This is a genomic window from Chromohalobacter sp. (assembly GCF_039830575.1).
Lineage (GTDB): Bacteria > Pseudomonadota > Gammaproteobacteria > Pseudomonadales > Halomonadaceae > Chromohalobacter > Chromohalobacter israelensis.
The window spans coordinates 1-461,373 of the sequence record NZ_JBDOOX010000009.1 but is presented as its reverse complement, the minus strand read 5'-3'; the positions used below and the strand labels follow the sequence as shown (position 1 = coordinate 461,373).

Below are 461,373 nucleotides of genomic sequence, written 5' to 3'. Positions count from 1 at the left end.
CCAACGACACTCCGTGCCTGACCGGCGACGAGGTCTTCGCGCAATTCGCGGGCAGTGCCGGCAGCTAGGCACTGCTGCTAGCCAAGGAAGCGATGGCCCCGTTTGAAGCGGGGCCATCGAGCGTCAGGAAGGAAAGGAGAACTGTGCGCCCTCTCGGACGCCGGCCGACGGCCAGCGCTGGGTCACGGTCTTGCGCTTGGTGTAAAAGCGCACGGCGTCGGGCCCGTAGGCGGCCAGGTCGCCGAACAGCGAGCGCTTCCAGCCGCCGAAGCTGTGATAGGACACCGGCACCGGCAGCGGCACGTTGATGCCGACCATACCCACCTGGATACGATCGCTGAAGTAGCGCGCCGCCTCGCCGTCACGGGTGTAGATGCAGGTGCCGTTGCCATATTCGTGGTCGTCGATCAGCCGCATGGCCTCTTCCATTGTGCCGACACGCACCACCAACAGCACCGGCCCGAAGATCTCCTCGAGATAGCAGGTCATGTCGGGCGTGACGCGGTCGATCAGCGTCCCGCCGACATAAAAGCCGTGCTCGTGCCCCGGTACCTGGATACGGCGACCATCAACCACGATATCGGCGCCTTGCTGCTCGGCGCTGTCGATATGGCCGCAGACCTTTTCCTGATGGGCCTTGGTGATCACCGGGCCGAAGTCGTTGTCGGCGTCATGGAAGGGGCCGACCTTCAGGGTCTTCATCTGCGTCTGCATCTTGGCGATCAACGCGTCGGCGGTCTCGTCGCCCACGGCCACCGCCACCGACAGCGCCATGCAGCGTTCCCCCGAGGAGCCGAAGGCAGCCCCGTTCAGGGAATTGACCACGTTGTCCATGTCGGCGTCGGGCATCACGATGGCGTGGTTCTTGGCGCCGCCGAGGGCCTGGCAGCGCTTGCCGTTGGCACTGGCGCGCTGGTAGATGGTTTCGGCGATCGGCGTGGAACCGACGAAGCTCACGGCCTTCACGCGATTGTCGTCGAGCAGGGTATCGACCGCCTCCTTGTCGCCGTTGACCACGTTCAGCACGCCGGCGGGCAGGCCCGCTTCAAGGGCCAGCTCGGCGATGTAGAGCGCCGAGGTCGGGTCGCGCTCGGAGGGCTTGAGCACGAAGGTGTTGCCGCAGGCGATGGCCATGGGATACATCCACAGCGGCACCATGGCCGGAAAGTTGAACGGCGTGATGCCGGCCACCACGCCCAGCGGCTGGAACTCGCTCCAGGAGTCGATGCCGGGCCCGGTGTTCTTGCTGTACTCGCCCTTGAGCAGCTCCGGCACGCCACAGGCGTATTCCACGTTCTCGATGCCGCGCTGCAGTTCGCCCTTGGCGTCATGGACGATCTTGCCGTGCTCCTGGCCGATCAGCCGGGCGATCTCGTCGGCGTTCTGCTCCAGCAACTGCTTGAAGTTGAACATCACCCGCGCCCGCTTGGCGGGCGGCGTGTCGCGCCAGGCCGGAAAGGCGGCCTGGGCGGCGGCGATGGCGTCCTCGACGGTGGCCTTGCTGGCCAGGCTCACCTGGCCGCCGACCTCACCGGTGGAGGGATTGAAGATGTCCTGGGTGCGTCCTTCTCCGGCGACGCGTGAGCCGTTGATCAGATGGCCGAGTGTGGTCATGTATCACCTCTTGAATGCAACCGTAAGAGAAATGCTTGAGTGCCGGCGTTCCGATGCGCTTTCCGTGGACAAGTCTTCGCGAGGGCGCTGTAGACCCTTCCCTGGGCGCTACATCCGTCATCCATGACGGATGACCCTCGCTGCGCCTTATCCCCGGCGCGCATCTCGACAGGCGTCGTCTGATTTATTCCAGCTCGCCGATGGCGTCGCCCAGCCCATTGACGAGGCGATCGATCTCCTCGCGCTCGACGATGAACGGCAGGCCGAGCTGGATGGTGTCGCCGCCATAGCGCACGTAGAAGCCCTTTTCCCAGCACTTCATGGCGATCTCGAAAGGACGCCGCCCCGGCTCGCCGGGATACGGTTCGATCTGCAGAGCGCCGGCGAGGCCGTAATTGCGGATGTCGCTGATGTAGCGCGTCCCCTTGAGAGAATGCAGCGCATTTTCGAAGATCGGCGCCATCTCTCTGACTCGCTCGATGAGGCGGTCGTTCTCGAGCACATCCAGCGCGGCCAGGGCGGCGGCACAAGCCACCGGGTGCCCCGAATAGGTATAGCCGTGGGGCAGCTCGAGCATGTAGTCGGGGCCGCCCTGCTCCATGAAGGTCCGATAGATCTCGCCCTGCACGATCACCGCGCCCATGGGCACCGCTCCATTGGTCAACTGCTTGGCGACATTGAGCAGATCCGGTACCACGCCGAACTCCTCGGCCCCGGTCATCGATCCCATGCGCCCGAAGCCTGTGATGACCTCGTCGAAGATGAGCAGGATGTCGTGCTGGTCGCAGATCTCGCGCAGGCGCTTGAGATAGCCTTTGGGCGGCGGAATCACCCCGGCGGAGCCGGCCAGCGGCTCGACGATCACCGCCGCGATGTTGGAGGCATCATGCAGCGCGATCAGCTCCAGCAACTCGTCAGCGCGCTCGGCCCCCCGCTCGGGCATGCCCTGGGTGAAGGCGTTTTCCTTCAACAGGGTATGGGGCAGATGATCGGCATCCACGCCCTGGCCGAACACGGTGCGATTGGCACCGATTCCCCCCAGGCTGAAGCCGCCGAAGTTGACGCCGTGATATCCCTTGGCACGTCCGATCAGCTTGGTCTTGCTCGGCTTGCCCTTCTTGCGCCAGTAGGCACGCGCTATCTTCAGCGAGGTATCGGCACTCTCCGAGCCCGAGCCGGTGAAGAACACGTGATCGAGGCCCTGAGGCGTCAATTCCCGCAGACGATGGGCCAGCTCGAAGGCCTTGGGGTGGCCGTACTGGAAGGCCGGCGAGTAGTCCAGCTCGCCGAGCTGACGGCTGACCGCCTCGGTGATCTCGGGGCGGCAATGCCCCGCGCCGCAGGTCCACAGCCCCGAGAGCGCATCGAAGACTTGGCGACCCTGGGCATCGGTAAGGTAGCTGCCCTTGGCACCCACGATGAGGCGTGGATCGCGCTTGAATTGCCGATTGCCGGTATACGGCATCCAGTAGGCGTCCAGCTGCTCCGGGCTCAAACCCGCCATGGGGGGAAACTCGCGATCCGACATGTCTTCTCCTGCCGATAGGCGGTGATGAATGGTGCTATCGAAAAAGCTAGGCGGGACGGCGGATAAGTTAAATCCAGAAATACTGAATCTCGTTCAAGTCACCGGTTAACTTTACGGGCCGGCAGGGCTATCCTCGCAGGTGTCCGTCGTCGAGATGAGGAATCCCGCCATGCCTTCCCGCAGCGAGACCCTGATGGGGCAGCCGAGCGATGCCGACCTGCGCCTGCTGAGGATCTACCGCAAGGTCGTGGAGTGCGGCGGGTTCTCCGCCGCCGAAGTGGAGCTCAACATCAGCCGTGCGGCGATCAGCATGGCGATGAATGACCTGGAGACACGGCTCGGCCTGCGGCTCTGCCAGCGAGGACGCGGCGGCTTCGCCCTCACCGACGAGGGCGCCGAGGTCTACGATGCCACCCTCCAGCTGCAGACGGCCGTGGCGGGATTCCGGACACGCGTCAATGGCCTGCATGCCCGTCTCAAGGGCGAGCTCAGCATCGGCATCACCGATAATCTGGTGACCATGCCCGAGATGTATATCACCGATGCCCTCAGCGCACTCAAGGCGCGGGGACCCGAGGTGCGCATCAATATCCGCATGATTCCGCCCAGCGACATCGAACTGGGCGTGCTGGACGGTCGCTTGCATACCGGCGTGATCCCGGCACTCAAGACATTGCCGGGGCTTGCGTATCTGCCGCTCTACGAGGAAGCGTCGCGGCTCTACTGCGCCGCCGATCATCCGCTCTTCGACGTCGAGGACGTGGACGAGGCACGGCTCGCGATACATGACGCCGTGGTGCCCGCCTACGCCCAGACGCCGGAGGTCAAGGCGTGCCATGCTCCGCTCAAGGCCGCCGCCTCGGCGACCGACCGCGAAGGCATCGCCTTCTTGATCCTGTCCGGCCGCTATATCGGCTACTTGCCGACCCACTATGCCGAGCGCTGGGTGCGCGACGGCCGCATGCGTGCCTTGAACCCCGAACGCTGGCATTACCTGACCCACTACAGCGCCATCACTCGCAAGGGCGCGCCGCCCAATCTGGTAGTGGAAAGCTACCTCGAGGAACTGGGTCGCCTGACCCGGGCCTCTGCCATCACGCCTGGCGACTGACCAGCACGAGCCCCAGCAGAATCGCCGCCCCGCCGAGCAGGAAGTTCCAGCTCAAGGGCTCGTCCAGCAAGGCGGCGCCGAAGAGCACTCCGAAGATCGGTGACAGGAACGAAAAGACACCCAGTTGCGAGGCCCAGTAACGGCGCAGCAGGGCAAACCACAACAACAGGGCACCGAACGAGATGACCAGCGTCTGAAAGGTCATGCTGGCCACGGCCATGCCGCTGGGCGTGGCCTGCTGCCAATCGCCCAGCCATAGGGTGATGGGCAACAACAGCGCGCCCGCCGTCAGGAGTTGGTACGTCAGCGTCTGCACGGGGGGCGCCTCGGAAAGCGAGGAGCGACGCACCACCAGGGTGGTGGCGGCCCATGACAGCCCCGCCAGCAAGCCCAGGGCGTCGCCCAGGAGAATGTCGCCGGCCGGCGCCCCGGGTGCGGCCGAGGGCGCCATGGCGACCAGCATGCCCGCGAATGCCACGCCGATCCCCCACCATTGGTGCCGCGCCAGCTGTTCGCCCGGCACCCACAAATGCAGTCCCAGGGCGGCGAACACCGGCGCCGTGTACAGAAACACCGACATGTGCGACGCCAGGGTGTAGTTGAGCCCCCAGGCGACGAAACCGAACTCCCCCGCAAAGCCCAGGCCGACGAGAATGCCTGCACCCAGCCGACCGCGAAACGCCGCCAGGCCGATGCCCTGAATGCGCGCGACGACCAGCACCAGCAACCCCGCCAGCAACGAGCGCAACGCGACCTGGCTCAAGGGCGTGATATCGTCGGCCACGGCCTTGATGGCCACCTGCTGCAATCCCAGCACCAGACAAAACCCGGTCATCGCGATGCCGGCAGGCATATCCAGGCCGCGTCGCAAGCGCGGCGACGCCGGCCTTCCCGCGACAGCCTCCGAAGTCGACTCCGTCATGATCGCATCCTCTCATTGAATCGAGACTCAGTGGAGCATTTGCCGCGCCGCGATCCAAACGATTAATCTGCAGCCTCAGGCTCAGGAAAACTCAACTCATGACGCTCGAACGACTTCCTCTCAATGCCCTGCGCGCCTTCGTCGAGGCCGCGCGCGAGGGCAGTTTCAAAACCGCGGCGGCACGCTTGAACGTCACGCCGGGAGCGATCAGTCGTCAGGTCAAGCAGCTCGAGGCGCGGCTGGGCATCGCGCTGTTCGAGCGTCACCCGCACGGCGTCAGGGTCACACAGGCGGGCCGGCAGTTGGCGCACGATGTCGATGCCGGGCTCGAGCGCATCGCCGCCGGCGTGAGCGCCGCCAGCGAACGCGCACGGGACGTTGGCACGCTGCGCGTGAGCGCGCCGCCCTCGTTCGCCCAGGTCTGGTTGTTGCCACGCCTGGCCGATTTCGAGGCGCGACAAGGTCAGCTGGACATCACCCTGGACGCCAACCAGGCGATCATCTCTCCCTCGTGGCAGCACGGCAGCGCACGCCTGGCCATCCGCTACGGGCGCGGCCCCTGGGCCGGCGTCGACAGCCACCGCCTGTTCGACGACAAGCTGTTCCCGGTCTGCGCGCCGGCGTTGCTGGAGCGCTCTCCCGTCGCAACGCCGGCCGACCTGCTTGCCCACCCCTTGCTCGACGTGGTCTGGGAATCCCGCCAGAACGTCGCGTTCCCCGGCTGGCGCGACTGGTTCGACGCCGCCGGGCTACCCGACCGGACACTGCCGATTCAGCAGCGCTTCTCTCTCTACGGACTGGCCCTGGACCAAGCGATCGCCGGGCGCGGCGTGATGCTCGCCAACCCCGCCGTCGTCGCCGACCGCCTCGCCAGCGGCGTCCTGGTGCGCCCCTTCGGGGATCGTCACGTGATCGACTCGCCCTTTACCTACGACCTGATCCTGCCGAGCACCGGTCACGCGCCCCCTGCGATACGGGGTTTCATCGACTGGCTGCTCGGCGAAGCGGCCAGGTTTCGAGACGGCGCATTGGCTGACACGCCGGTTCCAGCGTCATGCCTGCGTAACGACGCGGTCTGCATGGCGGGTCGTGTCGGCCATCGTGACCACGCTGCCCACGACGATCAGGCACGGTGAGGGCAGCGGCGTGGCGGCGAGCCTTTCGGGCATGTCGTCGAGGGTGCCGACCAGGGTTTGCTGTTCGGGCAGCGAGGCATTGGCGGCAAGCATGATCGGCCAGTCGCCGGGCAGGCCGGCGTCGCGCAATCCGCGACAGATCGCGTCGACCCTGGAAAGCCCCATGTAGAACACCAGCGTCTCGTCACGCCGCGCCAGGTCGTGCCAGTTCGGCTCGCCACCTTCGCGGCAGTGCTGGGCGGTCACCAGGCGCAACTGCTGTGCATGGCCACGGTCGGTGAGCGGCATGCCGAGGGTGGCGGCGGCGGCGGAGGCCGCCGTGATGCCGGGGACGACCTCCGTGGGCAGGCCGGCCTCGCCGAGGATTGCGAGTTCCTCGCCCATGCGACCGAAAATCCCGGGGTCGCCGCCCTTCAGACGCACGACCGACTTCCCTTCCCGCGCCAGCCGAGCCAGCAAGGCGCCGATCTCGGCCTGTGGCACGCTGTGATGCCCGCGGGCCTTGCCGACGTAATAGCGTTCGCGCGACGGGGGAATCATGGCCAGGATATCGTCGCCGACCAGACGGTCATAGACGATGACATCGGCCTGCGTGAGCAGTCGCCAGGCACGCAGGGTCAGCAGATCGGCGTGACCGGCACCGGCGCCCACCAGATACACATGGCCCGGCTGCACCGCCGGCGCCACATGCGTGGCGGGTGTCTCCCGGCACATCATGGCCATGCCATTCCCCGGCCGGTGGGTCATGCGTCCCAGCCAGGCGCCCCAAGAAGCGACGCGGCCCTCAGGCCGTTTCCAGCGTGTCAGCAGCGCGAGCATGGGTCACCTCCTCTTCGAGCAATGACTTGAGTTCGGGAATGCAGGAGCCGCACTGCGTCCCGCAGGCCAGACGCGCGCCGAGCGCATCGACACTCGCATCGCCACGCCGAATGGCCTCGCGAATCGTCTTGGCGCCGACCTGGTGACAACTGCACACCACCGGGCCCGTATCGGCCTGCCCCGAGGCGCTGCCCGCCAGGACGCGGCGACGCTGTTCGTCGGTCAGCGCGGCGTCGCCGAACCGCGCATCGAGCCAAGCCAGCCCCGGCAGTTCACTGGGCGGCCCGACCATCAGCCACCACACCAGACGCCCATCGCGAAGCCCCGCGGCCCGCAGGCGGCCGCTGGTCGCGTCCTCGCACCACAGCGTCGCCTCGACGCCGAACCGCGCGGCGCACCAGGCCAGCCAGTCGCGCGACGTGGTGCTGGCGATCTGCCAGCGCTGGGCGTGATTCAGCGGCATTCGCGCCCAGTAGGCATCGTCGCTCTGAAGGGGGGCTCGAGTGCACGTCGGCGCCAGCAGGAGCGTCGCCTCCTCGGCCACGTCGAGCGGCTCGCATGCCACCGCGCCGTGCTTGGTCTCCGGCTGTCCCGAGAGCGGATCGGTCAGCGGCGCGAACAGCGTGCCGACACGCCCGGCCCCGGTGAACTGGGCGTTCCAGTGGATGGGGATGAAGACATCGCCACACCGCTGCGACGTGGCGACACGCACCCGTACCCGGGCTTCGCCCCAACGGTTGAAGACCCGCGCCAGTCCCCCGTCGACGAGGGCGTGCGCCCGGGCATCCTGCGGGTGGATATCGACATAGGGTTCGGCGCGATGGTTGAGCAGGCGCGGCGCGCGCGCGGTACGCGTCATGGTATGCCACTGATCGCGCACGCGACCGCTGTTGAGGCGTAGCGGGTAGCGAGCCTCCACCGCCTGTTCGGGCAGCGCCGGGCGCACCGGCACCAGTCGCGCCAGACCGTCCGGGGTGGCGAAGCGCCCCGTCTCGAACAACCGGGCGGTGCCCTGCGGCGCCTCGGCGGTCACCGGCCACTGCAGCGGCACCAGCGCGTCATAGGCGTTACGGTCCAGATCACTCAGGGCGGAAATATCGAACAGACGCGGTATTCCGCCAGCGTGGTTGCCATATCCCGAGAGTCGCGCGTGCTCGACAAAGATATCGCGAGGATGGCGATACTCGAACGCTTCTTCATACCCCAGGTGCTTGGCGACCTGGGCGATGATCCACCAGTCGTGGCGCGCCTCACCGGGCGGCGGCAGCATGCCGCGCTGACGCGAGATACGCCGCTCGGAATTGGTGACGGTGCCGTCCTTTTCCGACCAGGAGGTGGCCGGCAGCACGATGTCGGCATAGGCCAGGGTGTCGGTATCCGCCATGCATTCGGAGACGATCACCAACGGGCAGGCCGCCAGCGCACGCTTGACCTGATCCGCGTCGGGCAAGCTGACCACCGGGTTGGTGGCCATGATCCACAGCGCCCGGATCTCGCCGCGCTCCACCGCCGCGAACAGCTCGACGGCCTTCAGGCCCGGCTCCTCGGGCAGGTGGGGCGCATCCCAGAACGCCGTGACCAGCGCCTGGGCACCCGGCGTGTGGTAGTCCATGTGTGCCGCCAGTTGATTGGCCAATCCGCCCACCTCGCGACCGCCCATGGCGTTGGGCTGACCGGTGATCGAGAACGGCCCCGCCCCCGGCAGCCCCAGCTTGCCGCCCGCCAGATGGCAATTGATGATGGCATTGCACTTGTCGGTGCCGCTGGTGGACTGGTTGATGCCCTGGGAGTAGAGGGTGACCACGTGCAATTGCGATGCGAACCAGTAATAGAAGGTTTCCAGCGCCTCGGCGTCCACGTCGCATGCCTCGGCGAGCGCGGCAAGCGAGGTGTCTTCCGCGCGTGCTGCCGCCAGTGCCTCCTCGACGCCCCGGGTATGGCGCCTCAGATAGCGTGTATCGTGCCTGCCCTTGTCGGCCATGAAGGCCAGCAGTCCATTGAAGAGCCGTGCATCGCTGCCGGGGGCGATGGGCAGATACAGATCGGCGATCTCGCAGGTGTCGGTCACCCGGGGGTCGATCACCACCACGCGCATCAACGGGTTGCGCTGCTTGGCGGTGCGCAGACGCTGGAAGAGCACCGGATGGTTCCAGGCCAGGTTGCTGCCCACCAGCACCACCAGCTCGGCCTCTTCCAGGTCCTCGTAATTGCACGGCACGGCATCGGCGCCGAAGGCGCGCTTGTAGCCCGCCACCGCGGACGCCATGCAGAGCCGCGAGTTGGTATCCAGATGCGGTGAGCCCAAAAAGCCCTTGAACAGCTTGTTGGCAGCGTAATAGTCCTCGGTGAGCAACTGGCCGGAGAGATAGCCGGCAATCGCCTGGCCGCCATGTTCATCGCGCACCGCCGCCAGGCGTGTCGCCACCTGATCGAGCGCATCGTCCCAGCTCACCTCGCGCCCATCGACGCGGGGCGCGTGCAGACGCCCGTGGTCACCCAGCGTTTCATGCAATGCCGAGCCCTTCACGCATAGCCGGCCGTAATTGGCGGGATGCGCCCGGTCGCCTTCGACGCCCGTCATGACGCCGTTCTCGATGGTTGCCGCGACGCCGCAACCGACGCCGCAATAGGGGCAGGTCGTGTGCTGCTGCATGCTGTTTCGCCCTCCACCTGCAAACGCAAAAGGCCCGACCCCGCGGAAACGGGATCAGGCCTCTTTGCCTGGTTGGGCGGCGCGTGGGCCGCCCGCCATGATGAATTGCGTCTCGCCGCCGTTGGCGTTCTCGGCGCACCATGGCCGAAAAATGACGTACTCCATTCAAGCAAGCACGACGCCAACCCATCGTTTACGTCATCAAAACAAGCCCTTATGCCGCAAGGCATGACGACGATCCAGCGCTCGGGGGGGCAAACGGCACCAGACTGGTGCAGGCATCGGCGTCCCCGCACAGCCATCGTTCACGCCGGCTGCCTTCCTGCCTCGCCGGAGCCAACCGATATTTCGTAACCGACTGAATATAAATCCTTTTCTTGTGACTGGCACGCCCCTGGCATGACATCGGACAAGGCGGGTCAACGTCGACCCCTCGGGCACGAGACAGGCATGCGTCTCGCGCCGGCCGGAGCCGACACAGGGCTCGCGACAACACGATTCTCTTCAGGCAAAGGCGCCTGGCATCCGGTTTCCCCGCCGGGTGTCAGGCGCTTTTGCGTTTCTGCTTCACACTGTCAGGGAGGCAGGGAAATGAGTGCATACGACGAACATCTGGTGATCGTCGGCAACGGCATGGCCGGGCACCGGTTGCTCGAGACCGTGCTGGCGCACCCTCACCGCCCGCGCCATATCACGATTCTCGGCGACGAGCCGGCAACGGCCTACAACCGTATCCTGCTCTCGCCCTGGCTGGCCGGCGACATGGACCGCGAGGCCCTGACGCTGCGCCACAACGACTGGTATGCCGCGCAGGGCGTTTCGCTGATCGCCGGCGAGCGCGTCACCGCCATCGACCGGCAGTGCCGGACATTGACCACCGACCAGGGGCGCCGACTCGCCTACGACCGGCTGGTGCTCGCCACCGGATCGCGCGCCGCACGCCCCGCGGTACCGGGCAGCGACCTCGACGGCATCCACGCCTTCCGTGATCTGGAGGACGGCGAGCGGCTGGCCAGCCTGGCCGACGCGGGCGGCCGCGCCGTGGTCATCGGTGGCGGCCTGCTCGGCCTGGAGGCCGCCGAAGGCATGCGCAAGCGCGGCATGACGGTCAGCGTCGTGCACCGCGCAACGCACCTGATGAATCGCCAACTCGACCCCACCGCCGCCGACATGCTCGCCACCGAGCTGCGCGCCCGAGGCCTCGAGATCCACACCGGCGCCGATCTCGCGGCCTATGCCCCGGATGCCGACGGCCAGCGCGCCACCGGCGTCGTCCTGAGCGACGGGACCACGCTCGCGGCCGACTGCGTCGTCGCGGCAATCGGCATCGTGCCCAACACCACACTCGCCGAACGCGCCGGTCTGGCGACCGCCCGCGGCATCCAGGTCGATGCCTTCATGACCACGTCCGATCCGTGCATTTCGGCGCTCGGCGAATGCTGCGAGTTCGAGGGCACCACCTACGGTCTCGTCGAACCCATCTGGCGCCAGGCCGAGGTCCTCGCCGCCCGGCTATGCGGCGAAACGCCCGCGCCTTATCGCGAACGCCCCTGCGCCACCAAGCTCAAGGTCAGCGGTATCTCGCTGTACGCCTTCGGCCCGATCGCGCCCACCTCGGCACACGAGGTGCTGACCTACCACGATCCGCAGCACGGCGACTACCGCCGCCTGCTGCTGCGTGACGGGGTCATCGACGGTGCGGTGCTGTACGGCGACACCGGCGACGGGCCCTGGTACTTCCAGTGCGCCCTGGCCGGCGACGATCTGAGCGCCTGTCGCCAGGCCCTGCTGTTCGGTGCCAGCGACGCCAGGCCACTTCTCGAGGAGGTCGCCTAGCGGCGCCCCAGCCCCCGTTTCATGAGCGCCGGGGCTGGCCGGTGCGAAGGTCATCCGTCTTGGCGCCGCCCCTCGGGCCGTCTCTATTCATCGCCGAAGTGCGACAGGAGTACTTATCATGAGCAAGCAACGACTGATCATCATCGGCAACGGCATGGTCGGCCACCACCTGGTCGAGCAGCTCATCGCATGCGGTGCGCCCCGCGACTACGCCATCACCGTGTTCGGCGAGGAACGTCACATCGCCTATGACCGGGTCCACCTGTCCGAGTACTTCAGCGGACGCGATGCCGACTCGCTGGCGCTTGCCAGCGCCGACGACTACACCGCGCACGGCATCGACCTGCGCCTGCACGACACGGTGACCGCCATCGACCGCGACGCCAACGAGGTCGTCACCGAGTCCGACCGTCATCCCTATGACCGCCTGGTCCTGGCGACCGGCTCCTACCCGTTCGTGCCGCCGATTCCCGGCAACGACCGCGAGAAATGCCTGGTCTATCGCACCCTGGACGACCTCGACGCCATTCGCGAGGCCGCCGAGGATGCCACCACCGGCGTGGTCGTCGGTGGCGGGCTGCTGGGGCTGGAGGCCGCCAATGCCCTGCGCGGTCTGAACCTGGATACCGCCGTGGTCGAGTTCGCGCCCCGTCTGATGCCCATGCAGGTGGACGCCGAAGGCGGCGCGTTGCTGCGCGAGAAGATCGAAGCCCTGGGCGTGCAGGTGCTCACCGATCGCGCCACGCAGCGCATCGAGGCCGGCGAGACGAGCTTTCACCGCATGGTCTTCCAGGACGACAAGATGCTGGAAACCGATCTCATCGTGTTCTCCGCCGGCATCCGGCCCCGCGATCAACTGGCGCGAGACTGCGCCCTGGAAATCGGCGAACGCGGTGGCGTGGTCATCGACGACCGCTGCCTGACCAGCGACCCCGCGATCCTCGCCGTCGGCGAGGTCGCATTGTGGAATCAAAGCATCTTCGGGCTGGTCGCGCCGGGCTATCAGATGGCGAAAGTCGCCGCCGCCACGCTGACCGAGGGCGATGCGACCTTCACCGGCGCCGACATGAGCACCAAGCTCAAGCTGCTGGGCGTGGATGTCGGTGCCATCGGCGACGCCCATGGCGATCGCACGCCGGGCGCGCGCACCTTCCGCTACCTCGACGAGCTCAAGCAGGAGTACCGCAAGCTGGTGGTCTCCAGCGACGGCAAGAAGCTGCTGGGTGCCATGCTGGTGGGCGACAACGCCACCTACGACACCCTGATGCAGTACTACGCCAACGGGCTGGCATTGCCCGACGACCCCGCTTCGTTGATCCTGCCATCCAGCGAAGGTGCGCCGACGCTGGGACCAGATGCCCTGCCGGACACCGCCACCCTGTGCTCGTGCCACAACGTCACCAAGGGGGACGTCTGCGCGACGCTCGATGCCGGCGCCCTGGACCTGGCCAGCGTCAAAGACGAGACCAGGGCCAGCACCGGCTGCGGCGGCTGCGCGGCGCTGCTCAAGAGCGTCGTCGACCACGAGCTGGCGGCCCGCGGGGTCGAGGTCGACCAGTCGATCTGCGAGCACTTCGCGCATACCCGCCAGGAGCTCTACTCCCTCGTTCGTGTGGAGGGCATCAAGACCTTCAGCGAACTGCTCGAAAAACACGGCACGACCGCCGGTCACGGCCTCGGCTGCGATATCTGCAAGCCCGCCGTGGCCTCGATCCTTGCGGCCTGCTTCAACGAGCCGATCACCGACGCCGCCCACGTGCCGTTGCAGGACACCAACGACACCTTCATGGCCAACATGCAGAAGAACGGCACCTACTCCGTGGTGCCCCGCATCCCCGGCGGCGAGATCACGCCCGAGAAGCTGATCGTGCTGGGCGAAGTCGGCAAGAAATACGGCCTCTACACCAAGATCACCGGCGGACAGCGCGTCGACCTGTTCGGCGCCCAGCTGCATCAGCTCCCCGACATCTGGGGCGAACTGATCGAGGCCGGCTTCGAGACCGGCCACGCCTACGGCAAGGCCACGCGTACCGTGAAGTCCTGCGTGGGCAGCACCTGGTGCCGCTATGGCGTGCAGGACAGCGTGGGCATGGCGATCCGCCTCGAGGAACGCTACAAGGGGCTGCGCTCGCCGCACAAGCTCAAGTTCGCCGTCTCCGGCTGTACCCGCGAGTGCGCCGAGGCACAAAGCAAGGATGTCGGCGTGATCGCCACCGAACACGGCTGGAACCTCTACGTGTGCGGCAACGGCGGCATGCGTCCGCGTCATGCCGAGCTGTTCGCCACCGATCTCGACGACGATCAGTTGATCCGCACCATCGACCGCTTCCTGATGTTCTACATCCGCACCGCCGACCGCCTGCAACGCACCTCGGTGTGGCGCGAGAACCTCGAAGGGGGACTCGACTATCTCAAGGACGTGGTGCTCGACGACAGTCTCGGCCTCGGCGACGAACTGGAGGCACAAATGCAACACGTCATCGACACCTACGAGTGCGAATGGGCCAACACCCTCTCCAATCCGGAGAAGCTCAAGCGCTTTCGCACCTTCGTCAATGACAGCCGCCCCGATCCGGACATCATTGCCACCGAGGAGCGCGGCCAGCTCCGGCCGGCCTGAACGACCGAGCCGCTCTCATGGCAGCGCAAACCTTGCTCATCAGGGGTACCGAGGCGGGCCGTAGAGGAGATCCGACGCCAGGGATGGCGTCGCTAGTGCCCAGGGAAGGGTTCACGACGCCTCCTCGATGGCCCGGCCCCGGGAGCGATCGACGGCACCAGGCCCCAGCTATCACGCTCTCCGAACGCACGAGGAAATGACCCATGTCTACCGCAACCGCAATTCCCCCAACCCCGACCCGGACCTGGCAGACGCTGTGTGCGAGGGACGATCTGGTGGCCCATTCCGGCGTGGCCGCCTGGCTGGACGGCACCGACACGCAAGTCGCGCTTCTGTACCTGCCCGGCCGGACGCCCGAGATCTACGCCGTGGACAACCACGATCCGTTCTCCAACGCCAACGTGATCGCCCGCGGCATCGTCGGCGACATAAAGGGCGAGCCGGTCATCGCCTCACCGCTCTACAAGCAGCACTTCCGCTTGAGCGATGGCGTCTGCGTCGAGGACGAAAGCGTCCACCTGCGCACCTGGGAGGTCAAGATCGACGGCGACCGGGTCATGATCAGGGCCTGAGCGTCGAGCGAGGACCGCCGACGCGAAAGCCTCGTCGGCGGCCCGGCGGCCGACTCACCGCGCGGTCTCGTGATGGTCGACGGCGCCGTACAGACAGCGCCCCGCGACGAACGTGCGCTGGGGCTGCAGGGCCTTGTCGAGCAGCGTGATGTCGGCATCGCTGCCCACCGCCAGTCGGCCCTTGTCGGCCAGCCCCAGCACGCGCGCGACATTGCCGGCGAGCAGCCCCAGCGCCGATTCGAGCGGCAGCACCCGGGCATGGACCAATCGGCGCCAATCCGCGATCAACGTGGTATTGCGCGCCACCTGCATGCCCACGTAGGCGCCATCGGCATCGAATTCCGGCAGGCTGCCATTGCAGTCCGAACTCAGGGTGATGCGTGCCGGCGACACGCCACGCGCCAGCAGGCGCGACACCGCATCGAACGCGGAAAGACCGTCGCCGGCATCCTCGAACGCGGTGACGTCCACGCTGGCATCGAATGCCAGCGCATACTCCGCCGCCTCCTCGAGCAGCTCGGCACGACGATTGACGTGGGTGGGGATCACTTGATCCGCCGGAATCTCGGTCTCCGTCAGCAAGCGCCGCAGAGGCTCCAGGCCCCGCTTGCCGTCGCCGAGATGGAAATGACAGATGCCCCGCTTGCCGGCCAGCATGGCGCCGACCCGCGCGTCGCTCACCAGCCGTTCGAGCTCGTCCTGGCGCGGCTGGCTAGAACGGTGATCCGAAATGGCGATTTCGCCCACCCCGATGACCTCGGGAATCCAGGCCAGATCGCGCTGGATATCGCCGGTGAGGGTCGGCGCCGGCACTCGATACGCGCCCGTGTACATGTAGGCGGCCAGCCCGTCGGCCGCCAGTCCTCGCACCGCGGCCAACAGGTCGGCCGGCGAGCGGCTGATGCTGTCGGTCCCCAGCACGCCCACCACCGTGCCGATGCCCATCGCCACGATGTCGCGGGTGGTGATCGGCGGGCAGCGGGTGCCGCAACCGCCTTCGCCACCGCCCCCGGTGACATGCACGTGCTGATCGATGAAGGCGGGCACGGCGATCAGGTGGCGCGCGTCCACCACCTGGACCGGCCAGCCCTGGGGAACGGCGAGCCCCTGTCCCAGGGCGACGATCCGTCCGCCCGCCATGAGAATGTCGGTGGCCGCCAGCCGTTCGGGGGCGAACGCCTCAGCCACGCGCAACAAGGTCATGGGCGCGGCCTGACGCGCCTTGCCGGACATCATGAGCGATCTCCCGGCGTGTCGTGCGTTGCATGGGACGGCATGAAGCGGCGACCACGCAGACGTTCGAGAACCCCCTCGACATCGTCGACCAGCAATACCAGCAAGTCGCCCTCGTGGGCTTCATCGAGCGCCTTGGCGGCGGCCTGGGACTCCTGCATGATCGTCTCGACCCGGCAGGCGCCGGACACCGACATCGCCCCCTGACGCAGCAGATCGACGGTTTCTCCCTCCGGGCGACCACGCGGCGCGGTCTCGCACAGAAACACCACGTCATGCATGCTGGCGAGTTGTGCCCCCAGGCTGAACAGATCCTCGTCGCGGCGATTGCCCGGCGCGCTGGCCACGCACAGTCGACGCTGGGCCGGAATGCGGCAGACCAGTTCGCTCAAGGCCTCGAGGGCCGGCACGTTGTGCCCGTAGTCGATCAGTACCTTCATGCCGCCGGCATCGATCAGGTTGGTGCGCCCGGGATTCTGCCCCGGCGTCGGATGGAAGGTCTGCAGGCCGCGTTGTATGTCGGCAATGCCCAGCCCCAGGGCATGCGCCGCCGCGCTGGCGGCGAGGGCGTTGGCGACGTTGAAGCTGGCCAGTCCCTCGAAGGTGATGGGCGCGTTGGCCACGGGAATGATCTCGGCTTCGACGTGGCCTTGGCGCATCACGATATGGTCGCGGTGCACGGTGAAGGCGACTCCGTGGTCGCGCACGTGCGCCCGCACGGTCGGCGACTCCGGGTCCAGGGTGAAGAAGATGACATCGCCCCGCGCCCATTCACGACTCGCCAGCACGCGCGGATCGTCGGCGTTGAGCACGGCCGTGCCCGACTCGCCGACGGCATCGATTACCACGCTCTTGCAGCGTGCCAGTTCATCGAGGGTATGAATGTCGCTCTCCCCCAGGTGGTCGCTGGCGATATTCAGCAGCACGCCGACATGACATTCATCGAAGCCCAGGCCGCGACGCATGATCCCGCCACGCGCCACTTCGAGCACGGCGTACTCGACGGTGGGCTCGCGCAGGACGATCGACGCCGCCTGGGGCCCGCTGTAATCCCCGCGCAGGATGACATGGTTGTCGATCTCGATGGCGCCCGTGCAGGCCATGCCCACGCTGCGCCCCGCCTGGCGCAGCAAGTGCGAGATCAGGCGCACCGTGGTGGTCTTGCCGTTGGTGCCGGTGACCGCCACGATGGGAATGCGCCCGTCGTCCTCGCTGTCCGGGAACAGCATGTCGACCACGTGCGCCCCGACATCACGGCCGGTGCCATGGGTCGGCGAGAGGTGCATGCGAAAGCCCGGCCCGGCGTTGACTTCGACCACCGCGGCCGACTGCTCTTCCAGCGGACGCGTCAACGTCTCGGCGAGCAGATCGATGCCGATGATGTCGAGCCCCACCAGGCGCGAGATGCGCTCCGCCATGTACGTCACCTCGGGGTGGACATCCTCGGTGACATCCGTCGCCGTTCCCCCGGTGCTCAGGTTCGCCGTGGGCTTGAGGTAGACGACCGCCTCGTCGTCGATGATGCTGTCCAGCGTCAGGTTCTGCTGCGCCAGCAGCCGGTGGGTCTGTTCGTCGACATGGATCTGCGTCAGCAGGTTTTCGTGACCGACGCCGCGCCGTGGATCACGGTTCTCGGCATCGATCAACGCCTGCAGCGTGGACCGGCCGTTGCCGATCACATGGGCCGGACGCCGCCGGGCCGCAGCCACCAGCTTGCCGTCGATCACCAAAAGGCGATGATCCTCGCCGCGGACATACTGCTCCACGATGACCGCCTCGTTGTGCCTGGCGGCCGCCGCGAAGGCACTGGCCAGGGCCGTCTCGTCCTCGACGTCCGTACTGACGCCGCGCCCGTGATTGCCGATCAAGGGTTTGACGACGACCGGATAGCCGACCTCTCTCGCCGTCTCGCGCGCCTCGTCGAGCGAATGGCACACGTAACCACGCGGCACGGGAATGCCCGCCTCCTCGAGGATTCGCTTGGTCCAGTCCTTGTCGTGGGCGATGCCATGTCCGATAAGGTTGGTGCGGCAGGTCACCGTCGCCTGGAAGCGTTGCTGGCGACGCCCATGGCCGAGCTGTCCATAGCTGCTTTCCTCGTCGAGACGCATGAAGGGAATGCCCCGACGCTGCGCGGCCGCCACGATCGAGGCCGTCGACGGCCCCAGCATGTGGGCGTCGCGCACCTCCTTGAGCCGCGTGACGATGGCCTCGATATCGATGTCGTCGCCGGCGAACAGTCGCGTGACGAGCTCGACGGCCTCGACGCCCGCCGCAAGCCCGCAGGCCTCGTCGCGATAGCGGTAGACGACGTTGTAGATGCCCGGCTCGTAGGAGTCGACCGTCTTGCCATAACCGACCGAGAAACCGATCAGGTTCTGCAGTTCGATCGCCACGTGCTCGACGACATGGCCGGCCCAGGTGCCGCGCGCGAGGCGTTCCAGAAAACCGCCGGGACGCCCCACCGAACACCGATGCTCCTGCAGCGTCGGCAAGAGCCCGGTCAAGCGCTCGACGATGCCGGGCACTTGATCGCTCGGTCGCGTTTCCAGCGCCTCGATGTCCAGACGCATGAAGATCGCCTGATAACGACTGTAATAGTTCGGTCCTCGCAACGCGCGATGCTCGAGAATCTTCATTCTTGGCGCCTCCCTGCCAATACCGCTTCCAGTTCCTCGGCCACCAGATAGCGCCGTGCATCGACGTCGTAGCCGTGGCCGCTGACCATGGCGTGCAGGATCATGTTCTCGACGGCGACGGGCGCGCCCATTTCCAGTTCCGCAATGTTGGAACTCGCCAGATCCCGGCTGTCGATGATGATCACATGCCCCGGCCCGATGGTTTCGAGGATACGATTGGGATAGATGATGACGGCGGCGTCCTCGCCCAGACCGACGCCGAGCTGCTCGGGATTGCTGGCCCCTACCTCCATGAGGCGCGTGAAGCGGCCACGCTCGAGGAAGTGACTGTCGATGACCATGCCGCGAACGAAGCCGAGCCCGAAGGTCATGTTCACCGCCCCCTTGCGCAGGGCATCCGACGCCGCGCCGTTGTAGATCATGGTGCTGGGCATCGCCGCCGCCCCCGCGCTGGTCCCCGCTACCACGGCCCCGGCCCGCAAGCGCTCACGAACCGCACGCAGCGTGGCGGAGCCCCCCAGTACCGTGGTCAGGCGCAACTGATCGCCGCCGGTGAAGAAGATCACCCCGCTGCGCTGGATCAAGCGCACGACCTCGGCCTCGGTGGCTTGCTGGCGGTCCTGGATGTCCAGTGCATGGACCTGGCTGGCCCCCAGGCGCTTGAAGGCGGCTTCGTAACTGGGCAGGAGCTGGTCGGGGATGCTGCTTGCCGTCGCGATGACGGCGACTTCATGACTGTCCTCGGGCGCGAGCTCGAAGACCCGCTTGAGAATGGCCAGTTCCGAGGTCTTGTCCTCGGCACCGCCAATGGCCACGATATGGCCGCATACCGTCGAAGGTCTTGATGGCATGTTCCTCTCGTCGCCCAGCGACGCTTTTAAGGAATGACTGAATCATCACCTTGTGCATTAGGCAACGTCGTATCGTGCGGCAGCTGCCCCAGACACTTCACTTATAACAGCCCCCTCTCGTCCCTGCCAGATAAGTAACAGGCTTTCGTAACGGTGATCACGATCATGTGAAGCAATGATTTTTTTGGTATCTCATATTTTCTTGCTGCACACCGTCGATAACCCGCTATTCTTCAGTCATCGGCAACCCTGCTCCCGGGTTTCCAGGCCGAGAATGCCGTATTGATAAAATGATTACGATCTCGACGTCAGGGAAGGAAAGCGCCGATTTTTCGCCAGGAGGCGATCATGAGCGATCGAAATATTTTCGTTGTCGGGTTGGACGAGCTGAACAGAGAGCGGCTGGAACATCTACGTGGCGCCGAGCACTACCGGTTCCACGGCGTCATCGAACCGTCTGAGGTCTACGATACCGAGATCTTTCCCATCGAGGACATGGTTTCCCGGGCCGAGGCACAACTGAGCGCCTTCGGCGAGCCGATCGATGCCATCGTCGGTTACATGGACTTTCCCGTCTCGACCATGCTCCCGCTGCTCTGCAAGCGCTTCGGCACGCGCTCCACGAGCCTCGAGAGCCTGCTCAAGTGCGAACACAAGTACTGGAGCCGACTCGTCCAGCGCGAGGTCATCGGCGACTACATTCCCCGCTTCACCGCCTTCGATCCCTTCGACCCTCAGGCGCTTCATCACATAGGCGAAGAGGGGCTTTATTTTCCGTTTTTCGTCAAGCCCATCAAATCGTCGGGGTCTCGACTTGGCTTTCGCATCGAGAGTCCCGAAGACTTCGATCATGCCGCATCACGATTACAGGAAGACATCGGAACGATCTCCGAACCCTTCAATTTCGTTATGGAACATGCCAATCTTCCCGATGAAGTGCGCGCCATCGATGGTGGTCACTGCATGGCGGAAGAAATCATTGGTGGCTGGCAGTGCACGGTGGAAGGCTATGTTTTTCAGGGAGAAGTCGTACCCTACGGCATCGTCGATTCGATTCGTTATCCGCAGGTGCTAAGCTTTTTTCATTATCGATACCCCTCGCGACTTCCCGATCATATTCAGGAAAAGATGCGAGAATTGACACGTCTTGTCATGGCCCATATCGGCTATGACGATGCTGCCTTCAATATCGAATATTTCTGGGACGAAGTTCAGGACCGTATCTGGCTGCTGGAGATCAATACCCGCATCGCACAGTCCCATTGCGATCTTTTCGAGAAGGTCGACGGGATCAGCCACCAGCAGGTGACGGTGGACCTGGCCCTGGGCAACCTGCCCGACATGCCCTATCGCCAGGGAGCCTTCAAGGTGGCGGCGAAATTCTTCTATCGCGTGTTCTTCGTCGACGCCACCGTCACTCGCGTTCCCAGCGTGGAAGAGATCGACGCCCTGCAGCAGGCCTTTCCCGGCACCGTGATCGCCCTGCAGATCGACGTCGGCATGCGCTTGTCCTCTCTCCCCGAGCAGGATAGCTACAGCTTCGCCCTGGCGTATGTCTGGATGGGCGCGGACGACGACGCCTCGCTGGAAGCCAACTACGCACGGCTCGCCGAGCAACTGCATTTCGAGTTCGAAGACATCGTGGGCTAGGCCCGCCCGGCTTCCGACGACGTCGGGCCACGGGCGGCCGCTCCAATTCGTGACACGCCAGGGAGTACCGTTTCATGCGCATCGTCAGCCATTTTCCCCGCCAGATTCACGAGGAGGAGGACTGGATCACGCTGGCCGACGGCTGTCGGCTGGCGGTGCGCATCTGGCGCCCGGTGGACGCCGAGCGCGACCCTGTGCCGGCCATTCTCGAGTACCTGCCGTATCGCAAGCGCGATCTGACGGCCATGCGCGATGCCCAGTCGCATGCCTACTGGGCCGGCCACGGCTATGCCGGCATCCGCGTCGACATGCGAGGCAGCGGCGAATCGGATGGGGTGTTGCGTGACGAATACCTGCAGCAGGAGCTCGACGATGGCGTCGAGATTCTCCAATGGCTGGGCCGGCAGCCCTGGTGCACCGGGGATGTCGGCATGATCGGCATCTCCTGGGGCGGGTTCAACGGCTTGCAGATCGCGGCGCTGCAGCCTCCCGAGCTCAAGGCCGTCATCACGCTGTGTTCGACCGACGACCGTTACGCCGACGACGTTCATCACATGGGCGGCTGTCTGCTCGGCGACAACCTCTCGTGGGCCTCGACCATGTTCGATGCCAATGCCTGTCCGCCGGACCCGCTGCTCGTCGGCGACCGCTGGCGCGACATGTGGCAGGAACGCCTCGAGGACAGCGGCCTGTGGCTGGCCAAGTGGCTGCAGCATCAGCGCCGCGATGCCTACTGGAAGCACGGCTCGGTCTGCGAGGACTTCTCGCGCATCCGCTGCCCCGTGTACGCCGTCAGCGGCTGGGCCGACGGCTATTGCAACGCCGTGTTCCGCTTGCTGGCGGGGCTCGACGTGCCGCGCAAGGGGCTGGTCGGTCCCTGGGCGCACAAGTATCCTCATCTCGGCGTGCCCGGGCCTGCCATCGGGTTCCTTCAGGAATCGCTGCGCTGGTGGGATCACTGGCTGAAGGGCAAGGCGACCGGGATCATGGACGAGCCCATGCTGCGCGTCTGGATGCAGGAATCGGTCCCGCCGTCGGCGCGTTACGAGGCGCGTCCGGGCCGCTGGGTATCGGAACCCTGCTGGCCGTCGCCGCGCATCGACACCCGCCCCTTCCGACTGACCAGCGGCCACGACCTTCTCCCGGAGGCCCAGGAAGGCGCGGCACCCGACGATACCCCGCTGACGGTGCGCTCGCCGCTCTCGGTGGGGCTCTACGCCGGCAAGTGGTGTTCGTACAACGCGCCTCCGGACCTGCCGCACGATCAGCGCGACGAGGACGGTGGCGCCCTGGTCTTCCAGACCGCACGGCTAGACCGGGACATCGAGATCTGCGGCCAGCCCGTCGTCGAACTGGAGCTCGAAGCCGATCAGCCGGTGGCGATGGTGGCACTGCGTCTCAGCGATATCGCCGAGGATGACAAGGCGACGCGCATCTCCTACGGCCTGCTCAACCTGACCCACCGTGACAGCGACGAGCATCCGCAGCCCCTGGAGCCCGGCAAACGCTACCGCGTGCGCGTCCTGCTCAAGCACATCGCCCAGCAATTCCCGGCGGGAAACGCCATCCGGCTGTCGGTCTCGACCAGCTACTGGCCGCTCGCCTGGCCCGCGCCGGCCCCCGTCAAGCTGACGCTATATCCTGCCGGCAGCCGACTGCTCCTGCCCTGCCGACCGCCGCAGCCCCGCGAGGAAGCCGACCTGCCCGCCTTCGCCGATCCCGAAGGCGCCCCACCGCTCGCCGTGACCCGCATACAGCCCAATCAGGAAACGTGGCGGGTGATACGCGATCTCGCCAACGACCAGACCATGCTCGAGGTCATCAACGACGAAGGCGTCATACGTCTCGACGACATCGACCTCGAACTCTCGGTACGCGTCATCGAACGTTACACCTACGCCTACGGCAACTACGACAGCCTGAGCGGCTGGACGCAGTGGGAGCGACGCTTCCGGCGCGGTGACTGGGAGGTGCGCAGCGTGACCCGCACCTTGATGACCTCCAGCGCGGAAAGCTTTCGCCTGCGCGCCACGCTGGACGCCTACGAGAACGACAGCCGCGTGTTCGCCAAGAGCTGGGACGAGGACATCCCCCGCGACCTGGTCTAGCCATGGCGATGACATCGGCCGGCGATGGACGAATGAGCCGTCCATTGCCTGCCTGCATTGCATTTTCGTGTCGCTGGGCCATGCTGAAGATAACCATACCGACAGGAGGAGAGCCCGACACCATCTCGACCGGACCGTTTCGCAGGCGACGCTGCCAGGGTGAGTCGAGTGCCATGCAGGCGCAACATCATTCTGTCAGGGTCGGAGAAGCCGTTAACCAAGGAGTGCTTCCCCCGATGGTGAGACTCGACAAGAAAGCGACCCGGCTCTATGTGCTGGATACCAACGTCCTGATCCACGATCCCGCAGCGCTATACCACTTCGAGGAACACGATGTCGTCATTCCCATGACCGTGTTGGAGGAACTCGACAAGCACAAGAATGGCATCCGTGAAATCGCCCAGACCGCGCGGCAGATCAGCCGCACGCTTTCCGACCTGACGTCCCGCTTCACCCCCGATCAGATTCAAGACGGTATCCCCCTGCCCGTCAGCCACGGCCCCAGCGGTCGGCTACGCTTTCTGTGCTACACCGACCTCAAGACACTCGACCCGCTGGTCGACTCGCCCGACAACCGCTTGCTCGCGGAAACCTGCCGCCTTCGCGACGAGCGTCCCGACGCCTCGGTGATCCTGGTCACCAAGGACATCAACCTGCGCGTCAAGGCGGCGGCCCTCAACGTGCCCGTGGAGGACTATCTCAACGACCGTGCCTTCGACGATCTGGATGCGATGATCGAGGGCGCCAAGGTCTACGCCGAGGCCGGCCAGGAAGGACGCGGGCTGTGGGATCGGCTGAACGTCGAGATCGACGTCGAACGCACCGAGGAGGGCACTCTCTACCATCTATCCGGCGAGCTGCCGAAGGACTGGCATGTCGGCATGCTGGTCTCCGACAGCGAGAACGGCGCCGGCTTCGAGGCCATCGTGCGCTCGCTCGCCCCGCGTCGCGCCTCGTTGCAGCTGCTGACCAACTACCGCCACCACGACGGCGTCTGGGGCGTGCATGCCCACGACAGCCGCCAGAACTTCACCCTCAACCTGTTGATGGATCCCGAGATCGACCTGGTCACCATCGCCGGCAACGCGGGTACCGGCAAGACCTACATGACCCTGGCGGCGGCCTTCCAGCAAACCCTGGACAGCAAGCGCTTCGAGCGCATCGTCTTCACCCGTGCGCCCATCCCCATGGGCGAGGACATCGGCTTTCTGCCCGGTACCGAAGAGGAGAAGATGTCACCGTGGATGGGGGCGTTCCACGACAACATGGACAATCTGCTGCGCGACGAACAGCACGGCGGTTCCAGCTGGAGCGACGGCGCGACCCGTCAGTTGATCGGCTCGCGCGTGCAGATTCGTTCGCCGAGCTTCATGCGCGGGCGGACCCTGAGCGATACCTTCCTGATCATCGACGAGGCGCAGAACTTCACGCCCAAGCAGCTCAAGTCGCTGATCACGCGGGCGGGACGCAATACCAAGCTGGTACTGCTCGGTAACGTGGGGCAGATCGACACGCCCTACCTGACCGCCAACACCTGCGGCATGGCCTACGCGGTGGAACGTTTCCGCGACTGGCCGCATGCCGGCCACATCACCCTGAAAAGCGTCGAGCGCTCACGCCTGGCCCTGGCTGCCGAGGAACTGCTCTGACACCGCGTCTCGCGACGCGTTTCTCCTGCGCTTTCCATTCCCGAAACGCACAGCGCCCCGGCCGAACGGCCGGGGCGCTGTCATCATGCATGGGCGGCGGAACCGGAAGGCCGACCGTCCGACGGAGATGCTACTCCTCGGTGGAAGACGGCTTGCGGTTGTTGACCACGTCCTCGATGAGCTGCTCGTTCTCGCTGCGCGGCATCTCGTCGAGCATCTGCTTGGCGGTCTGATAATCGCCGATCTCGGTGTTGCATGAACTGCAGAACACCCGGTCATCGGGTTGCTGCGCCTGGGAGACCGTCACCTTGTGGCTGCCGCATTTCGGGCATCCCTTGGGCAAACGCATCTCGATGGAAAAGTCCTCGTTCATCGCCATTCCTCCATGAGCCTGCGGAAAGGGATCGAGACCCACGCCGCTTGCGCCGACGCCGCCACAATCCATGTACTGCCCCTAGTGTTTGGGGCCCTGGGCGAGAAATCAAGCGCAGCAACGTGCCACCGTCGTCAGCGCCGCCGAAAGACCACGCCCAGGTTATTCGCCGGCAATTCGTCGACACGCTGCAGATCGAGCCCGTGCGCCTCGGCCTCGGCCGCGACGTCCTCGAGCGACCTGATGCCCCAGGCCGGATCGCGGCGGCGCAGATCGGTGTCGAACGCGGCATTGCTCGCGGCGGTGTGTTCGCCGTGTCGCATGAAGGGACCATACACCACCAGCACGCCGGCCGCCGGCAGGCGCCGGCCGGCCTCGCGCAAGAGCGCCTGGGTCGCGGCCCAGGGTGAGATGTGCAGCATGTTGATGCAGACCATGGCCGATACCTCGTCGGCCGCATCGGGCCAGGACCCGGTGACGTCCAGCGCGAGCGGCGATTCGAGGTTCGTCAGCCCCGCGTGACGCCGCCAGGCGTCGATGGAGCCACGGGCCTGCGCGCTGGGGTCGCTGGGTTGCCAGACGAGCGCGGGCAGGTGCGTCGCGAAATGCACGGCATGCTCACCGCTGCCGCTGGCGATTTCGAGGACGCACCCCGTGGCGGGCAAGACCTCGCGCAGCAGCGCCAGGATCGGCTCGCGGTTGCGCTTCGCGGCGGGCGTGGAAAGACGCACGCCGTCACCGGGCTCGGGCGTTTCCATGCTCTGCATCATGCCTCCTTCGCGCCCAGCCGAGCGTTCAGCCACTGGCCGATGTCCTCGATCTGCTCAGGACACAGCGCGTGCTGCATGGGATAGGTGCGGTAGGTCACCGCATAGCCCAGCGCCTCGGCCCGCTCGGCACCTTCGTGCCCCAGCGCCTCGGGCACCACCGGATCGAAACTGCCATGATGCACTTCGATGGGCAGTGCGCGATTGGCCTCGCTGGGCTCGATGGAGGTCGCGGTCGCGAAGTACGTGGACAACGCCAGCAGCCCGCCCAGCGGCTTGGGGTACGTCAGCGCCGCGTGATAGGCCACCGCACCGCCCTGCGAGAACCCCGCGACGATGATGCGCCGGCTGTCGATGCCGCGGGCGATCTCGGCATCGATCAGCCCATGCACCATGTCCGCCGATGCCTTGAGCTGCGCTTCGTCGATGCGCCGGCCGAGGTTCATGTCGAGGATGTCGTACCAGGCCGGCATTTCCATGCCGCCGTTGACCGTCACCGGCATGCGCGGCGCATGCGGAAGCACGAAACGCACCGCCAGGTCCTTGGCCAGGGGCAGCGCCGGCACCAGCGGCTCGAAGTCATGCCCGTCGGCGCCCAGGCCGTGCAGGAGAATGACCGTGGCATCCGCCGCGCGTGCCTGTCGGGGTTCGATGATCAGAGGCGAAGAGTCGGCCATCGGCTGGGCTCCTTGAAACGATTTGCGCGGATGAGAAGGCACAGGATGTGGCAAACGGGCGGCCCTGTCCACGCCTCCCGAGCGTGCGTCAGAACGGCCAGATCAACGGAATCAGCACCAGCGTCACCGCGCCCACCAATACACTCAAGCCGCCCCCGACGCGCAGATAGTCGCTGAAGCGATACCCGCCGGGCCCGTAGACCATCAGGTTGGTCTGATAGCCGATCGGCGTCAGGAAGCTGGCCGAGGCGGCGAACATCACCGCGATCACGAAGGGCATGATATCCACGCCCAGTTGCTGCGCGGCACCGGTGACGATGGGAAAGGCGATCACCGCCGCCGCGTTGTTGGTGACCACTTCGGTGAGCAACGCCACCACCAGATACGCTCCGATCAACAGCAGGTACGGGTTGCCATCGGCCAGCGACAGGGCGCCCTGGGCGAGGACCTGGGCGGCACCGGAGCTTTCCATCGCCGCTCCCAGCCCGAAGGACGCGGCGATGGTCAGCAGCACCTGGGTGTCCAGTCCACGACGGGCCGCGCCGATGGAGCAGCACCCCGTCATCAGCGCCAGTGCGACGCCGAGCATCGCCGCCTTGAGCAGGCTCAGGACCCCGAACGCCGCCAGCCCGACCACGCCGAGCATGATGCTCCATGCCACCCAGGCGCGTTCGTGGTGCGGCCGCGCCTGGCCATTGAGCTCGCTGATCAGCAGGAAGTCGCGCGACTGACGATGCCGCTCGACGAACGCCGGGCGCACCTCCATGAGCAGCACGTCCGCCGCCTGCAGGCGAATCTGTCCCAGGTTGCCGGATACGCGCTCGCCATGCCGGCACACCGCCAGCACCGAGGCGCCGTAGAAGGTCCGGAAATGCCCTTCGCGCAGGCGCCGTCCCAGGAACTGGCATTGCTCGGAGACCACCGCTTCGACCAGACGCCGCTCGGCGAACGCCTTCTTGAGGCTCGACTGCCCCTGACCGGTGGGCCGCAAGCCGCGAATCTGCTGCAACTCCACCGCCGCTTCCGTGGTCCCAGCGAAGACCAGGCGATCATTGGCCTTGAGGCGCTCGCCGCGCCCCACGACCGAGACCACGTTGCCATCGCGTTCGATCTCGACCAGAAACAGGCCCTCGAGATGACGCAGCCCGGCTTCCTCGACGCTCTTGTCGACGATGGGGCCTTGCGGGTCGACCTGCATCTCGATGGTGTACTCGCGCGGGTTCTCGAAGACATCCGATGCGGTACGGCGCCGGGGCAGCAGCCAGCGCCCCACCAGCATCAGGTAGGCCAGCCCGACCAGCGCCACGGGCACGCCGACCCAGGCGATGTCGAACAGGTGCAGGGCACGCTCGGGATAGCGCTCGCGCAGCAGGCCATCGACCACCAGATTGGTGCTGGTGCCCATCAACGAGCAGGTGCCGCCCAGGATCGAGGCGAAGCTCAGCGGCATCAGCAGGCGGTGCGCGGGCAAGCGCAGGCGGCGGCTCCAGCTCAATACCGCCGGCAGGAAGGTCGCCACCACCGGCGTGTTGTTGAGAAAGGCGCTGATCGCCGAGACCGGCAACAGCAGGCGCCCCTGGGCGCCCAGCTCGTGTCGCGGCCGGCCCAGCAGGTAGCGAATGATCAGGTCGATGCCGCCCGTCTCGCGTATGCTTGCCACGAGGATGTACATGAAGGCGACGGTGAACAGGCCGCTGTTGGAAAAGCCCCCCAGGGCCTCGTCGGCATCGATGATGCCGACGCCGAACAGCGCGATGACCGCGCCCAGGAGAATCACGTCCGGCCCGAGACGGCTCAGCGCCATCAACAGGAACGACGCCGCCACCACGGCCAGCGTCAGCCACGCATCGAACGGCATACCGCCAATGTCCTAAACAGAAAACGATAGGCGCATTGTGACGAACCGCGAATATTCCCTGAAGTTATTTGTAGGAATGGACTTAGACGCTTTTTGTTCTATAGCGAACGAGGGACCCGCATGCGCCGCTGGTGGTTAACGCTACTGCTCGTCAATGTCACGCTCGTCGCCACGACACTCCCGCGTACGGGGGTCACGGCAATGCCCTGGCTGGCCGTGGACGGCTTGATGCTGATCGCCGCCCTGAGCCTGTGGCCAGGGCATCGCCACGCCCGGCGCGGGCTGGGCTACGCCGCCGGCGCCCTCATCGCCATCGTCGTGCTGGGCACCGTGGGCAACACGGTCACCCAGGAAATACGCGGCCGCCTCTTCAACCCCTATCTCGACCCCGCGCAGTTGCCGATCTTCCTGGAATTGCTGCGCGACAATCTGGGGCTGGCGACGAGCCTGGTGCTGGTAGCGGTGGCGATCGTCGGCCTGCTCGCCATCGGCGGCGGGCTCGGTCATCTGCTCGCCACCTTGCCCCGCCCTCGCCGACCGTCCGCCCGTCTCACTCTCGTCGGGGTGCTGGTCGTGAGTGCGGGACTGGTGCTGCTCGGCCCCACCCGACACACGACCTGGCTCGGCACGCCCGGCGTCGGCCTGCTCGCCGACCAGGTCACGCGCGCCTACGCCACCCACGCGGCCGTGCGCGATTTCGATGCCCAGCTGACACGCAGCGAGACGCCGCTCGATGCCCCCGAGGGGCACCCCCTGCCCGGACTCGCGGGGCGCGACGTCATCCTGGCGTTCGTCGAGTCCTACGGCATGGCCGCGCTGGAACGCACGCCCTTCGCGGCACCGGTGAACCAACGTCTCGACGCCATGGCCGAGACGTTCGGACGCGCCGGCCTCAGCGTCGCCAGCGGCCGGCTCGTCTCGCCCACGCTGGGCGGCCAGTCGCGCCTGGCCCACGCCAGCGTGCTCAGCGGGCTATGGATCGACTCCACGCTACGCTACGACCTCCTGCTGGAAAGCCCGCGCGCGACTCTCGTCGACGACTTCGAACGCAGCGGGCACACCAGCGTGGCGATGATGCCGGCCATCTATCGCGACTGGCCGGCGGGACGACGCCTGGGCTATGACACCATCCACGACGACCCCCGACTCGACTATCGCGGGCCGCGCCTGGGCTGGGTGACGATCCCCGATCAGTTCGTCTGGCATCGCCTGCGCCAGCTGCGCGACGCGCATGCCGAGCCGGTATTCGCCGAACTGGCGCTGATCAGCAGCCACGCCCCCTGGACACCGGTGATCGAACCGCTGCCCTGGGACGCCATAGGCGACGGCGAGGGCTTCTCGCGCTGGGAAGACGCCGGAAGCGACTTTCTCGAAAAATGGGGAGACAACGCGGGCATGCGTCAGCGCTACGGCCCCTCGCTGGCGTACTCGCTGGCGGTCGCCGCGGAGTACGCCGTGCATGACGTGGACGCCGACAGCCTGCTGATCCTGCTCGGCGATCATCAGGCAGCCCCGGGAATGCTCGGTTTCACGCCCGACCGCGAAGTGCCGGTGCACGTTGTCAGCGGCGACCCCGACCTGATCGCCCCCTTTCTCGAGCATGGCTTCGTGCGCGGCACACAACCGCCCCGCGACACGCCGGCGCGCTCGATGGCCGATCTACGCGACTTGCTGCACAGGCTGTACGGGGGCGACGCCTCCTGACGTCGCCCCGTCATGCGTGGCCTGAACCTGCGTCAGGCGCGAACCCGGTCGCGGCGGTCCTTGATCCAGCTCGCCACGCTGGTGGTCACCAGCGCCCCGACGATGACGGTCATCGACAGCCAGATGGGGATCTCGGGAATCGACTCGATGGGGTGCCCACCGTTGATGAACGGCAAGGTATTCTCGTGCAGCGCCTCGAGCACCAGCTTGACGCCGATGAAGGCCAGGATCACCGACAGCCCCAGGCCCAGGTAGACCAGGCGCGACAGCAGACCGCCGAGCAGGAAGTACAGCTGCAGCAGGCCCAGCAGGGCAAAGGCATTGGTGGTGAAGACGATATAGGGCTCGCGCGTCAACCCATAGATGGCGGGAATGGAGTCCAGCGCGAACAGCAGGTCCGTGAAGCCCAGCGCCACGATCACCATGAACAGCGGCGTCACCACCCGCTTGCCGTCGACCTTCGCGATCAGGCGCTGGCCATGATACGCCTCGGTCGCGGGCAGCCAGCGCTGCGCCAGGCGCACCGCGAGGTTGGGGCGGTACTCTTCTTCCTCGTCGCTGTCCTTGAAGCTCTCCTTGCCGAGCTTGTAGGCGGTCCACAGCAGGAAGGCGCCGAAGATGTAGAAGACCCAGCTGAACTGATGAATCGCCGCCGCGCCCACGGCGATGAAGACGCCGCGCATGATCAAGGCAATGACGATGCCGATCAGCAGCGCTTTCTGCTGATGGACTCGTGGCACCGCGAACTTGGCCATGATGATCACGAACACGAACAGATTGTCCACCGAGAGGCTCTTCTCGGTGATGAAACCCGCGAAGTACTCGGCGCCGCGCTGCGGTCCCCAGACGAACCACAGTCCCGCCCCGAACACCACGGCAATGGCGATGAACACGCACGACCAGGCAGCCGCTTCCTTGAAGCTCGGCTCGTGCGGCTTGCGTACGTGACAGACGAAATCGAAAACGAACAGCGCGATGATGCCGGCCACGGTGGCCAGCCATACCCACAGGGGAACGTGCATGAGTCTACCTCCGGTCAACGGTCAACGTTGCCGAAGGTCTCTCCCGCTCGGCGTTGGCACCGAGCCGCTGTCACCGGGGCGTTGCGCCCGTGCTGACGATGACAGCGCGAATCGACGGGCCGGGCGGCCCGCATCGGGAATACTCCCCTTCCGCTAGCGCGGCATTGTGGGGCGCGGCGCCGCGCAATGCAACGCTTATCGGCGCCGGCGTCCCGAAGAGGACATCAACCCCAGCAATGCACGTAGCGATAGGCCGTTTCGGCCAGACGCGAGTCCAGCCCCCAGGGCGCGAAACGTCGCGCCATGTCGTCGACGACCTCGCGCAACGGCCGCGACGCCTCGCGAACGCGTGCCTCGATGATGGTGCCGATCGTGAACAAGGCACTGTTTTCAGGGCTGGTGTCGTCCACGCGCGGTGACTTCAGCCACGGCGCCTTGCGTGCCAGCTCGACGTCTTCCTGGGTAATCATCTCCCGACCTCCCGATACACTTGCTGTCTCGCTTGTTGTGTGTGACTCACGGCTACCACTACGACTTTAGTGCAATGCGCGAAGTTCCGCCATGCGTCACATCGGCGCAATCGTCGTGTGGTATGGGGCCGCCGTCGGCACGTGCGAGTCGCGCGGCAATGCGGGCAAGCGCTCCTCAGCCGAGGATGAAGATCACGCAGGCCGCAGTGAGCGCCCCCATGGTCACGTTGAACACCCGCCAGGCACGAGGGCCCTTGAGCCAGCGTCCGATGGCGGTGCCGAATCCCGCCCAGAGCGCGATGCAGGGGAACCCCACGAGCTCGGCCACCCCCGCCAGCACGAGGGCGTTGACGACGGTGTTGCCATCCTCGGGCAGAAAGCTCGCCATCAGCGTCAATCCCATCACCCAGGCCTTGGGGTTGGCGAACTGGAAGGCGGCTGCCTGCCAAAAGCTCAAGGGGTGGCCTTCGCTCGCGCCGAAGTGCGGCGGCGGTGCCGTCGCGATGCCCCAGGCCAGATACAGCAGATAGAGGCTGCCGATGATGCGCAGCAGCGTCTGCACCAGCGGAAAACGCTCGAAGACGACACCCAAGCCCAGCGCCAGTGATGCAAACAGCACGAAGCAGCCACCGATGATGCCCAATAGATGCGGCATGGTACGTCGGAACCCGTAATTGGCCCCGGAGGCAGTGAGCATCATGTTGTTGGGGCCCGGCGTGATGGTCATGGAAATCATGAACAAGGCAGCGGGCCCGAAAGCGGACAGCATGTCCATCTGGATTGTACCCTCACAATTTATTCAAACGGGTTTATTGTCTCCCTCTTTTGTGAGAATAATGAGTGCAATAACAGCGTCAAAGGTTTTATTGTCACCATGACAATCTGGACACCCGAACTGCCCGAGGGCGGTCCACGCTACCGGCGCATCGCCGAGGCCATCGCCAGGGCCGTCGAAAGCGGCGATCTGGCCCCCGGCGACAAGCTACCGCCCCAACGCCGACTGGCCGATCGTCTGGGCGTCACCATCGGGACCATCACCCGCGCCTACGCCACGGCCCACCGCCAGGGCTGGGTCGATTCGCGGGTGGGCAGCGGTACCTATGTCCGCCAGCCCCTCGGGGAAGCGCCCACCAGTTTTCGTGCCGGGCAACCTGTCGACCAGGGCATGATCGACATGGGAATGAGCCTGCCGCCGCCGCATCCGTTGCGCAGTCAGGGACTTCAAAACGCCCTCGAGAGTCTCACTGCCTCGCCGCAGTCCCTTCAGGCGGCCACCGAGTACCAGCCGGAGGCCGGCGACGAGGGGCAACGGGCGCGCATCGCGGCCTGGCAAGGAAGCCTCGGCCTGCCCGACGACCCGAGTCGGCTGGTCATCACGCAAGGCGGCCAGCACGGCATCCAGCTCGCCCTGCAAGTCCTCACCCAGCCGGGAGATCTGGTGGCGGGCGACGCGCTGACGTACCCGGGCTTCATCTCCGCCGCCCAACAGGCCCACCTGCGGCCGATGGCAGTGCCCATGGACGAGGGGGGCATGGACCTCGATGCCCTGACCCGGTTGTGCGCTCGCCAACCGCCGCGCGCGCTCTACACCACACCCGATCTCAACAATCCCACCGGTGCACGACTCGACGAAGCACGTCGCAGGCGACTGGTGGCCCTGGCGCGCGAGCACGACATCTGGCTGATCGAGGACGCCGTGCAGTACCTCCCGCAGGCCGAGCGCGGCACGCCACTGGTCGAGCTGGCGCCAGAGCGCACCCTGCACATCTTCAGTACCTCCAAGGTGCTGGCCGGCGGACTGCGCATTGGCAGCCTCACGGTGCCGGCGCATCTGCTGGAGCGGCTGGGTACGGCGATTCGCACCCAAAGCTGGATGGTGGCGCCGCTGATGGTCGAGACGGCCTGCCGCTGGATGGAGAACCCCGCCAGCCAGGAACTGCTCCACTGGCAGATCGACGAGCTTGCCGCTCGTCGCACGCTGGCGCTGGACCGCCTGGCAGCACATGGCGCGCGGAGCCGTCAGGGCTCGTCGCTGGTCTGGCTGCCGCTACCGGCAGGACGACGCAGCAGCGAGCTGCAGACGCTGCTCGCCAGGCGCGGCGTCAAGGTGTCCACGCCGGAGCCCTTCTGCATGGGCAGCGAACCGGCCCCCCAGGCACTGCGGTTGTGTCTGGGGCCTCCCGCGAATCGCGACTCACTGGAAAAGGCGCTGTCGCTGATCGACGAGGCACTCTCGGAAGCGCCCTCGTCGCCCTGGCAGACGCTGTAAGGAGATGGAACGAGGCTCTCCTCTGGCGCGACGATCGCTCGCCCAGCACGGTGCCTCACCCAGGCACGCCCCCTCACAAAAAAACCCGCCGGACGTATCCGTCGGGTTTCGGTGGCGACACATTGCCGTGCTGCCGCAAGACGTGCGGGAGGCGTTACCGGCCGGCGACCGGCGACGCGTTCAGGCCGGCATGCTGTTGGCCCTGGCATCGCGCGGCCAGACTCGATGCTGGCCCATCGCCTCGGTGAACGGAGTGAAGACATCGTCCACCGTGGCTCCCAGGAAGATACCGTCTTCCTGGGTGGGCACGCCCGCGGCGGACAGCAGATCCCGACCCTCGCCGATGGCGGCGATCGCCTTGAGGTGCTTGTAGGCCTCCTGGACGTAATACAGTCCCAGCCCGGACTGCGACAACGCCTTGGCGCTTTCGGCGCCGCCGACCACGATCACCGCATCCAGTGTCACCGACGGCAAGCCGTTGAGCATGGCATCGGGGACGACCTGCTGCCCGTTGGTCGCCTTGACCGGCGCCATGCTCGGTGCAATGACAATGCCCTTGGCTCCCTCGGCCTCGAGCTTGGCCTTGAGGGCCTCCACCTGATCGCCATCGACGCCGTCGGCCACCAGTAACGCCACCTTGCGGTACTTGATGTCATGCGGCAGGCGCGCCATCAGGCTCAGCGCCTCGGAAGCCTGTTGCGAGCCATTGCCCAGTTCCTCGGCGGGGGCCGGTTTCTCGGCAGGCGTTTCGATACCGTGGTTTTCACCGACTCGCCGCGCCAGTTCAAGGTCGATGTTGGGCAGGATCTTCTGGATCACCCGTTCACGGATCCACGGCCGCTCCACCTTGGACAATTCGAAGGTGTAGGCGGCGATGATGTGTTCCTTCTCGACGTCGGTCTGCGAATTCCAGAACAGCGTGGCCTGCGAATAGTGATCGCCGAACGACGCGCTACGCGCACGGATCTTGTTGGCATCGACGCGCTCGTTGACCGTCTCGAAGCCGCCATTTTCCGGTGCCGGCGGCGTTTCGCTCGGGTAGCCGTCATCGATCGAATTGGGCTCGTAGGATGCCTGCCCCTTGTTGATGGTCTGGCGATGCATGGAATCGCGCTGGTTGTTGTGGAACGGGCACACCGGCTGGTTGATCGGGATTTCGTGGAAGTTGGGCCCGCCCAGACGCAGCATCTGGGTGTCCAGGTAGGAGAACAGGCGTCCCTGCAACAGCGGGTCATTGGTGAAGTCGATACCCGGCACGACATTGCCCGGATTGAATGCCACCTGCTCGGTCTCGGCGAAGAAATTGTCAGGGTTGCGATCGAGCACCATCTTGCCGATGGGGGTGACCGGCACCTGCTCCTCGGGGATGAGCTTGGTCGGATCGAGTATATCGAAGTCGAACTTGTGCTCGTCCTCTTCCTCGATGACCTGAATGCCAAACTCGTATTCGAGGTAATCGCCGCTCTCGATATCGTCCCACATATTGCGGCGATTGAAGTCCGGATCGCGCCCCCAGAGTTTCTGCGCCTCGTCCCAGATCAACGAACAAGTGCCCGCCAGCGGCTTCCAGTGGAACTTCACGAACCGTGCCTTGCCCTGCTTGTCGACCAGCCGGAAGGTATGCACGCCGAAACCTTCCATGTTGCGGTAATGACGCGGGAAGGCGCGATCCGACATGGTCCAGAGCACCATGTGAGCGCTTTCCGGCATCAGCGAGACGAAATCCCAGAAGGTGTCGTGAGCCGACTGCCCCTGCGGAATCTCGTTGTGCGGCTCGGGCTTCACGGCATGCACGAAGTCGGGAAACTTGATCGCATCCTGAATGAAGAACACCGGCATGTCGTTGCCGACCAGGTCCCAGTTGCCTTCGTCGGTGTAGAACTTGGTGGCGAAGCCCCGCACGTCGCGCACCGTATCGTTGGAACCGCGCGGCCCCTGCACCGTGGAGAACCGCACGAAGACGGGCGTTTTCTTGTCCGGGTCCTGAAACAACCCTGCCTTGGAGTACTGGGCGGCCGCCGCATAAGGCTGGAAATAGCCGTGCGCCGCCGCGCCGCGAGCGTGAACGATGCGCTCGGGAATGCGTTCGTTGTCGAAATGGTTGAGCTTTTCGCGGAAGATGAAATCTTCCATCAAGGTCGGGCCACGCTCGCCGGCCTTCAGCGAATTGTGGTTGTCGGCGATCCGAGTACCCTGATTGGTACGCAGGTCGTGCCCTTTTGCATCGCTGCGAAACGCTTCCAGGCGATCGGACTTGCTCGACTCGGTCGTCTTGTGGGCCGTATCGTGCGCCTCATCGCTATTGGAATGCGTATGGGGGTTCTTGGCCATGGTCAAACTCTCCTCGTTTGCAGAATGGCCCCCGCGCACTTGCAAGACGTCATTCGAACGCGGCCTATCGGTTCCCTGGCCTGCCCGTTCGACAACGCTGTGTTATCACGCTTTTTTCAATCTCTCCTTGAAGGTAGACAGGGCCACCTGAGAAGCGCAAATACCGCTCGCCCGGGCAGCGCTATCCAACCGCCCGATACAAAAAACCCGCCGGCGGTGTCCGGCGGGTTTGCGTGGTGGCCCGAGGGCCGCGCGTCAGCGCGCGTGCGAGTCGCTGGGTAGCGCGGCCGGCTGGTGGTTTCTTTCCCCTTCGCCACGCTCACGCAGCGTGAATGCGCCGACGGTCTCGGCGAGACGATGCGACTGGGCCTTGAGCTCGGCGGCGGCGGTGGCGCTCTGCTCGACCATGGCGGCATTCTGCTGCGTCATGTTGTCGAGTTCGGTCACCGCGACATTGACCTGGCCGATGCCATCGCGCTGTTCGCTGGTCGCGGCGTCGATCTCGCCGAGGACCTCCGAGACCCGAGCCACGCCCTCGACGATTTCTTCCATCGCCGTGCCCGCGCTGCGTGCCAGCTCCGCGCCGGCCTGAGTCTTGTCGGCGGCATTGTCGATCAGCGACTTGATCTCGCGCGACGCCTCGGCGCTGCGCGTGGCGAGCTGGCGTACCTCGCTGGCCACCACCGCGAAGCCGCGTCCTTGCTCGCCGGCCCGCGCCGCCTCGACCGAGGCATTGAGCGCCAGCAGGTTGGTCTGGAAGGCGATGCCATCCATGGTGGTCACGATCTCGGCCACCTGATGCGAGGCCGCCTCGATCTCGTCCATGGTCTTCACCACGTCCCCGACGACCTGGCCGCCCCGCGTCGCCGACTGACTGGCCGAGGTGGCAAGGCCGCTGGCCTGGCGCGCCGAGTCGGCGGTATTCGAGACCGTGCCGGTCAACTCCTCCATCGAGGCCGAGGTTTCCTGCAGGCTGGAGGCGGTGGTGTCCGTGCGCCCGGCGAGATCCTGGCTGGCCGAGGCAATCTCCGACGAGGCCACGCGCACCGAATCGCTGCTGTCGCGCACGTCCAGCAGTACATCGTTCATGGTGTCGGCGAAGGCATTGAACTGCGTGGCCAGCTCGGCGATCTCGTTGCGACCGCGCACCGGCAGGCGCTGGGTCAGGTCGCCGCCACCGGAGGCGATATCGCGCATGCGGCCGGCCAACTGGCGCAGCGGCCGTGACAGGCTGCCGCCCAGCAGCCAGCTGACCAGCAGCCCCAAGGCCGCGATGACCGCACCCACCGCGATCATGCCGGCCATGTCGGCTTGGCGCTGGGCCTCGAGGTCCGCCTGCAGGTCATCGGCGCCTGCCATGACCACATCCGCCGGCAGACGAATCATCACGACCCAGGGTTTGCTGTCTTCCAGCAACCGGAACGGCCAGTACAGCTCGATCATCTCGCCCGAGGCGTCACGCACCGGATCGCCGGCCTTGGCCCGCTGCAACTGCGAAACCACCGTCTCGTCGAAGATGGCGTCCGCCTGCTTGCCCGCCGCCTCGGCATGACCGGTGGAGGCGGTAATCCCGCCGCCCGGTGCGATCAGCGCTATCTCGCCGGCACCGTCGTAGAGCGCGCCATTCGCCTCGCGAAGCAGCCCCTGGATGAAGTCCACCGACAGATCGACCCCGGCGCTGCCCCGGAATTCACCGTCGACCATCACCGGCACGTTGAACGAGGTCACCATCAGGGTCTTGCCGTTGTAGTCGTACGGGGCCGGGTCGATGACACAGGGTTTCTGGGTCTCGCGCGGACATAGATAGTATTCGCCCTCGCGAATGCCACTGTCCTGGCGCGTCTCGCTTTCCATGGTCTCGCCCAGAGGCAGCACCTCGATGTCACCCGACTCGGTGCGATACCACCATGGCATGAAGCGACCATCGGGGCCGTAGCCGGCGTCTTCACGCCCCGTGTAGTCGCTGTCATCGCCGAAGGCATCGGGCTCCCAGCCGATGAAGGCATCCAGCAGGTCGGGGTTTTCCGCCACCGTGTCGCGCACCACGTTCGACAGTTCCTCGCGGGACAGCGAGACGCCCCGATCCTCGCCCATCAGCTCGTTGAGCGAGGCGAGGTTGCGCGCCTGGTCCAGCGCCTGGGTCAGCCGCGCCTGAATCCGCTCGGCCTGAGTCGAGGCCACCGCGTCCAGGCGTTGCTCGATGTTCTGTTCGAGCAGTTCTCGGGTCTGACCGTCGACGAAGGCCATCGAGCGAGAGTTGGCAAAGGTGGCATAGCCCACCAGCGCCACCACCAGGACCACGATGCAGGCCCCGACGAGTGTCGCGACCAGCGTACGAATCGATTTGAAATGCATGCTCACACCTCCATCCCGAGTGGCCGGACGAAGGAACATACGGGATGCAACGATGCCGATACGGCAGCGCCCGCCACCTGGCGGCACATGGATAAGCAAGGCAACATGGGAACGGTCTCGTCATGACAGGATTCAAGTGGGCAGGGGCCGGCGTCGACGCCCCGTGCCCCGCGTATCGGCCGGTCGTAAGTAAACTTTAGGCAACGCGTATCACTCCCTTGCTCCACCGCCTAGCGTTCCCTTCTCTCCGCCTCCTCTCCCCGTCTCTTTCTCCCCTCGCCGCGGCCGACCCGACGTGGGTTCAGGCTTACAGCAACCCAGGCAATGGACGCACACGCCTTGCTTGTAATGATCACAGGGGTTTTGCAAACTGCCTCGCGTTGGCGCGGATGCAGATGCGCCACCGGCAGCATGCCCCAACGACGACAACAGGGAACGTGGTATGTCCGATGCCTCAAGACGCTCTCCAGGGCGCTCCTCGATAGCGGCGGATGACGCCTCCGCCGCGCCCGCCCCCGAAGGAGAGCGCCTGCCCGACCTGCTTCGGCGCGTGGCCCAACGCGATCGCCGCGCCTTCGCCCAGCTGTACGCGGCCACATCGGCGAAACTCCATGGCACGGTACTGCGTATCTTGAAGGAGCGGGGCCGGGCCGATGACGTGGTTCAGGAGGCCTACGTCACGATCTGGCAGAAGGCGGCACAGTTCGATGCCGAGCGTGCCTCGCCCATTGCCTGGATGGTCGCCATCGCCCGCCATGCCGCCATCGACGAGCTGCGCCGCCGGCCCCGGGCGCCTCACGAGCCGGAAGAGGCGCTGGCCCACACGCCCGCCGATGGGCCCAGCGCCCGTGAGCACCTGGAACACGAGCAGGACGCCAAGCGGCTGCATGCGTGCCTGGAAGCGCTCGAGGCCGAGCGCCGGGACATGGTCCGCCTCGCATACCTGGACGGCTGGTCACGCGCCGATCTGGCCACGCATTTCGAGCAGCCGGTGAATACCGTCAAGACCTGGCTCCATCGGGCCTTGAAGCAACTCAAGGGGTGCCTGGCACCATGACCGACCACGACGACATCGACATGCTGGCCGCCGAGTATGTACTGGGCACCCTCGACGCCGAGGAGCGCGCCGAGGTGGCCCGGCGCCGGCAGCACGACGCCGATCTGGACACGCGCATTCTCGCCTGGGAAGCACGCCTCGCCCCGCTCGGCGACGAGGTCGAGGCCATCGCCCCGGGGCCGGATCTGCTGGCCAGGATCGAACGTCGCATCGACGAGCTCGAGACATCTTCACGGACGCCCCCCAGGCCGGAAGACGACACGAACGGCACGGCCCAGGTGATCGCGCTGCGCCGCCGCCTCGGCTTCTGGCGCGGGTGCGCCGGCCTGGCCACGGCCGCGGCGCTGATACTCGCCGTGGTGCTGATCGCGCCGTTCGATGACAGGTCGGATGAACCGCCCTTCGTGGCCGTCTTCCAGCAGGACGACCAGCAGCCGGCCTTCATGCTTTCCGTCGACCTCGACAGCCGCCGGCTCAACGTGCGACCGGTGACCGCCAAGCCGCTGCCGGACCGCAGCTATCAGCTATGGATCAAGGCGGAGTCGCTGGGGCCCAAGCCCCGCTCGGTGGGCGTGCTGAACGACGACTTGAGCCTGCCAGCCGACGCCCTGAGCGACTACGATTCCGAGTTGCTCAAGCGGGCCACCTTCGGCATCAGCATCGAGCCGCCGGGCGGTTCTCCTACCGGCCAGCCAACGGGCTCCGCAATTCACGGCTACCTCTACCCCACCGACCGGAACGCGGTATCGCAGCATCTGTGATTTTTTCGCGTCGAGGTGAAACCTTGTCCGGACTCCTTGCGTAACTAGGAGCACGCCCATCCCAACCACTTCGCAACGATGGGGCGTGCTCGGAACTCAAGGAGAGAATGATGACCAAGCTCATGGCAAGTGCATTCGTATCCGCCACCCTGCTCGCCGGCGCCTCACTGGCCCAGGCGGAAATGCACGGTGACATGCATCCGCAGGTCTGGGCCGACGACCAATCCGTGGCCGGCGGCACGGTCACCGCGGAAAAGGTCACGGCGGACAGCAACGGCTGGCTGGTGGTCCACCGCACCGACGAGAGCATGAAGCCCGGCCCCGTGGTCGGTCACGCCCCGCTCAAGGAAGGCGAGAACATGGACGTCACCGCGCTGCTGACCGAAGACGTCAGTGCCGGCGATCACCTCATGCTGATGGTCCACAGCGAAGAAGGCGGCATGGAGACCGGTGTGTTCGAGTACACCCTCGGCGCCAAGGAAGACGGTCCCGTCAAGATGGACGGCAAGCTGGTCACCGATACCATCACCGCGCAGTAACCGTCCTTCGGCATGTCGGAAGACGGAAGGGGCCTGCGGGCCCCTTTTTCGTGCCTCGGTGCCGTACTCGCCGATTCATCCTGCAGAGGGCGTTTCTTCCGGCGCCGTCAACCTGCCGAAGGTCTCGCGCAGGGTTTCCGGCGTAAACTGCAAGGCATCGGCGTCATCCGCGTGCCAGGCTGCATACTGGCGCCCTTCCAGACACTGGATCATATTGTCGGTATCCAGCACTTCCAGGGAATAGACCCAGTTGGCCATGATCGTCAACGCGGCCATGTGGGCCCCCTCGTTGGAGGCAGTGCACATGTCGTGCACGAGATGGATGCGATAGTCACGAAAGTAGGCGTCGAAGACCGAGGTCATCAAGCAGCCATCCGTCACCACGCCGCCGATGATCAGCCGCTTTACGCCGAGACTTTTCAGCATCAGGTCCAGACTGGTGTCGAAGAATGCGCTCCAGCGATATTTATCGATCACGATGTCCGTCTCTCGCGGCTTGATCTCCTCCATGACCTCGATGCTGTCACGATTGTCCGCGTAGAAGCATGGTTCGCCATCTGGATGGCGAGGCTCATCGAGCGAGAGCCCGATACCATCACGACGGTTGATCTGGCGGGTATAGATCACCGGCACACCGGCGGCACGGCACGCATCGATCATGCGTTGGGTGTTGCGCACCACGCCATCCAGTCCGAAGAGGCCAAAGCCACTCTCTTTCTGCAGGTCGATCACGACCAGGGCAGTTTCGTTATTCGTCATCGTGGACAGGTTCTCCCAGAAGGTATTTACAAAACAGATGGGGGCTCGCTTGCCTGCGGGGATGCGTCAGGCTCGGGCGGGGGGAAGTGTGTAAAGATATCGCCCGACTCCATGGCATTGGCGAGTTGCCTGATCCAGGTCAGGTAGGCTTTCGAGCCATTGACTAACGCGAGATCCTTGGTCGCCGTCTGCCTGACGGCCTCGTCATCCGACTGCCGGGCGAGTTCCTCCATCACCGGCTCGGTCTGCTCGATCGCCTTATGGATGACGCCACGCTCCAGGCGCAGCATCTTGACCATGAACCCCAGAAAATTCTGGAAGAAGTCCTTTTCGGCGATGTAGTGATCCTTCCGGTCCCCTTTCTTCCAGACCTTCACCACCATGCCGGTATCGATCAGCTCACGAATGCCGGTGCTGACACTCGCCTTGCTCATGGCCACCTCGTCCTTGATATCGTCCAGCGTCAGCGGTGACTCGGCAAAGTAAAGCACGGCGTAGATGCGTCCCACCGACGGCGTGACGCCATACGCCACCATGCTTTGCGCAATGGCGCTGATCATCACATCGCGCGCTTCTTCCAAGCGCTGTGAGTCTGTTATCTGCATGACACCGAAAATTCATTTTGTATTGAACATTTTGAACAAAATATATAAAGCAGGCGGCAGCGTCAAACTCGGCATGCACGGGTGCCTCACAGGGCGCTCTGGTCGACCGGTGGCCCGCCCAGTCAGGACGATGACGAGGCACCCGGCCGGCGCCTGCGTACCAGCTTCTCGACTTCCAGCACCAGCATCAGGAGCATGCCGATGCCGATCACTCCGGCGCCATCGGCGAGCGCGACCGGGCGGGTCTCGAAGACGGCCTGCATGACGGGCAGGTACGTGAAGGCGAGCTGCGCCACGACGACGGTCGCCACCGCCGCCAGCACGGTAGGCGTGCCCAGCACGCCGCGCCAATGCAACGCGCTCCCGTGCAGATAGCGCACATTGAAGAGATAGAACACCTCCAGCACCACGATCACGTTGACCACCAGAGTGCGCGCCATGGCCAGCTCGTCGCCCCGGCCCAGGGAGTAGAAGAAAACGCCCAGCGCCGCCGCCATGAACAGCAGCGACACGAAGGCCACGCGCCATATCAGAAAGGGCGTGAGCAGCCCCCGATCGGGAGGACGGGGCCGGCGACGCATGACCTGCGGCTCGGCCGGCTCGAACGCCAGGGCCAGGCCGAGCGTGGCCGCCGTGACGAGATTGATCCACAGGATCTGGACCGCGGACATCGGCATGGCCACGTTGAGCGCGAGGGCGGCGATCACGGCCAGCACCTCGCCGCCGTTGGTCGGCAGGGTCCAGGCCACCACCTTGCGGATGTTGTCGTAGACCACCCGCCCCTCGTGCACGGCGGCCACGATGGAGGCGAAGTTGTCGTCGAGCAGCACCATGCGCGAGGCCTCCTTGGCCGCGTCGGTGCCCTTGTGGCCCATGCCGATCCCCACATCCGCCTGCTTCAAGGCGGGCGCGTCGTTCACGCCGTCCCCGGTCATCGCCACGATGGCGCCGGTCGACTGCAGCGCCCGGACGATGCGCAGCTTGTGTGCCGGCGTGGTGCGGGCGAAGACCGCGGTCTCGGCGACCCTGCCGGGCAGGGCATCGTCGGGGATGGCGTCGAGCTCGCCCCCAGTCAGCACGCGCGGCGCCTCTCCGAGGCCCAGCTGGCGGGCGATGGCCGCGGCCGTGGCGGCGTGATCGCCGGTGATCATCTTCACCGCGATGCCGGCGTCGCGGCACTCGGCGATGGCCGCGATGGCCTCCTCCCGGGGCGGATCGATGAAGCCCACCAGGCCGAGAAAGCACAGGCCCTCCTCGAGGTCGGCGAACTGCAGCGTATGGGTTCCCGCCGGCACCGGCTTGACGGCCAGCCCCAGCACGCGCTCCCCCTCGCCGGCCGCCTGCGCGATGCGCGCGGCCCAGGCGTCACGGTCCAGCGCCACGCCTGTCTCCCCCGCCGCCTGCGCCGTGCACAGCGCCAGCAGCTCATCGGGTGCACCCTTGACGAAGATCCGGCAGTCGCCCGCCGCATGACGGTCGAGCGTGGCCATGAAGCGATGCCGGGCATCGAAGGGAATCGCATCGAGCCGCGTCCACGCCCGGTGCAGCGCTTCCGGCGCCAGCCCCGCCTTGAGCGCCAGCGCCACCAGCGCCCCCTCCATCGGATCACCCACCACATGCCACTCGCCCTCGACCTGGTGCAGCCGGGCATCGTTGCACAGCACGCCGGCCAGGATGAGCCGCTCGGCATCCACCAGCCGCTGCTCCGCGTTCTCGGCCCCCGGCTCGGGGGTCAGCTGCCCCACCGGCGCATAGCCCGCGCCGCTCACCGCAATCGCGCCGCCTGGCACATCCAGCCGGCGCGCCGTCATCTCGTTGCGCGTCAGGGTGCCGGTCTTGTCGGAGCAGATGACCGAGGTGGCGCCCAGCGTTTCCACGGCGGGCAGCTGCCGAATCGCCGCATTGCGACGCGCCATGCGCTGCACGCCGATCGCCAGCGTGATGGTGATGACCGCCGGCAGGCCTTCGGGAATCGCCCCCACCGCCAGGGCCACCACGATGATGAGGGCCTCCGGCCAGGCAAGGCCGCGCGCCAGCACCGCGAAGGCGAACAAGACGGCGGCCACGCCCAGGGTGATCCAGGTGAAGCGTGTGCCGAAGCGATTGATCTGACGCAGCAGCGGCGTGGTCAAGGGCGCCACGGCGCCCAGCAACGCGCTGATCTGCCCGATCTCGGTCTCGCGGCCCGTGGCCACGACGACCCCGGTGGCCTGCCCGGTCGCCACCAGCGTGCCCGAGTACGCCATGCAATGCCGCTCGCCGAGCGCGGCCGTCGCCGGTGCCGGCGCCGCCTGCTTTTCCGCCGCCACCGACTCCCCGGTCAGCACCGCCTCCTCGATGCGCAGCGCCCTGACCCGCACCAGGCGCACGTCCGCCGGCACCCGGTCGCCCGCTTCCAACAGCACGATGTCGCCGGGGACGAGCGTCTCCACCGGCACCTGCATGCGCCGCCCGTCGCGGAGCACATGGGCCTGCGCGGCGATGAGTTCGTGAATCGCCTGCAGCGCCTTTTCCGCCCGGCCTTCCTGGATAAAACCCACCAGCGCATTGACCAGCACCACGCCGAGGATCACCGCCGCGTCGACCAGGTGCCCCAGCAACGCCGCCGCCCCGGCCGCCGCCAGCAGGAAGTAGATCAGGGCGTTGTTGAAATGCGCCAGGAAGCGGCCCAGTGGCGACCGCCCCGCCACGCTGGGCAGCCGATTGGGGCCATGACTGGCCAGGCGACGGGCCGCCTCGTCCGGCGCCAGCCCCTCGGGCGAACTCGCCAACGCCGCCAGCACGTCATCGGCCGCCTGCGCATGGGGCGCCGCGAGGGTGTCATCGGGCGAGGTCGCGACGCCTCGCGTCGCCGAAGGTGCCTGCATCTTGTCTCCTCGAGGGTCGGCCGGGGCGCCCGGCCGCTTGTCGCCATGGATCGTGTCGTTACGGCGCGGGGCGTGTCAGATCGAGACTCAGCGTCACGGTATCCACGGTGTCGCCAGCGGGCTGGGTCACGAATCCCAGCTCCGCCGCCATCTGCCGCATGGGGTGGTTGTCGCGCAGGACATCGGCGAAGACCTGGCGAATGCCGGTCTCGCGGGCATACGCGAGCAGCCGCTGCATCAGGCGATAGCCGAGGCCGGTGCCCTTCTTGTCGCTGCGGACCATGATCGCGAATTCGGCCTTCTCCTTGTCGGGGTCGGCGGAGAGCCGCACCACGCCGACGATAGCCGACTCCCCCGGCGAGGTCGCCACGAAGGCCATCTCGCGGTCGTAGTCGATCTGCGTCAGGCGCGCGGCGAAGGCATGATCGAAGGGCTTGATGGCCGCGAAGAAACGCATCCGCACATCCTCGGGCGTGGAATTGCGCAGCATCTCGACCAGCGCGCTCTCGTCCTCGGGGCGAATGGGTCGCAGGCAGTAACGTTGCCCGGCGCGCGTCTCGATTTCTTCCTCCAACTGCTGCGGATACGGCCGAATCGCCAGGGGCTTGCGCTGGTCGCCCTCGGCGCGGACCACGATGCGCGCATCCAGGGCGATCACCCCGCTGGCATCCGTCAGCAGCGGATTGATGTCGAGCTCGACCACGCGCGTCAGGTCGCTGACCAGTTGCGAGACCTTGATGAGCGTCGCGGTCACGGCCTCGAGGTCGGCCGCCGGGCGGTCCCGATAGCCGCGCAACAACCGTGCTACGCGCGTCGAGGCAATCATGTCCCGCGCCAGCAGTGGATTGAGCGGCGGCAGCCCCACCACCCGGTCGCCGATGACCTCGACCGCCGTGCCGCCCTGGCCGAACACGATCACCGGCCCGAAGAGGCTGTCTTCGGCGACGCCCACGATCAGCTCATGCGCCCCCGGCCGGCGGATCATCGGCTGCACGTTGAAGCCCTCCACGCGGGCCTCGGGCTGGGCACGCCGCACCGCCGCGAGCATGTCTTCGGCGGCCTGCGTCACGGCGCCGGGCGAGGCCAGATTCAACTGCACCCCACCGACATCCGATTTATGCGAGATATCCGGCGAAAGGATCTTCAGCACCACCGGAAAGCTCAGCCGCTGCGCCGCCTGGCTGGCCTCTTCCGGGGTCCGCGCCACGATGGCGGGCACCGTGGGGATGTCATAGGCCGCGAGCACCGCCACCGCCTCCGGCTCGGTCAGCACGCTGCGCCCCGCCGCGATCACGCCGTCGATGACCGCCTCCGCCTTGGCCGGCTCGAGGGTGACGGCTTCGGCCAGCGCCGGGGGCGTTTCCATCAGCGCCTGCTGGTTGCGCCGGTAGCTGAACAGGTGCGAGAAGGCCCGGATGGCCTGCTCCGGCGTCTCGTAGGTGGGCAAGCGCTGCGCGGCGAACAGGTGCCGTGCCTGGTCGGGCGCGCCCTCGCCCAGCCAGCAGGTCAGCACCGCCGCCTGCCGCGTGCCGATCGTCTCGACCACCGCCCGGGCCGCGTCCAGGCTATCGACGACCGCCGCCGGACAGTTCATGACCAGGATCGCATCCGCGCCGCGCTCGTCGAGCAGCGCCTCGAGGGCTAGCGCGTAGCGCCTCCCCGGGGCATCGCCCAGAATGTCCACGGGATTGGCATGCGACCATGCCTCGGGCAGCGCCTCGTTCAGGCGTGCCAGCGTCGTCTCGGCGAGTTCGGCCAGATGCCCGTTCGCGGCGGCCAGCGCATCCACCGCCAGCACGCCGATGCCGCCGCCATTGGTGAGAATCGCCAGCCGGTCGCCCTTCACGCGGATGCCGGTCGCCAGGGTGCCGGCGGCCTGGAACAGCTCGTCCAGCGTCGCCACCCGGAGCATGCCCGCGCGCCGGAACGCCGCGTCGTAGACGGCATCCGCCCCGGCCAGCGCCCCGGTGTGCGACAGCGCCGCCCTGGCCCCCGCCGTGCTGCGGCCGGTCTTGACCACCACCACCGGCTTGTTGCGCGAGGCCATGCGCGCCGCCGAGAGAAACTTGCGCACCTCGGTCACCGCCTCGACGTAGAGCAGGATCGAGCGGGTCTTGGGGTCCAGGGCCAGGTAGTCGAGCATGTCGCCGAAATCGACATCGCTCATCGCCCCCAGCGAGACGACGTGCGAAAAGCCGATGCCGCGCGCCGAGGCCCAGTCGAGAATGGACGTCGCCACCGCGCCGGACTGGGTCACGAAGGCGACATCGCCCTTGGCAGGCGTGAGATGCGCAAAACTGGCGTTGATGCCCATGTGCGGCGCCAGGATCCCCAGGCAATTGGGCCCGACGATGCGCATCAGATACGGCTTGGCGGCATCGAGCATCGCCTGCTTGAGCGCCATGCCCTCGGGGCGCGCGCCCTCGCCGAAGCCCGCCGAGATCACCACCGCCGCGCGGCAGCCACGCTCGCCAAGCTCGCGGATCAGCCCCGGCACGCTCTCCGCCGGCGTGGCGATGATGGCCAGGTCCGGCGCCAGCGGCAGCTCGGCGATACTGTGGTAGTTGAGGGTCGAGCGGATGGCCCGCTCGTGCGGGTTCACGGTCAGAATGGGCCCCGCGAAACCGGCCTCCAGCAGATTGCGCGCCAGCACCACCCCCACCGAGCCCGGCCGGTTGCTCGCCCCGACCAGGGCGATCGTGGCCGGGGCGAACAACGCATCCAGATTGCGAATCGACATCGGGCCTCTCCGGTCCGTTCAGCGGGCGGCGGCCATCAGGCGGTCAGCAGCATCTTGATGGCCTTTTCCGACGCGGCACGCGAGAACACCTCGTACGCCTTTTCGATCTCGTCCAGCGCGAAGCGGTGGGTGATCAGGCTTTCGGCATCGATGCCGCCGGTCTCGAGAAACCGCATGAGCACGGGAATGGTATTGGTGTTCACCAGCCCGGTGCGGACCGTGACGTTCTTGATCCACAGCTCCTCGAGGCGCAATTCGACGCTGCGGCCATGCACGCCGATGTTGGCGAGCCTTCCGCCCGGACGCAGGATGCGCTGGCAGGTATCGAACGTCTCAGGGATGCCCACGGCCTCCATGGCCACGTCGACGCCCTCACCGTCGGTGAGCGACATGACCGTCTCCACCGGATCGGCACTGACGGTGTCGGTCGCGCCCAGTTGCCGCGCCACGGCCAGGCGGTTCTCGTCCGGGTCGACCATGATGATGCGCCCCGGTGAATAGAAGCGCGCGGTCAACAAGGCGGCCAGCCCGATGGGCCCCGCGCCGACGATGGCCACGGTATCCCCCAGCGAGACCTCGCCGTTCAACGCACCGATCTCGTGGCCGGTGGGCAGGATGTCGCTCAGCATCAGCGCCGCGGCGGGTTCCAGCCCTGGCGGCAACCGGTACAGGCTGTTGGCGGCATGCGGAATGCGCACCACCTCGGCCTGGGTACCATCGATCTTGTGACCGAGAATCCACCCGCCATCGCGGCAATGCGCGTACATGCCCTGCTTGCAGTAATCGCAGTGCCCGCACGACGTGATGCACGAGATCAGTACCTGATCGCCGACCGCGAGACCGCTGACGCCCCCGCCGACTTCCTCGATCACCCCGATGCCTTCATGGCCCAGGGTGCGCCCCGGCGTCACCGCCGGCACATCGCCCTTGAGGATGTGCAGGTCGGTGCCGCAAATGGTGGTATGCGTCACCCGCACGATGGCATCCGTGGGTTGCTCGATTGCGGGCCGCTCCTTCTCCTTCCAGGCCTTCTGCCCCACTCCCTCATAGACAAGCGCTTTCATGTCCCCTTCCCCGGGTAACGCCCACCGCGACTCGGCAAGCCTTTGCCTGAGTATAGAAAGCGCGGAAAAACGGGGCTTGATCCGGGTCAAGTTTTGGATCTGTACCCAGCAAGGGAAAAAGCAGAGGTAACAAACGAAGGTGGGCCCAGCCGAGTCAGCCGGGCCCACCGTGATCGAGGAATGTCAGGAAGACACGCTTATTCACGAAGCGAATCAGAATTCATAAATGACGCTTCCTTGAATCCGATCGACGCTTCCATCGCGGTGATCCACGGTTTCACGCATGGCATGCGCCAGCTCGATGCCGTAGGTGACGCGCTCGATGGGGCTCCAGAGGTAATTGACGTGGATCAGCTCATGCACCTCATCGTAGGCATCGACGAATCCACCGGCGCTATCGGTATCGACCAACGACACGCCATCTCGCTCGGCGTCATCCCAGTCCGCTTCGACACGAGAATAGGAGACATTGAACGTACCGGGCCCGACATCCTGGCTGATACCGAGCGTACCGCCCCAGGCGGGAATCGTTTCAAGACGGTTGCCGACACGATAGGCCGCCGGGGCCGGGTTGACCTTCATGTACGCGCCGATGCCCTTGCCGCCCGTCAGCTGACCACGGATCGTGGTGGATGGCGTGACAGAATAGCTCCCCGCAACGAAGAGCCCCCAACCCAACGATGCATCTTCCTCACCCCCGGAATCGAAGGCCACCTCGCGGAGCAGCGCCGCCGTGGACCATTTCGCCGGGCCGGCACTGGACTCATAGCGCAATGTGAGATCAGGCAGGCCGTCCTTGCGGTCGACATCGGTACCGGCAATGGATTCCCCGCCGCTGGATGCGTTATACCCTCCATCGAACGAGTCACCCGACATGACGCCACTGGGATCTTCCAAGGCTACATGGAAGTTCCCGAACGAGTAACGCAGCTGGGCCTGACGTAGAAACGCATCGCGCCCGGCGGGTCCGGTAAAGTCCAATGTCGGCGTCGTGCTGATGAACGTATGAAAGTTGCTCCAGGTCTGACCGGCCAGAATGCCGTTCCAGGCGCCGTAGGCCTGACGCAAACGGAAGTCACCGAAAAAGAAATCCCCTTCGATGTTAGTGACCAGGTCTCCTTTCTCAGTTGGCGTGGTGGTACGGACACCGATCCTGGATTCACCCGCGCTCAGGTTCGAGTGGCCATCCGTGCTCGACTGGCCATCGACCGCTATCTTGCCGAAATTGACACTGTCGCCCAGCCCATCGCTGTTGCCCGACTTCACATCGCCCGTGTCATACATGATATCGAGCTTGGCATAACCGTAGACCGACACGTTGGTGCCCCGTACATCGAAATCGATAGCGAGCGCCGGTACGCTCGACGACAGCATGAGGGCACCCAGAATGAGGGACGAGCGGTGGCGTGAAATGCGTGGTTGCATCTCGGAAACTCCATGACTGTTATTGGAATTGGAAAGTAAGAAATGGGAAGTTGGAATTACCGTTCGGCTCAGCCGAAGAGTCTGAAAACCAGCCGGAATGAGATGGCGAAGATGGCAATCAACCCCAGAATCGCAAACCCGGTCTGCCATGGGCCGTTCTTGAGGTCTCCCATGACGTCACGTCGTTGCGTCAGCAGGAAAAGGATGATGCCGAGGAACGGAGCCACCAGAACGGTCAATGCCTGAGCCACGATGATCAACTCGATGGGCGATCCTTTGGAGACCACAGTCACCACCGCGCCCCAGGCCAGGACACCGTAAACCAGGAATTTGACGCGCCAGGTCGAAAGGCTGCTGTCCCAGCCCAGGGCATCCGCCAGCAGCGTCCCACCGGCCGACGCGTTGGCCGCCATCGACGAGAAAGCCGCCGCAAAGAAGCCCAGACCGAATAGAATGGAGCCCAGTCGTCCGGCGAGCGGCTCGAGCACGCTTGCCAACTGCGGGAACGTGGTCACCACGGTGCCGGTCGAGTTGAGCACGGCCGACGCCACGATAATGATCAGCATGGCCATGAAGGCTGTCGCCACATTGCCCGGCAGAGTATCCATCAACGTAATGGCACGATATTGCTCGCGCTTGAGCTGTCGTTCATGAATGGCATAACCGGTATAGAACGCCGAATTGATCGAGAAATTCGTTCCGATGAGGGCGATCAACAGCACGCCAGCCTCGGCGGGTATCTGCGGTATCAGCCCTTTGGCCGCCGCCACCCAATTGGGGTCGCTCAAGATCGTCGAGGCCAGGAAACCGACCGACATCAGCCCGATCAGCGCCACCAGCAGCCGTTCCATCGCTTTATAGGTATTGCGCATGGCGATGAGAAGCCCGACGGCGACAGTACAAGCCAGTGTCCAACCGACTACCGAGCCACCCAGCAGCAGGCTCAAAGCAAGCCCCGACCCGACCGCATTGCCGACGGCAAACATCAAGGTGATCGCAAAGACGCCGAACCCCGCCATCACGCCGACCGGACGCCCCAGCTTTTGCTTGGTCACCGCGACGACCGAGTCGCCCGACGCCAGCCCCAGACGAACCGCCATGTCATTGAAGACGAACATGAGAATCGCCGAGACGAGAATGACCCAGAGCAGCACATAGCCATATTGGCTACCGGCCTGGACGGCGGATGTCAGTGCACCGGGGCCGAAGCGCCAGGCGCCTGCCACGAAGGCCGGACCCATGAGGGCCAGCATTTGCGGCACGGATAGAGAAAACCGGGACCGGCCGAGGGTCGTCGACGAGGCCAGCGATTCGGAGTCCCGCTTGGTATGAGAGTTCATCACGCGCTCCTGATATCTCTTGTTATAAGAATGGTGGAATGGATGAATCTGGCGAGACGGTGATGCCTGACGGCATCACCGAGGTAGCCGGTCTCGAAACGAGACCGGCCAGACGCAATTAAACGAGTCCCGCTTGACGCATGGCATCGGCGATCTGCTTGTCGGCCCCTTCGGCGAGCGGACGCAGCGGTGCACGCACCGTCGCGTTATCGAGAATCCCCCGAGCGACCAGCGCCCACTTCAGTGCCACCGTGCCTTCCATGTGCGAGCCACGGTGATAGACGTTCTTGGTCACCGGCAACAGACGATCATGCAGCTCGCGGGCCTTGGCGTAATCCTTCGCTTTGCCTGCCTGGATCATCTCGATCAACGGTTCGGGGGCAATGCCGCCATAGCCGACCAGCGCTCCGTCGACGTCGAACATGGTATGAAGCAGGTATTCGTCGTGACACGTCAGGATCTGCAGCTCCGGACGTTCGGCGCGGATCACGGGGATTTCGGTGTCCCAGCGCTTCATGTTCCGCACGCCGTTCTTCATGGCGAACACGCCCGGCTGAGCGGCAATATCCAGCTGGGTCTGCAGGTTGTAGGTGGCCTTCGTGTTATCCGGGTACTGGAACAGGATCAGTGGCAGCCCGCTTTCTGCATGGATACGCCGATAGCGCTCCTGCGGTGCCCCTTCCTGATACCCGAAGCGCAACCACCCATGAGAGGGATAGACAAGCCCCGCCGCGGCGCCTGCCTTGACCGCACGCTTGGCCTCCTCGGATGCCACGTAATCGCCCTCGCCCGTGATACCGGCGATGATCGGCACCTCGCCCTTGACCGCCTCGACGTAAGCCTCGATGACACGCGTTTGCTCGTCGGACGTCAGGAAGGTGCCTTCACCGGCATGGCCCAACACGACCAGCCCTTTGACACCGTCGATACCGCCCAGCCAGGCGCCAACCTTCTTGATGCCCGCATAGTCGATTTCACCGTCGCGGGTGAAGGGAGTGACCGGTGCGGGCGTGAGACCTCTGAGATCGAGAGACATGGTGATTCCTCTTTTTCGCTTTTGGCAACGTTACTGGGAACGTTTGCATATCGTTCCACCAAAGCCCGACCGCTCAAATACGACCATGGTCTGAAGGGCTCCATGGCGTCACAAGGAACGCCGGCAGCCTCCCAATGGCTGAATTGCCGGTCTCTCGCTTATAAGATCGCGTGCGAATCGCTAGAATCGTGCGGAGTGCCGTCGGCCCGTGGGCACGAAAGGCTACAACATTAAGGACTTGCTGATATTCCCTCCGTCATGGACCAGCACATCAATGAATGACAAACCGATAACCATGCATGACGTGGCCAAGGCGGCTGGCGTGAGCACATCGACCGTCTCCCGAGTGCTAGACGAACGCCTTCCCCCCTCCAAGAGTCCTGCTGCACAGCGGGTCCGGGAGGCCGCCGAAGCGCTAGGTTATAAACGGGACATACTCGCCTCCAGCCTGCGGCGTGGAGGTACCGGCACCATCGGCGTCCTGGTGCCCAGGCTGAGTGACACGGTGATGGCACTCATTTATGAAGCGATCGCACGTGCCGCCATGGAGCGCCATTACTTCGTCATCGTAGCGACCAGCGGCGACGATCCCGAGAGCGAACGCCTGGCTGCCGAATCACTTCTCAACAGGCGTGTGGACGGCCTGATCCTGGCGACCAGCCGGCTCGATGATCAGTTGCCCTCGCGCTTGCGCGATCAGGGTGTGCCGCACTCGCTGGTGTTGCGCACCGACGGGATCAGCCCCTCTTCATTAGGGGACGATATCCAGGGGGGATATCTCGCCACTCGTCATTTACTCGATCTCGGCCATCGCGATATCGGCCTGGTCGCAGGGCCAAGCTTTACCTCCAGCGCCCGGGACCGGCAAGAAGGCTATCGCCGCGCCATGCACGAAGCGGGGATCCCCGTGCGTGAAGAGTGGGTCATGGAGTCCGGTTTCGGGATCGAATCAGGGGAAACGGCGGGATACCAAATCCTCTCCCAGGAGGAGCGCCCCTCGGCGATTTTTGCAGTCAATGACAACCTGGCCATCGGGGTCATGGCTGCTGCGCATCGTCTCGATATCAGCATCGGCGCCTCGCTCTCGCTGGTCGGTTACAACGACATACCGCTGGCAAGTCGCCTGCCTGTTTCGCTGACGTCAGTTCACATCCCCTTCGATTATGTCGCCCACCAGGCCGTCGAGCTGCTGTTCAGCGAAAGGCCCCCCGGAGCAGACTGTATCCGCCGCGCCATGCCCAGCCTGATACCAAGGGCTTCATCGGTGAGATATCCGTAAAGGCAGGAACTTCTAAGGGGAAGCGTATGGAGCGCTTTCCCCCATGGTGGTTATGGCAAGCTTGGGGATTGGAGGAAGGGGTTTTGATCTCATATAGGATCCCATATTTATATTCAGCTCGCCTATAGAAGTTATCCTCTGCTAGCAGCCAAGGAGCTTCTACAGCAATTAATCTGGGAGCCTAAACTTAATCATCAACTACTCATGCTCATAGGGCCCGCGGCCTGTTACCATCAAACATCTCAGCGGCTGCAAAATTGATAAAACCAGCAGAACTGCTTCTTCGAAAAAAACTTACCCCTTTAGCTTTTCCCGCAGGGGTATTTCTCTATGCCCAGGACGTCTCCACTCCATGAATTTCTTGCACACAAACTCAGTCAGCAAGTGCACGCCAGCCATGACAAAAACTATAGCCACAACGAGACCAACAAACAAGGCTGGACTGGAAAAACTCTTATAATTATAAACAAGAAGCACAACCAATGCTATCCCCGTACAAAGTGCAGGTATCCCCCTCCGACTCAATCTCTTGCCCTCATGCAAAAAAATATCTCTCCCATATTTTTCAAAAGCCTTATCCAGGTTAATATGATTTTTTAAATTAAACACAATAGCATCTTTTGACCCTGCCTTTAACAGCGGTATTTTTCGCCGAGGCAATATTTCCACAAAGACGGCATGCACCACTATAACCTGCCCTTCCAAACGATCAAAAATGGTATTGGAACCGGGGGGTATCGTAAGCAAAACATCCCCAATATAATACTCTCTTATAGTTGTCATAACTCCTGTAGCGGGGTTCGATAAGAATCTCGACACGATTGTGAGCTTGCCGCTTATCATTGAGACCCAAGGGTCCATGCAGATGCGTCGACGCATCCCCATACGCAATATAACAGCCCCCGCACACAAACAACCAACAGCCAGAAACATAATTAATGATATACCGATCAGATCAAAGCTTCGACTATCCATCCAAAAAGCAACTATCAATCCGCCACCTATCAAAATACAAATACCACCTACTCCTGCAAGAAACCACATCACGTATTTAGTAGCGTTAGTTATTTTACGCGCATAGAAATATTCATTATCTGTCATCGGCCTGTTACCGAAAATTTGGCGCACCATAATTGTAAGTCTCTCCAAAAAATATTAGCCATAATAAATATATACAAACGGCATGAATATGTAAATAGCTATCAGACATTAAAGTATCAACAGGACGATGATACTCTATACACGCATAGCCTTATTCCTACGACGGGGACGACCTCAGCGTTAAGGGCTTGCTATTATTCACTCTGCCATGAACCTGCACATCAATGAATGACAAGTCGGCAACATGGCTGCCGCGCATCGTCTCGACATCAGCATCGGCGCCTCACTCTCGCTGGTCGGTTACAACGACATACCGCGGGCAAGTCACCTGCCTGTTTCGCTGACGTCGGTTTACATCCCATTCGATTATGGCGCCCACCAGGCCGTCGAGCTGCTGTTCAGCGAAAGGCCCCCCGGAGCAGACTGTATCCGGCGCGCCATGCCCAGCCTGATACCAAGGGCTTCATCGGTGAGATATCCGTAAAGGCAGGAACTGCTATAGGGGAAAGCGTATGGAGCGCTTTCCCCCATGGTGGCTATGGCAAGCTTGGAGAAGGGGGTCGTGAACACGACCAGAACTTTTTGAGCAACACCTGCCATGAAACCACGCTCAAAAGTGATTATCCGGGATGAATTTCCCTATCAGTCTTATGTCCCGATCACAGCAAGCCAGGATCATCCCGGGATGCAGTGACCGGCAGCCACCGAGGGAGAAACCACAACAGAGCGCTGACAAGAAGAGAGGCGACCAAGGCGAGCACGAAGACGAGCGCCGGAGGAAGAGACTCGACACAGGCTGCCATCACGGTACTAAAGGCCACTAGGCTAAGCATCCCGAGCTGGGTATCGGCCAGGGTGGCGCGGGCCACGCCGGCCCCGTGGCGCTGGTGCAGCGTCAAGGCAATAGTCAACATGCCGATGGGAAAGCTCAGGGCGACGCCGGAGACGGCGGGCGCGATGGTGTCCAACACCACGGTGGCCAGGCAGACGATAACTCCAGCGAGCGTGCCACGCATCAGCAAATCACTCCAACGTGGCGATTCCGACACCGTGTCGCGAGCGAGGCCCAAGGAACGCATCAAACGTAGCGCCAATGGCATGGCGAGCAGGAACGCGGCCAATCCCAATGCCACTCCCCCCGGCAATGACGCAGCGGCCGCGGCCACCGGCAGCCAGACGACCATCGCCAGGGCAACACTGCCCCAAGCGCCGAACCAGCCAGCCAACAGCACATAGCACAGACAGAACGTCAAAGTCGCCAGCATGGCGTGCAGCGATCCCAGTGCCGCTTCGGCGACAAAAGCCGGAGGCTGCTCATTCAGCATGAAGAAATATCCCGGCCCCAGCACAATGGGAGTACCAGCCAGAACACCACCCAGGCGAGGACCTAACCTCACTGCTGCCATGGATACGCCGACCACTATCACAGCAGTGGAAAACCACTTGACGAACAACAGACCCAGCATCGCCGCGCTCCCGACCGACTACATCACGTCGCCACTATTGGGCCCGAGAGTTTGCCCGACATAGAGATCGCCGTCTGGCGAGGCGGCCAGCATCAGGGCCGTTGGAGCTACTTCTTCGGCCTTGCCGAAGCGACCCAGCGGCAGCTCGGCCTCCTTGTCGGCGATCCACTGCGGGCTCAGCCCCTCCAGCATCGGCGTCAGGATCGGCCCGGGGGCGATGGCATTGGTCAGCACCCCGAAAGGCGCCAGTTCGTGGGCCATGGCCTTGGTCAGCCCCAGCACTCCAGCTTTCGCTGAGCAGTAATGGGCAAGCCCGACGCCCCCCTTCAACGCCAACTGTGATGAAATGTTGATGATCCGCCCACGCCTGCGCTCGGCCATGTGGGGCGCGACCTGACGGCTAACCAGAAAGACACCCCGCAAGTTGATGCCGATCATGCGGTCGAAGGTCTCGGTGGACATCTCCAGCAAGGGGGTCTCATCCAGGATACCGGCACAATTGACCAGCACGTCGATAGTTCGATGGGACTTCACAACATCGCCCACCATGACTTTTACCGCTTCCTCGTCAGACACGTCCACGCCATGCGTCGTGACACGAGCCCCGAGATGATCGGCTACCTGGCGGCAAGCCTCGAGATTGAAATCAGCCAGAGCAACCGTTGCTCCTTCGGCATGGAAACATTCAGCGATGGCACGGCCGATACCACTGGCGCCACCTACCACGAGGGCGACTTTTCCCTGGAGTTTTTGTGTCATGAGATTATCCCGTCTCGTAAGAGCCGGAGGCGAGACGACCGCCTCGCCTCCCTTATCAAGCGTTCAGCTCGGCCAACGTACGGTGAGCCCGCCATCGACAATCAATTGCTGTCCAGTCACGTATGACGCATCGTCACTGGTGAGGAACCGTATGGTGCGCGCGACTTCCTCGGCACGCCCCACACGCCCCGCTGGAATTTTCTCACCAGCAGATGCCAAGCCATCGGGGCCTAACGAGTTGACCGGATCAAGCGACTGCGGGGTCTCGATCAGCCCTGGTATCAGGGTATTGACACGTATCCCGCGGGGAGCCAGTTCCACTGCCAGCGATCTCACCAACCCCATAAGACCACTCTTGGCCGCCGCGTAGTGAGCGTGATCATTCCAGCCATAGACACCCCCAGCGATGGAGGAAACTGCCACCATGGCCCCAGGTCCCGTCATCGTGCGAGCGGCACTCCGAAGCAGACGCATTACGCCAGAGAGATCCACCGACAGCATGTCGTCCCAATTTTCATCCGACATTTCCTCCAGGGAGGCCTGACGAAGGATACCGGCCGCAGCCACAGCAACATCCAGACGACCGAAGTGATCGATGGCCGCCCGCGCGAAGGCATCACACTGATCGCCATTACGCACGTCCACTGCCACGGCCACGCATTCTCCTCCCGCCTTGCTCACCGCTGTTACGGTTTCCTCTACGTCGTGTGGATCGCCGGGATAATATCCCGCCACCACCTTGACCCCGGCCTGGGCATAGCTGACTGCCAAGGACTGGCCAATCCCGCTAGCCGCACCGGAAATGATTGCGACCTTGCCCGCCAGGCCGTCGTCTCGTGTCAACGCATTCATGCCATGGCCTCCTTAATTTCATCGTGCTGACGATGGTCTACATGCCGGGTGCCGAACATCAAAAGCCCACTCAGGAGCAACGGCAGAGAGCCAGCGATAATGGCTGCCCAAGTCATGGTGAGCCCCATCGTCAAAAGCATGGAGACCAGTCCCGATCCCACGATGGCCCCTACCGGTGCCATCACATGCGCCACATTGGCTCCAGTACCTCGAACATGAGCCGGGAAGGACTCTCCCATATAGAAGAGGATGGCGGCGAACGGCCCTAACAAGAAGAACAGCGTGATGGCATACATCAGATAGACAAAACCATCGCTAGCAGGGCCAAGCAGCATCAAGAGACTCGCTGCACCACCAAGCAGAAAGCCCATCAACACCGTGTTGCGGCGGCCAATGCGGTCGCCTACCCAGCCGTGGGACAGGTAACCCACGAAGCCCACAGCGTTGGCAAGGATCAGTACGTACAGGGAGCTTTCGAAACTGACGCCCTTAGCCTCCACCAGCACCGTCGTTCCCAAGACAGCAAAGACCTGAATCGCCATCCAGCTGAACAACCAGACCAGCGACAAGGAAATGGTATGACGACGCAGCTCCGGCGCCAGCACCCCTTTCAGGCCCAAGTTATTACCGGTATTGACCTCGACATCGTGCTCGGCAGCCAACTTCGCGGCGCCTTCGGCATCCCCAGATTTACGGCGACGCTCAACTTCCTTTATCGCCGCGAATACCGGCGACTCAGGAAGTTTCAATGCCATCACGATGACGATGATCGAGGCGCAAGCAGCAACGAAAAAACTGCCACGCCAACCCACCACGGGTAGCAACAGGGAAGTCATCCCCGCAGCGCACAAGGCTCCAACCGGCCAGCCACTCTGGACCAGGCTGTACATGAAACCGCGCCCTTTGGCTTTCTTGTAGATCTCGTTGAGATAAACGGCATTGACCACTTCCTCGGAAACCGCGAAGCCGGAAAAGGCCCTGATGATGACCAGCGAGGCAGCGCCAATGGCAATCCCAGACAACCCGGAACTGACCGCCCCACCGATCACCAACAGAATCAGAGACTTCTTGCGCCCGAAGTGGTCGAGCATAGTGCCGACCACCAGTGACACGACAAATACCCCAATGGTTGCCCAGGTATTGACCGCTGTAGCCTTAGCCGTACTCCAGCCAAAGTCGTCGGCAATGACAGGCAACAACGTACCAAACAGGGTGTAGTCGTAGACCGACGCCACCCAAGCAACGAAGCAGACCAATGAGGCATAGCCGATCTGTTTCTTGGTGATAACTCTATTCCATGGCTCATCGGCACTGCCGCGAAGCCCTTGTGAAGGAGCACTTGAAGTTGGCTCGGCCATCGACTTCACCCTCTTTTCGATTGTCGTTGTATGGTGATTCAGAAAAGATTCAAGGGTTATTTCTTCGGGTTACGCTCGGCGAAATCATCGGCGATTTCATCAAACGTACAGAAACGCACGCCTTCATGGCTTTGCATGTGCTCGATAAGACGTTCGAGCATCATGAGCACCTGAGGGCGTCCCGATACGTCGGGATGAATGGTAATGGTGAAGACCGCGTAATCGTTCTCGCGGTAGACCCAATCAAACTGATCCTGCCACATCTCGCCAAGGTGGCGGGGACTGACAAAACCATGACTATTGGGCGCTTTCTTGATGAACATCATTGGCGGCAGGTCATCGAGATACCAATTGGCAGGAATCTCGATCAAATCGGTTTCCTCTCCTCGAACCAGAGGCTTCATCCACTCCTTGGCGGGCTTGGAATAATCGATCTTGGTCCAAGAGTCACCTACGCGCACGTAATAAGGATGGAAATCGTTGTGCATCAGGCTGTGGTCATACTTGATGCCGCGCTCCAGAAGAAGCTCGTTGGTCACCGGGCTGAATTCCCACCAAGGTGCCACGTAGCCGGTGGGCCGCTTGCCGGACAGATTGGTCACCAGCTCGATATTGTAATCGAGCACATCACGCTCCTGCTCACGGGTCATGGCGATGGGATTTTCGTGGCTATAGCCGTGGACGCCAACTTCATGACCAGCATCGACGACGGCTTTCATCTGCTCCGGGAAGGTTTCGATGCTGTGACCAGGGATGAACCAGGTCGTCTTGAGGCCATAGCGCTCGAACAACTTGAGAAGACGTGGCGCACCGACTTCACCTGCGAACAGACCGCGGGAAATATCGTCGGGCGAATCCTCGCCACCGTAGGAACCGAGCCAACCAGCTACTGCATCGACGTCGACGCCAAATGCGCAGAGGATCTCTTTCTTAGCCATCTTGAACACCTCGTTGTTGAGTATTGGATAGGGGGTGCTTGTGCAGATGACGACAGCCGTCGAGGCCGTCGACTTATTGAAGACTGGATACAAAGGTCATTTTTGTCAAGAAACCCTACCACCACCTCTTAACACCGCTCCATCATCCTCTGACCAGATTACAGTTAAAAACACTGTACAAAATGGAAAATAATGGATGAAAACCGCAAAACCAGTTGACAAAGCAGGTGAAAATTCGAACATGGCACAAACGCTTATTCGGCTTTTCCACGTAACGCAAGCAGGCGGACCCTCCCACGAAGGCCATCTTTTATAAGTTGGGTACAAAAGTCATTTTTATGCTTACAGCGGGCAGCAACGGCAAAGCGCCCCATCACTAAGGGCGCCCAAGAGGAAAAGCGGGAAGCGCAAGGGGGGGGGGCTCAGGTAATCTTGAGCAGATAAGGGGGCAGGCTTGGCTCGGGGAAGACCGATAATACCTTCAGCCTACGGCGGGAACGCTCGGCAGCTGCCTGAAGATGTGACTGCAGACTGGAGGCCGCTGCATCGAAGGCGCCGAACAGCAAATGATCGAGAACCAGCTTGTGCTCCATCAACAGCGGCTCGTCTGGTGGCACACCCAGCGTCTGAAAGAAGATGCGGTTGACGATCACGGGAAGCTGACTCTGAGCGATCATCTCGCGAGCCTTGCGATTGGGATAAAGTCGAAGGCAGCGCTGATGCAGATCCTGCTCCAGCCGAGTGATGGCGGCGGCATTCTGAAGCTCTGGATGGTCGATCAGGCGTTGCACCTCATCTCGCATCGCCTCGAGTTCGGCGCGATCCAGAAGAGGACCGGAAACCTTGAGCGCCGCCGGCTCCAGCAGCACGCGAATTTGATAGTCGTCAGCCACCGCCTGAGCCGTCAATGGGCCGGCCAACCAGTGCGAATGGCGATCCTTTTCGATCAGACGCTGGTTCCGCAGCCGTCCCAGCACCTCCCTGGCCACGGTACGACTGACCCCGTGATATTCACTCAGCACGGTCTCGATGATGCGAAAGTGACCGAAGGCCAGGCAGGTGGCCACGGCCTCCTCCACCTGGACATAAATGCGATCAGCCGCCGACCGAGTGTCCACGACAGGCCGCTCATCAACTCCCAGGCCAAGCATTTCGGGTGTCAAGGGATCGCGCACCGGCTTCACCGACTCAGGGTCCGGCGTCGCCAGAAAGCCACGCCCCTCAAAACGGCTGATCAACCCCTGTTCATGCAACAGTTCCAGTGCCTTGCGAACGGGGCCTCGACTGGTACCAAACAGCCGCGCGATAGGCCCCTCGAGCAGAATTTGATTGGAAGGAAGACGCTGCGCCTGTATAGCCTTGCGCAATGTCTCCTGGATCATGACATAACGAGGAGCACGCCCCTCCTGCCGCCTGTTCGAACTGTCTGCAGTGGCCAGCACCCACTCCTCCCTGAACTCATCGACTCGCACCTCGCGCATGCCTGACTCGACCCACCCGACGCACGACGAGCCATCACGCCCGCCCACCTATTTTGACACTTCCCCCCAATCCTTTCGAGATCAAGAAAAACGACCAGTGGAACCATTCGTCATTTTTCTTGGATCATAATATCGGGATAAAAATAAAATTCTATATAAAACAGCAACTTGAAAAGAGCAGAGAGCCCAGAATCACAAAGCTAGGCCAATCAGCCCTTGGCAAAAAATGATCTTTGTATCCATACTACAATTCTCGAATGGCGTACCTGGTGGCCTCGCTACCGAACGATGGCGCCTTACAACAAACACACAACATCTCGAGGAACGCAGCAGTGGCCCATCAATCACACATCCACGACTCCAGCAGCTCCGTCGGAAGCAGCGGCGCTGGTCAACACTTGCTCGAAGCCGCCATCTTGCCGGTTTGGCTCAACCAGCGAACCATCGGTTTCTTCGGTTTTATCTGGCTCTGGATCGGCATGGCAGTCATTATCGCGACCTTTCAGCTTGGCGCTGGTGGCGTCGCCGGCTTGCCGCTACTTCATGTGGTAGCCATCATTTTCTTCGCTAACCTCGTGCTGGGTGTCGTCATGAGCCTAACGGCAGATATCGGCACAGAACATGGTCTCTCTTTCGCCGTTTACTTGCGTGCACCTTTCGGTATCAAAGGCACTCACCTGCCCTCCGTGTCGCGCGGTATCGTCGCCGCGATCTGGTTCGGCGTACAAACCTACCTCGGCGCGCTGGCTCTCAACGGCATCGTCGAATATCTGTGGGGATTCGATAACTGGATCTTGTGGTACACGCTGTTCGCTATCGTGCAGATCGCCAACACCGCGCTTGGCATTCGAGCCGTGGAAATGCTGGCTTCCATAGCGGCCCCCTGCATCGTGGCTATCTCGGTGTGGATGTATTTCACACTCGACGTGCTGGCCGAAACACAGGGCATCAATATCTGGACCTTCGTGGGCGACCAAGACGTCGCGGCTCTGGGATTGTTCTTTGCCAACATGGCCTTCTGGTCGGCACTAGCAGTAGACATCCCCAATCTGACGCGCTTTCTGCGTGCACCCGGTGGTGAACGAAACTTCTTCACCCGCAATCGCAACGTGTTTGTCGCCCAGTTCCTGGCGCTGCCCGCCACGCAAGCCTGGATCGCCCTGATTGGCGGGGTTTCCTTCATCGCTGCAGGCGACTGGAATCCAGTTACTGTCATTCAGGGGCAGGGCGGAGGCCTAACTCTGGTCGCACTACTGCTGATGGTGATTCTCGCTCAGTGGTCCACCAACAACGCAGCCAATTTGATCCCCGCAGCACTCACGTTCGTCAATGCTGGGGCTCCACGCATCAGCTATCCAGTCGCACTGGTCATTGCAGGCCTGATCGGGACCGCCTCAATGCCTTGGTTGATACTCAACCATCTGTTCACGTTCCTCAGTTACTACGGCGCCGTACTCTCGGCCGTCGGTGGCATCATGGTGGCGGATTATTATCTTCTGAGACGCCGGCGTCTCAACGTGCCCGCTCTCTTTGAAGCCGAAGGCCAGTTCCGCTTTGCCAACGGCTTCAATCCAGCCGGCATCATCGCCTGGGTGGTGGGCGGTACCATGGCCTTGGTGTTTCTTGAATACGCTTATGCCGTTGGCTTCGTGACAGCTCTCGTGGTGTATCTGGTGCTAATGAAAACTTGGATTCTTCGCCACTACCCTCAGGAAGAGCTAGTCTCCGATTTCGATGACCGCTTCCTGGCTACATCCGTAGGGCGCAACTGGGTCTATACCGAGCACCAACGCTTCGAGCGCCTGACTACCGATGACATTCCTGCCTCGGCGCTCAAGCGTGAGGATCGTTGAGTACTAGCGGATATCGACCATCTAACGCCCGTAAGACCGGAGACAACTCATGGATGCTTTTCCACGCACCGCCCTAGCCATTGGCCAAGCCATCCAGAACGGCGACATCGACCCGGTGGCGTTAACACAGCACTGCCTGGACGAGGCTACGGCCAGCGACGCGGTTTTCATCTCGCTGACGCCGGATCGCGCTCTGGCGGAAGCCGAGGCGGCTGCTCGTCGCCGGCAACTCGGCATCCCCCTGAGCCCCCTCGATGGTGTTCCGCTGGCCTGGAAGGACCTATTCGATATCACCGGCACGCTGACCACCGCCGGTAGCCGGGTACTCGCCAAGACGCCTGCCACACGCGACGCCACGGCGGTTCGTCATGCCTCGGGGAGCGGCATGGTGTGTATCGGCAAGACCAACCTGACCGAACTAGCTTACTCCGGCCTTGGTCTGAACCCGCACTATGGCACTCCGCACCACACGCCGGCAGGATCGGAACCCAGAGTTCCCGGCGGTTCGAGTTCGGGTTCGGCGGTCGCCGTAGCCAAGGGTATCGTCCCGGCCGCTATCGGGACCGATACCGCTGGGTCGCTGCGCATTCCCGCTGCCTTCAACGGCCTGGTCTCCTACCGCCCTTCCCAACCGCGTCACAACAGACATGGTGTCACCCCCCTCGCCGAGACTCTCGACACCATTGGGGCGATCGCGTCGTCCCTGTCGGACTGCCTGGCCATCGACGACCTCCTGCGCGGCAAGAAGATACAGACTCGGGAGCCGGCGGATCCCGGACATACGGTGATCGTGCTCGACACGACCTGCCTCGACGACGAACGCCTAGAGCCCGGGGTACGACAAAATCTGGAAAACAGCGCCGAGCGACTGGCCCAGGCCGGTTTTCATGTGATCAGGCGCCCCATCGCCAGCGTCGGCGAAACACTGAACCTCATCCAGAGGCATGGCTGGCTGGGCGCTGCAGAAGCCTATACCGAGTACCGGGGGCTCCTCGAGCGTGACGAGGCCGACCGCATGGACCCACGGGTGAGACAACGACTGTTGGCCGCGCGAAGCATGACGCCGGATAGCGTCGTGACACTTTATCGCCAGCGCCAAGCGCTCCAGAACCGCCTACGCCAGGATCTGGCGGGAGCGATTCTGCTCACTCCTACCGTTGCACACGCCGCCCCATTCCTGAGACCGCTGGAGTCTGATTCTGAATACTTTGCCGAGATCAATCTTGCCACGCTACGTCTCAGCATGGTGGCCAGCCTATTGGACTCTCCGGCAATCGCGATGCCGAGCGGGGTCGATGAAAATCAGCAGCACACCAGCATTCAGCTCAGTGCCCCCAGTGGCGGAGACGAAATTCTCTTGCGGGTGGCACTGGCGGCCGATGAATACCTCGGTGCTGATCATTAATTCGGCAACAAGACGCCTCACTTTCAAGGAGCTTCCATGTGCGGACTTTGTGGCGCATTTAGCGGCGACAACCACTGGAGTACTCATATCGAGGACCCAGAACAAGCCCACCACGAACGTCGCCGGGCCCGAGCCTATCGAGCCAAGTTGATCAACCGAGTACTTGGCCCGCGCCGCTTGGTGATAGAGGACTTTCAAGCGTCGAGCTTTGTTCTCGCCTCCGCCACCGGCAAACGGGAGATCGTCGAGGATCTAGGCGGTATCTGGCGTCAGGCCGAGCAATTGAGCGGACGCGAGCTTGATCCCCTGGACACGGAATTCCTGGCCGCTTTGACTGGCTGACCGGCGTTTCCAAAGACGCCCCCTTCCCCGATGAGGAGACTTTCGATGAATGAGACTCCCCCGTTCCTGCCGGTGCATGTTATTTCGGGCTTTCTGGGCAGCGGCAAGACCACGCTTTTGAAATCGGTCCTAGCCAGCGAGGCCTTCGGCGATAGTGCCGTATTGATCAACGAGTTCGGTGACATGGGGCTCGATGACCGGTTGCTTGGAGAGATTGCAGAAGACACTGTGCTGCTATCCAGCGGCTGCGTCTGCTGCACGATCCGCGGAGAGCTGTCGGACGCGCTACGGCGCTTATTATCGCAGCGACAGAATGGCGAGATACCCGCGTTCCAGAGAGTCGTGCTGGAAACCACTGGACTGGCCGATCCCGGCCCGATCGCCTCCACCATTACAGCCGACCCCGTATTACGCCATCACCTCCGCCCGGGGACCAACCTCACACTTGTGGATGCCGTCAACGCTATCGAAAGTCGCCAGCGACACCCAGTCTGGGAGGCGCAAGTCGCGGTGGCCGACAAGCTGGTCATCAGCAAGACCGATCTAGTCGATACATCGCGAATCGATCACATCCATGATCTGCTGAATACTATCAATCCGGCGGCACAGCGCCTTGAGCGGGAAGCACTGGACCAGTGCAGCGACACGCTCTTCGCCAGTGGTCCCCACCTCGAGCGATTCACCCATTCCCAGGCCAAAACATGGCTGGGCCCCTGGCGCAAAACGGTGGATCCGGAAAAGAGCAGTCACCTCAGCGATATGCTCTCATTCCGTCTGGCCTTTGACGGAGAGCTGGACTGGACATGTTTCGGCCTATGGCTCTCGATGCTCCTCAATCGCCACGGTAACGACATCATGCGGGTCAAGGGGGTTCTACATGTCAAGGATGATCATCGGCCGGTCGTACTACATGGCGTGCAGCACACTGTTCACCCTCCAGAACACATCGAGACCTGGCCCGACGATGACCACCGCTCGGAGCTCATCTTTATCACGCGTGGTATCACGGCCATGCGCGTGGCAGACTCGTTGGACACCTTCATGAGAACCGTGAGCGACCACCCGTGCCCCAGGATCTCCCATGCCTAAAGCCGTATCTTCAGCCAATTCGGAAGGGCCATACGTTCAACGCGGCCCGGTCAATCTTCGCGTGCTGGGCACCTCAGTCACGCTTCTGGAGAGCATCCGCCAACGCGCGCGCGCCGACCTGGGCATTCGGCTGACGTTTGATGTGCTTGACGGCGTCGCCGCTCAACGGGCCGGCGTACTCGCCCCGGATAGCTTCGACATCTATGACCAGTGGTTTCATAACGTGGATTTCGTATGGCCAGCAAACGCCATTCAGCCCATCGACATTGAACGCATAGATAACTGGGACAAAATCAACGATTTGCCGAAGACGGGACGCCTGACACCCCACGCACCACTCGGCGCTGGCAGCAATCCGGTCGATCGTCTTTATATACAACCCGATGGCAGCTGCGGCTCACGCCCCAGTGGGCATATAACCATGCTGCCGGCTAGCCATAACGTCGATAGCTTCGGCTACCGCCTGGATATGCTACCTGACGGATTGAGCCACGATCATGAGAGCTGGGCCTGGTTATTGGACAGGCGCTGGCGAGGCATGGTCAGTCTGCAGAACGACAGCGCAATCGGCGCGATCGATGCAGCAATGGCGGCCAAGGCAGCTGGACTGGTTGAGTTCAAGGATCTTGGCAATCTCAGCGTGGAAGAAATCGACAGCCTCATCGACTGCCTGATCACTCTCAAGCGCCAGCAGCACTTTCGAACGTTCTGGAGCAACCAAGACCAGGCCTCCTCCGACATGGTCCGCGGCCGGGTCGGCATCGAGAGCCTCTGGTCCCCCGCCATGACCAACCTCAAAAAGCGCCATATCAAGGTACGCATGGCCTCACCTATGGAAGGCTACCGTGCCTGGTATGGCGGCATGTCTATCTCGCGCCATGCAAAGGGCCGTACGCTCGATGCCGCCTATGACTATCTCAACTGGTGGATTTCCGGCTGGCCCGGTGCCGTCATGGCTCGTCAGGGGTACTACATTTCCACGCCGGAGCTTACCCGCCCTCACCTATCACCCGCCGAATGGGACTACTGGTACGCAGGCAGGCCCGCCTCCGAGGAACTTGATGACCCCTCCGGGGCCAGTGGATTGATTCACCAAGGCGAAATTCGGGATGGTGGAGACTACCTGACACGCATGAGTCGTATCGCCGTGTGGAATACGGTCATGGACGAGCACAACTACCTGGTCCGGCGTTGGAACGATTTCATGTCGGCATAAGCAGAAAGAGCGTGTGGGTACACAAGAACGGCGGACTGCAGAGACGTAGAAGCCGGACCGGGGCGAGACTCGTAGCCACCTTGAGTAAAGGTACAGAAAGACGCTGTGGAAAAGTTTTTTGATGGAGGGCCCAACAAGAAACCAATCCGGATTGGGAAATCATGAGCTCGCCTTTGAAGCAGTAGGTTAGCGAAAGTTGTGGTTAGCATACGAAGCTGGTATGCGTCACTCGATTTCATCAATTCCTTTCACAGTGATACTCATTTCTTGTCGCCAGGAACAGCCGTTGGAAAGTCTATGATATAAAGCCGCCATCACCCGCGAAACGTCAACGCCGTCAGATGCATAGTCTTGTTAACTACTACAGCATTTTCAACTTACCTTAGTTGCAGCAAGCTAATACTGCATCAATGACATCGGCGACACGACCTGCGGCTTGCCCACGGACTTTGACACCTAACTCAAGGGAGTAACGCATCGACCAGCGCGTCATGTTAGACGACCCCACCAGCGCCGTATGTCGATCAGCCAGAAGGATCTTCGCATGGAAACTCTCATTGCCCTGTTCTGGCAGCGGCAGGTAATAACAGTGGAGCTGCACCCCAAGATCGGCCAACTCACTCTGGGCGGCGTTCAGAGCCTCCTGCACCCCACCTTTGTCATTTCGGTAAATTAGGCGTTTATCTGGCGCCGGAGTTTGCCGAAAGAAATTCAACACCCGCTGAATGCCGTAATTATCAATGAAGGGAGAAACGATCACCGCACGCTCACGCGCTGCCTGTGCGAGTGCGGGGAGAATTGACTCTGTATCGAGCAGGTGCCAGTCGGAGCGTAAGCCGTTCATCAGCTTCTGAATGAATATACTCGGTTCAGGGGGACGGGATAAAACAATCTCTGCTGAGTTGACTGCTTCATGCTCGGCCTTGTAGGTAAGTGCACCTTCCAGGCGAGCGGCCCAGCTAGCGAAGTTCACGTCTGAGGCCGGCTGCCAGTCTTTACCATGCTGTTCAACCATTTCCAGCGGCGCCAGATCCTTTAGCAGGACATGAAGCGCATTACGCTGCGTGCTGGGCATGCCCATGGCTTGGCAAAGGGAGGTCAAATCCATCTGGTACGTCCAGCGTCCTTCTGCTGCTAGAATACACAAGCTCCAAGCCAAAGGCCCCTGGCGCATCAATGCCCGGAAAGTCAGAACATTGTCACTCGACAGCATCAAGCAGAACCTCGAAAAATCCGGGAATACGCTGATTGGCGTGGGTCTGGTCAAAAGCCGGTGCCTTGCCGCCGATCAAGGTTGAGCGTGACAGTAGGTTGTTAGAGGCAATACAGGAGGTCTCCGGGATCGTAATGCAATCTGGACAGGCCCCGGGGCACAGCTGACCGGAATTGCAGCGATTCATTTTCGGGTCAGTTAGGCGGTCCAGGAAGCTATTGTTCTCGTTGCGCCAAAGTGCCGACAGGTTGCCCAGGTCCATGGTGGTGCCATTGCGGTAAACCACAAAGGCTAGATCTGCGGGAAAGATGTACTCACTCAGCGAGGACAGATCCAGACCAGAGTTCTCCGACACAGCCTTCATTAGCACATGTGAATAAGTATGCAGGAGAGTATAGACGTACCGATAGGTACTTGCAGGCGCAGGGTTGAGCAAAGAAAAAAAGCGTCCGAAAGGCTGCGCTACTTCCAGTATTTTCCCGCCGATGTCGATGCCGCCCGGTGTCCAGTTCGGTAGGTCCACCAAATTCATATGCTCCAGCCAGGCATACACCGAAGAAGGTTTCAGACGAACGTAAATGGCCTCGTTCGCCTGGGTGATGACATAGATGGGACGACGTGGCCCATGCTCAGTCCGTACTCGATCAAATACTCGTAGTTTTGTCGGATATATTTCGCTGCCAATCTCAGCCTGTGGGCCCGAACTCAGACGTGAATAGCCGTAGGTGAACTGGCATAGATCAAACTCGCGAATCAAACCCATGTCCTCAATACCCATCTGACCTATGAGGCGGCGGGTTTCTCGTTCCTGGGCTTCTTTTTTTGTCGGGTCCTTGGGGGACAGATCATTGTCCATGGCGGTAAAGCGGACAAACGTATGCTTGTTTCCTGCGTCACCAACCTTCAGTTTTCCGCGCTCCAGCGCTTCGTGCTCCACAGCCAGCATAAACGGATCGAAGCGACCAGTAAACGCATCTCGGTTGGCCACCCCTCTCCGTACTGAGTCTGGCAGTTCATAACGGGGCTCCAGTATAGGTGGATTACTCTGAGTGAAGCTATCCAGCTTCTCCTGAGCCATTGCAAGCAATCTCTGAGCCGTCTCCTGATCGCCTTTCATCAACTCGGCTGTCTCGAGTAAACTCTTATAGTTTTTCCATTCTTCGCTCAAGCCTGCCTGTTCCAGACGTTCTTTAATTTCCTCATTGGTGTATTCTTCGCCAGGGTATCGGAAGCGCCTGGCCAGGAATTCATGCATCAGCACCGGATTAGAACTGTTAATAATGTTTAGGAGCTGCTGCTGCGAGGTTGGCACCAAGACGAAGCGCTCCATTTGAGCGTAGTGCACCATGCTCGCGCGATAAGAGAGCGGAACCATGCGGCACTCGTTCACATGGCTACCGGTCGCTTGGTCGCGGTAGTGGCCTGTCAAATATGCCGAGTATTGGTGCCAGTGCCGGCGGGAGCGCTGGCCGATACAGCCCGGCTTGGCGCAGTAGAAATACCACTTGCCGATCTGACTAGAAGTGGTGTCTAGGCAGAACCGATCGCCATGACAGTGCTCGCAGGTTTTATGCCAACGCTGCACCTCTCCAGCGCTCTGGGACCAAGCATGCCGGCCTGGCTGCGGAACCTCGAATTCGCCAGTGTGGCTGACGAATACTACATCGAGCTGGCGCCAGTGGCACATCCCGTCATGAGCCATGCATCGACCGCTCAAGCGATTCTTTTTTCGATCAAGCTCCCGGATGTTCTCGAAGTGTTCAAAGCGCTTGCAGTGCCGGCAAACGAAGGCCAAGGGCGCAGGTTCATAAGTCACCGTGTCAGGCCGCAGGAACACCAGTGAATCAATTGGCGGCAATTCCAATTGACCATCCTTGAGCAGAGCATCGTCCATGCACAGGCTGTCCGGGTCAATTCCACCACGGGCTGCCCGTGCCCGGTCCAGCCAGCTACGCAAGGCTTCGTTCAGGCGAGCGATGATTTGTTGCTGATGCTCGCGCTGCAGAATCATTTCATGCCCCGCCGCGTTCGGGTTCACCCGGGTCATGCAAGCGCCACGTCCTCCCTCGAATGTGAAAAACGCACCCGGTGCGTAGGCGTTGGCGAGCTGCCCCTGAGAGCGCTTCATGCTGGGCGGCTTTCTTACCGAATCGTTTTGTGGTTCATTACGTGCCATATGCGCGCTCCTAACTGTTCTCGCTTTCTTCTATGTTGGCGGTACCGCCGCGAATGACATCCATGGCATTCAGCAAATGCTCCGCAGGCTGACTGTGCTTCAGGCCACCGAAGATTGTGCCCATCTCGTCCACGTCACGTAGAGACATCATCGGTTTGAGAATGGTCCGCGTCTGACTACGGAAATAGCTTTCCACCGACTCCGTGAGAGTGGTCTGATTGCTCCAGTCATCGTTCACTCGCTCTCGGGCCCAGCTCTCGATCATGTTCCGGTAGTAGTCCGGATCATTCGGGGTATAAGGCTCGACTAAGCCGATGGCTTGCTGGATAAAGCCGACGATGCGATCCATGTAGGGCTTGCCCCCGCTCCGGTAGGCCTGGTTGATCTGCCCCAACTGAAATGGCATCTCCAGTTGGTTCTTGTCAGGGGTGCTCAACATCGACACGCAAGGAACGACGCCAAGCAAGTAGGTTTGCATGACGCTCGGCAGTACCCGCATTACCGCTTTCTCGGCATAGCGATCAATGGCCGCTGGTTGGACCATCCGTTCCAAGAAGCGGTGATAGCTATCAAAGATATGCACGATGTGGCGGTCCCGGCGCTGTTGCGGAGTAGGAACTAACAGTACAAAGCCAATATGGGTGCGCCCCACTCGCGAGGAAGCCTGGATGTATTCGTCGATGCCTGATGGCATGCCCGCGAACACCATGGAGTTGAACTCATCCACGTCCACTCCGTGCGAGATCGCTGAGGTCGCTATCACCGAGCGCAATTCTTCATCGATTTCCTTGAAGGCGGCCCCCGTTGGAACGCGATCTTGGGCATCTTCAATTACCTTTTGAATCTCACCCTGGTCCACAGCACCGGAAATCAGGCGCGTCTCCAGGTCCAGGATCGGTTGGCCTTCCCGATCATGCAACTTCCGGGTTTCCTCAGCCTGCGCCGCCAGCAGCTGGTCGCCCCCTTTCTTGTTGGTGACGTAGGTTAGATTGACTCGGTGCAGATCGATCAGGGTAGCCAGGTGCTTCTCGTCGGCATTGACAATAACCTCGCGGTGCATTTGAGCTAGTGGTCCATCGCTCACATGGCTGGCCAACTGAGTTCGTACTGCATCGATCTGGTCATCATCGGCACTACACAACGCACGGAAGTTTTCGGTGATTACCAGGTTGAAGTTTGCCAGAATCGCAGTGGTCACGGAGGTGTGAGGTCTGCCATTGGTCATGAACGCCATGTATACACGGGCCCATTCGCTGGACACCTCTGGGTTGGCGTGGACATTTCTGCCAGCGCCTTGCCCGGGACGCGGGCTATAATAGAAGCTCTCGTAAAGTGAGGGGCCAGGGGCCGGGAACTGCATCGCGGGGATGCTGCGTTGATATAAGTGTTCCAGTTGCCGATCCGGCTCACTCACGGTCGCCGAGGCCGCAATGACCTTGGCCCGACGGAAAGTTCCATCAGGGGCCCGGGCAACGCGCTGCCCCAGCGGCTTGGCCAACTCGCGTAAGACGGATTCAAGGGTGGACTCGAACAAGCCCGAAAATGAGCCCAACGACTCATCCAGCAGGTGAGCCTCGTCTTGCACAATGAGGGCAGGAAATGGGTCATGAAACACCTCCACACCATCCGGGTAAGCGGGGGCGATGCCTTCCAGATTTTTCTCGCTCGGTTGGCGTCGATAGTCTTGGGCATCTCGTGGCGTGACCAGCCGCTCATCCTTGGGATCAATCCAGGGCGCTGCCCCGAACATGCCCAAGATTCGACGGATTGTGTTGCCGCTATGACCAATCAGGGCCAGTTTGTCCACGGTGCCCAGCAATACAGAAGGTGCTCGGGCATAGATGTTCTCGTCTACGATGTAGAACGGCAGCGGCGTCATTCCGCCTTCGTTGAACATGCAAGTGGTGTTCATGCAGAAATGCCCCAGCATCGTATCGCCATGTGCAACATATTGACGAAGTGCAGTTTCAGTATGGCACTTGGGACAAGTCGGCAGCTTGCGCCATGCGGTCCTGGCGGCGCGATAGTCGGTTTCCAGCAGGCACTCTTCGGTGGCTTCATCAGCCGGCTTGTCGCTGATCTTTGGCACGTCTCGCATGCCCTCAGCCTTCATGCTGTTGGGACTGCCTGAGCTACCGACCCAAAAACCGATAGAAAGCGGGTGTCCTCCATAGGCGTGTTTGCGCCGTACTTCCTCGGCATACGCCAGCACCCGCGCACAACGTTGGGCCTGTTGGATGGTGAGCAGTCGCAAAGGGTAGCGCACCAGAGCGGTCACCCCCAACCTTTTGCCCCTGAGTCGATCGAACAGTAGGGCAAAGACAAGCAGGCCAAAAAAGGCCTCAGACTTGCCACCGCCAGTAGCAAAGTACAGCAACGTCACGGCATCGTCGCGCTTGGGGTCATAATACTCATCACGCCACACATCCATCCGTGAAGCTAGCGCGGGAAGGCTCGCCAGAACGAAGGCGATCTGGAACAGTCGCCACTCTGCTTTATCAGTCTTGAGCTTATTTTCCATGAAGTTGGCCATGGCCTCGTTCATGGCCAGCCAGGCTTCGAAAACGTAAGCCTTGGGATCGGTCTGTGGCCCCCGAGCCGACCAAGCTTTACGAGACTCCTGCAGCAGCCTCAATCCCGCATCAATTGCATCGCGTTCCCGCTCCCAGTTTTCCAAGTCCTTGGAAAAGGCTGCATACTCCTTTTCGCGTGCTTCCGTTTCAGTCGGCAGCAGCCCTTGCGTGTAATCAGTATCCGCCCGTGTCTGCTCAATCCACCGGGTGTAGGCCGGCACAAGCGGCATTAAGCCGTCGATACCCTCGGGCTTGGTCAGCGCGCGGATCTTCCGCGACACCCCGTCGGGCGAAGTTGGCACGATGCGTGGTTGGTCGTAGCGCGGGCGCCATGTGGTCCGAAGTGTGACCTGTTTGTCATCACGGTGGATCAACTCCATCCCATTGTTCACGCCCATTGCGGGATAGTTGAGGTATGCATTGTATCGATAGCTGGGCTTGACGCGGGCAAGCTTTAGGGGAGCGTGCAGAGTAAAGGGCAACTGCATTTGGAAACCGGCCAAAAACAAGCTGTGCTCTGTATCGGTTACGTAATTCTGAGGCTCGCTGACGTTCTCCAGCGTGATTTTGATGCTGTTTCGACTAGGATCGAGGAAATTCCGGGTCCGTTCCACTTCCCACCGAAGATGGATAACAGGTAGTGCGTCTGGCTCCTTGCGTGCTCGAAGCGACTCCAGAGTCTGGGCCCAGTCCAGAGCGGCAGAGACTGGTAAGCCGGGGCGGGTACGATAGCCCCAGTTTTTGCCTTCGTCGCTGGCGGCCCAATCAGCAAGTTGCTGCTCGATTGCAGTCTGCATCGCTCCTGTGGCTAGAGCGATGCTGGCTTCTAGATCCTCGTCGACTTGGTTCAAGTCCACTTCAAAATCGGGCAGGTCAAAATCCAGCCGCTGCCATTTGTCTGGAATGGTCAGCGGTTCCAATAGCGCCTGATGCGCAAGCACTTCCCGGTGCAGTTCCTCTTGGTTTTGTTCAGGCAACGGAATAGAGGCGCCGTCATCATCAGGCTCTTCGTCGTCCAGTGCATCTTGGGTACCTTCGGTTTTAACCAGTACCTTCCGCAGACTTTCTGGTACCCCTGCGTGGGTCCAGGCCTGGGCCTCGATCTCCTCCCGGCGCGCACTCCAGTCCGGATGGTTTTTATCGCCCAGTTCGCCCCGCAATGCCTTGATTAACTCCGCACGGCGTGAGCGATAACGCTGTACGATTTCCTGGCGGATACTTAGATGATTGCCCAGAGGAGTTTGCTCAAACTCTTCTAATGTGGGTAGCACACGTAGGTACACGCTGGCTCGCGGGGTTAGCCTTACAATCCCTGTAGTATGGGCGTTGACCTCGAACTGCGTGCCTAATGAGGAGATCCAAATTGGCGACGTCACCTCATCATCACCTTCGGGGCGCCGTCGGGGAAGTAGAAATCCAGAGCTCAATGCTTGACGCGGTTTCAGCCCATAGATTGCACGCCCGTTCTCGCCCTCGCCACTGATGCGGGCAAAGGTTTGGCCGAGTAGCGCATCAGCCACGGCCTCCTTGAGCAAGCTGGGAATTACGGCAGGTTCGACGCGGGTTACTGGATCAGTCATTCCGGCGTTGTCCTCTTTGAATATCATCCACGACGAAAGTGTGCTCGCGCGCGTGGATGGTTAAGGATTCGATCTCACGCCGGGCTATCTGGCCCAGGGACATGAGGTGTTCGGGTTCAAGTAGCAGGGTGGTGTAGCCATCTGAGAGCTTTCTGCCACCGGTGCGCCGCGCGAAGCGAAACGGCTGAATAACACGGCTCCAGAACACCGCTGCCTGGGTTTCGTCCATGCCCAGTGTCAGAGCGAAAGCTTTGAAATAGGCCTCGCGAGCCGGAGCAAATGGTCGTAGCTCCTCAATGGGTCGGTCGAGGTAATCTTTTAAATTGATCCAGGTCCGCATGGCTGCGGGCTGTGGATAGAGCTCAGCGTACTGCGGATACTCAGCCAAAATCTGAGACCGCAATGCCCTAACCTGCTCGGTGAGTTTAAGCTCGGGAAACTTTTCTTTCAGCAGCTCGTGGACACGTTGGTGATAAGCCCGCAGCCGGACCTCAAAGTTCTCATCGTCGATACGCAGGTGAATGTCGTGCTTATGCAGCAACTCATCAAGCTCGAAACGCAGCTCTGCGGACATAACAAACAAATGATCACCGATCTTAAGATCACGAACTTCCCTCTCCTTGAAACCGTGTCCACTGCTACCTTCGGATAGTGGATCATAGATAAAAACTCGCTGTTCCGGTAGCCGCCGCAACAGACGGTGATTATCCAGCCGTATCAGCCAGGCATTGGGTTGATCTGCAAGATCTTGGCCGTCAAACACGGCATCACTAAGCTCAATTCGAAGATCAGGCATTTTGACGCTGGGCTGGCTCATGAATGAAATAGACTCACTACCGTCTGGCGTTTGATCAATGAGTGAATTCATTCGGGTTTTCAAGGGACGGTAAGTTTCCTCAAAGTGGTCCAGAATAGTCCGCAGAGTTCCCCGAAGGAACAGGGCTGAGCGGTGTGTATTTAGAATGATGGTGTGATTAGGAATACTATTGCTGCACAATATTATCTTGGTCGATTCATTATTCAGGCCCACGAAAACCACGCGCGCCTGTGGCTTCTTTTTTAGTGCGAGCTCCAGGTCCCGCGCCATGATAAAGTGCAGACGTGGTCTTAGCTCTTCAAAGTCCAACTCTTCCGGGTACCCTGTATAGCGGGATAAAAATCGGCGAGCTAGCTGACACCGAAACTCTGATTCAAACACCAACATAACGTGCGTTGAGCCGGCGGCATGGGTCGCCAGCTTCGCCAGACGTAGCCCGAAATTCGTGGCCTCATGCGCTCGCCCCATTATATCAGAGACTTTATCCAAGTCCTGCCGCAACCGGCTGGCGTCGGCTTTTAGCGGTGCGGTCTTGAGGTACTCTTGTACGGCGGCCTTAATGTCAAGCCAGCGATAAAAACGAGCGGTCCGCTCGCTGATTTCGCCCTCTCGAATCTCATCATCCAGGTCCCGCAAGCCACAGGGCAGAGAAGAGACCCGTGACACTAGACCGATAACCTCGGCCAGAGGGTTGTTATCGAGTGTATCAAGGTCATTGTTTTTCGCTACTCGGTAAATGTCGCGACACAACCGATCTGCATCGGAATCCACCAGCTGAAGATCGAAAGTCAGCGGCCGCGTCTCCTTAAGCGGGGGCTGGTCAATCACTAGACTGTCGCCACCGACCCGGCTGGCAACTGCATGGAGCTGAAATGGCTTTGAGCCAGACCGGCAAGCCATGTCGTACAGGTTATCCCGCAGCTGGAATCCAGTGCGCGGGTCATCCGTAATGCAAACAATTCCAGGCTTGTTCTCACCAGCAATCTGATCGATGGTCTTGACAAGCTTGGTCGTAATAGCTTTCCAATTTGGATATTCCAGACGTGTCTTCAGTGACCATGTAATCAGTACCACGTCCGGCTGCAATGCGTAGGTATACAGATCGGTGATTGCCCGTTTGAGCTGGGAGTCCGGTAGACGGCCATCAATCGCAAATATTGCATCCGGCGCCGAAGATGGGCTACCCATAACCTCACTTGCAGTCTTGCGGAAAGCCTGGCTGACATTGCGACGCCGAACCCTGGCGAGGATATTGCCCAATAAACGATGAGAGCAGTCCGCCCAGCCGCTGTAGCTAGCCCCGGAGTAAAAGTGGGGCATCATATCGGTCAGGGCCGGGTGAAAATTAGGATCGCCAGTTTTTTTCAATTCTGAAACAGAAAACAAGAAAGGATCTTTATCCCGGTTGCCGCGCGCAACCCAATTATTATTTACAATACCATCTTCAGCATTGCGTCGAACAATTTCTAAAATATCATCAGTATTCCAGCACAAATGATTTAAGGCATAAAAAACGTTGGCTTTGCAGGGAAACAGAGCACCACGAATTCCGACTTTGTCGCCATTGGCTTGATTTTGCATCGTACCCAGCGCATGAACCAGGCCAGCTTGAACTATTTCTGCCGGCCAACACATTGCAATATGACGGCTACGATGTTCTGAGGAATAGCGATAGAGTTCTATCAATGCGTACAGCGCATCAGATGGGTGAACCGGCTGATCATCATGCTCCCTGAGCAACACGGGAAAAGATGCTTTGCTTTCTAATGGCTTCGGTAAAATGCTGGCCCAAGGTTTCTGCGGCTGGAATCCTTCCTCAAATAGTATATTCTCCTTAGCTGGATTTTTGGTTTTTTTATTTTTCCTCTTAGGCTTACTGTTCTTGGACTTACTGTATATTTTTTCCAGCAGCTTTTTCTTCTGTTCTAGTTTATCTTCGCGCGCAGCTTGCAACTTTTCGAAATCCGGCACTCTCTTCATGCCGCCACCGTTCTCTTGAGAGCCTGACTTACGCTGGATTTTGCATTGATCGCATCATGAAGAATGTCAGGATTGGGCAGTCGCAGATGACCTAGCTCGAAGACTGAAATGTTAGCCGATGCGGACAAGCAACTCAGCTGCCGGTTAATCCAATTTGTACTGAGCAATTCTGCCAGCTGGCTCGGATTAAGAGCAGGGTTCTCGGAGACTTGCTCAAGAATAACAACATGATTTTCAGCCGCAAAACCTTTCCAACGTGAGATGAAATCACGATTCATGGGCGCTGCGACAATCCGCATTTTCTGGTTATTATTAGTCACCCTTTGAATCAAAACAGCCGGCCTCCTGGTGCATTGATCCATCTTGTCACCACTGCAATCCAGCACCATTTGGACATATTCAGGCGCATTACCCCACGACGGCTTGAAAGGGCGCATCGGGGCAATCTGATCAGCCCAGATGAGCGGGACTACACTGGCGCCGGCTGCAAGGGCATCTTCGGCACTGGTGTATTGGGGACGTCGATGCTCATCACGATTCCAGACGTGATGCCCCACGCGCGCGCGGTAACCGTAATCAGCTAATGTTGCCGGACAGCGTGCTGCCTGTTCTAGAATGAGCGCGTCATCCGCGTTGCGAGGGATCGCCCAGATCTGTCCGTCGTCTGGGAGTTGAACCTTATTCAAAACCTCGGTCCGTGTCGCTCGACACAGTGTTTCCACCTTGACCTGTGGGCGGCGTCCAGAGCGTCGCCCTTTCACAACGTGGGTGATGGCGACTTCCTGCTGTACATCGATGAACAACGCAGCGCGTTTTGGACTAAGCGCAATGTTGCGCACCGTATTGTGTGAAACGAGTCCCTTTCGCAGTGGTGTAAAGCTATGGCCCGACAAAAAGCCTGACGGCGTGATCATGGCTGCCATGCCCCCGAGCTTGAGCATATCCATACATAGTGCCATGAAGTAGCCGTAAAGGTTGGCTTGACCCTTCATCCAGTGCCTGTAAACCTCCGGCACCTTGTTTTTTTCTTGCGCGGTGACTTTGCGGAAGGGTGGGTTACACAACACCAGGTCGCAATCCATGAAAGCGCTAGACTCGGAGGCCAGTGAATCATGACGCCGCAGCGAAAATTCTGGAAGCATTCCGCTTTCCCGAGTCTCAGCATACAGAGCCATCTGAAGGAAGTGTCCTGATAATCGCCTCAAGACGTCATCGATGTCACCGCCGGAGATATGGGTTTGGAGGTGAGTAATTCGGTCGCGAGCCTTTATGCCGCGTCGGGCTAGCAACTGATTAATTCGAACAGCAGCCGGTAACAGTAATGCAGAGCCACCACAAGCCGGATCGACTACTCGCACTGCGCCTAAGTCAACGCCTAGTTTTTCGCAGGTTGAAATCAGCCTATGGGCTACCTCTGGCGGCGTGAAGAACATCCCTGCTGCTTTGCGCTCTTCGTGTTTAACCAATTTGCTGTAGGTAACCGATAAATAGTAAGCACCTCGCTCAAAAGGAAGGCTTCGGATGAAGTTGAGCATTTCATCAATTGCAGAGTAACGTAACCAGTGCTTTTGAAAAGTTATGCCTTCCAGGCCAGGGTAGTCCAGCTCGATCCACCGGCCGAGTAGAGCCAAAACTATGAAGCCAGCACGAGTCGGCTCGTCAACTGTCAAGGGCTTCATCGCGTTGAGGCGCGAACCATAGCGCGCACGCTCGCTGCTTTGTTCTTTTTTACAAGTTATCAACGCTGGCATATCCTCTCCTAAGCTAAAGTTACCCGATCACCCAAAGCGCCAACTGCATAACATAGATGAACATAAATGATGGATGAGCCTGTTCCAGGATGATAGCTCTAGGCCGTTAGCGGTCATAACCGACTCCTGAAGTAGACTGATTTCCAGCACACACTTCTCGACTCGACCTCCCTGCCAACAGCTTGAGAATCAACATTGCAAACTGCCTGCCCGTCTCCTCATCCTCCAGCAGCGGCATGCTGAGCTTTTCTTGATCGCTCATGCTATCGAGTACGGCGTCGGTGACCTTCTTGGGGAATAGGCCGTGCATCACTTGGTCTTCGCTGTGATTGCGCACTTGCGCCATCACCGCTTCGTCGCGCTCGATGCGGTCGGCGATGCCGTTGGCGAAGTGCAGCTTGTCGTCGTCGCTGACTTCAGACCCATAAAGATCGTTGAGCCGTTCGATGATCTCGGCCAGGCGCTGCTTCTCGGGGTCGTGGGGCTTGCCGGAGCCAACATCGGTGCCGGGTTTGAGCGGCTTCGCCTCGGCGACTTCCAGCTTCAATTGTTGTTCGGCGCGCTTGGTCATGCGGTAGTGGGTCAGTTCCAGTTCGCTGACATCGACCGGATCTTCGTCCGTCAGTCGCTCACTGCGCAGTAGCGGCTGGAGGTGCTTGGCGTAAACGCACAGTTCTTCCAGTTCGAGATCGTCGAAGGTGATGATCTGGCTGAGAAACTCGTAGGAGCGTACGAAGCTGATGAGGTTCTTGCGAAAGAGATCGAGCTCGTCAAGGGAGGTGCCGGCGTCCTTTAGCTCCTGCTCGGCGCGTAGCCGGCCTTTTTCATCGCCGTTTTGCTCGGCCTGTTGACGTGCCTCGGTCCAGGTGTCGATCTGATCGAGCAGCGCGCTATAACGCTTCTGAAAGCGGTCCTGCGCGGGCTGGCAATGGTAGCTCAGGCTGGAGGCCGGCGCCTTGGGGTCATAGAAAGCCTTGGCGAAAGCATCGACTTCCTCCCAATGGTAGATACCGGCAGCGTCCAGCGTGCGCTTGAGGTCGAACACCACCTGAGGGTCGGAGACGCCCTCCAGCTCGGCCTGCCGGTAATACGGCGCGAAGGCATCGAGAATATCCTTGGCATCGTTGTAGAAGTCGAGAACGAAGGTTTCCTTGCCAGGATACAGCCGGTTGAGCCGCGAGAGGGTCTGTACGCAGTCCACGCCCTGGAGCTTCTTGTCCACGTACATGGCGCACAGCTTGGGCTGGTCGAAGCCGGTCTGAAACTTGTTGGCGGCGATCATGACGTTGTAGTCATCGGTATCGAATGCTTCGGCCAGATCGCGGCCATTGAGCCCTGGATTGAGTCGCTGACTGGTCTCGGTGACTTCCTCGGGAATCACCTCATCAGGCGGCACGCTACCCGAGAAGGCCACCAGCGGATACACGTTGTCATAGCCTTTGTCGGCGATGTAATCGCGCATGGCCAGTTGATAGCGTACGGCCTCTTGTCGACTAGCGGTGACCACCATGGCCTTGGCTTGGCGATCCAGCAGGTGGCGTACATTGGCACGAAAATGCTCGACGATGATCTCGACCCGCTGGGAGATATTGTAGGGATGCAGACGCACCCAACGTGCCAGGGTTCGAGACGCCTTCTTGGACTCCACCTCCTGGGCGTCGGCCTCCGGGTGGGCCAGTCTCCACGCGGTACCGTAGGTAACGTAATTCTTGAGCACATCGAGAATGAAACCTTCCTCGATGGCCTGCCGCATGGAGTAGAGGTGGAACGGTTCGGGCTTGTTATCGTCACCTGCGGGTAACGTCGGGTCGGGTGGCCGGCCGAACAGCTCCAGCGTCTTGGCCTTGGGGGTGGCGGTAAAAGCGTAATAGCTGATGCGCTCGCTCGGGCGACGAGCCGCCACGGCGGCATCCATCAGCGCTTCTGTACTCACTTCTTCTTCATCTACCAGGTTTTCTCCCGCTGCCGCCAACAGGGCCTTGAGCTTGCTCGCCGAGCTACCGGTCTGCGAAGAGTGCGCCTCATCGGCGATCACCGCGTAGCGGCCCTCGGCGAGCTTGGGCCGCTTGTCCAGGGCATCGAAGAGCGCAGGAAACGTCTGAATGGTGACGATGATGATCCGCGTGTTGCTGGCCAGAGCCTCGGCAAGCTGCTCGGATTTGCTCTGACTACCAACGTCACGTGTGATCGGGCACACCACGCCGTGGGCATGCTCGAACTGATAGATGGTGTCCTGCAACTGGCTGTCGAGCACTGTGCGGTCGGTCACCACGATTACCGAGTTGAAGAGCTTGGCACCGTCCTCGGAATAGAGGTTGGCCAGCTGGTGAGCACACCATGCAATGGAGTTGGACTTGCCGGAGCCAGCGCTGTGCTGTACCAGATATCGCTGGCCGGCCCCCTCCTCGCGCGTGGCGTGAATCAGCCGGTTGACTGCTTCCCACTGGTGGTAGCGCGGAAAGATGAGGGTTTCCTTGGTGTGGCGGCGGCCGTGGAAATCCTCGCTGGTCTTTTTCTCCAGGTGCAGAAAACGCCCCAGGATCTTCAGCCAGGCATCCGGTTGAAGCACTTCCCGCCAGAGATAATCGGTTGCGTAGCGGCGTTCATCCTCAGGCAGAGGATTACCCGCGCCGCCATCCTCGGTGCCCCGATTGAAGGGCAAGAAGAAGGTTTCCTTACCCGCCAGCCGAGTCGTCATGGCGACTTCCGACTGACTGACGGCGAAATGCACCAGAGCACCGCGCTTGAAGGTAAGCAGCGGCTCGGCCTTGCGCGTGACCGGGTCCTTGATCGGGCGGTCGAAGCGATACTGGCGTTTGGCGTTCTCCACGGACTGCTTGAATGCGCTCTTGAGTTCCAGCGTCGCGGTGGGAATGCCGTTGACGAACAGTACAAGGTCGAGGCGGGGATTATAGGCCTGCCCGCCCTTGCCTTGCTCGCGGGCATGCGGGGAATAGGAGACCTCCGGCACCACGCGCAGGCGATTGGCGCGATAGCGGGCCAGAGAGTCGGGGTTCATGGCATGGTCGGGCTTGAAGCTGCACAGGTCGAGCTTCACCCCCGGCACCTTGAAGCCATGGCGCAACACATCGAGCGTATCGGCCTTTTCCAGCTCGCGGACGAGCTTCTGGATCAGCACGTTCTCTGGCGCGCGGGGATTGGCCTGGCAGAATTTTTCCCAGCGCTCGGGCCACGCTTCCCGTTGATAGGCAATCACGTCTTCCGTGTAGAGCGCCGTGGCGCGGTCATAGCCGCTGGAGGTGCCGACTTGCCACCCCGCCTCGGTCATGGCCTCGATGATGTCCTGCTGGAATCGGTGTTCCCGACTGTCCGCCATATCATTCCCTGCGTTCGGCGTAATCTTTTGAAACAGCCTAACGGTTTGAGAACATAAGGAGAAGTCTACTTAGGACGGCACACACTCTATGGGGAGGCGGTGCGGCAAAATATCAAAAACGCTGGCTTCCCTCGTTTAGAAGGCATGTCGGTCGGGAAAAGAGAGCAAGCGTCATCTCGCACCGGTTTATATCGCGTGATGAAAACGGCCACCAAGGCCGTTTTCACGGGTTTTGCTAAACCGTGATCTCGCCAGCGGAGGGGCAAAACGGGGATTGCAGCACTATATGTCAGCCCGGCTACTGATCCGTTGATGGCGCAGCGGCGCTCACCTGCTGATCCTGCCAGTCGGCATAAGACTGCCCCGTCGCCTCTACCTTCCAGTCCATACGGCCGTTTGCGGCTCGCCCTGCAACGATGGCTGCAGCTGGGCTGGGGCTCGTGAAGCCATAGTCGCGTACGAACGTCTTGAAGCCATTACCGTCGTCCACGAGCACGCCCTCATCGCAGAGCTGCTTATAGAGGTGGCGATAGTTATGTTTTAGGTCTATCCACTCTCCCCTGGCCAGGGAACCCTCGAGGACAACGAACTCACCATCGAACTCTTGAGCAAAGGCCACGATATTGTGTTTTTTGACCTCCATTTTCAGCCGAGGGTTTTCCGCCCCCGCCAGCGGATGCGATTCAGGCTGCGCTGGCGTGAACGGCTCAGGCTGCTGGTTCGAGGAAGGTTTCGCGGTGCTGCGCAGAAAGTCCAGCCCGAGGACGGGCAATACCGTACGGATCTGCTCCATGAAAAATGCCATATCGGCACGGTCGGATTCTGGAAGGCCGATATACTCATGCGCAGTACCATTGGCCAGCTTACAACGTCCCATGGCACCGGCATTTTGGATCAGCAAGCTTTCCAAAAACTTCACGTGAGCCTTGGTCAGGTTCTGGTCTTTGCTCGTGACGAGACAGACCTTTTCCCAAAAATCCTTGCCCCCTTTTTCCTCCGGCCGATTGTGCTGTTTCAGTCGCGTAGCAACATCGTCACTTTCGCCGATGTAGACCAAGGGCCTTAGGTCGCCATCGGGGTCCGTGCCGACCAGAAAATAGATACCGGTGCGCCCGCACTCGGGACGCTGGACCAACTCGCTCAGCTTGCTGCGCGGCCCGGTGAGCACGTGGCCGGTCCAGTTCATGATCTCAGCGGTTAGCAGGCCGTTGGGGACACCGTCCACCAGAAAGAGCCGAATGCTGCGTCCTTGGATCATCTTGGTTCCTTGTTCTTAGACGTAAGTAGCGCGTTCCTCGGCGGCCATAAGTACCTCAGGCTGCTCGAAGTGTTGCTCGGCCTTCCAACCGCGCACGTCGATCTTTCCAGTAACAGCGGCGGAGATTAAGGCTGAGCGACGCTCTTGGAGCAATTCGACAGTATCGGCAGCTAAGTCCAACTGTTTTTTAAGACCATCCAGAATACCTGTTGTTGCTGACATAATTTGGCGCTGCTCCAGCATTGGGGGTAGCGCAATCTTGAGGTTTTTTATTGAGGATTGAGAGAGGTTATTTGCAAGCCCCTCAGCCCCATTAATTGACAACTCAATCTGACGACGAAGCGGAATACTGCCAAGAGCCAACGAAACAAACTCAGGGCATGTACCTTCCCTCACCACAAGCCTAAAAATCTTATCGGACAGCATTATCATTGGCCTGGTCGCCCCCACATAAGCCGCTGATCCTATTAAGTCAGGGGAGCCGCTGGCACGACACATCAGAAGATCACCAGCCATAACCTCAATATTACTTCTTGGCTCAACCCCCTCTGGCAAAGCCTTGTTTTCGTCCTCTCGATAAATTCCATTATTCACTGCCCCAGCTTTAAGAACTCCCCACGCGCCCTCATCTGCTGGGAAGTTAAAACATTCGGGGCTCCATCCTTGCTCAATCCGCTTTAAAACTCGACGTAAAGCCACAACATTCCAATGCGCCGGCACTTCCCCCAGCCACTCTACCCCAGAGTCCTTCATTGGCACATCAGGGTCCAGCCCCTTGGTGACGGCATGGGAGATCACCGCCTGGCGCTTTTCCTTGAGTAGCTCGATAAGGCATTGCTGCTGCTCCACCAAGGCATCAATGCGGGATGTTTCATGGTCGAGGAAGGCAGCGATGCTGGCCTGCTCTGGGACAGGTGGCCACGCCAACTCGAAGTTACGCAAGAAGTCATCAGGCACACGCTTCTGGCCGCCCGCGCCATACATATGCGACTCTCCCAGCTCTCTAAAAGGCCGCGAGGAGATCACTCGATAAAGATAGCCCCCGGTCACCTGAGAGGTATCTGGGCGTGCAACAGTCAGCTCTGTTGTACCGAAACCGACCCCTTCACAGAGGCCCTGCATTATCGCTCCCTTTCCGTTTTCAAAGCAGGGGGTGATTTTTGCAAAAGTGACATCGCCTTCGCTGAGGTAGGTGTAACCACCAACAACTTCACCTAGAGGGCGGGTCTGGGTGAGATCTAGGGAGCCATCTTCGCCAACGGCCTCCATCGGAATGAAGCTGACTTCAGCTGTGTCAGGCCAGTGCCGAACTTCTGACTTGGAGGGGTTTAACGTGGCAACAAACCGCATTCGTTTGACTTGCCAATGTGCCGGTACCTCCCCCAGCCACTCGACGCCGGAATCCTTGTATTCGGGATATTTCGGGAAGCTCATGCCTACACTTCCTCCACTTGATTTTCGCCTGCTTCCTTCAAGTGAGAACCAGTTGGCCCGCTGCCAGACACAAAAAAACCGCCAAAGTGTGCATCGATGAGAGGCATGGCGGGTATGTCGTCCATCATGCTGTAGCGACGAAGCCTGACTGTCAACGCACTATTCAAGTGACTATAACTACTCATGCCGACAGATCCTCGATCATCTGCTTGATCCGGTCGGTGCAGGTCTTGAGGTCGGCGTCGATCTCTTCCAGCGGACGCGGCGGCGTGAACTGGTAGAAATGCCGGTTGAAGGGAATCTCGAAGCCGACGATGCCGATGCGGCCATCCAGCGGGTCGCGCTTCTCCTCGTCGATCCAGGCGTCGGAGACGTGGGGCTTCACCTCGCGCTCGAAGTAGTCGAACACCGACTCATCCAGCGGCACGTTCTCGTTATCGCGCAGGCCGGTGTCGGGCTCGGGATTGCCCTTCTTGTCACGGCAAATGTCCGCCTCTGGGTCGCGCTCGGAGAGAGTATTAAGAATGGCTTTTTGTACCGGCGCGCCGATCTTCAACCCGGCCTCCGCCAAGGCGGCTTTCAGTGCCTGGGTGAAGGCGTCGCGGTTGGTATAGACCTGCTCAGGGTCGAAAGTCGCGCAGGCACCCTTGAGCGCTTCGCACTCTCCCACGTCGAGTTTCTGGATGGCCTTCTCGTCATCGAGCCGTGCCAGGCGCTCTGGGCTAGCCTGGAAGTTGAGGCGCAACGGGCGCTCCACCGTGATGCGGCGGTAGCCGAAGGCCTCGACCGGGAACAGCTTGCTCTCCTCGCTTTCCTGAAAGGCGCCGTAGAGCCGTACGATCTCCTCGATATCCCGGTCGGCGACGAACTGGCGCTTGCTGCCCAGAGACTTGCGCATCTTGCTGGCGCGACCGGTGGCATCGATCAGTTGTACCTGGCCCCGGCGCTCGGCGGACTTATTGTTAGAGAGAATCCATACGTAGGTGGCGATGCCGGTGTTGTAGAACATGTCCGTGGGCAGACCGACGATGGCTTCCACCAGATCATGCTGCAGTAGGTAGCGACGAATTTCGGATTCGCCGCTGCCGGCGCCGCCAGTGAACAGCGGCGAGCCGTTTAAGATGATGCCGATGCGTGAGCCGCCTTCCTGCCGGGGGCGCATCTTGCTCACCAAGTGCATCAAGAACAGCAGCGAACCATCCGAAACGCGCGGCAAGCCAGGACCAAAGCGGCCATCGTAGCCCTTGTGCTTGTGCTCGTCGGTGATCACCTTCTGTACATTCTTCCACTCCACCCCAAACGGCGGGTTGGAGAGCATGAAGTCGAAACGTTCACCGTCCAGTTGATCATTGGAAAGCGTATTGCCCAGCTTGATCTGATTGACTTCCTGACCCTTGATCAGCATGTCGGCCTTGCAGATCGCGTAGGACTCGGGGTTGAGCTCCTGTCCATGCGGTGAAACGCTCATGCCGCCGCTGACCTGCTGCATGTACTCGTCGCTTTCGGAAAGAAAGCCGCCTGTACCCGCCGTCGGATCGTAAACGGTTACGATGCCGTCATGAGTGAGCTTGTCATCCTGCCCGGTAAGCACCAGCGAGGTCGTCAGGTGGACGATATCGCGCGGGGTGAAGTGTTCCCCGGCGGTGTCATTGGAGCTTTCGGCGAACTTGCGAATCAGCTCCTCGAACACCAGCCCCATGCCGTAGTGGGAAAGCCGCTGAGGACTCAGGTCCATGGCAGCAAAGCGCTGCACGACTTGATAGAGCAGATCGCCGGCGCCGAGCTGCTGGACGAAGTTCTCGAACTCGAAGTGCTCGAAGATTTCCCGCGCGTCCTGACTGAAGGACTGCACATAGCTCAGCAGGTCATCGGCGGTTTGGGTATCGGACAGCGTGCCTAGACTCAGCGGTGATGCGTTGAAGAAGGGTTGTTCGGCCGCGCGCAGCAGCAGTTTCTCGCGGACGGGGTCGGGCTTCGCCTGATGGGTATGCGCCGCCGTCAGTACGGCCTCCTTGGAAGGCTCGAGCACACACTCCAGGCGCCGTAACAGCGTAAACGGCAGGATGATGCGACCATACTGGGATTGCCGGAAATTGCCGCGCAGCAGGTCCGCCACGGACCAGATGAAGGCGGCCAACTGAGAATGACTCTCCGTATTCAAGGTGCTTCCCCGCGTGCTTGATGCTCATTGGTGGGCAACATCATACACAGCCAGGCACGGTAACGGGGAGGTCTACGGTCCGCCCTCGCTCGATGATGAGCCCAAGCCCCACCCGCTCAAGACAGATATTCCGAGTAGCTTTCGGCAAGCTTCTGGATGTTCTCGTCCATGTACTGCAAATGCGCTTTCATGGCGCTTTCCGCAGCCTCGGGGTCGCGGTTGGCGATGGCGTCGATGATCCGCGTGTGTTCCTCGACGATGGCGGGCACGCGCTCTTCGTTGAGAAACAGCATCCGCACTCGGTTGATATGCAGCTGAACGTGGTAAATGATTTGCCAGACTGAGGGTTGCCCCGCGATGTCGGCAATCTTTTGATGAAGCTCTTCGTCGAGGGTTTCGATCTTGTAGTACTGCCCTTGCCGATACACGAGCCGCTGATGCTCGAGATTGTCGTACAGATCTCGAGCATCGCGGTCGCTGCATTGCATGGCGGCGTCGCGTATCAGGGCGCATTCCAGCACCGAGCGCGTGTAGTGAGCCGCCTTGATGACATCGAGGCGGATGGGCGTCACGAAGGTGCCGCGCTGGGCGAAGATATCGACGAAGCCGTCGTAGCGCAGTCGCATCAGGGCTTCGCGAATCGGCGTGCGGCTGATGCCGAACTCTTCCGACAGCGCTTTTTCATGAATCCTTTCACCGGGTTTCAGTACGGTGGTGATGATCTTGTCGCGTATATCGCTATAGGCACGATCACTCGACGACCGTTCCTGCACCCCTTTCATCATGCTTTTGGCTCCTGGCTGACGCGGCAGATTACGCTCTGTTACCGCCCATCCTACCCTGCCGCCCTAGGCGGGGCTAACCGTTTGCGGCGCGCAGATATCGCGTATCAACGAGCGGTCGAGCTCCTGCAGGTTGCTGCATCCGAGAAGCCCCAGGGTGCGGTCCATCTCCTTGTGCAGTAAGCCAAGTGCATGCTCGACGCCCGCCTGGCCGCCCGCGCCGAGCCCGTAGAGGGTCGTGCGGCCGAGCAGCACCGCGTCCGCCCCCAGCAGCACCGCCTTGAGAATGTCGCTGCCGCGTCTGAAGCCGCCGTCCAGCAAGATGGTGAGCGCATCGCCGACGGCGGCCCTGACCTCGGGGAGGATCTCCATCGGCGAGACGGAGCTGTCCAGTTGGCGTCCGCCGTGGTTGGACAGCACGATGCCGTCGATGCCGTATTCCACCGCCGTGCGGGCTTCTTCCACCGACAGGATGCCCTTGATCAGCAGGTTGCCGGACCAATTGTCCCGCAGCCAGCGAATGTCCTCCCAGTTCAGGGAGGGCATCAAGTGCTTGCCTATCTCGGCGGCTGCGCCCTGCACGGAGGAATCCTCGGGCGGCAGGAGGTCCCCCAGGTTCTTGAAGGTCGGCACGCCATGCGGATACAGCACATCCTTCATCCAGCCGGGCCTGCTCAACACATGCAGCTTGTTGCGCCAGTTGAGCACGAAGGGACGCGCGTAATTGCGCGTGTCCCACTCCCGGTTGCCGTAGATGGCGCTGTCCGTGGTCACGACGATGGTGTCGTAGCCCGACGCCCGGCAGCGGTCGACCAGGTTCTTCACATAGTCATGGTCGCGATAGAAGTAGATCTGCATCCATGGCCATCCACCGGGGACCTTGGCGATCTCTTCCAGCGGCTCGGTCGAGGCATTGCTCAGCGTGAACGGAATCCCCCGGTCCGCCGCTGCGCGGGCCAACTTGGAGTCCCCGTCCTGGGTGATCATGCCGTTGAACCCCGTCGGCCCGATCACGACCGGCATGCTCACCCGGTGGCCCAGCAGGTCTCGGCCGAGATCCCGCTGACTGACATCGGTCAGCGTCTTGGGCGTGAACCGGTAGCGGTTGAAGACGGCCCGATTGTTGCGCAGGCTGACTTCGTCGTCGGCGCCGCCATGAATGTATTCATAGACGAAGTTCGGAAGCCGTCGGCGTGCGATCTCGGCAAGCTCCGCGATGCTCAGTGCCTGATCGTAGCGCCGTCTGCGCGGCATGCTTCTTTTCATGTCAGCTCCATCATTCAACCGTTGTGCAGAATACTTAAGGGATAGGTCACGATCTCGGGGAAGAGAATCAGTGCAAACAGGATCGCCACGTACATCAACAGCATCGGCCATATGCCGCGCGAAATGTCGATGATGCTGATTCGGCTGATGCTGCACCCTACATAGAGCACCGTGCCCACCGGCGGTGTGATCAAGCCGATGGAGAGGTTGATGATCATCACCACACCGAAGTAGATGGGATCGATACCGAGCTGCTCGACCACCGGGATCAGCACGGGCGCGAAAATCAGCACGGCGGGGGTCATGTCCATCACGCAGCCGAACAGCAGCAGTATGACCATGATGATCAAGAGCATCAGGGTCGGGCTGTCGGTAATGCTCGTGAGCCCTGCCGCGATCTGGGCGGGAACCTGCGCTACCGTGATCGCATATGCCGTGACAATGGCCGCCGAGGCGATCAGCATCACGATGGCCGTGGTCTTGGCGGTATTGGTGAGCACATCGAACAGCTGCGTCAGGCGAATTTCTCGATAGCAGAGGCTGATCAACAGCGCGTATACCGCGGCGACGACGCCCGCTTCTGTCGGCGTGAACACGCCGCCGCGCAGCCCGACGATGATGATCAGGGGCAACAGCAAGGCCCAGAAGGCACGCTTGAAGCTGTGAAGCCGCGCCTGCCAGTTGGCACGCTCGAGCCGCTTGGTATCGGCTTTGCGCGCGACCAGCCACCAGGTGAACGTCATGCCGATCGCCATGATGATCCCGGGCACGATGCCGCCCATGAACAACCCGGTAATCGAGACACCGCCCACGACCCCGTAAAGAATCAAGGGGATGCTCGGCGGAATCACGGTGCCCACGATGCCGACGGACGCCACCAGCGCGGTCGAGCGCTTCTTCTCGTAGCCTTGCGCCACCATCATGGGAATGAGGATCGAGCCCAGTGCCGCGGTATCGGCAACGGCGGAGCCGGATAACCCGGCAAAGATCACCCCGGCCACGATGGCGACATAGCCCAGGCCGCCTTTCACATGGCCCACCAGTGACGAGGCAAAGTCGACGATGCGCTTGGAAACGCCCCCGGCATTCATGATCTCGCCGGTCAGGATGAAAAAGGGAATGGCCATCAAGGCAAAGCTGTTGGCCCCGGTGATGAAGTGCTCGGCCAGTGTCGTGACATTGAACATGTCCTGGGTCCACATCATCACCACGGCGGAGCTGAGCATGGCGAAGGCGATCGGCATGCCGATCAACATCAACGAGAACAGCACGGCGAGGAAGACGACGACCATCATGACACCGACTCCTGGTCACGATCGTAGGCCCATGTGGGGCCATTGCGGCCGGTCAGGACGAAGCTCAACGCCTGGTACGCCATCACTGCGGACATCAGAATGGCCGCGATCATGCCGGCATAGTAGTAATTGTTGATGGGAATATCGGTGGCGGGCCCGGTAATTCCCACGTTCAGTTCGATCAGGACCAGAAGCCCTTTGACCACGAGGGTCATCACCGCCACGGTCAGGGCCGTCGTCAGCAGGAACAGCAGCTTCTGAAGCCAGCCGGGAATGTGGCGCACCAGGATGTCCACGCCCAGGTGGCTATGTTCCATCACGGCGAGGATGGAGCCCAGGAACACGACCCACACGAAGAGGTATCGCGCCACCTCACTGGACCATGTCAGCCCGCTGTCGAAGGCATAGCGGAGCACGACATTGGTAAAGACGAACCCCACCATCAGCACCAGGGCCACGGCAATGGCCAGCCTGATGGATGTTTTCAAGAAACCGAACAAGGTCGTCATCGACATGAAACCACCTCTTGTCCACTCGGTTTTGCCATGCGAACTCCAGGAGTTCGCATGGCATGCGTATGACGAACCTCAGGAACCTTCACGTACCATCTTCACCATGTCTTCAGCCCAGTCGTACTGACTGTAAAAGTCGTCATAGATCGGCTGAACGGCTTTCACCATTTCATCGTGAAGTGCCTGGCTCGGTTCCGTCACTTCCAGGCCGGCCTTCTCGAGCTCTTGCTTGATCTCGGAGGCGGATTCGCGCATCAGTTGCCACTCCATCTCCATGGATTGGCGAGCGGCTTCCTGGATGACGTCTTTCTCGTCATCGCTCAGATTGTCGTAAAACTGCTGGTTCATCAGGTACACGTTGGGGCTGAACATGTGCCGACTTTCCAGCACGTTGTTCTGCACCTCGTACCATCCCGAGCGATACAGCGTGGCGAGGGGGTTATCCTGTCCATCGATCACTCCCTGCTCGAGCGCCGGGTAAACTTCGGACATGCCCATGGTCTGCACGTTGGCGCCTAACGCCTGCCCCACGTCCACGTACAGTTCCAGGTTGGGCATTCTCAGCTTGAAGCCATCGAAGTCGTCCATGCTGTCGATTTTTTCCTTGCTCGAGAAAACCCGGAACCCATTCGCCGTCCACGCCAGGGGTTCTACCCCCAGCTCGCGGAAATAGGGATCGATCTTCTCGCCGACAGGACCATTCAGCATCGACTGCGCTTGATCATAGTCTTCGAACAGGAACGGCCACTCGGGAAACCCGATTTGCGGCTTGGCGGTCTGCAGCCCCATACCGGCAATCGCCATTTCGATGCTGCCGGTTCTGACGCCATTGGTGTATTGCCGCTCGTCGCCGAGCGAGCTGTTGGGGTAGATCTTCACCTGCATGTCGGAATGGCTTTCGACATACGGCTTGAATTTTTCGCGGATGGCCACGTTCTGAGGATGATCTTCCGCGAAGTAACTCGCGACCTTGATGGTCGCCGTGCTTTGTGCGTAGACATTTCCGGCAAACATGGCCGTTCCCACCAATGCGGAACCAACCAGAGTGCGGCCTATGATGGCTGGGAGTGAGTATGTCATTTGTTGTGCTCTCCGTTCGCTGATACAGGCGCTGGCATCGAAGGCTCTCTATGGAGCCGACTGATATACTAGTATTCACTATGTGGAGCGCCTAGAAAGACTTTTGTCTAAACACGAACCCCTGGCGCTTGTGCTGGCGATGAACGGGGGCGAGGCGTGCAGGTCAGGAGGGAGCGATGGCCCTTCGCGATGGCCTTTCGCAATGATCTTTCGTAATGGTCCTTCACCATGACCACCGGGCTTGGGATCGCGTCCTTTACAAGGTACCTTTACGCGCCTTGCGCGCCGTGACACATGGCGCCCCTTCCCTTTACTGCCAGGACTGCATCGATGGACGACTCCCTGCTGGTCAGCCTCCGCCGCTATCGCCCCCGAGAAGGCCGCGATAGCCTCGAGGATTACCTCACCGAGATTTTCGCCTGGCTGCTGCGGAATTCCCGCGAGGTGGCCGATGCCTTTCTCGACACCGTCATGAGCCATGTGCCGGAGGCCGATCGCCTCGAGCTGCCCGATGCCGATCAGGACATCACCTGGGAGACACAAGCGCCCTATCCGGGGGCGCGGCTCGACATGCTCGCCCAGTGGCCGGGCGGCGCCCTGCTTTTCGAGCACAAGGTGCATGCGCCGCTCTCGGCCGAGCAGGTGAACAAGTATCGCGAGCTGGCGGCGTCGGAGTTTCCCGGCAAGTCCGCGCGGGTGATCGTGGTCTCCGCCAATACCGGTCAGCATCGGCCGGAAGCGCACGGCTGCCTGTGCTGGGAGGACGTGTACAAACTGCTCGAGGCACGCCACAAAACGCTGAGCGACCCGACGGAGCACTTTCATATCGCCAGCTTCCTGGCCCTGTTACGGCACGAGGGGCTGCATCCGGCGGCGCCGATCAGCCATCAGGCGGTGGCGTTCTACCCGGTGGCGTGGCGTTTTCCGGAGCAACTGGCGGATGCGCTGACACCGCTGGCGTACGAGGAATGGCCGCTCGCGGAGCGCTATGAAGGACGCAGCCCCAAGACGCGCTGGGGCCGGCTGGGGTTCGAGCTGATCCCCGCCGGTGGGCCCCTTCACTGGATGCCGGGGCTGTTCGTGGGGGTGATTCTCGACGGGCGCGACCACCTGGTGCAGAACCGGCATACCGACCGGGTGATGCTGAACGTCATTCTCGACTTCTCGGTCAAGCTGCACGACATCTACCCGCAACTGCCGAGCTATCGGCGACTCGTGCAACAGCTTCGCGAGCGGACGCCTCACCGGGGCTGGCACTTCTACGATCACCTCGAGGAACGCCCGGCCAATCGCCATCATCCTCTGTACCTGGAGACGCCCCTGCTCGACGTGCTGCGCGGGACGACCACCATGGAAGAACAACGCGATGCGATTCGCCGCGCCGTACGTGACGCGCTCGAGCTGCTGCAGCACGATGACGCTCTGAAGGCGCTGACCGATGAAGTCCGGCACAAGGCGAGTTCGTTGACCGAGGCCTGATGGCAATGACGAGGGAGCATCGTCCGACACCTACGATCTTGGCGCTGAGCGATGCCCCCACGGATTGAGTATATCGATGCCAAGCGCCTCGAAGTCCTTCACGTTGCGTGTCGCCAGCGTCGCGTGATGCTGCCGACAGATCGCGGCGATTTGAGCGTCAGCGGTATGCACCACCCTGCCTGCACGCTCACTGATTGCTACTGATTCTGCGTAGTGCACCGCCGCCACCTCATCGAACGGCAGAATGCGGCCTGCAAAATCTTCCTCGAACATCGCTGCTGCCATGGCGGCGAAACGGCGTTGGCGCTTGCCACTGGGCAAGCGCTCGATGCCATAGAGTATTTCCGCCACGGTAATAGCGGTAATAGTCACTTCACTCGCATCTTGGCTATCCAACCAGTCGACAACGCACGCGTCTGGTGTGGGCCGCATAAGCTCGGATAGCACATTGGTATCCAGGACGATCATACGTCGAGGTCCGGAGCGCGAGGCTTGTCAGACCTGGCTGGCATCTCCAGCTCGACACCTCCCGCTGTTGCAAAGCGCTCTCGTATACGGCTGCCTAATCCCCCTTTTTGAGGCTGGTTCAAGGCGCCGCGAAGAATAATACGCACCTCCTCTTCCATGGAGTGGCCATGCTTGGCCGCTTCCATACGAAGCTGAGCCTTTATTTGCTCGTCCAAATTGCGAATCGTGATCGATGCCATACTAGCCTCTCCATACGATCTCAATGCAATCAATGATAGCACCAAACCGTCAAAAGTACCTATGATGGTCTACGCACGAAGAGAGGCACGGCTACTCACCCTATCAGGGCTTCGCCATGTGGGCGCTGCCGACTTTCGTGCTGTGTGCGCTCACCAGGCGGAAGCCCACCGCACCGGCGATCACCAGCATGACGCCGCAGCCCGTCGCCAGCAGGTAGGCGCCGGTCACCGCGCTATCGGCCACGCCGAAACGTCCGGCCAGCGCCGCCAGCGAGCCGGCGTACTGCCACCATAGAAAGGCTCCCACCGCGACGCCGGCCAGCATGGTCGCCCCGGCCACCCGTCGACTGACCGCCGCCCAGCTGCGCTCGTTCTCCACCGGGCTACGGTGCAGAAAGGCGCGGTACTCACTCTCTGCCTGGCTGACATGGGTCAACCTGGAGACGATCACGATCGCCACCAGCGCCACCAGGGTGCTGAGTATCACCGGGTGGAGATAAACGGGCAGCGAGACCCATTCCGCCTGCACCATCAGCGACAAGATCAGGTTGCCGACGAAGCCGACCCCCAGGCCCCAGCCGGCACCAGCGGCGGTAATCCGACGGCTCCAGATGCTCATCAGCGCCACCGGTCCCCAGGAGGAGGCGAACAGCGTAGCGGCGAACCATACCACTGCCATCACCGCCGGCGGCTGGAAGAGTGCCAGCAGCAGCGCTACCAGCCCGGCCACCAGCACGCCGATGCGGCTGGCCCGCATGGCACTGCGCTGGCTGCGCGAAGACGGCAGGATATCGTGGGCGAGACTGAAGCCGATGATCGACAGAAAGGTCGAGCACGAGGAGAGTCCGGCGGCAAACACGCCAGTGAGGATGATGATGCCGAGCCAGCTCGGCAGCACGTTGAGCGCCGCCCACACCATGGCACGCTCGCCGTCGAGCGTCGGGTCGTAGAGGTTGATCGCCGCGCCGGTCATCATCATCAGCGCGTAGAAGACCGCCAGCACCACGGCGGTGAGCATGGCCGAGCGCATCACCACGTGCTCGTTGCGCGCCATCAGATAGCGGCTCGCCTGCCAGGGGCTGGCCGCCAGCACCGTGGCCCATACCAGCCCCAGCGTCAGCCCCCAGATGAGCGCTTCACCGGGTGATGAGAAGGTCGCTCCCTCACCCTCGATCACGCCGTGCCACAGCGCGATGCCGGGCTTGTCGGACTGCGCCAGCAGCCCCTCGATCACCCCCGACCAGCCGCCGAGATCGCTGATGATGTAGAGCGAGCCGCCCACCGCGGCAATGGAGAAAATCACGAACATCACGGTGTCGGTGAGCACCACGCCCTGGGAGCCGGAGTAGAGAATGAACCCGGTGTAGGTGAGCCATACCAGCACCAACCCGGCCCAATAGGGCAAGCCGGTGAGCTCCTCGAACATGATGCCGGCCCCCTGCATCACGCCCAGCAAGTAAGCCCCTAGCCCGAATACGGTGGTGAGCCCGGCGATCATCTGCACGCGTTTCGAAGCGAAGCGCTTGCCGAAGAACTCAGGCACCGTCAGCGCCTCGCTGCGGCGCAGGTAACGGCCGAACACCAGCGCCCCGAGCAGACAGCCCGAGGTGCTGATGGCGGCGAAGATCAGCATGACGAAGGGATACCCCTGGTAGGCGAAACCGGTCTCGCCCAGAAAGGCACTGGTACTCAGGTAGCTGGCGACCAGGGTGCCGAGGATCATCAGCGTGGGGGCGTTACGCCCGGCGACCAGGTAGTCGTCGAGATTCTTGACCTGGCGGCCGGCCAGATTGCCGATTATGAAGTAGCCGACGAGGCTCAAGAGGATGGCAGCGGTATAGATCATGGCGAATGACACTTGTTGTTGAAATTTGCCGTCATGTTAAGCACTTGCATACGGATCACTGTCTTCGTTGCGACATCCGCCTCGACCGACACGACGCGCCCTGCTTTTGGTCTCGTCCTCAGCTAGCCAGTTGCTTCACATCAATCGCGGATACGGTGGCCGGCTGCCTGGAGACCACCAGCGTCGACACAGTTACGCGCACTTATCCCCGGACCACCTCGAGGAAGCCGTGCAATATGGCCCGGTTGTCATCGTTGACACTTTGTTGACACTTGCGGGGGAAGTACAGCAATCAGGAAGGAAAAAACGAAGCCAAGCGCTTGTTTTGATGGTGGGCCCAGCAGGACTTGAACCTGCGACCAAGGGATTATGAGTCCCCTGCTCTAACCAACTGAGCTATAGGCCCTATCGCGACGGGGCAGTATCATAGCGGAAGCCGATAGGCGAGACTAGGGGGGCACCCCTGGATTGTCGTTCCATCCCAAGGAGGGTTTGGTGATGTATGAGATGAAGCGTATGGGGCGTCGGGCCGCCGGGGTCGTCGCGCTGGGACTGGCGGCGTTGCCGTGGGCGGCGCAGGCGGATTGGCAACTGGATCCGGCGCGCTCCCACGTCGAGGCGACGATCACCGAGATCACGTCGTCCGGCGAGTCGGTGGCGCATCGCCATGCATTGAAGCGCATGGACGGTCATATCGCCGAGGATGGCACGCTGCGCCTGCCCGTGCGGCTCAATCAAACCGATGTGCTGGAGCAGCTGGGCGACCTGCCGCCGTGGATGGAGAGTCTGTCGGATACCGAGTTGACCACGGTGGTCACGCAACTGGATCCGAGCGTGCTCGAGAACCTGCCCGTCGGCGAGTCCCGTACCGAGACGCTGATGCTCAGCGTGAAGGATGGCGATGCCTCGCAGCAGGAGCCGCTGAAGGTGCGTTTCACGCGTGAGAGCGAAGGCGAGATACGCGTTCGCAATGCCGAGGCGGTGGCCCTGGATGGCCAGGTCATCATGCAGAACCAGACCGCACGCACGGTGCTCGGCCTGCTCGGCTATCAGCAGATCGACGACGAGGTGCCGGTCGAGCTCGACGCGGTGCTGGTGGACCGCTGACGCATGCAGGAAGCGCTCGACCTCCCCCCCGGCTGTCAGGACTGGCGGCAGACGTGGCCCTGGCCGCATGCGCTGCCTCATGTCGTCTGGCGGGGGGTGACGTTCACGGCGGACGCGATGTGCGAAGCGGCCTTTGCCGAGCATGGCATCGCCCTGCCGACGGGGCTGGGGTCTGCCGTTGCCAAGCGCCGCGCCGAGTTTCTCGCCGGACGCCTGTGTGCGCGCGATGCCCTGCGTGCCGTGACGGGCCGTGCCGAGGTGCCGGGAGTCGCCGAGACACGGGCCCCTTGCTGGCCGGCGGGCACGGTCGGGAGCATCACGCACAGTGCCGGTTTCGCCGCCGCCCTGGCGGCGCCGGCTCGCCATTGGCAAGGGCTGGGGCTGGATGCCGAGACGCCCATGCCGGCGGCGCGCGCGACACGCCTCGCGCCGCAGATACTCACGCCTGGGGAGCGCGACTGGCGCGACCGGCTCCCCGCCGAGGCGCAGGCACTGTTCACCACCCTGGCCTTTTCCTGCAAGGAAAGCCTGTTCAAGGCACTGTTTCCGCTCGTGCAGCGGCGCTTTTACTTCCAGGATGCCGAACTCGCGGACTGGCAGCCCGAGGAAGGCCGCGTCACGCTTCGTCTTCTCACCACGCTTGCCCCCGACTGGCCTGCCGACACACCATGCCATGGCCAGTACGTGGCGGACCCACGGCGGCTCTTGAGCGTGATCGCGTTACCCCAGGCGCACGAGCCCCCCGCGCATTCTTGAACGAACCTGAGTCTGCCCCCTGTGTGTCTTCCTGCTTGTTGAACGCCCTCTAATAATAATGATTATCGTTGAGTTTTGTTTTCGCATGCGTATGCTGGCACGCGCATACGAATAACACTCAATCTCAAGGGACCTGTCATGAAGAAGACTCTGTCACTCGGCCTGGTCGTCGCCACTGGGGGCGTGGCGCTTGGCGCCTCGGCGCAGGAGACCGGGGAGACGATGGTGGTGGTCGGCGCGCGCACGCCCACGGAAATCAGCCAGATCCCCGGGGCGGTCTGGGTCGTGGATGAAGCACAGATCCAGCAGCAACTGCGTTCGGGGCAGTCCCTGAAGTCGGCCCTGGGGCGGCTGATTCCGGGATTCGACTTCGGCTCGAGCACTAACCGCACCAACTACGCCCAGAACTTCCGGGGCCGCGATGCGCTGGTGATGATCAACGGTGTGTCGCTGAACAACTCGCGCAGTCTGTCGCGTCAGTTCGATTCCATCGACCCTTTCAACATCGCGCGCATAGAGGTGCTCTCCGGCGCGAGCAGCCTCTATGGGGGCGGCGCCACCGGCGGCATCATCAACATCATCACCAAGAAGGGCGAGCAAGGCGGCCCGCATTTCGAAAGCGAGCTGGGCCTGACCAGCGGCTTCAATGCCTCGGACGACCTGTCTCGGCGCGCCGCGCAATCGGTCTCGGGCGGCAACGAGCGCGTTCAGGGGCGACTGGCCGTGGCGGTGCAGGAAAACGGCTCGTTCTACGATGCCGACGGGGACATCATCAAGCCCGACATCGCCCAGACGGGACTCCAGGAAAATCGCTCCGTCGACCTGATGGGCAATATCGAGGCCAAGCTGAGCGACCATGAGCGCCTGGATATCACCGCCCAGTATTACGACTCCGCCTACGTGGGCGACAAGGGGCTCTACTACCCGAATTACGAGAGCGGCGCGGAATATTCGGACAAGATCCAGAACAGCGAGGTCCGCGACGGCTACGACTCGGACGTCGACCCCGAGACCGAGCGGCTGTATCTCAACGCCAACTACCATCACGATGCCCTGCTCGGCCAGCGCTTCTATTTCCAGGCCTACCACCGCGAAGAGTCCTCGGTCTTCAACCCGTTCCCCGGCGGCAGCACCTTCACCGTCTCGGAACAGAACACCGACTTGACCGGCGCCAAGGCGGTCTTCACGGCATCACCGAGCGACCCGCTGAGCGTGACCTACGGGCTCGACGCCTCGCGGGAGGAATTCGATTCCAAGCGCTATACGCTGGCGCCTTCCGAGGGCGGCCTGGAACTCGACCGGACCGACGTGCTCGACCCGTATTATCCGTCGTTCCAGGCCGACACCCTGGCCGCGTTCGTGCAGGCGGATTATCAGCTCACCTCGAACCTGCAGCTGTCCGGCGGCGCGCGGGTGGAGCAAACCGATGTCGAGGTCGAGCCTCAGGGCGGCAACGACGGCGGCTCCAACGACTACGACGTCTCGCTGTTCAATCTCAAGGCGCTCTACGACTTCCAGAACGGGCAGCAGACCTGGCTGGCGTATACCCAGGGCTTCGAGATTCCGGACATCGCCAAGGCGTATCGCGACGTCAGCTTCGACATCTCCGACAACCCCGTGGATGGCATCAAGACCCAGCAGCTCGAGGCCGGCTGGCGCCTCACCGGGCGCGATTGGCAATCGCAGATCGCCGCGTATTACAGCTGGTCGGACAAGGCGATCGACTATCTCTATACCAACGATGGCGAACTCGAGATCGGGGTGACCACCATCGACAAGGACGTGAGAACGTACGGCCTGGAAGGCAAGATCGAGCGCTTCGTCGGCGCCAACTGGCTGTTCGGCTCGGCCTTCAACTGGGTCAAGTCGGAGGAGAAGGTCGGCGGTGAATGGGTCGATACCAGCGTCACCGAAGCCAGCCTGCCCACCGCCACCCTGTATGGCGAATGGTCGGACGTCGATACCCGCGCGCGCCTGCAGGTCAACCGTGCCTTCGGCATCGACGACGCCTCGGGCAACGAGATCGACGGCTTCACCACGGTGGATGCCACCGCCAGCCAGGACACGGCCTACGGCACCTTCAGCCTGGGCGTCGAAAACCTGCTCGACGAGAGCTACGTGACGATCTGGGGACAACGCGCCGCCGTGTTTTATGAAGTCTATGACGCGCAATCCCTGTGGGATCTCCAGGGGCGTGGACGCACCTATACCCTGACCTGGTCGCACGCCTACTAGGCATTCGGCGCCGCTTCTCAAGACCACTGCACCTCAAGACCACTACATCTCAAGTCCACTACACCTCAAGACCGCACGCTCACGACGGCCCGCTGCCCAGGCGGGCCGTCTTGCGTGCCGGCCTGCCGCAGCCAAGCGGTCATTCCCCGTTACCTCCCCGTGGCACCAGCCCGGATGAAACGACCGGATGACAAAACCGGATGAAAAAAAGTTGTCCGCTCGGTTCAGAAACCGGGGCCGGCATCGTCTTCCTGTAGGCCATGCTGATTTGCTAACGATTATCATTAACACAAGGAAGAAAGTCGCAACCTCATGATGTCCGTTGCGACCTCTTACGCCACCAGGACATAGGTGATGCCATGAGTCAAAACGCTGCCATTCGGATGGCGCCGCTTTCTTCCCGGCCGCTCGCATCTCGGGCGATGGGCGAAGACGCGAACCATGCCCTGTTCATGCCGCGCAATGCCGATGCCTACCGTCAGGGCATGCAGCGCTGCATCGAACTCGTGCAACGCAAGTTGACCGAGACCGGCCAGCCGTTCTCGGGAATTCTGCCCAGCGAGATGCAGCGGCGCTTCGAGGGGCTGGATCTGAACCATCGGCTCGACGACCTCGACGCCGTGCTGGCGGAAGTCGAACGGCTGTATCTCGACGACGCAGTGTATTTTCATCATCCGCGTTATGTCGCGCACCTCAACTGTCCGATCACCTTGGCGTCGATCCTCGCCGAAGCGATCGCCACACCGATCAACACCGCCGTCGAGACCTGGGATCAGAGCGCCGGCGGCACCTTCATCGAGCAGGCACTGATCGACTGGACGGTCCGCCGTATCGGCCTGGGCGATGACGCGGACGGTGTCTTCACCAGCGGCGGCACCCAGTCCAACCTGATGGCCCTGTTGATCGCGCGCGATCATCGCTGCGCAGCCCTCGACGGGCATCAGGGCAATCGCGAACACGGCCTGCCCGCCGACGCGGCCAGGTTGCGCATCTTCGCCTCCGAGGCGAGCCACGTCAGTCTGCAAAAGGCCGCCGCGTTGCTGGGGCTGGGACACCGTGCCGTGGTGCCGATTCCCTGCGACGACCGCTACCGCATGGACACCGGGGCGCTGGCACGCGCCCTGGCCGAGAGCCGGCAAGCAGGAACGATTCCGATGGCCGTGATCGCCACGGCCGGCACCACGGATTTCGGCAGCATCGACCCGCTGGCGGATATCGCCGCGCTCTGCCGCCGGCATGGGGTGTGGCTGCATGTCGATGCCGCGTACGGCGGCGGCCTGCTGACATCGCCACGGCACCGCCACTGGCTGGCCGGTATCGAACAGGCGGATTCGGTCAGCGTCGACTACCACAAGTCCTTCTTTCAGCCGGTCAGTTGCAGCGCCTTCATGGTCGCCGAGCGCCAGAGGCTCGGCTATGTCACCCATCACGCCGATTACCTGAACCCGGCCGGCCGGCACGACGACGCACCGCCGGACCTGGTCGACAAGAGCCTGCAGACCACGCGCCGCCTCGACGCCCTGAAGCTGTGGATGACCTTGCGCCTGCTGGGGCCGGATGCCCTGGGCGAGCTGTTCGATCGCGTCATCGCGCTGACCCGCGAGGCGTACCATCTGCTGCGGACCGCGCCGGACATCGAGGTGGTCACGGCACCACAGCTCACCACGCTGGTATTTCGCTACCGACCGCGTGGCCACGACCTGGACGACGCCAGCCTGGATGCGCTCAACGCCCATATCCGACAGGCCCTCTCGCGCCACGGCGAGGCGGTCGTCGCGGCGACGCGTGTCCGGGGGCGCCGATACCTCAAGTTCACGCTGCTCAACCCGGAGACCGGCATCGACGATCTGGCCACGATCGTGGAGCGCCTTCAGGCCCATGGCGCCGACTTCCTGACGCGCGACGATGCCGCGCCGCCCAGGCGGCATGACCTCGCAGCCGCCTTCTCCTGATCCCCGGTCTTCAACGATGAGAGCCATCATGCCAACGCCGATTCACGACTTCATCGCCATCGGACTAGGTCCTTTCAACCTGGGCCTGGCCTGCCTGACGGACCCGCTCGAGGACCTCAACGGCCTTTTTCTGGAGCGCAAGGCCGGCTTCGACTGGCACCCCGGCATGCTGCTGGAAGACGCCACCCTGCAGACGCCCTTCCTGGCCGACCTGGTCACGCTGGCCGACCCCACCAGCCGATTCAGTTTCCTCAACTACCTCAAGCGCCAGGACAAGCTCTACGCCTTCTACATTCGCGAGAACTTCTTCCCGCTGCGACGCGAATATAACCAGTACTGCCAGTGGGCCATCGATCAGCTCACGTCGATCCGCTTCCATCACGAGGTGCAGCGCATCGACTTCGATGCCGACGACGATTGCTATGTCGTGCACTGCGTGGATACCGCCCGCGATACCGCGACGAGCCATCGGGCCCGCAAGCTGGTCCTCGGCACCGGCACGCAGCCCGACCTGCCCGCATGCTGCCGGCCGCACGCCAGGCGGATCACCCACAGCGCCGACTACCTCGCGCACAAGGCCTGGCTCCAGCAGCAGCCGGCGATCACGCTGGTGGGCAGCGGCCAGAGCGCCGCGGAGATCTACAAGGACCTGCTGCAGGACATCGACCGCTACGGTTACACCCTGAACTGGATCACCCGCTCGCCGCGCTTCTTTCCTCTCGAATACGGCAAGCTGACGCTGGAAATGACCTCGCCGGAGTACATCGACTACTTCCACGCCCTGCCGCAGGCCACCCGCGATGACTTGATGTCGCAACAGGCGAACCTCTACAAGGGCATCGATCTGGCGCTGGTCAACGAGATCTACGACCTGCTGTATGCCAAGCGGCTCGGTGGTCCCGTCGACACGCACCTGCTGACCAACGCCGAGCTGCAGGACTGCCACTACGACGCGACACGCGCCACGTTCGAACTCGGCCTTTACCAGACCGAACAACGACGGCCCTACCGCCATACGACCCCGGCGCTGGTGATGGCCACCGGCTATCGCTATCGGGAGCCGGGCTTCCTGTCGCCCATCCACGCGCATATTCGCCGCGACGCCGCCGGGCGTTTCGCGGTGGACCGCTTCTACAGCATCGATCACGACCGCTCGCGCCTCTTCGTGCAGAACGCCGAGCGACACACGCACGGCCTGGCGGCGCCGGACCTGGGCATGGCCTGCTATCGCAACGCCTGCATCATCCGCGAGCTGACGGGAATCGAGCATTATCCCATCGAGCGTCGCATCGCCTTCCAGACGTTCGGCACGCCCGACGACGCCGTCTTCCGCCCCGCGCCCCGGCCGGCCCGGCGCCAGCCAACCGCCGACGAGTCCGCCCCGTTGACCTGTGAGGTGCCGAAATGACGACATCCGCCTTTCTCAGCCCGCTGTACGATCCAGGCAATACCTACACCGACGCCATTCCCGGGCTCGGCCGCTTTCATCTGCGCGCCATCCACTGCGATGCGGACAGCGCCCTGATTCATGACTGGGTCAGCCGCGACTACGCTCGCTTCTGGGGCATGCACGGCGACAGCCGCGAGCAGGTGGCGGCGTTCTATCGAGGGCTGCACGAAAGTCCGCACAGCCAAGGCTATCTGGGCTTTTTCGAAGGCCGCCCCGCCTTTCTGGTCGAGTGCTACCAGCCTCAACACGATCCCATCGGCGCGCATTACGACGTGCACCCCGGCGATCGGGGCATGCACGTGCTGGTGGCACCACCGGAAACGCGCATCCCCCGCTTCACCTGGGGCGTGCTCAGCAGCGTGATGGCGCTGATGTTCAGCGATCCCGACACAGACCGTGTGGTCGTCGAACCCGATATCCGCAACGAACGTATCCATCCGCTCAACCGCCGGGTGGGCTTCCGCTACGACCGCCAAGTGCGCCTGCCGGAGAAAACCGCGCATCTGGCGTTCTGCACCCGTGCCCAATTCCACGCCGCCTATCACCAGGCGCTGGCAGCGCTCCCTCGCGAAAGTCTGCCAGCCAGAGAACCACTGCCATCCAGGGAACAGGAGACCACCGCCATGGAGACGCCTCCGGCAATCGACACGCGCCTCGCCCATCTCGACCCCGAGCGCTGGGCCCGGGCCAACCGTCAGTTGATCCGCAAGGCCATCGCCGAGTTCGCCCACGAACGCCTCGTGGCGCCCCGCCGGCTCGACCGACAAGGCGATTGGGGCGACTACACCTTGCCCATTCCCGGTGCGAACGGCCATTACCGCTTCCGGGCGCGTCGCATGCAGCTCGATCACTGGTGGATCGCCCCCGAGTCCCTTGTGAAGGTCGTCGACGACGAGTCCGCCGAGCTGGATGCGCAGCGTTTCATCATCGAGTTCAGCGCCGTGCTCGGCCTCGACGACGAGACGCTTCCCGTATATCTGGAGGAGATCGGCAGCACCTTGTCCGGCAGTGCCTACAAGCAGGCGCATCAGCGACTCACGGCGGCCGAGCTGGCCCATGGCGACTTCCAGACCATCGAAAGCGCCATGACCGAGGGCCACCCGAGCTTCGTCGCCAACAACGGACGCATCGGCTTCGACGCCGACGACTACCATGCCTACGCTCCCGAGGCCGGCGCCGACATCCATCTGGTGTGGCTGGCCGTGCATACGCAGTGTGCCGAATTCAGCAGCGTGAGCGATCTGCCCTACACCGAACTGCTCGAACAGGAGCTGGGCCGCGACACCGTGGCACGCTTCCACCGCCATTTGCAGGCATGGGGACTGGACCCTGGCGCGTACCTGCTCATGCCGCTGCATCCCTGGCAATGGCACAACAAGCTGGCGACCAGCTTTGCCAGCGAGATCGCCAACCGGCGCATCGTGTACCTGGGTACCGGCGACGACCGCTACCGTGCCCAGCAATCGATCCGTACGTTGTTCAACACCTCGCAGCCCCGGCGCCGGTACGTGAAGACGGCGCTCTCGATCCTCAACATGGGCTTCATGCGCGGCCTCTCGCCTTACTACATGCAGGCGACGCCGGCCATCAATGAATGGCTCAAGGCACTGCTCGACGGCGACGCCTTCCTGGCCGACAACGGCTTCACCCTGCTGCGCGAGGAAGCCGCCATCGGGTATCGCAACGCCTATTTCGAGGATGCCGTCGCCCGTGACAGCCCTCACAAGAAGATGCTCGCCTGCCTGTGGCGTGAAAGTCCGCTCAATCATCTGCCGCCCGGTCAGCGCCTGATGACCATGGCCGCACTGCTGCATCGCGACAAGGACGGCCAGGCACTCCTGCCGGCGCTTGTCGAGGCCTCGGGGCTCGCGCCCCGCGACTGGCTACGGCGTTATCTCACCGCCTACCTGACGCCGATACTGCACTGTTTCTACGCCCATGATCTGGTCTTCATGCCCCACGGCGAAAACGTGATCCTGCAGCTCGATGCCCACGTGCCGGTGCGCGCGATCATGAAGGACATCGCCGAGGAAAGCGCGATCATGGACCCCGACGCCGCGCTTCCCGAAGGCGTGAAACGCCTGGCCGTGGCCGTGCCGGAACACCTCAAGGTGCTGTCGCTGTTCACCGATACCTTCGACTGCTTTTTTCGCTACCTGGCCCCGATCATGGTCGAGCATGGCGAGGCACGGGGCGATTTCACCGAATCCGACTTCTGGCACGGCGTCGCCGAATGCATTCTCGATTACCAGCGTCGCCATCCCGAATTCGCTGATAAATTCGCGCGTCACGACCTGTTCGCGCCGACCTTCGCGCGCTCTTGTCTCAACCGCCTGCAACTGGGCAACAACCGGCAGATGATCGACCTCGCCGATCCGTCCAAAAACCTGCAGCTGGTCGGCGAGCTGGACAACCCGATCGCCCCCTGGCGACCACACGCGCATGACACGGACGATGCCCGACGCCACGCCGAGACGGCATGACGCCATCACGCGACGCTACCCACGGACGGACCCGACATATGGTCGATACACTCGATAGACTGTTCATGGAGCATTCCCGGGAGCTTGTCGGCTATCTGGCCGGCAAGCTGGATACGCCGGAGCTGGCGGCCGACCTCTGCCAGGACGTGTATCTGCGCCTGCAGCGCGCGAGACTCACTCAGCCGCTCGCCAATCCTCGCGCCTACCTGTTCCGCATTGCCCGCAACCTGCTGATCGATCATCAGCGCCAGGCCAGGGCCCGGCCCGAGACGATCCCCCTGGAAGACACCACCACCGGGCTCGCCTGCGCACGGCATTGCCCCGAGGCCGATGTCTGCCAGGCCCAGCGCCTGGCGTGCGTACGCACCTGCCTGCGACGGCAGCCTCGGCACGTGCGTCAGGCGTTGCTGTGGCATCGCCTCGAGGGACTGCCTCAACGCGAGATCGCGGCCCGCCTCGGGGTATCGGAACGCATGGCCGGGCGTTACATCGAGCAAGCGTTGCGCGCCTGTCGCCAAGCCATTGACGCCTGACATGACGGCGCCGAGAGTTTTGATAACCGTTCTTATTTGAATTACGATTGCGCCCTACGCTTTTCCCGCTTGGGGTCCACCTGATGTTCAACGTCGACGCTGCCAGCTTCGAGGTCAACGGCCAGTGCCTGTTGCACCCCACCGACCTCGCCTTCGAGGAAGGCAAGGTGTATGGGCTGATCGGCCACAATGGCTCGGGCAAGTCGACCCTGCTCAAGCTCCTCGCGCAGCAGCAGGCCCCGAGCCGAGGCGAGATCCGCCTCGACAAGCGCCCACTCGCCGACTGGGGCACGCGCGAGTTCGCCCGTCACGTGGCGTACCTGCCACAGCACCTGCCCGGCGCCGACAACCTCACCGGCCGCGAGCTGGTGGGATTCGGACGCTATCCCTGGCACGGCCTGCTCGGCCGGCTCAACGGCAAGGACAAGACCCAGATCGAACGCGCCATCGCACTGACCCACACCGAGGCCTTCGCCGACCGGCTGGTCGACACTCTCTCCGGTGGCGAGCGGCAGCGCGTCTGGCTCGCCATGCTGCTGGCCCAGGAAAGCCGGTTTCTGCTGCTGGACGAACCGCTGGCAGCGCTGGACATCGCCCATCAGGTGGAAGTCCTGGCCCTGGTCCGCTCGCTGTGCCGCGAGCTGGGGCTGGGCGTGGTGATCGTGCTGCACGACGTCAACATGGCGGCACGTTACTGCGATCATCTGGTCGCCCTGCACAGCGGGCAGGTCCTGGCCCAGGGCGCGCCCCGCGAGTTGATGTGCGATAGCACGCTGGAAGCCATCTATGGCATCCCCATGCGTGTCATGTCCCACCCCGGCGGCGAGCACCCCATCGCCGTCTTGCACTAGGAGTCGATGTGAGGCCATTTTGCAACCGTGAAGGCCTGCGTCGCTCGCGGCTCATGACATTGCTGACGCTGGTGCTGCTGGTCTGGTCCCATGTCGCCAATGCCGAGACACCGCGTATCGCCACCGTCGACTGGACCATCGCCGAAACCTTGCTGGCGCTCGGCGTGACGCCCGTGGGCGTGGCACAAACCGATGCCTACCGCGAATGGGTCGGCGCGCCAACGCTGCCCGCCGAGGTGGCCGACATCGGCCTGCGGGCGCAACCCAACCGGGAATTGCTGGCCCAGTTGTCGCCCGACCGCATTCTGATCTCGCCGATGTTCAGCACCCTGAAACCAAGCCTCGAACGTATCGCACCGACGAGCACGGTGGCACTGTATACGCCGGGCAGCGACCTGTGGACGCGACTCGAGAAAGCCACCCGTGAAATCGCCGCCTTCGTGAATCGCGAGGAGCGCGCGGACACGCTGCTCGCCTCGCTGGAGGCGCACCTGGCCGAGCTGCGGGACGGGTTGAGCGACGCGGCCAAGGCACGGCCCCTGCTCGTGGTACAGTTCATGGATGCCCGCCATGTGCGCGTGTTCGGCGACCACAGCCTCTATAACGCCGTCATGCAGCGCCTGGGGCTGGAGAACGCGTGGCAGCGGGAAACCAATTACTGGGGCTTCTCCATGGTAGGCCTGGAAGCCCTGGCCGGGCTGGACGACGCTCGCCTGGTCGTGGTCGATCCAATGCCCGTGGGCGTCGAGGAACGCCTCGAGACGAGCGCGCTCTGGCAACACCTGCCGTCCGTGCGTCGCGATGACGTTCTCACGCTGCCACCGGTATGGAGCTTCGGTGGCGCCCCTTCGGCACGGCGTTTCGCCGACAACCTGACCCAGGCCCTGCATGAGGCGCCTCGCACCGCTGCCCACCGCGAGGCACCCGATGCGTGACTGGATCTCTCGCTCCTTGCCGTTTCCTCATGTCGTGATGACCCCGGCACGCCTGTGCGTGCTGCTGGCCCTGGCCTGCCTGGCCTTGAGTGGCTACTCGCTGGCCACGCAGTTGCCGGCCGCGCAGTGGGCGCAAGCCTTGTTCGTGCCCGACGAACGCAATATCGAACAGGTACTCACGCACTACAGCTGGCTGCCGCGCTGGACGATCTCTCTGCTGGCGGGCGGTGCCCTGGGCATCGCGGGGGTGCTGATGCAGCAGGTGCTGCGCAACCCCCTGGCCGCCCCCACGACCCTGGGCGTCGCCACCGGTGCACAGCTCGCCCTGCTGCTCGCCACTCTGTTCGCACCGGGACTGCTCGTTCTCGGCCGCGAGTGGGTGGCCGTGGCGGGCGGCGGTCTGGCCATGGGGCTGGTGTTCGCGCTGGCCTGGCGACGCGGCCTGGCACCCATGGTGGTGGTGCTCGCGGGGCTGGTGGTCAACCTTTACCTGGGCGCGGTCAGCACCACGCTGATTCTCTTCCATCAGGAAGAGCTGCGCGGCCTGATGGTCTGGGGCGCGGGCTCGCTCTCGCAGAACAGCTGGGACGGCGTGCTCTACCTGCTCCCGCGGTTGCTCATCGCGCTTGCCCTGGCCGCGCTCATGCTGCGCCCGCTGGCGATTCTCGAGCTCGACGACGTCAACGCCCGCAGCCTCGGGGTCTCGCTCAGGCATCTGCGCTTGCTGAGCCTCGGGCTGGCGGTCTTCATCACCGCCTGTGTCGTCAGCGTGGTGGGCATCATCGGCTTCATTGGCCTGGCGGCACCGGCCATCGTCCGCCTGCTGGGGGCGCGCACGCTGCCCCAGCGCTTGCTGTGGGCGCCGCTGCTCGGCGCCTTGCTGCTGACCACTACCGACCAGCTCCTGCAGCATGTTTCCGGCGCACTGCCGACGATGATTCCCACCGGCGCGACCACCGCCGCCCTCGGCGCCCCGCTGCTGCTCTGGCTGATTCCGCGCCTCAAGCTCGGCGGCGATCGCCCCCAGACCGCCCCCATGCTGGCGGCGCCACGGCGTCGGCATCCGATGCGCCTGCAGCTGGCACTGGGGCTGGCATTGCTGGTCGCGCTCGCGGCATCCCTGCTGCTCGGCCAGGACGGCCAAGGCTGGGCCCTGCCCTCGTGGTCGGTGTGGCAAGCCACCCACGAATGGCGCTTGCCGCGTACCCTGGCGGCGGCGGGTGCCGGGACGTTACTGGCCCTGGCCGGCACACTGATCCAGCGCGTCACCGGCAATCCCATGGCCAGTCCGGAAGTCGTCGGGATCAGTGGCGGCACCGCCATCGGCCTGATCGGCGTGGTCATGTTCGTGCCCGATGTGGGCCTGCCGATGCTACTGATCGCCGGCACCCTGAGCGCCTTGGCGACGCTCGGGGTGCTGCTGCTGATCAACCGCCGCAGCGGCTTTCAACCGGAGCGCGTGCTGCTGACGGGGATCGCCATCACCGCGCTGTTCGATCCCCTGCGCAGCATCGTGCTGGCCAACGGCGACCCGCGCACGCAGCAGCTGCTCGCCTGGATGTCCGGCTCGACCTATTACGTCGACACCGTGCTGGCCGTCGCCGTGGCGGCAAGCGCCGTGATCTTGACGCTGGCGATGCAGTCCCTGTCGCGCTGGCTGGATCTGTTGCCGATGGGCAACTCCAGCGCCCGCGCGCTGGGCGTCAATGTCGACCGGGCGCGTCTCGCTCTGCTGGGCGTGGTCGCCTTGCTCACCGCCGCCGCCACCCTGGTGGTCGGGCCGCTTTCCTTCGTCGGCCTGCTCGCGCCGCACATGGCACGCCTGCTGGGCGCGGCGCGTGCACGCGCGCACCTGCTCGCCGCCGCCCTGCTGGGGGCGCTCTTGATGGTGCTGGCCGACTGGCTGGGGCGCCAGTGGCTGTTCCCCCAGGAAATTCCCGCCGGCTTGATGTCTTCCCTGCTCGGCGGCGCCTACTTCATGTGGACGCTGCGGCGACTGTAGCGCTGTGGAAGAAACGGCGGAAAGCCAGCCACGAGCCGATCATGGCCCGAGGGACGGAGAAAACGAATGGCCCGAGGTGCCTGCCAGCACCTCGGGCCATTCGATCGCGTCTTGCGTTTTTCGCCCCCATCTACTTCGCATACAGCCTCAGTTGTTGCACTCGGGCGCGATAGGCTTCCATGCGTTCCCGCAATTCTTCCTTGTGGTCTGCAGCCACGCAGTGCAACAGAACATTCAGGGCACTCGTCAGACCACCGGTGGATTCGAGGATCAAGCCGGTCTCGGTGGTCATGCTGATGATATGAGGCGTATCGATATAACGTGCTATGCCATATTCGTCGCTGAACACCACGAGGTCCGCGTCATGGGCCAAGCAGTGATTGGCGAACGTGATCCCGGCTTCGGCATAGGGCGTAATGTCGATCAGGATCACACAGCAACGCACGTCCTGGCTGTCCATCCACTGCCCTAATACGCCGCTGTACAGATCGATAAACTCGACGCCGGGGCGCACGAGCGCCAAGCGATTCGCGAAATCCTGGGCCAGGCCGCGAACCGTCTGGAACCCACACACGAACACGCGTTCGGCGTCACTCACACGCTGCACTATGTCCTGCCAATGCTGGCCGGTGAGCTGTTCGGCGAAGGCCTTCAGTGCTTCGATCTCGGCATTGAGATGAGTCGTCAGGTCGGCCGGCTGCTGCGCCACACGCTCGATCAGCGTGGCGTTCAGGAGTGAATTCGAGCGTAGCTCGTTGCGCAAAGCCGATTTCAGCCCGCTCAACCCCTTGTACCCCAGACGCCGCATGAACCGACTCACGGTATTCGGGCTCACACCGCTTTTCTGAGCGAGGCTTGCGCCGGTTTCAAACGCCAGATTCTCGAGATTCGCCTGCAGCGTCGAATAGAGCGCGCGTTCCGCAGGCGACAGCCCGCCTTTCAGCGCATCGACTTCTTTTGCCAGATGGGCGGCAGCTTGTGATCTTGACATTTCAATGTCACCCACATTGCATTTGGTATTTATATGTCATAAAAGAAAGAGGGGTATCCCGTGGACGGACCGAGGCCGATCTTCGGCTATCGGACAGAGGCGCTCCACTTTCTTGCCGAGGCAAGGCGTCGACGAGGCGATTTTAGCACTGATCGGGGGGAGATCATTTCAATGCAGCGAATTAGAGCACGCGAGATGGGGCTGCCGCTGCCCGGCGAACCGGGCTTGAACAACGCGATTACGGACGTGCCGGGCGTGTTGGTCGGCTATGAAACGATTGATGGAACGGCCGAAAACGGACGGCCCATCAAGACCGGCGTGACCGCCATTCTGCCGCGCGTCCGAAGCAACACGCCTGCTCCTGTCTGGGCCGGCTTTCATGCGCTCAACGGCAACGGGGAAATGACAGGGACGCATTGGATCGAGCAAGGCGGCTATTTCGTCGGCCCGATATGCCTGACCAATTCGCATAGCGTGGGCATCGTTCATCACGCCGCGACACGCTGGATGCTCGATACCTACGCGCAGACTTTCGACGCACACCACCTGTGGGCAATGCCCGTGGTCGCGGAGACCTATGACGGCGTACTCAATGACATCAACGGTCAGCACGTGGAAGCCGCCCATGTCCACGCCGCCCTCGCCAGCGCAAGTGGCGGCGCCATAGAAGAGGGAAACGTCGGCGGCGGCAACGGCATGATCTGTTACGGCTTCAAGGGCGGTACGGGTACCGCTTCGCGCCGTGTCGGCATCGATGGGCAGGACTACACGTTGGGCGTGCTTGTCCAGGCCAACCACGGCAAGCGGGACTGGTTGAACGTACTAGGCGTGCCTGTTGGAGAGGCGCTGCATGATGCCGACTTGCCCGAAGAGCTCAATCGCGAACGCGGCTCCATCATCGCCGTCATCGCGACAGACGCTCCCATGCTGCCCCATCAGCTCAAGCGCCTCGCCCAACGCGCCGGACTGGGTATCGCACGCTCCGGCAGCCCCGGCGGCAACGATTCAGGCGATATGTTTCTGGCCTTCAGCACGGCGAACGAGGGTCCCTTGCCCCAGCTCGGGCCGGCCCGGCAACAGATGCACCACATGAACGACGAGTATTTCGATGACTTCTACATGGCGGTCGTGCAAGCGACGGACGAAGCCGTCCTCAATGCCATGTGCATGGCCAGGGGAGCGCCCATGGCAAAGCCGGAGGGCTGGTGCCCAGCTCTCGATCCGGAACGGCTCGAGCCGTTACTACGCCGGGCCGGTATCAGCATAGGAGAACGTAACGATTGAGGTTTTCTGGCGCCGCTCTGAGGGCGCTTCCTAACAACAACACAAGAAGGAGTTGGATCCACAATGAACAACAGCAATCCCTATACCGCATCCTCGAACAACAGAAACCGACTATCTGGACAATTGAGCACGGCGGGTGTCGTGTTCATGGTCGTGGCTGCCGCGGCTCCACTGACTGTGGTCAACGGCAATACGCCGTTGGCCATCGGGCTAGGCAACGGCGCAATGGCCCCGCTGGGTTTCGCGTTCGCCTCACTCGTGCTTTTCGCGTTCTCGGTCGGCTTCGTGGCGATGACGCCCTATGTGAAGGAGGCTGGGGCCTTTTTCACCTACGTTGGAACCGGACTCGGGCCTCGCGCCGGTCAGGCTACGGCATTCGTGGCGCTGATCACTTACTCCGCCATCCAACTCGGCATCTATGGATTTTTCGGGTGGGCGGCAGCCGATACGGTGAGCAATATCGGAGGGCCGGCAATTCCCTGGTGGCTATATGCCGGGGCGGCTCTCGTGCTTGTCGCCGCATTGGGGTATCGAAACATCGAGCTCAGCTCGAAAGTGCTTGCCGTGGCACTCATCCTCGAAATTGGCGTTGTCCTGGTCATGAATGTCGCCATTGCATTCGAACCCTCAGGCAGTGCCTTGACCAGTCTTGCCGATATACCTGCAACGTCCAGTAGTACAGGGCCGTTTGGCATCGCCGTGCTGTTCAGCGTGACCGGTTTCATCGGCTTCGAAGCCACGGCAGTCTTTCGCGATGAAGCTCGTGACCCGAGCCGTACCATCCCGCGGGCCACTTACTGGGCAGTGTTCATCATCGGGGGATTCTATACGCTGTCTTGCTGGTTTCTGGTCTATGCTTGGGGCCCAGATACCGTATACGGGGTGGCCAATGACTACCTCAACAACGGTGGCAACATGGTGCTCGACACAGCCCGCTTCTATACCGGCCGTGTCCTCACCGATATCATGGAGGTGTTACTGCTCACCAGCCTCGTCGCCTGCATCCTGTCGTTTCATAACATTGTGACACGCTACCAGTTCGTTCTCGCGAACTTCGACATCCTGCCCCGTTTCTTCGCGAAGAGTCACGCCTTGCATGGCTCACCCCACATATCATCCTTGTTCCAGACAGCAACCGCTATCGTGCTGGTAGCCCTTTGCGCACTCAGTGGCGCGAGCCCGCTGGTCGGCGTGTTCGGCTCGATGGCCGGCATTGCCACCGTCGGCATGGTTATCCTCATGCTCCTGACCTCTGTCGCGGCCGCGGTGTTCTTCTATCGCTCGCCGCATCTCGCGCCGGGGCGCGGCGTGACGACACGCCTAGTTCCCTTGATTGCCTGCCTGCTGCTGGCGTTCATCTTGTACCTTGTGCTGAGTAACTTCACACAGGTTACTGGACTGGGCGTCGGTATCAGTACCGTACTCGCACTGATACCGATTGCGGCATTCGTCATCGGCCTTGTTGCAGTTCGTGATCGCTCGATGACGCAATTGGCCGAGCTTTCGCGCGTAGAGCCCTTGCCCGGCCGCGAGGCTGGCTAGGAAAGCAGCACTTCGACCACAGCTCCGGACCGAAGCAAAGCAGACATAAAAAAGGCCCGAGGTGCCTTGCAGCACCTCGGGCCATTTTCTTCTCGCCTCTTTCCGGCGTCTTAAAGCTTCCCGCTTACCAACGGTACTTGAGACTACCGATCACGCTGCGTGACTCGCCGTAGTAGCACCAAAAATCGCAACTGGCGACATACTCTTCGTCGGTAATGTTGTTGACATTGACTTGGGCAGTCCAGTGATTGTTCAAAGCATAACTCGCCATGGCGTCTCCCACGGTGTAGTCAGGCACGGTGATGCTGCCATCGACCGATTCTCCCACATGACGAATCCCGGCACCGACTTTCAGCCCATTCAGGGCAGTACCTTCGAAATCATAATCAAGCCACGTAGATGCCATATGGCGTGGAATCAGAGCCGCACGGTTGTCGTCTTCATCACGTGCATCCGTATAGGTATAAGCGGCTGTCAGCTTGAGGGAATCCGTGAGATAGCCTACGCCTTCCAGCTCGAAACCGGTAGAGGTCTTCTCACCTTCCTGCGTTTGGTATCCAGCAGGTGTCGTAGCAAAAGAGTTGGACTCTTTGATGTCGAAAACTGCTGCCGACACATAGCCATCCCAGCCCGAAGGCGCGTACTTGACCCCCGCCTCCCATTGCCGGCCTTCGATCGCTTCAAAAATCGCGCCGTCGGCATTGCTAGTATCAGCGCTTGGCCGGAATGATTCAGTATAGCTGAGATACGGACTCACTCCATTATCAGCCAGGTACATCACGCCGCCAGAGAACGAGGTCTCAGACTGAGTCTCATCAACCGTGACATCCGTACTTCCATCAACATTCTTCACATCAGCACTATCATGGCGGACACTCCCCAACAGCACCCAACTATCATCAATGCGCAGTTGGTCCTGCACATAAACGCCCAGTTGCTGTTTATCAATCTGCCTGCTGGTCAACTGACTATCAGGCACCGGTGTAATGCTCGTGTCAGGATCGAAGATATCGACGGTGTCATAAGTAAAATCGTCGAACTCCTTGCCATCCAAACTCAGATCTTGGTAATCCACCCCAACTAGCAAGGTGTTCTCTGTGCGGGCGGTATACCATTTACCGACCATGCGGTTATCGATGGTGAAGCTATCGATCTCACCGTCACGCTGTAGATGACCGCGATAAGCCGTTCGGCCATCACCGGTAGCAAAGTCCATATAGGTACTGCGCAGATCTAGGTCAAGCTTGCTATACCGGAAATCTTGTTCGAATTTCCAGGTGTCATCGAGCTGGTGCTTGAATTCGTAGCCGACAGCCGTCTGGGTATGCTCGTCCTTGTCGTAATCAGGCGCCCCGTAATTAGTCTCCGGATCGACCTTGCCGAACGGAGTGTCCTGCACCGTACCATAAGCCAGCTTGAAAGGGTTTTCGGGGACACCGTCGTCCTTCTGGTAGCTGGCCAGCACTGTCAACTGAGTGTCATCAGAAATACGCCATTCAAGACTGGGCGCGAAGTAGACACGCTCATTATCGGTGTCGTTCAGGTCGCCATCACGCTCCTTGTACAGTCCCACGAACCGGTAGCGCACATTACCGCTTTCGGTGACAGGCCCTGATGTATCGACCCCGAATTGGCGATGATTGCGATTGCCGGCCTGGATCTCGATCTCACCACGCTTTTCAGCGGTCGGCCGTTTGCTCACAGCATTGACGATCCCTCCTGAAGGCGCTTCGCCATAGAGGATCGACGCCGGCCCTTTGAATACCTCAACACGATCCAGCCCATATGGCTCAGGCAGCCACTGATAGTAGCCAGTCCGATAGAGACGCAAGCCATCCTGGTAGGTTGCCTGATCGAAACCTCGGATTTTGAACCAGTCAGTATTGTTGTCCGAACCGTAATGGCCGGACAGTACGCCCGAGCGATAGCGGAAGGTCTCGTCGAGGTTCTGGACATTACGCAATTCGAGCTCTTCGCGATCCACGCTGGAGACCGAACGGGGTGTCTCGGCAAGCGGCATTGCAACCTTCAGCGCCGTCGCGGTCACGACCACGGTATCGCTCTGGGCGACGTCGTCTTGTGCCTGCGCCGCTAGCGGGCAGCCGAGCAGCAGCGTCGCCATCGCCATGCGGCGAGCCGGCGACGACAGCACGTTGAAAGGCAGGGGCGAGGGACGGGAACGGGACATCGAGTTTCCTTGTGGCATGTTATTAGCGGATGACAGGAGCGAAGCTTGGAGCAAAGCCTTTCGCACATGATAAGAATTGTGATTTGTTTTCACAATAACGAACCTTCAACGCTTAGCAGCCTTTGCTGCCGCCTGCCGCCTGCCGCCTGCCGCCTGCCGCCTGCCGCCTGCCGCCTGCCGCCTGCCGCCTGCCGCCTGCCGCCTGCCGCCTGCCGCCACACCGTGACACGCCTTGTTCGTATCGTCACAAGAGACCATCCGTACCCAATTTGCAAACAAAAAGGATTCTCATTAGTATCCTCGCCCCGGCATGACATCACTCGATGGCAACAATAGCGACAATGCACACAGCAAGGGGATACCGGTTCACCATGCAAGACTTACAGCGATCACGTCTCAAGCAGCTATCGCTGCTCCCGTGGGTATTCGTCTCGGCCCTACCCTCCACGGCACTGGCCCAGGACTCAACGAGCACGGACTCCCAAGAGAACCATGGGCTGGACCCTTTGGTCATCACCGCCACCCGCAACCAGAGTCGCGAAGATGAGACCCCGCAGAAGGTCACCATCATCACCCGCGAGCAGATCGAGCAACAGTTGGCGATCACCCAGGATCCCGGCCAGGTCCTCAGTAACTTGATCCCTTCCTATTCGCCCAGCCGCCAGAAACTCTCCAACGCCGGAGAGACCTTTCGAGGGCGCTCGCCGCTATTCCTGGTCGATGGAGTGCCGCAGTCCAACCCGCTGCGTGACAGCTCTCGCGACAGTTACACCATCGACCTCTCCATGGTCGAGCGTATCGAAGTCATATACGGCGCCAGCGCCGAACACGGCCTGGGTGCGACCGGCGGTATCATCAACTATGTGACCAAGCGTCCCGAAAGCGCCGGGATAAGCCAGTATGTCGGCGTCAGCTTGACCAGTGACGACGATTTCGAGTCGGAAGGCTTCGGCCACAAGCTGGACTACCGTCTCAGCGGCCAGACCCGAGATTGGGACTATCTTGTCGCCGCCAGTCGTCAAGAGCGCGGCATTTTCTACGACGGCGACGACGATGAGGTGGGCATCGCCTACCCCGGCGAACTTCAGAACTCCACCAGTTACGACCTGTTAGCCAAGGCGGCCTACTGGATCGACGACGACCAGAATGTCGAGGTATCGATCAATCGCTTCGAGCTCGAAGGCAAAGGCGACTACGTGCCAGTGGTCGGCGATCGCGACGCCGGCGTTGCCACCACCGCACGCAAGGGCAATCCCGATGGCGATCCCGGCTATAACGAGGTCACCACCGCCCGGCTGTCGTACGCTCATGACGATTGGCTGGGCAACAGCCTGGACGCTCAACTCTATACCCAGCGCTTTCGCGCTCAGTTCGCCACCACGCCTTACTTCCCTTATCAGGGAGTTGGCGGCGACACGCTTTATGACCAGACCCGCAACGAGTCCGACAAGCTCGGTGCCAAATTCACCCTGAGTCGTGACGGCCTGCTCGACGACCACCTCAAGCTGACCACGGGCCTCGACCTGCTGCAGGACGAGACCCGCCAGATGCTGGTGCATACCGATCGCACTTATGTCCCGGAGACACGCTTTCGCAACGCAGCCGTGTTCTTGCAGGGAGACTATGACCTGACCGATTCATTGAGCGTGCATGCCGGGGTTCGTCAGGAATATGCCGAGCTCGAGGTCGATGATTACAGCACCATCGATCGCAGCAACGTGACCCAGGACAACGTCAGCGTGGGAGGAGGCAAACCCGACTTCAACGAGACGCTCTACAATGCCGGTGTCGTCTATCAGGCCACCGACTGGGCCCAGCTCTACGCCAACTACTCCGAAGGCTTCGGCATGCCCGATGTCGGCCGGGTACTGCGTGGCATCGACACGCCCGGCCAGGACGTCGATACACTGCTGACGCTGCAGCCCATCGTCACCGACAATCGCGAGGTCGGTGCGCGTTTCGACTGGGATCGCTATGGCCTCGAGTTGAGCTACTTCGAATCGAACTCCGACTATGGCGAGCGCCTCACCGAGGAGAACGGCACCTGGGTCGGCAACCGCGAGAAGACCGAGATCCAGGGCATCGAGGTTACCGGCGAAGCGCAGGTGAGTGATGCCCATCAATTGCGGCTTTCCTATACGCACACCGAGGGCAAATCGGACACCGACGGTGACGGCAGCGTGGATACCAAGCTGACCGGCATCAACATCGCGCCGGATACCCTCAAGCTGGCCTGGAGCGCGGCCTGGAATCAGAAGCTTTCCTCGCATCTGCAATACAGCCGCTATTTCGACCGCAGTGTTGACGATCCCCAGCTCGAGTTCGACGGCTACGGCCTGATCGACGCCTCTCTGTCCTACCGTCTGCCGGTGGGCCGCACCAGTCTGGGCGTGGAAAACCTCACCGACGAGGACTACTTCACGTACTACTCACAGGCCGCGAGAGTGAGCGATGAATATTACTTCAAGGGCCGGGGACGCACTTTCACCCTGAGCTATCAGCTCGACTTCTGAACAATACCCGCTGATGACCGAGGCTTGTCGAGCGGCGCCGCATGACGTCGCTCGACAACACGCATACGCCAGGAGGCTGCCATGCCGATCCGCCGCCAGTGGTTGACCATGCTGCTGGTTTCCCTCATTCCCGGTGTCGTCACTGCCAACGCTCAGAACATGCACAGTGTTGCCAATGCCTTCGGGGAGACATGCCTGCCTGCCCCGGCACAACGCATCGTCACCCTCTATCAGGGCGCGACCGACACGGCAGTGGCACTGGGTATCACGCCTGTGGGTGTCGTCGACTCCTGGCTGGAAAAACCCATGTATCGCTACTTGCGTGACGCCCTCGACGGCGTGGAACACGTCGGTCTGGAGACCCAGCCCAACCTGGAGAAGGTCGCCTGGCTGGACCCGGACCTGATCGTGGCCACGCGCTTTCGCCACGAGCGGGTCCGGCCGCTGCTGGAGAAGATAGCGCCGACGATCGCCACCGACAGCGTCTTCGACTTCAAGGCCACCCTGACCATGATGGCCGAGGCCACCGGCCGACAAACTCGCGCCCATCGATTGCTTCGCGACTGGGACGACCGCGTGGCCGATTTTCGCCGCAAGATCGCCGAAAAACTGGGTGACGCCTGGCCACAGAAGGCTGCCGTGATCCGTTTCAAGAGCGACCATGTGCGTATCTATTCCACGGGATTTGCCGGATCGATCCTCGATGAACTGGGCTTCACGCAGCCGGATACCCTTCACGACCGGGGCTGGGGCATGAAACTGACCAGTGAAGAAAACATCCCGGTCATGAATGCCGACGTGATCTTCGTGCTCTTGGAGCCCAACGATCCCGCCATCGCCCGCAACTATCGACACTGGACCTCCCACCCTCTCTGGGCACGACTGGATGCCGTGGGCAACGACCGTGTCTTCGAGGTAGACGCCGTGGACTGGATCATGGGCGGCGGCATCCTGGCCGCCAATGCCATGCTGGATGATCTGTATACCCACTATGGACTCGACCTTCCCCGTACGCAGGCGTTAACTGCTGGCTGTCGATCCGGCAGCGTCGAGGAGAGCGCCTCGCCCTCTCGGGAAAAGAACGAGGAATCGGCCACATGCTGACGCGACGAACGACACGCCTTGCAGGGCTGCTGGCCGGCCTGGTGCTGATGGCGACGACCTTCGCGGCGAGCGTCATGCTGGGCACCACCGAGCTCCCGCCGTCGACCTTCATCGCGACCTTGCTGCATTACGATCCTTCCCGGGTCGCGCACATCATCATCGTCAAGGAACGCCTGCCACGCGCCGTGATCGCCGTCCTGGTGGGCGCGAGCCTGGCCATCGCCGGCGCTCTGATGCAAACCCTGACCCGCAACCCCCTGGCATCGCCGGGTATTCTGGGGATCAACGCCGGGGCCATGTGCTTCGTGGTCATCGCCGTTGCGTTGTTGCCGCTGCACGCGCCGGCGGACTATGTCTGGGCGGCGCTGCTGGGAGCGCTCGTCGCGGCCTGCCTGGTATTGATGTTGAGTCGCGGGGGCGGCCGTGCCGGGCCCTCCTCACTGCGGGTGGTACTGGCTGGCGTGGCCGTCACGGCCATGTTCGTCTCCTTCAGCCAGGGCCTGCTGATCATCGACCATCAGAGCTTCGAGAGCGTGCTGTACTGGCTGGCCGGCTCCGTATCCGGGCGCGAGCTTTCGCTCGTGGTTCCTCTGCTGCCGCTCTTCGGCATCGCCCTGCTGCTGTGCATGCTGCTGGTCCGACATGCCAACGCCTTGATGCTGGGCGATGACATGGTCACGAGCCTGGGCATGCATGCCGGCACCATCAAGCTCCTGCTCGGCCTGGTGGTGATCCTGCTCGCCGGAAGCTCTGTCGCGCTGACCGGCATGATCGGTTTCGTCGGACTGATCGTTCCTCATATGGCACGCGGACTGTTCGGGGTCGACCACCGCTGGCTACTGCCGGCCTGTGCCCTGCTGGGAGCCTGCTTGCTGCTGCTGGCCGATGTGGCGTCGCGTTTCTTGATGCCGCCGCAGGATGTGCCGGTCGGGGTGATGACCGCCCTGATCGGCACCCCCTTCTTCATTTACCTGGCACGCAGGCAGCAGGCACGACCATGACGCATTCCCCTGCCTTGACCACAGCCGTCGATCGCATCGTCGGGAACCGGGCGCTTCGTTATTCGGGCATGATGGGTCTTCTCGGACTGGTGCTGCTGGCCAGCATGGGCCTTTCCCTGCGTCTTGGCAGCTTTCCCACCTCGCTGCATGAAGTCGGACAGGCGTTGTTCGCTCCACAGGACAGCGAGATCGCCTTCATCGTCTGGGAGCTGCGCCTGCCGCGCATCCTGCTGGCCGTGCTGGCGGGGGCGGCTCTGGCCGTGGCCGGCGCCATCCTGCAAGGCATCGTGCGCAATCCGCTGGCATCGCCGGACGTGATCGGCATCACCAGCGGAGCCGCCATGGGCGCCGTCATCTTCCTGGCACTGTTCGGCACCACCCTAAGCGTGCACTGGCTGCCGGCCGCCGCATTGCTGGGCGCCTTGCTGTCCGCTCTGCTGATGTTCTCGCTGGCCTGGAAGCACGGTATCACGCCCATGCGCATGGTACTGGTCGGTATCGGCCTCTCCGCCGCCGCGGGATCGGTGACGACCCTGCTGATCGTGATCAGCGACGATACCGCCGCCATGACGGCTTATGTATGGCTGACCGGCAGCCTCTACGCCGCTCAATGGCAGGATGTCCTCGGCATGCTGCCATGGTTGCTGGTCACCGTCCCCTTGTGTCTGTCGCAGGCCCGCCACCTGAGTGTCATGGCGCTCGGAGATCACGTGGCTCGAGGTCTGGGCGTGAACGTGCCCTGCTGTCGGCTGTTGCTGATGGGCTGCAGCGTGATACTGGCGGGCACGGCCGTGGCTTTTGCCGGTGGCCTCGGCTTCGTGGGCCTGATCGCACCGCATATCGCCGCCCGCCTGGTGGGCCAGGACTTCCTGCGACGATTGCCCGTCACCGCCCTGGTCGGGGCGCTGATCGTCCTCCATGCCGATCTGCTGGGCCGCGTGGCCTTCCTGCCCAAGGACCTGCCCGCCGGCATCTTCGTCTCGGGCGTGGGGGCGCCGTTTTTCGTCTACCTGTTGTATCGCCATCGCGATCACTCACGGTAGACGGCACGACAAGATCCTGACTCGAACGCGAGGGTTTTTCCGACATGCGCCTTTGCATTGCACAACGTTCTCGTGAAGCGCGACGCCCCGAAATCCAGCGGGAGCATGCCTCATGAAGCGAACCTTCTGCGCCGATCTCGGCCTCGAACAGGGCGACCCACTGGCCGGCAGTGCCGCCCACGCCGAGCGCAACCTGCTGATCAGTTGGCCTCGCGCCAAGTGGACACGCAACCTGCGTCATGCCCACGACATGCCGGAAAGCCTGATGCAAACCCTCGACGCCATCGCCGCCGGTGAGCGGCGGGTCAATCTGATTCACCGACGCGAGCAGGCCGACGAGAGCCATCAGGTGTTTCTGATGCCCGAACGCCGGCAATTCCTCGTGCCTCGCGGGGAGCTGGAGACGTTTCTGGCCGCGTGGCAGTCAGGGGCGCCGCTGACGGCATGGGAAGGTGCACAGGTCGAACGCGACCTGTTGCTGTGCTGCACCCACGGCAAGAAGGACAAGTGCTGCGCCAGGTACGGTTACCGAACCTACAAGGAATTGGCCCGGACCGTTGCGGCACACGAGCTGCCTTTCGATGTCTGGGAAAGCAGTCATCTGGGCGGCTGCCGCTTCGCCGCCAGCCTCGTGCTGCTCTCGCCGGTCCGCAAGTACGGCCGCATCACGCCGCAGCAGGCATTGCCCTTCCTGCAAGCGGAGGCACGAGGCCGTCGTTTTCTGCCCGGCTATCGCGGCGACTCCCGACTGACACCGGCGCAGCAGTGCGCCCAGCTTGCCGCCCTGGGCTTCCTGGAACGACGCTACCCGGCGGCCAACCTGAGGTTACAGGACGACACCGGCGACGAGCAGCGGCGGTGCATCCTGTGGCAATGGGAGCAAGGTGGCGCGCATGGTCGGCTGCGGACGGTATGCGAAACGACGGCGATCCTGCGCGTCGACATGTGCTCCGATCTGGACGACGGCCCCACCGAAAGTCTCGTCTGGCATGCCACCCAGATCGTACCTGCATGAGCGTGACTGGCATGAGCGTGGCAGCCGCCGCAGGTAGCCTGCCGTCCCTCACACGTTGTCCGATGTGTCCTCGAGCCGTGCCACGGCGTCGCGGCTGACACGCTCGCGCATCTCGCCGGTCAGTTCGCTCAACTGGCCCGCGCGCATCTCCAGCAAGCGGTCGGCGTGCTGGAAGTAGTGATCGTCATGACTGATGGCGAACACGGTCTTGCCGCTGTCGCGCAACATGGGCAGCAGTTCGCGATAGAAGATGCGCCGGAACTGCGGATCCTGGTCCGCCGCCCATTCGTCGAGCAGCAGGATGTCGCGCTGTTCGGCAACCGCCAGCAGCAGTGCCAGGCGCTTGCGCTGCCCCTGGGAAAGCTGGGTGTTGGTCACCCGCCAGCCGTCGAAATGCAGCTTCTCGCCCATGCCCAGGCGCTCGATCCAGCTCTCCGCCAATGTCGTGTCGGGCGTCTCGCCTCCCGGTCCCATCACGCGATCGAAGAGATGGAAGTCGGTGAACACGGCCGCGAAACGACTGCGGAAGGCGTGCCACCCTTCTGCGTCGACGGGCTGCCCGTCGATCAGTATGTCGCCGCTGGCCGGTTGATAAAGGCCCGTCAGCAGGCGTGCCAGCGTCGACTTCCCGCTGCCGTTGCCGCCGATCAAGAAGACCAGCTCGCCACGCGACAGCGTCAGATCGACAGGGCCGACTTCGAAGCCGCGGCCATGCTCGCCAGCGGCATAGGCGAAGGTCACGCCGCGCAGCTCCAGGGTCTGCCAATCGCCATGCGCGGCACTGTCGCCGAACTCGGCGCGATAACCGGCCAGCTCCAGGTCCTTGAGCTTGTTGAAGGCGACCTGGGCACTCAGCAGGGTGGGCAGCGCCCCGACGGCTTGAATCAGCGGCGTGCGCAGGAACAGCAGGGTCAGCGAGTAGGTGGCCGCCACGTTGGTATTGGCCCATCCCAGGCCATTGGCGAGGAAGAACACCAGCCCGATGGCCCCCAGCATCATGATGTTCGACCAGTTCACCGCGCTGAGATGGAAGGTGTCCGAGCGGATGATGTGATGACGATACTGCTTGGCATCGTGCTCGTAGACATCCTCGTAGAGCGCCCTGGCGCGGTCGCGGTTGAGGGCCAGTTCCTTGCGGCCATCGATCACCGCCTCGTAGTCCTTGTAGAGGCGATCCTCGGTTTCGCGCACGCGTCCCAGATGGCGATACACATGCGAAACCAGGTACCAGCCGCCGACGACCGTCACCGCCACCCACAGCGAGGTGATCAGCAGCATGCCCGGCGAGAGCCAGGCCAGGTACGCGGCCGAGCCCAGCGTCAGGATCACGCCCTGCACCAGCTCGGGCAGCCGTACGAAGGCGATGGTGATATTGCGTACGTCGCTCGACAGGCTCGCCAGCAGATGCGCGCTGCCCAGCCGCTCGATGCGCTCGATATCGGTATCCAGAATGCGCTTGATCAACCGCCCGCGCAGCCGATAGACGAAGTGATGACCCAGGGTGGTCAGCGCCAGCTGCGAGCCGAGCGTCACCGCCAGCAACAGGGCGATCAGCCCCAGGAACTGCGGCAACACCCACTGCGGAGCGCCCTGGGCCTCGATCAGGTGCTGGTTGATGAACGCGATGACGCCGATGCCCAATCCGGCGCTGGCCAGGCTCAGCACCATGACGCCGATGAACGGCCAGCGATAGTCGCGATACACGACGCGCAATAATTCCATGCAAGCCCCAAGGTGGCGACGCGTCGCGCGAACGCGACGCCGATGAATGTCAGCGTGGCCCACGATTCTTGCCAATTCGCGCGCCACGTCAAGGTAAAGGATTCTCGTTTTCGCGTTCACGTTGCAACGCATTACCACGATTGGCGACAATAGCGCCCGTGTGGCGCATTCCGCGACCGTATCGTTCGCGTTCACAACCTCTCGCCCGACTCCGCCACGCACCGGGCGCCGACACTCAATCAGGCTCGCGCATGCTCGCCGAACTCTTCGCTGTCATGGCCCCCGTCTTCGTGGGTGCCACCATCGGTTTTGGCTGGGTACGCCTGGGATACGCGTATCCCACGGACTTCGTCACCAAGCTGGTCTTCAATGTCGGCACCCCGTCATTGATCCTCGCCTCGCTCTCCGGCGCCAACATCGATGCTCATACCTTCGGGCGCACCATGCTGAGCACGCTGGCCGTGCTCGTCATCATGGCGCTGGCGACCGTCTTGATGGCGCTGCTGCTGCGCAAGGACTGGCGCGTCCTGCTTGCGCCCATGATGTACCCCAACACCGGCAACATGGGCCTGCCGGTGGCGCTCTACGCCTTCGGCAAGGAAGGCTTCGCCTATGCCATCACCGTGATGGTGACGGTCGCCCTGGTACAGTTCACCTTCGGGGTGATGATGATCAGCCGCAGCAATCCCCTGAAGAGCCTGCTGCGCACGCCTACCGTCTACAGCATCCTCCTGTCGGTGGCCATTCTGCTGACGGATACCGACCTGCCGCGCTGGATCGACAACACCGTGGACCTGATCTCCGGCTTCACCGTGCCGTTGATGTTGATCACCCTCGGCGTCTCGCTGGCCAACATCCAGGTACGCAGCCTGTCCTCGGGGCTCGCCTTCAGCCTGCTGCGCACGGCCTTCGCCGTCTGCGTGGCCTACGGCGTGGGCTGGGCACTGCACCTTCCGCCCCTGGCGCAGAGCGTGCTCATCCTGCAAATGAGCATGCCCGTGGCAGTCTATAACTACCTCTTCGCCCAGCGCTCGCGCCGCGAACCGGCGTACGTCGCCAGTCTCGTGTTCTGTTCGACCCTGCTCGCCTTCATCTACGTGCCGGTACTGCTCGCGCTGTTCATGTAGATATGCCCCGACGGCCTGGGTAGCTGGCCTGGCAGCGTCTGGCCATATAATTGTCACAGCATGAATCTCTGTTATTCTGCGTAATGTGCGACGCGCAGGAAGCGCTCGCAAATTGGCAACCGTTCAGGAGGAACGCCATGAATTGGGATCAAATCGAAGGTCGCTGGACCGAACTCAAGGGCAAGGCCAAGGCTTCTTGGGGCGAGATGAGCGACGATGAACTCGATCAGATTGCCGGCAAGCGCGATCAAATGATCGGCAAGCTGCAGACCAAATACGGTATCAGCAAGGAAGAAGCCGAAAAGCGCGCCGACGATTGGGCGCGTTCGATCTGACCAGATCGGACGCGGGCACTACCCCATCGAATTCATAGAATCACGAAGAAGGAGCTTCACCATGCGCAACTCAATGTACCGCATGACGCAAACCGCCATTCTCATCGGTGGCCTGAGCCTGACGGGCGCGGCCCTCGCGCAATCCGAGACGCAGCCGCAGGGGCTGTATTCGGCCGACGAGCTGATGGATGCCGATGTATTCCTCGCGGAAACGCCCGATGAAGACGTCGGCGATGTCGAGGACGTGCTGCTCGGCGAAGACATGAGCGTGCAGGCGTTGGTCATCGAGACCGGCGGCGTGCTCGATCTCGGCGATACCCATCGCGTGATCGACCGCGATGACTTCACCCTGGAAACGCACAATGGCGACGATCTCGACGATCTGGATTATCGCGTCACGCTCGAGATGACGCGCGACGATGTGGCCAAACTGCCCGAATACGACAACGACTGGTGGCAGAACGCCCAGGAACAGGCTCGCCAGGCTTGGGAAAACACCAAGCAAGGCGCGGAAAGTGCCTGGCAGAGCACCAAGTCGGCCACGGCCGACCTGCTCGACGATGCCAGTGACGCCATCAGCAACTGATCATGGCTCGACGGGTGACTCGTCACCCGCTGCCTGAACTGGAAGAGGCCTGCCACTCGGCAGGCCTCTTTTATTGCCCTTTACCCGTATTGCCCTGTATTCGCATTGCTCTGTGCCCGGAACCGCCCGGCATCTGGTGAAGCCCGGCAGGCATCCAGCCAAGAAAAAGGCCACCCGAAGGTGGCCTTTTCCGCGAAGGTCGTATCGATTCGACATCGACACCGGTATCACCGCGCGGGTGATACCGTATTCACTTACTGCTGCTCTTGCACCATGCCCTGGACACGCTGCATGAGCTCGGGATCCTGCTGGATCGCCTGGCCGATGGCGTTGAAGTCCTCGACACTCATGCCGCTGTCTTCGACGACGCTGACCATTTCCTCATTTGCTTCCTGACGCAAATCCTGTTGAGCCGACTCGTCTTCAGCGTTCTGCAGCTTCTGCGTATATTCCTGAGAAACCTTGGCGATTTCCTGAGACGCATCAGCGAACTGCTGAAGCTGTTCGTCGGAGAAGTTCTGTGCTGCCGCCCCCTGTTGGGTCTGACCAGCACCGCTCGCTGCCGGGTCTTCCTGCTGTGCCATTGCCGCCGGTGCCGCTACCATTCCGGTGGTCAGCATGGCCGCTGATACAAAAGCAGTGATCCGTTGCATGTATACCTCCAGGTTTTGCGTGTACGTGGACACTCTGACGCCCACGAACGAAGTGAGTTCAACTTTTCGTGTTACTGCGTGTAATCAATGCGCCGTTTCATCAATACGGCGAGTCATCAACCGTTCGTCTCGAGCCATCCGACGATGGCCTCGATGCCTTCACGTATCTTGGCCAGGGCGAGATCGGCCTCTGCCGCCTCGACGTCGACCGATGCTCGTGCGAGCAACTCCGCACCATCGAAATCCACGTAGGCCAGACGTAACGCAAGCACACTAGGGTCGCAGCCAAAGGCACTTCCCGGCAAGAGCGCCACGCCGGCATCGTCGAGCAGACGCGTCGTCAATTCGGCACTGGTGGTGATGCCCCGCGCCCGCAATGCCTCGCGGTGGCCTTCGAAATCGGGAAACAGATAGAAACCGCCATCCGGTGCATGCGTGCGTACGCCGGCTGCCTCCAGACGTTGCGCGCACCAGCGGCCGATCGTCCCCAGCCAGCGCCGCTGCGTCTCGAGGTACGTCGCCTGGGCCGACGTCACGGCGTAGGCGGTCTCCGCCGCCGCCTGCACCGGACTGGTCACGCTCGACCAGGTTTCGGAGGCAATGCCGATCAGGCGTGCCAGCAAGTCGGCGCCCAGCGCTTCGGGCACGTTGAGCACGCCCAGTCGCCATCCGCCCGCACCGCACCACTTGGATAGCCCACTGGTGGTCAGCGTGCCTTCTGGATAATCGAGTGCGAATGCCCGATGCGCGCCCCGATGATCGAGCGGACCATAGATTTCGTCGGCCAGTACCAGCACGCCATGACGCCTGGCCACTCTGGCCAGTTCACGCTGATGTTCGGGGTCGGGCGACAATCCCGTGGGGTTGCCGGGCGCGTTGAGAATCAGCAGGCGTCGGGCCGGGCCGTTTTCGCGGCAATAGCGGTCGAGTTGTTCCGGCGTGATCTGCCAGCGGCTTTCGAAGGTCGCCGGCAGGCGTACCGCGTGCTGCCCCGCCAAGCGTGCCTGCGGGGCATAGGACACCCAGGCCGGTGCGGGAATCAGGATCTCGCTGGCCGGCAGGGCCTTCATCAGCGCGAAGAGCAGCAGCTTGCTGCCAGGTGCTATCAATACCCGCTCGGCCCGCCAGTCGGTGCCGTCCATGTGGCGATGGAACGCCGCCACCCGCTCGCGCAGCGCGGCGGTGCCCTGTACCGGCAGATAGGCCTTGTCGGCAGCGTGTTCGGCCAGTGTCGCCACCGCCGGTGCGAATACCGGGAACGGCGACTGGCCGAACCCGAACTTGATGATGCGTCGGCCTTGCGTTTCGAGCTGACGCGACTGCTCGTTGATCAAGAGCGTATCCGAGGCGGCGGTGGCGCCGGGGGCCTCGGCGTAACCGTGATTCAGCCATTCGGCGGCGCTGGTGGTGGACTCGGGAGCGGCGGCAGGGGCGGTCATGTCATTCTCCGGCAATGGTCTAGGTGCCTAGGTGCGCGCGATATGAGCGCGCGGTAATAGGAGCGCAAGGGCGCGGTGACGTCATTCGACATGCAAGCGCGAGATCAGCGCCTCGCGCTGACGCAGGGCCAGCACCGCGTCGTGCCCCATGTCGCGGGCCACGCGGGACAACAGGAGCTCCACGAGCATGAACAGGCTGCTCATGGGGTTGAAGAAGAATGCCCCTTCGGCCGGCGCCAGCAGCGTCAGCTCGGTCAGGGCGGCGAGTTGCGAGGCGGAGTGATTGGTCAAGGCGAGCAGTGAGGCGCCCTGCTCCACGGCCAGCCGGCAGTAATCGACGCTCATTCGCGACTCGGGCCGAAAGGCGATGCCGATCACCAGATCGTCTTCGCCCAGCCGCAGGGCCTGCTCGACGCTCACGCCCGCCTGGGGCGAGACCAGCTGCACGCCATCGCGTAGATAGTCCAGGTAGTACGCCAGGTAATGCGCGGCCCCGAAACTGGCACGCAACCCGACCACATGCACGCGTCGCGCTCGCTGGATGGCGACCGCCGCCCGCGCCAGTTGTGCCGTATCCAGTGCCTCGACCGCCGCCGAGAGGTTCTGCATTTCCTGCTGCCACAGCATGCGGTCATCGGCGAGCTCGGCGCCTTCGGCGCGGGGCGTTTCACCGAACTCGAGCAGACGCTGAGCGCGCGTGGAATAAAAGGCGCTATCGCTGAGGTCGTCGCGGAACAGCGTCTGCAACGCCTTGAACCCCTCGAGACCGAGCGCGTGCGACAGGCGCGTCAAGCGGGAAGGGTGAACCCCATGACGCTGCGCCAACTGCGAGATGCTCGACAGGCTCACCGCCTCCGGCTGGGCCAGCAACGCTTCGAGCAGTGCCAGCCCCTTGGCGGACAGTTTCAGCTCGGGGGCATCGCCATCCCGGGCGCGCAGCGCCAACAGTTGCAGATCGGCATAGCGCCGGGGCGGCAGGACGGGCGTATCGGCGGGCATGGGGCGGGCTCCTGGCACATTCTTCTGGCTCGGTTCAGTGTCCAGAATAGGCAGCGGCCGACCTGTTTGCAAATTTATTTGCAAACATGGAAATAAAACTCGCACCCGCAGCATCCACGAGGCTCTGCCATACTGGCAAGGTCCTCACAGGAGTCATGCCATGCGCACCGTGCTGTTTGCCTTGCTACTCGTTGTGCTGCCCGTGCTGGGCACCGCCCAGGCGGCCGACCCCGCCAATCCGCTGATCACCGATCACGGTCTTTTCCGGCCGCTGGTGATCGTCTCGCCGGATCGCGACGACGACGATTACCAGCGCATGCGGACCCTGCTCGGCGCGAGCCAGGCAAAGTTTCAGGCACGCGACATGCTGCTGTATCGGGTGGAAAACGGACGCGGTTATCGCAACGACATGCCCATGACGCGCTTCGAGACCCAGGCCTTGCTGGACGCTCTGGCACTGCGCGACGACATGCCGCTCACCACGGTGCTGGTGGGCAAGGATGGCGGCAAGAAGATGCAACTCGAGGGGTTCGTGGCACCGGAGACGGTCTATCACCTCATCGACCAGATGCCGATGCGAGCGGCGGAACGGGACTGACGCCCCGCCCCTCGCGTCAGCGCCAGCGCGCGAGTTGCCGTAAATGCGCCTCGCGGGCCTGACTGGCGGTGACCGGCCTCAGGCGTACCTGCGTGCCCGGCACGCATTGCGCCAGTTGCGCGCACGCCAGTGGCGTCAGGGCGCCGAGACGCGGATAGCCGCCGATGGTCTGGCGGTCGTTGAGCAGGATGATGGGCTGGCCATCGGCAGGTACCTGGACGGCCCCCAGTGGAATGCCTTCCGACACCATGCCCGCCCCCAGGTAGCGCAGCTCGGGGCCGGTCAGACGCACGCCCATGCGATCGGCGCGCTGGTCGACGGTCCAGGCGGCATTGAACGCCTCGAACACGCTGGTACCACTGAAGCTGGCGATCTGCGCGCCGCTCACCAGGGCCAGGTGCGGTTGTTCGCTCGGCAGGATGCTGGCGTCATCCGGCAGACGGCGTCCGGGCTCGCCCTGGCCCGACCAGACCAGCCTGTCGCCCTCGCCAAGCGCCCCGCCCTGCCCCTCGAGACCGCCCAGGCCCTCGCGTACCGTACTGGCCACACTGCCCAGCACGGAGGGCGCCTCGAGCCCGCCGGGAAACGCGAGATAAGCGCGGAGACCGGCACGCGGACGCTCGAAGGCCAGGCGCTGGCCGGGTGCGATGGTGAAACTGGCCCCCGGTGCCAGCGGCGTCTCGTCGAGCGTGGCACCGAGATCCGCGCCCGTCAGGGCCAGCGTGGCCGAGGTCTCGGCACAGAGCGTCAGGCCGCCCACGGTAATCTCCAGCCCCGCGGCCTGAGGTGCGTTCCCCAGCAGCCAGTTGGCCCAGCCCAGCGACACCCAATCGGCGGCGCCGCCCTGGGTCACGCCGAGGTGACGCACGCCGAAGCGCCCGCCATCCTGAATCAGCGTCAGCGGTCCCGCGCGTTCGACGACCAACCCTTTCATGCCTGCTCCTCCGTCGGTGTATCGCCGCGCTCTGCCAGCGGTGTCGGGTCGCCGCCCTGCTCGATGAAGGCCTCGCGGGAAATCGACTCGAAGCGCACTTTATCGCCCGGCCGGAACAGGCTGTAGCCTTCCCGGTCGTGTCCGAACAGGGCCACGGGCGTGCGCCCGACGATATTCCAGCCGCCGGGCGAGAGCGTGGGATAGACCGCCGTCTGGCGTTCGGCGATGGCCACGCTGCCGGCGGCGACTTTCTGGCGGGGCGTCTTCAGGCGTGGCGTGGCCAGCTCTTCGTCGAGACGCCCCATGAAGGCGTACCCCGGTGCGAAGCCCAGCGCGAAGACGCTGTAATCGCGCGCGCAGTGCCGTGCGACGACTTGGTCATGACTCACGCCCAGGCGGGCGGCGATGCGCTCGAGCTCCGGCCCGACACTCACGTCATACCACACCGGGATCACATGCCGCCGCCCTGCGCGTTCGGCGGTCGGCGACAAGCCGTCGAGCGCCTCGCGCACCCGGGCACGGGCCGCCGGCAGCGTCAGGTGCGCCACGTCGTAGTGCACCAGCAAGGTGGTGTAGGACGGCACCAGGTCGATCAATGCCGTGCCAAAGGCCTCGCGCAGAGCGCGATCGGCGGCCAGCATCCATGGCATGTGAGCTTCATCGATGCCGTCGAACAGGCGCACGATGAGCGTGTCCATGCCCACCGTTTCGATTTTCGGGTCGTTCACCGGCTCACTCCCGCGCCAGGCCATCGAAGGCATCGCGAATGGCGCGTACGGCAGCTACCGATTCGGCGTTGTCGCCATGCACGCACAAGGTATCCGCCGGCAGGTGCAGCGAGCTGCCGTCGTTGGCCGTCAACGGCTCTCCCCTGGCGAGCGTCACCGCCTGGGCCACGATGGCCTCGCGATCGTGGTGCACCGCCCCGGGCTCACGCCGCGACACCAAACGCCCCTGGGGGTCGTAGGCACGGTCCGCGAAGGTCTCGAACCACAGCGTCACACCCATTTCCTCGGCCAGCGCCCGCATCGGCGCCGGGTCCGCCGTGGCCATGGCCAGCAGCGGCAGTTCGGGATCGTAGGCCAGCACCGCCCGCATGGCGCCGCACAGAAGCTCCGGGTCGCGGGCCATGTCGTTGTACAGCGCGCCATGCGGTTTGACGTAGGCCACACGCGTCCCTTCGGCGCGGCACATGCCCTCCAGCGCGCCGATCTGATACAGCATCATGTCCTCGACTTCACGCGGCGAACAGGCCAGCGAGCGGCGTCCGAAGCCTTGCAGATCCGGGTAGGCGGGATGCGCGCCGACACGTACACCATGCTGCACGGCCAATGCCACGGTGCGACGCATGATGCCGGGGTCCGAGGCATGGAATCCGCAGGCGATATTGGCGCAGTCGACGTAGGGCATGACCTCGTCGTCGAGGCCCATTTTCCAGTTGCCGAAGCTTTCTCCCATGTCGCAATTGAGAAGCGGTAGGGGCATGAACGTGACCTCTGCTTGTTGTCGTCGGCTTTCACGAATGCGGCGTTTCACTCTAAGAAAGCCCGCTCGGCCCGGTCCAATCGTTTTTCGTGATGCGTGATATCGGCGCAACCTTTCATCTTGAGGCAGGCGGCAGGAAAGCAGTTGACGCCGGCCGCTGGCGGGCTCAAGAATCATCCTCTGCATGGCCCCATCACAACAGACTCCGAGGAGACCACCATGGCTGTCAGCGATCCTTTCCACCTCGCCGTTCAGGTCCGTGACATCGACGAGGCACGGCGTTTCTACGGCGACTTCCTGGGCTGCCCCGAAGGGCGCTCCTCGGACAGCTGGGTCGACTTCGATCTCTTCGGACACCAGTTCGTCTGCCACCTCAATCCGGCACTGAAGGACAATCCCGTCACCAGCCACAAGAACCCGGTGGACGGTCACGGCGTGCCCGTACCGCATTTCGGCGTGGTGCTGGAAATGCCCGCCTGGCAAGCCCTGGCCGACAAGCTCCGCGCCCATGACGTGACTTTCGAGATCGAGCCCTACGTGCGCTTCAAGGGCGAGCCCGGCGAACAAGCCACCATGTTCTTCTACGATCCCTCCGGCAATGCCCTGGAGTTCAAGGCCTTCAAGGACCGCGAAACGCAGCTGTTCAAGAAAGCGTAACCCGGGCGCCGTTCTTTCTTCGCCGCACGGGGATCCGGGCGGCGACACGCGCAGGATCACCGATGTTCGATTTCAAGGAACTCGAGGCGTTCGTCTGGGTGGTGCGCCTTGGCTCGTTCCGCAAGGGCGCGGCCAAGCTGTACCTCACCCAGCCGTCGATCTCGGATCGCATCACCCGCCTGGAAGACAGCGTCGGCGAATCGCTGCTCGACCGCTCGGCGCGGCCCGTGCAACCCACCTTGCGTGGCCGTGAGTTCTTCACCTACGCCGAACGCCTGCTCGAAGGGCGCGAGGAAGCCATGCGGCTGTTCCAGGACGAGGAGTCGTTTTCCGGCACCCTGCGCCTGGGCGTCATCGAGACCATCGCCAGCAGTTGGTGTCCGACCTTCATGCGCCGTCTGGCCGAGCGCTACCCGCAATTGACCATCGAATTGACGGTCGATATCTCGCCGTTTCTGCATCAACGGCTGGCCGAGAACGATCTCGACATGTTGTTTGCCATGGACGGCGTCGCCCCCGGACTTTGCGCCATCCAGACACCATTGTGCACCTACGAGATGGGCATGTTCGCGGCGCCCGAGATGGCCGCCACGCTGCAACGCGGCGGGCCGGCCGCCTTCGCCGAGACGGCCTTCATTTCCTTCAGCAAACAGGCACGCCCCTACCGCGAACTGGTCGCCTACCTGACCGCACTGGGGATCGACACGCCACGCATTCATCGCACCAGTACCCTGATGACCATCATGCGCATGAGCATCGAGGGCGTCGGCATCGGGGTCCTGCCCGTGGCCACGGTGCGCGATGCCGTGGAAAGCGGCAGTCTGGTGCGGCTCACGCTGGAAGAGCCGCTGCCGCCGATGATCTACGACGCCATCTGGCGCAGCGCCAACTATCCCAGTTTTTGCGCCAGCGTCGCCCGTCTGGCCAAGCAGTGCGCGACCGATTATGCCCAGGATCATGGCAAACTATCATCGCCCGCCAGCATGAAAGGGTATGTCGATACTTGACATCAAAATTAACGATTTGACGCCGACACGCCGCCACTTGAAGAATGATTTCGTCTTGCGAGGCACCTTGAGCAACGCATTCGAACACCTCCTTTCAATAACAATGAGGAACCCAGCATGCGCACGATGCACTCTCTCGCCTGGCTGGCGGCGCTAGGCTCGCTCAGCGTGACCGGCGGCGCGATGGCCGCACAATGGAATCTCGCCACGCCCTATGGCGATGCCAGCTTCCATACCCAGAACACCAAGCAATTCGCCGAGGATGTCGCCGAGGCCACCGACGGCGACTTGTCCATCAGCGTGCACAGCGGCGGCTCCTTGATCGCGCACTCGGAGATCAAGCCCTCCGTGCGACGCGGTACCGTGCAGGCGGGCGAGGTGTTTCTTTCCTCGCTGTCCAACGAATCGCCGATCTACGAGGTCGACACGCTGCCGGGGCTGGCGAACGGGTATGAAGACGCCTACGACCTGTGGCAGGCCTCCAAGCCGATCATTACCCAGATGTTCGCCGAGGAAGGGTTGATGCCGCTCTACGCCGTGCCATGGCCCGCGCAAGGCATCTATACCGACTTCGAGCTGACCGATGCCTCGCAGTTCGAGGGACTGCGCGTGCGTGCCCCCAACATCAATACCCAGCGCTTCGTCGCAAACCTTGGCGGGCTTCCCACCGAAACCGAGGAAGCCGACATCCCCACGGCGTTCAGCACCGGCCGCGTGGATGCCATGATCACCTCCGTCTCCACCGGCAATTCGATGTCCGCATGGGATTACGTCTCGCACTACAGCGATGCCAATCTGTGGCTGCCCAAGAACATCGTGTTCGTCAACAAGCGGGATTTCGACCGTCTCGATGACGCGACCCAGCAAGCCGTGCTCGACGCCGCCGCCGAAGCCGAGCGTCGCGGCTGGCAGGCCAGTCGCGAGGACAGCGCGGAAAGCGCCAAGGCCCTCGAAGCGCATGGCGTAAGCATTTCCCAGCCCAACGCGAGCCTGGCCGAGGACCTCAAGGCCGCCGGCGACTCGCTCTTCGAAGACTGGCAAGCGCATGCCGGTGAACAGGCCAAGACGCTGATCGAGCGCTATCGCAAGCGCCAGGCCGCCGAATAATCGCACACACCTCGTGACTCGTCCTGCATGCCCCGCGCGTCATCGACGGCGAGCGGGGCCCGTGCTCACCCTCGCACTCGTGAGTGACCGACATGACCTATCGACTCGACAGACTCTACCGCCTCGGTGCCTGGGGGGCCGCAGCCTGCATGCTGGCCATTTGCACCATCGTCACGCTGCAGGTGCTGCTGCGCTGCCTGGACGCCCTGCTGGTCCTGATGGGCAGCACTCGCCTGGGCATCGAGATTGCCGGTGTCTCGGAAATGGCGGCCTACCTGCTGGTCGGCGCCACGTTCTTGAGCATGGCCTACACCTTCACGCACCACGCTCACATTCGCGTCACCCTGGTCATCTCGCGCCTGCCGCCCAGCGCGCGCGTGTGGGTCGAGACCCTCTGCCTGCTGGTGGCCCTGGCCTTGAGTCTCTTGCTGACCTGGGAACTGGTCGGCCTGGTGCGCGAAAGCCTTGAATACGGCGATGTCTCCTCGGGGCTGCTCGCCATTCCGTTGTGGATGCCGCAAAGCGTGCTCGTCGTCGGTATCGCCTTGATGTGCCTGGCGCTCATCGAGACCTTGTGGGGCACCCTGCACACGGCCCTCACTGCGCCGGCTTCCTATGTGGCGCCTGCGCCACGGGATGGTGACGCATGATCCATCACTCGCTGAAGGGAGTCCTGGCATGCTGACGCTCAGCCTCGTCACGATATTGACGCTCGCGCTACTGCTCGGCGGTGGCGTATGGATCGCCTTCGCCCTGCTCGGCACCGGCTGGGTCGCGCTGACGTTCTTCGGCAGCTTCGCCCCGGGGCCGATTCTCGCGTCCGACTTTTGGGGGGCCAGTTACGGCTGGGACCTGACCGCGCTGCCGATGTTCGTATGGATGGGAGAAATCCTGTTCCGCTCGGGTCTGGCCGACAACATGTTTCGCGCCCTGTCGCCCTGGCTCAACCGCCTGCCCGGACGCCTGCTGCATTCCAACATCATCGGCAGCGGCCTGTTCGCCGCGGTGTGCGGTTCCTCGGCGGCGACCTGTGCCACGGTCGGCAAGATGACCCTGCCCGAACTGGAGCGGCGAGGGTACGACGGCAACATGGCCATCGGCACGCTGGCCAGCGCATCGACCCTGGGACTCTTGATTCCGCCCTCGATCATGATGATCGTCTACGGCGTGGTGACCGAACAATCGATCTCGCGTCTGTTCATCGCCGGCGTGTTGCCGGGCCTGTTGCTGCTCGGGCTGTTCATGGCCTACCTGGTCGGCTGGTCGCTGCTGGTCGGCAACCGCCAGGGGCGTGCCGGTGAAGGCGCGGCCCACATGCCGTTCGGACAGAAGCTCCGCAATAGCGCCCAGTTGATTCCGCTGCTGCTGCTCATCGGCGGCATTCTGGGCAGCATCTACGGCGGGCTGGCCTCGCCCACCGAAGCCGCCGCCGTGGGCGTGGTGCTGTCGATGGCGATCGCGCGGGGCAACGGCCATTTCGACAAGGCCATCTTCCTCGACTCGCTCTTCGCGGCGCTGCGCACCGCCTGCATGATCGCCTTCATCATCGCCGGTGCTTCGTTCCTCTCCTCGGCGATGAGTTTCACGCAACTGCCCATGCAGCTCGCCAACGCTATCGCCGAGATGGGGCTGTCTCCGACCATGCTGCTGGTCGTGCTGACGCTCTTCCTGCTGGTACTGGGATGTTTTCTCGACGGCATCTCGCTGATCCTGCTGGTCACCTCGATCATCATGCCGCTGATCGATGCCGCTGGTATCGACCTGATCTGGTTCGGCATCTACCTGGTCATCGTGGTGGAAATGTCGCAGATCACGCCACCGGTCGGTTTCAATCTGTTCGTCATTCAGGGGCTGACCGGCAAGGACATCGTCACCATCACCCGTGCGACCTTGCCGTTCTTCCTGCTGATGATCCTCGCCGTCGTGCTGCTGCATCTCTTCCCGGGTATCGCGCTGTATCTGCCCCAGGCGATGAACTGAGTCGCACGCATCCACCTCCCAACCGCAACGGCCGCTGGAAGATTCCAGCGGCCGTTGCCGTGAGCATGGGTGTCTCGAGGCGAGACGTTACAGCGGCTGGACGCTTGGTGCCGGTGCGACGGCGTCCTTGGAAAGCGGATTGCGCAGCGGCAGGGCGAACGGCTTGGCGTCGATCTCGAAGACATCACCGGGTTGGGGAATGATGCCGTCGCTGAAGCTCAGCGTCGCGGTGCCGAAGAAGTGTACATGGACATCGCCCGGACGGCAGAACTGCGCATATTTGAAGTGATGGGCCTCGAGATTGGCCAGGGTGTGGCACATGTTGGCCTCGCCGGAGATGAACGGCTTTTCCCACAACACCTCGTCGCCCCGCCGAATGCGCGAGGTGCCTTGCACGTCATCGGGCAACTCGTCGATCAGCAGCGTCGGGCCGAAGGAGCAGGCGCGCAATTTGGAATGCGCCAGGTACAGGTAGTTCTCGCGCTCGGTGACGTGATCCGAGAACTCGTTGCCCAGCGCATAGCCGATGCGCCGTGGCACGCCGTCGTTGTCGATCAGGTAGAGACCGGCGACTTCCGGTTCCTCACCGCCATCCAGCGCGAAATGCGGCATGCGCAGCGCCTCGCCCGGCGCCATGACGATGCCGCCGTCGCCCTTGTAGAACCACTCGGGTTGCACGCCGAAATCGCCGGGCGCGGGCTTGCCGCCTTCCAGCCCCTTGCGGAACATCTTCATCGAATCGGTCAGCGGCTGATCGCTCTGATCCGCTTCGCTCATCTGACGATGCATCTTGTCGCGCCCCTCGGCGCTGCCCAGGTGCGTCAGCCCCGTGCCGGTGACCAGCAAGTGCGCCGGGTCGGGATGATCCAGCGGCGCCAGCAGTTGCCCCTTGTCGGCCAGGGCCACGGCATCGACACGTGCATCCCCGGGCCATTCCTTGATCAGCGCGGCGAGCCCGACCTTGCGATCGAGCGCGGTGAGCGCCAGGGCATGCACGCTGTTCACGTCATCCAGGCGGCGCGCCTGGGTGGGATCGTCCTCGATGACCAGGACGAAACGCTCGCCGTTGTCGTTCCGGGCTTGTGCGAGTTGCATGTGATGGGCTCTCCTGAAGGTCGAATCGGTGACGGTGGGTCGCTCAGTCGTGATAGACCACGCTGCGCCCGCCATCGATGGTGATACAGCTTGCGTTGATGAACGGTGCCTCGTCGGAGGCGAGAAAGACCGCGGTCATGGCGACCTCTCGCGGCGCTCCCAGGCGCCCCGGCGGCAACAGCGCCTCGATCCGCTGCCTGGCCGCGTCCGGATCGTCGAATCGTTGCCAGTGTGCCTCGACCGCGGGCGTGGCGATATAGCCCGGCGCGATGGCATTGACGCGAACGCCTTGTCGAGCATATTCGATCCCCAGCGATCGCGTCAGCCCCATCAGACCGTGCTTGGCCACCGCGTAGGGAAAGCAACCCGGCAGGATGGAAAACGCATGGGTCGAGGCCACGTTGATGATGCTGCCGCTCGCCTGCGCGAGCATGTCCGGCAACACACCGCGCGCGCAATGCCAGGCGCCCTCCAGGTCCACCGACATGCAGCGCTGCCAGGCGGTCTCGGGCATTTCAAGCGGCGTGTGGAAGACGTTGCGCCCGGCGTTGTTGATCAGGGTCGTGATCGGCCCATGGGCTCCCCGAGCCGCCTCGAGCGCCGCGTCCACCGACGCGGGCTCGGCGATATCGCAGCTCATCGCCACTGCCACCCCGCCGGTATCGCGCAGTTGCCGGGCGACGGCTTGCACGCCCTCGAGATCGATATCCGCCAGCGAGACGCGCGCACCTTCCTGAACGCAGGCCTCGGCCATGGCCTGGCCGATGCCGGCCGCGGCCCCGGTGATGAAGACATGCTTGCCGCGCAGACGCGGTGCCCTTTCCGGCATCGTCATCCCTTGGCGCGCCGGGTCTGCTTCCAGCGGTCGAACATCACCGCCAGCAGCAGGATCGCCCCGCGTACCAGGTACTGATAGAAGGTCGGTACGTTGAGCAGCCCCATGGCGTTCTGCACGCAGCCCATGATCAGCACGCCGACCAGCACGCCGGTGATCGAGGCGACCCCGCCGGAAAGCGACACGCCGCCCAGCACGCAGGCGGAGATCACCGCGAGCTCCAGCCCCATGGAGGTGTTGGGATCGCCCAGGCCCATGCGCGAGGCCAGCAACACCCCGGCGACCCCGGCGACGACGCCCTGCAGCGCGAACACCGCGATTTTCAGGCGACGCACGTTGACCCCCGCCAGGCTCGCCGCTTCGGCGTTGCCCCCGGTGGCCAGGGTGTTGCGACCGAAGGCCGTCATGTTGAGCACGATACCGAAGATCACGAAGCACACGATCATCGTCCACACCGGCAGGGTCAGTCCCAGGAAAGAAGCGCTCCCCAGGCTGAAGAAGCTCGGCACGGTCACCATCACCGCGTCGCCGCCGGAGGTGATGTACGCCAGGCCGCGCACGAACTCCATCGCCGCCAGGGTGGCGATCAACGAGTTGATGCCGAACTTGGCCACTACGAAGCCATTGAACGCCCCCACCGCACCGCCGGCGGCCACGCCCCCCAGCACGCCGACGAACACGCTGCCGGTGGCCGAGGTCACGACCGCTGCCACGACCCCGGTGAAGGCCACGATCGAGGCCACCGAAAGATCCACCTCACCGAGCGCGAGGACCATCATCATGGTCGTGGCGATGGTGCCGATCAAGGTCACCGAGAGCAGCAACCCGACGATATTGCGCCCGGTCAGGAAGTCCGGCACGAACAGCGCCAGGGCCACGAACAGCACCAGGAATATGGCGATCAGGCCGGAGGTGTCGAGCAGGGTGCGTAGCGGTTTGGCACGGGGTTTCGGTGCCGATGACGTGTTGTCGCTGGCAGCCAGTTTATCTGTGCTCATGGCGATCCATCTCTTGGTATTGTCATGAATGAGCGGCTCATGCGGGCAAGGCCAGACCGAGCAGACGCGCCTGGGTTGCCTGCTCGCGCGGTACGATGTCGACCAGGACGCCGTCACGCATGACGCCGATGCGATCGCAGATCGAGCTGACCTCGGCGAGGTCGCTGGAGATCACGATCACCCCCTTGCCCTGCTCCGCCAGGTCGTACAACAAGGCGTAGATATCGCGACGCGCCCCCACGTCGATGCCGCGCGTGGGTTCGTCCATCACGAACAGGTCGATCTCCTCGGCCAGCCAGCGACCGAGAATCACTTTCTGCTGGTTGCCGCCGGACAGGGTATTGATCGGCGTGCGATGGCTCGGCGTCTTGATGCTCAGGCGCTGAATGTAGGTCTTGGCGTTGTCGGTCTCGCGTGCGGCGTGCCGGAACATGCCCCAGCGACGGAAAAAACGCCGGCAACTGATGTTGAGGTTGTCGGAGACGCTGGCCACGGGGAAGATCCCCTGGGACTTGCGGTCCTCCGGACACATAGCGATGCCTGCGCGGATCGCTTGATGCGGCGAGGCAAAGACACGCGTCTCGCCCCGCAACGCGACCTGCCCGCGGCTGGCCTTTTCCACGCCGCAGACCAGTCGCATCAGCTCGCTACGCCCTGCCCCCACCAGGCCGAACAACCCCAGCACCTCGCCGCGTCGCACCTCCAGATTGACCGGTTCGTTGACCCCGCGCCCCTGAAGGCCGTCGATACGCATCAGCACATCGCCGATGTCGCGTGGACGGAAGCCATACACGTCGTCGATCTGTCGGCCGACCATCTCGCCGACCAGCATGTCGTGATCGAGCCCTTCCAGCGTCTCGTGGGTGCGAATGTGGCGACCATCACGGAACACGGTCACCGCATCGCACATCTCGAAGACCTCTTCCATGCGATGGGTGACGTACAGCACCACACGCCCCTCGTCACGCAGTCGTGCGACGATGCGCTTGAGCTGCCGCGTTTCTTGCACGGAGAGACTACTGGTCGGCTCGTCGAAGGCGATGATCCGCGCGTCGCGCAGCAACGCCCGACCAATCTCGATCATCTGCTGCTGCCCGATGGAGAGCTCCCGTACCTTGGTCGCCGGGTCGATGTCGCCCTCGCCCAGTTCCTCGAGAATCTCGCGGGCACGTGCCTTCATGGTACGTCGGTCGATGAACCCCCGACGCTCGGGCAACTGCCCCAGCAACAGGTTTTCGGCCACCGATAAATTGGGTGACAGCGTGAGTTCCTGGTAGATGATCGCGATACCGTGCGCCAGCGCCTCGCGCGCATTGGTGAAGACATGCGCTTGACCGTCGATCCACAGCTGGCCCGACGAGGGCCGATTGACGCCGCTGAGCACCTTGAGCAGCGTCGACTTGCCGGCGCCGTTTTCCCCCATCAAGGCATGCACTTCCCCGGCACGCGCGGAGAAGCTCACCTCGTCGAGGGCCTTGACGCCGGGGAACTCGACGCTGATTCCATCGAAGCGTAAGAAAGCCTCTGACATACAGGACTCCTGCGAAAACATGGGAGCGCCCGCGCGTTGAACGCGGGCGCGACGCTCACAAGCCCAGCTCTTCCCGAACGTCTTCCCAGTTGTCGCGGGTCATCAGCTTGCCCGTGGTTTCCGTGTTGGCCTGCGGCTTCTCGTCCTCGGTGATCCACTGGTAGAGATTGTCGGCCGTCTGGCGTCCATGCATGGTCGAGCTGACCGCCACGGTGCCGTAGAAGCCGGTGGGCGTCTCGCGCGAGAACTCGGCGAAGGCCGCACCGGAGCCGTTGATCCCCACGCCGATGACCTGGTCGGGATCGAGTCCGTACTGCTCGCTGGCCCGCACGCCGCCCAGCACGCTTTCCTCATTGAGCGCGTAGATCACCCAATGCTCGAAGTCGCTGCGCTTGGAGAAGACCGGCGAGGCCGCCGCAAAGGCACTGCTGGTATCGGTGTTCTGCTGCGGCGCATCGAAGATGTTGGCTTCCTTGAAGCCCGAGTCGAGCAGCGCGGCAGTCGCCCCGTCGGTACGCTCCTTGGCGGTGGGCAACTCGTAGTTGGTGATGCGCAGCGCCGCGACCTCCTCCGGGTCCCAGCCGCGACGTTCCATCTCCTCGGCGATGGCATTGCCGACCTGCTCGCCGATCTTGTAGCCGGACATCCCCAGGTGCGGCACCTCCTCCATGGGCTCACCATCACCGCCGACAAAACGGTCGTCGACGGTCACCACCTTCATGCCGTATTGCTCGGCACGGTTCATGATCGCCGGCCCCAGACGCACATCCGGGGGACAGATCACGAAGCCCTCGGCTCCCTGGGAATGGAGGTTATCGATGGCACTGAGCACTTCCTGGCCATCCTCGCCGGACAGACGCACCACCTCGAAGCCTTTCTCTTCGCCGAGTTGGGTCGCGGCGTCTTGTTCGTTGATGAACCATGCCTGCTCGGGTTTCTTGACGATGAAGCCGATCTTGACCTCGTCGTCGCTCTGCGCCTGGGCCAGTAGCGGGCTGGCGCTGAGCGCCATGCCGACGGCCAGTCCGAGTAGCTTGCGCGGGGTGGATAGCGTGAGTGACATCCGGCGTTCTCCTGTCCCGTGAACGGGTTGTTGTTGTGTCAAAGACGGTTCTTTCAGACTCTGAACAATAGGCATAAGCGAAATAACCGACTAATGCCACTTGACAGAATTATTGATATACATTTTGTTATTAATTTTATGCGAGGCCAGACACCATGAGCCCTTTACCCCATGACTGGTTCATGCGGGTGCGACTAAAGTTGCGCCATCTGCAGCTGTTCATCGCCCTGGACGACCTGCGCAATCTGCATCGTGCCGCCGAGCGCCTGGGCATGAGCCAGCCCGCGGCGTCGAAGCTGCTGGGGGAACTCGAAGGTCAACTCGGCCTGGCGCTGTTCGAGCGCCATCCTCGCGGCATCACGCCCAACTGGTACGGCGAGACGGTGATTCGTCATGCGCGCGGCATCCTGTCGTCGCTGCATCAGGCAGGGGATGAACTCAATGCATTACAGGCGGGAAGCGCGGGGAGCGTGTCGGTGGGAACGGTGATGGCGCCCGCCGTCACCCTGCTGACCAGCGCCGTGGAGCGCGTGCACCGCGACCGACCCAACCTCAAGGTGAGCATCGATGTCGATGTCAGCCACGAACTGATTCCGCGCCTCGTGGAAGGCGAATTCGATTTCGCCATCGCGCGCATTCCTTCGACGCTGCCGGCGGGCGACTTCGTCTTCGAGGAGATCGGCGAAGAGGCATTGTGCTTCGTGTGCCGTGCCGGGCACCCGCTGGCCGACCGCACGTCGCTCAATCTCGAGGCCATGGTCGAGTATCCGTGGGTCCTGCAACCTCCGGGCGCGCTGATGCGTCAACGGGTCGACCACCTGTTCCTGCATCATGGCGTGGCGTTGCCGCGCCAGATCATCGACACACCGGACATCCTGGTGGCGCTGGCCATGGTCGATAAATCCGACACCGTGACCGTAACCACGCGGCAAGTCGCCGAGTTGCTCTGCGACCAGCCGCGCTTTCGCATCCTGCCCTTCCCCGAGGCGCTGAGCGTGCAGCCCTACGGGCTGGTCAGTCTGCGCGAACAGCGCCTATCGCCCGGCGCAGCGGCGCTGATGTCGGCGTTGCGCGACCTCATTCGCGAGCACCGAGACGCTCACTCGTGAAAGGCCTCGACCTCGACGCGCTTGCCGAGCAGGAAGGCATCGGCGACATGGCGTAGCGGCGCCACGTCGACGTCGCTCTCGCCCCGGGCGATGAGTTCGGCGAAGCGCGCGTAGAGCCCGGGGTACTCGACGTCGTCGCCTTTCAGCACGATCTCGTCCCCGATCCGCAGGCAACTACCGCCTTGGGTCAGCGCCAACGGCCCGGCATCGGTCTCGACATGAATGTCCCAGGTTTGCGGCCCGGTCTGGCGCCAGTCGAACTCGGCACGAATCGCGGCGCCCCGGCGGTCGCTGAAGGCCAGAGTGGCGGCGATCGGCCCCTGCCGATTGGCCGGCACCTCCAGTTCGCCCTGGGTGAGAAAGAACGCCTCCGGCAGAATCGCGGTGATGATCGACAAGGCGTTGATGCCGGGGTCGAATACCCCTAGACCGCCGGCTTCCCAGATCCACTCCTGCCCAGGGTGCCAACGCCGCACATCTTCCTTCCATTGCACATCGACGGCAGTGACGTGGCGCTCACGCAGCCAATCGCGCGCCTGAGCGACGGCAGCGGCGTACCGCGAGTGCCAGGTCGCGAACAGCGTCACGCCGGCGCGTTCGGCCTGGGCGCGCAGGTCTTCCACTTCGCTGAGCGTCGCCCCGGGCGGTTTCTCCAGCATCACATGCTTGCCCGCCGCGATGGCCGCACACGCCTGGCGGTAGCGCACCTGTGGCGGCGCGCACAGCGACACGGCCTGGATGTCCGGCCGCTCGTCGAGCAGCGTCTGGATATCGCGAAAATGCGCGACGCCCTCCAGCGAGGCATTGCGACTGGCCACGGCGTCGAGCGAGAACGCGGCGTTGTCGTGCAGGGCGGGCACGTGCTGGTCGCGGGCGATCTTGCCGAACCCGACGATGGCGATGGAGGTGGGGGACATGAGGGCTCCTTTTCTGATCTGGCAACCGCAAGGACGGGGCAAGGCCCTCGCCCACGCTCATAGGCGCTCGAGGTAGGCGCTGCCGCCTAGCTGACGCATTTGCCGCTGAATCCACTGGCTACGTTTGACGATATACGACGAGGGCCGCGACGCGCTCCACTCGCGCGGGTTGGGTAGAATCGCCGCCAAGCGACTGGCCTGGGCCGCGCTGAGCCGATCGGCGCTGACCCCGAAGTAATGCTGGGCGGCGGCTTCGAGACCGAACACGCCCCGGTCCCATTCGACGATATTGAGATAGACCTCGAGGATGCGCTCCTTGGGCCACAACAACTCGATCAGCACCGTGAACCACGCCTCCAGGCCCTTGCGAACCCAACTGCGGTCGGTCCACAGGAACAGGTTCTTGGCGGTCTGCTGACTGATGGTGCTGGCGCCGCGCAGGCTGTCGCCGCTGAACCAGGCATCGAGCGCTTTTTGCATCTGGTTGAAGTCGAAGCCGTGATGCATGGGAAAGCGCTGATCTTCCGACGCAATCACCGCCAGCTTGGCGTTGTCGGACAGCCCGGCCCACGGCCGCCACTGCTGCTGGATCGAGATCGGCTCGCCGCTCACCCAGGACTCGACCTTGCGCTCCAGCATCACCATCGAACCGAAGACCGGCACCACACGAAACACCAGCACCAGCAATACCGACAGCCCGACGAAGCCGAGCATCGCGAACAGCAAAAAGCGCAGTCCCCTGCGCAACCAATCCCGCGTCATGCGTTAGCCTTATGGGGTCGCAGCATCATGACGAACGAGTATATCAGGCCTGCTCCTTCTCGCGGCGCCAACCTACTGCGTGTTCTCATGGCCAGCCAATGCCAGTGTTCGGAATATTCGATACGGCTTTGTATATCAAACTGCTCGGCGCCTTGATCACCGGACGCCACCCTGCACACCCAAGACCAAAGACGTAATACCAAAGTATTGCGGCATGATCTTCATATTAGTGTGCTTGCAACCCCGACCCGCTCATTCGATCATGGGTCGTGCCGGTCCTGATACCAGGGTCGCCGCCCCTTCACCGTGATACCCGGGAGCATCGCCATGTGGCCGCAACGTGAACTGCTCGACCGCCTCGCCATCGAACTGCCCATCGTCCAGGCGCCCATGGCCGGCGCCAACGACGCGACACTGGCCATCGCCGCCAGTCGAGGGGGCGCACTGGGCTCGATTCCTTGCGCCATGCTCTCCCCCGAACGCATCGAGCGGGAAGTCACACGGTTTCGCGAGCATGCCACCGGCCCGCTCAACCTCAACTTCTTCTGCCACTTGCCGTCACCGCCCGACCCCGGCGCCGAAGCCGCCTGGCGCGAACGCCTGGCACCGTTCTACCGCGAGGCGGGGCTCGACCCCGAGGATGCCGCCCCGGCCGCCCAGCGCACGCCCTTCGACGACGTCCAGTGCGTGCTGGTCGAGCGTCTGCGTCCCGAGGTCGTGAGCTTTCATTTCGGCTTGCCGGACGCGCCCTTGCTGGCTCGCGTGAAAGCCACCGGCGCCACGGTCATGGCCAGTGCCACCACCGTCGCCGAGGGGCACTGGCTGGCCACCAACGGCGCGGACATCATCATCGCCCAGGGGCTCGAAGCCGGCGGGCACCGCGGCGCGTTTCTCGAGGATACCCGCGCGGACACGGTGGCCGACGCCATGGCCCGCCAGCCCGGCACCTTCGCGCTGGTACCGCAGCTCGTCGATGCCATCGACCGGCCCGTCATCGCCGCCGGGGGCATCGGCGACGCACGCGGCGTCGCCGCCGCCTTCGCGCTGGGTGCCTGCGGCGTGCAGCTCGGCACCTACTACCTGGCCACGCCGGAAAGTCTGATCAGCGACATTCATCGCGCCGCCCTGGCCGAGGCCCGCGACGACAACACCGTCGTCACCCGCCTGTTCTCCGGTCGCCCGGCGCGCAGCCTCGTCAATCGAGTGATTCGCGAACTCGGCCCTCTCTCGCCAGCCGCTCCCCCCTTTCCCACCGCCGGTGGCGCGCTTGCCCCGCTCAAGCAAGCCGCCGAGGCCCAAGGGCGTGGCGACTTCTCCTCGCTGTGGGCCGGCCAAGCAGCGGCACTGGCCCCCCACGGCGACGCCGAGACCCTCACGCGCCGACTGGGCGACGAGACGCTGGTACGACTCCAGGCGCTGGCTACGGACTGACTGCATCGCTCTCACAGCATTCGCAATCATCGTCATGCCCGGCTTGGTACAAGCTGAGTCCTCCCGACATGCTGGACGAGGTGGATATCGATGTCAGTGGCGCCGGCGGGTGCGATCACGCCCGACAGCCGCGACAGGAGGAAAGCGATCGCTCACTTCAACCCTTCCGCCTGCATGGCGCGCTGGACCGACTCGCGCTCGGCAATGCGCGCCACGAAACGCTCCAGGTGGGGCCACGGCGACAGTGAAACATGCACCACCCGTGACCAGCTGAGTACCGTGAACAGGTAGGCATCCGCCACGCTGAAACGCTCGCCCGCCACGTAATCGCGTGTGGCCAGGTGCTCGTTCATCAGTGACAGCCGCGCGTTGAGGTTCTTCTGGGCCATGGCGCGCCACGTCTCGCCGCTGTTGGGCTTGAAGAACGGGCTGAAGTTCTTGTGCAGCTCGGTGGTAATGAATACCAGATGGCTCAACAGCTCGAAATAGGCCTTGCTGCCCGGAGATGGTGCCAGTTCGGCCTCCGGCGCGAGGTTGGCGATATACAGCAGGATCGCGACCGCCTCGGTCATCACCTCGCCGTCATCCAGCACCAGGGCGGGGACGTAGCCGTTGGGATTGATGGTCAGGTAATCCTCGCCGCTGGCCGTCTGCTTGGTGGCCAGATCCACCGTCTCGATCTCGTAGGTCAACTCCGCCTCTTCCAGCGCGATATGCACCGCCATCGCACAGCTGCCCGGCTTGAGATACAACTTCATGACATCGTCTCCGTTCATGGGTGTCCATCGTCGCCATCCGAGTGGGCGCTCACGTCGTCCCACCGCCTTCCAGTGCCTGGCAATGGCGCGCCACCGATAGTGCCACTACCGGCCCCGCGTCGGCGGTGATCTCACTGTGCCAGAATGCCGCGTAGACGGCCTCGAAGTCGAGACGCTGCAAGCGTTCGCCGATACGTGCCACCTCACTGGCGGGCAGCGGAATGTTGTTGGGGTACGACCACATGAAGGATGCCATGCGGTCCGGCGTGACCAGCAGCGTATCCCCGGTCAACAGCGTACCGCGCGCTTCCCAGTGCAGCACGCTGGCCCCGGGGAAATGCCCACCCAGCCGGTGTGCCGTCACGCCGGGCAGCACCTCCAACGTCTCGCCCTGCCATGGGGAAAGCGCCTCGTCCGGCGCCATGATCCACTCGCTGTCCGCCGCGTGCACGTACACCGGGCACCCGAAGGTACGACCCCAGCTCGCCATGGTGGCGTAGTAATGCGGATGCGAAATGACGATGGCCTCGAGTCCGCCCAACGCCTCGATCAGCGTAACCGTGGCCGCATCCAGCAGACTCAGGCAATCCCACAACACATTGCCGTGGGGCGTGCGCAGCAAGAACGCCCGTTGGCCGATGGCGAACTTCGGCACCGTGCCCAGCGCCAGAAGCCCCGGCACCATCTCGCGAAAGGTATTGGTATGCCCCGCCGCCAGGGCCGTCGGCGTCGTCCACTGCTGCCCCGATGCCGGCACGTACTGGCGCTCGTCCTCGCACACCGGGCACCGCGGCGGCGGCGCCTCGCTCGCGGGATACTGCACCCCGCATGTCGCACAGAGAAACCCCGGTCGCATCATCCACACTCCTCCTTCGCGTTGGCGCTTGGCATGAGTGTGGTCGAGGTCATGGGCCGAGGCCAGGTGGGTAATGACTCACTTTGAAGGTGCCTCATCGTCGCTCAGCACATAAAAACCGGGCACCTGGCGGTGCCCGGACGTGAGTGAGCATTGACTTGGCTACGCGTTCAGCGCTTGAAGAAGTTGCTCTTGACGAGGTCGACGACATCCTCCATGCGCCCGTTGAGAACGGCTTTGGTGGAGTAGAGTGCGGTGGAGGCGACTTGTCCGGCTTCCACCTTGGGCGGCATGACGAGTTCCATCCGGTTGACCTTCACGTCGAGCAGTGCCGGCCCCTCATGGGCGAGCCATTCGATGATGGCGGGTTCGAGCTGGTGCGACTCCTCCACTCGCCTGCCCCAGATGCCCATGACCTGCGCCAGCTTGTCGAATTCGGGATTCTCGAGATCGGTGTAGCTGTCGAGCAGGCCTTCGACCTTCTGTTCCAGTTCGACGAAGCCCAGCGAGCTGTTGTTGTAGACGACGATCTTGAGCGGCACCTTCTCCTGCTTGAGGGTTAAGAGGTCTCCCATCAGCATGGTCAGGCCACCGTCACCGCACATGGCGATGACTTGCCGCTCGGGAAAGGCCTTCTGAATGCCGATCGCCTGCGGATACGCGTTGGCCATGGTGCCGTGAACGAGACTGGAAAGCGTACGACGCCGGCCGGTGGCCCGAATGTGGCGCAGCATCCAGACCATCGGGCTACCCCCGTCCGCCGTGAAGAAGGCATCGTCGGGCGCATGCGCATTGAGTGCCAGGGTGAGCTCCTGCGGGTGGATCAGCGTATCGTCGCGGGACTCGTGAGCATCATGCGTCAACGCTTTCTGGTACTGCTTGCGGCAGCTATCCAGCCAACGGGTATCGGTCTGTTCATCGATCATCTTGGCCAGCGCCAGGCAGGTATCACGCACGCTGCCGACCAGGCCGATGTCCACCGGATGACGCTTGCCGATCTGCTGCGGGTCGATATCCACCTGAATGATGGTGGCCTTCTCGGGATAGAACTGCCCCCAGGCGAAGTTGCAGCCCAGCAGCAGGAGCGTGTCGCATTCGGCCACGGCATGATAACCGCCTGCCAGACCGAACACGCCGGTCATGCCGACCTCGAAGGGATTGTCGGGTTCGATGAAGTCCTTGGCGCGCGAGGTCCAGGCGATCGGCGCGTTGAGCTTGGCCGCCAGGGCCATGACCTCGCTGCGGGCGTGCTCACAGCCAAATCCGGCGAAGATGGATATCTTGCCTCCCTTATTAAGCTGTTTGACGGCAGGCACGAATTCCTCGGCATTGGGCCGCACGATGGGGTCGAAGCGATGCGCGCGAAACGGCAAGTCCTGACTCGGTGTCTGCGTGAAGATATCGCCGTGCACGACGAGCACCGCCACCCCGTTATTGGCCAGTGCCGACTGGGCGGCCAGCGCGGTCATGCGGCGTGCCTGTTCGGGATTGACGATCGACTCGCAGAACACGCTGTACTGTGAATAGATGGCCCTGGGGTCGACGTCCTGCGGAAAACCGATACCGGCATCCTTGGTGGCCACTTGGGAGGCGATCAACACCACCGGCGAACCACTGCGATGCGCCTCGAACAACCCATTGACGAAATGCAGGCTGCCGGGGCCGCAGGTACCGGCACACACCGCCAGCTCCCGCGTCATGTAGGCCTCGCCCCCCGCGGCGAAGCCGCCGACTTCTTCATGGCGCACATGAACCCATTCCAGGGTATCACTGCGTCGAATGGCATCGGTGAAGTGATTGATGGTATCGCCGACGACGCCGTAACAGCGCCTGGCGCCAGCCTCCGCCAGTGTCTCGACGATGATCTCGGCCACGTTACTGTGACTGCTCATGCGATTCCCTCCGCATCGGCGCCCTCGAGAGGCGCATAAGTGATCGCCACGTCGACGCGTGGCGTCCCGCTTTCACTCTATGCCCGACGAAGGTCGATCTCCAAGCCCGGTGGTGTTGCTGGACGGTGTCATCGTGTAGACGCGACGGGGAAGCGCGGCGCTTTTTATCGTAGTAAATTGATATATCATCGTTTGATCGGCCGTCGCGAATATACGGTGGCCATGCGAGCCCATCTGGCGGCCGTATGCAACCGCTCATGAACGGAGATTCCCCCATGGAGCTGACGACGTGGCTCACTTATGTCGGCGTTATCGCCGCACTGATCGCCTTCCCCGGTCCGGTGGCACTGTTATGCATGCACCACGGGTTGCGCCATGGCCGTCAGCGCGCCTTGGCGACGGTGATCGGCGGGGCCATGGCGTCGTTGGTGCTCATGGGGCTCTCGTCGCTGGGGTTGGGCGCGATTCTCGCCACCTCGGAACTGGCCTTCATGCTGCTGAAGGGGCTGGGCGCGGCGTATCTGATTTATCTGGGCATTCAGGCCTGGCGGGCGCCCGTGACGACGTCGCCGACGGAGACGCCGTCGGCGAGTTCGGTGCAAGCCGGGCGTACCGGCCGGCTGGAATTGTTTCGGCGCGGCTTTACGGTGGGCATCAGCAATCCCAAGGACCTGCTCTTCTTCGGCGCGCTTTTTCCCGGCTTCATCGATCTCGGCGCCCCGCAACTGCCCCAATTCGCGATCCTGTCGCTGACCTGGCTGGCCATCGACCTCACCACCATGTCGAGCTACGCCACGATGGGCTCGGGCATCGGGCGCTGGTTTCATAGCCCACGCCGTGTGAAGTTGTTCAATCGCACCACTGGCAGCTTGTTCATTGCCGCCGGGGGCACCCTGGCGGCGTCGCATCGCTGAAAGGCTCGGGTCTTAACCGGCCTCGGCCTGCTGCGCCTGGCGTTCAAGCTCGGCGGCCATCTCCGGGGATAGCCCCAGCTCGCTGGCCAGTTGATCGAGCCAGGCACGTTCCATCGGCGTGGTCTCGTCGATCACGGCGACACTGATCAAATACATCTCCCGCGCCGCCTGGGGCGAGTCCGCCTCACGGGCCAGGGCCTGGGCATCCAGCGGTGCCTTCAATTGCTGTTCGACCCAGCGGTGCATCTCGTCGTCTGCCCCCAGGGCGTCGATCTGTTCGGTGATCAGCGCCTGTTCCTGCTCGTCGATGTGGCCATCGGCTCGAGCCGCCATGATCATCGCCTGCAAGAGTTCCAGGCTACGCCGCTCCTGGTACTCGCCGTCGAGCGCCTCGACACGCTCGCCTTCGTCAGCCTCTTGTGTCGCGCTGCCCGTGCCCTTGTTCTGCGCATTTTGCCACGCTTTCCAGGCCAGTACGCCGACACCGGCGATCGCACCGTACTTGAGTGCTTTACCGCCCATCTTGCGGCCGCGCTTGGAGCCGACCAGCATACCCAGGGCACCGCCGCCGAGCAGGCTCTTCATATCGAAGCCACCCACGTTCCCGCCGCTGGACTTGCCGTGTGAACCACTGCCGCCCAGCTGTTTCGAGAGACCGTCCAGCATCCCCTTCACATCGACACCACTGCCCTTCTGGCTACCGCCGGCTTGTTGCATCAACTGCTGCAGTATCTTGCTTGCATTCATGCCCTGGCTCCTCCTGTGATCTCCGACCGAAGCGCACGCTTTTCATGCGACGCGGCTTCCCTGACGACTCCCACCAACACGGACCGGTATCGCGGCCATGAGTTCGACGGAAAGAGCCCGCGATGCCCTGTCGCCAATGTCAGCGTGGCCGACTTTGGTGAGATCCTCACACAGTTCCTGCCAGCCGCCCACAAAAAAGCCACGCCCGAAGGCGTGGCATTCCCTTGAAGCCCCTTTGAACAGGGGTCTTGGCGGAGCGTTATCGTGGTTATGGTGACGCGTGCCGGATCTCGCGATCAGGCGTCTTCCTCGTCAGCGCCGCCCTCGTTGGTGCCATCGTGACCGAGATAATCGGCCTTGCTGCGACGCTCGAGCCACAGCGGGTTCGTCCAGGCGGTGTCGCCATCGGCATCGTCGACTTCCAGCGCGACCCAGCCCTTGGCATCACCGGGAATCTCGAAGGTCAACGTCGCGTCGGTGCCGTCGAGCGATTGGGTGGCGAGCACCTCGCCGCCCTGGCCGATCAGGCGGGCTTCCGCCAGGCCGTTGACGGCGGTGGCGTTTACCATCCATTCGCCCTTGGCGTCTTCCACCAGGCGCAGGCTGTCGCCGAACATGTGCTTCTCGGGGAACAGCAGCGGTCCCTGGGTCGCGTAGCCATGGCCATCCTTGAGGGCACGGGCGAAAGCGCGTGGGGTCAGTTCGCCGGGCACGTGCCCCATCATGCGAATGCGGCCGGTGAGATCGTTCCAGGCATCGTGGGTATCCGTGCCTGCGGTGAAGTACAGGCGCGTCCCCTGATCCCAGAAGCGATGCGCGGCGGCAATGGTCGGCTCGTTGTCCACTTCGGCATTGAGTTCGAGCAGGTTGAAACCAGGCGTGAAGCCGCCGGGTACCTTGCCGTCGCCCAGATTGCTGAGATAGCCGTAGGCGTTGTACGGGTGGTTCATGGGCACCACCTCGGCGCCCAGACGGTGTGCGTCCTTGACGATCTCCTGCACGTCGTCGGTGCCGGGGTCGACCTCGAGTTCCCCGTTCATCTCGATGGGGAAGGGGTTCATGTGCCCCCAGGAGGGCGAGATCTCGATGGAGGGAATGAACGGCACGCCGCGCTCGGCGGAGAGTTTGCGGAAGGTGTCGTGATTGGCCGTGGAGTCGTGATCGCTGATGAAGGTCAGGTCGAGGTCCGTGGCCAACTGGGCACGCACCACCGTAGTCGGTGGCGTGGTGCCTTCCAGCACGTTGGCGTGATGATGCAGGTCGGCGCCATACCAGTGATCGTCGTTGGGTTCGACGAGACGCTCGATTTCGACGGTCTTGTCGATCTCTTCTCCGGTCTCCAGGCTGACCTCCAGCGTCTGCTGGCGTGCGGTGAAGCCGGCACCGGCGTTGACGGCCAGGCGGTAGTCGCCGGGCGCCAGCTTGAGCTCGGCGTGACCGGCGGGGTCCAGTTCGGTGAAGAAGGTCTGCTTGCCGAGGAACTCTACCGGCGGCTGCTGGCCTTCGAGGATCGTCAGACGCGCATCGCGCGGCGTGTCGTTCTCGGTGCCGCGAATGTCCAGTGACAGCGTGCCGGGCCCGCGCATGCCATCGAAGTTCAACTCGCGCTCGCTGCCGTCGGTGACTTCCAGCGCGACCGGCTCGGCATTGGCGAAACCTTCCGCCGTGGCGTAGGCCCGATACTCGCCCGCCGGCAGCGACATCGAGAACTCGCCACCATCGGCCAGCGTCCAGGCGTAGGGCGCGCCCTCCTTCTCGATCATCACCACGCCATTGGGCGGTGCATTGCCGTCACTATCGCGCAGCGTGCCGTGAATCTCGCCGCTGTCCTGCTGCTTGCGCTCGATCTCGTTGGCGACCACCGGTGCCAGGTCGCCTTCCGGCACGACCTGCAGCCAGCCTTCGAAGCGGCGCGACTCGCCGGACTTCAGGCTGTGCTCGAGGTACATGTCCTGGCCTTCGTAATTGATACGGTCGAAATAGGGCGCATGCAGAGCGAAGGCCCAATCCCGGTCGTAGGCGACCATGCGATCGGTGAGCGCGTCGCTGGCCTCGGTTTCCTTGGCATCGCCCAGTCCGGGCACACCGAACAGATACCCGGTATCCGGCCACAGCGTGAAGCCGGAACGAATCGCTTCCAGCGGTTCGTCGCCCTGGTTGTCGAGCACGGTTTCCAGATGCACACGATCGCTGCCGGCTTCCAGCGTGTAGGTCGTGGTGACCATGGCTTCGCCGAAATTGCGGCTGACGCGGATCACCGCGCGCTCGGCGGATTCCTCGACGACTTCGACCTCCTTGCCGTCATTGGGCCAGGCTGACCAGTTGTTGGGAATGAAGTCGGCAAAGGCGACACGGTCCAGATCGATCTCGCCATCCTTGACCGCCGCCAGATCGACCAGCGTCCCGCGCGGCACGCCCCAGGGCGGCCGCGACTCGACGGCCAGCGCAAAGGCCAGTTGGTCGTTGGCGATGGTGATGTCCTGTGCGTGGTTGGCCTCGCCATCGGGAATGTCAGTGGCGCCGCGCGTCACACTGACGTCGGCCTGGGCCAGGGTGGACGCTCCCAGCGTCAGCGCCGCCAGCGGCGCGAGATGCCATCGTGTATGTGTCATGAGATCCCTCTGATGTTGATTTATTATCCAACTTTCTCTTTTTCATTATTCAGAATTTTGATTGCGCGTTCAAATTACTGTCACATTTCGGCCATGCTTGACCTGGAGTGCACTCCAGGGTTGTAGAATCGCAAGCATCAATTCGGTTCACGATGATGAGGTTTGCATGGCGTGTTGCTGCGGTTCCTCTCCCTCCCCCGAAGCGACGCCGCGCTATCGGCGCGTGCTATGGATCGCGCTGGTGGTCAACGCGCTGATGTTCGGGGTCGAGATGCTGGCCGGCGTGAAGGCGGACTCCACCTCATTGATGGCCGATTCGCTCGATTTCCTGGGCGATGCTGCGAACTACGCCATCAGCCTCGGGGTTCTGGGCATGGGACTGGTGTGGCGTGCCCGAGCCTCGCTGATCAAGGCGGCAACGCTGGCTGGCTTCGGTGTCGTGGTACTCGGCGTCACGCTGCACAACCTGCTGGCCGGCAGCTTTCCGGATGCGCCGACCATGGGCGCGGTAGGGCTCTTGGCGCTGTTCGCCAATCTGGCAGTGCTGGTGCTGTTGATGCGCTATCGCGAGGGCGACAGCAACATGCAGAGCGTGTGGATCTGCACCCGTAACGATGTCATCGGCAACGGTGCCGTGCTGCTCGCCGCGCTGGGCGTGTTCGGCAGTGGCAACGCCTTGCCCGACCTGATCGTGGGCGGCGTGTTCGCCTTTCTCTCGCTATCCGGAGGCTGGAAGATCGCCCGTCAGGCGCGCGGTGAACTCCGCCACGCCCGAGCGACCGAACGTCTGGGCACACCCTCCCCGGAGTCACGCTGAGCGCCCGGCCATGCCGGGCCTATGTATCGATGCCGGGCCTCAGAACTCGATGGCGACATGACTCTTGGGCGTGCTGCAGCAGCTCAGGATATAACCGTCTGCCTCGTCCTCTTCGGTGATACCGCCGTTGTGCTCCATGGTGACCTCGCCGGCAAGCTTCTTGACCTTGCAGGTACCGCAGATACCCATGCCACAGGCCTTGGGGATGTGCAGGCCCAGCTTGGCGGCGGCGGCGTGCACGGTCTCTTCGGGCATGATGCGAATGCTCTTGCCACTGTTGCTGAATTCGACCTGCAGCATGTCGGCGGTATCGACGGCTTCCATCTCCGCCTCGGCCTGCTCGGCAAGTTCCTCCACATCCGCCCGGACATCGGCGGGCGTGGCCCCGAACGACTCCTCGTGATAGTGGCTCATGTCGAAGCCGTTGCTCTTCAGCACCTGCTTGACGGCCTTCATGTACGGCGTGGGCCCGCAACAGAAGATTTCGCGCTCCAGGTAATCCGGCACCATCAATTCGAGCATCGCCTGCGCCAGGTAGCCGCGGAATCCCGCCCAGGGTTCGCCGCTTTCATCGCCACGCTCGCAGACGATATGCAGCCGGAAATCGGGAATTCGCGAGAAGATGTGCTCGAGTTCGCGGTGGAAGATGATGTCGCGAGGCGTGCGCGCGCTGTGCACGAACTGCAGATCGACATTGGCGTTGGTGTCGAAGAACCAGCGCGTCATCGACATCAAGGGCGTGACGCCGACCCCGCCGGACAGCATGAGCACCTTGTCGGCGGGATAGTCGATGACATTGAAATCCCCGACCGGGCCGTGCACCACCAGCTCGCTGCCCACCTGCAGGTTTTCGTGCAGCCAGTTGGAGACACGCCCGTCGGGCAGTCGCTTGACGGTGATCGAAAAGCTGTAGGGCACGGAGGGCGAACTGGAGATCGTGTAGGACCGCATCACCGCTTCGCCGTCGATCTCCAGCTCCAGGGTCACGAACTGCCCCGGCTTGAAGAAGAACAGCACTGGCTGATCGGCCATGAAGCAGAAAGTGCGAACGTCCCAGGTTTCCTGGATGACCTTCACGCAGCGCACGTTGTGGCGCCCGTTCGTCCAGGTCTGGGTCGTGACGGGATTGAAGAAATTCTGGGTCATGGAAAGTCTACCTGGTCGCGCGACGGTATCCGACGTTTCAGCGCATTGTGATCATGCGGCTCAGTGGCCACTTGCCTGCCAACGACTCACGCATGCCAGCCCCGGCCACGCCTTGCAGTCGCTGTCTTCGATGGGCGTCGTCACTGCATCGGCCGGTGTCGCGAGCAGACAATTCGCTTGAGTGGCGATACGCCACACTCCTTGTCACTCGCGCCTCTCACGCATACCCCATTCAATGTCATTGGCGCCATCCGTTATCGAACCGGCGCACGAAGAGGATGCCTTCATGGATCTGCTCGCTACATCCGCATTAGACGATCCCCTGGCCGCCGCGCGTGACGCGACCGCCGACATGCTGCGCCAGCGGCAAGGCGACCATTCCTTGCCGCAGCCGTTCTACAACGATCCACGAGTGTTCGCGCTGGAAATGCGCGAGATCTTCGAGCAAGAATGGCTGTTCGTCGGCATGACCTGCGAAATTCCCGCCAAGGGCAATTACCTGACCGTGCAGATCGGCGACAATCCCATCATCGTGGTGCGCGGCGATCAGGGCACGATCCATGCTTTCCACAACGTGTGCCGACATCGGGGGTCCCGACTTTGCACCCAGGCAAAGGGCAAGGTCGCCAAGCTGGTATGCCCCTACCATCAGTGGACCTACGAACTCGACGGCCGACTGCTGTTCGCGGGACAGGACATGGGCGAGGATTTCGACCTCGGTGCCCACGGCCTCAAGCCGGTGGCAGTGACGCACGCCGGTGGCTTCCTCTTCGTCAGCCTGGCCGATCAGCCGCCGGCCATCGACGATTTCCTGGCCACGCTCGATGACTATCTCGCGCCTTACGAGATGGATAACGTCAAGGTGGCGGCGGAGTCGAACATCGTCGAGCAGGCCAACTGGAAGCTGGTCATCGAGAACAACCGCGAGTGCTATCACTGCAACGGTGCGCATCCGGAGCTGCTCAATTCGCTGATCGAGTACGATGACACCGACGACCCTCGCGCCACGCCCGCCTACCGCGACCTGGTCGCCCGCCAGCAGGCGCACTGGGAACAGCAGCAGGTCCCCTGGGCGCTCAAGCGCTTCGGCAAGCGCAACCGCTTGACCCGCACGCCGATGATCGAGGGCGTCGTCTCGATGACGATGGACGGTCGCCCGGCCAGCCAGCGGTTGATGGGACGTCTGCCGAACCCCGACATGGGGTCGTTGCGCATTCTGCACCTGCCCAATTCATGGAACCATTTCATGGGCGATCATGCCGTGGTCTTCCGCGTACTGCCGCTGGGCCCGCAGCAAACACTGGTGACCACCAAGTGGCTGGTCCATCGCGACGCTCAGGAAGGCGTCGACTACGACCCGGAATGGATGCGCAAGGTGTGGGACGCCACCAACGACCAGGACCGTCAACTGGCCGAGGAAAACCAGCGCGGCATCAACTCCGTTGCCTACCAGCCGGGGCCCTACTCCAGGACCTACGAATTCGGCGTGATCGACTTCGTCGACTGGTACAGCGACACGATGCTGTCGCGACTGGACGCAGAGGCCCCTTCATTGCACATCGTTCAGGGCTGAGCGTTTCTCTGACGGTGCGTATCGGACAAATGCCCCACCACGCGATACATGTCATGCATGCGTGGTGGGGCATTCCCGTTTTGCCTGGTGCCTTGTCATCCTCATAACAGGCCGAATGCCCGAGCGAGGATACCTCTAGGTACGCAAACGAGGCAGCAGATGGGTTTCGATCGCCTGGCGTACCGAGGGCAGCATTTCATCGCTGTGCTGCATCATGTGCTGAATGGCCTCGGGCAACCCCTCCACCCCGACTTCATTGTACTTGCAGGCGGCCATCCGGGCACTGGTCTCGGGGCAGGCCCCGTCGGGAATCCGGACACCCAGTGCCTGCAGGCGTTGGCGAAAGTCATCGCCGTCGATCAGGTCCGCGATCATCATGGCTCACCCTCCTCGCGTCAGGGAAACACTACGTAAGCTTGTGGTTGTGGGTACTCGGCCGTCGTTGGGCGGTGTTGTCGTTTGCCGTCCCGTCATCCTTAGATTAGGAGAACGCTGGAAAAATTCCCGCTTTCGCCTCCGTCAGCGCGCGAAGACCACGGTGCGCCTGGCATGCAGAAACACCCGTCGCTCCAGATGAAGCGATACCGCCCGCGCCAGGGTCAAGCATTCGATATCGCGTCCCTTGGCGACCAGATCCTCGGGGTCATCGGCATGGCTGACAGGCTCCACGCCCTGGGTGATGATCGGCCCCTCATCGAGATCGTCGTTGATGTAGTGCGCGGTGGCACCGACCAGCTTGACGCCTTTCTCGAACGCCTGATGGTAAGGTTTGGCGCCCTTGAACCCTGGCAGCAGCGAATGGTGGATGTTGATCGCCTTGCCCGTGAGCTTCTCGCACAGCTCGCTGGAAAGCACCTGCATGTAACGCGCCAGGATAACCAGCTCCGCCCCGGTGGACTCGATCACTCGCCACACCTCGGCTTCCTGCTCGGCCTTGGTCTCGGGCGTGATCGGCAGGTGGTAATAAGGCAAACCGTGCCAGGCGACCAGCGGCTCGAGATCGGGATGATTGGAAATCACCGCACGAATCGTCACCGGCAGTTGCCCCGTGCGATAGCGGTATAGCAGGTCGTTCAAGCAATGATCCGCCTTGGATACCATGATCACCACCGGCATGCGCGCCTCCGGCGCGGTCAGCTCGAAGACCATGTCGAACTCGGCCGCGCGGGCGGCGAACGCCGCCTGGAAGGTATCGGCGTCGAAATCCGTCTCCTCGGGCTGGAAAGCCGTGCGGATGAAAAAGCGCTCACCGTGGCGGTCATCGAAGGATTGCTGCTCGGTGATGTAGCAGCGGCACTCCTTCAAGAAACGCGTGACCACGTCGACAGTCCCCAGGCGGCTGGGGCACTGAGCGGTGAGGATCCAGGTGGCATCTTTACGCCTCATGATGGCTTTCTCGTGTGACACCGATACCATACTCCTCGCCGGCATCGAGCAGCCAGCGGTATACGTAGTCGGCAAAACTGCGCCGCACGATGATTTCCCAGCGCGCCTCGTCCGGGCGACGCAGGATGACGTTGGTCTTGGCGAAACACGTGGTGACCCCCTTGCCCACGGGGAACGCATGCGGATGCACGTCGTAGGCCGTCGACTTCATCAGCACATCGCGCGCGGCCTCGCCACTGAGCTCGATCACCGTCTGCCCACCGCCGACACTGACGATGGCGAAATGAGACTCGCCCAAGGCCTGACGCAGCTTGCCTTCCACGGCGAATTCCTCGCCTCCCGGCACGATCAGCAGCCACTCGTCCGGCGATAGCCACTGCACCGAGTAGCGACCGTCGTCGGCGACGGTGAGCGTATTGGGACGGCCGGGAAGGCTAAGGCCGAGCACCTCGCGCAGCGCTTCGTCGATCACGATGGCCCCGCCACGCAGGATGAGATGTCCGAGAAACGCACGTTCGGCCATGACCACGCGGCTGTGTCGTGCGGGCGCGGGCGTACCGCTGCTGGCGTACGAATACGCCAGCGGCGACTCGGCGGCGACGACGGCATGGTCGGCGCGGGCATCGTAGACATTGACCGGGTTAGACATGCTGGCGCTCTCCCTTGGGATCGACGAATTGGGTGCCGACGATCTCGGCTTCATGCACGCGCCCATCGGCCATCGGCAGATAGACGCTCTCGCCCATGCGCTGGTGTCCGCCCTTGACCACCGCCAGGGCGAAGCCGCTTTCCAGCGTCGGGCTGTAGTAGCTCGAGGTCACGTGGCCCACCATGGGCATGGGAATCGCGTGGTCGGGGTCGAAAACGATCTGTGCGCCTTCCTCCAGCACGACAGAAGGGTCCTTGGGGCGCAGCCCCACCAGTTGCTTGCGATTTTCGCGGCGGGTATCGGAACGCGTCAGTGCCCGCTTGCCGATCCAGGGAAAGGGCTTGTCATAGCCGATGGCCCAGTGCATGCCCAGATCCTCGGGCGTCACCGAACCATCGGTGTCCTGACCGACGATGATGAAACCCTTTTCGGCACGCAGCACATGCATCGTCTCGGTGCCGTAGGGCGTCAGACCGTACTTGTCACCGTGCGCGAACAGCGCCTTCCAGACATGCATGGCGTAGTGCGCCTGGACGTTGATCTCGAAGGCCAGCTCGCCGGTGAAGGAGATCCGGAATACCCGCGCGGGAACACCGGCCACGTGTCCTTCACGCCAATCCATGAACTTGAACGCTTCACGGTCGAGATCGATATCGGTCAGCTCGGCGAGCAGCTTGCGCGCCTCGGGGCCGGTAAGGGTCATCGTCGCCCAGTGATCGGTGACCGAGGTGAAGGAGACGTCGAGTTCCGGCCATTCCGTCTGATGCCAGAGTTCCAGCCATTCCAGCACGGGGGCGGCATTGCCGGTGGTGGTGGTCATCAAGAAGTGATTCTCGGCCAGGCAACTGGTGGTGCCGTCGTCCATCACCATGCCGTCGTCGCCGCACATCAGTCCGTAGCGCACGCGACCAGGTGCCAGCTTCTGCCACTTGTTGGTGTAGATGCGGCCGAGGAACTCGCGTGCATCAGCGCCCTGGATGTCGATCTTGCCCAGGGTCGAGGCATCGAGAATGCCCACGCCTTCACGCACCGCCCGGCATTCACGGACCACTGCCTCGTGCATGGTTTCCAGGCGAGTGCCCTCGGCGGTGTGACGCTCGCGCGGAAAATACCACGGCCGCTTCCATTGGCCGACGTCCTCGAACTCGGCGCCGTTGGCCTCGTGCCAGGCTTGCAGCGGTGTGTAGCGCGCGGGGTCGAAAAGCTCGCGGCAATGGCGGCCGACGATCGCGCCGAAAGGCACCGGCGTGTAGTTGGGGCGAAACACCGTGGTGCCGGTCTCGGGAATGCTCTGGCCCAGGCAGCGCGCGGCAATCGCCATGCCGTTGATGTTGCCCAGCTTGCCTTGATCGGTCCCGAAGCCCATGGCGGTGTAGCGCTTGACGTGCTCGATGGACTCGAAGCCTTCGCGCGTGGCGACCTCGATGGCACCGGCGGTGACATCGTTCTGCAGATCGACGAACTGCTTGGGGGCGCGCAATGTAGACTTCTCGTGCGGCACCTGGAAGAGCGCGCAGGCCGGCCCTTCGTCAGGCGCCTCGCAATGCGGTGAGGCCGTCGCCGGCGTTGCAGCGTTAAACCCGAGCGCCGTCGCTGCCCGCATGCCGGTGTCGAGGCCATCCGCCAGGACCGCGTTCAGTGGATAGACGCCACGTGCGCCGCCTGCCGCATGGACACCCGCCACGGTGGTCGGCACGAAGCCGAGGATCGACTCATCCCACACGGGGCGCGCACCGGTATGCGATGCCAGGTGAATGACCGGGCTGTAGCCGCCGGAACTGGCGATGGTGTCGCATGCCAGCGTTTCGACCTGGCCGACCACCGTGAACGCTTCACGATCGATCCTCGCCACACGGGCCGCAGACACGCGTTGCGACCCCTTGGCCTCGATCACGGCGCTGCCGGTGATGATCCGGATCCCCGCCGCCCTGGCGCGTTCGACGACGTCGCCTTCGGGCGCATCGCGGGCGTCGACGATGGCCGCCACCTCGCGGCCGGCCTCCTGCCAGTCCAGCGCCGCGCGATAGGCGTGGTCGTTGCTCGTGGAGAGCACCAGACGGTTGCCCGGCACCACGCCGTAGCGACGAATGTAGGTCGACACCGCGCCCGCCAGCAGATTGCCGGGCACGTCGTTGTGGGCATATACCAGCGGGCGTTCGTGGGCGCCGGTGGCCAGCACCACCTGGCCGGCCCGCACACGGTGCATCCGCGAACGTACCGGACGATGACCATCGGCCGACACGGCCGTCTCGCCGAGATGCTCGGTACGGCGTTCGTGCAGGGTCACGAAGTGATGATCGTGGTAGCCGTTGGCAGTGGTGCGTGGCAGCAACGTCACATTGTCCATCCCGGCCAGCGTGGCGAGCGTCTCGCGTGCCCATTGCGCCGCCGGGCGATCGTCGAGCTGGGCCCGGCTGTCGAGCAACGAACCGCCCATTTCTTCCTGCTCATCGCAGAGGATCACCCGTGCGCCGGCATGTGCCGCCGCCAGGGCAGCGCTCAAGCCCGCGGGGCCGGCCCCGACGACGAGTACGTCGCAATGCTGGTTCATGTGATCGTAGCGATCGGGATCCGCCGCCGTGGGACTGCTGCCGAGACCGGCCGTCTTGCGAATGGCCTTCTCGTAGGTCATCCACATCGAGGCCGGCGCCATGAACGTCTTGTAATAAAAGCCCGGCGGCATGAACGGCCCCCCCAGCTTGCCCACCCAGCGCATCACGTCGCGCTGTGCATCGGGCCAGCCATTGGTGCTGCGGGCCTCCAGGCCATCGTAGAGCGCCTGCTGAGTGGCGCGCACGTTGGGTACCTGTGTCGCCGGCGTGGAACCCAGCTGGACGACCGCGTTGGGTTCTTCCGCGCCCGCCGCCACGATGCCGCGCGGCCGTGAATACTTGAAGCTGCGATTGACCAGGTCCACGCCATTGGCCAACAAGGCCGACGCCAGGGTATCCCCGGCATACCCCTGGTACGTTTGTCCATTGAAGCGAAAGCTCAGCGGCTGGCGCCGGTCGATGCGCCCCCCTTGGGCAAGACGATTTGGCTGATTCATGCCCGGACTCCTTCGTGTATATCCTTGGCGTCGGCGCGGCCTTCGGCACCGTGGGCCTCGCCCGTCTCGCGCGGCGCCGCCGTCACCTGGGGCTGTGCGCCCATCTTGTAGGTCTCGAGGATTTCGTAGCTCACCGTGTGTCGGGTGATGTTGAAGAACTTGCGACAGCCCACCGCATGAACCCACAACTCATGGTGAATACCGCGCGGATTGTCGCGGAAGAACAGATAGTCGCCCCATTCCTCGTCGCTGCAGGCGTCCGGGTCATCGGGACGCGCGATGTGTGCCTGGCCCTTGGGATGGAATTCCTCTTCCTCGCGATGTTCTTCGCAATACGGGCAGTAAATATGGAACATGGTGGTTCTCCCTTAGGCACTGTCTGAAAAGTGCCTGCGCTCGATCATACGGCGTTAAAAATAGGCTCAAAGTACTCATTTACGATCTGTAAACTCCGTCTTTTCGCCCATTTTTGCCTTGTCTGATAATCGCTCGTCGACTTTTCAGACGAGTCCTAGTGCGCGACGCCAGCGGCGCCGTGCTCGTCGATCAACGCCCCGCTGTGGAAACGATCGATGGAAAACGGCGCGGCGATGGGATGCATCTCGCCCTTGGCCAGACTGGCCGCGAAGACATGTCCCGAGCCCGGAGTCGCCTTGAAACCGCCCGTCCCCCAGCCGCAGTTGAAGTAGAGTCCCTTGACCTTGGTCTTGGAGAGGATCGGACAGGCATCCGGACAGGTATCGACGATGCCGCCCCACTGCCGGTTCATGCGCACCCGCGAGAAGATCGGGAACATCTCGACGATGGCCTGCAGGGTGTGCTCGACGGTGGGATAGCTGCCCCGCTGGCCGTAGCCGTTGTAGCCGTCGATGCCGGCACCGATGACCAGGTCGCCCTTGTCGGACTGGCTGATGTAACCGTGCACGTGATTGGACATCACCACGGTATCGAGTACCGGCTTGAGCGGCTCGGAGACCAGCGCCTGCAAGGGATGCGACTCCAGCGGCAGGTTGAGGCCGGCCATGCGGGCCAGCACGCTGGAGTTGCCTGCCGTGACGCAGCCCACGGTCTTGGCCTCGATGTCGCCGCGGTTGGTATGCACGCCCAGGATCCGCCCATCGCGAATCTTGAAGCCGGTGACCTCGGTGTTCTGCAGCAGGTCGACGCCCAGCGCATCGGCGGCGCGGGCATAGCCCCAGGCCACGGCATCGTGACGCGCCACCCCGGCGCGCGGCTGCCAGGACGCGCCCATGACCGGATATCGTGCATGCTTCGAGCAGTCCATGATCGGCACCAGCGACTGCACGCCCTGGGCATCCAGCACCTCACCGTCGATACCGTTGAGTCGGTTAGCGTTGACCCGGCGCTGAATGTCGCGCATGTCCTGCAGGGTATGGCCCAGGTTCAACACGCCACGCTGGGAGAACATGACGTTGTAGTTGAGTTCCTGAGAGAGCCCTTCCCAATGCTTCATCGCATGCTCGTAGAGCGCCGCCGACTCGTCCCACAGGTAGTTGGAACGCACGATGGTGGTGTTGCGCGCGGTATTGCCACCGCCCAGCCAGCCCTTCTCGAGCACCGCCACATTGGTGATGCCGTGCTCCTTGGCCAGATAGTACGCCGTGGCCAGACCGTGCCCGCCGCCGCCGACGATGATCACGTCGTACCCCGGCTTGGGCGTGGGATTGCGCCATTGGCGTTGCCAATCCTCGTGGTGGCGTAACGCGTGCTTGACGAGGCCGAAGCCTGAATAACGTTGCATGGCACCTCTCCTGCGCGATCCCCGTGCGCTGTCATGGCACGGCGACGTGTCTGTGTATGACGCGATGGTAGCCCCGTCCCTCCTGGCACGGGGTACTTGCAAACGTCACGGCCGGATGCGTTTGCGACACGCCCCCGGATCAGCCGTCGAGCGCCATCGCCACCTCGGCGCGATGCAACCGACTGGCGGCGTACTTGAACTCGGGAATCTTGCCGAACGGATCGAGCGCCGGATTGGTCAGGATATTGGCCGCCGCCTCCAGATAGCAGAACGGCACGAACACCATGCCTGGCTGCATCAAGGGATCGGCGCGCGTCTTCAGGGTGATGCTGCCACGCCGAGTGGCGATGGTGACCGCCTCGCCCGGCGACAGCCCCAGGCGCCCCAATTCCGACGGCGCGAGGCTGGCCACCGCCTCGGGCTCGAGATCATCGAGTACCCGAGTACGCCGGGTCATGGAGCCGGTGTGCCAATGTTCCAGTTGGCGCCCAGTGATCAACACCGTGGGATAGTCATCATCGATGGGTTCATCCGGTGGCAGTGGCCGGGTCGGTGTGAACGTCGCTCGCCCGCTCGCGGTGGGGAAGGCGTCGGAAAACACTACGTCAGCGCCGGGGGCGTCCTCGGCCGGGCAGGGATAGGTCACCGAGCTCTCGCGTTCCAGACGGGCCCACGAAATGTGATCGAGCGACGCCATGCCCTGCTTCATCTCGTCGAACACCTCGCGCGGGTGCGTGTAATGCCAGTCCAGACCCAGGCGATTGGCGAGCTGCTGGATGATCCACCAGTCGGGCTTCGCCTCACCGGGTAGCGGCACCGCAGCGCGACCGAGCTGCACCTGACGGTTGGTGTTGGTCACGCTGCCGTCCTTTTCCGGCCAGCTCGAGGCCGGCAGGATCACATCGGCGAACTGCGCGGTCTCGGTGACGAACAGATCCTGCACCACCAGATGCTCGAGCTTGGCCAGCGCTTCCCGGGCGTGATCGAGGTCCGGGTCGGACATCGCGGGATTCTCGCCGAGGATGTACATCCCCTTGATGGTACCGGCAGCGATGGCATTCATGATCTCCACCACCGTGAGCCCGGGCGTCGCATCCAGCGGCGAGTTCCACAATTCCTCGAAGGCACTGCGCATCTGGGCGTCGCCCACCGGTTGATAGTCGGGCAGCACCATGGGAATCAGGCCGGCATCGGAGGCGCCCTGGACGTTGTTCTGGCCACGCAGCGGATGCAGGCCGGTCCCGGGACGGCCGGTCTGGCCGCAGGCCAGCGCCAGCGAGATCAGGCAGCGGGCGTTGTCGGTGCCATGCACGTGCTGGGAAATGCCCATGCCCCAGAAGATCATCGCCCGCTCGGCCTGGGCATACAGCCGTGCAAGCTCGCGAATCAGCTCGGGCTCGACGCCGCAGGCGGGCGACATCGCTTCGGGCGTCATGTCACGCACATGGGCCTTGAGTGCCTCGAAGCCCTCGGTGTGGGCATCGATATAGGCCTGATCATAGAGCGCCTCGCTGATGATGACGTTGAGCATGGCGTTGTAGAGCGAGACATCGCCGCCGGGGGTGAAACGCACGCTCCGATGCGCGTAGGCATCCAGTGCCTGGCCGCGTGGGTCGAGGACGATCAGTTTGGTGCCGTTTCTGGCCGCCTGCTTGAAGTAGGTGGCCGCCACGGGATGGTTGATCGTCGGATTGCAGCCGGTGAGGATCACGACATCGGCCTGCAGCGCCTGCATGAAGGAGGCGGTCACCGCGCCCGAGCCGATGCATTCCATCAGTGCCGCCACCGAACTGGCATGGCACAGCCGGGTGCAATGGTCGACATTGTTGGAGCCGAAACCGGTGCGTACCAGCTTCTGAAACAGCCAGGCTTCCTCGTTGGAGCATTTGGCGCTGCCGAAGCCGGCCAGGGCATCGGGGCCGTGGGCTGCCTTGAGGTCGGCGAGCCCGCCGGCGGCAAGATCCAGCGCTTCATCCCAGCTCGCTTCGACGAAATGGGTCAGTGGCTGAGCCGGATCGAAATCCGGATCGAGCCCCTTGGGCACCCCCGGTTTGCGGATCAGTGGCGTGGTCAAGCGTGACGGGTGCCGCGGATAATCGAAGCCGAAGCGGCCCTTGACGCATAACCGGTTCTGGTTGGAAGGGCCCTCGCGCCCTTCGACGAAGAGAATCGCGTCGTCCTTGACATGGTAGGTGAGCTGGCAGCCCACGCCGCAGTAGGGACAGACGGAATCGACGCTGCGGTCGGCCACCCGGGAATCGCCGCGCCCCGCTTCGTCGACCAGGGTCGCCGGCATCAGTGCCCCGGTCGGGCAGGCCTGAACGCACTCGCCGCAGGCCACGCAGGTGCTATCGCCCATGGGATCGTCGAAATCGAAGACGATCTTGGAAGCCGCCCCGCGATGCGCCATGCCGATGACGTCATTGCCCTGGACCTCGCGACAGGCACGCACGCAGAGATTGCACTCGATGCAGGCGTCGAGGTTGACGTTCATGGCCGAATGGCTGGCGTCATGGGTCGACGAGGCGCGCCGCGAATGCTCGGGAAGGTGCACATGGTGCACGGTGGCCGCCTCTCTCTCGGCCCGCGCCGGCAGCCGTCGGCGCACCGCCGTGGCATCGATGGCCAGTTGATCGGCCATGGCCCAGAAGTGGCTGGAACGGTCGGGGCTGTCGTCACGCGCCGGCTGGTCGACCAGCAGCAGCTCCATGACGCCTTCCCGCGCCGTGCGAGCCCGCTCTGAACTGGCGCTCTTGACCACCATGCCGGGGGCGGCCTCGCGCAGGCAACTGGCGGCCAGGGCACGCTCGCCCTCGATCTCCACCATGCAGGCGCGACAATTGCCGTCGGCACGGTAGCCACTGGCATCCTTGAAGCACAGGTGAGGAATGCTCTCGCCGGCACGCTTGGCCACCTGCCAGAGCGTCTCCCCGGCAGTGGCGCTTACTGCCACCCCGTCTAGGGTCAGGGTGAAGCTTGTGTTCGAGCGTTGCTTGCTCATGCCATGTCTCCCTTATCCCTTGACGATCACGTTCTGGGCGGCGAGTTCACCGCGGAAGTCCTTGAGCAGCCCCAGCACCGGATTGGGCGCCGCCTGCCCGAGGCCGCAGATGGAGGCATCCATCATCACCTGCGAGAGGCGCGTCAGGGTCGCGGCATCCCATTCGTCGCCCTCGAGCAGGGTCAGCATCTTCTCGGTGCCCACCCGACAAGGGGTGCACTGACCGCAGGACTCGTCGGCGAAGAAGGCCAGCAGATTGGTAGCGACGGCACGCAGATCGTCCTGGTCGGACAGCACGATCACCGCCGCCGAGCCGATGAAGCAGCCGTGCGCCTGCAGGGTGTCGAAGTCCAGCGGTACGTTCGCCTTGGACGCCGGCAGGATGCCGCCGGAGGCGCCGCCGGGCAGGTAGGCGACAAGGCGATGCCCCTCGGCCATGCCGCCGCAATATTCCTCGATCAACTCCTCGAGGGTGATGCCCGCCGGGGCCAGGTGCACGCCGGGGTGCTTGACCCGGCCGGAGACCGAGAAGCTGCGCAGCCCCACCCGACCGTGGCGGCCCTGGCGCGCGAAGGCCTCGGCACCGCGCTGCCAGATCAGCGGGATCCAGTAGACGGTTTCCACGTTGTTGACCAGCGTGGGACGATCGAACAGCCCTCTCTGGGCGACGAAGGGCGGCCGATGGCGAGGCTTGCCGGGCTTGCCCTCCAGCGACTCGATCATCGCCGACTCCTCGCCGCAGATATAGGCACCGGCGCCGCGCCGCAGCACGATATAGCCCGGCGCCACCAGGCCCTCGTCCTCGAGCTCGGCGATCGCCTCGCGCAATACGCGGTGCAGGCCCGGATACTCGTCGCGCAGGTAAATGTAGAGCGCCTCGGCCTCCACCGCCCAGGCGCTGACCAGGGCACCCTCGAGGAAGCGGTGCGGCGAGCGTTCCAGATAGACGCGATCCTTGAAGGTACCGGGTTCGCCTTCGTCGGCGTTGATGGCACAGTAGCGCGGCCCCGCTTCCTGGCGCACGAAGGTCCATTTCTTGAAGGTGGGGAAGCCGGCGCCGCCCAGGCCGCGCAGATTGGCGGTTTCCAGCGCCTGCATCAACGCCTCGACCGTGACGCGTCCCGCGTGGCAGTCGGCGAGCAATGCATAGCCGCCCTCGGCGCGATAATCCGCCAGCCGCTGCCAGAGAATCGCCTCGGGATGGTAATGACCGGTATCGATCACCGAGGCCACCCCTTCATGGGTGGCGAAGCGCACGTGATGATGCCCCACTTCCACCACCGGCGCGGTGTCGCAGCGCCCCATGCAAGGGGCTCGCACCACCCGGACCGCTTCCGGATCGACGCCGGCCGCCAGCTTTGCCTTGAGCGCCTCGGCACCGGCCAGCCGGCAGGACAGCGAATCGCAGACCCGGACCGTCACCTCGGGCGGTGGCGACTGATCGTCATGGACCACATCGAAGTGAGCGTAAAAGGTCGCCGTCTCGTAGACCGCGGCCATGGGCAGATTCATGTAGGTGGCAAGCGCGCGAAGCATCACCAGCGAGAGGTGACCCTGGGCATCCTGGATGGTATGCAGATGCTCGATCAGGAGATCGCGGCGTTGCCGTTCACCGTCCTCGCGTTCATCGCCGAGGAGTTGGCGAAGCGCCGCCAGGGCAACGGGGGGCAGGTCGCGCCCGCGGAGCTTGTTGCGAAAGCGACGCTTGGGAGTGAGAGTCTCGACGGTCATGGCGTGCTCGTTGTTATCGGTAGGCACTGACTGGCCCGGTAAAGCGCTGCCGACGTGACGGACCGCCATGGAAGACGCCTTCCGGGTACCGGCTGCCCCGCCCTGAAGCGGGCGCCTGATGGCATATTGGCACCCGGGCGGGGCGATGTCGGGTAGACCATGGTGTCAGTCGCGAATGGCATGCATGACGGCACTGGCCGCGGTCCTGCACCGGGGCCAGCGCCAGCCGTTCAGGCGGCCACGCTGCCGTGCGGATCGATGACGAATTTCTTGGCCACGCCGCCATCGAAATCCGCATACCCACGCGGCGCGTCGTCCAACGAGATGATCTCGACGTTGACCGCATCGGCGAGATTCACCTTGTCGAACAGGATCGCCTGCATCAGTTGCCGATGGTATTTCATTACCGGGCACTGACCGGTGTGGAAGGAATGGGACTTGGCCCAGCCCTGCCCAAGGCGCATCGAGAGGTTGCCGTGCCGCGCTTCCTCACTGCCCGCGCCGGGATCTTCGGTGACGTAAAGTCCCGGAATCCCGATCTGGCCACCGGCCCGGGTGACGTCCATGCAGGCATTGAGCACCGTGGCCGGCTGCTCGTGCGCATGATTGTGACCATGGCAGCGCGCCTCGAAGCCCACCGCATCTACCGCCGAATCCACTTCGCGTTCACCGAGGATCGGCTCCAGCATATCGGGCATGGGCGTGTCCTGGCGCAGGTCCAGGGTCTCGCAGCCGAAGCTCTTGGCCTGATCGAGACGCTGCGGGTTCATGTCGCCGACGATGACGCAGGCGGCTCCCAGCAGCTGGGCGGAGACCGCCGCGGCCAGCCCGACCGGTCCGGCACCGGCGATGTAGACGGTGCTGCCGGGGCCGACACCGGCGGTGGCGCAGCCATGAAAACCGGTCGGGAAGATATCGGAGAGCAACGTCAAGTCGCGGATCTTGTCCATGGCGATGTCGCGATCGGGGAACTTCAAGAGGTTGAAGTCCGCATAGGGCACCATGACGTATTCGGACTGGCCGCCGACCCAGCCGCCCATGTCGACATATCCGTAAGCGGCACCCGGGCGAGCCGGATTGACGTTGAGGCAGATGCCGGTCTGCCCTTCCTTGCAGTTGCGGCAACGCCCACAGGCGATGTTGAAAGGAACCGAGACGATATCGCCGACACTGACGAACTCGACGTCGCGACCGCACTCGATGACCTCGCCGGTGATCTCGTGTCCCAGCACCATGCCGGCGGGCGCGGTGGTACGCCCGCGCACCATGTGCTGGTCACTGCCGCAGATGTTGGTGGTGACGACCTTGAGTATCACGCCGTGCTGGCACTTGCGATCCCCCAGCGCCAGCTCGGGAAAGGCAATCGGCTGAACCTCGACATGGCCGGCGCCCATGTAGATGACGCCACGGTTGGCTGTGCTCATGGCTCTTGTCCTTTGGTTTTATAGGGAGAGGCGTGGCGACGAGAACGCCACTCTTCGACCATAGCCTTCTTGTCGGCGCGGACTGTTCCCAGCGAGTCATCGCCATGTCCAAACGAGACATTGCCGTGCCCGCCATGCCCTGGTGACCGTTCGCGCGCGTGCCATGAGCGCGACTTGTGACGGTCCCGAGGGCGTGTTATTCAAGCAATGAGAGAAATACGCCCAGCCCGGGGACGTTGCCGCCGCCCACCACTACCGGAGTTCACCATGGAGGCCTCGACCGCCACCGCCTCGTCTCGTTCCCCGTCCTCTCCCGCTCGCCTGACCGGCATGAGCTGGGCGCACTTTCTGAACGACGGCGCCGCCAATTACCTGCCGGGCGTGCTGCCGGCGATCCTGATCTCGCTCAATCTCTCGGTGGCCCTGGCGGGCACGATCATGGCGGCCTTGCTGATGGGCCAGGCCTTGCAACCGTTGGTGGGGCTCTTCGCCGACCGTGTCGGCGGTCGCGTCATGGTGGCCCTGGGGCTTGCCGGTTCGTCGCTGGGCGGCGCCCTGGTGGGCTTCGCTTCCGGCTTCTGGCCGCTGATCGGCATCCTGGTGATGATCGGCATTTCCAACTCTTTCTTCCATCCCCAGGCGCTGGCCGGCATTCGCCAACTGGGCGGTGAACGCCCCGGTACCGCCATGTCGGTGTTCATGGTCGGCGGCGAGGTGGGGCGAGGCGTATGGCCGGCCCTGGCGAGCTGGGTGGTAGTGCAATGGGGCCTGGAATATCTGTGGCTCCTCGCCCTGCCGGCGCTCGCGACGCTGCCGTTCATGCTGCGCTGGGCGCCCCGCTTGCCGCCCCGCGCCGCGAACGCCACGCCCATCGCCTGGCGCCGGCACGCCGGCCCCCTGTCACGCCTGGTGGCGTTTTCCAGCCTGCGCTCGCTGATGATTCTCTCGGTGGTGACCTATGTGCCGCTGATGTGGACCCAGGCCGGCGGCTCTCTCACCACCGGGGCCGGCTTCATCACCGTCATGCTGGTCGTCGGCGTGATCGGCAACCTCGGCGGCGGGCGGCTCTCGGATCGCTTCGGCCGTCGTCCGGTATTGATGGTCGCCATGAGCCTCTCGGTCATCATGCTGGCGGCCTTCCTGCTGGCCGAGGGCCTCTGGCTGTGGATCGTGCTCGGCGTGCTGGGAGTCAGCCTGTTCGCGACCTTGCCGCTGGGCATCCTCATCGCTCAGGACATCCTGCCCGAAAACCGCTCGCTGGGGTCTGGCATGGCGCTGGGCCTGTCCAATGCCCTGGCCGCGCTCGGCGTGATGCTGCTGGGGCCCGTCGCCGCGCATTGGGCACCCGTCGCGCCGCTTTGGGTGGCCCTCGCGGGTGGCATCGTCAGCATCGTGCTGGCCAGCGGCCTGCCCGAGCACGAGCGTACTGTTTCAGCCCGGCGCTAATGCCGGCGCGAGTGCCGGGCCTCGAGCCGGCGCTTGCACTGCCCCTCAACGCAGTACTTCTTCATCACGCAGCAACGTCAGGATCGCCTCGGCGCCTTGCGTCGGGGTCACGTCCGTCAACACCTGCCCGCCTGTCCCCTCGGCCTTGGCGGCGGCGGCCTTGAAACGGTCCCGCGCCGAGGCGGCCTTGACGATCTTGAGACGCTTGGGGCGTGGACGTGCGGGCTGCACTTGCCATGTCGCCCATTCATCGTCATTGCACACCTCGCCCGCCGACGACTCCAGCGTGCCGCGCCGGGCAGGCCCATAGGCGCTCTGGCGCGGCGTCGGGGCCGCGTCATCGACGGTGACGATGGCCGGCAGGCGGATCTTGAGTCGCCGCCGCTGACCTCGCGGCAGGGCCTGCAGCAAGGTCGCCATGCCATCCTCGACGTTCTCCACCGCCGCCAGGCCGCTCACCAGAGGCCAGCCAAGACGCTCGGCAAGCAGGTACGGCAACAGGCCCGATCCCTCGCCCCGTTCGGCACGCTCTCCGGTGATCACCAGGTGAGGCGACGTCGCATCCAGTGCTTCCGCGAGCGCGGGCAGCACATCGGCACCCTCCGGTTGCTCGATCAACGCCAGCTCGGAAAACCCCATCCCCAGATAGCCACGCAGTGCCGCTTCGCTGCTTTCGTTGCATTCACCGGCATGCAGCAAGCGGACCTCGGCATCCGCCAAGGAACGTGCCAGTTCCACGCCACGGGCATCCTGGTCGGCACGCCGCACCCGGCCGGTCAACGGGTGACGACCGATGGAAACCAGTACCGTCACTTCGAGTGCTGGCGTCATGGCAGATTCAGGCTGCATCGCGTTTCTCCTCCCGCGCTTGCGACACCAGGGTGACCAGCGCTTCGAGTATCTGGGTCGAATCCCCGATCACCGCGAGATCCGCACGCTTGATCATGTCGCAGCTCGGGTCCATGTTGATCGCGATCACCTTCTCGCACGGCTGGATTCCCTGCAGATGCTGGATGGCCCCGCTGATGCCCACTGCGATGTAGACGCGCGCCGTGACCCAGGTGCCCGTGGCACCCACCTGCCGATCGCGCGGCATGTATCCCTCGTCCACGGCCACGCGCGACGCCCCCTCGGTGGCCCCCAGCACGCTTGCCGCACGGTGATAGGCGTCCCAATCACGCACGCCGTTGCCGGCGGCGAGGATGAATTCAGCCTCGGACAAGGCAACGCTGGCGGGATCGACACTCACCTGCCCCAGATCCTGGATACGCGACAAGGTCGACGGCAACGGCTGGGGCAAGACCAGTTCGGCGGCAGCGTGGCGCGTTTCGCTGACCGGCTCGGCACATTCGGCCAGGGCCAGGGCGATGCGCGGCAAGGGGCGTCGAATATCCAGCGACCCGGCTGCGCCCCGGGCGGTGCATTGCCAGCCCGTGGCCGACTCGGCATCCGCCTCGACCTGCCAGATACCCGTCGCCGGTCGCTCGCCGAGACGCGCCGCCAGGCGCCTTCCCAGCTCTCCGCCGCCCAGCTTGGAATCCGGCAGCAGCCAATGACGTGGCGTCCAGGCCTGCTCGACCGTGATCAGGGCCCCCAAACGCGCCTCGGGGGCGTAGCCCGCGATCTCCGGTGAGTCGAGATGCAGCAGACGGTCGACGCCTGCCTCGCCCAGATTCGTCTCCTTGTGGGAGCCAAAGACCACGGCCAACACTGCCCCCTGTGCCGCGGGATCGGCATCGGCGAGCCGGCGGGCCAGGCCGAGCAGATCCTTGTCATGCCCGCTCAGGCGACCGCCGGCCATGTCCGGCACCACCGCGACCAGGAAAGCCGGCTCGGCGATCTCGGTCAATGGCTTGTGCTCGGCGACCGGCACCGATGCCTTGCCACCGCCCGCGCCCTGCTGCGTACCGCTACGGTCGATACGCTTTATGCCATTGGGGCCGATGAACCCCACCCAATGCGGATTCTTGCGCACCAGGCCATTGGGTCCCGGCCACTCGCTGGTCGCCCCCTGGCCCAGCGCGGCGAGCACCTCCTCGTGGCGAGGGTGAAGGCGATTGCGGGCGATCCATTCCTGGCGCGGATCGCGACGCGGTAATTGACTCATGACAGCACCTCCTCCGTGGCCTGCGAGGCCGCAGCGTCATGCGACGCGGGTGTCGCCGGTGGCGTGGTATCCAGCGCGGCGGCAACCATCTCGGCGATGTCCTTGACGGCGGTCGCCTCGTTACCCGCCGGTGGGACGACGCCTTCGAGCATGGCCGTGCATTGCGGACATCCCACGACGACCTGCTCGGCCTGAGTCTCGCGCACGTCGCCCATGCGCATGTCGGGGATACGCTGCTTGCCGGGAACGTCGGTGATCGGCGCGCCACCGCCGCCGCCACAGCAACGCGAGCGGTATCCCGAACGCTGCATCTCGACCAGCTCCACGCCCAGGGCGCGCAGCACCGCGCGCGGTGCTTCGTATTCACCGTTGTAGCGGCCCAGATAGCAGGGGTCGTGGTAGGTCACGCGCTGCGCCTGTCCCGGCGCCAACGGCAACCGCCCGCTTTCGATCAACTGATTGATGAAAGTGCTGTGATGCCATACCGGGTAGTCGGCGTCTTGCCCTTGCGGATAGAGGGCGCCGTATTCGTTCTTGAGCACATGAAAGCTGTGCGGGTCGCAGGTCACGATACTCTCGAAGCGATATCGGGACAGCGTGGCGATATTGCGCCGCGCCAGCGACTGGAAGGTGGCCTCGTCTCCCAGACGGCGTGCCACGTCCCCGCTGTCGCGCTCTTCATTGCCGAGCACCGCGAAATCGACGTCGGCAGCACGCAGCACCTTGATCAAGGCACGCAGCGTGCGCTGATTGCGCATGTCGAAGACGCCATCGCCCAGCCACAGCAGCACCTCGGCGCGCTCCACGTCGGCCATCAACGGCAGGTCGAGATCCGCCGCCCAGTTGAGTCGTCCCCCGGGATCGAAACCGCCCGGGTTGTCGGTGGCGATCAGGTTGTCGATGACCTCGGCGCCCTTGCCGGGCGTCGCGCCTTCTTCCAGGGTCAGGTGGCGGCGCATGTCGACGATGGCATCGACATGCTCGATCATCATCGGACACTCCTCGACGCAGGCGCGACAGGTGGTGCACGACCACAGCGTTTCGGCGTCGACCAGCGCCGTGCCCTCGCGGGCGACGATCGGCCCATGGGGCGTGCCATGATGCTCGCCGACCGGCTTGTCCCCGCGCTCGGGTGACGGGTAGGGAGAACCGGCATAATGGGCGTCACTGCCGCCGGCCATGCCCACCACCATGTCCTGGATCAGTTTCTTGGGATTGAGCGGCTGCCCCGCCGCGAAGGCCGGACAGACCGCTTCGCAACGGCCGCACTGCACGCAGGCATCGAAGCCCAGCAACTGGTTCCAGGTGAAATCGGCGGGTGTCTCGACACCGAGCGGGGCCTGATCATCCTCGAGATCGAGGGCCTTGAGCCCGGTCGAGCGGCCTTCGCCACCCCGCTTGTCCGAAAAGCGCTCGGGACGACGATGGAAGGCCAGGTGCAGGGCGCCGGCAAAGGCGTGCTTCATCGGCTCGCCCCATGTCATACCGAACACCAGCTCGGCCAGGCCCCAGGCCACCACGGCAGCCAGCACCAGCGCGGCCAGCCAGCCACCGGCGTCGGCGGGCAGCACACCCACCGCCGGCAGGGTAACCACAAAGATGCCCAGCGAGAACGCCATCAGACTCTTGGGCAAACGCATCCAGGGCCCCTTCGACAGGCGCGCCGGAGGATTCCGCCGACGCCGGGCGACGAACAGGCTGCCGGCGAACATCGTCGCGCTCGCCGCCAGCAGCAACCAGCCCAGGACGCCCTCGGCAAGGCCCAGGCCATGGACGACGATCGCCAGCCCCATGGCGGCGGCGAAGCCGCCGGCGGTGGCGACGTGAGTGTTGGACATCACCTTGTCGCGCGCCACCACGTGGTGCAGGTCGACCAGATACCGACGCGGTACCGCCGCCAGACCGCGGAGCACGGGCACCGGCGATGGCCGCCCCTGACGCCACAGGCGAATGCGCCGCACGGCGCCGATCGCCGCCAGCGCCAGGGCGGAAAAGATCAGGATCGGCAGGAGGATATCGAGCATGTCGGCTCACCTCACGAACATGGAATTGTTATCGGTGCGGCTCGTGCTTCCTGGGTGGGAAAGCGTCATGAGCGACGACCAGGCTAGGCGAAGGTCGACGAGTCAGCGCAGTGGACTGGGTGTTCCATGAGCATGACGAGTCGACCTTCAACAACGCCTGGCCGAGCGCAATAGCTTTCCTCAGAAGTCCTTGCAGATCCGCAGGGCATCATAGATCGCCGCATGCGTATTGCGCGGCGCCGTGCAATCGCCCAGTCGGAACAGCACGAAGCCGGCATCGGCATCGTCGTCCAGCGTCGCCAGCGCGGGCTGGGGCTGGATGGCATAGAGCGCTTCGATGTCGACCTGCCCCTTGTTGCGCGACTGATCCTTGAGGGCGTAATAGAGCGCCTCGTCGGGTCGCACGCCATTTTCGACCACCACCTGGTCGACCACCCGCTCTTCCTGGGCGCCGGTGTACTCGTTCTCGAGTACCGCGACCAGGGCATCGCCCTCGCGATAGACCCTGTGCAGCGCCAGGTCGGAGGTCATGATCACCTCCTTCTCGTAGAGGCTGCGGTAATAGGTCGGGAAGGTGGTGCCACCGACCGCCGCGCCGGGCTTGATGTCGTCGGTGACGATCTCGACCGTCGCCCCCTTGTCAGCCAGGTAATCCGCCGCCGAGACGCCGGCGAACTCGCAGATGGAATCGAAGATCAGCACGTTCTTGCCGGGCTCGACGGCGCCACTGAGAATGTCCCAGGTGCTGACGACCAGGCTCCGTTCGCGATCCTCGTCATAGCCCCATTCGGGCACTTGCGACAGGAAGGGCTGGCCGCCGGTGGCGAGCACCACGATGTCCGGCCGCAGGTCGGCGATGGTCGCCTCGTCGGCACGGGTGCCCAGGCGCAGGTCGACCTTGAGTCGTGCCAGCTCGAGCTGGTACCAGCGGGTGATGCCGGCGATCTGATCGCGCTGAGGGGCCTTGGCGGCGAGCGTGATCTGGCCGCCGATCTGGTCCGCGGCCTCGAACAGCGTGACCTCGTGGCCGCGCTCGGCCGCGACGCGCGCCGCCTCCATGCCGCCCGGACCGCCGCCGACCACCACCACCTTGCGCTTCGGCCCGTCGCTGGGGGCGATCTCGTGGGGCAGGCCCAGGTACTCGCGCGAGGTGGCGGCATTCTGGATGCACAGCACGTCGAGCCCCTGGTATTGACGATCGATGCAGTAGTTGGCGCCCACGCACTGCCGGATCCGGTCGGTCTGATCCATCTGGATCTTGGCGATCAGATGCGGATCGGCGATGTGCGCGCGGGTCATGCCCACCAGGTCGACGTAGCCACCCTCGAGAATACGACTGGCCTGGTTGGGGTCCTTGATGTTCTGGGCATGGATCACCGGCACGCTGACCACGTCCTTGACGCCCGCCGCCAGGTGCAGGAACGGCTCCGGCGGGTAGGACATGTTGGGAATCACGTTGGCCAGGGTATTGTGCGTGTCGCATCCCGAGCCGACCACGCCGAAGAAATCGACCATGCCGGTGGCATCGTAGTAAGCGGCGATCCGCTTCATGTCGTCGTGGGTCAGGCCGTCGGGATGGAACTCGTCGCCGCAGATGCGCAGGCCGACCACGAAGTCGTCGCCGACTTCGGCGCGTACCGCCTTGAGGACTTCCAGGCCGAAGCGCATGCGATTCTCGAAGCTGCCGCCCCACTGGTCCTCGCGCTTGTTGACGCGCGGGCTCCAGAACTGGTCGATCAGGTGCTGGTGCACGGCCGACAGCTCGATACCATCGAGGCCGCCCTCCTTGACGCGACGCGCGCCCTGGGCGAAATCGTCGATGACGCGCCAGATCTCCTCTTCCTCGATGGTCTTGCAGGTCGAGCGGTGCACCGGCTCGCGAATGCCCGACGGCGACAGCAGCGTCGGCCAGTCGAAACCGTCCCAGCGCGAACGGCGGCCCATGTGGGTGATCTGGATCATGATCTTGCCGCCATGCTTGTGCACGGCGTCCGCCAGATTCTGGAAGTGCGGAATGATCCGGTCGGTGGAGATGTTGACCGAACTCCACCAGGCCTGGGGGCTGTCGATCGATACCGGCGAGGAGCCGCCGCAGATGCACAATCCGCAGCCGCCCTTGGCCTTCTCCTCGTAGTACTTGACGTAACGTTCGGTGGTCATGCCGCCATCGGTCGCGTGGACCTCGGCATGGGCGGTGCTGACCACGCGGTTGCGTATGGTGAGATTGCCGATCTCGATCGGCTTGAACAACGCTTCGAATGCCATCTCGGAAACCTCAACCTGCCAGGGTATGACGGGGAACGACCGTGAAGCGGCCGACGTCGCAGCCTTTCTCGGCGGCGCTCTGGGTCTGCTCGGCGATGGTGCGCAGATCGCTGCCCCGGGCCTCGAGAATCTGGTCCATGGCGCCGGCGAACCAGCCGGTGAACATGTACTCGATCTTGCGCCCGACCTTGCCGAGCTGATAGACGAAGGCGCTGTGCTCGAGACGTACCTGGGCGGTGCCGGCATCGAGGTCGATGTCCTCGGTGATGAACAGCCCCCAGCCACGCTGTGAGAGGCGCGTCATGTAGTGCTCGAACACCGCCTCGCCCTCCAGGCCGTGCAGCTCGGCCTCTTTCTCGCACCAGTGCCAGGCGCTCTTGTAGCCGGCGTGGTAGAGGATGTCCGCGTAGGTCTCCACGCCCAGCGCCTCTTCCACCGCGACGTGATTGTTGATGAAGAAGTGGCGGGGCACGTAGAGCATCGGCAGGGCGTCGGTGGTCCACACGCCGGTTTCTCTATCCACCTCGATGGGCAGTTCGGGGGCCATCTTGGTCACGGTCGTAATCCTCGAGATCGTTGTCTTGGCGCTTTTTCTGGCTGGGGCTTGACGGCGGCAGGCCTGGAGGAGGCGCTATGGATACATCCCTGTACGCTACCGATTCCCTCCCTGGAATCGGGCCTCCTCTTCGGCCTACCCCCGGCGCCCCTTACATGCAGAAGTATTGCCCTCAGGCGCCCCATACCTCTTTCAAAACACGCATCCAGTTCTCACCCATGATCTTGCGCACTTGTCGCTCGCTCATGCCGCGTCGCAAGAGCGCCTCGGTGAGGTTGGGAAACTCGCCGATGGTACGAATGCCCTCGGGATTGATGATGGTCCCGAAGTTGGTCAGGCGCCGGGCGTAGCCCTTGTCGTGGGTGAGCCATTCGAAAAAGGCCTGGTCCTGGCCCTGGGTGAAGTCGGTGCCGATGCCGATGGCATCTTCACCGACGATGTTCATCACGTATTCGATGGCCTCGACATAATCGTCGACGGTGGCGTCGACCCCGGCGCGCAGGAAGGGGGTGAACATGGTCACGCCGACGAAACCGCCATGGTCGGCGATGAACCTGAGTTCTTCGTCGGACTTGTTGCGCGGATGTTCCTTGAGGCCGGAAGGCAGGCAATGGGAATAGCAGACCGGTTTCTCGGAGGCCTCGATGACCTCTCGGGAAGTGGTCTCACCGACGTGGGACAGGTCGCACATCATGCCCACGCGATTCATCTCGGCGACGATCTCGCGGCCGAAACCGGACAACCCGCCGTCGCGTTCGTAGCAGCCGGTGCCCACCAGGTTCTGGGTGTTGTAGCACATCTGCACAATGCCCACGCCGAGCTTCTTGAAGACCTCGACATAGCCGATCTGATCCTCGAAGGCATGGGCGTTCTGAAAACCGTAGATGATGCCGGTCTTGCCTTCTTCCTTGGCGCGGATGATGTCGGCGGTGGTATGCACGGGTCGCACCAGATCATCGCACGCCGCGAGGAGCGCATTGGTCTCGACGATGTTGTCGACGGTGGCCTGGAACCCCTCCCACACCGAGACGGTGCAATTGGCGGCGGTCAGTCCGCCCCGGCGCATGTCCTCGAGGAGATCGCGGCCCCATTTGGCGATGATCAGGCCATCGATGACGATGGCGTCGTCGTGCAGTGATTGCGCGGTCATGTGCGTCGCTCCGGGGATGGCTTCATGCGGCCAGCATAGCCCCGGCCCCGGGGCCGCCGACGCTTGGAAGCGACGAGGAAAATTCCAAATGCGTCACGCGCCGGCATCGTGCATGACGCACTGGGGCCGTCCGATGCATCGGACGGCCCCAGAACGCGGCATGCCGGGCATGCCGCCAAGCGGCGGGAGTGCGAGACTCTACACGAGGCGTACGCTGGCGTAGGTGGGTTCGCCTTGCGCCTGGGCCAGCGCCTGCATGGCACTGGAGGCACGCGGCGCGACATAGGGGTCGTGCCCGTCCGACGGCGTAGCGGGCGCCAGCGTCACGCTGGCACTGTTGAGGCGCGTCACGCGTTCGTCGCGGGGCGGTGTCCCGAAATATTCGCGGTAGCACTTGGAGAAATGCGGCGTGGACACGAACCCGCACACCGATGCGATTTCGATGATCGACATCGAGGTTTGCCTGAGCAGCTGCCGGGCCCGGGTCAATCGCAACTTGAGGTAGTAACGCGACGGCGAGCAGCTCAGGTATTTCTGAAACAGGCGCTCCAGCTGACGCCGGGAGACGTCCACATAGCGCGCCAGCTCGTCGAGAGCGATGGGCTCTTCCAGGTTGGCTTCCATCAGCGCGACGATCTCGAGCAGCTTGGGTTGACTGGTGCCCAGCACATGACGCAGCGGGACGCGCTGCTGGTCCTGCTCGCCGCGCACACGATCGCAGATGAACATGTCGGAGATCGCCGCCGACAATTCGCGACCATGATCGCGAGCAATCAGCGTCAGCATCATGTCCAGCGGTGCGGTCCCGCCCGAGGCCGTGGCCCGGTCGCGGTCGATGGAAAACAACCGCGTGGTCAGCGTGGCGTGCGGGTAAGCCTCCTGGGCAGCGGCCTGGAACTCCCAGTGAATGCTGCACTCGTAGCCATCCAGCAGACCTGCCTGGGCGAGCGCCCAACTCCCCGTGCAGATCGCCCCCACGCGGCGTGACTGGCGAGCCTGGGACTGCAGCCACAGCACATGCTCACGCGTGACATGGCGCTGAATGCCGACGCCGCCACAGACGAACACCATGTCGAGTTCCAGGGGATCATGCATGCTGTTGTCGGGGGTGATGAGCAAGCCGTCGCTGGCACGTACTGCCTCGCCGTCCGCGCTCAAGGTGGTCCATTGGTAGAGTTCGCGCCCGGCGAGCTGGTTGGCCATGCGCAGCGGCTCCACCGCCGAGGCCAGCGAAATCAACGTGAAATTGTCCATCAACAGAAAACCCAGACGCAGGGGCGCCTTGGGGGTGGCAGGCGTCGCGAGGCGATCACTCGTCAGGGTCATCAGCGGTTCTCCTTCGTGTCACGTTCGGAGCCACTGGTAATGCTTCACCAGGGATGTGTTGTCATTGTGGGTATGGGGCCAACGCCTTGAGTGTGACCGCGTGGCGCCCTGACAACGTATCTAAAAGCGTCGCCTTACGCTATCAAAAACGACATCCCCGTACGCGCCGACGAAATCGCCCCGCATCGAGCGAACCACTCGAGCGGGGCGATATCCTGAGCGGGCTTTCAGCGCTCAGCGCTTGCGGTGCAGATACTCGGCGTGATAGCGCAAATGCTCTTCGATGAAGGTCGCGATGAAGAAATAGCTATGATCGTAGCCCGGCTGACGCCGCAGCGTCAGCGGATGATCGTGTTTCTCGCAGGTGGCTTCGATGCGCTCGGGCATGAGTTGCTCCTCGAGAAAGTTGTCCGCTTCGCCCTGATCGATGAACAGCGGCTGACGCGAGGCCCCCTTGGCGATCAGTTCGCAAGCGTCGTATTGCGTCCACTTGCCATGATCCTCGCCGAGATAGGCCGTGAAGGCCTTCTGCCCCCAGGGCGAGACGATCGGGTTGACCACCGGCGCGAACGCCGACACCGAGGTGTAACGACCGGGCTGGCGCAAGGCCAGCACCAGCGCGCCATGGCCGCCCATGGAGTGGCCGCTGATCGCTTCACGCCCATTGAGCGGAAAATGCTGACGCACCACCGACGGCAATTCCTCGGTGACGTAGTCGTACATGCGGTAATGCTTGGACCACGGCGCCTGGGTGGCATTGACGTAGAAGCCCGCGCCGGAGCCGAAGTCATAGCTGTCATGCTCGCCGGGAAGCTCGGTACCGCGCGGACTGGTATCCGGGCAGACGATGGCCATGCCCAGCTCGGCGGCCACGCGCTGAGCCCCCGACTTCTGCATGAAATTTTCGTCGTTGCAGGTCAACCCCGACAACCACCACAACAGCGGCACCTTGTCGGTCTCCGCCTGGGGCGGCAGGTAGATGGAGAAGATCATCTCGCAGTCGAGTGCACGCGAGTGATGCTTGTAGCGCTTCAGCCAACCACCGAACGACTTGGTGGCGGAGACCAGCTCCAGCGATTCGGACATGGTCATGATGCTCTCCCTGAGAAACCGGCGGCATCATGCCGCCGGCGGATGGAACGACGTCGCGAGGCGTCCGGACGCGATGAATCGCCACGAGCCTTCGCGCGGTACCGGGCGCGATGGATCAATAGTGCAGCACGGTGCGGATGCTCTTGCCGGCGTGCAGCAGCTCGAACGCCTCGTTGATCTGCTCGAACGGCATGTCCTGGGTGACGAACTCGTCGATCTTGAGCTTGCCGTTCATGTAGTCGTCGACATAGCCCGGCAGTTCGCTGCGGCCCTTGACGCCACCGAAGGCGGACCCCTTCCAGACGCGCCCGGTGACCAGCTGGAACGGACGCGTGGAAATTTCTTCGCCGGCGCCGGCCACGCCGATGATGATCGACTCGCCCCACCCCTTGTGGCAGCACTCCAGCGCCGAACGCATGACATTGACGTTGCCGATGCATTCGAAGGAATAATCGACACCGCCGTCGGTCAAGTCGACGATGACCTGCTGAATGGGATCCGCGTAATCCTTCGGATTGACGAAGTCGGTGGCACCGAATTGACGTGCCATGTCGAACTTGTCCGGATTGACGTCGATGGCGATGATGCGGCTCGCCTTGGCCATGACCGCGCCCTGGATGACGGCCAGGCCGATGGCGCCGAGACCGAACACGGCGACAGTGGCCCCCGGCTCGACCTTGGCGGTGTTCATGACCGCGCCGATACCGGTGGTCACCCCGCAGCCCAGCAGGCAGATCTTGTCCAGCGGCGCTTCCGGGGAGACCTTGGCCAGCGAGACCTCGGGCAACACGGTGTACTCGCTGAACGTCGAGCAGCCCATGTAGTGATGCAGCGATTGTCCATCCTTGGAGAAGCGCGAAGTCCCGTCGGGCATCACGCCCTTGCCCTGGGTGGCGCGGACCGAGCTGCACAGGTTGGTCTTGCCGGAGAGACAGAACTTGCACTTGCCGCATTCGGCGGTGTAAAGCGGAATGACGTGATCGCCGGGCTTGAGGCTGGTGACGCCCTCGCCGACTTCCTGCACGATCCCGGCCCCTTCATGGCCCAGCACCGCCGGGAAGTTGCCCTCGGGATCGGCGCCGGACAACGTGTAAGCGTCGGTATGGCAGACGCTGGTCGCCTTGATCTGAACCATGACTTCGCCGGCCTTGGGCCCTTCGACGTCGATCTCGGCGAGTTCCAGCGGCTTGCCGGCTTCCCAAGCAATGGCGGCGCGTGATTTCATCAGGCATTCTCCTTCGTCGATCGTGGCGGCGCCCGAGGCACCAGCAAAGGCAATCCAGGCGCGCGGGGTTAACCCCTCCAGTCTAGGCAGTCGGCGCGCCTGGATAAATGCTTACGACGTCACAACATTATTGCCATGGAGCAACAATGCAGCGCTGGGATCGCATCGAAGCCTTCATCGAAGTTGCCCGACTCGGCACGTTTTCCGCCGCGGCCCGTCATCTGCAGGTTTCCACGTCCCATGTGAGCCGCTTGATCGGGCAACTCGAAAGTCAGCTCGGCACGACGCTCTTGTATCGCACCACGCGCCAGACGCGCCTCACCGATGCCGGCGCGCTCTACTACCGGCATTGCCGCCACCTGTTCGACGGTTTTCGCGAGGCCGAGGAGGCCATCGTCGACTTCCAGTCTCGGCCCAAGGGCACCTTGCGGCTGACCTGTGCCACCACCTTCGGCGAGCGCTACATCGCCCCGTTGGTCAACGACTTCCAGTGTCGCCACCCCCAGCTCGAGATCGACATGCACTTCACCAACCGTCGGGTCGAGCTGGTCGAGGAAGGCTTCGACGTGGCCATCCGCATGGGGGTACTGCGCGACTCGAGCCTGATCGCGCGGCGCCTGTGCGAACGCCGCGAGTACGTGGTCGGCTCGCCGGCCTATTTCGAGCGGGCCGCCCCGCCCCATTCGCTGGCCGAACTGCCCCACCACAACTGCCTGCGTGGATCGCGTGACAGCTGGCTGTTCGAAATCAATGGCCACCGCCGTGAAATCCGCGTCGATGGCCGCTGGCGAGCCAACTCCGGGCCGGCATTGCTCGATGCGGTCCTCAAGGGGCTGGGTCTGGCGCAACTGCCCGACTACTATGTCACACCGCACCTGGCCAGGGGCGAACTGGTGCCGGTATTGACGGCCTATCAATTCACCGATACCGCGGTGTGGGCCATCTATCCACGGCATCGTCACCTGTCGCCCAAGGTGCGTCAGTTCATCGACTTCCTGGTCGATCACCTGCCGACGACGCTTCAAGGGGAAGGTTCATTCCCCCGATAACGGGCCCAGTCCATCGCGTAAATAGCGTCCCGCGAACTCGGCTTCACGTGCCAGCGCGTCGGGGTCGAGCAGCTCCACCCACTGGCGGTCGCGCAGCAGGATGCCCTCTTCGCGAAAGCCGCTCAGGGTGCGGCTGATGTGAACCGAGGTCAGTCCCAGCGCATCGCCGAGCTGCTGCTGGGACAGCGGCAGGCGAAAGCGCCGCGAGGAATGCGGCATGATGCGTTGCAGTCGCATGTACATTTCATAGATCAGATGCGCGATCTTCTGACGTGCGCTGCGCCGGGCCAGGTTGACCAGACGTTCGGTCAGCAAGGCCTGTTGATGCGAGGACACGGCGAAGAAGATCATCGACAGCGTGAAGGATTCGCGAAATACCTCTATCAAGCGCCGATGCGGGAAGTCGCAGACGATACCGTCGTCGATCATCATCACCCCCGCCAGGCGTTCATGAAAGGCGAACTCGCGCAGGCCGATCACATCGCCTGGCAGGTAGATCTCCAGAATCTGACGCGAGCCGTCCTCCATGTCCCGAAAAGAATACGCCCAGCCCTTGGAAAGCGTGCAGAACCGCCCCGCTGGGTCGTCGGTCTGCCAGAGTGACTCGCCACGGGCGACCTCGCGCGGCTCACGTTCCAACGAATCCAGCAAGGCCTCTTCGCTGTCGGTTAGATGGGCGTAGTGCCGAAAATGGCGGATGATGCAGCTATCGTTTTCGCTCATGAGCGACCTTTTTATCTTACCGATCCCTTGGTATTGCAACGAGGCCCGGGGGAAACCACGGCGCCTGGCATGCTTCGATGAAATCAAACCATACAAGGCGCGATGGCGCGATCCCGAAACAAAAAAAGGACGCCCGAGAGCGTCCCAAAGGGTTGATCGAGCAAGCAGGCTTCAGCATTCGATGGCGTTGACCGCCAGGCCGCCGCGCGAGGTCTCCTTGTACTTGTCCTGCATGTCGCGGCCCGTATCGCGCATGGTGCGGATGACCCGGTCGAGGGACACGAAGTGCTCGCCATCGCCGCCAAGCGCCATCTGCGCGGCGTTGATCGCCTTCACCGAGGCGATGGCATTGCGTTCGATGCAAGGGACCTGCACCAGGCCCCCGATGGGGTCGCAGGTCAGCCCCAGGTTGTGCTCGAGGCCGATCTCGGCGGCGTTCTCCACCTGGGCGGGCGTTCCACCCATGACCTCGGCCAGCCCGGCGGCGGCCATCGCGCAGGCCGACCCGACCTCGCCTTGACAGCCGACCTCGGCGCCGGAAATCGAGGCATTCTTCTTGCACAGAATGCCGATCGCTCCCGCCGTCAGCAGGAAGTCGACGACATCACGCTGGCAGGCACCGGGCTGGAAACGCATGTAATAGTGCAAGACCGCCGGCACGATGCCCGCCGCCCCGTTGGTCGGCGCGGTGACCATGCGCCCGCCGGCGGCGTTTTCCTCGTTGACCGCCAGGGCGAAGACGTTGACCCAGTCCATGGCCGAAAATGTCGAGGCGATCACGCTGGTGTCGTCCTTGGCCGCTTGCAGACGCCGATGCAGCGCACTGGCACGGCGCTTGACGTTGAGCCCGCCGGGCAGGACGCCATCGTGCCGCAGGCCGTTGTCGACGCAGGCTTTCATCGCCTCCCAGATATGCCACAGCGCATCGCGGACGCTGGCCTCGTCGCGCCAGGCCTTCTCGTTCTCGAGCATCAGCTCGGAGATGCGCAATCCATGGGTGCGGCACAGCGACAGCAATTCATCCGCCGTCGCAAAGTCATAGGGCAACGTCGTGGTGTCGGTATCCAGCGCGCCATTGGCGGCCTGGGCCTCATCGATGACGAAACCGCCGCCGACCGAATAATAGGTGTTGCGATAGCACTCTCCATCGTGTGCATGCGCGATCAGGCGCAGCGCATTGGGATGATAGTCGAGCGAGTCCTCGTGCCATTGCATGTCCCGCGACCAGGGAAACGATACCGGCACCTGGCCGCCCAGCAGCAGGGTCTGCGATTCGTGCAGTTCCTCCATGCAGGCGGGCACGATGTCGGGGTCGATACTCTCGGGACGCTCGCCCATGAGCCCCATGATCACCGCACGGTCCGTACCATGGCCTACGCCGGTGGCGCAGAGCGATCCGTGAAGATGAACCTCGACGCGAGTCACGCGCGACAACGCATCGCGGGCACGCAATGCCTCGACGAAATCGTGGGCGGCACGCATGGGACCCACGGTATGCGAACTGGACGGGCCAATCCCTACCTTGAACAGATCGAACACACTGATCGCCATAACGTGATCCCTCGGGGTGGTCATACATCAAAATTTCTAAACGAACTTGCCATTCGCTGACATTAACTCTAGCTTGAAGCCAGCCCGAGTGCCGGGCAACGGAGAATAAATCGACAAAGATTTAGATTGCCTAAACCATGAGCCGCACCTTGCACGCCCAGACCCACGCCTGGTTGAAAGTCTTCGCGATCAGCGCACGACACCTTTCGTTCACCCGGGCCGCCGAGGAGCTTCACGTGACCACGGGCGCGGTCAGCCAGCAGATCAAGCAACTCGAGACACGCCTGGGGTTCAAACTCTTCCGGCGCTTGCCGAGACGCCTGGAGCTCACCGACGAAGGGCAACGCCTGGCCGCCGTGGTGGATCAGGCCTATGACGCCGTGGGACAAGAGGTACGCCGCTTGCGCACGGGGGTCATGAGCGGCGTGCTGCGCCTGCGCTGCGTACCGTCGTTTCTCGCCAAATGGCTGATGCCGCGCCTCACTCGCCTGCAGGCGCGGTTTCCCGACATTGAATTGCACGTCGCTTCCGAGGACAGCAATCTCTCATTGCGCGAAGGCGAGTTCGAGCTCGCCATCGACCTGAATGACGGGCGTTATGCCGGCTTCCAGATCACACCGCTGATGGATGAGGAGATCTTCGCGGTATGCTCGCCGCAACTGCTGCGCCGTCGCCCGCCCCTGATACGTCCCGATGACCTGGGCTACTACCCGTTGCTGCACGATGTCACCGCGTGGCGCGGCAGCCATGACTACGCCGAGTGGGAGCACTACCTGCATGCCCTCGGTGCCGCGTCGGTCAACGTGCAACGCGGCTACACGTTCAACCGTAACCACTTGACCGTGGAAGCGGCCATCGCCGGCATGGGGGTCGCCATCGCCCGGCGCACGCTGATTACCAACGAGCTCGACACCGGTGCCCTGATCGCACCTTTCGCCAGCACGGTCGCCACCGGCAAGTCGTACGGGCTGGTGTATCATCCCGGCGCACTGGACGACCGCCGGGTACGTGCGGTACACGACTGGATCGTCGAAGAGGCCGCACGTAGCACTACCCATTGAGCCTGACCGCCATACAGCGGCGTTTTGCAAGGAACAGGAGGAAACGTTTAAGGTCCAGCTGGCAAAAAGGACTCAACTCTGCAGACTTCTTAAGTACAATGCGCTAACTGCCGATAAGGCATATCTCGCGTCAACGACGCAACCGACGCTTACCTGAGACGGAGAATTCTCATGGAAAAACGTTCGCAGGACGATGCGGCCCAAGAGCCCAATAACGGCTCCGAGGGCGTGCCGGCCCCAGATGGGCCGGCCAATCTGATCGATACCGATTACGTCATTGGTCAGGACAACGTCACCTCGACGAAGTTCGGCATCGACTTCGATCTACACGGCAAGGTGTTCACGATCTCGTCACTGATGATTCTGTTCTTCGTCATCGTGACGCTGGCGTTTCAGAACCAGGTGGCGCCGATCTTCAACACCATGTTCTCGTTCTTGACGGGCAGCCTGGACTGGTTCTTCATCCTGGCCGCCAATATCTTCGTGATACTGGCTGTGGCGCTGATTTTCACGCCTCTCGGCAGGGTTCGCTTGGGCGGCGCCAATGCCAAGCCCGACTTCAGCTATGCCGGCTGGTTCGCCATGCTGTTCGCGGCCGGGATGGGCATCGGGCTGATGTTCTACGGTGTGGCCGAGCCGATGACGCATTTCGGAACCTCGTTCGAAGGCGGTTCAAGTGCCCCCCTGGGTGGCATGGCCGGCAACGAGCAGGGTGCCATGCAACTGGGCATGGCCGCGACGATCTTCCACTGGGGCTTGCACCCCTGGGGGATCTACGCCATCGTCGCACTGTCCCTGGCGCTGTTCGCCTATAACAAGGGCCTGCCGCTGACCATGCGCTCGATTTTCTATCCGATTCTCGGCGAGCGCGTCTGGGGATGGCCCGGCCACATCATTGATATCCTGGCGGTCTTCGCCACGCTGTTCGGTCTGGCAACGTCCCTGGGACTCGGTGCTTCACAGGCCTCCGCCGGGCTGCATTATCTGTTCGACACACCCAACACCAACGTCACCATGGTGATATTGATCCTTGGTATCACGCTGGTGGCGCTGATGTCCGTCGTGGCCGGTGTCGACAAGGGGGTGCAACGCCTGTCGCAGCTCAACATGGCGCTCGCCTTCCTGCTGCTCGTCTTCGTGATTTTCGTCGGCCCGACCCTGCTGATCGCTACTGGTTTCTTCGAGAACCTGTGGGGTTACGTCAAGAACCTGCCCGCCTTGTCCAATCCCTTCGGACGTGAAGATACCGGCTTCACGCAAGGCTGGACGGCGTACTACTGGGCCTGGTGGATTTCCTGGTCACCGTTCGTCGGGATGTTCATCGCTCGCGTCAGCCGTGGCCGCACCGTGCGCGAGTTCCTGATCGCCGTGCTCCTGGTGCCGACGCTGGTCTCGATCCTGTGGATGACCGCGTTCGGCGGCACTGCCATCGACCAGTACATCAACCAGGGCTTCGAAGGCGTCAAGGATGCCGCACTGGAGCTGCAGCTGTTCACCATGCTCGGCCAACTGCCGCTGACCGCGGTCACCTCGTTCGTGGGCATCGTGCTGGTGATGGTGTTCTTCATCACCTCCTCGGACTCGGGTTCGCTGGTCATCGACTCGATCACAGCCGGCGGCAAGGTCGACGCTCCCAAGCCCCAGCGCATCTTCTGGGCCTTGATCGAGGGCGCGATCGCCATCGCCCTGCTGCTGGGCGGCGGCCTGACCGCACTGCAAACCGCAGTGATCACCACCGGCCTCCCCTTCACCCTGGTGCTCCTGGCGGGCTGCTACGCCATCATCAAGGGCCTGATGAGCGAACCACGCAGCACCTGATGCCACGCATCGGTTCGTTCTGAACGAGAAGGCGGCCCCCTTGGGGCCGCCTTCTTGCGTTGCGACGTCGGTCCGCGACTCGTCCGGCTGTCGTCTCGTCAAACACCCTCTCGTCAAATACCGTCTCGCCAAGCTCCTGCCGCGCTCAGTTCCATACCTCGCTCAACGGCGTGTCCGGGCGATAGTGATACGCGATCTGTGCCTGCAGCAGCTCCGCAGTGGCGAGGGCGTCGATCAGGGCATGGTGCGCCTGATAAGGCGGCAGCCCATAGCGCGTGCGACTGTCGGGCAGCCGGATCGAGGCCGGCGGACGCCCCATCCAGCGCCGAAAGCGTGCCCACAAGGGCTGACGGTGCAGGCGTGCTTCCAGCGACATGGTATCGATCACCGGGAAGTGGATCCCCTCGCCACGCCGCGCCTTGACGGCCGCATTCAGAAAGGTGCGTTCGATATGCCGGTAATGCACCACCATGACATGCCCGGCCATGGCCTCCAGCAGCTCGTCCAGGATCTCGTCGAGGTCCGGCGCCTGCTCGATCTCGGTGTGAGTGATGTGATGAAAAGTGATCGAGCGCTCGCTCAACGGGCGCGGCGGGCGCACGATCCAGTACCGGCGCTGCGCCATGCGGATACGCCGCAGGTCGAACGGCACCAGGCCGATACTGACGATGGCGTGACGCTGTTCATCGAGACCGGTGGTCTCCATGTCCATGGCCATCATCGGCACCTCGCCAAGCGGCGTGTCCGGTGCCGGCGCGCCGGCGGCGAAATACCGCTCGAGTGCCGGCACGCGCGTCTGCTCGCGACGTGCGGTGAAATAGTCCGCCCAGGTGGCAGGCGTTTTCGAATGGCGTGAGGACGATCTTTTCATTCACCGATCAGCGCTTCTGCGAGGGCATGGGATAACGGAACTTGAGGAACTTCTGCGCGTTGCTGAGGACCTGAAAGGCATCCTTGAGGTTGTGTCGCTCGCTGTCCGAGACGTTTTCGGGCTCGATGTCATTGTCCGGCTCGCGTTCTTCCTGGATATCGATGACCTGGTGGCGAATCCGCACCATGGCAATGAACTCCAGCGCATAGCGCAACCGCTCGCCGGAGTGACCGGCCAGCAGACGTGTCTTGGCGATGTCCTCGAGTCGCTCGAACGAGTTCTGTGCGCGAGATCCGCAGGCCAGCGCGTGTACGCGAATCAGGTCGACCAGCGGTGCCGTCCCGCGCCGTTTCAAGTTGATCGTATTGTTCTGCTTGCCGTCCTTTTCCATCACGAAGGTGCGGAAAAACCCCAGCGGCGGCGTACGATTCAAGGCATTGCGGGCCATCGCGGCCAGAAAGCGCGGGCGCTGGGAGGCACGCTCGGCAACCAGGTCCTGCAAGCGCTCGGCGAAAGCCTCTTCGCCGTGCACGCTGTCCAGGTCGAAGAAAATCGAGCTGTGCAGCAGCCGCTCGGCGTTGGGGTTGTCGATCCAGTCGCTGAAGTACTGCTGCCAGACGCGCAGCGGTTGCCGCCAGCGCGAGTTGGTGGCCATGACGTCGCCCTTGCAGTAACTGTATCCGCAGGCCGCCAGGCCGTCGCTGACACGCTGGGCCAGCGTCAGGAAGTACGCATCGTGCTGCTCCGGGTCGAAGCGGTCATCGAGTACCAGGGCGTTGTCCTGGTCGGTGACGATGGATTGCTCGTTGCGCGCCATCGACCCCAGCGCCATGAAACAATACGGCACCGGAGGCGGCCCCAGCTCTTCCTCGGCCAACTCCAGCAGACGCCGCGTGAAGCTGCGCCCGATGCTCGACAACGAGCTGCCCACCATCTGCGAGTTGTCGCCCTCGTTGACCATGCGCACGAATGCGGCCCGCACGTCCCCCTTCAAGGCCGCCAGGGCCTCGACGTTGGGCTGGCGGAAGATGTTATCCACGAGATAGAGGCTGCTGTTGGTTTCGTGGCGCACGATATCGGACAGATGCAGCACGCCGATCGGTCGCCGGCGATAGAGTACCGGCAAGTGGTGGATGTTGTTGCGCAGCATGCGCAGCATCGCCTCGTAGACCGACTCGTCGGACTGGATGGTGATCGGCCGATCGTCGATCAGTTGCCCCACCTGCGTGCTCGCCGGCAGTCCTTCGGCAAGCACCCGGTTGCGCAGATCGTGATCGGTGAGAATACCCACCATGCGGCGTGAGCGGCCATCATCGAGGGTGAAGGCGTGCGAATCGTCATCCGCTTGCGGAGCTGCCAGCACCAGCACTGACGAGGCGTTGTGCTCGCCCATGTGCTGTGCCGCCTCCTGTACCGTCGCATCGCTCTCCACCATCACCGGAGCACGCGAGGCCAGCTTGCGCACCTTGGTGACCAGCATCTCGTGCCCCTTGCGCTGCTGGTCGACGGTCGCCTCCAGGCGCGGACGTTCCACCTCGACGAAATCGGCGAAGTTTTCGTCCAGTTCACACAGCCGACGGAACATGGCATGGGGGATGAAGTAGATGAGCGTGTCTTCGATGGCACGCGCCGGAAAGCGCACGCGCTGATCGCGCAGCAGGTCGAACTGACCGAAGATATCGCCTTCGCTCAAGCGGTTGTAGAGGTCGCCGTTGCGCCGATACAGATCGATGGCCCCGCTACGGATATAGTGGAGGTGTTCGACGGCATCGTCATGGCGATAGATATCGGTGTCAGCCTGGAAGTACCCGACCTCGACCTGTCCTGCCAGCTCGTCGAGCAGGTCATCGGACAGTTGGTCGAAGGGCGGGAACTGTCCCATGTGCTGACGAATTTCCAGCAACTCTGCTTGCATGCGACTGGTCTCCGGCACTGGCAAGGGCAATGCCGGTAGTCTGAAAGCCGCCGTGTGTTCTGTAAAGCGCCACGCGCGGATAAGAAACAGCGTTTCCAAAAATTCGTTTTCTTGCTAAAATTACGCATTCGCCAACACAAGCCGCATCGCCGCCCAGACGAACGCCAGAGACGCCGTATGACTAACTCGCCACTTCCCTCCGAGGCCACCATCAGCTTCAAGGCCATTTGCTTTCGCGCATTTTGCTATATCTTGTTCGTCGCTGGGGCCATGCAGCTCGTCATGCTCGATGCCCAGTCGGGCGTCGACCGCTTCACCGAAACGTCGTTGACCGAACTCATGCAGTCGACGCTGCTCTTGCTCGGCGCCGTGATGATGGGCTATCTCCATCGCCGCCCGTCGGCCATTCCCCATGTCAGCCTGCTGATGGGCGCGTTTCTGTTCGCCTCTTACGTGCGCGAAAACGACTACTGGCTGGACCGCTATGTCTTCGACGGCGCCTGGCAGGTGATCGTGACCCTGGTGGTGGTGCCGGCGCTGTTCGTGGTCATCCGTCAGCGCCACGCCTTCGTCGCCGAATTCAAGTCGATTTCCAACAGCCTGGGACTCGGCATGTTCACCGCCGGCTTTCTCACCACCTACGTCTTCTCGCGGCTTTACGGTCGTTCGGAATTCTGGGAAGCCATGCTGGGCGACCATTACCAGCGCGTCATCAAGGACGCCGCCGAGGAAGTCACCGAACTGGCGGGCTACATGCTGCTCTTTTTCGCCTGCATCGAGCTGGTGCTCCTGCTGCGCCGTCGCGCCCGCGCCGCCTGACGACAACGCCACGACCGACCAAAAAAACCCGCGAGGAGGACCTCGCGGGTTTTTCATATCCGGCTTGCGCCCTTGCCCAACTTACTCGTCGAGGAAGGTGCGCAGCGGCTCGGAGCGTGAGGGGTGACGCAACTTGCGCAGTGCCTTGGCCTCGATCTGACGGATACGCTCGCGGGTGACATCGAACTGCTTGCCGACCTCTTCCAGCGTGTGGTCGGTGTTCATGTCGATGCCGAAGCGCATGCGCAGCACCTTGGCCTCGCGCGCGGTCAGACCGCCCAGCACGTTGCGGGTCGCCTCGATCAAGCCTTCGCCGGTCGCGGAGTCGATCGGCAACAGCATCGTGCCATCCTCGATGAAATCGCCGAGATGCGAGTCGTCGTCGTCGCCGATCGGAGTCTCCATGGAGATCGGTTCCTTGGCGATCTTGAGCACCTTGCGCACCTTGTCCTCGGGCATCTCGAGACGCTCGCCCAATTCTTCCGGTGTCGGCTCGCGCCCCATCTCCTGCAGCATCTGCCGCGACACGCGGTTGAGCTTGTTGATGGTCTCGATCATGTGCACCGGAATACGGATGGTGCGCGCCTGGTCGGCGATCGACCGCGTGATCGCCTGACGAATCCACCAGGTGGCATAGGTCGAGAACTTGTAGCCACGACGATACTCGAACTTGTCCACCGCCTTCATCAGGCCGATGTTGCCTTCCTGGATGAGATCCAGGAACTGCAGGCCACGGTTGGTGTACTTCTTGGCGATCGAGATGACCAGACGCAGGTTGGCCTCGACCATTTCCTTCTTGGCGCGACGCGCCTTAGCCTCGCCGATCGACAGGCGGCGATTGACTTCCTTGATGTGCGAGACCGGCAGCAGGACCATCTCTTCCTCGAAGCCGATCTTGCGCTGGGCACGCTGGATGTCGGCACGGAACGGCTCGAGACGATCGGCGAACTTGGTGTGCTTGGCCATGAACCGGTCCAGCCACTCGAGATCGGACTCGGCGCCCGGAAACGACCCGATGAAGGTCTTGCGCGGCACCTTGGCCTGCTTCACGAAGATCTGCATGATGGCCTTTTCCTGGCCGCGGATCTGCTCGACGCTGATCCGCACCTGGCCCACCAGACGCTCGAAATGCTTGGGCACCAGCTTGATCGGCGAGAACAGCTCGGCCAGACGGGCCTGCTCGGCGCTGGCTTCCTTCGAGCCGAGCCCGTGCTCTTCGATCGCGGCCTTGGCGCGCTCGTTCTGCTCACGGATCTGCTCGAAGCGTGCCCGCGCTTCTTCGGGGTCCGGGCCACCACCGGTTTCCTCTTCCTCGGCCTCGTCGTCATCCTCGGAGACGTCGCCGTCCGCGGCGCTCGGCTCGGGTTCGGGCTCGGGCACCTCCGCCTCGGCCACCCCGGGAATCCCTTCGTCGGGGTCGATGAAGCCGGAAAACAGGTCGGACAGCCGGCCCGGCGCTTCTTCATCCTGGGTGGCATCGTAAGCACTGAGAATGGAATCCACGGCGCCGGGCAAATAGGCCAGCGACGACATCACCTCACGGGTGCCTTCCTCGATACGCTTGGCGATTTCGATCTCGCCCTCGCGCGTCAACAATTCCACCGTGCCCATCTCGCGCATGTACATACGCACGGGATCGGTGGTGCGGCCGACATCGCTTTCCACCGCGGCCAGCGCGGCGACGGCTTCTTCCGCCGCCGATTCGTCGGCGGATTGATCGGACATCATCAGGGTATCTTCGTCAGGTGCTTCCTCGACGACGCTGATACCCATGTCGTTGATCATCGCAATGATGTCTTCCACCTGATCGGGATCGGCGATATCCTCGGGAAGGTGGTCGTTGACCTCCGCATAGGTCAGGAAGCCCTGTTCCTTACCCTGGGCGATCAACTCCTTCAGACGTGACTGCTGCGTATTTCCAGCCATAGAAACCCTATCTCGACAATGGAGCACCTGGAGGTGAACGGATCGAAACGCTGCTAAGCCTGCCAGTATAGCCGCTAAGGGCATTTTACTGCCAGTGTCGTATTTGTCTTGTCATCCAGGTGTGCTAGTGTGTTCGGCTACCTTTTCGATATTGCCTAGTAGATGGCGACGTTTTGCGGCAATTCAACCCGTCGCGCCAGGCATCCGTTCAAGCCGCTTCATGGCGGCCGAGCGCCTCCCTTGAGCTCCATCAGCAACTCGTTCAGCCGCTGACGCTCTTCCCTGGACAGACACTCCCCGGCCTGCGTCCGTGCCAGCAGGGCGTCATATTCCTCCTGTGGCGAGCGCTGCGAGTGGCGTCGACGCAACCCGTCGACCAGGCCCTCCACCTCGGCCCCTCGTGCCTCGCGGGGCATCAGGAGTTCGCGGCGCGCCAGCCAGGCCAGCCGCTCCCCCTCGGGTGTGCCATGAAAATGCGCCAGCAGGACCTGCGCGTTGCGATACCCGCCGGCGCGGATCAGGCGCACCACCTCATGACATAGCGCCCCGTCGCCCTCGCCGTCGGGGCACCAGTCGAGCGACTCGGGCAAGCGGCTCACCAGAGCGGGCTCATGCACCAGCAGGTGCAGCAGACGACCGACGAGCCCCAGGGCGCCATCACGCGCTCCCGCCTTCCTTGCGGGCGTCTCGCCTGCGTCCTCAGGAACGCTCGAGGCCTCGTCGACGCCCTCGTCATGCGGCGCCTGCGACGTGTCGGCACGCGCCAGCAAGGCCTGAAAATTGGCCTGCTCAACGCCCGTACGCTGCGAAAGCTCGCGCAACAGCAGAGATTTCAACACGCCCTCGGGCAAGCGTTCCAGAGCACGCAACACCGCCGTGGCAAAGCGCTCCCGGTCCTCGATCCGCTGGAGATCGCGCCCTTCCGCGGCCTGGTCGAACAGAAACTCCGAAAGCGGCGCGGCGCACAGCACGCGATTCTCGAACGCTTCCGCGCCCTCGCGACGCACCAGACTATCCGGATCATCGCCCTCCGGCAGAAACAGAAACCGCACCTGGCGCCCGTCGATCATCGACGGCAACACCGTCTCCAGCGCTCGGCGCGCTGCCTGTCGCCCGGCGCGATCGCCGTCGAAACAGAACACCACTTCGCCGACCAGCCGAAACAGGCGCTGCAGATGATCCTCGCTGAGCGAGGTGCCCAGCGTGGCGCAGGCATTGCGGATCCCGAACTGGGCCAGGGCCACGACATCCATGTAGCCTTCGACGACCAGCATCCGCTCCAGGCGCGCATTGGCCTGACGGGCCTCGTAAAGCCCGTACAGCTCGCGCCCCTTGTGGAAGACCGGAGTCTCGGGCGAATTCAGGTATTTGGGCTTGGCATCCCCGAGCACGCGACCGCCGAACGCAATGGTCCGCCCTTTCCAGTCGCGGATCGGAAACATCACCCGGTTGCGAAAACGGTCGTAGCTGCGCCCGGAATCCTCGCGGTGCACCAGCAGGCCGTATTCGATCTGCACCGCGTCACTGATGCCGCGCTCGGCCAGGTGCCGCTTGAGCGCTTCCCACTTGTCCGGGGCGAAACCAATCCCGAACTCACGCACGATATCGGCGGAAAGCCCGCGACGCTCGAGGTAATCGCGTGCATCGCCGCCTTCCGACATCGCCAGACGCTCGCGGAAAAAGCTCGCCGACAGCTCGAGCAGGTTGACCGCCTCCTCGCGCCGCCGTTCGCGCTGCTGAGCCTGAGGGTCGTCAGCCCCCTCGCGCGGCACGTCCAGCCCCAGCCGCGAGGCGAGCTGCTCGACCGCCTCGGGAAAGCGCAAATGATCGAATTCCATCAGAAAGCGTAGTGCATTGCCGTGCACGCCACATCCGAAGCAGTGGTAGAACTGCTTTTCGGCACTGACGGTGAACGAGGGCGACTTTTCCTGGTGGAAGGGGCATAGACCGCTGTAGTTGCGACCGGCCTTCTTGAGCTGAACGCGCTCGCCGACGATCTCGACCACATCGGTACGAGCCAGCAAATCATCGATGAAACGTTGGGGGATCTGTCCAGCCATGGCGGGGAGGCGCTCGACGAAACGTTGTCTGTATCGCGGGAATCGCGGAGCCAGGCATCGCGGAAACGGTGGGCCGGGAAAAACAAGCGGCCACCCGATGGCAGCCGCTTGGCGTCCCTCTAGGAAGCGACCGAAGTCACTTCACAGTACGGATCAGTACAACCGTTCGAAACGCTTACGCTCGCGCTGCAACTTCTTGGCATGACGCTTGACCGCTGCGGCGGCCTTGCGCTTGCGAACCGCAGTGGGCTTTTCATAGGTCTCGCGACGACGGACTTCGGAGAGAACGCCGGCTTTTTCGCAAGAACGCTTGAAACGCCGCAGAGCGACGTCGAACGGCTCGTTGTCACGTACTTTAACAGAAGGCATTAACCAATCACCTACCTTAGGGAAAGATGAGTTCGGATTGCACGCACACCTTGTCAGCACGTGTTCAGCGTATGCCGAACGGCATGACGGGTGCACGACCCAGTCTTGCAGAACGCAATATTCTAGTCGCCGTGGCAGCGCTTTGCAAAGCCTTTGCCACCGCCCCTGCCGCACGGCCCTGGAAAAGCGTAGAATGGCGACTTTCACGTGCCAGCGGGGAAGTGACGACACATGCGGGTATTGGGCATCGAGACCTCCTGCGACGAAACCGGCGTCGCCATTTATGACACCGAGCGCGGCCTGATCGCCGATGCGCTGCACAGCCAAATGGCCATGCACGCCGAATTCGGCGGTGTGGTCCCGGAACTCGCCTCGCGGGATCACACTCGCAAGCTGCTGCCGCTGATTCGCCAGGTGCTCGACGACGCCGAGCTGCGCGGCGACCAGCTAGACGCCATCGCCTACACGGCGGGCCCCGGCCTGGTCGGCGCGCTGATGGTCGGCGCCTCCACCGCGCACGGCCTGGCGCGCGCCTGGGACATCCCGGTACTCGGCGTGCATCACATGGAAGGCCATCTGCTGGCGCCGATGCTCGAGGCCGCGCCGCCCGACTTTCCCTTCGTGGCCCTGCTGGTGTCGGGTGGGCACACGCAGCTCGTCGAGGTCCACGGCCTGGGCCGTTACCGGCTGCTGGGCGAATCGGTCGACGATGCCGCCGGCGAGGCCTTCGACAAGGCCGCCAAGATGCTCGAACTGCCCTACCCTGGCGGCCCCCACGTCGCCCAGCTCGCCGAGCGCGGCGACCCGACCCGGTTTCGCTTTCCGCGCCCGATGACCGACCGGCCGGGGCTCGACTTCAGCTTTTCCGGTCTCAAGACCCACACCCTGACCACCGCCAACCAGCTCAAGGCGGCGGGCCCCCTCAGCGACCAGGACCGCGCCGACATCGCGCGCGCCTTCGAGGAAGCCGTCGTCGACACGCTGGTCATCAAGTGCCGGCGCGCCCTCGACACCACGGGCCTCAAGCGGCTGGTGGTGGCCGGCGGCGTCAGCGCCAATCATCGCCTGCGCGAGCGCCTGGACCGGGAAACCGCCAAGCGCCAGGCCCAGGCGTTCTACCCGCGCGGACGCTTCTGCACCGACAACGGCGCAATGATCGCTTATGTCGGCGCACAACGCCTGCTGGCCGGGGAGCGCGACGACGCGACGATGCAGGCCACGCCGCGCTGGCCGCTGGCGTCGCTCACTCCTCCGGCGGCTTGATCCTCTCCTCGCGCTTCAGGCCGGGCTCACCCCCCTGCCCCAGGCGGCGAATGTTCCAGGCATGACGTACCAGCACCAGGGCCGAAAAGACACTCACCACCAGCGTCGCCTCGCGCGCCAGCCAATAGCTGGCCAAAGGGGCGAGCAGGGCCGCGGCCAGTGATGCCACCGCGGCGGTGCGCGAACGCCAGGCCAGCAGCGCCCAGCACAGGGCGCAGACCCAGGCCACTGGGGTCGCGATCATCAGCAAGACCCCGAAGGCGCTCGCCACGGCCTTGCCGCCACGCCCGCGATGCCAGAGCGGATAACTGTGCCCCACCAGCACCGACAGGCCCACGGCTCCCTGCGCCCATATCGGCAGCGCTTCGCGCTGCGCGACCCACAGCACCGGCATTGCCTTGGCCGCGTCGACGCCCAGCGTCAGCGCGGCCGGCACGACGCCATGCAGTCGCAGCACGTTGGAAAACCCCGGATTGCGCGACCCGGCATGGCGAGGATCGCGCCTGCCGAGCGCACGACACACCCAGACGGCGCCAAGCAGCGACCCGCTCAGGTAACCGGCCAGGACCAGAGCTGTCATGGACAGCGGTGATGACACGAGCGGCTCTCCCTCAATAGGCGGCAACGAGATGTGCCCTGACCATGATTCTGCCACCTCCATGGCGTACAATCGACGCTTTGCGACGCCGTGAAGTGTCGACGATCCTTCACGACATGACCGCCCGCTAAGAGAGTGAGGACACGCCGTGGATCACGTGCTGATCGAGGCGCTGGAAGTGGACACCGTCATCGGTGTCTATGACTGGGAGCGCACCATTCGACAACGGCTACGCCTGGATCTCGAACTGGCCACCGACATCCGGCCCGCCGCACAAGCCGACGACATTCACTTGACCCTGGACTATGCGGCCATCAGCGAGCGCATCGCCAGTTTCGCCGACGCCCACCATTTCGCCCTGGTCGAGACCTTCGCCGAGCGGCTTGCCGACACCCTGCGCCAGGAATTCGCGATTGACTGGCTGCGACTGAGCGTGCGCAAGCCCGGCGCGGTCGCCAATGCCGCGAGCGTAGGCGTACGCATCACACGGGGGCAGGCATGACACTGGTGACGGTAAGCATCGGCAGCAACATCGATCGCGAGCGCCACGTCCTGGCCTGCCTCGATGCCATTGCCGAGACGTTCGGCGAGCCTCGTGTCTCGCGCGTCTTCGAAAGCGAGCCGGTCGGCTTCGAGGATGGGCGCAATTTCTACAACCTGGTCGCGGCCTTCCATGCCACGCGCCCGGTCGGCGAACTGCAGGCCTGGTGCAAAGAGATCGAAGCTGCCAACGGGCGACTGCCGGGGAGCCCCAAGTTCAGCCCCCGCACCCTGGATATCGACCTGCTCACGGTCGGCGACCAGTGCGGCCACATCGATGGCGTCGAACTGCCGCGCGACGAGATCCTGCACCACGCCTTCGTGCTGTGGCCTCTCGCGGAGCTGCTGCCCGATACGCCCCACCCCGAGAACGGCCGCACCTATGCCGAACTCTGGGCACGCTTCACGACTGGAGACCAGCACCTGTGGCCGGTCACCTTCGACTGGCACGGCCGCCCGGTGTCGCGCCCCGACTGACACCTGGCGCGCCATCGTCGTTGCATATTGATTGCACATTGCATGACGTCTCCTTGCGCGAGCGCTTGCCATGCTGGCCGGGCGATCAGCCGTCACCAGGCTGTCCGGCCAGCACCGCCCACTCGCCCGACACGAGCCCGCCATGAGCCCACGGTTGCGTTTCAAGCGTCCCCGCATCGCACGCATCAGCCTCAAGCTGTTCGCGGCGATCCTGCTGACCAATGTCCTGATCGGCGGCATGAGCTTTCTGCTCATCGCACGCAGTCTCGATCAGGGCTTCATCGACTACTTGGAGCGCACACAGGCGAATCGAGCCGATACCCTGGCCACCGCCCTCGCCGAGCGCTGGCAGGAGCATGGTGACTGGCGCTGGCTGCGCGACGACCCCCGCGCCTGGCATCGGCTGGTGCGCAATCAGTTGTGGCCGGGCGAGCGCCAGCCTCCCAGCGGAATCGATCGTGAGCTCAGCGATGCCCGCGATTTCGTGGTACTCGACGCCGACGGCCGCGTCGTCATCGGCCGCCCGCTGCCACCGCGCACGCCGCCGCCGGGCGAGGAGCCGCCACCGCAGCCGCGTTTCATCGACATTCAGCATCGCGGGCAGACCGTCGGCCAGCTGGGGTATCTTCCCCCGGCACAACTCATGGCACGCATGGATCGCGTCTTCCTGCAGCGTCAGCTGCGCAACATGACGATCATCGTCGCCTCGCTGTCGGTCGCCTCGTTGCTGCTGGCCGCGGGCCTGGCCTGGTGGCTGGGCCGGCGTGCCAGGGAAATGACCGAGGCCACCCGGCGCATGACCCAGGGCGACTTCACCGTGCGCCTGCCCGAGCGGGGGCGTGACGAACTGTCCCGTCTCTCCGCCGACTTCAACGTCCTCGCCGAGACACTGGAGGCCAATCGCCGCCATCGTCAGCAGTGGGTCGCCGACATCGCCCACGAGTTGCGCACCCCTCTCGCCGTGCTGCGCGGCGAGATCGAAGCGATCGAGGACGGCATACGTCCGCTCGGTGACGACACGCTGGCCTCGCTGGCGCAGGAAGTCGCTCAACTCGAACGCCTGGTGGACGATCTGCGTCTGCTCGCGCAAAGCGATGCGGGCGCACTGGATATCTATCTCGCCCCACACGACCTGGCAGCGCTCTTGCGTGGGCGTCTCGAGGAAGCGCAAGGCTGGCTGGGCGCGCGCGGCATCACGCTCGATGCCGAGATCGGCACGGCCCCGGCACCGGTGCGTGCCGACCCCCAGCGTCTGCGCCAGCTCTGGAGCAACCTGCTGAGCAATACTTGTGCCTATACCGATGCACCGGGACAGCTGCGCATACGCCTCATGCGCCATGCCGACCGCATCGAAATGACGTGGGAAGACAGCGCTCCCGGCGTTGCCGATGCCGACCTGCCGCGCCTGACCGAGCGTCTTTATCGTGTCGAGGGCTCGCGCAACCGACGCAGCGGCGGTAGCGGCCTGGGTCTGGCGATTGCCAATGCGCTGGTCACGGCGCATGGCGGCACGCTGACCCCCTCGGCATCGCCGCTTGGGGGACTTCGCTGGACGCTCACCTTCCCGGTGCGTCACGACGACGATGTTCTCGAGCACGACATGCCATGAGCCACGCCTGGAGACAGCCATGAACGACACCATTCTGATCGTCGAGGACGAACCCAAGATCGCGCGCCTGGTCGCCGATTACCTCCAGCAAAGCGGTTATGCCACGCATCACCTGGCACATGGCGACGAGGTCATGCCGTGGCTTGCGGATCATGCCCCGGCCCTGATACTGCTCGACTTGATGCTGCCCGGCACCGACGGCTTGACCCTGTGCCGCCGGATCGGCGATCAGTACCCGGCCTTGCCCGTGATCATGCTGACCGCACGTGTCGAGGAGGTCGACCGACTGCTGGGACTGGAGCTGGGTGCCGACGACTACATCTGCAAACCGTTCAGCCCGCGCGAGGTAGTGGCACGAGTCAAGGCCGTGCTCCGCCGCCTGCACCCCCAGACCGAGGAGGCCGCCACGCCAGCACCGCTGAGCCTGGACGAGGACGGCTGGCGCGCCCTGGCGCAAGGCACCGACCTGGGCCTGACCGCCGTCGAATTCCAGTTGCTCAAGGTCATGATGCAGGCGCCCGGACGCATCTTCTCGCGCGACCAGTTGATGGATCACATGTATCGCGACCATCGCATCGTCTCCGAGCGAACCGTGGACAGTCATATCAAGAAATTGCGCCGCAAGATCGCCGATGCCTATCCCGAGCGCGACATCATCCATTCCGTATATGGCGTCGGGTATAAATACCAGCCCGACTCCTGACAGGGCACTCCACCAACCAGGCACTGCTGCGCACCACCACGCGCTGCACACACGAAAACGCCCCCGCTGCGAGTCGCAGCGGGGGCGTTTTCGATGTGCCAGCGGACATGACGCCGCCCGAAGGCGACGTCCGTGCGGCTTACCAGTCGGCGCGATGGCCGAGTTTCGGCTGGTCCGCCGTATTGCTGGGCAGGTCGGTCTGCTTGGTGTTGGTGACCGAGATGTAATGCTCGGCCTTCGCGATGCCCACGCTATCGGCACCGGAAGTATCCAGCTGTTGATAGTCGACGGAGAATTGCGTGACCGGCTGGCCGACATTCAGGGCCTCATGGTTGACCTGCAAGGCTTCGCTGGAGGCAAAGCTTGCATGTGCGGCCACCGGCAGTGCGGCGAGTGCAATAGCGGAGATCAGAATACGTGCTTTCATGGACTTGCTCCTTGACTGTCTGTGTCAATGTTCGCTTTCGAACGTTGCGTGAACTATATAGCAAGCTAACAATGAACGCAATAATAAAGTTCTCAATCGCTACCATAGCGTTCATCTATCCAGCCAGGAAGAAGTATGCAGAACAAGAAACTGCTTACATGACGATATCGTAGGCATTATTCACTCCCGCACCGAGTGACGCTTGCATGTCCTTGCATTTCAGCAACGCCCTCGCCATCACGAAAATTTCGAAAACGAAAATCGAATGAATCATCACTTGCACGCTGCTTGCGCGACGCCCTTCGCGAGCGTCTGCACTCGGTGCTCAGTGGCGAACAGCTGCGCGTACTGGCCCTGCTGACGCCACCACACTCCGAACGCCAGGAAAGGCTCGTGCGCGAGCATCAAGAAATGCTGGAGGCCCTGGTGGCCAGTTGGCGACTCGATGACGCTCAGCGCGCCGACTTTCGGGATGCCCGCGCGGCCTTCCGCGACACACTGCGTCAGTGGCGTGACAATGCCGGGAAGCCGGATCGCAACGCCTGGCTGACGGCGCGGGAGGACTATCGGCAGTCGCTGGAGGAAATCTTCACGCCGGCACAGATGGCGGTGCTCGACGACATGCTGCCCACCCTGCGCAAGGTACCGCGACACGCCATGTGACGCGCCACGCGCCTTCGGACTCAGCTCCGAAGGCGCTGCATGAGGACCACGTCGTTGCGTGGAAAGCTCACCGACAGGCCATGGCGCTCGGCCAGATAGTGAAAGCTGCGCTCGGCGAAGAAGCACACATGAGTCGGGTCGCGCATGTAGCGCCATGCAGCCAGGTCCTGCACCAGGTCACTGCGTTGGGTCATGATCCCCAGCCAGCCCCCGACACGTAATCGCGCGATCACCTCGGCCAGCGCGTCCCCCGGTGCATGCAGATGCTCGACCACCTCGGTGGCGGTGATGACATCGAACTCACGCTGCCACACCTCGGGAAATGGCGCGTAGAAGGGGTCGTACAACGCCATGTGATGCCCGGCTTCTTCGAGCATGACCGAGAGCGTCGGCCCGGGACCACAGCCGAAGTCGAGCCCTTGTGCGGCGGGAGGCAGGCGCTCCAGCAGCGGGTCGCACAGGCGCGACAGGAAGCGACGATATCCCGCGTCGTGGGGGAAGTTCTGGTGGAGATCGTAGACCGCGCGCTCCTCGGCGGCACTGGGCAACGATGCCGGGGAGACGAAAATCAAAGCGCATCGTGGACAGCGGTAATACATCCGCGGTGGCGCCCCCGCCACACGCCGGGCATGCGGCATTGCGCACAAGGGGCAGACCGACTCACCGTCATGCATCGGGGCATCTCCTTCGTTCGTCATCCGCCAGCGAACCGTCATGCAACGTCATCGCGCTCTTCCGACTGGATGACACGGGCATCGAACGTGCATGATATCCCTGCCCTCGCGGCAAGACCGTCACTTTCCGTGCACCTCATGCTATGGACACTTCGCCATGCTCAATGCCATCGACCATGTGGTGGTCACCGTTACCGACCTCGAACTCAGCATCGATTTCTACACACGCGTGCTGGGTCTCGACGCCCATTATCACGATGCGACGCGCACCGATCTGTGTCTGGATGGCTTTGCCCTGCGGTTGCATGGCCCCGAGGCCTCCGCCGCACGTCCGGCCGAGTCGCCCGTCCCCGGCAGCCAGACACTCGGCTTTCGCAGCTCTCTGCCCCTCGCCGAGGTGAAGGCACACCTCGAGGCCCTGGCCATTCCCATGGAGCTTGCCCCTGGGGCGACACCAGACGACATCGAGACGTGGTCGTCACTTTACGTACGCGATCCAGACGGTAACCTTATCGAGATTTCTCGACCGCGTCGCCGCTGAAGCGACATGACAGGAGGCACCGCCCATGCAGGAAGACACGTCCCCCATCGAGCGCGACCCGCAAGGCCCAGCGGACGGCAAGATCGCCCTGATCATCTACGTCCTGATCCTGGCGGGATTCGCCGTGGGCATCACGCCCTTGATCGGCGTGGTCATGGCGTATGTCTATCGCGGCAACGGCCCCGTCTGGCTCGATGCTCACTATCGCTATCAGATCCGCACCTTCTGGATCGGTGTGCTGTACTTCGTGCTGGCTTCCGTGTTGAGCCTGATCGCCGTGGGCTTCGTGCTCTACGTACTGCTCGCCATCTGGGTAGTGGTACGCTGCGTCAAGGGATTTCAGGCGCTCAACGAACATCGCGCGCCCGCGAATGTCGATAGCTGGCTCTGGTAACCGGCACCATGCGCCTCGGCGCATGATGCACAATCCGTATAATGCGAGCCCAACGGCTTGCCGTCACCGATGATGTCATGAGTTCGAAATCCAACGATGTTTCTCCTCCCTTGCGTGCGCGTGCCATCGCCGGGTTGTGGCGTGGCCTCGCCAGATTGACGCCGCGCCGCCTGTGGCAACTGGCACGCCTGATCGGGCCGCTGATCCTGGCGTTCAGTCGTCGCGAACGAGAGGTCACGCGCGCCAACCTCCAGCATGTCTATCCCGACATGACGACCGCCGTGCGCCGCAACTTGACGCGCCGCAGCCTGGTGCACTCCTCGGCGACCATGCTGGAGCTGGGGTTCGCCTGGATGGCCGCCCCGAGCCGCGTCGAAACCGCCATCCGCCAGGTCCACGGACGCGAGCTGCTCGATGACGCCCGCGCCCAGGGACGCGGCGTGATCGTGCTGGCGCCGCACTTCGGCAACTGGGAGGTCCTCAACTTCTGGCTTTCCAGCCATTTTCCGTTCACGGCCATGTACGAACCGCCCAAGATCGCCGCCCTCGATCCTGTGATTCGTGGCGGGCGCGAGCGCATGGGCGCTCAGCTCGTGCCGACCAATCCCCGGGGCGTGGCGTCGCTGCTCAAGGCACTCAAACGCTGCGAGGCAGTCGGTATCCTGCCGGACCAGGAACCCAGCTGGGGCAGCGGCGTGTTCGCCGACTTCTTCCAGCGCCCCGCCTATACCGCCACCCTGCTGCCCAAGCTGGTCGCTCGCACCGAGGCGCGCGTGGTCACCGGCATCGCCCGGCGTCTACCGGATGGCGAGGGCTTCGCGATCCACTTTCTGGCCGCCGATGACCGCGTGTACGCCAGCGACGAAACGCAGTCGGCCACTGGCGTCAACGCCAGCGTGGAAGACGCCATCGCCCTGGATCCCGCCCAGTACCAGTGGGAATACAAACGCTTTCGCAAGACACCGCAGCAGGCCGCCCAGGACCCCGATTTCAAGCGTTTCCGCATCTACTAGGCCTGGCTGCCACCCGCCCGGTCACCGAGCGTCGCATGCATGTCGTCCGAACGGGGTCCGATGGCGCCCGGGCGTCTACACTGGGCAAGAACGACCCCAGTCCAAGGAGCAGTCCATGCCCCTGCGAACCGCATTCCACCGGCTCGGCCGAGGCTCACTGGCATGCCTCGGTCTCGGGCTCGGCGCCATCATGAGCGCTTCCGGCCAGGCGCAGTCGCTGACACCGACATCCGTGGCGGGCAGCGAACAGCGCGCGCAAGTGCCCGAGGGCGCCACTCTGACCCATCTGGTCTCGCTGAGTGCACCGCGCCTGATCAGCATCGGTCCCGACAATGAAATGTTCATCGGCACCCGGGCGGGGCGCCTGTATCGCCTCAAGCCGCCGTATACGAGCGTCGATGCGGAAGTGGCGCTGTCCGGCTATCCGCATAGTGCCGTGGTGCATCGGGGATACCTGTATGTCGCCACGACCGACCGGCTGCTGCGCGCGTCCTATGCGCCGGATCGGCGTCTCGAGGACGTGGCGTTCGAAGAAGTCGCCGCTCTGCCCGGCGGTGGCGGGCACAGCTCGCGCACCTTGTCCGTGGGGCCCGATGGACGGCTCTACGTGGCACTCGGCATTCAAGGCAATTGTTCGCCGCAGCGCGTCTCGGAGGACGTTGCCTTCGAGGATCGCCGAGGCGGAGTCATGGCGCTCGACCCGACACGGTCGACACCCGAATGGACGCCCTACGTCAGCGGACTGCGCAATCCCATCGGCATGGCCTGGAGCCCCGAAGGGGTGCTGTATCTCAACAATAACGGCCCCGACCATTGGGGCTACGAGGCGCCCCCCGAATTGCTGGTGCGCGCCGAGGCCGGCAGCTTTCACGGCATGCCGTGGTATCAGTGGAACGACGGTGCCTGGCAGCGCGATGACTGCATCGACTCGACGCCCCCCACACCCGGCGACGCGCTCGCACCGCCGGTCGCTACCTTCGCCGCCCGCAGCGCCCCCATGGGATTGACGTTCTTGCCCGCCGACAACCCCTGGAAGCTGGACATGATCAGCGCCATCCATGGCAGCTGGGCCACCCAGGCCGCCGGCGGCCCCGCTTCTCGGCGACCGCCCAAGATCGTCGGCATACGGCTCGCGACCGACGGCCGCCAAGGCACGGTGACCGACCTGGTGGGCGGTTTCCAGGCGGAGAATGGCGAGCGCTGGGCCCGCCCCACCGGGGTCGCCTATCACGATGGTGCGCTGTATTTCACCTCCGACAGCGGCGAGGCCGGCCTGTATCGTCTGACGCCATGAGGTCGGGCTAGCGCGTGTCCAGGTGGGCCTGGCGCGCGGCCACCTCGGCGAGCCCCGACCAGTCCTTCTCGCCATCGCCGTGCGCCAGGGCATCGAGCAGCCGATCGCGCACCGCGCTACCCAGCGGCAAGGCGACATGCCGCTCATCTCCCGCACGCAGGGCCAGTCCGACATCCTTGTGGCCCAGGCGCATCGTGAAGCCGGCGGGCTCGAAGCGTGCTTCGGCGATCATCTTGCCGTAGCCCTGATAAGCCGGCGAGGCGAAGAGCGTATTGGTGACCACATCGAGAAAATCGCTGGCCTCGATGCCGTATGCACGTGTCAGCGTCGAGGCCTCGGCCATCGATTCGATGGCGGTGGCGAGCATGAAGTTCGCCGCGATCTTGACCACGTTGGCACGCTCCGGCGACTCGCCCAATGTCCATACGGCTTGGCCCATGGCGTCGAGCACGGACCGGACCCGCTCGAGCTGGGCCGGATCACCGGCAGCGATGATGTTGAGCTTGCCCGCTGCCGCCACGTCCGGACGTCCGAGCACCGGCGCGGCGATGTAGGCCACGCCCAGGCGGTCGTGCAGTGCCGTCATGCCACGCGCAAAGGCCACCGACACCGTGGCCATGTTGATATGCACGCTGCCCTTTTTCATCGCCTCGACGGCCTTGCTCTCGATCAGTACCTGATGCGCCGCCTGATCGTCCGCCAGCATGCTGACCAGCACCTCGTGACGCGCCGCATCCGCAGGCGTCTTGGCTGCCTTGGCGCCTTTCCGAGTCAAGGCCTCGACGGCTTCGGTGGAGCGGTTCCACACCGTAACCTCATGCCCTGCCTCGAGTAGCTGACTCGCCATTCCACACCCCATGGCACCCAGTCCAATGAAACCGATCTTCATGCGATTGCTCCTTGAATGCTGCATTCCGTCGAACAAACTAGCACGCTAAAAATATACGGGACCCACGCCTCGTTACACGATAGGGGGCTTTCATCCCGGGCGACGCTTGCTACACTCTAGCCGATAGCTTGACGGGGTGCCGGTGGAACCGGCTGAGATCGTCCTGCGCCGCGACTCATACGAAGCGCGGCGCCACGACGGATCCCGACGAACCTGATCCGGCTAGTACCGGCGTAGGGATCAAGCGGAGACCGCGGGATACGACGACACGCCCATGCCGGTTTCCTCTCCTGCGCTGTGCGCCGGCTTGACCCAAGTCTCGTCCTGGAGCACATATGACATCCCCTCAGTTTCTCTCCGACACCGCGCACGTCGATGCCTCGGCCATTCGTCCGCTGCCCGGTTCATGCAAGCGATACGTTCAGGGCTCGCGGCCGGACCTGCGCGTCCCCTTCCGTGAAATCGCCCTGTCGCCGACCACGACCTCCGGCGCCGCCGAAGAGAATCCACCGCTGCTGGTCTACGATACCTCGGGGCCGTACACCGATCCCGAGTGCGCCATCGACCTGCGCAAGGGCCTCCCGGCCCTCAGAAAGGACTGGATCGACGAGCGCGACGACACTCGATGGCTCGACGGCCCCACCAGTCGCTACGGGCAGCGCCGCGCCAACGACCCGAGGCTCGCACCGCTGCGCTTCGACCTGACCCGCACGCCGCGGCGAGCCAAGGAAGGTCGCAACGTCACTCAGTTGCATTACGCGCGCCAGGGCATCATCACGCCGGAGATGGAGTTCATCGCCATCCGCGAGAATCAGCGTCGTCAGGCGCTGGGTTCCGAGGAAGTCGAACGCATCCTCGGCCACCAGCACCCGGGCCAGGGGTTCGGTGCACGCCTTCCGGAGGAGATCACGCCGGCATTCGTGCGGGATGAAGTCGCCCGCGGCCGGGCGATCATCCCCTGCAACATCAACCACCCGGAGTCCGAGCCGATGATCATCGGCCGCAACTTCCTGGTGAAGATCAACGGCAACCTCGGCAATTCGGCGGTGACCTCGTCCATCGAGGAAGAGGTCGACAAGATGACCTGGGGCATCCGCTGGGGCGCGGACACGATCATGGATCTTTCCACCGGCCAGAACATCCACGAGACGCGGGAATGGATCATCCGCAACTCGCCGGTGCCCATCGGCACGGTGCCGATCTATCAGGCGCTGGAGAAGGTCGGTGGCGTGGCCGAGAACCTGACCTGGGAGATCTTCCGCGACACCCTGATCGAGCAGGCGGAACAGGGCGTGGACTACTTCACCATCCATGCCGGCGTACGCCTGCATCACGTGCCGATGACGGCCAGGCGCGTCACCGGCATCGTCTCCCGGGGCGGCTCGATCATGGCCAAGTGGTGCCTGTACCACCACCGGGAAAGCTTCCTCTACACCCACTTCGAGGACATCTGCGAGATCATGAAGGCCTACGACGTCGCGTTCTCGCTGGGTGACGGCCTGCGTCCCGGTTCCATCGCCGATGCCAACGACGAGGCCCAGTTCGCCGAGCTGGAAACCCTGGGCGAGTTGACGCAGCTCGCCTGGAAGCACGACGTGCAGGTGATGATCGAGGGCCCCGGCCATGTCCCGATGCACCTGATCAAGGAGAACATGGACAAGCAACTGGCGTGCTGCGAGGAGGCGCCGTTCTACACGCTCGGACCGCTGACCACCGACATCGCCCCCGGCTACGATCACATCACTTCGGGCATCGGCGCGGCACAGATCGGCTGGTACGGCTGTGCCATGCTCTGCTACGTCACCCCCAAGGAGCACCTGGGCCTGCCCAACAAGGACGACGTCAAGACCGGCATCATCACCTACAAGATTGCCGCCCATGCTGCCGACCTCGCCAAGGGGCACCCCGGCGCGCAACGCCGCGACAATGCGCTGTCCAAGGCGCGCTTCGAATTTCGCTGGGAAGATCAGTTCAACCTGGGGCTCGATCCGGATACGGCACGCGCCTTCCATGACGAGACACTGCCCAAGGACTCGGCCAAGGTGGCACACTTCTGCTCGATGTGCGGACCGAAGTTCTGCTCGATGAAGATCAGCCAGGAAGTGCGCGACGCCGTCTCCCGGGAGGGGGACTGGAGCGACCCGCTCGAGAACACCCAGGAGGCCATCGAACAAGGCCTGGAGGAACAGGCCGAACGCTTCCGCCGCTCGGGAAAAACGCTCTATCGGAAGGTGTGAGCCGCAAGACGTCGGCAACATGAAAAAAGCCACGCTGTTACAGCGTGGCTTTTCAGTATCGGAGCACGTTCGGGATCAACGCAGCGATGTCATCAGCACTTCGGTCTCCGTGACCTGAAAGTCGATCGACATCATGATGCTCAGTGCCGTGATGGTGAATATCGAGAAGATGAACACCTTCTTGGCCCAGACCTGATCGTCACCGGCGCGATAGCCGCGAAGCGCCATGACGAGCCAGTAAAGCCCCATGGCCGCCGCGACCGCGAAGTAACCATACCCGGCATAGCCTCCCAGCGTGAGCATCAGGGTCGCCCCCAGAAACGCCAGGATGTACCAGAAGATATGATGCTTCGCCGCCCGTACACCGCGCTCGACCGGCAGCACGGGGATCGACGCCGCGCGATAGTCGTGAAAGCGGAAGATGGCGATCGCATAGGAATGCGGCATCTGCCACAGACAGAAGATCAAGAGCAGGGTCAAGGCACCCAGGTCGAATTGCCCGCTGACGGCACAGTAGCCCACCACCGGTGGTGCCGCGCCGGACAGGCTGCCTACCAGCGTCCCATAGATGGAATGCCGTTTCAGATACAGGCTGTACAACCCGACATAGACGACGAAACCGAGCAGAGCGAACGCCGTCGCCAATGCATTGGTGCCGAACCACAGGACAGAGAAGCCCGCGACCCCCAGCACACCACCGTAGGCCAGGGTGACGCCGGGCGGGATCAAGCCCTGCACCGTGACACGTCCCTGGGTGCGCTCCATGAGCCGGTCGATATCGCGATCGATATAGTTATTGAACGCACAGCCGGAAGCGATCACCAGCGCGATCCCCACCACCGTGGCCAGCAGGAGCATGACGTCCACGCTGCCCTGCGAGGCCAGGAAGAAGCCCCCGGCCACGGAGATCAGGTTGCCGAAGATGATCCCCGGCTTGGTCAGCGACAGGTAGGCCTTGTACATCACCTGGCGATCACATCAAGTTGAGGCGCAGGTTGTGCATGATCCATATAGACCCTCCAATGATTAGCCCCAGAATTACCGCAGTGAAGAAGAAGAATCCTCCCGATTCACGTCCCTCTTGCGTTTTCAATTCAAGATGCATGAACAGGATCAACTGGACCAAGATCTGCAAAACGGCCATAAAGATGATTGTGACGATTGTCGCCGTGGTACCGAAGCCACCCAGCATGACCACGCCGAAGGCCACGAGCGTCAGTATGATCGATAGAATCAGGCCGATTACATAGGTCTTGACGCTGCCGTGGTTGCCACTGTCGTGGGAAGCATGTGTGTCGCTCATTACAGAACTCCCATCAGATAGACGAAGGTGAAGACACAGATCCACACGATATCCAGGAAGTGCCAGAACAGACTGAGGCACATGATACGCGGCCGCGTCTTGTCGTTAAGACCCTTCGTGTAAAGCTGGACGATCATCACCAGCATCCAGATCAGGCCGAAGGCCACGTGAAGACCGTGCATGCCGACCAGGGTGAAGAAGGAGGATAGGAAAGCACTACGATCCGGTCCGAAGCCTTCGGCAATCAGATGATAAAATTCATAGATTTCCAACCCGATGAAGCCGGCACCCAGCAAGAAGGTGATGCCCAGCCATCCTTTCACCTGCGCCAAACGATCGGCATGCATGGCCAGTACAGCCATGCCATAGGTAAAACTACTGAATAGCAGCAGGAAAGTACTGATCAAAATCAGCGGGAGCTCGAAGATATCGGCCCCGGAGGGGCCGCCCGCCGTGCCATTCATTAGCACGGCATAAGTGGCAAAAAGGCTCCCGAAGATGACCAGGTCACTCATCAGGTAGATCCAGAAGCCGAATACCTTCATGCCACTGGCATCGTGGTGCTCATGCCCGTCATGGGCATGAGCGTCATGCTGATTCAAGGTTTGCGTCGTCATGATTACGCCTGCATCTCCAGCCGTTTATGGTGCTCGCGCTCAATACGTTCGACTTCTGCCGCCGGGACGTAGTAGTCAATGTCGTCATTGAAGACACGGAACATGAAGGCCACGAACATGCCAATCGCGCTGACACCGACCAGCCACCAGATATGCCAGACCAGCGCAAAACCGAACGCGATGCTGATCAGACCGATGACAGGTCCCGCCACGGTGTTCCTGGGCATGTGGATGTCTTCGTACTGCGTCGGCTTGTCCGCCGCCATGCCTTTTTCTTTCTTCGCTTCCCAGAAGGCATCGATGGAGCCGACATGGGGCAGATGCGCGAAGTTGTAGAACGGCGCCGGTGAAGACGTGGACCACTCCAGGGTACGCGCATCCCACGGATCGCCGGTGATATCGGCGTTCTTCTTGCGATCGCGGATACTGACGATGAACTGGATCACGGTGCAGGCGATACCGAACAGGATGCACACGGCACCGACCCACGCCACGATCATCAGCGGCTGCCATTCGGGGTTCGCATAGGACTGCATACGACGCACCGCGCCCATGAAGCTCAGGATGTAGAGCGGCATGAAGGCCAGGTAGAAGCCGACGATCCAGAACCAGAAGGAGCGCTTGCCCCACTTTTCATCGAGCTTGAAGCCGAACGCTTTCGGGAACCAGTAGGTCAGGCCCGCCAGCATGCCGAACACCACGCCGCCGATGATGACGTTGTGGAAGTGGGCGATGACGAACAAGCTGTTATGCAGCACGAAGTTCGCGCCCGGTACCGCCAGCATCACACCCGTCATGCCACCGATGGTGAAGGTGATGATAAAGCCCAGTGTCCACAGAACCGGCGACGTGAACTCCAGCCGACCGCGATACATGGTGAACAACCAGTTGAAGATCTTCACCCCGGTCGGAATGGCGATGATCATCGTCGCGATCCCGAAGAACGCGTTGACATCGGCACCGGCACCCATGGTGAAGAAGTGGTGCAACCATACCGTGAATGACAGGAAGGCGATGACCACAGTCGCCCAGACCATGGTGTTGTAGCCGAACAAGCGCTTCTTGGCGAAGGTCGCGATGACCTCGGAGAACACCCCGAACGCCGGCAGGATGAGAATGTACACCTCAGGATGGCCCCAGGCCCAGATGAGGTTGACGTACATCATCATGTTGCCGCCCATATCGTTCGTGAAGAAGTGCATCCCCAGGTAACGATCGAGTGTCAGCAGCGCGATGGTCGCGGTCAGAATCGGGAACGATAGAATGATCAGTACATTGGCGCACAACGACGTCCAGGTGAAGATCGGCATGCGGAACATCGTCATGCCCTTGGTACGCATCTTCAGGATGGTGACGAAGAAGTTGATCCCCGTCAGGGTGGTGCCGATACCTGATATCTGCAGCCCCCATATCCAGTAATCGACCCCCACACCGGGACTGTACTTTATCCCCGACAAAGGTGCGTAAGCCAGCCAACCGGTCCGACCGTACTCGCCGATCAACAGCGAAATCATGGTCAACGCCACGCCCGCGACGAACAGCCAGAAACTCAGGTTGTTCATGAACGGGAACGCGACGTCACGTGCGCCGATCTGCAGCGGCACCACCAGGTTCATCAGACCGATGACCATGGGCATGGCGACGAAGAAGATCATGATCACGCCGTGGGCGGTGAAAATCTGGTCATAGTGTTCGGGAGGCAGGTAGCCCTCTGCTCCCCCGGCGGCCAGGGCCTGCTGGGTCCGCATCATGATGGCGTCGGCAAAGCCGCGTAGCAGCATGACCAAGGCCACGAGGAAATACATGATCCCCAGTTTCTTGTGGTCGACGGAGGTCAACCACTCCGTCCACAGCCACTTCCACTTCTTGAAATACGTCAGCAAACCGACGATGGCCAAGCCACCGAGCGCCATGACGATAGCCGTCACGACGAGGATCGGCTCGTGATAGGGAATATCGTCGAGTCCAAGTTTTCCGAACATAATGTTACTCCGCTGCCTCTGCGCTCATGGCCGTCTCGCCATGACCGCCACCGTGTCCACCTTGCCCATTGCCACCGTGGAAACTGTCGACGATGTCGTGGTACAGGCCGGACGATACGTCGGAGAAATATTCCACCGGATGGTCCGTGGACGGTTCCGCCAACTCTTGGTAGCTCCCATCGTAAGAGAGCGTTTCGGATGACTGCCCCACCTTGTCGACCCAGGCATCGAAATCATCCTGCGACATGGCGCGTGCATCGAAGGTCATCTCCGAGAAGCCCTCGCCACTATAATTGGAAGATTTGCCGGCGTAGACGCCTGCTTCATTGGCGACTAGATAAACGTCGTTATCCATGCCCGCCATGGCATAGATCTGACTGCCCAGGGTAGGAATGAAGAACGAGTTCATCACCGATGCCGAGGTCACTTTGAAATGCACCGGCACATCGACCGGCATGGCCACTTCGTTGACCGTTGCGATGCCTTGTTCGGGGTAGATGAACAGCCACTTCCAATCCAAGGAGACGACCTGTACTTCCATGGTCTCGGCGTCGGATTCGATTGGCTTGTTCGGATCCAGCGAATGTGACGTTTTCCAGGTAATGATCCCCAGAAACAGGATGATTACGCAGGGTATGAGCCACACGAAGACTTCGATCTTGTTGGAGTGCGCCCAGTCCGGCATGTACTTGGCGGCATGATTGCTATGCCGATATTTCCAAGCGAAAACCACCGTCATGATGAGGACGGGGATCACCACGATCATCATCAGCCAGAAGGCAGTAATGATCAGCGATTTCTGTTCCACCCCGATCTGGCCCTTCGGATCCACCAGCGCCGCGTCGCAGCCACTCAGCAACACTGCGATCAGGGGTAGGATACCGAGCCATCCCAGGTTCTTCTTCATTCTCATTGCATGGCCTCACTCAAGCATGGGAAGACGTTGCAGCGCTTGCTCATTGAATGATTTCCTCCGCTAGCGACCCGTTACTCCAGCAGTCGGGCGGGGAGGCATTTTCACCAACGGAACCCAGCGGCTCGGCGCGTGTCCAAGCGCCCGGCAATCACGTTGCCGACCGCTTGGAAACGCCCAACGACTGCATCCCGATCAGCCACCGATTCCCGGCTGCCAATGACACGAGTGTGATGCGCTCTGAAGGTTGGACGTACCGGGCATGTCGGCGATGGCTCATGACGCGCCATCAATGCACACACCCATTGCGTCGTGTCGCCCTCATCGCGCTCGCGCAGGGAGGGCCGACGGGGCGTCATTCTGAAGCAAAAAAAGGAGAAATAGAAGCGACTAATTGCCGCAGCCGTGTCGCACCCCAGGCCTCTTGACCGAGGAAGCGCTCATGAGATTGCGGGGAGAGATTCGAGGCTCGGCAACGACATGCCCCCGGTGGGAATGACGTCCCAGGCATATGCCGCGATGGCCGCCGCGATGCCCACGGCCAGCAGCAGCCCAAGGCCCCAGCGCAGGATGCGCCGCACCCGCTGCCAGTTGTCATAGACGCGTGCGGCTCGCTCCATTTTCGCTTTCAACTCCGCGTAGCGCGCGTATTCGTCGTCCGCGCTGATCGAGAAGTCATTGGCCTCGCTTCCCCGCCAGTAGGGCGCATGGGTCAATCCCATGCGTGCCCGCAGCAGGCCGATGCCGGTCAAGGTGCCATAGAGCTGATCGTATTCACGCTTGCGCGACTCGACACGCAGCACCTCTTCGGCGTCCCGCTTGACGGCATTGTTCTCGCAGCGCGCAATAGCCCGGGCGATATCCGCGTCGCTGGCCGACACGTGCAATCCCAACCGTCGATAAATATCACGCATGCTGTCGCATCAAATAGTCGTAAGCGTTCTTGATTCGCTGAAAGCGCAGCGATGCCGTGGCCATCGCCTCCTGACTCTGCGCATGGTAGCGATCGGGGTGATATTTCTGGGCCAGGCGCCGGTAGGCGCGCTTGACCTCGCTCTTCTGGGCATTGCCCATCAACCCGAGCACGGCCAGCGCCCGCTGTGCCTTTTCGTCATGTGCCGTCGAGCGATCGCCGCGCATGCCGTCATGCGAGAACCCCTCGTGACGCTTGCGCTCGTGGCCGCCATGCCGGGACTGCCCGTCACCACTCGACTGATCGTGCTGCCCTGCGCCATCACGCCGCCAGCGCCGATGATCACGCCCGCGGTCGTGGGTGCGTTCACGTTCGTGCGCTTGCTCACGCTCTCCCCGATCATGCCCGTGCTGCCACTCATGGCGCTTGCGACGCCCCCAGGAGCGACGCGCCTTCTCGCCGCTCTCGCTGCCGGCTTGTTCGCGGTGCTCGCGCTCGTCGCCTTGTCGCGAGGTCTGCTCGGAGTCCTGATCGCGAGCCCCCTCCCGCGACTGCCAGTAATGCGCCTTGCTCAAGTCCTGCGGACTTTCCAGAGGATAACCGGCCACATCGCGAAACAGCACGCCGAACGTCTCGGGCATCACACCGAGCAGGTCGGCCAAAAAGCGCAGGACATGGTGCTGCCCCGCCGCCATGCCACCATCGTGCGTCGCGATATGAATCGCCTGGCGCAGGAAGGTTTCCCGACGCGGTCCCCGATAATAGCGCTGCAGGACTTCCGCCGCGAGTTGCAAGGCCACGAAATCCGGCCCACTGGCAAGGTCGACGAGCAGCTGATGCCCATGATCGTGACGAAAATCCCCCGTGAGTTCATCGAGCAACGCCCGCTTGCGGGGGTTGAGCGTCTCCTGGCCGTCACTCATCGCCAACCACGCCAGTAACAATAATGCCGCCGTATCGGCCTCGTTACGGCTGGTGAGCAACAAGCGCTCGAAGGGCGTAAAACGCGATGATGCCATGCCGGCTCCTGGCCTTCGGGTTGTTCTTTGTGGATATACGTGCCGCGTGGCGTGCGAGCATCCTATGAGCATCGGCCGCTTCCTGCATACCTTTAACGGTGCCGGCATGACGTGCGTCAATCCCCGCCGCCATGCCGGTCACCGCGGCATGGCGCATTCTCAGCCGGTACCGGGAGGCGCCTCTTCCGCAGGGCCACCCGTGGCCTGAGGCATGCCCGCCGAGCGCGAGGCCGATGCGGCGGTGCCCCCGGACGCCTCGGGAATGGGAGACTCCAGGCTCACGCTCATGCGCGGCATCGCCACGTCCAGTCCCAGTTCATCGAAGCGCCGCTTGAGCCGCAGATTGAAGGCTCGCGCCACGTCCCACTGCATCAGCGGCGCGGTCCGCATGCGAAAACGCAGTATCGCCGCGCCGGCATCGAAGCTCTCGACGCCCTGCAGCTCCAGCGGCGACCAGATATAATGCCGCATCATCGGGTCGCGGCGCAGGTCTTCGGCCACGTCGCGCACCACCGCGATGGCCTCGTCGACCTTCATGTGATGCGCGACCCGCACGCGCATCAAGGCAATCCCGAATTCCCGCGAGAAATTCTGGATCCCCTTGATCTGACTGAAGGGGATCGTATGCACGATGCCATCCAGGTCACGCAGGCGCACGGTCCGCAGGCTCAGCCCCTCGACCGTTCCCATGTGACCGCCCAGATCGACGAAATCGTCGATGGCCAGCGAATCCTCGATGAGGATGAAAAGCCCCGTGATCAGATCCTGCACCAGGGTCTGCGCCCCGAACCCCACTGCCAGGCCGATCACACCGGCCCCGGCCAGCAGTGGCGTCACGTTGACGCCCAGATTGGCCAGCGCCACGATGAAGGCGATGATCACGATGGTCGCGAAGACGACGTTGCGTATCAGCGGCGTGATGGTCTGGGCGCGGGTGCTCTGGGCTCTTCCGCTGCGCCCTCGCTTGGACGACAGTAGCGCGCGCTCGATCGCGGTATCAGCGAGGATCCAGACCAGCCAGGCCAGCAGCAGCGTCATGCCGATGCTGAGCAACGACTGGCCTATGCGCTGACTGATGCCCTCGTCACTGCCGAACGCCAGCAGCGACAATCCCCAGACACGCATCGCCAGCTCGGCGAACGCCGCCCAGCTGACCAGGTGCGCCAGCGTGTAGCCGAAGCGTACCAGGCGTCGCCGATACTGCGACTGGCGCCGCTGCTTGGAAGGCTGCTCGGAATGACGATGCACCAGCCCGTTGACGATCAGGGTCACCACCAGCAATCCCGCGGTGACGATCGCCTTGGCGAAGACACTGCGCGAGTCCCCCTGCGAGGTCAGGATCGCCACCAGCGATACCACCACCATGAGCAATACCGGCACATGCCACAGCGCGCCGACGAGCTGAATCAATTCGCTCGAAGCGCGCTTGTCTCGCCGATAGCGGTAAGGACGGTTGCGGATCAAGTGCTTCACGGGACGCTTGAAGCGCACCGCAAAGGCGCCCGTCAGCAACGCCGCCACGACATTGGCGAGCATCGAGACCAGCTCCGCCAGCGGTGCGCCCAGTGCGCCCTGCAGCTCCGACGCATTCGCCGCGTCCCCCAGCGCCACCAGTGCACCGATGGCGAATAGCCAGCGGTGCGCACGACGGTGCAGGATACGCAGCGCCACCCGACGGTGCCCGCTGGCGAAAAGCGAGAACACGACCTCGCAGACCGCCGTGAACAGGATACCGCAGAGCGTGAGGTACGCGATCACCATCGCCAGGGTCATGCCCAGTGTGGAGGCCATGCCGTGCACCACGCCCAGCGTCAAGGCAAAGGCCAGCCCCCAGGGCAGCAAGCGGCGTATCATGTGGCGAATCAGCATCCAGGTACTCGGCTCGGCCGACAGCGCCAACTGCATGTTCATGCGCTTGGCCAGGGCTCGTCCCAGCAATACCAGCAACGCCGCGCTGCCGCCCCACAGGCTCAACACCCATGCGAAATCGCCGATCAGATGCAGTGCCGACTCCAGCGATGCGACACGCTGCATCAGGGTATTGCCCGCCCGCTCGCCCAATGATTGCCAATATTCGAGCGGCGTGACCGCCTCCCCCGACTCGCCCAGCGAGGTCAGCGAGTCGGCGATGGCACCCAGCAGCCCGCTAGGCGTTCGCGGATCGCTCTCGTTCGACACGCCCTCCAGCGAGGCGCGCAGCTCACGCAGTTGCGACAGCAGGGCCTCGCGGCGCTGCTGATCCTCGAGCATCGAGATCACGCCATCCAGCGATTCACGCGCCTGCTCGGGCGACGGCGCAGCGTCTTCCTGCTGCCCTCCACCGCCGGCGAGAGACGACAAGGGGGAAGCGGCCTGCCCCCATGCCCACCCCGAGAACAGGAGCGCACAGAGCAGAACGAGCCCTCGGCCCCAACGTGTCGCACCGCCTAGCATGCTCACCTCGCGTATTTCATGAATGTCCACAGAGTGCCCTAGCCGCGCGCCGTAACCAACCGGTGTCATGACATAAAAAAGCCAGGGCATGAAAGCCCTGGCCATGATCGATGACAACGAAGGTCAACGACTGGGGGACGTCGACTCGGACGTTGCCGTGCCGTCTTCGTCGTCATGCTGGGGCGACACCCCACGCTTGCGCTGCAGCCACTCCTGCACGTTGGCAATCATCGCGTAGAACGACGGCACGAAGAAGCTGGCCAGCACGGCCACCGAGACCATGCCCATCGCCACCGTGGTACCGATATGGTGGCTGTTGGTGTCGTTGGCCCCGCTGGCGATGGCCAGCGGCAAGGTACCGAAGATGAAGGCCAGCGACGTCATCACGATCGGTCGGAAGCGCAGCTCCGAGGCGGTGATCGCCGCATCGCGGATCGACTTGCCGTACTCGCGTCGCTGCAGCTCGGCGAACTCGACGATCAGGATGGCGTTCTTGGCCGCCAACCCGACCACCACCAGCATGCCGACCTGGACATAGACGCTGGTATCCAGGCCACGCAATACCACCCCGCCGATGGAGCCGATGAAGGCGAACGGCACGGCCGTGATGACCGCCAGGGGCAAGGCCCAGCTTTCGTACTGCGCCGCGAGGATCAGGAAGACCATCAAGATACCGAAGGTGATCGCGATGGTCGCGGCATTGCCGGCATTGGCCTCCTGGAAGGAGGTCCCCGTCCAGCCCATGCCCCACTCGTTGCCGAGCTGTTGCTGGACCACTTCCTGCATCGCGGCAATCGCCTGTCCCGAACTGTACCCCGGCGCGGGACCGCCCTGGAACTGCGCCGACGGATACACCCCGAAGCGCGTGACCACCGAGGGCGCCGACTGCCGTTCGAGCGTGACGAACTCGGAAATCGGGATCCGCTCGCCATCGCCGCCACGCACGAAGATCTTGTTCAGGTCATCGGGCGTTTGCCGGAACGTGTCCTCGTTCTGCATGTAGACCTGGAAGTTGCGGTTCTGGTACGTGAAATAGTTCACGAAACCGCTGCCCAGCGTGTTCGAGAGCGTCGTGTTGAGATCGCTGATGGAAACGCCGTAGCTGAGGGCCTTTTCCTGGTCGATACGCGCCCGATACGAGGGCACCGAGGCATCGAAGGTCGTGAAGACCTGGGCCAGCTCGGGACGCTGATTGGCGGCCTGCATGATCTTGCCCGCGGCCTGCATCAGCTCCTGGGAATCGGCCCCGCCATAGGACTGCAGATACCCGGTAAAGCCGCCCGTGGTCGACAAGCCGATGATCGGCGGCATGTTGAAGGCCATGGCCGTACCGCCATCCAGGCCGGCGGCGATCTTGTTGATCTTGGCGATCATGTCCTCGACCGACTTGTCACGCTCGCTCCAGGGCTTGAGGGTGATGAACATCACGCCCTTGGCCGTATTGACCGCGCTGGACAGCATGTCGTAGCCCGCGACCGCCGTGGAGTACGCCACCGCAGGGTCCTGCTCGATCTCGCTGCTCAACTTGTCCATGTACTCGGTGGTGCGCGCCACGGACGAGCCTTGCGGCAGGGTGATGCTGGCAATGGCGATCCCCTGGTCGGTCTCGGGTATCAACGTCGACGGATTCTGTTGATACAGCCAGTACGAGAACCCGATGATCACCGCCGCCAGCACCAGCGTCAGCACCCAGGCTTTCACCAGCAGGCGCACGACCGCCATGTACCCTCGGGTGACCCACTCGAAGAAACGGTCGAACAACCGGAAAGGCGTCGAGGCGGCACGGGCCAGCCTGGAGTTGCCCAGTTGCGCCTTGTGCTTGACGAACAGCGCGCTCATCGCCGGCGTGAAGGTCAAGGCGACGACCGCCGATATCGCCACGGAAATCGCGATCGTCAGCGCGAACTGCTGATAGATCTGCCCCGTGAAGCCGCCCAGGAACGCCACCGGTATGAAGACCGCCGCCATGATGAACGACGTCGCGATGACGGGGCCGCTGACTTCCTTCATCGCGGTGATGGCGGCCTTGCGTATGGGAATGTCGGGGTCTTCCTCAAGCAATCGCTCGACGTTCTCCACTACCAGTATCGCATCATCGACCACGATGCCGATCGCCAGCACCATGGCGAACAGCGACAGCAGGTTGATCGAGAATCCAAAGAGATACAGGCCCGCAAAGGTGCCGACCACCGACACCGGCACCACCGACATGGCGATGATGGTGGTGCGCCAGTTCTGCAGAAAGATGAACACGATCACCGCGACGATCAGCAGCGCCTCGATGAAGGTCTGGAACACCGATTCCACCGAAGCGTCGATGAACAGCGTGGTGTCGTAAGGCACTTCGTACTTGAGCCCCGGCGGGAAGCGTTCGGAGAGCTCGTCCATCTTGCTCTTGACGCCTTCGGCGGTTTCCAGGGCATTGGCGCCAGGCTGCTGGTTGATGATGATCGGCGTCATGGTGGCGCCGTTCATGTCGGCGTTGACCGAGTAGGACGAGGCACCAAGCTCGACACGTGCCACATCGCTCAAGCGCAGCGCGGAACCATCACTGTTGGTGCGCAGAATGATATCGCGGAACTGATCCGCGTCAGCCAGACGTCCGGGCGCCGTGATGGTATAGGTGTAGGCCCGCGGATCGTCCTGGGGCGCCTGGGCCAGCGAGCCGGCCGGCACCTCGGTATTCTGCGAGCGGATGGCGCTGGCCACTTCGGCCGACGTCATGTCGTACTGTGCCAGCTTGTCCGGGTTGAGCCAGATCCGCATGGCGAACTCGCCGCCCCCGAGCACCTCGGCCTCGCCCACGCCGGGTACCTGGCGCAGTTCGTTGAGGATATTGAGGGTGGCGTAGTTCTGCATGTAGATGTTGTTGTACTCCCCCGTGGGAGAGGTCAGCGCCACCAACAACAAGATACTGCTTGAACGCAGTTCGACCGTGACCCCTTGTGACTGCACCGACTCGGGCAACTGGGACAACGCCTGCTGGACTCGGTTGTTGACGTTGATGGTGTTGATATCACCGTCACTGCCGATGCCGAACGAGACGTTCATCCGCATCGACCCATCGTCGGCGCTGGTCGACGTCATGTAGATCATGTCCTCGACGCCGTTGATCGCCTCGGCGATCGGCGCGGCAACGGTCTTCGAGACCGTTTCGGCGTTGGCGCCGGGGTACGTCGCCTGTACCGATACCGTCGGCGGCACCACGCTCGGATACTGCTCGATGGGCAGCACGCGCATCGCCATGAAGCCGATGACCGCGATGATGATCGAGATGACGGTGGCGAAGACCGGGCGCTTGATGAAGAAGTTGGAGATATTCATCCGTCAGGCTCCGCTTGCCTGCTGACCCTGATTCGCCGCATCCGGCGACGCCTCGGCATCCGGCGGCGCCTTCCGGCTCTCGCCGTCGGAAAGCGCCTCGGCATCGCCGTCGAAAGGCTGGGGATCGATGGCCGCACCGGCACTGATGTTGCCCGGATCGCTGACCACGACGCGGTCCCCCGCCTCGAGCCCGTCCTTGATGATCATCCACGGGCCGGCCGTGTCACCGAGCTGCACGGTACGCGTGCGCGCCTTGCCCTCATCGCTCAGCACATAGACCTGCGGGCCCATCAGCCCTTGCGTCACGGCGATTTCCGGCACCGCGAACACATCGTAGCGCTTCAGGCCTTCCAGCTTGACGCGCACGAACTGACCGGGCAGAAAGAGCCCGCCGGGATTGTCGAAAAAGGCATTGGCCTGCACCGTGCTGGTGCTTTCGCTGACCCGCGATCCCAGGAATTCCACGCGCCCTTCCAGGGTCTGCCCCGGCAACGCTGGGATTTCCAGCTCGGCGGTCACCGCCTCCTTGCCCTGCTGCTGGCGCTGACGGCGCAACTCGAAGGCTTCTTCCTGCGGGAGCTGGAAACGGACCTCCAACGGATCGAGCGGCGTGATGGTCGCCAATTCGGTGCCATCGTTCACCAGATTGCCGACATTGACCTCGCTGAGGCTGATCATGCCCGACACGGGCGCCTCGACATCGGTGTAATCCAGATCGATGCGCGCACTGTCGAGCGCCGCCTGTGCCTGGGCCACGCTGGCACGCGCGACCTTGAGGTCGGCCAGGGCCTGGTCGCGCTGCTGCACGCTGACCGAGTTCTGCTTGAGCAGCCGCTGATAACGGTCGGCATTGATCTGCGCCAGCTCCGCATCGGCCTGGGCGCTCTGCAGATCCGCCTCGCGCTGACGCACGGTCGCCTGATAGATTTCCGGCTCGATGGTATAGAGACTCTCGCCCTTCTCGACCTGTTGTCCGGGCTCGAAATGACGCTCCTCGAGGGTTCCGCTCACGCGTGCCACGACCGTCACCTCGTGATCGCTTCTCAGCATGGCGGGATAGCTCTTGTCGAGCGCGATATCGCGCTTGGTCATTTCCATGACCTGCGCCTTTTTCGGTGGCGGGGAAGTATCGCCTGCCTGCTGGGCCTCGTCGTCGCTGCCGCAGCCCATCAACAGAACGCCCGCCAATGCCACGGCCAGAAGGCCCCGGCGATCATTCCCTGTCGTGGATTCCATCGGTGTTTTACCTTGTTTGATCTAGATCAATGATGCTCAAGGCTACATGCATACACACATGAATGTAAATGCCATGCACCATGCACCATGCACTTAGGGTATGATGGCGAAAAAAATCTCGCCTTCCGGCCATCACGCATCGCCGGGAGGCCGGAGTCATCAACGAGACCACGCCATGTCCCGCAGAACCAAAGCCGAAGCCGAGGCAACCCGAGAAGCCCTGCTCGACGCCGCCGAGGACGTCTTCCTCGACAAGGGCGTCTCGCGCACGTCGCTCGAGCACATCGCACGTCACGCCGGCATGACCCGCGGCGCCGTGTACTGGCACTTCAAGAACAAGGCCGACCTGTTCCACGCGATGCTCGACCGGGTCAAGATGCCGCTGCAGCAGATCATCGACGACATCACCGCCGAGCGTCAGACCCTGGGGCCGCTGGACACCTTGCGCCTGGCCACCCTGCATGCCTTCGAGATGCTCGAGCGACCACGTTCCTGCCGTGTGCACACCATCTTGATGCACCGTTGCGAGTTCATCAGCGACATCAACCCCGTGGAACTGCAAAATCGCCTGGCCTCGGAGTGTCGTGAAGTCGTGCGCCGCTGCTTCCAGCAAGCCCACGACGACGGCCTGCTGATCGATGATATCCAGCCCGACGTCGCCACACTGATGCTGCACTCGATGATCGGCGGCCTGGTTCACGACTGGCTGCGTGCACCGGACAGCTTTTCACTGCGCGAAAGCGGCGGCGAAGCGATCGACAACCTGTTCTACCTCGTCACGCGACGACCGTGAAGTCCTGCTGCAATGCAGCATCGCTTCTATACTGGAGACGTCACCGCCTCTAGGTAAGCGTCGTGGATGAACTGGTCCTTCTCAAGCATCGCGAGCTGGAAATCGCCGTGCGCATCTGGCACCCGAATGCCCCGCGCACCTTGATCGCCTGGCACGGCCTGTCGCGCCATGGCGGCGATTTCGCGCACCTGGCGCGTCTGCTCGGCCCCGACTGGCGCCTGATCGCCCCCGACACCCCCGGGCGAGGCCTTTCCAGCTGGTCACTGTTCCCTGCCTACGATTATCTCTATTCACATTACATGGATGTGGCCATCGCGGTGCTCGATCACTTCAAGCTCGCACACGTGCCGTGGCTGGGTACGTCGATGGGCGGGCTGCTGGGACTCCTGCTCGCGGCCGACGACACCCACCGCCGGCGCATCTCGGCACTGATCCTCAACGATGTCGGTCCCACCATCGAAACCGCCGGCATGCAGCGCCTCGCGAGTTATTTCATCGCGGCGCAGCGGTTCACGAGCCTGCAGGATCTCGAGCGGGAAATGCGTACGCATTACCAAAGCTTCGGTATCCAGAGTGAAGCGGTATGGCGACGCCTGCTTCTCGAGAGCGCCCGCCGTTTGCCCGACGGAAGCTGGGGCTATCATTTCGATCCCCGCATCGCCGAGCAATTCGTGCACGACACGCCGCGCGATCTGTGGGCGGCCTGGAGGGCACTGCACTGCCCCGTGATGGCGATCCACGGCGCGCAGTCCGACATTCTGTCGTCCGCCACGCTGACGACCATGCAGCACCATCAGCCCCGCCTCGCCATCGTCGAGGTCCCGGATTGCGGGCACGCCCCCATGCTCGACCGACCGGCACAAGCGGCAGCGATCGCCGCCTTCCTGTCATCACGCCGGCGTTCGCCCGGTGCCGGCTGGTGGCGACGCTTGTGGCGTGGCGTCAGGCGCGCCTAGGCATCGAGAAGACGCCGGGAATCGCAGGCGGACGTCCCGTTCTAGTCGGCGGCGAGACGTGCGATGGCACGCTCCACGGCCGTGCGGTACGCGCCACCGAAAAGCAACAGGTGGTTGAGCAGCGGGTAGAGCTGGAACAGGGTTTCGCGACGCGTCCAGTCGGTGGGTTTATCGCCATCCCAGTAGGCTTCGAAAAACGCCTCCCCCGGCGCACCGAACAGGGTCAGCATCGCCAGGTCGACCTCGGGATAATGGTAATAGACGGCCGGGTCGATGATCGCCGGCCCGCGTGGCGTCGTCAGCACGTTGCCGGACCACAGATCACCGTGCACGAGGCACGCCGGCCTGTCGGGCAACCAGCTCTCGAGTCGCTGGGCGACATCCAGCAAGGCACCGCGGGTCGCGCTGGACAGCAAGCCGCGTTCGGCACAGGCCTCGCCCAACGGCACCAAACGATGGTCGCGCTGAAAGACGCGTCCATCGCGGCAGGGCGTATTGCGCTGCGCGGTAGGACCGCAGTGGTTGTCGTGCGGCCAGCCGTGATGCTCTCCGGTCACGCCATGCAGTGTGCGCAATCCCTCGCCGAGACGCGCGGGATCCCGTCTGCCGCCCTGAGGCAGGGCCTCCATGATCAACCACTCGTCCTGCTGAGCGACGACCTCCGGGACGATCAGCCCGCTATTCGCTCGACGCAAGGCGCGCAGCCCCTCGGCCTCGGCGGCCAGCGAGGCGGCCTCGTCACGCTTGACCACGAGCGCTCCCTGGCGCGTCTCCAGACGCGCGACCTCGGCGATATCGCCACCGGACAATGGTTGCGGCTCCCTCAAGGGGACGATCTCCAAAGACGCCAGCAACGTGCTCAGTGACTGCTCCATGTCGGCTCTCCTCGTTTTCGTCTGTGAAAGACCGCCGCGACGACGCGACCGCCATCTACCGCCGAACGTCCTCGGTCGGCGTTTCGACCGGTACGTCCGAGGGCTCGGCGGCTTCCTCCTGCCCACGGCCTTGGCCCAATTCCTGCTGGAACAGTGTCTGGAACTCCGCCATGGCCGCGCGCTCCGTCGCCATCAACGCTTCCGAATCATGCCGATGCATGAAGGTCCTGGCCAACAGCTGATTGTCGAAGTCGCGGAACGTGCGCACGGCATCCAGGGCATTGGTTCCCGGGTAGCCGAGTCCCTTGAGCACCTCGACGCTCATCTCCATGCTCGAGGCAAAGGTCTCGCGCACCACGGCATCGACGCCGGCTTCCATTAATTGCCAGGCATGGTGGCGGTTGCGCGCACGCGCGAAGACCTTGACCTGGCGATAGTGAGTACGCACCTGCCGCGCGATGGTCAGCGCCGCCTCCTCGTCGTCGACGGCGATCACCAGCACGCGGGCGTGTTCCAGTCCCGCCGAGCGCAGCACATCCAGCCGCGTGGCGTCGGCATAGTAGATACGCGAACCGAAGCGCCGAATGAATTCCACTTGCGTGATGTTGGGGTCGAGCGCGGTAAAGCTGATGTCCTGCAGCTTGAGCACACGGGCCACCATCTGGCCGAAACGCCCCAGCCCCGCGATCAGCACGGGAGGCGTCTCGTCCCCGAAATCGTTGTCGTAAGGGCGGGTCTCCCGCATGCGGTCGGCGAGGTGGTTGCCGCCACGATACAAGAACGGCGTCAAGGCCATGCTCAAGGTCACCGCGGCGATGCACAGGCTGGCGATGCGCTGATCGAACACGCCGGCGCTGACCGCCGCGCTGAGCAGCACGAAATCGAACTCCCCTCCTTGCGCGATCACCGTTGCCAGGCGCGGAATCTCTTGTCGCGGCAAGCGCGCCGCCATGCCCACCAGGGCGATGATGACGAGCTTGGCCGCCAACAGCACCAGGGTGATTCCCAGCACCCATAAGACGTTGTCGAAGACCAGCGCCAGGTTGACCGACATGCCCACGGCCATGAAGAACAGGCCCAGCAGAATGCCCTTGAACGGCTCGATGTTGGCTTCCAGTTCATGACGATAAATCGTGTCCGCCAGCATGACGCCTCCCAGGAAGGCGCCCAGCGCCATGGACAGGCCCGCCCAATCCATCACCAAGGCCAGGGTCAGCACCAGGAACAGGGCAGCGGCGGTGAAGACCTCGTGCACGCCGCTACGCGCGATGAGCGCCAGCACGCGGGGAAATACCAGACGACCGAACACGATCGCGGCCAGCACCATGCCCACGCCCTTGCCGATGTCGAGCCACATGTCGCCGCCCTGTGCGCTCATCCCGCCCGCGAACAGCGGCAGCAAGGCCAGCAAGGGGATCACCGCCAGATCCTGGAAGAGCAGGATCGCGAACGCCGTCTGCCCGTGCGGTGTGGCCAGGCGACGCTGCTCGTTGAGCACCTGCAGGGCAAAGGCCGTGGAGGACAAGGCCAGAATCAATCCCAGCAGTACCGCCAGCTCCCACCTCAGGCCCAGCGCCAGGCCGATCGGCGTCAGCAGCACGCCGCAGCCGCACAATTGAAGCAGGCCCAGCCCGAACAGGCGTTTTCGCATCCCCCACAGGCGCGACGGCTCCAGCTCCAGCCCGATGATGAACAGCAACATCACGACGCCGAATTCGGAGAAATGCAGTACTTCCTCCGGTTCGCTGATGAAGCCGATCAATGAGGGCCCCAGCAACAGCCCCACGGCGAGATAGCCCAGGATCGAGCCCAGTCCCAGGCGTTGAAACAATGGCACGGCGATGATCGCCGCTCCCAGCAACACCGCCGCCTCGGCAAAGAACGTCATGTCCCTGTTTTCCTTACGTCACGTCTCGAGGCCGGTGCCATGAGACAGGGTCTATTGAGGTAGGCCATGCCACGCACGCCGAATACGTCGCGGGCTCACTCATCGCGCTGGAAAGGGAGGCGCTCGAAACAGGCCGCACGATAATGCGCCATGGCACGCCGCTCCTCGTCACAGAAACGCGCGACCGCCTCCCGAAACCCGGCATGCGGTAAATAGTGAAGCGACACACTGTCTTCGGGCAAGAAGCCGCGCGTCAGCTTGTGCTCGCCCTGGGTACCGGGATCGAAGCGACGCAATCCTTGTTCCAGACAGTACTCGATGCCCTGGTAATAGCACGCTTCGAAATGCAGGCAGTCGGCCGTGACGTCGCTCCCCCAATAGCGTCCATAAAGCGTATCGCCGCCTCGCAGATAGAGGGCCGCGGCGACCGGGACATCGCCCTGGCGCGCCTGGACGAGCAGCAAGGCCTCGCTCATGGTATCGCGCAAGTGCGTGAAAAACGCCGCATTGAGGTAGGGCATTTGTCCACGCTCCCAGTAGGTCGCGCAGTAACAGCGGTAAAAGTGGGCCAGCGCCGCGTCGTCGATGGCATCACCGGTCAAGCGGTGCAGGGTCAGGCCCTGCTCGGTCACCTTGCGGCGTTCGCGGCGAATCTCCTTGCGCCGCTTGCTCACCATCGCGGCCAGAAAGCCATCGAAATCGCCGTAGCCGACATCACGCCATTCGAAACGTATCGCATCGCGGCGCAGCAGCGCCGGCCATGCCTGCTGCCACTGCGCCACTTCCGGCGCCTCGGCGAACAGCAGATGCCAGCTCGACAGCGTCTCGCCACGCGCTTCGAGAAACGCCGCCACCGCACGCACGGCCGCCTCCTTCGACACCCCGGCCTCCAGCGCCAGGCGAGGCCCCACCGCCGGGGTGAACGGAACGGCACTCAGCCGCTTGGGATAGTATCGCCCACCGGCCCGCTCCCAGGCGTCGGCCCAGCTCCAGTCGAACACGTACTCGCCAAAGGAGTGATCCTTGAGGTAGTGGGGCAACGCGCCGACCAGGCGTTCGTCCTGCCATACCCCCAGGTGACGAGGCGTCCAGCCGCTATCGGCCGCCACGCAACCGCTGCACTCGAGGGCATGCATGAATTCGTGACGAAGAAACGGATACTCGGTGCCGAGCCAGGCATTCCAGGTTTCGCGCGGCACATCGCCCACACCGCTCAACTCGCGCACCGTCAAGCCCATCGTCACGCCTCCCTACGCGGATTCCCGAATGTCGCCCCTCGTGCTAGGGTGAGGCCAACCTTTTTCTGGAGCAAGCGATGCCCCGCATCACGCCCGCCACACCGCCGCCCTCGGGACACATCAACAGCATGGCGCTGGTCGCCTTCGCGCTCAGCGTACTGGGCATCTTCGTGCTGCCCGGGGCACTCGGCGGCGTCGTCTGCGGACATCTTGCCCGGCGCCAGATCCGCCGCAGCGGTGAACAAGGCGATGCCTGGGCGCTGGCGGCCCTCATCCTGGGCTACCTGTTGCTGCTGCTCTCGATCGCGGGCCTGCTCTTGTTCGGCGGCTTCATGATCACGATGTTCGGCGTCATGGCGATCATGTGAGCCACCCCGAACGGCACGACAGTGGTGCCCTCGCCGTCGCTGCGCTAAGCTGGCGCTCCTATTTCGGAACCTCGCGCTACAGGATGCACGATGCTGGATTCGCTCCTCGATAACGATTTCTACAAGTTCACCATGCAAAGCGCGGTCATCAAGCGCTTTCCCTACGCGCGAGCCCGTTATGCATTCATCAACCGGGGGGAGCATGCCTTCCCTCCGGGTTTCGGCGAGCAATTGCGCGAGGCGGTGGATGCCATGGCAGACCTCTCCCTGAGCGTCGAGGAAAAGCGCTTCCTGGAGCGCACCTGCCCCTACCTGGACCCGACGTATCTCGACTTCCTCTCGGGTTTCCGATACGACCCGAGCGAGGTCGACATCGTCCAGCAGGGCGAGCGCTTCGAGTTGCGCATCGAAGGCCTCTGGTACCGCACCATCCTGTGGGAAGTCCCTCTGATGGCGCTGATCAGCGAGATCTGGTACCGCATGGGAGACGGCAAGCGCGATGCGGATGCCATCATCGACATGCGCACCCGCGACAAGATCGAACACTACAAACGCCTGGGGCTCAAGATCGCCGAATTCGGTACCCGCCGGCGCTATTCCTACGATGTCCACGACCGTGTGGTGGCCTCGCTGCGCCACCACGGCGGCGATACTTTCTCCGGCTCCAGCAACGTCCACCTGGCCATGCGCCACGGCGTCAAGCCGATCGGCACGCACGCCCACGAGTGGTTCATGTTCCACGGCGCCCGCTTCGGCTTCAAGATGGCCAACAGCCTCGCCCTGGAGCACTGGGTGGACGTGTACCGTGGCGACCTGGGCATCGCGCTCACGGACACCTTCACGTCGGCGACCTTCTTCGACAGCTTCGACAAGAAATTCGCCAAGCTCTTCGACGGCGTGCGTCACGACAGCGGCGACCCCCTCGAGTTCGCCGCCGCCACCATCGCTCATTACGAGCGCATGGGAATCGATCCGCGTACCAAGACCATCATCTTCTCCGACGCCCTGACGCCCGAGCGCGTCGAACGCATCGACGCCTTCTGTCGCGGCCGCATCACCACGGCCTTCGGCATCGGCACCAACTTCACCAACGATGTCGGCGTCACGCCGATGAACATGGTGATCAAGATGACCGAGGCGCGCCCGGAAGGGCAGCACTGGATGCCGGTCATCAAGCTCTCGGACGTGCCCGACAAGAATACCGGCGACCCCGACATGATCGAGCTCGCCAAGCGTGTCCTGACACTCTCGCGGCGCGCCTGACGCACCTCGGCGGCGAGACATCGGCCCGCCGCCCGGCGTTTATTCCGCGTCGTCCCGGTTCAGCGCGCGGTCCAGCGCCACCAACGCCGCCTGCCACGATGCCGCATCCGCTGCGGCGTCATAGGCCAGCGGCAACTCGAATTCCTCGGCATCGGCATCGGCATGCGGATTGCTGAAACCGTGCTTGGCGCCGGGGTATTGCACGACCCGCACCTCGGCACCCTCGTCGCTCAAGGTCTGCGCCATCGACTCCAGCGCCTGCGTTTCCACCAGCGCATCATCCGCGCCATTGTGGATCTGCACGATACCGTCGAACGGCTGCGGCGAGGAAACCGCCTGCGTGGGACTGCCATGGAAACTGATCGCGGCGTCGATGGGCATGCCCGCCAGCGCCATGTTCATCACCACACCGCCGCCGAAACAGTAACCCAGCGCCGCCATGCGGCCCTCACGCACGTAGGGCTCCTTGCGAAGCTTGGCCATGGCCGCTTCGAGACTGGCACGTGCCGTTGGCCAGTCGTTCATGACGCGCTGGGAAAACGCCTTGGCATCCTGCGGATGCGTGGCGGTCTGCCCCTTGCCGTACATGTCCACCGCCAGGGCGACGAACCCCAGGGCGGCGAGCTGGTCGGCACGCGACTTGGCGTAATCGTTGAGTCCCCACCATTCGTGCACCAGCAATACCGCCGGCCGCGGCTCGTCGTCATTGACGTTGCGAGCCAGGTACCCCTGATAGGTCTTCCCGCCCGTGGAATACTCGAACGTCTCGCCGACCACCTTGGGACCTTCCACCGTCTCCGCCCAGGCACCCAGGCTCAACATCCCCAGGCAACAGGCCAGTAGCAGCCGCACCATGTTCTTCCCTCCGATACGTGGCATGCGTTTCTCCTTGATTCTTGATGATATCATCGGCGCTTACGCCGTTTGCGCCGGTGCCTGGTGTACCCGATTGCGACCGTTGCGCTTGGCGGCATAGAGCCCCATGTCGGCTCTGTGCAACAAGGACTCCACGCCCTCACTGGTCTGGCGCTCCGCCACACCGAAGCTGACCGAGAAACTCAGCCATTCACCGTGGAACTCGACACGCACGCTCTCGAACTTCTTGCGCAACCGCTCGGCGAGCAGCGCTGCGTCGTTCAATGACTGCCCGGCCAGCATCAACGAGAACTCTTCTCCGCCGATACGTCCGAAGACGTCCTGATCGCGTAACACCGTGCGACATATTTCCCCCACGCACGCCAGCACCAGATCGCCGGCGGCATGCCCCCAAGTGTCGTTGACCGTCTTGAAATGGTCGATATCGAAGATCACCAGCGACATCCGCTGGGCAACATGATCGGCAGCTTCCAGCCCGCTGCGCAAGCAGCTCAGATAGGCGCCACGATTGAGTGCCCCGGTCAGGCTGTCGGGGGTAGACAGTTCCTGCAGACGGTACTCGCGATGCTTGCGATCGGTGATATCCCGCGCCACGGCGAGAATCCACTCGTAACGGCCAGTGTCGGCATTCAAAGAGGGGGAGCAGCATGTCTCCAGCCATACGTAATGGCCGAGTCGGTGGCGCATGCGCAATTCCATGCGCAGCGGTTCGCCGTGCAACGAGGCGTCGTGGATCAGACGTTGAACGCGCGGCGCATCGTCCGGGGGCAGCAATTCGAGCAGCCCGCGCCCACGCAGTCGCTCGGCACGGTGGCCGAGAATGTCTTGAATCGACGGTGAGGCGAAACGGCACGCGCCCTCGGCATCCATCAGCACGATGGCATCGCTGACGTTTTCGACGATGAAGCGATAGTGCCGCTCACTTTCGGCAAGGGCCTCGAGGCGTGCCTGGACGGAGTCGGGCCGGGTAATGTCGACAAGGGCGCCGACCAGCTCCACGACCTCTCCTGCGGCGTCGCGGTGGACAGCGATATCGTCCTGCAGATAGCGCTCGCTGCCATCATCGCGCGTCATCCGGTAGCGCAAGCGTATGCGCGACTCGCCCGCCTCGAGAGCCGTGAACAGACGCTGCTCGACACCACTGGCGTCCTGCATGCGTTCCATCCACAGCGCGGGCGCTTCGTGCAGGCGCTCGCGCGACGCGTCGATCATCTGCGCGACGTTATGGCTGACGTAATGCAGGTCATGGCGCCACCAGCCGGGGCCGGTCGCATAGAAAATGGCGGAAGAGGTCGCCAACAATGCATCGCACTCGCTGGGGAAGGTGGAGAAATTCTTCGCGGCCGGTATGTCCATAATGAGTCATCGCCCCACTTCCAGACTTCGTGACGAACCCACGCGACCGCTGATTCGACGAAGGCGCAAGCGGATTACCGCATGCCGGCACGTCGGCGTGAAGACGGCTCCGGCGAGGTCTCCGGCTCGGCTTGATCAACGGGTCGGCGATCATGGGTCTCGAGATAGGCCGACACCAGGGTGCGCAGCTCTTCGATGCTCAGCGTCACGCGCTCGCAGCGGGCTTGACCCGTCCATGCGACATAGACGGCTGGCGTGTCGCGCGACTGATCGACCCCCGTAATCTTGCCTTGGCGATTGCGGTGTCCATCGCGCAGCATGACACCGACCAGCCGATGAGCCTGTTGCACAAAATCGCGCATGATGCCGTTCCGTTGATGAGAAATAATGCATGCCCACACAGTCTAACACAGGGCGGTAGCGAAACCCGACCACTAAGCGTTGACAATCCGGACATGGCGACATCACTCATTACAGGAGCTTGAGCATCGTCGCGCAAGAGGCAATCCGACGGCGGCCATTCGATGACGCGTTACCTTCCACATCGACCTCGGGCGTCGAATCTTGAGCGTCGCGCACAAAAAAAGGCGCCCTTCCGGGGCGCCTGGCTCCCCCGGCATCATCGATGCCGCAAGGGGCGAGAGCGAACGGACAACGATCGAGCGGAGCCGTGAGTGCGCGAGACGTATGTCCGGCCGCTCCCACACGGGGTGGTTACGTCACCGACTGCCGCGTTACTTGGCCGCGTGCATGGCCAGTGCCGTATCCAGCATGCGATTGGAGAAGCCCCACTCGTTGTCGTACCACGCCATCACCTTGACCAGGCGTCCGTTGACGCGGGTGTGATTGGCATCGAACGTGGACGAGTTGGCATCGTGGTTGAAGTCGATCGACACCAGCGGCTGGGCATTGGACGCCAGCACCGGCGACTGGGCGGCCGCCTTCTCGACGATCTCGTTGATTTCTTCCTTGGTGGTCTCGCGACCGGCGGTGAAGGTCAAGTCGACCAGCGACACGTTGATCACCGGCACGCGGACCGCCAGGCCGTCGAACTTGCCCTCGAGTTCGGGCAGCACCTTGCCCACCGCCGCGGCAGCACCGGTCTTGGTGGGGATCATCGACTGGGTCGCGCTGCGCGCCCGGTACGGATCCTTGTGATAGACGTCGGACAGGTTCTGGTCGTTGGTATAGGCGTGCACCGTGGTCATCAAGCCGCTCTCGATGCCCACGCCTTCGTGCAGTGCCTTGGCAACCGGTGCCAGGCAGTTGGTGGTGCAGGAAGCGTTGGAGACGACCCGATGCTCGCTGGTCAGCACATGCTCGTTGACCCCGAACACCACCATGGCGTCGGCATCGCCACTGGGCGCGGAAATCAACACCCGCTGAGCACCGGCATCGAGATGCTTGGCGGCGGCGTCACGCGAGGTGAACAGTCCGGTGCATTCCATCACCAGGTCGACATCGAGAGAGGCCCACGGCAAGGCTGCCGGGTCGCGCTCGGAGAGCGTGCGGATGCGATCACCATCGACGCTCAGCGACTCGCTGTCATGCGTCACGTCGAACATGAAATGCCCATGCACGCTATCATGCTTGAGAAGGTGGGCATTGAGCGATGGGTCCCCCAGATCATTGATGGCCACGACCTCGATGCGATCTCGATAACCGTTCTCGTAGAGAGCCCGCAAGGCGTTACGGCCGATACGCCCAAACCCATTGATTGCAACTCGCAGCGTCATAATGGCTTCCTCTCTTTGATTGGCGTGAACCCAAGGATACGATAGACATCTTTTGGAAGAATACTACAACTATTCCCTTAATTTGGGCGAAAGACGCACGACCATCAAGGTATTTTTTTGCTAAATTTACCTACATGACCACCCCGACACTCGATGAGGTTCGACCATGTCCTTAAATCAGACCGTCGCCAGCGTCACCCAACGGATCGAGGAGCGTTCGCGCCCGCGCCGTGCGCTCTACGAACAGCACATGCAGGAACAGCAGCGGCGCGGCGTGCACCGGGCCGAGCTCTCGTGCGGCAACCTCGCCCACGGTTTCGCGGCTTGCGGCAGCGGCGACAAGGACCGCCTCAAGCTGATGAACAGCGCCAACCTGGCGATCGTGTCGTCATATAACGACATGCTCTCGGCGCATCAGCCTTTCGAGACCTTTCCCGCCACCATCAAGGAGGCCGCCCGTCAGATGGGCTCCACGGCCCAGTTCGCCGGCGGGGTCCCGGCCATGTGCGATGGCGTGACCCAGGGGCAGCCGGGCATGGAGCTGTCGCTCTTCTCGCGCGACGTGATCGCCATGTCCACCGCCGTGGCCTTGTCGCACAACATGTTCGATGCCGCCCTCTTCCTGGGTATTTGCGACAAGATCGTGCCCGGACTGTTCATCGGCGCGGCGCGTTTCGGCCACCTGCCTGCCGTCTTCGTGCCGGGCGGCCCCATGAAGAGCGGTTTGCCCAACGACGAGAAATCCCGGGTCCGCCAGCTCTATGCCGAAGGCAAGGTCGGTCGCGAGGAGCTGCTGGAGGCAGAGTCCCAGTCCTACCACAGCCCCGGCACCTGCACCTTCTATGGCACCGCCAACTCGAATCAGCTGATGATGGAGATGATGGGGCTGCATCTGCCCGGCGCCTCGTTCGTCAATCCCGGTACGCCTCTGCGCGAAGCGCTGACCCGCTATGCCACCGAGCAGGCCATTCGTCATGCCGAAAGCACCGGCAACTACCGGCCCTTCTACAAGCAGATCGACGCCCGCGCCATCGTCAATGCCATGGTCGGCCTCCTGGTCTCCGGCGGTTCCACCAATCACACCATGCACCTGGTCGCCATGGCCGGTGCCGCCGGCATCACCATCACCTGGGACGATTTCGCCGAACTCTCGAGCGTGGTCCCCAGCCTGACGCGCATCTACCCCAACGGTAAGGCCGACATCAATCACTTCCAGGCCGCGGGCGGCATGAGTTTCCTGTTCCGCGAACTCATCGACGCCGGCTTGATCCATGCCGACATTCCCACCGTGTTCGGCACCGACATGCACGCCTATACCCAGGAACCCTTCCTCGAGGATGGGGAGCTGGTCTGGCGCGAAGGCCCCGGCGCGAGCCTCGACGAGGACGTCCTGCGGCCGGTGGAAAATCCTTTCGCGGCCACTGGCGGCCTGGCCGTGCTCGACGGCAACCTGGGACGCGGTGTGATCAAGATCTCGGCGGTCAAGCCGGAGAATCGCGTGGTCGAAGCGCCGGTACGTCTGTTCGATGACCAGAATCAGCTCAAGGCGGCGTTCGAGGCCGGCGAACTGGACCGCGACGTGGTCGTGGTGGTGCGCTTCCAGGGGCCTCGGGCCAACGGCATGCCCGAGCTTCACAAGCTCACGCCCTACCTGGGTGTGCTGCAGGACCGTGGTTTCAAGGTCGCGCTGGTGACCGACGGACGCATGTCGGGCGCTTCCGGCAAGGTGCCCGCCGCCATTCACGTGACGCCGGAAGCCGTCGACGGCGGCCCGCTGGCCAAGTTGCGCGACGGCGACGTGATTCGTCTCGACCCCGATAACGGGGAGCTTCGCGCCCTGGTCGGCGACGCCGAGTGGCAGGCACGCGACAATGCCACGGCCGACCTCGACCATTACCATCACGGCCTGGGGCGTGAACTGTTCGCCGGATTCCGCGCCCTGGTGGGCGGTGCCGAAGACGGCGCCTCGGTATTCGGCGGTTTCGACGCGCAAGCGCTGGAGCCCACCCAGGCCTCGCGGGTGGAGCAGGACGCATGACCCGACCGGCACTGATCGGCGATATCGGCGGCACCAATGCGCGCTTCGCCCTGGTGACGCCGGGGGCGTTCGACCTTCATGACATCAGAACCCTGCCCTGCGCGCATTATCCTTCGCTGTCCGACGCGATTCGCGCCTACCTCAAGGAGGTGGGCGCCGAGGTACCGACGGAAGCCTGCCTCGCCTTCGCCTGCCCCGTGCACGACGACGAGGTCCGCATGACCAACAATGCCTGGCGCTTCTCCAAACGCCAGGTCGCCGAGGAATTCGGCTTCACCCTGTTCAAGGTCATCAACGACTTTACCGCCCAGGCCCTGGGCGTGCCCCACGTGGCGGACGACGAACTCGTCGCGCTCGGGGGCGGCGAGGCCGCGCCGGGGTGCACGCGCTTGATCTTCGGCCCCGGCACGGGCCTTGGCATGGCGGGGCTCTTCCCCGGTCAGCATCACTGGATTCCGCTGCCTACCGAAGGTGGCCATATCTCCTTCGCCCCCACCGATCAACACGAACGTGACCTGCTGGCCTACTTTCAGGCACGCTACGGGCGCGTCTCGGTGGAGCGCATTCTCTGCGGCCAGGGGCTTCTGGACCTGTACCGCGCGCATGCTCAACTGGCCAAGCAGGTCGCGCGCTACAATACCCCGGCGGAGGTCACCGGCGCGGCCCGGGCTGGCGATCCCCTGGCACGCAACGCCCTCGAGCGATTCCTCAAGATTCTCGGCGACGTCAGTGGCGACGCCGCCCTGATGCTCGGCGCGCGCGGCGGGGTCTATCTGTGCGGTGGCATTCTGCCGCGACTGCTCGACTGGCTGCCGCACAGCCACTTCCGCGATGCTTTCGCCGACAAAGGGCGCATGCACGCGTACACTGCCCACATTCCCGTGTGGGTGGTCACGGCACCCTGGAATGGGCTGCTGGGCGCCTGCGAAGCATTACACAACGAGGAGGTGACATGATCCCCGACTCCCTGCGTCAACTGCTCGACGCGACGAAGGGGCAACGCGAGGCCGAATGGCAAGGCCGTCGCGTGCTGTTGTTCAACACGGCCTGGGGAGAACTCGCGGTCTCCCTGCAGGGCGCCCAGGTACTGCACTATCTGCCGTTCACCCCCGCCACCGGACGGGCGGCAGACGCCCGGCCGGCACCCGGCAAGGAGGATGGCTGGCTGTGGGTCACTCCCACGCCACAGGCGCTGCCCGGCACGATCCGCGGCGGCATCCCGGTATGCTGGCCCTGGTTCGCCGATGAATCCCCCGACGGTCGCGGTCCCATGCACGGCACCGCACGCCAGGCCGAGTGGCGGCTCGACGGCGTCGACGACGAGGACGAAGGGGTCGAGGTACACCTGTCGCCGATCGCCTCCCTCGACGAACAGCTCACGCCCCGAGTGATGATCCATGCCAGCGCCCAGCGCCTACACGTCGAACTGATCACCGAGCATCGCGGCGAAACGCCGGTCAAGCTGACCGCCGCGCTACACACCTACTTCGCCGTCGCTCACGTGCATCAGTGTCGTGTCGAGGGACTGGCCGGCGCCCGCTACCTCGATAAGCGCCGCGACTTTTCCGAGGCGCACCAGCAAGGTGAACTCGGGGTTCGCGGTCCGCTCGATCGCATCTACGAATCCAACCGCCCGGTGATCCTGGACGACGGCGAGCGTCGCCTCAGAATCGCCAAGCAGGGCAGCGACTCCACCGTGGTCTGGCATCCCGACAGCCAGCTGCCCGGCGACACGTCCGCCGAGGCAGGCCTCCACTTCCTGTGCGTCGAAGCGGCCTGTACGCGCGTCGACCCCGTATGGCTGGTGCCCGGCGCCCAGCACCTCCTGGCCACGACCCTGACCCGAGAGGATCTTGCGCAATGAGCGATGAGCTGGCGTTCGACGTTCCCTTCGTACTCGGCATGATGCGCCTTCACGAGCGCCCCGAACTGGCCGATGCCACGCGCATGGCCGACTGGATCGAGGCGCGCCTCGACGAGGGCCTGGTGTGGTTCGATCATGCCGACATCTACGGCAATCGCGAGTGCGAACGCCTCTTCGGCGAGGCCATGGCACGGCGGCCGGCGCTCAAGTCCCGCGTCAAGGTCATCACCAAGGCCGATATCGTGCTTCCCGCCCGCGATCACTCGCGCTTCGGCGTCAAGCACTACGACACCTCGCCCGCCTATCTGGAAGAACGCATCGACGCCTCGCTGTCCCAGCTGGGGGTCGAGCGCCTCGATCACTTCCTGCTCCACCGCCCCGACCCCCTGCTCGATGCCCATGCCACCGCCGCCGCGCTGGATGCCGCCATCGATGCCGGCAAGATCGGCGCAGTGGGCGTGTCCAATTTCCTGCCCGAGCAGTGGCGGCGGCTCCAGGCCGCCATGCGTCATCCGCTCGGCGCCCACCAGTTCGAACTGTCGCTGGCCCGCCCGGAAGTGCTGTTCGATGGCTTCTACGATGCCGTGATCGCCGATGGCCTCGCCCCCATGGCCTGGTCGCCGCTGGGCGGCGGCCTGGTCTTCGAGGATGTGCTGGGCAGTGCGCTGGCGCATTTCGCCGAGACGTTCGACTCCAGCACCGCCGGACTGGCACTGGCCTGGCTGCGCCGCTTGCCGGGACACCCCGCCCCGGTCATCGGCACCCTCAAGGAAAGCCACATCCAGGCGCTGCACCGGGATAGCAGCCTGTCGCTGGACCGTGCGACCTGGTTCGCACTGCTCGAGGAGGCTCGCAGTCATCGTGTGCCGTGAACGGCATGGCACATGCGGCTTTCGTCGAAGGCCCATTGTGACGCCGACACCAAGCTGACACGATTCATCCATCCGACCCGCGTAGGTCATGCCGCTCGATTCATGAAGAAGGATGACGCCATGTTCCAACTCACGCGCAGCGTCACCTGGCGCGCTCTCGAACGCCTCAAGCAGGAGACCTTCGACGACCGCATCAGTGATTACTTCGCCGCCGACCCCAAACGCTTCGAGAAGATGAGCCTCCGCGTCGGTGGCCTGTTTCTGGACTACTCCAAGCATCATGTCTCCGACGCGGTACTCGCCAAGCTGATCGAGCTCGCCGACCATTCGGCCCTGGTGCAGCGTCGCGCCCAGATGTTCTCCGGCGACATCATCAATGTCACCGAGGACCGCCCGGTACTGCACACCGCCCTGCGCCATCTCGGCGACGAGCCCGTCTATGCCGACGGCAAGGACGTCATGCCCGAGATCCAGAGCACCCGCGAGCAGATCAAGCGCTTCTCGGAAGCGGTGCGCAGCGGCGAGTGGAAGGGATACAGCGGCGAGCGGATCAAGGACGTGGTCAACATCGGCATCGGCGGCTCGGACCTGGGACCCAACATGGCCTGTCGCGCCCTGCTCAAGTACCGCCACCCGGAGCTCAATTTCCACTTCGTATCGAACGTCGACGGCACGCACATCCAAAAGGTCCTCCAGCGCCTCGACCCTGCGACGACGCTGTTCATCGTCTCCACCAAGACGTTCTCCACTCAGGAAACACTGCTCAACGCCAAGACCGCGCGGCGCTGGTTTCTCGACAATGCCGGCGAGGACGCCGATGTCGGCGCCCACTTCATCGCCGCGTCGACCAATCGCAAGGCGGCGATGGAATTCGGCATTCGCGAGGAGAACGTCTTCGAGTTCTGGGCCTGGGTCGGTGGGCGTTACTCGATGTGGTCGTCGATCGGCCTGCCGATCGCGCTCTCCATCGGCTTCGACGGCTTCATGGAGCTCCTCGAAGGCGCCCACGAGATGGACCGCCATTTCATCGAAGCGCCCTTCGCCGAGAACATGCCGGTCCTGATGGCCTTGATCGGCATCTGGTACATCAACTTCATCGGCGCCGAGACGCATGCCATCGTGCCCTACGATCAGGCTCTGCATCAGTTGCCGTCGTTTCTCCAGCAGCTCGACATGGAGTCCAACGGCAAGTCGGTGGACATCTTCGACCAGCCGGTGAATTACAAGACCGGCCCCATTGTGTGGGGACAGACGGGGTCCAATGGGCAGCACGCGTTCTTTCAGTTGCTGCACCAGGGTACCCGCTACGTGCCCATCGATTTCATCGCCTCGCTCAAGCCCGAACCCGGCTTCGAGGATCATCACTTCGCCCTGCTCACCAACATGCTGGCGCAGGCCAATGCCTTCATGGAAGGCAGCCAGGACGGCAGCCAGCTGGACCCCTACAGCTGCCCCGGCAATCGCCCGTCGAGCACCCTGCTTCTCGACGAGCTGACGCCCCGCAACCTGGGCGCGCTGATTGCCCTGTACGAGCACAAGGTATTCGTCCAGGGCGTCATCTGGAACATCAACTCCTTCGATCAATGGGGCGTGCAGCTCGGCAAGCGCATCGCCGGCGAAATCAGCGAACGCATCGACACCAACGTCGGAGACTTCGATGCCTCGACCCAGGGGCTGCTGTCGCTGGTCCGCGAGTACTTTCCCGCCTCGACGCCGGACGCCAAGGCATCGGACAACAACAAGAAATCACGAGGAAAGACGTCATGACCCCGCTCATTGCCTTCGGCGAGGCACTCGTCGACATGCTGTCCAATCGCCTGGATGGCGCGGCCGACGACCTGCCGGAGACCTTCACGCCCTATGCCGGCGGTGCGCCCGCCAATGTCGCCGTGGCCTGTGCCCGCCTGGGGCTGCCGAGCCGCTTTCTGGGCATGGTCGGGGAGGATCGCTTCGGCGACTTCCTGGTCGAGGAGCTCGCGCGCCATGGCGTCATGGTCGAGGACGTGTGCCGCACCCGCGAAGCGCGCACGGCCCTGGCCTTCGTCTCGCGCGATGCCCACGGCGAGCGGCGCTTCGACTTCTACCGGCCGCCGGCGGCGGATCTGCTCTATCGGCTCGAGCACTTGCCCGCGGGTATCTTCGCCGAGCCGACGATTCTGCATCTGTGCAGCAACAGCCTCACCGATGAAGCGATCGCCGAGACCACGCTGAGCATCGCCGAGATCGCGCGACGCGGCGAGGCCCTGGTCAGCGTCGATGCCAATCTGCGCGCCAACCTGTGGCCCGACGCACGTGTCGATATCGGTCGGGTCACCGCCCTGCTCGACCAGGCCCACCTGCTGAAGCTCTCCCGCGAGGAACTGGATCTGCTGCGCGGCGATCACGAGGCAGAGGCCTGGCTGCAATGGCGTCTGGCGGCAGGCGTGCGCCTGATCGTGATCACCGACGGGCCGGCCCCGGTCGCCGTGCACCGACTCGGGCAGGTCCTGCATATCGACCCACCGCAGGTCCGCGCCGTGGACACCACGGCGGGCGGCGATGCCTTCATCGGCGGGCTGCTGGCACAGCTGGCCGCGGCCGACGTCACCGCCTCGACCTTCGGCGACTGGTGCCAGGACGAAGACCGCCTGCGACGCGCCGTCGAACTGGCCTGCCGTTGTGGCGCCTTCGCCGTGACGCGCCCCGGCGCCTACTCGGCGCTCCCCACTCGCGACGATCTCGACGCCATGACCTGATGCCCGGCGGGGCGGCACTGCCGCCCCGCCTGCCGCCCCGCCGGATACGCACCGCAGCGACGCCTGTCCGGCACCCTCACAGCAAGGCGTTGAACTGCTTGAGCCATTCGGGATGCGCGGGCCACGCCGGGGCCGACACCAGGCGTCCGCAGGTCACCGCCTGATCGACTGCGATCTCGGCGAATTCGCCGCCCGCCAGGCGCACCTCGGGCGCACAGGCCGGATAGGCGGACACACGCCGCCCGCTCAGCGATACCGCGGCGGCCAGCAGCTGCGCGCCGTGGCAGATGACGGCAACGGGCTTGTCGGCTTCCATGAAATGGCGCACCAATGCCAGGACACGCTCGTCGAGACGCAGGTATTCAGGGGCACGCCCGCCCGGAATCACCAGGGCGTCGTAGCGAGAGGCCTCGATATCGGCGAAACTGGCATTCAGGCTGAAATGATGACCAGGCTTCTCGGAATAGGTCTGATCGCCCTCGAAGTCATGAATCGCCGTCTTGATACTGTCGCCCTTTTTCTTGTCCGGGCAGACGGCCTCGACGTTGTGCCCCATCGCCTGCAACGCTTGAAACGGCACCATGATTTCGTAGTCTTCGACGAAATCCCCGGCGATCAACAGTATGCTGGCCATGCGTCAGCCTCCTGAAAGGGAAGAGAAAAGTGATACCATGCCGCTGCTTTCAGCGTAGCGTCTGACGCGGCGCATCGCACGCGAAAGCCTGTCACGCCCCGCTCCCCCATTCATTGCCGGCTTCATGCATTGCCACATGTTCAAAGCCCCACGGCGGAGGAACCCATGCCCGGATTGTCGCGCCTGGTGATGCCGGTACTGCTGGTGATCCTGAGCGGCCTGAGCGGCGTTGCCAACGCCCAGGCCACGCCAGCCCCTTTCAGCGCCACCTACCACCTGCGTCTCGACGGCTGGCCGGATGCCGATGTGCAGCATCGCTTGAGCCACCTTGGCGGGAACGACTGGCAGAGCGAAATGCGTGCCAGCGTGCTCACTGCCGAGGGCTACGAACGCGGCAAATTCCGCCTCCAGGACGACGGCGTGCAAGCCTGGCACTATGCCAGCGGCTTCACCCTGTTCGGCCTGGGCGAGCGCTATCACCTGTCCGCGCGCGAGCTGGCCACGTTGCCGGACCGTCAGAGCGCCTTGTTCATCCTTTCCCGAGGGCTGGACACGGCCCCTTGCCAGCGCGCCGCCGCCCCGCCATGCCGGCTGGCGTATGCCGATCATAAAGGCCGCCCCGAGGCGTTCGCCTATCACGTGGGCGCCCCGCAAACGCTCGACGTGCCGGCCGGCGCGTTCAAGGCCCGCTGGGTCGAGGGCTGGAATCCGGAGAAGCCCGACCGGCGCCTGCACCTGGCCTTTTCCGTCCAGCGGCCCGGCCTGCTGATCGCCGTGGAATATTACCGCGACGGCGAACTCGCCAGTCGCATGGCACTGACCGAGCTGGACCGGGATGAAACGCGCTAACCGCCCATAAGCAAAAGCTTTTGCGTCGCCGCGAACGCTCGCATAGAGTGGCGAGCTTTCGTGGATTTCTACCTGGAGCGAGCATGCTGGCCGGATTGCTGTTGATCTTGTTGCCCTTGATCCTGGGCTATCTCATCCCGATTCGTCATCGCGGCGTTCTGGCCCTGATCGAGCGCGGCGTGAACGCCTCGGTCTACATCATCCTGTTCCTGATGGGCGTCAGCCTCGCCGGCCTCGAGGATCTGCTGGGCCAGCTATCGCGCATGAGCGGCCAGGCCGCGACCTTGTTCGCGATCATCACGCCGCTCAACCTCCTCGCACTGGCCTGGCTGTCGCGCCATAGCCGCCTGCGGGCCGGCGAGTCGCCGCGCGTCGCCGACGCACCGACCAGTACCGGCGCGGCGCTGGCCGGCTCGCTGTCGCTGGCAGGCGTGGTGGTGCTGGGCATCCTGTTCGGCGCGGCCGCCCGGCACTGGGAGCTTCGGGTCGTGCATGCCTGGGCGGAGCCTCTCGCGGAATGGGCGCTCTACCTGCTGTTGGCGTTGATCGGTTGCCAGTTGCGCAACTCGGGCATGCCGCTCAAGCAGATTCTGCTCAACCGTCACGGCCTGGCCATCGCGATCTGCGTCGCGCTCAGTTCGCTGCTCGGCGGCTTGCTGGCCGCGCCGTTGCTCGATCTGCGCTGGAACGAGGGCCTGGCCATGGCCGCCGGGTTCGGCTGGTACTCGCTGTCCGGCATCCTGATCGGCGATCAGCTCGGCCCGGTACTGGGCGGCGTAGCGTTCTTCAACGATCTCGCGCGGGAGCTCTTCGCCTTCCTGCTCATTCCCCTGGTCATCCATCGCGCCACGCCGCTGGCCATCGGTTACGGCGGCGCGACCTCCATGGACTTCACCCTGCCCGTCATCCAGCAGCACGGCGGGGTGAGCTGCGTCCCCATCGCCATCGTCAACGGATTCCTGCTGTCGCTGCTCTCGCCGCCCTTGATCCTGCTACTGCTGTCTTTCTGACGCCTTCCCGACGCGCCCGCCTTGCGACCATGGCCCAACAGTCATGTCCAGCACGAGATGCTAATCTCCTTGAACGTTACCGCTAACATCGCGGCATAACAGGACAAGGGGATGGGGAAGAGACATGCCGCGTCGTTCGTCGGGTCGCGTCACGCTTCAGGATATCGCTGAACGCGTCGGCGTCAGTAAAGTCACGGTGTCGCGCGCCCTGCGCGAGCCCCAACGGGTGTCCGAGACCCTCCGGCTGCGCATCGAGGAAGCCATCGAGGTGCTGGACTACATACCCAATCGCCAGGCCGGCGCCTTGTCCAGCGGACGCAGCCTGAGCGTGGCACTGCTGGTGCCGTCGATTTCCAATTCGGTGTTTTCCGACGTGCAGCGCGGGGTCGACGAAGGGCTGCGCGAGGCGGGCTATCAGGTCCTCATCGGCCATACCGGATATTCGATACTCGAGGAGGAACGCCTGATCGACACGTTCCTGGCCTACGGCGTCGACGGCTTCGTATTGTCCAGCACCCGGCATACCGATCATGCCCAGCGCCTGCTGACACGTGCCCGGCTACCGGTGGTCGAAACCATGGAACTCACCGAGACGCCGCTGGACATCAACGTAGGACTCGATCAACGTGCGGCCGGACGCGCCATCGGCGAGGCTCTGATCGCCGCCGGCTATCGACGCATCGGGTTTTGCGGCGCGCGCCTCGACTACCGCGTGCAACTGCGCCTGGCGGGCTGGGAAGATGCCTTGAAGGCGGCCGGCCTCTCGACGCAACGCTGCCAGACGACCCCGCGTCCTTCCTCGTACCGCCTGGGGGGAGAGCTGCTCTCGGCGATGCTCGAGCGCTGGCCGGACATGGATGCCGTGTTTTGCTGCAATGACGATCTGGCGGCAGGGGCCTTGTTCGAGTGCCAGCGTCGACGCCTCGACGTGCCCGGACAACTGGCGCTGGCCGGCTTCAACGGCCTGGACATCACCGACGCCACCTGGCCGACACTGACCACCGTCGTCACACCGCGCCGCGCCATCGGCGAACGCGCCGCCAGCACGCTGATCGCGCGCTTGCGGGGCCAGCCCCGCGAGCCGTGCCGCCACGACATGGGCTTCGAGATCGTCCTGCGCCAGAGCACCTGACGCAGCGAAGACCGTCGGCACGAACGGCGCGGCACCGACCTCAGGACGCGCGCTCGGCGTTGCCGCGTGCCAGGCCTTGCACACTGAGCGCGACCACCTCGTCCAGAGTGGCATCGATATCCACGGTGACCGCTTCGTCGGCGCCGGGCGCCTCGAGCGTCGCCAACTGGCTGTCCAGCATCGCCTCGCCCTTGAAGAAGTGGTCGCGACGCGCCAGCAGGCGTTGCAGCAGCACGTCCCGCGTACCGGCCAGGTGCACGAAGTTGAGCGCGGCATCGCCACGCCGCAAGCGATCGCGGTATTCGCGCTTGAGCGCCGAGCAGCCGATCACCAGCGTCTCATCGTTGTCGCGGCCCTCTCCCACGAGGTCGGCCAGGCGCGACAGCCAGCCCGCGCGATCGTCGTCGTCGAGCGGCTCGCCTTGCGCCATCTTGGCCACGCTGGCGGCGGAGTGATAGTCGTCACCGTCGATGAAGCGCCCGTTGAGCGCCGCCGCCAGGCGCTCGCCGACCGAGGTCTTGCCGCACCCCGACACGCCCATCACGATGATCCGCTGAGTTTTGCCCGTCGACTCCTGCATGGTCGCGTTTCCTCGTTTCTGTATTCGCCTTTCGGAGCATTGTTGCGAACGGAATGTTACCGGTAACATTCATTTTCCTAAATCCGACGCCAAGGCACAACGCGACCATCGCCGCATCCCTCGTTGCCGGTCGCGCCTCCACTAGAGGTTTCGAACACATGGATAACGCCACTACCCTGCTCCTCTCCGCGCTGGGCGGCATCATCTTGCTGCTGTATCTGGTCATGCGCCTGCGCCTGCATGCCTTCGTCGCCTTGTTGACGGTCAGCCTCATCGTGGGCCTCACCACGGGCATGGACCTCGACGCCATCCTGCAATCCGTGCAGGACGGCATGGGCGGCACGCTCGGATTCGTGGCCACCGTGGTGGGCCTGGGCGCCATGTTCGGCAAGATGCTGGAAGTCTCCGGGGGCGTCGACCGCCTGGCCAGCACCCTGCTCGACCGTTTCGGAGAGAATCGCTCGCAATGGGCCATGGGGGTTACCGGTTTCCTGGTCGCCATTCCGGTATTTCTGGATGTCGCCTTCATCATCCTGGTACCGCTGGTCTATGCCCTGACACGGCGTACCGGGCGCTCGCTCCTTTATTATGGTATCCCGTTGCTGGCGGGGCTGGCTGTCACCCATTCGTTCATCCCCCCGACCCCCGGCCCGATCGCCGTGGCGGAACTGATCGGCGCCGACCTGGGCTATGTCATTCTGTTCGGCGCCATGGCGGGTCTGCCGGCCATGGTCATCGCCGGCCCCCTGTTCGGGCGCTATATCGCCAAGCACATCGATGCCCGGATTCCCGAGTACATGGAGCTGCCCAAGAGCGAAATCGACAGCACCGGCCTGCCGAGCTTCAAGCTGATCTTGAGCATCATCCTGCTGCCCCTGGTCCTGATCGTGCTCAATACCGTCTCCGGCGCGGTGCTGGCCGATGACAACCCGCTCGTCGCCACTCTGGCGTTCGTGGGCCATCCCTTCGTGGCGCTCACCCTGGCGACGCTGCTGTCGTTCGTGTTTCTCGGCACGCGCCGCGGCATGAGCCGCGAAAACGTCATGGAAGTCGCCACCAAGGCCCTCGAGCCGGCCGGTATCATCATCCTCGTCACCGGTGCCGGCGGCGTCTTCAAGCAGATGCTGATCGACTCCGGCGTCGGCGATGTGATGGGGCAGTTGATGGCCGACAGTGCCCTGCCGCCGATTCTGCTCGCCTTCTTGATCTCCACCGCTGTGCGCGTGGTGCAAGGCTCCGCTACCGTGGCCATGATCACCGCCGCCGGACTGATGGCGCCGCTGATCTCCACGCTGGGGCTGGAAGGTCCGGTGCTCGGACTGATCGTGATCGCCATCGCATCCGGCGCCACGGTGCTCAGTCACGTCAACGACTCCGGCTTCTGGCTGGTCAACCGATACTTCGGCCTGACCGAGGCACAGACCCTGAAGAGCTGGACAGTGATGGAAACCCTGATCGGTCTGGTGGGGCTTGCCGCCGCATTGATCATCGGGCTGTTCGTGTAATCTCTCGTCATGCATCGCATGAAACGCAGAACGCAGAAGGGGCCTCGATGGCCCCTTCTGCGTTTGCATATCGCGGTGTGTCTCTTTCCGTGGCACGCAGCGCGATCACGGCCAGGGCTTACACGTTACACTGCCCGACCACGTCATCGATACGGGCCTGACGCCGCTGTGCCAGCGCGTCGCCCAGTGCCTTGCCGCGATAGCCCTCCTCGAGCAACGCCTGCGGCTGGATCGCACTCGCGGCCTGCCAGGCCTCATCGACGCATGCGGCCAGCGCCGGCGTTTCCATCGCCAGGTAACGCTGCAGCGGCGCGACACGCTCGGACCGCCGCCAGGCATCGATGGCATCGAACCAGGCCATCACGTCGGAGCCCTCCAACCCGCCATCGCCGTGCTGCCGCTGCAGCGCGCGGGTACGTGCCACCTGGCGGGCCAGGTCCCGCCATGCATTGGGCACGCGCAGGCGTTCGCACAAGGCCTCGCGCGCCTCGTCCTCCAGTGCTTCGAGCAGGCGCGCCCAGCGCCACTGCGAAGGCTCGCCGCCGGCGGGCAGTCTCGCCATGGCCGCTTCGCCACGCGCGAGCATGTCGGAGGCATCCAGTTCCGGCATCCACACGGCAAGAGCACCGCACTCGTGCAGCGCCTGGAAGTAGGCCATGGGGTGAGGCTCGCCCAGGGCCTTGACGGTCTCCTGCCACACGCGCTCGGCGACCAGGTGAGCGATTTCGCCGTTGTCGCACAGCCCCCGCATCAGACGCTTGGTATCGTCGGCAATGACGAACCCCAACTCACGGTAGCGTGCCCAGAAACGCGCCGTGCGCAACACACGCAAGGGGTCTTCGACGAAGGCCTCGGAGACATGGCGCAGCACGCGGGCATCGAGGTCCTGCCGGCCATCGAACGGATCGACCAGCCGGCCGTCGCGATCCTCGGCCATGGCGTTGATGGTCAGGTCGCGGCGCGCCAGATCCTCTTCCAGCGTCACCTCGGGGCTGGCATGGACCACGAAACCGGTATAGCCATGACCCTGCTTGCGCTCGGTGCGCGCCAGGGCATATTCCTCATGGGTGACGGGATGCAGGAACACCGGGAAGTCACGCCCGACGGGGACGAACCCCCGCGCCGTGAGCGCCTCCGGCGTGGCGCCGACCACGACCCAGTCCTCGTCGGTGACCGGCCACCCCAGGCGCGCGTCACGCACCGCGCCGCCCACGCGATAGACGTCGAGTCCTTCGAGGGCATCATCGGGCTTCACGGTCTCAGCTCTCGACACGATCGGGATGGCGCGCGGCCCAGTCGGTGAAGCCGCCATCCAGGCTATAGACGTCGCTGAACCCCTGCCCCGCCAGCCAATTGGCCGCCTGCTGACTGGAATGACCGTGATAACAGACCACGACCATCGGGCGCTCGCGGGGGGTACGCTCGAGCAGCCCCGCCACGCTGGTATTGTCGAGGTGCTGACTGCCCAGGATATGTCCCTGGGAAAAACTCAGCGGATCACGGATATCGACCAGCGTCAGCTCGCAGGCCGTGTCGAGCCAATGCACGAGCGTGCTCGGCGCGAGATGGGTAAACGCAGTCTCTTGGGTCATCAAAACGCTCCTCGGATGGCAGGTGTCAGCGTGAGGCGTGGGCCGGTTCGACATGGTACTCGCCGCTGACCAGGTCGAGCGCGGTCAAGGCACCGCCCCACACGCAGCCGGTGTCCAGCGCCAGGGCACGGACCCGCGCGCCGGGCGTCGCCCCCTGCAGCGCCGCCCAATGACCGAACACGATACGGGGATCATCGTCTCGCGCATAGGTGAACCAGGGCGCGAAACCTTCGGGCGCACTGTCCAGTCCTTCCTTGGCGGCAAAGTCGAGCGTGCCGTCGGCGGCGATGAAGCGCATGCGCGTGAAGGTATTGACGATCACCCGCAGGCGGTCGATCCCCTCCAGCTCGTCGGTCCAGCGGGCCGGCGAGTTGCCATACATCGCCGCCAGGAAGTCGCCCACCGCCTCGCCGCGCAACGCTCGCTCGACCTCGGCGGCATGCTCGGCCGCCTGCGTCACCGACCAATGCGGCGGAAGCCCGGCATGGGTCATCACCGCGTCCAGCTCGTCATCGCGCACCAGCAAGGGCTGCCGACGCAACCAGTCGAGCAGCTCGTCGCGGTCGTCGGCCTCGAGGATCGGCGCCAGCGTATCGGAACGCTTCAGCGGGGCGCCGGCCCACGCCGCCGCCAGCAGGTGCAGGTCATGGTTGCCCAGTACCACGCGGGCGCTGTCTCCCAGCGCCTTGACCGCGCGCAAGCACGCCAGCGACCCCGGGCCGCGGTTGACCAGGTCGCCTACCAGCCATAACCGATCACGGCGCGGCTCGAAGGCGATGCGTTCCAGCAAGGCCTCGAACTCCGCGTGGCATCCCTGCAAATCGCCGATGGCATACGTCGACATAGTCTCTCCTGAACGGTCTTGGTGGCTGGAACAAGCCGGGGACTGCCCTTCATGCCTGGTGGCCTGCAGGCCCGCCCCCTCCCCCGATCAATGCACCTGATTGGGGCCGGCGAGACGAAAGGCGGCGATGGGCACCTCGAAGGCGCGCTGTTCGGTGGTGTCCAGGCAGGTGTAGCTGCCTTCCATCACCCCGACCGGCCCATCGAGCACCGCCCGGCTGGTGTAGCGAAACTGCTGGCCGGGGCCGATCAAGGGCTGCTGTCCGATCACCCCCTTGCCACGCACTTCCTGCACCTTGCCGCTGCTCTGGGTGATCTTCCAGTGACGCGCCAGCAGCTGGATCGAATGCGCCGACCGGTTGTGCACGGTGATCGTGTAGCTGAACACGTAACGCTGGTCGCCGGGCGCGGACTCTCCCGCCTGGTATTCGGGTTCGACATGCACCTGGATGTGCTCGACGAGCTCGCTCATGGTGCCGTCTCCGCCACATGGTTGGCGATACGTACCAATTCCTCGACGCTGAGCGTCTGCGGACGACGGCCGGGATCGATGTCCAGCGCCGCCCAGGCCGTGTCGTCGAGGCGTGTCTTGAGGTTGTTGCGCAGCGTCTTGCGCCGCTGACCGAAGGCTTCGCGCACGATATCGCCGAACAGCGCCTCGTCGTGGGCCACGTGCGGCGGTTCGTCATGCGGTATCAGGCGCACGATCGCCGATTCCACCTTGGGACGCGGCGTGAAGGCTTCCGCAGGCACCACGAAAAGATTGTCCACGCGGCAATGATACTGCGTCATCACCGACAAGCGCCCCCAGGCCGCACTGCCCGGCGTCGCGGCCAGACGCTCGACCACTTCCCGCTGCAGCATGAAGTGCATGTCGGCGATGGCACCACGCGCCGTCAGCAGGTGGAAGATCAGGGGCGTGGAAATGTTGTAGGGCAGGTTGCCGATGACCCGCAGAGGCTTGCCGGGCGTCTCGCCCTCCGCAGCCAGCGCCGCGAAATCGAACTGCAGCGCATCCCCTTCGTGGATGACGAAGTCGGGGTAATTGAAGAACTGCACCCGCAGCCCGGGTATCAGGTCGCGATCGAGTTCGATGACTTCCAGTGCACCGACGGCGTCCAGCAACGGCTCGGTCAAGGCGCCCTGACCCGGGCCGATCTCGATCAGCCGCTGGTCGGAACGCGGCGCGATGACGCGAACGATACGATCGATCACGCCGGTGTCGCGCAAGAAATTCTGGCCGAAGCGTTTACGGGCCTGATGGGCCGGAGGGCGATTGGACATGGGCGTTGCGTGTTCCTTGGGGAAATCGGGCATTCAGGGGCGAGACGTGCCACCACGGACCATGCGGACGGCGACATCGAGCGCCACGCGCAGGCTGCCGGCCTCGGCCCGGCCGCTTCCGGCCAGATCGAGCGCCGTGCCGTGATCCACGGAAGTGCGAATCAACGGCAAGCCCAGGGTCACGTTGGCGGCCTCGCCAAAACCGGCGTACTTCAGTACCGGCAGGCCCTGGTCGTGGTACATGGCCAACACCGCATCGGCATCGGCCAGATGGCGCGGCGTGAACAGGGTATCGGCGGGCAGGGGGCCGACGAGGTCCAGGCCCTCGCCGCGCATCGCCGCGAGTGTCGGCGCGATGATATCACGCTCCTCCACGCCCAGATGGCCATCTTCACCGGCATGCGGGTTGAGACCGCAGACCAGGATGCGTGGCCGCGCGATGCCGAAGCGGCGCCGCAGGTCCGCCTCGAGGATCGTCAGCACGCGCCGCAGCCCGCCGGCGTCGATGGCATCGGCCACCGCACGCAAGGGCAGGTGCGTCGTGGCCAGCGCCACGCGCAATGCCGGTTCGGTGCGCTCGGTGGCCAGCAGCATGACTACCTCATCGACATCGCAGGCATCGCGCAGATACTCGGTATGGCCGGTGAAGTCGGGATAGCCGCCTTCGATGATGGCCCCCTTGTGCAAGGGAGCGGTCACCATGGCATCGGCGCGCCCCTGGCGACACGCGGCGATGGCGACATCGAGCGTCTCGAGCACATAGCCGGCATTGGCAGGATCGAGGCGCCCGGCCTCCACCGGTGCGCGCAGGGCCACGGGCCACACCGGCAGCACCCCGTCGCGGGGGGACGGCACCGGGTCGCCGTCGGTGAGCGGCACGATGCGTACGTCAAGCGCCAGGCGCGCGGCACGCGCGGCCAGCAATGCCGGATCGCCGACCGCCACGACACGTGCTTCGAGCGTCCCCCACGACGCGGCCAGGGCCAGCGTCAGATCCGGCCCGATCCCCGCGGGCTCCCCCGTGGTCAGGGCCAGTAGCGGGGAGGAGGCCATCACTGGCGGCCGTCTTCCAGGCGGTTGTCGATATAGGCCCCGGAGCGGATTTCCTGCGTCCAGGCTTCCATCTCGTCGCTCACCTTGCGCTGGAACAGCGTCTGACGAATCTGCTCGCGCTGCGCGTCGCGGGTCACGTCCTGACGACGCCGATCCTCGAGTTCGATCACGTGGTACCCGAAGCGTGAACGTACCGGCTGCGACAGTTCACCGACATCCAGCGCTTTCACGGCATCTTCGAACGCCGGCACCATCTGGCCGGGACGCGTCCAGCCCAGCTCGCCGCCGTCGAGGGCGCTGCCATCGTCGTCGCTGTATTCCTGTGCCAGCGCGGCGAAACTCTCGCCATTGGCGATACGCTGACGTATGTCGCGGGCCAGCGCTTCGGCCTGCTGATCGTTGCGGTTCGGGTTGGTGCCGATCAGGATATGGCGCACACGGTTCTCGGTGACCACGCGCTTCTGCTCGCCCTGCTGGCCACGCGTATCGATCAGCTTGACCAGATGGAAGCCGCTGGGGCTGCGAATGGGCTCGCTGACCTCGCCGTTGGATAGCGTGGGCACCACGTCGGCGAACAGGCTGGGCAGCTGATCGCCACGCCGCCACCCGAGGTCGCCGCCCGACAGCGCCTGCTGGCCGTCGGACTCGGCCGTCGCGAGCTGCGCGAAGTTGGCGCCATTCTGCAACTGCCGATACAAGTCACGCACCTTGGCCTGTGCCTGCTCGACCTGCTCGGGCGTGGGCGACTCGGGCACCGAGACGAGAATGTGGGCGAGATGATACGCGGTATCGGCGGTCTCGCCTTGCTGATCGAGGTAACGTTCCACTTCGCGGTCGGTGACGTTGACGCGGCTCGCGACCTGGCTCTGCTGTACCTGACGCAACAGCATCTCGCGACGCACCTGCTCGCGCATCGAGGCCAGGGACATGCCATCTTCCTCGAGGGCATCGGCGAACTCGTCCATCGACATGCCGTTGTCCTCGGCGATACCCCGCACGGTCGCGTTGAGCTGGGTATCGTCGATGCTCAAGTTGGCGCGCTCGGCCATCTGCAGCTGAATCTGCTCAAGAATCATGCGGTCGAGCACCTGGCGTCGCAGATCCGCCTCGTTCGGCGCGGGAACGTTGCGGCTCGCCATTTGGCGGCGCACCTGCGTGACGCGATCCTCGAGCTGGCTCTGCATGATCGCATCCTTGTTGACGACCGCCACGATGCGGTCCAGCGGCTGGGGCTGCGCCGACGCCATCGATGGCGCCATCGCCACCAGCAGCATGAAGCCCAGAAAGGCGAACGATCTCAAGCGCATGAAGTCCTCTCTACGTTACTGTCTTGTGGTCGGCGCGAGCACCGACGGTGAATACCTGCCAGCGTGGTTCAGAAGCGCGTCGCCCGGTAGCCGGGAATCGCTTCCTCGAAGTAGGTGTCGGCTTCCTGGCCGACGCCACCCAGACCCTTGAACACGAAACGCAAGAATACGCCGCGGTCCGTATAGTCGTCATCGATGGTATTGGCGGTGTCGTTGTCCTCGATCCATTCACGCCAGACCAGCTGCACCGCCGAACAGCAGTCATTGAACTGCACCCCCGCCAGTTGCTCCATGGCACGGTCGTTGGTGTTGTCGTACAAGAAACGGCCGATCAGGTCCAGGCTCGGCGTCGCCTGGTAGGCGAAGGACACGTCGTAATCCTCGCGGTTGTAGCCCAGGCGATCCTCGGCATCATCCGCCGGCTCGAACCCTTCGAGTTGCCAACTGTAGCCAAGGTTCAACACATGCCCCGCGGGATCGTTGTATTGCAGGTACGCCGAGGCCTTTTCGGTCACGCTGCGGTCGGCATCGTAAAACCAGGCATAACGGCTACGCCAGCGTTCGCTGATCCGCCAGTCGAGCTGCGTGATCACCGGCGAACGATCCCGCGTGGCGTTGTACCAGTCCTGATAGTTGCGTTCCTTGTTCGGCAAGGTGTCCGGATCGCCGTTCATGTCGATGTTGCGATCGGAGAAGTAGCTGCTCTGCCCCACCGACAGCGACAGGCGCTCGCGCCCGGTATCGTCTTCCAGGAAGCGTGTCGAGGCGCCGTAGGACAGCTTGTTGACATCTCCCAGACGATCGGCGCCGGTGAAGCGGTAAGGGGACCACAGCTGCCCCCAGGACACGGCCCGCTCGCTGGTATCGAAGTCGGGGAAATCGCTCTGGTCGCGCTCCGGCACATAGGCGTAATAAAGCCGTGGCTCCAGCGTCTGGCGCCAGTCGCTACCGAACAGCGAGGTATCGCGCTCGAAGATCAATCCCGAATCCATCGAGAGGACCGGCGCCACCAGCGAGGGGTTCTCGTCGCGGTCGGTCTGCCGGTTGCCGTAATCGAGCTGGTAGCTCGACTGCCAGAGCTGCGCGCGCGGCTCGAGAAAGCCCCAACTGGGCTCGGCCCGCCATCCCAGGGCCGGCGTCAGATGCAAGCGCGACCCGTTGGCGGCCTCGCGCAGCGGAATGGTGCGCCGATTGCCGGTTTCCTCGTCCGTCCAGCGTCCCTGGCTGTCGACGCCGTGGAGATCGCGCCAGAAATAGGTCGCGTTGGAATTCCACTCCTGATAGAAGCCGCTGTCCTGGCGCCAGCGGGCGTCGGCGCTCAGGCTCGGCAGGCGGTAGAACGGCTTGTCGTCCTCGTCGAGCGGGTAATCGAGCTTCTGGTAGCCCTGCGCGCGCGCGTCCAGTCGCCAGGTATCGCCGCGATAGGTCGTACGTGCCAGGCGCAGCAGATGATCGGTATCCTGCTCGGCGAAATCGCGCCCGAAGTCATCGAAGTAACGACCGTCGCTCGCCGCCCCGTAGGCCAGCTGATAGTCCAGGCGCGGCGAGAAACGCCCCGCATGGCGATAGTCGATGTACCAGCGCGACTCATCCTCGAAGGCATCGTCGGGATCGTTGGGGTTGTCGCTGGCGCCGCCCTTGTCGCTGGCCAGGTACGCCCCCTCGATGGTGCCCTGGTCGCTGCCGAACAGATAGCGGAATTCGCCGCCCAGCATGGTCCCATGCTCGCTCATCCAGCGCGGCGAGAGGGTGGCGTCGTAGTTGGGCGCCAGGTTGAGGTAATAAGGCTGGGTATAATCCAGTCCATCGCCCGAGAAGCCGAGCGTCGGCCACAGAAAACCGCTTTGCCGGCGGTCGTCGATGGGAAAGCGCAGCCAGGGCCAGTAGAAGACCGGCACATCGCCCATTTCCAGGCGTGCGTGCGTGGCGGTACCGAACCCTTCGGCGCGATCCAGGGTCACGTCACTGCCCACCATGCGCCACAGGCGGTTCCCCGGTTCGCAGGTGGTGAAGCTGGCATCGTCGAGACGGTAGCGGCCATCCGGCAGACGCTGCAGCTCGATCGCATCGCCGCGCACGCGTTGCTCGTGGATCACGTAGTGGGCGTTGTCGACTTGCGCGGCATCGCCGTCCAGCGCCATGCTCGCGTCACCGCCACGCACCAGCAGGCCGGGATAGCGAACCGCCGTCGGGCCTTCGGCGAAGGCTCGATCGCGCTCCGCGTTGACCCGCACGCGAGGCGCCTCGAGCTGGGTATCGTCGCGGCGCAGCACCACCTCGCCGGCGAGCACGGTGGCGCCGCCATCGCCGTAGGCGGCGGTAGCGGAATCGGTGCGCACTTGCCGGGGCGTATCACCGGCGGACAACCGATAGCCCGGTTCGACGTAACGTCCGCTGCACAGCGCGCCATTCGGCGCCTGGTCGCCCCAGGGTTGCCAATCGAGCTGCTGCGCGGGCAGGGGGGCGGGAGGCGCCGCGTGGGCAGCGCTCACCATCAAGCCTGAGAGGGCAGTCCAGAAGAGTCGCTTGCCCATGGTCCTCTGTGTCCTTGCCGAGTGGAATCGGTATTATACAGCCCCTGTCGCGTGCGTCTGCCTCGCGAAGGGCACGCGACACACGCAGATACCACGCGACGCCTCGATCGTCGACGCGATGCGACGAGGCGAAGGACGCGCCGGGGAGTCGACGCCCAGCATGCGGCGGCGAACCAGGCCCGTCAACACGCAACCCACGAGGAGCCCGCATGAACGAGCGCGCGGAGACCCTGCAACGCTGGGTCGCCCGGCAACACGACCTGCCCCTCGGCGACTGCCGACTGGAACAGGTCGCCGGCGACGCCAGCTTTCGCCATTACTACCGCCTGCACCTGCCCGACGGTACGCCGCGGGTGCTCATGGATGCACCGCCCGAACGCGAGAACAGCCGGGCCTTCGTGGACATCGCCCGCGACTGGCGCGCCGCCTCGCTCCCCGTTCCTGCCCTGCATGCGGTGGATCTCGCGGCGGGCTTCGTCGAACTCGAGGATCTCGGCGACGACGTCATGCATCAGCACCTGACCACCGAGGCCGCGGCCGACACCTGGTTCACGCGCGCCCTGGACCTGCTCGAACACGTGCAGCGCCAGGCGCCGAGTGCAGCATTGCCCGCCTACGATCGCGACCTGCTGGGGCGCGAGCTGGATCTGTTTCCCGACTGGTGCCTGTCGCGCCTGCTCGAGATTCCCGCACCGCCCGAGTGGCCCGCGCTGCGCGAGGCGCTCATCGATAGCGCCCTCGCCCAGCCCAGGGTCGCCGTTCATCGCGACTTCGACGCCATGAACCTGATGGTGCGCGACGACACGCTGTGGTTGATCGATTTCCAGGACGCCGTGCGCGGCCCTCTCAGCTACGATCTCGTCTCGCTGTTGCGCGGACGCTACCGGCTGTGGTCGCGCGAACGCATGGACGCCTTCATCGAGACCTTTCATCGGCGGGCGGTGGCGGATGGTCGGCTGCCCGCCGACAGCGACATCGCCACCTTCACGCGTCAGGTGGAGGCCATGGGCATCCAGCGCTCCCTCAAGGTGCTGGGCATCTTCTGCCGCCTGGCGCTGCGCGACGCCAAGCCACGCTACCTGGCGCGCCTGCCGCACTTTCTGGCCCACCTCCGCCACGGTCTCGAGGCAGTACCCGAGCATGCCGCTTTCCTCGCCTGGGTGGAGACGACCCTGACGCCGGCGCTGCAGCGCGCGCTCGAGCATCATGGCATCGCCCGGACGCGGGAGGAGAGCGCGTCATGAAGGCCATGATCCTCGCCGCCGGCCTCGGCACCCGCATGCGCCCCTTGACTGACCACTGCCCCAAGCCCTTGCTGACGGTGGCCGGCAAGCCGCTGATCGTGCATCACCTGGAGCGCCTGGCGGCCGCCGGCATCACCGATATCGTGATCAACGTCAGCTATCGCGCCGACCAGATCGTCGAAGCACTCGGCGACGGCCGGCGCTTCGGCGTATCCTTGACCTTCAGCCACGAGACCACGCCGCTGGAGACGGCCGGGGGCTTGCGACACGCCCTGCCCGCCCTGGGCGATGCGCCCTTTCTGCTGCTCAATGGCGACGTCTGGAGCGATATCGACCTGGCGACGCTTCCCCGCCTCGGCGACGATCTCGCCCACCTGATCCTGGTCGACAACCCCGTGCACCATGCCCGAGGCGATTTCGCCCTGGACGAGAACGGTCGCGTGCGGCTCGATGGCGCTGCCTGCCTGACCTATGCGGGCCTGGCGATACTCGACCCCGCGCTGGTCGCCGGATTGCCGGACGACGTCCCGGCAAAACTGGCACCCTTGCTGCGCGAGGCCATCGTGGAAGACCGCGTGGGCGGCACGCACCATCGCGGCGGCTGGGTGGATGTAGGCACGCCCGAGCGCCTCGCGACCCTGGACGAGCATCTGCGTGGCGTTTGATATCGTCGCGGAATGTCCCCACATTGGAGGACGCCCGTGACGCGCGGTCCGCGCCCGGACGCACCGCTTCCTGAAGCGCCCGCACAGACGCCACCTCTTGACGCCGCGCGCGGGCGCGGCACCCTGTAACGCCGCCCGAATCGGCGGCCCATGCACGACAGACGAGGACACCCAATCAATGAAAGCCAGCATCAAGTGGACCGACGGTCGCCAGTTCGTCGCCGAAGCCGGCAGTGGACACAGCGTCGTGATCGACGGCAACCCGGAAAACGGCGGTCGCAATACCGGACCACGCCCCATGGAAATGATGCTCATGGGACTTGGAGGCTGCACCTCGTTCGATGTCATGCAGATTCTCGACAAGTCCCGGGCACCGGTGACGGACTGCGTGGCAAGCGTCGAGGCCGAACGTGCCGAGGGCACTCCGGCGGTGTTCACCAAGATTCACGTGCATTTCACGGTGACCGGCCATGGTCTCAAGGAAGCCCAGGTCAAGCGCGCGGTGGAACTCTCCGCCGACAAGTACTGCAGCGCCTCGATCATGCTCGCCCGCGGCGGCGTCGAGATGACGCACTCCTACGAAATCGTCGAGGCGTGACGCACTCCACGGCGGCATCGAACACGGCGACCTGAAAGATATTGCAATCGACAGATGCGCCGGTCATGGCGGATGTGCATAATACGCGCCTTCCTTCATACGCATCTGCTCGGGTTCCGGCGCCTGTTCGTCGGGTTCAGTATCAACCTGCCAACTGGGAGGCTCGGACGTGACCGATAATCTCCGACTCCACGGGTTCAACAACCTGACCAGCTCGCTGAGCTTCAACATCTACGATATCTGCTATGCCAAGACGGAAGAGCAGCGCAAGGCGTACATCGATTACATCGACGAGCTTTATAACGCCGAACGCCTGACGCAGATCCTCAAGGACGTCACCAATATCATCGGTGCGCACGTGCTCAATATCTCGCGTCAGGATTACGAGCCCCACGGCGCCAGCGTGACCATCCTCATCGCCGAGCACGAACTCGACGAGCACGACCCGGAACATATCGAACCGGGACCGGGGCCGCTCCCCCAGACCGTGCTGGGCCACCTCGACAAGAGCCACGTCACGGTGCATACCTATCCGGAATCGCACCCCGACAACGGCATCAGCACCTTTCGCCTGGACATCGACGTGTCCACCTGCGGCATGATCAGCCCGCTCAAGGCGCTCAACTACCTCATTCACAGTTTCGATTCCGATATCGTGACCACGGATTATCGCGTGCGTGGCTTCACCCGCGATGTCGACGGGCGCAAGCTGTTCATCGATCACGACATCACGTCCATCCAGGATTACCTGGCGGAAGACACCAAGCGTGCCTACCAGATGGTCGACGTCAACGTCTATCAGGAAAACATGTTTCACACCAAGATGTTGCTGAAGGACTTCGACCTCGACAATTATCTGTTCGGCAGCACGCGCCGCGACCTCACCTTCGAGGAAGCCCGCGACATCGAGGATCGCCTCCGCAAGGAGATGCTGGAGATCTTCTACTCGCGCAACCTCGACTGACACCGGGGACGCGCGATCGCAAGCGCGCTGTAGACGAAAAAGAAGCGGGAAAAACACATCGCCCCTGTCGGCAAGGCAACCGACAGGGGCGATGTCGTGTCCGGCCGCGCGTCAAAGCGTATAGACGGACTTGGTCATCACCTTGGACATCAGGCGCATGCCCAGCTTGAGCGGCGCGGGAAAGCGGGCCCCGCCCGCCTCCAGCGCCCAGCGTTCGTGGTGCGCTTCATCGGTACGCATCTGTTCGAGCACCGCCCGCGAGCGACGATCCCCCATCGGCAGCTTGTGCATGTGATCGTCGAGATGGCGGCCGACCTGTTCTTCGGTGGCGGCGACGAACCCCAGACTGATGTTGTCGCCCAGCTTGCCGGCCAACGCGCCCATGCCGAACGAGGCCGCATAGAACGCCGGGTTGAGATAGCTGGTGCGGCTGTCGAGCTCGCGCAGACGCTCGTCGCACCAGGCCAGGTGATCGATCTCCTCGGCCGCGGCCTGCTCCATCTGGTCGCGGGTTTCATGCAGCTTGGCGGTCAGCCCCTGTCCTTGATAGAGCGCCTGGGCACACACCTCGCCGGTGTGATTGATGCGCATCAAGCCCGCGGCATGACGACGCTCGGCATCGCTCATCGCCTTATCCTGCGTGCCCGCGGCGGGATTCGCCCGCGAGGCGGTGGCAGCATGCGGCACGAGGGTGCGCAAGATGGTATCGAACTGATGGATCAAGTAGTCGGTACGGGACAGCTGACGGGACATGAGACGTATTACTCCATGCGTCGAACCGTAAAGGGAAAACGCGCGGGCATCAGAAAACCGGGCCACTCGTCGAGCGGCCCGGCAGCATCGATGCGTCCATCGCTCGGAAGACACGCGCACGGCGCTGGCGCGTGACGGTCAGCCCGCTGGCCAAGTGAAGCGACGACCGCCCATCAGATGCATATGAATATGATAGACCGACTGTCCGCCGTGGTCATTGCAATTCATCACCACGCGGTAGCCGTCCTCGGCAAACCCCAGCTCGCGGGCCAGCGTGGCGGCGGTGTGCTGCAGCCGGCCGACCAGGGTCAGATCCTCCGGCGTGATGTCGTTGAGCGTGGCGATGTGTTTCTTGGGGATGATCAGTACATGGGTCGGCGCTTGCGGGTTGATGTCGTTGAACGCCAGCACGTGTTCATCCTCGTAGACGACATCGGGCTCGATGTCGCGATTCACCATCTTGCAGAACAGGCACTCCATGAGGCTTCCTCTTCGAAAATCGATGTCGGTAACCGTCTAGCGGAAACGGCGTTGATCCAGCAGTTGCGTCACCAGCGGCGACAGAATCAAGTCCATGGCCAGGGACATGCGCGCGCCCGGCACCACCAGGGTGTGCGGACGCGTCATGAAGGAGTCGCGAATCATCGTCAGCAGATAGGGAAAGTCCACCGAGTGCGGATCGCGAAAGCGGATCACCACCATGGATTCGGCGTCGGTGGGAATGTCCTGCACCTCGAAGGGGTTGGACGTATCCACCGTCGGTACACGCTGGAAGTTGATATGACTGCGCGAGAACTGCGGCTGGATGTAGCGCACGTAATCGTTCATGCGCCCCAGAATGGTGTCGATGACCGACTCCTGGGAATGCCCGCGCAGCTTGGTGTCGCGATGGATCTTCTGTATCCATTCGAGGTTCATGGTCGGCGCCACGCCCACCAGCAGGTCGACGTGCTTGGCGATGTCGTACTCGTGGGTCACCAGCCCGCCATGCAACCCTTCATAGAACAACAGGTCGGTACCGCCGGGCAGCGGCTCCCACTCGGTGAACGTGCCGACCTGGCACCCGGCCTCGATGCGCTGCTTGTCCTCGGCGTGGATATAGTGCCGGTGCATCCCCACGCCCAGGTCGCCGTATTCCTGAAACAGTCCCTCGAGGCGGTCGAGCAGGTTGGCTTCCACCGCGAAATGCGACAGCTCGGCCTTGCGGCTGGGTTCCTCGGCGAAGATGCGCGCCAGCTCGTCCCGGGTGTAGCGGTGAAAGGCATCGCCATCCACGAACGCCGCGTGAATGTCCTCGCGCGCGAACATGCGCTCGAACGTCCGCTTGACGGTGGTGGTGCCAGCGCCCGAAGAGCCGGTCACCGCGATGATCGGATACTCACGCGACATGCCGCGTCTCCCTGTATCGCGTAGGGCCTGACCCGTGGCCCGTCATGCCGGCCGCGCGGCCGGCGATGCTCGATCGTACCGGTTCCATGTCGCGTCACCCTGCTCGTCGCTCTAGATTGGCGGGCGTGATGCCCCGTGCCCTCAGGTGTTGGCGTCGCGCTCTCGCGCCACGGCGCGATGCGCGATGTCGCGACGATACAGCGCATCCTGCCAATGAATCGCCGCGACCCCTTCGTAGGCATGCTCGCGCGCCACCGTGACGCGCGCGCCCAAGGCCGTCACACATAGCACGCGACCGCCGCTGGTCACGACTCGACCATCGTCGCGCAGGGCGGTCCCGGCATGGAAGACCTTGCATCCCACGGCCTCGGCACCGTCGAGCCCCTCGATGACGTCGCCCTTGCGATAATCACCGGGATAGCCCCCCGCCGCCATGACCACGCCCACCGCCGCGCGGGTATCCCAGTCGCACTGCTGGGAGGCGAGCTGCCCGCGGGTCGCGGCCAGGCAGAGCCCCACCAGGTCCGACTTCAAGCGCAGCAGGATCGGCTGGGTTTCCGGATCGCCGAAACGGCAATTGTACTCGATCACCTTGGGCGCACCTTGCGGGGAGATCATCAAGCCGGCGTACAGAAAGCCGGTATAGGGGTGTCCCTCTTCGGCCATGCCGCGCACGGTGGGCAGTATGACCTCGTCCATGATGCGTTTCTCGACCTCCCGGGTCACCACCGGCGCCGGCGAGTAGGCGCCCATGCCGCCGGTGTTGGGTCCGGTGTCGCCATCTCCGGCACGCTTGTGGTCCTGACTGGTGGCCATGGGCAGCACGTGTTCGCCGTCCACCATGACGATGAAGCTGGCTTCCTCGCCTTCCAGAAACTCCTCGATCACCACCCGGGCGCCGGCGTCACCGAAGGCGTTGCCGGCCAGGATGTCGCGCACCGCCGTCTCGGCCTCCGCCTCGCTCATGGCGACGATCACGCCCTTGCCGGCAGCGAGCCCGTCGGCCTTGATGACGATCGGCGCCCCCTGCTCGCGCACGTAGGCCAGCGCCGGCTCGACGTCGCTGAAGGTGGCGTAGGCCGCGGTGGGAATCGCATGCCGGGCGAGGAAATCCTTGGCGAAGGCCTTGGATCCCTCCAGCTGGGCGGCGGCCTGTGTCGGGCCGAAGATCGCCAGCCCTGCGGCCCGGAAACGATCGACCACGCCTTCGACCAGCGGAGCCTCGGGGCCGACAATGGTCAGGTCGACGCCGTTGTCTCTCGCGAACGCCTCCAGACCGGCAAGGTCCGTGGCGTCGATCGCCACGTTGGTGAGCTTCGACTCACGCGCGGTGCCGGCGTTGCCCGGCGCCACGAAAACGGCGTCGACGCGCGGGGATTGGGCTGCCTTCCAGGCGAGAGCGTGCTCGCGGCCACCGCCGCCGATGATCAAAACCTTCATCTGGATACGACCTTATGGAGCTATGACGAAAATGATCCGACTATTATGTCAGAAAGCGCGCGCCGCGACAGACCAGCCCTCAGCGCTCGGTGTCGTCGTCGCGCGTCTGGTGCTGGCGCATCATGCGCTGCCAGAAACGCAGGTTGTCCTCGGCCAGCTCGCGCATCGTCTCCACCGGCGAGTGGCGTATCGCCTGCTGCCATTGATCCTGCATGCGACGCTGCTGCTCCAGCATCAATTGCGTGCCCTGTTCGAGATAGCGCGCCAGCGGCAAGGGCTGCGCCATGGCGTAGATACGGATCAATTGCTCCAGCAGCGCGTTGGAGAAGACATCGGCGTCGTTGTCGTGACGCTGCTCCTGCTCGGTGATGATCGACAGCAGGATGGTACGCGTCAGATCCTCGCCGCTCTTGGCATCCTCGACCCGAAACGCTTCCTCTTCGAGCACCAGGTGGCGCAAGTCTTCCAGCGTCACATAGCGACTCTGCTGCGTATCGTAGAGTCGCCGATTGGCATATTTGCGTATCACGCGCACGGCGGATTCCTTACGGTGGCTTTATTGCATTGTGCACCGACGACCGCCCAGCGCAAGCCAGCCGCGACAGCACACGACCACGATAGTAAAATGTGCCCACCACTGGTGGAGCCCACATGAACCTCATTCTGTTCGACGACCGCGATCGACTCGACACCCGACACGTCCGTCTGAGCGACCCCGAACGCCTGCGTCATCTGCGCGACGTGCAACGCGCCGAACCCGGCGACGAACTCAGCGTCGGCCTTCTGGGCGGTCGCTGGGGGCGCGGCCGACTGTTGTCGCTGGATGCCGCCGGCGCCGTCTTCGAGATCCACCTGGACCGCGATCCCCCCGCGCCCCTGCCCGTGCATCTGCTGCTGGCGTTGCCTCGCCCCCGCATGCTGGCACGCACCCTGGAACATGTCACCGCCCTGGGCGTGAAACGCCTGACGCTGCTGCATACTCGACGCGTCGAAAAAAGCTACTGGCAGTCCCCCGAGCTCAGGCCCGAGAAGATCCGGCATCACCTGCTGCTCGGTCTCGAGCAGGCTCGCGATACGCAATTGCCGCATCTGGATTTCGAGCCCCGTTTCAAGCCGTTCATCGAGGACCGCCTTCCTGGGCAACTGGCCGGCCGCCGTGCCCTGATTGCCCACCCCGGCATGGCCGAGACCTGCCCGCGAGGCCTCGCCGAACCGGTCACGCTGGCAGTCGGCCCCGAGGGAGGCTTCATCCCTTACGAAGTCGAACGCCTGCAGGCCCTGGGCTTCACCGGCGTCCACCTGGGCGAGCGCATCCTGCGCGTAGAAACCGCCGTGACCGCGCTGCTCGCACGACTTTTCTAGCCGGACGAGCCTTCCGTGCGGCTCGCTCTCCTGACTTGTCTTCGGTTTGCTTATTCACGCACCGGATTGGTTCCTGCCTAAAAGCTCGTCCAATACTGTCGATACTGGCTGCAATGCCGTCAGCAACTCGACGTGCCATGCAAGCATCCTCTGAATCACCAGCGACTCGCCCAGAGTTCGACCAAGAAAAAAAGGAACGCAGGAGATGGCCTTATTCCGTTCGCCGCCGCCCCATGCCACCGTGCTCGACGCCATTCACCGCGCCATGGCCGTCATCGAGTTCTCGCCCGAGGGTCGCATTCTCTCTGCCAATGCCAACTTTCTCGAGGCCACCGGATATCGTGCCGATGACCTGATCGGCGAGCATCATCGTCGCCTCTGCGCCCCCGATCTGGCCGCGAGCCACGAGTATGCAGCCTTCTGGGAGCGGCTGCGGCAAGGCGAATTCATTGCCGGGCGCTTCAAGCGCCGGACCCGGGACGGCCAGCCTCTCTGGCTGGAAGCGTCGTACAGTCCGATCTGCGACCGTCACGGCAAGGTGGTTCGCGTGGTCAAGACAGCGACCGATATCACCGCACGAGTGCGCGACGAACAGGAGATGAACAGTCGGCTCAACGCCATCGACCGGGCCATGGCGGTCATCGAGTTCACGCCGGACGGGCACATCCTGACTGCCAACGACAATTTCCTGAACACGGTGGGCTACACCCTCGACGAGATCCGCGGCGTCCACCACCGGATCTTCTGCGCGCAGGACTATGCCGCCAGCCAGGAATACCGCGATTTCTGGGCTCATCTGAACGCCGGTGAGTTCCTGTCGGGGCAGTTCCAGCGTCTCGACCGGCAAGGCCGGACACTGTGGCTCGAGGCGAGCTACAACCCGGTCTTCGATGCCGAGGGGCGGTTGTACAAGGTGGTCAAGTTCGCCACCGACATCACCGACCGCGTGACGCGAGAAGACGAAAGCGCGCGCATGGCCTATCGCATCTCGTCGAACACGGAAACCTCCGCCAACGACGGCTCGCGCATCATCAACGACACCGTCACCGAGATTCGGCGTATCGCCGATCAAGTCGCCACCACGTCGCAACAGCTCGCAACCCTCGAGCAGCGCTCCGCCGACATCAACGCGGTGATCGAAAGCATTCACGACATCGCCGAGCAGACCAATCTGCTGGCGCTCAACGCCGCCATCGAGGCGGCACGCGCCGGCGAGCATGGTCGTGGCTTCGCGGTGGTCTCCCACGAAGTACGCCAGCTGTCGATACGCACCTCGCAAGCCACCCGCGACATCACCGCCACCATTGCCAGCCTGCGCGATCTCACCCAGGAAGTGAACGGTGGCATGCAGGCCTGCCTGGGCAGCGTGGAGAACGGCGTCCGCATGGCGGGGGAAGCAGGACACGCCATCGATAAAATTCGTGCCGGGGCCAACGACGTCGTCAGCGCCATTGCCCATGTCGCTTCTACCCGGCACCACCTCGACGCCGATCACGCCTCCACCACATCGCACGCCGCTCACGCCTGACTCTCGCCTCCTTCCCCCCTCTCCACGCACCGCCCATCACCGCAAGGTGGTGGGCCGACGATGCTGCGCGCTTAAAAACTGGACATCACCATCTTTAATGTACAACTATTGTACATATAAATCTGCTCGCTTTCTCACCACAGCCAGGTATTCTGCAACAAAAGTAAACATTCAGTAACGAATCTTTCACCATCCATGACATGGAGGTTCCATGATCCGTTTCCGCCAGCATCGCCGCGACACCGCCACGCTCGAGGCACTCGATCGCGCCACCGCCATCGTTCACTTCCATCCGGACGGAACGGTCCTCGATGCCAACGAGAATTTCCTGAAGATGACGGGATACCGTCTCGATGATCTTCAAGGGCAGCATCATCGCCTGCTGTGCGAACCGGCTCACGCACGAAGCGCCGAGTACCGCGACTTCTGGCGGCGTCTGGCGCATGGCGAGCACATGACCGGGCGCTACAAGCGCATCGGCAAGGAAGGACGGACTGTCTGGCTTGAAGCCTCGTATACGCCGATCATCGGGCGCTCGGGAGAGGTCAAGCGCGTGGTCAAGACAGCCAGCGACATCACCGACAAGGTGCGTGCCGAGAACGACATGCGCAGCCGCCTCGATGCCCTGGATCGCTCGACGGCCATCATCGAATTCACGCCCGCGGGCGATATCCTGACTGCCAACGCCAACTTCCTGGCGGCCGTGGGATATCGGCTCGAAGAGGTCGTGGGGGCACATCATCGTCTTTTCTGCGAGACCAAGTACGCCAGCAGCCAGGCATACCGAGACTTCTGGACGCGTCTCAATGCCGGAGAATTCATTGCCGGCGAGTTCAAGCGCCTCGATAGCCGGGGACGGACGCTGTGGCTCGAGGCCACCTACAACCCGGTTTTCGACGGTGACGGAAACTTGTACAAGATCATCAAGTTCGCCACCGATATCACCCAGCGCATCGAGCGCCATCAGGCGGAATCGGACAGCGCCCGCATGGCTTATCGCATTTCCACCGACACTGACGTCAGCGCAACCGACGGCGCACGCATCATCGGCGAGGCCGTCGAGGAAATCCGCCACATCGAGGCGCGGATTCGCCAGACCTCCACCGTCATCGACGAACTCACACGGCGTTCGCAGGACATCAATGCGGTCATCGAGAATATTCAGCAAATCACCGAGCAGACCAATCTGCTGGCACTCAATGCCGCCATCGAAGCGGCACGCGCGGGAGAACATGGCCGAGGGTTCGCGGTGGTCGCCCGCGAGGTGCGTGCGCTCTCGACCCGCACGGCGCACGCCACCCGCGACATCGTGTCGACGACCGATACCCTGCGTGAGCTGACCCAGCATGCCGATGCCGGGATGCGCGATTGTCTTAGCGGTGTGGAAAGCGGAGTGCGGCGTGCGGAAGAGGCCGGCAGGACGATTCAGCGCATTCGTCAGGGAGCCAATGAAGTGGTGGCCGCCATCGAGCGTTTCTCCGCGACACTGGACGACGATCGAGGAAAAGAGCCGCTCCCTCCAGCGCCGCAGGCGATCGCGGCACCTCTGCCGGCGACCGCCTGAGCGATACGCTTACCGCGCGGTTGCGTCGCGCAGTGCCTCGAGCAGTGCAGGCGTGGGAAAGCCATCCGGTATGGCGCCCTGGCTGCGTTGATAAGCGCGCAGCCCCTTGCGGGTATTGGGCCCCACGATGCCATCCGGCGAGCCGCCGGTGGAAAAGCCCAGAGCATTGAGGCGACGTTGCATTTCCTTGATCTGGGTACGCGACAACGGCTCGACCTCACGGGGCCAGCTGCCTTGAATACCATCGCCGCCGGCGATGCGCTCGGCCAGCGTCACGACCGCCAGGGCGTAACTGGTCGACGCGTTGTAGCGCATGATGGCGCGGAAATTGGGCCCCACCAGGAAGGCCGGGCCACGCGCGCCCGCCGGGGCGATCACCGAGGCCGCATCGAACGTCGGCAAGGCTCCCTCGCGTGCGGTCACGCCCTGTGCCCGCCATGCAGCGCTGGAATGACGCACCGACAGCTCGGTCTGCGAATAATCGAACCCGTCGGGCAGCATGACCTCCACCCCCCAGGGTTGTCCCGCCTGCCAGCCGGCTTCCTCGAGATAATGCGCTGTCGAGGCCATGACATCATCGATGCTGCCCCAGATGTCGCGACGACCGTCACCGTCGGCGTCAACGGCATAGGCGAGGAAACTCGACGGCAGAAACTGCGTGTGCCCCATGGCACCTGCCCAGGAGCCGCGCATGTGATCGCGGTCGATGTCACCGCTTTGCAGAATCTCCAGGGCCGCCAGCAGTTCCTCGCGGGCGAACGCCTGACGCCGCCCCTCGTACCCCAGCGTGGACAAGACATCGATGGTCGAGAAACTGCCGAAATGGCTGCCGTAATTGCTCTCCACGCCCCAGATCGCGGTCAGGATTTCGGCCGGTACGGCGTAACGCTTTTCCGCGCGCATCGCGGCGGCGCGGTGCGCAGCGAGCTTTTCGCGTCCCTGGCGAACGCGCTGCTCGGATACCGCCGTATCCAGGTAGCGCCACACCCGCTTGCTGAATTCCGGTTGAGAACGGTCGAGCTCGATGATCCGCGGTTGGAACCTCACCCCATCGAAGGCGGCAGCAAGCGTGACCTCGTCGATACCGGCGCTCGCGGCCTCCTGACGAAACGCCGCAACCCAGGCGGCGAAGTCCTGATGCGCGTCCCGGGAGGCGACCTGGCCTTCGCTGACGGTCGTCGGCGCGCTGCTGGACGACGGCGCAGCGTCGGCGGTGTCGACCGAGGCGGCATCGCTGGTCGCCACGCCTTGGCATCCCGCCAGGCAAAGGCCCAATGCGAGGCTGCAAAAGGGTCGTTTCATGTGTCGGTCCTTGATCCTGTGACGACGATAATGACGGCGCGTATCTTGCAGGAACGCGCCGCCGTGGCACACCGGCGGGCATCGCGTGCCGGCATGCGCTCATGCTACTCAGCCAGCGCGGCGGTCACCAGTCTCGAGAGCCGCTTTCCGACGACTCCGCGCCAAGGATCGTCAGCCGGGGATGCCGTGACCTGCCTTGAAACATGCATCGCTGCATCTTTCGCCACACAAGCTATAGCGGGGGTGGGAAGCGGCGTGGTACATTCGATCGATCATCTCGTTTTGGCGCCCGACGCAACCAAACATCAAGCAATACAAGCCGCTGTACGCACAGCCCCGCGCCGAAGCGTCCCGAAGGAGGAGAGACACCATGACAGGACATCACCTGCACGGCTATCTGCCGTTGCGCGCGCCCTGCCATTACGGTGCCCATCGTCTGTCACTCTTGCCAGCCGGCGATGCAACCGACCGCACCCCCGCCTGGATGCTCGCCCCGCGCGGCGTCAGACGCCCGTACCTGACGGATCCCCCCGCTTTTCGCGACTGACGTTCGCGCCACCTCCGTCCATACTCGTATCCGAGCCTCCGCCCGGCGGTATCGGGTGCCCCCAAATTCCAAACGACAAGAGCAAGTTGCATGTCATTGCTACTGATCGTGCTACTGCCGCTGCTCGGCAGTCTGTTGCCATTGTTGAGTTCGAATCACCGACGTCATCAATGTGCACTCTTGACCGCCGCCATGCCGCTCGTCGCATTGCTGATCGCATTGCGCGAGGCGCCCGGCGTGCTCGCCGGCGACGTCCCTCGCCTGGCCTTCTCGTGGGTGCCGGCACTGGGCCTGGACCTCGCCCTGCGGCTGGACGGCCTGTCGCTGATGTTCGTGCTGCTCATTCTCGGCATCGGCCTGCTGATCATCCTCTACGCCCGGCACTACTTGTCCACGGCGGACAGCATGCCGCGCTTCTACGCGTTCCTGATGCTGTTCATGGCCGCGATGCTGGGCATCGTGATGGCCGACAACCTCATCCTGCTGTGGATGTTCTGGGAATTGACCAGCCTGTCGTCGTTCTTGCTGATCGGCTTCTGGAATCATCAATCGGCCGCACGCAAGGGCGCCCGCATGGCGCTGGCCGTCACCGGCATGGGGGGACTCGCGCTGCTCGCCGGCTTGATCCTGATCGGCCAGATCGTCGGCACCTTCGACATGCAGACGGTGCTCGACAGTCGTGACGTCATCCTCGACGACCCCCGGTATCTGCCGGCGCTCCTGCTGATTCTGCTGGGCGCGTTCACGAAGTCGGCACAATTCCCGTTCCAGTTCTGGCTGCCACAAGCCATGGCCGCCCCGACGCCGGTGTCGGCGTTCCTGCACTCGGCCACCATGGTCAAGGCCGGCGTCTTTCTGCTGGCGCGCTTGCACCCGGCACTCGCCGGTTCACAGGAATGGCTGTATCTGGTCAGCCTGACCGGCCTGGTGACGATGCTCTACGGTGCCTATTTCGCGCTCATCAAGCTCGACCTCAAGGCCATTCTCGCCTATTCGACCGTCAGTCACCTGGGGTTGATCACCATGCTGTTCGGCCTCGATAGCCGAATGGCGGTCGTCGCGGGGCTTTTTCATATTCTCAACCACGCCACCTTCAAGGCGGCGCTGTTCATGACCGCGGGCATCGTCGACCATGAGTGCGGCACGCGTGATATTCGCAAGCTCAAGGGCCTGTGGCGCTACATGCCGATGACCACCGCACTGGCGGCGATCACGGCAGCGTCGATGGCCGGCGTGCCGCTGTTCAATGGCTTCCTCTCCAAGGAGATGATGCTCGCCGAAACCCTCGGGACATCCTTGCTCGGCGGGCTGGCCTGGTTGATTCCGACCCTGGCCACGGTGGGCAGCATCCTGGCGGCGTCCTATTCGCTGCGTTACGTTCGCAATACCTTCTTCGACGGCAAGCCGCGCGAGCTCGAGAAGACGCCTCACGAGGCGCCCTTCCCCATGCGCCTGCCGATTCTGATCCTGGCGATCATCTGCGTGGTGGTGGGCATCCTGCCGGCGCTGACCACCACTGACCTGCTGACCGCCGCCGCCGATGCCGCCCTTGTCGGCGCCGCTCCCGAGCTGCACCTGAGCATCTGGCACGGTTTCAACCTGCCGCTGCTGATGAGTGCCATCGCCCTGGCCGGCGGCATCGCGGTCTATCTGCTGCGTCAGCACCTGTTCACCTTCCATCGCCAGTTCCCCTCGCGGCACTCGCTGACGATCTTCGAAGGTGCCGTGCAGCGCCTGGTGCGGTTCACGCAATGGTGCATCGACACCCTCGAGAACGGTTCCCTGCAACGCTACATGCTGTGGGTCGTGATCAGTGCCCTGGGCGTCGCTGGCATGGGGCTGATGAGTATCGATACCCTGCAGGGCGATGTCGCCATGCAACCGGCCGACCCCATGGTCACCGTGGGTGCCATCATCACCTGCTTCGCCGGTCTGGGGACCGCCTTCCTGCATCGCCGCCGCCTGATCTCGCTGATCATGCTCTCGGTGGTCGGCCTGATGGCGTCACTGGCGTTCGCCCGCTTCTCGGCACCCGACCTGGCGCTTACCCAGCTCGCGGTCGAGGTGGTCACCGTGATCCTGCTGATGCTGGCGCTGTTCTTCCTGCCGCAAAAGACGCCCAAGGAGTCGAGCGCCTCACGCATCGTGCGCGATGTGTTGTTCGCGGCAGGCTTCGGCGGTGTGGTGGCCAGCCTCAACTATGCTCTGCTGACCCGGCCGCTGACCTCGATTTCCGACTTTTTCCTCGACAACAGCGTGCCCGGCGGCGGTGGCCACAACGTGGTCAACGTGATCCTGGTCGACTTCCGTGGCTTCGATACCCTGGGCGAGATCACCGTGCTGTGCATCGCCGGCATCGGAATCTACAAGCTGCTCAATCGCCTGCGTCTGTTCATGCCCTCCAGCGATAGCGAAGGGCGGCCGTGGTCGCCGGATCGTTACCCGATGATCCTGGCATCGGTCTCCCAGACCCTGCTGCCGATGGCGCTGCTGGTCTCGGTGTTCATCTTCCTGCGCGGTCACAATGCGCCGGGCGGCGGTTTCATCGCCGGCCTGGTCACGGCCGTGGCGCTGATCCTGATGTACATCGCGCACGGCGTCGAATGGGCCCAGCAGCGGCTGTCGTTCCAGTATCAGCCGATAGCCGTCTCCGGCGTGGCCATCGCTGCGCTGACGGGGCTGGGCAGTTGGGTCTTCGGCTATCCGTTCTTGACTTCGGCCTTCGGCCATTTCCATATCCCGCTGATCGGGGACGTGGAGCTGGCCACGGCCATGCTGTTCGATCTCGGTGTCTACCTTACCGTGGTCGGTGCCACGCTGATGATCCTTGCCAACCTGGGCAAGGTGACCACGCCGCACCGTCCCTCCAAGCAGAAGGAGAAAGCGTGATGGAAGCGCTATTCGCGACCACCACGGGCATCCTGGCCGCCAGCGGGCTGTACCTGTCGCTACGCGGACGTACCTTTCCCGTCGTCGTCGGCCTGACGTTGCTGTCCTATGCCGTCAACCTTTTCCTGTTTTCCACCGGCGGGTTGACCACGGACGGCGCCGCCGTGATCAATGATAGCGGCGGCGGCTATACCGATCCGCTGCCGCAGGCTCTGGTGCTGACCGCGATCGTCATCGGCTTCGCGATGACCGCGTTCTCGGTGATACTCGCCATGCGCGTGCGCGGCGACGTGGGCAGCGACCACGTCAACGGCAACCGTATCGACGAGCCGCGGGAGGACAAGTCCTGATGCAGCACTTGATCATCCTGCCGGTTCTGTTGCCCCTGTTGGCCGGGGTCACGCTGTTGATCCATCGCGGCGGCGCGCTGACACTGCGTCGCACCACCAACGTGATCGCCACGGCGGCGCTGGTGGTGGTGGGCATTCTGCTGGTCGCCGAAAGCAGCGATGGCGTGATCCGCTACTACGCCCTGGGCGACTGGCAACCCCCTTTCGGCATCATCCTGGTGCTCGACCGACTGTCCGCCTTGATGGTGATGCTCACCGCCATCCTCGCGCTCGGCAGCCTGCTCTATGCCTGCGCCGGCGATGACGAGCAGGGCTCCAACTTCCATGGGCTGTTCCAGTTGCAGCTGATGGGGATCAATGGCGCTTTCCTGACCGGCGACGCCTTCAACCTGTTCGTGTTCTTCGAGGTGCTGCTGATCGCCTCGTACGCCCTGTTGATGCATGGTGGCGGCAAGGCACGCACCCACGCCGGCTTCCACTACGTGGCGCTCAACCTGCTCGGGTCGATGCTGTTCTTGATCGCGCTCGGTGTGCTCTACGGCACCACGGGAACCCTCAACATGGCCGACATGGCGGCGGTCATTCCGACCCTGGATGCCGGCGACGTGGGGCTGGTCAAGGCAGGCGCCCTGCTGCTGCTGATCGTGTTCGGGCTCAAGGCCGCCATGCTGCCGCTGTATTTCTGGCTGCCACGGGCCTATGCCGCCGCACCCGCGCCGGTCGCGGCGCTGTTCGCCATCATGACCAAGGTCGGTGTCTACGCGATCATTCGCGTCTATACGCTGATCTTCGGCGAACAAGCCGGTCTTCTGGCCAACCTCGCAACCCCCTGGGTGTGGTGGCTGGCACTCGCGACCCTGGCGCTGGGTGCCGTCGGCGTACTCTCGGCACGCGACATGCGCACCCAGGTCGCCTACTTGATCCTGATTTCCGTGGGCACGCTGCTGGCCGGCGTCGGCATGGAAAGCGAAGCGGCCCTCGGCGCGCTGCTGTATTACCTGATTCACACCACGCTGGTCAGCGGCGGCATGTTCCTGCTGGTGGATGCCATCGCTCAGCAACGCGGCAAGGCAGGGGCACGCATCGTGCAGTCGCGCACGCTGGGGCAGCCGGCCATCCTGGGCCTGCTCTTCTTTGCCGGTGCCATCGCCATGGCCGGGCTGCCGCCGCTGTCGGGCGCCTTCGGCAAGGCCCTGTTGCTGCAGGCCGCCACCCCGGCCCAACAGGTCTGGCTGTGGCCGATTCTGCTGATCAGCAGCCTCGCGTCGTTGATCGCACTCTCGCGTACCGGCTCGACCATCTTCTGGCGTGCCTCGGGCGAGCGCACCGGCAGCTCGCTTGGCAGGCTGCGCGGCGCCGGCGTTTTGATGCTGATCCTCTGTGCGCCGCTCATGGTGGCGTTCGCCGGTCCGATCACTCAATTCACCCAGGCCACCGCGGCGCAGCTGCTCGATCGCGACGCCTACGTGCAGGCCATCATCGCCCGCGGGGCGACGGGAGGTGACGCATGATTCGTCCTCGCAAGTGGCTCCCCATGCCACTGTTGTCCGTCTTGCTGCTGGTCGTCTGGCTGCTGCTGATGAACAGCGTCGCCCTGGGACACTGGCTGCTCGGCGGGGTGCTGGCGATCGTCATTCCGGTGATCACCGAGCCTTTCTGGGAAGCGCAGCCCCGGGTCAAGAAGCCCTTTCTCCTGGTGCGCTACTTCTTTCGCGTCCTGCTCGACATCATCATTGCCAACCTGGAAGCCTCCAAGGTCATTCTCGATCCCCGCGGGCGGGCGCGTCCGGCATTCGTGGAGTACCCGCTGGAGCTCCAGGAAAACTTCACGATCACCATGCTGGCCAGCACCATCACGCTGACGCCCGGCACGGTGTCGGCCCATCTGCGCATGGATGGCAAGACGCTGTTGATTCACGCCCTGGACGTGGACGATATCGACGACATGATTCGTCATATCCATGAGCGTTACGAACGTCCGCTCAAGGAGATCTTCGAATGCTAGATTTCGCTCTGAAGGTCAGCGCGGTGCTGTTTGCGATCGCGATCCTGCTCAACCTCTACCGGGTCGCGATCGGCCCTAGCCTGCCCGACCGCATACTGGCGCTGGACACCATGTACGTGAACTCCATCGCCCTGATCGTGCTTTTCGGGATCTGGCTGGGCCACCGGACCTACTTCGAGGCAGCGCTGCTCATCGCGATGCTCGGCTTCGTGAGTACCGTGGCGGTCTGCAAGTACTTGCTGCGCGGCGATATCATTGAATAGCGGAGGCAACGCATGATCGCTTTATATACCGTGATGGAAGGCGTCATCGCCTTCTTCCTGATCGCCGGAAGCATCTTCGCGCTGATCGGATCGCTGGGCCTGACGCGCATGAAGGATTTCTACATGCGTCTGCACGGTCCGTCGAAGATTTCCACGCTGGGGGTCGGTTGCATACTGCTGGCATCCATCGCCTACTTCAGTCTGCTGGATGCCGGGCCGAGCCTGCAGGAGCTGCTGATCACCATTTTCCTGTTCATCACCGCACCGGTTTCGGCGCACATGCTGAGCAAGAGCGCCTTGCACCAGAAGCTCGCTCGCGATCCTCGTACGCGCGGCAATCCCCAGGAACTGCAGGAAGACGAGGAGCACAGCATCGAGGAAGCCCCGCAGGGCGATTCGAAGCTTCCCTGACCCACCCCTCACGTGAACGCGCCCGAGCGGTAGACCCGCCCGGGCGCGTTGCCGGCCAGCTCCGATGACCTACCAGCCTTGAGTGTGCTGCTCGACGAGTGAAGCCAGCATGTCGATATGCGCGGCACGGTCGTTGAGCGCAGGGATGTAGCGGTAGTCACCGCCGCCCGCCTCGGTGAAGTAGCCGCGATTCTCCACCTCCAGTTCCTCCAGCGTTTCCAGGCAGTCGGCGGCGAAGGCCGGGCTGATCACATCGACGCCTTCGAGCCCCTCGGCGCCCCAGGCTTTCAGCGTGTCGTCGGTATACGGCTTGAGCCATTCCTCGCGCCCGAAGCGCGATTGATAGGTCTGCTGCCACGCCTCGGGCTCGAGCCCCAACGCCTCGGCGACCAGCCGGCTGGTGGTCTCGCAGTGACGCGGATAAGGATCGCCCGCCTCGGCATAGCGCTTGGGAATGCCGTGATACGAGAACAACAGGCGCGGTTGCCGGCCATGCGTCGCCCAGTGCTCGCGAATGCTTTCCGCCAGTGCCTCGATGTAGGCCGGATGATCGTGGTAATCCCGCACGAAACGCAGCTCCGGCAGATGCGGGCAGGGCGACAAGGCACGCGCCAGACGGTCGAAGACGGCACCGGTCGTCGTGGCGGAGTACTGCGGGTACAGAGGCAACACCAGGATGCGCTCGACACCGGCATCGCGCAGCGCCAGGCCGGCCTCCTCCATGCTCGGCTTGCCGTAGGTCATCGCCAGCTCGACGGGAATGTCGGTCCCCAGCCGCGCCGCCAGGCGTGCCTTGAGAGCGCGTTGCTGGCGACGCCCGATGGCGAGCAGCGGCGAGCCTTCGTCCTGCCACACGGAAGCATAGGCCTTGGCCACTCGCGGCGGCCGTATGCGCAGGATGATCCCGTGCAGGATCGGCAACCATTTGACGCGCGGCAGGTCGATGACGCGCGGGTCACCCAGGAACTCTGCCAGATAGCGACGTACCGCCGACGTGGTGGGGGCCTCGGGCGTGCCAAGATTGACGAGCATGACACCAAAGGGTGCTGACCCCATGAAACCTCTCCTATAAAAGACCGTGTCAGGCAGTGTAACAAGCGACGGGCATATTATGCTTATCGCGTTATACTATGAAGACGATTTGTACAACATCTGGATAACTCATGTCCAAGTCATTGCGACTCGTGCTCGGTGACCAGCTCAGCCTGACGCTGCCCACATTGCAGGATGCGCCGCCAGGGGCGATGGTCGCTCTCTGCGAGGTCGACGAAGAAGGACGCTACGTCCCCCATCACCCGCAGAAGATCGCCATGATGCTCGCCGCGATGCGACATTTCGCCGCCGAGCTGCGTCAGCGGGGGTATCGCGTGCATTATTCGACCCTCGACGATCCCGACAACCGGCACTCGCTGATCGCAGAGGCGGAACGTCTGGCAAAACGGCACGGCTGCGACGAGATTCACGTGACCCGGCCGGGAGAGTGGCGTCTGCTGAAGGCCATGGAGGCGCGGCAGACGCAGGATCGAACGCCACGCTGGCGCATCGTCGAAGACACCCGGTTCTTCTGCTCCCACCGCGATTTCGATGCCTGGATGGAAGGCCGCAAACGGCCACGCATGGAGGACTTCTATCGCATGCTGCGTCGACGCACCGGGCTGCTCATGGACGGCAACGCACCGGTCGGCGGGCAGTGGAATTTCGACCGCGACAATCGTGCTCCCATCGATGACGCGCCATCCCCACCCTCGCCGCCTCGCCATCGCCAGGATGCCGTCACCCGGGAGGTGCTGGCACTCGTCGAGAAACGCTTCGCCGATCACGTCGGACGCCTGGAGGGCTTCAACTGGCCCGTCACCCGACGCCAGGCCCTTGCCGATCTGCGCCACTTCGTCGCCCGGGCCTTGCCGGCGTTCGGCACCTACCAGGATGCCATCAGCGATACGGCGCCCTATCTCTTTCACTCCAGGCTCTCCGCTGCACTCAATATCGGCCTGCTGTCCCCCGGCGAGGTATGCGAGGCGGCACAGGACGCCTGGCAAGGTGGCGAGGCGCCACTCAACGCCGTGGAGGGCTTCATTCGCCAGATACTGGGGTGGCGGGAATACGTTCGCGGCATCTATTGGCACCGTATGCCCGCCTACAAGCGCGAGAACCAGCTCGGCGCCACCCGCGGGCTTCCCCGGTGCTACTGGGACGGCGATACCGACCTGCGCTGCCTGCAGCGCGCCATCGAAATGACCCACGACAATGCCTATGCGCATCACATCCAGCGCCTGATGGTCACGGGCAACTTCGCGCTGCTCTGCGACGTTCGCCCCGCGGCCTTGTGCGATTGGTACCTCGCGGTCTACGCCGACGCCTGCGAATGGGTCGAGCTGCCCAATACGCTGGGCATGGTGCTGCACGCCGACGGCGGCTACCTGGGCTCCAAGCCCTATTGCGCCTCGGGCAAGTATATCGACCGCATGTCGGATCACTGCGCCCAATGTCGCTACGACCCGCGCCAGAGCGTGGGCGAGAACGCCTGCCCCTTCAACGCCTTGTACTGGCGCTTCCTGGAGCATCATGCCGACCAGCTCGCCGACAATCCCCGCATGCGGGTCATATACGGCACGCTCGACAAGATGTCGGCGCACAAGCGCCAGGCGTTACGCCAACAGGCGGACACGTTTCTCGACTCGCTGACATGGACGCCACCTTACGGGCAAGGCCAGCATGCAAGCGACTACGGCGAGTGAACTTCGAGGGGAGGAAAATGCCCGGTGCCTCGGCACCCAGGCCCCGGCATGTCGCCGGGCGGATAAGGGAAACGCAACGTGGGGTGAATGAGGCCGTCGCAACGGCAGCGTGGAGTGCAGTCGCCTATGGGGTCAAAACACCAGCGGCATGCGTGAGGTCAATGGCGACTGGTAATTCGGTTCGCGGCCGATGGCCTCGTCATGGGCGACCCACTGCACGAGATAGGCGCGGTGAACGCCGGCGCGCTTGAGCTCGGCATAGACGTCGTCCAGGGCACGAAACAGCATCGGCTTGCCGCCACGTGTCAGCGGATGGTGCTGACCTTCGACGTCTTCCACGTCGACCCGGTACAAGCGGCTCCCCGCGTGGCTGATGACGCGAATTTCGAAATTGTCCTTCTCTTGCACGAAGTGCTTGAGTTCCTTGATATCCATGTTGCCTCCTGTGGCAGGTAATGATGATGCTTGTCCATCGTGCATCCACGATGCACGCTCAGCGTGACGGTTCTCGATGACAAGAATGTGTCGATGCGCGATGTATCCATGAGTATGGAACGGAACGCGCGGCGCGTCTTGCCGGACGCACCACTGATGACACGAACCTTGACGACGATGCGGGATGCTTCCTCTCCGACATCACGACGCGGCGAAGGTTTCTCCCCGCATGCGCACGACCAGGCGGCCATTCTCGGTACGCTTGGCACTTTGCTTGAGCGGTCCCCAGCAATCGCCGAAACTCTGGGGGGCCAGCCCGCCCGGCACGTTCAAGGCCGCCACCGTGAGCCGCGGCAGCGGAAAGAAGCGTTGTTGCCCGAAGCGGTCCTGTGCGGTGAAACCGCCCTCCTCGACCACGGCAGCCGGCACCCGCGAGGCGACACGCGCCGAAAACTCCGCTTGAATCGCCGCCAGGAAACGCTGCAGCCGTTCTCGAGGCGCCAATAACAGCACGAAGTCATCGCCGCCCAGATGCCCCAGGAAATCATGCGCCCCCTTGGCCTCGCCCAGCGTGCCGGCGACATCCAGCAACACCTGGTCGCCCAGGGCATACCCGAAGCGGTCGTTGAACGGCTTGAAGTGATCGAGGTCGAGATAGCAGGCCACGAAGGATTTCCGCGAACGAACGAAGGCATCCAGCGCCGCACGCACGGGCGCATTGCCCGGCAATTGCGTCAAGGGATTGGCCTGACGCGCGATCGCCACCTTCTGCTCGGTGATCTGCTGCAGCAATGCCACGATCTGTCCCATGCCCACGTAGCGGCCGCGCTGGGTGACGACGAAAGGCTCGGCGCGCTGGTCGCTGTCGCGTCCCGTCACCTTGCGCGATACCTGGTCGAGGGGCTCCGTGACCTCGACGCACAGCGGCGCCACGTGCATCGCGCTGGTCACGGGGTCGCGACCGTGCAGGTCGAAGCCGAAGCGCTTGCCCACCAGCGCCATCACCGCTTCACGCGTCAAGACGCCGATGGGCATTTCCTGGTCGTCCACCACGGCCATCGCTGCCACGTCCGGCGCGGCACTGAAGCGTTCGCTCGCTTCGGCGACGGTCACCGTCATGGCGAGCGCAGGCTGCCACTTGCAGACATGTCGCGCCACACACTCCTGCAGCGGGCTTTCTTGCCGTGCGGCCAGCTGGGCAAGGCGCTCGTTCAACTCAAGACGCGTGGCTTTCGGTGTCGGCGACGGCCGCGCGAACAACCAGCCTTGATAGTAATCCGCCCCCAGTGCATGCAGGCAATCGAGCTCTTCTTCCCGCTCCACGCCTTCGGCGATGACACGCGACCCCATGCCATGGGCAACGTCCAGAAACGCCCTCACGAACCGGCGTTTGACGCGATCGCGATCCAGCTCGCTGACGAAATGTCGATCGAGCTTGACGAAGTCGGGGCGAATCTGTGACCACAGACGCAGGCTGGCATACCCCTCGCCCAGATCGTCCAGCGCGATCGTGAAGCCCATCGATTGATAGTGACGCACGGCTTCCGCCATGAGATCGGGATCGATGCCCGGGGACTGCTCGGTGAGCTCTATCACCAAGCGATGCGGCGGAATGCCGAGTCGCGTCAACAGGCGCAGGGTTTCGCCACTGCGGTGTTTTGGATCGAGCAGGACTTCCGGCGACACGTTGATGAACAACAGTTCATCGAGCTCCTGGTCGGCCCAGGCCGTGATCGCACGATGACGGCATACCGCTTCGAGCGGGGCGAGCAGCGACTGCTTGCGTGCCGCCTCGAACATGGTCAGCGGATGCGCGTATACGGTATCGCGCGGGCCACGCGACAATGCCTCGTAGGCGAAGACACGCCCCGACCGAATGGCCACGATCGGCTGAAAATGGACGTCGATACGCCCTTCCCGCACGATGGCCGACAGACTCGGATCGGTCGCCTCGGTAGTGGAAGCTGGAGGGCACGGATGGGTCATGGCCCCATTAGGCCAATTCCCCATGACGTTCATGTGACACCGGCCATGCCGAGGCGCGCGCCGACCGCGCCGCCTCGACACCCAGCCGGATCAGCGCATCACGAATCGCGCTGGTAGGTGGAAGGGTCGATCGCTACGCCCAGCGAGTTGCGGTCGACCCAGTTGCCCGCGCGGGTTTCCTTGTAGCGGAAGACCACACGATCGCCCACCGAGACAGGCAGCTCGGCGTCCTCGGTCTGATAACTATAGGTGGTACCGTCGACGACCAGGGTATAACGGTAGAGATCGGGCATCCCCAACCACTCCTTGAACGGCCCTTCACGCTCGACGCTTTCCAGTTGGCCACGCCCCTCGAGTTTCGGGGTCCGCTTCTTGCCACGTTGAAATCCGCTCGCCATCTCCCCTCCTGTTCACTTGCGGGTCGGGCATTATAAGGCATACCCCGTGCATTTGCCCGCGCCGTCGTCACTCGCCCATGTGCTGGCCGTAACTATCCGGCGCGAGGTCCTCGAAGCGGGTGTACTTGCCGATGAAGGCCATGTGCACGGCACCGATCGGCCCGTTACGCTGCTTGCCGATGATCAACTCGGCCAACCCCTTGTTGTCGGGATTGTCTGGATTATAGACCTCGTCGCGATACACGAAGGCAATGAGGTCGGCATCCTGCTCGATGGCCCCCGACTCGCGCAGGTCGGACATCACCGGACGCTTGTTGGGACGCTGCTCCAGCGAGCGGTTGAGCTGCGAGAGAGCCACCACCGGGCAATTGAACTCCTTGGCCAGGGCCTTGAGCGAGCGCGAAATTTCCGAGATCTCGCCGGTGCGGTTCTCGGAGAATCCCGGAATCTGCATGAGCTGAAGATAGTCGATCATGATCAGCCCGATGTTGCCGTGCTCGCGTGCCAGACGCCGCGTCCGCGCCCGCATCTCGTTGGGCGAGAGGCCGGCAGTGTCGTCGATGAACAACTGCTTGTCCTTGAGCAGGTTGACCGCCGAGGTCAGACGTGGCCAATCCTCGTCCTCGAGCTGGCCGGTACGCACTCGGGTCTGGTCGATGCGTCCCAGCGACGAGAGCATGCGCAGCATCAGGGCATCGGCGGGCATCTCCATGGAAAACACCACCACCGGCTTGTCGCTGGAAATGACCGCATGCTCGACCACGTTCATGGCGAACGTCGTCTTGCCCATCGACGGCCGGCCGGCGATGATCACCAGGTCAGACGGCTGCAGCCCCGAGGTCATCTCGTCGAGATCCCGGAAGCCGGTCGACAGGCCGGTCATCTCACCCTGCATGTTGAACAGTTCGTCGATGCGATCGACGGCCTTGCTGAGCAGATCGCTCATGCCGATCGCACCGCCGGTCTTGGGACGATCCTCGCTGATCTGGAAGACCAGACGCTCGGCTTCGTTGACCAGTTCATCGGCGGGACGCCCCTGCGGCGCGAACGCCCCGTCGGCGATCTGATGAGCGGCCTGTATCAGCTTGCGCAGGGTCGCCCGCTCGCGAACGATATCGGTATAGGCGCGGATGTTGCTCGCCGAAGGCGTGTTGCGTGCCAGTTCGGCCAGATACGCCAGACCGCCGACGCTTTCCAGTTGGTCGCGATTTTCCAGCGCTTCGGACAGCGTGACCACGTCGAGCGGATGGCCCGCATCGGCGAGCTGGGCCATGGCGTTGAAGATCAGTCGATGCTCGTAGCGATAGAAATCGTCGGCCGAGAGACGCTCCGAGACGGTATCCCAGGCGCTGTTCTCCAGCATCAGCCCCCCCAGTACCGACTGCTCGGCCTCCAGGGAGTGCGGCGGTACCTTGAGGGCAGCGGTTTCCTGGTCGTGCTCGACGTATTCGCTCATGCTCGTTTCCTGACCGGTCGGTATCGAAGGCCGGCGAACGGGATACGCTCACCGTCTCGGCCACTGATATGATGCCGCGACGTCATTGCCGTTGCACCCTCGAAAGCGCATCCGTGGCATACGCCGCCCTGGCACAAAAAGGGCGCGAAGGTTTCCCTTCGCGCCCCCATTCCGGCATGTCGCCTGGCGGTATGGCGCTTACTCGGCCACGACCACGATGCGAACGCTGGAGGTGACTTCCGCGTGCAGCTGCAGCGTAATGTCGTATTCGCCCGTCTTGCGAATCGGGCCTTCCGGCATGCGCACTTCGCTCTTGACCACGTCGAGACCCGCCTGGGTCAGGGCGTCGGCCAGGTCACGCGGACCGATCGAGCCGAACAGCTTGCCTTCGTCACCCGCCTTGGCGACCAGTGACAGTTCGATCTCGGAAAGCTGCGCGGCGCGCGCTTCGGCTTCGGCCTTGCGTTCGGCGGCTTGCGCTTCGAGCTCGGCACGCTGCGCTTCGAAAGCGGCAACGTTTTCCTTGGTGGCCGGCACGGCGAGGCCGTAGGGCACCAGGTAGTTACGGCCGTAACCGGCCTTGACGGCGACTTGATCACCCAAGTTGCCCAGCTTGCCAATCTTGTCGAGCAGAATGACGTCCATCTCGTTAACCTCTCATCAGTGGTTGCGGGCCAGGCGTGCGCGGAAATCCGCAAAAGTATCGACAACGGCCAGCAACAGCACAATCAGAATCGTGGGCCAGGTCGTCAGCAGCAGTGCATAAAAGCCGACCAACCAGAACCCGCTCATCCCCTTCATTCCAATCCAGCCATGGACCAGTGCGACTCCCGCGACCAGAAGCGGCACCCAGACCAGCATGGTCGCCATCGGCATGGCGAACACGAGTCCCAGCACCCCCACGCCGACCAGCAGCAGCAACTCCTTGGCACTCAGGCGCAGTGCGTGGAACTCTTCACGAAAGCCCCCCGGATTGTACAATCCGGCTTGCCAGCTTCGCGCCAGTGCCAGACAGGCAATCGCCGCGAGCAGCACGACCAGTCCGGTAATCCCGCTGATCAGCATCCCCGCGAGTTGCTCGGTGGAAACGCCCTGCGCGCTCAACTCGGTGAGCATGCCATCGACTTCCGCCGAGTTCTGGCGTACCTGCTCGAGCATCGGTCCCGCGCCGCCCGGCGGCAGGAAGATGCCGATCTGGACCAGCACCGCGCATACCAGGGTGCCGGCAATCAGCGTGTCCCCCCAGCGCAGCCGAGCGCGCAGGATGGTCGCCATCAACGTCACCAGCAACACGCTGGCGAGCGGGACGGCATCCCCCTGCATCCACCACCAGCCGGCCGGTAGCGCGGCGGCGATCAGCACCGGAAGCCCGGGGCCCAGGCCACGCCGCAATGTTACCAGTGCGGCCACGGCGGCACTCAGCCAGAACAGCCAGGGAATCAACGCCGCAATCAGGGCCGTGACAGCCGCTTGCGGCGTACCGCGCATTACCCAACGGGCCAGTGCCAGCATCGCGCGAGTCGCCTCGTCTTACTGGTGGCTGTCGGTATAGGGCAGCAGCGCCAGGTAGCGAGCGCGCTTGATGGCCGTGGACAGCTGACGCTGGTAACGAGCCTTGGTACCGGTGATGCGGCTGGGCACGATCTTGCCGGTTTCGGTGATGTAGGACTTGAGTGTATCGATGTCCTTGTAATCGATGTACTTCACGCCTTCGGCGGTGAAGCGGCAGAACTTACGGCGACGGAAAAAGCGTGCCATGGGTTATCCTCCAGAGATCGGATCAGTTGGCTTCGGCGTCAGCGGGGGCTTCTTCGTTGCGCTCGGTGCGCGGCCGCTCGCTTTTCTCTTCACGACGACGCGGCTTTTCTTCAGCCGGCTTCATCATCGGAGACGCTTCGGTGATCGCCTCTTTGCAACGCACCACCAGGCTGCGGATGATGGCATCGTTGAAACGGAAGATGTTCTCGATCTCGTCGAGAGTCTCGCCGCTGCACTCGATGTTCATCAGCACGTAGTGGGCCTTGTGGATCTTGTTGATCGGGTAGGCCAGGTGACGGCGACCCCAATCTTCCAGACGATGCACGGTACCGCCGTTCTCGGTGACGAGCCCGGTATAGCGCTCGACCATGGCCGGCACCTGCTCGCTCTGATCCGGGTGGACCATGAACACGATTTCGTAATGACGCATGATAGCTCCTTACGGTTTGACAGCTTCCACGGGGCCCGTGCCTTTCGAGGGCCGCGAGAAGCAAGGAGAAAAGTCTCGGTGTCTCCAGGGCACGCGCAAGCGACGCCCGGAGAACCGCACAATTGTAGTGATCGCCCCTCGTGCTTGCAACTCGTCTCGCACGAAGGGCTACATGGCCGACGTCACGAGGACTGACGCTGGCGAACGGCCTCGAACAGGCAGACCCCGGTGGCAACCGACACGTTGAGACTGGAAACGCTGCCGGCCATGGGCAGCTTGGCGAGCAGGTCACAGGCATCGCGGGTCAGGCGGCGCATGCCCTTGCCCTCGGCGCCCATGACCACTGCCAGCGGCCCGGCCAGATCGATGTCGTACAGGCACTGCGCCGATTCGCCGGCGGTACCCACGATCCAGACCCCATGAGTCTTGAGCCGACCCATGGCCCGCGCCAGGTTGGTGACTTGATAGACGGGCGTGACATCGGCGGCACCGCAGGCGACCTTGCGGACCGTGGCATTGAGCGGCGCGGCCTTGTCCTTGGGCACGATGACGCCATGCGCGCCCGCCGCATCCGCGCTGCGAAGACAGGCACCGAAATTATGCGGGTCGGTCACCCCGTCGAGGATCAGCAGCAAGGGCGGCGACGATTGCTGCCAGGCGCCGAGGCGAAACCATAACGCCTCCTCGCTTTCGGCCTGCAGCGGCGGCGCGAAGGCGATCACCCCCTGATGCACGGCGCCTCTGGCCACGCCATCGAGCGTCTCGCGGGCCACGCCGGCGCACTTGACGCCCGCCTGCCGCGCCAGCGCCACCAGCGCTTCCAGGCGCGCTTCGGCGCGCCCCTCCTGGATCCACAGCTCGCGCGGCGGCTGGCCACGCTCGAACAAGGCACGCACGGCATGTACGCCGTAGACGGCATCCAGACCTTCGGGCGTCGCGACGCGCGCCCGGGACGGCTTACCTTTCATGAGGCCTCACTTTCCGGTGTCCGGCGCTCATCCGCGCTTGTCTCCCTTGCCACGCCGAGAACGCCGGCGCGGCTTGCCGTCGCGCGATTTCTTGGCGGCATTGCCGTCCTGCCCGGCCCCCTGCTTGCCCTGTGTCGACGCACCGCCAGACGCCGGCTTCTTGCGGCCGCGGTTGGAGCGATGCGGGCGTGGCTTGTCGTCGGCCAGTTCGAAGTCGATCTTGCGCTCGTCCAGGTCGACGCGTGCCACCTGCACGGTCACGCCATCGCCGAGGCGATAGGACATGCCGCTGCGCTCCCCCTTGAGGCGATGCTTTTCCGCCTCGTAGTGGTAGTAGTCGGACGGCAGTGATGTGACGTGCACCAGCCCTTCCACATAGACATCGTCGAGGCGCACGAAGACGCCGAACTGCGTCACCGAGGCAATGGTGCCGTCGAAGATCTCGCCGAGCTTGTCGGACATGAACTCGCACTTCAGCCAATCCTCGACGTCGCGTGTCGCGTCGTCGGCGCGCCGCTCGGTCATCGAGCAATGCTCGCCGAGTTCGAGCATCTGCTCGAAGGTGTACGGCGCCCACTTGCTGGGCGGCTCCACCGGCGCACCCTCGGCACGCAGTACGGTATTGGTCTGGCGCGGACCTCGAATCACCGAGCGGATGGCGCGATGCACGAGCAGGTCCGGATAGCGGCGAATCGGCGAAGTGAAATGCGCATAAGCCGGATAGGCCAGACCGAAGTGGCCGTCGTTCTGCGGCGAATAGACCGCGCGGCTCATCGAGCGCAGCATTACCGTCTGGATGACGTCGGCATCGGGCCGTCCCTTGATCGTCTCGGCAAGGTCGCGATAGTCCTGCGGCGTCGGATCGTCGCCGCCGCCCAGCGACAGCCCCAGCTCGTTGAGGAACAGGCGCAGCTTGTCCAGGCGCTCCGGCGAGGGCTTCTCGTGGATACGATACAGCGCCGGCAGATCGTGCTTGTCGAGAAAGCGCGCGGTCGCCACGTTGGCGGCCAGCATGCATTCCTCGATGATCTTGTGCGCATCGTTGCGCGAGCGCGGCACGATCTTCTCGATCTTGCGCGCCTCGTTGAAGATGATTTCCGTCTCGGTGGTCTCGAAATCGATGGCACCACGCGCCTCGCGTGCCTCGCGCAGGATCGTGTAGAGACTTTTCAGGTTCTTCAGCGAGGGCACGAGATCCCGATACTGTTCGCGCAGGGCGTCGGCTTCCGGCCCCTCGTCGTCGAGGATCGCGGCGACCTTGTTGTAGGTCAGGCGCGCATGCGACTGGAATACCGCCTCGTAGAAGCGGTAGCGGCTGATCGCCCCGTTCGGCGAAATGTTCATCTCGCAGACCAGGGCCAGGCGGTCCACCTCGGGATTCAGCGAGCACAGCCCGTTGGACAGCAGCTCGGGCAGCATCGGTACGACCTGGCCGGGGAAATAGACCGAGGTGCCGCGCGTGATCGCCTCCTGGTCCAGGGCGCTGCCCGGACGCACGTAGTGCGAGACGTCGGCGATCGCCACTACCAGCTTCCAGCTCCCGGACTTGGTCTTCCAGGCGCAGACGGCATCGTCGAAGTCCTTGGCGGACTCGTCGTCGATGGTCACCAGGGGCACATCGCGCAGATCGATCCGGTTCTGCTTGTCGGCCTCGGCCACGGACGCCGACATGTCGGCGATCTCGGCATGCACCTCGGGCGGAAATTCCGCGGGAATCTCGTAGCTGCGGATGGCGATGTCGATTTCCATCCCCGGATCCATGCGCTCGCCGAGCACTTCGGTGACCTCCCCGACCGGCTGTACCCGCGTCGCCGGTTGCTGGGTGATGCGCACCGCGACGATCTGGCCGTCGCGGGCACCACCGCTGGCGCTATGCGGCACGATCACTTCCTGGGAGATCCGCGAGTTCTCGGGAATCAATACCCCGAACTCGGCGGTATTCTGGCGGTAGACCCCCACCAGCGACTGGGTGTTGCGCGCCAGCACCTCGGCGATGGTCGCCTCGTCGCGACCGCGCCGGTCGCGGCCGCTGATGCGCACCAGCACCTGGTCGCCGTCGAAGACACGCCGCATCTGGCGAGGCGGCAATACCAGATCGGGCTTCTTGCCATCCTCGCGGATCAAGAAGCCCATGCCGTCGCGATGCCCCTGAACCCGGCCGCGGATGAGGTCGAGCTTGTCGATCAGGGCGTAGGCACCACGCCGATTGCGCAGAATCTGGCCATCGCGCTCCATGGCGGCCAGCCGGCGGCGTACGCCTTCCAGCCGTTCCTCGTCGTCCACCGCCAGCATGCGGCTGAGGTTTTCGGGGGTGATGGGCTTGCCGTACTCCTCCAGGCGCGCGAACAGGTATTCGCGGCTGGGGACGGGATTATCGTATTTACTCGCTTCACGTTCCGCATGCGGATCGTCACTGAGTTTCCAATGATTCATGGTAATGACTTCCTTACGAGCGAGCCGGCAAGCGAATAGGGTGCGCCGATGGCGTTGTTATGAAATTCAATCATGCCGCCAGTATAGCGGGCACAGCCAGTCGACCCAACCATGTCCGTCATGTGCGTCGCCACATGCGGATGTGACTTCATGGCTTGCATTCCCGCGAAAAATGGGTATGATACAACGCGCCTCGCCCAGGTGGCGGAATTGGTAGACGCGCTAGCTTCAGGTGCTAGTGTCCTTATGGACGTGGAGGTTCAAGTCCTCTCCTGGGCACCATCGATCTCCTGGCGAGATCGCAAGCGAGGCAAAATGCCCGGATGGCGGAATTGGTAGACGCGCTAGCTTCAGGTGCTAGTGTCCTTACGGACGTGGAGGTTCAAGTCCTCTTCCGGGCACCATCAGTATCGGTAAAGCCATGACGCGCCCAGGTGGCGGAATTGGTAGACGCGCTAGCTTCAGGTGCTAGTGTCCTTACGGACGTGGAGGTTCAAGTCCTCTCCTGGGCACCATCGCGCATGACGCTTTTCCGATCGTGATTCCCGTCTGCAGCATTTCCCCATCGAACGCTTGCCTTGCCGGCAATGCGGTCGTTTTCCCGTTGACTTGCCCGTTTCCCCCGGCCACCCGGTGATGTCATCGCCCCGAGCCGATATCACGCGGAAACCTCCTCCCCCGCTCATTGGCTCTTCTGCCCGGCCCGTCGTCTAGTCGAAGCGCCCCGGCCGTCGCGCGACACGCTCCAGCCCCCAGCCTTGGGTCTCGATATGGGACTCCAGCGGCGTCTCGACCGCCTCGGGCAGACGTGGAAAGAAGTCGAGACGAGTCCGCGCCTCGAGTTCGTCGATGCTCACCAGGAAGCGATCGAGCGGCTCGTCGCCATGCACCGTTTGCGGCACGAGAAAGGCCAGTGCCCGCGGGTGCTCGCCCGGCACGACGATGATCTTGTAGAACGCCGCCGGCACCTGGGTGAACCCGATCCGGTGCAGGAAGCGTTCGTCGAAGACCGGCCCCGTCACCACCTGAAGCCGACCGAAACGCGGCAGAAAGTCGTCCATGACGACTTCTTCCAGGCGCTGCCATACGCGCCGATTCAGATCGGGGCGCTGGGGCGTGATATTGGTCATGCGAAAGGTATCGAGCTGGGCGTCGCGCCCGTAGACGCGGGCGATCGCGTAGTTGGGGGCCAGATGGCCACGATCATAGCCACTGCGCGTGTACTGATCCGACGTCACCGGCCACAGCGAGCGCCAGTCGCGCTCGAACCCGCTGGGCCGATCGCCGATGGGCGCCTCCGCCGTTTCATTCAGCATGTAGCTGGCCCACAGGGGGCTGACGCGAATGTCCGACCACCCGACCAGGAAGCCGTCGTTGCGCAGCACCCTGTTGAAGCCCTGCCAGCTCGTCGCCTGCCATTCGGGGACGCCCATCCAGCTGAGCTGATCGCGGACGTCACGCTCCTGCCAATACCAGAGACCGGAGCCGACCACGGCGAAAACCAGGGAAATGCCTGCGCCACGCACCAGGCGCCGAAATTGATAGGAAATAACGGCGATCATGCCGATGACGCGTCCTTGTCCTGCAGTGACGAAAACGGAAGATCGGCGGCCCTCGCGGGCCGCGTCGTGGCGGGAACTACCATCCCAGCGAGAACATGGTCTCGAGGTCGTGCCGGGAATGCACCTGCATGGCATTGAGCGTCTCGGTGTCGTGAATGCCTTCGACCTGCATCAGACGCTCGGTCACCAGTTGCGCCAATGACTCGAAATCACGCGTGCGCGCGATCGCGACCAGGTCGTAGCGGCCACAGGTGGAAAACACCTCGCTGATGCCTTCCAGCTCGGCGAGCCGCTGGGCCACCGCATTGATCTGGCCCTTCTCCACGTCGATCAGGATCACCGCGCTTTGCATGAGACTCTCCCGCTGCACTCGGAACATCGCACCCGGCCACGCAGCCAGGGCACTCAGGATGCACTGTCGCTCTGCCATTTTTCGACATGGCGTCGACGGCGCGCGCTCAGTATATCAGCCTTGGGCGCTGCGGCTAGCGCCGCGTCATGCCCCCTCGCGCTCGTCGCCGGGCAGTGGCCATTGATAGTGGCGCACGACCTCGTCGTCTTCGACCGACTCCAGCTTGACGGGGAATCCCCACAGCTGATGCAGATGGCGCAACACCGGGTAGAGCGTCTTGCCCAACGGCCGCCGACGGTCCTGAACATGGCGCAGCGTCAGCGACCGATCGCCACGAATGTCGGCTTCCCAGACCTGGATGTTGGGCTCGCGCAGGGAAAGCGCGTACTGCGCCGAGAGGGCCTCGCGCACGCGGCGATAGCCGCGTTCATCGTGAATGGCACTGATGGTGAGCATCTCATCGCGATCGTCGTCGACAAGGCTGAACAGCTTGAGGTCGCGGATCACCCGGGGCGACAGGAACTGCTGAATGAACGACTCGTCCTTGAAGTTGCGCATCGCGAAATGCAGCGTATCCAGCCAGTCGCTGCCGGCGATGTCCGGGAACCATTCGCGGTCCTCGTCAGTCGGCGCCTCGCAGATCCGACGGATGTCCGAGAACATGGCGAACCCCAGCGCGTAGGGATTGATGCCGTTGAAATGGGGACTGTCGAACCCCGGCTGCTGAATCACCGCGGTGTGCGAGTGCAGGAATTCGAGAATCGTGCCCTCGTCGATCAAGCCTTCATCGTAGAGGCGATTCATCAACGTATAGTGCCAGAAGGTGGCCCACCCCTCGTTCATGACCTGGGTCTGACGCTGCGGGTAGAAATACTGCGCCAGCTTGCGCACGATCCGCACCACCTCGCGCTGCCATGACTCCAGCAGCGGAGCATTCTTCTCCAGAAAGTACAGCAGGTTTTCCTGAGGTTCGGCGGGATAGCGGCCGTGCTGGTGCAGCCCGAGCGGATCGTCGCCATCCTCGTCCGGCCTCTGCGCGGTCGGTGTCGCCTGCTCGGGAATGGTTCGCCACAGGGCGTTGACTTGCGCCTGCAGGTAGGCTTCCCGCTCCTGCTGGCGACGTGCCTCTTCCTCGGAGGAGATCGGCGAGGGCCGCTTGTAGCGATCGACGCCGTAGTTCTGCAGGGCGTGACAGGCATCCAGCAGTTGCTCCACCGCCCCGACGCCGTGACGCTCCTCGCACTCGGCAATGTATTTGCGCGCGAACACCAGGTAATCGACGATCGCCGAGGCATCCGTCCAGGTGCGAAACAGGTAGTTCCCCTTGAAGAACGAGTTATGGCCATAGCAGGCGTGCGCCATGACCAGCACTTGCATCATCAAGGTGTTCTCTTCCATGAGGTAGGCGATGCAGGGATCGGAATTGATGACCAGCTCATAGGCCAGCCCCATCTGACCACGCCGATACGCCTGCTCGACGGACAGGAACTGCTTGCCGAACGACCAGTGATGGTAGCCCACCGGCATGCCCACGCTGGCATAGGCATCCATCATCTGCTCGGACGTGATGATCTCGATCTGGTTGGGATAGGTATCCAGACGATATTCCTTGGCGAAACGCGCGATTTCACGCTCGTAGGCCGTCAGGATCTCGAAGTTCCAGTCGGAGCCGGTAGCGATGGGGGATGGACTCATGTCACCTCCTGAGCTTGCTCGTCACGATGCGACGCGCTTGCGAAACAGCTTGCGGAAGACCGGGTAGATGTCCCCCGGCTCGACGATCTGTTGCATGGCGAAGCGGCTCGGGTGAGCGGCCTGTACGCGTTCGTATTCTTCCCACAAGGCCTGGTGCGAGTGCGGCGTGATCTCCACGTAGGTGTAATACTGCAATTTGGCCATCAGCGACGTCATGAGCAGGTCGCGACAGGTCAGCGAGTCGTCGTCCCAGTTGTCGCCGTCCGAGGCCTGGGCGACATAGAGGTTCCACTGCGCCGGCGAGTAGCGCTTGGCGATGATCTCGTCGACGAGCGTCAAGGCGCTGGACACGATGGTTCCGCCGGTTTCCCGCGAGTAGAAGAATTCCTCTTCATCGACTTCCTTGGCCGCCGTGTGGTGGCGTATGAACACCAGTTCGACCTTCTCGTAGTTACGCTCCAGAAAGAGATAAAGCAACAGGAAAAAGCGCTTGGCGATATCCTTGTGCCCCTGGGTCATGGAGCCGGAAACGTCCATGACGCAGAACATCACCGCCTTGTTGGACGGCTGCGGCTGATCGATGAGATTGTTGTAGCGCAAATCATAGGTATCGATGAACGGTACCGCCTCGAGCCGCTTCTCGAGGCGCTCGATCTCGGCCTTGAGTTCGCCGATTCGTGCCGGGTTGCGCAGCACCGGGTCCTTGCGTTCCTCGCTTTCCAGGGCCTCCTCGGCTTCGCGCAGAGCACGCTTGATGGGCGCGCGCATGCCGATGCGGCGCGCCTGCGCCTCGCGCATCGAGCGCACGATATTGATCCGCGACGGCACGCCGTCCCGCGTCACCCCGGCACGCACCGGGCGCACCTCGTCGAGATCCCGCAGCTGCTTGCGCTCGAGATGGGGCAAGGCCAGGCCATCGAAGACGAAATCGAGAAATTCCTCGCGGCTCAGGGAAAACGCGAACTCGTCCATGCCCTCGCCCTGGTTGGACGCACTTCCCTCGCCCGAACCGCCGCGCCCTTCGCCGCCCGGCCGACGCAGGCGATCCCCCTCGACGAACTCCTTGTTCCCCGGGCTTACGATCGTGCGTGCCCCGCCCGGGCCATGCTGAAAGACCGGCTCGGAAATGTCCTTGGCGGGGATCGAGATCTTCTCGCCGCGCTCCATGTCGGTAATCGAGCGGCGATTGACCGCTTCCTCCACCGCTCGCTTGATATGGCTGCGATAGCGTTGCAGGAAACGCTGGCGATTCACGGCACTCTTGTTCTTGGCGTTGGCGCGTCGATCGATGAAGTAGGTCATGGCGACCTCCTGTGAGCGCGGGGCGCAGGGCAAGGCGGCATCCGCACGCCGCCCGCTCCCCTGTCGTCGGTCACGTCATGCTGCCTAGTGGGACTTGCGCACCCGCAGGTACCATTCCGACAGCAGGCGGACCTGCTTTTCGGTATAGCCACGCTCGACCATGCGTGCCACGAAGTCCTCGTGTTTCTTCTGGTCGGCCGTCGAGGCCTTGGCGTTGAAGGAAATGACCGGCAGCAGTTCCTCGGTATTGGCGAACATCTTCTTCTCGATCACGCCCTTGAGCTTCTCGTAGGACTGCCAGCTGGGATTCATGCCATTGTTCTGAGCCCGCGCCCGCAGCACGAAGTTGACCACCTCGTGACGAAAATCCTTGGGGTTGGAAATTCCCGCCGGCTTCTCGATCTTCTCCAGCTCCTCGTTGAGCGCCTGGCGATTGAACAGCTCCCCGGTCTCGGGATCGCGATATTCCTGGTCCTGAATCCAGAAATCGGCGTAGGTCACGTAGCGATCGAAGATGTTCTGGCCATACTCGCTGTACGATTCCAGATACGCGGTCTGGATTTCCTTGCCGATGAAGTCGACGTAACGCGGCGCCAGGTACTCCTTGATGAAACGCAGATAGCGTTCGAAGGTTTCCTTGGGCAGTTGCTCCTGCTCGAGCCGCTGCTCCAGCACGTACAGCAGATGCACCGGGTTGGCGGCCACTTCATGCGTGTCGAAGTTGAACACCTTGGAGAGAATCTTGAAGGCGAAGCGTGTCGACAGCCCCTCCATGCCCTCGTCGACCCCCGCCGCATCGCGATATTCCTGGATCGACTTGGCCTTGGGATCGGTGTCCTTGAGGTTCTCGCCGTCGTAGACCCGCATCTTGGAGTAGATGCTCGAATTCTCCGGCTCCTTGAGACGCGAGAGCACCGAGAACTGCGCCAGCATGCGCAGCGTGTCCGGCGCGCAGGGCGCCTCGCTCAGCGAGGAGTGCTCGAGCAGCTTCTTGTAGATGTTGATCTCTTCGGTCACCCGCAGGCAGTAGGGCACCTTGACGATGTAGACACGGTCGAGGAACGCCTCGTTGTTGCGGTTGTTGCGAAACGTCTGCCACTCGCTTTCGTTGGAGTGCGCCAGCACGATGCCGTCGAAGGGAATGGCCCCCATGCCCTCGGTGGGGTTGTAGTTGCCCTCCTGAGTCGCCGTCAGCAAGGGATGCAGTACCTTGATCGGCGCCTTGAACATCTCGACGAATTCCATCAATCCCTGGTTGGCCTTGCACAGGCCGCCGGAGAAGCTGTAGGCATCGGGATCATCCTGGGAATAAAGCTCGAGCTGGCGAATGTCGACCTTGCCCACCAGCGACGAAATGTCCTGGTTGTTCTCGTCCCCGGGCTCGGTCTTGGATACCGCGATCTGATTGAGACGCGAGGGGTAGAGTCGCACGACGCGAAACTGCGAGATATCGCCGCCGTACTCCTTGAGGCGCTTGGCGGCCCAGGGCGACATCACCGACCGCAGTTGGCGACGGGGAATCCCGTACTCCTTCTCGAGCAGCTCGCCATCCTCCTCCGGCGAGAACAGCCCCAGCGGCGACTCGAACACCGGCGAGCCCTTGATGGCATAGAACGGTACGTGCTCCATCAGCAGCTTGAGGCGCTCGGCCAGCGAGGACTTGCCGCCCCCCACCGGCCCCAGGAGATACAGGATCTGCTTCTTCTCTTCCAGGCCCTGCGCGGCATGCCGAAAGTACGCCACGATCTGCTCGATGGCCTCTTCCATTCCGTAGAACTCGGAAAACGCCGGATAACGGCGGATGACCTTGTTGCTGAAAATGCGCGACAGCCGCGAATCCCTGGCGGTATCGATGACTTCCGGCTCGCCGATCGCCTCGAGTATGCGCTCCGCTGCAGTCGCGTATGCGCCGGGCTCGCGACGACAGAGCTCCAGATACTCCTGAAGGCTCAGTTCCTCCTGTTGAACGCGTTCGTAACGATTCTGGACATGATCGAAGATACTCATCAAACGCCTCCTTTCACGACACGGGGTCGCGCCTCGGATTCGGGACTGGCTATGTATCAGCGTAGACAGATGGAGGGGAAACGGGTGGTGCAATACGCATTTTCCTTTCAACGCAGCCGCCCGGCCCTGTCTATAAGAGCCCATCGAACGGCCATTGGTTCGTTGAAAGTCATGGAAAAGGGAAGATACTGGGCGGTCCGCGAGACATTCGCCGCCCAGTCGGTACCTGTTACGCTGCGGCCAACGCCTCGCGAGCGTCGTCGAGCAGGCGATCGAGCAAGGCCTGGGTGGTGTTCCAGGCGCACACGAAACGTGCACCGCCCGCACCGATGAACGTGTAGAACGTCCAGCCGCGCTCACGCAGCGCCTCGAGTACCGTGACCGGCAGCGTCACGAAAACGCTGTTGGCCTGGGCGGGAAACATCAGCTCGGCGCCCGGCAGCGCGGCAAAGCCCTCCGCCAGATAACGTGCCATGGCATTGGCATGTTCGGCATTGCTCAACCAGGCGCCACTTTCCAGCAGCCCCAGCCAGGGCGCGGCGATGAAGCGCATCTTGGAGGCCAGCTGTCCCGCCTGCTTGCAGCGATAATCGAAATCTTCCGCCAGGGCGCGATTGAAGAAGACCACCGCTTCCCCCATCGGCAGGCCATTCTTGGTGCCCGAGAAGCACAGTGCATCGACGCCGGCCTGCCAGGTCAATTCCGCCGGCGTCGCCTTCAGCGACGCGCAGGCATTGGCAAAGCGCGCGCCGTCCATGTGCACGTGCAGCCCGTGTTTATCCGCCATGGCCCGAATCGCCATCAGTTCATCGCGCGTATACACGGTGCCGACCTCGGTGGCCTGGGTCAGCGAGATCGTGCGCGGCTTGGGGTAATGAATGTCGCTGCGCCGCATCACCAGCGACTCGATTCCCTCGGGCGTCAACTTGCCGTCGGCCCCGGCACAGGTGAGCAGCTTGGCACCATTGGAGAAGAATTCCGGCCCGCCGCACTCATCTGTCTCGATATGCGCCAGCTCATGGCAGATGACGCTATGGTAGCTCTGTCCCATGGCCGCCAGCGTCAGGGAGTTGGCCGCCGTGCCGTTGAAGACGAAGAACACGTCGCAGTCGTAGTCGAAGAAATCGCGGAAACGATCGGCAGCCTTCTGCGTCCAGGCATCGTTGCCATAGGCGAGGTCATCGCAGGCGTTGGCGCGCAACAGGTAGTCGAGGGCGGGAGGACAGATGCCCGAAGTGTTGTCGCTGGCCAGAAAGCGGGGCGTACAGTCGGGTTCCATGCCTTGGTATCCTTATGGGTGGCGAAAAGAAAGACGCTTGCCGATACACCGGAAGACGCCGGGTGCCAACGCCTGCCGTTATCATGCAAAAAATTGCGTCCCGATCCAGTCTACTCAACGCCGCCACAGACAGGAAGCCCGCCCCTCAGGCCCCCGTGAGCCATGCATGAAAGTCGGCAGACGCAGGCCGTTTGCATGCCAGGCTACAGCCGCGCCGCCAGTCGCACTCCCTGATCGATGGCCCGCTTGGCATCCAGCTCCGCCGCTTCCTGTGCTCCGCCGATGACATGGATCTCGCAACCTGCCGCCGCCAGCGGCGCCTCCAGCTCCGTGACCGATACCTGTCCGGCGCACACCACCACCGAGTCGACCTCGAGGCATGTCTCGACGCCCTCGCGCACGATATGCAGCCCGGCCGCGTCGAGGCCACGATACTCGCAGCCGTTCAACATGCGCACCCCCCGTTGCCGCAACGACACGCGGTGTACCCAACCGGTGGTGGTGCCCAGATCCTTGCCAGGCTTGCTGGCCTTGCGCTGGAGCAGCATGACGTCGCGTGCCACCGGCGGCGTGCGCGGGGTCACGAGTCCGCCCCGCGCCGACAGCGACAGATCGACACCCCACTCGGCACACCATGCCTCGCGATCGCAGGCGGGATGATCGCCATGGGTCAGCAGTTCCGCGACATCGAAGCCGATGCCACCGGCACCGATGATCGCCACGCGGGGACCGACCCGCTCGGGATGCAGGATCGCCGTGGGGTAATCCACCACCCGCGGATCGTGACTGGGCAGGAACGCCACGTCGCGGGGCCTGACCCCGGTGGCCAGCACCACGGCGTCGAAGGGCTCCAAGCGCGACGCATCGACCGGCGTGTTCAGGCACACCCGTACGTCCAGCGACGCCAGCATGGTGCGGTAATAACGCAGCGTCTCGGCAAACTCTTCCTTGCCGGGAATGCGCTGCGCATAGCGAAACTGGCCGCCGATCTCGGCCTCGCGCTCGAACAGCGTGACACGATGGCCGCGCTGCGCCGCCGACACGGCGGTCGCCAGTCCCGCCGGCCCGGCACCGACCACGGCGATATCGCGCGGCGACGCCACCGGCGCGAGAATCACCTCGGTCTCGTGACAGGCACGCGGGTTCACCAGACACGAGGTCAGCTTGCCCTGGAAGGTATGATCCAGACAGGCCTGGTTGCAGGCGATGCAGGTGTTGATGAACGCCGCCTGCCCGTCGCGGGCCTTGCTGACCCATTCGGGATCGGCCAGAAAGGGGCGGGCCATCGACACCATGTCGGCATGCCCCTCGGCCAGCACGCGCTCGGCGACATCGGGCATGTTGATGCGGTTGGTCGCGATGAGCGGAACATCGAGTTCGTCGCGCAAGCGTCGCGTCACCTCCGTGAACGCCGCTCGCGGCACGCTGGTGACGATGGTCGGTACTCGCGCCTCGTGCCAGCCGATGCCGGTATTGATCAGGTTGGCGCCCGCCGCCTCGATCGCACGCCCCAGCATCACGACCTCGTCATGGCTGCTGCCTTCCTCGACCAGATCGATCATCGACAACCGGAAGATGATCAAGAAGTCATCGCCCAGCGCGCGGCGTATGCCACGCACGATCTCCACGGCGAACCGCATGCGGTTCGCGAACGCGCCACCCCACTCGTCGTCGCGACGATTGGTGCGCAGACACAGGAACTGATTGATCAGGTAGCCTTCCGACCCCATGACCTCGACACCGTCGTACCCGGCCTCCCGTGCCCGACGAGCGCACTGCACGTAATCCTCGATCTGCCGAATCACCTCGTCACCCCTCAACGCACGCGGCGTGAACGGGTTGATCGGTGCCTTGAGAGGGGATGGCGCCACCAGCGAGCGCGAGTAGGCATAACGCCCGGCATGCAGGATCTGGAGACAGATGTGCCCCCCTTCGGCGTGGACCGCCCGGGTCACCTCGCGGTGCGCCTCGACCTCCCGCGGCTCGGTCAGCTTGGCGGCGCCCTCGAAGACGGCGCCTTCGCGATTCGGGGCGATGCCACCGGTCACGATCAAGGCCACGCCCGCACGCGCCCGTTCGGCATAAAACGCCGCCAGGCGAACGAATCCATCGGGCGCCTCTTCCAGGTTGGTATGCATCGAGCCCATCAGGATACGGTTGCTCAGCGTCACGGGCCCGACCGTCAACGGGCGAAAGAGATGCGGATACTGGGTCACGGCGCGTCCTCGCTTGCACTCGGTGTCGAACCACCATACATTTTCAAACAACTGTATGAACAGTGTCATGAAGGCGTCCCGGGTGGCAATCCCGACCAAGGGCGCAGACCGCGCTCCGTCTCGCGTCAATCGCTTCACGGCTGCGTCGCTCACCCTCACCCGATGTACGAGGCCTACATGGATTATCAGGTTTCCCGACACCGGATCGCCATCGCCAGCGGCGGCGAACTGCACCTCACCCGTTTTCGGCCGACGCATCCACGCGGCCTCCCCGTGCTGTGCTGGCATGGTGCCATCGAGTCGGGACGCATCTTCCACAGTCGCAGCGGCAAAGGGTTGGCGCCATGGCTGGCGCAGCAAGGGCGCGACGTCATGGTGATCGATCAGCGCGGACGTGGCAGCGCCCTGCCACGTCCGGCGCGCGGAGTCTCCTTCTCGCAGCGAGACGTCATCATCGAGGAGATCACCGCAGCGCTCGACAGGTGCTGTCAGCTCGGCGGCGTGACGCGCTGTCATGTCATGGCGCATTCCTGGGGCGGTGTACTGATCGCCGCCCACCTGGCGCGCGTGCCCGGCAGCCGCGATCGCATCGCCAGCCAGGTCTACTTCGGCACCAAGCGCCGGGTACGAGTCCAGAATCCCAGCAAATGGCTCTATATCGACGTGATCTGGAAAGGACTGGCACCCGCCGTGCGTCGCCTGTGCGGCTACCTGCCGGCGCGCCGACTGCGCTGGGGCAGCGACGATGAATATGCCGCCAGTCATGCACACAGCGTTGCCTGGGTGCGCGATACGGCGTGGCGAGATCCCGAGGACGGTTTCGACTATGCCGAGGCCCTGGCACAAACGGAATTGCCACCGACACTGTACCTGGCCGGCAGCCGTGACCGGGCGCTGGGACATCCCCGCGATGTCGCCCGCTTCATCGACGAATGCGGGCCACACCGGCACGCCCTGAGCCTGCTGGGACGCACCAGCGGCCTGACACGCGATTATGGCCATCTGGACATGCTGACCCACCCCCACGCCGCCACCGAGGTCTACCCACAGGCACTTGCCTGGTGCCAGGCACACGACGACACGGCACCCGACAGGGAGTCGCCAGCGAGGTCTCGATCAGAAACAGGGAAAAGGCAGGGCCCAAACGACAAAACCCCAAGTCGATGACTCGGGGTTGGCCGATGGCGATCGTGGCGGACCGGACGGGACTCGAACCCGCGACCTCCGGCGTGACAGGCCGGCATTCTAACCGACTGAACTACCGGTCCGTGATATTCCAATGTCTTGGAATGGTGGGTGGTACAGGACTCGAACCTGTGACCCCCAGCATGTGAGGCTGGTGCTCTAACCAGCTGAGCTAACCACCCGGATCGCATACTGCTTGCTCTTGCGGTGCACCGCACGGGGCGATGACGGGAAATCGTGGCGGACCGGACGGGACTCGAACCCGCGACCTCCGGCGTGACAGGCCGGCATTCTAACCAACTGAACTACCGGTCCACTGATGACAACGCTGACTGCGCGATGTCCGATTTCCTGATGAAGAACTGGCGGACCGGACGGGACTCGAACCCGCGACCTCCGGCGTGACAGGCCGGCATTCTAACCAACTGAACTACCGGTCCGCTGCATTCTTCTGCACGTCTCCCCATCATCCGAAACGAATTTCGCGAGATGGTGGGTGGTACTGGGCTCGAACCAGTGACCCCCAGCTTGTAAGGCTGGTGCTCTTCCAACTGAGCTAACCACCCGTGGACACGTGGCGCTGCATTCTACAGAGCGACGGTGGAAAGTCAACCGATTTTGTTCATCGGATTCATTCACTTGGCGTCATGGCAGCCGCCAGCGTTTCCGCCGCCTCCTCGATCAACGACGCCTGGTCGCGTCCGGTGCGTCGGCGTGGCTTCCAATCGTGGTCGCCATCCTCGAGAAAGTGCACCCGTGCCGTCTCGGGCAAGGCATATTCACGCACCTCGCTGTCACGCCCGAACGGATCTCGCGTGCCTTGCAACACCTGGACGGGACAGGTCAATTGCGGCCAGTGCGACAGCCGGGTGCGCTCGGGCTTGCCGGGCGGGTGAAAGGGATAGCCGCACAAGGCGAGCCCCGGCGCGCCCTCACGCGCCGCCAGCAGACTCGCCACCCGACCACCCATCGACTTGCCCCCTAGCCACAGCGGCACATCGGCAGGCCTGGCCAGCGTTTCCACGGCGGCACGCCACGCCGCCAGCTCATCGACCAGGTTGTCGATCCGCGGTGGAGGTCGCCTTCGCCCCTCGCGCCACATGCGCTGCATGTACGCGAAGTCGATGGCCCAGACCTGCACGCCCTGTCGTGCCAGCGCCTCGCGCAGATGCTGCATGAAAGGCGATGTCTGCCCGGCGCCGGCGCCATGGGTCAGCAAGAGCCGACCGGCACGAGGCTCTCCCCTCACCTCGATCGGCCCCAGCGTTTCCAGATGATAATGGCATGCCCCGGCAACGGCCGGCACCCCGTCGGCGCTCAAGGCCTCGAGCGTACGTGGCGCCTGGGCATAGGCAATCTCGAAACTCATATGCAAGGTATCTTATTTCATGATCGAATGGGTCGCGATGCAGCTTTGACGGGACTCAAGGGCTACCCTAAGGTAGCGCGCGTCCCAGGAGAAAACGCCATGACCGTCCCGACCGCCGACAGCGACATAAAGGCTTCGCCAATGCACGCGCACTGCCAGACATGCCGGCTCAATTCCTTGTGCCTGCCGCTGGCATTGAGGCTCGACGACCTCGAGGATTTCGATGCCATCATCCGGCGGCGCGCACCTCTCAAACGTGGCGAGACCCTGCTCGACCCCCGAACACCCTTTCATCATGTGTTCGCGGTACGTTGCGGCAGCCTCAAGCAGCAGGTGGTGCATGCCGAGGGAGAGGAGCGCGTCACGCATTTCTACCTGCCCGGCGAGCTGGTGGGACTGGAGGGCGTTGCCGGCGACGGCCATCCCGGCACCATCACGGCGCTGGAGACCACCGCGCTGTGCGAGATCCCCTTCGACCGGCTGGACGTGCTCTCCGCCCAGCTGCCCGCCCTGCGCCGGGAGCTCTATCGCTGCATGAGCCGCGACATTCGCGACGATCGCTACCTGCACTGCCGGCTCGCCGGGCATACCGCCGAAGCCCGGCTGGCCGGCTTCATGCTCGACCTGGGATATCGCTTCCAGCGTTGCGGTCTGTCGGCCACGCGTTTTCGCCTGCCCATGTCACGCATCGACATCGGCAGCCATCTGGGACTGGCGGTGGAAACCATCAGCCGCTTGATCAGCCGTTTTCAACAGGCCGAACTGCTCCACGTGGCACGGCGCGAGGTCACCCTGCTCGCCCCCGAACGTCTCGCAGGCATCGCCCGGGGGGCGCCCATCGGCGAACGCGCCGACGCTTGAGGTTCAGGCTTCGCGCGCCAGCACGTCGAAGGTCTCGATGCGCCGTGCCAGGAAATCGCGCTGCTTGTCTTCGAGCCCCTCGAAGTCGAACATGGCGCGATCGGCCAGCTGGGACGGCGCCACGTTGGTGATCGCCTTGAACATGGTTTCCAGCCGCCCGGGGTGCTTTTCTTCCCACTCCGTCAGCATTTCCTTGACCACCTGACGCTGGAGGTTGGGCTGCGAGCCACACAGGTTGCAGGGGATGATCGGAAATTCGCGCCACTCGGCGTATTCGGCGATATCGGCTTCGCGGCAGTAGGCCAGGGGCCGAATGACGATGTGCTTGCCATCGTCGGAAAGCAGCTTGGGCGGCATCGACTTGAGACTGCCGCCGAAGAACATGTTGAGAAACAGGGTTTCCAGCATGTCTTCGCGGTGGTGTCCCAGCGCGACCTTGTTGGCGCCGATCTCTTCGGCGAAGCCGTACAGCGTGCCGCGCCTCAGCCGCGAGCAGAGCGCACAGGTCGTCTTGCCCTCGGGGGTTTTCTCCTTGACCACCGAATACGTATCGCGCTCGACGATATGATATGGCACGCCCACGCGTTCCAGGTATTCGGGCAGCACGTGTTCGGGGAACCCCGGCTGCTTCTGGTCCAGATTGACGGCCACCAGCTCGAACGCAACCGGCGCGTTGCGCTGCAGGTTCATGAGGATGTCCAGCATGGTGTAGCTGTCCTTGCCCCCGGAGAGGCACACCATGACCTTGTCGCCGTCACGGATCATGCCGTAATCGACGATGGCGTTTCCCACCTGACGCCGCAGGCGCTTTTGCAACTTGTTGAAAGCAAGTTTGTCTTTGCCGGTGAGTTCGTGCATGAAGGTTGCGCTTTAGAGTGCCGTGGTGAATGAGGCCGCCTATGCTACCACCGCATGCCGGTACGGCGAAGCGACCGCCCACGCATCGCGCGACTCAGGCGCTCGCTGCCTGGCCCCGACACAGGCGCAGGTACATCAACGCCGTCGTCACCGCATCGCCCAGTGCCGTGTGCCGGCCCATCACCGGCACCCCCAAGGCCTCGCTCATCGCCTCGAAGCGTAGATCCGGCTCGACATCCGGCTGCGCGCGGCGCCGCTCACGCGCGTATAACCGGCACACGTCGATCGTACGGTTGGGGAGGTCGAAACCGGTACGTGGACGCAAGTGTCGATTGATCACCGCCACATCATAGTCGATGCACCAGCCGACCAGGGGACGGTTGCCGATGAAGTCGAGCAGGGTATTGAGGGCGTCGCCCAAGGCCTCGCCCCCCAGCAGGTCGACACCGCGCAGCCCGTGGATACGAATGGAATCGCTCGAGAGGCTATCCGGACGCTGCAGGCGCAGGTCCAGCGACTCGCTGGTCAGCACGCGCCCATCGCGAACCTTGACCGCGGCGATCGCCACCAGATCCGCCTGGCGCGGATCCAGGTCGGTCGTCTCGCAATCCAGGGCAATGACCTCGCTGCCGGCGTAAGGCTCGAAGCGCCAGGCATGATGCCCGCCCGACTGACGCCGCCGGTCCCCGGCACGACGCAATGCTTTGATCATCACAACCTCCCGTGTCATGGCTCCGGGGCGATACCCGACCGCGGCGCGGCATCCGGCATCGCGGGCCTGTCAGTACTCGAGATGAAACCGCTGAGACAGCCGTTGCTTGAATTCCTTGACCGTATGCAACGCTTCGCGCAGCAGGTCGCGCTCGAACCCGCTGAGGCGCTGTACCACCACGCGGTTGGGTTCCAGCGAGGTGTCATGCGTTTCGAGACTCTCCAGCTGCTGGCGCAAACGCAATTCGGAAAACAACGCCATCGCCTCGCCCAGGTCGTCGGCGAACGGCCGGTCGAGACGGCCATCGTCCACCAGGGCGTCAAGGCGCGCGAACGTCGACGTGGGGGCGATGCGGCGCTCCAGCGCCAGCGTGCGAACGCCGTGCACGATGGGAAATATCCCGCCCTTCTTGATATCGATACCGTGCTCGGGGCGTTTGAGCGTGCCGAACAGCGTCAGCGGCGTGGAGTAGCGCAGCACGCCGCGGGCGAAGTACGACAGCAGCAGCTCGTCGTGGGAACCGCGCGCGAACAGATGCTCGCGCAGCCCATCCAGCAGACCGGCGTTTCCCGCGATGGCATGCGCGTCGAGCATGATGGCGAGATTCATCAAGGCATCGGGATCGCGGCTCGAGGCCCAGCGGGCGATCTTGCCGCGCCATGCCGACTCGCTCGCCACCCACTGCGGATTGGAGACCATGATGTTGCCGGGACAAGGCGGATAACCGAGCGCGCCAAGCGTCTCCGTCAACTTCTGCATCGACGCCTCGATCTCGGGCCAGTCGCTGCCATCGGCCAGGATCAGGGCGTTGTCCTGGTCGGTCTTGAGGATCTGCTCGCCTCGTCCCTCGCTGCCCATGACCAGCAGGCATGACTGCGACTGGCGCTCCTCGGGCATCAAGAAGCGGAATGCCTTGTGGATGATGCGGCCGTTGAGCGCTGCCAGCAGCTCCATGGCGAAGCGCAGCTTCACGCCCTGCGCCATGAGCGTCTGGATCAACTGAGGCAGGCGCGCGCTGGCACGCGTCAACGCCTCGATATCTTCCGCCTGCTCGATCTGGAGGCTGACGGCATGCGCGCGGCTCGAGAAGTAGCCCAGCACATCGGTCAACTCGACGACCCCCACCGGTCGGTCGCCTTCCATCACCACGACGCGCGCCACTTCATGGCGCGTCATGCTCACCAGTGCCGTGAACAGGTAATCGTCGGCATGTACCGTCACGAGCGTAAAATGCGCGATGCCTCCGACTTCCGCGGAATGCGGCAGGCCCTGTTGCACCAGGGCATCCAGCAGGTCGGTCTTGGTCACCATGCCATAACGGCCGGCGTGACCGACGAGCAGGCTATCGGCATGACCGTCGCGCAGCTGCGTGACCGCCTCGGCGATGGTCGTCCGCGCTTCCACCAGCAGCGGATCGCGCATGCATTCCGAGACCCGGGCCAGCATGAAACGCGCCATGCTCAAGCCCCCTTCCGCTCGCCGCTCCAGCAGATAGCGGGCCTTCTCCGCCAGGTGCTGACGAAAATAATCGTCGAAAGCCGGATAGGCCTGGCAAATGTCCTCGAACAGCGCGCGCGGCAGCAAGTAACACAGACTTTCCTGCTCGGCCTGAAACCGATAGCGACTCGTGCCGTTGAGAATGCTGATCGCCCCGAACAGATCGCCCGCGGTGTAGTGACCGATGCGCCGATCTCCCTCGCTGGCGTTGAGGTCCAGCTCTGCCACCTCGCCCTTGTGAATCAAGAAGACACACTCGCCCCGCTGGCCGGCATCGAGGATTATCTCGCTTTCGGTGAAATAGGCGAGATCGACACCGTCACGAACCCGCTGCCGCCCTTTCTCGTCGAGCAGGCTGAAAGGCGGCTGCGAGAGATTGATATCGACCATGGTAGTACCCTCATCCCGTGCCGACCCTGGCACGACTTGGCGTCATCATCAGCGCTTCTATTTTCCTTATACTTTTCGGTAACACGGCCGAACAACGCTATCGATAATATGTGATCGAGAATAGCAAACCACGCTTTTATCGCGACACCTAGACTATCGTTCTATGCCTCGCGAGCCGCCTTAAAAAACCTCAAACCCGTTCTTAAAAACTGACTTCACCTATATTTTAATAAGCATGCTATCGATATCTCGTATACCACACAACGCCATGAAAAACGTAAAAATTTAAACAAACAATAATGTAAACGAATGTAGTGATACCAAAGTATGGGATTCATTTTTCGCGGCAATTGGCCACTATCATTGCAAGGCTATTGAGGGCAATCGCATGTAGCCAACGACTCTTCCGAGACAACGTTATTCTCGATAAAAGCCGGGCACCACTATCGTATCAATGACGTGTCTCCACGAGTGTTCTATACCTGCGATTGCTTTGAAGCGTCTCGCACACTCTCAATCACAACACCAACCTGTCCCCACCAGTGGAGAGCACACCATGGCAGATGAAAAAACCAATGCCGAGGCTTACTGGAAAGCCAACGTGCGTCTAATAACCGGCTGCCTGATCGTCTGGGCACTCGTCTCGTATGGCTGCGCAATCCTTCTACGCCCGCTTTTGTCCGGCATTCCCGTCGGAGGAACCGACCTGGGCTTCTGGTTCGCTCAACAGGGCTCAATCCTGACGTTCATCGGCTTGATCTTCTTCTACGCCTGGAAGATGAATCAGCTCGACAAGAAGTTCGGACTCGAGGAGTAAGCCAGCATGAGTCAATTTGCCATCAATATCCTGTTCGTCGGCGCCTCCTTCGCCCTCTACATCGGTATCGCGATCTGGGCCAAGGCGGGCTCGACCAAGGACTTCTATGTCGCCGGGGGCGGTGTCCACCCGATCACGAACGGCATGGCCATCGGGGCCGACTGGATGTCGGCCGCCTCCTTCATTTCCATGGCGGGCCTCATCGCCGCTGGAGGGTATGCCAACTCGACCTTCCTCATGGGCTGGACCGGCGGTTATGTACTCCTGGCCCTGCTGTTGGCGCCCTACCTGAGAAAATTCGGCAAGTTCACGGTACCCGAGTTCATCGGCGACCGTTTCTACAGCCGTACGGCACGCATGGTGGCCGTCGTCTGTCTGATCGTGGCGTCCCTGACATACGTCATCGGTCAGATGGCGGGGGCAGGCGTGGCGTTCTCGCGCTTTCTGGAAGTCGATGCGACCACCGGCCTGATCATCGCCGCCGTCGTGGTGTTCTTCTACTCGGTGCTGGGGGGCATGAAAGGCATCACCTATACCCAGGTGGCCCAGTACATCGTCCTGATCGTCGCCTATACCATTCCAGCAGTGTTCATCTCACTGGAACTGACCGGCAACCCGCTGCCGCCGCTCGGCCTGTTCTCCGACCATAGCGCGTCGGGCGAACCGCTGCTCGCCAAGCTCAACGAGGTCGTGACCGCACTGGGCTTCAACGCCTACACCGCCATGGTCGACAACCAGCTCAACATGGTGCTGTTCACGCTCTCGCTGATGATCGGCACGGCCGGCTTGCCGCACGTCATCATGCGCTTCTTCACCGTGCCCAAGGTCGCCGATGCACGCTGGTCCGCCGGCTGGGCGCTGGTGTTCATCGGTCTGCTCTATCTGACCGCACCGGCGGTGGCCTCCATGGCACGCTTGAACCTGATGACCACCATCTACCCGGACATGGCGGGTCAGGTCGAGAATTACGACGCCGCCGCCTCCAACGCCATCGCCTACGGAGACCGTCCCGACTGGATTCGGACCTGGGAAGAAACCGGGCTGATCACCTTCGAGGACAAGAACAACGACGGCAACATCCAGTTCTACAACGACAGCACCGATTTCTCGGATCGCGGCTGGCAAGGCAACGAGTTGACCGTCAACAACGACATCCTGGTCCTGGCCAACCCGGAGATCGCCAACCTGCCCGGCTGGGTCATCGGGCTGATCGCCGCGGGCGGCCTGGCAGCGGCGCTCTCCACGGCAGCGGGCCTGCTGCTGGCCATCTCGTCGGCGATCAGTCATGACCTGATAAAGGGGGCCATCAATCCCAACATCACGGAACGCGGGGAGCTGAAAGCGGCACGCATATCGATGTCGATCGCCATCGTGGTCGCCACGTACCTGGGGGCCAATCCGCCAGGGTTCGCGGCACAGGTCGTGGCGCTGGCCTTCGGCATCGCGGCCGCCTCGCTGTTCCCGGCGCTGATGATGGGGATCTTCTCCAAGCGCGTGAACAACAAGGGCGCCATCGCCGGGATGTTGTCGGGGCTGACCTTCACCCTTGTCTACATCTTCGTTTACAAGGGCTGGTTCTTCATCCCCGGCACCAACAACCTGGCCGACACTCCGGAAAACTGGGTACTGGGCATCTCCCCGCTCTCGATTGGTGCAGTGGGTGCCATCATCAACTTCGCGGTGGCCTACCTCGTCTCCAAATCCTCCGAGGAGCCGCCCCTGGAGATCCAGGAACTGGTGGAAAGCGTGCGCTACCCGAAAGGTGCTGGTGGTGCCGTCAATCACTAAGCCATAATACCCCCTGGCTCGGCGGGCCCGGGCCACGGGATCACACTATCGGGCTTCCCAGGGGGAAGCCCGATTTCGTTGCAGGGAGACATTATGATTTGGCAATTGATCGCGGCGATATTCGCCGGCCTTGGCGCGGCAGGAGTGGGGTTGATCCTTCGCCAGCTCAGCGGGAAGCGCTTGCCACGCTGGATCGTGCCGGCTCTTGGCGGCGTGGGGATGCTCGGCTACCAGGTCTACTACGAATACAGCTGGCTGTCCGCCAAGCAACAGCAGTTGCCCGACAGCGCCGAGGTCGTCGATGTCGAACGCGATGCGATGTGGTGGCGGCCCTGGACGTACCTATTTCCTCTGCCTGTCGCCTTCGAGGTGATCGATCGGAACGATGTGCGCACCCTCGAGGCCGACGGTCAACGCATGGTGGAGTTCTTCCTCTATCGCTTCGAAAAGCGGGTCCTGGAACGCGTAACGCACCAGGCTTACCTGATGAACTGCAGTGCGCGCGAATGGGTGCCGCTGGAGGGCGAGGAGCGCCAGCCCAACCGGGCGGCCTTGCAGACGATCGGTGCCGACGACGCACTTTATCAAGCCGTGTGCGAGGCGCCCTGAGCGCAGCGATGAGCGACGAACTGACGCGAGCCGGCGGGTTACCATAGAATGGCCGCAGACATAAGGGAGGTCCCATGTTCGCTGGCTGGTTATTGATCGTTGTCTCGCTGGTCTACATTGCCGTGCTGTTCGCCATCGCCTGGCGGGGGGACAGTCAGGCCAAGCGCCACGGCCCGGGCCGGCGGCGCCCCATCGTCTACAGTCTCGCCCTGGCGGTCTATTGCACTTCGTGGACGTTTTACGGCGCGGTCGGCGAGGCGGCCACGGCAGGCTGGTCGTTCGCCAGCATCTTCGTCGGCCCGATTCTGACCTTTCTGCTGTTCTGGCCCGTGCTGGCCAAGATGATTCGCGTTGCCAAGCGGCAGAACGTGACCTCGATCGCCGATTTCATCGCCTCGCGCTACGGCAAGACCCAGTCGCTTGCCGCCTTCGCCAGCCTGGTCGCCTTGATCGGCACCCTTCCCTACATTGCCCTGCAGCTCAAGGCCGTGGCCTCGGCCTTCACGGTGCTCACCGACAGCGCCGATGTCACGCGTGCGCCCGTTCTCGGCGACACGGCATTCTATATCGCCGCCGTCATGGCCCTGTTCGCCATTCTGTTCGGCACGCGCCACACCGACGCCACCGAGCACCACGAAGGGCTCATCCATGCCATCGCCTTCGAGTCGCTGGTCAAGCTGGTGGCGTTTCTCGTCCTCGGCATCTACGTCACCTGGGGCATGTTCGACGGCCTCGGCGACCTGTTCGGGCGTGCCGATACCTACCTGGAGCTGCAACGTCAGCTGACGGAGCAGGATTTCGGCCACGGTTTCTGGGCACAGACGCTGCTGGCGATGCTGGCGATCTTCTGCCTGCCCCGCCAGTTTCACCTCGCGGTGGTCGAAAACACCCACGCGGACGACGCCAAGCGCGCCCGCTGGCTGTTCCCGCTCTACCTGGCGGCCATCGGTTTCTTCGTGCTGCCGATCGCGGCGGCGGGCCTCACGCTGTTTCCCGAGGGCAACGTCGACCCCGACACCTTCGTGCTGGCGCTGCCCATGGCGGGAGGAAGCGAGTGGCTGGGACTGCTGACCTTCATCGGAGGGCTCTCGGCCGCCACCGGCATGGTCATCATGGCCGCGGTGGCGGTGTCGATCATGATCTCCAACGAGATCATCATTCCCCTGCTGTTCCGCCTGCGCTGGTTCGTCACCGAGGGCGATTACGGCAAGCTGGTACTGCGCGCGCGTCGCGCGACCATCGTGGTCATCCTGCTGCTCGCCTACATTTTCTATCGCCTGATCGCCGAATACAGCACGCTGGCTTCCACGGGCATGCTGTCGTTCGCCGCGGCGGCGCAATTCGCCCCGGCGCTGCTGGGCGGCTTGTACTGGAAACGCGGCAATCGTCTCGGCGTGATCGCCGGCATGAATGTCGGCTTCGCGGTATGGGCCTACACCCTGCTGCTGCCGGCCCTGGTCCAGGCCGAATTGCTGCCGATGACCTGGCTGACCAGCGGCCCGCTGGGCCTCGACTGGCTCGCGCCGACCCACCTGTTCGGGCTCAACGTGGGTGACAGCTTCACCCATGGCGTGATGCTCTCGCTGGGTCTCAATCTGTTCTGCTACATCTTCGTGTCGCAGATCACGCCACAGCGCGTCGTCGAACGCATCCAGGCGTCGCTGTTCGTGGACAGCATCGAAACCCGCCAGACCTCGGTCAATCGCCCCTGGACGGGCGCCACGACGGTGGGCGATCTCAAGGTTCTGTGCGAGCGCTTCCTGGGCAGCGGCCAGGTGCAGCGCTCCTTCGACGATTACGCCCGCCGCGGCGGCCAGTCCGTCGACGACAACACCCGCGCCTCGATCGATGTCATCCAGTTCACCGAACGCCTGCTGGCATCGGTGCTCGGCGCCTCCTCCGCACGCATCGTCGTCAACTCCGCGCTACAGGGACGCGGCATCGGCATCTCGGATGTCATCTCCATCGTCGATGAAGCGTCGCAGGTGCTGGAGTTCAACCGTGCGTTGCTGCAGGCCACCATCGAGAACATCAACCAGGGCATCAGCGTGGTCGACCAGAACGCACGTCTGGTGGTCTGGAATCAGCGTTACCTGGAGCTGTTCCGTTTTCCGGACAGCCTGATTCGCGTCAACGCCCCGTTCGACAAGATCCTGCGCTACAACGCCCACAATGGCGAGTACGGGCCCGGCGATCCCGAGGAGCACGTCGAGCTGTTGATGGACAACATTCGCCAGGGGCAACCGCATCGCTATGTGCGCTATCGCCAGGACGGCACGGTACTCGAGGTACAGGGCAACCCCATGCCCGGGGGCGGCTTCGTCTATACCTACCAGGACATCACGCAGCAGAAACGTACCGAAGAAGCGCTGATACGCTCCGAGAACAACATCCGTATCTACACGGACAACGTGCCGGCGCTGATCGCCTACTTCGACAAGGAATGCCGCTACCTCTTCACCAACCGTGCCTACGAGTCGGCGATGGGCATCGACCGCAACGAAGCCATCGGCGAGCGCTTCGACAACGTCATGCCAAGTCAGGTGATTCGCGAGCGCGCGCCATGGATGCATCGCGCTCTGGCCGGCGAACGAGTGAGCTTCGAGATTTCCCAGGATGACGGCGACGGCGGCGTGCGTTACATGCTGGTCACCTATACGCCTCACTTCGGAGAAGGCGACGGCGTTCTCGGGTTCTTCGCGCTCTACCAGGACATCACCGAACGGCGTCTGGCGGAAATCGCCCTGCGCGAGACCAACGAGAACCTCGAGGAACGCGTCCGCGAGCGCACCCAGGCGCTGTCGGAAGCCAACGCCGCCCTGCGTCAGGAAAACCGGGTACGTGCCGAGGCCGAGTCGGCCCTGCGTCAGGCCAAGCAAGTCGCCGAGGAAGCCAACGCCTCCAAGACGCGCTTTCTGGCCGCCGCCAGCCACGACCTGCTGCAACCGCTGAATGCCGCGCGCCTGTTCACCTCGGCGCTGGGTCAGCAGGTCGACGCCGACGATCTGCGTCACACCATCAGCCACATCGACAACTCGCTGCAGGCCGCCGAGGAACTGCTGAGCACCTTGCTCGACATTTCCAAGCTGGATGCCGGCGCACTCACGCCGCGTCGCACGCAGTTCCCGCTGACCGATATCCTGCGCCCGCTGCGTGCCGAGTTCGAGGTCATGGCCGCGGATCGCGGCCTCGACCTCGATGTCGTCGCCACCGGCGCCTGGGTGGACAGCGATGCCCAGATGCTGCGCCGTATCGTGCAGAACTTCCTTTCCAATGCCCTGCGCTACACGCAGCAGGGCCGCGTGCTGCTCGGCTGCCGGCGCCAGGGCGACAACCTGAGCATTGAAGTCTGGGATACCGGTCCGGGCATTCCCGAGGCCAAGCAGGCGGAGATCTTCCAGGAGTTCCGCCGGCTCGATCAGGCCTCGCGGCACAAGGAAAGCGAGAAAGGACTGGGGCTGGGACTTTCCATCGCCGATCGCATGAGCCGGGTACTCGAGCATCCGATCAAGATTCGTTCCTGGGTCGATATCGGTACCGTGTTCTCGGTCTCGGTCCCGCGTGTGGCGGGGCGCCTGGAGGAAAAGGGCGTCGACGAAACGCCGACGCGCCGCCCCGGCAACAAGCTCGCCGGCGCCAAGGTGCTGTGCATCGACAACGAGACCCTGATTCTCGAGGGCATGAAGGCGATGCTCGAGGGCTGGGACTGCGAAGTGTTCACCGCGACCTCCATCGGCGGGGCCAAGTCGGTCCTGCGCCACCTGGATGGCGATCCGGATGCGATTCTCGCCGACTATCACCTCGACAATGAAGTCACCGGGCTGATGGCCCTGGAGGCCCTCGAGGAGCTCTGCCATGGCCCCGTTCCGGGTATCGTCATTACCGCCGACCGTACCGACGAAGTGGCCGAGGAAGTGCGTCGCAACGGCTATCAACTGCTGCTGAAGCCGGTGCGGCCCGCCGCCCTGCGTGCACTGCTGACGCGTACCCTGCAGGCCAATCGCGCCATGCGGCAGGAACATTAGGAGAAGCCGACGCCTGACGCCTGCATAGCCGTCGACTATCGCCGCTCGATGCTTCGACTATTGGATAGTGCTGCCACTTTTATTTAACCTAAGGACTCATGATAAACCTTGGTTAAATGAGAACCGGTAGCATGCTGCGTACGATTTCCGATAGCGCCATACGTGATCAGGCCGCCTCGACGCTAAGCGGCAAGCCGCGGCGCTGGAGCTGGACGGCCTTCTTCGGCCCCGCCCTGATCGCTGCCGTGGCCTATATCGACCCCGGCAACTTCGCCACCAACATCGAAGCCGGCTCGCGCTACGGCTATACCCTGCTGTGGGTCGTCCTGGCCGCCAACCTGATGGCCATGCTGATCCAGACGCTGTCGGCCCGCCTGGGGCTCGCCACCGGTCAGAATCTGCCTCAGGTGATACGCGCCCGCTATCCACGTCCGCTGGTGTGGTGCTATTGGGTACAAGCGGAGATCGTGGCGATCGCCACCGATCTCGCGGAGTTTCTCGGCGCCGCGCTGGCCTTCCACCTTCTCTTCGGCCTGTCATTGATGGAAGGCGCCCTGCTCACCGGCACGATCACCTATCTGGCCCTGCACCTCTACCGCTATGGCTTTCGCCTGATGGAGATTCTGATCGGCGCCATGATCCTCGCCGTCGCGGGTGGCTTCATTCTCGAACTGGTGCTGAGTCGGCCGGAACCGGCGCCCCTGCTCAAGGGGCTGCTGATCCCGGGGTTTCCCGATGGCTATGCCCTTTACCTGGCGGCCGGCATCCTCGGCGCCACGGTCATGCCCCATGTCATCTACCTGCACTCGGCACTGTCGCAGCAGCGAATTCAGGTCAAGGACGACGCCCATCGCTTGCGCTTGATGCGCTATTATCGGCTCGACGTGATCCTCGGCATGGCCATTGCGGGACTGGTCAACCTCAGCATGCTGGCCATGGCAGCGGCCGTGTTCCATGCCACCGGCCGCCTCGACGTCGCCACCATCAGTGACAGCTATCTATTGCTCGCTCCGGTGGTGGGCCAGGTCACGGCCAGTCATGTCTTCGGTCTTGCCCTATTGTTGGCTGGCCTGTCGTCCTCGATTGTCGGTACACTGTCGGGCCAGGTGATCATGCAGGGGTTCGTCAACGTCAGCATACCGCTGTGGCTACGTCGCCTGGTGACAATGCTGCCGGCTCTGGCCGTCATCATGCTGGGCATTTCCGAACAGAAGGCGCTGGTCGCCAGTCAGGTCATTCTCAGTTTCGGCATCCCCTTTGCACTCGTCCCCTTGCTTTGTTTCACGGCCAATCGCCAGATCATGGGCAACCTGGTCAACCGCAAGAGCGTCACCGGCGTGGGCACCGTGGTATGCACTTTGATCGTCGCACTCAACGTGTACGTGCTATTTTCTACGTTCACGGGACACTGAAAGCAGGGGTTGCATGAAGTCACAGCCCAAGCACGAATATTTCAAGCGCGTCCGCCAGGACCACCAGACCGAATTGGTCGAGGACTATGTCGAGGAGATTGCGCATTTGCATGCGCAATTGGGGGAAGCCCGTGCCAGCGATCTCGCCGAGTGCTTCGGCGTCAGCGCGGCGGCGGTCTCGAAGGTCATCACGCGCCTCAAGCGCGACGGTCTGGCCGTGGCGCGCCCCTATCGCGGCATTTTTCTGACGGAGGAAGGCGAAGCGCTCGCCAAGCGCGTCACCGCCCGCCACCGTGTCGTGCTAGACGCCCTGCGCGCTCTCGGCGTGCCCGAAGAAGTCGCCCGCGCCGACTCCGAAGGTATCGAGCATCACTGCAGCGAAGAAACCGTCAACGCCATGCGCGACTTTCTTCGCCGTCAACAGCACTCATGAAGCGGTTTTCCGTGTCCCGGATGCGGATACAAGAAAGCCGCTCCTACCACGAGGCAGGAACGACTTCTCATCCTTTCGACGGCCTGTCGCCGCCAGGCGCCTCAGGATTCGACCTTGGGCGGTTCGACTTCGAGTTTCTGAGCCGCGATCACCGCCTGGGTACGCGAATGCACACCCAGCTTGCGCAGAATGGCCGTGACGTGTGCCTTGATGGTCGCCTCTGAGACATTGAGTTCATAGGCGATCTGCTTGTTGAGCAAGCCTTCGTTCAACATGTTGAGCACACGAAACTGCTGCGGCGTCAGCGAGGCGATGGCTTCGGCAAAGCGCGCCTCTTCTTCGTTCGACTCGCCGAGGATGTCCACCATCTCTTCGGGGAGCCACACCTCACCTTCCAGCACTTGGCGAATCGCCTCGGCGATGACGTCCAGCGACGACGACTTGGGGATGAACCCCGAGGCCCCGTAGTCGATGGCACGGCGCACCACCGGCGGCTCTTCACTTCCCGAGATGACCACCACGGGCACCTCGGGAGACTGACCGCGCAACTGAATCAGGCCCGAAAAGCCATGCGCGCCCGGCATGTGCAAATCGAGCAGAATCAGATCGGCATCGGGGTGGCGCAGCACCATGTCGGTGGTCGCCTCCATGGTATCGGCTTCGACGATCTCGGCCTGCGGCGCCACTTGGCGCAGCGCCTGGTTGAGCGCGGCACGAAACAGCGGGTGGTCATCGGCGACGATGAATTTCTGGGCAAAAGCCATTGAGTCTCCTCCGGATCCCCCTGGAGCGAACGGTCGTGCCGCGATTGTCATCGGCAAGCATTGGGTTCGCTTCTTGTTTTCAGCATGTTACCCCATGCTGTAGACAATACCCAAGCCTTGCGTCGACGCACCCCCGTACGCTCCTGGTGGCACGAAAAAGCCGGCCAGCGGCCGGCGAAAGTCGGGTGGGCACCCGAGGCGAGCTGGCGTGCCGCCCCGTGTCGAGCGAACCGACGCAGGCTACCCACCCTAACGCGTATCAACGATTGGCGCGGTGCTCGATCAACTCATCGACCACGCTCGGATCCGCCAGTGTACTCGTATCCCCCAGGCCTTCGCACTCATTGGCGGCAATCTTGCGCAAAATGCGCCGCATGATCTTGCCGGAGCGCGTCTTGGGCAGGCCCGGCGCCCACTGAATGACATCCGGCGTCGCGATCGGGCCGATGTCCTTGCGCACCCACTGGGTGAGCTCCTTGCGCAATTCCTCGCTGGGTTCGGCATCGTCGCTCAGGGTCACGTAGATATAGATGCCCTGGCCCTTGATGTCGTGCGGGTACCCTACCACGGCTGCCTCGGCCACGGCGCTGTGCGCCACCAGGGACGACTCGATTTCCGCGGTTCCCATGCGATGGCCGGACACGTTGAGCACGTCGTCGATGCGCCCGGTGATCCAGTAATAGCCGTCCTCGTCGCGGCGGCATCCGTCGCCCGTGAAATAGACGCCTTCATAGGCGGAGAAGTACGTCTGCACGAAACGCTCGTGGTCGTTCCAGATGGTGCGCGCCTGCCCCGGCCAGGAGTCGAGGATCACCAGGTTGCCGGACGTGGCGCCTTCGAGCAGGTTGCCGTCGTTGTCGAGCAGCGCCGGCTGAACACCGAAGAACGGCCGTGTGGCGGAGCCCGGCTTGAGGTCGGTGGCACCGGGCAGCGGCGTGATCATGATCCCGCCGGTCTCGGTCTGCCACCAGGTATCGACGATCGGGCAGCGCGAATTGCCGATCACCCGGTGGAACCAGCTCCATGCCTCGGGATTGATCGGCTCGCCCACCGACCCCAGCACGCGCAGAGTGTCGCGCCGGCTGGAGTCCATGATGTTCTCGCCGTGCGCCATCAAGGCACGAATCGCCGTCGGCGACGTATAGAGAATCGACACGCCGTGCTTGTCGACGATCTCGCCGAGACGCCCGTGCGAGGGATAGCTCGGCACGCCTTCGAACATCAGCGTGGTGGCGCCGTTGGCCAGGGGGCCATAGACGATGTAGCTGTGCCCGGTCACCCACCCCACGTCGGCGCTGCACCAGTACACCTCACCATCGTGGTAATCGAACACGTAGCGGTGCGTCAGTGCCGCGTAGAGCAGATAGCCCCCGGTGGTATGCTTGAGCCCCTTGGGACGGCCGGTGGAGCCCGAGGTATACAGGATGAACAAGGCATCCTCGGCGTTCATCCGCTCGGCCGGGCATTCGCTCGACTGGCGCTCGACCCACTCGTGGTACCAGGCGTCGCGACCGTCGTGCCACTCGATGTCGCCGCCGGTCCGCTGGACCACCAGCACCTTCTCGACGATATCGGTGCCGTCGCGTGTCAGCGCTGCATCGACATTGTCCTTGAGCGGTACGTGCTTGCCGCCGCGTACCGACTCGTCGGCGGTAATGACCACGCGAGACTGGGCATCGACCACGCGTTGCGCCAGGGCATCCGGCGAGAAGCCGCCGAACACCACCGAGTGCACCGCCCCGATGCGGGCACACGCCAGCATGGCGACCGCCGCCTCGGGAATCATCGGCATGTAGAGCGTGACGGTGTCCCCCTTGCTGACGCCCATCTCCTTGAGCGCGTTGCCCAGCCGACAGACCTGAGCATGCAGCTCGCGGTAGGTGATGGTCTTGTCGTGGCTCGGGTCGTCGCCCTCCCAGATGATCGCCGGCTGATCGCCACGCGTCTCGAGGTGGCGGTCGAGGCAATTGTAGGAGGCATTGAGTTCGCCATCCTCGAACCAGCGGATATCCACATTGGATGACGCGAATGACGTGTTCTTGATCTTGGTCGGCGTCTTGAACCATTCCAGCGACTCGGCCTGCTCGGCCCAGAAGCCCTCGGGATCGTCGACGGAGCGCTGATAGAGGCTCAGGTAAGTCTCGTTATCCGCCCAGGCATTGGCGGCGAACTCCTCCGCCACCGGGTAGACTTTCTGCTGTTCGGTCATGACTGCCTCGCAAGGGTCGAGAAATGGATGATCGGCCACACGCTTGCCAAGGTGACCGTCCAGGAATGTATCACCAGCATATACCCCTAGCCCCCCTGGCTCCCTATTAGACCTTGGTATTACCGATTTTTCTTTTTAATTCATTGAGTTACGTCATCATTTCAAGCGTTCTGCGCAACGAAGCGCAGTCGCTGTCGACAATATCGGCAGCGATACGCCGTTCCGCGTCGCGCCCGGGCATGGCGTCGCGCGGAGAAACGATGCTCGGTGTCGCAGCCGCAGCGGTAAACATAAGGGGCGGGACTCGCCCGGGAGACATCGAAACGGTGCGTGGTGCGTGGCGGCAGCCCATACAAGCGCTGCATGACGGTCCGCCACTCATGACCGTGCGGACGGGTGGGCGGTCCATCGAGGTGAAAGACCAGCCAGTGCGCCATCTCGTGCGGCACGACGTCTTCCATGAACGCCTGGCGATTCTCGCGCAGCAGGACCGGATTGAAGCGCAGCCCGCCACGGGTGAAATGCGCCTGGCCCGCGCCCTTGCCGCGCAGGTCCAGCCATACCCGAGGGCGGGGCAGATCGGGATGGACGTCCAGCGCGACCCGCCACGCCGCCTCGACGCGTGCGTGCAACGTCTCGTGGAGCGCCGTCTCGTCGAGCGAGGCCAGCCAGGTGGCATCGACTGGGGGCAGGGTGGCAGACATCATGGGATGATAGAATGCCGTTCAACGCGACATGCGTCCACCGTCCACCGACCGTCCTTTGCAATAGAGGCTTTTCATGTCCGAGACGTCGCCCCCCATGCCGCTGCTCGACGACGAAGCGCTCGAGACCCTCGACGACTTCCTCGAGTCCGACCTTGTCGACCCCGAGGCTCTCGACCTCATCGGTACGCATGGCTTTCTCGTCGCCCTGGCGATCGCGCCGGTCGAAACCCCGGCGGCCACCTGGATCGCCGAACTCTTTCACGGCGAGCCGCAATTCACCGACGCCGCGCAGCGCGAACAGATGCTCGGCCTGTGCGAAGCGCTCAAGCAAAACGCCATCGATGCGCTCGAGCACGGCCACCTGCCGGAGCTGCCCTTCGACCTGGAACTCGGCGGCCTGCCGCCCGAAGAAACGCCCATCGGTGACTGGTGCGCCGGCTTCATGGAAGGCGTGTTTCTCAATGAAGGCGCCTGGTTCGAACACGACGAAGCCCGCGTGGCGGAGCTGCTGCTGCCCTTCATGGCACTATCGGGCCTCTTCGACGACGAACCCGACATGCGCGAGCTGCTCGGCGACGCCGAGCGCGCCGAGGCACTCGTCAGGCAACTGCCCGAACTGATCCTGGACCTTTACCTGCACTACCGGGTCCCCGAGGAAAAACCCAAGCCCACCCCGCGCAAGAAAAAACCCGCCGGGGGCGCGGGCGGCAAGGGGCGCCGCTAGGCGATCATCAGCGCAGCCGCGTCATCCACCCGTTGAGCGTGCCGAAGACCCACTCGCGGCAGCGCTGCATCCAGGGACGGCGACGCCATTGCGCCCAATGGATCTCTTCGCTCGCGGCGAAGTTGCGTTCGAAAAGCGCTGCCACGTCGCGCGCGAAGCGTACATCCTCGACTTCCTGATTGGCCTCCAGATTCCACTGCAGGCTCCAGTGATCGAAATTGCACGAACCGATCGAGGTCCAGTCGTCGGCCAGCACGAACTTGGCATGGATGAAGGTGGGCTGGAACTCGTAGATGCGCACGCCCGCACGCAGCAATCGCGCATAGAAACGCTGCCCGGCATAACGGATGCCGGGATGATCGTGACGCGAGCCCGGCAACAGCAGACGCACATCGACGCCCAGCCGCGCCGCCCGCACCAGTCGACGACGCAGGCTGAACGTCGGCACGAAGTACGGTGTACATAGCCACAGCCGACATTCGGCGGTGGCGATGCGCTGATGCAACGATAGGCGAATCGCCTGATACCGGTGGCCCCGCCCGCTGATCATGCGCCCGTGCATGTCGTCCGGCAGTGCCGCGATGGGGGCGGGTTCGGGCCAGCGACACCGCGCCGCGCGCCCACGGGTCAGGGGCGATTCCCAGAGCTGCGCGAACAGGCCGATCCAGTCCGCGACCACCGGCCCTTCGATGCGCACGGCCACTTCATACCAGGCATCGACGAAGGCATCCACGGCACCGAAACCGCCCGTGAAGGCCAGCCGGTCGTCGACGACCAGCAGCTTGCGGTGATCGCGCGACAAATTGCCCCCCAGGCGATGCCAGCTCAGGGGATTGAAGAAGCGCAGTGCCACCCCGGCGTCGCGCAAGCGCTGGCGATCGGCGTGGGAGAGTTTCATCGATCCGTAGCCGTCGAGCAGCACGCGCACCGTGACCCCACGGCGAGCCGCCGCGCACAAGGCATCGACCATGCGCGTGGCCAGGGTGCCGGATTCCATGAGGTACAGCTCGAGATACAGCGTGCGCTGCGCCGATTCGATAGCGGCAAACAATTCGGGGAGAAATCGCTTCCCCTCCGGCAACAACGTGAACCGATTGCCTCCCTGCCAACGTCCGCGCATGGTATCTCCTTGGTGACCGCCCTCGGCGGCTCGCGTGATTCAGTATTGACGCACGTTTGCCATGCCCTTGAAAAGCGGCGCCGTTGGGCGAGTCGGTCTCGACTGGCTATACTGCTCCCTCGCGTTCCATCAAGGCTACCGAATGGCTGTTCTTCATACGCTCCTCACTCCACTGCGCGGGCTGTGTCGTGCCCTGCTCGGGCGTTGGCTCGAATATCGCCATGTCGAAGCACAGGCCACTCCGCTCGACCCGACACGACCCACGATCTACGTGCTGCCCCACCCCGCGCTCTCGGACACCCTGGCGCTGGAACTGATGACGCACCGGGAAGGCTTGCCCCGCGCGCGCGGTCACATCGACCTCGGCGGAGCCCGCCTTCCCGCCTGCGTGGCATTGCCGCGCCTCAGCCGGGGACTGACCCAGGTGCGCGGGCGGCGCTCGCTCGCCCTCGACAGCTTGCTCGAACAGTTGGTCGAACACCCCGAGCAGGACGTTCAGCTGGTGCCGGTGAGCGTGTTCTGGGGGCGCGCCCCGGGCAAGGATTTCGGCTTCTGGAAGCTGCTCGCCGCGGACAGCTGGCAGTGGACAGGGCGACTGCGCCGGCTTTTGTCGATGGCGGTCAACGGCAAGCACGTGCAGATACATCTCGGCGCCCCCTTGCAGCTGCGCTCGCTGATCGAGACGCGACCGCTGCCGGTCGCCCAGCGCAAGATGGCACGCGTGCTGCGCGTTCACTTTCGCCGCGTGCGGGCCCGCGTGCTGGGACCGGATCTGTCCCACCGCAACACGCTGATTCGCGGCGTGGTTGACAGTCCACAGGTCCGTCAGGCGATTCGCGAGGCCGCCACCGCACGCGGCACCCGTGAAGAACGCGAAACGCGACGCGCCCTGCGTTATGGCCGCGAAATCGCCTCCAACACGTCGTATCCGGTACTGCGGTTTCTCTATCAGCTATTGCGTCGGCTCTGGAATCGGCTTTACGACGGGGTGAGCGTCAATGGCCTCGACGACGTCAAGGCACTGGCCGGCGATCACGAGCTGGTATACGTCCCCTGCCATCGCAGTCACATCGACTACCTGCTGCTTTCGTACGTGCTGTTTCGCGAGGGGCTGATGCCGCCGCACATCGCGGCGGGACGCAACCTCGACATGCCGTTGATCGGCCCGCTGCTGCGGCGAGGCGGTGCCTTCTTCCTGCGCCGCAGCTTTCGTGACAACCGCCTCTATGCGGCCGTGTTCAACGAATACGTTCACCGCCTCATCTCGCGCGGTCACCCCCTGGAGTACTTCATCGAAGGTGGGCGCTCGCGCACCGGACGCATGCTGACGCCACGCCCCGGCATGCTGGCCATGACCCTGCGCTCCTTCGCGCGCGATCCCCGCCGTGAAGTCGCCTTCGTGCCCGTCTACGTGGGATACGAGAAGGTGCTGGAAAGCGGCAGCTACCTCAAGGAACTCCGGGGCGGACGCAAAAAGAAGGAATCGCCGTTCGACCTCTTGCGCGTCGTGCGGCGCCTGCGCCAGCCGTACGGTCATGTCACGGTCAACATCGGCGAGCCACTGCGACTGAGCGGCTTTCTCGATCATCACGTGCCCGCATGGCGCGAGCATCGGCGGGAGGCCAGGCCGGACTGGCTCACCCAGGCGGTGACCACGCTCGGCGCCACGCTGGCACAGCGCATCAACGCGGCAGCGGCGATCACGCCGATCTCGCTGACAGCGCTCAGCCTTTTGGCGACCTCGCATCACGCCATGGAGGCCGACCTTCTCAAGCATCACATGCGCTTGCTGACACGCCTCAGACAGCACCTGGCAGGCGGCGAGCGCATCACCCTGCCCACGGGGGATCCCGAGGCCTGGATCGCGCACGCGGCGCACCTGGGCTTCATCGAGCGCCATCCACAGGCGCTCGGCGAACTGGTGCTCGCCACGCCGGAACAGGCCACGCTGCTGACCTGGTATCGCAACAACGTCCTGCACCTGTTCATCGACATGGCCCTGGTCGCCTTCGCCTATCGGCACAACGCCCGCTTCGACCTTGCCCAGCTGCGCGCCCTGCTCGGTCCCACCTGGCCCGTGCTGGCGCATGAGTTCCATCTGCCCGCCGAGGACTTCGATGCCCGATTGCACCGCGCCCTCGACGCTCTCACGTCGGAAGGATTGTTGGTCCAGAACGCACAGGACTGGGAACGGCCGGCCGGTCACCTGGAAAGCAGCGAGCATCTCCGCCTGCTGGGACGGCTGGTACAGCCCACGCTGGAGCGCGGCTATCTACTGCTGGCCGTCCTGCTGCGCGAGGGCAGCGGCACCTTGACGCGGGACGCCCTGGAAGAACACAGCCGCCAGCTGGCCGAACGCCTGACGCTGCTCTCCGGGCTCAATGCACCGGAGTTCTTCGACAAGCGCCTGTTCAGCGGTTTGCTCGACACCCTGGAGGCACAGGGCTGGTTATGGCGGGAAGCCGACAAGCTCTGCTATGACGCCGTTCTCGAGCAGGCCCAGGAGCGCGGGCGTGCGCTGTTCGATCCCAGCCTGCGGCACCGCCTGACGCAACTGGTGCATCGTCAGGAGGCCTGACGCCTTCACTCGGGCTTCAGGCTGCGATGGACATAGAGGTCGTAGCGGCTGGTCTTGCCTTCCAGCACGTGATGCGGCGCCGGCCCCTCGATCGGCGGTGCACGCCGGGGGCGCTTGACCACCACCCGATGGCTGGCGACATCCAGGGCGGCCTCCAGCAGGCGCGGCGCATCGTCATCGTCGCCGGCCAGATCGCGGAAGACACGCATCTCTTTCTTGACCAACGCGCTCTTGTCGCGATGCGGAAACATGGGATCGAGGTGCACGACCTGCGGCGCAATGTCGTGGCGCGCCACTAGACTCGCCAACTCACGCGCGGCATCTCCTTGCGCCACCCGCATGCGTGCCGCGATCTCGGCGGTCTCGGCATTCGCGCTCGCGCGGCCGAGGCCATCCTCGAGCAAGGCGTAGATCGCCGCCACACGCTCGATCAACAACACTTCGGCACCCAGGGTCGCCAGCACGAAGGCGTCTCGGCCCAGTCCCGCCGTGGCATCGACGATGCTCGGCGTCACGCCGCGTGCCAGCCCGCACGCCTTGGCCACCAGCTGGCCGCGACCGCCGCCGAAGCGTCGCCGGTGCGCGGCCTTGCCGGCGGTGAAATCGACCCGAATCGGCGCCCCGTAGTGGCGCGCCTCGCCCGACAGCGCCAGCCCCTCGGGCGCCATCGCCAATCGCAAGGCAGCAGTGGCATCGCCCTCAGCTTGCCAGGCAAGCCCCAGACGCGCGGCCAGATCGCGCAGCGGCTCGCCCACGGCGACGACGGCGTCGTTCATGCCACCCATACCAGCAGGACGATGCCCAGAATCAGACGGTAGATGACGAACGGCAACATGCCGATGCGGTCCAGCGCCGCCAGGAACAGCTTGATGCACAGCCATGCCGCCACGAACGACATCAGGGTCCCGGCGACCAGCGTCCCCCATGCCACGCCTTCCCCCGACTCGATGAGCTCGACGCCCTTGAGCGAGCCGGCGGCGAGAATCAAGGGAATCGACAGCAAGAACGAGAAGCGCGCGGCGGCCTGGCGGGTAAAGCCCAGCAACAGGGCGGCGGTGATGGTGATGCCCGAACGCGACGTGCCGGGAATCAGCGCCAGCGCCTGGGCGAACCCGATGATCAGCGCATTGCGCAACGTCATCGCCGTCAGCGCATGCCGGCGGCTGCCCCGGACATCCGCCCACCACAGCAGCAAGCCGAAGAGCAGCGTGGTGATCGCGATCACCAGCGAGGCACGCAGGTACGACTCGATGACGTTCTCCAGCAAGAAACCGATGACCACGGCCGGCAGGGTGCCCACGATCACCGCCCAGCCCAGACGGCTTTCCGGCGTTGCCGGTCCGCCTCGGCACTGCGCCACCCAGTCACGCAGGATATGCGCGACCTCGCGGTGAAACGCCAGCACTACCGCAGCGAGGGAGCCCACGTGCACGGCCACATCGAAGGCCAGCCCCTGGTCGGGCCAGCCCAGCAACTGCGAGGGAAGAATCAGATGAGCGGATGATGAAATCGGCAGGAATTCGGTAAGGCCTTGAATGACGGCCAACGCAACGACGTGCAACCAATCCATGTAATGTCCTTAGAAGCAACGATACTCATGACGCTGCGTACGGGCGTGCGAACACGCCATTCTTGTTCTCCGGGGGACAAGAAACGCCTAGGCGCGTTTCCACGCCACCTCATTGCGCAAATACACCGGGACCGCCTCGTCGGCGGCGGGACGCTCCCCCGCTTCCCAGGCCTGTGCCGCCAGTCGCACCATGTCCTCGGCGGCAGGCTGCGGCTCGCTCAGGATCTGGCCCAGCGCAGCCTGGACCTCGGCCGGCATCCGCTCGCGCAGGGCCCAGCCCGAACCGATGCCCACCCAATCGACGTCGTGAGATGCCACGGGCAGGCGCAACCGCTCGGGCGTCAGCACGGCCTCCGCCATCAACGGCTCGAGCGTGCCGTCGTGGCAGCGATAGGCTGCGGCGTATATCTCGTCCATGCGCGCATCCAGGGCCGCCACCACATAACGGGCGTGAAGGCGGCGGTGTGCCGCCAGCGCCAGAGCGTCGAGGGTGGAAATGCCGAGCAGCGGACGATCGAGAGCGAAGGCCAAGCCCTGCGCCGTGCCCGCTGCGATGCGCAGTCCCGTGAACGAGCCCGGTCCCCGGCCATACGCCAGGGCATCGAGATCGGACAGCGTCGCGCCGGCCTCGGCCAGCACGTCATCGACCATCGGCATCAACAGCCGGGTATGTTGGCGCGGTGCGTCTTGATAGCGGGAGATGACATGCCCGTCACGCCACAGGGCGCAGGAACAGGCACTAGTGGAGGCATCCAGGGCCAGAAGAGTCGGCATCGGCAATCATCGGGAAAGCGAGTGAGCCCGCACTATAAACGCGCCGCCAGCCATTGGCAAAGCGGCCCGCGTGCGGTTTCGCGCTTTCCTTGACGTGTGTCGTCGATACGCGCGGCGCCGTGGCCGCGCTCACGCTGGAGGTCGCGCTCAGCCTTCGAGCGCCGTCAGCACCTGCTGGCGAATCGCCTCGACGCTGCCGGTGCCTTCCACGCGATGGTAGGCGGGCGCGGTCTGCGGGTCCTGCTGTGCCCACTCGCGATAGTACTGCACCAGGGGCTCGGTCTGCTCGTGGTAGACCGACAGCCGGTTGCGCACGGTGGCCTCGCGGTCATCGTCACGCTGGATCAGCGCTTCGCCGGTGACATCGTCCTTGCCTTCTTCCTTGGGCGGATTGTAGTCCACGTGATAGACACGCCCCGAGCCGGGATGGACACGGCGGCCCGCCAGGCGCGTGACGATTTCCTCGTCGTCGACGGCCACTTCCAGCACGTGGTCGAGCTTGACGTTGGCTTCCTTCATGGCATCGGCCTGGGGAATCGTCCGCGGGAAGCCGTCGAACAGGAAACCATTGGCACAATCCGGCTGGGCGATGCGCTCCTTGACCAGGGCGATGATGATATCGTCGGACACCAGGCCGCCGCTGTTCATGATCTCCTTGACCTTGAGCCCGAGTTCACTGCCTTCCTTGACCGCCGCACGCAGCATATCTCCGGTGGAGATCTGCGGAATGTCGAAACGCTCACAGATGAATTGGGCCTGGGTGCCCTTGCCTGCGCCCGGGGCGCCCAACAAGATCAAACGCATCGATAGTGCTCCTTGAACGAGGGATACCGTCTTCGTTATCGACCATGGTGCATGTCACCCGCATTCGTCATGGCCGCTGGAATGGCCCATGACGATACCTGCACGGCTCAGGCGGCACAAGCACGCCCGCACCGCGATCTCCGTTCGCGATCGAGCACAAACCGCTTGTTTTCATCGACTTGGGCCAGGCGTTGCACTTTCGTCGCGACCGTTTTCCTCGCCGGGCGCCTCCTCTCGTCAATCACCCGACGAAAAAAAGCGGCTCCCCGAGGGGAGCCGCTTTCGGCATGCCGAAGACGCGCATGCGTCCACTTACATCAACAGGCGACGAATATCGCTCAGCGCCTGGGCCAGGAAGGCCGTGAAGCGCGCCGCATCCGCACCGTTGACCGCGCGGTGATCGTAGGACAGCGACAGCGGCATCATCAGCCTTGGGGCGAACTCCGCACCGTCCCACACCGGCTTCATCTGCGCCTTGGAGACGCCGAGGATGGCGACTTCCGGGGCGTTGACGATGGGCGTGAAGGCAGTCCCGCCGATGGAACCCAGGCTGGAGATGGTGAAGCAGCCGCCCGTCATCTCCTCGCGCTTGAGCTTCTTCGACTGTGCCTTGCCGGCCAGTTCGACCGATTCCTTGGCCAGCTCGATCAGCGACTTCTGATCGGCGTTGCGGATCACCGGCACCATCAGGCCGTCCGGCGTATCCACGGCAATACCGATGTGCACGTAATGCTTCTGCACCAGGGTCTCGCCGTCGCTCTTCAGGCTGACGTTGAACTGCGGGAATTTCTGCAAGGCATAGGCGCAGGCCTTGATCAGGAACGGCAGCGGCGTGAGCTTGGCGTCCTGCTTGGCAGCCTCGTCCTTCATCGACTTGCGGAAGGCCTCGAGCTCGGTGATGTCCGCTTCGTCGAACTGGGTCACGTGCGGCACGTTGAGCCAGCTGCGATGCAGGTTGGCCGCACCGGCCTTCATCAGGCGGCCCATGGGCTTTTCCTCGACCTCGCCGAACTGGCTGAAGTCGATGTCCGGCACCGCCGGGATGCCCGCACCGTCCGTCGGCGCGGCCGTGCTTCCGGTGCCGCTGGCGCGCTGCTGAAGGGCGTTCTTGACGTAACCCTGGACGTCTTCCTTCAGTACGCGACTCTTGGGCCCGGTGGGCGTGACCTGGGCCAGATCGACGCCCAGTTCACGCGCCAGCATGCGGACCGCCGGCCCGGCATGCACGTGCGCACCGGCAGTCTTCTTGTCGCCGTGCTTGTGACGTGCCTCGGGACTCGGCTCGCCTGCAGGCTGCGCAGCGCGCTTGGCATCGGACTTGGCCGGTGCCGGCCGGGAGTCAGTCGCCTTTTGCTGACCGGCGTCGGCTTTCTCGGCGCCGGACTTCTTGCCGCCATCGGCCTGCTTGGCCGGCTTCTTCGCGCCAGCCACCGGAATGCCGGCCACCGGAGTGCCGGCCACCTCGATGTAGCCGATCAGGTCGCCCTCGGAAACGCTGTCGCCTTCCTTGACCGAGACTTCGACCACCTTGCCCTTGTAGGGGCTGGGAACGTCCATGGAGGCCTTGTCGGACTCCAGCGTGATCAGCGTATCTTCCTCGCCGATCTCGTCACCTTCGCCGATGGCAACCTCGATGATCTCGACGCCTTCGCTGCCGCCGATATCGGGGACGCGAAGTTCCTTGCGGCCGGACTCGCCTTCGCCTGCGTCCTCTTCGCTGTCATCGCCGTCAGCCTCGTCTTCCGCCTGGGCGCTGCTCGCGTCGTCTTCCGCCGGTGCCGCGTCGGTCTCGTCGTCGTCCCCGCCTTCGCCGGCGATCTCCATGCTGCCGATCACATCGCCTTCGGAAACACTGTCGCCTTCCTTGACCGCCAGCGAGACCAGCTTGCCGCTGTACGGGCTCGGGACGTCCATGGACGCCTTGTCGGACTCCAGCGTGATCAAGGTGTCTTCCGCCTCGATCTCGTCGCCTTCGCTGACGGGCACCTCGATGATCTCGACGCCTTCACTGCCGCCGATATCCGGCACCTTGACCTCGACGGTACGCTTGCCGCCACCGCCGGACTTCTTCGGCGACGCCTTTTCGGGTGCCGCCGTTTCCTGCTCTTCGGAGGCACTCTCGTCCTGTGACGCTTCCTCGTCCTGAGAGGCGGTATCACCGGCGTCGTCGCCACCGCCTTCCGCTTCGAGCTCGAGGATGTCGTCGCCCTCGGAGACGGTATCGCCTTCCTTGACCAGCACCTTGACGACCTTACCGCCCTTGGGCGCGGGGACGTCCATGCTGGCCTTGTCGGATTCCAGCGTGATCATGGTGTCCTCGGGCGCGATGACATCGCCCTCGGACACCGTCACCTCGATGATCTCGACGCCTTCGCTGCCGCCGATATCGGGAACTTTGATGATTTCGCTACTCAAGGTCGCGCTCCTTTCCAATCTGGCGGTCTGGTCGCTCCGGTCCTCGCTGCCGACCGGGTGACGCGACCAGACCAGGCAATCTGGCCATGGCCGCCACCGCCCCTAGGCGATGACGGCACCCTGATGGGACCCTTCGGTCCAGGGCATCAACGGGGCTCAAGACACCAGCGGGCTGGGCTTGGCGGGGTCGATGCCGTATTTCTTCATGGCATCGTTGACGGCCTTGACGTCGATCTCACCGCGATTGGCCAGCGCGCGCAGCGCTTGAATGGTGACGTAGTAGCGGTCGACTTCGAAGAAACGACGCAGCGCTTCACGCGTGTCGGAACGTCCGAAACCATCGGTCCCCAGCACGTGGAAGTCGCTCGGTACCCAGGCGCGGATCTGGTCGGCGTAGAGCTTCATGTAGTCGGTCGAGGCGACGACCGGCCCTTCGGCGCCATCCAGTTGCTGCACCACCCACGGCTTCTCACGCTTCTCATCGTAGTCGAGGAACTGCAGGCGGTCGTATTCGAGCGCTTCGCGGCGCAGCTCGTTGAAGCTGGTCACGCTCCACACGTCGGCGACCACGCCATGCTCTTCCGCCAGCATCTCGGCGGCGGCCTCGACTTCGCGCAGGATCGTGCCGCTGCCCAACAGCTGCACGCGCGGCTGTTTCTTGCGGCCGTCCTTCTTGCCTTCCGAGAGACGATACATGCCGCGAACGATGCCTTCCTCACTGCCCTCCGGCATTTCCGGGTGCGGGTAGTTCTCGTTCATCACGGTCAGGTAGTAGAAGCAGTTTTCCTTGTCCTGGAACATCCGCTTCAGCCCGTCCTGCAGGATGACCGCCACCTCGTGGCCATAGCACGGGTCGTAGGCACGGCAGGTCGGCACGGTCGACATCAGGATATGGCTGTGGCCGTCCTGGTGCTGCAGGCCTTCGCCGTTGATGGTGGTACGCCCGGCGGTACCGCCGATCATGAAGCCACGCGCCTGCAGGTCACCGGCGGCCCAGACCAGGTCGCCGACACGCTGATAGCCGAACATCGAGTAGTAGACGTAGAACGGAATCAGCGGCAGGTGGTGGTTGGCGTACGCCGTCGCCGCCGCGATCCACGCGGACATGGAGCCGGCTTCGGTGATGCCTTCCTCGAGAATCTGGCCTTTCTGATCCTCGCGGTAGTACATGATCTGACCGGCATCCATCGGCTCGTACTTCTGGCCTTCGGCGGCGTAGATGCCAAGCTGACGGAACATGCCCTCCATCCCGAAGGTACGCGCCTCGTCAGGAATGATCGGCACCACCCGCGAGCCGAGCTGCTTGTTCTTGACCAGGCCGTTGAGCACGCGCACGAAGGACATCGTGCTGGACACTTCACGGTCGCCGGAGCCCTTGAGCTGGGACGCGAACATCTTGTCGTCGAGCCCGGGGATCTCGAGCGCCTCGAAGTCGTTCTTGCGTGCCGGCAAGAAGCCGCCGAGCTTCTCGCGCTGGAGATGCAGGTACTTCATCTCCGGGCTGTCGTCGTCGGGCTTGTAGTACGGGATATCGCCGCTTTCGATCTGCTTGTCGGAGATCGGGATGCCGAACCGGTCGCGGAACGCCTTGAGGGCGTCGGTATCCATCGACTTGATCTGGTGGGCTTCCATGTCGGCTTCGCCGCTGCCGCCGCCCATGCCGTAGCCCTTGACGGTATGCGCCAGGATCACGGTGGGACGGTTGCCCGCGTTGTTGACCGCTTCATGGTAGGCCGCATAGACCTTCTGCGGGTCGTGGCCGCCCCGGTTGAGACGGAAGATCTGCTCGTCGGAGTAGTCCTTGACCATCGCCGCGGTTTCTTCGTACTTGCCGAAGAAATGCTCGCGGGTGTAGGCACCACCCTGAGCCTTGTAGTTCTGGTACTCGCCGTCGACCGCCTCGTCCATGCGCTTTTGCAGCATGCCGTTGGCGTCCTGCTCGAACAGCGGGTCCCACTGACCGCCCCACACGACCTTGATCACGTTCCAGCCGGCACCGCGGAAGACGCCTTCCAGCTCGTCGATGATGCGCGAGTTGCCACGCACCGGGCCATCGAGACGCTGCAGGTTGCAGTTGATGACGAAGATCAGGTTGTCGAGCTTTTCACGGCTGGCCAGATGCAGCGCGCCGAGGGTTTCGGGCTCGTCGCACTCGCCGTCCCCCAGGAATGCCCAGACCTTGCGGTCCTTCATGTCCTCGAGTTCACGCGAATGCAGGTACTTCATCACGTGAGCCTGATAGATCGCCTGGATCGGCCCCAGCCCCATGGAGACCGTGGGGAACTGCCAGTAATCCGGCATCAGGTACGGGTGGGGGTAAGACGGCAGCGCGTCGCCGTCGACTTCCTGACGGAAGTTGTCCATCTGCTCTTCGGTCAGGCGGCCTTCGAGGAAGGAACGCGCATAGATGCCCGGCGTCACGTGCCCCTGGATGTACAGCAGGTCGCCCTTGTGATCGCCGTTGTCCGCGCGGAAGAAGTGGTTGAAGCCCACTTCGTACAAGGTCGCACTGGACTGGTAGCTGGCAATGTGACCGCCCAGGCCCTTGTGCTTCTTGTTGGCGCGCAGCACCTGCACCATCGCGTTCCAGCGAATGGCCGAGCGAATCTTGCGCTCGATGAACATGTCGCCGGGCATCTTGGCTTCACGATGCATCGGGATGGTATTGCGATGCGGCGTGGTCCCGGAAAACGGCGGTGAAGAGCCATCGCGACGCAGGCGGTCCGCCAGGCGACTCATGATATACCGAGCACGTTCTTCGCCCTCATGCTCGATGACCGAGGCCAAGGAATCCAGCCATTCCGTGGTTTCGATCGGATCGAGATCTTCTCTTGCCTCCAGACTCATAGACGTCTCTCCGAATGAAGCATGTATGTCGGTTGGCCCGTCTACGCATCGCGATGGGGCCTGTGGCGCTCTTCAGTGCGGGCGCGACCTTCTTTGGGCCGAGTCTCCGGGGAAAGCTTTCTGTAATTTCCTTACAGCGGGGCGTGCAAGACGCACGAATTCAGGCGACGAAGATACCGCAAACGCTGTCTGCTGCCAATTCGATAGGTCGCAAGCGGGTTGCAAAATGCTGATGCCTGGCATGGAAAGCGGCATCGCTCTCGGCATGCAACAAAGGCTTACACGATGTAGTGGAATTACACACATGCCCGGGCATCGCTTGCCTGCGTCGTCAACGCCTGCACGCACTGTCGAAAGTAGGCCCAGTCGAAGGCCGGCCCCGGGTCGGTCTTGCGCAGCGGCGCAATTCGCGCGTGGCTGGTCACGCGCGCCAGCGTCAAGGCGGGATAGCGCGCATGCAGTGCCAGGAACACCCGCGCCAGGCAACGATACTGTGCCTCGCGGTAGGCGTGAATCTCGTCGCCTTCCAGCTCGATGCCGATGCTGAAATCGTTGAGTTCGCGACGTTCGCGATGTCCGTCCCACCAGCGCGAGCGCCCGGCATGCCAGGCGCGGCGGTCGAAGCCCACGAACTGTACCGCTTCGCCATCGCGGCGGATCAACACATGCGCCGACACCCGCAGGGCATGGATCGTGGCAAAGTAGGGATGCGCGGCGGGATCGAGACGATTGGTGAACAACCGTTCGATGGCATCGCCCCCGAAGCGCCCCGGGGGCAGGCTGATGGAATGCAGCACCAGCGCCGACACCTCGTCTTCGGGCCGTGCGTTATGATTGGGCGAGGCGACGTGCCGCGCCGCCGTCAGCCAATGATGAGGATCGACTTGCATGCGTGCTCCTGCCAACCTGACGATACGCCGTGACACGAGGCTGCACACCCCCTGACCGCCTCGGCGTCATCCCGATATAATGCGAGTATTGTCGCACACCCAAGCAAAGGCCCCGACATGCACTATCGCGAAGCTCTTGCGGAAGACATCAGAACCAGCGCCGCTCGCTTGCTGGCCGAGGACGTCGGCCCCGGCGACATCACCGCCCAGTTGATTCCCGCCAAGCAGTGGGCCTGGGCGCGCATCGTCTCCCGCGAGGATGCCGTGCTGTGCGGCGTCGCCTGGGTCGATGAGCTCTATCGCCGCCTCGACCCGAGCGTCAGGCTCACCTGGCACGCCGCCGATGGCGACGCCCTCGCGCCGGATCAGGTCTTCCTCGAACTGGAGGGCCCCGCCCGCAGCCTGATGACCGGCGAGCGCGCGGCCCTCAACCTGCTGCAGACGCTGTCCGGCACCGCCACCCGCACGCGCGACTATGCCGCACGGGTCGCGGACACCGGCGTGGCCTTGCTTGACACCCGCAAGACCCTGCCCGGCCTGCGCCTGGCCCAGAAATACGCCGTCACTTGCGGCGGCGGCCACAACCACCGTCTCGGCCTGCACGACGCCTTCCTGATCAAGGAAAACCACATCGCCGCCTGCGGCGGCATCGCCGAGGCGGTGACCTCCGCACGTCGCATCGCCAGCGACCTGCCGGTGGAAGTGGAAGTGGAGTCGCTCGACGAGCTGGACGCCGCGCTCGAGGCTGGCGCCGACACCATCATGCTCGACAACTTCGCGCTCGAGACGCTGCGCGAAGCGGTCGCCCGCAATGCCGGCCGCAGTCGTCTGGAAGCCTCCGGCAATGTCAGCGAGGCGACCTTGCGCGAGATCGCCGAGACCGGTGTCGACTGCATCTCCATCGGCGCGCTGACCAAGGACGTCAAGGCCATCGATCTCTCGATGCGCGTGGTACGCACCGAGACACGCTGATCGCCCCTGGCGACGCGGCTCAACGTCCGAAGGCGAGCATCCGCTCCAGCGGCGCGAGGGCGCGTTCGCGCAGGCCCGCTTCGACCTCGATGTCGCCGCCGCCCTCGCGCAGCGCGTGCTCGAGACGGTCGAGGTCGTTCATCGCCATCCACGGGCAGTGCGCGCAGCTGCGGCAGGTCGCACCCTCGCCCGCGGTCGGCGCCTCGATGAGCGTCTTCTCGGGCACCGCCTGCTGCATCTTGTAGAAAATGCCGCGGTCGGTGGCCACGATCAGCTGAGGCTGCTCCAGCTCGCGCGCGGCCTGGATCAACTGCGAGGTCGACCCCACCACGTCGGCCAGCTCGATCACCGCCGACGGCGATTCGGGATGCACCAGCAAGGCGGCCTGGGGGTAGACCTTCTTCAGATCCAGCACCCCTTGTGCCTTGAACTCCTCGTGCACGATGCAGGCCCCGTCCCACAGCAGCATGTCGGCACCGGTACGCTCGCGGATGTAGCGTCCCAGGTGCTTGTCCGGCGCCCACAGGATCTTTTCACCGCGGGCATGCAGGTGCTCGATCACCTCGACCGCGATCGACGAGGTCACCACCCAGTCGGCACGCGCCTTGACCGCCGCCGACGTGTTGGCATAGACCACCACGGTGCGATCGGGATGTGCGTCGCAGAAGGCCGCGAACGCCGCCGGCGGGCATCCTTCGTCGAGCGAGCAGGTCGCCTCCAGCGTGGGCATGACCACGCGCTTTTCGGGGGAAAGGATCTTGGCCGTCTCGCCCATGAAACGCACGCCAGCCACGACCAGCGTGGTGGCCGGGTGCCGTGCGCCGAAGCGGGCCATTTCCAGGGAGTCGGCCACGCAGCCGCCGCTTTCCTCGGCCAGCTGTTGAATGGCATCGTCGGTATAGTAATGCGCCACCAGCACGGCATCGCGCTCGCGCAGCAAGCGCTGGATCGTCTCGGCCTGGGCTCGCGCCCGGGCACTGGGCACGGCGGGGCAATAGGTACGCGCCAGCGACGTTGCGGCCGGCGCTTTCGGTGTCATGATCGTCATCGTGTCTACCACTGCGACTGGCAGGGGCTCCCCCTGCGTAACGAGAAGCGGCGCTTGCGATCTCTTCGCGACACGCCACACCCGCCATCATGATACGGCCGGCCACCCGCGGCTCGCCAGTCCCGCCTCCGCGTTACCCGCAAGGCTCCGTGGCGCATGACACGTCCCCAGAAACGCAAAAACCCCGCCTCATGCGAGACGGGGTGGAATGCTGGTGGGTCGTGTAGGATTCGAACCTACGACCAATTGGTTAAAAGCCAACTGCTCTACCACTGAGCTAACGACCCATAATCTGCCCTGGCAGGCAGTCGACGGCGGCAATGGTGGGTCGTGTAGGATTCGAACCTACGACCAATTGGTTAAAAGCCAACTGCTCTACCACTGAGCTAACGACCCGCCGCCGGGTCTTCGAGACGCACCATCAAGGGCATGTGCCGATGGTGGGTCGTGTAGGATTCGAACCTACGACCAATTGGTTAAAAGCCAACTGCTCTACCACTGAGCTAACGACCCGTCCCGACAGGGCGCACATAGTACTGATAACGCTCGACATTGACAAGATTTTTTTGCCGGGAACGCGCTCACCGCGAGCGCCGCGACGACTTTGGCTTGCGCATGGCATTGACCGGACGGCGCTTGTTCTTGTCACGGCTCCAGCGATTCTGCTCGTCGGGCGTCAGTTCGGGCACCTTGCGCGCCGGCAGGTCCGCCAGCTGCGCCAGGTCGTCGATCTCGTCCTGCGACAGCTCGACCCATTCGCCGGCCTTGGCGCGCTTGTCGAGAAAGATGTTGCCGTAGCGCACACGCTTGAGACGACTCACAGTGAGTCCCTGAGATTCCCAGAGACGCCGTACCTCGCGGTTGCGTCCCTCGAGGATCACCACGTGGAACCAGGTGTTGATGCCCTCGCCGCCGAATTCCTGCACATCGGTGAAACGCGCCGGGCCATCCTCGAGCATCACGCCCTCGACCATGGCATTGACGTGTTCCTGGCGAACGTTGCCCATCACGCGCACCGCGTATTCGCGCTCGACCTGTGTGGCGGGATGCATCAGGCGGTTGGCGAGCTCGCCATCGGTGGTGAACAGCAGCAGGCCGCTGGTGTTGATGTCGAGACGACCGACGGCGATCCAGCGCTCGCCCTTGAGACGCGGCAGGCGCTCGAACACGGTACGCCGACCCTCGGGGTCGCGTCGCGTGCACAGCTCGCCTTCGGGCTTGTTGTACATGATGACGCGCCGGGGCACTTCCTCGGCATCGCGCAGATTGACCGGCCGCTCGTCGAAGGTGACGCGGTCGCGTGTCTCGATGCGATCGCCCAGGGTGGCGACCTGGCCGTTGACCTTGACGCGGCCATCGGCGATGGCGGTCTCCATCTCGCGGCGCGAGCCGAAGCCCGCGCGGGCCAGGACCTTCTGTAATTTCTCGGTAGGCGTGTTCATGGATCGAACGTTGTCTCGTCTGATGAATGTTCCGCGTCCGCCGCGGAGGCGTCGTCGTCCGCTCGGGACGAGTCGGCCTGTTCGGTGCGCCGGCGGGCGCGTTCGGCCAGGCGAGCCTCGAGTTCGGCGAAGCTCAATCCCGACCGCTCGGACGCCGTCTCGGCGTGCTGGTCGTCGACCGTCTCGGTCGTCGTGATGTCTTGCGTGGCCTCGGATGCCTGCGGGGCATCGTCGTCCGGCGGCATATTCTCGGCGTTGTCGGCGTGAGTGTCACGCACTGATGCCGACGACGCGTCGGTATGCCCCAGGGCCTCCTCGAAGCGCGCCTCGAACTCCTTGAGCTCGTGCATCGGTGGCAACGCATCGAGGGTCTTGAGGCCGAAATCGTCGAGGAAGGTACGCGTCGTGGCATAGACCGACGGCCGCCCCGGCACATCGCGCTGTCCCACCACGCGAATCCAGCCTCGCTCGGTCAAGGTACGCACGATCGAGCTGCTCACCGAGACGCCACGTACCTCTTCGATATCGCCTCGGGTCACCGGTTGACGATAGGCGATCAACGCCAAGGTCTCCAGTAACGCGCGCGAATAGCGCTGCGGCCGCTCGTCCCAGAGTCGCGAGATCCACGGCGAAAAACGCGCACGAATCCGCACCTGAAAGCCCGAAGCGGTTTCAACGAGTTCCAGGGCGCTGTTCTCGAGGCGCTCGCCCAAACGCGCCAGGGCGTCGCGCAGCTCGCCGCGCGAGGGACGCTCGCGCTCGTCGAACAGGGTTTCCAGACGCTCCGGCGTCAGCGGCTCGCCGGCAGCCAGCAACGCGGCTTCGCAGACCTCGTCGAGAGACGTGGGCGCCTCGTTCATTGCGGTTCCTCTTCGGCATCGGCGAAGGCACTTTCTCCGCCATCGTCGTCCTCCGCCCCGCTGCCGTCGTCGTCGACGTCCGGCGCCAGACGCGCGCGCACGTGGATCGGCGACAGCGGAGCGTTCTGCGTGATATCGATCATGGCTTCCTTGGCCAGCTCGAGAATCGCCATGAAGGTCACCACCACGCCGGCGCGCCCCTCCTCGAGCGTGAACAGTGCCTCGAAGGGCACGTAACGCTGCCCCTCGAGCCACTCCATGATGCGCAGCATGCGCTCGCGCGTGGACAGCACCTCACGACTGATCTGGTGCGACTGCTGAAACTCGGCGCGCTTGAGCAGGCCCGACAAGGCATGCAAGAGCTCGTCCAGCTCGACCTCGGGATGGATCACGCGCGTCTCCAGGGACGGCAGCGCGGCTTGCGCCACCACCCAGTCGCGCCCCTCGCGCGGCAGTGCGTCGAGCCCCTCGGCGGCCAGCTTCAACTGTTCGTACTCCTGCAAGCGGCGAATCAGCTCGGCACGCGGGTCCTCGTCGTCCTCGTCGTCGCCCTTGGGCGGTCGCGGCAGCAACGAGCGCGACTTGATCTCCGCCAGCATGGCCGCCATCAGCAGGTACTCGCCCGCCAGATCGATCTCCAGGGCCCGCATCAGCTCGACGTACTCGATGTACTGATGGGTGATGGCCGCCACGTCGATGCTCAGGATATCGAGATTCTGACGCCGAATCAGGTACAGCAGCAGGTCGAGCGGCCCCTCGAAGGTCTCGAGAAAGACACGCAGCGCCTCGGGCGGAATGTAGAGATCTTCCGGCAGCTCGGTGATGGGCTGGTCGTGCAGGCGCGCCAACACCGACGCCTGGGCAACGGCCGGCGCCGTATCGGCATCGGTGGGCTGGGCTGTATCGCTCACGCGGGACCCTCTCCTCGACTGCGCCTCACGGCGCGACCTTCGACAAACGCGCAGTGTAGCAAGGCCGCCGGGGAGCGAACACGCCCGCGTGGCGCGAGGCAGGTATCAGGCGCCTTCGGTCGCCCGCGAGAAACGTCGATAGGTGAACTCGGACGTCCCCGAGGCATCACGCACCGCCAGGGTCTGCACCTCGTCATGGTAGGGCGATTTTTCGCACACCGGGTCCATCTGCGCGGCATCGCCGGTGAGCATCAAGGCCTGGCATCGACAGCCGCCCCAGTCGATTTCCTTGCGCTCGCAGTCCTGGCAGGCCTCGGGCATCCAGTGCGTACCGCGATAGGCGTTGAAGGCCGGGCTGTCGTACCAGATATCGCTCAGCGCATGCTCCGCGACATTCCAGAACGTCAGGTGCGGGATCGTCTCCGCCGCATGGCACGGCAGCACCTTGCCCGAAGGCGTCACATTGAGGGACTGTCGCCCCCAGCCGTTCATGCAGGGCTTGGGCAGACGCGCATGATAATCCGGGACCACGGCGTCGATGACCAGACGCCCCTGCAGGCGCTCACGCGCGGCCTCGACCCGCTCGACGGCCGCCATGACCTGCTCGCGACTCGGCATCAGGGCGGCGCGATTGACCAGTGCCCAGCCATAGTACTGCGCGTGGGCGATCTCCAGCCGCCGCGCTCCCAGTTCCACGGCCAGGTCCACGAAGTCGTCGATCTGATGCAGGTTGGCGCGGTGGATCACCGCGTTCAGCGTCAGCGGCAGTCCGACGTCCGTCACCTCGGCGGCGAAGGCCCGCTTGCGCGCATGGGCGCCGCTCATGTTGGCGACATGATCGGTCACCTCGGGCGTGGCGCCCTGAAACGACAGCTGGACGTGATCGAGGCCCGCCTCCGCCAGGGTCTCCAGCCGGGCACGGTCGATGTTGACGCCCGCAGTGATCAGGTTGGAATACAAGCCCGCGTCCACGCAGGCCGCCACCAGCTCGGGCAAGTCGGGACGCAGCGCGGGCTCGCCGCCCGAGAGATGGACCTGCAGCACGCCGAGCTCGGCGGCTTCGGCGAAGACCCGTCGCCAGGTTGCGGTATCCAGCTCGTGGCGGCGGCGCTCCAGGGCCACCGGATTGGAACAGTACGGGCACTGCAGGGGACAGCGGTGCGTCAATTCCGCCAGCATCCCCATGGGCGGCTGCACGGCATGCGCCTGCGAATGTGTCATGCCACCTCCAGTACGCGCTTTTCGACCAGTCCCGCGAACATGGCCGTGACGTCCTGGGCGATGCGTTCGCGCGGCGCCTGATAGGTCTCGCACAGCCGATCGATGATCGTGCCGACGCTGCGTTCGCCATCCACCTGGCCGACCACGGCCTGCGCGATGCCATCGAGCTGGAAGACGCGCTCGGGCGCCAGCAATACCCAGCCGCCCCGCCGTTTATCTTCACGCAGCCTGACGCCGCGCGGCAGGCGCACGATGTCGCTTTCCTGAATTGCCGTCATGACGTTTCCGTTTGCGCGTCGCCATCCCAGGCCCCGGGCGGCACGTGGCCGGGCGCCACATAGGCGTGATGCAAGGCGTCCAGTTGGGTCCACAGCACCTGACACTTGAAGATCAGCGCGTCGAGCACCGCCTGCTGCTGATCCGGTCGGCGGGCATGGCGCTTGACGTAATCGAGGGCCATTTCCGCGTCTCGCGGCGCCTGGGTCAGGCGAGGTTCGAAATAGGCCAGGGTCTCGGCGGAAACGAAGTCGTAGTGCTCGAGCATGCCGCTGACCCGCTGGCCGATCACCAGGGGCGAGAACAGCTCGGTCAGCGACGAGGCAATGGCCTCCAGCACGCTGCGCTCGCGCACGAAATGCAGATAGGCCTCCACCGCAAAGCGCGTGGCCGGCAGAATCCGCCGGGTCGAGACCACCATCTCACGATCCAGCTCCAGCCCGTCGGTGAGCTTCAGCCAGCGCGCGATACCGCCCTCGCCCTCGGCTTCACCGTCATGATCCACCAGCCGGGCACGCCACGCGCGGCGCAGCGCCGAATCGTCGAGGCGCGCGATCAGCGAGGCGTCCTTGAGCGGGATCATCGACTGGTAGTAATAGCGATTGAGGGCCCATGCCTGAACCTGACGGCGATTCAGCTCGCCGTTCTGCAGCATGAGCTGAAAGGGATGACGGTGATGGTAACGCTGCTCGCCGATCGCGCGTAAACGTGCTTCCAGTTCGTCCGCGCTCAACGCCTCGTGGATCGGGGTTTCAATATCACTCATCAGCATTCCAGTTCCATGCCGTCGTGGGCGATCTCCCACCCGTGACGCCTGGCCTCCCGGCGCTCCGGGGAGTCGTCGATCAAGACCGGATTGGTGTTATTGATGTGAACGAAGACACGTCGCCCGATGTTCAGCGACGACAACGCGGCCATGCTGCCCGTCTCGCCGGACATCGACATGTGCCCCATGCGGCTTCCCGTCTTGTGGCCGACACCGGCGCGAATCATCTCGTCGTCACGCCACAGCGTACCGTCGAACAGCAACAGATCGGCGCCCTCGAGACGTGCCGCCAGGCGTTCGTTCATCGCGGCACAACCGGGAATGTAATAGGCACGCCGCGCGCCGACGCGAAACTCCACGCCCACGGTGGCCTCGCCTTCGCTGCCGATGTCGGGGTCCTCGCCCTCCAGGTACAGCGCCGCCTTGCCGGGCACCGCGAATATGCGCGCCTCGAGCCCCTCGGCGAGCGTCAGGGTCTCTTCCAGTGCCACTTCGACACGTTCGACATGATCGGGAGCGAGAACGTTGAAGACCGGACTGTCGCGCAACGCGGCATGGATCTCCGGCGTCGCGTGAAGACGATAGGGCGAGCTTTCACGCAGACTCAGCAGACCGCCGACATGATCGACGTCGCCGTTGGTCAGCAAGATCGAGGCGATCGGCGTGTCACGCTTCCCCTGACGCGGAAACAGCGCCGGGGTCCCGCGTATCTGGGTGAGCACCTCGGGGGCGCAGTTGATCAAGGCCCACGAGCGGCCATCGGCGCTCACGGCCAGGGAGGATTGGGTTCGCGGCGTGACACGGGGGTCGCCCGCCCACGCCAGCCGGCATACATCGCAACGACAGTTCCACTGAGGGAGGCCGCCACCGGCGGCCGCCCCGAGTACATGGATATACAACGCCGCCTCAGAATTCGGCGGGCATGTAGTCGTTGATTTCCAGCGCGATGCAGATTTCCGTCACTTCCGGGGTCATCCAGGCCATTTCCGTCTCTCCATCAGGGTAAATGTCACCGTTCCATCATAAACCGTTAGCGTGATTAGCGCATCTTCAACTAGCCATTGTCCGCTGCATCATCGGCCTTGCGATAGCGCCCCGCGTAGTCGAAGAGCTTGTCCCGGATCTGCCAGTGGTGACCCACCTTGCGTCCGATCACGAAATCCGGGGCCTTGAGACGCCGCTCGCCGGCGATCACCGCCTCGGGCGAATCCGGCCGCCAGTCGCTGCCCGGCGCCCGCAGGTGATGGCGCAGAAAGGCCAGCGTGAAGGCGCGACGCTGTGCGGCGGTTTCCAGCGCGAACCACTCGTCGAGCGTGGCGCCGTCTTCATCATGGTAGGTCACTTTCAGGCGCGGCAGCCCGCGACCATTGGTTACCGCCTGTAACTGCATCCCCGAGACGCGCAGCACCTTGGCTTCCTTGAGGCGCAGCGCAGCCTTGAGCTTGTCGTCGGGGTCGACCAGCCGCTCGTCGCATTGATGGCAGGCACGCGCGGCGATATCGTTTTCCGCGCCGCACTGATCGCAGACCTTGAAGCGAAAACGAAAGTCGCACTGCCGGCGCCGCCCGTCCGTGTCTTCCAGCAGGCCTTGGCAGCGACGGCCGTAATGTTCGATAACCAATTCGCCATCGCGCTTGCCCCAGAACAGATTGGCATGCCCGCATGCCGGGCATTCGACCTGTACCGGTTCGGCATCGGAATCGGGCCTGGGCTCGCCGACCTCCGGCGCATACAGGTCCCAGGGGTTGCCCGCATAATCGAGAATCAGGCAGTCCTGCTTGCCCGGCGCCAGCCGCAAGCCGCGCCCGACGATCTGCTGATACAGACTGACGGACTCCGTGGGCCTCAGGATCGCGATCAGATCCACATGCGGGGCATCGAAACCGGTCGTGAGGACCGCCACGTTGACGAGATACTTCAACCGCTGCGCCTTGAAGTCCTCGATCAGTGCTTCGCGCTCCCGCCCCGGCGTCGCGCCCACGATCAGCGCCGCCTGCTGCGCCGGCAGATATCCCATGATTTCCCGCGCGTGCGCCACCGTGGCCGCGAAGATCATCACGCCGCGCCGCTCGCGGGCCTGCTCGACGACCTCGGCGATGATCCCCGGCGTCGCCCGGTGCCCCTGCACGACGCGGTTCAGCTCCGCCTCCTCGAAGCCGCCGCCGCGACCGGGCGACAGCCGCGAGAAGTCATACCGGGTCTGCTCGCCATCCTCGGCATACAGTGCGGCATCCACGCGTCGGGGCGGCGCCAGATAGCCCTGCTTGACCATCAGTCGCAGTGGCTGCTCGAACACGCAATCCTGAAAGAAGCAATCCGCGTCGCCGCGCACCATGCCGTGGTGATGACGGTGGTAGATGAAGCCTTGCCCCAGACGATACGGCGTCGCCGTCAGGCCCAGCACCTTGAGGCGCGGGTTGTGGCGCCGCAGGTGCGCGATCACCTGATGATAGCTCGACGCGCCCTTGTCATCCCGGACCTTGCCCGCCGACGCCCCCGGCGGAATGCGGTGGCACTCGTCGATGACCAGCAGGGTGAACGCGCCCCACGCTTCGTGGGCCTCGAAACGCTCCAGGCTCCTGACCACGGACTGCACCGAACCGAAGACCACCTGACGCTCGCTTTCCTTGCGTCCCAGACCGGCACTGAACAGGTCCGCCTCCAGTCCATAGGCGCGGTACTTGGCATGGTTCTGCTCGACCAGCTCCCGAACGTGCGCCAGTACCAGGACCCGGCCGCGTGCCAGCCGTGCCAGTTCGGCGATGACCAGCGACTTGCCGCTGCCGGTGGGCAGCACCACCACGGCGGGATCGTCGCCGCGCCGGAAATGCGCGATGACGTTATCGACGGCCTGATGCTGGTAGGGGCGAAGCGAGGGCGCGCTCATGCGGGACATCCACGGAACAAAAGGCGAATGTTAGCATCGCCGGCAAGGTCTCGGGGGCGGTCGGCACCTTGATCTTGGTGCCGGGCGCCCCGACTTCATGAGTACAACGCCATGTCACGATGTTCTCGAATCGCGGCAACACCGACGCTCAGGAGGTCCCATGCAAGCACCCACCAGCCCCGACTGTCCCGAATGCGGTAGCCGCACCAAGCGTTTCCCGCCCGGTCGCGAGGGCCAGTATCATGTCTTCTGCGAAGATTGCGGCCATGACTTCGGGCGCTACGACCGTCTCGTCGCAGACTATCGTCACACCCTCGACGAGCTGGAAGCGCATCTCGAGGCGTCCGGCACATCGCGAGACGCCTGATTCGGTGCCCATCCGGCATTCATCATCTTCTTTTCCAGCGGAGGTCACATGTCCTCGACCACATCGCATTTCGTCGTGCTCGCCGAGTTCCGGATCAAGGAAGGCCAGGTGCCTGCCTTTCTCGCCCTGGCCCACAACGACGCCAACGAATCACTGGCCAATGAGGAAGGCTGCCTGGCATTCGACGTGCTGACGCCGGAAGGCAGCGGCAATCTCGTCGTGCTGCACGAGGTCTATCGCGACCGCGCCGCCTTCGAGCACCACATGCAGATGCCCCACTACGCGCCGTTCAAGGAAGGCAGCGCCCCATTGCTCGTCGATGAGCCGTCGGTACGCTTTTTCTACACGGCCATTCGTCCCGAGTGATGCCACTCGCCGGGCGAGCACGAGACCGCGACGCCGAACGCCGCGGTCTTGCCGCCTCGCCCGGCTCAGCGGCTCAGCTCATTCAAGACCGCCTGGGTAATCTCTTTCGTCGTCGCAGCACCACCCACGTCACGGGAATGAACGCCGGAACGCGTCAGCCGCTCGATCGCCGCCATCAATCGCTCGGCCGCCGTGGTTTCGCCCAGATGCTCCAGCATCATGACCGCCGTCCAGAAGGCGCCCACCGGGTTGGCGATGCCTTGGCCGGCAATGTCGAACGCCGAGCCATGGATCGGCTCGAACATCGAGGGAAAGGTTCGCTCGGGGTTCAGGTTCGCGGTCGGCGCAATCCCCAGGCTTCCCGTCAGCGCCGCCGCCAGGTCGGAAATGATGTCGGCGTGCAGGTTGGTCGCCACCACGGTGTCCAGCGTGTCCGGCTTGAGCACCATGCGCGTCGTCACGGCATCGACGAGTTCCCGGTCGATCTCGACGTCGGGATAATCCCTGGCCACCTCGAAGAACACCTCATCCCACAGCACCATGCCGTGCCGCTGAGCGTTGGATTTGGTCACCAGGGTCAGCATCTTGCGCGGCCGGCTTCGGGCCATCTCGAAAGCGAAGCGATGGATACGCTCCACACCCTTGCGCGAGAAGATCGACACCTCGGTGCCGATTTCTTCCGGCAAGCCACGATGCACCCTCCCCCCGTTACCGGAATACTCGCCTTCGCTGTTCTCGCGAATGATCACCCAGTCGATCTTCTCGGCATCCTGCAACCGGCTGCCGATACCGGGCAGCAACCGAGCGGGGCGCACGTTGGCGTACTGGTCGAACCCCTGGCAGATTGCCAGGCGAAGATCCCATAGCGAGACGTGATCCGGCACTTGCTGGCTGCCTACCGCACCGAAATAGATGGCATCGAAAGTGGCCAGTTCTTCCAGCCCCCCTTCGGGGATGTAGCGGCCATGCTCGAGGTAATGATCGGAACTCCACGGAAAGTCGCTGAAAGCGAAACTCAGTTCACCGCTTTTCTCCGCCAGGGCCTGCAGGACCTGCTTGCCGGCCTCGATGACCTCGACGCCGACGCCGTCGCCGGGAATCACGGCGATCTTGTGATGACGCATGGTGAATATCCTCTGCTGCGATTGGCCCAAGACCTACAGGTGGGCGTGAAAAACCTTCATCAACTCGGCCTTGTCCTCGAAGCCGATGCCCGGCATGGCCGGAATCGCCACGTAGCCGTTCTCGACCGGCGTGGAGTCGGCGAAACCACCGAAGGGCGCAAAGACGCGCGGGTAGGATTCGTTGCCGCCCAGCTTGAGACCGGCGGCGATGTTGAGGGCGAACTGGTGCCCACCGTGAGGGATGCACTGGCGGGGCGACCAGCCGCGAATGCGCAGTTCGTCCAGCATGCGCAGGTACTCCACCAACCCGTAGGACAGCACCGGGTCCATCTGCAGGATGTCGCGGTCGGGGCGCATGCCGCCATGGCGCAACAGGTTGCGCACGTCCTGATGGGAGAACAGGTTTTCCCCCGTGGCGGTCGGGCCGGCATAGTGCTCGCATAGCTGGCGCTGCAGGGCGTAGTCGAGTGGATCGCCGGCCTCCTCGTACCAGCGCACCCCGAAGGGAGCCAGGCCATCGGCGAAGGCCAGCGTGTCCTGCAGACCGAAACGGCCATTGGCATCCACCGCCAGACGCGACGCCTCGCCCACGACCTCCAGTGCCGCCTCGACGCGCGGCAAGTCTTCTTCCAGCGGCACACCGCCGATCTTCATCTTGGTGGCCACGTAGCCCATCTCCAGGTAATCGCGCATTTCTTCCTGAAGACCCTGGATTTCCTTGCCGGGATGGTAATAGCCGCCGGCGGCATAGACCGAGACGCGCCGATCCACCTCGCCGTCCCCGAAGCGCTCGGCCAGTAGCTGCCCCAGCGGCTTGTTCTCGACCTTGGCCACGATGTCCCAGATCGCCATGTCGATGATACCCACCGCCACCGAGCGCTCGCCGTGGCCGCCCGGCTTCTCGTTGGCCATCACCGTCGCCCAGACCTTGAACGGATCGAGATTGCGGCCACTGTCATCGAGCAACGACGCCGGGTCCGCTTCCTCCAGACGGGGCAGGAAACGCTCCCGCAGCAGGCCGCTCTGGGCATAGCGTCCGTTCGAATTGAAGCCGTAGCCCACGACCTGCCGGCCATCGACCTTGGCATCGGTGTAGATCGCCAGGATGGAGACATCCATCTTGGCAAACGAGATATAGGCGTTGGCGATATCGGAAGCGATCGAAACCCGCGCCTCCTTGATGTCGGTAATTCGCATGCTTGCTCCTTGTCTTGCAGCCGAGAGAATGACTGAGCGATCACGACCAGATGCCGGACGGCAGCCTGACGTTCAGAACCTGCGTGAAAGCGAGGTAGAACACGCCGATCAAGAGCGCGATGACCGGCACCCACTGTGCGAGGCGCCGTCTGGAAACGCCCCCTTCCACGCTTGCCAGATACCAGGTCAGGCCGAAGAAAATGATGGCCGTCGCCACCAGAAAGCCCAACAGGTCGATGGCGTACCACCAGACGAACAGGACGGCGATCATGATCACCAGGCGGCGCGGATTGCCTTCGATCGTGACCTCGCGCGCCGCCGGCTTGGTGAAAGCCTTGACGATCAGCGCCAAGGACAGCACGACCATGATCACCAGGATGGCGCGGGGAAAGATGATGCTCAGCCGGCCCATGCCCTCGCGCGGGAACCACAGGACGGCGGCGAACAGCAAGCCGAAGAGCCCCGCGGCGAAGTCGGTGTTGAGGCGCAGGGTCATGATGTCTTCTCCTCGTCCGAGTCGACCTTGGCCATGCGCCCGCTACGCTCCAGCCACCCCGGCAGCAGGGTCGTCGCGACACTCAGCACCACCAGGCAGGCCAGCACGATCGACAGCGGGTTGGCGACCAGTCGCAGCCAGGGAATCGGGTCCACCACGGCCACCAGCATGGTCTGCACGTAGCCCTTCTCGGCGATGACGCCCAGGATCATGCCCAGAACGATGGGCGCCGCCTGAATGCCGATCAGGCGCAGGAAATACCCCACCGAGCCCAGCAGCAGCATGATGAACACGTCGGTCATGCTGTTGCGCAGCGCATAGGTCCCCAGGATGGTGACCATGGCGATGCTCGGCAGCAGAAAGTAAAACGGCGTCTTGACCACGACGCGGTGAATCAAGCGTCCGCCCAGCAGGCCGACCGGCAGCAGGAACATGGCCGCGAACCCCATCGAGAGGATGAAGCCATTGGTCAGCACACCGGTTTCGGTAAACAGATCCAGCCCCGGGCGCAGGCCATGCATGAGCAACACCCCAAGGATGATGGCATCCGGTGGCGCACCGGGAATGCCCAGGGTCAGCAGCGGCACCATGCTGCCCGCCACCATGACGTTGTTGCTCGACTCCGAGGCAATCACGCCATCGACGTTGCCCTTGCCGAACGACGACGGATCCTTGGAGAAACGGCGGGCCTCGTTGTACGCCACCAGACTGGTGACGTTCCCCCCAGCGCCCGGGATGATGGCGATGATCTGCCCGATGATGCAGGAGCGAATCAGGTTGATGGGCTTGCCGAAGATATGCCGGCCCATACGCATGATGGCCGAGCCAGCGCCCCCCTGTAGTTTGCCGCTTTCCGGCAAGGCGCCCCGCCCCTGGGCCGCCATCGAGATCAGCTCGGGAACCACGAACAGGCCGATCAGGGCGACGATCAGTTCGATACCGCCCTGCAACGCCGGTATGCCGAAGATGAAGCGGGTTTCACCACCGATCGGCGAGACCCCGATGGTGCTCAACAGCATGCCGATGCAACCGCCCAGCAACCCTTTGAGCAGTGACCCGCTCGACAGGCTGGCCACCAGAGTCAGGCCCAGCAGCGCCACCCAGAACATCTCGGCCGGTCCGAACACCACGGCAAGCCTCGCCAGAGGCGGCGCCAGCAACAACAGGAACGTCACCCCGATGATGCCGCCGACTACCGAGGCGATGGTCGCGGCGGCCAGGGCTTCGTAGGCACGCCCCTGGCGTGCCATGGGATAACCGTCGAATGTCGTGGCGATGGACGACGGCGTTCCGGGGGTATTGATCAGGATGGCCGTGAAAGCGCCGCCGTAGATGGCGCCCATATAGACCGCCCCAAGCGCCATCAGGCCTTGCAGGGGCGACATCGTGAAGGTGAACGGCAGCAGCACCGCCAGCGCCATGGTTGCCGTCAAGCCCGGCAGGGCGCCGATGAACAACCCCGCCGTCACCCCGCACAGGATGGTGACGAGCCCTTCGAGGGTCAGGATCGAAAACAGGGCTTCCAGTAACATGTCCATGAGCCAACTCCCCTTTTCGCATGATGGGTCGCGTCGGATGAACGGCCGGCACCCGGCCCTGCGCCAAGAAGGCTCGCAGGGACGGGTGACGCATCATGTCGCGTTATTGGTTGGCTTTGGCGTCTTCGAGGATCGGCTGGTAGGCCGACTTGAGTTGCTGCATGACCTCGTCCACCTCGCCATCGGTGATATCGGTCATGACGAAGCCGAGCGGCTCCTGCTTTTCTGCGATGCGCTCGTTGGTCTTCGCAAACGCCTCTTGCAGCGTATTGACGATCTCGTCCGGCGTCCCCTTGGGCACGGCCACGCCACGATAGGCGCCACCGACGATGTCATAGCCCAGTTCCTTGAACGTCGGCACATCCGGTAGCGCGGGCACGCGTTCTTCCGAGGCCACGGCCAGGACGCGGGCGTTGTCCTGCATCTGCACGCCGAGCATCGAATAGTTGAAGATGCCCGACACATGGTTCCCCTGTACCGCCGCCGGCAGCGGGCCCGTGCCGGTAAACGGGATATAGGTGATATCGATGTCGGCCTCTCTTTCGAGACGCAGGGCGCCCAGATGGTTGGCACTGAAGGTCCCGCTACCGCCCAGCGTGACCGCCTGCGGGTTCTCCTTGGCGTACTGAACCAGGTCGTCGAGCGTCTCGAACTGGCTGTCCTTGGGGACGATCAAGGCATTGGGCGTGGTGTGGAAAAAGGTCACGATCTTCCAGTTGTCGGTTTCGTAACCGGCATTCTCACGCATGATGGGCTGAGCGATGATATGCGGGATATTCACCCCGATCATCTCGTACCCCGTCGGCTCGGCCTTGCTCTGGAACTCGCTCCAGCCGACGGCGCCCCCGCCACCGGGACGGTGGTTGACGTTGACCTCGACCCCCAGGATCTCTTCCAGATGAGGCTCCTGGAAGCGTGCGGTGACGTCGGACTCGCCACCAGGATCGAACGGAATCGTGTAGGTAATGGGTTGTTCGGGATACTCGGCGAGGGCGATGCCCGGCATGCCCAGGGCAGCCATCAGGGTGAGCGAGCCTACCCAGCGTGTCGTGGCGAGTGTCATTGGCGTACTCCTTGGTCTTCTTGTGGTCTGGCGACGTTTTCCGCTCGATTGTTCTTGTCACCGTCATGGCAGAGCGAATGAAACGTCATATGCATTTCGTGTCGGAAAAATGCATACCGCACCTTTGAAGCTAGCCAACTTGTAAAATCTGTCCACTAAAGAAAGGTAGACCTTAGTCGAAACACGCAGGAAAAGCCTGTCTCCACACATGAAAATGGAAGCATTTAATCAATAAAAACAAGGTCTTGAAGACAAAAAGGTTTTTGGAAGAAAGGCAGGACAACTTTGACCAAGTTGTTTTAGGAGTTTTGCCACACCTGTCAGAAGATGTGGCTACCCTTCGAATACCCGGCGACGCGAATTGCCGATGTGCTCGCGCATCCGCTGGCAGGCCAGTTCGGCATCGCCCGCACGAATGGCCTCGAAGATTCGCACATGCTCTTCCTGGACTTCCGGCAAATGCAGCCCCGGACGACGCAGACCGAGGTTGCGCGCCAGGTTCTGGCCGAAATTGATCTGTGTCTTGAGGGACAGGAGGGTATCGGTGAAAAACCGGTTGTTGGTGGCGTTGGCAACCGCGAGGTGAAAGCCGAAATCCGCGTCCACCCCAAGCTCGCCTTCCTGGATACAGGTTTCCAGGCGCTGCAGAGCCTTCTCGATCTCTCTGATCGCCGCGGTCGAGGCATACTGCGTGGCCGCACGTGCCGACTCGCCCTCGAGCGCCGCGCGGAACTCGAAACAACGCTGCATGTCCGCCAGGCTGTCCAGCGGGGCGAAGTCCAGCATGGCACGGTCCGGACGGCGCATCACGTAACTGCCCGCGCCACGTTGCGACCTCACCAGGCCATCTTCCCGGAGTCGAGACAAGGCCTGGCGCACGATGGGCCGAGAGACCTGGTTCATTTCGGCCAGCTTGGCCTCGGAAGGCAGCCGATGTCCCTCGTCGTACTCCCCTTGCAGGATGCGCTCGACGATATCGCCATAGACCTTGTCGCTGAGCCGCGCAGGTCGCCCGGGCGAAGCCGCGAGTTCGGCGCGAGGAAAGCCCCCGCGTCGCTGGGAGTCAGGGTCGTGTGTCATTGACGGGTCCATGAATGCAACATACCTGCGCAAACTAACGCATTTCGAGGCGCCTGTGGATCATGCGAGAGACCAACAGGCGTCCTCGTGCCCCCGTCGTTGCATGGCGAGACGGCGCGATCAGTCCACCCACACCCGGGCATTGCGGAACATCCGCATCCAGGCACCGTCCTGCCGCCATTCGTCGGGACGCCAGGAGTTGGTGACCGCGCGGGCCACGCGCTCGGGGTGAGGCATCATGATCGTCACGCGGCCATCCGGCGTGGTCAGCCCCGTGATGCCCGCGGACGAGCCATTGGGGTTGGCGGGATAGCGCGTCGTCACCTGACCGTAGTTGTCCACATAGCGCATGGCGATCTGGTCACTGGTCTGCATGCTGCGCAAGTGGCCGCTGTCACGGAACTCGGCGCGCCCCTCGCCGTGGGCCACGGCGATCGGCAGGCGCGACCCTTCCATGCCGGCCAGCAGGATCGAAGGACTCTTCTCGACCTGCACCATGCTCACGCGCGCCTCGAACTGCTCGGACTCGTTGCGCACGAAACGCGGCCAGTTCTCGGCCCCGGGAATCAGCGACTTGAGCTGCGAAAGCATCTGGCAGCCGTTGCACACCCCTAGCGAGAAGCTGTCATCACGCTGGAAGAAGCCTTCGAAGGCATCGCGCGCGCGGTCATTGAACAGCACCGACTTGGCCCAGCCGCCGCCGGCGCCGAGCACATCGCCGTACGAGAAGCCGCCACAGGCAACCAGCCCCTTCATGGTCGCCAGATCGACGCGCCCTTCGAGGATATCGCTCATGTGCACGTCGACGGCCGCGAAGCCGGCATGATCGAAGGCCGCCGCCATCTCGACATGCCCGTTGACGCCCTGCTCGCGCAATATCGCCACACGGGGTTGCTCGCCGCGTCCGATGTAGGGCGCAGCGATGTCCTCGTCGACATCGAAGCTGGGCTGCGCCGAGAGACCGGGGTCGCGCAGGTCGAGCAAGGCATCGAATTCGGACTTGGCACACTGCGGATTGTCGCGCAGCGCCTGCATGCGGTAGCTGGTCTCGGTCCAGGTGCGCTGGGCGATGGCCCGCGTGGTTTCCAGCAGCGGTTCCTCGAACAGCGTGACCCGGACCTGATCGTCGTAGCGCGGCCGTGCCACCACACCGCAGGTCTCGAGGCCGGCCGCGGCCAGCTGGGCGAGCACGAACTCGGTGTCGCGACGATTGACCTGAATCACCGCCCCCAGTTCTTCGGCGAACAAGGCATCGAAGGCCTCGTAGGCGTCGTCGATCAGCCAGTCGAGCTTGATCTCCAGCCCGCCGCGCGCCGCAAAGGCCATTTCCAGCAGGGTCACCAGCAGGCCACCGTCACTGCGATCGTGGTAGGCGAGCAGCTTGCCGTCGGCATTGAGGCCTTGAATGACCGAGAAGAACGCCTTGAGGTCCTCGGCGTCCTCGAGATCGGGGCATGCATCCCCGACCTGGCCGTATACCTGCGCCAGCGCCGAGCCCCCCAGCCGGTTCTGCCCCTGGCCCAGGTCGATGAGAATCAAGTCGCTCTCGTCCTGGTCCAGGCGCAGCTGCGGGGTCAGGGTGCGCATGGCATCGGTGACCGGTGCGAAACCGGTGATATTGAGCGTCAGCGGCGCTGTCACGCTCTTGTCTTCATGCTCACCCTCGGCGGTCTCTTCCTGCCAGGCGGTGCGCATGGACATCGAGTCCTTGCCCACCGGAATGGCGATGCCCAGTTGCGGGCAGAGTTCCATGCCCACGGCATGCACGGCGTCATACAGGGCCTGGTTCTCGCCTTCATGCTCGGCGGCGCTCATCCAGTTGGCGGAGAGCTTGATGTCGGAGAGCTTGGCGATCGGCGCCGCCGCCAGGTTGGTGATGGCCTCGGCCACCGCCAGGCGGGCGCTGGCCGCCGGGTCGACCAGTGCCACCGGCGGACGCTCGCCGAGGGCCATGGCCTCGCCGGCATGCGTATCGAAACTGGCCGTGGTCACCGCGCAGTCCGCCACGGGCACCTGCCAGGGCCCGACCATCTGGTCGCGCGCCACCTGACCGGTGATCGAGCGGTCGCCGATGGTGATCAGAAAGCTCTTGGACGCCACGGCCGGCAGACGCAGCACCCGATCCAGCGCCTCGCGCAGATCGAGATTGTCGAGCCCCAGGCTGGGCATCGTCAGCGTGCGTCGCTCGAAGGCACGCGACATCTTGGGCGGCTTGCCGAACAGCACGCTCATCGGCAGGTCGACGGGACGCGTATCGAAGTGACCATCGTGGACCGACAGGTGGTGGGCCTCGGTCGCCTCGCCGACCACGGCATAGGGGCAACGTTCGCGCCGGCACAGCGCGTCGAAGGCCTCCAGGTCGTCCGGCGCCACCGCCAGCACGTAGCGCTCCTGGGCCTCGTTGCACCAGATGGCCAGCGGGCTCATGCCCGGCTCGGCGTTGGGAATGTCGCGCAGTTCGAAACGCCCGCCCCGGTCGCCGTCCTTGACCAGTTCCGGCAGCGCATTGGAAAGCCCGCCGGCGCCCACGTCGTGAATGAAGCAGATGGGATTGTCGTCGCCCAGCGCCCAGCACCGATCGATGACTTCCTGGGCGCGCCGCTCGATCTCCGCGTTGTCACGCTGCACGGAGGCGAAATCGAGATCCTCGCTGGAGGCGCCCGAGGCCATGCTCGATGCCGCCCCGCCGCCGAGGCCGATTTTCATCGACGGACCGCCCATCACGATCAGCTTGCCACCGACCGGTATATCGCCCTTGGCGACATGACCTTCGCGAATATTGCCGTAGCCGCCGGCGAGCATCACCGGCTTGTGATAGCCGCGCCGCTCGATCCCGGCCGCACCGACCGCATCCTGTTCGTAGGTACGGAAAAAGCCGCTCAGGTTGGGACGTCCGAACTCGTTGTTGAACGCTGCCCCGCCGATGGGCGCCTCGAGCATGATGTCGAGTGCCGACTGAATGCGCGCGGGCTTGCCGTAGTCGAAGGCTTCCCAGGGCTGCACGAATTCGGGGATACGCAGGTTGGACACCGCGAACCCGGTGAGCCCCGCCTTGGGCTTGCCGCCGACGCCGGTGGCGCCTTCGTCGCGAATCTCGCCGCCGGCCCCCGTCGCCGCACCGGGATAGGGTGCGATGGCCGTCGGATGGTTATGGGTTTCCACCTTCATCAGGATGTGGATGGGTTCCTGCGTCGCCGCGTAACGCGCCTCGCGCGCCTGGTGCGGCAGCCAGGGAGCGGCGAAGAAGCGGCCGGCCCGCGTGCCGCGAATCACGGCGGCATTGTCGCTGTAGGCCGAGAGAATGTCGTCGCCGGAACACGCATGGGTGTTCTTGATCATCTTGAACAGCGACAGCGGCTGGGCCTCGCCATCGATGGTCCAGTCGGCGTTGAAGATCTTGTGTCGGCAGTGCTCGGAATTGGCCTGCGCGAACATCATCAGTTCGACGTCGGTGGGATTGCGATCGAGCGAGCGAAAGGCCTCGAGCAGATAGTCGATCTCGTCGTCGGCCAGCGCCAGTCCCAGTGCGTCATTGGCGTCGACCAGCGCCTCGCGCCCGCCTTCGAGCACGTCGACCCGCCCCAGCGGCGCCGGCTCGTGCTGCTCGAACAGCTTGGCGGCATCGCTGGCATCGGCCAGCACCGTTTCGGTCATGGGATCGTGAAGCACCGCGACGAGCGCCGCGAACGTCGCCTCGTCGAGCTTGCCCCCCAGCGTCACGCGATAGGCGATGCCGCGCTCGATGCGCCGCACCTGATGCAGACCGCAATTGTGGGCGATATCGGTGGCCTTGGAAGACCACGGCGACAACGTGCCCAGACGCGGCACGACCAGAAACAGCTGGCCTTCGGACTCGGCGTCGGCGCCATCGCGCACGGGACCGTAGGTCAGCAGTTGCGCCAGCACCTCGCGCGCCGTGTCGTCGAGATCCTCCTGGTGGTCGACGAAGTGAACATAATCGGCGTGCAACGCCTCGACCTCGGGCACGGCATCACGCAACGCGGCTAACAGCTTGGCATGGCGGAAAGCGGAAAGGGCGGGCGCTCCTCGCAGTTCGAGCATGTCGAATAGGCCTCTGGGACAACAGGTAGACGATGCCGCGGGCGGCGGCCAATGAGCCCCCATGATAATGGAAAAGCCGCTCACGGGCGAAGCCACCCGTTGCAGGATAGCGACGAGCGTGGAATCGGCGTCGGGTGACATCGGACGCGACGCCCGCTAAGGTGGCTGCCTCTCATCGCTGACCAGAACCGGTATGCTCGATGCTCTGCTTCGTTACATGCGCCCAGTGGCGACGGCATTCGTTGCCCTGCTGGCGCTGCTGATCCCCGACAACCGTACCTCCCACGAACCGGATGCGGCCTTGTCGGCGATTCTGTCGCGCGACTTCATCCAGGTGTTCACGCGCAACACCCCGACCACGTATTACGAAGGCCGTCACGGCCCGACGGGGTTCGAGTACGACCTGGTGCGGCGTTTCGCGGAATCGCTGGATGTCAGCCTCTCACTGAACAGTGTCGGCAATATCGGCGACGTTCTCAGCGCCGTGCGCGACGGACGCGCCGACCTGGGCGCCGCCACCCTCTCGCTCGACCCGGCCGAACCCGGCATTCTCTACAGTCGCCCCATCATGTCGATGCAGCCCATGGTCATCTACCATCGCGGCATTCCGGCCCCGACGACGCCGGAGGATCTGCTCGGGCTCGATATCGCCGCACTGCGCGGCTCGGGCACCGGTCGCGCCCTGCGCGACCTGCAAAAGTCGCTGCCCGAACTGACCTGGCAGGAAACCGACGAGCTGGAAGTCACCGATCTCATCGAGATGGTCGAGAAAGGCGAATTCGATGCCGCCGTCGTCTATGCACACCAGTTCAAGCTCAACCGGCTCTTTTTCCCCGACGTCGAAAACGGATTCATGCTGGGGGCGCCGCAAAGCCTGGTCTGGGCGTTTCCCAAGGACAGCGGCGTGGCGCTGCTGCAAGCCGCCAACCGGCTCATCGACCGTCTGCACGCCAGCGGCCAGCTCGATGAGCTGATCGCACGCTACTTCGGTCACGACGATTATCTCGAATACGTGGGGGCGCGCCTGTTCATTCGCCACGCCCAGGCACGCCTGCCCCGCTACGAGGCTGCGTTCAAGGAAGCGGCCCGCGACACCGGTTTCGACTGGAAGCTGCTCGCCGCGCTGGGCTATCAGGAATCGCACTGGAAGCCGCGCGCCACGTCACCGACCGGCGTGCGTGGCCTGATGATGCTGACCAACGACACGGCCGCCGAAGTCGGCGTGACCAATCGCCTGGATCCCGAGCAAAGCATCGAAGGCGGCGCGACGTACCTGCTTCACGTGAAGGGACGCCTGCAGGAGGAAATCACCGAGCCGGATCGCACCTGGATGGCGCTGGCCGCCTACAACGTGGGCCTGGGGCATCTCTACGATGCCCAGAAGATCACCGAGATGCAGGGCGGCGATCCCTATAAATGGGCGGACGTGCGCAAGGCCCTGCCACTGCTTCAAAAGCGCAAGTGGTACAGCCAGGTGCGCCATGGCTACGCACGCGGCGGCGAGCCGGTGATCTACGTGCGCAACATTCGCCGTTACTACGAGATCCTCAATTACGTGGACCGCAGCCGCCGTCAGTTCCACCATCTCGGCGAGCGCGACGACACCTTCCCCCAGACACCCTTCAATACCGTTCCGCCGGTGCTTTAGGCATCGGCCTCGCGCTCATTCGCGCCGCGCCGCGAAGAACGCCTTGAGCAAGTGCGTGGCACGCGAGGCCAGCACGCCGCCCTCGACCTCGACGCGGTGATTGAACCAGGGCTGGGCGAACAGATTGGCGCGCGACTCGACCATGCCACTGCGGGGTTCGGCGGCCGCATACACGACCCGTGCCACGCGCGCATGGATGATCGCGCCGGTACACATCAGGCAGGGCTCCAGCGTGACGAACAGCGTGCACCCCTCAAGCCGGTAGTTGCCCAGGCGCTCGGCGGCATCCCGCAGGGCACGAACCTCGGCATGCGCGCTGGGGTCATGGCTCGACACCGGCGCATTGAAGCCCGTCCCGACGATGTCGCCGTCGCGTGCAACCACCACCGCGCCCACCGGCACTTCCCCCGCCTCCAGCGCTCGATGCGCTTGATCCAGCGCACGATGCATGTAGAAGGTATCGCTGCGCATCGCGAAGCCGTCTCCGTATGCTGATAGAATTGGAACGACCGTATGAAAACGACCGTTCACAAGGATGCCGGCATGACGCAACCACTCGACACCCTCGTCGATCTTCTGGGCCTCGAGACCCTGGAAGAAAACCTGTTTCGCGGCCACAGCCAGGATCTCGGCCTGCCGCAGCTGTTCGGCGGCCAGGTCCTCGGCCAGGCGCTTTCCGCCGCCACGCGCACGGTGGAAGCGACCCGTTGGGCCCATTCCCTGCATGGCTATTTCCTGCGCCCCGGCGATGCCAAACGCCCCGTAGTGTATCAGGTCGACCGCGTACGCGACGGCGGCAGCTTCACCACGCGCCGGGTCAGTGCCATTCAGAACGGCAAGACCATCTTCTTCTGCAGCGCCTCGTTTCACGGCACCGAACCCGGCTTCTCCCACCAGCCCGACATGCCCGACCTCGAGTCGCCCCAGGCGCTGATCGACGCCGGCGCCGAGGTCCAGCGTTTCGACGGGCATCCCATCGAATTCCTGCACCTGCCGGACAGCGTCACCGACATGCCCCGCAAGCGGCTGTGGTTCCGTCTCGCGGGAGAGCTGGCCGAGGATGCCGCGCTGCATCGCTATCTGCTCGCGTACAGCTCCGACTTCAATCTGTTGACCACCAGCCTCGTCTCGCACGACACCTACTTCGGCGATCCCAGACTGAGAATCGCGAGCCTCGATCACGCCCTCTGGTTCCATCGCGACGTGGCCATCAACGACTGGCTGCTGTATGACATGGACAGCCCCTGGGCGGGCAGTGCACGGGGCTTCTCGCGGGGCAGCATCTATGACCGTCAAGGTCATCTGGTGGCCTCGGTGGCGCAGGAGGGGCTGACGCGCCTGGTCGAGTGACGCGTATCGCCACGCCGGTCTACGTAGAGAGCATGCTACCGACATGACAAACGGTTACCATTGGCCACCACCCGGTATCGACGTCGCCCAAGCGATATAGCCACCAACTCAAGAGTGGCGCGGCATGGCGCGATACGCGCCCATGCCTGCCAATCGCTGCGATACCGGCATCGCCCGGCCCGAGCCCGGGACCATCAATGAATACAAGGGAACATCATGTTACGACGTATCTCACTTGCCTGCGTGATGGCCGGCAGCCTGCTTCTGGCAGGTTGCGGACAAGATTCGGCAGACGCACCACTGGCACATGTTCCGGCTGATACCCCCTTTCTCTTCGCCAATCTCGAAACCATCGACGACGCGACTCTCGACGCCGCGCTGGCGTCATCAAACGCTTCACTCGCGCAACAGCGTATCGATCTGCGCCAATTCGCAGAAGAACTGCGCCGCGACGGCGAGGCCGAGTCCCTCGCCAATGTGCTTGACGCACTCGCCGAGGAGCTTGCCGGCAAATCGGACTATCAGCAGGTCGCCGAACAGATCGGCGTCGACCTGGGCGGTCAGAACGCTCTCTACGGTCTGGGCCTGAGCCCGGTATTGCGCCTGAGCATCAACGATGCTGAGCGCTACCAGGCTTTCCTGCAACGTCTTGCAGACGCTGCCGGCCTGCCGCTGGAAACCCGCACGCAGGGCGAGCTGGAATACCGCCAGGCACGCCTCGGCGAGGCGCCGCTGCAACTGCTGAGTACCGTTCATGACGGCCAGGCGGTGCTGGCAGTCGCCCCCACCGAACTGGATGACGACGCACTGCAGCAAGTGTTAGGCACGAGCCTGCCCGACAACAGCGTGCAGGATACCCAGCGCCTCAGTGAGCTGGCCGACGCCAAGGACTACCTGCCCTACGGCCTGGGCTATGTCGATACGACACGCTTGGCGACCTTGCTCACCGGCAGTCAGGATCCCATGATTCAGGCCTTTCGCGCATTCGCCGAGCAGACGCAAGGTCAGGCCCCAGAACCGGTTTCGCAGAGCTGCCGCGAGGATGCGACGCGCCTAGCCTCGCGCATGCCGCGACTGAGCGCCGGCTACACCACGCTCGACGCCGCACGCACCGAGCAACGCTTCGATGTGTCATTGGCCGAAGATATCACCGCCCCGCTTGCCTCGCTCACTTCAACACTGCCGGGCCTGGGCAATGACTCGCTTGAGTCTCCCTTCGACCTTGCGATCGCACTGCCCATGAACGACCTGCGCGACCTGCTGACCCAACAGATCCAACACGTGCGTACCGCACCGTTCAGTTGCTCGGCGCTCGCCGAACTCAACAACGATCTGGACGAACTCGGCCGTCAGGCCAACATGCTGGCCATGCCCCCGTTCGGTAGCCTGCGCGGCATGCGGCTGGTAATCGATGAGCTCACGATGCCCGAGCATAGCGATCAGCCCGCCATCAAGGGCGCTCTGCTGGTAGCCTCCAGCGACCCCAACGGGTTGATGGCGATCGGCCAGAGCATGCTGCCCGGGCTCGCGACACTCTCCCTTTCCAACGACGGCGAACCCCAAGCTCTGCCGCCACAGCTCACCGCGATGCTAGGCGATGCACCGGCCTGGCTGGCCATGACAGACAAGGCACTCGGCGTGGCAACGGGTGAGGGCGAGCAGACGACGCTCAAGTCCTTGCTTCAGGAAGAAACCGGCGAGGCCGGCGAACTGATGCACGTCAAGCTTTCCGGCGACATGTACGCCAAGTGGCTTCAGCTTGCCGACGCCTTCGGCAACCTCGCAGGCAACGACGCTGCAGCACTCGAAGAGCAGCTCGATGCCATGCAGAACCAATTCGAGCGCATCGACAACGTCGTAATACGCATGCGTATGGAAGACGACGGCCTGGTCATCAACAACCGTATCGACTGGCAACAGTAACGCCGTCTGCCCAGAGCGCCTGGAAACACTCTGGTTCCTGGCAGCACTGCCCCCTTCATGGGCCATTCTGCAACCTGCCAGACACGAAAAAGGCGCGGGGGGAGATCCCCGCGCCCAAGTACGATCGGTCTATCGCGATCGGTGCGTCGGCACCGAAACGCGGCCTCAGCCGTTCTTCATCGATGCCATGTCGATGACGAAGCGATAACGCACGTCGCCTTTCTGCATGCGCTCCCAGGCTTCGTTGATGTTCTGGATGTCGATCATCTCGACGTCGCAGGTAATGCCCTTCTCGGCGCAGAAATCCAGCACTTCTTGCGTCTCGGGAATCCCCCCGATCAGCGAACCGGCCAGCACGCGACGGCGGAAGATCAGGTTGGCGCCCATCACCGCGGGCTCCAGCGGCTGCATCTGCCCGACCAGGATGTGCGTGCCGTCGTACTTCAGCGCCTGCAGGTACGGATTCAGATCGTGCTGGTTGGGTACGGTGTCGAGCATGAAGTCGAAGGTCTCGGCGACCGCCGCCATCTGCGCCTCGTCGGTGGACACCACCACATGGTCGACGCCATTGGACTTGGCCTCGGCCACCTTGCTTTCGGAGCGCGTGAACAGCGTGACCTCGGCGCCCAGCGCCTTGGCCAGCTTGACGCCCATGTGGCCGAGGCCGCCCATGCCGATCACGCCGATCTTGTGGCCCGGCTTGACGCCGTAATGCTTGAGCGGCGAATAGGTCGTGATGCCCGCGCACAGCAGCGGCGCGGCGGACTTGAGGTCGATGCCTTCCGGCATGCGCAGCACGAACCGCTCGCTGACCGTGACCTTGTCGGAGTAGCCACCCTGGGTAAGGCTGCCGTCATGGCGGTCCGGGCTGCCGTAGGTCATGGTGAAGCCTTCGGCGCAGTACTGTTCCACGCCGTCGTTGCATGCCTGGCAATGGCGGCAGGAATCGACCATGCAGCCCACGCCGACCAGGTCGCCTTCCTTGAAATTGGCAACGTCGCTGCCCACCGAAGTCACGCGACCGACGATCTCGTGGCCCGGCACCACCGGATAGGCGGCCATGCCCCAGTCATCCCGTGCGAAGTGGAGATCGCTGTGGCAAACGCCGCAGTAGAGGATCTCGATGGCGACATCGTCCGGACGCGGCTCGCGGCGTTCGAAGGTGTACGGCTCGAGTGCCGACGCGGCGGAATGCGCAGCGTATCCTTTGGCTTGTGGCATAACGAATATCCTTTCGATGGTGAATGCGATCGCCGGTCGTGCTGACACGACACCAGGACGCGATCGCGGACCCCGACAGTGTGGGCATGCCACGGCATCTCGGCCATGCCCGATTCTGTGCAATGTTTGCCAGATACTGCTCTCTCGCCGCAGGATTTCCCTGACACAAGGCAAATTTCATGCACGATGTTATCCTGTTGCGGCGTCAGCTACCGTCGAGGAAACGCCGATGACCCTGCCAGCCCCTTACGCCACGAGTCCTGCTGCCGATCATGGCCTGGAAGCCCGCCTGGCTTCGCGCCTGGCCCCGCTGGCCACCCAGGAAGGATTCGCCGCCACGCCCTTGCCCGGCGTGCAGCTGATCACCTCGCACTGCGGCCACGCGCGCACGCCGCTGATGTACGAGCCGAGCCTGGTCATCATCGTGCAAGGCAACAAGACCGGCTACCTCGGGGATCGCATCATCCATTACGGTGCCGGCCACTATCTGATTCAGGCCATGCCGCTGCCTTTCGAATGCGAGACCCATGCCAGCGATACGGCCCCCTTGCTGGGCCTGTCGGTGAGTCTCGACATGGCCATGCTCGGCGAACTGGTCCGACGCCTGCCCACGGCGCCCCCGACGCGCATGCCCGCCCCCATGGCAGCCGTGGACATGGATGCGGACATGGGCGATAGCGTCATGCGCCTGATCGACTGCCTGCACGACCACGAGCAGGCCGCAGCGCTGGGCGACGGCCGCATCCGCGAGGTACTGTTCGCCGCCTTGCGCGGCCCCCAGGGCGCATCGCTGCGCCAGTTGGTGGCCCACCATGGCCAGTATTCCCGCATCGCCGAAGCGCTGACCTTCCTGCACCAGCAATACGCTCAGTCCCTGAACGTGGAAAGCCTCGCACGGCGCGTCAACATGAGTGCCTCGCACTTTCACCACCACTTCAAGCGCACCACGCAGCTCGCACCGATGCAGTACCTCAAACGCTTGCGGCTGCTCAAGGCGCGCGTGCTGCTCACCCAGCAGGGCTATCAAGTGGCCCAGGCCGCCACCCAGGTGGGCTACCAGAGTGCATCGCAGTTCAGCCGCGACTATAAGCGCTATTTCGGCCAGAGCCCGCTGGACGATCGCCAGTCTCGCTCCGCCCACTCGCCATGAACGCGAAAGGGCATGTACTGAAGTTTCGGCCCCGACATGCCGATAACGTCTTCATCACCATCCGGCTGATGAATGGATAGCCTCTCTCGGCATGACATGGCAAGGAAAGCACGACATGGCCCTATTTCTGACATCGCAAGGCCTGCCAGACACCATTCAGGGAGAGTGGGACATCAAGCTCATCGCCTTGTCTTGTCTCGTCGCCTGGCTGGCGGCAGGTCTGGGCCTGCTCATCGGCGATCGCATGCAGGAAGCCAACGGCAGATGGCAGCGCCAGGGATGGCTGCTGGCTGGCGCCGCCATGATGGGGCTCGGCGTATGGAGCATGCATTTCACCGGCATGCTGGCGCTGCGACTGCCCCTGCCCATGCATTACGACGCCGGACTGACACTGCTGTCCCTCGTCCCCGCCATGCTCGGCAGCGGCTATGCTCTGCGCATCATGGCGATGCCCCGTCCGCGCCTGAGTTACTCTCTGGTCGGTGGCGTCGTGCTCGGCATGGGCATCGGCATCATGCACTACCTGGGCATGGAAGCCATTCGCATGCCCGTGGAGGTACGCTATGACATCGGCCTGTTCGTCATGTCGCTGGTGGTCGCGATAGGGCTAGGTGCCGCCGCGATGCTCATCCATCGCCGCTATGCGCGGCAGCGACGCCTCAACCGTCTCGATCACCGCCTGGTCAGCATCGCCGCCTGCATTTCGCTGGCCATCAGCGGCATGCACTACACCGCCATGTCGGCCACCTACTATCTGCCCACGCCAACACCTGCCCCTCAACACGCGGTGACGCCTGCGTCCTGGCTGGGCGTCAGCGTCAGCGGCATCGTCATTCTCCTGCTGATGGTTGCCGGGCTGTGGGTATTCATCGACCGGCGCCTGCAGCGCCATCAGCGTCAGTCCGTCATGTCGCGCGAGCAGCTCATGGAGGTGATCGCCGCCATCAACGACGCCTTCCTGCTGTTCGATCACCGGGGCCGGATCGTGCTCAGCAACCGGACCTTCTCGACGCTGACCGGCTATACCCCCGACGAAATTCGCAACCAGCCACTGTCGATTCTCGAACACTCGCACGAAAGCGCCCGGACGTACCGAGACATCCAGCGTTGCGTCGTCGAGCACGGCCACTGGCAAGGCGAGATCGAGGCACGACGCAAGAACGGCGAGGCTTTTCCCGTGCGCGTCAGCGTCAATCGCGTCGATTACAGCCAGGGCAATGTCCATCACTTCGTCGCCACGCTTCATGACCTGAGCGCTCACCGCGAAGCGCAAGCGAAGATTCACCGGCTCGCCCATCACGACACCCTCACCGGCCTGCCCAATCGCCAGACGCTCTACGCGCGCCTGGATGCCCTGCAAGCCGCGTGTCGCGCACAGGGACCGGGCGGCGCGCTGATCATGCTCGATATCGACAACTTCAAGGCGCTCAACGATTCCCGAGGCAATGCCGTCGGCGACACCCTGCTTCTGCATGTCGCGCGTCGCCTCAAGCGCTTCGCTCGCCACGAGCATGACCTGGCACGCCTGGGCGGCAATGAATTCGCCCTGATCGTCACCGACCTGCCGAGTGCCCACGACGATGCCGACGAGGCATTGAGCCGCCACCTCGACACCGTGCGTCAAGCCATCGGCGGCGTATACGACCTCGACGATTTCACTCATACCACGACGCACAGCCTGGGCGGCGTCCGCTTCGGCGACGGCGACGTGCCGGCGGACGAGCTGGTCAAGCGCGCCAGTCTGGCGATGTCCCACGCAAAGCAGGAAGGCGGCAACGCCAGTCGCGCCTTCCGCCCCGAGATGGAACAGGCACTTCAAGTGCGCGTCTGCATGGAAGCCGAACTCCGTCAGGCGCTCGCCACCGACCAGTTGCAGCTCTTCTATCAGCCTCAGGTGGATACCCGGGGGACGATCATCGGTGCCGAGGCCCTGATTCGCTGGCAGCATCCCGAACGCGGCATGATTTCGCCGGGCGACTTCATTCCCCTCGCCGAGGAAACGGGCCTCATCGAACAGATCGGTGGCTGGGTGCTGGATACGGCCTGTCAGCAGCTCGCCACCTGGTCACGCCACGACGCCACGTCCCACCTGCAATTATCGATCAACGTCAGTGTGCGCCAGTTCCAGCAAGCCGATTTCGTCTCGCGGGTATTGGACACCATTGCACGTCACCGGGCGCCGGCCGAGCGGCTCACGCTGGAGCTGACCGAAAGCCTGCTGCTGGCCAATGTCGAAGGGGTCATCGACAAGATGACACGGCTCAAGCAGCACGGCGTGAACTTCTCGCTGGACGATTTCGGCACCGGCTACTCGTCGCTGGCCTATCTCAAGCGCCTGCCCTTCAACACCTTGAAGATCGATGTCTCCTTCGTCCGCGACGTGCTCGTCGATGCCAACGACGCAGCCATCGTCAAGACCATCGTCGCGCTGGCCGACAGCCTGCAGCTCAAGTCCGTCGCCGAAGGCGTCGAGATGCAGGCCCAACGCGAGTTCCTGGAGCGCCTGGGCTGCCACTATCACCAGGGCTATTATTTCGGCCGCCCGTCACCCATCGATGTCTTCGAAGCGCACCTGGCAACGCAGGCCTCCGCGAGCGCTACCACGCCATGATGCCGCGCACGATGTAATAGCCCCCCACCAGGGTGACCAGCCAGCGCGTCCAGCCTCGAAAGCTCGCATCGGTCAAGCGTCGCAGGATGGCATTCCCGGCACGGGTCCCCAGGAAGCTCAACGGGATCGCCAGCGCGATCCAGCCCCATTCCCCGCGACTCAGCGCCAGCGCCGCCTGCCAATAGAACACCACCTTGAGCGCATGGGCGATGACCTGGATCGTCGCCTTGGATGCCACCACCGTGCGGCGATCGAGCCGCGTGCGCACGAAGCCGATGTCGATGGTCGGCCCCGACACTCCGGCGGCGATGGTCAGCCCTCCGGCGACACAGCCGCACAGCACCGCATCCAGCGGTCGGGACACGTCGAGCCGGAACCAGCGCCGCGGCAGCCAGACCAGTACGGGCAGCATCCCGATCAACAGCATCACCACGCGCTCGTCCGGCGTGTAGCGCAGCCAGGCCAGCAGCCCCGCCGCCAGCATCACGCCAAGCACGATCCAGCCGACGATGCGCCAATCGATGTAATGCCGCGACAGGAAGGCCCGGGAACCGTTGGCGCCCAGTTGAATCACGCCATGCACGGCGATGGCCGTCGTCGCCGGCAGCCAGGCCAGCAGGAACCCCAGCAGGATCAGGCCACCGGCCATGCCAAAGACACCGGAGAGCGCGGAAGTCCCGAACACCACGCCCAGAAACGCCAGCGAGAGAGGAAACGTCATGTCCGCTGTCTGCCATCCGCGCGCCGATGTGAATTACCGCACACGATGATGGCAGCCACCCGCCATCGCTGCGCCATCACAGCACCTTGACCGTCGGCCAGGCGCGATCGGCACGCGTCGCCAGCGTGTCACGCAGCGCCTCGCCCGCAGCGCCGCTGGTCAGCATCACGTCGAACGCCTCCAGCTCGGCGAAAAAGGCCGGCCGCACCCGATCGAGCTTGCTCTCGTCGGCAATGAGGATACGCTGCACGGCGGTTTCCAGAGCCACCTGCTTGGGCACCACCTCGTGGAAATGGAAGCAGCTCACGCCCTTGTCGACATGCACCCCGGCGGCGGAAATGAACGCCTTGTTGATCCCCAGGCGACGAATCGCGGTGACCAGTTCCTCGCCACCGAAGGATTGCGACACCGGATAATAGAGGCCGCCCAGCAACACCAGCCGCACGTGAGGCAAGGCGAGTTGCTCGATGGCGTTGGCGACGTTGAGGGCATAGGTCACCACCGTCAGCGGCAGATCGGGATCGAGCTTGGCAAACAGCGGGATCAGCGTCGTCCCGCAGTCCACGAAGATCGTGTCGTCGGCCTCGACCATGCGTGCCGCTTCCTCGCACATTCGCTGCTTGGCCTGGGCGAAACTGTCCTGCTGAATGGCGAAGTCGTATCCGGTGGCAACCTGCGGATGCTCGGCCAGCAGCAAACGCCCGCCCAGCGAGACGATGGTGTCCTGGCTGGCGGCGATATCGCGGCGTATGGTCATCTCCGATACCTGACAGCGCTGGGCGGCCTCGGCAATCGGCAACATGCCTTCCGCGCGCAGGGTGTCCTGTAGCCATTGAAGGCGCGCCGCACTGCGGCTATTCATGTGCACATCTCCCTCGGCATACCGGTCGACGAGATCGCTCGCCCTTCTCCGGCACATTTTGTTAGCTTAGCCACAAAATTTCTGTTAGAAAATTAACAAAGATGGCTCGACGATAAATACAAGGACATTACCATGTCTGTGACTTCTTTCGCGCCGCCCGGCTCAACGGTCGGCAGCACGACCGACTCATCGCCCCATGCCCCGGCTTCGCCCGGATGCATGCCACTCGGGGAATCACGCCCATGACCGATCTCAAGCCCGTTGCCCGTCAGGCCCTGGCCCTGATGGACCTCACCTCGCTCAACGACGACGATGACAGCGCCCGCATCCAGGCGCTGTGCCGTCGTGCGGACACGCCCGCCGGCCATCCCGCCGCGCTGTGCCTGTACCCGGCCTTCATCGAGGACGCCCAGCGCGAGCTCGATGCCATCGGCCTGACCCGGCGCGTACGCATCGCCACGGTGACCAACTTTCCCGACGGCGCCCCCAACGCCGAGCGCGCCGCCCGGGAAACCCGGCTCGCGGTGGCTGCCGGCGCCGACGAAGTCGACATCGTCTTTCCCTACCGAGCTCTGCTCGACGGCGCCCCCGACGTCGGCCGCCTGCTCGTCGAGGCCTGCCGCGACGCCTGCGGTGGCGCGACTCTGAAGGTCATTCTCGAAACCGGCGAGCTCAAGGATCCCGCGCTGATTCGCCAGGCCGCCGACATCGCCATCGCCGCCGGCGCCGACTTCATCAAGACCTCCACCGGCAAGGTCGCCGTCAACGCCACCCTGGAGGCCGCCGAGATCATGCTCGAGACGATTCGCGACAGTGGCCGCGACGTAGGCTTCAAGGCCGCCGGCGGGATTCGCACCACCGAGGACGCCAAGGCCTACCTCGACCTGGCCGCACGGATCATGGGCGAGGCATGGATCAGCCCTGCGCACTTCCGCTTCGGCGCCTCGGGGCTGCTCGATGCCCTGCTCGCCACGCTGGAGGGCGATGAGGCCAAGGCGCCCGGCGACGGTTACTGAACGCGCCTCGGCAGGTATCGACATTCAACGGCAGACAACAACAACGCGGACACCGTCATGCTCATTCAAGACATCATCCGCCGTAAGCGCGACGCCGAGACCCTCGACGCCGACGCCATCCACGCCTTCATGCGCGGCGTCGCCGACGGCAGCGTGGGCGACGCCCAGATCGGCGCCTTCGCCATGGCGGTCGTGCTCAACGGCATGACCCGCGAGGAGGCCATCGCGCTGACCGAGGCCACCCGCGATTCCGGCCAGGTCCTGCGCTGGCACGACCTGCACCTCGACGGCCCGGTACTCGACAAGCACTCCACCGGCGGCGTGGGCGATCTCGTCTCGCTGGTACTGGGGCCGTGGGTCGCCGCCTGCGGCGGTCACGTGCCCATGATCTCCGGGCGCGGACTCGGCCATACCGGCGGCACACTGGACAAGCTCGAGGCGATTCCCGGCTATGACGTCACCCCCGACGACGACCTCTTCCGCCGGCTGGTCAAGGACGTCGGCGTGGCGATCATCGGTCAGACCGGCACCCTCGCCCCCGCCGACAAGCGTCTGTACGGCGTGCGCGACGTGACCGCCACGGTCGAGTCCCTGCCATTGATCGTGGCCTCGATTCTGGGCAAGAAACTGGCCTGCGGACTCGACACCCTGGTCATGGACGTCAAGGTCGGCAACGGCGCCTTCATGCCCACGCCCGACGCCTCGCGGGAACTGGCCGAGGCCATCGTCGCCATCGGCAGCGGCGCCGGCACGCCCACCAGCGTGCTGCTGACCGACATGAACCAGCCGCTGGCCGACTGCGCCGGCAATGCCTTGGAAGTCCACGAGGCGTTGCGCCTCTTGCGCGGGGACGGGCGCAATAAAGAGGTGCGCGGCGACGGGCGCAATAAAGAGCTGCGCGGCGACGGGCGCAATAAAGAGCTGCGCGGCGACGGGCACGATAGCCGCCTCTACCAGGTCACCCATGCCCTGGCCACGGAAATGCTCGTGCAAGCCGGCCTCGCCGCCGATGCCGCCGACGCCGCGACGCGTCTGGAAACCGCCCTGGCCTCCGGCGAGGCACTGGAACGCTTTTCGCGCATGGTGCATGGCCTCGGTGGCCCGAGCGATCTGGCCGAACGCCCCGAACACTATCTCGCGTCAGCTCCCTTCACGACCGATGTCGTCGCACCTCGGGCCGGTACCGTCAACGCCATCGACACCCGCGCGCTTGGGCTCGGCGTCGTCGAACTGGGCGGCGGTCGCCGTAACGCCGGGGATGCCATCGACCATCGCGTCGGTCTTTCACGGATCGCCGGGCTCGGCCAGCGCGTCGAGCGCGGCCAGCCCCTGCTGCGCCTGCATGCCGCCAGCCGAGCCGAGGCCGACGCCGTCTCTCGGCGTCTGCGCGAGGCATTCACCCTGGGCGAACCGGGTCACGCCGTGCCGCCCGCGCTGATCCACGCCACCCTGCGTCAGGAGACATCGTCATGACCCGCGCCATCCTGCTCGTGCTCGACTCATTCGGCATCGGCAACGCACCGGACGCCGCCGCGTTCGGCGATGCCGGCGCGGATACCCTGGGCCATATCGCGCATCATCGTGCCGCTTCCGGCCGACCGCTGGCACTGCCCCATCTGGCAAGCCTCGGGCTCTATCACGCGCACCATCTCGCCACCGGCGAGTGGGCCGAGGGCATCACGCCCCCCGAGACGCTCGACGGCGCCTACGCCGCGGCGGCCGAGATCTCCTCGGGCAAGGACACGCCCTCCGGGCATTGGGAGATCGCCGGCGTCCCGGCACTGTTCGAATGGGGCTACTTCCCCGACAAGACGCAGAGCTTTCCGCCCGATCTGCTTGAAGCCTTGATCGAGCAGGCCAAGTTGCCCGGCGTGCTGGGCAACTGCCATGCGTCCGGCATGCCGATACTCGAGACACTGGGCGAAGCCCATATCGCAAGCGGCAAGCCCATCGTCTATACCTCGGCGGACTCGGTGTTCCAGATCGCCGCCCACGAGACCCATTTCGGCCTGGATCGCCTATACGCACTGTGCGAAATCGCCCGCGAGCTGTTGATGCCCTACAACATCGGTCGCGTCATCGCCCGCCCCTTCGTCGGCGAGACCCCCGAGACCTTCGAGCGCACCGGCAACCGCCGCGACTACGCCATCGAGCCGCCCACGCCCACCGTGTTGCAGAAACTGCATGACGATGGCGGCAAGGTGCTCGGCGTGGGCAAGATCGGCGATATCTACGCCCATTGCGGCGTCTCGAACGTCATCAAGGCCCACGGCCATGACGCGCTGTTCGATGCCACCCTCGAGGCCCTCGATGAAGCAGGCGATCGGACGCTGGTGATGACCAACTTCGTCGACTTCGACACGCTGTATGGCCACCGCCGCGATCCGGACGGTTACGCCGAGGCGCTGGAAGCCTTCGACCGGCGCTTGCCGGAAGTGCTCGCCAAGCTGCGTCCCGACGACTTGCTGATCCTCACTGCCGATCACGGCAACGACCCGACCTGGACGGGGACCGACCATACTCGCGAGCAAGTCCCCGTGCTTGCCAGCGGCGCCGGCCTGGCCCCCAGGCCACTGGGCCATGATGACGGTCATCTGGTGACGTTCGCCGATATCGGCCAGAGCCTGGCGACACACTTCGGTCTCTCGCCCATGGCACACGGCAGCGACTTCCTCGATGTCGCGCCGACCGGCCCATCCTCTCATGCTTCGACGACAGGAGACTGACGCCATGTCGACCCCGCACATCGATGCCCCCGCCGGCGCCTTCGCCGACACCGTGCTCATGCCCGGCGACCCGCTGCGCGCCCAATTCATCGCCGAGACCTTTCTGGAAGACGTCGAGTGCGTCAACCGGGTGCGCAACATGCTCGGCTTCACCGGCACCTATCGCGGCCGTCGCCTGTCGGTCATGGGCAGCGGCATGGGCATTCCCTCGCTCTCCATCTACGCCAAGGAGCTGATCACCGACTACGGCGTGAAGCGCCTGGTGCGTGTGGGTTCCTGCGGCGCGGTGCGCGACGACGTGGCCGTCAACGACATCGTGGTGGGCATGGGAGCCTGCACCGACTCCGGCGTCAATCGCGCCCGCTTCAAGGGGCATGACTTCGCCGCCATCGCCGACTACGCGCTGACCCGCCACACCGTCGACGCCGCCAGCGCACGCGGCACCCCCGTCAAGGTCGGCAACCTGTTCTCGGCAGATCTCTTCTACTCGCCCGACGAGGCCATGTTCGAGGTCATGAAGCGCCATGGCGTGCTCGGCGTCGAGATGGAAGCCGCCGGTCTGTACGGCGTGTGCGCCGAGTTCGGCGCCCGCGCCTTGACCGTGTGCACGGTCTCCGATCATATCCTTAAGGGCGAAGCCCTCGATGCGCAGACGCGCCAGACCGGCTTTCACGACATGATGGCCATCACTCTCGAGGGCCTGTTGCGCGACGACGAGGACACCTCCCATGACTGAGCCGCGTTTCACGCCTCTTTCCGAGGCCTCGCGCCAGGCGTTGATCGCGGTGCGCGACAGCGCCTATGCCCCCTACTCCCGGCACCCGGTGGGGGCCCTGCTGATCGCCGAGAGCGGCCGGCATTACCTGGGCTGCAACGTGGAAAGCGCCAACTTCAAGGGGCTCTGCGCCGAAGCCGGTGCCATCGGCGCGATGATCGCCCAGGGCGAGCGCGAGATCGTCACGCTTTACGTCATCGGACCCGGCCATCACCTGTGCACGCCCTGCGGCGACTGCCGCCAGCGCATTCGCGAGTTCGCGACCCCGGCGACCGTCATCGTCGTCCTCGACGGCGACGGCAATCCGCTCAAGCACTACACCATGGAGCAGTTACTGCCCGACTCCTTCGGGCCGGAAAATCTACCTCCATCGTAAGGCAGACAAAGGACACTCGAACTACCCGCTTGCCCAGAACGATGCGCGTCGCCATGACGCGCACGCATCCCCTCATTACCAGACAACATTTCATCGACCGGGTATCGGGAGACTGGCAAGCCACGATATTGGCGCACAACGCCACACGATAACGATACACGGGGGCTGGGTGATGCCAGCATCGCTAGGCCCCTTGCTTTGCTGGCCAACCTGCCTGTTGCTGCCCCCGGATGAATTGCTGGAAAAGTTCCCTGGCTGTCAAAAGAGAATATTTTCTCAGACTGACTGCGTCATTCGGGATATCAACACCTAGCCACTCAATACCTTGCAAGACTCTGCGTACAACGATCCACCGCATCGGAAACAGGCATCATCACGGGTGTTATTTATTGTAAGTTAATGAAAAATTATTAACCGCATGAACTCGGCGAAACCATCAATGTCTGGCTATACAAGGGCATAACTTGCGACTATTCGAATAGCCGTAAATTATTCGATGTGCATGACGTCCTATTCTCCAAGAGCCAACAAGGTCTTCTAACCATGCAGTTTCATGAACGTGTTCTTCTTGAGAATCAGGCCTGGGTCGAATCAATGCTGAGCCGGGATCCCGACGACTTCGAGCGACTACAATCCGGTCAGCCCCCCGAAGCGTTCTGGAACGGCTGTTCCGATAGTCGCGTCCCGGCCGAACAACCGTGCAACGCGTCACCCGGCGATCTGTTCGTGCATCGCAACGTGGCCAACTTGGTGGCCACCGAAGACCCGACGTTGCTGAGTGCACTGGAATACGCCATTTCCGTCCTGGGGGTACGCTATATCAACGTTTGTGGCCATGAAGGCTGTGGTGGCGTGGGAACCGCCTGAAGACCACTGGCCAGCCGAGCCGCCCAATGCCCCGCTAACGAATGTTCAAAGTTCCGGCGCCTGGTCCTGCCAGGCGCCCTAACGAGTCTTTTCCATGTCTAGCAACGCTTCGTTTTTCGATACCCGGTACCTGGGGCGCGACATACGCGCCGGCGTGGTCGTGTTCTTTGTCGCCATACCTCTGTGTCTAGGCATCGCCATTGCCTCTGGCGCACCGCCGCTGGCGGGCCTGATCACCGGCATGGTCGGGGGGCTTATCGTCGCCCTCGCCAGCGGCTCGCCACTATCCGTGTCGGGGCCTGCCGCCGGCCTGACAGCCATCGTGCTCGGTATAATTGAGCAATACGGCTATGGCGGCCTACTTTATGCGACAGTCCTCGCCGGCCTGATGCAGCTCGGCCTCGGTTTTGCCCGCATGGGCATCATCGGCGCCTTCGTGCCTTCGGGCGTGATCAAGGGCATGCTAGCCGGTATTGGCCTGATCCTGATCGGCACCCAAGTACCGCTAGCCATTGGTCACGGGGCCGATACCGAGGCCGGCATCACCACGCCAGGACTGCTCGCCGATGGCTTCTCGCCGATGGCGCTGACCATCACGCTCGTCTGTCTGGCGATTCTGGCGTTCTTCGAGACACCGCTGGCCAAGCGCTACCCGAAGCTGGCGATCGTACCACCGCCACTGCTGGCGGTAATCGTCGGTGTACTTATGAGCTTGGCCGTGCAGGCGTCGGGGGCCGGCTTCGCGTTGTCGCCCGAGCAGTACGTCAACCTGCCCGATCTGGAAGGACCGGTCGCGCTGCTGGCTTCGCTGGAATCCCCGGATCTGAGCTATTGGCTGGCGCCGGGCATCTACCTGTCGGCCATCACCATTGCACTGGTCGCCAGCCTCGAGACGCTGCTCAGCGTCGAGGCCGTCGACGAAATGGACCCGATGGGCCGCAAGTCATCGACGCATCGGGAGCTGTGTGCTCAAGGCATGGGCAATACGCTCTGTGGCCTGATCGGCGGCCTGCCGATGACGGCGGTGGTCGTACGTAGCTCGGCCAACGTCCAGGCCGGCGGCCGGACCCCTCTGGCCAGCTTCGTGCACGGCTCACTGCTGCTGGTATCGGTGGCGTTCCTGGCCTTCGCGCTGGAGACGATACCGCTGTCCGCACTGGCCGCGATCTTACTGTTCACCGGCTATAAACTGACCCAGCCGGCGCTGATTGCCACGCAGTATCGCGCGGGTTGGCAACGGTTCATCCCATTCGTCGTGACCATCGTCGCGATCTTGGCTACTGATCTATTGATCGGCGTGCTGATGGGCATCGTGGTGGCACTGTACTTCCTGATCCGGGCTCACTATCGCTCAGCCATGTCGATGACTATGCAGGGCGATTCCGCGCTTCTGCGTTTCAACAGCGAGGTCTCGTTCCTCAATCGACAATCGCTGCGCCACTTCCTGTCGCGGGTACCGGATGGCGGTCATCTGGTGATCGACGCCTCGGCCACTCAATTCATCGATCCAGACATCAGCGAGGATCTCACACATTTCATCGACGGAGCCCCCAAGCGCGGCATCACAGTGGAACTGCGCGGCCTGGATCGTCATACGGCGACTTTTACAGAGACCCACGAGCGTCGAGCGGCCGAGCCCGCATCGGCCCAAGGTACCCACAGGGATGGACGTCAGGCCGAACCGACCTGATCACCGCGCTACCGGGGCCCTTGACGCGATAATCGCTCAGGGCCAGCGCGAAAGCGCCACACTGTCTGGCAGCGGCTCCGGCTGAACGCCCGACAGCGTGGCGCAAGTCTGCGGACCAGAGATACCGCCTTCCCTGCGAGGCAGACCACGGACATCAAGTATCCCAATACGGCGGCTCGCCGATCGTCGCTTGCAGGTCCTCCAGGAACGCCGCCACCTTGGAAGAGCGCAAGCGGTTTTCCGGAAAGATCGCATGAATGCCTTGCGGGGCAGGCTCGCCGGACGCTTCCCAATCGGACAGCACGGGTATCAGCCGCCCGGCCTCGAGCTCGGCGTGGATCAGCCATGTCGGGAACAGCACGATGCCCTGGCCCTGCAAGGCGGCTTCCAGCAGGCTCTCGGCGTTGTTGCTGCGCAAGTTGCCGCGCACTTCGCGCACCTGATACCGGCGAGCGCCCTCGGACCGGAAATACCATTGCTGGACGCCTCGCGTCCCCTTGTAGATCAGGCAGTTGTGTTCCACCAGCGACTCGGGTGTGGCAGGTATTCCCCATTGCGCCAGATAATCCGGCGCGGCGCACACCACGAAGTGCTGCTCGGCCAGTCGACGTGCCACCAGGCTGGAATCGTTCAGGGCCCCCACCCGCACCACGACATCGACGCCTTCCTGCACCGGGTCGATGAAGGCATCGCTGAGCGTCAGCTCCGTCTCGATTCGCGGATACCTGGCCTGGAAACTCGCCAGGCGTGGCGCGATATGCCGCCGGCCGAATGCCACCGGCGCGTTGATGCGCAACAGCCCCTGGGGCTGTGATGCCGTGCCCGCCGCCTGCTCGGTCGCGATATCCAGCGTATCCAGAATCTCGCGCACCTGCTGGTAATACCGCTCCCCCACTTCCGTCAGCCGCACCGCACGCGTGTGCCGATAGAGCAGCCGCTGACCCAGCGCCTTTTCCAGCGCCGCGATATGGCGCGACACCGACGAGGCCGGCAGCCCCTGCTGACGCGCCGCCCCCGCAAAGCTTCCCGTGGCCGCGACGCGTACGAACAAACGCAGCGCCACCAGTGAGATCGAGTTGCTCATAATGCAATTCACCTATGCCAAACCATCGCATTGTAGCGCTAAGAGCAAGGCGCTATCGTCGCCTTCCTTTTACGGAGGTTCCTCATGAAAACCATCGTCATCTTGCTGGCCGTACTGCTGGCCGGCATGGGCCTGTCCATGGAGGCCGGTCTGCTCGGTCCCCTGGGCGAGGACATCGGCCACTTCTCGGCGACCCTGTCGATCTTTCTCGTCGGCGGGTTGTTGCTGACCCTGGCCTTGATCTTCGCCCGGCCCCGGCTGGGGCAGTTGTTCCAGCAACCCCGCTGGCTATTGACCGGCGGCATTCTCGGCCCGGTCTACGTCGTCGTGCTCACCATCGCCACGCCCTTCGTGGGCGTGGGCACGACCATGATCGGCATTCTCAGCGGCCAGGTCGCCGCCAGCCTGGTCATCGACCACTTCGGGCTGCTGGGCAGCGAACGTCGCGCCGTCGACGGCTACCGGCTTCTCGCCCTGCTATTGATCATCGCCGCCCTCGGGCTCATGCAGTAAGGAGACTCCCATGCTACTGCCGTTCATCTTTCTCGTGCTTCTCGTCGGCGGCGCGGCTCTCGCCGCGCAATCGTCGATCAACGGCCGTCTCGGCGCCAATGTCGGCGTGCTGGAAAGCGCCTGGCTGACCTTTGCCTCGGGTGCCTTGGTCACCTTTCTGTTGATGTTCTTCTTCGAGCCCGCGCACAGCGAGACCTTGTTCACGGTTCCCAAATGGCAGTTGATCGGCGCCCTGTTCGGCGTGGTCTACATGCTCGTCATCGTCTTCGCCGTGCCCCGCGTCGGCACCGCCGCCGCCACGGTCGCGACGATCTCCGGTCAATTGCTGATGAGCGTGTTGATCGACAACTTCGGCTGGCTGGGCAACGCCCGCATGCCGCTGGACGCCTCGCGCTATACCGCCCTGGCCCTGCTCGCCGGCGCCCTGGTGCTGATTTACCTGAGCAATACGCGGCGACGGGGCCAGCAGGCCAGAACTGCCACCGCGGGATGAGCGTCAGCGCAGCGGTTCGAGCAGCGCGTTGAGGCCGTTGTGGTCGATTTCATGCATCAAGGCGAGCAGCCGCCCGATTTCCCCCTGCGGAAAGCCCTCCCGGGCGAACCAGGCCAGATAGGGGCCGGGGAGATCGGCAATCGGGCGACCTGCGTACTTGCCGAACGGCATGATGCGGGTGGTGAGCTTGTGTAGATCCTCGGGATCCATGGCGGAGCGCCTCGCGTTGCGTCGTGTGCCTTCGGCGATACCCGGGGGACCGCCGACTCGGGTGGTGCCATGCGTCGTGTGCATACCCCCATTACCAGGCAGCGTTTGAACGTGGTGGCCGGTGTGTCGGTAAAGTGGCATGCCATGCTATCGGCGCATGACGCCACACGATAACGACAAACGGAGACTGGGTGATGCAAACGTCGCTACGGCCCTTGGTATTCTGGCCGACCTTTCTCGTGCTGCTGGCCGCGGTGATCGCCAGTTACGTCGACCTCGACGCCTTCCTGGCTACCGCCAGTGCCCTCAACGATGCCATTCTCACGCATTTTTCGTGGCTCTTCAGCCTGGGTAGCCTGTACCTGCTGGTGATGGCCGTCATCGTCTATTTCTCGCCGCTCGGTCATGTGCGTATCGGTGGACGCGACGCCACGCCGCTGCTCTCCCGCCTGCGCTGGTTCTCGATCACGCTGTGCACCACGCTGGCCGTCGGGGTGCTGTTCTGGACCACCGCCGAGCCGCTGTATCACTTCATGGCGCCGCCCGAATCGCTGGGCCTGGAGGCCGGCTCCAGCGATGCCATGCTGTTCGCGATGTCGACCATGTTCCTGCACTGGTCGTTCACGCCCTACGCCATCTATGCCGTGCCGGCGCTGATCTTCGCGCTGGCCTTCTACAATCTTCGCCTGCGCTTCTCGATCTCGAGCATGCTGGAGCCACTCTTCGGCCCCAAGGTGAAACGCTTCGGCGGTCTGATCGACGCCGTCTCGCTCTACGCCCTGGTGGCCGGCATGGCCTCGTCGCTGGGTACCGGCGCCCTGACGCTGGCCGGCGGCGCGGGCCAGTACCTGGGCGGCGAGACCAGCCCCCTGCGCCTGGGCGTGGTCATCGCCCTGATCGTGGTGACCTTCGTCATCTCGGCGGCCAGCGGCATCCAGAAGGGCATCGCGCGCCTGTCGTCGCTGAATGCCGTGCTCCTGTTGATCCTGGGGGTATTCATCTTCGTGGTGGGGCCGACGAGCTTCATGCTGTCCCTGGGCGTGGAATCCTTCGGCGTCTATCTCGATGACTTCTTTACCAGGAGCCTGTTCACCGGGGCCGCCGGCGACGATCAGTGGCCGCATTGGTGGTCGATCTTCTACTGGGCGGTCTGGTTCGCCTGGGCACCCATGGCGGCACTGTTCCTGGGCAAGATCTCGCGCGGCTACACGGTACGCGAGTTCCTGCGCGTCAACCTGCTGTATCCGGCGCTCTTCGCCAGTGTCTGGGTCATCATCTTTTCCGGCGCGGCGCTCTATTACCAGGCGCACACCGGTGTCGACCTGCACGCCATCCTCAACGACCGCGGCGTGGAAAACGTGCTTTACGAGCTGTTCCGCCAGCTGCCCTTCGCCGGCCTCTGGATCCCCCTGCTGCTCTTCATCGCCTACATCTCCTACGTCACGGCAGCGGACTCGCAGACCGATGCCATCGGCAACCTGTGCATACGCGGCCTGACCGCCGACTCGGACCTCAACACGGGCGTGTCGATGAAGGTCCTGTGGGGTGTCATCGTGGGCATCGTGTCCTGGGTCATGGTCAGTTTCGTGGGCATCGACGGCGTCAAGATGCTGTCCAACCTCGGTGGCCTGCCGGCGCTGTTGATCGTCCTGCTGGCCTCCGGCTCGCTATGGCGCTGGCTGAAACATCCCGAACGCCTCGCGGCTCCCGCGCTCTCTTCTCACGCCTCCAAGGACGACGCATGAACATCAAGCATGACTTCCCCCACCGCGTGCGGGAAATAGAGAACCAATGGATCGTGCTCGCCGACGGCACACGCCTGGCGGCCCGCATCTGGTTGCCCGAGGATGCCGAGTCAACGCCGGTACCGGCGATCCTCGAGTACCTGCCCTACCGCAAGCGCGACGGCACGGCGGTGCGCGACGAGCTGACCCACCCCTGGTTCGCCGGCCACGGCTACGCCTGCGTGCGCGTCGACATGCGTGGCAACGGCGAGTCCGACGGGCTGATGGAGGACGAGTACGCCCCTCAGGAACAGCGTGATGCGCTGGAGGTGATCGACTGGATTGCCGCCCAGCCCTGGTGCGACGGCAAGCTCGGCATGATGGGCATCTCCTGGGGCGGCTTCAACAGCCTGCAACTCGCCGCGCTGCGCCCCGAGCCGCTCAAGGCGATCATCACGCTGTGCTCCACCGACGACCGCTACGCCGACGACATCCATTACAAGGGCGGCAACATGCTGCTCGAGAATCTCGGCTGGGCGGCGACCATGCTCAGTTTCTCCGCCGCCGTGCCCGACCCGGCGCTGGTCGGCGATCGATGGCGCGAGATGTGGAAACATCGCCTCGACAACATGCCGCTGCTGGCGGAAACCTGGCTCGAGCACCAGCATCGCGACGACTACTGGAAACACGGTTCGATCTGCGAGAACTACGCGGATATCGAAGCGGCTGTCTATATGGTCAGCGGCTGGGCCGATTCCTACATCGACGCCATTCCGCGAATGATGGAGCACCTGTCGTGCCCCAAGAAGGCGCTGATCGGGCCCTGGATGCACAAGTATCCGCATTTCGCGATCCCCGACCCGGCCATCGGCTTTCTGCAGGAGGCGCTGCGCTGGTGGGATCATTGGCTCAAGGATACCGACACCGGCATCATGGATGAGCCCTCGTGCACCTTCTATCTGCAGGATGGCGTACCGCCCGCGCCGAAGTACCTCGAACGCCCGGGGCGGTGGGTGCGCACCCACGGCTGGCCCGCGCCCAGTGACGAGGTCGAGACGCAGTCACTGGTGCTCGGCGACCAGGGATTGGCGGCCCAAGGCCGCTTGAGCAACGACCGGCAGATCGCCTCGCCGTTGACCGCCGGCGCACTGCAGGGCGAATACATTCCGCTGTGGTTCGGCGCCGACTTTCCGCCGGACCAGCGCCGTGACGATGGCCTGTCGCTGACCTTCGATTCCGCCCCCTATCTCGCGGGGCTCGACATTCTCGGCCAGCCCACGGTGGCGGTGACGCTCGCCAGTGCCGAAGCCTGCGGCCAGTTCCATGTGCGCCTGTGCGACGTGGCGCCGAACGGCGAGAGCGCGCTGATCACCTACGGCACGCTCAATCTCGGCCTGCGCGACGATCCGGGCACGCTCACGCCGCCGGTCCCCGGCGAGCCGATGAACGTACGCCTGCCGCTGGACCTGATCGGCTATCGCCTGCCCCAGGGACACCGCCTTCGCGTGGCCCTTTCCAGCGCCAGCTTTCCGCTGGTGTGGTCGCCGAAAAAGCGTGCGGATCTCACGCTTCAGGCCGGGACACCGACGCTGGAGCTGCCCGTCTGCAAGGCAGACCACTTGCCGATGCCGTTCGCGCCACCGGAGAGCGCACCGCCCTGCCGCGTGGAAACGCTGCGTGCCGGCCAGCCCAAGCGCACCATCAGCGAAGATGTCGGCAGCGGCGAGGTGACCGTCACCGTCGAGGACGACATGGGCGACGTGCGCTTCACCGACCACGGCCTGCGCGTCGAACAGAAGGCCAGGGAGGTCTATACCAGTCACCCGAATGATGCCACGCGCACCCGCGCCGATATCGAGTGGGTCTATCGCGCCGGTCGCCAGGAAGGCGACGGCCAGTTCGCCGTCGAGGTGACCAGTCGCTACCACCTGCACTGCGACGAAGACACCTTCTACCTCAGCGCCGAGCAGATCGCCCACGAGGGCGAGACGCTGGTCAGCGAGAAATCGTGGCAGCGCGAGATTCCACGCACGGCCATCTGACCGGCAGCGTGCATGTTATGCTCCGGGGTCGTTTCATGGCCCCGGATACGTCTATGTCTTCCCGTGATGCGTTACCACCGCTGGCGTGCTTGCGTGCCTTCGAGGCGGCCGCTCGGCATGCCAGTTTCACGCAGGCCGGCAGCGAACTGCACCTGACCCAGAGCGCCGTCAGCCGCCAGATCAAGCGGCTCGAGGACGACCTGGGCCGGCCGCTGTTCGAGCGTCATTACGAGGGACTACGCCTGACTCCCGCCGGCGAACGCTACTTCGGCGTGGTGCAGCGCCTGTTGCGCGACCTGCGCGACGAAACGGCGCGCCTGCGGCGGCGCGGTGACGATCGTCAGCTCACCCTGGCCTCCAGCCCCACCATCGCCTCGATCTGGCTGGCGCGGCAGCTTCCCGACTTCCAGCGTGCGCATCCACATATCGAGATCCGCATCCTGACGGTCGAGGACCCTCACCGCCTGGACCTCGCCGAGTTCGACCTCGGCATCTACTATCACGTCCCGCACGAGGTCGATCCCCCCGGCCTCGATGCCGAGGCGATCTTCTCCCACGAGGAGGTCGCCGCGGTATGCAGCCCGGCCTACCTGGCCCGACATGGCGACATTCGCGATGCCGACGATCTGCTGGCGCGCCACACCCTGATGGTGGTGGAGGATCACTATCATGACTGGCTGACCTGGGAAGGCTGGTATCAGGCCCAGAACCTGGCCTGGCGCACGCCGGAGCACAGCCTGCGCGCCAACAGTTTCCAGTTGCTCATGAACGCGACCCTGGCCGGCCAAGGCGTGACCCTGGGCTGGACGCGGCTGCTCGCCGCGGACCTGGCACAGCACAACCTGGTGCAGGCACTACCGCATACGCTACCCAGCCGGGGACGACTGTCGCTGCTTACCCCCCAGCACCGCCATCTGACCGAGCCCATGCGCGCGTTTCGCGCCTGGGTGCTCGGCCCCGCGTGACACCAACGCTCGCGCGCCACACGCCCGTGTCCATACGGCCAAAGTGGCACGTTCGGCCCATATCCGGTAAGCTGCACGCCCGCTGCCCGCCTATTCTGGCCCACTTCGCAGCCACCGAGACGATTTCATGAGCTTTACCTCCCTGGGGCTTTCCGCTCCAATTCTGGATGCCGTGGCCGAGCAAGGCTACGAGACACCCTCGCCGATCCAGGCCAAGGCGATTCCGGCCGTCCTCGAAGGACGCGACGTCATGGCCGCCGCGCAGACCGGCACCGGCAAGACCGCCGGTTTCACGCTGCCGATTCTCGAGCGCCTGGCCGCCGGCACGCGCGCGCCCGGCAAGCAGGTCCGCGCCCTGATTCTCACGCCGACCCGCGAGCTCGCCGCCCAGATCGGCGCCAACATCGAAGCGTACGGCAAGCACCTGCCGCTGCGTAGCGCCGTGGTCTTCGGCGGTGTGAAGATCAATCCACAGATCGCCAAGCTGCGCGGCGGTGTGGATATCCTGGTGGCGACACCGGGCCGTTTGCTGGATCTCCACGGCCAGAAAGCCGTGAACTTCGATGCCCTGGACGTGCTGGTGCTCGACGAAGCCGACCGCATGCTCGACATGGGCTTCATTCACGATATCCGTCGGATCCTCAAGACCCTGCCCAGCAAGCGTCAGAACCTGCTGTTCTCGGCGACCTTTTCCCAGGAGATTCGCCAACTCGCCAAGGGCCTGGTCAACGACCCGGTGGAAATTTCGGTCACGCCGCGCAACACCACCGCCGAGACGGTCACCCAGTGGATTCACCCGGTGGACAAGGCCCGCAAGCCGGCACTGCTGACGCACTTGATCCATGAACATCAGTGGCAACAGGTGCTGGTCTTCATGCGGACCAAGCACGGCGCCAACCGCTTGAGCCGTCATCTCGAAGAGGCCGGCATCGAGGCGGCGGCGATTCACGGCAACAAGAGTCAGAACGCGCGCACCAAGGCGCTCGATGGCTTCAAGAGCGGCGAGATTCGTGTCCTGGTCGCCACCGACATCGCCGCGCGGGGCCTGGATATCAACCAGCTACCGCAGGTGGTCAATTTCGAGCTGCCCAACGTCGCGGAAGACTACGTGCACCGTATCGGGCGGACCGGACGCGCCGGCGCCAGCGGCCATGCCATTTCGCTGGTCTGTGCGGAGGAAGGCAAGGAACTCGCGGGCATCGAGCGCTTGATCCGCCAGACGCTGGAACGCCAGACCATCGCCGGCTTCGAGCCCAGCGAAGCCCTCGTCAGCGGCAAGGGCACCAGCCCCCGCGGTGGCGGCGGCCAGCGCAGCGACAAGCCCTCGGGAGGCGGTCAGCGCCGAGGCGGCGACGCACGCAAGAGCGGTTCGGGCAAGCAAGGCGGCAACGACAACCCCGCCGCGCGCGAGCGCAACGGCGGCGAGAATCGTCCACGCCGGCGTCGCGGCGGCCGGGGGCGAGGCAACGGCACCCAGGGCGCCTGATCGTTTGCCCATGCGTCGCCTTCACGTGGCGGCGCGCGTGCGGCGCCGGTAACGACGTTGATGGCGCGCCTTGGCCGCCTGATAGGCGGCATCCTCCCTCACTTGCGTCCAGGCGGCGTGGAAGATGGCCGCCGCCTCGGCCTTCTCGGCATCGGGTTCGATTTCACGCAGGCTGGAGCGATCGCGCGAGGCGTATTTGCGCCCCGAGCGATGGTTGGCATAGCGACGCGCACGGGTATAGCCCATCTGCAGGAACTTGCGCGCCATGTCCATGCCCACGAAGTCGTCATCCGCACGGTACGCCGCGAACTTCTCCAGCAGGGCATCGGCGGACGCCTGCGCCACGTCAGGCGTCTTGAAACGCCAGTGCGGCAACAGCTCGCTCTTGTAGGGCTCGACGTTGAGCACGCCCTGCTCCCCGCGTCCGATGCGATAGCACTCCGGATGGCGACGATGGTCGATCACGTCGCCGTTCGCGTCGGTGTAAGCCATCCTGCCGCTCAGTACTCCAGGCAGATCTTGCCGAAGTGACGCCCCGCCTCCTGGTGACGAAACGCGTCGGCGATCTCGTCGAGGGCGAACCGGCGGTCGATGACCGGCCGCATGCCGCTGGCGTCGATGGCGCGGATCATCTCGATCTGGTCGCGCCGGCTGCCCACGATCAAGCCCTGCAGGCGCGCCTGCTTGGCCATCAGCTTGGCGGTAGGAATTTCGCCGCCGCGTCCGGTGAGCACGCCGATCAACGAGATGTGACCGCCGATGCGCACGGCCTCGATGGACTGCGGCAGCGTGGCCGGCCCTCCGACCTCGATGACGTGGTCCACGCCCCGGCCATCGGTGAGTGCCTTGACGCGCTTGCCCCACTCCGGCTCGGTCTTGTAGTTGAGCGTGTGATCGGCACCCAACTCCTTGAGCCGTGCGATCTTCTCGTCCGAGGACGAGGTCGCGATCACCGTGGCGCCCATCAGCTTGGCGAACTGCAGCGCGAAGATCGACACGCCGCCGGTCCCCAGCACCAGCACGGTATCGCCGGCCTTGAGCTTGCCGTCCACCACCAGCGCTCGCCAGGCGGTCAAGCCGGCGGTGGTCAACGTGGCCGCCTCGGCATGATCGTAATCGCGCGGCGCGTGGGTGAACCAGGTCGCGGGACGCACGACCTGCTCGCGGGCATAGCCATCGACACCGTCACCGGGCGTGGTGGTGAAGTCGCCGATCCGTGCCGGCCCTTCGAGCCACTCGGGGAAGAACGTCGATACCACGCGATCCCCCACGGTGAAGTCCTCGACGCCCTCGCCCACGGCGTCGACGACACCGGCACCGTCCGACATGGGGATGCGACCGTCCTCGGTGGGCATGGCCCCGACAACGACGCCGTAATCATGGTAATTGAGCGAACTGGCATGCACGCGGACACGCACCTCGCCGGGCCCCGGCTCGCCCGGCGCCTCGCCTTCATGGAGCTCGAGCTTGTCCAGCCCACCGGGGCGACGTAACGTCACGACGTTCATTGCACTCTCCTTACGGTCATCCAGCGTTACCACGAGGCCACGCCATGGCGCGACATCGTGAATGTCCTTCCTTCATGATGGTGACGATTGGTCGCGAGGCAAGGGCAGCCACGCCGATACCGACCTCCTCGCGCCCCCCGCCGCTGCCTCCACGGGCGGGATTGCCGATGCTCGCGTGGCGCGGCATAGTGGCTTATCGCTCATCAGGACGCCTCCATGCCCCGCTCCCCTGTCATCCCCCTCGATCAGCTCGTGCTCGATCGCTACACCCATGGCCCCCATTTCGAGGCCGCGCAGGCCGCCTTCGCGGCCACGGCCGGGGCGACGCACCTGGGCGCCCGTCTCATCGAGGTACCGCCCGGTAAACGCGCCTGGCCTCACCACGCCCATCACGCCAACGATGAACTCTTCGTGATTCTCGCCGGCTCGGGCGAACTGCGCTGGGGCGAGGACCGCTATCCCGTCACCAGCGGTGACGTCGTCGTCTGCCCGGCGGGAGGGGAGGAGAACGCCCACCAGTTGATCGCGGCGACCGACAGTCCCGTGCCGTTGCGTTACCTGGCGGTGAGTTCCATGCGCGAGCCGGACGTCGTCGAGTATCCGGACTCCGGCAAGCTGGGCGTCTTCAGCGGTAGCGCCCCGGGCGGCGATGCCGACCGGCGGCGACTCACCGCTTATGTACGGCGCAGCGACACGCTGGATTACTGGGAGGGGGAAACCGGCGACGACACGCCATGAGGCGTGCCGTACGGGACGATCGTCATTCCAGCACGATCAGGCGGTTGGGCAGCTCGTTCCGCTCGTGCGTGGCCGGCACGTGCCGCGTGAGATGCTCGCCGCATGCCTCGATGCAGGCAAGAAAGCCCTGCAGCGTCTGGCCTCGTTTCACCTGCTCGGTGAAGGACGACACGATCCCCTGCCAGGTATCGTCTCCCAGGCGACTGGAGATGCCGCGATCGACGAGGATCTCCACGTAGCGCTCGGCCTCGGAGACGAAGATCAGCATCCCCGTGCCGTCCTGGGTATGGTGCAGGTTCTGCTCGAGGAACTGACGTCTCGCCAGGTTGGCGGCACGCCAGAAACGCACGCGGCGCGGAATCAGGCGCGTCGTCACCGCCGGCAGCCGAAACACCACCGCCAGCACCGCGAAGCACGCCCACTGCACGATCAGCAGCTCGGCAGCGCCCAGCCATTGCGGAAAGTAATTGATCGCCCCGGGAATCAGCAGCGCCAAAATGCCCGCCCAGAGCAGCGGAATATAGGTGTAATCGTCGGCCTGCGGTGCCAGCACGGTGACCAACTCGGCGTCGGTATCACGCTCGATGCGCGTAATCGCATCGCGCACCTGCTGCTGCTCGCTTTCGCTCAATAATGCCATGGTGCTGTCTACCTTGCGTTGATCTACCAGCCACCGGAGGCGCCGCCCCCGCCGAAACCGCCACCGCCGCCGCCGAAGCCGCCGCCTCCGAGGCCGCCACCGCCGCCTCCGAAACCGCCGCCCATGGCGCCGCCGAGCAGGACACCGCCGAGCAGACCACCGCGTCCGCGACGACGCCCACCGCGTCCACCACCACCGATGCCGCGCACGATGGCCATGACGATCATGAGCATGACGAAGAACGCCACGGAGGCGCCGCCCACATCGCGCGACTTATCTTGCCCGGAAGCCGATCCGGCAGCCGGCGCCTCGGCCATGGGATCGCCGCCCAGCACGCGGACGATCGCCGCGGCACCCTGGGCGATGCCCGTGGCGTAATCGCCCTCGCGGAAGGCGGGGGCGATTTCCTGGTTGATGATCGCCGACGATTGCGCATCGGTCAGCCGGCCCTCGAGACCATAGCCGACCTCGATGCGGATGGCCCGCTCCTCCATCGACACGATCAGCAGAGCGCCGTTGTCCTCGCCCTCCTGGCCGATGCCCCAGTGACGGCCCAGCTGGTAACCGTATTCCTCGATCGGCGCGCCCTGCAGATCGGGCAGCGTGACCACGACCACCTGCTCGCCGGTTTCCTCCTCGTGCGCGGCGAGCATCTCGCTCACCTCGCGTTGGTCGGCGGCATCCAGCAGATCGGCCTGATCGACCACCCGGCCGGTCAGCTCGGGAAACTCGATTTCCTGGGCCTGCGCACCCAAGGCGCATGCCCACAGCAGCAGCCAGCACGTCAGACGGATACATTGCCTCATTGGAACTCCACCTCAGGCGCCTGATCGGCGTTCTCGGCCGTGGCTTCGAAGGTTTCGCGAATCGGCATGTCGCTGTACAAAAGGCCATGCCAGAGCCGCCCGGGGAAGGTACGAATCTCGGTGTTGTACGCCTCGACGGCCTGAATGAAGTCACGACGCGCCACGGCGATGCGATTCTCCGTGCCTTCCAGCTGCGACTGCAGTGCCAGGAAGTTCTGGTTGGACTTCAACTCCGGATAGCGCTCGGACACCGCCATCAGACGGCTCAGCGCGCCGGTCAACTGCCCCTGCGCCTGCTGGAACTGCTGCAGCTTTTCGGGATCGTCCAGCGAGTCGGCATCGATGTTGATCGATGTCGCCTTGGAGCGGGCCTCGATCACGGCCGTCAGCGTTTCCTGCTCCTGGGCGGCGAATCCCTTGACCGTCTCCACCAGGTTGGGCACCAGATCGGCACGCCGCTGGTACTGGTTCTCGACTTGCGCCCAGGCGGACTTCACTTTCTCGTCCAGCGTGGGAATGTTGTTGATACCGCAGCCCGTCAGCATCAGGGCGAGGCACAGCCACAGCGTGACCTGAACGACGGCGCGGGAAGTGAGCGGCATAGGCATGGGTCGCGGCAACATACGCATTTTCCGGTGGTGAGTGCGAGGACGGAGCCCCCCAACTTACAGGTGGGCACGCATTAAGCATAGCCTCGTCTGCGCCGGGACCCTATTTCACGCGCGCGCCAGGCGCCGCAAAATTAAACCTGCCTCATACGCCGATGTTGCGTAGAATTCTGGACGTTGCGAACCACTTGAAAGGGCATGACATGGGTAGGGCTTTCCAGAACCGCAAGGAATCCATGGCCAAGACGGCCGACGCCAAGACCAAGGTGTACAGCAAGTACGGACGCGAGATTTACGTCTGCGCCAAATCCGGTGGCGTGGACCCCGCGGGCAATCTCGCCCTGCGTGGGCTGATCGACCGCGCCAAGAAGGACCAGGTACCGTCCCACGTGATCGACAAGGCGCTCGACAAGGCCAGCGGCGTCGGCGGCGAGGACTACGAGCTGGCACGCTACGAAGGCTTCGGGCCGGGCAGTTGCATGGTCATCGTCGAGTGCCTGACCGACAACCCCAATCGCACCTTCGGCGACGTGCGCGCCTGCTTCAACAAGGCCAAGAGCAAGCTCGGCACCCCGGGCAGCGTCAGCCACATGTTCGACCACTGCGCGATCCTGGCGTTTGCCGGCAGCGATGAAGAAGCGGTTCTCGAGGCGCTGATGGAGGCCGATGTCGATGTCACCGACATCGAGAACGAAGCGGGCCGCATCACCGTGTTCGCCCCGCATACCGAGTATGCCAAGACCAAGCAGGCGCTCGCCGATGCCTTCGGCGAACTCGACTTCGAGGTCGACGAGATCCAGTTCCTGGCCCAGACCATGACGCCGGTCGCCGGTGACGACGTGGCCATGTTCGACAAGCTGCTCGTCACCCTCAACGACCTCGACGACGTGCAGAACATCTACCACAACGCCGAGTTACAGGGCTGATTCGATCTGGCCGCCCATCGGCGCGCGCTCGCCCCCACGCGTGCAGCGTGCCGATACGCCTCGGCGACTCTCGACGGGAGCCCGGTATCGCATGAATCACGACATCACCGCCAACGCCACCCTCGACGAGGCCGCCACCGCCGACGTGTCGGAAGCCACCGATTCGGTCATCGCCGTGCAGGGGTTGAGCAAACGCTACGCCTCGGGATTCGAAGCGCTCAAGGGCGTCGATCTGGAGATCCGGCGCGGCGAGATCTTCGCCCTGCTGGGCCCCAACGGCGCCGGCAAGACCACGCTGATCAGCATCATCTGCGGCCTGGTCAATGCCAGTGCCGGCCGGGTGCTGGTCGACGGCCACGACATCGTCGACGACTACCGGGCAGCACGCCGGCAGATCGGCCTGGTACCGCAGGAATTGACCAGCGATGCCTTCGCCACGGTCTGGAACACGGTCAGTTTCAGCCGCGGCCTGTTCGGCAAGCGTTCCGATCCCGCGCACATCGAGCGGGTGCTCAGATCGTTGTCCCTGTGGGACAAGCGGCGCAGCAAGATGATCACCCTCTCGGGCGGCATGAAACGCCGCGTGCTGATCGCCAAGGCGCTGGCCCACGAACCGCAGATCCTGTTTCTCGACGAGCCCACCGCCGGGGTCGACGTCGCCTTGCGTCGCGACATGTGGAACGTGGTACGCGATCTGCGCGCCAGCGGCGTCACCGTCATCCTGACCACGCACTACATCGAGGAAGCCGAGGAAATGGCCGATCGCATCGGCGTCATCAACGACGGCGACATCGTCCTGGTCGAAGAGAAGGCCGCCTTGATGCGCCAGCTGGGCCGCAAGCGCCTCACGCTGCACCTGCAGACGCCGCTCGCCGCGATTCCCGACGCGTTGAGCGAGTATCCGCTGACCCTTGCCGATGACGGCCGGGTACTGGTCTACACCTATGCCGCCTCCGACGAGCACAGGCACCGCGACGGGATCAACGCCCTGCTCAACGATATCCAGGCGGCGGGCATTCGCTTCACGGACCTCCATACCGAGCAAAGCTCGCTGGAGGAAATCTTCGTCAACCTGGTGAGGAAGGACGCATGAATTTCCGCGCGGTCGGCACCATCTACCATTTCGAGATGGCACGTGCGTGGCGCACGCTGCTGCAGAGCCTGGTCTCGCCGGTGATCTCCACCTCGTTGTATTTCGTGGTCTTCGGCGCCGCCATCGGCTCACGCATCCAGGAGGTCGAGGGAGTCAGCTACGGTGCCTTCATCGTGCCCGGACTGATCATGCTGATGCTGCTCACCCAGAGCGTCTCCAACGCCTCGTTCGGCATCTTCTTCCCCAAGTTCACCGGCACCATTTACGAGGTGCTCTCGGCGCCGGTCTCGTACGTCGAGATCGTCCTGGGGTACGTGGGCGCGGCGGCGACCAAGTCGCTCATTCTGGGAGCCATCATCCTCATCACCGCCAGTTTCTTCGTGCCCCTGCGCATCGATCATCCGGCGTGGATGCTGCTGTTCCTGGTTCTCACCGCGCTCACCTTCAGCCTGCTTGGCTTCATCATCGGCATCTGGGCCGAGGGCTTCGAGAAGCTGCAGCTGGTGCCGCTGTTGATCATCACCCCGCTGACTTTCCTCGGCGGCAGCTTCTACTCCATCGACATGCTGCCGCCTGCCTGGCAGACGGTGACGCTCCTCAATCCGGTGGTCTATCTGGTCAGCGGCTTCCGCTGGAGCTTCTACGGCATCAGCGATGTCAGCCTCGGTGCCAGCCTGTTGATGATTCTGGTGTTTCTTTCCTTGAGCCTGGCGCTGGTCGCCTGGATCTTCAAAACCGGCTACAACATCAAGCCCTGAGCCGCACGGCACCTCGCCTTAGAGATCATCGGCGCCGCGCGTTACCATGCCCGTTTTCGTTTTCATCAAGATGCCGCCATGCCGATTCTGACCAGCATCATCCATCGACTCGACAAGCCCGATGCCGAGACGCCCGCCACCTTGACCTGCGCCGAGCGGGCACTGGCCAGCACCCCCGAGCTCGAGGCCCTGCTGGCGGGCGTCAACGACAGCTTCCATGCCAAGCCCAAGGCCTGGGGCCACTTCGGCGATACCGGCAGCAGCGCGTTCGCGGCCGGCCTCAGCGAGTATCTCGCCGAGACCGCCGACTTCATCACCTGGAGCACGCGGATGGCCGAACGCATCCGCGACTTGGTCGACGCTCACCTGTCGGTGGGCGGTCACCTGCTGTTCGTCCATTACCAGCATGGCGAGCGGCAGTACGTGAGCGTGGCACTGCTTCATCACCGCCAGGGCTTCGCCATCGATGGCGCCCTCGAGGTGGTCGAGACGCCCCAGCTCAATCTCGGCCAGTTGATGCTCGCCGCACGCATCGATCTCGCCCAATGGCAGGGGGGCACCTCGCGCCAATACGTCTCCCTGATCAAGGATCGCGGCGGCAAGAAATTCGCCGAGGGATTGCGCGAGCTGCTCGGCGTCGAGGAAGGCGTGGATGCCAGCGGCGAGACGCGTGCGCTGCTCAAGGCGTTCAGCGATTACGTCGAGCACGAAGACCTGCCCGACGACGCCAGCCGCGAGAAAACCGATGCCGTGATCGACTATGCCAGTACGCAGGCCAAGCGCGGCGAGCCGGTCACCCTCGACGAACTGTCCGAACTCGTCGACGAACAGCAGCCCAAGGCATTCTACGACTACATCCGCCAACAGGATTACGGCCTTTCCGAGGAAATCCCGCCCGACAAGCGCACGCTCAATCAGTTTCGGCGCTTCACGGGACGCGCCAGTGGCGTCTCGATCAGTTTCGATTCCCACCTGCTGGGCAACAGCATCGAATTCGATGCCGAACGCGACCGCCTGATCATCAAGCAGGTACCGGGCTCCCTGAAGGAACAGCTCAAGCAGCGCCGGGAGTGAGGTACGATACCGGGCCCCTGCCCTGCGGGGGCCAACACATATTGTCACCGTCGCAAGCTTGGCGGGCCCCGTCACGCCGACTATCTTCCCCGGGAAGTCACCAAGGAAGAGGTAACGCCATGCCTGCCAAATCCCAGGCCCAGCAGATGGCCGCCGGTGCCGCGCTTGCCGCCCGGCGTGGCGAGCAGAAAGCCAGCGAACTGGACGGTGCCGCGAAGTCGATGTACGACTCGATGAGCGAGGAGGAACTCGAGGCCATGGCCTCGACCAGCCAGAAAGGGAAACCCGAGCACGATTCTCGATCGTGACCGCCGCTATCGGTCGCCTCGTCGGGCGACCGATAGCGTGGCCCCTGCCTCCCGTCAGCGCTCCAGATAACGAGGTTTGACGACTCCTTCCAGGGCCTCCACGGGAATGCGAAGCTCCGGCTGACCGTAGGCATAAGGCGCAATGTCGTAAGCGTTGTAGCGCACGCGCCATTCCCCCGCCAGCGGTGCGACGTTGCGGTTCATGCTCAGCGGCCAGGTCTCGGCGAAGTCGGCGTCCGCCTGCTGCTCATCCAGCCAGCGCCGGTGCGCTTGGGTCAGGGCGTCGCGATAGGCCGGCATCTGCCCGTCGATCAGCATGTCATCGAGCGTCACCACCCGTCGCTCGCGTTCGTCGATGACCATGAATTCCGTCAGCGGCATGCCATGCGCGCCGCCGGTGAACACGTAGCTGTCGAGCTTGAGGGTCATGAGATCGGCATGCCGGTCGTAGATCTCCGCCTCGAAGAGCGCCTGATAGCCCGGCAATTCGGGAACCTGCTCGCGCGCCGCCCTGGCCTCGTCGAAGAACGTCTGCGCATACGCCTCCCAAGACGGCGCCAGCATCTCGCTTTCGCCATCGGTAATGCCCGTGCCCATGGTCAGCAGCTCGTCACGCAGCCGCTCGCTCAGGCGCGGCGCGTCGGGAAAACGCAGCGACTGGACCTCGACGGTCGCGCAACGCCCGGCCGGGCAATCGCGTTCGACGAAGCTGGCCTCGACACGCTCGTGCTCAAGCCCTTCCGTCCCCGACGATAATGCCTGGCAGCCGCCCAGCACCGCCAGGGTGCTCCACATCACGCCACCGCACGCCACGCGGCGCGCGTTCAACTTGCAGGCTTCCACTGTCACGCTGTTTCCTCCCTGATGCACCGGTCTGGCCGGCTGGAATGCAAGAGGCGATACCACCGCATCGCGCACGCTCCACTATAGACGATGCCGGCGTTTCGCAATGTCCGACCATACGCCTCGCCGTCAGGAGCGACTTCCCGTGATGGCACAGTATCGGGCATGAACTCGACAGGATCGTGCATCACGCCCCTCGTCATGACGTCCATACTGACGGATGGTCGGCGCCAGGCACGCCGATGCCCGAATTCGTCCATGCTGTTGCAGGAGGGAGTCCCCCATGCGTTATCAACCATTCGGCAATACCGGTTTGTTCGTCTCCGAACTGTGCCTCGGCACCATGACGTTCGGTGGCCAGGGCGAACTCTGGAGCCAGATCGGCGACTTGCAGCAAGGCGATGCCGAGCGCTTGATCGGCCGTGCGCTGGATGCCGGCATCAACTTCATCGATACCGCCGATGTGTATTCCGAGGGCCAGTCCGAAATTATCACCGGGCAGGCGCTCAAGAACCTGAACGTGCCACGCGAGGAGATCGTCGTCGCGTCCAAGGTGTTCGGCGAAACCGGGCGCGGCGGCGTGAACGAGCGTGGCATGACGCGCTACCACATCATGGAGGGCATCAAGGCCAGCTTGAAGCGCCTGCAGCTCGATCACCTCGACGTCTACCAGATTCACGGCTTCGATCCCGCCACGCCCATCGAGGAGGCGGTCCGCGCGCTCGATACGCTCGTGCAACACGGCCACGTACGTTACGTCGGGGTGTCCAACTGGGCCGCCTGGCAGATCATGAAGGCACTCGGCATCGCCGAACGCCTTGGCCTGGCACGCTTCGAGTCGCTGCAGGCGTATTACACGCTTGCCGGGCGCGACCTCGAGCGCGAGCTGATCCCCATGCTCCAGAGCGAGAACCTGGGGCTGATGGTCTGGAGCCCACTCGCGGGCGGGCTGCTCAGCGGCAAGTACACGCGCGACCAACAGGGCGAAACCGGCAGTCGCCGACTCACCTTCGATTTCCCGCCGGTCGACAAGACCCGCGCCTTCGACTGCGTCGATGTCATGCGCCGCATCGCCACCCGGCACGATGTCTCCGTGGCGCAGATCGCGCTGGCCTGGCTGCTGCACCAGCCGGCGGTGACGAGCGTGATCGTGGGCGCCAAGCGCCTCGATCAGCTCGACGACAATATCGCTGCCACGCACGTTGCATTGAGCGCCGAGGATCTCGCCGAACTCGACGCGGTAAGCGCCTTGCCCGCCGAGTACCCTGGCTGGATGTTCGAACGCCAGGGCGCTTACCGTCGCCAGCAACTGACCGATGCCAAGCGCTGAAGGCCGCCGCCCTGCCTCGTCACATGCCTGACGATGCGAGGGAAGCCCCACCCCGGCACGCCCGACAAAACACGGCCCGCTCCTCAAGGGAAGCGGGCCGTGCGGTCAGTCCAGCGAATCAGGCGCGATACGTCGTTATCCGGCCTTGTTCGCTTTCACTCCTTCTTCGATGCGGCGACCGATCTCGGCGTCGATGTTCTTCCAGTACTCGAACACGCGCGACAGCACCGGTTCCTTGACCCCGCCCGAGACATGGCCGACCACGTTGTTGACCAGGCGATCCCGAGCGGCATCGTCCATGACCTTGTTGATCAAGGCATTGGCCTGGCTGTAGTCATCGTCGTCCTTGCGCAAGGCATAGGGCGCACGCACCATCTGCCCGTTGGCTTCCCAGGTGGAATCGGTGGGATAACGTTCGCCATCCGCCGCCGGACCGCCCTTGGAGTTGGGGGCATATACCGGGTCCGACACCTTGTTGATGCGCATCGCTCCGTCCTTGCTGTAACTGTGCACGGGAGCCTGCGGCGCATTGACCGGGATCTGCTTGTAGTTGACCCCGAGACGCGCGCGGTGCGCATCGGCGTAGGAGAACACGCGGCCGATGAGCATCTTGTCCGGGCTGATGCCGATGCCGGGCACGAGGTTGTTGGGCTCGAAGGCCGCCTGCTCGATCTCGGCATGATTGTCGGTCGGATTGCGGTTCAACTGCAGCTTGCCGACCTTGATCATGGGATAGTCGTCGTGCGGCCAGACCTTGGTCAGGTCGAACGGATTGATGCGATAGGTATCCGCATCCGCGAACGGCATGATCTGCATGTAGAGCGTCCAGCTCGGATAGTCGCCACGCTCGATGGCTTCATACAGGTCACGGGTATGGTAGTCACTGTCCTCCCCGGCCAGCCGGTCGGCTTCTTCCTGAGTCAGGCACTCGATGCCCTGGTCTGTCTTGAAGTGGTACTTGACCCAGAACTTCTCGCCCTGGGCATTGGCCCACATGTACGTATGGCTGGAATAACCGTTCATGTGGCGCCAGGTCTTGGGAATCCCCCGGTCTCCCATCAGCCAGGTGACCTGGTGGGCGGACTCCGGCGACAGCGTCCAGAAGTCCCATTGCATGTCATGATCGCGAAGGTTGCTGTCGGCACGGCGTTTCTGCGAGCGGATGAAGTGCTGGAACTTCATCGGATCCCGGATGAAGAACACCGGCGTGTTGTTCCCCACCATGTCGTAATTGCCTTCGCTGGTGTAGAACTTGATCGAGAACCCACGCGGGTCGCGCCATGTATCGGGGCTCCCGCGCTCGCCGGCCACCGTGGAGAAGCGAATCAGCACGTCGGTCTTGGTACCGGGCTGGAAAACGGCGGCCTTGGTGTACTGGCTCACGTCTTCGGTCACCTCGAAGTGGCCGAAGGCGCCACTGCCCTTGGCGTGCGGCTGACGCTCGGGAATCCGTTCGCGGTTGAAATTCGCCATCTGCTCGATGAGATAGTGATCGTGCAGTACGAGCGGCCCGTCGGGGCCCACCGAGAGCGAATGCTCGTCGCTGGCGACCGGAATCCCGGCATCTGTCGTCGTCGGCTTGCGATTGTCTTGCGTCACGATGGTCTCTCCCCGTCATGTTTTCTATGTGGCACGGCATGTCGCCACGTCCTTCCCTTGGAAACGAACCGCTGGCGCGATGGTGCTATCGACTGAAGGGAACTCCAATTCCCCTGTTAGGTATAGGAAACAACCGTCATCACTGTCTACCTGCCCCCCTGGGCCCCCTTGCCTCCCGCGCTCGATATCCACGCCATCCCGACGACACGGGAAATGACGCCGATCATCGGCCGGGCCCCGCATGACGAGGCCTCCAGGCGAAGCGAAACAATCAGAACGCCAACCACGATAGTTTTTTGCAATCTTCGCCATGGAGAAGTTTCATTACCTCATGCCTGCATGACGACGCATTGATATCTCCCCTGCGGATCACGACTGCCCCGACCCCGAGGAGCTCTCGCCGACATGTGCCTTGGCGAAGGTCAAAATGACATGACGCAGCACTCGTCGCTGCTCGCTGGAAAGACTACGGTAAATTCTCAGCACCTCGGCTTCCTCCCCGCCCGCCGGTATCACATCCACGCTGCCGGGAGGCACATGGCCTGCACGTTCGTTCTCGTCGCCGTAGCGCAGTACGTGTGGCTCGATGCGCAACCAGGCAGCCAGTACCTGAAGCTTGTCCTGGGCCGGAATGGAGTCACCACGCAGCCAACGCCGCACCGCTTGAAATGTAATCGGCTTCCCCCAGTAACGGAGGTTGAACTCGCGTTCAAGTACCGAGGGTCGAGGCTCATAGCCGGCGGCGAGAAGCGCCTTTTTAAGGCGATCGGCGAACATGGTTTTTTCATTCATACGCTGAATTTGAATCAATGATTCAATTCGCGTTGAATCGTTATTCACTTTAATATTGAATTATCCATTCAGTGCGCTGAAGTGGATGGCTCATGAGCCTGCCTTCATGCGTTCTGATACCTCGCACAGCCTTCACCGAACGCAGGACGGAGACGAGCACGTGTTCAGTATCGAGCAACATGCAAGCAGCGGGATATCTTGGGGATGGCCAGCACGCCGAGAACGGCGCTTCCAGACCTTCCAGGCGGTGACGGCACGGGCAATGCCAGATGCCGTTCGAGTGCGTAACGTGCCCATTGCAGGCACTCACGAGTGGTAGGCACTCGTGACGAAAGCGCTGCAGCATCGCCGGCACTCACGCGAGGCGGTCGCTGACGTTCCATGCCCATTTATATACGATCCGTGGTGCTATATTCGGGTGATGGCCGTGACCTCTCCGCTGCATCCTCGGGAACGGCAGCGTGCATGGAGTTCCATGATACAGGGACACGCCACATCGGCTAGGCTCCTCGCATGAACTTTCACTGAATTGACGCAGCGGTTTTACATTATAGACCTCGGGGGATGGCATTGTGACGCCGAAACAACATGAGCAGCGTCGACTCCATGCACTACGGGAAACAGGACTTCTCGATACACCGCCGGAAGAACGTTTCGATCGAGTAACACGCATCGCCAAACAACATTACCAAGTCGATACCACGTTATTCACACTGATCGATGCCAAACGACAATGGTTCAAGTCGAAACAGAACCTGGCCCTGGATGCCATCCCCCGGCGACATGCTTTTTGCGATTATACGATCCAGCAAAACAGTGTCTTCGTGGTGGAGGATGCCGCCAACGATCCCCTCTTTTTCAAGAACCCCCTCGTCACCGACACCCCGCATATTCGTTTCTATGCGGGCGTTCCTGTACGCGATCCGTCGGGCTTCAAGATCGGAACGCTGTGCTTGATCGACTCCACCCCACGCGATGCGTCACATATGGATTTCAGCATCCTGTGCAACCTCGCGGCAATGCTCGAAGAGTCACTGGAGAGCACCTACGCCAGCATTGCAACGCCCTGCGACGCCTACACCCAAAAAATGACCCAAGCCATTCAACGCGTCCAGAACATTTTCCTGAACGGCGATCGAAAGTCTTCTGCGTACGAGACCCTGTTGTCGGAACTGCTGCGTTTGACGAGCAGTGAAATGGGGTTCGTCGGCGAGGTGCATGCGCCGGCGGACGACGCCCCCTACCTGCGTCTCACCCGTTCGTTGAGCATGGCGCATCATCAGACATCACATCACCTTTCCTCCGAGACTGACGAGGATTGTCTGCCACTCGACGAGGAAGACGTGCTGATCGGCGCCCCCTATCGCTGCCGACATGTCACGATTCGCGAGCTCACCCCCGCCATCTCGGACCATCCGGCCTTTCCCGAGGGCCACGACGCCATCCGGACTTATCTGGGGATCCCGCTGCAAACAGGGGGCGCCGTGGTGGGACTCATCGGACTGGCCAACCGCCGTGGCGGGTACAGCCAGGCGCTCGCCACGCTCCTGTCCCCCTTCCTGCAGACCGTGGTGACGTTGATCGAACGCGAGCGCCTCGATGCCGCCAATCAGGAAAAGAAACGCTTGCTGCACGAGGCAATCAATATCGACAGCCTCACGGGCTTGCCCAATCGACGCCTGCTGAACGACCTTTTCCAGGAAGAACTCGCGGCGGTCCGACAGCGGCGTGGGTCGATTTCAGTGTGCTTTCTCGATCTGGACGGCTTCAAGAGCATCAATGACAGCCAGGGGCATGCCGTCGGTGACAACGTCCTCAAGTGCGTCGCGGATCGCCTCAGGGGCGCCGTTCGGCATCACGACGTGGTCGCCCGACTTGGCGGCGACGAATTCGTCGCCATCCTGCGCGATGTCGAGCATCCCAGGGTCTATCGGCATATTCTCGACCAGTTGCGACGCCCCATGCACATTCACGGTCATCCCCTCGAGTTGTCCGCCAGCATGGGCATTACACGCTACCCGCACGATGATTCGGATAGCGATCTCTTGTTGCGGCACGCCGATCAGGCCATGTATACGGCCAAGGAGTCGGGAAAGAACTGCTACCATTTCTTCGATCTGGAAAGTCATCATTCGCAGCAGGAGCGTTTTGCCATTGGCGCGCAAATACAGCACGCGCTCGACGACGATCAGCTAGCCCTTTATTACCAGCCAAAAATCGATTACAAGACAGGCCGCGTCTCAGGCTTCGAAGGCTTGATACGATGGCATCATCCATCGGGAGAGCTGATTTCCCCGGGGCGTTTCCTGCCCTATATCGAACATACCAACATCGATATCGAGGTCGGCAAACGCGTGATCAGCCAGGCGGTCTCGACACTGGAGGCCTTTCAGAAACGCGACCTGCCTTACACCGTCAGCATCAATCTCAGTCCGTCGCACTTCCTCAACGACGAATTCCTCGATCACTTGAACAACACCCTGAGTCGTTACGACATGGCGTTTCGCAAGCGCCTGACGCTGGAAATTCTCGAAAGTACGGCGTTCGATGATGCGGGGCTGGCCACCTCGAACATCAAGGCATGCCAGCAATTGGGCGTGCAGCTGTCGCTCGACGATTTCGGGACCGGTTATGCCTCGCTGAGCTATTTGCGCAAGTTTTCCACCAACGAAATCAAGATCGACCGTTCGTTCATTCTCGGCATGCTGAACGACCCCGAGGACCAGATGATCGTTCAGGCCATCATCGCGCTGGCAAAAAGCTTCGACCGCCGGGTGATCGCCGAGGGCGTCGAACATCACGCCACCGAGAAAAAGCTCGTGGCCATGGGATGCGACATGGGCCAGGGCTTCCTTTACAGCCCGGCCCTGCCGCTGGACGACGCGCTGGACTGGGCGTCACATTACGCCCGCCCGTGACCGACGGTTCAGGGCGTCGGTGTCTGTGTGGAGAAACGCCACACCGTGCGCGAGTGATAGGTCTCGCCGGGCTCGAGAATCGTCGAGGGAAATGCCGCCTGGTTGGGTGAGTCCGGAAAATGCTGGGTTTCCAGCGCGAAACCACTACGTTTCTCGTAGGCTTCGCCTCCCTTGCCGATCAGCGTGCCATCGAGAAAATTCCCCGAATAGAATTGTATCCCGGGCTCGGTCGTGGCTATCTCCAGAACGCGGCCACTGTCCGGCGCTTCGACGCGGGCGGCCAGCACCAGTTCGTCTTCCGCCATCGCGTCACGCATCAGCACGAAATTGTGATCGTAGCCCTGCCCGTACGCCAGTTGCGTATTGTCCTCGCCAATGCGTGCGCCGATCGGGGTGGCCTCACGGAAATCGAACGGCGTGTCCGCCACGTCGCGCAGCTCTCCGGTCGGGATCAAGGTGTCGTCCACCGGCGTGAAGGCGTCGGCATTGAGCATCAGCCGATGGTCGACGATCGAGCCGCTGCCCTCGCCCTCCAGGTTGAAGTAACTGTGCTGCGTGAGATTGACCGGCGTGGCCTTGTCGGTCGTGGCGTGATAATCGATGATCACCTCGTCGTCGGCGGTCAGCGTGTAGGTCACGTGGGTTTCCAGCCGCCCGGGATAACCTTCCTCGCCATCCTCGCTGACATAGGTCAGCTCGACGCCCACCTCGCTGTCGTTCTCGAAAGGCGTCGCCGTCCACAGGCGTTTGTCGAAGCCCCGCTCTCCACCGTGCAGGTGATTGTCACCATCGTTGGTCGCCAGCTCATGGGTCGTGCCATCGAGCGTGAAACGCCCCTCGGCGATTCGGTTGCCATAGCGCCCGATCAGGGCACCGAAATAGGGGTTGGACTGGCGATACGCCTCGGAGCGATAGTCGGCCAAGTTGTCGAACCCCAGAACCACATCGGCCCATTCGCCCTCGGCATCCGGCGTGCGCAGAGAGGTGATGATGCCGCCATAGGTCGTGACCCGCATGTCGAGGCCCTGGCCATTCTGGAGATGGTACACCACGACCTCACGGCCATCGGGCAACTGCCCGAAAGATTCCTTTTCCACCGACGGGGACTGCGTTTGCATCGTGTTCGCCTGTGCCGCGCTCAGCGCGAGGCAGGTCATGCCCACCCCCATGGCCAAGCGTGAAATTCCTGAAAATCGAGACATGGTGCGCGCCTCCTGGGCCTCGTCATGGCGACGCGACATGCACCGCCACGCCCCTTCACGCTAGACGGCGCCCACCAGTCTCACCAATAACCGAGTCACGACACCCGCATATCGCAATGGATATCGCCCCGGCATGCGCCGTGCAGGCGACCCGCCTCGCGCGCGATACTGCTGCATCATGCGCTAGACCAAGGTCGGGGTCGCTGTCCGGCATCTCGGCCTTCGCGGCTACTGCAAGTGCACCGCCTCGAAGCGTGCGAGGGTCTCGTGCTGCGCATCCAGCAGCCACAAGCGCTCGCCCTCGATCCGCCACGCGGTCGTGGCGTTCAATGCCGCGAGAAAACGACGTTCGGTCGATGCGCCTTGCGGGCATGCCATGCGCGTACTGGACAACGCCATGAAACGCAGCGTGGAGACCTCCAATCGATAGTTGCCCATCATGCGGTTGCATCCCGTCGATCCCATGACGCGTGCCGGATCGGCATGCAGGACGAAATGCGGCTCCCGCTGGCCGTCGACCACGTCGGGCGACGCGCCGTCCAGCGCCGTCAGCTTCCAGTACGTGTTCACCAGGGACTCGTCCGGCCGTGTGGTGGCGGGGCCTTCCTGCGTGGCACACCCGGCCATGAGGGCAACGGCTAACAGCATGGCCAGACTCGCGACTGCGTGTTTCATGAGAGATCCTCGAATGATGGGCATCGCCGACAGCCTACCAGATCCGTCGCTGCCCCTTGCGTCTTCCCGTCATCGCGCCCATCTCTGTCTGCACAGGCGCCACGTTTCGATGCGCCGCATCGCACAGGAGGCATCATGGAATCACGCTATTTCACCATCCACTCGCATCCCAAGGGCTTGCCCACGCGGGATGTCTTCTCTCTGGAATCCCAGACGCTGCCCGCGCTGGAGGCGGGCGAGGTCCGGGTACGGAATCGCTGGCTGTCGGTCGATCCCTACATGCGCGGACGCATGGACGGCGTGACCACCTATGTCGAGCCGTTCACACTGGGACAACCGCTCGAAGGCGCCGCCATCGGCGAGGTGCTCGAGTCGCGCGACGAGCGCTTCTCTCCAGGAGACCTCGTCGCCCACATGGGCGGCTGGCGCGATGTCGCCCAGCTTCCCGGCAGTAGCCTGCAGGCCCTTCCCGACCTCGAGGTGCCGCCGCAGGCCTTTCTCGGCGTGCTCGGCATGCCGGGCATGACCGCCTGGACCGGGCTCAATCGCATTGCCCAGCTCAAGGAAGGCGAGCGCGTGCTGGTCAGCGCGGCGAGCGGTGCCGTCGGCTCCCTGGCCGTGCAGCTGGCCAAGGCCAAGGGCTGCCATGTCGTGGGCATCGCCGGCGCACCGGAAAAACTCGAATGGCTGGAATCGCTCGGCGTGCGCGCGGTCAGCTATCGCGACAAGGATGCCCGGCAACTCGGCGCCGACCTCCATGACGCCAGCCCCGAGGGCTTCGATGTCTATTACGAGAACGTCGGCGGCATCTGCCTGGAAGCCGCACTCGACAATATCCGTGTCGGCGCACGCATCGCGGTGTGCGGCCTGATCGACGGCTACAATGCCGAGACGCCGAGCCCCGGCCCCAGCAACCTGTCCCGCTTGCTGATTCGCCGCGCACGGATGGAAGGCTTCATCGTCACCGACGCCCAGAACTGGGAGCACTACCCGACCTTCCTGAAGGACGTCGGCCCGCTGGTGGCCCAGGGCAAGCTCGACTACAAGGAAACGGTCGAAGACGGGCTCGAGCGCACGCCGGATGCCTTCCTCAAGCTCTTCGAAGGCGGCAATACCGGCAAGATGCTGGTACGCCTATAACCGGCCCTCAGCGCCGATCCGGCGTCTCGGCGAGTCGCTCGCCGAGACGCCGGCCGTTTTCCAGGCAATCCCCCACCGCGATGCCATCACGCCAGTTGCCGAGCAGCGAGAGGCCCGGATGCGCTTCCAGGGCCGCGTCCAGGGCGGCAATCCGCGCCAGGTGCCCACGCTCGTACTGCGGAATCGCCTGTGGCCAGCGGCTCACGCATTGCCACACCGGCTCGGCGTGAATTCCCAGCAAATCGCCGAGATCGGCCACCACCTGAGCGACCTGCTCCGCATCGTCGCCGGCGGCGGCCTCCGGCTGGCGCCGGCCTCCCAGAAAGGCCGTCAGCAGCACATGATCCGACGGCGCACGCCCGGGGAACAGCGTCGAGGAAAACAGTGCCCCCAGCGTACGCCGCCGCTCGACCCCGGGAATCAACATGCCGAAGCCATCGAGAGGATGGTCGACGTCGGCCCGGCGAAATCCCACCGAGACCGCGTTGACCGGTGGATAAGCGATTTCCTCCAGGGGGGCGGCCAGGGCCGCGTCGAGGGGGGCCAGCAGCGCCGCCGCCGTGGGGGCCGGCACCGCCAGCACCAGTTCACGCGTGCGAATGCGCTGGCCGGCGGCCGTTTCCACCAGCCAGCCGTCGGCCTCGCGGCCCACGGCGACGACCTCGCAGCCGCACTGTACCGATGCCCCGGGCTGATCGGCGATGTCCTCCGCCAGCCGCTCGGCAAGGCGTTGCAGCCCGGCAGGGAAACTCACCAGTTGTCCGCGCCACTCGCGTGGCAGGGCGGGCGGTTCGCGACGCGACTGGCGTAGCCGGCGCAGCCCGCCTCGCACCAGCGAGCCGTACTCGCGCTCCAGCGCCACCAGCCGGGGCATCGCCGCCTGCGCGGAGAGCCGGGCGGGATCGCCGGCATAAACGCCTGAGACGAAGGGATCGACCAGATGGTCGAGCACGTGGCGTCCCAGGCGTCGCACGACGAAGTCCGCCAGGCTTTCCTCGTCGCGTGGCGGCCCCGCCCGAAAGGGCTCGCGCAGCACGGACCAGCTGCCGCGCAGGCCGATCAACGGGTTGGCGGGCGCCTTGAGGACATGAGTGGGCAAGGCCACCGGGCGTCCATGGAAGGCGATATAGCGACGCCGCGCATCGGGATTGGCCGGCTGGGCCTCGTCGAGCAGTCCCAGCTCGTCGAGCAGCGTGTGCAGCGGCGGCTTCATCACCAGCGTGTTGGGACCGACCTCGACCTGCCACGCCCCGTCGCGATGGGTGCGCAGATTGCCACCCGCGTGCGGCCCGCGCTCGAGCACGCTGACAGCGAGCCCGCGCCTGGCCGCCGCCCGGGCAGCGGCCAGGCCGCTGGCCCCGCCGCCGACGACGACCACGTCGCGCCGGGCCTCGCCGACCGCCTGGTCGGTCGCATCGAGCTGTTCTTCATGCTGCATGACGTCTCCCCTGGGCGCACCTGACATTCAGACGACGAGCATAGCGGACACCGCCGGCTCGCGGGGCACTACGCTTGCGGCGCATCGACGCACTCGGCATCCCGTGTCCGCTCGCTGCGCCCGATGATCGACGCCCCTACCATGTCGCCGGTGACGTTGAGCGCCGTGCAGCCCATGCCCACCAGGGCATCGATGGCGGTCAGCAGCGCCACCGTCTCGATGGGCAGGCCCACCTGGGAGAACACCGTGGCGATCATGATGATGCCGGCGCCCGGCACGCCGGCGGTCCCGATGGAGACCAGCGTGCCGATCAGCACGATTTCCAGCATGCTGGCAAAATCCAGCGGCGCGCCGATCACGTTGGCCGCGAACACGGCGGAAATGGCGATGCGAATGGCGGCGCCATCCATGTTGATGGTCGCCCCCAGCGGCAGGCTGAAGCCGTAGACCCCACGCGACAGCCCCATGCGCCGGGCCGCGTCCAGCGTCAGCGGCAGCGTGCCGGAGCTGCTCTGGGTGGCGAAGGCGGTCGCCATCGGCGTGCGCGCTTCGCGAAAGAAATCCCGCAACTTGACGCCGAAGACGCCCATCAAGACGCAATACAGCAGGACATGCACGCCCAGCGCGAGGTACAGCACCAGCACCATGTCGCCCAGCGACAGCAGCGTAACCATGCCCTGCTCGGCCACGGTGCCGGCCACGATGGCGAACACCCCGATCGGCACGTAATGCAGCACCCCCGACATCACCTTGAGCGTGACCTCGTTGAGCGCCTCGATGACCCGGAACAGCTGCTCGGCCAGCGCGCCGTGGGACTCGGACGCGCGCAGCTTCAACAAGGCGATGCCGAAGACGATGGCGGTAAAGATGATGCCCAGCAGGTTCAGCTCGGCAAAGGCACCGATGATATTGTCCGGCACCACGCCCAGCACTACCTGCGCGATGCCGGGATTCTCGGGCACCGATACCTCGGCGCTGTCGTCCAGCGTCATGCCGCTGCCGGGCGACAGCAGCGTGGCCACCGTGAGCCCCACGACGATCGCCAGCGCCGAGGTCCCGACGTAATAGAAAAACACCTTGCGCCCGATGCGCCCCATGCTCCCGGCACTGGCCTGGTTGATGCCCACCAGCAGGGTGAACAGCACGATCGGCACGATCAGGAACTTCAGCAGGCGCAGCAATAGATCGCCGAACGGTGCCAGCCAGTCGGCCACGCTCTGGCCACCTGCCAGGCCCACCACGACACCCAGTATCAGCGCCAGCGTGACGCGCAGAATCAACGAGGCATTCAAATAAGCATGCAGCAGTGCTTTCACCGCTCCTTCTCCCTGTGTTTGGCCATGATGGTGTCGCTCCATGTCGGCCACAACGCCTGACACGAAGGCTGCGGCGGCGTCATATTACCATTATGCTGGGCGCATGGATTCGGACACGGGATACGAGGCAATGAGCGAACGCGCAATTGATTGCTGGTTGACGGACATGGATGGGGTATTGATCGGCGAAGATCACGCGCTTCCCGGCGCCGTCGAATTGATCGACCAATGGCGGGCCAACGGTACGCCCTTCCTCGTGCTCACCAACAATTCCATCTACACCCCGCGCGACCTCAGCGCGAGACTCAATCGCCTGGGCATCAACGTGCCCGAGGACCGCCTGTGGACGTCCGCCCTGGCCACCGCCGCCTTCCTGCGCGATCAGGCTCCCGGCGGATCGGCCTTCGTGATCGGCGAGGCCGGCTTGACCACGGCCATTCACGAAGCCGGGTTCGTGATGACCGATGTCGCGCCGGACTTCGTGGTCCTCGGCGAAACCCGCAGCTATTCGTTCGAGGCGATCACCCGGGCGATTCGTCTGATCAACGCGGGGGCGCGCTTCATCGCCACCAACCCCGACGTCACCGGCCCCAGCCCCGAGGGTCCCCTGCCGGCCACCGGCGCGGTCGCGGCCTTGATCACCGCCGCCACCAAGCGCGAGCCCTACTACGTCGGCAAGCCCAACCCGATGATGTTCCGCTCGGCCATGAACAAGCTGGGCACGCACTCCGAGCGGACCGGCATGATCGGCGACCGCATGGACACCGACGTCATCGCCGGCATCGAGGCCGGGCTGCACACGGTCCTGGTGATGACCGGCATCGCCACGCGCGGCGATCTCGAGCGCTACCCCTTCCGTCCCCGCGAGATCATCGACTCGGTCGCGGAGTTGCTGGAGAAGTAGCGCCCGGGGCAACCCTTGATGCCGCCTGGCCGAGTGCAGACACTCGGCAGGCAGGGCTTAACGCTTGTCCTCGGTCCGGGTCTCGAAGTCACTGGCATCGTGACGTTCGTGGAGTTGCGTCTCGGGCTCGCCGAAGGTGCGGTTGACCATCCGCCCACGCTGCACCGCCGGACGCGCGTCGATCTCCTCGGCCCAGCGCACGACATGCGTGTACTCGTGGACTTGCAGGAACTCGGCGGCATCGTAGAGACGCCCCAGCACCAATTGCCCGTACCAGGCCCAGTTGGCGATGTCGGCGATGCTGTACTCGTCGCCGGCCAGATAGCGGTTTTCCGCCAGGTGCCGGTTCAGCACGTCGAGCTGACGCTTGGTTTCCATGGCGTAACGGTCGATGGGGTACTCGAGCTTGACCGGCGCGTAGCTGTAGAAATGCCCGAAACCGCCGCCGAGGAACGGCGCGCTGCCCATCTGCCAGAACAGCCAATTGAGCGCCTCGGTGCGTGCCGCATGCTCCTTGGGCAGGAACTCCCCGAATTTCTCGGCGAGGTACAGCAGGATCGAGCCGGACTCGAACACCCGTGTCGGCGTGTCGGTGCTGTGGTCCATGAGCGCCGGAATCTTCGAGTTCGGATTGACCTCGACGAAACCGCTGCCGAATTGATCGCCCTCGCCGATATCGATCAGCCAGGCGTCGTACTCGGCGCCCTGGTGCCCCAGCGCCAGCAATTCCTCGAACATCACCCCCGCCTTGACGCCATTGGGCGTGGCCAGCGAATACAGCTGGAAGGGATGCTTGCCCACCGGGAGTGCTTTCTCGTGGGTGGGCCCCGCGACCGGGCGGTTGATGCTCGCGAACTTGCCGCCGCTTTCCTTCGGTTCCCACACCCGGGGTGGCGTGTACTCAGTCTCTTGGCTCATGCAGCCTCCTGGTCAGTGCGTCGGATCTCATCTCGCCAGGCGGCGGGATCGTCCAGTCGCCTAGAAAGGTAGTCTGATAATCATTGGGACGCGAGGCGGGTGGTTCAATGCGCATGCCGTCACATGAAACGATCGCCTGGTTACAAATCATGACAACGCGCCAAGGCACGGGGTAAATTATCATTCGTGCGCCATGGCGCCCGATCCACGAGAACCGACACAAGGCGCCACGATGTCCACGTTCCAGAAGCCGTACATTGCCCCGTTCGACAACGATGTCACGCCGTCATCCTGGTCACTCTCCCCGCACGAATCCGACCGACGCCAGTCGGACACCCCCTTGCATCGCTCGGCCTCGCAGCGTCGCAACGCCTTGAAGGAGCAACGCATCCAGGCGTTGCTGGACCACTGTCGGGATGAAGCGCTGAAGCAGCTGATCGGTCCCTTCGGACTGACGCCCGCAATGTTCGATGACATCGACGGCGGCAACGTGACCACCCAGCACAATGCCCACCAGGACATCTACGCCAAGGCCTCGGAAAAATACGACCGGAACGATTACGACTACCAAGGTGCCAAGCGAGACAAGAAGCGCAACGCCGTGCAAGCGGGCGAGATGAACGCCGACACCTTCACGGACGCCTATACCGGCGAACAGGCACCGACCAAGCGCACCACGTCCAACGGCAAGCAAGCCATGAATGCGGAACTGGATCACACCATTCCGCTCAAGCAGGTACATAAGGAAGGCGGCTGGATGCGCACTCCGGAAGGGCGGCAGACGCTTGCCTCGGAGGACAAGAACCTGAACTACACCACGCTGGAGAACAATCGCAGAAAAAGCGATGCGCCCGCCGAGGAAGCGCTCTCCGCACAACAGGGGTACGACGAGACACGCACCGGCCCTCTCGTCGAAGAAGCGCGCACCGCCATCGACACTCACCTGCCCGATACCGGTGAGCGAGTCGCTTACCATGCCAAGGAGCTCGGCAAGACCGGCACCCGGGAATTCGGCAAGGCGGGCATGCGGCGCGCCCTGGGACTGTTGCTGCATGAACTGGTCAGCGGTGTCTTCTCCGAGGTGGCGTCGGTGGTCAACGACCGCACGCATCCCGACTCGCTGCTCGAACGCTTGACCGCCGCGATAAAGCGCGTGGCCAGACGCGTGCAGGGCAAGTTCAAGGACGCCCTCGGCGAATTCTTCAAGGGCGGGCTGCAAGGCTTCATCAGTAACCTTCTCACCTTCCTCATCAACAACCTCATCACCACCTCTGCCAAGGTGGTCACCATCATCCGTGAAGGCATCCACCAGCTATGGGATGCATTGAAGATGATGCTCTGGCCACCCGAAGGCATGAGTCATGAGGCACGGCTGCGTGCCATTGCCAAAAGCGTTGCCGGGCTTTTCACGCTAGGTGCCGGCATGCTGTGGGAAGAGTCTCTCAACGCTTTCTTGCTCGGCATTCCGCCACTGGCGCCAATCGCCGGTTTCATCTCTCCGGTCCTTACCGGCCTGCTGACCGGGTTGGCGACGGCCTTGCTGATGTATGCCATCGATTCGATCATCGACTGGATGCTCGACAAGGGAACCGCCTGCCTGAACAGCCAAATCGATGCCTTGGAAGGCTACCAATCGCTGATGCGCCAGACGGCCGAGCGTATCGACGTGCAACTCCGGCTATCCGCGAGCTACCGGGCATCGCTCGGCCTCAACGACAGCATCTCGCACGACTGGCAGGAGGCCGGCGAGGCACTTGCCGATGCCAACCGGGCCGCCGAAGCCACTCGTGCGACACACGATGACACGCGCACCAGCCTCGATAACGCCACGCGCACGCAGCAAGACGTCAATGCAGCCCTCACCCGCCTTCTCGGCCGATCTCACAAGGAAACATGAGATGTCCAACGTCATTGCCCAGCTCGCCAAGACCCAGCCACCGAAAGAACTGCTTCAGCACATCGACATACAGGACATCTACGAAAAGTTTCACGAGACCTTCAAGCGCCTGGACGACTTCAAGGATATCCGCGACAAGCATGAACAGCGCGGCTTCCTGGGGCGCCTGTTCAACGGCAAGGAGCTGAAGGACGCGCAACTCGATGCTCACGAGCTGCAGGCGGAGTTCTCGAAGACATTGGCTCAGCTGATGATGATCAGCACCATGCAGTCGCAACAGCTGGTGTCACAACAGAACCAGTTGGGCCGGCAGCAGCGCGACCTGAAAGACAAGGCCGAGTCGCTCGCCGACCACACGCGCAAACTGGAAGAGCATCAGGCCAGTATCTCCCGTCAGGCCACCGAGTTGCGCCAATACGTCACCAATCTGCTCAATGTCCAGGGACTCACCGCCGAGCATGGGCAACAGCTGATCGACATCGCCGAAGAGGTCACGACCGCCAGGGATCGCCTCACGCAGGAATTCGCGGCGCGCATGCAGGAAGTCGACGCCGCCCTGGCCGAACAGCGGGAAGGCACGCAGACGGCCCTCGAACGCACGCGCACCGAACTGCAAGAACGCCTCTCCCTCTCGGAACGCCAACTGGCCGACAGCCACCAGCACGCCGCCCAGCAGCAGGCGCAACGGCACGAGGCCTTGGCCTCCCGTCTGGAAAGCGTCAAGGCGACGCTCGAGGAGACGACCCAGGACGAGATCGACGCGCTACGCCGAGAACTCGAGATCCACAAGGCAGATGTGCAGGCCCGTCACGCCTCGCTTGCCGAAACGCTTGCTCACACCAGACACGCGTGGGAAAGGCAACTGGATCATGCCATCCAGGAAAGCCAGGCAACGCTCACACGAGCGCTGGACGACCACGCGAAACACGGCGAACAGGCCCTCGCGTCGCTGCGCACCGAGCTTGCTCAGTTGCAACAGCGGCAAGCCGCCGACGCCAAGGCACAGCGACGACGCACCGGTTATCTCTGGGCCTGCATGGCGTTGCTCGCCATCGCCGGCGGCATCGGTATCGCGTACCCCTACCTGACACTCAGTCACCTCGTCTAGCCACCGCCACGGCCAGTACCGGCGCCAGGGGGAGACGCGGCAGCAGGGTGGCCTGGTAGGCGTGGTAGAGGTCGGGTTTGACGTCGCCCTGCGCCGGGTCGATGACGAGGCGGTGGTCCAGTTCCTGCTGCCAGCCGCCGCGCTTCCGGTCGATGAAGGTGGTGTCGATGAAATCCCACAAGTGGCGGTACCAGCGCTCGTAGTGCGCCTCGCCCGTGCGTTGCAGGAAGGCACCGGCGGCGGCCAGTGCCTCGGCATGGGTCCAGTGGCGGCGACGGCGCGAGCTCGGCTGGCCTTGCCAGTCCACGGTATACACCAGCCCCGGCGCGCCATCGGGGGCCCAGCCATCGCGCAGGCTGGCCTCGAACAGCGCGGCGGCGTCCGCGAACAGCCAGGCAGGCGCCTCCCGTCCGCGCATCTCGAGCGCCGCCTCCAGATGCAGCATCAGGCGCGACCATTCGAAGCCGTGTCCGGGCGTGGCGCCGTAGGGGGTGAAGTCGTGGTCCGGCTCGTCGACATGAAACGTCGGCCATTCGGCCCAGTCGCCATGGAAATGCTCGAGAATGCGGTAATCGCGAGGCGCGGCATGGCGGTGGATCAAGCGCTCGACGATGGCCAGCGCACGATCCAGCCAATGCGGCGCTTCGCGCACATCGGCCAACGCCAGGCACAGCTCCACGCCATGCATGTTGCTGTTGCCGCCACGGTAGTCCGCCAGCTCGTGCCATCCTTGCGCATAACGCTCGACGAAGGCCTGCTCGTCCTCAGACCAGAAGCGCGTCTCGATGACCTCGACCACCTCATCGAGCAGCCGCAGCGCGCCGGGAATGCCCGCCTGGGTCGCGGTCGCGGCCCCCAGGGCGACGAAGTGATGCAGGTAGCACTGCTTGGTGCGATCCTCCGTCAAAGCGGGATCGCTCGCCAACCAGCCGCCGTCTCGTTCGTCGCGCAGCAAACCGCTCAAGGCACGTATGGCATGCTCGGCCAGCGACGCCGCGCCGGGCACGCCCTGCATCGCCGCCAACCCATAGCTGTGCGCCATGCGGCCGGTGATCATGGTGTCCGCACCCGCCCCCTCGGGAATTCGCCCATCGCCATCCAGCGGCGCGAAACCGCCGGTATCGAGCCGCGCCTGACGGTGGAACTCGAGCAGCCTCAAGCCCTCTCGCGTCAGCCAATGGTGATGAGTCTCGGTTTCCAACCAGCCCCGTGCCGGTGAATGCGTATTATCTGCCATGCCTTGCGCGCCTCGCGTGACCAAAACGTTGGCTGTCATTAGCCATTGACGACGGTACCACCATTGGGGTGAATCGTCTGGCCGCTGATGAAAGAGGCATCGAGACTCGCCAGGAAGACGAATACCGGTCCCAGCTCGCTGGGCTGTCCGGCGCGTCCCATCGGCGTCTCCTCGCCGAAGCCTTCCAGCCATTGCGGGTCGTGGGCGCCCAGCGTCGCCGGCTGCAACGGCGTCCACACCGGCCCGGGCGCCACGGCGTTGACACGAATGCCGCGCCCCACCACCTGGTTCGAGAGACTCCGCGTGAAGCTGACGATTGCCCCCTTGGTGGCCGAATAATCGACCAGGAAGTCCGGCCCGATATAGGCATTCACCGAGGCGTTGTTGATGATGGCGTCGTCCTCGCCCAGGTGCGGCAACGCCGCCTTGGCGAGATAGAACTGGCTATGCATGTTGGTCTCGAACACCGAGCGCCACTGCTCGTCGGAAAGCTCGGTCAGGTCCTGGCACACCCACTGGGTGCCGGCATTATTGACCAGGATGTTGAGCCCTCCGTAGACCTGCACCGTCTCGTCGATGCAACGACGGCAGAACTCGGCTTCCGCCAGGTCGCCCTCGATCAGATGACAACGGCGCCCTTCGGCCTCCACCAGGCGCTGCGTCTCGGCGGCATCCTCGCGCTCGCTCAGGTAGACCACCGCCACATCGGCGCCCTCGCGAGCGAAGTGGATCGCCACCGAGCGGCCGATGCCGCTGTCGCCACCGGTGATCAAGGCGATCTTGCCTTCCAGCTTCGCCGCTCCCCGATAGCCGGGACGGATCATTTCCGCCGGCGGGTCCATCTCGGCTTCGCTGCCCGGCAGTGTCTGGGACTGTGCGTGAATCGCGACCTTGCGAACCATGCTCACCTCCATGTGGTGCCCATGTATGAAGAAATGCCGGGCCCGACAGGTATCGGGCCCGAATCCTCAACGTAGACCCGGGTATGAGGCAGCACAAGCGCACGCTTATTCACGTCGCGTCAGGGCTCGCTGGTATTCGTCCCGCCACGCCTGGGCATGCAGGGCGGTATCGTCGGGGAATCGCCCCAGCGCGACGGCCAGCTCGAAAAAGCCCCGTGCCGGCATGTGGGGGGCACGACGGCTGACCACCAGCGCGGCAATGAAGGGACGCCCCTCGGCGGCATCCTCGCGCATCGACGCCTCCAGCGCCTGGGTGACGCGTGCGATGGTACGCGGCGGCTGCAAGCCGAGCGCTTCGGCAAGCCGGTGGTAGGTCATCGGCAACGCCGTGGGCGGTGCCATTTGCAGGCATTCACGCACGGCGACACTCAGCGGTAGCGGGGTCTCGGGCATGATGGCGCTCACGCCGTGGGATCGAAGCGTTTGAGTTCGCGAATATCGACATGCTCCCACACGCGTCCGGTCATGTAGGGCTCGACATCCAGCCACGCCTGCAAGGCCTGGCGATCGGCGAATCGAAAATGCGCATTGGAGCCGATCATCTTGCCGTCGTCATCCAGGATCGCCCCGCCACTCAGGAAACAGCCCTCCCGGGCCAGCGCGCGTACGCCTGCCAGATGCGCCTCGCGGTTGGCCAGGCGGCGGTTCAGGGCATCATCGTCGGTGTAGTCGTAAGCGACTACGGCATATTCGGTCATCGGATCGCCTCGCGTCTGTGTGCATGGGAAAAGCGTTTACCACCATGGCCTAAATCATGCGCGAGCGCAGGACATGGTACAACGGTGGTTGACGCCGTCGCGGCGTCACGACACGTTCGAAGGCGAGCGCCTCGCCCGGGCCAGCCCCTTTCACTCAGGACACCGCCGACCGATACCGTTTGCCCATGCCGACACCAATACTGCCGTACTGTCCCTCAAAGTACCGCGCGATCGCCGCTTCCGCCCGACCGGCGTCGGGCGCAATATGAGCGATACGCGTCTTTTTCGTTCGCTGCGCTTCTACAATTATCGGGTGTGGGCGATCGGTGCCCTGATCTCCAACATCGGCACCTGGATGCAGCGCGTGGCACAGGACTGGCTGGTGCTGACCGTGCTCACCGCCCACGACGCCAGCGCCGTGGGCATCACCATCGCCTTGCAGTTCGCTCCCCAACTGCTGCTGCTGCCTCTCACCGGGTACGCGGCCGATCATTTCGACCGGCGCCGACTGATCCTCGTGACCCAGGCGTTGCTCGGTCTGCTGGCATTGGGACTGGGCCTGGTCACCGTCACGGGCGCGGTGACACTGTGGCAGGTCTATGCCTTCGCCCTGGGACTGGGCTGCGTCACGGCCTTCGATGCACCGCTCAGGCAGACCTTCGTCAATGACCTGGTGGGCGAGGCCTATCTCGCCAACGCGGTGGCACTCAACTCGACCTCTTTCAATGCCGCGCGCATGATCGGCCCCGCCGTGGCCGGGTTGTTGATCGCCGTCGTCGGCAGTGGTTGGGTGTTCCTGATCAACGCCGCCTCGTTCGCCGCCGTGCTGGGATCGCTGTGCCTGCTGCGCCACGACGAACTGTACTCCACCGCGCGCCCGAGACACCACGTCGGCGGATTGACGGAGGGCTTTCGTTACGTGTGGCAGCGGCCCGACCTGAAAGCCACCCTGCTCATGCTGTTCGTCATCGGCACCTTCGGCCTCAACTTCGCGGTCTACATTTCCACCATGTCGGTGCGCGTGTTCCACGGCGAGGCCGGTCAGTACGGGCTGCTTTCCTCCTGCCTGGCCGTCGGCTCGGTCACCGGCGCGTTACTCGCCGCCAAGCGCGAACGCCCGCGCACGCGGTTGCTGTGCCTCTCGACCCTGGGGTTCGGGGTGTTCTGCGGCCTGGCGGCGCTCGCCCCCAACCCGTACGTCTTCGCCGTCGCCCTGATGCTGACCGGCCTGGCCGCACTGACCTTCATGACCGCCTCCAGCGCGCTGATTCAACTCTCGACGGAACCGACGATGCGCGGCCGGGTCATGGCGTTGCGCATGGCCATCACCATGGGCGGCACACCGCTCGGCGCCCCCATCGTCGGCTGGCTGGCCGATCACGCCGGTCCGCGCTGGGCGATGTCCGTCGGTGCCACGGCCGGTCTCGTCGCCGCCCTGATCGGGGGAATCATGCTGTTACGGCAGCGACGTCGCCACTGGCCGGCCTATCTGCAAACCCCTCATGGTCATGGCGACGCCTGAGGGCATCCAGCGCCCATGACGGGCCATGGCAGCTGGCCTCGGCTCATACCATGCCACCGTTGACGCGCAGGATCTGGCCATTGACCCAACGTCCCTGCGTCCCGGCCAGGAACGAGACCACCTCGGCGATTTCATCAGGCTGCCCCAGACGTTCGAACGGCGACAGATTGGCGATCGATTGCACCTGATCGTCGCTCTTTCCCTCCAGGAACAACTCGGTCGCCACGGGCCCCGGCGCCACGGCATTGACGGTGATCTCGCGCCCTCGCAGCTCGTTGGCCAGCACTCTCACCAAGCCTTCGACCCCGGCCTTGCTGGCGATATAGGCACCGTAACCGGGGAATGACTTGCCCAGCACCGAGGACGAGAACGCAATGATGCGTCCGCCCTCGCGCAGGACCTCGGCGGCTTGCGACATCACCAGCCAGCTGCCGCGCAGGTTGGTCGCCAGTGTTCTGTCGAGGATGTCGACGTTGTCGACGGTCATGTTGGCCATCTGCATCACGCCGGCGTTGTTGACCACCACATCGAGCCGCCCGAAGGCGTCTTGCGTTTCCTCGAACAAGCGCCTGACGGCGTGAGCGTCCCCGATATCCGCCTGCACCGGCAGAGCGCGTCCGCCTGCGGCTTCGATATCCGCCACGACCTGTTCGGCCAGCGCTCGATTGCCCGCGTAATTCACCGCCACGGCGAATCCATCGGCGGCCAATTGCAACGCAATGGCACGTCCAATACCGCGGGAAGCTCCTGTCACCAGAGCGACTTTGCGTACGCGACTCGTCATGAATCGACTCCTTATCGGCTGCGAATGCATCGGTGAATGTCCGGCGTTGTCCAGCGGGTCTTCCACTGGAAAACGGCATCAGTATTCGTATTTTCCTGACCTGGATAAATCGACTAATCTGCCAACACCATTCATTCAAGATAAACAATCATGGATCGGTTCGATTCGATGACGCTCTTCGTGCGTATCGTGGAGAGCGGCAGCTTCACCCGAGCGGCCAACGCGCTGGACATCCCCCGAGCCACCGCGACGCTGGCGATTCAGCGACTGGAGTCGCGGCTTGGCGTGCGTCTGCTGGAGCGCACCACCCGCCAGGTACGCCCGACGCCGGAAGGCGAGGCCTTCCACCAGCGCTGCCTTCACCTGCTGGCGGAACTCGAAGATGCCGAGGCGATGCTTCAGCCCATCGCGGACAACCCGCGCGGCGTGTTGCGCGTCGAACTGCATGGCACGCACGCCAGCCGCATCGTGCTGCCACACCTCGACGACTTCCACGCGCGCTATCCCTTGCTGGAACTGGTCATCACCACGGGCGACCGGCGAGTCGACCTCGTCGGTGAAGGCATCGATTGCGCCGTGCGCAGCGGCGAGCCCGAGGATTCCAGCCTGGTCGCCCGGCGACTGGCCACACTTGAGCAAGTCATCTGCGCGAGCCCGGCCTACCTGGAACGCATGGGAATGCCGAGCACCCCCGAGTCGCTCCGCCACCATCACGGTGTCCATTTCATTTCCGGGTTCAATGCACCGGACAGGACCCTCGACGTGGTCGTCGACGGTGAGACACGCCATGTCACTACCGGCGGCTGGCTCACCGTCAACGACGCGGATAGCTATGTCGTCAGTGCACTGGAGGGCTTCGGGCTGATTCAGTTGCCGCGTTTCCGGCTCACGCCTCATCTGGAGACCGGAGAACTGGTGGAAGCCCTGCCCAGGTGGGAAAAACCGAGCCTGCCGCTCTACGCCGTGTATCCGCAAAGACGCCACCTCTCGCCGAGGGTGCGCGTCTTCCTGGAGTGGATCAGCGACCTCTACGAGGCCAGCTTCGGCGGTGGCTGAAGACGATGCGGCCAACGTCTTGCCCATGCCCGAGACCGGATGACGGCACTCGCGATCCCGGCTGGCTCACTCAGGCAGCCCCGCCGCCATGGCCGGATGGGAGCCCCGAGCACTCGCCGAGAGCGACGTCGCGCTCGCTGATGACCGTCACCTCCCGCGGCCACCACTCGGGGTGATGATCCCGGATGAAGGCCATCAGCTTCTCCCGCACATTCATCTCGGCGATCCAGCCCGCGAACGGGTCCGACGTCATCAGATAGCACACCACCGTCTGCGCCCGCTCGGTCTGCCCCGTCACGTAGCAAGACAGCTTGTGGTGTTCGACGACGTTTTCCTCTTCCTGCGCGTACTCCAGGAACTTCTCCCGCAGGCACTGGACGTCGGCACTCAGGTGCAGGATCAATTCCAGGCTCCGGTACTCCTTGGCGTTCTTGACCGACAGGTTTTCGAAGGGGCGGGAGACGAAGTAGGTGACCGGCACGATCAAGCGCCGGTCGTTCCAGACCCGCAGGCGAATGAAGGTGTAGAAGATTCCCTCCACGTAGCACCACTGGCCCTCGAACACCACCAGATCGCCGATGCGGATGGGCTTCGCCAGCGACAACTGGAACGACGAGAGGATATTGCTGATCACGGCCTGGCCGGCGATGCCCACCAGCACCGTCAGGACACTGGCCGAGGCCAGCAAGGTGATGCCCAGCGTCTCGAAGAGCTGGACCTGGCTCAGCACATAGATCGACACCACGGTGACCGTGATCAGGATGATGATCCGGCGCAACGCGTAGAGTGTCGTCAGCAGCTTGCGTTCGTCCTTGGGCTTGGAGTCATCGATCTGTCCCATGAGCCGCCGCGTCAGTCGCAACATCAGGGTATCGACGAAACGCAACGCCACCGTCCCCGCGCCCCAGGCCAGAACGACGATCAACAGCACCCGCAGCGATGAGGTCGCCACCGCCGAGAACGACACCACGTAGTCGAGCAGCATCTGGGTCACCAGCGACATGACGACGAGCGCCACGGGCAGCTTGATGCGACCGGTGAAGATGCTGGGCGCGCCGGCCGGCAACCAGCGTGCCAGCACCCCGACCAGACGGTAGACCCACCAGCCCATCAGGCCCACCACCAGCAGGAAGACCGGGATGGCGATCCACTCCCAGATCTTGAGCGCCCCGAACGAGGCCTTGAAGCGTTCCGGGATGTACGTCTCGAACATCAAGGGGCCGTATTCCTCGTAAAGCAACGGCACCGAAGACACGCTGTCCGGCATGACCAGCCAGACCGGTTCCTGGTCACCCACCCGGTAGCGCCCCAGGCGGATGTCATAGGTTTCGCCCTGGGCCGTCAGGGAGGCCAGCTTGAGGTTGCGACGCGGCTCCCCCGCCTGGGGATGCTGACCCGAGGGGTCCTCGATGGCGGCATCCTGGCGCCCGGGGAGATCGGAAACCTTCAGCAATTCGCCTCGCTTGAGCACTTCGGCCAATTGCCTGGCCAGTTGGCCGCCGCGCTTGCGCTGCTCCGCCGGTGTCAACTCGGAAAGATTGAGGGCATGCGCCGCCGCCGCCAAATCTTCATTCTCGGTCAGCGTCAGAAAGCTGCGGATCAACTCCCGTGGCGTCACGCGCTCGACCGTCTCGGGTGGCTCGCCCAGTCCCGCGTTCAGCGAATCGACGACGAACCAGCGCGTCTCCTCGCGCTCCTCTTCCGGCGTTTGCGCCGCACACAGGCCGGTCATCGTGAACGCCACCGCAGCCATCAGCCACAGTCGCCATGCGCCATTTTTCTTCATAAGTCCCTTACCGATTCCGTGGGTCATCCATGCCTGCCACCCGGTACCGGATCGCTCCAGACCCGGCCTCCCCGCGCCTGTAAAGCGAGAGATGTTAGTGGTTGCTCGCAGTACAGCGCACCGGCCACCGCCGCGTCCAGTCTTCCTTTCCCGCACCCGGTCCTGAGGACCCGCTTTCATGGCTCAGCAAGGGGCCGCAGTACGACTCTTTTGGTGGGGCCTGCATGAGCAAACTACACTGCAGCCGGGGATGCCTCACGCCCGTCACGCCTTCGGACCTCGCGTGACGAGGTGCCTTTCACTGATCCGCAAAAGGAGTTTGCCGTGATGGTCACTGCCGAAAGGTCGATACGAAGTGGACCGAACCCGCTGCATGGCATGTTGTTGGCGGGCGCCTTTCCACTCTTTCTGGGTGCCGCATTGAGCGACTATGCCTACGCCTCGACATATCACATTCAATGGGGCCACTTCGCTTCCTGGCTGAACGCCGGCGGCCTGGTGTTCTGCGGTCTGGCGCTGATCTGCGCGCTGATCGGCATCTTTCGCTCGGCCGGCCACCGAGGACTTTCCGTCGTCTACTTCCTGCTGCTGCTGGTGACCTGGGGCCTGGGCGTCGTCAACGCGCTGGTCCACGCCAGAGACGCCTGGGCGATGATGCCGACGGGACTGACGCTCTCCATCGTCATTGCCGTGCTCTCTTTCATCGCCGTCTGGATCGGATTCATCAGCCGCAAGCGCGGAGGTCAGTCATGAAGCTAACATCCAAGTCCACTGGCATGCGTTACGTCGCTCCCCTTTCGCTCCTGCTGCTCGCCGGCGGCGCCCAGGCCGCCGACTCGGGCCAGGAGTACGGTCCTGACCCGGAACTGCCCGAACCGCAGCGAGGCCTTCTGCCCAACATGACGGTGCCCGAGCAGGCCCCTTGGGGCGACGCGAAACCCGCGGTACCCGATGGCTACACGATCACCGCCATCGCCACCGACCTCAAGGTCCCACGTCAGACGCTGGTGCTCCCGAACGGCGATATCCTGGTGGCGGAAGGCAAAGGCGGCGGCAAGGCGCCGAAATCGCGGCCTAAGGATTTCATCGCCGGGCTGATCCAGTCGCAAGGCACCACCTCGGTCAAGGGCGGCGACCGGCTGACCCTGCTGCGCGACGGCAACGGCGATGGCAAATACGAGGAACAGACGGTCTTCGCCGACAACCTCAATGCGCCCTACGGCCTCGCCCTGGTGGATGACGATCTCTACGTGGCCAATCAAGATTCGCTCGTTCGCTTCGACTACGAAGAAGGCCAGACCGAAGCCAGCGGCCCACCGGAACTGGTCACGCCGCTGCCGTCGGAGATCAATCATCACTGGACCAAGGCCCTGACCGCCAGCGCGGAAGGCGACTATCTCTACGTCGGCATCGGTTCCAACAGCAACATCACCGAACGCGGCATGGCGGCGGAAGTGAACCGTGCGGAAATCTGGGAGATCGATCCGGAGACCGGGGCGCATCGCGCCTATGCCACCGGCGTGCGCAACCCCACCGCGCTGACCATCCAGCCGGAGACCGACCGGCTCTGGGCCGTCGTCAACGAACGTGACGAACTCGGCCCCGACCTGGTGCCGGATTACCTCACCTCGATCCAGGATGGCGGCTTCTACGGCTGGCCGTACAGCTACTGGGGCCAGCACGTCGATCCGCGCGTGCGTCCGCAGAACCCCGAGAAGGTGGAAGCGGCGATCGCCCCCGACTACAGCCTCGGCTCGCACCACGCGCCGCTCGGCGTCGACTTCTCCAACCCGGCCGTGGGCGGGGAATTCGCCAACGGCGTCTTCGTCGGCGAGCACGGCAGCTGGAACCGTACCGATCCCGTGGGGTACAAGGTGGTCTTCATCCCCTTCGAGGACGGTGAGCCCGCCGGCGACCCGGTCGACTTCGTCTCCGGCTTCCTGACCGGCGACGGCAAGACCCGCGGCCGCCCCGTCGGCGTCACCGTCGCGCCGGATGGCTCGGTGATCGTCGCCGACGACATGACCAACGCGATCTGGCGGGTCACACGGGATGGCAACGCGGCATCGTCAACGCAACCCGCCGCCGAGGCGTCAGCGGACGCCTCCAGCGAGGAAGCCACGCCGCCGGAAGACGAGGCCGAGATGCCCGAGGACGGCTACGCCGGGGATGGCTGACCCCGGCGCAGGGCGCCCGGCTCGACCGTTACTCGATGATCGAGGCGAAGCGATCGTTCAACCGTCTGAGTGCGGGCTTGAGCAGGGGCGCCGGCTTGTCGCGGCGCATCAGCGCTTCTTCTCCGGCATAGCTGAAGGTGATCGCTTGCGCGGCGAGCCAGCGTAGCGGCTCGACTTCCCAGCGTTTTATCAGCTGACGATGACTGGCGTCGCTGAAGGCCCAGGGCATGCGCACCCGCTCGGTATCGCGCTCGAGGATCATCTCCGCCAGGGTGCGACCGAACAGGTGCGAGGCGGCCACCCCTTCGCCGGCGTAACCGCCCGCGGTGGCAAGGCCGCTGGCGCGGTCGAGGATCGCATGCGGGCGGAAGTTGCGCGACAAGCCCAGCGAACCGCCCCAGCCATACTCGACCCTGACACCCTCCAGCGCGGGCAGGAGATCCACCAGCAAATCCCGCCGCATGCGAATGGCCCCATCATCGATCGCCTGGTCGGCCTTGGATCTGGCGCCGAGATAATAGTTGCCGCGGGCGCCGAAAACGATGCGCCCGTCGGCGGTGCGATGACCGTAATTGATCAACCGGCTGGCATCCGCGAAGGCGGGACGCTCGGCCATGCCGATCTCCTGCCAGCGGGCTTCCGATAGCGGCTCGGTGGCGATCACCAGGCTCTGCACCGGAATCACGTGGCGCTTGAAATCGAGGAACCGGTCGGCGTACCCCTCGGTGGCACACACCACCATCGGTGACTCGACGCTGCCTTCGCGCGTGCTCACCTTGTGGTGCGACAGGGTCTCGGCACGGCTCTGCTCGTGGATCGTCACGCCCAGGCGCTCGACGCGCTCGGCCAGGCCAGCGACCAGCTTGGCCGGGTTCACGGTGGCGACCTGGCGGTGGTAGATGCCGCCATGGCCGTTTCTGAACCGGGCCTTCTCCGAGAGTTGTTCGGCATCCAGCCAGTAGCAGTTCGCCTCGCTGTGACCCAGCTCATGCAGATGCTGCAGGTAGTCGCGCTGGATGGCGATCTGATCTCGGTAGCGAGCCGCCGCATAGATCGCGCCGCCCTTGTTGAAATCGGCCTCGATCCCCTCGTGCGCCAGTACCCGACCCACCTCGTCGACGTTATCGGCCACCACGCCGCAACAGGTTCGCCGCTCTTCACGTGACAAGCCCCCGATGTGTCGTTCCAGCCCGGCGAGGTTACCCACCACCCAGCCGCCATTGCGCCCCGATGCGCCATGCCCGACTCGCTCGGCCTCGAGCACGACGATCTCCCGCTCGGGGGCAAGGCGCTTCAGGTAATAAGCGGTCCATAGCCCGGTGAAGCCGGCACCGACGATGACCACGTCGGCCTGGACATGCGCGGTCAGGCGCGGGCGCGACGCCGGCCGCTCGTCCAGGGTGGTGCTCCAGAAGTTGCTAGGCGCGTCAGTGTGCATGGCGTATTCGCTCGTCCGAGATCACATGTAGCCCAGCACCAGATACCCCGCGGCGGCAATACAGCCCGCGAGGGCCGCATAAGGCAACTGGGTGAAGGCGTGCTGGAAGGGAGTGCAGCCGCTGGCCTGGGCGGTCAGCACCGTGGCATCGGAATAGAAGCAGGCATGGCTGCCGAAGGTGCTGGCAGAGAGCGTGGCACCGATCACCAGCGTCATGTCGGCCCCGAGGTTCTGCCCCAGCACGGCGACGATCGGCAGGATGATCACGAAGACGCCCCAGTTGGACCCGGTGGCAAAGGACACGAAGCCCATGACGGTGAAAATGATGAAGGGCAGCATTTCCGCGCTGACCAGCGGCTCGACCGTGGTGATGACATAATCGGCGAGCCCCAGCGAGGTATTGACCTCATTGAAGAGGAAGGCGGCCACCAGCACGGCCAGGGCATCCAGCATCGACTTGAAGCCTTCCAGGATATTGTCGAAGGTCTGGCTGGGCGACAGCTTCTTGAACCCGATGAAGGCCACGATCATGCCGGCCAGGGTCACGAAGATGCCCATCAGGAAATCCAGGTCGAACCACCAGGTAAAGAAGGCCAGTGACGCCATGGGCAGCAGGAAGGACCAGATGCTGCCTTTCGCATGGGTGTCCGCTTCGAGGTGGGCGATTTCGTCATCGATGTGTTCGGCACCGGGCGGCACGCACTGCCCTTGTTTTTCGGCACGCTGCTCGGCCTTCTTCATCGGGCCGAAGGCAGGAATCCAGCGAAAGATGAAAAGCGGCACCAGGATCACCGCGACCCAGGGGTAGAACATGAAGGGAATGGCCTGAATGTAGGTCCACACCCCCTGGCCATCCTGCGCCACGCCGTTGGTCTCGAGCAGCGCGCCGAAGAAGACCGCCCAGGTCGAGATCGGGATCAGCACGCTGATGGGCGCGGCGGTGGAGTCGACCACGTAGGCCAGCATTTCCCGGGACGTCTTGAAGCGGTCGGTGACCTTGCGCATCGAGGTGCCGACGGCCAGGGAGTTCAGGTAGTCGTCGACGAACAGGATGATGCCCATGATCCAGCAGCCCAGCAGCGCGCGAGGCTTGCTGGTGGTATAGCGCATCAGCTTGTCCGCAAAGGCGCGGGAGGAACCGGACTTGAGCAGCAGCGCGATGATGCTGCCCATCAGGCCGCAGACCATGATGACCCAGGCGACATCCTCGTTGGTCATCACCGTGAGCAGATCCTCGGTGAGGCTGCTCAAGGCATTGCCCGGATCGATCATCAAGGTGCCGATAAAGGCCCCCAGGACCAGGGGCTCGAGGGCCCGTCGGGTCCACAATGCCAGTATCAGGACGATTGCCGTGGGCAGCAGGACAAGGGGATTGTCATATTCCATCGTGTCTCACCTCAGCGGAGTTGTTGTTGTGCCTTCGTGAATGACGGGAAGCCGAATTGTCGGGCGCCAAAGCGCCGCTATTTCAGTTTTTCGAGTAATTGCTATTTGAGTTTTTCGAGTAGTTGGTAGTACCACATGCCGGCCGCGAGCAGTGCATTGCCGAGCCGGTCGTCGAGCGGGATGCGGATGTGCCGCACGTTGGCGAAGGCATCGAACTCCTCGAGCGTGCCGGAAACCGCATTGGCCATGATCTCTCCGACGATGTGCGACGTGGCGATGCCGTGGCCGGAGTAGCCCTGGGCGTAGTAGACGTTGTCAGAGAGCTTGCCGAGCTGGGGAATGCGGTTGATGACGATGCCCGCCATGCCTTGCCATTGAAAATCGATGGCAATGCCCTCGAGCTGCGGGAAGGTGTGCTCCAGGCGCGGCCGCAGCTCCGAGGCGATGTCTTGTGAATCGCGCCCCGAGTAGTTGGCGCCGCCACCGAAGAGAAGCCGCTTGTCGGCGGTCAGTCGGTAGTAGTCGAGCACGAAACGCGTGTCATAGACCGCCAGATCCTCGGGGTCGATGGACTGCACCTGTTCGGGCGATAGCGGCGCCGTCGTGACGATGCCCAGCGATGCCGGAAACAACTTGCCCTTCAGCTGCTTGCGCTCGAGGCGGTGATAGGCGTTGCCGGCCAGGATCACGCTGTCGGCCGTCACCCGGCCGTGCTCGCCGACCACCACCGGCGTATCGCCGTGCTCGATATCCACCACCGGCGAATTCTCGAAGATCAGCGCCCCCAGGCTTGCCGCCGCGCGGGCCTCCCCGAGGCACAGGTTGAGCGGGTGCAGGTGCATGTTGTAATCGTTGCGGATCGCCCCGTGATAGAGCTCAGTACCGACCACCTCGCGCACCGCCTTGGCATCCAGCCAGTGCACATGCTCGCCGATGGCATGGTGCTGCGACGCCTCGAAATCCTGTCGCAACGCCTTGATGTGGCTGGGCTTGTAGGCCGCCTGCAGGTGGCCGTGCTTGAGATCGCAGGGGATCGAATACTTTTCGACCCGCTGCTTGATGATCCGATGCCCGCGCCAGCGCAGGTTCCAGACGAAGCTGTCGGCGTCGTCGCCCAGCGTGCGGCGCATTTGTCGGGCCATGGCGTCCTGGCCGGAGAGACTGCCGGTCACCTGCCCGCCGTTGCGTCCGCTGGCCCCCCAGCCGATCCGGTTGGCCTCGACGATGGCCACGCGATAGCCGCGTTCGGCCAGCTCGACCGCCGTGGCCACGCCGGTGAAGCCGCCGCCGACGATCGCCACGTCGACACGATGCTCACCTTCCAGTCGCGGATAGTCGGATTCCTGGACGATCGATGCGGTGTAATAGGAAGCACAGCGTTGCTGGGTCATGCCTGCTCCTTAAAGACGGGAAAGATACGTCTGGCGGTCGACATCGGTGACCCTGGCCATGAGCTCCCGGGCCTCGTGACGCTTGATCCTGGCGTAGAGATCTCGATATGCCGTGCCGAAGATATCGGCCATGGCCGGCGAGACGGCGAAACGCTCGAGCGCGGTGAGCCAGTCATGGGTGAGATGCTCGGAGCGCTGCCACGCGTGGGCTTCGTCCTCGATGGCCGGTGGCGGCGCGATGCGTTGCTCGAGCCCATGCAGAATGCCTCCCAGCAGCGTCGTGGCGACCAGATAAGGATTGGCATCGGCACCGGCCACGCGGTGTTCCAGACGCGCCGCGGCGCCTTGCCATTCCGGCACGCGGACGGCCGCACCGCGATGGTCGCGCCCCCAGTTGCACTCGATCGGAGCGAAGCTGTCGGGTTGAAAGCGGCGGTAGGAATTGCCGTGCGGCGCGAAGATCGCCTGACCATCGAGCAAACTATGCATCACGCCGCCGATGGCAGCGTCGAGATGCCCGGCGCCGTTGTCGCGATCGAAGATATTGTTGCCGTCTTCATCGAGCACACTGACGTGCAGATGCATGCCCGATCCCGCCTGATCGGTGTAGGGCTTGGCCATGAAGGTGCTCGCCAGGCCGTGATGACGGGCGGCCTGAGCCACGAGACGCTTGAAGTACAGCGCATCGTCGGCGGCGGCCAGGGCATCCGGGCGATGCCAGAGATTGACCTCGAACTGTCCCGGCCCGAACTCGGCGATCAGCGTATCCGCCGGGATGTTCTGGGCGCGGGCGAACGCACGAATGGTGTCGAGGACCGGCGCCACCGCATCCATGGTCTCGAGCTCGTAGAGCTGCTGCCCCCGGGGATCCCCACCCGGACACAGCGGCGCGGGCGGCCTCGGCTCGAGCGCGTGCCGAGCCTCGGCATCGAGCAGGTAGAACTCCAGCTCGATGGCGACTACCGGCGTCCAGCCGTGGCGACGAAAGCGCTCGACGACCGCGGCGAGCATGGCGCGCGGGTCCATGAAACTCGGCGTGCCGTTCAAATCGTGCAGGGTAGTGAGCACCTGGTGGCCCTTGGCCCAGGGCAGTGGCGTCAAGGTACGCTCATCGGCGTGACAGACTCCGTCGGGGTCGCCGATCGACTGCGACAGTCCGGTCAGCGCATCGTTGTCCTCGCCCCAGATATCCAGCGACTGCGTCGAGAGCGGCAGGCGCACCTGTCCCTCCATCACCTTGTCGAGCTGCTCGGCGGGCACCCACTTGCCGCGCGGAATGCCGTTCATGTCGATGCACAGCACTTCGACCCGGTCGGTGGCCGCGTCCTCGTGAGGGCGGTCGGTGCTGCGGGCAAACGGAGCCTGCGATATCTGCGCCATAGGGGACTCTCGATCTTGTTATGGTCCGGTGTGATCACATATGTGTGATCACACTAGCAGAGCCCCATCGACCCCACAAGCAAACCGGTATCGTGATTGCCCCCGCCAGTTACGTTAAGCTGGAATGCCTGGCTCGGACTTCCATTTCGTAAAAGGCTCAGGCACATCGCATGACCACGGAATCAACCGCCAGTCGTACGGCTTTTTCGCCCGACACCGCCTCGACCCGGCTTCACCGGGCCCTGCGCGTGCGTCTTTGCGAGGGTGATTTCACGCCCGGCGAAGTGATCTCGATTCGGCGCATCGCCGCGAAATACGGCACCGGCACCATGCCGGCCCGCGAGGCGATACGCTGGCTGGTAACCGAGGGTGCGCTGATCTTCTCCGACAGCCGCAAGATCATCGTCCCGGAGCTGAGCCATGACCGGTTTCATGAAATCCTGTTCGCCAGAAAGAACCTGGAAACCGAAGTGTCGCGCCAGGCCTTCGACCATATCGGGGTCGCCGACATCGAGGCCCTGGAACGGATCGACGAGCAGATCAACGACGCCATCGCCCAGGACGACCTGGTCAGCTACATGCGCGGCAATTACCAGTTTCACTTCCATATCTATCGCCTGAGCCAATCGCAGGTGCTGTTGCCACTAGTCGAGATACTCTGGCTGCAATATGGTCCCAGCATGCGCTACATCTGCACGCGCTGGGGCGCATCGAGCATCGCCGACGACTATCATCGCGAAGTGACACAGGCGCTCAGGCGCGGCGACCTGACGTCGTTCTGCGAGGCGATTGCCGCGGATATCGAACAGGGAATGCTGCTGCTGGAATGACAGCAGCTCACACGGCAAACGCGCCCTGAAACGGCAATGCGCGCCAACCGGGCGGCTTGCATCATCCCCTCTTCTCGCGGCGACACCGGGCCGAGCAATAGACGACGTTCTCCCAGTCCCGCGCCCACTTCTTGCGCCAGGCAAAGGGGCGCTGGCACACCGGGCAGATCTTGGTGGGAAGGTGAGGTTTGCGATGCGGCATCAAGGCGTCTCCCGAAGCCCACCCCGGATCAGTACGGCGAACGATTCCGCCGCGTCGGCCTCGCTGCAGTTACCGCGCACCATGGCCGCCGACAGCGCGTCACCCGCACCGATCAAGCCCACACAGCGGCGTTCGAGCTCAGTCTCCTCAAGCGTGCAATAAGGCCTCAATACCGCCGCGAACAGTTGAACGTAGCCATCGAGCAACTCCTGATAGACCGCCTCTTTCTCTTCGCTTCCCGCCAGCGCGGCGCCAATGGCATGCCACTCGCCGCTGGTGTCGGCATGGCAATGCACGTGGGCGGCCGCGAGCAGCGCCGCAGTTTCCTCGAAGCTCCGGCCCTCGGTCGTCAGCGTTTCGCGAAGTGCCTCCGATTGCCGGCGATCGATCAGTTTGTATAACGCGATCAGAAGCTGCGAGCGCGTTCCGAAATGATCATAAGCGACCGGCTTGGAGACGCCGGCACGCGCTGCCAGATGGCCCAGCGTCAGTCGATCCGCGCCCTCTTCCCGCACGACCTGCAACGCCGTATCCAGTAATTGATGCCGCCGCTCGGGCCCGGAGAGCCGCCTGGCGCCTGTTTTCTGTCCTGTCTCGCTTACACTGCGCTTCACGTTCTCCCCTCTTCCATGCTCTCTGGCAGATTGAAAACCTACCATGAGTAGGTTAATGTTCAAAAACCTACCTTTAGTAGGTTTTCTCTCGACCCGGAGAACCGACATGACACTCGACCCCATCCTGCTCATTGGAGGCGCCGGTACCGTCGGCCGACAGGCGGCACGCTTCCTGCGCGAAGCGTATCCGGAACTTCCCCTGCTGATCGGCGGACGCGATCTCGCCAGAGCCCAGCAAGCGGCCGCCGGTATCGGCAACGCCGAAGGCGTGGCGGTGGACCTCGACGCGCAAGACCTCGGCCTCGGCGCACGCCCGGTCAGCGCCATCGCGATCTTTTTCACCGACACCACCACTGCGGCGCTTCAATTCGCGCAACGCCGGGGCGTACCCTATCTCAGCGTGTCCCCCGCCATGACCGAAATCGGCCCCGACATCGCCGCCTATATGCACCGACCGAGGGCTGCACCGGTGATACTGGGTACCGAATGGCTGGTGGGAGCGACGACGATTCCCGCGCTCGAGTTCGCCAAGACATTCCGTCGCATCGACACGATTCGCATCGGCGCCTTGCTGGACGAGCAAGACGAAGGCGGCCCGGCCTCCTTCGACGACCTGGAGCGTCAGACGCAGGCCCTTCCTGCCGTCCAGGCGCGCCGCAACGGCGCCTGGGTCTGGCGCAGCGGCGACGATCTCGAGACCCGTTTCCGCGCCGCCGATGGAGCAATGCTGGAAGCGACCGGACTATCGCCTCACGACGTGTTCGGCCTCGCCACCGTCACCGGTGCCCCCAACGTTGAATTCAACCTGGCCATTGGTGTCAGCTCGAGCCGCCGCCGTGGCGAGCCGATGTCCACCGAGATCATCATCGAACTCGAGGGCGAGGATCAGGCAGCGCAGCCGCTACGCTCACGCCACGCGGTGACTCACCCCGAAGGGCAGATGCCGCTGACAGGGCTCGGGGTCGCGCTACTTCTCGAGAGGCTCGTTGGCCTCGATGGCAAACCAGCAGTTGGCGCGGGGCTCTATTTTCCGTATCAACTGCTGGACCCCGCAGTCTACCTCGAGCGCTTCACGCAGGCCGGTGGGCGGATCCTGGAGCTCGACGAGAGCTAACCAGCGCACATGCACCCTCCGCCCAAGTCGTGCATGCTGATGAGCAAGGCGACTGGGTGCATCGGTGATGCAGGCGGTGCCAAGTGCACTTTGGTACGCTCGGCGCCCCGATCAACTCGCGAAGGCCACGCACGAGGGACATTCTCACAGTGGGATATGGTGAACCGATGCCTCAACCCAACAGCAGATCGCCCTCGATGGAGACGAGCTGGCTCGTCTCGTGCCTCCGGGATCAAACGGCCGGCCCGGTGCTCTCGCGTATCACCAGCTCGAAGGGCATGATGCGATGCTCATCCGCTGCGTCACCCCGGTCATCGATGATGTCGAGCAACAGGGCCACGGCCTCGCGACCGAAATCCTCGGCGGGCTGGGCGATGGTCGTCAAGGGAGGATCGCAGAAGGAAGCGAAGGCGATATCGTCGAATCCCGCCACCGAGATGTCCTCGGGTATCCGCAGCCCCGCTTCCTTGATGCGCCGCATGGCACCCATGGCCATTTCATCGTTTTCGCAGAAGATCGCCGTGGGTGGGTCGGCTTGCGACAGCAGATCGCCAGCCGCCCGGTACCCTGAGGATGGCGTGAAGTCACCGGGACACACGAGACTTTCATCCGGCGCCAGGCCCGCGACGGCCAGGGCATCCTGAAAGCCCAGCAGACGATCCCGGGTCAAGGGGCTGTTGCGCGGCCCCTTGATCATGCCGATACGGCGGTGCCCCAGTGCCAGCAGATGCTCGGTCACCGACCGGGCGGCGGCTCGGTTGTCGAGCTTGACGGTGGGGCACGGTGCCTCGTCGAGCACCTCACAGGCATTGACCATCGGCGGTCGCGCCTTGCCGTCCGAGGCCGTGAAGGGATCATAGGCACGCAGCTGGATGAGACCATCGGCCTGACGGGTCGACACCAGGCCGGCGTAAGCCCGCTCGGTACGTTCATCGCCGAGTGTATTGCACAGCAGAATGCCGTACCCCCGCCGCTGCGCCGCTTCCTGGATGCCGCCAATCACCCGGGAAAAGAAGGTGTTAGCGATGGTCGGCACCAGCACCACCAGGTTACGGGTGCGTTGCGACCGGAACTGCACCGCCGTGAGGTTCGGTCGATAGTCGGCCTGCTCGACGGCGGCCAACACTTTGTCACGCGTGCCCGGCGAAACGACGTCGGGGGTCTTCAAGGCGCGCGACACCGTCGCCACCGACACCCCGGCCAGCTCGGCCACCTTGCGAATATTGGTCATGCCTGGCTGTATACCTCCCCTCGTCGCCTATCTCGGCACCATCATGCGGGCCAGTCTACTGCATCATCGACCCTGACTCACCGCTACTCCCGTTCGCCTCCCTGCGACCTAGGTCTCATTGAACCCGTGCGGTTCACGGACTAGCTTTCAGCGAAATGTAACCGGTTACACTCACCTATGAGACCGGTCGAGACAGTCCAGCCGAACCCTGTGGAGGACGAATGACAACAGCAAAACGACGCGTGCGAATGGGCATGATCGGGGGTGGCGAAGGCGCCTTCATCGGCCGGGTACATCGCCTGGCCGCCGCTCTGGATGGCGAGCTCGAACTGGTCTGCGCCAGCTTCAGCCGCGACCCCGGCAACAACGCCCGCACCGGCGAAGCCTGTGGCCTGTCGGCACAGCGCCTCTACCCCGACTGGCAGTCACTGATCGATGGCGAGCGCCGGCTACCCGACGACCAGCGCATGGACGTGCTGGTCGTGGTCACGCCCAATCACCTGCACGTGCCCATCAGCCAGGCGGCGATCGAGGCGGGTTTCCATGTCTTCTGCGAGAAGCCGGCGGCGACCACCCTGGCGGAAGCACGCCGACTCGCCGCCACCCTCGAAGCGAGTCAGAGCCTCTATGGTCTCGCCCACACCTATCTCGGTTACCCCATGGTCTGGCAGGCACGCCGCCTGGTCAGCGATGGCGAGCTCGGCCGGCTGCGCAAGATTCATGTCGAATATCCCCAGGGCTGGCTCGGCACCAACCTCGAGGGCACCGGAAACAAGCAGGCGGGATGGCGCACCGACCCCGCCATCGCCGGTGCCAGCGGCTGCATGGCCGACATCGGCACCCACGCCTTCGGCCTCGCCGAGTTCATCTCGGGACACCAGGTCACCGAGCTCTGCGCCGCCCTCGGCATCCATGGCGAACAGCGGCGTCTCGATGATGACGGCGACGCCCTGTTCCGCACCGCCGAAGGGGCCAGCGGCACCCTGATGGCCAGCCAGGTCTGCACCGGCGAGGAGAACGCCCTGAAGATCCGCCTGTATGGCGATCGCGGCGCGCTGGAGTGGCAGCAGATGGAGCCCAACACCCTGGTCCACCGGCGCCTCGATGAGCCCATGCGCGTGCTGCGCGCGGGGATCGACCAGCCCGGCCTGGCGCCGGAAGCCCTGCAGCGCCTGCGCCTGCCCGGCGGCCATCCCGAGGGTTACCTGGAGGCCCTGGCCAACCTCTACCGCGACTTCGCCGACGCCGTCCGACGTGGCGATCGCGGCGCCGCCGAGGGCGTTCCCGGCATGGACGAGGGGCTGCGGGGCATGGCCTTCATCGAGGCCCTGCTGAAAAGCCAGGCCGGCACCGCCAAGTGGACACCCCTCGAGGACACTTCCCAGCGGCACGACGCGGAGGCAACGACATGACAGGCACTCACGACAACGGCATCAAGGGTCCGGGACTCTTTCTCGCCCAGTTCCTCGACGACCACCCGCCTTTCGACGATCTCGACACCATCACCCGCTGGGCCGCCTCGCTCGGCTATCGTGGCGTCCAGATGCCGACGGTCGATCCACGCTTGATCGACCTCGAACTCGCCGCCGACAGCCAGGATTACTGCGACGAACTGACCGGACGCTGCGCCGAGGCCGGTGTCGCGATCAGCGAGCTTTCCACTCATCTGCAAGGCCAACTGGTGGCGGTACACCCCGCCTTCGATGAACTCTTCGACGGCTTTGCCCCCGCGCACCTGCATGGACGGCCGGACGCACGCCGGCACTGGGCCGAGTCGCAACTCAAGCTCGCCGCCCGCGCCAGCCGTCGCCTGGGGCTGACAGCACACGGCACCTTCTCCGGTGCCCTGCTGTGGCCCTACGTCTACCCCTGGCCGCAACGGCCGTCGGGGCTGATCGAGGAAGGCTTCGCCGAACTGGCCCGTCGCTGGCGGCCGATTCTGGATGTCTTCGACGAGCAGGGCGTCGACCTGTGCTTCGAGATTCACCCGGGGGAAGACCTGCACGACGGCGCCACCTTCGAGCGCTTCCTCGACGCCGTGGACGACCACCCCCGGGCGAAGATCCTCTTCGACCCCAGCCACATGGTGCTGCAGCAGCTCGACTACCTGGGCTTCATCGATCGCTACCACGAGCGGATCGGCATGTTCCACGTCAAGGATGCGGAGTTCACGCCCAGCGCCCGCAGCGGGGTCTACGGCGGCTATCAGGGATGGGTCGACCGCCCCGGTCGCTTCCGCTCGCTGGGCGATGGCCAGGTCGACTTCAAGGGTATCTTCTCGCGCCTCACCCAATACGGCTACGACGGCTGGGCGGTGCTCGAATGGGAATGCTGCCTCAAGGATGCCGCCCAGGGCGCCGCCGAGGGCGCGCCCTTCATTGCCAGCCACCTGATCAAGCGGGCCGACAAGGCCTTCGACGACTTCGCCGACACCGGCTCGGACCCGGCGCGCAACCGGCGTCTGCTGGGGCTCGACGAGACGCACTGACACCCACCACACAATAACGAGGGTTCGCCATGCTACGCACACGGCTCGGCATCATGATGTTTCTGCAGTTCTTCATCTGGGGCGGCTGGTTCGTCACCCTGGGCACCTTCCTCTCTCAGAACCTGAACGCCAGCGGAAGCCAGATCGGCATGGCCTTCTCGACACAGTCATGGGGCGCGATCATCGCGCCCTTCATCATCGGCCTGATCGCCGACCGCTACTTCAACGCCGAGCGCATCCTCGGCGTGCTGCATCTGGCCGGTGCCGCCCTGATGTTCGGTCTGTACCGCGCCCAGGACTTCACCACCTTCTATCCGTTGGTGCTGGTCTACATGATCCTCTACATGCCCACCCTGGCGCTGGTGAACTCGGTCTCCTTTCGCCAGATGCGCGATCCCTCGCAGGAATTCGCCAAGATCCGGGTCTGGGGCACCATCGGCTGGATCCTCGCCGGACTGGCGATCAGCTACCTCTTCTCCTGGGACGGCGCCGAGGCCATCGCCGGCGGCGCGCTGCGCAATACCTTCCTGATGTGTGCCATCGCCTCGCTAGTACTGGGCCTCTACTGCTTCAGCCTGCCCGCCACGCCCCCCAAGGCAAACAACCGCAAGGGCGGCCTGAAGGAGATCCTCGGACTCGATGCCCTGAAACTGCTCAATGACCGCAACTACGCGATCTTCTTTGTCGCCTCGGTACTGATCTGCATTCCGCTGGCCTTCTACTACCAGAACGCCAATCCCTTCCTCGCGGAGATCGGCGTGGCCAACCCCACCGGCAAGATGACCCTGGGACAGGTCTCGGAAGTCTTGTTCATGCTGCTGCTGCCGGTGTTCATCCACCGCTTCGGCATCAAGATCACGCTGATCGTCGGCATGCTGGCCTGGGCCTTGCGTTACGCCCTCTTCGCCGTCGGCGATGCCGGTGAAGGCGTCTACCTGCTGCTGATCGGTATCGCCCTGCATGGCGTGTGCTACGACTTCTTCTTCGTCTCGGGACAGATCTACACGGATGCCCGCGCCGGCGAACGCTTCCAGAGTGCCGCCCAGGGCATGATCACGCTGGCCACCTACGGGGTCGGCATGCTGATCGGGTTCTGGGTCGCCGGCCTGGTCACCGACCACTACGCCACCGCGGGCGGTCATGACTGGCAAGGCATCTGGCTGTTCCCCGCATGCTTCGCCCTCGCCGTCCTGCTGCTCTTCCTGGTGACCTTCAAGGACAAGGATCGCGCCAGGCAAGCGCCCGAGGTGAAACGTACCTGAAGAACCGCGGTCGGTTCGCCGGCGCCATGCCGGCGGACACGACCGGGACCACGACATGTTCCGCGAGGATCACGCCCGGGAGCCGCCGTCTGACGTATGGCAATGCGATCGGGACAGGAAACGCATGTCGTCGACGAAAACATTGCGTTTCAGCAGGAACAGCGCTTCCTGAACACACCGCTTCATGTCATTGGAGACTAATCTACAAGAGCTGTTCAAGCGGGGATGGTGAAACCACTGCGAGAATCGAGCATCGCCTGTCGAGTCGCCAGCCCCTGGAAAATCGGTATCCGGCTTCTACCAACAGAAGGTAAAGAGATGGCAACCATTACGACTCGAGACGGTGCGAACGTTTTCTACAAGGACTGGGGAGCCAAAGACGCCCAGCCCATTGTCTTTCACCACGGCTGGCCGCTTTCGGCGGACGACTGGGATAGTCAGATGCTGTTCTTTCTATCGCAGGGCTACCGTGTCATCGCCTTCGACCGCCGAGGGCACGGGCGCTCGGATCAGACCGATACGGGCAACGACATGGACACCTACGCGTCCGACACGGCAGAGCTGGTGAACGCACTCGATCTGAAAGACGCCATTCATATCGGCCATTCCACCGGCGGCGGCGTCGTCGCGCGCTACGTCGCCCGGGCAGAATCAGGCCGCGTCGCCAAGGCCGTCTTGATAGGCGCGGTGACCCCGCTGATGCTGCAGACATCCGCCAATCCGGAAGGCACGCCCAAGGAGGTGTTCGACGGCTTTCGCAGCGCCCTGACAGCCAATCGCGCACAGTTCTTCAAGGACATCCCCGCCGGCCCGTTCTACGGGTTCAATCGCGACGGTGCCGTGGTCAGCCAGGGCCTGATCGACAACTGGTGGCGACAGGGCATGGAAGGCGGCGCCAAGGCCCAGTACGACTCCATCGAGGCATTCTCGGAGACCGACTTCACCGACGATCTCCAGGCGATCACGATTCCCGTGCTGGTGATGCACGGAGAGGACGACCAGATCGTTCCGATCGCGGCCTCGGCCCACAAGGCGGTCAAGCTCCTGCCCAACGGCACGCTGAAGACCTACCCCGACCTGTCGCATGGCATGTTCGCCACGCACCCCGAACGGATCAACGCCGACCTGCTCGCGTTCATACAGGCGCGCTGATACGTGGCTTTTGCGGGCTCGACGGGGACATCGAGCCCGCTCTCCTCGACACCCGTGCGTAGCGGTACTTCAACCCAATCGTGTCGCGTATGGCGAAGGCGACGTGGCCCCACTGGCTCATCGCCATCAGCCAATTTCCAGGGATTGAATCCTGTCACCCGACATCAGAAAGCGGTGCTCGAGTCGCACCGGGCTACCGGGGAAGTTGCCGATGACATCGGCGACAACGATCACCCGGTGCCCTTCTTGCGTCACCACCGAGGGTGTCACGCTGTACTCGAAGGCCTTTCTCGTCCCGGCCATCCAGGCCTGGATGGCGTCATGCCCCTGATGGATGTGGCCTTCGTCCAGCACGGCAGCGTCCGCCGTGAAACAGTCGGTCAGGCGGGTGGCGTCCTGCCCGTTGCTGACCTCGAAGTAGGTGGCAATGGCGGGAAACAGGGAAAGTGTCATGGTCGTCCTCGTCGCAGGAAAGTTGCCCTATGGGCATCTTCTTCCTAGGCTTACATTTCATCAAGAACGCACCAAAAAGTAAGTCACGCACTCATGAGAAAGGTTTATACCCCTTCGACCGCGGCGGTCGGCGTCGAAGACGTGCTGAAACTGCTGGAAGGCCGCTGGAAACTGGTCATCCTGTTTCACCTGTTCGACGGCAAGGTACAGCGTTACTCGGACTTCGAAAAACTGATCCCGGGTATTTCCCAGAAGATGCTGGCCCAGCAACTGCGCCAACTGGAGGCGGACGGCATCGTGACCCGCAAGGTCTACCCGCAGGTACCGCCCAAGGTGGAATACCGCCTGACCGAATGGGGTCAGGCCCTGTGCCCGGCATTGGATGCCCTGCTGAAATGGGCGGAGCAGAAAGAAGCGCTGCAACCACGGGAGGCGCCAGATCAGGAGACGGCTGACTAACGCCTATCGGCCAGTCCCTGTGCCGCGAGGATGGCGCGAGGGTGCGTTCGAACGCCTGGACGGGTGCATCGGTGATTCGAGCAGGGGCCGAGAGGCGACAACGTTTCCGATTCATCAGGATAATCGACCATGAAATCATCAACTGGCGGCTGTCTGTGCGGCAAAATCCGAGTCACGGCGCATGGCGAGCCACTTCGGGTCGGCATCTGCCACTGCATGGACTGCCGCAAGCATCACGGCGCGCTCTTCTATGCCGCCGCCGACTACCTACCGGAAGCGGTGACCATCGAAGGCGAGCCGCACGAGTACCAGGGGCGCTACTTTTGTCCCACCTGCGGCTCGTCGGTCTTCTCGATGAGCGATGGCGAGGTCGAAGTCCACCTGGGGACGCTCGATGCCCCCGATCGATTCATGCCGACCTATGAGCTATGGACCATTCGGCGTGAACACTGGCTGCCGCCGTTTCCGCTCGCGGAGCGATATGATCAGGATCGTGAGGGGTAAGATCAATTGAGCAATGCATTCCTTCCGGCACTTTCTTTAAGTTTGCCACCCTATCAGGGCCTGCAACGCTGCGACGGAACTCTTTTCAAAGACAATGTCCAAACTGTACCCAGTTGCCACCACTAGTTTGCAAACTGCGAAATTTGACCACTTAAAGTGAGCATAATCCTCGAGTTTTAAACTGCGGCCATTCGCGCATCTCGGCTGGGCGCATCGGTGAGTGGCAAGTGCCGTATCACCCTCCGGTCCGCTGCCGCCACGATTGAGCTGTTGGCTATGCGGTCAGCAGTTCCATATCCTCATGGCCGCGCACCGGATGACGGATCGTCTCCTTGGTGATATTCACGTCCAACGCCACTTTCGCCGTTTCCAGCACGCCAGCGTCAATTCGGTGGTCACCGCGTGCCTTGAGCCAGTCGAGTACCTCGGCGAGATGCCAGATCGAGGCGCTACCTTCATGAACCGGCATGGGGAATGTCGTCCGGTGAGTAAGCATGAGCTTTCGCATCGCCTGCCGGGACACACCCAAGATGTCCGCCACATCCGTCAAGCCAACCAGATCCGGCGAGACCTCGATCAGGCGCGCGGAAGAAATCGCGTTTTTGACATCAGCCAGAGCGGTGCGAACTGCTTCTTCGGCACTATCCGCCTCGCGTGAGAACTCCAGCGCCAGACGTCCCGGCTGCCCCACGCCCACCAGGGCATCATCACAACCGGCGGTGCCCAGGCGCTCCACCAGCGCATCCAGATCGCTGTCATGGCCAGCCAACTGGTACTTCAGCGTAAACATGTATTCCATGGTTCAATCCTCCGATTCCGACTCGCTTCGGCGCTTATGAGTAGCGCATTTGTCCACCACCCTGCGCAGTGCCCAGGCATGACCACCGCCTACCTCGACTCGCCAGCCTTCCTCTTCCGCATGTCTGATCGCGGCTTCGACCTCTTTCTTCGGATGTGATGGACGCGTCATTCCTAGTCTCCAGTATGGGATTGGCATTCATGGTTGTCAACTGACAACCATGAATCTCCTGTGTATCGCCAGCATGAGCACCATTCAGGAGTAGCGGATAAGAATGACCGGGGAGGCTCAAAGGCGGCGCCGCACCGTCGCCTAACCCCGGCAAATCGAAGTCACCATCTCCGGAGACCAGCACCACCACATCAGCTTGCGCCACGTACTCGATGGCACCCAGCGTGATGCCCACGTCCCAGTCGCCCTTGGCGGAAACATCCGCGCACTTTCATCAAGCGCCATTCTATATAAACTATTCATTACATACTTATGCTTGATCTCTTCAAGTTGACCCTAGACCATATCTACCAATATTGAAGCGAGGTCCGCATGTTCAAACCCGGCGACGGTATGATTCGGGTGGGTGATCCGACGAGCCATGGCGGCAAGGTCATCACTGGGCAGCAGAATTACATCGTTGATGGAGTCGCCGTGGCCTGTGTTGGCGACAAGGTGACGTGCCCACAGGACGGCCATAACGGCGTGACGACTATCGTCGAGGGACATCCAACGATCCGAATCAACGGCAAAGCCGTAGCGTTTGATGGATGCCGAACGGCCTGTGGCGCTCGCCTGATGTCGATGGCGCGGGGCTATCACATACTGGGCAGCGAGGACGCTGCGTCGGCACCAAAGGCAACGCCGGCCACCCATCGAGATCCAGCAGCCGCTGCTGCCGCCAGGCATCGTGACGAAGAGAAAGATGGTCTCGAGCCTGGGTTCCATATCGTGCGCAAGGCGGGCTATCGTGATCAAATCAAGCAGCAGTTGCTGCCCTCCCCGTCACCTGACGTAGATGCGATGTTCTACCGGCTGAACAGCCACTTGCCCGATTACGTCCTGCCGGGGTCCATGGTTGTGCTGAGCGATCCTGACAATCAGATGTGCATGGCCGAAGAACAGCAATTGCAGGACCAGGCGCGGATGATTCAGGCCTCAGTCCAGCAGTTAAAACCTTCTCAAGCCGACATCATGATGACGAACTGGGATGCGATGCTCGAGCTATCCGAATCACTGAGTGATGCCTCGACCGAGATGGGCGTCACTGCAACAGCGCTGGAACCGCTCAAGGCACAAGCGGCTGACGCCGTCGACGACCTGGCCAACGCCTGGGATCAAGGACAGGAATACGTGAAGGCGAATGGCGAGAAGCTGCTGTCGAAGATACAAGGGGAGGCGCAATCCTTCATGGCGGGCGCGTTTGAGCTTTCGGAAACGGCACAGGCTCTCAAGCTCAAGCTGGGTGTGAAAACCAATAAGCTCGTTCATCGGGCATCGCAGGCGTTCGAGGGTTTCCCAACATTCAATGTGCCAACCGTCATGGATGGCATCAGAAAAGCCAGCTCTATCGCCAAAACGCTCGACGCGGCAACGTATCTCGGCATCGCGCTGGATGTGACCGCCACGCAACTCAAGGTCAAATCCTCCTGCACGGCTTACTCAACGACCAAACAGTGCCGAAAGGCGCAGATCGTCGGCTACTCCGCCTTAGCTGGTCGAACAGGTTTTTCGTTTATTGGTGCTGGGGGTGGCAAGGTCGCCAGTCGACTCGTTTGTCTTGGCATCGGTAATCCTGCTGGTGTGCTCACTTGCAGTATCGTTTCTATGGGTGCAGGTGGGTTTGCCGGCGTCGAAGTTGGGAATCGTGCCGGAACTACCTTTGGCGAGGTGATCTATGAGGTGACATACGGCGGAGAAGAGAAGGGCTCAGAGTGAACGGTTCGATACTTTGGATCATTTTCGTTTTCAGTGGAGCGACATTTCTCGCTCTTGGATTTGTTCTCATCATCATCGGGGTGATTCTGGCACCGATGATCATTCATCGAGCCGACGATGCTCTCAGCGTATTGCTGCCGGAGAATGAGAGCCTTTTCAAAGGGCTTCCTCTATCGTTCCATCGACTCAGTACCTATGGCCGGATCATCGCGCTGCGCAATGTTGGATGGTATCGCCGCAACGTATTTGAAGGTCGAGAGGATCGATCACGTGCTGTCGAAGAAGCGCCAAGATGGCTCGTTCGTCTCTGTGTATGGGTGTTTGCCGGCTATATGCCGCTAGTCATGCTATCTGGGGTCTGGGCGGGGCTCATCTCGCTGATGCGATAGTCATCATTCTTTATCATAGCGGTACCCCTGTCCCATAGAAACAAGACCGGGAAGGTAGCCCCCATACCGAAGAATTCTCTTCGAAGTGATTCCTGGTGGCGATAAAGAGAAGGATGCGTAATGAACGAATCGATACCTTGGATCTTTGTCGCTCCTAAATTCAAGAGGATGCTGCATCGTCGGCGAGCATGTTCATGATCAGCCGGATCATCGTCTCCTTGTTGGCGGGGTCGGACTCCGCGACCAGCAGCGTCAACGCGGCCAAACCGGCATCGTTGATCACGGGCTCCCCCGTCGGTGACAGCAAGCGATCATTACGGTGCAGAAAGTCGACGAACAGAAACGCCGCACTGCGCTTGTTGCCATCGGCGAACGGGTGATTCTTGATCACGAAATAGAGCAGGTGCGCAGCTTTCGACTCGATACTCGGATAGGCCGCCTCGCCGAAGACGGACTGATCGAGATTGCCCAGCAATGAGGCCAGCCCATCGCTTCGATCCCGCGCAAACAGGTCGGTGGCCTCTCCCCGTCCTATCAATTCGGCTTTCAACTCGTCCAGCGCCGCTCTCGCCGTTTCCAACGAAGGCAGCTGACCGCCCGCCTGCACGTCGGGATCGCTTAATAGCCCTTCGTCATAGCGCTGCAGCAGCAGAAACGTCTGCGCATAACGCGCGACGATATCCACCAGCCCACGACTGCCCGGCATATTCAGCGCCGGGCTGTGCGCCGCTTTGCGCACCAGCGCCATCGCCGCCTCCAACTCCTGGGCATTCGCCTCGAAGCGCTGTTGATGCAGCGTCCAGCCTTGGATGAGATGCTCACGAAGGACGCGCGTTGCCCATTGGCGAAAGCGAGTGCCTGCTTGAGACTTGACGCGATAGCCAACGGAAATGATCACATCCAGGTTGTAGTGCTCGATGGCTCGCATGACCTGTCGCGAGCCCTCTTGGCGAACTATCCGGAATTTCCGGATAGTTGGCTCTCTCTCCAACTCGCCTTCCTTGTAAACGTTCAGCACGTGCTCATTAACCGTACGAACGTCTTTATCAAAGAGCTCGGCCATCTGCCGCTGCGTCAGCCATACGGTCTCGCGGCCTTCGTCCAGACGCACGTCGACCGCCTTATCGGCATCCTCGTAGATCAGGATCTGCGGTTGTTCGCTCATGTCGGGCTTGTTCGAGTGAGTTCAAGATGAACCGACCATAGCACGCCCTTTCCGACGAATCCGGCAACTCAGCATCAGCGCCTCACCCCAGCAGCAGCTCGCCCTCGATGGGGATGAACTGGCTCGCGGCGTTGATAAGGGAATTGGCGGTGAGCTTGGGCACGCCGTAGACCTCGACGCGCTTGCCATGCACCTCGCGGATCTTCTCCGCCAGCAGGTCGAAGTCGCCATCGCCGGAGACCAGCACCACCACATCCGCCTGTGCCGCGTACTCGATGGCATCCAGCGTGATGCCCACGTCCCAATCGCCCTTGGCGGAGCCATCCGCGCGCTGGATGAACGGCTTGAGCCTGACCTCGAAGCCGATCGAGCGGAGAATATTCTGGAACTCGCGTTGCTTCGCGTCGCCCTTGTCGGTGGCATAACAGCGCGCGGCCAGTACCTCCCGGTTCGCCGTGACCCTCGCCCAGAACCGGCGGTAATCGAAGTGTTTGCCGTAGGCTTCGCGCACGGTGTAGTAGACGTTCTGGGTATCCACGAAGATGGCGACGCGTGTCATGGCAAGGAGATCCCCGGCAGGCGGTGAGGCGCCAGCCCCGAAAGGCGAGCGTTGGCTTGACTGCATGATACGTGATAACCGAGCTCGGCTTCAGGGCAGGGGCTGGATGGTTGGTTGGATTTCATGGCCGCCAGCGCTGACCGGCGCTCGGCGGCCTGGGTAACTTCTCGATTGCGGTGCTAGCCTCCGTTCTCCATGGCATGCAGCTTTTCCACGCGCCGGCGGAATTCTTCGCTGGTGGAAAACTCGGCTTCGAGATAGGCCTTGATCAGGTCGTTGGCCAGCCAGGGGCCGACAATCTGCGCGCCGATGCACATCACGTTGACGTCATCGTGCTCAACGCACTGATGCGCCGAATGGATGTCATGGCACACCGCGGCGCGAATGCCGCGAATCTTGTTGGCGGCAATGGAGGCGCCCACGCCGGTACCGCAGACCATCAAGCCCCGGGCCGCCTCGCCACTCGTCACCTTGCCGGCCATCTGCTTCGCAATATCGGGGAAATCCACCGGGGTGTCATCGTGCGACCCCACGTCGATCACTTCATGGCCGAGCGATTCCACGTATTCCACCACCGAGGCCTTGAGCCTGTAGCCCGCATGATCCGAGCCTATGACGATCTTCATATATCCACTCCAGGTTTTGTTTAGCGAAGCATGCCGGGCAACCAGAGCACCAGGTCCGAGGCAAACGTAATAATGGCCAGCGTCGTCAGCAGCGGCACATAGAAGGGAATCAGCGCCCACAGCAGTTGGCGCAGCGATATTCTGGCAATCGACGAAATCAGGTACAACGACAGCCCCATGGGCGGCGTCAGCAGGCCGATCATCAGATTGAAGATCGCCACGATGCCCAGGTGCACGGGGTCGACGCCGGCCAGCACCATGGGCGGTGCAATCACCGGCACCACCAGCAGCGTGGCAGTGGTGGAATCGAGGAACATGCCCACCGCAAAGAAGATCAGGTTGGCGATCAACAGCAGTACCAGCGGATCCTTCGAGACCTGCAGGATCCAGCCGGCAAATTCCTGGGGAATCTGCTCGACAGCCAGAATCCACCCAAACAACGAGGCGGCGGCGACGATGATCAAGATGGCACTGGTACTGCGAAGCGTGACCAGCATGGCATTCCACAAGTGCGCCCAGGTCAGTTCCCGGTACACCACCCCGCTGACCAGCAGCACATAACCGGCCGTGACCGCCGCCGCTTCGGTCGGGGTGAACAGGCCGCTCATCATCCCCGCGATCATCAGGACCGGTGCCAGCAGCGCCGGTAGCGCCGGCAGCAGTGCCGACAAGACCTCCCCCAAGGTGGGACGGCGTTCCGCACGGGGCATGTTGCCACGCAGCGCCAGCACGGCTGCCGTCGCCATCAGCAAGGCGATGCAGATCAGTGCCGGCACGATGCCTGCGATCAACAACTGCACGATGGAGACACTGGTCACCGAGCCATAGACGATCAGGGGAATGCTCGGCGGAAAGATCGGCCCCACGACCGCCGACGAGGCCGTGACGGCAGCGGAGAAAGGCGCCGCAAAGCCGCGCTTGCGCATGGCCTCGATTTCGATCTTGCCCAGCCCGCCGACATCGGCCAGTGCCGCGCCGGACATCCCCGAAAAGATCAGGCTGGAGAAGATGTTGACCTGTGCCAGCCCGCCCGGCACCCGGCCCACCAGCGTATCGGCGAAACGAAAGATGCGCTCGGTCACGCCCGCCAGATTCATGATGTTGCCCACGAATATGAAGATCGGCACGGCCACCAGAGGAAAGCTGTCGAGTGCATAGGTGATGCGCTGAGCCAGCAGACCACTGGGAAAGCCCTCGATCAGCACATAGCCAATGGAGGGAATCAGAATGGAATAAACGACCGGGAACCCCAGAATGAACAGGGCCAGGAAGCCGATGATCAAGGCAATGCCCATGATTACCCCTTATTGGTTGGGTCCGACGTCAGCGGCGGGTGGCTTGGTGCCATGGACGATATGCAACAGGCATGCGGCACTGAACCCGAGCAATGTCGATCCCAAAAACAGCCAGAACGGAATCTTGAGGGTCGGCGTGGTATTGCCGAGGTTCGCTTGCATGGTGATGACCGTGGCGTAGGCGATGAAGGCACTGGCCGCGATCGTGCACAATAGAATCACCACCTTCACGGGCCCGCGCAGCCATGTCGGCAACGACTCGCGAAGCTCGGCCATGACGATGTTCTCGCCGTTGTCGACCACCAACGGATAAGCCATGAAGACCAGACAGACCAGCAAGAAGCGGGTGAACTCCTCCGCCCCGACCATCGGGCTGGTGAAGACTTGCCGCAGGATGACTTGCGCCAGCGGAACCAGCACGATCCCCGCCAGCAGCAAGGCACACAATCCTTCCAGCAGCCGCCTGACTAGATACATGCCGACACTCCTTTACTGACGAACCATTCGCCAAGGAGCCCCATGCCGGGGCTCCTGGCGCTAACTCACTCGACCTTCGAGATCATGTCGATGTAGGGCTTGAAGTTCGGAAAGTCCTGGTCGACCTGGGCCCGCACCTGCTCGCGGAAGGCTTCCACGTCCAGCCCGTCGTCCTCGTCCAGCACCGTCATGCCCTTGTCCGTCAGTGTCTGCACCAACTCGTCTTCCGAGCTTTCTGCCCACTGCAGCGACTGCTCTGCCTTCTCGTCGAGCACCTTCTTGATGGCGCTGCGATCCGACTCATCCAGCGACTGCCACGCCTGCTCGTTCACGAAGACCGCCAACACGGAATCCATGTGGCCGGTGAGCGAGACATGCGACTGGACTTCGTACAGCTGGTTGGCGTTGATCATGGTCAGCGGGTTTTCCTGGCCGACCACCAGCCCGGTCATCAGTGCCGTGGGCAGCTCCGAGACCGCGACGGGTGTCGGCGTGGCGCCAAAGCCCTTGACCATGGAGACCCAGAGATCCAGCGGCACGGCCCGGAAGGGTTTGTTGTCGAGATCTTCCGGCGTCTTGACCGCGAAGTTGGAAGAGATATGGCGCTTGCCCCGATAGATCCTGCCGATGATGCGAACACCACCCTCTTCGATCAGTTGCTGATTGATCTTCTGCACTGCCGGCGACTCCGGCGCTGTCGCGTTCAGGGCATGTTCGGCATCGCGATAGACGTAGGGGGCATTGAAGACAGCCGCCTCCGGCACGATCCGAGCCAGCGAGGCAAAGTCATGATGGCCCATGCCGATGGACCCCATGCGTACCCCATCCACCATTTCGGCCACGCCACCTAACTGGCTGGCGGGAAAGACCTGAACCGAGATGTTGCCGTCGGTCGCCTCGTTGATCTCTTTGGCGGCTTCGGCCGCGTAGCGGGTTTGAAGGTCGCCTTCCGCCCCTACGTGGGCGTAGCGCAGGGTTTCAGCGGATGCCGTAGTGGTCAGGCCCAGCGCCAATGCCGCCGTGGCCACTCCCATTCCGATTCTCGTGAACATGCGTGCCTCACTTATATTTGTCGGTTGAGTACGTGCTGGCGCTGCCCTTGGTATGGGCAGCAATGATGCTTCGCCGGCGCAGTTCGTCGCCGATCGCGAAGTGTTCGCGGAGCCTCTGGTGGGCCAGGTCGCCATCGCCCTCGACGATTGCCAAGAACACCTGGCGGTGGGAGTCGATGTGGCTCTCGATGATCTCGGGTGCGTTCGCCGTCGTTCTTCGCCGCTCGACGTGACTTTTCAGCAGCATGTTGGAGATGGCGTGGTAGAGGGTGATCAACGTCTGGCTGTGGCTCGCCTCCACGATGGCGATGTGGAACTCATAATCCGAGCGACCGCCCAGCTCCGGGTCGTCCACGGTCTCCGTCAACTGCGTGAAGCAGGTCTCGATGCGGGAAATGTCGGCATCCGTGGCTCTCTCGCAGGCGAGGCGGATAGCCTGACACTCGATGGCGATACGGGCCTGCATGACGTCATCGAGCGCGCTCTGCTCCTGGGCCAGATAAAAGGTGAAGAAATCCGACAGCATTCCGAAGTTGGCGCGGGCGATGAAAGCCCCCTTGCCATGGCGGATGTCGAGCACGCCCAGCATGTTGAGCGACCGCATGACCTCACGCAGCAACGGTCGCCCCACTCCCAGGGTCAACGACAGTTCACGCTCGCTGGGCAGGCGATCCCCGGGACTCAGCGCCCCCGAAAGGACCTGATCGCGGAAATACCCGAACACCTTCTCGGCGCCGCGCAGTTCCTCGCCCTTCCCTCGGGTCGTCTCCTCAGCCATGCATCCTCCTCTGGTCTTACCTCTTGGCACCAATGACACGCCATCGTTGTTCTAACTGAAGCATCAGCGAAGCTTCGAAGCTCGACATTGGCGGGGAAGCGCCATCAAGCCCTCTTGCAATCAACCCTATGGCGGTTCCGTGTGGTCAACAATTAAACTTTCGTACTCAACAACTGGTCTTACCACTTAAAGCACATGCCAGCCCATTCGGCGAATGGCGCGCGGCCATGGCCTATCCCGGCCCGAGGGGCCACCGCCCGTACGGCGCAGCGCATGGATCTCGACCCAACAAAAAGCCCGCCAAGTGGCGGGCTCTGTGAGACCTGATACGTCCTTCTCGGCGCGTACCTATTCGGTCTGCGCCTTCCTGGAGGGCATGAAGTGCAGCACACCCACGACGATCGAGCCCACCAGAAAGCCGATCAACGCAGAGCACAGCGTATTGAAGCTCCAGCCCAGCATGCCGCCCAGGCCACCGGTTGCCTCGGCGATGCCCTGCTCGACATGGTGTACCCACGCATAGGGCGCGTTGAACCAGCCCGTGCCATCGGCCCCCAGGTTGACCAGCAGGATATGCCCGCCGACCCAGAGCATGGCGACGGTGCCCACCACCGAGATGGTTGTCAGCACCTTGGGCATGGCAGTCACCAGGCTACGGCCCAGCTTCTTCATCCCCGAGCTATCGCGCTGGGCGAGCTTCAGGCCGAGATCGTCCATCCTGATCAACAGCGCCACCACGCCATACACCAGAATGGTGATGAAAAACGCGACCACCACCAGGCTCGCCAGCTGTGACCAGAATCCCTGATGGGAGACGGCGGAAAGCGCGATCACCATGATCTCGGCGGACAGAATCAGGTCGGTCCGAATGGCATTGCTGACGATCTTTTTCTCGGCCTCCGGCCCCTTTTCGACCGACGGCTTGTCGTCATCCTGCTCCCCGGAGAGCTTGTGCCAGACCTTCTCCGCGCCCTCGAAAGCCAGGTAGGTCCCCCCCACCATCAGGATGATCGGCAATAGCCCGGGCAAGAAGTGATTCAGCAGCAAGGCCACCGGCAGGATAAAAATCAGCTTGTTGCGGATCGACCCCATCGCGATCTTCTTCACGAGCGAGAGTTCGCGCTCCGCCGTTACCCCCTGCAGGTACTGCGGGGTCACCGCCGCATCATCGACCACCACCCCGGCCGCCTTCGCCGTCGCACGCCCAGCGGCGGCACTCACATCATCCAGTGATGCTGCGGACAACTTCGCCAATGCGGCGATGTCATCCAGTAGTCCTATCAAGCCGCCGATCATGGAAGCCTCCTGCATCAATAAAAGGTAACGACAGTAAAGCACATGGCTGCCATCCCCCGTGAATCATACGAGGGACGGGGCTGGGTGAGGATTTTTCCGGAGTCCGCTTGCGTACGACGGGCGCTGCAGCGGTCTGCAAGGCCACAAAAGCAAAACCCCGGCTCGTTAACCGCCCTTGCATCGGTTGGTATCCAACCTTCAGAGGCAGCTCACGAGCCGGGGTCAGCGTGGCAGCGACCTTGACGTAGCGAAGCGGAGAAAAGGCCGCCTGGGGAAGGACGAAGGCCCGAAAATCAGCTCTGTCCCCGTTTTCGAAACCGGAAGCAAAATGCAGCCATTGATCTAGGCTTAGAAGAATCGATATCTGATTCCCGGTCCACGGACATGACTGATGACTGACTACTTTGTTCAGGCGTTTATATACTTGGTGGCCGCGGTAATCGCGGTGCCACTGGCCAGGCGGTTCGGGCTGGGGTCGGTACTCGGTTACCTGGTAGCCGGTGTCGTCATAGGGCCGATGACCGGCCTGGTGGGCCAGGAGACGGTCACCCTTCAGCATTTTGCCGAGTTCGGCGTGGTGATGATGCTGTTCCTGGTGGGGATGGAGCTTGACCCCAAATCCCTCTGGGCCATGCGAAACCGGCTGCTCGGCCTCGGCGGCCTGCAGGTCACACTGACCGCCGCCGTCGCCACCGGTTTTGCCTGGTCGCTGGGGATGGCCTGGCAAACCGCCGTGGCGGTAGGGTTTCTCTTCTCCCTCTCCTCAACCGCGATTGTCCTGCAGACGCTGACCGAAAAGGGCCTGGTCAAAACCGAAGGTGGCCAGAGTGCCTTCTCAGTGCTGCTCTTCCAGGACATTGCGGTGATTCCCATGCTGGCCGTCATCCCGCTGCTGGCCGTGTCCGGAATCTCTGCCATCGATGCAGAGCCCGGACACAGCAGCCTCAGCCTGGTTGAGAACCTGCCGGGCTGGGCGCATGGGCTGGCCGTGGTCGGTGCGATCGTGCTGGTGATTGTCTGCGGCCATTACCTGAGCCGGCCGCTATTCCGCTACGTGGTGCAGTCCGGCATGCGGGAAGTATTCACCGCCACATCCCTGATGCTGATTATCGGCATCGCGGCGCTGATGAGCCTGGTCAACCTGTCGCCGGCACTTGGCGCATTCCTGGCCGGTGTCGTGCTGGCCAACAGCGAATTCCGGCACGAGCTGGAAGCCAATATCGAGCCGTTCAAAGGGCTGCTGCTGGGGCTGTTCTTCATTACCGTGGGCGCGGGGATCAATTTCGGCGTTCTGGCGGAGTCTTGGCATACCGTCCTGCTTCTCGCCCTGGCGGTGATCATTGGCAAGGCGCTGATTCTGGTTGGCCTGGCGCTCGCTTTTGGAATCCGCAGCAGTGAAGGCTGGCTATTCAGCCTCGGGCTCGCCCAGGCCGGTGAATTCGGGTTTGTGCTGCTGACCTACAGCACCCAGAACCGAGTGATCCCGGCGGACACCGCGCAGATGCTGTCATTGGTGGTGGCTCTGTCCATGTTCCTGACACCGCTGTTGTTCATTGTCTATGACCGGGTGGTGCTGCCACGCTATCAGAAGGCCTCCAATGAAGAAGTGGAGCCGGATGAAATAGAAGAGCAGGCGCCGGTGATCGTGGCAGGAGTCGGCCGCTTCGGGCAGATCGTCTGTCGGTTGCTTCGCGCCAACAACATTCCCAGCGTTGCCCTGGACCACGCCCTGGAGCAGATCGAAAACCTGCGCCGGATCCAGCTGACAAGTTACTTTGGCGACGCCACCCGCATCCAGCTATTGGAAACCGCCGGCATTGCCGAGGCACGCCTGCTCGTCGTCGCCATTGACGACAGGGACCGGGCCGTACGTTTGGTGCGTCACGTCAAACAGCTTTACCCAGCGGTCTGGGTGCTGGCCCGCGCTTTCGACCGCGGCCATGGTTACGAGTTGCGTGAGGCCGGCGCCGACGATGTGGTGAGCGAGACCTATTACTCCGCTCTGGAACTCGGCGGCGATGCTCTCACCGCCATGGGCGTCCACCCAGAACGCGCCCGCCGGATGACCCAATCCTTTGTCGCCAGCGAAAAAGCCCACGAAGATCAACTGTTCAACGCCTGGCGCAACATCGAGGAAGGCATCCACTTCAGCCCGCGCTACGGGGAGTTGTTCATGAAGCTCGAAGAGTCACTGGGTCACGCCATGCGGGAAGACGCACGGCGAATCGAGGACGAAGCACCGGCGTGGACCCCACCGAGGAACAACGGCTGATCACAAAAACAGAATTGTCAGCGCCTATTCGCTTCCTGGTTGCGGCGTCGCTGCCGGTAGCCGTAAGTGGCGTTTCTGACGGTTTCTTCATCTTCCAGTCCGGCCCCCAGGGCCCCAGCGATAGTGGCAACCGAAGTCGCGAGCCAGGCAAGAGAGGTGTAATCGAAAAGACTGGCCGCGTGGCCGAGTTGTGCTTCCAGCATGTTGGCCGGAATGAAAACGAGGACCGTGAAACAGAAAAGGCCCAGCAGGATCACGTAATAGAATACGACCCCGGCACTTAGCGTCAGGACAGTGACCGTGTTATAGAGGCGAACCAGACGTGGTGATTGGGCGTTTTTTATCGATTCCCACAGCGTGTGGGCAATGATGATCCAGGCGATCATCGCCGCCATGGCCACTCCCATAAGCAGAACAAGGCGTGGCTGGCCATAATTGGCACTGAGCTGCCAAAGGGTGGGAAACACCAGGCCATAGGCGCCGGTCGCAAACGCGACGGCGATGACGCGCTTGAAAGCCGGAAAGATGGTCCAGGGGCGGTTGGCTCGCACCATGCCTGCCAGGATGCGAAGGCTTCCGTTGATCCTTGATTCGGCAATGAAGCGTACATCGAAGGACTCTCCCTCGCCCGGTAGCGTTATCCGTCGTATCGGGAACAGCTTCTCGTAGAGGTGCCTACCCAGTAGCTGCCGGGCACCTTTGCCACGCAGGCTCTCGTGGACTTTATCGGATTGCTGGGTACGCTGCTCTTGGCGAGCACGGTCCTCTTCCGAACTGCCATGGTGCAACTCGTTGACCAGTTGCAGAATCGCTTCGCTCAGGCGACGGCGTATCGCGGTAATGCCGAAGGCAGGCAGTGAGATCAACGCAAGGCCATGCCCCGTGCTGGTTTCAGCGATTACGAAGCGCCCGTCCCTGTCGATCGGCAAATCGGTAATACAGACCGCGTAGTCCCACTGTCGATCCCGCTTGTACTCGAGAATACTCCCGATGATATCGGTGGCAGCCTCTGCAGCGCCGATCAACGGATCGACGACCAGTTGCACCTCCCAACTCAGCCGGTCATCGACATAGTTGGCCAGAAGTTCGGGCAACTGGTCGATGACCTGTTCGGCCATCTCAGCGGACATCTCCGGGGCGGGTACCAGGCCCACCACCTTTCGGCATGCGTTGACCGCCTGGCTCCCTTTCGCTTCGGGTTCGGTGTAGACACCGTTCCGAACCTTGGACATAAGCGCTCCTCAACGACGTGCTAGTGCATTAGGGAGTGGGGTGCTGTAAAACCCACCTTGGCATATCCAAGCTTAGATGAAGATCAGCTTAGCGCGACTCACGCTATAGACATTAAAAAAAGCCCAAGGCACTTGCCAGGTAACCGGTATTTGACTCAACGGTCTTCTATCGGATGAACGTTCTCGCTACCTGTGTCGGCGTGGATGATCACCTTTGCCCCAAGGGCACCGCCGACCCTTTCTCACCGGCGGTTTCATCATCAAGCACTTGAGTCATGGCGCTAGCCAGTATCAGCAGGGGCCTGGCGTCAGGGAAGACAGTTCATCATGTGCGGTGGAAGGTGGGCGAGGCAGGTAGCAGGTAGCAGGTAGCGATGCTGGAAACTCAACGTCAGGCGAAATCTCGCGTTTTTGGCACGCAGAAACACCAAAGCCCGCCGAAGCGGGCTTTGGTGCTCGGAGCCTTGCGGCTCGACAGCGCAAGCTAACCCAGAGTTAGTCAGCCTTTACGTTTGAAGCCTGAAGGCCTTTCTTGCCCTGAGTCACGTCAAACGAGACTTGTTGACCATCCTGCAGGGATTTAAAGCCTTCAGCTTGAATTTCGGAGAAATGGACGAACAGATCGTCACCACCTTCAGCGGGCGAAATGAAGCCAAAACCTTTTGCGTCGTTAAACCACTTAACTGTGCCAGTTGCCATTTTCGAATTCCTTAGCGCAAAAGCGCTTTTACTACGATTGCCGGGTACTACCCCAGATGAAGTGGGCCAAACAAGGGATATAACCAGACTACCGAATGATTCGAGTACAACTGACATATGCGACTTGCTAACCAACTGGATGCATCGTGTCACGTTAGCCAGGTGCAGTCAATGGGGTCATCGATATCAAGCCCCTCGAGGCGATATGGCGTGTCATAGCCTTAGTTCACGCTCCGCGGCCCCCTTCAATTATTGAGGCGTCACCGCCGTATCATCGACCATCACCCCGGCTGCCTTCGCCTTCACACGCCCTGCGGCGGCACGCACATGACACTGGTTCCCATATCTTCTCAAGGACCTGGCGACGATGACGCGCTGCCCTGGGGGCGGACACAAGATCGGGCCATCATTTTGCAAGGCCATCGAGACGCCCTTCGCGATCGTGTTGACTGTCTCAGATGACGAGATCACCCGGTTTCTGATGCTCGAACACACCTTAGCCGTCGCAGCCACCGCGCGGAGCTGATGACGGTCTGCCCCATGCCACACTTGGATGCCTGTGCATGGAGCCCAGGCTTCAGCGGAAGATAGGATCAACGGACGATTACGCTTAAATGATACCCCTCCCTTTTCAAACCAACTCCGGCAGTCTCAGTCGCCCCTGACCCGACACATTTGCTTCATATATTGGTCACTCCGGGAACGTAGGTGCGTCGCTCAAGGAGCCCCAGTAGACTAGCCACCGTGGAGGTGAGCACCAAGTAAATCACCCCTGCCCAGAGGAAGACTATAAAGAAGTCCAAGGTTCGCGAACCAATATCCGAGGCAATGGCAGTGATCTCCACTACGCCGATGGTGTAGGCGATAGAGGTGAACTTGAGCTCGATGATCGCCTCATTAGACCACTGCGGAATCACCCGGCGAAGCGCTTGAGGCAGCATGATGTAGCGGATCGCTTGCCATTGGGTCATGCCGCAGGATCGCGCCGCCACCAGTTGGCCCTTGGGCACTGACAGCACCGACCCACGAAAGTATTCCGCCTGGTAGGCGGCGCTGTTGAGGGTGATGGCGATCACCGCCGAGGTGAAAGCATCAAAAACGATGCCTACATGAGGAAGCCCCAAGTAGATGAAGAACATCTGCACCAGCATCGGCGTACCGCGAAATAGTTCCACGTAAGCGGTGCTGATCCAGTAGAAGAGCCGGTTTCCGTAGACCCTCGCCCAGCAAAGCACCAGCCCGAGGAAAAACCCCAGGCTAATGGCGATCACCCACAGCGACAACGTGACCGGCACGCCCATGAGCAGCTCGGGCAGCCACTCGATGCCGAATTCGATGAATTCCCACATGGCTCACCCGTGCTCCGCTATGACGTTGAGGAAGGCCCGGGTCCGCTCGTGCGTGGACTCGGTGAACATGGCCTCCGGCGGGCCCTGCTCAATGATGTGTCCATTCTCCATAAAAATGATCTCGTCAGCAGCCTGGCGAGCGAAGCTCATTTCGTGGGTCACCACCACCATGGTCATGCCCTCGACCGCCAACTGCTGCATCACCCTTACCACCTCGCCGGTCAATTCCGGATCCAGCGCCGATGTGGGTTCGTCGAACAACAGCACGTCAGGATCCATGGCAAGTGCCCGCGCGATGGAAACACGCTGCTGCTGGCCGCCGGATAGCTCGGCCGGGTAGGCATCGGCCTTGTCGCTCAGGCCGACCCGTTCCAACTCGCGATGTGCACGCTGGGTAGCCACCGCCTTGTCCGTGCCTTTGACCTTGACCTGGCAAATACGCACGTTGTCGAGCACCGTCAGGTGCGAAAAGAGGTTGAAGTCCTGAAAGACGAAACCCATGCGTGCGCGCATGGCATCGATATTGGTGTCCAATACCTCATCACCATTGAGATAAATGCGCCCGGCATCCGGCACGGTGAGGTAATTGATACAGCGCAACAGAGTACTCTTGCCCGAGCCAGAGGGCCCGATCAGCACCTTGGTTTCCCCCTTGCGCAGCCCGAAGCCGATGCCCTTGAGTACCTCCAAGCCGTCGTAGGCCTTCTTGATATCCTGCACGTCCAGAATCAGATCGTCGGCCATTCTTGGCGTTCCTCTCGCGTTATTTTTCGAAACCGGGCACGGCCAGCTTGCGTTCGAAGGCATACAGCAGGCTGTTGCCCGCCCGATTGAGGATGAAATACAGAAGAGCCACCACGGCAAACACAGTCAGCACGTTGCCCTGGGTGCTGGTGATGATGTAATGCGCTTGACGGGTCAGCTCGACCACACCGATGACGTAGGCTAGGGAGGTCTCCTTGATCTGCGAGGAGAATTCGTTGGTCCAGGGGCCGATGGCATGCCGCCCCGCCTGAGGAAAAACGATGTGGCGAATCGCCTTGATCTTGGACATCCCCATGGCCCGGGCAGCCATCATTTGCCCGGCAGGCACCGACTGGAAGGCGCTGCGGAAAATCTGCGACTGGTAGGCCGCCGAGCGCAATCCCATGGCCAAAACCGCGGCACCGAAGGCCGAGATGTCCCAAACACCCGAGATGCCATAAAAGAAGATAAACAGCATGATGATAATCGGCACGCCCCGGAAGATGCGCTCGTAGAGCATCAGCGGCCACTGCACCAGCCGAGACCTGGGGCCATAGAGCTGGACCAGGCAGATGCCCAGGCCCAGCACGAAACCGATCATCAACAGAGCGACCAACAGCACAATGGCCACCCCAAGCCCCTTCAGCAGGAAGGGAAAATCGCGCAGTAATACATCGTAGATATCCATACCGACTTCCCTAACGTAACGGGCGCTTTCCCTACCGGGAAAGCGCCCGCCGTCACAGCGACTTATTCGTTACCGAGCTCGGGAAGACCGGCCACTGGTTTCTGGTAAGTATCGACGAAATCGGGCATATGGCCCGGAATCGCGGGTACGGTGACGCCGGGTATGTACTTTTCAACGATCTTGCCCCACTCACCGGATTCGTAAATGGCGAGGATGCCCTGGTTCAGGTCGCCCAGGATCTCTTGAGGGTCGCCCTTGGACACCGCGAGTGCCAAGGGAGCACGAATAAAGATCTTGCCCGCCATTTTCACTGGCTTGCCGGCATTGATGTATTCTTGAGCGGAGGTGTCGTCGACAATGACTGAGGAGATGCGCCCAATTGCCATGTCATCAACTGCGGTAACGTAATTATCGTACTTAGCCAGCTCGACATCGATATCGCCGGAATTCACAACGTTTTCTTCCATCCAGGCTTGCTGGGAAGAGCCGCCCTGCACGCCTACGCGAGCCCCGCAGCACACGGCGGTGAAGACATTCAGGTCGGAATCCTCGGGTACCAGCACCACATCGTTGGTTTCCCACCAAGGAATGGTGAAATCGATATTCTCACTACGCTCTTCAGTAACTGTAAGACCGGTGGCGAGAACATCGATCTTTTCCGCCGCGAGTGCCGGGATCAGCGACGGGAATGGCATATCCTGGAACTCGATCTCGATACCGGCCTCCTCGGCGATCGCCTCCATAGCATCGATAGCGATCCCCTTGAATTCCCCCGCTTCCACATAAGCCCAAGGGGGGAAAGACGCCTCTACACCGACCGTATAAGGATCTTGTGCGAAAGCGGTCGTGGCCAATCCGCTGCCGATGGCTATTGTTCCCATAAGGGCGGCAGGCAGGAGCGATGCTTTTATTCTATTCATGATCGTCTCGCGTGTTGATGGGGATTGTTATGTCGTCAAATCAATATGAGCGCGTCGTTCCACGACTGTCAATACACCGCGAGTATTGATCTACGTGGTTTATGGCGCTAAATAGAGGGCTCAAGCCCACACAACAGTCCGCTCGCACGCGCCTCCTCCGGCCATCACTGATGCCGTTCACCTTGGTGAGCTCCGCTGGGGCAGCCTAGGGCCCCCTGCCACTGCTACTCGGCATCAGCCCCTGTCTGGCTCTGATCCCCATCACGCTCTGGGGTGCCGTGGGCTGGGCACTGCAGGTGCCCCAGAACAACGATTGATGAAAGCTCGCGAACCACAGGGCGACGGCAATCTCTCGGTGGCCTTGAGCGAATCCGCGCTCTATCTCGGCAGCGCCCTTGGCGCCTCGCTCGGTGGGTTCGCCCTGGCGCTGCAGATGCCTGTCGACACGCTCTCCATTGTCGCCGGGCTCGTGGCGCTATCAGGCATGGGCGTGCAGGCGTGGCTATGGAAGCGCCCTCATGCACGTGGCATGGCCTGCCCCGATTCGTGAACTCGCCCCCGTGGTACTGAACGCCGCCGATCGGGCGGCGTTCGGTGCTGCCTATAGGATTCAAGATGGTCGATCATGATCGCTGCATACGATGGCAACCGATCAACCAAGGCCAGCTGGGCACTCAGCAAAAGCGCCATGCAATTCAGTTACTGCGTTTACGGAGAAAGTACAGAACTCCGAGAACCGTCAACGCCCCACCGACAAGCTGAGTCACCGTCGGCAATGTGCCCAGTAGCAGCCACGCCAGTATCGAAGCCCCAACCGGTTCGCAGAGCATCGCCATGGAGACCAGGGAGACGCTGATAAACCGAGTGCAATAATTGAGCACGGAATGCCCGAGCAAGGTCGGCAACAGCGCGAGCAGAAAGAAGATGAGCAGGTCATCTCGATTGACGGCTGAAAGGGCATTCCCCGTCACCAAACAGTACAAGGCAATGGCAATGGCGGCAAAGCCGTAGCAATAGAAAGTATAGACATTGAGGCTGACACTTTTCAGCGCATGCTGACCCACGAAAAAATAGACAGTGGCAAGGAACGCTGCAGAAAGAGCAAGCAAATTCCCCCATAATGCAATCCCCGACACCCGGTAGTCGCCCCAGCCGATAATGATGCCCCCCAGTACCGATACCATCGCACCCAGCGCGGCGCCACGGTTCAGACGTTCGTGGTAGAGAAAGTATCCAATGATGAAGGCAAAAAGAGGCTGCATGGTGGCAAGGGTCACCGAGCTAGCTACCGACGTATAATCTAGAGAGGAAAACCAAGTAATGAAATGCAGCCCTAAAAGAAAGCCAGCCACCGCGCAATAGGCCAATCGCTTACCATCTATTTTCAGCAAGGAGTCTCGACCGGACAGAACCAGAAACGCTACCAGGCAAGTCGCGAAAAGCATCCGGTAGCAGGCAATCACTGGCGCGGTGGCATCGGCCAGCTTAACCAGCGGCGCTGTCGTCGATATGGCCAGCACCGCTACTGCCAGAAACGTATAAACCCATTTAGTTTTCTGCATAGATTCTCTATATCGACTGGGGCTCGACAAAGGCGCGTTTCAACCAGCCATGAAATTTCTCCACTTCTTTTTCATAGCGGGTATAGAAAACCGAACTGGCTTGCTTGAGACCTTTCTGATGCCTTTGAATGATGGCTTCGTCTTCGCTTATCACCTGAGACCAGTGGCGCTCATAGGGCTTTATGATTTCTTCAAAATCATCACGTTCAAAAGAGCTCTTAGGTACACAAAACCCGAATTTCACGACGCACGTTTCGGGCGATACGGGCCACGTCTGTGCCCACCATACTGAATCAACGGTCGCGACAATGAATAGGTTAGGGTAAACAAGGCAAAACCTTGTTACCTTACGGTCAAGCGACTCAATATTCCTTAACTCACCCTTTAGATGTCTCGGTAGAGAAGCAGTTTCGGCACCTTTCATTTCCAGACACTGCCACTCTCCTGAAGTCTTTACGCGAGAAAGGTCCTGTTTACCTATCGATGCCCTATGTACAAATGGGATATGCAAATTCTCCATACCCACTTCCAAATAAAGCTTCCAATTGGCTTGCAGAAATGATTCTTTTATCTTATAGCAAGTCAACCCACCAGTATCAAAAGGTGCCAAAACATCCTCTTCAAGGCTACCAATCTGATCTCTCAAAGGAGCAGGGTGCTTCGAAAAATTAACCCATACGAAGCCTCCCGAAACTTCACAGTGAATTTTCTTCAAACCATGCAGACAGTTATCAAAACCCTCCTCACCATCCCTAACCCCGGGATGCGAGAAAATTTCCCCGTCGTTGGAAAAAGCCCATCCATGAAATGGGCAAACGACGCTGGCACTGTTACCCTGACCTTCTCGAAGCTTCATTCCTCTATGTGGGCAGACATTATAAAAAGCACTTATATTGTTATCTGAATTAGCTATAAAAATGCTTTCTCCCAAAATATCGAGGCAGAAAAAATCGCCGTCATCACGGGCATCCTCTTCTCTACCCACCATGAGCCATTTTTCCTTGAACAAACGAGCCTTCTCTCTTTCACACCACCTTTCAGAAGCATAAGCATCAGGAAAGAACGACTCTCCCACATCATAACTTGAAAATATTTCACTCATAACAATCGTCCCATAAGCGCACAATAACGGAAAATACAGAAACTTCTTAAGTGGCATCTATAAATATACAAACGTATCCTTATGGAACAACCGAGAGTTTTTCAATCAGCTTTGAACCAGGCTCAAAACATGAAAGAAATCGTGCACTTACAGAGCTTTTTGGCTGTCGCCAGGACGGGCAGCCTGACGCTGGCAGCGGAAGAGCTGCACGTGACTCCTAGTGCCGTGAGCCACCGCCTTCGCCAGTTGGAGCAGCGCCTGGGGGTCAAGCTGTTGCGCAGAACCCCCCATGGCATGGCGCTGACGGGTGAAGGGCAGCGATTCAAGGACCGCATCTCTGATCCGATCGAGGCCATTGAAATGGCGTTGCACCCGGAGACAGGGCAAGAAGGGCCACTTACCGTGAGTGTCATGCCCTGGTTTGCTTCCAGCTGGCTGATGCCGCGCCTCAAACGGTTCCAGTTGCGCTGTCCCGACGCACGCATTCGCATCGAGACCAGCAGTCAGCTCAGCGATCTCGCTCATGGGCATGTCACGGCAGCACTGAGGTTTGGGCGGGGAGACTGGCCGGAGATCGAGGTGGAACCGCTCTTTGACGAGTGGGTAATCCCCGTAGCCAGCCCAGATGTGGTCGAACAAATGGGCTTGAATGCTCAAGATCCGGCACGTTGGCCTCGTCTCCCCGACCCTGACAATCTCTGGTCGAGTTGGTTTGGAGACGAGGTAATGGGCGAGGCTATGCGATCAGGCATAGAGCTACACGACACCAGCTCGCTGACGGAAGCGGCGGTCAACGGCATGGGCGTGGTGCTCGGACGCTACACGCACGTGGCTCCCTGGCTGGAGCGAGGCGACTTGGTCACGCTCGCCAGCCAATGGATCAGAATGCCGAAGCGCCACTACCTGGTTCGTTCGCGGCACCGCCCTATGCATTCCTGCTTTCCACATTTTCGCCGATGGCTGCATGACGAAGTCCAACGCGACAGAGCCGGTGCTGCGATGTCCTCCGGTGACCCTATCAAGCCGCCGATCATGGAAGACTCACCCATCAATAGAAGGTGAAGATAGTAGGGCACATGACTGCTACGTGGGGGTCGCCTCCCTCGCCATAAGGGTGATGATGGCAGCAAAAGAAATAACTGGGAGTACGTGGTACCAGCCGCCCTATTGGTCTCAAGGACCTGACTGTTTAACAAGGTACATAAGATGCCTGCAGGAGTGTGGTACCGGATTAGCGGGTTGGCCATGAGGCTGTACGAAGACAAAACGACATATCATCAAGCTATTTCCAGCAGGATACCCCGAGTGGTGACTGATATTGGCATGTGCCTAGCTGAGATGCGACGGCCTCTAATCAAAGGATTCGTCGAGCGTCTACATTGCATGCTGTCAGACGAGTGCTACACATTTAGGGCCAAGACAATGGATTACCACTTCGTCATCTACAACACCAAACGCCCGCACCCAGAGTGCAACACAACTCCTATGCCGGGCTCAAGAAATGGCTCAAAACACCGGAGAAAGGGCTTACAAAAAAGGTAGAAAATTTGCTTAACCTTAGTGACCTCACGGGTATCCTTATCAGTTAACCACCTTCGCTATACATACAATAGCGCAACCAATAACTCTCATATAAAATAACTAAAATTCTGAGCCACTTCCTTGGTTCAAGCAAACTAAATATCATCATCAGCCTCCCGATCTTCTCTTTTACTATGCAGCTCATTGATGAACATAATGTTGCTATACATTACATAATATATAGACTCAAACTGAAGAAGCGTAATAACCACCACCAAAGAGATAACAGCACTCTTCACCAGTTCAATATCAAAACTCACCACCGCCGACTGAAAAATAATCTTGCTCAAAAAAACAAGCATTATTACGACAACCACAAAAGAAGATCTAAGGACACTACCCACCAAACCTTCTAACCTTTTCGTCTCACTTAGTGATTCACCAAAGTCAGCATATTCCACTTTTGAGGGGTTTACAATTTTTCTCAATGCGTTGGGATATAAAAAAGCAATCCATATACCCATGATCGTAAAGACCATAGCTGACACAGCAAGCAACGACTTCAAGTACCCCTCAACCTGAACATAGCTGTAACTCAAAGAAAAATACTGAGCACAAAAAAAGACTAGAAAAAACAAAGAAAGATAAAGAAAAAATTTCTTCCAGGTTTTCATCCCCTCTCCTCCTTTGGAGCTTCAGCGGCTTTATCACGCGGGATGAACTTTCTCAAATACCTAAACCGGTTACCTTTTATCTTATTGAAAAGTTGTTCAGCAGTTATTATATCACCTTCGCGGTCACTAAAAATAACCGTGTCTTTCAGTCTGTAGCGATCAACCCAGACAACGCCTTTATCCGTTTCAA

The 461,373-nt window shown here is 63.4% G+C and carries 392 protein-coding genes, 12 tRNA genes, 2 pseudogenes and 1 riboswitch (1 of these 407 only partly in view); of the genes and pseudogenes, 161 read left to right on the top strand and 245 right to left on the bottom strand.

Translation table 11 applies throughout. The annotated features are described in order from the left end of the window. Positions 1-68, top strand: the 3' portion of a protein-coding gene (locus tag ABGX75_RS09010) for a GFA family protein (RefSeq protein WP_128690285.1). Its footprint begins 364 nt before the window's first position; only the last 68 of its 432 coding nucleotides appear in the window; its start codon lies beyond the left edge, outside the window; it ends in the stop codon at positions 66-68. 55 nt (positions 69-123) lie between these two features. On the opposite strand, the gene ABGX75_RS09005 is transcribed toward ABGX75_RS09010, so the two are convergent. Both ABGX75_RS09005 and ABGX75_RS09000 read right to left on the bottom strand, forming a co-directional pair. Continuing rightward, positions 124-1,614: a CoA-acylating methylmalonate-semialdehyde dehydrogenase gene (locus tag ABGX75_RS09005; RefSeq protein ID WP_347410783.1), complete on the bottom strand. Its 1,491-nt coding sequence runs from the start codon at positions 1,612-1,614 to the stop codon at positions 124-126. Between the two features lie 184 nt (positions 1,615-1,798). Then, the gene (locus ABGX75_RS09000; RefSeq protein WP_128690283.1) at positions 1,799-3,142 is read right to left on the bottom strand and encodes an aspartate aminotransferase family protein; all 1,344 of its coding nucleotides are present in this window, start codon (positions 3,140-3,142) and stop codon (positions 1,799-1,801) included. Between the two features lie 169 nt (positions 3,143-3,311). Here ABGX75_RS09000 and ABGX75_RS08995 point away from each other — a divergent pair, with 169 nt between their 5' ends. Then, positions 3,312-4,253 (top strand): LysR family transcriptional regulator, encoded by a 942-nt coding sequence (locus ABGX75_RS08995; RefSeq protein WP_347410782.1) that lies wholly within the window; start codon positions 3,312-3,314, stop codon positions 4,251-4,253. Here ABGX75_RS08995 and ABGX75_RS08990 read toward each other — a convergent pair. After that, complete coding sequence (locus ABGX75_RS08990; RefSeq protein ID WP_224113537.1) at positions 4,237-5,175, bottom strand: DMT family transporter; 939 nt, start codon at positions 5,173-5,175, stop codon at positions 4,237-4,239. The two genes, ABGX75_RS08995 and ABGX75_RS08990, sit on opposite strands and share 17 nt — an antisense overlap. Positions 5,176-5,273: 98 nt before the next feature. On the opposite strand from ABGX75_RS08990, the gene ABGX75_RS08985 reads away from it, so the two are divergent. Further along, the gene (locus ABGX75_RS08985) at positions 5,274-6,311 is read left to right on the top strand and encodes a LysR substrate-binding domain-containing protein (RefSeq protein ID WP_347410781.1); all 1,038 of its coding nucleotides are present in this window, start codon (positions 5,274-5,276) and stop codon (positions 6,309-6,311) included. On the opposite strand, the gene cobA is transcribed toward ABGX75_RS08985, so the two are convergent. Beyond that, the gene (gene cobA, locus ABGX75_RS08980; protein ID WP_224113573.1) at positions 6,228-7,034 is read right to left on the bottom strand and encodes a uroporphyrinogen-III C-methyltransferase; all 807 of its coding nucleotides are present in this window, start codon (positions 7,032-7,034) and stop codon (positions 6,228-6,230) included. The genes ABGX75_RS08985 and cobA overlap by 84 nt on opposite strands. Positions 7,035-7,095: 61 nt before the next feature. Next, positions 7,096-9,783, bottom strand: a complete 2,688-nt coding sequence (locus ABGX75_RS08975) for a nitrate reductase (protein WP_224113539.1) — start codon at positions 9,781-9,783, stop codon at positions 7,096-7,098. Positions 9,784-10,374: 591 nt separating this feature from the next. Between ABGX75_RS08975 and ABGX75_RS08970 the strand changes: the two genes are divergently transcribed. The 3 genes from ABGX75_RS08970 (at position 10,375) to nirD (ending at position 14,811) form a co-directional block, all read left to right on the top strand. Further along, the gene (locus tag ABGX75_RS08970; protein WP_224113540.1) at positions 10,375-11,619 is read left to right on the top strand and encodes an FAD-dependent oxidoreductase; all 1,245 of its coding nucleotides are present in this window, start codon (positions 10,375-10,377) and stop codon (positions 11,617-11,619) included. Positions 11,620-11,737: 118 nt separating this feature from the next. Continuing rightward, on the top strand, positions 11,738-14,239 hold the full coding sequence (gene nirB, locus ABGX75_RS08965) for a nitrite reductase large subunit NirB (RefSeq protein ID WP_287124155.1): 2,502 nt from the start codon (positions 11,738-11,740) through the stop codon (positions 14,237-14,239). 203 nt (positions 14,240-14,442) lie between these two features. After that, a complete protein-coding gene (nirD, locus tag ABGX75_RS08960) occupies positions 14,443-14,811 on the top strand; it encodes a nitrite reductase small subunit NirD (protein WP_128690277.1) in 369 nt (122 codons plus the stop codon). A gap of 54 nt (positions 14,812-14,865) precedes the next feature. On the opposite strand, the gene iadA is transcribed toward nirD, so the two are convergent. Genes iadA through ABGX75_RS08945 form a run of 3 tightly spaced genes read right to left on the bottom strand, consistent with a single transcriptional unit; the run spans position 14,866 to position 19,534 of the window. Continuing rightward, positions 14,866-16,047, bottom strand: a complete 1,182-nt coding sequence (iadA, locus tag ABGX75_RS08955; RefSeq protein WP_287124156.1) for a beta-aspartyl-peptidase — start codon at positions 16,045-16,047, stop codon at positions 14,866-14,868. Continuing rightward, the gene (gene cphA, locus ABGX75_RS08950) at positions 16,044-18,683 is read right to left on the bottom strand and encodes a cyanophycin synthetase (protein ID WP_347410780.1); all 2,640 of its coding nucleotides are present in this window, start codon (positions 18,681-18,683) and stop codon (positions 16,044-16,046) included. The genes iadA and cphA overlap by 4 nt, the downstream gene beginning before the upstream one ends. After that, a complete protein-coding gene (locus ABGX75_RS08945) occupies positions 18,680-19,534 on the bottom strand; it encodes a cyanophycinase (RefSeq protein ID WP_347410779.1) in 855 nt (284 codons plus the stop codon). The genes cphA and ABGX75_RS08945 overlap by 4 nt, the downstream gene beginning before the upstream one ends. 348 nt (positions 19,535-19,882) lie before the next feature. Between ABGX75_RS08945 and ABGX75_RS08940 the strand changes: the two genes are divergently transcribed. The 3 genes from ABGX75_RS08940 to ABGX75_RS08930 all read left to right on the top strand — a co-directional run bounded on the left by ABGX75_RS08940 (position 19,883) and on the right by ABGX75_RS08930 (position 24,941). Continuing rightward, on the top strand, positions 19,883-21,184 hold the full coding sequence (locus ABGX75_RS08940) for an ATP-grasp domain-containing protein (protein ID WP_347410778.1): 1,302 nt from the start codon (positions 19,883-19,885) through the stop codon (positions 21,182-21,184). Positions 21,185-21,258: 74 nt separating this feature from the next. Further along, positions 21,259-23,292 carry a CocE/NonD family hydrolase gene (locus ABGX75_RS08935; protein ID WP_301968194.1) on the top strand — a complete coding sequence of 678 codons (2,034 nt, stop codon included), beginning with the start codon at positions 21,259-21,261 and terminating at the stop codon, positions 23,290-23,292. Positions 23,293-23,528: 236 nt separating this feature from the next. Next, entirely contained in the window at positions 23,529-24,941 is a 1,413-nt protein-coding gene (locus ABGX75_RS08930) for a PhoH family protein (RefSeq protein WP_347410777.1), read from the top strand. Positions 24,942-25,071: 130 nt separating this feature from the next. Here ABGX75_RS08930 and ABGX75_RS08925 read toward each other — a convergent pair whose 3' ends face one another. The 4 genes from ABGX75_RS08925 to ABGX75_RS08910 all read right to left on the bottom strand — a co-directional run bounded on the left by ABGX75_RS08925 (position 25,072) and on the right by ABGX75_RS08910 (position 28,616). Then, positions 25,072-25,314, bottom strand: coding sequence for a hypothetical protein (locus tag ABGX75_RS08925; RefSeq protein ID WP_050934496.1), 243 nt, complete (start codon positions 25,312-25,314; stop codon positions 25,072-25,074). A gap of 134 nt (positions 25,315-25,448) precedes the next feature. Continuing rightward, on the bottom strand, positions 25,449-26,081 hold the full coding sequence (locus tag ABGX75_RS08920) for a DUF938 domain-containing protein (RefSeq protein WP_347410776.1): 633 nt from the start codon (positions 26,079-26,081) through the stop codon (positions 25,449-25,451). Next, on the bottom strand, positions 26,081-26,758 hold the full coding sequence (locus ABGX75_RS08915) for an alpha/beta fold hydrolase (RefSeq protein ID WP_011506409.1): 678 nt from the start codon (positions 26,756-26,758) through the stop codon (positions 26,081-26,083). The genes ABGX75_RS08920 and ABGX75_RS08915 overlap by 1 nt, the downstream gene beginning before the upstream one ends. Before the next feature lie 88 nt (positions 26,759-26,846). Further along, entirely contained in the window at positions 26,847-28,616 is a 1,770-nt protein-coding gene (locus tag ABGX75_RS08910) for an SLC13 family permease (RefSeq protein ID WP_011506408.1), read from the bottom strand. 120 nt (positions 28,617-28,736) lie between these two features. Here ABGX75_RS08910 and ABGX75_RS08905 point away from each other — a divergent pair, with 120 nt between their 5' ends. Further along, positions 28,737-30,320, top strand: a complete 1,584-nt coding sequence (locus ABGX75_RS08905; protein ID WP_347410775.1) for an alkaline phosphatase — start codon at positions 28,737-28,739, stop codon at positions 30,318-30,320. Between the two features lie 32 nt (positions 30,321-30,352). On the opposite strand, the gene ABGX75_RS08900 is transcribed toward ABGX75_RS08905, so the two are convergent. From ABGX75_RS08900 to ABGX75_RS08890, 3 genes are all read right to left on the bottom strand, one after another. Next, positions 30,353-31,342, bottom strand: coding sequence for a TerC family protein (locus ABGX75_RS08900; protein ID WP_179152294.1), 990 nt, complete (start codon positions 31,340-31,342; stop codon positions 30,353-30,355). A 224-nt stretch (positions 31,343-31,566) separates the two neighbouring features. Then, positions 31,567-31,812 (bottom strand): hypothetical protein, encoded by a 246-nt coding sequence (locus ABGX75_RS08895; RefSeq protein WP_011506405.1) that lies wholly within the window; start codon positions 31,810-31,812, stop codon positions 31,567-31,569. 175 nt (positions 31,813-31,987) lie between these two features. Beyond that, the gene (locus ABGX75_RS08890) at positions 31,988-32,587 is read right to left on the bottom strand and encodes a LysE family translocator (RefSeq protein WP_011506404.1); all 600 of its coding nucleotides are present in this window, start codon (positions 32,585-32,587) and stop codon (positions 31,988-31,990) included. A gap of 99 nt (positions 32,588-32,686) precedes the next feature. On the opposite strand from ABGX75_RS08890, the gene ABGX75_RS08885 reads away from it, so the two are divergent. Continuing rightward, the gene (locus ABGX75_RS08885) at positions 32,687-34,081 is read left to right on the top strand and encodes a PLP-dependent aminotransferase family protein (RefSeq protein WP_347410774.1); all 1,395 of its coding nucleotides are present in this window, start codon (positions 32,687-32,689) and stop codon (positions 34,079-34,081) included. Between the two features lie 180 nt (positions 34,082-34,261). On the opposite strand, the gene katE is transcribed toward ABGX75_RS08885, so the two are convergent. Next, positions 34,262-36,451, bottom strand: coding sequence for a catalase HPII (gene katE, locus ABGX75_RS08880; RefSeq protein ID WP_280512634.1), 2,190 nt, complete (start codon positions 36,449-36,451; stop codon positions 34,262-34,264). Between the two features lie 216 nt (positions 36,452-36,667). Then, positions 36,668-38,767: a methyl-accepting chemotaxis protein gene (locus ABGX75_RS08875; protein WP_347410773.1), complete on the bottom strand. Its 2,100-nt coding sequence runs from the start codon at positions 38,765-38,767 to the stop codon at positions 36,668-36,670. A gap of 442 nt (positions 38,768-39,209) precedes the next feature. Between ABGX75_RS08875 and ABGX75_RS08870 the strand changes: the two genes are divergently transcribed. From ABGX75_RS08870 to ABGX75_RS08860, 3 genes are all read left to right on the top strand, one after another. After that, entirely contained in the window at positions 39,210-39,824 is a 615-nt protein-coding gene (locus ABGX75_RS08870) for a sigma-70 family RNA polymerase sigma factor (RefSeq protein WP_110062144.1), read from the top strand. Further along, positions 39,821-40,585, top strand: coding sequence for an anti-sigma factor (locus ABGX75_RS08865; RefSeq protein ID WP_110062145.1), 765 nt, complete (start codon positions 39,821-39,823; stop codon positions 40,583-40,585). The genes ABGX75_RS08870 and ABGX75_RS08865 overlap by 4 nt, the downstream gene beginning before the upstream one ends. Positions 40,586-40,695: 110 nt before the next feature. Beyond that, positions 40,696-41,124 (top strand): hypothetical protein, encoded by a 429-nt coding sequence (locus ABGX75_RS08860; RefSeq protein WP_011506398.1) that lies wholly within the window; start codon positions 40,696-40,698, stop codon positions 41,122-41,124. Between the two features lie 75 nt (positions 41,125-41,199). Here the strand turns inward: ABGX75_RS08860 and ABGX75_RS08855 are convergent, their stop codons facing one another. From ABGX75_RS08855 to ABGX75_RS08820, 8 genes are all read right to left on the bottom strand, one after another. After that, the gene (locus tag ABGX75_RS08855; RefSeq protein ID WP_179152298.1) at positions 41,200-41,883 is read right to left on the bottom strand and encodes an isochorismatase family cysteine hydrolase; all 684 of its coding nucleotides are present in this window, start codon (positions 41,881-41,883) and stop codon (positions 41,200-41,202) included. 26 nt (positions 41,884-41,909) lie between these two features. Further along, complete coding sequence (locus ABGX75_RS08850) at positions 41,910-42,488, bottom strand: transcriptional regulator (protein WP_179152299.1); 579 nt, start codon at positions 42,486-42,488, stop codon at positions 41,910-41,912. A gap of 122 nt (positions 42,489-42,610) precedes the next feature. Continuing rightward, the gene (locus ABGX75_RS08845; protein WP_347410772.1) at positions 42,611-45,355 is read right to left on the bottom strand and encodes an HAD-IC family P-type ATPase; all 2,745 of its coding nucleotides are present in this window, start codon (positions 45,353-45,355) and stop codon (positions 42,611-42,613) included. A 58-nt stretch (positions 45,356-45,413) separates the two neighbouring features. After that, complete coding sequence (locus ABGX75_RS08840; protein WP_347410771.1) at positions 45,414-48,095, bottom strand: bifunctional acetate--CoA ligase family protein/GNAT family N-acetyltransferase; 2,682 nt, start codon at positions 48,093-48,095, stop codon at positions 45,414-45,416. A gap of 35 nt (positions 48,096-48,130) precedes the next feature. Beyond that, positions 48,131-49,159, bottom strand: coding sequence for a zinc-dependent alcohol dehydrogenase family protein (locus ABGX75_RS08835; protein ID WP_347410770.1), 1,029 nt, complete (start codon positions 49,157-49,159; stop codon positions 48,131-48,133). Positions 49,160-49,372: 213 nt separating this feature from the next. Beyond that, a complete protein-coding gene (locus ABGX75_RS08830) occupies positions 49,373-50,584 on the bottom strand; it encodes a DcaP family trimeric outer membrane transporter (RefSeq protein WP_347410769.1) in 1,212 nt (403 codons plus the stop codon). Positions 50,585-50,652: 68 nt separating this feature from the next. Continuing rightward, on the bottom strand, positions 50,653-51,924 hold the full coding sequence (locus tag ABGX75_RS08825; protein WP_347410768.1) for an Nramp family divalent metal transporter: 1,272 nt from the start codon (positions 51,922-51,924) through the stop codon (positions 50,653-50,655). Between the two features lie 118 nt (positions 51,925-52,042). Further along, the gene (locus tag ABGX75_RS08820) at positions 52,043-52,960 is read right to left on the bottom strand and encodes a dihydrodipicolinate synthase family protein (protein WP_179152312.1); all 918 of its coding nucleotides are present in this window, start codon (positions 52,958-52,960) and stop codon (positions 52,043-52,045) included. 208 nt (positions 52,961-53,168) lie between these two features. On the opposite strand from ABGX75_RS08820, the gene ABGX75_RS08815 reads away from it, so the two are divergent. Beyond that, positions 53,169-54,239 carry a LacI family DNA-binding transcriptional regulator gene (locus ABGX75_RS08815; protein WP_347410767.1) on the top strand — a complete coding sequence of 357 codons (1,071 nt, stop codon included), beginning with the start codon at positions 53,169-53,171 and terminating at the stop codon, positions 54,237-54,239. A 294-nt stretch (positions 54,240-54,533) separates the two neighbouring features. Here ABGX75_RS08815 and ABGX75_RS08810 read toward each other — a convergent pair whose 3' ends face one another. Then, on the bottom strand, positions 54,534-55,340 hold the full coding sequence (locus ABGX75_RS08810; protein WP_347411449.1) for a hypothetical protein: 807 nt from the start codon (positions 55,338-55,340) through the stop codon (positions 54,534-54,536). A gap of 244 nt (positions 55,341-55,584) precedes the next feature. Here ABGX75_RS08810 and ABGX75_RS08805 point away from each other — a divergent pair, with 244 nt between their 5' ends. Further along, on the top strand, positions 55,585-55,824 hold the full coding sequence (locus tag ABGX75_RS08805; protein ID WP_347410765.1) for a substrate-binding domain-containing protein: 240 nt from the start codon (positions 55,585-55,587) through the stop codon (positions 55,822-55,824). Between the two features lie 175 nt (positions 55,825-55,999). Here ABGX75_RS08805 and ABGX75_RS08800 read toward each other — a convergent pair whose 3' ends face one another. From ABGX75_RS08800 to ABGX75_RS08775, 6 genes are all read right to left on the bottom strand, one after another. Continuing rightward, on the bottom strand, positions 56,000-56,806 hold the full coding sequence (locus tag ABGX75_RS08800; RefSeq protein ID WP_347410764.1) for a hypothetical protein: 807 nt from the start codon (positions 56,804-56,806) through the stop codon (positions 56,000-56,002). A gap of 18 nt (positions 56,807-56,824) precedes the next feature. Then, complete coding sequence (locus ABGX75_RS08795) at positions 56,825-57,565, bottom strand: 3-oxoacyl-ACP reductase family protein (RefSeq protein WP_133694576.1); 741 nt, start codon at positions 57,563-57,565, stop codon at positions 56,825-56,827. A gap of 63 nt (positions 57,566-57,628) precedes the next feature. Beyond that, complete coding sequence (locus ABGX75_RS08790) at positions 57,629-58,417, bottom strand: SDR family NAD(P)-dependent oxidoreductase (protein WP_347410763.1); 789 nt, start codon at positions 58,415-58,417, stop codon at positions 57,629-57,631. Beyond that, complete coding sequence (locus ABGX75_RS08785; RefSeq protein WP_347410762.1) at positions 58,414-59,775, bottom strand: MFS transporter; 1,362 nt, start codon at positions 59,773-59,775, stop codon at positions 58,414-58,416. The genes ABGX75_RS08790 and ABGX75_RS08785 overlap by 4 nt, the downstream gene beginning before the upstream one ends. Positions 59,776-59,831: 56 nt before the next feature. Continuing rightward, entirely contained in the window at positions 59,832-60,713 is an 882-nt protein-coding gene (locus ABGX75_RS08780) for a polysaccharide deacetylase (RefSeq protein ID WP_133695900.1), read from the bottom strand. Between the two features lie 422 nt (positions 60,714-61,135). Continuing rightward, complete coding sequence (locus ABGX75_RS08775) at positions 61,136-62,194, bottom strand: GntR family transcriptional regulator (protein ID WP_347410761.1); 1,059 nt, start codon at positions 62,192-62,194, stop codon at positions 61,136-61,138. Between the two features lie 332 nt (positions 62,195-62,526). On the opposite strand from ABGX75_RS08775, the gene ABGX75_RS08770 reads away from it, so the two are divergent. From ABGX75_RS08770 to ABGX75_RS08750, 5 genes are read left to right on the top strand one after another with little or no spacing between them, the layout of a single operon-like run. Then, positions 62,527-64,047, top strand: coding sequence for an NCS1 family transporter (locus ABGX75_RS08770; protein ID WP_347410760.1), 1,521 nt, complete (start codon positions 62,527-62,529; stop codon positions 64,045-64,047). Positions 64,048-64,096: 49 nt separating this feature from the next. Continuing rightward, positions 64,097-65,452 (top strand): amidase family protein, encoded by a 1,356-nt coding sequence (locus ABGX75_RS08765; protein WP_347410759.1) that lies wholly within the window; start codon positions 64,097-64,099, stop codon positions 65,450-65,452. A 36-nt stretch (positions 65,453-65,488) separates the two neighbouring features. Further along, positions 65,489-65,794, top strand: a complete 306-nt coding sequence (locus ABGX75_RS08760; RefSeq protein ID WP_133694591.1) for a hypothetical protein — start codon at positions 65,489-65,491, stop codon at positions 65,792-65,794. Between the two features lie 45 nt (positions 65,795-65,839). Further along, positions 65,840-66,883, top strand: coding sequence for a GTP-binding protein (locus tag ABGX75_RS08755; protein WP_347410758.1), 1,044 nt, complete (start codon positions 65,840-65,842; stop codon positions 66,881-66,883). Next, complete coding sequence (locus tag ABGX75_RS08750; RefSeq protein ID WP_133694595.1) at positions 66,876-68,099, top strand: extracellular solute-binding protein; 1,224 nt, start codon at positions 66,876-66,878, stop codon at positions 68,097-68,099. The genes ABGX75_RS08755 and ABGX75_RS08750 overlap by 8 nt, the downstream gene beginning before the upstream one ends. Before the next feature lie 382 nt (positions 68,100-68,481). Here ABGX75_RS08750 and ABGX75_RS08745 read toward each other — a convergent pair whose 3' ends face one another. The 15 genes from ABGX75_RS08745 to ABGX75_RS08675 form a co-directional block, all read right to left on the bottom strand. Then, on the bottom strand, positions 68,482-69,207 hold the full coding sequence (locus ABGX75_RS08745) for a phospholipase D-like domain-containing protein (protein ID WP_347411448.1): 726 nt from the start codon (positions 69,205-69,207) through the stop codon (positions 68,482-68,484). A gap of 91 nt (positions 69,208-69,298) precedes the next feature. Continuing rightward, entirely contained in the window at positions 69,299-71,488 is a 2,190-nt protein-coding gene (locus tag ABGX75_RS08740; protein ID WP_347410756.1) for a hypothetical protein, read from the bottom strand. A gap of 10 nt (positions 71,489-71,498) precedes the next feature. Continuing rightward, a complete protein-coding gene (locus ABGX75_RS08735) occupies positions 71,499-75,641 on the bottom strand; it encodes a helicase-related protein (RefSeq protein ID WP_347410755.1) in 4,143 nt (1,380 codons plus the stop codon). Further along, positions 75,634-78,438 carry a hypothetical protein gene (locus ABGX75_RS08730; protein ID WP_347410754.1) on the bottom strand — a complete coding sequence of 935 codons (2,805 nt, stop codon included), beginning with the start codon at positions 78,436-78,438 and terminating at the stop codon, positions 75,634-75,636. The genes ABGX75_RS08735 and ABGX75_RS08730 overlap by 8 nt, the downstream gene beginning before the upstream one ends. Further along, entirely contained in the window at positions 78,435-80,189 is a 1,755-nt protein-coding gene (locus ABGX75_RS08725; protein ID WP_347410753.1) for an N-6 DNA methylase, read from the bottom strand. The genes ABGX75_RS08730 and ABGX75_RS08725 overlap by 4 nt, the downstream gene beginning before the upstream one ends. A 106-nt stretch (positions 80,190-80,295) precedes the next feature. Continuing rightward, positions 80,296-83,526 (bottom strand): DEAD/DEAH box helicase family protein, encoded by a 3,231-nt coding sequence (locus ABGX75_RS08720; protein WP_347410752.1) that lies wholly within the window; start codon positions 83,524-83,526, stop codon positions 80,296-80,298. Positions 83,527-83,824: 298 nt separating this feature from the next. Beyond that, a complete protein-coding gene (locus ABGX75_RS08715) occupies positions 83,825-84,784 on the bottom strand; it encodes a GIY-YIG nuclease family protein (protein WP_347410751.1) in 960 nt (319 codons plus the stop codon). A 15-nt stretch (positions 84,785-84,799) separates the two neighbouring features. Beyond that, positions 84,800-86,218 carry a hypothetical protein gene (locus ABGX75_RS08710; protein WP_347410750.1) on the bottom strand — a complete coding sequence of 473 codons (1,419 nt, stop codon included), beginning with the start codon at positions 86,216-86,218 and terminating at the stop codon, positions 84,800-84,802. Positions 86,219-86,220: 2 nt separating this feature from the next. Further along, a complete protein-coding gene (locus ABGX75_RS08705) occupies positions 86,221-86,403 on the bottom strand; it encodes a hypothetical protein (protein WP_280538939.1) in 183 nt (60 codons plus the stop codon). Further along, positions 86,400-88,379 (bottom strand): class I SAM-dependent DNA methyltransferase, encoded by a 1,980-nt coding sequence (locus tag ABGX75_RS08700; RefSeq protein ID WP_347410749.1) that lies wholly within the window; start codon positions 88,377-88,379, stop codon positions 86,400-86,402. The genes ABGX75_RS08705 and ABGX75_RS08700 overlap by 4 nt, the downstream gene beginning before the upstream one ends. Positions 88,380-88,495: 116 nt before the next feature. Continuing rightward, the gene (locus ABGX75_RS08695) at positions 88,496-89,164 is read right to left on the bottom strand and encodes a GntR family transcriptional regulator (protein WP_347410748.1); all 669 of its coding nucleotides are present in this window, start codon (positions 89,162-89,164) and stop codon (positions 88,496-88,498) included. A 63-nt stretch (positions 89,165-89,227) separates the two neighbouring features. Then, positions 89,228-90,415 carry an alpha-hydroxy acid oxidase gene (locus tag ABGX75_RS08690; RefSeq protein ID WP_347410747.1) on the bottom strand — a complete coding sequence of 396 codons (1,188 nt, stop codon included), beginning with the start codon at positions 90,413-90,415 and terminating at the stop codon, positions 89,228-89,230. A gap of 26 nt (positions 90,416-90,441) precedes the next feature. Further along, on the bottom strand, positions 90,442-91,722 hold the full coding sequence (locus ABGX75_RS08685; RefSeq protein ID WP_084075598.1) for a TRAP transporter large permease: 1,281 nt from the start codon (positions 91,720-91,722) through the stop codon (positions 90,442-90,444). Next, positions 91,719-92,237, bottom strand: a complete 519-nt coding sequence (locus tag ABGX75_RS08680; RefSeq protein WP_011506376.1) for a TRAP transporter small permease — start codon at positions 92,235-92,237, stop codon at positions 91,719-91,721. Before ABGX75_RS08680 ends, ABGX75_RS08685 begins: the two co-directional genes overlap by 4 nt. Before the next feature lie 72 nt (positions 92,238-92,309). Beyond that, positions 92,310-93,314, bottom strand: a complete 1,005-nt coding sequence (locus tag ABGX75_RS08675) for a TRAP transporter substrate-binding protein (protein ID WP_347410746.1) — start codon at positions 93,312-93,314, stop codon at positions 92,310-92,312. Between the two features lie 330 nt (positions 93,315-93,644). Here ABGX75_RS08675 and ABGX75_RS08670 point away from each other — a divergent pair, with 330 nt between their 5' ends. After that, positions 93,645-94,793: a hypothetical protein gene (locus tag ABGX75_RS08670; protein WP_347410745.1), complete on the top strand. Its 1,149-nt coding sequence runs from the start codon at positions 93,645-93,647 to the stop codon at positions 94,791-94,793. Between the two features lie 30 nt (positions 94,794-94,823). Here the strand turns inward: ABGX75_RS08670 and ABGX75_RS08665 are convergent, their stop codons facing one another. The 4 genes from ABGX75_RS08665 to ABGX75_RS08650 all read right to left on the bottom strand — a co-directional run bounded on the left by ABGX75_RS08665 (position 94,824) and on the right by ABGX75_RS08650 (position 97,752). Continuing rightward, positions 94,824-95,261, bottom strand: coding sequence for a type II toxin-antitoxin system VapC family toxin (locus ABGX75_RS08665; RefSeq protein WP_347410744.1), 438 nt, complete (start codon positions 95,259-95,261; stop codon positions 94,824-94,826). Next, on the bottom strand, positions 95,258-95,500 hold the full coding sequence (locus ABGX75_RS08660) for a plasmid stabilization protein (protein WP_035410883.1): 243 nt from the start codon (positions 95,498-95,500) through the stop codon (positions 95,258-95,260). The genes ABGX75_RS08665 and ABGX75_RS08660 overlap by 4 nt, the downstream gene beginning before the upstream one ends. Before the next feature lie 103 nt (positions 95,501-95,603). Continuing rightward, positions 95,604-97,346: a sodium:solute symporter family protein gene (locus ABGX75_RS08655; RefSeq protein WP_347410743.1), complete on the bottom strand. Its 1,743-nt coding sequence runs from the start codon at positions 97,344-97,346 to the stop codon at positions 95,604-95,606. Positions 97,347-97,675: 329 nt separating this feature from the next. Next, a tRNA-Ile gene (locus tag ABGX75_RS08650) sits at positions 97,676-97,752 on the bottom strand. Between the two features lie 92 nt (positions 97,753-97,844). On the opposite strand from ABGX75_RS08650, the gene ABGX75_RS08645 reads away from it, so the two are divergent. The 10 genes from ABGX75_RS08645 (at position 97,845) to fhuB (ending at position 111,650) form a co-directional block, all read left to right on the top strand. Further along, on the top strand, positions 97,845-98,453 hold the full coding sequence (locus ABGX75_RS08645) for a hypothetical protein (protein WP_011506361.1): 609 nt from the start codon (positions 97,845-97,847) through the stop codon (positions 98,451-98,453). 3 nt (positions 98,454-98,456) lie between these two features. Beyond that, positions 98,457-99,209 carry a 4'-phosphopantetheinyl transferase superfamily protein gene (locus ABGX75_RS08640; protein ID WP_347410742.1) on the top strand — a complete coding sequence of 251 codons (753 nt, stop codon included), beginning with the start codon at positions 98,457-98,459 and terminating at the stop codon, positions 99,207-99,209. A gap of 138 nt (positions 99,210-99,347) precedes the next feature. Continuing rightward, entirely contained in the window at positions 99,348-101,444 is a 2,097-nt protein-coding gene (locus tag ABGX75_RS08635; RefSeq protein WP_347410741.1) for a TonB-dependent receptor, read from the top strand. Positions 101,445-101,803: 359 nt separating this feature from the next. Then, a complete protein-coding gene (locus tag ABGX75_RS08630) occupies positions 101,804-103,396 on the top strand; it encodes an aspartate aminotransferase family protein (RefSeq protein WP_347410740.1) in 1,593 nt (530 codons plus the stop codon). A 28-nt stretch (positions 103,397-103,424) separates the two neighbouring features. After that, the gene (locus ABGX75_RS08625; RefSeq protein WP_347410739.1) at positions 103,425-104,804 is read left to right on the top strand and encodes a lysine N(6)-hydroxylase/L-ornithine N(5)-oxygenase family protein; all 1,380 of its coding nucleotides are present in this window, start codon (positions 103,425-103,427) and stop codon (positions 104,802-104,804) included. Next, positions 104,801-107,329, top strand: coding sequence for a GNAT family N-acetyltransferase (locus ABGX75_RS08620; RefSeq protein ID WP_347410738.1), 2,529 nt, complete (start codon positions 104,801-104,803; stop codon positions 107,327-107,329). The genes ABGX75_RS08625 and ABGX75_RS08620 overlap by 4 nt, the downstream gene beginning before the upstream one ends. Before the next feature lie 38 nt (positions 107,330-107,367). Beyond that, on the top strand, positions 107,368-107,862 hold the full coding sequence (locus ABGX75_RS08615; protein ID WP_043558001.1) for an RNA polymerase sigma factor: 495 nt from the start codon (positions 107,368-107,370) through the stop codon (positions 107,860-107,862). An 83-nt stretch (positions 107,863-107,945) separates the two neighbouring features. Continuing rightward, the gene (locus ABGX75_RS08610) at positions 107,946-108,713 is read left to right on the top strand and encodes an ATP-binding cassette domain-containing protein (protein WP_011506354.1); all 768 of its coding nucleotides are present in this window, start codon (positions 107,946-107,948) and stop codon (positions 108,711-108,713) included. An 8-nt stretch (positions 108,714-108,721) separates the two neighbouring features. Then, positions 108,722-109,648: an ABC transporter substrate-binding protein gene (locus ABGX75_RS08605; protein ID WP_035410898.1), complete on the top strand. Its 927-nt coding sequence runs from the start codon at positions 108,722-108,724 to the stop codon at positions 109,646-109,648. Beyond that, positions 109,641-111,650 carry a Fe(3+)-hydroxamate ABC transporter permease FhuB gene (gene fhuB / locus ABGX75_RS08600; protein WP_247619659.1) on the top strand — a complete coding sequence of 670 codons (2,010 nt, stop codon included), beginning with the start codon at positions 109,641-109,643 and terminating at the stop codon, positions 111,648-111,650. Before ABGX75_RS08605 ends, fhuB begins: the two co-directional genes overlap by 8 nt. A 130-nt stretch (positions 111,651-111,780) precedes the next feature. On the opposite strand, the gene ABGX75_RS08595 is transcribed toward fhuB, so the two are convergent. Continuing rightward, positions 111,781-112,641: a MurR/RpiR family transcriptional regulator gene (locus ABGX75_RS08595; protein ID WP_011506351.1), complete on the bottom strand. Its 861-nt coding sequence runs from the start codon at positions 112,639-112,641 to the stop codon at positions 111,781-111,783. A gap of 171 nt (positions 112,642-112,812) precedes the next feature. Between ABGX75_RS08595 and ABGX75_RS08590 the strand changes: the two genes are divergently transcribed. Together ABGX75_RS08590 and ABGX75_RS08585 are read left to right on the top strand one after the other, a co-directional pair. Further along, complete coding sequence (locus tag ABGX75_RS08590) at positions 112,813-113,925, top strand: P1 family peptidase (protein WP_347410737.1); 1,113 nt, start codon at positions 112,813-112,815, stop codon at positions 113,923-113,925. Between the two features lie 63 nt (positions 113,926-113,988). Next, complete coding sequence (locus tag ABGX75_RS08585; RefSeq protein ID WP_347410736.1) at positions 113,989-115,467, top strand: APC family permease; 1,479 nt, start codon at positions 113,989-113,991, stop codon at positions 115,465-115,467. 124 nt (positions 115,468-115,591) lie between these two features. On the opposite strand, the gene ABGX75_RS08580 is transcribed toward ABGX75_RS08585, so the two are convergent. Then, entirely contained in the window at positions 115,592-117,655 is a 2,064-nt protein-coding gene (locus ABGX75_RS08580) for a TonB-dependent siderophore receptor (RefSeq protein WP_347410735.1), read from the bottom strand. A gap of 371 nt (positions 117,656-118,026) precedes the next feature. On the opposite strand from ABGX75_RS08580, the gene ABGX75_RS08575 reads away from it, so the two are divergent. The 5 genes from ABGX75_RS08575 to ABGX75_RS08555 all read left to right on the top strand — a co-directional run bounded on the left by ABGX75_RS08575 (position 118,027) and on the right by ABGX75_RS08555 (position 124,331). Beyond that, the gene (locus ABGX75_RS08575; protein ID WP_347410734.1) at positions 118,027-120,168 is read left to right on the top strand and encodes a TonB-dependent receptor; all 2,142 of its coding nucleotides are present in this window, start codon (positions 118,027-118,029) and stop codon (positions 120,166-120,168) included. Positions 120,169-120,249: 81 nt separating this feature from the next. After that, on the top strand, positions 120,250-121,272 hold the full coding sequence (locus ABGX75_RS08570; RefSeq protein WP_347410733.1) for an iron-siderophore ABC transporter substrate-binding protein: 1,023 nt from the start codon (positions 120,250-120,252) through the stop codon (positions 121,270-121,272). Further along, on the top strand, positions 121,266-122,273 hold the full coding sequence (locus tag ABGX75_RS08565; RefSeq protein WP_347410732.1) for an iron ABC transporter permease: 1,008 nt from the start codon (positions 121,266-121,268) through the stop codon (positions 122,271-122,273). The genes ABGX75_RS08570 and ABGX75_RS08565 overlap by 7 nt, the downstream gene beginning before the upstream one ends. Further along, the gene (locus tag ABGX75_RS08560) at positions 122,270-123,316 is read left to right on the top strand and encodes an iron ABC transporter permease (RefSeq protein WP_347410731.1); all 1,047 of its coding nucleotides are present in this window, start codon (positions 122,270-122,272) and stop codon (positions 123,314-123,316) included. The genes ABGX75_RS08565 and ABGX75_RS08560 overlap by 4 nt, the downstream gene beginning before the upstream one ends. Positions 123,317-123,428: 112 nt before the next feature. Further along, positions 123,429-124,331, top strand: coding sequence for a sucrase ferredoxin (locus tag ABGX75_RS08555; RefSeq protein ID WP_347410730.1), 903 nt, complete (start codon positions 123,429-123,431; stop codon positions 124,329-124,331). A gap of 48 nt (positions 124,332-124,379) precedes the next feature. On the opposite strand, the gene ABGX75_RS08550 is transcribed toward ABGX75_RS08555, so the two are convergent. Continuing rightward, positions 124,380-126,053, bottom strand: coding sequence for a multidrug ABC transporter permease/ATP-binding protein (locus tag ABGX75_RS08550; protein WP_011506342.1), 1,674 nt, complete (start codon positions 126,051-126,053; stop codon positions 124,380-124,382). 251 nt (positions 126,054-126,304) lie between these two features. On the opposite strand from ABGX75_RS08550, the gene ABGX75_RS08545 reads away from it, so the two are divergent. From ABGX75_RS08545 to ABGX75_RS08535, 3 genes are all read left to right on the top strand, one after another. Beyond that, a complete protein-coding gene (locus ABGX75_RS08545) occupies positions 126,305-127,180 on the top strand; it encodes an AEC family transporter (protein WP_035410919.1) in 876 nt (291 codons plus the stop codon). Positions 127,181-127,317: 137 nt separating this feature from the next. Continuing rightward, positions 127,318-127,515, top strand: a complete 198-nt coding sequence (locus ABGX75_RS08540) for a CsbD family protein (protein WP_035410921.1) — start codon at positions 127,318-127,320, stop codon at positions 127,513-127,515. Between the two features lie 61 nt (positions 127,516-127,576). After that, the gene (locus ABGX75_RS08535; RefSeq protein ID WP_011506339.1) at positions 127,577-128,101 is read left to right on the top strand and encodes a hypothetical protein; all 525 of its coding nucleotides are present in this window, start codon (positions 127,577-127,579) and stop codon (positions 128,099-128,101) included. Positions 128,102-128,355: 254 nt separating this feature from the next. On the opposite strand, the gene ABGX75_RS08530 is transcribed toward ABGX75_RS08535, so the two are convergent. The 3 genes from ABGX75_RS08530 to ABGX75_RS08520 all read right to left on the bottom strand — a co-directional run bounded on the left by ABGX75_RS08530 (position 128,356) and on the right by ABGX75_RS08520 (position 131,192). Beyond that, the gene (locus ABGX75_RS08530; RefSeq protein ID WP_011506338.1) at positions 128,356-128,754 is read right to left on the bottom strand and encodes a DUF4168 domain-containing protein; all 399 of its coding nucleotides are present in this window, start codon (positions 128,752-128,754) and stop codon (positions 128,356-128,358) included. Positions 128,755-128,870: 116 nt separating this feature from the next. Then, positions 128,871-130,193 carry an aminotransferase class I/II-fold pyridoxal phosphate-dependent enzyme gene (locus ABGX75_RS08525; RefSeq protein ID WP_347410729.1) on the bottom strand — a complete coding sequence of 441 codons (1,323 nt, stop codon included), beginning with the start codon at positions 130,191-130,193 and terminating at the stop codon, positions 128,871-128,873. Positions 130,194-130,274: 81 nt separating this feature from the next. Then, the gene (locus tag ABGX75_RS08520; RefSeq protein ID WP_128690221.1) at positions 130,275-131,192 is read right to left on the bottom strand and encodes a MurR/RpiR family transcriptional regulator; all 918 of its coding nucleotides are present in this window, start codon (positions 131,190-131,192) and stop codon (positions 130,275-130,277) included. A 160-nt stretch (positions 131,193-131,352) separates the two neighbouring features. Here ABGX75_RS08520 and ABGX75_RS08515 point away from each other — a divergent pair, with 160 nt between their 5' ends. Further along, a complete protein-coding gene (locus tag ABGX75_RS08515) occupies positions 131,353-131,790 on the top strand; it encodes a DUF4174 domain-containing protein (protein WP_035410927.1) in 438 nt (145 codons plus the stop codon). Between the two features lie 16 nt (positions 131,791-131,806). Here ABGX75_RS08515 and ABGX75_RS08510 read toward each other — a convergent pair whose 3' ends face one another. Genes ABGX75_RS08510 through ABGX75_RS08500 form a run of 3 tightly spaced genes read right to left on the bottom strand, consistent with a single transcriptional unit; the run spans position 131,807 to position 134,209 of the window. Beyond that, the gene (locus tag ABGX75_RS08510) at positions 131,807-132,724 is read right to left on the bottom strand and encodes a biotin-dependent carboxyltransferase family protein (RefSeq protein ID WP_347410728.1); all 918 of its coding nucleotides are present in this window, start codon (positions 132,722-132,724) and stop codon (positions 131,807-131,809) included. Then, positions 132,721-133,476, bottom strand: a complete 756-nt coding sequence (gene pxpB / locus ABGX75_RS08505) for a 5-oxoprolinase subunit PxpB (RefSeq protein WP_347410727.1) — start codon at positions 133,474-133,476, stop codon at positions 132,721-132,723. The genes ABGX75_RS08510 and pxpB overlap by 4 nt, the downstream gene beginning before the upstream one ends. Further along, entirely contained in the window at positions 133,457-134,209 is a 753-nt protein-coding gene (locus ABGX75_RS08500) for a 5-oxoprolinase subunit PxpA (RefSeq protein ID WP_347410726.1), read from the bottom strand. Before ABGX75_RS08500 ends, pxpB begins: the two co-directional genes overlap by 20 nt. A 219-nt stretch (positions 134,210-134,428) precedes the next feature. Between ABGX75_RS08500 and ABGX75_RS08495 the strand changes: the two genes are divergently transcribed. From ABGX75_RS08495 to ABGX75_RS08475, 5 genes are all read left to right on the top strand, one after another. Next, positions 134,429-134,866, top strand: coding sequence for a VOC family protein (locus tag ABGX75_RS08495; protein WP_011506331.1), 438 nt, complete (start codon positions 134,429-134,431; stop codon positions 134,864-134,866). A gap of 62 nt (positions 134,867-134,928) precedes the next feature. After that, positions 134,929-135,873 (top strand): LysR family transcriptional regulator, encoded by a 945-nt coding sequence (locus ABGX75_RS08490; RefSeq protein ID WP_011506330.1) that lies wholly within the window; start codon positions 134,929-134,931, stop codon positions 135,871-135,873. Between the two features lie 117 nt (positions 135,874-135,990). After that, complete coding sequence (locus ABGX75_RS08485; RefSeq protein ID WP_347410725.1) at positions 135,991-136,980, top strand: TRAP transporter substrate-binding protein; 990 nt, start codon at positions 135,991-135,993, stop codon at positions 136,978-136,980. 92 nt (positions 136,981-137,072) lie between these two features. Then, on the top strand, positions 137,073-137,630 hold the full coding sequence (locus ABGX75_RS08480; RefSeq protein ID WP_128690215.1) for a TRAP transporter small permease: 558 nt from the start codon (positions 137,073-137,075) through the stop codon (positions 137,628-137,630). Between the two features lie 28 nt (positions 137,631-137,658). Next, positions 137,659-138,960 (top strand): TRAP transporter large permease subunit, encoded by a 1,302-nt coding sequence (locus ABGX75_RS08475; protein WP_011506327.1) that lies wholly within the window; start codon positions 137,659-137,661, stop codon positions 138,958-138,960. An 87-nt stretch (positions 138,961-139,047) separates the two neighbouring features. Here ABGX75_RS08475 and araD1 read toward each other — a convergent pair whose 3' ends face one another. The 5 genes from araD1 to ABGX75_RS08450 are packed head-to-tail and all read right to left on the bottom strand — an operon-like array spanning position 139,048 to position 144,482. Beyond that, positions 139,048-140,055, bottom strand: a complete 1,008-nt coding sequence (araD1, locus tag ABGX75_RS08470) for an AraD1 family protein (RefSeq protein WP_347410724.1) — start codon at positions 140,053-140,055, stop codon at positions 139,048-139,050. Positions 140,056-140,098: 43 nt separating this feature from the next. Continuing rightward, a complete protein-coding gene (locus ABGX75_RS08465) occupies positions 140,099-140,884 on the bottom strand; it encodes an SDR family oxidoreductase (RefSeq protein ID WP_347410723.1) in 786 nt (261 codons plus the stop codon). 2 nt (positions 140,885-140,886) lie between these two features. Then, on the bottom strand, positions 140,887-141,888 hold the full coding sequence (gene araH, locus ABGX75_RS08460) for an L-arabinose ABC transporter permease AraH (RefSeq protein ID WP_011506324.1): 1,002 nt from the start codon (positions 141,886-141,888) through the stop codon (positions 140,887-140,889). A 37-nt stretch (positions 141,889-141,925) separates the two neighbouring features. Further along, on the bottom strand, positions 141,926-143,419 hold the full coding sequence (araG, locus tag ABGX75_RS08455; RefSeq protein WP_128690211.1) for an L-arabinose ABC transporter ATP-binding protein AraG: 1,494 nt from the start codon (positions 143,417-143,419) through the stop codon (positions 141,926-141,928). 55 nt (positions 143,420-143,474) lie between these two features. Continuing rightward, positions 143,475-144,482: an arabinose ABC transporter substrate-binding protein gene (locus ABGX75_RS08450; protein WP_347410722.1), complete on the bottom strand. Its 1,008-nt coding sequence runs from the start codon at positions 144,480-144,482 to the stop codon at positions 143,475-143,477. A 155-nt stretch (positions 144,483-144,637) separates the two neighbouring features. Here ABGX75_RS08450 and ABGX75_RS08445 point away from each other — a divergent pair, with 155 nt between their 5' ends. Further along, positions 144,638-145,591 carry a LysR substrate-binding domain-containing protein gene (locus ABGX75_RS08445; RefSeq protein WP_011506321.1) on the top strand — a complete coding sequence of 318 codons (954 nt, stop codon included), beginning with the start codon at positions 144,638-144,640 and terminating at the stop codon, positions 145,589-145,591. Here ABGX75_RS08445 and ABGX75_RS08440 read toward each other — a convergent pair. Both ABGX75_RS08440 and mtgA read right to left on the bottom strand, forming a co-directional pair. Next, positions 145,582-146,508 carry a Gfo/Idh/MocA family oxidoreductase gene (locus tag ABGX75_RS08440; protein WP_179152660.1) on the bottom strand — a complete coding sequence of 309 codons (927 nt, stop codon included), beginning with the start codon at positions 146,506-146,508 and terminating at the stop codon, positions 145,582-145,584. The genes ABGX75_RS08445 and ABGX75_RS08440 overlap by 10 nt on opposite strands. Before the next feature lie 57 nt (positions 146,509-146,565). Then, the gene (gene mtgA / locus ABGX75_RS08435) at positions 146,566-147,270 is read right to left on the bottom strand and encodes a monofunctional biosynthetic peptidoglycan transglycosylase (RefSeq protein WP_224113610.1); all 705 of its coding nucleotides are present in this window, start codon (positions 147,268-147,270) and stop codon (positions 146,566-146,568) included. 327 nt (positions 147,271-147,597) lie between these two features. On the opposite strand from mtgA, the gene ABGX75_RS08430 reads away from it, so the two are divergent. Next, the gene (locus tag ABGX75_RS08430; protein WP_347410721.1) at positions 147,598-148,701 is read left to right on the top strand and encodes a nitronate monooxygenase family protein; all 1,104 of its coding nucleotides are present in this window, start codon (positions 147,598-147,600) and stop codon (positions 148,699-148,701) included. 152 nt (positions 148,702-148,853) lie between these two features. Here ABGX75_RS08430 and gstA read toward each other — a convergent pair whose 3' ends face one another. From gstA to ABGX75_RS08415, 3 genes are all read right to left on the bottom strand, one after another. Continuing rightward, entirely contained in the window at positions 148,854-149,477 is a 624-nt protein-coding gene (gene gstA / locus ABGX75_RS08425) for a glutathione transferase GstA (RefSeq protein WP_258305916.1), read from the bottom strand. A 31-nt stretch (positions 149,478-149,508) separates the two neighbouring features. Continuing rightward, positions 149,509-150,318, bottom strand: coding sequence for an MBL fold metallo-hydrolase (locus tag ABGX75_RS08420; protein ID WP_110062596.1), 810 nt, complete (start codon positions 150,316-150,318; stop codon positions 149,509-149,511). Positions 150,319-150,485: 167 nt separating this feature from the next. After that, positions 150,486-152,207 carry a thiamine pyrophosphate-dependent enzyme gene (locus ABGX75_RS08415; RefSeq protein WP_110062597.1) on the bottom strand — a complete coding sequence of 574 codons (1,722 nt, stop codon included), beginning with the start codon at positions 152,205-152,207 and terminating at the stop codon, positions 150,486-150,488. Between the two features lie 275 nt (positions 152,208-152,482). On the opposite strand from ABGX75_RS08415, the gene ABGX75_RS08410 reads away from it, so the two are divergent. Further along, the gene (locus ABGX75_RS08410; protein WP_011506312.1) at positions 152,483-153,121 is read left to right on the top strand and encodes a LysE family transporter; all 639 of its coding nucleotides are present in this window, start codon (positions 152,483-152,485) and stop codon (positions 153,119-153,121) included. A 12-nt stretch (positions 153,122-153,133) separates the two neighbouring features. Here the strand turns inward: ABGX75_RS08410 and ABGX75_RS08405 are convergent, their stop codons facing one another. After that, positions 153,134-153,868: a tellurite resistance TerB family protein gene (locus ABGX75_RS08405; RefSeq protein WP_110062598.1), complete on the bottom strand. Its 735-nt coding sequence runs from the start codon at positions 153,866-153,868 to the stop codon at positions 153,134-153,136. Positions 153,869-154,164: 296 nt separating this feature from the next. After that, entirely contained in the window at positions 154,165-156,480 is a 2,316-nt protein-coding gene (locus tag ABGX75_RS08400; protein ID WP_110062599.1) for a CehA/McbA family metallohydrolase, read from the bottom strand. Positions 156,481-156,646: 166 nt separating this feature from the next. On the opposite strand from ABGX75_RS08400, the gene ABGX75_RS08395 reads away from it, so the two are divergent. Next, a complete protein-coding gene (locus ABGX75_RS08395) occupies positions 156,647-157,297 on the top strand; it encodes a cation transporter (RefSeq protein ID WP_011506309.1) in 651 nt (216 codons plus the stop codon). Positions 157,298-157,336: 39 nt separating this feature from the next. Here the strand turns inward: ABGX75_RS08395 and ABGX75_RS08390 are convergent, their stop codons facing one another. Continuing rightward, the gene (locus ABGX75_RS08390) at positions 157,337-158,443 is read right to left on the bottom strand and encodes a hybrid-cluster NAD(P)-dependent oxidoreductase (RefSeq protein WP_011506308.1); all 1,107 of its coding nucleotides are present in this window, start codon (positions 158,441-158,443) and stop codon (positions 157,337-157,339) included. Positions 158,444-158,729: 286 nt separating this feature from the next. Between ABGX75_RS08390 and ABGX75_RS08385 the strand changes: the two genes are divergently transcribed. Continuing rightward, positions 158,730-160,016 (top strand): aromatic ring-hydroxylating dioxygenase subunit alpha, encoded by a 1,287-nt coding sequence (locus ABGX75_RS08385; protein WP_035410998.1) that lies wholly within the window; start codon positions 158,730-158,732, stop codon positions 160,014-160,016. A gap of 135 nt (positions 160,017-160,151) precedes the next feature. Here the strand turns inward: ABGX75_RS08385 and ABGX75_RS08380 are convergent, their stop codons facing one another. The 9 genes from ABGX75_RS08380 to fdhA all read right to left on the bottom strand — a co-directional run bounded on the left by ABGX75_RS08380 (position 160,152) and on the right by fdhA (position 173,018). Next, on the bottom strand, positions 160,152-160,394 hold the full coding sequence (locus tag ABGX75_RS08380) for a hypothetical protein (RefSeq protein ID WP_035411001.1): 243 nt from the start codon (positions 160,392-160,394) through the stop codon (positions 160,152-160,154). A 141-nt stretch (positions 160,395-160,535) separates the two neighbouring features. After that, on the bottom strand, positions 160,536-161,402 hold the full coding sequence (purU, locus tag ABGX75_RS08375; protein ID WP_347410720.1) for a formyltetrahydrofolate deformylase: 867 nt from the start codon (positions 161,400-161,402) through the stop codon (positions 160,536-160,538). Then, positions 161,392-162,051, bottom strand: coding sequence for a sarcosine oxidase subunit gamma family protein (gene soxG, locus ABGX75_RS08370; protein WP_035411007.1), 660 nt, complete (start codon positions 162,049-162,051; stop codon positions 161,392-161,394). The genes purU and soxG overlap by 11 nt, the downstream gene beginning before the upstream one ends. After that, the gene (locus tag ABGX75_RS08365) at positions 162,044-165,100 is read right to left on the bottom strand and encodes a sarcosine oxidase subunit alpha family protein (protein ID WP_347410719.1); all 3,057 of its coding nucleotides are present in this window, start codon (positions 165,098-165,100) and stop codon (positions 162,044-162,046) included. Before ABGX75_RS08365 ends, soxG begins: the two co-directional genes overlap by 8 nt. Further along, positions 165,097-165,456: a sarcosine oxidase subunit delta gene (locus ABGX75_RS08360; RefSeq protein ID WP_035411013.1), complete on the bottom strand. Its 360-nt coding sequence runs from the start codon at positions 165,454-165,456 to the stop codon at positions 165,097-165,099. The genes ABGX75_RS08365 and ABGX75_RS08360 overlap by 4 nt, the downstream gene beginning before the upstream one ends. 155 nt (positions 165,457-165,611) lie before the next feature. Further along, positions 165,612-166,862 (bottom strand): sarcosine oxidase subunit beta family protein, encoded by a 1,251-nt coding sequence (locus ABGX75_RS08355; RefSeq protein WP_035411016.1) that lies wholly within the window; start codon positions 166,860-166,862, stop codon positions 165,612-165,614. 139 nt (positions 166,863-167,001) lie between these two features. After that, positions 167,002-169,863, bottom strand: a complete 2,862-nt coding sequence (fdhF, locus tag ABGX75_RS08350; RefSeq protein ID WP_347410718.1) for a formate dehydrogenase subunit alpha — start codon at positions 169,861-169,863, stop codon at positions 167,002-167,004. 12 nt (positions 169,864-169,875) lie between these two features. Beyond that, on the bottom strand, positions 169,876-171,594 hold the full coding sequence (locus ABGX75_RS08345) for an NADH-ubiquinone oxidoreductase-F iron-sulfur binding region domain-containing protein (protein ID WP_224113622.1): 1,719 nt from the start codon (positions 171,592-171,594) through the stop codon (positions 169,876-169,878). 230 nt (positions 171,595-171,824) lie between these two features. Continuing rightward, positions 171,825-173,018: a formaldehyde dehydrogenase, glutathione-independent gene (fdhA, locus tag ABGX75_RS08340; RefSeq protein WP_035411025.1), complete on the bottom strand. Its 1,194-nt coding sequence runs from the start codon at positions 173,016-173,018 to the stop codon at positions 171,825-171,827. Between the two features lie 267 nt (positions 173,019-173,285). Here fdhA and ABGX75_RS08335 point away from each other — a divergent pair, with 267 nt between their 5' ends. Then, positions 173,286-174,464, top strand: a complete 1,179-nt coding sequence (locus ABGX75_RS08335) for an MFS transporter (RefSeq protein ID WP_347410717.1) — start codon at positions 173,286-173,288, stop codon at positions 174,462-174,464. Between the two features lie 45 nt (positions 174,465-174,509). On the opposite strand, the gene ABGX75_RS08330 is transcribed toward ABGX75_RS08335, so the two are convergent. The 9 genes from ABGX75_RS08330 to ABGX75_RS08290 form a co-directional block, all read right to left on the bottom strand. After that, positions 174,510-175,313 (bottom strand): electron transfer flavoprotein subunit beta, encoded by an 804-nt coding sequence (locus ABGX75_RS08330; protein WP_347410716.1) that lies wholly within the window; start codon positions 175,311-175,313, stop codon positions 174,510-174,512. After that, complete coding sequence (locus ABGX75_RS08325; RefSeq protein ID WP_347410715.1) at positions 175,303-176,571, bottom strand: electron transfer flavoprotein subunit alpha/FixB family protein; 1,269 nt, start codon at positions 176,569-176,571, stop codon at positions 175,303-175,305. The genes ABGX75_RS08330 and ABGX75_RS08325 overlap by 11 nt, the downstream gene beginning before the upstream one ends. Next, a complete protein-coding gene (locus ABGX75_RS08320) occupies positions 176,568-178,595 on the bottom strand; it encodes a (Fe-S)-binding protein (RefSeq protein ID WP_347410714.1) in 2,028 nt (675 codons plus the stop codon). The genes ABGX75_RS08325 and ABGX75_RS08320 overlap by 4 nt, the downstream gene beginning before the upstream one ends. 180 nt (positions 178,596-178,775) lie before the next feature. Beyond that, complete coding sequence (dgcA, locus tag ABGX75_RS08315) at positions 178,776-180,860, bottom strand: dimethylglycine demethylation protein DgcA (protein ID WP_224113627.1); 2,085 nt, start codon at positions 180,858-180,860, stop codon at positions 178,776-178,778. 10 nt (positions 180,861-180,870) lie between these two features. Then, a complete protein-coding gene (locus tag ABGX75_RS08310) occupies positions 180,871-181,416 on the bottom strand; it encodes a DUF5943 domain-containing protein (RefSeq protein WP_347410713.1) in 546 nt (181 codons plus the stop codon). Between the two features lie 172 nt (positions 181,417-181,588). Then, complete coding sequence (locus ABGX75_RS08305; RefSeq protein ID WP_011506291.1) at positions 181,589-182,566, bottom strand: dipeptidase; 978 nt, start codon at positions 182,564-182,566, stop codon at positions 181,589-181,591. Between the two features lie 198 nt (positions 182,567-182,764). Next, positions 182,765-183,892, bottom strand: coding sequence for a GlxA family transcriptional regulator (locus ABGX75_RS08300; protein ID WP_035411046.1), 1,128 nt, complete (start codon positions 183,890-183,892; stop codon positions 182,765-182,767). A gap of 234 nt (positions 183,893-184,126) precedes the next feature. Beyond that, positions 184,127-184,984, bottom strand: coding sequence for an S-formylglutathione hydrolase (gene fghA / locus ABGX75_RS08295; protein ID WP_128690181.1), 858 nt, complete (start codon positions 184,982-184,984; stop codon positions 184,127-184,129). A 115-nt stretch (positions 184,985-185,099) separates the two neighbouring features. Beyond that, positions 185,100-186,209: an S-(hydroxymethyl)glutathione dehydrogenase/class III alcohol dehydrogenase gene (locus ABGX75_RS08290; protein WP_011506288.1), complete on the bottom strand. Its 1,110-nt coding sequence runs from the start codon at positions 186,207-186,209 to the stop codon at positions 185,100-185,102. Positions 186,210-186,355: 146 nt separating this feature from the next. Here ABGX75_RS08290 and ABGX75_RS08285 point away from each other — a divergent pair, with 146 nt between their 5' ends. Then, positions 186,356-187,258 carry a LysR substrate-binding domain-containing protein gene (locus tag ABGX75_RS08285; RefSeq protein ID WP_347410712.1) on the top strand — a complete coding sequence of 301 codons (903 nt, stop codon included), beginning with the start codon at positions 186,356-186,358 and terminating at the stop codon, positions 187,256-187,258. Here ABGX75_RS08285 and ABGX75_RS08280 read toward each other — a convergent pair. Together ABGX75_RS08280 and ABGX75_RS08275 are read right to left on the bottom strand one after the other, a co-directional pair. Continuing rightward, complete coding sequence (locus ABGX75_RS08280; RefSeq protein ID WP_347410711.1) at positions 187,244-187,981, bottom strand: Crp/Fnr family transcriptional regulator; 738 nt, start codon at positions 187,979-187,981, stop codon at positions 187,244-187,246. The two genes, ABGX75_RS08285 and ABGX75_RS08280, sit on opposite strands and share 15 nt — an antisense overlap. 171 nt (positions 187,982-188,152) lie before the next feature. Beyond that, positions 188,153-189,532: an L-serine ammonia-lyase gene (locus tag ABGX75_RS08275; protein WP_347410710.1), complete on the bottom strand. Its 1,380-nt coding sequence runs from the start codon at positions 189,530-189,532 to the stop codon at positions 188,153-188,155. Positions 189,533-189,669: 137 nt separating this feature from the next. Here ABGX75_RS08275 and ABGX75_RS08270 point away from each other — a divergent pair, with 137 nt between their 5' ends. Together ABGX75_RS08270 and ABGX75_RS08265 are read left to right on the top strand one after the other, a co-directional pair. After that, entirely contained in the window at positions 189,670-190,593 is a 924-nt protein-coding gene (locus tag ABGX75_RS08270; RefSeq protein WP_347410709.1) for a LysR substrate-binding domain-containing protein, read from the top strand. Between the two features lie 171 nt (positions 190,594-190,764). Further along, positions 190,765-192,411, top strand: a complete 1,647-nt coding sequence (locus ABGX75_RS08265; protein ID WP_347410708.1) for a BCCT family transporter — start codon at positions 190,765-190,767, stop codon at positions 192,409-192,411. Between the two features lie 145 nt (positions 192,412-192,556). On the opposite strand, the gene ABGX75_RS08260 is transcribed toward ABGX75_RS08265, so the two are convergent. Further along, on the bottom strand, positions 192,557-193,282 hold the full coding sequence (locus tag ABGX75_RS08260) for a 3'-5' exonuclease (RefSeq protein ID WP_347410707.1): 726 nt from the start codon (positions 193,280-193,282) through the stop codon (positions 192,557-192,559). 7 nt (positions 193,283-193,289) lie between these two features. Next, positions 193,290-195,197: a DUF294 nucleotidyltransferase-like domain-containing protein gene (locus ABGX75_RS08255; RefSeq protein ID WP_011506281.1), complete on the bottom strand. Its 1,908-nt coding sequence runs from the start codon at positions 195,195-195,197 to the stop codon at positions 193,290-193,292. Between the two features lie 177 nt (positions 195,198-195,374). On the opposite strand from ABGX75_RS08255, the gene ABGX75_RS08250 reads away from it, so the two are divergent. Beyond that, entirely contained in the window at positions 195,375-196,016 is a 642-nt protein-coding gene (locus tag ABGX75_RS08250) for a hypothetical protein (protein ID WP_011506280.1), read from the top strand. Between the two features lie 81 nt (positions 196,017-196,097). On the opposite strand, the gene rpoD is transcribed toward ABGX75_RS08250, so the two are convergent. The 3 genes from rpoD to rpsU all read right to left on the bottom strand — a co-directional run bounded on the left by rpoD (position 196,098) and on the right by rpsU (position 200,371). Then, positions 196,098-197,942, bottom strand: a complete 1,845-nt coding sequence (rpoD, locus tag ABGX75_RS08245) for an RNA polymerase sigma factor RpoD (protein ID WP_011506279.1) — start codon at positions 197,940-197,942, stop codon at positions 196,098-196,100. A 218-nt stretch (positions 197,943-198,160) separates the two neighbouring features. Further along, positions 198,161-200,002: a DNA primase gene (dnaG, locus tag ABGX75_RS08240; protein ID WP_110061429.1), complete on the bottom strand. Its 1,842-nt coding sequence runs from the start codon at positions 200,000-200,002 to the stop codon at positions 198,161-198,163. A 153-nt stretch (positions 200,003-200,155) separates the two neighbouring features. After that, positions 200,156-200,371 carry a 30S ribosomal protein S21 gene (rpsU, locus tag ABGX75_RS08235; protein WP_011506277.1) on the bottom strand — a complete coding sequence of 72 codons (216 nt, stop codon included), beginning with the start codon at positions 200,369-200,371 and terminating at the stop codon, positions 200,156-200,158. Positions 200,372-200,602: 231 nt separating this feature from the next. On the opposite strand from rpsU, the gene tsaD reads away from it, so the two are divergent. Continuing rightward, complete coding sequence (tsaD, locus tag ABGX75_RS08230) at positions 200,603-201,634, top strand: tRNA (adenosine(37)-N6)-threonylcarbamoyltransferase complex transferase subunit TsaD (RefSeq protein ID WP_035411080.1); 1,032 nt, start codon at positions 200,603-200,605, stop codon at positions 201,632-201,634. Here tsaD and ABGX75_RS08225 read toward each other — a convergent pair. Further along, on the bottom strand, positions 201,615-202,232 hold the full coding sequence (locus ABGX75_RS08225; protein WP_258305787.1) for a glycerol-3-phosphate acyltransferase: 618 nt from the start codon (positions 202,230-202,232) through the stop codon (positions 201,615-201,617). The two genes, tsaD and ABGX75_RS08225, sit on opposite strands and share 20 nt — an antisense overlap. Positions 202,233-202,380: 148 nt before the next feature. Between ABGX75_RS08225 and folB the strand changes: the two genes are divergently transcribed. From folB to ABGX75_RS08205, 4 genes are all read left to right on the top strand, one after another. After that, positions 202,381-202,734 (top strand): dihydroneopterin aldolase, encoded by a 354-nt coding sequence (folB, locus tag ABGX75_RS08220; RefSeq protein ID WP_110061430.1) that lies wholly within the window; start codon positions 202,381-202,383, stop codon positions 202,732-202,734. After that, on the top strand, positions 202,731-203,249 hold the full coding sequence (gene folK, locus ABGX75_RS08215; RefSeq protein ID WP_110061431.1) for a 2-amino-4-hydroxy-6-hydroxymethyldihydropteridine diphosphokinase: 519 nt from the start codon (positions 202,731-202,733) through the stop codon (positions 203,247-203,249). The genes folB and folK overlap by 4 nt, the downstream gene beginning before the upstream one ends. A gap of 142 nt (positions 203,250-203,391) precedes the next feature. Next, complete coding sequence (locus tag ABGX75_RS08210) at positions 203,392-204,858, top strand: ATP-binding protein (protein ID WP_110061432.1); 1,467 nt, start codon at positions 203,392-203,394, stop codon at positions 204,856-204,858. Positions 204,859-204,877: 19 nt separating this feature from the next. Beyond that, positions 204,878-205,561 (top strand): response regulator, encoded by a 684-nt coding sequence (locus tag ABGX75_RS08205; protein WP_011506271.1) that lies wholly within the window; start codon positions 204,878-204,880, stop codon positions 205,559-205,561. Between the two features lie 139 nt (positions 205,562-205,700). Here the strand turns inward: ABGX75_RS08205 and ABGX75_RS08200 are convergent, their stop codons facing one another. After that, complete coding sequence (locus tag ABGX75_RS08200; protein ID WP_035411096.1) at positions 205,701-205,988, bottom strand: hypothetical protein; 288 nt, start codon at positions 205,986-205,988, stop codon at positions 205,701-205,703. Positions 205,989-206,276: 288 nt separating this feature from the next. Between ABGX75_RS08200 and ABGX75_RS08195 the strand changes: the two genes are divergently transcribed. Next, the gene (locus tag ABGX75_RS08195) at positions 206,277-206,651 is read left to right on the top strand and encodes a hypothetical protein (protein WP_110061433.1); all 375 of its coding nucleotides are present in this window, start codon (positions 206,277-206,279) and stop codon (positions 206,649-206,651) included. 20 nt (positions 206,652-206,671) lie between these two features. On the opposite strand, the gene ABGX75_RS08190 is transcribed toward ABGX75_RS08195, so the two are convergent. Beyond that, a complete protein-coding gene (locus tag ABGX75_RS08190) occupies positions 206,672-207,223 on the bottom strand; it encodes a class I SAM-dependent methyltransferase (protein ID WP_279585937.1) in 552 nt (183 codons plus the stop codon). Between the two features lie 259 nt (positions 207,224-207,482). Here ABGX75_RS08190 and ABGX75_RS08185 point away from each other — a divergent pair, with 259 nt between their 5' ends. The 4 genes from ABGX75_RS08185 to ABGX75_RS08170 all read left to right on the top strand — a co-directional run bounded on the left by ABGX75_RS08185 (position 207,483) and on the right by ABGX75_RS08170 (position 210,567). Further along, on the top strand, positions 207,483-207,866 hold the full coding sequence (locus ABGX75_RS08185) for a VOC family protein (protein WP_035411104.1): 384 nt from the start codon (positions 207,483-207,485) through the stop codon (positions 207,864-207,866). Positions 207,867-207,891: 25 nt separating this feature from the next. Beyond that, positions 207,892-208,260 (top strand): membrane protein, encoded by a 369-nt coding sequence (locus ABGX75_RS08180; RefSeq protein WP_011506266.1) that lies wholly within the window; start codon positions 207,892-207,894, stop codon positions 208,258-208,260. 77 nt (positions 208,261-208,337) lie between these two features. Further along, a complete protein-coding gene (locus ABGX75_RS08175) occupies positions 208,338-209,273 on the top strand; it encodes a lysophospholipid acyltransferase family protein (protein WP_035411675.1) in 936 nt (311 codons plus the stop codon). Between the two features lie 115 nt (positions 209,274-209,388). Then, positions 209,389-210,567 carry a PQQ-dependent sugar dehydrogenase gene (locus ABGX75_RS08170; RefSeq protein WP_347410706.1) on the top strand — a complete coding sequence of 393 codons (1,179 nt, stop codon included), beginning with the start codon at positions 209,389-209,391 and terminating at the stop codon, positions 210,565-210,567. Between the two features lie 7 nt (positions 210,568-210,574). Here the strand turns inward: ABGX75_RS08170 and ABGX75_RS08165 are convergent, their stop codons facing one another. Next, positions 210,575-211,480: an NAD(P)-dependent oxidoreductase gene (locus tag ABGX75_RS08165; protein WP_347410705.1), complete on the bottom strand. Its 906-nt coding sequence runs from the start codon at positions 211,478-211,480 to the stop codon at positions 210,575-210,577. 98 nt (positions 211,481-211,578) lie between these two features. Then, positions 211,579-211,713, top strand: a riboswitch (TPP riboswitch). Positions 211,714-211,791: 78 nt separating this feature from the next. Here ABGX75_RS08165 and thiC point away from each other — a divergent pair. Further along, complete coding sequence (gene thiC, locus ABGX75_RS08160) at positions 211,792-213,693, top strand: phosphomethylpyrimidine synthase ThiC (protein WP_179152690.1); 1,902 nt, start codon at positions 211,792-211,794, stop codon at positions 213,691-213,693. A gap of 75 nt (positions 213,694-213,768) precedes the next feature. Here the strand turns inward: thiC and cyoE are convergent, their stop codons facing one another. The 10 genes from cyoE to ABGX75_RS08110 all read right to left on the bottom strand — a co-directional run bounded on the left by cyoE (position 213,769) and on the right by ABGX75_RS08110 (position 227,433). Then, positions 213,769-214,656: a heme o synthase gene (cyoE, locus tag ABGX75_RS08155; RefSeq protein WP_347410704.1), complete on the bottom strand. Its 888-nt coding sequence runs from the start codon at positions 214,654-214,656 to the stop codon at positions 213,769-213,771. A gap of 10 nt (positions 214,657-214,666) precedes the next feature. Then, positions 214,667-214,996: a cytochrome o ubiquinol oxidase subunit IV gene (cyoD, locus tag ABGX75_RS08150; protein ID WP_035411119.1), complete on the bottom strand. Its 330-nt coding sequence runs from the start codon at positions 214,994-214,996 to the stop codon at positions 214,667-214,669. Then, positions 214,996-215,613: a cytochrome o ubiquinol oxidase subunit III gene (gene cyoC / locus ABGX75_RS08145; RefSeq protein ID WP_347410703.1), complete on the bottom strand. Its 618-nt coding sequence runs from the start codon at positions 215,611-215,613 to the stop codon at positions 214,996-214,998. Before cyoC ends, cyoD begins: the two co-directional genes overlap by 1 nt. Positions 215,614-215,615: 2 nt before the next feature. Continuing rightward, positions 215,616-217,595, bottom strand: a complete 1,980-nt coding sequence (cyoB, locus tag ABGX75_RS08140; protein WP_347410702.1) for a cytochrome o ubiquinol oxidase subunit I — start codon at positions 217,593-217,595, stop codon at positions 215,616-215,618. Positions 217,596-217,599: 4 nt separating this feature from the next. Then, positions 217,600-218,508: a ubiquinol oxidase subunit II gene (cyoA, locus tag ABGX75_RS08135; RefSeq protein WP_347410701.1), complete on the bottom strand. Its 909-nt coding sequence runs from the start codon at positions 218,506-218,508 to the stop codon at positions 217,600-217,602. 440 nt (positions 218,509-218,948) lie between these two features. Then, a complete protein-coding gene (locus tag ABGX75_RS08130) occupies positions 218,949-219,422 on the bottom strand; it encodes a hypothetical protein (RefSeq protein WP_011506255.1) in 474 nt (157 codons plus the stop codon). Then, positions 219,415-220,440 carry a DnaJ domain-containing protein gene (locus ABGX75_RS08125; RefSeq protein WP_347410700.1) on the bottom strand — a complete coding sequence of 342 codons (1,026 nt, stop codon included), beginning with the start codon at positions 220,438-220,440 and terminating at the stop codon, positions 219,415-219,417. Before ABGX75_RS08125 ends, ABGX75_RS08130 begins: the two co-directional genes overlap by 8 nt. Before the next feature lie 159 nt (positions 220,441-220,599). Then, positions 220,600-222,780: a mechanosensitive ion channel family protein gene (locus tag ABGX75_RS08120; protein ID WP_347410699.1), complete on the bottom strand. Its 2,181-nt coding sequence runs from the start codon at positions 222,778-222,780 to the stop codon at positions 220,600-220,602. Positions 222,781-222,996: 216 nt separating this feature from the next. Then, positions 222,997-226,197, bottom strand: a complete 3,201-nt coding sequence (locus ABGX75_RS08115) for a multidrug efflux RND transporter permease subunit (protein ID WP_347410698.1) — start codon at positions 226,195-226,197, stop codon at positions 222,997-222,999. 3 nt (positions 226,198-226,200) lie between these two features. Then, positions 226,201-227,433 carry an efflux RND transporter periplasmic adaptor subunit gene (locus ABGX75_RS08110; protein ID WP_347410697.1) on the bottom strand — a complete coding sequence of 411 codons (1,233 nt, stop codon included), beginning with the start codon at positions 227,431-227,433 and terminating at the stop codon, positions 226,201-226,203. Positions 227,434-227,608: 175 nt separating this feature from the next. Here ABGX75_RS08110 and ABGX75_RS08105 point away from each other — a divergent pair, with 175 nt between their 5' ends. Together ABGX75_RS08105 and ABGX75_RS08100 are read left to right on the top strand one after the other, a co-directional pair. After that, a complete protein-coding gene (locus ABGX75_RS08105; RefSeq protein WP_347410696.1) occupies positions 227,609-228,226 on the top strand; it encodes a TetR family transcriptional regulator in 618 nt (205 codons plus the stop codon). Positions 228,227-228,288: 62 nt separating this feature from the next. After that, positions 228,289-229,182, top strand: a complete 894-nt coding sequence (locus ABGX75_RS08100; protein ID WP_301968116.1) for an alpha/beta hydrolase — start codon at positions 228,289-228,291, stop codon at positions 229,180-229,182. A gap of 41 nt (positions 229,183-229,223) precedes the next feature. On the opposite strand, the gene ABGX75_RS08095 is transcribed toward ABGX75_RS08100, so the two are convergent. From ABGX75_RS08095 to ABGX75_RS08085, 3 genes are all read right to left on the bottom strand, one after another. Continuing rightward, positions 229,224-230,057: a fructosamine kinase family protein gene (locus ABGX75_RS08095; protein WP_347410695.1), complete on the bottom strand. Its 834-nt coding sequence runs from the start codon at positions 230,055-230,057 to the stop codon at positions 229,224-229,226. 55 nt (positions 230,058-230,112) lie between these two features. Then, complete coding sequence (locus ABGX75_RS08090) at positions 230,113-231,945, bottom strand: monovalent cation:proton antiporter-2 (CPA2) family protein (protein WP_347410694.1); 1,833 nt, start codon at positions 231,943-231,945, stop codon at positions 230,113-230,115. A gap of 95 nt (positions 231,946-232,040) precedes the next feature. Then, a complete protein-coding gene (locus tag ABGX75_RS08085; RefSeq protein WP_347410693.1) occupies positions 232,041-233,183 on the bottom strand; it encodes a GNAT family N-acetyltransferase in 1,143 nt (380 codons plus the stop codon). Between the two features lie 77 nt (positions 233,184-233,260). On the opposite strand from ABGX75_RS08085, the gene ABGX75_RS08080 reads away from it, so the two are divergent. Together ABGX75_RS08080 and pncB are read left to right on the top strand one after the other, a co-directional pair. Further along, positions 233,261-233,551 carry a DUF4190 domain-containing protein gene (locus ABGX75_RS08080; RefSeq protein WP_011506245.1) on the top strand — a complete coding sequence of 97 codons (291 nt, stop codon included), beginning with the start codon at positions 233,261-233,263 and terminating at the stop codon, positions 233,549-233,551. A gap of 90 nt (positions 233,552-233,641) precedes the next feature. Then, complete coding sequence (gene pncB / locus ABGX75_RS08075; RefSeq protein WP_347410692.1) at positions 233,642-234,814, top strand: nicotinate phosphoribosyltransferase; 1,173 nt, start codon at positions 233,642-233,644, stop codon at positions 234,812-234,814. 39 nt (positions 234,815-234,853) lie between these two features. Here the strand turns inward: pncB and ABGX75_RS08070 are convergent, their stop codons facing one another. The 4 genes from ABGX75_RS08070 to gap form a co-directional block, all read right to left on the bottom strand. Beyond that, positions 234,854-235,693, bottom strand: coding sequence for a dienelactone hydrolase family protein (locus tag ABGX75_RS08070; RefSeq protein ID WP_347410691.1), 840 nt, complete (start codon positions 235,691-235,693; stop codon positions 234,854-234,856). A 36-nt stretch (positions 235,694-235,729) separates the two neighbouring features. Next, complete coding sequence (locus tag ABGX75_RS08065; RefSeq protein ID WP_347410690.1) at positions 235,730-237,046, bottom strand: diguanylate cyclase; 1,317 nt, start codon at positions 237,044-237,046, stop codon at positions 235,730-235,732. 74 nt (positions 237,047-237,120) lie between these two features. Then, the gene (locus ABGX75_RS08060) at positions 237,121-237,408 is read right to left on the bottom strand and encodes a hypothetical protein (RefSeq protein ID WP_011506241.1); all 288 of its coding nucleotides are present in this window, start codon (positions 237,406-237,408) and stop codon (positions 237,121-237,123) included. 372 nt (positions 237,409-237,780) lie between these two features. Then, on the bottom strand, positions 237,781-238,782 hold the full coding sequence (gene gap / locus ABGX75_RS08055) for a type I glyceraldehyde-3-phosphate dehydrogenase (protein ID WP_011506240.1): 1,002 nt from the start codon (positions 238,780-238,782) through the stop codon (positions 237,781-237,783). Between the two features lie 166 nt (positions 238,783-238,948). Between gap and edd the strand changes: the two genes are divergently transcribed. From edd to ABGX75_RS08025, 6 genes are all read left to right on the top strand, one after another. Then, entirely contained in the window at positions 238,949-240,820 is a 1,872-nt protein-coding gene (gene edd / locus ABGX75_RS08050; protein WP_128690149.1) for a phosphogluconate dehydratase, read from the top strand. Beyond that, a complete protein-coding gene (gene glk, locus ABGX75_RS08045) occupies positions 240,817-241,776 on the top strand; it encodes a glucokinase (RefSeq protein WP_347410689.1) in 960 nt (319 codons plus the stop codon). The genes edd and glk overlap by 4 nt, the downstream gene beginning before the upstream one ends. Further along, entirely contained in the window at positions 241,773-242,684 is a 912-nt protein-coding gene (locus tag ABGX75_RS08040) for a D-hexose-6-phosphate mutarotase (RefSeq protein ID WP_347410688.1), read from the top strand. Before glk ends, ABGX75_RS08040 begins: the two co-directional genes overlap by 4 nt. Next, a complete protein-coding gene (locus ABGX75_RS08035) occupies positions 242,681-243,556 on the top strand; it encodes an aldo/keto reductase (protein ID WP_347410687.1) in 876 nt (291 codons plus the stop codon). The genes ABGX75_RS08040 and ABGX75_RS08035 overlap by 4 nt, the downstream gene beginning before the upstream one ends. A gap of 120 nt (positions 243,557-243,676) precedes the next feature. Then, positions 243,677-245,323: a glucose-6-phosphate isomerase gene (gene pgi / locus ABGX75_RS08030; RefSeq protein ID WP_128690146.1), complete on the top strand. Its 1,647-nt coding sequence runs from the start codon at positions 243,677-243,679 to the stop codon at positions 245,321-245,323. Beyond that, on the top strand, positions 245,320-246,291 hold the full coding sequence (locus ABGX75_RS08025; RefSeq protein ID WP_110061454.1) for a carbohydrate kinase: 972 nt from the start codon (positions 245,320-245,322) through the stop codon (positions 246,289-246,291). Before pgi ends, ABGX75_RS08025 begins: the two co-directional genes overlap by 4 nt. Before the next feature lie 76 nt (positions 246,292-246,367). Here ABGX75_RS08025 and ABGX75_RS08020 read toward each other — a convergent pair whose 3' ends face one another. Then, positions 246,368-246,925: a DJ-1/PfpI family protein gene (locus tag ABGX75_RS08020; RefSeq protein ID WP_011506233.1), complete on the bottom strand. Its 558-nt coding sequence runs from the start codon at positions 246,923-246,925 to the stop codon at positions 246,368-246,370. Between the two features lie 165 nt (positions 246,926-247,090). Between ABGX75_RS08020 and ABGX75_RS08015 the strand changes: the two genes are divergently transcribed. The 3 genes from ABGX75_RS08015 (at position 247,091) to ABGX75_RS08005 (ending at position 249,916) form a co-directional block, all read left to right on the top strand. Further along, a complete protein-coding gene (locus tag ABGX75_RS08015; RefSeq protein ID WP_347410686.1) occupies positions 247,091-247,774 on the top strand; it encodes a hypothetical protein in 684 nt (227 codons plus the stop codon). 83 nt (positions 247,775-247,857) lie between these two features. Then, a complete protein-coding gene (locus ABGX75_RS08010; protein WP_179152699.1) occupies positions 247,858-248,784 on the top strand; it encodes a lysine exporter LysO family protein in 927 nt (308 codons plus the stop codon). Positions 248,785-248,908: 124 nt separating this feature from the next. Next, complete coding sequence (locus ABGX75_RS08005) at positions 248,909-249,916, top strand: LacI family DNA-binding transcriptional regulator (RefSeq protein WP_011506230.1); 1,008 nt, start codon at positions 248,909-248,911, stop codon at positions 249,914-249,916. A gap of 40 nt (positions 249,917-249,956) precedes the next feature. Here ABGX75_RS08005 and ABGX75_RS08000 read toward each other — a convergent pair whose 3' ends face one another. Next, the gene (locus ABGX75_RS08000; protein WP_035411189.1) at positions 249,957-250,496 is read right to left on the bottom strand and encodes a gluconokinase; all 540 of its coding nucleotides are present in this window, start codon (positions 250,494-250,496) and stop codon (positions 249,957-249,959) included. Between the two features lie 158 nt (positions 250,497-250,654). Between ABGX75_RS08000 and ABGX75_RS07995 the strand changes: the two genes are divergently transcribed. Beyond that, positions 250,655-252,001, top strand: coding sequence for a gluconate:H+ symporter (locus ABGX75_RS07995; RefSeq protein ID WP_011506228.1), 1,347 nt, complete (start codon positions 250,655-250,657; stop codon positions 251,999-252,001). Between the two features lie 118 nt (positions 252,002-252,119). Here ABGX75_RS07995 and ABGX75_RS07990 read toward each other — a convergent pair whose 3' ends face one another. The 8 genes from ABGX75_RS07990 to ABGX75_RS07955 all read right to left on the bottom strand — a co-directional run bounded on the left by ABGX75_RS07990 (position 252,120) and on the right by ABGX75_RS07955 (position 260,614). Further along, complete coding sequence (locus ABGX75_RS07990; RefSeq protein WP_347410685.1) at positions 252,120-253,274, bottom strand: polynucleotide adenylyltransferase; 1,155 nt, start codon at positions 253,272-253,274, stop codon at positions 252,120-252,122. Next, on the bottom strand, positions 253,261-253,593 hold the full coding sequence (gene glpE, locus ABGX75_RS07985; protein ID WP_347410684.1) for a thiosulfate sulfurtransferase GlpE: 333 nt from the start codon (positions 253,591-253,593) through the stop codon (positions 253,261-253,263). The genes ABGX75_RS07990 and glpE overlap by 14 nt, the downstream gene beginning before the upstream one ends. 25 nt (positions 253,594-253,618) lie before the next feature. Continuing rightward, positions 253,619-254,437, bottom strand: a complete 819-nt coding sequence (locus tag ABGX75_RS07980) for a symmetrical bis(5'-nucleosyl)-tetraphosphatase (protein WP_011506225.1) — start codon at positions 254,435-254,437, stop codon at positions 253,619-253,621. Positions 254,438-254,524: 87 nt separating this feature from the next. After that, positions 254,525-254,908 (bottom strand): Co2+/Mg2+ efflux protein ApaG, encoded by a 384-nt coding sequence (gene apaG, locus ABGX75_RS07975; RefSeq protein WP_011506224.1) that lies wholly within the window; start codon positions 254,906-254,908, stop codon positions 254,525-254,527. Beyond that, on the bottom strand, positions 254,905-255,720 hold the full coding sequence (gene rsmA, locus ABGX75_RS07970) for a 16S rRNA (adenine(1518)-N(6)/adenine(1519)-N(6))-dimethyltransferase RsmA (RefSeq protein ID WP_035411202.1): 816 nt from the start codon (positions 255,718-255,720) through the stop codon (positions 254,905-254,907). The genes apaG and rsmA overlap by 4 nt, the downstream gene beginning before the upstream one ends. Before the next feature lie 33 nt (positions 255,721-255,753). Beyond that, positions 255,754-256,773: a 4-hydroxythreonine-4-phosphate dehydrogenase PdxA gene (gene pdxA, locus ABGX75_RS07965; protein ID WP_179152846.1), complete on the bottom strand. Its 1,020-nt coding sequence runs from the start codon at positions 256,771-256,773 to the stop codon at positions 255,754-255,756. Next, positions 256,773-258,080 (bottom strand): peptidylprolyl isomerase, encoded by a 1,308-nt coding sequence (locus ABGX75_RS07960; protein ID WP_301968108.1) that lies wholly within the window; start codon positions 258,078-258,080, stop codon positions 256,773-256,775. The genes pdxA and ABGX75_RS07960 overlap by 1 nt, the downstream gene beginning before the upstream one ends. A gap of 68 nt (positions 258,081-258,148) precedes the next feature. Continuing rightward, positions 258,149-260,614, bottom strand: coding sequence for an LPS-assembly protein LptD (locus ABGX75_RS07955; protein ID WP_011506220.1), 2,466 nt, complete (start codon positions 260,612-260,614; stop codon positions 258,149-258,151). A 209-nt stretch (positions 260,615-260,823) separates the two neighbouring features. Between ABGX75_RS07955 and ABGX75_RS07950 the strand changes: the two genes are divergently transcribed. The 4 genes from ABGX75_RS07950 to speD all read left to right on the top strand — a co-directional run bounded on the left by ABGX75_RS07950 (position 260,824) and on the right by speD (position 264,085). Then, on the top strand, positions 260,824-261,858 hold the full coding sequence (locus tag ABGX75_RS07950; protein WP_347410683.1) for a phosphotransferase: 1,035 nt from the start codon (positions 260,824-260,826) through the stop codon (positions 261,856-261,858). Then, on the top strand, positions 261,855-262,523 hold the full coding sequence (murU, locus tag ABGX75_RS07945) for an N-acetylmuramate alpha-1-phosphate uridylyltransferase MurU (RefSeq protein WP_011506218.1): 669 nt from the start codon (positions 261,855-261,857) through the stop codon (positions 262,521-262,523). The genes ABGX75_RS07950 and murU overlap by 4 nt, the downstream gene beginning before the upstream one ends. Before the next feature lie 178 nt (positions 262,524-262,701). Further along, positions 262,702-263,121, top strand: coding sequence for an OsmC family protein (locus ABGX75_RS07940; protein WP_011506217.1), 420 nt, complete (start codon positions 262,702-262,704; stop codon positions 263,119-263,121). A 169-nt stretch (positions 263,122-263,290) separates the two neighbouring features. After that, positions 263,291-264,085, top strand: a complete 795-nt coding sequence (gene speD / locus ABGX75_RS07935; RefSeq protein WP_011506216.1) for an adenosylmethionine decarboxylase — start codon at positions 263,291-263,293, stop codon at positions 264,083-264,085. Between the two features lie 111 nt (positions 264,086-264,196). Here the strand turns inward: speD and coq7 are convergent, their stop codons facing one another. The 5 genes from coq7 to phaR all read right to left on the bottom strand — a co-directional run bounded on the left by coq7 (position 264,197) and on the right by phaR (position 268,202). Beyond that, a complete protein-coding gene (coq7, locus tag ABGX75_RS07930) occupies positions 264,197-264,838 on the bottom strand; it encodes a 2-polyprenyl-3-methyl-6-methoxy-1,4-benzoquinone monooxygenase (protein WP_347410682.1) in 642 nt (213 codons plus the stop codon). A 138-nt stretch (positions 264,839-264,976) separates the two neighbouring features. After that, positions 264,977-265,318 (bottom strand): histidine triad nucleotide-binding protein, encoded by a 342-nt coding sequence (locus ABGX75_RS07925; RefSeq protein ID WP_011506214.1) that lies wholly within the window; start codon positions 265,316-265,318, stop codon positions 264,977-264,979. A 36-nt stretch (positions 265,319-265,354) separates the two neighbouring features. Next, a complete protein-coding gene (locus ABGX75_RS07920) occupies positions 265,355-266,227 on the bottom strand; it encodes a phosphoribulokinase (protein ID WP_011506213.1) in 873 nt (290 codons plus the stop codon). A 141-nt stretch (positions 266,228-266,368) separates the two neighbouring features. Beyond that, positions 266,369-267,667 carry a phosphoribosylamine--glycine ligase gene (gene purD, locus ABGX75_RS07915; RefSeq protein ID WP_011506212.1) on the bottom strand — a complete coding sequence of 433 codons (1,299 nt, stop codon included), beginning with the start codon at positions 267,665-267,667 and terminating at the stop codon, positions 266,369-266,371. Positions 267,668-267,746: 79 nt separating this feature from the next. After that, positions 267,747-268,202 carry a polyhydroxyalkanoate synthesis repressor PhaR gene (phaR, locus tag ABGX75_RS07910; RefSeq protein ID WP_011506211.1) on the bottom strand — a complete coding sequence of 152 codons (456 nt, stop codon included), beginning with the start codon at positions 268,200-268,202 and terminating at the stop codon, positions 267,747-267,749. Positions 268,203-268,318: 116 nt separating this feature from the next. On the opposite strand from phaR, the gene ABGX75_RS07905 reads away from it, so the two are divergent. The 3 genes from ABGX75_RS07905 (at position 268,319) to ABGX75_RS07895 (ending at position 272,121) form a co-directional block, all read left to right on the top strand. Then, complete coding sequence (locus tag ABGX75_RS07905; protein WP_011506210.1) at positions 268,319-269,029, top strand: 16S rRNA (uracil(1498)-N(3))-methyltransferase; 711 nt, start codon at positions 268,319-268,321, stop codon at positions 269,027-269,029. Between the two features lie 205 nt (positions 269,030-269,234). Then, positions 269,235-270,557, top strand: coding sequence for a PAS domain-containing methyl-accepting chemotaxis protein (locus ABGX75_RS07900; RefSeq protein WP_347410681.1), 1,323 nt, complete (start codon positions 269,235-269,237; stop codon positions 270,555-270,557). A gap of 211 nt (positions 270,558-270,768) precedes the next feature. Next, entirely contained in the window at positions 270,769-272,121 is a 1,353-nt protein-coding gene (locus ABGX75_RS07895) for a methyl-accepting chemotaxis protein (protein ID WP_110061466.1), read from the top strand. Between the two features lie 9 nt (positions 272,122-272,130). Here ABGX75_RS07895 and ABGX75_RS07890 read toward each other — a convergent pair whose 3' ends face one another. Next, positions 272,131-273,423 (bottom strand): lytic murein transglycosylase, encoded by a 1,293-nt coding sequence (locus ABGX75_RS07890; protein ID WP_347410680.1) that lies wholly within the window; start codon positions 273,421-273,423, stop codon positions 272,131-272,133. A gap of 370 nt (positions 273,424-273,793) precedes the next feature. Between ABGX75_RS07890 and ABGX75_RS07885 the strand changes: the two genes are divergently transcribed. The 7 genes from ABGX75_RS07885 to ABGX75_RS07855 all read left to right on the top strand — a co-directional run bounded on the left by ABGX75_RS07885 (position 273,794) and on the right by ABGX75_RS07855 (position 279,888). Further along, positions 273,794-273,970, top strand: a complete 177-nt coding sequence (locus ABGX75_RS07885; protein WP_156961503.1) for a hypothetical protein — start codon at positions 273,794-273,796, stop codon at positions 273,968-273,970. Between the two features lie 90 nt (positions 273,971-274,060). After that, positions 274,061-276,859 carry a monovalent cation/H+ antiporter subunit A gene (locus ABGX75_RS07880; RefSeq protein WP_179152708.1) on the top strand — a complete coding sequence of 933 codons (2,799 nt, stop codon included), beginning with the start codon at positions 274,061-274,063 and terminating at the stop codon, positions 276,857-276,859. Then, on the top strand, positions 276,859-277,209 hold the full coding sequence (locus ABGX75_RS07875; protein WP_011506205.1) for a Na+/H+ antiporter subunit C: 351 nt from the start codon (positions 276,859-276,861) through the stop codon (positions 277,207-277,209). The genes ABGX75_RS07880 and ABGX75_RS07875 overlap by 1 nt, the downstream gene beginning before the upstream one ends. Continuing rightward, on the top strand, positions 277,206-278,720 hold the full coding sequence (locus ABGX75_RS07870; protein WP_035411234.1) for a monovalent cation/H+ antiporter subunit D: 1,515 nt from the start codon (positions 277,206-277,208) through the stop codon (positions 278,718-278,720). Before ABGX75_RS07875 ends, ABGX75_RS07870 begins: the two co-directional genes overlap by 4 nt. Then, positions 278,717-279,214: a Na+/H+ antiporter subunit E gene (locus ABGX75_RS07865; RefSeq protein ID WP_011506203.1), complete on the top strand. Its 498-nt coding sequence runs from the start codon at positions 278,717-278,719 to the stop codon at positions 279,212-279,214. Before ABGX75_RS07870 ends, ABGX75_RS07865 begins: the two co-directional genes overlap by 4 nt. Beyond that, complete coding sequence (locus ABGX75_RS07860) at positions 279,208-279,477, top strand: K+/H+ antiporter subunit F (RefSeq protein WP_035411240.1); 270 nt, start codon at positions 279,208-279,210, stop codon at positions 279,475-279,477. Before ABGX75_RS07865 ends, ABGX75_RS07860 begins: the two co-directional genes overlap by 7 nt. Positions 279,478-279,489: 12 nt before the next feature. Next, positions 279,490-279,888, top strand: a complete 399-nt coding sequence (locus tag ABGX75_RS07855; RefSeq protein ID WP_035411243.1) for a Na+/H+ antiporter subunit G — start codon at positions 279,490-279,492, stop codon at positions 279,886-279,888. A gap of 69 nt (positions 279,889-279,957) precedes the next feature. Here the strand turns inward: ABGX75_RS07855 and hemH are convergent, their stop codons facing one another. Then, positions 279,958-280,944 carry a ferrochelatase gene (hemH, locus tag ABGX75_RS07850; protein WP_035411246.1) on the bottom strand — a complete coding sequence of 329 codons (987 nt, stop codon included), beginning with the start codon at positions 280,942-280,944 and terminating at the stop codon, positions 279,958-279,960. A 107-nt stretch (positions 280,945-281,051) separates the two neighbouring features. On the opposite strand from hemH, the gene ABGX75_RS07845 reads away from it, so the two are divergent. After that, positions 281,052-282,626: a cryptochrome/photolyase family protein gene (locus ABGX75_RS07845; RefSeq protein WP_347410679.1), complete on the top strand. Its 1,575-nt coding sequence runs from the start codon at positions 281,052-281,054 to the stop codon at positions 282,624-282,626. A 132-nt stretch (positions 282,627-282,758) separates the two neighbouring features. On the opposite strand, the gene ABGX75_RS07840 is transcribed toward ABGX75_RS07845, so the two are convergent. The 10 genes from ABGX75_RS07840 to rnr all read right to left on the bottom strand — a co-directional run bounded on the left by ABGX75_RS07840 (position 282,759) and on the right by rnr (position 292,490). Continuing rightward, entirely contained in the window at positions 282,759-283,061 is a 303-nt protein-coding gene (locus ABGX75_RS07840) for a DUF6482 family protein (RefSeq protein ID WP_011506198.1), read from the bottom strand. Positions 283,062-283,262: 201 nt separating this feature from the next. Then, positions 283,263-285,047 (bottom strand): bifunctional diguanylate cyclase/phosphodiesterase, encoded by a 1,785-nt coding sequence (locus ABGX75_RS07835; RefSeq protein ID WP_347410678.1) that lies wholly within the window; start codon positions 285,045-285,047, stop codon positions 283,263-283,265. A gap of 98 nt (positions 285,048-285,145) precedes the next feature. Beyond that, complete coding sequence (locus ABGX75_RS07830) at positions 285,146-285,445, bottom strand: hypothetical protein (RefSeq protein ID WP_011506196.1); 300 nt, start codon at positions 285,443-285,445, stop codon at positions 285,146-285,148. A gap of 67 nt (positions 285,446-285,512) precedes the next feature. After that, complete coding sequence (gene dnaB / locus ABGX75_RS07825) at positions 285,513-286,901, bottom strand: replicative DNA helicase (protein ID WP_011506195.1); 1,389 nt, start codon at positions 286,899-286,901, stop codon at positions 285,513-285,515. Positions 286,902-287,099: 198 nt separating this feature from the next. Next, on the bottom strand, positions 287,100-287,546 hold the full coding sequence (gene rplI / locus ABGX75_RS07820) for a 50S ribosomal protein L9 (RefSeq protein ID WP_011506194.1): 447 nt from the start codon (positions 287,544-287,546) through the stop codon (positions 287,100-287,102). Positions 287,547-287,561: 15 nt separating this feature from the next. Next, positions 287,562-288,413, bottom strand: coding sequence for a hypothetical protein (locus ABGX75_RS07815; RefSeq protein WP_347410677.1), 852 nt, complete (start codon positions 288,411-288,413; stop codon positions 287,562-287,564). Positions 288,414-288,431: 18 nt separating this feature from the next. After that, positions 288,432-288,659: a 30S ribosomal protein S18 gene (rpsR, locus tag ABGX75_RS07810; RefSeq protein ID WP_011506192.1), complete on the bottom strand. Its 228-nt coding sequence runs from the start codon at positions 288,657-288,659 to the stop codon at positions 288,432-288,434. 22 nt (positions 288,660-288,681) lie between these two features. Beyond that, positions 288,682-289,089: a 30S ribosomal protein S6 gene (rpsF, locus tag ABGX75_RS07805; RefSeq protein WP_011506191.1), complete on the bottom strand. Its 408-nt coding sequence runs from the start codon at positions 289,087-289,089 to the stop codon at positions 288,682-288,684. A 182-nt stretch (positions 289,090-289,271) separates the two neighbouring features. Further along, a complete protein-coding gene (rlmB, locus tag ABGX75_RS07800; protein ID WP_301968099.1) occupies positions 289,272-290,057 on the bottom strand; it encodes a 23S rRNA (guanosine(2251)-2'-O)-methyltransferase RlmB in 786 nt (261 codons plus the stop codon). A 27-nt stretch (positions 290,058-290,084) separates the two neighbouring features. After that, positions 290,085-292,490: a ribonuclease R gene (gene rnr / locus ABGX75_RS07795; RefSeq protein WP_035411261.1), complete on the bottom strand. Its 2,406-nt coding sequence runs from the start codon at positions 292,488-292,490 to the stop codon at positions 290,085-290,087. Positions 292,491-292,685: 195 nt separating this feature from the next. On the opposite strand from rnr, the gene ABGX75_RS07790 reads away from it, so the two are divergent. From ABGX75_RS07790 to ABGX75_RS07780, 3 genes are all read left to right on the top strand, one after another. Further along, positions 292,686-292,772: transfer RNA gene (locus ABGX75_RS07790), tRNA-Leu, on the top strand. A 35-nt stretch (positions 292,773-292,807) separates the two neighbouring features. Further along, a tRNA-Leu gene (locus tag ABGX75_RS07785) sits at positions 292,808-292,894 on the top strand. A gap of 24 nt (positions 292,895-292,918) precedes the next feature. Further along, positions 292,919-293,005, top strand: a tRNA-Leu gene (locus ABGX75_RS07780). Positions 293,006-293,200: 195 nt separating this feature from the next. On the opposite strand, the gene ABGX75_RS07775 is transcribed toward ABGX75_RS07780, so the two are convergent. From ABGX75_RS07775 to ABGX75_RS07745, 7 genes are all read right to left on the bottom strand, one after another. Next, entirely contained in the window at positions 293,201-294,052 is an 852-nt protein-coding gene (locus ABGX75_RS07775) for a DNA/RNA non-specific endonuclease (RefSeq protein WP_011506188.1), read from the bottom strand. Positions 294,053-294,128: 76 nt separating this feature from the next. Further along, the gene (locus tag ABGX75_RS07770; RefSeq protein ID WP_011506187.1) at positions 294,129-294,404 is read right to left on the bottom strand and encodes an Lrp/AsnC ligand binding domain-containing protein; all 276 of its coding nucleotides are present in this window, start codon (positions 294,402-294,404) and stop codon (positions 294,129-294,131) included. Between the two features lie 144 nt (positions 294,405-294,548). After that, positions 294,549-296,099, bottom strand: a complete 1,551-nt coding sequence (locus tag ABGX75_RS07765; protein ID WP_179152714.1) for a SpoVR family protein — start codon at positions 296,097-296,099, stop codon at positions 294,549-294,551. A 21-nt stretch (positions 296,100-296,120) separates the two neighbouring features. After that, positions 296,121-297,401 (bottom strand): YeaH/YhbH family protein, encoded by a 1,281-nt coding sequence (locus ABGX75_RS07760; protein WP_011506185.1) that lies wholly within the window; start codon positions 297,399-297,401, stop codon positions 296,121-296,123. An 84-nt stretch (positions 297,402-297,485) separates the two neighbouring features. Then, positions 297,486-299,408, bottom strand: coding sequence for a PrkA family serine protein kinase (locus ABGX75_RS07755; RefSeq protein WP_011506184.1), 1,923 nt, complete (start codon positions 299,406-299,408; stop codon positions 297,486-297,488). A 229-nt stretch (positions 299,409-299,637) separates the two neighbouring features. Then, on the bottom strand, positions 299,638-300,687 hold the full coding sequence (locus ABGX75_RS07750) for a low specificity L-threonine aldolase (protein ID WP_035411268.1): 1,050 nt from the start codon (positions 300,685-300,687) through the stop codon (positions 299,638-299,640). Positions 300,688-300,890: 203 nt separating this feature from the next. Next, the gene (locus tag ABGX75_RS07745; RefSeq protein WP_347410789.1) at positions 300,891-302,903 is read right to left on the bottom strand and encodes an NADPH-dependent 2,4-dienoyl-CoA reductase; all 2,013 of its coding nucleotides are present in this window, start codon (positions 302,901-302,903) and stop codon (positions 300,891-300,893) included. A gap of 177 nt (positions 302,904-303,080) precedes the next feature. On the opposite strand from ABGX75_RS07745, the gene ABGX75_RS07740 reads away from it, so the two are divergent. Beyond that, on the top strand, positions 303,081-304,070 hold the full coding sequence (locus ABGX75_RS07740) for an alpha/beta fold hydrolase (RefSeq protein ID WP_347410676.1): 990 nt from the start codon (positions 303,081-303,083) through the stop codon (positions 304,068-304,070). Positions 304,071-304,094: 24 nt separating this feature from the next. Here ABGX75_RS07740 and ABGX75_RS07735 read toward each other — a convergent pair. The 6 genes from ABGX75_RS07735 to ABGX75_RS07710 form a co-directional block, all read right to left on the bottom strand. Then, a tRNA-Asp gene (locus tag ABGX75_RS07735) sits at positions 304,095-304,171 on the bottom strand. A gap of 22 nt (positions 304,172-304,193) precedes the next feature. Further along, positions 304,194-304,270 (bottom strand) — tRNA-Val (locus ABGX75_RS07730). A gap of 56 nt (positions 304,271-304,326) precedes the next feature. Further along, positions 304,327-304,403: transfer RNA gene (locus ABGX75_RS07725), tRNA-Asp, on the bottom strand. Between the two features lie 48 nt (positions 304,404-304,451). Then, positions 304,452-304,528: transfer RNA gene (locus ABGX75_RS07720), tRNA-Asp, on the bottom strand. A 50-nt stretch (positions 304,529-304,578) separates the two neighbouring features. Further along, positions 304,579-304,654: transfer RNA gene (locus ABGX75_RS07715), tRNA-Val, on the bottom strand. Positions 304,655-304,719: 65 nt separating this feature from the next. Further along, positions 304,720-305,457 (bottom strand): alpha/beta family hydrolase, encoded by a 738-nt coding sequence (locus ABGX75_RS07710; protein WP_347410675.1) that lies wholly within the window; start codon positions 305,455-305,457, stop codon positions 304,720-304,722. Positions 305,458-305,556: 99 nt separating this feature from the next. Here ABGX75_RS07710 and ABGX75_RS07705 point away from each other — a divergent pair, with 99 nt between their 5' ends. Next, the gene (locus tag ABGX75_RS07705; RefSeq protein WP_011506179.1) at positions 305,557-306,318 is read left to right on the top strand and encodes a helix-turn-helix domain-containing protein; all 762 of its coding nucleotides are present in this window, start codon (positions 305,557-305,559) and stop codon (positions 306,316-306,318) included. Positions 306,319-306,321: 3 nt separating this feature from the next. Here ABGX75_RS07705 and ttcA read toward each other — a convergent pair whose 3' ends face one another. The 3 genes from ttcA to ABGX75_RS07690 all read right to left on the bottom strand — a co-directional run bounded on the left by ttcA (position 306,322) and on the right by ABGX75_RS07690 (position 309,775). Beyond that, positions 306,322-307,176, bottom strand: coding sequence for a tRNA 2-thiocytidine(32) synthetase TtcA (gene ttcA / locus ABGX75_RS07700; protein WP_011506178.1), 855 nt, complete (start codon positions 307,174-307,176; stop codon positions 306,322-306,324). A 94-nt stretch (positions 307,177-307,270) separates the two neighbouring features. Further along, a complete protein-coding gene (locus tag ABGX75_RS07695; RefSeq protein WP_011506177.1) occupies positions 307,271-307,888 on the bottom strand; it encodes a 3'-5' exonuclease in 618 nt (205 codons plus the stop codon). 69 nt (positions 307,889-307,957) lie between these two features. After that, on the bottom strand, positions 307,958-309,775 hold the full coding sequence (locus tag ABGX75_RS07690; RefSeq protein WP_011506176.1) for a DUF294 nucleotidyltransferase-like domain-containing protein: 1,818 nt from the start codon (positions 309,773-309,775) through the stop codon (positions 307,958-307,960). 556 nt (positions 309,776-310,331) lie between these two features. On the opposite strand from ABGX75_RS07690, the gene ABGX75_RS07685 reads away from it, so the two are divergent. The 6 genes and pseudogenes from ABGX75_RS07685 to mntR all read left to right on the top strand — a co-directional run. Further along, complete coding sequence (locus ABGX75_RS07685) at positions 310,332-310,592, top strand: DUF4212 domain-containing protein (RefSeq protein WP_011506175.1); 261 nt, start codon at positions 310,332-310,334, stop codon at positions 310,590-310,592. Between the two features lie 6 nt (positions 310,593-310,598). Continuing rightward, positions 310,599-312,380 (top strand): sodium:solute symporter family protein, encoded by a 1,782-nt coding sequence (locus ABGX75_RS07680; protein WP_011506174.1) that lies wholly within the window; start codon positions 310,599-310,601, stop codon positions 312,378-312,380. Between the two features lie 93 nt (positions 312,381-312,473). Next, positions 312,474-312,989, top strand: coding sequence for a hypothetical protein (locus tag ABGX75_RS07675; RefSeq protein ID WP_011506173.1), 516 nt, complete (start codon positions 312,474-312,476; stop codon positions 312,987-312,989). 74 nt (positions 312,990-313,063) lie between these two features. Next, complete coding sequence (locus ABGX75_RS07670) at positions 313,064-317,014, top strand: NahK/ErcS family hybrid sensor histidine kinase/response regulator (RefSeq protein WP_011506172.1); 3,951 nt, start codon at positions 313,064-313,066, stop codon at positions 317,012-317,014. Positions 317,015-317,145: 131 nt separating this feature from the next. After that, positions 317,146-318,426 (top strand): Nramp family divalent metal transporter, encoded by a 1,281-nt coding sequence (locus tag ABGX75_RS07665; protein ID WP_050934492.1) that lies wholly within the window; start codon positions 317,146-317,148, stop codon positions 318,424-318,426. A gap of 10 nt (positions 318,427-318,436) precedes the next feature. Continuing rightward, positions 318,437-318,859: pseudogene (gene mntR / locus ABGX75_RS07660) on the top strand (manganese-binding transcriptional regulator MntR); the annotation flags it as partial. A 101-nt stretch (positions 318,860-318,960) separates the two neighbouring features. Here mntR and ABGX75_RS07655 read toward each other — a convergent pair. The 3 genes from ABGX75_RS07655 to ABGX75_RS07645 all read right to left on the bottom strand — a co-directional run bounded on the left by ABGX75_RS07655 (position 318,961) and on the right by ABGX75_RS07645 (position 322,539). Continuing rightward, a complete protein-coding gene (locus tag ABGX75_RS07655) occupies positions 318,961-319,623 on the bottom strand; it encodes a response regulator transcription factor (protein WP_011506169.1) in 663 nt (220 codons plus the stop codon). A 259-nt stretch (positions 319,624-319,882) separates the two neighbouring features. Continuing rightward, entirely contained in the window at positions 319,883-321,832 is a 1,950-nt protein-coding gene (gene acs, locus ABGX75_RS07650) for an acetate--CoA ligase (RefSeq protein WP_347410674.1), read from the bottom strand. A 161-nt stretch (positions 321,833-321,993) separates the two neighbouring features. Next, positions 321,994-322,539, bottom strand: coding sequence for a SprT-like domain-containing protein (locus tag ABGX75_RS07645; RefSeq protein WP_347410673.1), 546 nt, complete (start codon positions 322,537-322,539; stop codon positions 321,994-321,996). 73 nt (positions 322,540-322,612) lie between these two features. On the opposite strand from ABGX75_RS07645, the gene ABGX75_RS07640 reads away from it, so the two are divergent. Next, entirely contained in the window at positions 322,613-323,263 is a 651-nt protein-coding gene (locus tag ABGX75_RS07640) for a YecA family protein (RefSeq protein WP_043557971.1), read from the top strand. Positions 323,264-323,270: 7 nt separating this feature from the next. Here the strand turns inward: ABGX75_RS07640 and ABGX75_RS07635 are convergent, their stop codons facing one another. Beyond that, positions 323,271-324,383, bottom strand: coding sequence for a phospholipase D-like domain-containing protein (locus tag ABGX75_RS07635; protein WP_224113668.1), 1,113 nt, complete (start codon positions 324,381-324,383; stop codon positions 323,271-323,273). A 142-nt stretch (positions 324,384-324,525) separates the two neighbouring features. Here ABGX75_RS07635 and plsB point away from each other — a divergent pair, with 142 nt between their 5' ends. Further along, the gene (gene plsB, locus ABGX75_RS07630) at positions 324,526-326,961 is read left to right on the top strand and encodes a glycerol-3-phosphate 1-O-acyltransferase PlsB (RefSeq protein WP_224113669.1); all 2,436 of its coding nucleotides are present in this window, start codon (positions 324,526-324,528) and stop codon (positions 326,959-326,961) included. Positions 326,962-326,966: 5 nt separating this feature from the next. Here the strand turns inward: plsB and ABGX75_RS07625 are convergent, their stop codons facing one another. The 7 genes from ABGX75_RS07625 to ampD form a co-directional block, all read right to left on the bottom strand. Further along, positions 326,967-327,737 carry a class I SAM-dependent methyltransferase gene (locus ABGX75_RS07625; protein ID WP_287124587.1) on the bottom strand — a complete coding sequence of 257 codons (771 nt, stop codon included), beginning with the start codon at positions 327,735-327,737 and terminating at the stop codon, positions 326,967-326,969. After that, positions 327,734-328,531: an undecaprenyl-diphosphate phosphatase gene (locus ABGX75_RS07620; protein WP_011506162.1), complete on the bottom strand. Its 798-nt coding sequence runs from the start codon at positions 328,529-328,531 to the stop codon at positions 327,734-327,736. The genes ABGX75_RS07625 and ABGX75_RS07620 overlap by 4 nt, the downstream gene beginning before the upstream one ends. Before the next feature lie 87 nt (positions 328,532-328,618). Beyond that, positions 328,619-329,305 (bottom strand): tRNA (adenosine(37)-N6)-threonylcarbamoyltransferase complex dimerization subunit type 1 TsaB, encoded by a 687-nt coding sequence (gene tsaB, locus ABGX75_RS07615; RefSeq protein ID WP_035411298.1) that lies wholly within the window; start codon positions 329,303-329,305, stop codon positions 328,619-328,621. Between the two features lie 147 nt (positions 329,306-329,452). Next, positions 329,453-330,109 carry an adenylate kinase gene (gene adk, locus ABGX75_RS07610; RefSeq protein WP_011506160.1) on the bottom strand — a complete coding sequence of 219 codons (657 nt, stop codon included), beginning with the start codon at positions 330,107-330,109 and terminating at the stop codon, positions 329,453-329,455. A gap of 312 nt (positions 330,110-330,421) precedes the next feature. After that, positions 330,422-332,524: a pyruvate dehydrogenase complex dihydrolipoyllysine-residue acetyltransferase gene (aceF, locus tag ABGX75_RS07605; RefSeq protein ID WP_035411301.1), complete on the bottom strand. Its 2,103-nt coding sequence runs from the start codon at positions 332,522-332,524 to the stop codon at positions 330,422-330,424. Between the two features lie 156 nt (positions 332,525-332,680). After that, positions 332,681-335,371, bottom strand: a complete 2,691-nt coding sequence (gene aceE / locus ABGX75_RS07600) for a pyruvate dehydrogenase (acetyl-transferring), homodimeric type (RefSeq protein ID WP_035411304.1) — start codon at positions 335,369-335,371, stop codon at positions 332,681-332,683. Positions 335,372-335,667: 296 nt separating this feature from the next. Then, a complete protein-coding gene (gene ampD, locus ABGX75_RS07595) occupies positions 335,668-336,261 on the bottom strand; it encodes a 1,6-anhydro-N-acetylmuramyl-L-alanine amidase AmpD (protein ID WP_011506157.1) in 594 nt (197 codons plus the stop codon). A 117-nt stretch (positions 336,262-336,378) separates the two neighbouring features. Between ampD and nadC the strand changes: the two genes are divergently transcribed. Then, on the top strand, positions 336,379-337,233 hold the full coding sequence (nadC, locus tag ABGX75_RS07590) for a carboxylating nicotinate-nucleotide diphosphorylase (protein ID WP_035411307.1): 855 nt from the start codon (positions 336,379-336,381) through the stop codon (positions 337,231-337,233). Positions 337,234-337,252: 19 nt separating this feature from the next. Here nadC and nadA read toward each other — a convergent pair whose 3' ends face one another. The 12 genes from nadA to ABGX75_RS07530 form a co-directional block, all read right to left on the bottom strand. After that, the gene (nadA, locus tag ABGX75_RS07585) at positions 337,253-338,281 is read right to left on the bottom strand and encodes a quinolinate synthase NadA (RefSeq protein WP_035411312.1); all 1,029 of its coding nucleotides are present in this window, start codon (positions 338,279-338,281) and stop codon (positions 337,253-337,255) included. Positions 338,282-338,493: 212 nt separating this feature from the next. Then, positions 338,494-338,568 (bottom strand) — tRNA-Lys (locus tag ABGX75_RS07580). Positions 338,569-338,602: 34 nt separating this feature from the next. Further along, positions 338,603-338,677, bottom strand: a tRNA-Lys gene (locus ABGX75_RS07575). Between the two features lie 42 nt (positions 338,678-338,719). After that, a tRNA-Lys gene (locus ABGX75_RS07570) sits at positions 338,720-338,794 on the bottom strand. Between the two features lie 68 nt (positions 338,795-338,862). Beyond that, positions 338,863-339,723, bottom strand: a complete 861-nt coding sequence (rluB, locus tag ABGX75_RS07565; RefSeq protein ID WP_011506154.1) for a 23S rRNA pseudouridine(2605) synthase RluB — start codon at positions 339,721-339,723, stop codon at positions 338,863-338,865. Beyond that, entirely contained in the window at positions 339,720-340,583 is an 864-nt protein-coding gene (gene scpB, locus ABGX75_RS07560; RefSeq protein ID WP_035411315.1) for an SMC-Scp complex subunit ScpB, read from the bottom strand. The genes rluB and scpB overlap by 4 nt, the downstream gene beginning before the upstream one ends. Continuing rightward, positions 340,580-341,434: a ScpA family protein gene (locus ABGX75_RS07555; protein WP_347410788.1), complete on the bottom strand. Its 855-nt coding sequence runs from the start codon at positions 341,432-341,434 to the stop codon at positions 340,580-340,582. Before ABGX75_RS07555 ends, scpB begins: the two co-directional genes overlap by 4 nt. Before the next feature lie 165 nt (positions 341,435-341,599). Next, the gene (gene pqqE, locus ABGX75_RS07550) at positions 341,600-342,715 is read right to left on the bottom strand and encodes a pyrroloquinoline quinone biosynthesis protein PqqE (RefSeq protein ID WP_347410672.1); all 1,116 of its coding nucleotides are present in this window, start codon (positions 342,713-342,715) and stop codon (positions 341,600-341,602) included. Continuing rightward, entirely contained in the window at positions 342,712-342,993 is a 282-nt protein-coding gene (pqqD, locus tag ABGX75_RS07545) for a pyrroloquinoline quinone biosynthesis peptide chaperone PqqD (protein ID WP_011506150.1), read from the bottom strand. Before pqqD ends, pqqE begins: the two co-directional genes overlap by 4 nt. Beyond that, entirely contained in the window at positions 342,990-343,757 is a 768-nt protein-coding gene (pqqC, locus tag ABGX75_RS07540) for a pyrroloquinoline-quinone synthase PqqC (RefSeq protein ID WP_011506149.1), read from the bottom strand. The genes pqqD and pqqC overlap by 4 nt, the downstream gene beginning before the upstream one ends. Beyond that, positions 343,757-344,656, bottom strand: coding sequence for a pyrroloquinoline quinone biosynthesis protein PqqB (gene pqqB, locus ABGX75_RS07535; protein ID WP_011506148.1), 900 nt, complete (start codon positions 344,654-344,656; stop codon positions 343,757-343,759). Before pqqB ends, pqqC begins: the two co-directional genes overlap by 1 nt. A 155-nt stretch (positions 344,657-344,811) precedes the next feature. Further along, a complete protein-coding gene (locus tag ABGX75_RS07530; protein WP_347410671.1) occupies positions 344,812-346,653 on the bottom strand; it encodes a DEAD/DEAH box helicase in 1,842 nt (613 codons plus the stop codon). Positions 346,654-346,804: 151 nt separating this feature from the next. Here ABGX75_RS07530 and ABGX75_RS07525 point away from each other — a divergent pair, with 151 nt between their 5' ends. Beyond that, on the top strand, positions 346,805-347,011 hold the full coding sequence (locus tag ABGX75_RS07525) for a hypothetical protein (RefSeq protein ID WP_043557964.1): 207 nt from the start codon (positions 346,805-346,807) through the stop codon (positions 347,009-347,011). Positions 347,012-347,059: 48 nt separating this feature from the next. Continuing rightward, positions 347,060-347,377, top strand: a complete 318-nt coding sequence (locus ABGX75_RS07520; protein ID WP_347410670.1) for a putative quinol monooxygenase — start codon at positions 347,060-347,062, stop codon at positions 347,375-347,377. Between the two features lie 65 nt (positions 347,378-347,442). Here ABGX75_RS07520 and ABGX75_RS07515 read toward each other — a convergent pair whose 3' ends face one another. From ABGX75_RS07515 to purL, 7 genes are all read right to left on the bottom strand, one after another. Beyond that, a complete protein-coding gene (locus ABGX75_RS07515) occupies positions 347,443-348,501 on the bottom strand; it encodes a tartrate dehydrogenase (protein ID WP_179152725.1) in 1,059 nt (352 codons plus the stop codon). Positions 348,502-348,534: 33 nt separating this feature from the next. After that, a complete protein-coding gene (locus ABGX75_RS07510; RefSeq protein ID WP_347410669.1) occupies positions 348,535-349,698 on the bottom strand; it encodes a mandelate racemase/muconate lactonizing enzyme family protein in 1,164 nt (387 codons plus the stop codon). Positions 349,699-349,738: 40 nt separating this feature from the next. Beyond that, complete coding sequence (locus ABGX75_RS07505) at positions 349,739-350,194, bottom strand: tripartite tricarboxylate transporter TctB family protein (RefSeq protein WP_179152727.1); 456 nt, start codon at positions 350,192-350,194, stop codon at positions 349,739-349,741. Beyond that, entirely contained in the window at positions 350,191-351,732 is a 1,542-nt protein-coding gene (locus tag ABGX75_RS07500; protein WP_179152728.1) for a tripartite tricarboxylate transporter permease, read from the bottom strand. The genes ABGX75_RS07505 and ABGX75_RS07500 overlap by 4 nt, the downstream gene beginning before the upstream one ends. Positions 351,733-351,835: 103 nt before the next feature. Continuing rightward, complete coding sequence (locus ABGX75_RS07495; protein WP_347410668.1) at positions 351,836-352,795, bottom strand: tripartite tricarboxylate transporter substrate binding protein; 960 nt, start codon at positions 352,793-352,795, stop codon at positions 351,836-351,838. 333 nt (positions 352,796-353,128) lie between these two features. Then, positions 353,129-353,875 (bottom strand): FadR/GntR family transcriptional regulator, encoded by a 747-nt coding sequence (locus ABGX75_RS07490; RefSeq protein ID WP_301968089.1) that lies wholly within the window; start codon positions 353,873-353,875, stop codon positions 353,129-353,131. 120 nt (positions 353,876-353,995) lie between these two features. Further along, complete coding sequence (gene purL / locus ABGX75_RS07485; protein WP_287124585.1) at positions 353,996-357,937, bottom strand: phosphoribosylformylglycinamidine synthase; 3,942 nt, start codon at positions 357,935-357,937, stop codon at positions 353,996-353,998. A 193-nt stretch (positions 357,938-358,130) separates the two neighbouring features. On the opposite strand from purL, the gene mltF reads away from it, so the two are divergent. Then, entirely contained in the window at positions 358,131-359,585 is a 1,455-nt protein-coding gene (gene mltF / locus ABGX75_RS07480) for a membrane-bound lytic murein transglycosylase MltF (RefSeq protein ID WP_287124584.1), read from the top strand. A gap of 15 nt (positions 359,586-359,600) precedes the next feature. Here mltF and tadA read toward each other — a convergent pair whose 3' ends face one another. Then, entirely contained in the window at positions 359,601-360,056 is a 456-nt protein-coding gene (gene tadA / locus ABGX75_RS07475) for a tRNA adenosine(34) deaminase TadA (protein WP_011506142.1), read from the bottom strand. Positions 360,057-360,128: 72 nt separating this feature from the next. Between tadA and ABGX75_RS07470 the strand changes: the two genes are divergently transcribed. Together ABGX75_RS07470 and ABGX75_RS07465 are read left to right on the top strand one after the other, a co-directional pair. After that, positions 360,129-360,935 (top strand): acyl-CoA thioesterase II, encoded by an 807-nt coding sequence (locus ABGX75_RS07470; RefSeq protein WP_287124583.1) that lies wholly within the window; start codon positions 360,129-360,131, stop codon positions 360,933-360,935. 216 nt (positions 360,936-361,151) lie between these two features. Further along, positions 361,152-362,858 carry a hypothetical protein gene (locus tag ABGX75_RS07465; protein ID WP_287124582.1) on the top strand — a complete coding sequence of 569 codons (1,707 nt, stop codon included), beginning with the start codon at positions 361,152-361,154 and terminating at the stop codon, positions 362,856-362,858. Positions 362,859-363,023: 165 nt separating this feature from the next. Here the strand turns inward: ABGX75_RS07465 and ABGX75_RS07460 are convergent, their stop codons facing one another. Beyond that, on the bottom strand, positions 363,024-364,079 hold the full coding sequence (locus ABGX75_RS07460) for an NAD(P)-dependent alcohol dehydrogenase (RefSeq protein ID WP_287124581.1): 1,056 nt from the start codon (positions 364,077-364,079) through the stop codon (positions 363,024-363,026). Positions 364,080-364,308: 229 nt separating this feature from the next. Between ABGX75_RS07460 and ABGX75_RS07455 the strand changes: the two genes are divergently transcribed. Both ABGX75_RS07455 and ABGX75_RS07450 read left to right on the top strand, forming a co-directional pair. Continuing rightward, the gene (locus tag ABGX75_RS07455) at positions 364,309-365,229 is read left to right on the top strand and encodes an AraC family transcriptional regulator (protein ID WP_011506138.1); all 921 of its coding nucleotides are present in this window, start codon (positions 364,309-364,311) and stop codon (positions 365,227-365,229) included. A 115-nt stretch (positions 365,230-365,344) separates the two neighbouring features. Next, a complete protein-coding gene (locus ABGX75_RS07450; RefSeq protein ID WP_287124580.1) occupies positions 365,345-367,840 on the top strand; it encodes an EAL domain-containing protein in 2,496 nt (831 codons plus the stop codon). Here ABGX75_RS07450 and ABGX75_RS07445 read toward each other — a convergent pair. After that, positions 367,827-368,561 carry a sulfite exporter TauE/SafE family protein gene (locus ABGX75_RS07445; RefSeq protein WP_011506136.1) on the bottom strand — a complete coding sequence of 245 codons (735 nt, stop codon included), beginning with the start codon at positions 368,559-368,561 and terminating at the stop codon, positions 367,827-367,829. The two genes, ABGX75_RS07450 and ABGX75_RS07445, sit on opposite strands and share 14 nt — an antisense overlap. A 76-nt stretch (positions 368,562-368,637) precedes the next feature. Then, the gene (locus tag ABGX75_RS07440; protein ID WP_287124579.1) at positions 368,638-369,423 is read right to left on the bottom strand and encodes a DeoR/GlpR family DNA-binding transcription regulator; all 786 of its coding nucleotides are present in this window, start codon (positions 369,421-369,423) and stop codon (positions 368,638-368,640) included. 242 nt (positions 369,424-369,665) lie between these two features. Between ABGX75_RS07440 and deoC the strand changes: the two genes are divergently transcribed. The 7 genes from deoC to ABGX75_RS07405 all read left to right on the top strand — a co-directional run bounded on the left by deoC (position 369,666) and on the right by ABGX75_RS07405 (position 376,873). Beyond that, positions 369,666-370,439: a deoxyribose-phosphate aldolase gene (gene deoC, locus ABGX75_RS07435; RefSeq protein ID WP_011506134.1), complete on the top strand. Its 774-nt coding sequence runs from the start codon at positions 369,666-369,668 to the stop codon at positions 370,437-370,439. A gap of 57 nt (positions 370,440-370,496) precedes the next feature. After that, on the top strand, positions 370,497-371,912 hold the full coding sequence (locus ABGX75_RS07430) for a thymidine phosphorylase (RefSeq protein WP_287124578.1): 1,416 nt from the start codon (positions 370,497-370,499) through the stop codon (positions 371,910-371,912). Further along, a complete protein-coding gene (locus tag ABGX75_RS07425; protein WP_011506132.1) occupies positions 371,909-373,165 on the top strand; it encodes a phosphopentomutase in 1,257 nt (418 codons plus the stop codon). The genes ABGX75_RS07430 and ABGX75_RS07425 overlap by 4 nt, the downstream gene beginning before the upstream one ends. Before the next feature lie 4 nt (positions 373,166-373,169). Next, a complete protein-coding gene (deoD, locus tag ABGX75_RS07420; protein WP_011506131.1) occupies positions 373,170-373,901 on the top strand; it encodes a purine-nucleoside phosphorylase in 732 nt (243 codons plus the stop codon). Next, on the top strand, positions 373,894-374,316 hold the full coding sequence (cdd, locus tag ABGX75_RS07415) for a cytidine deaminase (RefSeq protein WP_179152738.1): 423 nt from the start codon (positions 373,894-373,896) through the stop codon (positions 374,314-374,316). Before deoD ends, cdd begins: the two co-directional genes overlap by 8 nt. Before the next feature lie 543 nt (positions 374,317-374,859). Further along, positions 374,860-375,183: a carbonic anhydrase gene (locus ABGX75_RS07410; RefSeq protein WP_043559001.1), complete on the top strand. Its 324-nt coding sequence runs from the start codon at positions 374,860-374,862 to the stop codon at positions 375,181-375,183. Positions 375,184-375,277: 94 nt separating this feature from the next. Then, positions 375,278-376,873, top strand: a complete 1,596-nt coding sequence (locus tag ABGX75_RS07405; protein ID WP_011506128.1) for a SulP family inorganic anion transporter — start codon at positions 375,278-375,280, stop codon at positions 376,871-376,873. A 154-nt stretch (positions 376,874-377,027) separates the two neighbouring features. Here the strand turns inward: ABGX75_RS07405 and ABGX75_RS07400 are convergent, their stop codons facing one another. Then, the gene (locus tag ABGX75_RS07400) at positions 377,028-377,957 is read right to left on the bottom strand and encodes a LysR family transcriptional regulator (protein WP_287124577.1); all 930 of its coding nucleotides are present in this window, start codon (positions 377,955-377,957) and stop codon (positions 377,028-377,030) included. 84 nt (positions 377,958-378,041) lie between these two features. On the opposite strand from ABGX75_RS07400, the gene ABGX75_RS07395 reads away from it, so the two are divergent. Then, positions 378,042-378,470, top strand: a complete 429-nt coding sequence (locus ABGX75_RS07395) for a DMT family transporter (protein WP_035414718.1) — start codon at positions 378,042-378,044, stop codon at positions 378,468-378,470. Between the two features lie 10 nt (positions 378,471-378,480). Beyond that, complete coding sequence (locus ABGX75_RS07390) at positions 378,481-378,963, top strand: DMT family transporter (RefSeq protein WP_011506125.1); 483 nt, start codon at positions 378,481-378,483, stop codon at positions 378,961-378,963. Between the two features lie 3 nt (positions 378,964-378,966). Here the strand turns inward: ABGX75_RS07390 and ABGX75_RS07385 are convergent, their stop codons facing one another. After that, positions 378,967-379,173, bottom strand: coding sequence for a DUF3820 family protein (locus ABGX75_RS07385; protein WP_287124576.1), 207 nt, complete (start codon positions 379,171-379,173; stop codon positions 378,967-378,969). Positions 379,174-379,367: 194 nt separating this feature from the next. Here ABGX75_RS07385 and ABGX75_RS07380 point away from each other — a divergent pair, with 194 nt between their 5' ends. The 4 genes from ABGX75_RS07380 (at position 379,368) to ABGX75_RS07365 (ending at position 385,390) form a co-directional block, all read left to right on the top strand. Next, a complete protein-coding gene (locus tag ABGX75_RS07380) occupies positions 379,368-380,918 on the top strand; it encodes a BCCT family transporter (protein ID WP_011506123.1) in 1,551 nt (516 codons plus the stop codon). Further along, on the top strand, positions 380,915-382,939 hold the full coding sequence (locus ABGX75_RS07375) for a CocE/NonD family hydrolase (protein ID WP_287124575.1): 2,025 nt from the start codon (positions 380,915-380,917) through the stop codon (positions 382,937-382,939). Before ABGX75_RS07380 ends, ABGX75_RS07375 begins: the two co-directional genes overlap by 4 nt. A 53-nt stretch (positions 382,940-382,992) precedes the next feature. Continuing rightward, a complete protein-coding gene (locus ABGX75_RS07370) occupies positions 382,993-383,904 on the top strand; it encodes a LysR substrate-binding domain-containing protein (RefSeq protein ID WP_035414713.1) in 912 nt (303 codons plus the stop codon). Positions 383,905-384,031: 127 nt separating this feature from the next. After that, on the top strand, positions 384,032-385,390 hold the full coding sequence (locus ABGX75_RS07365) for a DEAD/DEAH box helicase (protein WP_011506120.1): 1,359 nt from the start codon (positions 384,032-384,034) through the stop codon (positions 385,388-385,390). Positions 385,391-385,411: 21 nt separating this feature from the next. On the opposite strand, the gene ABGX75_RS07360 is transcribed toward ABGX75_RS07365, so the two are convergent. Then, positions 385,412-385,882 carry a DUF4385 domain-containing protein gene (locus tag ABGX75_RS07360; protein ID WP_011506119.1) on the bottom strand — a complete coding sequence of 157 codons (471 nt, stop codon included), beginning with the start codon at positions 385,880-385,882 and terminating at the stop codon, positions 385,412-385,414. A gap of 8 nt (positions 385,883-385,890) precedes the next feature. Continuing rightward, positions 385,891-386,898 (bottom strand): NAD(P)-dependent alcohol dehydrogenase, encoded by a 1,008-nt coding sequence (locus ABGX75_RS07355; RefSeq protein ID WP_287124574.1) that lies wholly within the window; start codon positions 386,896-386,898, stop codon positions 385,891-385,893. A 216-nt stretch (positions 386,899-387,114) separates the two neighbouring features. Here ABGX75_RS07355 and ABGX75_RS07350 point away from each other — a divergent pair, with 216 nt between their 5' ends. Then, positions 387,115-387,636, top strand: a complete 522-nt coding sequence (locus tag ABGX75_RS07350) for a cupin domain-containing protein (protein WP_011506117.1) — start codon at positions 387,115-387,117, stop codon at positions 387,634-387,636. 22 nt (positions 387,637-387,658) lie between these two features. Here ABGX75_RS07350 and ABGX75_RS07345 read toward each other — a convergent pair whose 3' ends face one another. From ABGX75_RS07345 to ABGX75_RS07335, 3 genes are read right to left on the bottom strand one after another with little or no spacing between them, the layout of a single operon-like run. After that, the gene (locus ABGX75_RS07345; RefSeq protein WP_011506116.1) at positions 387,659-388,276 is read right to left on the bottom strand and encodes a TPM domain-containing protein; all 618 of its coding nucleotides are present in this window, start codon (positions 388,274-388,276) and stop codon (positions 387,659-387,661) included. Between the two features lie 23 nt (positions 388,277-388,299). Next, a complete protein-coding gene (locus ABGX75_RS07340; RefSeq protein ID WP_287124573.1) occupies positions 388,300-389,082 on the bottom strand; it encodes a TPM domain-containing protein in 783 nt (260 codons plus the stop codon). Further along, entirely contained in the window at positions 389,079-389,684 is a 606-nt protein-coding gene (locus tag ABGX75_RS07335) for a LemA family protein (protein WP_287124572.1), read from the bottom strand. The genes ABGX75_RS07340 and ABGX75_RS07335 overlap by 4 nt, the downstream gene beginning before the upstream one ends. Before the next feature lie 209 nt (positions 389,685-389,893). Here ABGX75_RS07335 and ABGX75_RS07330 point away from each other — a divergent pair, with 209 nt between their 5' ends. The 5 genes from ABGX75_RS07330 (at position 389,894) to ABGX75_RS07310 (ending at position 393,849) form a co-directional block, all read left to right on the top strand. Further along, positions 389,894-390,616, top strand: a complete 723-nt coding sequence (locus ABGX75_RS07330) for a YebC/PmpR family DNA-binding transcriptional regulator (RefSeq protein WP_011506113.1) — start codon at positions 389,894-389,896, stop codon at positions 390,614-390,616. 91 nt (positions 390,617-390,707) lie between these two features. Beyond that, on the top strand, positions 390,708-391,709 hold the full coding sequence (locus ABGX75_RS07325; protein WP_218781782.1) for an ABC transporter ATP-binding protein: 1,002 nt from the start codon (positions 390,708-390,710) through the stop codon (positions 391,707-391,709). Further along, entirely contained in the window at positions 391,706-392,467 is a 762-nt protein-coding gene (locus ABGX75_RS07320; RefSeq protein ID WP_287124571.1) for an ABC transporter permease, read from the top strand. The genes ABGX75_RS07325 and ABGX75_RS07320 overlap by 4 nt, the downstream gene beginning before the upstream one ends. Positions 392,468-392,545: 78 nt before the next feature. Continuing rightward, positions 392,546-393,541, top strand: coding sequence for a nucleoid-associated protein YejK (yejK, locus tag ABGX75_RS07315; RefSeq protein ID WP_287124570.1), 996 nt, complete (start codon positions 392,546-392,548; stop codon positions 393,539-393,541). A gap of 119 nt (positions 393,542-393,660) precedes the next feature. Next, positions 393,661-393,849, top strand: a complete 189-nt coding sequence (locus tag ABGX75_RS07310) for a DUF3008 family protein (protein ID WP_287124569.1) — start codon at positions 393,661-393,663, stop codon at positions 393,847-393,849. A 54-nt stretch (positions 393,850-393,903) separates the two neighbouring features. Here the strand turns inward: ABGX75_RS07310 and ABGX75_RS07305 are convergent, their stop codons facing one another. Further along, positions 393,904-394,698: an RsiV family protein gene (locus ABGX75_RS07305; protein WP_287124568.1), complete on the bottom strand. Its 795-nt coding sequence runs from the start codon at positions 394,696-394,698 to the stop codon at positions 393,904-393,906. 277 nt (positions 394,699-394,975) lie between these two features. On the opposite strand from ABGX75_RS07305, the gene ABGX75_RS07300 reads away from it, so the two are divergent. Next, the gene (locus ABGX75_RS07300) at positions 394,976-396,022 is read left to right on the top strand and encodes an aldo/keto reductase (RefSeq protein WP_287124567.1); all 1,047 of its coding nucleotides are present in this window, start codon (positions 394,976-394,978) and stop codon (positions 396,020-396,022) included. Positions 396,023-396,157: 135 nt separating this feature from the next. On the opposite strand, the gene ABGX75_RS07295 is transcribed toward ABGX75_RS07300, so the two are convergent. Together ABGX75_RS07295 and ABGX75_RS07290 are read right to left on the bottom strand one after the other, a co-directional pair. After that, positions 396,158-397,621, bottom strand: a complete 1,464-nt coding sequence (locus ABGX75_RS07295) for a catalase (protein ID WP_128690073.1) — start codon at positions 397,619-397,621, stop codon at positions 396,158-396,160. Between the two features lie 369 nt (positions 397,622-397,990). Continuing rightward, positions 397,991-398,398, bottom strand: a complete 408-nt coding sequence (locus ABGX75_RS07290; RefSeq protein WP_276319123.1) for a transcriptional regulator — start codon at positions 398,396-398,398, stop codon at positions 397,991-397,993. A gap of 587 nt (positions 398,399-398,985) precedes the next feature. Between ABGX75_RS07290 and ABGX75_RS07285 the strand changes: the two genes are divergently transcribed. Then, positions 398,986-401,331: an EAL domain-containing protein gene (locus ABGX75_RS07285; RefSeq protein WP_287124566.1), complete on the top strand. Its 2,346-nt coding sequence runs from the start codon at positions 398,986-398,988 to the stop codon at positions 401,329-401,331. Positions 401,332-401,339: 8 nt separating this feature from the next. Here the strand turns inward: ABGX75_RS07285 and ABGX75_RS07280 are convergent, their stop codons facing one another. Continuing rightward, the gene (locus ABGX75_RS07280; protein WP_287124565.1) at positions 401,340-402,533 is read right to left on the bottom strand and encodes an aldose epimerase family protein; all 1,194 of its coding nucleotides are present in this window, start codon (positions 402,531-402,533) and stop codon (positions 401,340-401,342) included. Between the two features lie 228 nt (positions 402,534-402,761). Further along, complete coding sequence (locus ABGX75_RS07275) at positions 402,762-403,208, bottom strand: META domain-containing protein (RefSeq protein WP_287124564.1); 447 nt, start codon at positions 403,206-403,208, stop codon at positions 402,762-402,764. Between the two features lie 135 nt (positions 403,209-403,343). On the opposite strand from ABGX75_RS07275, the gene ABGX75_RS07270 reads away from it, so the two are divergent. Continuing rightward, entirely contained in the window at positions 403,344-404,348 is a 1,005-nt protein-coding gene (locus ABGX75_RS07270; RefSeq protein ID WP_287124563.1) for an NADP-dependent oxidoreductase, read from the top strand. Between the two features lie 7 nt (positions 404,349-404,355). Here the strand turns inward: ABGX75_RS07270 and hemG are convergent, their stop codons facing one another. After that, a complete protein-coding gene (hemG, locus tag ABGX75_RS07265) occupies positions 404,356-405,786 on the bottom strand; it encodes a protoporphyrinogen oxidase (protein WP_287124562.1) in 1,431 nt (476 codons plus the stop codon). 68 nt (positions 405,787-405,854) lie between these two features. Continuing rightward, positions 405,855-407,102, bottom strand: coding sequence for a dicarboxylate/amino acid:cation symporter (locus tag ABGX75_RS07260; RefSeq protein WP_287124561.1), 1,248 nt, complete (start codon positions 407,100-407,102; stop codon positions 405,855-405,857). Between the two features lie 130 nt (positions 407,103-407,232). Here ABGX75_RS07260 and ABGX75_RS07255 point away from each other — a divergent pair, with 130 nt between their 5' ends. Next, complete coding sequence (locus ABGX75_RS07255; RefSeq protein WP_011506097.1) at positions 407,233-408,006, top strand: HAD-IIA family hydrolase; 774 nt, start codon at positions 407,233-407,235, stop codon at positions 408,004-408,006. Between the two features lie 57 nt (positions 408,007-408,063). Here ABGX75_RS07255 and yghU read toward each other — a convergent pair whose 3' ends face one another. Beyond that, positions 408,064-408,924, bottom strand: a complete 861-nt coding sequence (gene yghU, locus ABGX75_RS07250) for a glutathione-dependent disulfide-bond oxidoreductase (RefSeq protein ID WP_011506096.1) — start codon at positions 408,922-408,924, stop codon at positions 408,064-408,066. Positions 408,925-409,156: 232 nt separating this feature from the next. Between yghU and ABGX75_RS07245 the strand changes: the two genes are divergently transcribed. After that, a complete protein-coding gene (locus ABGX75_RS07245) occupies positions 409,157-410,821 on the top strand; it encodes a hypothetical protein (RefSeq protein WP_287124560.1) in 1,665 nt (554 codons plus the stop codon). 1 nt (position 410,822) lies between these two features. Next, positions 410,823-411,929, top strand: coding sequence for a hypothetical protein (locus tag ABGX75_RS07240; RefSeq protein ID WP_035414696.1), 1,107 nt, complete (start codon positions 410,823-410,825; stop codon positions 411,927-411,929). On the opposite strand, the gene ABGX75_RS07235 is transcribed toward ABGX75_RS07240, so the two are convergent. The 4 genes from ABGX75_RS07235 to ABGX75_RS07220 form a co-directional block, all read right to left on the bottom strand. Continuing rightward, complete coding sequence (locus tag ABGX75_RS07235) at positions 411,913-413,166, bottom strand: AGE family epimerase/isomerase (RefSeq protein WP_287124559.1); 1,254 nt, start codon at positions 413,164-413,166, stop codon at positions 411,913-411,915. The two genes, ABGX75_RS07240 and ABGX75_RS07235, sit on opposite strands and share 17 nt — an antisense overlap. Before the next feature lie 38 nt (positions 413,167-413,204). Next, positions 413,205-414,068 carry an SDR family oxidoreductase gene (locus ABGX75_RS07230; RefSeq protein ID WP_035414787.1) on the bottom strand — a complete coding sequence of 288 codons (864 nt, stop codon included), beginning with the start codon at positions 414,066-414,068 and terminating at the stop codon, positions 413,205-413,207. A 105-nt stretch (positions 414,069-414,173) separates the two neighbouring features. Continuing rightward, positions 414,174-414,521 (bottom strand): hypothetical protein, encoded by a 348-nt coding sequence (locus ABGX75_RS07225; protein ID WP_110062064.1) that lies wholly within the window; start codon positions 414,519-414,521, stop codon positions 414,174-414,176. 8 nt (positions 414,522-414,529) lie between these two features. Next, complete coding sequence (locus ABGX75_RS07220; RefSeq protein ID WP_035414694.1) at positions 414,530-414,826, bottom strand: YciI family protein; 297 nt, start codon at positions 414,824-414,826, stop codon at positions 414,530-414,532. A gap of 73 nt (positions 414,827-414,899) precedes the next feature. Here ABGX75_RS07220 and ABGX75_RS07215 point away from each other — a divergent pair, with 73 nt between their 5' ends. Beyond that, positions 414,900-416,348: an MFS transporter gene (locus tag ABGX75_RS07215; protein ID WP_258305833.1), complete on the top strand. Its 1,449-nt coding sequence runs from the start codon at positions 414,900-414,902 to the stop codon at positions 416,346-416,348. Positions 416,349-416,391: 43 nt separating this feature from the next. Here the strand turns inward: ABGX75_RS07215 and ABGX75_RS07210 are convergent, their stop codons facing one another. After that, a complete protein-coding gene (locus ABGX75_RS07210; protein ID WP_110062065.1) occupies positions 416,392-417,132 on the bottom strand; it encodes an SDR family oxidoreductase in 741 nt (246 codons plus the stop codon). Between the two features lie 150 nt (positions 417,133-417,282). Here ABGX75_RS07210 and ABGX75_RS07205 point away from each other — a divergent pair, with 150 nt between their 5' ends. Then, complete coding sequence (locus tag ABGX75_RS07205; protein ID WP_110062066.1) at positions 417,283-418,188, top strand: LysR family transcriptional regulator; 906 nt, start codon at positions 417,283-417,285, stop codon at positions 418,186-418,188. Between the two features lie 70 nt (positions 418,189-418,258). Here ABGX75_RS07205 and ABGX75_RS07200 read toward each other — a convergent pair whose 3' ends face one another. Then, complete coding sequence (locus ABGX75_RS07200; protein ID WP_287124558.1) at positions 418,259-419,974, bottom strand: mechanosensitive ion channel domain-containing protein; 1,716 nt, start codon at positions 419,972-419,974, stop codon at positions 418,259-418,261. A 327-nt stretch (positions 419,975-420,301) separates the two neighbouring features. Here ABGX75_RS07200 and ABGX75_RS07195 point away from each other — a divergent pair, with 327 nt between their 5' ends. Together ABGX75_RS07195 and ABGX75_RS07190 are read left to right on the top strand one after the other, a co-directional pair. Beyond that, entirely contained in the window at positions 420,302-420,727 is a 426-nt protein-coding gene (locus ABGX75_RS07195; RefSeq protein ID WP_110062068.1) for a DUF2231 domain-containing protein, read from the top strand. Beyond that, complete coding sequence (locus ABGX75_RS07190) at positions 420,724-422,151, top strand: sorbosone dehydrogenase family protein (protein ID WP_287124557.1); 1,428 nt, start codon at positions 420,724-420,726, stop codon at positions 422,149-422,151. Before ABGX75_RS07195 ends, ABGX75_RS07190 begins: the two co-directional genes overlap by 4 nt. Before the next feature lie 28 nt (positions 422,152-422,179). On the opposite strand, the gene ABGX75_RS07185 is transcribed toward ABGX75_RS07190, so the two are convergent. From ABGX75_RS07185 to ABGX75_RS07170, 4 genes are all read right to left on the bottom strand, one after another. Next, entirely contained in the window at positions 422,180-423,589 is a 1,410-nt protein-coding gene (locus ABGX75_RS07185) for an FAD-binding oxidoreductase (RefSeq protein WP_287124556.1), read from the bottom strand. A 21-nt stretch (positions 423,590-423,610) separates the two neighbouring features. Then, a complete protein-coding gene (locus ABGX75_RS07180) occupies positions 423,611-424,975 on the bottom strand; it encodes a Na+/H+ antiporter NhaC family protein (protein WP_128690055.1) in 1,365 nt (454 codons plus the stop codon). 101 nt (positions 424,976-425,076) lie between these two features. After that, positions 425,077-426,366 (bottom strand): FAD-binding oxidoreductase, encoded by a 1,290-nt coding sequence (locus ABGX75_RS07175; RefSeq protein WP_287124555.1) that lies wholly within the window; start codon positions 426,364-426,366, stop codon positions 425,077-425,079. A 9-nt stretch (positions 426,367-426,375) separates the two neighbouring features. Next, on the bottom strand, positions 426,376-427,746 hold the full coding sequence (locus ABGX75_RS07170) for a glutamine synthetase family protein (RefSeq protein ID WP_287124554.1): 1,371 nt from the start codon (positions 427,744-427,746) through the stop codon (positions 426,376-426,378). Positions 427,747-427,916: 170 nt separating this feature from the next. Between ABGX75_RS07170 and ABGX75_RS07165 the strand changes: the two genes are divergently transcribed. After that, a complete protein-coding gene (locus ABGX75_RS07165; protein WP_287124553.1) occupies positions 427,917-428,576 on the top strand; it encodes a GntR family transcriptional regulator in 660 nt (219 codons plus the stop codon). Between the two features lie 61 nt (positions 428,577-428,637). Here ABGX75_RS07165 and ABGX75_RS07160 read toward each other — a convergent pair whose 3' ends face one another. Beyond that, positions 428,638-428,778 (bottom strand): DUF2256 domain-containing protein, encoded by a 141-nt coding sequence (locus ABGX75_RS07160; RefSeq protein WP_084075963.1) that lies wholly within the window; start codon positions 428,776-428,778, stop codon positions 428,638-428,640. After that, positions 428,778-429,455, bottom strand: a complete 678-nt coding sequence (locus ABGX75_RS07155) for a TetR/AcrR family transcriptional regulator (RefSeq protein ID WP_347410667.1) — start codon at positions 429,453-429,455, stop codon at positions 428,778-428,780. Before ABGX75_RS07155 ends, ABGX75_RS07160 begins: the two co-directional genes overlap by 1 nt. Before the next feature lie 43 nt (positions 429,456-429,498). Between ABGX75_RS07155 and ABGX75_RS07150 the strand changes: the two genes are divergently transcribed. After that, positions 429,499-430,506 (top strand): NAD(P)-dependent oxidoreductase, encoded by a 1,008-nt coding sequence (locus ABGX75_RS07150; protein ID WP_347410666.1) that lies wholly within the window; start codon positions 429,499-429,501, stop codon positions 430,504-430,506. Positions 430,507-430,738: 232 nt separating this feature from the next. Here the strand turns inward: ABGX75_RS07150 and ABGX75_RS07145 are convergent, their stop codons facing one another. After that, a complete protein-coding gene (locus ABGX75_RS07145) occupies positions 430,739-431,737 on the bottom strand; it encodes a LacI family DNA-binding transcriptional regulator (protein WP_347410665.1) in 999 nt (332 codons plus the stop codon). Positions 431,738-431,958: 221 nt separating this feature from the next. Here ABGX75_RS07145 and ABGX75_RS07140 point away from each other — a divergent pair, with 221 nt between their 5' ends. The 4 genes from ABGX75_RS07140 to ABGX75_RS07125 all read left to right on the top strand — a co-directional run bounded on the left by ABGX75_RS07140 (position 431,959) and on the right by ABGX75_RS07125 (position 436,639). Next, positions 431,959-433,149 carry a Gfo/Idh/MocA family oxidoreductase gene (locus ABGX75_RS07140; protein ID WP_347410664.1) on the top strand — a complete coding sequence of 397 codons (1,191 nt, stop codon included), beginning with the start codon at positions 431,959-431,961 and terminating at the stop codon, positions 433,147-433,149. Next, complete coding sequence (locus ABGX75_RS07135) at positions 433,146-434,225, top strand: sugar phosphate isomerase/epimerase family protein (protein WP_347410663.1); 1,080 nt, start codon at positions 433,146-433,148, stop codon at positions 434,223-434,225. The genes ABGX75_RS07140 and ABGX75_RS07135 overlap by 4 nt, the downstream gene beginning before the upstream one ends. A 29-nt stretch (positions 434,226-434,254) precedes the next feature. Continuing rightward, a complete protein-coding gene (locus ABGX75_RS07130; protein ID WP_347410662.1) occupies positions 434,255-435,487 on the top strand; it encodes a nucleoside permease in 1,233 nt (410 codons plus the stop codon). A gap of 318 nt (positions 435,488-435,805) precedes the next feature. Then, the gene (locus ABGX75_RS07125) at positions 435,806-436,639 is read left to right on the top strand and encodes an alpha/beta hydrolase (protein WP_347410787.1); all 834 of its coding nucleotides are present in this window, start codon (positions 435,806-435,808) and stop codon (positions 436,637-436,639) included. 126 nt (positions 436,640-436,765) lie between these two features. On the opposite strand, the gene ABGX75_RS07120 is transcribed toward ABGX75_RS07125, so the two are convergent. Then, complete coding sequence (locus ABGX75_RS07120; protein WP_011506066.1) at positions 436,766-437,092, bottom strand: nuclear transport factor 2 family protein; 327 nt, start codon at positions 437,090-437,092, stop codon at positions 436,766-436,768. Between the two features lie 93 nt (positions 437,093-437,185). Here ABGX75_RS07120 and ABGX75_RS07115 point away from each other — a divergent pair, with 93 nt between their 5' ends. Beyond that, positions 437,186-437,551, top strand: coding sequence for a helix-turn-helix domain-containing protein (locus tag ABGX75_RS07115; protein ID WP_035414670.1), 366 nt, complete (start codon positions 437,186-437,188; stop codon positions 437,549-437,551). A 129-nt stretch (positions 437,552-437,680) separates the two neighbouring features. After that, entirely contained in the window at positions 437,681-438,055 is a 375-nt protein-coding gene (locus ABGX75_RS07110) for a GFA family protein (RefSeq protein WP_347410661.1), read from the top strand. A gap of 274 nt (positions 438,056-438,329) precedes the next feature. Here ABGX75_RS07110 and ABGX75_RS07105 read toward each other — a convergent pair whose 3' ends face one another. Both ABGX75_RS07105 and ABGX75_RS07100 read right to left on the bottom strand, forming a co-directional pair. Further along, positions 438,330-438,854, bottom strand: coding sequence for a DNA-binding protein (locus tag ABGX75_RS07105; RefSeq protein WP_347410660.1), 525 nt, complete (start codon positions 438,852-438,854; stop codon positions 438,330-438,332). A 322-nt stretch (positions 438,855-439,176) separates the two neighbouring features. Beyond that, positions 439,177-439,296: pseudogene (locus tag ABGX75_RS07100) on the bottom strand (NYN domain-containing protein); the annotation flags it as partial. Between the two features lie 101 nt (positions 439,297-439,397). On the opposite strand from ABGX75_RS07100, the gene ABGX75_RS07095 reads away from it, so the two are divergent. Both ABGX75_RS07095 and ABGX75_RS07090 read left to right on the top strand, forming a co-directional pair. Next, positions 439,398-440,783, top strand: coding sequence for a PAAR domain-containing protein (locus ABGX75_RS07095; RefSeq protein WP_347410659.1), 1,386 nt, complete (start codon positions 439,398-439,400; stop codon positions 440,781-440,783). Continuing rightward, positions 440,780-441,172 (top strand): hypothetical protein, encoded by a 393-nt coding sequence (locus ABGX75_RS07090; protein ID WP_133695318.1) that lies wholly within the window; start codon positions 440,780-440,782, stop codon positions 441,170-441,172. The genes ABGX75_RS07095 and ABGX75_RS07090 overlap by 4 nt, the downstream gene beginning before the upstream one ends. 160 nt (positions 441,173-441,332) lie before the next feature. Here ABGX75_RS07090 and ABGX75_RS07085 read toward each other — a convergent pair whose 3' ends face one another. The 8 genes from ABGX75_RS07085 to ABGX75_RS07050 all read right to left on the bottom strand — a co-directional run bounded on the left by ABGX75_RS07085 (position 441,333) and on the right by ABGX75_RS07050 (position 448,420). After that, on the bottom strand, positions 441,333-442,337 hold the full coding sequence (locus ABGX75_RS07085; RefSeq protein WP_347410658.1) for a virulence protein RhuM/Fic/DOC family protein: 1,005 nt from the start codon (positions 442,335-442,337) through the stop codon (positions 441,333-441,335). Positions 442,338-442,419: 82 nt separating this feature from the next. Continuing rightward, positions 442,420-442,896, bottom strand: a complete 477-nt coding sequence (locus ABGX75_RS07080) for an NYN domain-containing protein (protein WP_035414661.1) — start codon at positions 442,894-442,896, stop codon at positions 442,420-442,422. Positions 442,897-443,075: 179 nt separating this feature from the next. Then, positions 443,076-443,522, bottom strand: coding sequence for a ribose 5-phosphate isomerase B (rpiB, locus tag ABGX75_RS07075; protein WP_347410657.1), 447 nt, complete (start codon positions 443,520-443,522; stop codon positions 443,076-443,078). Between the two features lie 20 nt (positions 443,523-443,542). Further along, the gene (locus ABGX75_RS07070; RefSeq protein ID WP_011506060.1) at positions 443,543-444,817 is read right to left on the bottom strand and encodes a TRAP transporter large permease; all 1,275 of its coding nucleotides are present in this window, start codon (positions 444,815-444,817) and stop codon (positions 443,543-443,545) included. 9 nt (positions 444,818-444,826) lie between these two features. Next, positions 444,827-445,294, bottom strand: a complete 468-nt coding sequence (locus tag ABGX75_RS07065) for a TRAP transporter small permease (RefSeq protein ID WP_347410656.1) — start codon at positions 445,292-445,294, stop codon at positions 444,827-444,829. Between the two features lie 65 nt (positions 445,295-445,359). Next, positions 445,360-446,346 (bottom strand): TRAP transporter substrate-binding protein, encoded by a 987-nt coding sequence (locus ABGX75_RS07060; RefSeq protein ID WP_011506058.1) that lies wholly within the window; start codon positions 446,344-446,346, stop codon positions 445,360-445,362. A gap of 7 nt (positions 446,347-446,353) precedes the next feature. Further along, a complete protein-coding gene (locus ABGX75_RS07055) occupies positions 446,354-447,124 on the bottom strand; it encodes a FadR/GntR family transcriptional regulator (RefSeq protein WP_011506057.1) in 771 nt (256 codons plus the stop codon). A gap of 348 nt (positions 447,125-447,472) precedes the next feature. Next, on the bottom strand, positions 447,473-448,420 hold the full coding sequence (locus tag ABGX75_RS07050; protein ID WP_347410655.1) for a DUF808 domain-containing protein: 948 nt from the start codon (positions 448,418-448,420) through the stop codon (positions 447,473-447,475). Positions 448,421-448,811: 391 nt separating this feature from the next. Between ABGX75_RS07050 and ABGX75_RS07045 the strand changes: the two genes are divergently transcribed. Then, the gene (locus ABGX75_RS07045) at positions 448,812-450,692 is read left to right on the top strand and encodes a monovalent cation:proton antiporter-2 (CPA2) family protein (protein ID WP_347410654.1); all 1,881 of its coding nucleotides are present in this window, start codon (positions 448,812-448,814) and stop codon (positions 450,690-450,692) included. A gap of 17 nt (positions 450,693-450,709) precedes the next feature. On the opposite strand, the gene ABGX75_RS07040 is transcribed toward ABGX75_RS07045, so the two are convergent. The 6 genes from ABGX75_RS07040 to ABGX75_RS07015 all read right to left on the bottom strand — a co-directional run bounded on the left by ABGX75_RS07040 (position 450,710) and on the right by ABGX75_RS07015 (position 456,324). Then, positions 450,710-451,924 carry a hypothetical protein gene (locus ABGX75_RS07040; protein WP_347410653.1) on the bottom strand — a complete coding sequence of 405 codons (1,215 nt, stop codon included), beginning with the start codon at positions 451,922-451,924 and terminating at the stop codon, positions 450,710-450,712. Positions 451,925-452,419: 495 nt separating this feature from the next. Next, the gene (locus ABGX75_RS07035) at positions 452,420-452,623 is read right to left on the bottom strand and encodes a cold-shock protein (protein ID WP_040239198.1); all 204 of its coding nucleotides are present in this window, start codon (positions 452,621-452,623) and stop codon (positions 452,420-452,422) included. A 680-nt stretch (positions 452,624-453,303) separates the two neighbouring features. After that, the gene (locus ABGX75_RS07030; RefSeq protein WP_035414656.1) at positions 453,304-453,972 is read right to left on the bottom strand and encodes an amino acid ABC transporter permease; all 669 of its coding nucleotides are present in this window, start codon (positions 453,970-453,972) and stop codon (positions 453,304-453,306) included. 3 nt (positions 453,973-453,975) lie between these two features. Further along, on the bottom strand, positions 453,976-454,716 hold the full coding sequence (locus ABGX75_RS07025) for an amino acid ABC transporter ATP-binding protein (RefSeq protein WP_248287043.1): 741 nt from the start codon (positions 454,714-454,716) through the stop codon (positions 453,976-453,978). A gap of 19 nt (positions 454,717-454,735) precedes the next feature. After that, positions 454,736-455,404: an amino acid ABC transporter permease gene (locus ABGX75_RS07020; RefSeq protein WP_301968044.1), complete on the bottom strand. Its 669-nt coding sequence runs from the start codon at positions 455,402-455,404 to the stop codon at positions 454,736-454,738. Positions 455,405-455,466: 62 nt separating this feature from the next. After that, positions 455,467-456,324 (bottom strand): ABC transporter substrate-binding protein, encoded by an 858-nt coding sequence (locus tag ABGX75_RS07015; RefSeq protein ID WP_035414653.1) that lies wholly within the window; start codon positions 456,322-456,324, stop codon positions 455,467-455,469. Between the two features lie 316 nt (positions 456,325-456,640). On the opposite strand from ABGX75_RS07015, the gene ABGX75_RS07010 reads away from it, so the two are divergent. Further along, positions 456,641-456,874 carry a hypothetical protein gene (locus ABGX75_RS07010; RefSeq protein WP_347410652.1) on the top strand — a complete coding sequence of 78 codons (234 nt, stop codon included), beginning with the start codon at positions 456,641-456,643 and terminating at the stop codon, positions 456,872-456,874. A 145-nt stretch (positions 456,875-457,019) separates the two neighbouring features. Here ABGX75_RS07010 and ABGX75_RS07005 read toward each other — a convergent pair whose 3' ends face one another. Continuing rightward, positions 457,020-457,886: a DMT family transporter gene (locus ABGX75_RS07005; RefSeq protein ID WP_347410651.1), complete on the bottom strand. Its 867-nt coding sequence runs from the start codon at positions 457,884-457,886 to the stop codon at positions 457,020-457,022. A 7-nt stretch (positions 457,887-457,893) separates the two neighbouring features. Beyond that, positions 457,894-458,988, bottom strand: a complete 1,095-nt coding sequence (locus ABGX75_RS07000; RefSeq protein ID WP_347410650.1) for an aromatic ring-hydroxylating dioxygenase subunit alpha — start codon at positions 458,986-458,988, stop codon at positions 457,894-457,896. 129 nt (positions 458,989-459,117) lie between these two features. Here ABGX75_RS07000 and ABGX75_RS06995 point away from each other — a divergent pair, with 129 nt between their 5' ends. Then, a complete protein-coding gene (locus ABGX75_RS06995; protein ID WP_347410649.1) occupies positions 459,118-460,050 on the top strand; it encodes a LysR substrate-binding domain-containing protein in 933 nt (310 codons plus the stop codon). A 614-nt stretch (positions 460,051-460,664) separates the two neighbouring features. Here ABGX75_RS06995 and ABGX75_RS06990 read toward each other — a convergent pair. Both ABGX75_RS06990 and ABGX75_RS06985 read right to left on the bottom strand, forming a co-directional pair. Beyond that, the gene (locus ABGX75_RS06990) at positions 460,665-461,183 is read right to left on the bottom strand and encodes a hypothetical protein (protein ID WP_347410648.1); all 519 of its coding nucleotides are present in this window, start codon (positions 461,181-461,183) and stop codon (positions 460,665-460,667) included. Beyond that, on the bottom strand, positions 461,180-461,373 hold a 194-nt coding region (locus tag ABGX75_RS06985), incomplete at its 5' end, for a hypothetical protein (RefSeq protein WP_347411447.1). The genes ABGX75_RS06990 and ABGX75_RS06985, both read right to left, overlap by 4 nt.

Bases quoted from the DNA above. Each gene is read 5' to 3' on its own strand.
- ABGX75_RS07205 (WP_110062066.1), top strand. From the start codon at position 417,283: ATGGATCGGTTCGATTCGATGACGCTCTTCGTGCGTATCGTGGAGAGC.
- ABGX75_RS08825 (WP_347410768.1), bottom strand. From the start codon at position 51,924: ATGAACTCTCATACCAAGCGGGACTCCGAATCGCTGGCCTCGTCGACG.
- ABGX75_RS08690 (WP_347410747.1), bottom strand. From the start codon at position 90,415: ATGCCGCGCAGACGGCGCTACGATCAGGCACTGAGCATCGCGGAGCTT.
- ABGX75_RS08445 (WP_011506321.1), top strand. From the start codon at position 144,638: ATGAGCCCTTTACCCCATGACTGGTTCATGCGGGTGCGACTAAAGTTG.
- ABGX75_RS07530 (WP_347410671.1), bottom strand. From the start codon at position 346,653: ATGTCCCGCATGAGCGCGCCCTCGCTTCGCCCCTACCAGCATCAGGCC.
- ABGX75_RS08475 (WP_011506327.1), top strand. From the start codon at position 137,659: ATGCTGACGCTCAGCCTCGTCACGATATTGACGCTCGCGCTACTGCTC.
- ABGX75_RS06995 (WP_347410649.1), top strand. From the start codon at position 459,118: ATGAAAGAAATCGTGCACTTACAGAGCTTTTTGGCTGTCGCCAGGACG.
- ABGX75_RS07230 (WP_035414787.1), bottom strand. From the start codon at position 414,068: ATGGTTCGCAAGGTCGCGATTCACGCACAGTCCCAGACACTGCCGGGC.
- ABGX75_RS08625 (WP_347410739.1), top strand. From the start codon at position 103,425: ATGCCAACGCCGATTCACGACTTCATCGCCATCGGACTAGGTCCTTTC.
- ABGX75_RS07380 (WP_011506123.1), top strand. From the start codon at position 379,368: ATGCAAACGTCGCTACGGCCCTTGGTATTCTGGCCGACCTTTCTCGTG.
- ABGX75_RS08940 (WP_347410778.1), top strand. From the start codon at position 19,883: ATGAGCGATCGAAATATTTTCGTTGTCGGGTTGGACGAGCTGAACAGA.
- ABGX75_RS07385 (WP_287124576.1), bottom strand. From the start codon at position 379,173: ATGGATCCCGAGGATCTACACAAGCTCACCACCCGCATCATGCCGTTC.
- ABGX75_RS08635 (WP_347410741.1), top strand. From the start codon at position 99,348: ATGAAGAAGACTCTGTCACTCGGCCTGGTCGTCGCCACTGGGGGCGTG.
- pqqE (WP_347410672.1), bottom strand. From the start codon at position 342,715: ATGACACATTCGCAGGCGCATGCCGTGCAGCCGCCCATGGGGATGCTG.
- yghU (WP_011506096.1), bottom strand. From the start codon at position 408,924: ATGAGCCAAGAGACTGAGTACACGCCACCCCGGGTGTGGGAACCGAAG.
- ABGX75_RS08575 (WP_347410734.1), top strand. From the start codon at position 118,027: ATGCAAGACTTACAGCGATCACGTCTCAAGCAGCTATCGCTGCTCCCG.
- ABGX75_RS07505 (WP_179152727.1), bottom strand. From the start codon at position 350,194: ATGACCCTGCGCCTCAACACCGACTTCGCCGCGGGGCTCTTCGGCTTG.
- ABGX75_RS07860 (WP_035411240.1), top strand. From the start codon at position 279,208: ATGCTAGATTTCGCTCTGAAGGTCAGCGCGGTGCTGTTTGCGATCGCG.
- ABGX75_RS08925 (WP_050934496.1), bottom strand. From the start codon at position 25,314: ATGAACGAGGACTTTTCCATCGAGATGCGTTTGCCCAAGGGATGCCCG.
- plsB (WP_224113669.1), top strand. From the start codon at position 324,526: ATGGCTGTTCTTCATACGCTCCTCACTCCACTGCGCGGGCTGTGTCGT.
- ABGX75_RS07000 (WP_347410650.1), bottom strand. From the start codon at position 458,988: ATGAGTGAAATATTTTCAAGTTATGATGTGGGAGAGTCGTTCTTTCCT.
- ABGX75_RS07620 (WP_011506162.1), bottom strand. From the start codon at position 328,531: ATGGATTGGTTGCACGTCGTTGCGTTGGCCGTCATTCAAGGCCTTACC.
- fdhA (WP_035411025.1), bottom strand. From the start codon at position 173,018: ATGAGCACAGCCAACCGTGGCGTCATCTACATGGGCGCCGGCCATGTC.
- ABGX75_RS07185 (WP_287124556.1), bottom strand. From the start codon at position 423,589: ATGCACACTGACGCGCCTAGCAACTTCTGGAGCACCACCCTGGACGAG.
- ABGX75_RS07115 (WP_035414670.1), top strand. From the start codon at position 437,186: ATGAGAAAGGTTTATACCCCTTCGACCGCGGCGGTCGGCGTCGAAGAC.
- ABGX75_RS08015 (WP_347410686.1), top strand. From the start codon at position 247,091: ATGCCCGGATTGTCGCGCCTGGTGATGCCGGTACTGCTGGTGATCCTG.
- pgi (WP_128690146.1), top strand. From the start codon at position 243,677: ATGTTCCAACTCACGCGCAGCGTCACCTGGCGCGCTCTCGAACGCCTC.
- ABGX75_RS08450 (WP_347410722.1), bottom strand. From the start codon at position 144,482: ATGTCACTCACGCTATCCACCCCGCGCAAGCTACTCGGACTGGCCGTC.
- ABGX75_RS07940 (WP_011506217.1), top strand. From the start codon at position 262,702: ATGAAAGCCAGCATCAAGTGGACCGACGGTCGCCAGTTCGTCGCCGAA.
- deoC (WP_011506134.1), top strand. From the start codon at position 369,666: ATGACCGATCTCAAGCCCGTTGCCCGTCAGGCCCTGGCCCTGATGGAC.
- araG (WP_128690211.1), bottom strand. From the start codon at position 143,419: ATGTCAGAGGCTTTCTTACGCTTCGATGGAATCAGCGTCGAGTTCCCC.
- ABGX75_RS08440 (WP_179152660.1), bottom strand. From the start codon at position 146,508: ATGTCCCCCACCTCCATCGCCATCGTCGGGTTCGGCAAGATCGCCCGC.
- cyoD (WP_035411119.1), bottom strand. From the start codon at position 214,996: ATGAGCGACACACATGCTTCCCACGACAGTGGCAACCACGGCAGCGTC.
- ABGX75_RS07960 (WP_301968108.1), bottom strand. From the start codon at position 258,080: ATGCGCTTGAGATCGTTCGCCTTTCTGGGCTTCATGCTGCTGGTGGCG.
- ABGX75_RS07395 (WP_035414718.1), top strand. From the start codon at position 378,042: ATGAAAACCATCGTCATCTTGCTGGCCGTACTGCTGGCCGGCATGGGC.
- ABGX75_RS08735 (WP_347410755.1), bottom strand. From the start codon at position 75,641: ATGACTGATCCAGTAACCCGCGTCGAACCTGCCGTAATTCCCAGCTTG.
- rluB (WP_011506154.1), bottom strand. From the start codon at position 339,723: ATGAACACGCCTACCGAGAAATTACAGAAGGTCCTGGCCCGCGCGGGC.
- ABGX75_RS08085 (WP_347410693.1), bottom strand. From the start codon at position 233,183: ATGGGCTTGACGGTGCGCGAGTTGAGCGGTGTGGGCGATGTGCCGCGC.
- ABGX75_RS07680 (WP_011506174.1), top strand. From the start codon at position 310,599: ATGAGTCAATTTGCCATCAATATCCTGTTCGTCGGCGCCTCCTTCGCC.
- ABGX75_RS07895 (WP_110061466.1), top strand. From the start codon at position 270,769: ATGATCCGTTTCCGCCAGCATCGCCGCGACACCGCCACGCTCGAGGCA.
- fghA (WP_128690181.1), bottom strand. From the start codon at position 184,984: ATGACCATGTCCGAATCGCTGGAGCTGGTCTCCGCCACCAAGTCGTTC.
- ABGX75_RS08550 (WP_011506342.1), bottom strand. From the start codon at position 126,053: ATGGAATTATTGCGCGTCGTGTATCGCGACTATCGCTGGCCGTTCATC.
- ABGX75_RS07995 (WP_011506228.1), top strand. From the start codon at position 250,655: ATGGATAACGCCACTACCCTGCTCCTCTCCGCGCTGGGCGGCATCATC.
- ABGX75_RS08405 (WP_110062598.1), bottom strand. From the start codon at position 153,868: ATGAATGCAAGCAAGATACTGCAGCAGTTGATGCAACAAGCCGGCGGT.
- ABGX75_RS08390 (WP_011506308.1), bottom strand. From the start codon at position 158,443: ATGACCCAGAATTTCTTCAATCCCGTCACGACCCAGACCTGGACGAAC.
- ABGX75_RS07060 (WP_011506058.1), bottom strand. From the start codon at position 446,346: ATGTTCACGAGAATCGGAATGGGAGTGGCCACGGCGGCATTGGCGCTG.
- ABGX75_RS07195 (WP_110062068.1), top strand. From the start codon at position 420,302: ATGGTCACTGCCGAAAGGTCGATACGAAGTGGACCGAACCCGCTGCAT.
- ABGX75_RS07375 (WP_287124575.1), top strand. From the start codon at position 380,915: ATGAACATCAAGCATGACTTCCCCCACCGCGTGCGGGAAATAGAGAAC.
- ABGX75_RS07210 (WP_110062065.1), bottom strand. From the start codon at position 417,132: ATGACGAGTCGCGTACGCAAAGTCGCTCTGGTGACAGGAGCTTCCCGC.
- ABGX75_RS07300 (WP_287124567.1), top strand. From the start codon at position 394,976: ATGCGTTATCAACCATTCGGCAATACCGGTTTGTTCGTCTCCGAACTG.
- rpiB (WP_347410657.1), bottom strand. From the start codon at position 443,522: ATGAAGATCGTCATAGGCTCGGATCATGCGGGCTACAGGCTCAAGGCC.
- aceE (WP_035411304.1), bottom strand. From the start codon at position 335,371: ATGAGTCTGGAGGCAAGAGAAGATCTCGATCCGATCGAAACCACGGAA.
- ABGX75_RS07410 (WP_043559001.1), top strand. From the start codon at position 374,860: ATGCAGTTTCATGAACGTGTTCTTCTTGAGAATCAGGCCTGGGTCGAA.
- ABGX75_RS08480 (WP_128690215.1), top strand. From the start codon at position 137,073: ATGACCTATCGACTCGACAGACTCTACCGCCTCGGTGCCTGGGGGGCC.
- ABGX75_RS08185 (WP_035411104.1), top strand. From the start codon at position 207,483: ATGCTCAATGCCATCGACCATGTGGTGGTCACCGTTACCGACCTCGAA.
- ABGX75_RS08850 (WP_179152299.1), bottom strand. From the start codon at position 42,488: ATGCAGATAACAGACTCACAGCGCTTGGAAGAAGCGCGCGATGTGATG.
- ABGX75_RS08620 (WP_347410738.1), top strand. From the start codon at position 104,801: ATGACGACATCCGCCTTTCTCAGCCCGCTGTACGATCCAGGCAATACC.
- ABGX75_RS07085 (WP_347410658.1), bottom strand. From the start codon at position 442,337: ATGAGCGAACAACCGCAGATCCTGATCTACGAGGATGCCGATAAGGCG.
- ABGX75_RS07655 (WP_011506169.1), bottom strand. From the start codon at position 319,623: ATGGCTTTTGCCCAGAAATTCATCGTCGCCGATGACCACCCGCTGTTT.
- ABGX75_RS08915 (WP_011506409.1), bottom strand. From the start codon at position 26,758: ATGGCCGACTCTTCGCCTCTGATCATCGAACCCCGACAGGCACGCGCG.
- ABGX75_RS07900 (WP_347410681.1), top strand. From the start codon at position 269,235: ATGGCCTTATTCCGTTCGCCGCCGCCCCATGCCACCGTGCTCGACGCC.
- ABGX75_RS08860 (WP_011506398.1), top strand. From the start codon at position 40,696: ATGACCAAGCTCATGGCAAGTGCATTCGTATCCGCCACCCTGCTCGCC.
- ABGX75_RS08200 (WP_035411096.1), bottom strand. From the start codon at position 205,988: ATGAAAGCACGTATTCTGATCTCCGCTATTGCACTCGCCGCACTGCCG.
- ABGX75_RS08705 (WP_280538939.1), bottom strand. From the start codon at position 86,403: ATGAGTAGTTATAGTCACTTGAATAGTGCGTTGACAGTCAGGCTTCGT.
- ABGX75_RS08725 (WP_347410753.1), bottom strand. From the start codon at position 80,189: ATGCCAGCGTTGATAACTTGTAAAAAAGAACAAAGCAGCGAGCGTGCG.
- ABGX75_RS08380 (WP_035411001.1), bottom strand. From the start codon at position 160,394: ATGATGATCGCGGACCTGATCGACGGCGATGACTTTCGCCAACGCCTG.
- rplI (WP_011506194.1), bottom strand. From the start codon at position 287,546: ATGGACGTCATTCTGCTCGACAAGATTGGCAAGCTGGGCAACTTGGGT.
- ABGX75_RS07020 (WP_301968044.1), bottom strand. From the start codon at position 455,404: ATGGATATCTACGATGTATTACTGCGCGATTTTCCCTTCCTGCTGAAG.
- ABGX75_RS07885 (WP_156961503.1), top strand. From the start codon at position 273,794: ATGACAGGACATCACCTGCACGGCTATCTGCCGTTGCGCGCGCCCTGC.
- ABGX75_RS07270 (WP_287124563.1), top strand. From the start codon at position 403,344: ATGGAATCACGCTATTTCACCATCCACTCGCATCCCAAGGGCTTGCCC.
- ABGX75_RS08175 (WP_035411675.1), top strand. From the start codon at position 208,338: ATGAGTTCGAAATCCAACGATGTTTCTCCTCCCTTGCGTGCGCGTGCC.
- apaG (WP_011506224.1), bottom strand. From the start codon at position 254,908: ATGAGCGAGCTCGTCGAGCACATCCAGGTGCATGTCGAACCCGAATAC.
- ABGX75_RS08300 (WP_035411046.1), bottom strand. From the start codon at position 183,892: ATGACCCTGACGAGTGATCGCCTCGCGACGCCTGCCACCCCCAAGGCG.
- ABGX75_RS08610 (WP_011506354.1), top strand. From the start codon at position 107,946: ATGTTCAACGTCGACGCTGCCAGCTTCGAGGTCAACGGCCAGTGCCTG.
- ABGX75_RS07095 (WP_347410659.1), top strand. From the start codon at position 439,398: ATGTTCAAACCCGGCGACGGTATGATTCGGGTGGGTGATCCGACGAGC.
- ABGX75_RS08945 (WP_347410779.1), bottom strand. From the start codon at position 19,534: ATGCCATCAAGACCTTCGACGGTATGCGGCCATATCGTGGCCATTGGC.
- ABGX75_RS07425 (WP_011506132.1), top strand. From the start codon at position 371,909: ATGACCCGCGCCATCCTGCTCGTGCTCGACTCATTCGGCATCGGCAAC.
- ABGX75_RS08065 (WP_347410690.1), bottom strand. From the start codon at position 237,046: ATGGACATACCGGCCGCGAAGAATTTCTCCACCTTCCCCAGCGAGTGC.
- ABGX75_RS08020 (WP_011506233.1), bottom strand. From the start codon at position 246,925: ATGGCCAGCATACTGTTGATCGCCGGGGATTTCGTCGAAGACTACGAA.
- ABGX75_RS08695 (WP_347410748.1), bottom strand. From the start codon at position 89,164: ATGATGAAAGGGGTGCAGGAACGGTCGTCGAGTGATCGTGCCTATAGC.
- ABGX75_RS08615 (WP_043558001.1), top strand. From the start codon at position 107,368: ATGGTCGATACACTCGATAGACTGTTCATGGAGCATTCCCGGGAGCTT.
- ABGX75_RS08740 (WP_347410756.1), bottom strand. From the start codon at position 71,488: ATGGCACGTAATGAACCACAAAACGATTCGGTAAGAAAGCCGCCCAGC.
- ABGX75_RS07645 (WP_347410673.1), bottom strand. From the start codon at position 322,539: ATGATGTCTGCCACCCTGCCCCCAGTCGATGCCACCTGGCTGGCCTCG.
- ABGX75_RS07190 (WP_287124557.1), top strand. From the start codon at position 420,724: ATGAAGCTAACATCCAAGTCCACTGGCATGCGTTACGTCGCTCCCCTT.
- ABGX75_RS08920 (WP_347410776.1), bottom strand. From the start codon at position 26,081: ATGCAGAGCATGGAAACGCCCGAGCCCGGTGACGGCGTGCGTCTTTCC.
- coq7 (WP_347410682.1), bottom strand. From the start codon at position 264,838: ATGTCCCGTCAGCTGTCCCGTACCGACTACTTGATCCATCAGTTCGAT.
- ABGX75_RS07175 (WP_287124555.1), bottom strand. From the start codon at position 426,366: ATGACCCAGCAACGCTGTGCTTCCTATTACACCGCATCGATCGTCCAG.
- ABGX75_RS07430 (WP_287124578.1), top strand. From the start codon at position 370,497: ATGCTCATTCAAGACATCATCCGCCGTAAGCGCGACGCCGAGACCCTC.
- ABGX75_RS07670 (WP_011506172.1), top strand. From the start codon at position 313,064: ATGTTCGCTGGCTGGTTATTGATCGTTGTCTCGCTGGTCTACATTGCC.
- ABGX75_RS08255 (WP_011506281.1), bottom strand. From the start codon at position 195,197: ATGCAAGCAGAGTTGCTGGAAATTCGTCAGCACATGGGACAGTTCCCG.
- ABGX75_RS07010 (WP_347410652.1), top strand. From the start codon at position 456,641: ATGAAAGCTCGCGAACCACAGGGCGACGGCAATCTCTCGGTGGCCTTG.
- ABGX75_RS08420 (WP_110062596.1), bottom strand. From the start codon at position 150,318: ATGATGCGACCGGGGTTTCTCTGTGCGACATGCGGGGTGCAGTATCCC.
- ABGX75_RS07840 (WP_011506198.1), bottom strand. From the start codon at position 283,061: ATGGATATCAAGGAACTCAAGCACTTCGTGCAAGAGAAGGACAATTTC.
- ABGX75_RS08910 (WP_011506408.1), bottom strand. From the start codon at position 28,616: ATGCCGTTCGATGCGTGGCTGACGCTGGCCGTGGTGGCGGCGTCGTTC.
- ABGX75_RS07465 (WP_287124582.1), top strand. From the start codon at position 361,152: ATGTTACGACGTATCTCACTTGCCTGCGTGATGGCCGGCAGCCTGCTT.
- ABGX75_RS07865 (WP_011506203.1), top strand. From the start codon at position 278,717: ATGATTCGTCCTCGCAAGTGGCTCCCCATGCCACTGTTGTCCGTCTTG.
- tadA (WP_011506142.1), bottom strand. From the start codon at position 360,056: ATGCGCAGCGATACCTTCTACATGCATCGTGCGCTGGATCAAGCGCAT.
- ABGX75_RS08870 (WP_110062144.1), top strand. From the start codon at position 39,210: ATGTCCGATGCCTCAAGACGCTCTCCAGGGCGCTCCTCGATAGCGGCG.
- ABGX75_RS08545 (WP_035410919.1), top strand. From the start codon at position 126,305: ATGCTCGCCGAACTCTTCGCTGTCATGGCCCCCGTCTTCGTGGGTGCC.
- ABGX75_RS08485 (WP_347410725.1), top strand. From the start codon at position 135,991: ATGCGCACGATGCACTCTCTCGCCTGGCTGGCGGCGCTAGGCTCGCTC.
- ABGX75_RS07005 (WP_347410651.1), bottom strand. From the start codon at position 457,886: ATGCAGAAAACTAAATGGGTTTATACGTTTCTGGCAGTAGCGGTGCTG.
- ABGX75_RS08180 (WP_011506266.1), top strand. From the start codon at position 207,892: ATGCAGGAAGACACGTCCCCCATCGAGCGCGACCCGCAAGGCCCAGCG.
- ABGX75_RS07200 (WP_287124558.1), bottom strand. From the start codon at position 419,974: ATGAAGAAAAATGGCGCATGGCGACTGTGGCTGATGGCTGCGGTGGCG.
- ABGX75_RS08755 (WP_347410758.1), top strand. From the start codon at position 65,840: ATGAATGAGACTCCCCCGTTCCTGCCGGTGCATGTTATTTCGGGCTTT.
- ABGX75_RS08415 (WP_110062597.1), bottom strand. From the start codon at position 152,207: ATGAGCAGTCACAGTAACGTGGCCGAGATCATCGTCGAGACACTGGCG.
- ABGX75_RS08845 (WP_347410772.1), bottom strand. From the start codon at position 45,355: ATGCAGGCACCTTCGGCGACGCGAGGCGTCGCGACCTCGCCCGATGAC.
- ABGX75_RS08265 (WP_347410708.1), top strand. From the start codon at position 190,765: ATGGAAAAACGTTCGCAGGACGATGCGGCCCAAGAGCCCAATAACGGC.
- ABGX75_RS07665 (WP_050934492.1), top strand. From the start codon at position 317,146: ATGCTGCGTACGATTTCCGATAGCGCCATACGTGATCAGGCCGCCTCG.
- ABGX75_RS08935 (WP_301968194.1), top strand. From the start codon at position 21,259: ATGCGCATCGTCAGCCATTTTCCCCGCCAGATTCACGAGGAGGAGGAC.
- ABGX75_RS06990 (WP_347410648.1), bottom strand. From the start codon at position 461,183: ATGAAAACCTGGAAGAAATTTTTTCTTTATCTTTCTTTGTTTTTTCTA.
- ABGX75_RS07880 (WP_179152708.1), top strand. From the start codon at position 274,061: ATGTCATTGCTACTGATCGTGCTACTGCCGCTGCTCGGCAGTCTGTTG.
- ABGX75_RS08875 (WP_347410773.1), bottom strand. From the start codon at position 38,767: ATGCATTTCAAATCGATTCGTACGCTGGTCGCGACACTCGTCGGGGCC.
- araD1 (WP_347410724.1), bottom strand. From the start codon at position 140,055: ATGCAACTCGCACAAGCCCGGAACGACAACGGCGAGCGTTTCGTCCTG.
- ABGX75_RS07110 (WP_347410661.1), top strand. From the start codon at position 437,681: ATGAAATCATCAACTGGCGGCTGTCTGTGCGGCAAAATCCGAGTCACG.
- mltF (WP_287124584.1), top strand. From the start codon at position 358,131: ATGCTCGATGCTCTGCTTCGTTACATGCGCCCAGTGGCGACGGCATTC.
- ABGX75_RS08495 (WP_011506331.1), top strand. From the start codon at position 134,429: ATGGCTGTCAGCGATCCTTTCCACCTCGCCGTTCAGGTCCGTGACATC.
- ABGX75_RS07120 (WP_011506066.1), bottom strand. From the start codon at position 437,092: ATGACACTTTCCCTGTTTCCCGCCATTGCCACCTACTTCGAGGTCAGC.
- gap (WP_011506240.1), bottom strand. From the start codon at position 238,782: ATGACGCTGCGAGTTGCAATCAATGGGTTTGGGCGTATCGGCCGTAAC.
- ABGX75_RS07510 (WP_347410669.1), bottom strand. From the start codon at position 349,698: ATGCGAATTACCGACATCAAGGAGGCGCGGGTTTCGATCGCTTCCGAT.
- ABGX75_RS07490 (WP_301968089.1), bottom strand. From the start codon at position 353,875: ATGACACACGACCCTGACTCCCAGCGACGCGGGGGCTTTCCTCGCGCC.
- ABGX75_RS07450 (WP_287124580.1), top strand. From the start codon at position 365,345: ATGGCCCTATTTCTGACATCGCAAGGCCTGCCAGACACCATTCAGGGA.
- ampD (WP_011506157.1), bottom strand. From the start codon at position 336,261: ATGCAAGTCGATCCTCATCATTGGCTGACGGCGGCGCGGCACGTCGCC.
- ABGX75_RS08465 (WP_347410723.1), bottom strand. From the start codon at position 140,884: ATGCCGGAAAGGGCACCGCGTCTGCGCGGCAAGCATGTCTTCATCACC.
- ABGX75_RS08270 (WP_347410709.1), top strand. From the start codon at position 189,670: ATGAGCCGCACCTTGCACGCCCAGACCCACGCCTGGTTGAAAGTCTTC.
- ABGX75_RS08715 (WP_347410751.1), bottom strand. From the start codon at position 84,784: ATGATCCAAGGACGCAGCATTCGGCTCTTTCTGGTGGACGGTGTCCCC.
- glk (WP_347410689.1), top strand. From the start codon at position 240,817: ATGACCCGACCGGCACTGATCGGCGATATCGGCGGCACCAATGCGCGC.
- ABGX75_RS08570 (WP_347410733.1), top strand. From the start codon at position 120,250: ATGCCGATCCGCCGCCAGTGGTTGACCATGCTGCTGGTTTCCCTCATT.
- ABGX75_RS07740 (WP_347410676.1), top strand. From the start codon at position 303,081: ATGGATTATCAGGTTTCCCGACACCGGATCGCCATCGCCAGCGGCGGC.
- ABGX75_RS08585 (WP_347410736.1), top strand. From the start codon at position 113,989: ATGAACAACAGCAATCCCTATACCGCATCCTCGAACAACAGAAACCGA.
- ABGX75_RS07320 (WP_287124571.1), top strand. From the start codon at position 391,706: ATGAATTTCCGCGCGGTCGGCACCATCTACCATTTCGAGATGGCACGT.
- ABGX75_RS07765 (WP_179152714.1), bottom strand. From the start codon at position 296,099: ATGAGTCCATCCCCCATCGCTACCGGCTCCGACTGGAACTTCGAGATC.
- ABGX75_RS07400 (WP_287124577.1), bottom strand. From the start codon at position 377,957: ATGAGCAACTCGATCTCACTGGTGGCGCTGCGTTTGTTCGTACGCGTC.
- ABGX75_RS07520 (WP_347410670.1), top strand. From the start codon at position 347,060: ATGTCCTCGACCACATCGCATTTCGTCGTGCTCGCCGAGTTCCGGATC.
- ABGX75_RS07500 (WP_179152728.1), bottom strand. From the start codon at position 351,732: ATGGACATGTTACTGGAAGCCCTGTTTTCGATCCTGACCCTCGAAGGG.
- ABGX75_RS07845 (WP_347410679.1), top strand. From the start codon at position 281,052: ATGTCCAAGTCATTGCGACTCGTGCTCGGTGACCAGCTCAGCCTGACG.
- cdd (WP_179152738.1), top strand. From the start codon at position 373,894: ATGACTGAGCCGCGTTTCACGCCTCTTTCCGAGGCCTCGCGCCAGGCG.
- ABGX75_RS07130 (WP_347410662.1), top strand. From the start codon at position 434,255: ATGCTACGCACACGGCTCGGCATCATGATGTTTCTGCAGTTCTTCATC.
- ABGX75_RS08000 (WP_035411189.1), bottom strand. From the start codon at position 250,496: ATGCAGGAGTCGACGGGCAAAACTCAGCGGATCATCGTGATGGGCGTG.
- ABGX75_RS08355 (WP_035411016.1), bottom strand. From the start codon at position 166,862: ATGCAACGTTATTCAGGCTTCGGCCTCGTCAAGCACGCGTTACGCCAC.
- ABGX75_RS07770 (WP_011506187.1), bottom strand. From the start codon at position 294,404: ATGCAAAGCGCGGTGATCCTGATCGACGTGGAGAAGGGCCAGATCAAT.
- ABGX75_RS08110 (WP_347410697.1), bottom strand. From the start codon at position 227,433: ATGGAATCCACGACAGGGAATGATCGCCGGGGCCTTCTGGCCGTGGCA.
- ABGX75_RS08490 (WP_011506330.1), top strand. From the start codon at position 134,929: ATGTTCGATTTCAAGGAACTCGAGGCGTTCGTCTGGGTGGTGCGCCTT.
- ABGX75_RS07890 (WP_347410680.1), bottom strand. From the start codon at position 273,423: ATGAAACGACCCTTTTGCAGCCTCGCATTGGGCCTTTGCCTGGCGGGA.
- ABGX75_RS07760 (WP_011506185.1), bottom strand. From the start codon at position 297,401: ATGACCTACTTCATCGATCGACGCGCCAACGCCAAGAACAAGAGTGCC.
- cobA (WP_224113573.1), bottom strand. From the start codon at position 7,034: ATGGCCATGATGTGCCGGGAGACACCCGCCACGCATGTGGCGCCGGCG.
- ABGX75_RS08855 (WP_179152298.1), bottom strand. From the start codon at position 41,883: ATGACGAATAACGAAACTGCCCTGGTCGTGATCGACCTGCAGAAAGAG.
- nirB (WP_287124155.1), top strand. From the start codon at position 11,738: ATGAGCAAGCAACGACTGATCATCATCGGCAACGGCATGGTCGGCCAC.
- pncB (WP_347410692.1), top strand. From the start codon at position 233,642: ATGCTGGATTCGCTCCTCGATAACGATTTCTACAAGTTCACCATGCAA.
- ABGX75_RS08090 (WP_347410694.1), bottom strand. From the start codon at position 231,945: ATGACGTTCTTTGCCGAGGCGGCGGTGTTGCTGGGAGCGGCGATCATC.
- ABGX75_RS08305 (WP_011506291.1), bottom strand. From the start codon at position 182,566: ATGACCGCGCAATCACTGCACGACGACGCCATCGTCATCGATGGCCTG.
- ABGX75_RS07525 (WP_043557964.1), top strand. From the start codon at position 346,805: ATGCAAGCACCCACCAGCCCCGACTGTCCCGAATGCGGTAGCCGCACC.
- ABGX75_RS08995 (WP_347410782.1), top strand. From the start codon at position 3,312: ATGCCTTCCCGCAGCGAGACCCTGATGGGGCAGCCGAGCGATGCCGAC.
- ABGX75_RS08520 (WP_128690221.1), bottom strand. From the start codon at position 131,192: ATGCCCGCCGATACGCCCGTCCTGCCGCCCCGGCGCTATGCCGATCTG.
- ABGX75_RS07690 (WP_011506176.1), bottom strand. From the start codon at position 309,775: ATGGTCGATATCAATCTCTCGCAGCCGCCTTTCAGCCTGCTCGACGAG.
- ABGX75_RS08115 (WP_347410698.1), bottom strand. From the start codon at position 226,197: ATGAATATCTCCAACTTCTTCATCAAGCGCCCGGTCTTCGCCACCGTC.
- mtgA (WP_224113610.1), bottom strand. From the start codon at position 147,270: ATGACGCGGGATTGGTTGCGCAGGGGACTGCGCTTTTTGCTGTTCGCG.
- nadA (WP_035411312.1), bottom strand. From the start codon at position 338,281: ATGACGATCATGACACCGAAAGCGCCGGCCGCAACGTCGCTGGCGCGT.
- ABGX75_RS08985 (WP_347410781.1), top strand. From the start codon at position 5,274: ATGACGCTCGAACGACTTCCTCTCAATGCCCTGCGCGCCTTCGTCGAG.
- iadA (WP_287124156.1), bottom strand. From the start codon at position 16,047: ATGATGTCCGGCAAGGCGCGTCAGGCCGCGCCCATGACCTTGTTGCGC.
- ABGX75_RS07455 (WP_011506138.1), top strand. From the start codon at position 364,309: ATGACCCTGCCAGCCCCTTACGCCACGAGTCCTGCTGCCGATCATGGC.
- ABGX75_RS08170 (WP_347410706.1), top strand. From the start codon at position 209,389: ATGCCCCTGCGAACCGCATTCCACCGGCTCGGCCGAGGCTCACTGGCA.
- ABGX75_RS07405 (WP_011506128.1), top strand. From the start codon at position 375,278: ATGTCTAGCAACGCTTCGTTTTTCGATACCCGGTACCTGGGGCGCGAC.
- ABGX75_RS07280 (WP_287124565.1), bottom strand. From the start codon at position 402,533: ATGTCTCGATTTTCAGGAATTTCACGCTTGGCCATGGGGGTGGGCATG.
- soxG (WP_035411007.1), bottom strand. From the start codon at position 162,051: ATGTCTAACCCGGTCAATGTCTACGATGCCCGCGCCGACCATGCCGTC.
- ABGX75_RS08930 (WP_347410777.1), top strand. From the start codon at position 23,529: ATGGTGAGACTCGACAAGAAAGCGACCCGGCTCTATGTGCTGGATACC.
- rnr (WP_035411261.1), bottom strand. From the start codon at position 292,490: ATGAATCATTGGAAACTCAGTGACGATCCGCATGCGGAACGTGAAGCG.
- purU (WP_347410720.1), bottom strand. From the start codon at position 161,402: ATGAGGCGTAAAGATGCCACCTGGATCCTCACCGCTCAGTGCCCCAGC.
- ABGX75_RS07345 (WP_011506116.1), bottom strand. From the start codon at position 388,276: ATGGCATTATTGAGCGAAAGCGAGCAGCAGCAGGTGCGCGATGCGATT.
- ABGX75_RS08345 (WP_224113622.1), bottom strand. From the start codon at position 171,594: ATGACCGTCGAGACTCTCACTCCCAAGCGTCGCTTTCGCAACAAGCTC.
- ABGX75_RS08335 (WP_347410717.1), top strand. From the start codon at position 173,286: ATGGAGGCCTCGACCGCCACCGCCTCGTCTCGTTCCCCGTCCTCTCCC.
- ABGX75_RS08530 (WP_011506338.1), bottom strand. From the start codon at position 128,754: ATGCAACGGATCACTGCTTTTGTATCAGCGGCCATGCTGACCACCGGA.
- cphA (WP_347410780.1), bottom strand. From the start codon at position 18,683: ATGAAGATTCTCGAGCATCGCGCGTTGCGAGGACCGAACTATTACAGT.
- ABGX75_RS07830 (WP_011506196.1), bottom strand. From the start codon at position 285,445: ATGGCGAGCGGATTTCAACGTGGCAAGAAGCGGACCCCGAAACTCGAG.
- ABGX75_RS07625 (WP_287124587.1), bottom strand. From the start codon at position 327,737: ATGAACGACGCCGTCGTCGCCGTGGGCGAGCCGCTGCGCGATCTGGCC.
- ABGX75_RS07495 (WP_347410668.1), bottom strand. From the start codon at position 352,795: ATGACACTCGCCACGACACGCTGGGTAGGCTCGCTCACCCTGATGGCT.
- ABGX75_RS07350 (WP_011506117.1), top strand. From the start codon at position 387,115: ATGCCCCGCTCCCCTGTCATCCCCCTCGATCAGCTCGTGCTCGATCGC.
- ABGX75_RS07705 (WP_011506179.1), top strand. From the start codon at position 305,557: ATGACCGTCCCGACCGCCGACAGCGACATAAAGGCTTCGCCAATGCAC.
- ABGX75_RS07225 (WP_110062064.1), bottom strand. From the start codon at position 414,521: ATGCCCGAGACCCCGCTACCGCTGAGTGTCGCCGTGCGTGAATGCCTG.
- ABGX75_RS08795 (WP_133694576.1), bottom strand. From the start codon at position 57,565: ATGACACAAAAACTCCAGGGAAAAGTCGCCCTCGTGGTAGGTGGCGCC.
- ABGX75_RS08645 (WP_011506361.1), top strand. From the start codon at position 97,845: ATGTATGAGATGAAGCGTATGGGGCGTCGGGCCGCCGGGGTCGTCGCG.
- ABGX75_RS08760 (WP_133694591.1), top strand. From the start codon at position 65,489: ATGTGCGGACTTTGTGGCGCATTTAGCGGCGACAACCACTGGAGTACT.
- pqqD (WP_011506150.1), bottom strand. From the start codon at position 342,993: ATGACGGCAATTCAGGAAAGCGACATCGTGCGCCTGCCGCGCGGCGTC.
- ABGX75_RS08060 (WP_011506241.1), bottom strand. From the start codon at position 237,408: ATGCGCGATTTTGTGCAACAGGCTCATCGGCTGGTCGGTGTCATGCTG.
- ABGX75_RS08290 (WP_011506288.1), bottom strand. From the start codon at position 186,209: ATGAAATCACGCGCCGCCATTGCTTGGGAAGCCGGCAAGCCGCTGGAA.
- ABGX75_RS07390 (WP_011506125.1), top strand. From the start codon at position 378,481: ATGCTACTGCCGTTCATCTTTCTCGTGCTTCTCGTCGGCGGCGCGGCT.
- ABGX75_RS07135 (WP_347410663.1), top strand. From the start codon at position 433,146: ATGACAGGCACTCACGACAACGGCATCAAGGGTCCGGGACTCTTTCTC.
- ABGX75_RS08250 (WP_011506280.1), top strand. From the start codon at position 195,375: ATGACTAACTCGCCACTTCCCTCCGAGGCCACCATCAGCTTCAAGGCC.
- ABGX75_RS07215 (WP_258305833.1), top strand. From the start codon at position 414,900: ATGGTACAACGGTGGTTGACGCCGTCGCGGCGTCACGACACGTTCGAA.
- rpoD (WP_011506279.1), bottom strand. From the start codon at position 197,942: ATGGCTGGAAATACGCAGCAGTCACGTCTGAAGGAGTTGATCGCCCAG.
- ABGX75_RS07235 (WP_287124559.1), bottom strand. From the start codon at position 413,166: ATGGCAGATAATACGCATTCACCGGCACGGGGCTGGTTGGAAACCGAG.
- ABGX75_RS08555 (WP_347410730.1), top strand. From the start codon at position 123,429: ATGAAGCGAACCTTCTGCGCCGATCTCGGCCTCGAACAGGGCGACCCA.
- ABGX75_RS08750 (WP_133694595.1), top strand. From the start codon at position 66,876: ATGCCTAAAGCCGTATCTTCAGCCAATTCGGAAGGGCCATACGTTCAA.
- ABGX75_RS08500 (WP_347410726.1), bottom strand. From the start codon at position 134,209: ATGCCCCTACCGCTTCTCAATTGCGACATGGGAGAAAGCTTCGGCAAC.
- ABGX75_RS08640 (WP_347410742.1), top strand. From the start codon at position 98,457: ATGCAGGAAGCGCTCGACCTCCCCCCCGGCTGTCAGGACTGGCGGCAG.
- ABGX75_RS07080 (WP_035414661.1), bottom strand. From the start codon at position 442,896: ATGACACGCGTCGCCATCTTCGTGGATACCCAGAACGTCTACTACACC.
- ABGX75_RS08025 (WP_110061454.1), top strand. From the start codon at position 245,320: ATGACCCCGCTCATTGCCTTCGGCGAGGCACTCGTCGACATGCTGTCC.
- ABGX75_RS08975 (WP_224113539.1), bottom strand. From the start codon at position 9,783: ATGCAGCAGCACACGACCTGCCCCTATTGCGGCGTCGGTTGCGGCGTC.
- ABGX75_RS08800 (WP_347410764.1), bottom strand. From the start codon at position 56,806: ATGCTGGGTCTGTTGTTCGTCAAGTGGTTTTCCACTGCTGTGATAGTG.
- ABGX75_RS08665 (WP_347410744.1), bottom strand. From the start codon at position 95,261: ATGATCGTCCTGGATACCAATGTGCTATCCGAGCTTATGCGGCCCACA.
- ABGX75_RS08675 (WP_347410746.1), bottom strand. From the start codon at position 93,314: ATGACATACTCACTCCCAGCCATCATAGGCCGCACTCTGGTTGGTTCC.
- ABGX75_RS07125 (WP_347410787.1), top strand. From the start codon at position 435,806: ATGGCAACCATTACGACTCGAGACGGTGCGAACGTTTTCTACAAGGAC.
- ABGX75_RS08900 (WP_179152294.1), bottom strand. From the start codon at position 31,342: ATGCACGTTCCCCTGTGGGTATGGCTGGCCACCGTGGCCGGCATCATC.
- ABGX75_RS08655 (WP_347410743.1), bottom strand. From the start codon at position 97,346: ATGATCTATACCGCTGCCATCCTCTTGAGCCTCGTCGGCTACTTCATA.
- ABGX75_RS08785 (WP_347410762.1), bottom strand. From the start codon at position 59,775: ATGGCCGAGCCAACTTCAAGTGCTCCTTCACAAGGGCTTCGCGGCAGT.
- ABGX75_RS08560 (WP_347410731.1), top strand. From the start codon at position 122,270: ATGACGCATTCCCCTGCCTTGACCACAGCCGTCGATCGCATCGTCGGG.
- ABGX75_RS08040 (WP_347410688.1), top strand. From the start codon at position 241,773: ATGATCCCCGACTCCCTGCGTCAACTGCTCGACGCGACGAAGGGGCAA.
- ABGX75_RS07460 (WP_287124581.1), bottom strand. From the start codon at position 364,079: ATGCCACAAGCCAAAGGATACGCTGCGCATTCCGCCGCGTCGGCACTC.
- ABGX75_RS08165 (WP_347410705.1), bottom strand. From the start codon at position 211,480: ATGCAGCATTCAAGGAGCAATCGCATGAAGATCGGTTTCATTGGACTG.
- ABGX75_RS07775 (WP_011506188.1), bottom strand. From the start codon at position 294,052: ATGATCGCCGTTATTTCCTATCAATTTCGGCGCCTGGTGCGTGGCGCA.
- ABGX75_RS08360 (WP_035411013.1), bottom strand. From the start codon at position 165,456: ATGTTCCATATTTACTGCCCGTATTGCGAAGAACATCGCGAGGAAGAG.
- ABGX75_RS07440 (WP_287124579.1), bottom strand. From the start codon at position 369,423: ATGAATAGCCGCAGTGCGGCGCGCCTTCAATGGCTACAGGACACCCTG.
- ABGX75_RS08565 (WP_347410732.1), top strand. From the start codon at position 121,266: ATGCTGACGCGACGAACGACACGCCTTGCAGGGCTGCTGGCCGGCCTG.
- tsaB (WP_035411298.1), bottom strand. From the start codon at position 329,305: ATGCCGACTCTTCTGGCCCTGGATGCCTCCACTAGTGCCTGTTCCTGC.
- ABGX75_RS07750 (WP_035411268.1), bottom strand. From the start codon at position 300,687: ATGGAACCCGACTGTACGCCCCGCTTTCTGGCCAGCGACAACACTTCG.
- ABGX75_RS07955 (WP_011506220.1), bottom strand. From the start codon at position 260,614: ATGGGCAAGCGACTCTTCTGGACTGCCCTCTCAGGCTTGATGGTGAGC.
- ABGX75_RS08125 (WP_347410700.1), bottom strand. From the start codon at position 220,440: ATGGCATCATCGCGTTTTACGCCCTTCGAGCGCTTGTTGCTCACCAGC.
- edd (WP_128690149.1), top strand. From the start codon at position 238,949: ATGTCCTTAAATCAGACCGTCGCCAGCGTCACCCAACGGATCGAGGAG.
- ABGX75_RS07040 (WP_347410653.1), bottom strand. From the start codon at position 451,924: ATGTCCAAGGTTCGGAACGGTGTCTACACCGAACCCGAAGCGAAAGGG.
- ABGX75_RS08540 (WP_035410921.1), top strand. From the start codon at position 127,318: ATGAATTGGGATCAAATCGAAGGTCGCTGGACCGAACTCAAGGGCAAG.
- ABGX75_RS07170 (WP_287124554.1), bottom strand. From the start codon at position 427,746: ATGGCGCAGATATCGCAGGCTCCGTTTGCCCGCAGCACCGACCGCCCT.
- ABGX75_RS08895 (WP_011506405.1), bottom strand. From the start codon at position 31,812: ATGATTACCCAGGAAGACGTCGAGCTGGCACGCAAGGCGCCGTGGCTG.
- ABGX75_RS08830 (WP_347410769.1), bottom strand. From the start codon at position 50,584: ATGCAACCACGCATTTCACGCCACCGCTCGTCCCTCATTCTGGGTGCC.
- ABGX75_RS07335 (WP_287124572.1), bottom strand. From the start codon at position 389,684: ATGCCGCTCACTTCCCGCGCCGTCGTTCAGGTCACGCTGTGGCTGTGC.
- ABGX75_RS08510 (WP_347410728.1), bottom strand. From the start codon at position 132,724: ATGAAAGGGTTGGTCGTCGAACGCGCGGGACCGCTGACGCTGATTCAG.
- ABGX75_RS07470 (WP_287124583.1), top strand. From the start codon at position 360,129: ATGACGCAACCACTCGACACCCTCGTCGATCTTCTGGGCCTCGAGACC.
- ABGX75_RS08765 (WP_347410759.1), top strand. From the start codon at position 64,097: ATGGATGCTTTTCCACGCACCGCCCTAGCCATTGGCCAAGCCATCCAG.
- ABGX75_RS08525 (WP_347410729.1), bottom strand. From the start codon at position 130,193: ATGACCGCCCCTGCCGCCGCTCCCGAGTCCACCACCAGCGCCGCCGAA.
- ABGX75_RS07330 (WP_011506113.1), top strand. From the start codon at position 389,894: ATGGGTAGGGCTTTCCAGAACCGCAAGGAATCCATGGCCAAGACGGCC.
- ABGX75_RS08410 (WP_011506312.1), top strand. From the start codon at position 152,483: ATGGAGCTGACGACGTGGCTCACTTATGTCGGCGTTATCGCCGCACTG.
- ABGX75_RS08890 (WP_011506404.1), bottom strand. From the start codon at position 32,587: ATGGACATGCTGTCCGCTTTCGGGCCCGCTGCCTTGTTCATGATTTCC.
- scpB (WP_035411315.1), bottom strand. From the start codon at position 340,583: ATGAACGAGGCGCCCACGTCTCTCGACGAGGTCTGCGAAGCCGCGTTG.
- nirD (WP_128690277.1), top strand. From the start codon at position 14,443: ATGTCTACCGCAACCGCAATTCCCCCAACCCCGACCCGGACCTGGCAG.
- ABGX75_RS07030 (WP_035414656.1), bottom strand. From the start codon at position 453,972: ATGTGGGAATTCATCGAATTCGGCATCGAGTGGCTGCCCGAGCTGCTC.
- ABGX75_RS07160 (WP_084075963.1), bottom strand. From the start codon at position 428,778: ATGCCGCATCGCAAACCTCACCTTCCCACCAAGATCTGCCCGGTGTGC.
- ABGX75_RS08820 (WP_179152312.1), bottom strand. From the start codon at position 52,960: ATGTCTCTCGATCTCAGAGGTCTCACGCCCGCACCGGTCACTCCCTTC.
- fhuB (WP_247619659.1), top strand. From the start codon at position 109,641: ATGCGTGACTGGATCTCTCGCTCCTTGCCGTTTCCTCATGTCGTGATG.
- ABGX75_RS09005 (WP_347410783.1), bottom strand. From the start codon at position 1,614: ATGACCACACTCGGCCATCTGATCAACGGCTCACGCGTCGCCGGAGAA.
- ABGX75_RS08660 (WP_035410883.1), bottom strand. From the start codon at position 95,500: ATGGCATCGATCACGATTCGCAATTTGGACGAGCAAATAAAGGCTCAG.
- ABGX75_RS07310 (WP_287124569.1), top strand. From the start codon at position 393,661: ATGCCTGCCAAATCCCAGGCCCAGCAGATGGCCGCCGGTGCCGCGCTT.
- ABGX75_RS08280 (WP_347410711.1), bottom strand. From the start codon at position 187,981: ATGAGCGAAAACGATAGCTGCATCATCCGCCATTTTCGGCACTACGCC.
- purL (WP_287124585.1), bottom strand. From the start codon at position 357,937: ATGCTCGAACTGCGAGGAGCGCCCGCCCTTTCCGCTTTCCGCCATGCC.
- ABGX75_RS07635 (WP_224113668.1), bottom strand. From the start codon at position 324,383: ATGCGCGGACGTTGGCAGGGAGGCAATCGGTTCACGTTGTTGCCGGAG.
- yejK (WP_287124570.1), top strand. From the start codon at position 392,546: ATGCCGATTCTGACCAGCATCATCCATCGACTCGACAAGCCCGATGCC.
- ABGX75_RS08790 (WP_347410763.1), bottom strand. From the start codon at position 58,417: ATGAATGCGTTGACACGAGACGACGGCCTGGCGGGCAAGGTCGCAATC.
- ABGX75_RS08630 (WP_347410740.1), top strand. From the start codon at position 101,804: ATGAGTCAAAACGCTGCCATTCGGATGGCGCCGCTTTCTTCCCGGCCG.
- ABGX75_RS08320 (WP_347410714.1), bottom strand. From the start codon at position 178,595: ATGCTCGATATCCTCCTGCCGATCCTGATCTTTTCCGCCCTGGCGCTG.
- ABGX75_RS07515 (WP_179152725.1), bottom strand. From the start codon at position 348,501: ATGCGTCATCACAAGATCGCCGTGATTCCCGGCGACGGCGTCGGCGTC.
- ABGX75_RS07875 (WP_011506205.1), top strand. From the start codon at position 276,859: ATGGAAGCGCTATTCGCGACCACCACGGGCATCCTGGCCGCCAGCGGG.
- dgcA (WP_224113627.1), bottom strand. From the start codon at position 180,860: ATGGCATTCGAAGCGTTGTTCAAGCCGATCGAGATCGGCAATCTCACC.
- ABGX75_RS07055 (WP_011506057.1), bottom strand. From the start codon at position 447,124: ATGGCTGAGGAGACGACCCGAGGGAAGGGCGAGGAACTGCGCGGCGCC.
- ABGX75_RS07145 (WP_347410665.1), bottom strand. From the start codon at position 431,737: ATGACCAATATTCGCAAGGTGGCCGAGCTGGCCGGGGTGTCGGTGGCG.
- rlmB (WP_301968099.1), bottom strand. From the start codon at position 290,057: ATGAAAGGTAAGCCGTCCCGGGCGCGCGTCGCGACGCCCGAAGGTCTG.
- ABGX75_RS07855 (WP_035411243.1), top strand. From the start codon at position 279,490: ATGATCGCTTTATATACCGTGATGGAAGGCGTCATCGCCTTCTTCCTG.
- acs (WP_347410674.1), bottom strand. From the start codon at position 321,832: ATGACCGAACAGCAGAAAGTCTACCCGGTGGCGGAGGAGTTCGCCGCC.
- ABGX75_RS07255 (WP_011506097.1), top strand. From the start codon at position 407,233: ATGAGCGAACGCGCAATTGATTGCTGGTTGACGGACATGGATGGGGTA.
- ABGX75_RS07920 (WP_011506213.1), bottom strand. From the start codon at position 266,227: ATGTCGCGTGAGTATCCGATCATCGCGGTGACCGGCTCTTCGGGCGCT.
- ABGX75_RS08010 (WP_179152699.1), top strand. From the start codon at position 247,858: ATGCTGGCCGGATTGCTGTTGATCTTGTTGCCCTTGATCCTGGGCTAT.
- ABGX75_RS08580 (WP_347410735.1), bottom strand. From the start codon at position 117,655: ATGTCCCGTTCCCGTCCCTCGCCCCTGCCTTTCAACGTGCTGTCGTCG.
- ABGX75_RS08005 (WP_011506230.1), top strand. From the start codon at position 248,909: ATGCCGCGTCGTTCGTCGGGTCGCGTCACGCTTCAGGATATCGCTGAA.
- cyoA (WP_347410701.1), bottom strand. From the start codon at position 218,508: ATGAGAATGAAGAAGAACCTGGGATGGCTCGGTATCCTACCCCTGATC.
- gstA (WP_258305916.1), bottom strand. From the start codon at position 149,477: ATGAACGGAGACGATGTCATGAAGTTGTATCTCAAGCCGGGCAGCTGT.
- pxpB (WP_347410727.1), bottom strand. From the start codon at position 133,476: ATGGCCTGGCGCGGGAGTGAGCCGGTGAACGACCCGAAAATCGAAACG.
- folK (WP_110061431.1), top strand. From the start codon at position 202,731: ATGACACTGGTGACGGTAAGCATCGGCAGCAACATCGATCGCGAGCGC.
- ABGX75_RS08710 (WP_347410750.1), bottom strand. From the start codon at position 86,218: ATGAGCTTCCCGAAATATCCCGAATACAAGGATTCCGGCGTCGAGTGG.
- ABGX75_RS07150 (WP_347410666.1), top strand. From the start codon at position 429,499: ATGACACTCGACCCCATCCTGCTCATTGGAGGCGCCGGTACCGTCGGC.
- murU (WP_011506218.1), top strand. From the start codon at position 261,855: ATGAAGGCCATGATCCTCGCCGCCGGCCTCGGCACCCGCATGCGCCCC.
- ABGX75_RS07045 (WP_347410654.1), top strand. From the start codon at position 448,812: ATGACTGACTACTTTGTTCAGGCGTTTATATACTTGGTGGCCGCGGTA.
- ABGX75_RS08670 (WP_347410745.1), top strand. From the start codon at position 93,645: ATGGACGACTCCCTGCTGGTCAGCCTCCGCCGCTATCGCCCCCGAGAA.
- ABGX75_RS07370 (WP_035414713.1), top strand. From the start codon at position 382,993: ATGTCTTCCCGTGATGCGTTACCACCGCTGGCGTGCTTGCGTGCCTTC.
- ABGX75_RS07640 (WP_043557971.1), top strand. From the start codon at position 322,613: ATGTCCGAGACGTCGCCCCCCATGCCGCTGCTCGACGACGAAGCGCTC.
- ABGX75_RS08285 (WP_347410712.1), top strand. From the start codon at position 186,356: ATGCAGCGCTGGGATCGCATCGAAGCCTTCATCGAAGTTGCCCGACTC.
- ABGX75_RS08590 (WP_347410737.1), top strand. From the start codon at position 112,813: ATGCAGCGAATTAGAGCACGCGAGATGGGGCTGCCGCTGCCCGGCGAA.
- ABGX75_RS07340 (WP_287124573.1), bottom strand. From the start codon at position 389,082: ATGAGGCAATGTATCCGTCTGACGTGCTGGCTGCTGCTGTGGGCATGC.
- ABGX75_RS08385 (WP_035410998.1), top strand. From the start codon at position 158,730: ATGGATCTGCTCGCTACATCCGCATTAGACGATCCCCTGGCCGCCGCG.
- ABGX75_RS07695 (WP_011506177.1), bottom strand. From the start codon at position 307,888: ATGATCAAAGCATTGCGTCGTGCCGGGGACCGGCGGCGTCAGTCGGGC.
- ABGX75_RS08780 (WP_133695900.1), bottom strand. From the start codon at position 60,713: ATGGCTAAGAAAGAGATCCTCTGCGCATTTGGCGTCGACGTCGATGCA.
- ABGX75_RS08080 (WP_011506245.1), top strand. From the start codon at position 233,261: ATGCCCCGCATCACGCCCGCCACACCGCCGCCCTCGGGACACATCAAC.
- ABGX75_RS07445 (WP_011506136.1), bottom strand. From the start codon at position 368,561: ATGACGTTTCCTCTCTCGCTGGCGTTTCTGGGCGTGGTGTTCGGGACT.
- glpE (WP_347410684.1), bottom strand. From the start codon at position 253,593: ATGACCCAAGAGACTGCGTTTACCCATCTCGCGCCGAGCACGCTCGTG.
- ABGX75_RS07165 (WP_287124553.1), top strand. From the start codon at position 427,917: ATGACCACGGAATCAACCGCCAGTCGTACGGCTTTTTCGCCCGACACC.
- ABGX75_RS08685 (WP_084075598.1), bottom strand. From the start codon at position 91,722: ATGATGGTCGTCGTCTTCCTCGCCGTGCTGTTCTCGTTGATGTTGATC.
- ABGX75_RS07025 (WP_248287043.1), bottom strand. From the start codon at position 454,716: ATGGCCGACGATCTGATTCTGGACGTGCAGGATATCAAGAAGGCCTAC.
- ABGX75_RS07710 (WP_347410675.1), bottom strand. From the start codon at position 305,457: ATGAGTTTCGAGATTGCCTATGCCCAGGCGCCACGTACGCTCGAGGCC.
- araH (WP_011506324.1), bottom strand. From the start codon at position 141,888: ATGAGCACAGATAAACTGGCTGCCAGCGACAACACGTCATCGGCACCG.
- pqqC (WP_011506149.1), bottom strand. From the start codon at position 343,757: ATGAGTGATATTGAAACCCCGATCCACGAGGCGTTGAGCGCGGACGAA.
- ABGX75_RS08095 (WP_347410695.1), bottom strand. From the start codon at position 230,057: ATGGAGCAGTCACTGAGCACGTTGCTGGCGTCTTTGGAGATCGTCCCC.
- ABGX75_RS09000 (WP_128690283.1), bottom strand. From the start codon at position 3,142: ATGTCGGATCGCGAGTTTCCCCCCATGGCGGGTTTGAGCCCGGAGCAG.
- hemH (WP_035411246.1), bottom strand. From the start codon at position 280,944: ATGGGGTCAGCACCCTTTGGTGTCATGCTCGTCAATCTTGGCACGCCC.
- ABGX75_RS07015 (WP_035414653.1), bottom strand. From the start codon at position 456,324: ATGAATAGAATAAAAGCATCGCTCCTGCCTGCCGCCCTTATGGGAACA.
- ABGX75_RS07220 (WP_035414694.1), bottom strand. From the start codon at position 414,826: ATGACCGAATATGCCGTAGTCGCTTACGACTACACCGACGATGATGCC.
- ABGX75_RS07290 (WP_276319123.1), bottom strand. From the start codon at position 398,398: ATGTTCGCCGATCGCCTTAAAAAGGCGCTTCTCGCCGCCGGCTATGAG.
- cyoE (WP_347410704.1), bottom strand. From the start codon at position 214,656: ATGTACAAGGCCTACCTGTCGCTGACCAAGCCGGGGATCATCTTCGGC.
- ABGX75_RS07245 (WP_287124560.1), top strand. From the start codon at position 409,157: ATGTCCACGTTCCAGAAGCCGTACATTGCCCCGTTCGACAACGATGTC.
- ABGX75_RS08905 (WP_347410775.1), top strand. From the start codon at position 28,737: ATGCGCCGCTGGTGGTTAACGCTACTGCTCGTCAATGTCACGCTCGTC.
- ABGX75_RS07755 (WP_011506184.1), bottom strand. From the start codon at position 299,408: ATGAGTATCTTCGATCATGTCCAGAATCGTTACGAACGCGTTCAACAG.
- ABGX75_RS08865 (WP_110062145.1), top strand. From the start codon at position 39,821: ATGACCGACCACGACGACATCGACATGCTGGCCGCCGAGTATGTACTG.
- ABGX75_RS08805 (WP_347410765.1), top strand. From the start codon at position 55,585: ATGGCTGCCGCGCATCGTCTCGACATCAGCATCGGCGCCTCACTCTCG.
- ABGX75_RS08330 (WP_347410716.1), bottom strand. From the start codon at position 175,313: ATGCAGCCTGAATCTGCCATGACGCCAGCACTCGAAGTGACGGTACTG.
- rsmA (WP_035411202.1), bottom strand. From the start codon at position 255,720: ATGTCCAATCGCCCTCCGGCCCATCAGGCCCGTAAACGCTTCGGCCAG.
- thiC (WP_179152690.1), top strand. From the start codon at position 211,792: ATGACATCCCCTCAGTTTCTCTCCGACACCGCGCACGTCGATGCCTCG.
- ABGX75_RS08885 (WP_347410774.1), top strand. From the start codon at position 32,687: ATGACAATCTGGACACCCGAACTGCCCGAGGGCGGTCCACGCTACCGG.
- cyoB (WP_347410702.1), bottom strand. From the start codon at position 217,595: ATGTTCGGAAAACTTGGACTCGACGATATTCCCTATCACGAGCCGATC.
- ABGX75_RS07980 (WP_011506225.1), bottom strand. From the start codon at position 254,437: ATGTCGACGTATGCCATCGGCGATTTGCAGGGATGCCACGCGGAGTTC.
- ABGX75_RS08810 (WP_347411449.1), bottom strand. From the start codon at position 55,340: ATGACAGATAATGAATATTTCTATGCGCGTAAAATAACTAACGCTACT.
- adk (WP_011506160.1), bottom strand. From the start codon at position 330,109: ATGCGTTTGATCTTGTTGGGCGCCCCGGGCGCAGGCAAGGGCACCCAG.
- ABGX75_RS07925 (WP_011506214.1), bottom strand. From the start codon at position 265,318: ATGGAGTGCCTGTTCTGCAAGATGGTGAATCGCGACATCGAGCCCGAT.
- ABGX75_RS07065 (WP_347410656.1), bottom strand. From the start codon at position 445,294: ATGTATCTAGTCAGGCGGCTGCTGGAAGGATTGTGTGCCTTGCTGCTG.
- ABGX75_RS07950 (WP_347410683.1), top strand. From the start codon at position 260,824: ATGAACGAGCGCGCGGAGACCCTGCAACGCTGGGTCGCCCGGCAACAC.
- ABGX75_RS08835 (WP_347410770.1), bottom strand. From the start codon at position 49,159: ATGAAAGCGCTTGTCTATGAGGGAGTGGGGCAGAAGGCCTGGAAGGAG.
- cyoC (WP_347410703.1), bottom strand. From the start codon at position 215,613: ATGACGACGCAAACCTTGAATCAGCATGACGCTCATGCCCATGACGGG.
- rpsU (WP_011506277.1), bottom strand. From the start codon at position 200,371: ATGCCTTCTGTTAAAGTACGTGACAACGAGCCGTTCGACGTCGCTCTG.
- ABGX75_RS07240 (WP_035414696.1), top strand. From the start codon at position 410,823: ATGTCCAACGTCATTGCCCAGCTCGCCAAGACCCAGCCACCGAAAGAA.
- fdhF (WP_347410718.1), bottom strand. From the start codon at position 169,863: ATGAGCAAGCAACGCTCGAACACAAGCTTCACCCTGACCCTAGACGGG.
- ABGX75_RS07105 (WP_347410660.1), bottom strand. From the start codon at position 438,854: ATGGAATACATGTTTACGCTGAAGTACCAGTTGGCTGGCCATGACAGC.
- ABGX75_RS08730 (WP_347410754.1), bottom strand. From the start codon at position 78,438: ATGAAGAGAGTGCCGGATTTCGAAAAGTTGCAAGCTGCGCGCGAAGAT.
- ABGX75_RS08130 (WP_011506255.1), bottom strand. From the start codon at position 219,422: ATGCGTGATATTTATCGACGGTTGGGATTGCACGTGTCGGCCAGCGAC.
- ABGX75_RS08775 (WP_347410761.1), bottom strand. From the start codon at position 62,194: ATGCGCGAGGTGCGAGTCGATGAGTTCAGGGAGGAGTGGGTGCTGGCC.
- hemG (WP_287124562.1), bottom strand. From the start codon at position 405,786: ATGCAGCATGAAGAACAGCTCGATGCGACCGACCAGGCGGTCGGCGAG.
- ABGX75_RS07815 (WP_347410677.1), bottom strand. From the start codon at position 288,413: ATGCTGGCACTGGCCCGTTGGGTAATGCGCGGTACGCCGCAAGCGGCT.
- deoD (WP_011506131.1), top strand. From the start codon at position 373,170: ATGTCGACCCCGCACATCGATGCCCCCGCCGGCGCCTTCGCCGACACC.
- rpsR (WP_011506192.1), bottom strand. From the start codon at position 288,659: ATGGCACGCTTTTTCCGTCGCCGTAAGTTCTGCCGCTTCACCGCCGAA.
- ABGX75_RS07035 (WP_040239198.1), bottom strand. From the start codon at position 452,623: ATGGCAACTGGCACAGTTAAGTGGTTTAACGACGCAAAAGGTTTTGGC.
- ABGX75_RS08035 (WP_347410687.1), top strand. From the start codon at position 242,681: ATGAGCGATGAGCTGGCGTTCGACGTTCCCTTCGTACTCGGCATGATG.
- ABGX75_RS08430 (WP_347410721.1), top strand. From the start codon at position 147,598: ATGTGGCCGCAACGTGAACTGCTCGACCGCCTCGCCATCGAACTGCCC.
- ABGX75_RS08105 (WP_347410696.1), top strand. From the start codon at position 227,609: ATGTCCCGCAGAACCAAAGCCGAAGCCGAGGCAACCCGAGAAGCCCTG.
- ttcA (WP_011506178.1), bottom strand. From the start codon at position 307,176: ATGCACGAACTCACCGGCAAAGACAAACTTGCTTTCAACAAGTTGCAA.
- ABGX75_RS08745 (WP_347411448.1), bottom strand. From the start codon at position 69,207: ATGGATTTGACCTCCCTTTGCCAAGCCATGGGCATGCCCAGCACGCAG.
- ABGX75_RS07905 (WP_011506210.1), top strand. From the start codon at position 268,319: ATGAACCTCATTCTGTTCGACGACCGCGATCGACTCGACACCCGACAC.
- ABGX75_RS08840 (WP_347410771.1), bottom strand. From the start codon at position 48,095: ATGTCGATTCGCAATCTGGATGCGTTGTTCGCCCCGGCCACGATCGCC.
- pdxA (WP_179152846.1), bottom strand. From the start codon at position 256,773: ATGGCCTCCTCCCCGCTACTGGCCCTGACCACGGGGGAGCCCGCGGGG.
- ABGX75_RS08720 (WP_347410752.1), bottom strand. From the start codon at position 83,526: ATGGCGGACAGTCGGGAACACCGATTCCAGCAGGACATCATCGAGGCC.
- ABGX75_RS08595 (WP_011506351.1), bottom strand. From the start codon at position 112,641: ATGTCAAGATCACAAGCTGCCGCCCATCTGGCAAAAGAAGTCGATGCG.
- ABGX75_RS08365 (WP_347410719.1), bottom strand. From the start codon at position 165,100: ATGAATCAGCCAAATCGTCTTGCCCAAGGGGGGCGCATCGACCGGCGC.
- dnaG (WP_110061429.1), bottom strand. From the start codon at position 200,002: ATGGCTGGACAGATCCCCCAACGTTTCATCGATGATTTGCTGGCTCGT.
- ABGX75_RS07355 (WP_287124574.1), bottom strand. From the start codon at position 386,898: ATGAACGTCGTGACGTTACGTCGCCCCGGTGGGCTGGACAAGCTCGAG.
- ABGX75_RS07070 (WP_011506060.1), bottom strand. From the start codon at position 444,817: ATGGGCATTGCCTTGATCATCGGCTTCCTGGCCCTGTTCATTCTGGGG.
- ABGX75_RS08210 (WP_110061432.1), top strand. From the start codon at position 203,392: ATGAGCCCACGGTTGCGTTTCAAGCGTCCCCGCATCGCACGCATCAGC.
- ABGX75_RS08535 (WP_011506339.1), top strand. From the start codon at position 127,577: ATGCGCAACTCAATGTACCGCATGACGCAAACCGCCATTCTCATCGGT.
- purD (WP_011506212.1), bottom strand. From the start codon at position 267,667: ATGAAGGTTTTGATCATCGGCGGCGGTGGCCGCGAGCACGCTCTCGCC.
- ABGX75_RS07325 (WP_218781782.1), top strand. From the start codon at position 390,708: ATGAATCACGACATCACCGCCAACGCCACCCTCGACGAGGCCGCCACC.
- ABGX75_RS08680 (WP_011506376.1), bottom strand. From the start codon at position 92,237: ATGTCGATGACGACCTTGTTCGGTTTCTTGAAAACATCCATCAGGCTG.
- ABGX75_RS07835 (WP_347410678.1), bottom strand. From the start codon at position 285,047: ATGACCCATCCGTGCCCTCCAGCTTCCACTACCGAGGCGACCGATCCG.
- ABGX75_RS08275 (WP_347410710.1), bottom strand. From the start codon at position 189,532: ATGGCGATCAGTGTGTTCGATCTGTTCAAGGTAGGGATTGGCCCGTCC.
- ABGX75_RS07275 (WP_287124564.1), bottom strand. From the start codon at position 403,208: ATGAAACACGCAGTCGCGAGTCTGGCCATGCTGTTAGCCGTTGCCCTC.
- ABGX75_RS07365 (WP_011506120.1), top strand. From the start codon at position 384,032: ATGAGCTTTACCTCCCTGGGGCTTTCCGCTCCAATTCTGGATGCCGTG.
- dnaB (WP_011506195.1), bottom strand. From the start codon at position 286,901: ATGAGCGAATACGTCGAGCACGACCAGGAAACCGCTGCCCTCAAGGTA.
- ABGX75_RS08990 (WP_224113537.1), bottom strand. From the start codon at position 5,175: ATGACGGAGTCGACTTCGGAGGCTGTCGCGGGAAGGCCGGCGTCGCCG.
- ABGX75_RS08395 (WP_011506309.1), top strand. From the start codon at position 156,647: ATGGCGTGTTGCTGCGGTTCCTCTCCCTCCCCCGAAGCGACGCCGCGC.
- ABGX75_RS07180 (WP_128690055.1), bottom strand. From the start codon at position 424,975: ATGGAATATGACAATCCCCTTGTCCTGCTGCCCACGGCAATCGTCCTG.
- ABGX75_RS08970 (WP_224113540.1), top strand. From the start codon at position 10,375: ATGAGTGCATACGACGAACATCTGGTGATCGTCGGCAACGGCATGGCC.
- ABGX75_RS07140 (WP_347410664.1), top strand. From the start codon at position 431,959: ATGACAACAGCAAAACGACGCGTGCGAATGGGCATGATCGGGGGTGGC.
- ABGX75_RS07050 (WP_347410655.1), bottom strand. From the start codon at position 448,420: ATGATCGGCGGCTTGATAGGACTACTGGATGACATCGCCGCATTGGCG.
- ABGX75_RS08205 (WP_011506271.1), top strand. From the start codon at position 204,878: ATGAACGACACCATTCTGATCGTCGAGGACGAACCCAAGATCGCGCGC.
- tsaD (WP_035411080.1), top strand. From the start codon at position 200,603: ATGCGGGTATTGGGCATCGAGACCTCCTGCGACGAAACCGGCGTCGCC.
- ABGX75_RS07675 (WP_011506173.1), top strand. From the start codon at position 312,474: ATGATTTGGCAATTGATCGCGGCGATATTCGCCGGCCTTGGCGCGGCA.
- nadC (WP_035411307.1), top strand. From the start codon at position 336,379: ATGCACTATCGCGAAGCTCTTGCGGAAGACATCAGAACCAGCGCCGCT.
- ABGX75_RS07360 (WP_011506119.1), bottom strand. From the start codon at position 385,882: ATGGCTTACACCGACGCGAACGGCGACGTGATCGACCATCGTCGCCAT.
- ABGX75_RS08325 (WP_347410715.1), bottom strand. From the start codon at position 176,571: ATGAGTCAATTACCGCGTCGCGATCCGCGCCAGGAATGGATCGCCCGC.
- ABGX75_RS08400 (WP_110062599.1), bottom strand. From the start codon at position 156,480: ATGACACATACACGATGGCATCTCGCGCCGCTGGCGGCGCTGACGCTG.
- ABGX75_RS07685 (WP_011506175.1), top strand. From the start codon at position 310,332: ATGGCAGATGAAAAAACCAATGCCGAGGCTTACTGGAAAGCCAACGTG.
- rpsF (WP_011506191.1), bottom strand. From the start codon at position 289,089: ATGCGTCATTACGAAATCGTGTTCATGGTCCACCCGGATCAGAGCGAG.
- ABGX75_RS08515 (WP_035410927.1), top strand. From the start codon at position 131,353: ATGCGCACCGTGCTGTTTGCCTTGCTACTCGTTGTGCTGCCCGTGCTG.
- ABGX75_RS08260 (WP_347410707.1), bottom strand. From the start codon at position 193,282: ATGAAAAGATCGTCCTCACGCCATTCGAAAACGCCTGCCACCTGGGCG.
- ABGX75_RS08070 (WP_347410691.1), bottom strand. From the start codon at position 235,693: ATGCCACGTATCGGAGGGAAGAACATGGTGCGGCTGCTACTGGCCTGT.